Annotated in this window: 401 protein-coding genes, 2 tRNA genes, 1 other RNA gene, 6 pseudogenes and 1 other annotated feature (2 of these 411 only partly in view); of the genes and pseudogenes, 180 read left to right on the top strand and 230 right to left on the bottom strand. The window is 63.6% G+C overall.

What is annotated here, in order from left to right; all coding sequences use genetic code 11:
- On the top strand, nt 1-545 hold the 3' portion of the coding sequence (locus OYT13_RS08080) for an aminotransferase-like domain-containing protein (protein WP_017234915.1). The gene continues 646 nt to the left of window position 1, outside the view; the window shows 545 of its 1,191 coding nt (coding positions 647-1,191); its start codon lies off the left edge, out of view; the stop codon is at nt 543-545.
- A gap of 132 nt (nt 546-677) precedes the next feature.
- Nucleotides 678-1,133, top strand: coding sequence for a RidA family protein (locus OYT13_RS08075; RefSeq protein WP_017234914.1), 456 nt, complete (start codon nt 678-680; stop codon nt 1,131-1,133).
- A 150-nt stretch (nt 1,134-1,283) separates the two neighbouring features.
- Here the strand turns inward: OYT13_RS08075 and OYT13_RS08070 are convergent, their stop codons facing one another.
- Both OYT13_RS08070 and OYT13_RS08065 read right to left on the bottom strand, forming a co-directional pair.
- The gene (locus tag OYT13_RS08070) at nt 1,284-2,075 is read right to left on the bottom strand and encodes an SDR family NAD(P)-dependent oxidoreductase (protein ID WP_017234913.1); all 792 of its coding nucleotides are present in this window, start codon (nt 2,073-2,075) and stop codon (nt 1,284-1,286) included.
- Nucleotides 2,076-2,110: 35 nt separating this feature from the next.
- Nucleotides 2,111-2,314, bottom strand: a pseudogene (locus OYT13_RS08065) (SDR family oxidoreductase); the annotation flags it as partial.
- 1 nt (nt 2,315) lies between these two features.
- Between OYT13_RS08065 and OYT13_RS08060 the strand changes: the two are divergent.
- Nucleotides 2,316-2,741 (top strand): annotated as a pseudogene (locus tag OYT13_RS08060) (LysR substrate-binding domain-containing protein); the annotation flags it as partial.
- A gap of 94 nt (nt 2,742-2,835) precedes the next feature.
- Here OYT13_RS08060 and OYT13_RS08055 read toward each other — a convergent pair.
- Nucleotides 2,836-4,104 carry an MFS transporter gene (locus OYT13_RS08055; protein ID WP_268567574.1) on the bottom strand — a complete coding sequence of 423 codons (1,269 nt, stop codon included), beginning with the start codon at nt 4,102-4,104 and terminating at the stop codon, nt 2,836-2,838.
- Between the two features lie 132 nt (nt 4,105-4,236).
- On the opposite strand from OYT13_RS08055, the gene OYT13_RS08050 reads away from it, so the two are divergent.
- The gene (locus OYT13_RS08050) at nt 4,237-5,160 is read left to right on the top strand and encodes a LysR substrate-binding domain-containing protein (protein ID WP_017234909.1); all 924 of its coding nucleotides are present in this window, start codon (nt 4,237-4,239) and stop codon (nt 5,158-5,160) included.
- A gap of 19 nt (nt 5,161-5,179) precedes the next feature.
- Here the strand turns inward: OYT13_RS08050 and OYT13_RS08045 are convergent, their stop codons facing one another.
- The 9 genes from OYT13_RS08045 to OYT13_RS08005 all read right to left on the bottom strand — a co-directional run bounded on the left by OYT13_RS08045 (nt 5,180) and on the right by OYT13_RS08005 (nt 15,920).
- Nucleotides 5,180-5,632 carry a CopD family protein gene (locus OYT13_RS08045; RefSeq protein WP_130025529.1) on the bottom strand — a complete coding sequence of 151 codons (453 nt, stop codon included), beginning with the start codon at nt 5,630-5,632 and terminating at the stop codon, nt 5,180-5,182.
- 12 nt (nt 5,633-5,644) lie between these two features.
- Nucleotides 5,645-7,981 (bottom strand): DNA topoisomerase IV subunit A, encoded by a 2,337-nt coding sequence (gene parC / locus OYT13_RS08040; RefSeq protein WP_268567573.1) that lies wholly within the window; start codon nt 7,979-7,981, stop codon nt 5,645-5,647.
- Nucleotides 7,982-8,243: 262 nt separating this feature from the next.
- Nucleotides 8,244-9,206 carry a lytic transglycosylase domain-containing protein gene (locus OYT13_RS08035; RefSeq protein WP_268567572.1) on the bottom strand — a complete coding sequence of 321 codons (963 nt, stop codon included), beginning with the start codon at nt 9,204-9,206 and terminating at the stop codon, nt 8,244-8,246.
- Nucleotides 9,190-9,606, bottom strand: a complete 417-nt coding sequence (locus OYT13_RS08030) for a DUF4399 domain-containing protein (protein ID WP_268567571.1) — start codon at nt 9,604-9,606, stop codon at nt 9,190-9,192. The genes OYT13_RS08035 and OYT13_RS08030 overlap by 17 nt, the downstream gene beginning before the upstream one ends.
- 108 nt (nt 9,607-9,714) lie before the next feature.
- Nucleotides 9,715-11,694 (bottom strand): DNA topoisomerase IV subunit B, encoded by a 1,980-nt coding sequence (locus tag OYT13_RS08025; protein ID WP_017234904.1) that lies wholly within the window; start codon nt 11,692-11,694, stop codon nt 9,715-9,717.
- A gap of 310 nt (nt 11,695-12,004) precedes the next feature.
- Nucleotides 12,005-13,936, bottom strand: a complete 1,932-nt coding sequence (locus tag OYT13_RS08020) for an ATP-binding cassette domain-containing protein (protein ID WP_017234903.1) — start codon at nt 13,934-13,936, stop codon at nt 12,005-12,007.
- Between the two features lie 86 nt (nt 13,937-14,022).
- A complete protein-coding gene (locus OYT13_RS08015; RefSeq protein WP_268567570.1) occupies nt 14,023-14,511 on the bottom strand; it encodes a GNAT family N-acetyltransferase in 489 nt (162 codons plus the stop codon).
- A 101-nt stretch (nt 14,512-14,612) separates the two neighbouring features.
- Nucleotides 14,613-14,846 carry a hypothetical protein gene (locus OYT13_RS08010; protein WP_017234901.1) on the bottom strand — a complete coding sequence of 78 codons (234 nt, stop codon included), beginning with the start codon at nt 14,844-14,846 and terminating at the stop codon, nt 14,613-14,615.
- Nucleotides 14,847-15,404: 558 nt separating this feature from the next.
- A complete protein-coding gene (locus OYT13_RS08005) occupies nt 15,405-15,920 on the bottom strand; it encodes a hypothetical protein (RefSeq protein WP_150563082.1) in 516 nt (171 codons plus the stop codon).
- Between the two features lie 154 nt (nt 15,921-16,074).
- Between OYT13_RS08005 and OYT13_RS08000 the strand changes: the two genes are divergently transcribed.
- The 3 genes from OYT13_RS08000 to OYT13_RS07990 all read left to right on the top strand — a co-directional run bounded on the left by OYT13_RS08000 (nt 16,075) and on the right by OYT13_RS07990 (nt 19,315).
- Entirely contained in the window at nt 16,075-16,272 is a 198-nt protein-coding gene (locus OYT13_RS08000) for a hypothetical protein (protein ID WP_017234899.1), read from the top strand.
- 109 nt (nt 16,273-16,381) lie between these two features.
- A complete protein-coding gene (locus OYT13_RS07995; protein WP_268567569.1) occupies nt 16,382-18,100 on the top strand; it encodes a glutamine--tRNA ligase/YqeY domain fusion protein in 1,719 nt (572 codons plus the stop codon).
- Nucleotides 18,101-18,376: 276 nt separating this feature from the next.
- Nucleotides 18,377-19,315: an urea transporter gene (locus OYT13_RS07990; RefSeq protein ID WP_268567568.1), complete on the top strand. Its 939-nt coding sequence runs from the start codon at nt 18,377-18,379 to the stop codon at nt 19,313-19,315.
- Nucleotides 19,316-19,605: 290 nt separating this feature from the next.
- Here the strand turns inward: OYT13_RS07990 and OYT13_RS07985 are convergent, their stop codons facing one another.
- Complete coding sequence (locus OYT13_RS07985) at nt 19,606-21,102, bottom strand: cryptochrome/photolyase family protein (protein WP_017234896.1); 1,497 nt, start codon at nt 21,100-21,102, stop codon at nt 19,606-19,608.
- Nucleotides 21,103-21,199: 97 nt separating this feature from the next.
- On the opposite strand from OYT13_RS07985, the gene OYT13_RS07980 reads away from it, so the two are divergent.
- A complete protein-coding gene (locus OYT13_RS07980; RefSeq protein ID WP_261938805.1) occupies nt 21,200-21,655 on the top strand; it encodes a hypothetical protein in 456 nt (151 codons plus the stop codon).
- Nucleotides 21,656-21,906: 251 nt separating this feature from the next.
- On the opposite strand, the gene OYT13_RS07975 is transcribed toward OYT13_RS07980, so the two are convergent.
- From OYT13_RS07975 to OYT13_RS07930, 10 genes are all read right to left on the bottom strand, one after another.
- On the bottom strand, nt 21,907-22,416 hold the full coding sequence (locus tag OYT13_RS07975; protein WP_268567567.1) for an MgtC/SapB family protein: 510 nt from the start codon (nt 22,414-22,416) through the stop codon (nt 21,907-21,909).
- A 70-nt stretch (nt 22,417-22,486) separates the two neighbouring features.
- Entirely contained in the window at nt 22,487-23,617 is a 1,131-nt protein-coding gene (gene dinB / locus OYT13_RS07970; protein ID WP_017234893.1) for a DNA polymerase IV, read from the bottom strand.
- Nucleotides 23,618-23,696: 79 nt separating this feature from the next.
- Nucleotides 23,697-24,410 carry a hypothetical protein gene (locus tag OYT13_RS07965; RefSeq protein ID WP_268567566.1) on the bottom strand — a complete coding sequence of 238 codons (714 nt, stop codon included), beginning with the start codon at nt 24,408-24,410 and terminating at the stop codon, nt 23,697-23,699.
- A 196-nt stretch (nt 24,411-24,606) separates the two neighbouring features.
- Nucleotides 24,607-25,689: a CaiB/BaiF CoA transferase family protein gene (locus tag OYT13_RS07960; RefSeq protein ID WP_017234891.1), complete on the bottom strand. Its 1,083-nt coding sequence runs from the start codon at nt 25,687-25,689 to the stop codon at nt 24,607-24,609.
- A gap of 102 nt (nt 25,690-25,791) precedes the next feature.
- Complete coding sequence (locus OYT13_RS07955) at nt 25,792-27,075, bottom strand: CaiB/BaiF CoA transferase family protein (protein WP_150563089.1); 1,284 nt, start codon at nt 27,073-27,075, stop codon at nt 25,792-25,794.
- A 12-nt stretch (nt 27,076-27,087) separates the two neighbouring features.
- Nucleotides 27,088-29,106 carry an aconitase family protein gene (locus OYT13_RS07950; protein ID WP_268567565.1) on the bottom strand — a complete coding sequence of 673 codons (2,019 nt, stop codon included), beginning with the start codon at nt 29,104-29,106 and terminating at the stop codon, nt 27,088-27,090.
- 129 nt (nt 29,107-29,235) lie between these two features.
- The gene (locus OYT13_RS07945; protein WP_017234889.1) at nt 29,236-30,312 is read right to left on the bottom strand and encodes an ABC transporter substrate-binding protein; all 1,077 of its coding nucleotides are present in this window, start codon (nt 30,310-30,312) and stop codon (nt 29,236-29,238) included.
- Between the two features lie 180 nt (nt 30,313-30,492).
- The gene (locus tag OYT13_RS07940) at nt 30,493-31,404 is read right to left on the bottom strand and encodes a LysR substrate-binding domain-containing protein (RefSeq protein ID WP_017234888.1); all 912 of its coding nucleotides are present in this window, start codon (nt 31,402-31,404) and stop codon (nt 30,493-30,495) included.
- A gap of 367 nt (nt 31,405-31,771) precedes the next feature.
- A complete protein-coding gene (locus OYT13_RS07935) occupies nt 31,772-31,927 on the bottom strand; it encodes a hypothetical protein (protein WP_157211514.1) in 156 nt (51 codons plus the stop codon).
- 65 nt (nt 31,928-31,992) lie between these two features.
- The gene (locus OYT13_RS07930) at nt 31,993-33,714 is read right to left on the bottom strand and encodes an ABC transporter permease (protein WP_261938809.1); all 1,722 of its coding nucleotides are present in this window, start codon (nt 33,712-33,714) and stop codon (nt 31,993-31,995) included.
- A 300-nt stretch (nt 33,715-34,014) separates the two neighbouring features.
- Between OYT13_RS07930 and OYT13_RS07925 the strand changes: the two genes are divergently transcribed.
- Genes OYT13_RS07925 through OYT13_RS07915 form a run of 3 tightly spaced genes read left to right on the top strand, consistent with a single transcriptional unit; the run spans nt 34,015 to nt 36,463 of the window.
- Complete coding sequence (locus OYT13_RS07925; protein ID WP_261938810.1) at nt 34,015-35,124, top strand: ABC transporter ATP-binding protein; 1,110 nt, start codon at nt 34,015-34,017, stop codon at nt 35,122-35,124.
- A gap of 59 nt (nt 35,125-35,183) precedes the next feature.
- The gene (locus tag OYT13_RS07920; protein WP_017234884.1) at nt 35,184-35,978 is read left to right on the top strand and encodes a thymidylate synthase; all 795 of its coding nucleotides are present in this window, start codon (nt 35,184-35,186) and stop codon (nt 35,976-35,978) included.
- Entirely contained in the window at nt 35,975-36,463 is a 489-nt protein-coding gene (locus OYT13_RS07915) for a dihydrofolate reductase (RefSeq protein WP_150563095.1), read from the top strand. Before OYT13_RS07920 ends, OYT13_RS07915 begins: the two co-directional genes overlap by 4 nt.
- Before the next feature lie 46 nt (nt 36,464-36,509).
- Here the strand turns inward: OYT13_RS07915 and OYT13_RS07910 are convergent, their stop codons facing one another.
- The 7 genes from OYT13_RS07910 to pmbA form a co-directional block, all read right to left on the bottom strand.
- Nucleotides 36,510-37,949, bottom strand: a complete 1,440-nt coding sequence (locus OYT13_RS07910; RefSeq protein WP_017234882.1) for a sensor domain-containing diguanylate cyclase — start codon at nt 37,947-37,949, stop codon at nt 36,510-36,512.
- A gap of 205 nt (nt 37,950-38,154) precedes the next feature.
- A complete protein-coding gene (locus tag OYT13_RS07905; protein ID WP_017234881.1) occupies nt 38,155-38,868 on the bottom strand; it encodes an ABC transporter ATP-binding protein in 714 nt (237 codons plus the stop codon).
- Nucleotides 38,865-39,668, bottom strand: coding sequence for an ABC transporter ATP-binding protein (locus OYT13_RS07900; RefSeq protein ID WP_017234880.1), 804 nt, complete (start codon nt 39,666-39,668; stop codon nt 38,865-38,867). Before OYT13_RS07900 ends, OYT13_RS07905 begins: the two co-directional genes overlap by 4 nt.
- 18 nt (nt 39,669-39,686) lie before the next feature.
- The gene (locus OYT13_RS07895) at nt 39,687-40,562 is read right to left on the bottom strand and encodes a branched-chain amino acid ABC transporter permease (RefSeq protein ID WP_017234879.1); all 876 of its coding nucleotides are present in this window, start codon (nt 40,560-40,562) and stop codon (nt 39,687-39,689) included.
- Nucleotides 40,563-40,575: 13 nt separating this feature from the next.
- A complete protein-coding gene (locus OYT13_RS07890) occupies nt 40,576-41,457 on the bottom strand; it encodes a branched-chain amino acid ABC transporter permease (protein WP_017234878.1) in 882 nt (293 codons plus the stop codon).
- Between the two features lie 130 nt (nt 41,458-41,587).
- The gene (locus tag OYT13_RS07885) at nt 41,588-42,739 is read right to left on the bottom strand and encodes an ABC transporter substrate-binding protein (RefSeq protein WP_017234877.1); all 1,152 of its coding nucleotides are present in this window, start codon (nt 42,737-42,739) and stop codon (nt 41,588-41,590) included.
- A gap of 218 nt (nt 42,740-42,957) precedes the next feature.
- Nucleotides 42,958-44,316, bottom strand: a complete 1,359-nt coding sequence (gene pmbA / locus OYT13_RS07880) for a metalloprotease PmbA (RefSeq protein ID WP_017234876.1) — start codon at nt 44,314-44,316, stop codon at nt 42,958-42,960.
- A gap of 115 nt (nt 44,317-44,431) precedes the next feature.
- On the opposite strand from pmbA, the gene yjgA reads away from it, so the two are divergent.
- Complete coding sequence (gene yjgA, locus OYT13_RS07875; RefSeq protein ID WP_017234875.1) at nt 44,432-45,037, top strand: ribosome biogenesis factor YjgA; 606 nt, start codon at nt 44,432-44,434, stop codon at nt 45,035-45,037.
- Nucleotides 45,037-45,657 carry a molybdopterin adenylyltransferase gene (gene mog / locus OYT13_RS07870; protein ID WP_017234874.1) on the top strand — a complete coding sequence of 207 codons (621 nt, stop codon included), beginning with the start codon at nt 45,037-45,039 and terminating at the stop codon, nt 45,655-45,657. Before yjgA ends, mog begins: the two co-directional genes overlap by 1 nt.
- Before the next feature lie 96 nt (nt 45,658-45,753).
- Here mog and orn read toward each other — a convergent pair whose 3' ends face one another.
- The gene (gene orn / locus OYT13_RS07865) at nt 45,754-46,392 is read right to left on the bottom strand and encodes an oligoribonuclease (protein WP_017234873.1); all 639 of its coding nucleotides are present in this window, start codon (nt 46,390-46,392) and stop codon (nt 45,754-45,756) included.
- Between the two features lie 103 nt (nt 46,393-46,495).
- On the opposite strand from orn, the gene OYT13_RS07860 reads away from it, so the two are divergent.
- Nucleotides 46,496-47,743, top strand: a complete 1,248-nt coding sequence (locus OYT13_RS07860; protein ID WP_130025503.1) for a M48 family metallopeptidase — start codon at nt 46,496-46,498, stop codon at nt 47,741-47,743.
- Nucleotides 47,740-48,681 (top strand): ribosome small subunit-dependent GTPase A, encoded by a 942-nt coding sequence (gene rsgA, locus OYT13_RS07855; protein WP_261938811.1) that lies wholly within the window; start codon nt 47,740-47,742, stop codon nt 48,679-48,681. Before OYT13_RS07860 ends, rsgA begins: the two co-directional genes overlap by 4 nt.
- An 88-nt stretch (nt 48,682-48,769) precedes the next feature.
- Here rsgA and OYT13_RS07850 read toward each other — a convergent pair whose 3' ends face one another.
- From OYT13_RS07850 to rpsP, 6 genes are all read right to left on the bottom strand, one after another.
- On the bottom strand, nt 48,770-49,708 hold the full coding sequence (locus tag OYT13_RS07850) for a CobD/CbiB family protein (protein ID WP_026132135.1): 939 nt from the start codon (nt 49,706-49,708) through the stop codon (nt 48,770-48,772).
- A gap of 135 nt (nt 49,709-49,843) precedes the next feature.
- Nucleotides 49,844-50,530 (bottom strand): CoA pyrophosphatase, encoded by a 687-nt coding sequence (locus OYT13_RS07845; RefSeq protein WP_026132134.1) that lies wholly within the window; start codon nt 50,528-50,530, stop codon nt 49,844-49,846.
- 232 nt (nt 50,531-50,762) lie between these two features.
- A complete protein-coding gene (gene rplS / locus OYT13_RS07840) occupies nt 50,763-51,149 on the bottom strand; it encodes a 50S ribosomal protein L19 (RefSeq protein ID WP_017234868.1) in 387 nt (128 codons plus the stop codon).
- A gap of 103 nt (nt 51,150-51,252) precedes the next feature.
- Nucleotides 51,253-52,023, bottom strand: coding sequence for a tRNA (guanosine(37)-N1)-methyltransferase TrmD (trmD, locus tag OYT13_RS07835; RefSeq protein ID WP_150563103.1), 771 nt, complete (start codon nt 52,021-52,023; stop codon nt 51,253-51,255).
- 60 nt (nt 52,024-52,083) lie between these two features.
- Complete coding sequence (rimM, locus tag OYT13_RS07830) at nt 52,084-52,734, bottom strand: ribosome maturation factor RimM (RefSeq protein ID WP_232424674.1); 651 nt, start codon at nt 52,732-52,734, stop codon at nt 52,084-52,086.
- A gap of 129 nt (nt 52,735-52,863) precedes the next feature.
- Entirely contained in the window at nt 52,864-53,115 is a 252-nt protein-coding gene (rpsP, locus tag OYT13_RS07825; protein WP_017234865.1) for a 30S ribosomal protein S16, read from the bottom strand.
- A 328-nt stretch (nt 53,116-53,443) separates the two neighbouring features.
- On the opposite strand from rpsP, the gene OYT13_RS07820 reads away from it, so the two are divergent.
- The 5 genes from OYT13_RS07820 (at nt 53,444) to OYT13_RS07800 (ending at nt 58,260) form a co-directional block, all read left to right on the top strand.
- A complete protein-coding gene (locus tag OYT13_RS07820) occupies nt 53,444-54,520 on the top strand; it encodes a PQQ-dependent sugar dehydrogenase (protein WP_268567866.1) in 1,077 nt (358 codons plus the stop codon).
- A gap of 196 nt (nt 54,521-54,716) precedes the next feature.
- The gene (locus tag OYT13_RS07815) at nt 54,717-55,517 is read left to right on the top strand and encodes an META and DUF4377 domain-containing protein (RefSeq protein WP_198288715.1); all 801 of its coding nucleotides are present in this window, start codon (nt 54,717-54,719) and stop codon (nt 55,515-55,517) included.
- A gap of 9 nt (nt 55,518-55,526) precedes the next feature.
- Nucleotides 55,527-55,976: a hypothetical protein gene (locus OYT13_RS07810; protein ID WP_130025498.1), complete on the top strand. Its 450-nt coding sequence runs from the start codon at nt 55,527-55,529 to the stop codon at nt 55,974-55,976.
- 9 nt (nt 55,977-55,985) lie between these two features.
- Nucleotides 55,986-56,918 (top strand): Rossmann-like and DUF2520 domain-containing protein, encoded by a 933-nt coding sequence (locus tag OYT13_RS07805; protein WP_268567564.1) that lies wholly within the window; start codon nt 55,986-55,988, stop codon nt 56,916-56,918.
- A gap of 187 nt (nt 56,919-57,105) precedes the next feature.
- The gene (locus OYT13_RS07800) at nt 57,106-58,260 is read left to right on the top strand and encodes a PA0069 family radical SAM protein (RefSeq protein WP_268567563.1); all 1,155 of its coding nucleotides are present in this window, start codon (nt 57,106-57,108) and stop codon (nt 58,258-58,260) included.
- A gap of 66 nt (nt 58,261-58,326) precedes the next feature.
- On the opposite strand, the gene OYT13_RS07795 is transcribed toward OYT13_RS07800, so the two are convergent.
- Complete coding sequence (locus tag OYT13_RS07795; protein ID WP_017234859.1) at nt 58,327-58,815, bottom strand: Lrp/AsnC ligand binding domain-containing protein; 489 nt, start codon at nt 58,813-58,815, stop codon at nt 58,327-58,329.
- A 104-nt stretch (nt 58,816-58,919) separates the two neighbouring features.
- Between OYT13_RS07795 and OYT13_RS07790 the strand changes: the two genes are divergently transcribed.
- From OYT13_RS07790 to ssrA, 6 genes are all read left to right on the top strand, one after another.
- On the top strand, nt 58,920-60,206 hold the full coding sequence (locus OYT13_RS07790) for a D-amino acid dehydrogenase (RefSeq protein ID WP_017234858.1): 1,287 nt from the start codon (nt 58,920-58,922) through the stop codon (nt 60,204-60,206).
- A 105-nt stretch (nt 60,207-60,311) separates the two neighbouring features.
- A complete protein-coding gene (gene ald / locus OYT13_RS07785; RefSeq protein WP_268567562.1) occupies nt 60,312-61,445 on the top strand; it encodes an alanine dehydrogenase in 1,134 nt (377 codons plus the stop codon).
- A gap of 217 nt (nt 61,446-61,662) precedes the next feature.
- Nucleotides 61,663-62,361: a bifunctional 2-polyprenyl-6-hydroxyphenol methylase/3-demethylubiquinol 3-O-methyltransferase UbiG gene (gene ubiG / locus OYT13_RS07780; protein WP_026132131.1), complete on the top strand. Its 699-nt coding sequence runs from the start codon at nt 61,663-61,665 to the stop codon at nt 62,359-62,361.
- A gap of 1 nt (nt 62,362) precedes the next feature.
- Nucleotides 62,363-63,088 (top strand): HAD-IA family hydrolase, encoded by a 726-nt coding sequence (locus tag OYT13_RS07775; RefSeq protein ID WP_261938816.1) that lies wholly within the window; start codon nt 62,363-62,365, stop codon nt 63,086-63,088.
- Between the two features lie 111 nt (nt 63,089-63,199).
- Entirely contained in the window at nt 63,200-67,210 is a 4,011-nt protein-coding gene (locus OYT13_RS07770; RefSeq protein WP_268567561.1) for a DUF748 domain-containing protein, read from the top strand.
- 30 nt (nt 67,211-67,240) lie between these two features.
- Nucleotides 67,241-67,599: a transfer-messenger RNA gene (gene ssrA / locus OYT13_RS07765) on the top strand.
- 172 nt (nt 67,600-67,771) lie between these two features.
- On the opposite strand, the pseudogene OYT13_RS07760 reads toward ssrA, so the two are convergent.
- The 5 genes and pseudogenes from OYT13_RS07760 to OYT13_RS07740 all read right to left on the bottom strand — a co-directional run.
- Nucleotides 67,772-68,224, bottom strand: a pseudogene (locus OYT13_RS07760) (Fic family protein); the annotation flags it as partial.
- Between the two features lie 155 nt (nt 68,225-68,379).
- Nucleotides 68,380-70,002 carry an acyl-CoA synthetase gene (locus tag OYT13_RS07755; protein WP_268567560.1) on the bottom strand — a complete coding sequence of 541 codons (1,623 nt, stop codon included), beginning with the start codon at nt 70,000-70,002 and terminating at the stop codon, nt 68,380-68,382.
- Nucleotides 69,999-71,168, bottom strand: a complete 1,170-nt coding sequence (locus tag OYT13_RS07750) for an acetyl-CoA acetyltransferase (RefSeq protein WP_150564655.1) — start codon at nt 71,166-71,168, stop codon at nt 69,999-70,001. Before OYT13_RS07750 ends, OYT13_RS07755 begins: the two co-directional genes overlap by 4 nt.
- Nucleotides 71,169-71,202: 34 nt before the next feature.
- Nucleotides 71,203-71,961: an SDR family NAD(P)-dependent oxidoreductase gene (locus tag OYT13_RS07745; protein ID WP_268567559.1), complete on the bottom strand. Its 759-nt coding sequence runs from the start codon at nt 71,959-71,961 to the stop codon at nt 71,203-71,205.
- A 114-nt stretch (nt 71,962-72,075) separates the two neighbouring features.
- Nucleotides 72,076-72,897, bottom strand: coding sequence for an SDR family NAD(P)-dependent oxidoreductase (locus OYT13_RS07740; RefSeq protein WP_261938820.1), 822 nt, complete (start codon nt 72,895-72,897; stop codon nt 72,076-72,078).
- A gap of 254 nt (nt 72,898-73,151) precedes the next feature.
- On the opposite strand from OYT13_RS07740, the gene OYT13_RS07735 reads away from it, so the two are divergent.
- From OYT13_RS07735 to OYT13_RS07705, 7 genes are all read left to right on the top strand, one after another.
- Nucleotides 73,152-74,045: an IclR family transcriptional regulator gene (locus tag OYT13_RS07735; RefSeq protein ID WP_261938821.1), complete on the top strand. Its 894-nt coding sequence runs from the start codon at nt 73,152-73,154 to the stop codon at nt 74,043-74,045.
- A gap of 71 nt (nt 74,046-74,116) precedes the next feature.
- Nucleotides 74,117-75,019 carry a PCC domain-containing protein gene (locus OYT13_RS07730; RefSeq protein ID WP_268567558.1) on the top strand — a complete coding sequence of 301 codons (903 nt, stop codon included), beginning with the start codon at nt 74,117-74,119 and terminating at the stop codon, nt 75,017-75,019.
- A complete protein-coding gene (locus tag OYT13_RS07725) occupies nt 75,016-77,358 on the top strand; it encodes a molybdopterin guanine dinucleotide-containing S/N-oxide reductase (RefSeq protein ID WP_268567557.1) in 2,343 nt (780 codons plus the stop codon). Before OYT13_RS07730 ends, OYT13_RS07725 begins: the two co-directional genes overlap by 4 nt.
- 55 nt (nt 77,359-77,413) lie before the next feature.
- On the top strand, nt 77,414-78,433 hold the full coding sequence (locus OYT13_RS07720; RefSeq protein WP_150564649.1) for a TRAP transporter substrate-binding protein: 1,020 nt from the start codon (nt 77,414-77,416) through the stop codon (nt 78,431-78,433).
- A gap of 58 nt (nt 78,434-78,491) precedes the next feature.
- Nucleotides 78,492-80,354 carry a TRAP transporter large permease gene (locus tag OYT13_RS07715; RefSeq protein ID WP_150564648.1) on the top strand — a complete coding sequence of 621 codons (1,863 nt, stop codon included), beginning with the start codon at nt 78,492-78,494 and terminating at the stop codon, nt 80,352-80,354.
- A 109-nt stretch (nt 80,355-80,463) separates the two neighbouring features.
- Nucleotides 80,464-81,321: a transketolase gene (locus OYT13_RS07710; protein WP_261938825.1), complete on the top strand. Its 858-nt coding sequence runs from the start codon at nt 80,464-80,466 to the stop codon at nt 81,319-81,321.
- A 50-nt stretch (nt 81,322-81,371) separates the two neighbouring features.
- The gene (locus tag OYT13_RS07705; RefSeq protein WP_217425922.1) at nt 81,372-82,346 is read left to right on the top strand and encodes a transketolase family protein; all 975 of its coding nucleotides are present in this window, start codon (nt 81,372-81,374) and stop codon (nt 82,344-82,346) included.
- A gap of 127 nt (nt 82,347-82,473) precedes the next feature.
- Here OYT13_RS07705 and OYT13_RS07700 read toward each other — a convergent pair whose 3' ends face one another.
- From OYT13_RS07700 to OYT13_RS07685, 4 genes are all read right to left on the bottom strand, one after another.
- Nucleotides 82,474-83,586: a linear amide C-N hydrolase gene (locus OYT13_RS07700; RefSeq protein WP_217425921.1), complete on the bottom strand. Its 1,113-nt coding sequence runs from the start codon at nt 83,584-83,586 to the stop codon at nt 82,474-82,476.
- Between the two features lie 168 nt (nt 83,587-83,754).
- Complete coding sequence (locus tag OYT13_RS07695) at nt 83,755-85,155, bottom strand: c-type cytochrome (RefSeq protein ID WP_442796485.1); 1,401 nt, start codon at nt 85,153-85,155, stop codon at nt 83,755-83,757.
- Nucleotides 85,156-85,169: 14 nt separating this feature from the next.
- Nucleotides 85,170-86,945, bottom strand: coding sequence for a GMC family oxidoreductase (locus OYT13_RS07690; RefSeq protein WP_017235145.1), 1,776 nt, complete (start codon nt 86,943-86,945; stop codon nt 85,170-85,172).
- Between the two features lie 3 nt (nt 86,946-86,948).
- Entirely contained in the window at nt 86,949-87,671 is a 723-nt protein-coding gene (locus tag OYT13_RS07685; protein ID WP_017235146.1) for a gluconate 2-dehydrogenase subunit 3 family protein, read from the bottom strand.
- A 33-nt stretch (nt 87,672-87,704) separates the two neighbouring features.
- Between OYT13_RS07685 and OYT13_RS07680 the strand changes: the two genes are divergently transcribed.
- A complete protein-coding gene (locus OYT13_RS07680) occupies nt 87,705-87,869 on the top strand; it encodes a hypothetical protein (RefSeq protein ID WP_157211532.1) in 165 nt (54 codons plus the stop codon).
- Nucleotides 87,870-87,994: 125 nt separating this feature from the next.
- Here OYT13_RS07680 and OYT13_RS07675 read toward each other — a convergent pair whose 3' ends face one another.
- Together OYT13_RS07675 and OYT13_RS07670 are read right to left on the bottom strand one after the other, a co-directional pair.
- Nucleotides 87,995-89,656: a hypothetical protein gene (locus OYT13_RS07675; RefSeq protein WP_268567556.1), complete on the bottom strand. Its 1,662-nt coding sequence runs from the start codon at nt 89,654-89,656 to the stop codon at nt 87,995-87,997.
- 185 nt (nt 89,657-89,841) lie between these two features.
- Entirely contained in the window at nt 89,842-90,684 is an 843-nt protein-coding gene (locus OYT13_RS07670; protein WP_261938828.1) for a helix-turn-helix domain-containing protein, read from the bottom strand.
- Nucleotides 90,685-91,099: 415 nt separating this feature from the next.
- Between OYT13_RS07670 and OYT13_RS07665 the strand changes: the two genes are divergently transcribed.
- The 6 genes from OYT13_RS07665 (at nt 91,100) to OYT13_RS07640 (ending at nt 97,294) form a co-directional block, all read left to right on the top strand.
- The gene (locus OYT13_RS07665) at nt 91,100-92,152 is read left to right on the top strand and encodes a porin (protein ID WP_017235149.1); all 1,053 of its coding nucleotides are present in this window, start codon (nt 91,100-91,102) and stop codon (nt 92,150-92,152) included.
- Nucleotides 92,153-92,320: 168 nt separating this feature from the next.
- Nucleotides 92,321-92,647, top strand: coding sequence for a hypothetical protein (locus OYT13_RS07660; protein WP_232424694.1), 327 nt, complete (start codon nt 92,321-92,323; stop codon nt 92,645-92,647).
- Nucleotides 92,648-92,907: 260 nt separating this feature from the next.
- Entirely contained in the window at nt 92,908-94,059 is a 1,152-nt protein-coding gene (locus tag OYT13_RS07655; protein ID WP_268567864.1) for an MFS transporter, read from the top strand.
- A gap of 49 nt (nt 94,060-94,108) precedes the next feature.
- Nucleotides 94,109-95,041, top strand: a complete 933-nt coding sequence (locus OYT13_RS07650) for a dihydroorotate dehydrogenase electron transfer subunit (protein WP_246174161.1) — start codon at nt 94,109-94,111, stop codon at nt 95,039-95,041.
- Entirely contained in the window at nt 95,034-95,984 is a 951-nt protein-coding gene (locus OYT13_RS07645; protein WP_017235153.1) for a dihydroorotate dehydrogenase, read from the top strand. The genes OYT13_RS07650 and OYT13_RS07645 overlap by 8 nt, the downstream gene beginning before the upstream one ends.
- Nucleotides 95,985-96,040: 56 nt before the next feature.
- Complete coding sequence (locus OYT13_RS07640; RefSeq protein WP_261938830.1) at nt 96,041-97,294, top strand: hydantoinase/carbamoylase family amidase; 1,254 nt, start codon at nt 96,041-96,043, stop codon at nt 97,292-97,294.
- Between the two features lie 117 nt (nt 97,295-97,411).
- On the opposite strand, the gene OYT13_RS07635 is transcribed toward OYT13_RS07640, so the two are convergent.
- From OYT13_RS07635 to OYT13_RS25240, 9 genes are all read right to left on the bottom strand, one after another.
- A complete protein-coding gene (locus OYT13_RS07635; protein WP_268567555.1) occupies nt 97,412-98,872 on the bottom strand; it encodes a M20 family metallopeptidase in 1,461 nt (486 codons plus the stop codon).
- Nucleotides 98,873-99,113: 241 nt separating this feature from the next.
- Nucleotides 99,114-99,449, bottom strand: a complete 336-nt coding sequence (locus OYT13_RS07630; RefSeq protein WP_157211533.1) for a hypothetical protein — start codon at nt 99,447-99,449, stop codon at nt 99,114-99,116.
- Nucleotides 99,450-99,478: 29 nt separating this feature from the next.
- Nucleotides 99,479-99,646, bottom strand: coding sequence for a hypothetical protein (locus tag OYT13_RS07625; protein ID WP_017235157.1), 168 nt, complete (start codon nt 99,644-99,646; stop codon nt 99,479-99,481).
- 1,220 nt (nt 99,647-100,866) lie between these two features.
- Nucleotides 100,867-101,148, bottom strand: coding sequence for a hypothetical protein (locus tag OYT13_RS07620; RefSeq protein ID WP_017235159.1), 282 nt, complete (start codon nt 101,146-101,148; stop codon nt 100,867-100,869).
- A gap of 106 nt (nt 101,149-101,254) precedes the next feature.
- A complete protein-coding gene (locus OYT13_RS07615) occupies nt 101,255-102,187 on the bottom strand; it encodes a DNA/RNA non-specific endonuclease (RefSeq protein ID WP_268567554.1) in 933 nt (310 codons plus the stop codon).
- A 51-nt stretch (nt 102,188-102,238) separates the two neighbouring features.
- Nucleotides 102,239-102,397: a hypothetical protein gene (locus OYT13_RS07610; RefSeq protein ID WP_017235161.1), complete on the bottom strand. Its 159-nt coding sequence runs from the start codon at nt 102,395-102,397 to the stop codon at nt 102,239-102,241.
- A gap of 118 nt (nt 102,398-102,515) precedes the next feature.
- Nucleotides 102,516-103,160: an FMN-binding negative transcriptional regulator gene (locus OYT13_RS07605; RefSeq protein ID WP_268567553.1), complete on the bottom strand. Its 645-nt coding sequence runs from the start codon at nt 103,158-103,160 to the stop codon at nt 102,516-102,518.
- A 109-nt stretch (nt 103,161-103,269) separates the two neighbouring features.
- Nucleotides 103,270-104,892, bottom strand: a complete 1,623-nt coding sequence (locus OYT13_RS07600) for a restriction endonuclease (protein ID WP_017235163.1) — start codon at nt 104,890-104,892, stop codon at nt 103,270-103,272.
- A gap of 43 nt (nt 104,893-104,935) precedes the next feature.
- Entirely contained in the window at nt 104,936-105,136 is a 201-nt protein-coding gene (locus OYT13_RS25240; protein WP_442796461.1) for a GFA family protein, read from the bottom strand.
- A gap of 329 nt (nt 105,137-105,465) precedes the next feature.
- On the opposite strand from OYT13_RS25240, the gene OYT13_RS07595 reads away from it, so the two are divergent.
- The 3 genes from OYT13_RS07595 to OYT13_RS07585 all read left to right on the top strand — a co-directional run bounded on the left by OYT13_RS07595 (nt 105,466) and on the right by OYT13_RS07585 (nt 107,421).
- A complete protein-coding gene (locus OYT13_RS07595) occupies nt 105,466-106,155 on the top strand; it encodes a phosphatase PAP2 family protein (protein ID WP_017235164.1) in 690 nt (229 codons plus the stop codon).
- A gap of 137 nt (nt 106,156-106,292) precedes the next feature.
- Nucleotides 106,293-106,823 carry a glycine cleavage system protein R gene (locus OYT13_RS07590; protein WP_017235165.1) on the top strand — a complete coding sequence of 177 codons (531 nt, stop codon included), beginning with the start codon at nt 106,293-106,295 and terminating at the stop codon, nt 106,821-106,823.
- Complete coding sequence (locus OYT13_RS07585) at nt 106,792-107,421, top strand: SRPBCC family protein (RefSeq protein WP_017235166.1); 630 nt, start codon at nt 106,792-106,794, stop codon at nt 107,419-107,421. The genes OYT13_RS07590 and OYT13_RS07585 overlap by 32 nt, the downstream gene beginning before the upstream one ends.
- Before the next feature lie 105 nt (nt 107,422-107,526).
- On the opposite strand, the gene OYT13_RS07580 is transcribed toward OYT13_RS07585, so the two are convergent.
- Together OYT13_RS07580 and OYT13_RS07575 are read right to left on the bottom strand one after the other, a co-directional pair.
- Nucleotides 107,527-108,285 (bottom strand): IclR family transcriptional regulator, encoded by a 759-nt coding sequence (locus OYT13_RS07580; protein ID WP_017235167.1) that lies wholly within the window; start codon nt 108,283-108,285, stop codon nt 107,527-107,529.
- A 343-nt stretch (nt 108,286-108,628) separates the two neighbouring features.
- Nucleotides 108,629-109,477, bottom strand: a complete 849-nt coding sequence (locus OYT13_RS07575) for an NAD(P)-dependent oxidoreductase (RefSeq protein WP_268567863.1) — start codon at nt 109,475-109,477, stop codon at nt 108,629-108,631.
- A gap of 356 nt (nt 109,478-109,833) precedes the next feature.
- Here OYT13_RS07575 and ybgC point away from each other — a divergent pair, with 356 nt between their 5' ends.
- From ybgC to OYT13_RS07530, 9 genes are all read left to right on the top strand, one after another.
- Complete coding sequence (gene ybgC, locus OYT13_RS07570) at nt 109,834-110,292, top strand: tol-pal system-associated acyl-CoA thioesterase (RefSeq protein WP_026132192.1); 459 nt, start codon at nt 109,834-109,836, stop codon at nt 110,290-110,292.
- 39 nt (nt 110,293-110,331) lie between these two features.
- A complete protein-coding gene (gene tolQ / locus OYT13_RS07565; RefSeq protein WP_017235170.1) occupies nt 110,332-111,006 on the top strand; it encodes a protein TolQ in 675 nt (224 codons plus the stop codon).
- Nucleotides 111,007-111,027: 21 nt separating this feature from the next.
- Nucleotides 111,028-111,462 carry a protein TolR gene (tolR, locus tag OYT13_RS07560; protein WP_026132193.1) on the top strand — a complete coding sequence of 145 codons (435 nt, stop codon included), beginning with the start codon at nt 111,028-111,030 and terminating at the stop codon, nt 111,460-111,462.
- A complete protein-coding gene (gene tolA / locus OYT13_RS07555) occupies nt 111,459-112,505 on the top strand; it encodes a cell envelope integrity protein TolA (RefSeq protein ID WP_261938833.1) in 1,047 nt (348 codons plus the stop codon). Before tolR ends, tolA begins: the two co-directional genes overlap by 4 nt.
- Nucleotides 112,506-112,606: 101 nt before the next feature.
- A complete protein-coding gene (gene tolB, locus OYT13_RS07550) occupies nt 112,607-113,899 on the top strand; it encodes a Tol-Pal system beta propeller repeat protein TolB (RefSeq protein ID WP_017235173.1) in 1,293 nt (430 codons plus the stop codon).
- Between the two features lie 30 nt (nt 113,900-113,929).
- A complete protein-coding gene (locus tag OYT13_RS07545; protein ID WP_017235174.1) occupies nt 113,930-114,427 on the top strand; it encodes an OmpA family protein in 498 nt (165 codons plus the stop codon).
- 10 nt (nt 114,428-114,437) lie between these two features.
- Complete coding sequence (gene ybgF, locus OYT13_RS07540) at nt 114,438-115,181, top strand: tol-pal system protein YbgF (protein ID WP_261938834.1); 744 nt, start codon at nt 114,438-114,440, stop codon at nt 115,179-115,181.
- A gap of 405 nt (nt 115,182-115,586) precedes the next feature.
- Complete coding sequence (locus OYT13_RS07535) at nt 115,587-116,702, top strand: YeeE/YedE family protein (RefSeq protein WP_150564634.1); 1,116 nt, start codon at nt 115,587-115,589, stop codon at nt 116,700-116,702.
- 106 nt (nt 116,703-116,808) lie between these two features.
- Nucleotides 116,809-116,884: transfer RNA gene (locus OYT13_RS07530), tRNA-Lys, on the top strand.
- A 159-nt stretch (nt 116,885-117,043) separates the two neighbouring features.
- Here OYT13_RS07530 and OYT13_RS07525 read toward each other — a convergent pair.
- Entirely contained in the window at nt 117,044-117,415 is a 372-nt protein-coding gene (locus tag OYT13_RS07525) for a single-stranded DNA-binding protein (protein ID WP_017232391.1), read from the bottom strand.
- 190 nt (nt 117,416-117,605) lie between these two features.
- Between OYT13_RS07525 and OYT13_RS07520 the strand changes: the two genes are divergently transcribed.
- The gene (locus tag OYT13_RS07520; RefSeq protein ID WP_017232392.1) at nt 117,606-117,773 is read left to right on the top strand and encodes a hypothetical protein; all 168 of its coding nucleotides are present in this window, start codon (nt 117,606-117,608) and stop codon (nt 117,771-117,773) included.
- A 45-nt stretch (nt 117,774-117,818) separates the two neighbouring features.
- Here OYT13_RS07520 and OYT13_RS07515 read toward each other — a convergent pair whose 3' ends face one another.
- From OYT13_RS07515 to OYT13_RS25235, 4 genes are all read right to left on the bottom strand, one after another.
- Complete coding sequence (locus tag OYT13_RS07515; protein WP_017232393.1) at nt 117,819-118,148, bottom strand: BrnA antitoxin family protein; 330 nt, start codon at nt 118,146-118,148, stop codon at nt 117,819-117,821.
- Between the two features lie 10 nt (nt 118,149-118,158).
- A complete protein-coding gene (locus OYT13_RS07510; protein ID WP_017232394.1) occupies nt 118,159-118,425 on the bottom strand; it encodes a BrnT family toxin in 267 nt (88 codons plus the stop codon).
- Nucleotides 118,426-118,605: 180 nt separating this feature from the next.
- Nucleotides 118,606-118,926, bottom strand: a complete 321-nt coding sequence (locus tag OYT13_RS07505) for an isochorismatase family cysteine hydrolase (protein WP_051060072.1) — start codon at nt 118,924-118,926, stop codon at nt 118,606-118,608.
- A complete protein-coding gene (locus OYT13_RS25235; protein WP_442796484.1) occupies nt 118,865-119,098 on the bottom strand; it encodes a hypothetical protein in 234 nt (77 codons plus the stop codon). Before OYT13_RS25235 ends, OYT13_RS07505 begins: the two co-directional genes overlap by 62 nt.
- Here OYT13_RS25235 and OYT13_RS07500 point away from each other — a divergent pair.
- Complete coding sequence (locus OYT13_RS07500) at nt 119,027-119,191, top strand: hypothetical protein (protein ID WP_268567552.1); 165 nt, start codon at nt 119,027-119,029, stop codon at nt 119,189-119,191. The two genes, OYT13_RS25235 and OYT13_RS07500, sit on opposite strands and share 72 nt — an antisense overlap.
- A gap of 40 nt (nt 119,192-119,231) precedes the next feature.
- Here the strand turns inward: OYT13_RS07500 and OYT13_RS07495 are convergent, their stop codons facing one another.
- Both OYT13_RS07495 and OYT13_RS07490 read right to left on the bottom strand, forming a co-directional pair.
- Entirely contained in the window at nt 119,232-120,044 is an 813-nt protein-coding gene (locus OYT13_RS07495) for an IclR family transcriptional regulator (protein WP_017232397.1), read from the bottom strand.
- 174 nt (nt 120,045-120,218) lie between these two features.
- Complete coding sequence (locus OYT13_RS07490) at nt 120,219-120,785, bottom strand: VOC family protein (protein ID WP_268567551.1); 567 nt, start codon at nt 120,783-120,785, stop codon at nt 120,219-120,221.
- A 145-nt stretch (nt 120,786-120,930) separates the two neighbouring features.
- Between OYT13_RS07490 and OYT13_RS07485 the strand changes: the two genes are divergently transcribed.
- The 3 genes from OYT13_RS07485 (at nt 120,931) to OYT13_RS07475 (ending at nt 124,773) form a co-directional block, all read left to right on the top strand.
- Nucleotides 120,931-121,782, top strand: a complete 852-nt coding sequence (locus tag OYT13_RS07485) for a fumarylacetoacetate hydrolase family protein (RefSeq protein ID WP_261938837.1) — start codon at nt 120,931-120,933, stop codon at nt 121,780-121,782.
- A gap of 56 nt (nt 121,783-121,838) precedes the next feature.
- Complete coding sequence (gene mhpA / locus OYT13_RS07480) at nt 121,839-123,362, top strand: bifunctional 3-(3-hydroxy-phenyl)propionate/3-hydroxycinnamic acid hydroxylase MhpA (RefSeq protein WP_268567550.1); 1,524 nt, start codon at nt 121,839-121,841, stop codon at nt 123,360-123,362.
- Between the two features lie 64 nt (nt 123,363-123,426).
- Nucleotides 123,427-124,773, top strand: a complete 1,347-nt coding sequence (locus OYT13_RS07475) for an MFS transporter (protein ID WP_268567549.1) — start codon at nt 123,427-123,429, stop codon at nt 124,771-124,773.
- 69 nt (nt 124,774-124,842) lie between these two features.
- On the opposite strand, the gene OYT13_RS07470 is transcribed toward OYT13_RS07475, so the two are convergent.
- The 4 genes from OYT13_RS07470 to OYT13_RS07455 form a co-directional block, all read right to left on the bottom strand.
- The gene (locus OYT13_RS07470) at nt 124,843-125,715 is read right to left on the bottom strand and encodes an isocitrate lyase/PEP mutase family protein (RefSeq protein WP_261938840.1); all 873 of its coding nucleotides are present in this window, start codon (nt 125,713-125,715) and stop codon (nt 124,843-124,845) included.
- 95 nt (nt 125,716-125,810) lie between these two features.
- A complete protein-coding gene (locus OYT13_RS07465; RefSeq protein ID WP_017232403.1) occupies nt 125,811-127,208 on the bottom strand; it encodes an MFS transporter in 1,398 nt (465 codons plus the stop codon).
- Nucleotides 127,209-127,266: 58 nt separating this feature from the next.
- Nucleotides 127,267-127,971, bottom strand: a complete 705-nt coding sequence (locus tag OYT13_RS07460) for a GntR family transcriptional regulator (protein ID WP_261938841.1) — start codon at nt 127,969-127,971, stop codon at nt 127,267-127,269.
- 197 nt (nt 127,972-128,168) lie between these two features.
- Nucleotides 128,169-128,789, bottom strand: a complete 621-nt coding sequence (locus tag OYT13_RS07455) for a flavin reductase family protein (RefSeq protein WP_261938842.1) — start codon at nt 128,787-128,789, stop codon at nt 128,169-128,171.
- Nucleotides 128,790-129,083: 294 nt separating this feature from the next.
- Between OYT13_RS07455 and OYT13_RS07450 the strand changes: the two genes are divergently transcribed.
- On the top strand, nt 129,084-129,737 hold the full coding sequence (locus OYT13_RS07450; RefSeq protein WP_268567548.1) for a DsbA family oxidoreductase: 654 nt from the start codon (nt 129,084-129,086) through the stop codon (nt 129,735-129,737).
- Between the two features lie 6 nt (nt 129,738-129,743).
- Nucleotides 129,744-131,150, top strand: a complete 1,407-nt coding sequence (locus OYT13_RS07445) for an MFS transporter (protein ID WP_017232407.1) — start codon at nt 129,744-129,746, stop codon at nt 131,148-131,150.
- A 51-nt stretch (nt 131,151-131,201) separates the two neighbouring features.
- Here the strand turns inward: OYT13_RS07445 and OYT13_RS07440 are convergent, their stop codons facing one another.
- From OYT13_RS07440 to ribA, 5 genes are all read right to left on the bottom strand, one after another.
- The gene (locus OYT13_RS07440; RefSeq protein ID WP_017232408.1) at nt 131,202-131,699 is read right to left on the bottom strand and encodes an Rrf2 family transcriptional regulator; all 498 of its coding nucleotides are present in this window, start codon (nt 131,697-131,699) and stop codon (nt 131,202-131,204) included.
- A gap of 149 nt (nt 131,700-131,848) precedes the next feature.
- Nucleotides 131,849-132,583, bottom strand: coding sequence for a transporter (locus OYT13_RS07435; RefSeq protein WP_268567547.1), 735 nt, complete (start codon nt 132,581-132,583; stop codon nt 131,849-131,851).
- A 154-nt stretch (nt 132,584-132,737) separates the two neighbouring features.
- On the bottom strand, nt 132,738-135,491 hold the full coding sequence (gene mgtA / locus OYT13_RS07430) for a magnesium-translocating P-type ATPase (RefSeq protein WP_268567546.1): 2,754 nt from the start codon (nt 135,489-135,491) through the stop codon (nt 132,738-132,740).
- A 308-nt stretch (nt 135,492-135,799) separates the two neighbouring features.
- The gene (locus tag OYT13_RS07425; protein ID WP_268567545.1) at nt 135,800-136,156 is read right to left on the bottom strand and encodes a hypothetical protein; all 357 of its coding nucleotides are present in this window, start codon (nt 136,154-136,156) and stop codon (nt 135,800-135,802) included.
- Nucleotides 136,157-136,689: 533 nt separating this feature from the next.
- Entirely contained in the window at nt 136,690-137,337 is a 648-nt protein-coding gene (ribA, locus tag OYT13_RS07420) for a GTP cyclohydrolase II (protein WP_017232419.1), read from the bottom strand.
- A gap of 396 nt (nt 137,338-137,733) precedes the next feature.
- Here ribA and OYT13_RS07415 point away from each other — a divergent pair, with 396 nt between their 5' ends.
- The 4 genes from OYT13_RS07415 to OYT13_RS07400 all read left to right on the top strand — a co-directional run bounded on the left by OYT13_RS07415 (nt 137,734) and on the right by OYT13_RS07400 (nt 141,270).
- The gene (locus OYT13_RS07415) at nt 137,734-138,360 is read left to right on the top strand and encodes a LysE family translocator (protein WP_268567544.1); all 627 of its coding nucleotides are present in this window, start codon (nt 137,734-137,736) and stop codon (nt 138,358-138,360) included.
- 218 nt (nt 138,361-138,578) lie between these two features.
- A complete protein-coding gene (locus OYT13_RS07410; protein ID WP_017232421.1) occupies nt 138,579-138,875 on the top strand; it encodes a DUF4148 domain-containing protein in 297 nt (98 codons plus the stop codon).
- A gap of 257 nt (nt 138,876-139,132) precedes the next feature.
- Nucleotides 139,133-139,810: a heavy metal response regulator transcription factor gene (locus OYT13_RS07405; RefSeq protein ID WP_130025430.1), complete on the top strand. Its 678-nt coding sequence runs from the start codon at nt 139,133-139,135 to the stop codon at nt 139,808-139,810.
- On the top strand, nt 139,807-141,270 hold the full coding sequence (locus OYT13_RS07400; RefSeq protein WP_268567543.1) for a heavy metal sensor histidine kinase: 1,464 nt from the start codon (nt 139,807-139,809) through the stop codon (nt 141,268-141,270). The genes OYT13_RS07405 and OYT13_RS07400 overlap by 4 nt, the downstream gene beginning before the upstream one ends.
- A 28-nt stretch (nt 141,271-141,298) precedes the next feature.
- Here OYT13_RS07400 and OYT13_RS07395 read toward each other — a convergent pair whose 3' ends face one another.
- The 4 genes from OYT13_RS07395 to OYT13_RS07380 all read right to left on the bottom strand — a co-directional run bounded on the left by OYT13_RS07395 (nt 141,299) and on the right by OYT13_RS07380 (nt 145,614).
- Nucleotides 141,299-142,057 (bottom strand): aspartate/glutamate racemase family protein, encoded by a 759-nt coding sequence (locus OYT13_RS07395; RefSeq protein ID WP_017232424.1) that lies wholly within the window; start codon nt 142,055-142,057, stop codon nt 141,299-141,301.
- A gap of 30 nt (nt 142,058-142,087) precedes the next feature.
- Nucleotides 142,088-143,503: a dihydropyrimidinase gene (gene hydA, locus OYT13_RS07390; RefSeq protein ID WP_017232425.1), complete on the bottom strand. Its 1,416-nt coding sequence runs from the start codon at nt 143,501-143,503 to the stop codon at nt 142,088-142,090.
- Nucleotides 143,504-143,507: 4 nt separating this feature from the next.
- Complete coding sequence (locus tag OYT13_RS07385) at nt 143,508-144,242, bottom strand: maleate cis-trans isomerase family protein (RefSeq protein WP_017232426.1); 735 nt, start codon at nt 144,240-144,242, stop codon at nt 143,508-143,510.
- 73 nt (nt 144,243-144,315) lie between these two features.
- Nucleotides 144,316-145,614, bottom strand: a complete 1,299-nt coding sequence (locus OYT13_RS07380; RefSeq protein WP_261938851.1) for an MFS transporter — start codon at nt 145,612-145,614, stop codon at nt 144,316-144,318.
- Nucleotides 145,615-145,832: 218 nt separating this feature from the next.
- Between OYT13_RS07380 and OYT13_RS07375 the strand changes: the two genes are divergently transcribed.
- Entirely contained in the window at nt 145,833-146,510 is a 678-nt protein-coding gene (locus OYT13_RS07375) for a GntR family transcriptional regulator (RefSeq protein ID WP_327198130.1), read from the top strand.
- Nucleotides 146,511-146,544: 34 nt separating this feature from the next.
- Here OYT13_RS07375 and OYT13_RS07370 read toward each other — a convergent pair whose 3' ends face one another.
- The 3 genes from OYT13_RS07370 to OYT13_RS07360 form a co-directional block, all read right to left on the bottom strand.
- A complete protein-coding gene (locus OYT13_RS07370; RefSeq protein WP_268567862.1) occupies nt 146,545-147,717 on the bottom strand; it encodes a porin in 1,173 nt (390 codons plus the stop codon).
- Nucleotides 147,718-147,881: 164 nt separating this feature from the next.
- On the bottom strand, nt 147,882-149,234 hold the full coding sequence (locus tag OYT13_RS07365) for an MFS transporter (protein ID WP_268567541.1): 1,353 nt from the start codon (nt 149,232-149,234) through the stop codon (nt 147,882-147,884).
- 9 nt (nt 149,235-149,243) lie between these two features.
- Complete coding sequence (locus OYT13_RS07360; protein ID WP_268567540.1) at nt 149,244-150,305, bottom strand: lactonase family protein; 1,062 nt, start codon at nt 150,303-150,305, stop codon at nt 149,244-149,246.
- A 249-nt stretch (nt 150,306-150,554) separates the two neighbouring features.
- Here OYT13_RS07360 and acnA point away from each other — a divergent pair, with 249 nt between their 5' ends.
- Genes acnA through OYT13_RS07345 form a run of 3 tightly spaced genes read left to right on the top strand, consistent with a single transcriptional unit; the run spans nt 150,555 to nt 154,868 of the window.
- The gene (acnA, locus tag OYT13_RS07355; RefSeq protein WP_268567539.1) at nt 150,555-153,185 is read left to right on the top strand and encodes an aconitate hydratase AcnA; all 2,631 of its coding nucleotides are present in this window, start codon (nt 150,555-150,557) and stop codon (nt 153,183-153,185) included.
- A gap of 37 nt (nt 153,186-153,222) precedes the next feature.
- On the top strand, nt 153,223-154,119 hold the full coding sequence (locus tag OYT13_RS07350) for a GntR family transcriptional regulator (protein WP_268567538.1): 897 nt from the start codon (nt 153,223-153,225) through the stop codon (nt 154,117-154,119).
- Nucleotides 154,120-154,136: 17 nt separating this feature from the next.
- On the top strand, nt 154,137-154,868 hold the full coding sequence (locus OYT13_RS07345) for an ABC transporter substrate-binding protein (protein ID WP_268567537.1): 732 nt from the start codon (nt 154,137-154,139) through the stop codon (nt 154,866-154,868).
- Between the two features lie 277 nt (nt 154,869-155,145).
- Here the strand turns inward: OYT13_RS07345 and OYT13_RS07340 are convergent, their stop codons facing one another.
- The 6 genes and pseudogenes from OYT13_RS07340 to OYT13_RS07315 form a co-directional block, all read right to left on the bottom strand.
- Nucleotides 155,146-156,498 carry an MFS transporter gene (locus tag OYT13_RS07340; protein WP_150564172.1) on the bottom strand — a complete coding sequence of 451 codons (1,353 nt, stop codon included), beginning with the start codon at nt 156,496-156,498 and terminating at the stop codon, nt 155,146-155,148.
- Nucleotides 156,499-156,558: 60 nt separating this feature from the next.
- The gene (locus tag OYT13_RS07335) at nt 156,559-157,350 is read right to left on the bottom strand and encodes an enoyl-CoA hydratase-related protein (protein ID WP_268567861.1); all 792 of its coding nucleotides are present in this window, start codon (nt 157,348-157,350) and stop codon (nt 156,559-156,561) included.
- A 44-nt stretch (nt 157,351-157,394) separates the two neighbouring features.
- Nucleotides 157,395-157,523 (bottom strand): annotated as a pseudogene (locus OYT13_RS07330) (enoyl-CoA hydratase); the annotation flags it as partial.
- Between the two features lie 198 nt (nt 157,524-157,721).
- On the bottom strand, nt 157,722-158,945 hold the full coding sequence (locus OYT13_RS07325) for a CaiB/BaiF CoA transferase family protein (protein ID WP_268567536.1): 1,224 nt from the start codon (nt 158,943-158,945) through the stop codon (nt 157,722-157,724).
- A 152-nt stretch (nt 158,946-159,097) separates the two neighbouring features.
- Nucleotides 159,098-159,982, bottom strand: a complete 885-nt coding sequence (locus tag OYT13_RS07320) for a LysR substrate-binding domain-containing protein (RefSeq protein ID WP_268567535.1) — start codon at nt 159,980-159,982, stop codon at nt 159,098-159,100.
- Nucleotides 159,983-160,009: 27 nt separating this feature from the next.
- A complete protein-coding gene (locus tag OYT13_RS07315; RefSeq protein ID WP_268567534.1) occupies nt 160,010-160,960 on the bottom strand; it encodes an AraC family transcriptional regulator in 951 nt (316 codons plus the stop codon).
- 266 nt (nt 160,961-161,226) lie between these two features.
- On the opposite strand from OYT13_RS07315, the gene OYT13_RS07310 reads away from it, so the two are divergent.
- The 9 genes from OYT13_RS07310 to cynS all read left to right on the top strand — a co-directional run bounded on the left by OYT13_RS07310 (nt 161,227) and on the right by cynS (nt 171,579).
- Complete coding sequence (locus OYT13_RS07310; RefSeq protein WP_017232435.1) at nt 161,227-162,615, top strand: NAD-dependent succinate-semialdehyde dehydrogenase; 1,389 nt, start codon at nt 161,227-161,229, stop codon at nt 162,613-162,615.
- Between the two features lie 399 nt (nt 162,616-163,014).
- Nucleotides 163,015-164,544: a sigma 54-interacting transcriptional regulator gene (locus OYT13_RS07305; RefSeq protein WP_268567533.1), complete on the top strand. Its 1,530-nt coding sequence runs from the start codon at nt 163,015-163,017 to the stop codon at nt 164,542-164,544.
- Between the two features lie 218 nt (nt 164,545-164,762).
- Entirely contained in the window at nt 164,763-165,302 is a 540-nt protein-coding gene (locus OYT13_RS07300; protein ID WP_017232437.1) for an OsmC family protein, read from the top strand.
- A gap of 44 nt (nt 165,303-165,346) precedes the next feature.
- Complete coding sequence (locus OYT13_RS07295) at nt 165,347-166,486, top strand: acyl-CoA dehydrogenase family protein (RefSeq protein ID WP_017232438.1); 1,140 nt, start codon at nt 165,347-165,349, stop codon at nt 166,484-166,486.
- Complete coding sequence (locus OYT13_RS07285) at nt 166,483-167,838, top strand: FAD-dependent oxidoreductase (RefSeq protein ID WP_017232439.1); 1,356 nt, start codon at nt 166,483-166,485, stop codon at nt 167,836-167,838. Before OYT13_RS07295 ends, OYT13_RS07285 begins: the two co-directional genes overlap by 4 nt.
- 59 nt (nt 167,839-167,897) lie before the next feature.
- On the top strand, nt 167,898-169,292 hold the full coding sequence (locus tag OYT13_RS07280; protein ID WP_026131681.1) for a CmpA/NrtA family ABC transporter substrate-binding protein: 1,395 nt from the start codon (nt 167,898-167,900) through the stop codon (nt 169,290-169,292).
- 15 nt (nt 169,293-169,307) lie between these two features.
- On the top strand, nt 169,308-170,177 hold the full coding sequence (gene ntrB / locus OYT13_RS07275; protein ID WP_017232441.1) for a nitrate ABC transporter permease: 870 nt from the start codon (nt 169,308-169,310) through the stop codon (nt 170,175-170,177).
- On the top strand, nt 170,167-171,096 hold the full coding sequence (locus OYT13_RS07270) for an ABC transporter ATP-binding protein (protein ID WP_017232442.1): 930 nt from the start codon (nt 170,167-170,169) through the stop codon (nt 171,094-171,096). Before ntrB ends, OYT13_RS07270 begins: the two co-directional genes overlap by 11 nt.
- Before the next feature lie 33 nt (nt 171,097-171,129).
- The gene (gene cynS / locus OYT13_RS07265; RefSeq protein ID WP_017232443.1) at nt 171,130-171,579 is read left to right on the top strand and encodes a cyanase; all 450 of its coding nucleotides are present in this window, start codon (nt 171,130-171,132) and stop codon (nt 171,577-171,579) included.
- A 204-nt stretch (nt 171,580-171,783) separates the two neighbouring features.
- Here cynS and OYT13_RS07260 read toward each other — a convergent pair.
- The 7 genes from OYT13_RS07260 to fdnG all read right to left on the bottom strand — a co-directional run bounded on the left by OYT13_RS07260 (nt 171,784) and on the right by fdnG (nt 181,080).
- Nucleotides 171,784-171,879: transfer RNA gene (locus OYT13_RS07260), tRNA-Sec, on the bottom strand.
- Between the two features lie 86 nt (nt 171,880-171,965).
- On the bottom strand, nt 171,966-173,876 hold the full coding sequence (gene selB, locus OYT13_RS07255; protein WP_268567532.1) for a selenocysteine-specific translation elongation factor: 1,911 nt from the start codon (nt 173,874-173,876) through the stop codon (nt 171,966-171,968).
- Nucleotides 173,873-175,303 carry an L-seryl-tRNA(Sec) selenium transferase gene (gene selA, locus OYT13_RS07250; protein ID WP_261938857.1) on the bottom strand — a complete coding sequence of 477 codons (1,431 nt, stop codon included), beginning with the start codon at nt 175,301-175,303 and terminating at the stop codon, nt 173,873-173,875. Before selA ends, selB begins: the two co-directional genes overlap by 4 nt.
- Before the next feature lie 18 nt (nt 175,304-175,321).
- Nucleotides 175,322-176,293 (bottom strand): formate dehydrogenase accessory protein FdhE, encoded by a 972-nt coding sequence (fdhE, locus tag OYT13_RS07245; protein ID WP_261939894.1) that lies wholly within the window; start codon nt 176,291-176,293, stop codon nt 175,322-175,324.
- Nucleotides 176,294-176,401: 108 nt separating this feature from the next.
- Nucleotides 176,402-177,049, bottom strand: coding sequence for a formate dehydrogenase subunit gamma (locus tag OYT13_RS07240; RefSeq protein ID WP_017232447.1), 648 nt, complete (start codon nt 177,047-177,049; stop codon nt 176,402-176,404).
- A gap of 2 nt (nt 177,050-177,051) precedes the next feature.
- Nucleotides 177,052-178,002, bottom strand: coding sequence for a formate dehydrogenase subunit beta (fdxH, locus tag OYT13_RS07235; protein ID WP_268567531.1), 951 nt, complete (start codon nt 178,000-178,002; stop codon nt 177,052-177,054).
- 9 nt (nt 178,003-178,011) lie between these two features.
- Entirely contained in the window at nt 178,012-181,080 is a 3,069-nt protein-coding gene (gene fdnG / locus OYT13_RS07230) for a formate dehydrogenase-N subunit alpha (protein WP_268567530.1), read from the bottom strand.
- Nucleotides 181,081-181,298: 218 nt separating this feature from the next.
- On the opposite strand from fdnG, the gene OYT13_RS07225 reads away from it, so the two are divergent.
- The 5 genes from OYT13_RS07225 (at nt 181,299) to OYT13_RS07205 (ending at nt 186,340) form a co-directional block, all read left to right on the top strand.
- Nucleotides 181,299-181,931, top strand: a complete 633-nt coding sequence (locus tag OYT13_RS07225; protein WP_017232451.1) for a paraquat-inducible protein A — start codon at nt 181,299-181,301, stop codon at nt 181,929-181,931.
- A complete protein-coding gene (locus OYT13_RS07220; protein WP_017232452.1) occupies nt 181,928-182,572 on the top strand; it encodes a paraquat-inducible protein A in 645 nt (214 codons plus the stop codon). Before OYT13_RS07225 ends, OYT13_RS07220 begins: the two co-directional genes overlap by 4 nt.
- Nucleotides 182,565-184,229 (top strand): PqiB family protein, encoded by a 1,665-nt coding sequence (locus OYT13_RS07215; protein ID WP_017232453.1) that lies wholly within the window; start codon nt 182,565-182,567, stop codon nt 184,227-184,229. Before OYT13_RS07220 ends, OYT13_RS07215 begins: the two co-directional genes overlap by 8 nt.
- Nucleotides 184,226-184,900, top strand: a complete 675-nt coding sequence (locus tag OYT13_RS07210; RefSeq protein WP_017232454.1) for a PqiC family protein — start codon at nt 184,226-184,228, stop codon at nt 184,898-184,900. Before OYT13_RS07215 ends, OYT13_RS07210 begins: the two co-directional genes overlap by 4 nt.
- A 180-nt stretch (nt 184,901-185,080) precedes the next feature.
- On the top strand, nt 185,081-186,340 hold the full coding sequence (locus tag OYT13_RS07205; protein ID WP_268567529.1) for an ABC transporter substrate-binding protein: 1,260 nt from the start codon (nt 185,081-185,083) through the stop codon (nt 186,338-186,340).
- A gap of 9 nt (nt 186,341-186,349) precedes the next feature.
- Here the strand turns inward: OYT13_RS07205 and mdtD are convergent, their stop codons facing one another.
- The 5 genes from mdtD to OYT13_RS07180 form a co-directional block, all read right to left on the bottom strand.
- Nucleotides 186,350-187,795, bottom strand: a complete 1,446-nt coding sequence (mdtD, locus tag OYT13_RS07200; protein ID WP_017232456.1) for a multidrug transporter subunit MdtD — start codon at nt 187,793-187,795, stop codon at nt 186,350-186,352.
- Nucleotides 187,796-187,907: 112 nt separating this feature from the next.
- On the bottom strand, nt 187,908-189,779 hold the full coding sequence (locus OYT13_RS07195) for a glycoside hydrolase family 15 protein (RefSeq protein WP_017232457.1): 1,872 nt from the start codon (nt 189,777-189,779) through the stop codon (nt 187,908-187,910).
- Nucleotides 189,763-189,930 (bottom strand): hypothetical protein, encoded by a 168-nt coding sequence (locus OYT13_RS07190; protein ID WP_268567528.1) that lies wholly within the window; start codon nt 189,928-189,930, stop codon nt 189,763-189,765. The genes OYT13_RS07195 and OYT13_RS07190 overlap by 17 nt, the downstream gene beginning before the upstream one ends.
- A 155-nt stretch (nt 189,931-190,085) precedes the next feature.
- Entirely contained in the window at nt 190,086-191,315 is a 1,230-nt protein-coding gene (locus OYT13_RS07185) for a CaiB/BaiF CoA transferase family protein (protein ID WP_261938862.1), read from the bottom strand.
- Between the two features lies 1 nt (nt 191,316).
- Nucleotides 191,317-192,096, bottom strand: a complete 780-nt coding sequence (locus OYT13_RS07180) for an enoyl-CoA hydratase-related protein (protein ID WP_026131685.1) — start codon at nt 192,094-192,096, stop codon at nt 191,317-191,319.
- Nucleotides 192,097-192,306: 210 nt separating this feature from the next.
- Between OYT13_RS07180 and OYT13_RS07175 the strand changes: the two genes are divergently transcribed.
- Nucleotides 192,307-192,981 (top strand): GntR family transcriptional regulator, encoded by a 675-nt coding sequence (locus OYT13_RS07175; protein ID WP_039829942.1) that lies wholly within the window; start codon nt 192,307-192,309, stop codon nt 192,979-192,981.
- A 72-nt stretch (nt 192,982-193,053) separates the two neighbouring features.
- Here the strand turns inward: OYT13_RS07175 and OYT13_RS07170 are convergent, their stop codons facing one another.
- Nucleotides 193,054-193,773 carry a GntR family transcriptional regulator gene (locus tag OYT13_RS07170; protein WP_017232461.1) on the bottom strand — a complete coding sequence of 240 codons (720 nt, stop codon included), beginning with the start codon at nt 193,771-193,773 and terminating at the stop codon, nt 193,054-193,056.
- Between the two features lie 291 nt (nt 193,774-194,064).
- On the opposite strand from OYT13_RS07170, the gene OYT13_RS07165 reads away from it, so the two are divergent.
- Nucleotides 194,065-194,823: a 2-keto-4-pentenoate hydratase gene (locus OYT13_RS07165; RefSeq protein ID WP_017232462.1), complete on the top strand. Its 759-nt coding sequence runs from the start codon at nt 194,065-194,067 to the stop codon at nt 194,821-194,823.
- Nucleotides 194,824-195,092: 269 nt separating this feature from the next.
- Here OYT13_RS07165 and OYT13_RS07160 read toward each other — a convergent pair whose 3' ends face one another.
- The 5 genes from OYT13_RS07160 to OYT13_RS07140 all read right to left on the bottom strand — a co-directional run bounded on the left by OYT13_RS07160 (nt 195,093) and on the right by OYT13_RS07140 (nt 199,501).
- On the bottom strand, nt 195,093-196,043 hold the full coding sequence (locus OYT13_RS07160; RefSeq protein WP_017232463.1) for a LysR family transcriptional regulator: 951 nt from the start codon (nt 196,041-196,043) through the stop codon (nt 195,093-195,095).
- Between the two features lie 106 nt (nt 196,044-196,149).
- A complete protein-coding gene (locus tag OYT13_RS07155; protein WP_150564145.1) occupies nt 196,150-197,592 on the bottom strand; it encodes an NAD(P)(+) transhydrogenase (Re/Si-specific) subunit beta in 1,443 nt (480 codons plus the stop codon).
- Between the two features lies 1 nt (nt 197,593).
- Entirely contained in the window at nt 197,594-197,938 is a 345-nt protein-coding gene (locus OYT13_RS07150) for an NAD(P) transhydrogenase subunit alpha (RefSeq protein ID WP_023596913.1), read from the bottom strand.
- Nucleotides 197,939-197,953: 15 nt separating this feature from the next.
- A complete protein-coding gene (locus tag OYT13_RS07145) occupies nt 197,954-199,084 on the bottom strand; it encodes a Re/Si-specific NAD(P)(+) transhydrogenase subunit alpha (protein WP_268567527.1) in 1,131 nt (376 codons plus the stop codon).
- 42 nt (nt 199,085-199,126) lie between these two features.
- On the bottom strand, nt 199,127-199,501 hold the full coding sequence (locus OYT13_RS07140; protein WP_017231689.1) for a hypothetical protein: 375 nt from the start codon (nt 199,499-199,501) through the stop codon (nt 199,127-199,129).
- Between the two features lie 250 nt (nt 199,502-199,751).
- Here OYT13_RS07140 and OYT13_RS07135 point away from each other — a divergent pair, with 250 nt between their 5' ends.
- Nucleotides 199,752-200,747: a LysR family transcriptional regulator gene (locus OYT13_RS07135; protein ID WP_017231690.1), complete on the top strand. Its 996-nt coding sequence runs from the start codon at nt 199,752-199,754 to the stop codon at nt 200,745-200,747.
- A gap of 62 nt (nt 200,748-200,809) precedes the next feature.
- Here OYT13_RS07135 and OYT13_RS07130 read toward each other — a convergent pair whose 3' ends face one another.
- From OYT13_RS07130 to oxlT, 6 genes are all read right to left on the bottom strand, one after another.
- Nucleotides 200,810-201,583, bottom strand: coding sequence for a fumarylacetoacetate hydrolase family protein (locus tag OYT13_RS07130; RefSeq protein WP_017231691.1), 774 nt, complete (start codon nt 201,581-201,583; stop codon nt 200,810-200,812).
- 137 nt (nt 201,584-201,720) lie between these two features.
- A complete protein-coding gene (gene frc, locus OYT13_RS07125; RefSeq protein ID WP_017231692.1) occupies nt 201,721-202,968 on the bottom strand; it encodes a formyl-CoA transferase in 1,248 nt (415 codons plus the stop codon).
- 700 nt (nt 202,969-203,668) lie between these two features.
- Nucleotides 203,669-204,109 (bottom strand): PAS domain-containing protein, encoded by a 441-nt coding sequence (locus tag OYT13_RS07120; protein WP_017231694.1) that lies wholly within the window; start codon nt 204,107-204,109, stop codon nt 203,669-203,671.
- A gap of 239 nt (nt 204,110-204,348) precedes the next feature.
- Entirely contained in the window at nt 204,349-205,599 is a 1,251-nt protein-coding gene (frc, locus tag OYT13_RS07115) for a formyl-CoA transferase (RefSeq protein WP_017231695.1), read from the bottom strand.
- Nucleotides 205,600-205,624: 25 nt separating this feature from the next.
- A complete protein-coding gene (gene oxc, locus OYT13_RS07110) occupies nt 205,625-207,415 on the bottom strand; it encodes an oxalyl-CoA decarboxylase (RefSeq protein ID WP_017231696.1) in 1,791 nt (596 codons plus the stop codon).
- A gap of 191 nt (nt 207,416-207,606) precedes the next feature.
- Nucleotides 207,607-208,950, bottom strand: a complete 1,344-nt coding sequence (gene oxlT, locus OYT13_RS07105; protein ID WP_017231697.1) for an oxalate/formate MFS antiporter — start codon at nt 208,948-208,950, stop codon at nt 207,607-207,609.
- 741 nt (nt 208,951-209,691) lie between these two features.
- On the opposite strand from oxlT, the gene OYT13_RS07100 reads away from it, so the two are divergent.
- The 7 genes from OYT13_RS07100 (at nt 209,692) to OYT13_RS07070 (ending at nt 218,105) form a co-directional block, all read left to right on the top strand.
- Complete coding sequence (locus OYT13_RS07100) at nt 209,692-210,705, top strand: 2-dehydropantoate 2-reductase (RefSeq protein WP_017231698.1); 1,014 nt, start codon at nt 209,692-209,694, stop codon at nt 210,703-210,705.
- 566 nt (nt 210,706-211,271) lie between these two features.
- The gene (locus OYT13_RS07095) at nt 211,272-211,490 is read left to right on the top strand and encodes a hypothetical protein (protein WP_017231699.1); all 219 of its coding nucleotides are present in this window, start codon (nt 211,272-211,274) and stop codon (nt 211,488-211,490) included.
- Between the two features lie 29 nt (nt 211,491-211,519).
- Nucleotides 211,520-212,233 carry a GntR family transcriptional regulator gene (locus tag OYT13_RS07090; RefSeq protein ID WP_017231700.1) on the top strand — a complete coding sequence of 238 codons (714 nt, stop codon included), beginning with the start codon at nt 211,520-211,522 and terminating at the stop codon, nt 212,231-212,233.
- Between the two features lie 484 nt (nt 212,234-212,717).
- Nucleotides 212,718-213,185, top strand: coding sequence for a formate dehydrogenase subunit gamma (locus OYT13_RS07085; RefSeq protein WP_150564141.1), 468 nt, complete (start codon nt 212,718-212,720; stop codon nt 213,183-213,185).
- Nucleotides 213,182-214,783 carry a formate dehydrogenase beta subunit gene (locus OYT13_RS07080; RefSeq protein WP_268567526.1) on the top strand — a complete coding sequence of 534 codons (1,602 nt, stop codon included), beginning with the start codon at nt 213,182-213,184 and terminating at the stop codon, nt 214,781-214,783. Before OYT13_RS07085 ends, OYT13_RS07080 begins: the two co-directional genes overlap by 4 nt.
- 13 nt (nt 214,784-214,796) lie before the next feature.
- The gene (gene fdhF / locus OYT13_RS07075; protein WP_017231704.1) at nt 214,797-217,661 is read left to right on the top strand and encodes a formate dehydrogenase subunit alpha; all 2,865 of its coding nucleotides are present in this window, start codon (nt 214,797-214,799) and stop codon (nt 217,659-217,661) included.
- A 210-nt stretch (nt 217,662-217,871) separates the two neighbouring features.
- On the top strand, nt 217,872-218,105 hold the full coding sequence (locus OYT13_RS07070; protein WP_130025382.1) for a formate dehydrogenase subunit delta: 234 nt from the start codon (nt 217,872-217,874) through the stop codon (nt 218,103-218,105).
- 135 nt (nt 218,106-218,240) lie between these two features.
- Here the strand turns inward: OYT13_RS07070 and OYT13_RS07065 are convergent, their stop codons facing one another.
- Both OYT13_RS07065 and OYT13_RS07060 read right to left on the bottom strand, forming a co-directional pair.
- Complete coding sequence (locus tag OYT13_RS07065; RefSeq protein ID WP_268567525.1) at nt 218,241-219,089, bottom strand: EamA family transporter; 849 nt, start codon at nt 219,087-219,089, stop codon at nt 218,241-218,243.
- Nucleotides 219,090-219,511: 422 nt separating this feature from the next.
- Nucleotides 219,512-220,006: a hypothetical protein gene (locus OYT13_RS07060; RefSeq protein ID WP_017231707.1), complete on the bottom strand. Its 495-nt coding sequence runs from the start codon at nt 220,004-220,006 to the stop codon at nt 219,512-219,514.
- Between the two features lie 391 nt (nt 220,007-220,397).
- Here OYT13_RS07060 and OYT13_RS07055 point away from each other — a divergent pair, with 391 nt between their 5' ends.
- Nucleotides 220,398-220,910 (top strand): hypothetical protein, encoded by a 513-nt coding sequence (locus tag OYT13_RS07055; RefSeq protein ID WP_017231708.1) that lies wholly within the window; start codon nt 220,398-220,400, stop codon nt 220,908-220,910.
- On the opposite strand, the gene OYT13_RS07050 is transcribed toward OYT13_RS07055, so the two are convergent.
- Nucleotides 220,894-222,093 carry a ShlB/FhaC/HecB family hemolysin secretion/activation protein gene (locus OYT13_RS07050; RefSeq protein ID WP_268567524.1) on the bottom strand — a complete coding sequence of 400 codons (1,200 nt, stop codon included), beginning with the start codon at nt 222,091-222,093 and terminating at the stop codon, nt 220,894-220,896. The two genes, OYT13_RS07055 and OYT13_RS07050, sit on opposite strands and share 17 nt — an antisense overlap.
- Before the next feature lie 501 nt (nt 222,094-222,594).
- Entirely contained in the window at nt 222,595-222,936 is a 342-nt protein-coding gene (locus tag OYT13_RS07045) for a hypothetical protein (RefSeq protein ID WP_261938867.1), read from the bottom strand.
- A 341-nt stretch (nt 222,937-223,277) separates the two neighbouring features.
- Here OYT13_RS07045 and OYT13_RS07040 point away from each other — a divergent pair, with 341 nt between their 5' ends.
- Nucleotides 223,278-224,609: an MATE family efflux transporter gene (locus OYT13_RS07040; RefSeq protein WP_268567523.1), complete on the top strand. Its 1,332-nt coding sequence runs from the start codon at nt 223,278-223,280 to the stop codon at nt 224,607-224,609.
- A gap of 58 nt (nt 224,610-224,667) precedes the next feature.
- Here the strand turns inward: OYT13_RS07040 and hisN are convergent, their stop codons facing one another.
- The gene (gene hisN, locus OYT13_RS07035) at nt 224,668-225,468 is read right to left on the bottom strand and encodes a histidinol-phosphatase (protein ID WP_026131901.1); all 801 of its coding nucleotides are present in this window, start codon (nt 225,466-225,468) and stop codon (nt 224,668-224,670) included.
- A 198-nt stretch (nt 225,469-225,666) separates the two neighbouring features.
- Here hisN and rarD point away from each other — a divergent pair, with 198 nt between their 5' ends.
- From rarD to OYT13_RS07020, 3 genes are all read left to right on the top strand, one after another.
- Nucleotides 225,667-226,587: an EamA family transporter RarD gene (rarD, locus tag OYT13_RS07030; RefSeq protein WP_268567522.1), complete on the top strand. Its 921-nt coding sequence runs from the start codon at nt 225,667-225,669 to the stop codon at nt 226,585-226,587.
- A gap of 93 nt (nt 226,588-226,680) precedes the next feature.
- Nucleotides 226,681-226,935, top strand: coding sequence for a hypothetical protein (locus tag OYT13_RS07025; protein ID WP_017233676.1), 255 nt, complete (start codon nt 226,681-226,683; stop codon nt 226,933-226,935).
- A gap of 267 nt (nt 226,936-227,202) precedes the next feature.
- Complete coding sequence (locus tag OYT13_RS07020; protein WP_017233675.1) at nt 227,203-227,664, top strand: universal stress protein; 462 nt, start codon at nt 227,203-227,205, stop codon at nt 227,662-227,664.
- Nucleotides 227,665-227,777: 113 nt separating this feature from the next.
- Here the strand turns inward: OYT13_RS07020 and OYT13_RS07015 are convergent, their stop codons facing one another.
- The 14 genes from OYT13_RS07015 to OYT13_RS06950 all read right to left on the bottom strand — a co-directional run bounded on the left by OYT13_RS07015 (nt 227,778) and on the right by OYT13_RS06950 (nt 243,961).
- Entirely contained in the window at nt 227,778-228,596 is an 819-nt protein-coding gene (locus OYT13_RS07015) for a carbohydrate ABC transporter permease (protein WP_268567521.1), read from the bottom strand.
- Between the two features lie 62 nt (nt 228,597-228,658).
- On the bottom strand, nt 228,659-229,534 hold the full coding sequence (locus OYT13_RS07010) for a carbohydrate ABC transporter permease (protein WP_017233673.1): 876 nt from the start codon (nt 229,532-229,534) through the stop codon (nt 228,659-228,661).
- Between the two features lie 108 nt (nt 229,535-229,642).
- Nucleotides 229,643-230,947, bottom strand: a complete 1,305-nt coding sequence (locus OYT13_RS07005; RefSeq protein WP_268567520.1) for an ABC transporter substrate-binding protein — start codon at nt 230,945-230,947, stop codon at nt 229,643-229,645.
- Between the two features lie 109 nt (nt 230,948-231,056).
- Nucleotides 231,057-232,244 carry an ABC transporter ATP-binding protein gene (locus OYT13_RS07000; RefSeq protein ID WP_261938871.1) on the bottom strand — a complete coding sequence of 396 codons (1,188 nt, stop codon included), beginning with the start codon at nt 232,242-232,244 and terminating at the stop codon, nt 231,057-231,059.
- Nucleotides 232,245-232,364: 120 nt separating this feature from the next.
- Complete coding sequence (locus tag OYT13_RS06995) at nt 232,365-233,234, bottom strand: alpha/beta hydrolase (RefSeq protein WP_017233670.1); 870 nt, start codon at nt 233,232-233,234, stop codon at nt 232,365-232,367.
- Between the two features lie 2 nt (nt 233,235-233,236).
- A complete protein-coding gene (locus OYT13_RS06990; protein WP_268567519.1) occupies nt 233,237-234,118 on the bottom strand; it encodes a DUF4118 domain-containing protein in 882 nt (293 codons plus the stop codon).
- A gap of 176 nt (nt 234,119-234,294) precedes the next feature.
- Complete coding sequence (locus tag OYT13_RS06985; RefSeq protein WP_017233668.1) at nt 234,295-235,113, bottom strand: M55 family metallopeptidase; 819 nt, start codon at nt 235,111-235,113, stop codon at nt 234,295-234,297.
- 24 nt (nt 235,114-235,137) lie between these two features.
- Complete coding sequence (locus OYT13_RS06980) at nt 235,138-236,247, bottom strand: DmpA family aminopeptidase (protein ID WP_268567518.1); 1,110 nt, start codon at nt 236,245-236,247, stop codon at nt 235,138-235,140.
- Between the two features lie 20 nt (nt 236,248-236,267).
- Nucleotides 236,268-237,176 carry a glutathione ABC transporter permease GsiD gene (gsiD, locus tag OYT13_RS06975; RefSeq protein ID WP_017233666.1) on the bottom strand — a complete coding sequence of 303 codons (909 nt, stop codon included), beginning with the start codon at nt 237,174-237,176 and terminating at the stop codon, nt 236,268-236,270.
- Nucleotides 237,177-237,186: 10 nt separating this feature from the next.
- Nucleotides 237,187-238,107: a glutathione ABC transporter permease GsiC gene (gene gsiC / locus OYT13_RS06970; RefSeq protein WP_261938873.1), complete on the bottom strand. Its 921-nt coding sequence runs from the start codon at nt 238,105-238,107 to the stop codon at nt 237,187-237,189.
- Nucleotides 238,108-238,205: 98 nt separating this feature from the next.
- Nucleotides 238,206-239,708: a glutathione ABC transporter substrate-binding protein GsiB gene (gene gsiB, locus OYT13_RS06965; protein ID WP_442796483.1), complete on the bottom strand. Its 1,503-nt coding sequence runs from the start codon at nt 239,706-239,708 to the stop codon at nt 238,206-238,208.
- Between the two features lie 180 nt (nt 239,709-239,888).
- Nucleotides 239,889-241,775, bottom strand: coding sequence for a dipeptide ABC transporter ATP-binding protein (locus tag OYT13_RS06960; protein WP_268567517.1), 1,887 nt, complete (start codon nt 241,773-241,775; stop codon nt 239,889-239,891).
- 126 nt (nt 241,776-241,901) lie between these two features.
- Complete coding sequence (locus tag OYT13_RS06955; protein WP_150564125.1) at nt 241,902-242,858, bottom strand: isoaspartyl peptidase/L-asparaginase family protein; 957 nt, start codon at nt 242,856-242,858, stop codon at nt 241,902-241,904.
- Nucleotides 242,855-243,961 (bottom strand): MurR/RpiR family transcriptional regulator, encoded by a 1,107-nt coding sequence (locus OYT13_RS06950; protein ID WP_268567516.1) that lies wholly within the window; start codon nt 243,959-243,961, stop codon nt 242,855-242,857. The genes OYT13_RS06955 and OYT13_RS06950 overlap by 4 nt, the downstream gene beginning before the upstream one ends.
- 418 nt (nt 243,962-244,379) lie before the next feature.
- On the opposite strand from OYT13_RS06950, the gene OYT13_RS06945 reads away from it, so the two are divergent.
- The gene (locus tag OYT13_RS06945) at nt 244,380-244,601 is read left to right on the top strand and encodes a hypothetical protein (protein WP_150564123.1); all 222 of its coding nucleotides are present in this window, start codon (nt 244,380-244,382) and stop codon (nt 244,599-244,601) included.
- A 189-nt stretch (nt 244,602-244,790) separates the two neighbouring features.
- On the opposite strand, the gene OYT13_RS06940 is transcribed toward OYT13_RS06945, so the two are convergent.
- The 3 genes from OYT13_RS06940 to OYT13_RS06930 all read right to left on the bottom strand — a co-directional run bounded on the left by OYT13_RS06940 (nt 244,791) and on the right by OYT13_RS06930 (nt 247,888).
- The gene (locus tag OYT13_RS06940) at nt 244,791-245,348 is read right to left on the bottom strand and encodes a YggT family protein (protein ID WP_017233659.1); all 558 of its coding nucleotides are present in this window, start codon (nt 245,346-245,348) and stop codon (nt 244,791-244,793) included.
- 64 nt (nt 245,349-245,412) lie between these two features.
- On the bottom strand, nt 245,413-246,663 hold the full coding sequence (locus OYT13_RS06935; protein WP_268567515.1) for an enoyl-CoA hydratase/isomerase family protein: 1,251 nt from the start codon (nt 246,661-246,663) through the stop codon (nt 245,413-245,415).
- A 91-nt stretch (nt 246,664-246,754) separates the two neighbouring features.
- Nucleotides 246,755-247,888, bottom strand: coding sequence for an acyl-CoA dehydrogenase family protein (locus OYT13_RS06930; protein ID WP_017233657.1), 1,134 nt, complete (start codon nt 247,886-247,888; stop codon nt 246,755-246,757).
- Nucleotides 247,889-248,329: 441 nt separating this feature from the next.
- Here OYT13_RS06930 and OYT13_RS06925 point away from each other — a divergent pair, with 441 nt between their 5' ends.
- The 3 genes from OYT13_RS06925 to OYT13_RS06915 all read left to right on the top strand — a co-directional run bounded on the left by OYT13_RS06925 (nt 248,330) and on the right by OYT13_RS06915 (nt 251,948).
- Nucleotides 248,330-249,991 carry an AMP-binding protein gene (locus OYT13_RS06925; RefSeq protein WP_268567514.1) on the top strand — a complete coding sequence of 554 codons (1,662 nt, stop codon included), beginning with the start codon at nt 248,330-248,332 and terminating at the stop codon, nt 249,989-249,991.
- A 35-nt stretch (nt 249,992-250,026) separates the two neighbouring features.
- Nucleotides 250,027-250,794, top strand: coding sequence for an SDR family NAD(P)-dependent oxidoreductase (locus OYT13_RS06920; RefSeq protein ID WP_017233655.1), 768 nt, complete (start codon nt 250,027-250,029; stop codon nt 250,792-250,794).
- A gap of 143 nt (nt 250,795-250,937) precedes the next feature.
- The gene (locus OYT13_RS06915; protein WP_017233654.1) at nt 250,938-251,948 is read left to right on the top strand and encodes an AraC family transcriptional regulator; all 1,011 of its coding nucleotides are present in this window, start codon (nt 250,938-250,940) and stop codon (nt 251,946-251,948) included.
- A 15-nt stretch (nt 251,949-251,963) separates the two neighbouring features.
- Here the strand turns inward: OYT13_RS06915 and OYT13_RS06910 are convergent, their stop codons facing one another.
- Both OYT13_RS06910 and OYT13_RS06905 read right to left on the bottom strand, forming a co-directional pair.
- Nucleotides 251,964-253,343: an MFS transporter gene (locus OYT13_RS06910; RefSeq protein ID WP_268567513.1), complete on the bottom strand. Its 1,380-nt coding sequence runs from the start codon at nt 253,341-253,343 to the stop codon at nt 251,964-251,966.
- A gap of 235 nt (nt 253,344-253,578) precedes the next feature.
- On the bottom strand, nt 253,579-254,394 hold the full coding sequence (locus tag OYT13_RS06905) for an IclR family transcriptional regulator (RefSeq protein WP_268567512.1): 816 nt from the start codon (nt 254,392-254,394) through the stop codon (nt 253,579-253,581).
- A gap of 727 nt (nt 254,395-255,121) precedes the next feature.
- Here OYT13_RS06905 and OYT13_RS06900 point away from each other — a divergent pair.
- Nucleotides 255,122-255,517, top strand: a complete 396-nt coding sequence (locus tag OYT13_RS06900) for a transposase (protein ID WP_017233651.1) — start codon at nt 255,122-255,124, stop codon at nt 255,515-255,517.
- Nucleotides 255,518-255,683: 166 nt separating this feature from the next.
- Here OYT13_RS06900 and OYT13_RS06895 read toward each other — a convergent pair whose 3' ends face one another.
- The 8 genes from OYT13_RS06895 to OYT13_RS06860 all read right to left on the bottom strand — a co-directional run bounded on the left by OYT13_RS06895 (nt 255,684) and on the right by OYT13_RS06860 (nt 263,653).
- The gene (locus OYT13_RS06895) at nt 255,684-256,787 is read right to left on the bottom strand and encodes an NAD(P)/FAD-dependent oxidoreductase (protein WP_261938882.1); all 1,104 of its coding nucleotides are present in this window, start codon (nt 256,785-256,787) and stop codon (nt 255,684-255,686) included.
- 114 nt (nt 256,788-256,901) lie between these two features.
- Nucleotides 256,902-257,834: an electron transfer flavoprotein subunit alpha/FixB family protein gene (locus OYT13_RS06890; protein WP_130025209.1), complete on the bottom strand. Its 933-nt coding sequence runs from the start codon at nt 257,832-257,834 to the stop codon at nt 256,902-256,904.
- 14 nt (nt 257,835-257,848) lie between these two features.
- On the bottom strand, nt 257,849-258,598 hold the full coding sequence (locus OYT13_RS06885) for an electron transfer flavoprotein subunit beta/FixA family protein (protein WP_150551894.1): 750 nt from the start codon (nt 258,596-258,598) through the stop codon (nt 257,849-257,851).
- Between the two features lie 75 nt (nt 258,599-258,673).
- Nucleotides 258,674-259,903 carry an MFS transporter gene (locus tag OYT13_RS06880; protein ID WP_261938883.1) on the bottom strand — a complete coding sequence of 410 codons (1,230 nt, stop codon included), beginning with the start codon at nt 259,901-259,903 and terminating at the stop codon, nt 258,674-258,676.
- Between the two features lie 90 nt (nt 259,904-259,993).
- Nucleotides 259,994-260,881, bottom strand: a complete 888-nt coding sequence (locus OYT13_RS06875) for an amidohydrolase family protein (RefSeq protein WP_261938884.1) — start codon at nt 260,879-260,881, stop codon at nt 259,994-259,996.
- Between the two features lie 107 nt (nt 260,882-260,988).
- A complete protein-coding gene (locus OYT13_RS06870; RefSeq protein WP_017233723.1) occupies nt 260,989-262,401 on the bottom strand; it encodes an FAD-binding oxidoreductase in 1,413 nt (470 codons plus the stop codon).
- A 50-nt stretch (nt 262,402-262,451) separates the two neighbouring features.
- The gene (locus OYT13_RS06865; RefSeq protein ID WP_017233724.1) at nt 262,452-263,183 is read right to left on the bottom strand and encodes a FadR/GntR family transcriptional regulator; all 732 of its coding nucleotides are present in this window, start codon (nt 263,181-263,183) and stop codon (nt 262,452-262,454) included.
- 170 nt (nt 263,184-263,353) lie between these two features.
- Nucleotides 263,354-263,653 (bottom strand): antibiotic biosynthesis monooxygenase family protein, encoded by a 300-nt coding sequence (locus OYT13_RS06860; protein ID WP_130025352.1) that lies wholly within the window; start codon nt 263,651-263,653, stop codon nt 263,354-263,356.
- 383 nt (nt 263,654-264,036) lie between these two features.
- Here OYT13_RS06860 and OYT13_RS06855 point away from each other — a divergent pair, with 383 nt between their 5' ends.
- The 7 genes from OYT13_RS06855 (at nt 264,037) to OYT13_RS06825 (ending at nt 272,064) form a co-directional block, all read left to right on the top strand.
- Nucleotides 264,037-265,239 carry an ammonium transporter gene (locus tag OYT13_RS06855; RefSeq protein WP_261938886.1) on the top strand — a complete coding sequence of 401 codons (1,203 nt, stop codon included), beginning with the start codon at nt 264,037-264,039 and terminating at the stop codon, nt 265,237-265,239.
- 482 nt (nt 265,240-265,721) lie between these two features.
- Nucleotides 265,722-266,627 (top strand): LysR family transcriptional regulator, encoded by a 906-nt coding sequence (locus OYT13_RS06850; RefSeq protein ID WP_261938887.1) that lies wholly within the window; start codon nt 265,722-265,724, stop codon nt 266,625-266,627.
- 29 nt (nt 266,628-266,656) lie between these two features.
- Entirely contained in the window at nt 266,657-267,553 is an 897-nt protein-coding gene (locus OYT13_RS06845; RefSeq protein ID WP_261938888.1) for a LysR family transcriptional regulator, read from the top strand.
- Between the two features lie 169 nt (nt 267,554-267,722).
- Entirely contained in the window at nt 267,723-268,679 is a 957-nt protein-coding gene (locus tag OYT13_RS06840; protein WP_261938889.1) for a hydroxymethylglutaryl-CoA lyase, read from the top strand.
- Entirely contained in the window at nt 268,676-269,911 is a 1,236-nt protein-coding gene (locus OYT13_RS06835) for a CaiB/BaiF CoA transferase family protein (protein WP_261938890.1), read from the top strand. The genes OYT13_RS06840 and OYT13_RS06835 overlap by 4 nt, the downstream gene beginning before the upstream one ends.
- A gap of 62 nt (nt 269,912-269,973) precedes the next feature.
- Nucleotides 269,974-270,498, top strand: coding sequence for a gamma carbonic anhydrase family protein (locus OYT13_RS06830; RefSeq protein ID WP_261938891.1), 525 nt, complete (start codon nt 269,974-269,976; stop codon nt 270,496-270,498).
- Between the two features lie 99 nt (nt 270,499-270,597).
- Complete coding sequence (locus OYT13_RS06825; protein ID WP_261938892.1) at nt 270,598-272,064, top strand: MFS transporter; 1,467 nt, start codon at nt 270,598-270,600, stop codon at nt 272,062-272,064.
- Between the two features lie 197 nt (nt 272,065-272,261).
- On the opposite strand, the gene OYT13_RS06820 is transcribed toward OYT13_RS06825, so the two are convergent.
- The 4 genes from OYT13_RS06820 to OYT13_RS06805 all read right to left on the bottom strand — a co-directional run bounded on the left by OYT13_RS06820 (nt 272,262) and on the right by OYT13_RS06805 (nt 276,633).
- Entirely contained in the window at nt 272,262-273,422 is a 1,161-nt protein-coding gene (locus OYT13_RS06820; protein WP_268567511.1) for an MBL fold metallo-hydrolase, read from the bottom strand.
- A 193-nt stretch (nt 273,423-273,615) separates the two neighbouring features.
- Nucleotides 273,616-274,944 (bottom strand): metal-dependent hydrolase family protein, encoded by a 1,329-nt coding sequence (locus OYT13_RS06815; RefSeq protein ID WP_261938894.1) that lies wholly within the window; start codon nt 274,942-274,944, stop codon nt 273,616-273,618.
- Between the two features lie 25 nt (nt 274,945-274,969).
- The gene (locus OYT13_RS06810) at nt 274,970-275,755 is read right to left on the bottom strand and encodes an alpha/beta fold hydrolase (protein ID WP_261938895.1); all 786 of its coding nucleotides are present in this window, start codon (nt 275,753-275,755) and stop codon (nt 274,970-274,972) included.
- Complete coding sequence (locus OYT13_RS06805) at nt 275,755-276,633, bottom strand: fumarylacetoacetate hydrolase family protein (RefSeq protein WP_261938896.1); 879 nt, start codon at nt 276,631-276,633, stop codon at nt 275,755-275,757. Before OYT13_RS06805 ends, OYT13_RS06810 begins: the two co-directional genes overlap by 1 nt.
- 146 nt (nt 276,634-276,779) lie before the next feature.
- Between OYT13_RS06805 and OYT13_RS06800 the strand changes: the two genes are divergently transcribed.
- The gene (locus OYT13_RS06800; RefSeq protein WP_261938897.1) at nt 276,780-277,493 is read left to right on the top strand and encodes a FadR/GntR family transcriptional regulator; all 714 of its coding nucleotides are present in this window, start codon (nt 276,780-276,782) and stop codon (nt 277,491-277,493) included.
- 114 nt (nt 277,494-277,607) lie between these two features.
- Here OYT13_RS06800 and OYT13_RS06795 read toward each other — a convergent pair whose 3' ends face one another.
- A complete protein-coding gene (locus OYT13_RS06795; protein WP_268567510.1) occupies nt 277,608-278,501 on the bottom strand; it encodes a LysR family transcriptional regulator in 894 nt (297 codons plus the stop codon).
- A 99-nt stretch (nt 278,502-278,600) separates the two neighbouring features.
- On the opposite strand from OYT13_RS06795, the gene OYT13_RS06790 reads away from it, so the two are divergent.
- The 3 genes from OYT13_RS06790 to OYT13_RS06780 are packed head-to-tail and all read left to right on the top strand — an operon-like array spanning nt 278,601 to nt 281,611.
- Nucleotides 278,601-279,905 carry a CitMHS family transporter gene (locus OYT13_RS06790; RefSeq protein ID WP_261938899.1) on the top strand — a complete coding sequence of 435 codons (1,305 nt, stop codon included), beginning with the start codon at nt 278,601-278,603 and terminating at the stop codon, nt 279,903-279,905.
- Nucleotides 279,906-279,930: 25 nt separating this feature from the next.
- Nucleotides 279,931-281,298: an acyclic terpene utilization AtuA family protein gene (locus OYT13_RS06785; protein WP_268567509.1), complete on the top strand. Its 1,368-nt coding sequence runs from the start codon at nt 279,931-279,933 to the stop codon at nt 281,296-281,298.
- A gap of 1 nt (nt 281,299) precedes the next feature.
- Nucleotides 281,300-281,611, top strand: coding sequence for an AtuA-related protein (locus tag OYT13_RS06780; protein WP_268567508.1), 312 nt, complete (start codon nt 281,300-281,302; stop codon nt 281,609-281,611).
- Nucleotides 281,612-281,630: 19 nt separating this feature from the next.
- Here the strand turns inward: OYT13_RS06780 and OYT13_RS06775 are convergent, their stop codons facing one another.
- Nucleotides 281,631-283,262, bottom strand: coding sequence for a hypothetical protein (locus OYT13_RS06775; protein ID WP_268567507.1), 1,632 nt, complete (start codon nt 283,260-283,262; stop codon nt 281,631-281,633).
- Between the two features lie 486 nt (nt 283,263-283,748).
- On the opposite strand from OYT13_RS06775, the gene OYT13_RS06770 reads away from it, so the two are divergent.
- Nucleotides 283,749-284,699 carry a flagellar brake protein gene (locus tag OYT13_RS06770; RefSeq protein WP_261938903.1) on the top strand — a complete coding sequence of 317 codons (951 nt, stop codon included), beginning with the start codon at nt 283,749-283,751 and terminating at the stop codon, nt 284,697-284,699.
- Complete coding sequence (locus tag OYT13_RS06765; protein ID WP_261938904.1) at nt 284,699-285,490, top strand: IclR family transcriptional regulator; 792 nt, start codon at nt 284,699-284,701, stop codon at nt 285,488-285,490. Before OYT13_RS06770 ends, OYT13_RS06765 begins: the two co-directional genes overlap by 1 nt.
- A 121-nt stretch (nt 285,491-285,611) precedes the next feature.
- Here OYT13_RS06765 and dmpG read toward each other — a convergent pair whose 3' ends face one another.
- Entirely contained in the window at nt 285,612-286,631 is a 1,020-nt protein-coding gene (dmpG, locus tag OYT13_RS06760) for a 4-hydroxy-2-oxovalerate aldolase (protein WP_017233734.1), read from the bottom strand.
- A gap of 34 nt (nt 286,632-286,665) precedes the next feature.
- Nucleotides 286,666-287,652, bottom strand: a complete 987-nt coding sequence (locus OYT13_RS06755) for an acetaldehyde dehydrogenase (acetylating) (protein WP_051060168.1) — start codon at nt 287,650-287,652, stop codon at nt 286,666-286,668.
- Between the two features lie 677 nt (nt 287,653-288,329).
- Here OYT13_RS06755 and pagP point away from each other — a divergent pair.
- Complete coding sequence (gene pagP, locus OYT13_RS06750) at nt 288,330-288,992, top strand: lipid IV(A) palmitoyltransferase PagP (RefSeq protein WP_268567506.1); 663 nt, start codon at nt 288,330-288,332, stop codon at nt 288,990-288,992.
- On the opposite strand, the gene OYT13_RS06745 is transcribed toward pagP, so the two are convergent.
- Entirely contained in the window at nt 288,968-290,320 is a 1,353-nt protein-coding gene (locus OYT13_RS06745; RefSeq protein WP_268567505.1) for a sugar MFS transporter, read from the bottom strand. The two genes, pagP and OYT13_RS06745, sit on opposite strands and share 25 nt — an antisense overlap.
- Nucleotides 290,321-290,567: 247 nt before the next feature.
- Between OYT13_RS06745 and OYT13_RS06740 the strand changes: the two genes are divergently transcribed.
- The 7 genes from OYT13_RS06740 to OYT13_RS06710 all read left to right on the top strand — a co-directional run bounded on the left by OYT13_RS06740 (nt 290,568) and on the right by OYT13_RS06710 (nt 296,233).
- Nucleotides 290,568-291,485, top strand: a complete 918-nt coding sequence (locus OYT13_RS06740; protein WP_261938907.1) for a hypothetical protein — start codon at nt 290,568-290,570, stop codon at nt 291,483-291,485.
- A gap of 312 nt (nt 291,486-291,797) precedes the next feature.
- Nucleotides 291,798-292,268, top strand: coding sequence for an HU family DNA-binding protein (locus OYT13_RS06735; RefSeq protein WP_017233739.1), 471 nt, complete (start codon nt 291,798-291,800; stop codon nt 292,266-292,268).
- Between the two features lie 479 nt (nt 292,269-292,747).
- Nucleotides 292,748-293,545 (top strand): transporter substrate-binding domain-containing protein, encoded by a 798-nt coding sequence (locus OYT13_RS06730; protein ID WP_261939898.1) that lies wholly within the window; start codon nt 292,748-292,750, stop codon nt 293,543-293,545.
- Nucleotides 293,546-293,832: 287 nt separating this feature from the next.
- Nucleotides 293,833-294,480 (top strand): PadR family transcriptional regulator, encoded by a 648-nt coding sequence (locus OYT13_RS06725; RefSeq protein WP_150551914.1) that lies wholly within the window; start codon nt 293,833-293,835, stop codon nt 294,478-294,480.
- On the top strand, nt 294,480-295,319 hold the full coding sequence (locus tag OYT13_RS06720) for a siderophore-interacting protein (protein WP_261938908.1): 840 nt from the start codon (nt 294,480-294,482) through the stop codon (nt 295,317-295,319). The genes OYT13_RS06725 and OYT13_RS06720 overlap by 1 nt, the downstream gene beginning before the upstream one ends.
- A gap of 58 nt (nt 295,320-295,377) precedes the next feature.
- Nucleotides 295,378-295,728, top strand: a complete 351-nt coding sequence (locus OYT13_RS06715; RefSeq protein WP_261938909.1) for a cupin domain-containing protein — start codon at nt 295,378-295,380, stop codon at nt 295,726-295,728.
- A 157-nt stretch (nt 295,729-295,885) separates the two neighbouring features.
- Nucleotides 295,886-296,233, top strand: a complete 348-nt coding sequence (locus OYT13_RS06710) for a hypothetical protein (RefSeq protein WP_017233744.1) — start codon at nt 295,886-295,888, stop codon at nt 296,231-296,233.
- A 124-nt stretch (nt 296,234-296,357) separates the two neighbouring features.
- On the opposite strand, the gene OYT13_RS06705 is transcribed toward OYT13_RS06710, so the two are convergent.
- The gene (locus OYT13_RS06705) at nt 296,358-297,113 is read right to left on the bottom strand and encodes an SDR family oxidoreductase (protein WP_150563762.1); all 756 of its coding nucleotides are present in this window, start codon (nt 297,111-297,113) and stop codon (nt 296,358-296,360) included.
- 356 nt (nt 297,114-297,469) lie between these two features.
- On the opposite strand from OYT13_RS06705, the pseudogene OYT13_RS25230 reads away from it, so the two are divergent.
- From OYT13_RS25230 to dxs, 8 genes and pseudogenes are all read left to right on the top strand, one after another.
- Nucleotides 297,470-298,198 (top strand): annotated as a pseudogene (locus tag OYT13_RS25230) (CDP-alcohol phosphatidyltransferase family protein); the annotation flags it as partial.
- Nucleotides 298,175-298,969 carry a HalD/BesD family halogenase gene (locus tag OYT13_RS06695; RefSeq protein ID WP_268567859.1) on the top strand — a complete coding sequence of 265 codons (795 nt, stop codon included), beginning with the start codon at nt 298,175-298,177 and terminating at the stop codon, nt 298,967-298,969. The pseudogene OYT13_RS25230 and the gene OYT13_RS06695, both read left to right, overlap by 24 nt.
- A complete protein-coding gene (locus tag OYT13_RS06690) occupies nt 298,970-299,992 on the top strand; it encodes a flippase-like domain-containing protein (protein ID WP_268567504.1) in 1,023 nt (340 codons plus the stop codon).
- 15 nt (nt 299,993-300,007) lie between these two features.
- Entirely contained in the window at nt 300,008-300,772 is a 765-nt protein-coding gene (locus tag OYT13_RS06685) for a phosphocholine cytidylyltransferase family protein (protein ID WP_261938912.1), read from the top strand.
- The gene (gene aepX / locus OYT13_RS06680; protein WP_261938913.1) at nt 300,769-302,478 is read left to right on the top strand and encodes a phosphoenolpyruvate mutase; all 1,710 of its coding nucleotides are present in this window, start codon (nt 300,769-300,771) and stop codon (nt 302,476-302,478) included. Before OYT13_RS06685 ends, aepX begins: the two co-directional genes overlap by 4 nt.
- A complete protein-coding gene (gene aepY / locus OYT13_RS06675) occupies nt 302,471-303,658 on the top strand; it encodes a phosphonopyruvate decarboxylase (protein WP_261938914.1) in 1,188 nt (395 codons plus the stop codon). The genes aepX and aepY overlap by 8 nt, the downstream gene beginning before the upstream one ends.
- A gap of 38 nt (nt 303,659-303,696) precedes the next feature.
- Nucleotides 303,697-304,770: a 2-aminoethylphosphonate aminotransferase gene (locus OYT13_RS06670; RefSeq protein ID WP_268567503.1), complete on the top strand. Its 1,074-nt coding sequence runs from the start codon at nt 303,697-303,699 to the stop codon at nt 304,768-304,770.
- Between the two features lie 22 nt (nt 304,771-304,792).
- Nucleotides 304,793-306,709 (top strand): 1-deoxy-D-xylulose-5-phosphate synthase, encoded by a 1,917-nt coding sequence (gene dxs, locus OYT13_RS06665; RefSeq protein ID WP_286797150.1) that lies wholly within the window; start codon nt 304,793-304,795, stop codon nt 306,707-306,709.
- A gap of 85 nt (nt 306,710-306,794) precedes the next feature.
- Here dxs and OYT13_RS06660 read toward each other — a convergent pair whose 3' ends face one another.
- Complete coding sequence (locus OYT13_RS06660; RefSeq protein ID WP_268567501.1) at nt 306,795-309,431, bottom strand: MMPL family transporter; 2,637 nt, start codon at nt 309,429-309,431, stop codon at nt 306,795-306,797.
- Between the two features lie 223 nt (nt 309,432-309,654).
- On the opposite strand from OYT13_RS06660, the gene OYT13_RS06655 reads away from it, so the two are divergent.
- The 5 genes from OYT13_RS06655 to OYT13_RS06635 all read left to right on the top strand — a co-directional run bounded on the left by OYT13_RS06655 (nt 309,655) and on the right by OYT13_RS06635 (nt 314,941).
- Nucleotides 309,655-310,302 carry an MlaC/ttg2D family ABC transporter substrate-binding protein gene (locus OYT13_RS06655; protein WP_150563770.1) on the top strand — a complete coding sequence of 216 codons (648 nt, stop codon included), beginning with the start codon at nt 309,655-309,657 and terminating at the stop codon, nt 310,300-310,302.
- A 339-nt stretch (nt 310,303-310,641) separates the two neighbouring features.
- Nucleotides 310,642-311,601, top strand: coding sequence for a 4-hydroxy-3-methylbut-2-enyl diphosphate reductase (gene ispH / locus OYT13_RS06650; protein ID WP_017235476.1), 960 nt, complete (start codon nt 310,642-310,644; stop codon nt 311,599-311,601).
- A gap of 23 nt (nt 311,602-311,624) precedes the next feature.
- On the top strand, nt 311,625-312,746 hold the full coding sequence (gene hpnH, locus OYT13_RS06645; RefSeq protein WP_130025324.1) for an adenosyl-hopene transferase HpnH: 1,122 nt from the start codon (nt 311,625-311,627) through the stop codon (nt 312,744-312,746).
- Nucleotides 312,747-313,742, top strand: coding sequence for a hopanoid-associated sugar epimerase (hpnA, locus tag OYT13_RS06640; RefSeq protein WP_268567500.1), 996 nt, complete (start codon nt 312,747-312,749; stop codon nt 313,740-313,742).
- On the top strand, nt 313,739-314,941 hold the full coding sequence (locus tag OYT13_RS06635; protein ID WP_261938920.1) for a glycosyltransferase: 1,203 nt from the start codon (nt 313,739-313,741) through the stop codon (nt 314,939-314,941). The genes hpnA and OYT13_RS06635 overlap by 4 nt, the downstream gene beginning before the upstream one ends.
- Nucleotides 314,942-315,057: 116 nt before the next feature.
- Here OYT13_RS06635 and OYT13_RS06630 read toward each other — a convergent pair whose 3' ends face one another.
- The 4 genes from OYT13_RS06630 to hpnD form a co-directional block, all read right to left on the bottom strand.
- A complete protein-coding gene (locus OYT13_RS06630; RefSeq protein ID WP_268567499.1) occupies nt 315,058-315,753 on the bottom strand; it encodes a phosphorylase in 696 nt (231 codons plus the stop codon).
- Between the two features lie 11 nt (nt 315,754-315,764).
- A complete protein-coding gene (gene shc, locus OYT13_RS06625) occupies nt 315,765-317,729 on the bottom strand; it encodes a squalene--hopene cyclase (protein WP_261939900.1) in 1,965 nt (654 codons plus the stop codon).
- Between the two features lie 229 nt (nt 317,730-317,958).
- A complete protein-coding gene (gene hpnE, locus OYT13_RS06620; protein WP_261938922.1) occupies nt 317,959-319,212 on the bottom strand; it encodes a hydroxysqualene dehydroxylase HpnE in 1,254 nt (417 codons plus the stop codon).
- Nucleotides 319,212-320,060 (bottom strand): presqualene diphosphate synthase HpnD, encoded by an 849-nt coding sequence (gene hpnD / locus OYT13_RS06615; RefSeq protein WP_268567498.1) that lies wholly within the window; start codon nt 320,058-320,060, stop codon nt 319,212-319,214. The genes hpnE and hpnD overlap by 1 nt, the downstream gene beginning before the upstream one ends.
- A gap of 176 nt (nt 320,061-320,236) precedes the next feature.
- On the opposite strand from hpnD, the gene hpnC reads away from it, so the two are divergent.
- Complete coding sequence (gene hpnC / locus OYT13_RS06610) at nt 320,237-321,100, top strand: squalene synthase HpnC (RefSeq protein ID WP_268567497.1); 864 nt, start codon at nt 320,237-320,239, stop codon at nt 321,098-321,100.
- A 198-nt stretch (nt 321,101-321,298) separates the two neighbouring features.
- A complete protein-coding gene (locus OYT13_RS06605; RefSeq protein ID WP_268567496.1) occupies nt 321,299-322,477 on the top strand; it encodes an NAD(P)H-dependent flavin oxidoreductase in 1,179 nt (392 codons plus the stop codon).
- 6 nt (nt 322,478-322,483) lie between these two features.
- Here the strand turns inward: OYT13_RS06605 and OYT13_RS06600 are convergent, their stop codons facing one another.
- Together OYT13_RS06600 and OYT13_RS06595 are read right to left on the bottom strand one after the other, a co-directional pair.
- A complete protein-coding gene (locus tag OYT13_RS06600) occupies nt 322,484-323,122 on the bottom strand; it encodes a hypothetical protein (RefSeq protein WP_268567495.1) in 639 nt (212 codons plus the stop codon).
- A 181-nt stretch (nt 323,123-323,303) separates the two neighbouring features.
- Nucleotides 323,304-324,035, bottom strand: a complete 732-nt coding sequence (locus tag OYT13_RS06595; RefSeq protein ID WP_261938926.1) for an SDR family NAD(P)-dependent oxidoreductase — start codon at nt 324,033-324,035, stop codon at nt 323,304-323,306.
- A gap of 165 nt (nt 324,036-324,200) precedes the next feature.
- Here OYT13_RS06595 and OYT13_RS06590 point away from each other — a divergent pair, with 165 nt between their 5' ends.
- Complete coding sequence (locus tag OYT13_RS06590; protein ID WP_268567494.1) at nt 324,201-325,154, top strand: LysR family transcriptional regulator; 954 nt, start codon at nt 324,201-324,203, stop codon at nt 325,152-325,154.
- 21 nt (nt 325,155-325,175) lie between these two features.
- Here the strand turns inward: OYT13_RS06590 and OYT13_RS06585 are convergent, their stop codons facing one another.
- The 4 genes from OYT13_RS06585 to OYT13_RS06570 all read right to left on the bottom strand — a co-directional run bounded on the left by OYT13_RS06585 (nt 325,176) and on the right by OYT13_RS06570 (nt 331,740).
- Nucleotides 325,176-325,616, bottom strand: coding sequence for a hypothetical protein (locus OYT13_RS06585; RefSeq protein WP_268567493.1), 441 nt, complete (start codon nt 325,614-325,616; stop codon nt 325,176-325,178).
- 108 nt (nt 325,617-325,724) lie between these two features.
- The gene (locus OYT13_RS06580) at nt 325,725-327,173 is read right to left on the bottom strand and encodes a short-chain fatty acid transporter (RefSeq protein WP_261938929.1); all 1,449 of its coding nucleotides are present in this window, start codon (nt 327,171-327,173) and stop codon (nt 325,725-325,727) included.
- Between the two features lie 126 nt (nt 327,174-327,299).
- Complete coding sequence (locus tag OYT13_RS06575; protein ID WP_268567492.1) at nt 327,300-328,244, bottom strand: ornithine cyclodeaminase family protein; 945 nt, start codon at nt 328,242-328,244, stop codon at nt 327,300-327,302.
- A gap of 34 nt (nt 328,245-328,278) precedes the next feature.
- Complete coding sequence (locus OYT13_RS06570) at nt 328,279-331,740, bottom strand: molybdopterin-dependent oxidoreductase (protein ID WP_268567491.1); 3,462 nt, start codon at nt 331,738-331,740, stop codon at nt 328,279-328,281.
- Nucleotides 331,741-331,838: 98 nt separating this feature from the next.
- Between OYT13_RS06570 and OYT13_RS06565 the strand changes: the two genes are divergently transcribed.
- Nucleotides 331,839-332,765 carry a LysR family transcriptional regulator gene (locus tag OYT13_RS06565; protein ID WP_261938932.1) on the top strand — a complete coding sequence of 309 codons (927 nt, stop codon included), beginning with the start codon at nt 331,839-331,841 and terminating at the stop codon, nt 332,763-332,765.
- Nucleotides 332,766-332,806: 41 nt separating this feature from the next.
- Here OYT13_RS06565 and pdxA read toward each other — a convergent pair whose 3' ends face one another.
- From pdxA to OYT13_RS06550, 3 genes are all read right to left on the bottom strand, one after another.
- Nucleotides 332,807-333,808 carry a 4-hydroxythreonine-4-phosphate dehydrogenase PdxA gene (gene pdxA, locus OYT13_RS06560; RefSeq protein WP_150563788.1) on the bottom strand — a complete coding sequence of 334 codons (1,002 nt, stop codon included), beginning with the start codon at nt 333,806-333,808 and terminating at the stop codon, nt 332,807-332,809.
- Nucleotides 333,809-333,899: 91 nt separating this feature from the next.
- Entirely contained in the window at nt 333,900-335,201 is a 1,302-nt protein-coding gene (locus OYT13_RS06555) for a four-carbon acid sugar kinase family protein (protein ID WP_268567490.1), read from the bottom strand.
- Nucleotides 335,198-336,187, bottom strand: coding sequence for a 2-keto-3-deoxygluconate permease (locus OYT13_RS06550; protein WP_150551945.1), 990 nt, complete (start codon nt 336,185-336,187; stop codon nt 335,198-335,200). Before OYT13_RS06550 ends, OYT13_RS06555 begins: the two co-directional genes overlap by 4 nt.
- Before the next feature lie 337 nt (nt 336,188-336,524).
- On the opposite strand from OYT13_RS06550, the gene OYT13_RS06545 reads away from it, so the two are divergent.
- Nucleotides 336,525-337,289, top strand: coding sequence for a DeoR/GlpR family DNA-binding transcription regulator (locus tag OYT13_RS06545; RefSeq protein WP_261938934.1), 765 nt, complete (start codon nt 336,525-336,527; stop codon nt 337,287-337,289).
- Nucleotides 337,290-337,343: 54 nt separating this feature from the next.
- Here OYT13_RS06545 and OYT13_RS06540 read toward each other — a convergent pair whose 3' ends face one another.
- From OYT13_RS06540 to OYT13_RS06530, 3 genes are read right to left on the bottom strand one after another with little or no spacing between them, the layout of a single operon-like run.
- Nucleotides 337,344-338,669: a dicarboxylate/amino acid:cation symporter gene (locus tag OYT13_RS06540; RefSeq protein ID WP_261938935.1), complete on the bottom strand. Its 1,326-nt coding sequence runs from the start codon at nt 338,667-338,669 to the stop codon at nt 337,344-337,346.
- Nucleotides 338,670-338,713: 44 nt separating this feature from the next.
- Nucleotides 338,714-339,628 carry an ornithine cyclodeaminase family protein gene (locus tag OYT13_RS06535; RefSeq protein WP_268567489.1) on the bottom strand — a complete coding sequence of 305 codons (915 nt, stop codon included), beginning with the start codon at nt 339,626-339,628 and terminating at the stop codon, nt 338,714-338,716.
- Nucleotides 339,625-340,551, bottom strand: coding sequence for a PhzF family phenazine biosynthesis protein (locus OYT13_RS06530; protein ID WP_268567488.1), 927 nt, complete (start codon nt 340,549-340,551; stop codon nt 339,625-339,627). The genes OYT13_RS06535 and OYT13_RS06530 overlap by 4 nt, the downstream gene beginning before the upstream one ends.
- 190 nt (nt 340,552-340,741) lie before the next feature.
- On the opposite strand from OYT13_RS06530, the gene OYT13_RS06525 reads away from it, so the two are divergent.
- Entirely contained in the window at nt 340,742-341,785 is a 1,044-nt protein-coding gene (locus tag OYT13_RS06525) for an AraC family transcriptional regulator (RefSeq protein ID WP_261938938.1), read from the top strand.
- Between the two features lie 21 nt (nt 341,786-341,806).
- Here OYT13_RS06525 and OYT13_RS06520 read toward each other — a convergent pair whose 3' ends face one another.
- The 6 genes from OYT13_RS06520 to OYT13_RS06495 all read right to left on the bottom strand — a co-directional run bounded on the left by OYT13_RS06520 (nt 341,807) and on the right by OYT13_RS06495 (nt 348,214).
- Complete coding sequence (locus OYT13_RS06520) at nt 341,807-342,559, bottom strand: cupin domain-containing protein (RefSeq protein WP_268567487.1); 753 nt, start codon at nt 342,557-342,559, stop codon at nt 341,807-341,809.
- An 89-nt stretch (nt 342,560-342,648) separates the two neighbouring features.
- Nucleotides 342,649-344,121: an NAD-dependent succinate-semialdehyde dehydrogenase gene (locus OYT13_RS06515; RefSeq protein WP_261938940.1), complete on the bottom strand. Its 1,473-nt coding sequence runs from the start codon at nt 344,119-344,121 to the stop codon at nt 342,649-342,651.
- Nucleotides 344,122-344,208: 87 nt separating this feature from the next.
- Nucleotides 344,209-344,703, bottom strand: coding sequence for an Lrp/AsnC family transcriptional regulator (locus OYT13_RS06510; protein ID WP_130025303.1), 495 nt, complete (start codon nt 344,701-344,703; stop codon nt 344,209-344,211).
- A gap of 119 nt (nt 344,704-344,822) precedes the next feature.
- Entirely contained in the window at nt 344,823-346,226 is a 1,404-nt protein-coding gene (locus OYT13_RS06505) for an aminotransferase class III-fold pyridoxal phosphate-dependent enzyme (protein WP_268567486.1), read from the bottom strand.
- Nucleotides 346,227-346,389: 163 nt separating this feature from the next.
- Nucleotides 346,390-347,316 (bottom strand): 2-hydroxyacid dehydrogenase, encoded by a 927-nt coding sequence (locus tag OYT13_RS06500; protein WP_261938942.1) that lies wholly within the window; start codon nt 347,314-347,316, stop codon nt 346,390-346,392.
- 13 nt (nt 347,317-347,329) lie between these two features.
- Complete coding sequence (locus tag OYT13_RS06495; RefSeq protein ID WP_268567485.1) at nt 347,330-348,214, bottom strand: GNAT family N-acetyltransferase; 885 nt, start codon at nt 348,212-348,214, stop codon at nt 347,330-347,332.
- A 333-nt stretch (nt 348,215-348,547) separates the two neighbouring features.
- On the opposite strand from OYT13_RS06495, the gene OYT13_RS06490 reads away from it, so the two are divergent.
- The 11 genes from OYT13_RS06490 to OYT13_RS06440 all read left to right on the top strand — a co-directional run bounded on the left by OYT13_RS06490 (nt 348,548) and on the right by OYT13_RS06440 (nt 361,358).
- Nucleotides 348,548-350,026: an aldehyde dehydrogenase family protein gene (locus tag OYT13_RS06490; RefSeq protein WP_268567484.1), complete on the top strand. Its 1,479-nt coding sequence runs from the start codon at nt 348,548-348,550 to the stop codon at nt 350,024-350,026.
- A 310-nt stretch (nt 350,027-350,336) separates the two neighbouring features.
- Complete coding sequence (locus tag OYT13_RS06485) at nt 350,337-351,005, top strand: haloacid dehalogenase type II (RefSeq protein ID WP_150563799.1); 669 nt, start codon at nt 350,337-350,339, stop codon at nt 351,003-351,005.
- Nucleotides 351,006-351,053: 48 nt separating this feature from the next.
- Nucleotides 351,054-352,331, top strand: a complete 1,278-nt coding sequence (locus OYT13_RS06480; protein ID WP_268567483.1) for an NAD(P)/FAD-dependent oxidoreductase — start codon at nt 351,054-351,056, stop codon at nt 352,329-352,331.
- Nucleotides 352,332-352,405: 74 nt separating this feature from the next.
- Nucleotides 352,406-354,019, top strand: a complete 1,614-nt coding sequence (locus tag OYT13_RS06475; RefSeq protein WP_261938946.1) for an ABC transporter substrate-binding protein — start codon at nt 352,406-352,408, stop codon at nt 354,017-354,019.
- Between the two features lie 115 nt (nt 354,020-354,134).
- Nucleotides 354,135-355,091, top strand: coding sequence for an ABC transporter permease (locus OYT13_RS06470; RefSeq protein ID WP_150563802.1), 957 nt, complete (start codon nt 354,135-354,137; stop codon nt 355,089-355,091).
- On the top strand, nt 355,088-356,032 hold the full coding sequence (locus tag OYT13_RS06465; protein WP_410007553.1) for an ABC transporter permease: 945 nt from the start codon (nt 355,088-355,090) through the stop codon (nt 356,030-356,032). The genes OYT13_RS06470 and OYT13_RS06465 overlap by 4 nt, the downstream gene beginning before the upstream one ends.
- Nucleotides 356,029-357,915 carry an ABC transporter ATP-binding protein gene (locus tag OYT13_RS06460; RefSeq protein WP_268567482.1) on the top strand — a complete coding sequence of 629 codons (1,887 nt, stop codon included), beginning with the start codon at nt 356,029-356,031 and terminating at the stop codon, nt 357,913-357,915. Before OYT13_RS06465 ends, OYT13_RS06460 begins: the two co-directional genes overlap by 4 nt.
- On the top strand, nt 357,912-358,286 hold the full coding sequence (locus OYT13_RS06455) for a (2Fe-2S)-binding protein (RefSeq protein WP_268567481.1): 375 nt from the start codon (nt 357,912-357,914) through the stop codon (nt 358,284-358,286). Before OYT13_RS06460 ends, OYT13_RS06455 begins: the two co-directional genes overlap by 4 nt.
- Entirely contained in the window at nt 358,271-359,710 is a 1,440-nt protein-coding gene (locus OYT13_RS06450; RefSeq protein WP_268567480.1) for an FAD/NAD(P)-dependent oxidoreductase, read from the top strand. Before OYT13_RS06455 ends, OYT13_RS06450 begins: the two co-directional genes overlap by 16 nt.
- Nucleotides 359,707-360,924, top strand: a complete 1,218-nt coding sequence (locus OYT13_RS06445) for an NAD(P)/FAD-dependent oxidoreductase (RefSeq protein ID WP_268567479.1) — start codon at nt 359,707-359,709, stop codon at nt 360,922-360,924. Before OYT13_RS06450 ends, OYT13_RS06445 begins: the two co-directional genes overlap by 4 nt.
- 92 nt (nt 360,925-361,016) lie before the next feature.
- A complete protein-coding gene (locus OYT13_RS06440; RefSeq protein ID WP_268567858.1) occupies nt 361,017-361,358 on the top strand; it encodes a helix-turn-helix domain-containing protein in 342 nt (113 codons plus the stop codon).
- 26 nt (nt 361,359-361,384) lie between these two features.
- On the opposite strand, the gene OYT13_RS06435 is transcribed toward OYT13_RS06440, so the two are convergent.
- From OYT13_RS06435 to sauS, 3 genes are all read right to left on the bottom strand, one after another.
- Entirely contained in the window at nt 361,385-362,761 is a 1,377-nt protein-coding gene (locus OYT13_RS06435; protein WP_150563808.1) for an MFS transporter, read from the bottom strand.
- Nucleotides 362,762-362,888: 127 nt separating this feature from the next.
- Complete coding sequence (locus OYT13_RS06430; protein WP_442796482.1) at nt 362,889-364,496, bottom strand: AMP-binding protein; 1,608 nt, start codon at nt 364,494-364,496, stop codon at nt 362,889-362,891.
- Nucleotides 364,497-364,504: 8 nt separating this feature from the next.
- Nucleotides 364,505-365,968 carry an acylating sulfoacetaldehyde dehydrogenase gene (gene sauS / locus OYT13_RS06425; RefSeq protein ID WP_268567478.1) on the bottom strand — a complete coding sequence of 488 codons (1,464 nt, stop codon included), beginning with the start codon at nt 365,966-365,968 and terminating at the stop codon, nt 364,505-364,507.
- Nucleotides 365,969-366,255: 287 nt separating this feature from the next.
- On the opposite strand from sauS, the gene OYT13_RS06420 reads away from it, so the two are divergent.
- Entirely contained in the window at nt 366,256-367,020 is a 765-nt protein-coding gene (locus OYT13_RS06420) for an IclR family transcriptional regulator (protein WP_017235448.1), read from the top strand.
- Here the strand turns inward: OYT13_RS06420 and OYT13_RS06415 are convergent.
- From OYT13_RS06415 to OYT13_RS06390, 6 genes are all read right to left on the bottom strand, one after another.
- Nucleotides 367,010-368,398 (bottom strand): four-carbon acid sugar kinase family protein, encoded by a 1,389-nt coding sequence (locus tag OYT13_RS06415; RefSeq protein WP_268567477.1) that lies wholly within the window; start codon nt 368,396-368,398, stop codon nt 367,010-367,012. The genes OYT13_RS06420 and OYT13_RS06415 overlap by 11 nt on opposite strands.
- A 35-nt stretch (nt 368,399-368,433) precedes the next feature.
- The gene (locus OYT13_RS06410) at nt 368,434-369,714 is read right to left on the bottom strand and encodes a ribulose-bisphosphate carboxylase large subunit family protein (RefSeq protein ID WP_268567476.1); all 1,281 of its coding nucleotides are present in this window, start codon (nt 369,712-369,714) and stop codon (nt 368,434-368,436) included.
- Nucleotides 369,711-370,265: a VOC family protein gene (locus tag OYT13_RS06405; protein ID WP_026132269.1), complete on the bottom strand. Its 555-nt coding sequence runs from the start codon at nt 370,263-370,265 to the stop codon at nt 369,711-369,713. The genes OYT13_RS06410 and OYT13_RS06405 overlap by 4 nt, the downstream gene beginning before the upstream one ends.
- Nucleotides 370,266-370,428: 163 nt before the next feature.
- Nucleotides 370,429-372,348, bottom strand: a complete 1,920-nt coding sequence (locus OYT13_RS06400; protein ID WP_268567475.1) for a TRAP transporter large permease — start codon at nt 372,346-372,348, stop codon at nt 370,429-370,431.
- A 1-nt stretch (nt 372,349) separates the two neighbouring features.
- Nucleotides 372,350-373,402, bottom strand: a complete 1,053-nt coding sequence (locus OYT13_RS06395; protein WP_268567474.1) for a TRAP transporter substrate-binding protein — start codon at nt 373,400-373,402, stop codon at nt 372,350-372,352.
- Between the two features lie 111 nt (nt 373,403-373,513).
- Nucleotides 373,514-374,329 (bottom strand): SDR family NAD(P)-dependent oxidoreductase, encoded by an 816-nt coding sequence (locus OYT13_RS06390; RefSeq protein ID WP_261938955.1) that lies wholly within the window; start codon nt 374,327-374,329, stop codon nt 373,514-373,516.
- A gap of 217 nt (nt 374,330-374,546) precedes the next feature.
- Here OYT13_RS06390 and OYT13_RS06385 point away from each other — a divergent pair, with 217 nt between their 5' ends.
- Nucleotides 374,547-375,569, top strand: coding sequence for a LacI family DNA-binding transcriptional regulator (locus OYT13_RS06385; RefSeq protein ID WP_268567473.1), 1,023 nt, complete (start codon nt 374,547-374,549; stop codon nt 375,567-375,569).
- Nucleotides 375,570-375,695: 126 nt separating this feature from the next.
- Here OYT13_RS06385 and galE read toward each other — a convergent pair whose 3' ends face one another.
- From galE to OYT13_RS06325, 12 genes are all read right to left on the bottom strand, one after another.
- Nucleotides 375,696-376,718, bottom strand: a complete 1,023-nt coding sequence (galE, locus tag OYT13_RS06380; protein ID WP_261938956.1) for a UDP-glucose 4-epimerase GalE — start codon at nt 376,716-376,718, stop codon at nt 375,696-375,698.
- Between the two features lie 30 nt (nt 376,719-376,748).
- Complete coding sequence (glmS, locus tag OYT13_RS06375) at nt 376,749-378,581, bottom strand: glutamine--fructose-6-phosphate transaminase (isomerizing) (protein ID WP_268567472.1); 1,833 nt, start codon at nt 378,579-378,581, stop codon at nt 376,749-376,751.
- A 162-nt stretch (nt 378,582-378,743) separates the two neighbouring features.
- Entirely contained in the window at nt 378,744-379,643 is a 900-nt protein-coding gene (locus OYT13_RS06370) for an endo alpha-1,4 polygalactosaminidase (protein ID WP_268567471.1), read from the bottom strand.
- A gap of 26 nt (nt 379,644-379,669) precedes the next feature.
- The gene (gene pelG, locus OYT13_RS06365) at nt 379,670-381,049 is read right to left on the bottom strand and encodes an exopolysaccharide Pel transporter PelG (protein WP_150608963.1); all 1,380 of its coding nucleotides are present in this window, start codon (nt 381,047-381,049) and stop codon (nt 379,670-379,672) included.
- Entirely contained in the window at nt 381,049-382,596 is a 1,548-nt protein-coding gene (gene pelF, locus OYT13_RS06360; protein ID WP_150563816.1) for a GT4 family glycosyltransferase PelF, read from the bottom strand. Before pelF ends, pelG begins: the two co-directional genes overlap by 1 nt.
- Nucleotides 382,596-383,597 carry a hypothetical protein gene (locus OYT13_RS06355; RefSeq protein ID WP_150563817.1) on the bottom strand — a complete coding sequence of 334 codons (1,002 nt, stop codon included), beginning with the start codon at nt 383,595-383,597 and terminating at the stop codon, nt 382,596-382,598. The genes pelF and OYT13_RS06355 overlap by 1 nt, the downstream gene beginning before the upstream one ends.
- Nucleotides 383,590-385,002: a PelD GGDEF domain-containing protein gene (locus OYT13_RS06350; RefSeq protein ID WP_150563818.1), complete on the bottom strand. Its 1,413-nt coding sequence runs from the start codon at nt 385,000-385,002 to the stop codon at nt 383,590-383,592. Before OYT13_RS06350 ends, OYT13_RS06355 begins: the two co-directional genes overlap by 8 nt.
- Nucleotides 385,003-385,013: 11 nt before the next feature.
- Nucleotides 385,014-385,559: a penicillin-binding protein activator LpoB gene (locus tag OYT13_RS06345; protein ID WP_268567470.1), complete on the bottom strand. Its 546-nt coding sequence runs from the start codon at nt 385,557-385,559 to the stop codon at nt 385,014-385,016.
- 30 nt (nt 385,560-385,589) lie between these two features.
- The gene (locus tag OYT13_RS06340; protein ID WP_268567469.1) at nt 385,590-389,753 is read right to left on the bottom strand and encodes a tetratricopeptide repeat protein; all 4,164 of its coding nucleotides are present in this window, start codon (nt 389,751-389,753) and stop codon (nt 385,590-385,592) included.
- Nucleotides 389,746-392,559 (bottom strand): sugar ABC transporter, encoded by a 2,814-nt coding sequence (locus OYT13_RS06335; RefSeq protein WP_268567468.1) that lies wholly within the window; start codon nt 392,557-392,559, stop codon nt 389,746-389,748. Before OYT13_RS06335 ends, OYT13_RS06340 begins: the two co-directional genes overlap by 8 nt.
- Before the next feature lie 568 nt (nt 392,560-393,127).
- Nucleotides 393,128-393,400, bottom strand: coding sequence for a hypothetical protein (locus OYT13_RS06330; protein WP_268567467.1), 273 nt, complete (start codon nt 393,398-393,400; stop codon nt 393,128-393,130).
- A gap of 259 nt (nt 393,401-393,659) precedes the next feature.
- The gene (locus OYT13_RS06325; protein ID WP_268567856.1) at nt 393,660-394,886 is read right to left on the bottom strand and encodes an MFS transporter; all 1,227 of its coding nucleotides are present in this window, start codon (nt 394,884-394,886) and stop codon (nt 393,660-393,662) included.
- Nucleotides 394,887-395,049: 163 nt separating this feature from the next.
- Between OYT13_RS06325 and OYT13_RS06320 the strand changes: the two genes are divergently transcribed.
- The 8 genes from OYT13_RS06320 to OYT13_RS06285 all read left to right on the top strand — a co-directional run bounded on the left by OYT13_RS06320 (nt 395,050) and on the right by OYT13_RS06285 (nt 405,129).
- Nucleotides 395,050-395,997, top strand: a complete 948-nt coding sequence (locus OYT13_RS06320; protein WP_268567466.1) for a LysR family transcriptional regulator — start codon at nt 395,050-395,052, stop codon at nt 395,995-395,997.
- Nucleotides 395,998-396,160: 163 nt separating this feature from the next.
- Nucleotides 396,161-396,577, top strand: coding sequence for a DUF2946 domain-containing protein (locus OYT13_RS06315; RefSeq protein ID WP_268567465.1), 417 nt, complete (start codon nt 396,161-396,163; stop codon nt 396,575-396,577).
- Between the two features lie 82 nt (nt 396,578-396,659).
- A complete protein-coding gene (locus OYT13_RS06310) occupies nt 396,660-398,972 on the top strand; it encodes a TonB-dependent receptor (protein WP_268567464.1) in 2,313 nt (770 codons plus the stop codon).
- A 26-nt stretch (nt 398,973-398,998) separates the two neighbouring features.
- Complete coding sequence (locus tag OYT13_RS06305) at nt 398,999-400,558, top strand: PepSY-associated TM helix domain-containing protein (protein WP_268567463.1); 1,560 nt, start codon at nt 398,999-399,001, stop codon at nt 400,556-400,558.
- 310 nt (nt 400,559-400,868) lie between these two features.
- Nucleotides 400,869-402,287 carry an outer membrane beta-barrel protein gene (locus tag OYT13_RS06300; RefSeq protein ID WP_268567462.1) on the top strand — a complete coding sequence of 473 codons (1,419 nt, stop codon included), beginning with the start codon at nt 400,869-400,871 and terminating at the stop codon, nt 402,285-402,287.
- Nucleotides 402,288-402,551: 264 nt separating this feature from the next.
- Nucleotides 402,552-403,397, top strand: a complete 846-nt coding sequence (locus tag OYT13_RS06295) for a hypothetical protein (RefSeq protein ID WP_261938969.1) — start codon at nt 402,552-402,554, stop codon at nt 403,395-403,397.
- A gap of 57 nt (nt 403,398-403,454) precedes the next feature.
- Nucleotides 403,455-404,444, top strand: coding sequence for a hypothetical protein (locus OYT13_RS06290; protein ID WP_268567461.1), 990 nt, complete (start codon nt 403,455-403,457; stop codon nt 404,442-404,444).
- Nucleotides 404,445-404,649: 205 nt separating this feature from the next.
- Nucleotides 404,650-405,129, top strand: a complete 480-nt coding sequence (locus OYT13_RS06285; RefSeq protein ID WP_268567460.1) for a hypothetical protein — start codon at nt 404,650-404,652, stop codon at nt 405,127-405,129.
- Nucleotides 405,130-405,297: 168 nt separating this feature from the next.
- On the opposite strand, the gene OYT13_RS06280 is transcribed toward OYT13_RS06285, so the two are convergent.
- Complete coding sequence (locus tag OYT13_RS06280; RefSeq protein ID WP_261938972.1) at nt 405,298-405,747, bottom strand: DoxX family protein; 450 nt, start codon at nt 405,745-405,747, stop codon at nt 405,298-405,300.
- 44 nt (nt 405,748-405,791) lie between these two features.
- On the bottom strand, nt 405,792-406,613 hold the full coding sequence (locus OYT13_RS06275; protein ID WP_261938973.1) for an alpha/beta fold hydrolase: 822 nt from the start codon (nt 406,611-406,613) through the stop codon (nt 405,792-405,794).
- A 453-nt stretch (nt 406,614-407,066) separates the two neighbouring features.
- Between OYT13_RS06275 and OYT13_RS06270 the strand changes: the two genes are divergently transcribed.
- Nucleotides 407,067-407,618 (top strand): antibiotic biosynthesis monooxygenase, encoded by a 552-nt coding sequence (locus tag OYT13_RS06270; protein WP_268567459.1) that lies wholly within the window; start codon nt 407,067-407,069, stop codon nt 407,616-407,618.
- Nucleotides 407,619-407,784: 166 nt separating this feature from the next.
- Here the strand turns inward: OYT13_RS06270 and OYT13_RS06265 are convergent, their stop codons facing one another.
- Nucleotides 407,785-408,600 carry a DNA-binding transcriptional regulator gene (locus OYT13_RS06265; RefSeq protein WP_261938979.1) on the bottom strand — a complete coding sequence of 272 codons (816 nt, stop codon included), beginning with the start codon at nt 408,598-408,600 and terminating at the stop codon, nt 407,785-407,787.
- Between the two features lie 287 nt (nt 408,601-408,887).
- Here OYT13_RS06265 and OYT13_RS06260 point away from each other — a divergent pair, with 287 nt between their 5' ends.
- The 5 genes from OYT13_RS06260 to OYT13_RS06240 all read left to right on the top strand — a co-directional run bounded on the left by OYT13_RS06260 (nt 408,888) and on the right by OYT13_RS06240 (nt 415,057).
- Nucleotides 408,888-410,741 (top strand): bifunctional 3-(3-hydroxy-phenyl)propionate/3-hydroxycinnamic acid hydroxylase, encoded by a 1,854-nt coding sequence (locus OYT13_RS06260; RefSeq protein WP_268567458.1) that lies wholly within the window; start codon nt 408,888-408,890, stop codon nt 410,739-410,741.
- A gap of 3 nt (nt 410,742-410,744) precedes the next feature.
- Nucleotides 410,745-411,704, top strand: coding sequence for a 3-carboxyethylcatechol 2,3-dioxygenase (locus OYT13_RS06255; RefSeq protein WP_268567457.1), 960 nt, complete (start codon nt 410,745-410,747; stop codon nt 411,702-411,704).
- A 15-nt stretch (nt 411,705-411,719) separates the two neighbouring features.
- Nucleotides 411,720-412,505, top strand: a complete 786-nt coding sequence (gene mhpD, locus OYT13_RS06250) for a 2-keto-4-pentenoate hydratase (RefSeq protein ID WP_268567456.1) — start codon at nt 411,720-411,722, stop codon at nt 412,503-412,505.
- Between the two features lie 275 nt (nt 412,506-412,780).
- On the top strand, nt 412,781-414,067 hold the full coding sequence (mhpT, locus tag OYT13_RS06245) for a 3-(3-hydroxy-phenyl)propionate transporter MhpT (RefSeq protein WP_268567455.1): 1,287 nt from the start codon (nt 412,781-412,783) through the stop codon (nt 414,065-414,067).
- 111 nt (nt 414,068-414,178) lie between these two features.
- Nucleotides 414,179-415,057, top strand: a complete 879-nt coding sequence (locus OYT13_RS06240) for an alpha/beta fold hydrolase (protein WP_268567454.1) — start codon at nt 414,179-414,181, stop codon at nt 415,055-415,057.
- A 274-nt stretch (nt 415,058-415,331) separates the two neighbouring features.
- Here the strand turns inward: OYT13_RS06240 and OYT13_RS06235 are convergent, their stop codons facing one another.
- Nucleotides 415,332-415,622 carry a YciI family protein gene (locus OYT13_RS06235; protein WP_268567453.1) on the bottom strand — a complete coding sequence of 97 codons (291 nt, stop codon included), beginning with the start codon at nt 415,620-415,622 and terminating at the stop codon, nt 415,332-415,334.
- Nucleotides 415,623-415,643: 21 nt separating this feature from the next.
- Nucleotides 415,644-416,651, bottom strand: coding sequence for a quinone oxidoreductase family protein (locus OYT13_RS06230; RefSeq protein WP_268567452.1), 1,008 nt, complete (start codon nt 416,649-416,651; stop codon nt 415,644-415,646).
- A gap of 102 nt (nt 416,652-416,753) precedes the next feature.
- On the opposite strand from OYT13_RS06230, the gene OYT13_RS06225 reads away from it, so the two are divergent.
- On the top strand, nt 416,754-417,650 hold the full coding sequence (locus OYT13_RS06225; RefSeq protein ID WP_268567855.1) for a LysR family transcriptional regulator: 897 nt from the start codon (nt 416,754-416,756) through the stop codon (nt 417,648-417,650).
- 427 nt (nt 417,651-418,077) lie between these two features.
- Here the strand turns inward: OYT13_RS06225 and OYT13_RS06220 are convergent.
- The 9 genes from OYT13_RS06220 to OYT13_RS06180 form a co-directional block, all read right to left on the bottom strand.
- A protein-coding gene (locus tag OYT13_RS06220; RefSeq protein ID WP_268567451.1) for an IS3 family transposase occupies nt 418,078-419,312 on the bottom strand; the annotation gives its coding sequence in 2 pieces (ribosomal slippage) (nt 418,078-419,021 and nt 419,021-419,312; 1,236 coding nt in all).
- Nucleotides 418,915-419,031, bottom strand: a sequence feature (AL1L pseudoknot). (Overlaps the previous gene by 117 nt.)
- A gap of 138 nt (nt 419,313-419,450) precedes the next feature.
- Nucleotides 419,451-420,455, bottom strand: a complete 1,005-nt coding sequence (locus tag OYT13_RS06215) for an alpha/beta fold hydrolase (RefSeq protein WP_268567450.1) — start codon at nt 420,453-420,455, stop codon at nt 419,451-419,453.
- A gap of 106 nt (nt 420,456-420,561) precedes the next feature.
- Nucleotides 420,562-421,356, bottom strand: coding sequence for a molybdate ABC transporter substrate-binding protein (locus tag OYT13_RS06210; RefSeq protein ID WP_268567449.1), 795 nt, complete (start codon nt 421,354-421,356; stop codon nt 420,562-420,564).
- A gap of 59 nt (nt 421,357-421,415) precedes the next feature.
- Nucleotides 421,416-422,354: an SMP-30/gluconolactonase/LRE family protein gene (locus tag OYT13_RS06205; protein WP_268567448.1), complete on the bottom strand. Its 939-nt coding sequence runs from the start codon at nt 422,352-422,354 to the stop codon at nt 421,416-421,418.
- Nucleotides 422,355-422,360: 6 nt separating this feature from the next.
- Nucleotides 422,361-423,656 carry an MFS transporter gene (locus OYT13_RS06200; RefSeq protein WP_268567447.1) on the bottom strand — a complete coding sequence of 432 codons (1,296 nt, stop codon included), beginning with the start codon at nt 423,654-423,656 and terminating at the stop codon, nt 422,361-422,363.
- Between the two features lie 10 nt (nt 423,657-423,666).
- Nucleotides 423,667-424,485, bottom strand: coding sequence for an amidohydrolase family protein (locus OYT13_RS06195; protein ID WP_268567446.1), 819 nt, complete (start codon nt 424,483-424,485; stop codon nt 423,667-423,669).
- Nucleotides 424,486-424,499: 14 nt separating this feature from the next.
- Nucleotides 424,500-425,333, bottom strand: a complete 834-nt coding sequence (locus OYT13_RS06190) for an SDR family NAD(P)-dependent oxidoreductase (RefSeq protein WP_268567445.1) — start codon at nt 425,331-425,333, stop codon at nt 424,500-424,502.
- Between the two features lie 12 nt (nt 425,334-425,345).
- The gene (locus OYT13_RS06185; protein ID WP_150552590.1) at nt 425,346-425,906 is read right to left on the bottom strand and encodes a carboxymuconolactone decarboxylase family protein; all 561 of its coding nucleotides are present in this window, start codon (nt 425,904-425,906) and stop codon (nt 425,346-425,348) included.
- Nucleotides 425,907-425,926: 20 nt separating this feature from the next.
- A complete protein-coding gene (locus tag OYT13_RS06180) occupies nt 425,927-427,237 on the bottom strand; it encodes a cation:dicarboxylate symporter family transporter (RefSeq protein ID WP_268567444.1) in 1,311 nt (436 codons plus the stop codon).
- Nucleotides 427,238-427,483: 246 nt separating this feature from the next.
- Here OYT13_RS06180 and OYT13_RS06175 point away from each other — a divergent pair, with 246 nt between their 5' ends.
- Entirely contained in the window at nt 427,484-428,428 is a 945-nt protein-coding gene (locus tag OYT13_RS06175; protein WP_268567443.1) for a LysR family transcriptional regulator, read from the top strand.
- Nucleotides 428,429-428,461: 33 nt separating this feature from the next.
- Here the strand turns inward: OYT13_RS06175 and OYT13_RS06170 are convergent, their stop codons facing one another.
- The 8 genes from OYT13_RS06170 to OYT13_RS06135 form a co-directional block, all read right to left on the bottom strand.
- Complete coding sequence (locus OYT13_RS06170) at nt 428,462-430,072, bottom strand: methyl-accepting chemotaxis protein (protein WP_268567442.1); 1,611 nt, start codon at nt 430,070-430,072, stop codon at nt 428,462-428,464.
- 38 nt (nt 430,073-430,110) lie between these two features.
- Nucleotides 430,111-431,658, bottom strand: a complete 1,548-nt coding sequence (locus OYT13_RS06165) for a tripartite tricarboxylate transporter permease (RefSeq protein WP_174976545.1) — start codon at nt 431,656-431,658, stop codon at nt 430,111-430,113.
- Nucleotides 431,659-431,660: 2 nt separating this feature from the next.
- Nucleotides 431,661-432,119: a tripartite tricarboxylate transporter TctB family protein gene (locus OYT13_RS06160; RefSeq protein WP_268567441.1), complete on the bottom strand. Its 459-nt coding sequence runs from the start codon at nt 432,117-432,119 to the stop codon at nt 431,661-431,663.
- Between the two features lie 145 nt (nt 432,120-432,264).
- Complete coding sequence (locus OYT13_RS06155; RefSeq protein WP_268567440.1) at nt 432,265-433,605, bottom strand: MmgE/PrpD family protein; 1,341 nt, start codon at nt 433,603-433,605, stop codon at nt 432,265-432,267.
- Between the two features lie 96 nt (nt 433,606-433,701).
- Nucleotides 433,702-434,901: a 3-oxoadipyl-CoA thiolase gene (gene pcaF, locus OYT13_RS06150; RefSeq protein ID WP_268567439.1), complete on the bottom strand. Its 1,200-nt coding sequence runs from the start codon at nt 434,899-434,901 to the stop codon at nt 433,702-433,704.
- 78 nt (nt 434,902-434,979) lie between these two features.
- Complete coding sequence (locus OYT13_RS06145) at nt 434,980-437,064, bottom strand: acetate--CoA ligase family protein (RefSeq protein WP_268567438.1); 2,085 nt, start codon at nt 437,062-437,064, stop codon at nt 434,980-434,982.
- Nucleotides 437,065-437,070: 6 nt separating this feature from the next.
- On the bottom strand, nt 437,071-437,862 hold the full coding sequence (locus tag OYT13_RS06140) for an enoyl-CoA hydratase/isomerase family protein (protein WP_268567437.1): 792 nt from the start codon (nt 437,860-437,862) through the stop codon (nt 437,071-437,073).
- Between the two features lie 24 nt (nt 437,863-437,886).
- Nucleotides 437,887-438,864, bottom strand: a complete 978-nt coding sequence (locus tag OYT13_RS06135) for a Bug family tripartite tricarboxylate transporter substrate binding protein (protein ID WP_268567436.1) — start codon at nt 438,862-438,864, stop codon at nt 437,887-437,889.
- A 307-nt stretch (nt 438,865-439,171) separates the two neighbouring features.
- Between OYT13_RS06135 and OYT13_RS06130 the strand changes: the two genes are divergently transcribed.
- From OYT13_RS06130 to OYT13_RS06115, 4 genes are all read left to right on the top strand, one after another.
- A complete protein-coding gene (locus OYT13_RS06130; protein ID WP_268567435.1) occupies nt 439,172-439,993 on the top strand; it encodes an IclR family transcriptional regulator in 822 nt (273 codons plus the stop codon).
- 404 nt (nt 439,994-440,397) lie between these two features.
- Nucleotides 440,398-441,660, top strand: coding sequence for an MFS transporter (locus OYT13_RS06125; protein WP_327198120.1), 1,263 nt, complete (start codon nt 440,398-440,400; stop codon nt 441,658-441,660).
- Between the two features lie 76 nt (nt 441,661-441,736).
- A complete protein-coding gene (locus OYT13_RS06120; RefSeq protein ID WP_268567433.1) occupies nt 441,737-442,474 on the top strand; it encodes a substrate-binding domain-containing protein in 738 nt (245 codons plus the stop codon).
- A gap of 188 nt (nt 442,475-442,662) precedes the next feature.
- On the top strand, nt 442,663-444,081 hold the full coding sequence (locus tag OYT13_RS06115) for an MmgE/PrpD family protein (RefSeq protein ID WP_268567432.1): 1,419 nt from the start codon (nt 442,663-442,665) through the stop codon (nt 444,079-444,081).
- Nucleotides 444,082-444,184: 103 nt separating this feature from the next.
- On the opposite strand, the gene OYT13_RS06110 is transcribed toward OYT13_RS06115, so the two are convergent.
- Complete coding sequence (locus OYT13_RS06110) at nt 444,185-446,233, bottom strand: 3-hydroxyacyl-CoA dehydrogenase NAD-binding domain-containing protein (protein WP_268567431.1); 2,049 nt, start codon at nt 446,231-446,233, stop codon at nt 444,185-444,187.
- Between the two features lie 307 nt (nt 446,234-446,540).
- Between OYT13_RS06110 and OYT13_RS06105 the strand changes: the two genes are divergently transcribed.
- A complete protein-coding gene (locus OYT13_RS06105) occupies nt 446,541-447,467 on the top strand; it encodes a LysR family transcriptional regulator (protein ID WP_268567430.1) in 927 nt (308 codons plus the stop codon).
- Nucleotides 447,468-449,203: 1,736 nt separating this feature from the next.
- Here OYT13_RS06105 and OYT13_RS06100 read toward each other — a convergent pair.
- The 6 genes and pseudogenes from OYT13_RS06100 to OYT13_RS06075 form a co-directional block, all read right to left on the bottom strand.
- A pseudogene (locus tag OYT13_RS06100) lies at nt 449,204-449,509 on the bottom strand (integrase core domain-containing protein); the annotation flags it as partial.
- 23 nt (nt 449,510-449,532) lie between these two features.
- On the bottom strand, nt 449,533-451,062 hold the full coding sequence (locus tag OYT13_RS06095; RefSeq protein ID WP_268567429.1) for a 3-hydroxyacyl-CoA dehydrogenase: 1,530 nt from the start codon (nt 451,060-451,062) through the stop codon (nt 449,533-449,535).
- Between the two features lie 12 nt (nt 451,063-451,074).
- On the bottom strand, nt 451,075-452,277 hold the full coding sequence (gene pcaF / locus OYT13_RS06090; RefSeq protein ID WP_268567428.1) for a 3-oxoadipyl-CoA thiolase: 1,203 nt from the start codon (nt 452,275-452,277) through the stop codon (nt 451,075-451,077).
- Between the two features lie 345 nt (nt 452,278-452,622).
- A complete protein-coding gene (locus tag OYT13_RS06085) occupies nt 452,623-453,393 on the bottom strand; it encodes an SDR family NAD(P)-dependent oxidoreductase (protein ID WP_268567427.1) in 771 nt (256 codons plus the stop codon).
- 39 nt (nt 453,394-453,432) lie between these two features.
- Complete coding sequence (locus tag OYT13_RS06080; RefSeq protein ID WP_268567426.1) at nt 453,433-454,749, bottom strand: MFS transporter; 1,317 nt, start codon at nt 454,747-454,749, stop codon at nt 453,433-453,435.
- A gap of 205 nt (nt 454,750-454,954) precedes the next feature.
- The gene (locus OYT13_RS06075; RefSeq protein ID WP_268567425.1) at nt 454,955-455,380 is read right to left on the bottom strand and encodes a VOC family protein; all 426 of its coding nucleotides are present in this window, start codon (nt 455,378-455,380) and stop codon (nt 454,955-454,957) included.
- Nucleotides 455,381-455,800: 420 nt separating this feature from the next.
- Here OYT13_RS06075 and OYT13_RS06070 point away from each other — a divergent pair, with 420 nt between their 5' ends.
- Nucleotides 455,801-456,628: an IclR family transcriptional regulator gene (locus tag OYT13_RS06070; protein ID WP_268567424.1), complete on the top strand. Its 828-nt coding sequence runs from the start codon at nt 455,801-455,803 to the stop codon at nt 456,626-456,628.
- A gap of 14 nt (nt 456,629-456,642) precedes the next feature.
- Here the strand turns inward: OYT13_RS06070 and OYT13_RS06065 are convergent, their stop codons facing one another.
- Nucleotides 456,643-457,500: an IclR family transcriptional regulator gene (locus OYT13_RS06065; protein WP_268567423.1), complete on the bottom strand. Its 858-nt coding sequence runs from the start codon at nt 457,498-457,500 to the stop codon at nt 456,643-456,645.
- A 285-nt stretch (nt 457,501-457,785) separates the two neighbouring features.
- Here OYT13_RS06065 and OYT13_RS06060 point away from each other — a divergent pair, with 285 nt between their 5' ends.
- Both OYT13_RS06060 and OYT13_RS06055 read left to right on the top strand, forming a co-directional pair.
- A complete protein-coding gene (locus OYT13_RS06060; RefSeq protein WP_268567422.1) occupies nt 457,786-458,634 on the top strand; it encodes an FAS1-like dehydratase domain-containing protein in 849 nt (282 codons plus the stop codon).
- Nucleotides 458,624-459,853 carry a CaiB/BaiF CoA transferase family protein gene (locus OYT13_RS06055; RefSeq protein ID WP_268567421.1) on the top strand — a complete coding sequence of 410 codons (1,230 nt, stop codon included), beginning with the start codon at nt 458,624-458,626 and terminating at the stop codon, nt 459,851-459,853. The genes OYT13_RS06060 and OYT13_RS06055 overlap by 11 nt, the downstream gene beginning before the upstream one ends.
- Before the next feature lie 221 nt (nt 459,854-460,074).
- Here the strand turns inward: OYT13_RS06055 and OYT13_RS06050 are convergent, their stop codons facing one another.
- On the bottom strand, nt 460,075-460,227 hold the full coding sequence (locus tag OYT13_RS06050; protein WP_268567420.1) for a helix-turn-helix domain-containing protein: 153 nt from the start codon (nt 460,225-460,227) through the stop codon (nt 460,075-460,077).
- 106 nt (nt 460,228-460,333) lie between these two features.
- Here OYT13_RS06050 and OYT13_RS06045 point away from each other — a divergent pair, with 106 nt between their 5' ends.
- Complete coding sequence (locus OYT13_RS06045; protein ID WP_268567419.1) at nt 460,334-460,963, top strand: NADPH-dependent F420 reductase; 630 nt, start codon at nt 460,334-460,336, stop codon at nt 460,961-460,963.
- Between the two features lie 22 nt (nt 460,964-460,985).
- Nucleotides 460,986-461,373 carry the 5' portion of an alpha/beta hydrolase gene (locus OYT13_RS06040; protein ID WP_268567418.1) on the top strand. The gene runs 281 nt beyond the window's last position, so only the first 388 of its 669 coding nucleotides appear in the window; the start codon lies at nt 460,986-460,988; its stop codon lies off the right edge, out of view.

The raw sequence follows: 461,373 nt of genomic DNA, 5'->3' as shown, positions 1-461,373 counted from the left end.
CGAGCCTCATGTCGCTCGCCCCGGCGCATGTGCTTTACATGGGATCGTTCTCGAAGGTGCTCGCGCCGGGGCTGCGCCTCGGCTTCATCATCGGCCCACAGGCAGTGATCGCCAAGCTGGTGCAGGCCAAACAGGCCGCCGACCTGCACACACCGAGTCTCACGCAGCGCATTGCCTACGAGGTCGTGAAAGACGGCTTCCTGGACACGCACATCCCGTCGATCCGCACGCTCTACGCCGCGCAGGCGAAGGCGATGCTCGCGTCACTGGCTAAGCACATGCCGACGGGCACCACCTGGACCCCGCCGGCCGGCGGCATGTTCATTTGGTTGACATTGCCCGCCGGCATCGACACCATGCAGTTGCTGGATAAAGCGATTGCGCAGAATGTCGCCTTCGTGCCCGGCGCGCCGTTCTATGTCGGCACGCCGCCCTCGAATACGCTGCGGCTGTCGTTCGTCACCGTGCCGCCCGAGAAAATCGAGGTAGGCGTTGCGCGCCTCGGGGCGCTCGTCGCCGAAGCGCTCGCGCGGCGCGCGGCCTGATCCGTTTGTCGCCCCTGCCGGCCTGAAGCGATTCAGGCCGGTCGCCGACGGACGCGGTCATCGGCCCACTTTCAACCCACCTGTCGGGCCGATGTCTCGGTCCGGCCCAACGTATCTGCAAGGAAGCCGTACATGTCCGTCTACGACAAACTGAAGCAACTGGGTATTGAACTGCCGACCGCTGGCGCGCCCGCCGCCGCCTACGTGATGAGTGCGCAGACCGGCAACACCGTGTTCCTCTCGGGCCACCTGCCCAAGAAAGACGGCAAGATCTGGACGGGCAAGCTCGGCCAGGACGTGAACGTCGACGAAGGCAAAGCCGCGGCACGTGCCGTGGCCATCGAACTGATCGCCACGCTGCACGCGCACACGGGTGACCTGAACAAGGTCAAGCGTGTCGTGAAACTAATGAGCCTCGTCAACTCGACGCTGGACTTCACCGATCAGCACCTGGTGACGAACGGCGCGTCGGAACTGATCGCGGAAGTCTTCGGCGATGCCGGCAAGCACGCGCGTTCGGCCTTCGGCGTCGCACAGATCCCGCTGGGCGCCTGCGTCGAGATCGAGCTGATCGCCGAACTCGCCTGACCCTCGTTCGATGACCGCCTGGCGCTCGGCGCATGGCGTTTTGATGGGAGGCGTGCCGCCTTACGACCGTCTCCCCCCAACCGCAACCGCCCCCCGTCGACCCTTCATCGAGCCAGCACTGGGCAGCGCCGGCCCAACGCTCGTGTGGGTCTAGAAGGCGCTCTTGATCACGCCCCCATCGGCTCGCAACGCGGCGCCTGTCGTCGCCGACGACAGCGGACTGGCGACGTATGCCACGAGGGACGCAATTTCCTGCGGCGAACCGAATCGCTTGATGAGCGATGTGGGACGTACGGTTTCGAAGAATTCCTTTTCGAACGCTTCGAACGATTTGCCGTCGGCCTTTGCGAGCGTCTCCACGAATTCCCCCACGCCCCGCGATTTGGTCGGCCCCGGCAGCACGCTATTGACGGTAATGCCCGTGCCGGCAACCGCTTCCGCGAGCCCACGCGAGACCGCAAGCTGCGCGGTCTTCGTCATCCCGTAGTGGATCATTTCAGCGGGAATCTGTACGGCGCTTTCGCTTGAAATGAAAATAATGCGCCCCCAGTTGGCCTGCCGCATCGCCGGCAGGAACAGACGCGCCAAACGCACACCACTCAGCACATTGACGTCGAAGAAACGCTGCCAGTCCTCGTCGGGAATGGCTTCAAACGGCTTGGGCTCGAAGATGCCCAGGTTATTGACCAGAATCTCCACGTTCGGAAAGCGCCGCGCGAGTTCGTCCGCTGACGCAGCCGTACTGAGATCCCCCGCAAATCCGTACACCTCACCGCCGGTGTCCGCTTTGAGTTGCGCAACGACGTCGTCGACCGATGACCGGGCGCGACCATTGACGATCACGCGCGCGCCTTCCTGCGCCAGTGTGCTGGCAATGGCGAGACCGATGCCGGCCGTGCTTCCGCTGACCAGCGCGAGTTTGCCCTTCAATTGCAGGTCCATGAGTGATTTCCTTTTCAGTGAATGCATTGAGATGGCGACGCGTCGGTGTCGTTCATGTCGCGATACATCTCCGTGTCCACGGCGCCGGGCAACACGGCGTTGACGCGCACACCCTGCGCACCGTACTCGGCGGCAAGCGCCTGCGTCAACCCGTTCAGCCCGACCTTGCTCGCCGCGTAGGCTGCCGTACCGGGAAACGCGAACGAGTAACCCACGAATGTCGACGTGAAGATGATCGACCGCGACGGACATCCAACCGTGCCGGCGGACCTGATCACGCATCGCTGTATCGGGTACAGGTATGCGGCCACCGGCGACGAGTGGCAACTGATCGACGGTGGCGGCAACACCCACGCCGTGCGGGTCGACTGCCACATGCATACCAATAACGGCGATACCGCGCGCGCGGCGGCGTTGGCCGGACGAGGCATCATCTGGCAACCCACGTTCCTGATCGGCAACGATCTGCGTGCGGGCACGCTCGTTCAGGTGCTGCCCGACTATCGTCTGCCTGAAATCGACATACTCGCCATGTACCCGAGCCGCCGACACCTCAGCGCGCGCGTGCGCGTCATGATCGACTTCCTGGTCGGTGCGTTCGGCGGTGTGCCCCCATGGGATCGGGGTGACGGAAACGAGGTGGGCATCGCGCCGGCGACGCGCTGATCGCGCGTCACGCGCCTATGTTCGGCGTGCTCGGACGTTCCGGCTCAGGGACCGGGGAATCGTTCTGCGCGTTGGCGCGCGTTGCCGGTGACGATCAGCGCGGCTTGCCGCTGCCGTATGCGCGCCGCATGGCTATCGCGACAGCGAGCGACAGCACGACCGCCACCGCCAGCAGGGCAATCACGCCGTGCCAGCCGTGCGCCTTGAGCATGACACCCGAGTAGCTGCCGAGCAGGCTGGAGCCCATGTAGTAGAAAAACAGGTACAGCGCCGAGGCGATCGCCCGCCCTTCGGTCGCGCGGCGCCCCACCCAACTGCTGGCGACGGTATGCGCCCCAAAGAAGCCGAACGTAAAGATCGCGAGACCGATTACCACGCCCAGCACTTGCGACGCCAGCAGGGTCACCAGTCCCACGAACGCCAACGCCACCAGCACCCACAGCAGTCGAGGACGTCCCACGCGATCCGACAGCGGTCCCGCGATGAACGAGCCAATCACGCCGATCAGATACATCGCAAAGATCGCCCCAATGGCGGCGTGCGGCAGATGGAACGGCGGCGCCGACAGGTGAAAGCCCAGATAGTTGTAGACGCTCACGAAGCTGCCCATCATCAGGCCGGCGAACAGGTACAGGCCGAGCAGCGCCGGATCACCGAGGTGCCGCCGCGCATGTCCGATCGCTTCGCGAACCGTCATGTCGCGCGGCGAAAAACGACGCGAATGCGGCAGGCTGCGGGCGAACTCCAGCCCCATCGCCAGACAGACCAGCCCGATCACCGCCACCGACACGCGCCAGGAGAACAGGTCGGCAATCAACGCGGACAGCACGCGTCCGGCCATGCCACCGAGAATGTTCCCGCCAATGTAGAGCCCCATCGACATTCCAAGCGAGCGCTGATCGATTTCCTCGCTCAGGTATGCCATTGCGATGGCGGGCAGTCCGGAGAGCGCCAAGCCCTTGAGGGCGCCAAGGATGACGATCGTCTCGAAGTTGGTAGAGAACGCACTCGCAAGCGTGAGCACCGACGAACTGAGCAGCGCCATGGTCATCATGCGCTTGCGGCTCACACGATCTGCGGCGACACAGGTCACGAGCAGACCCAGCGCCATCATCATCGTGGCTGCCGAGACCGACCAACTCGCCTGTGCCGGTGTGATGCCGAACGTCGTGGTCAGCAGCGGCAACAGCGACTGCATGCAGTACAACTGGGCAAACGTCGAGAACCCGCCGAAAAAGAGGGCCCGGCTGATGACGGCATATTCACGAGTGCCGCGCGCGACACCCGCCGGAAGCTTCGATGCCGGCGTACCGACGTCTGCGGCGGCGCCATTGGGAAGAGAAAGGGAGTTGGTTGATGCCATGACGCTGGAGCGACTCACGCGAGTCTTGGGGGGAAATGTATACACCGAATCATAGGTTTGCCGTTACCCCACGTCCAATATATATTTACGCGATATATCCATATATAAAACAGATCAATCGAGGACTGAAGCATGGAACTGCGTCATCTGCGCTACTTCGTGGCCGTCGCTGAAGCGTTGCATTTCAGCCGTGCGGCACAGAAACTCAATATCGGCCAGCCGCCGCTCTCGATGCAGATCCGTGCGTTGGAGGACGAACTGGGCGTGGCGCTCTTCGAGCGCGCACAGCGACGCGTTTTCCTGACCACCGCCGGGCGGGCGTTCCTCGTGCGGGCGCGTCAGATCCTCGCCGACGCGGAAGCCGCCCGTCAGGAGGTGCAACAGATTGCGGGACTCGACGCCGGGGAATTGCGCATCGCGTTCACGACGTCCGCTCCGATGACGAATCTAATGAAACGGGTCCTCACCGGCTATCGCCTGCGATATCCGCGCGTGACGCTGACGTTGATCGAATCGCCTTCGGAGCGGCAACGGGACGCGCTCACCGAGCGCACGCTGGACATTGGCCTGGTGCGTCAGGCGGACGACGCGCCGCCAATCGCGGGGCTCAGTTTCGAGACATTGATCGACGAAGCGCTGGTTGTGGTCTTGCACCAGGGTCATGCGCTGTCAGGGCGCGCAAGCTTGTCCATGGCCGACCTCGCCCATGAGGCGTTCATCATGCATCCGCACGATGTGGGCACGGCGATCGATGGAAAAATACGGCGGATGTGCGAGCGGGCTGGTTTTTCGCCGCGCGTCGTACAGGAAGCACGCGAGTCGACCACCATCGTGGCACTCGCGGCGAGCGGGCTGGGCGTGGCGATACTCCCGGCCGCCGTGCGATGCATCCAGATCGAGGGCGCATGCTTCATGGACCTTAGCGAGCCCGACGCGCACACGCCCCTGCTGCTGGCCAAGCGTCGCGACGACGCGAGCCCATTGGTGCAGGCGTTCGTCGCGATTTGCCGCGAAGTGGCGGGCCGCCTTCATGAGACGACGCCGCCTGGCGCATGAGGTCCCGCGAGGCCCGCAATCAGCCGCGCAGCGACGCTGCCAGACCGATGACGACGACGCCCAATACAAGATTCAGGATCACGAGCCGCCGGATCCCATTGACCGCGGCAGCGCCGTCCGGCCACGACTGCGCCTGCACCGCGCGTTGCAGACGCGGAAACAGCGCAAAGCGAATGTGACCGAAGACGAGCATCATCACCACGCCGATGCCGGCCATCGCATGCACGGGCCAACGGGCGCGCATGCCGCCCATCCCGAGCATCATGTGTCCGCCCGACAGCAGGATCAGAACGATGGCCACGCCGACCCAGGTGAAAAAGCGCGAGAGCGCCGCCTCCCATAACGGCAGACGTTGCTGCGGCGACAATTCGGAGGACGCCGGACGCAGGCAGGCGAGCGCAAAGAACATCCCCCCGATCCAGACCGCCACACTCACCAGATGCAAGAACAAACTCAAGGCATAAACGTTCATGCGTGACTCCCGTCAGGATGCCGAAGGGGCGGCCGGCAGTACCGGCTCGAGCGAACGCGGCTTGAACGTCGCGAACTTGACTGCGGGCGCACGTCCCTTGCGGGCGCGCTTGCCGATGTTCGGGGCGAGCGACGGCCCAGAGAGCGTCTCGGCCTGAAGCTTGCCTCCGCGCACTTCGCCATACACGGTAACGCCCGCTTCGCCGATCGGCACGACCGACACCAGCGTCTGCCTGTCATCGAGACCGATCAGCGTGACACCGCGTCCGCCGCCCGTGAGCGACTTCATTTCGTCCATGCCGAACACGAGCAGACGACCGTCGCTCGACAGGCACGCCACCGCGCTGGCACCCTGCCAAATCGGCGTGGGGGCCAGCGGTGCCGCACCTTCGTCGATGGTCATGAACGACTTGCCGGCCTTCACTCGGCTGACCATATCGCCCAGCTTCGTCGTGAAACCGAAGCCCGTCGACGTTGCCAGCAGCAGCGGTTGCTCGCCCGACGCCGCGTAGTAATGCAGCAAGCGCGAGCCCGACTCCAGTTCGATCAACGACGTGAGCGGTACGCCGTCGCCCCGCCCGCCCGGCAATAGCGCCACGGCCACCGAATAGACGCGGCCATTACTGCCCCACGCGATCAGCGGATCCACGGTGCGGCATTCGAACGCGCCATACAGCGCGTCGCCCTGCTTGAATGAGAAGCCTTGTGCATCGAGGCCATGGCCCTTGAGCGCGCGCACCCACCCCTTGGCGGACACCACGACCGTTACCGGCTCATCGACCACACGCGCTTCGGCCACGGCTCGCTTCTCTTCCTGAATCAGCGTGCGGCGATCGTCACCGAACTGCTTCGCGTCGGTTTCGATTTCCTTGATGATCAAACGCTTCATCGTGCTGTCGTTGGCGAGCAATTCTTCGAGCTTCGCCTTCTCGTCACGCAACGACGCCAGCTCCTGCTCGATCTTGATCGCTTCCAGACGCGCCAGCTGACGCAGACGGATTTCCAGAATGTCTTCCGCCTGACGCTCGCTCAACCCGAACGCGCTCATCAGCGCGGCTTTCGGCTCGTCGGACTCGCGAATGATGCGGATGACTTCGTCGATATTCAGGAAGACGATCATCCGGCCTTCGAGGATGTGAATCCGGTCGTCGACCTTGCCCAGACGGTGGCGCGAACGACGTGTGACCGTCTCGAAGCGGAATCCGATCCACTCGGACAGAATGTCGCGCAGCGACTTCTGCGTCGGGCGGCCGTCGGCGCCGACCATCACGAGGTTGACCGACGCGCTCGACTCAAGGCTCGTGTGCGCGAGCAGCATCGTGATGAATTCCTGCTGGTCGATGCGGCTCGACTTCGGCTCGAACACCAGTCGCACGGGGGCGTCCTTGCCCGATTCGTCGCGAACCGCATCGAGCATGCCGAGCATCGACTGCTTGAGATTCTGCTGCTCGGGCGTGAGCGTCTTCTTGCCGAGCTTGACCTTTGGGTTGGTGATTTCCTCGATTTCCTCGAGCACCTTCTGACCCGACGTGTTCGGCGGCAGCTCATAGACCACCGCCTGCCACTGACCTCGCGCCATCTCTTCGATCTTCCAGCGCGCGCGCATCTTGAGGCTGCCACGGCCGCTTTCGTAGGCCGCGCGAATTTCCGCCGCACTCGAAATCAACTGGCCGCCGCCGGGGAAGTCCGGTCCCTGCACGAGCGTCATCAATTCGGCGTCGTCGAGCTTCGGGTTGCGAATCAGGGCAACCGCCGCCGACGCAACTTCGCGCAGATTGTGCGACGGAATTTCCGTCGCGAGCCCCACGGCAATCCCCGACGCCCCGTTGAGCAGCACGAACGGCAGGCGCGCCGGCAATAGTCGCGGCTCCTGCGTCGAGCCGTCGTAGTTCGGCACGAAGTCCACGGTGCCCGCGTCAATCTCGTCGAGCAACAGCTTCGCGATCGGCGTCAGACGCGCTTCGGTGTAACGCATGGCCGCCGCGCCGTCGCCGTCGCGCGAGCCGAAATTACCCTGGCCGTCGATAAGCGGATAGCGCATGGAGAAGTCCTGCGCGAGACGCACCAGCGCGTCATAGGCGGACTGGTCGCCGTGCGGGTGAAACTTGCCGAGCACATCGCCGACCACGCGCGCCGACTTCACCGGCTTGGCGTCGGCCGCGAGGCCCATTTCATTCATTGCAAACAGAATCCGGCGCTGCACCGGCTTCTGGCCGTCGCACACATCCGGCAGTGCACGGCCTTTGACAACACTGATCGCATAGTCCAGATAGGCACGCTCGGCATATGCGCCGAGCGTCAGCGTGTCGTCATCCGACGGTTGCGTAAAGAGATCTTCTACTTGTTCCATAAAACCTATGGGTTTGCTGCGAACGTTTGACGAGAGTTCGGGGAGACGTTGACCGCGAGATCATACCAAGCTCGTCGGCACATTTCGGCAAAAACACGTCCGATTGGCAAAGCGAGACGTGTTTTCGGATCGGAGGACGCGGGAATCGGCGGGATTGCGCACGCATTTCGGACAAATCCGAGCGTCAGACCGTGGGGATCGACAGGCGACAGCGCCGCTGGCGCCTTCGTGACGCCGCCCCTGGCGGCGTTGCTGGGGTGCCTCAATCGATCGTTGGCGAAGACGACAGCGCCCCTTGCGCCGATGCTCGGACCGACGCATTCGGCATAGCAGCCGGCACGACGGGCAGTCCGGACGGCGCACCCAGAATGACGTGGATGCGACCGTCGCGCGAGCCGCTCACGCGCGCACCGCCAACGCGCCCCACGTGAGCGCCGCCCGGGCTCGCCCCGCTCATACGTATCGCCCCGCCGCCCTGCCCCAGCGCGGGCGCATCGGGATCGAAGCGTCGATAAAGGGCGAGCACGGTCGCCACGTAGTCGCGCGTCTCGGCATACGGCGGGATCTGGTCGGCGTGACGCGCCACCGCCCCCTCGCCCGCGTTGTACGACGCGAGCACCAGTTCGAGACGGTCGGGATAACGCGTTTGCAGATCACGCAAATAGCGGGCTCCGGTCAGCACATTCGTCCGCGGATCGGCGAGCTTGTCGGCGACCGTGCGTCGCGCGTCTGCGCGCACGCCGTAGCGCTCGCCCGTTGACGGAAGCACTTGCATCAAGCCAACGGCGCCTTTGGGTGACACTGCGGCGCTATCGAATCCCGACTCCGCCGCAATGACCGCTTTGAGCAACGCCACATCGACGTGATAACGCTGCGCAGCCTGCGCGATCACGGGCGCCAGCGTCTTCAGATTGGGATGTCGGGCGAGGGCATCGTACAGGCGCGAGCGATCCACGCCACTGGCCGTATCGCCGTGCGACGCACGCAGGTCGACGTTGCCGCCCGCCCCGACGACCGGACGATAACGCGCGTCGAGCTTGCGTGCCGCGAGATGGGCGACGCCGTTCTCATCGACATAACCATAGAGTTCGGCGTGTGCGAATGGCGTCGCGACAAGCAGCGCGGCGGCCAGCGCGGGCCCGACGAAACGTCGCGGCGCGCAATGTCGGCAGATCGCTCGAATACGGCGCGCCATCGAAACGGTGAAGTTACCGACCTTTGACATGCACCTTAATGGTCTGGCTCATGGCGGGACCGTACGATTGGTGAGCACCGTTGGCGAACTGCAACGTCAGCGTGTGATCGCCGGGCGTCAGATTGACGCTCGTTTCGGTCTGGCCTTTACCAAAATGCAGGTGCGTGTCGTCCGTGGGGACAACCTGACCTGCGGGAATGGAATCGCCGTCGATGATGAGATGGTGATGACCGGTGTTGGGCGTCATGTCGCCTGCCGGTTTGATCGCCATGCCCTCGACGCCGAAATGGACCGCGACCGGGTTCGACACCGTTGCGCCGTCCGTCGGCGCCACAAAGAAGACGCGCGGCTGAGCCGACTGTGCCAGCGCGGTGGCGCTTGCGCCGGCAACCAACAGCGACACAAAAAGGCAACGCATGGAACGCAACATAACGCGACTCCCGGAAGGGTGAAGGGTGGATTATCCCACGATGTGAGCGCTCACGCTGGCCTGCCGGCGCGTGAGGCACCCGCCACTGCACCGATGCCGGGAATCCGCTCAGATGTCGGCTTCCACCTCATTGCCCTTGGCTTCGAGCCAGCTGCGACGCTGCGCCGCCTCGCCCTTGCCCATGAGCATGTTCATGCGCGCCACGGTCGCATCGAAATCGAGGCCGCCAAGCGCCACGGGGCTCAACCGGCGGGTGTCGGGATTCATGGTGGTTTCCCACAACTGCGCGGCACTCATTTCGCCCAGCCCCTTGAAGCGACTGATCGACCATGCGGTGTCACGTACGCCATCCTTGCGCAGCTTGTCGAGGATCGCTTCCAGTTCGCCTTCGTCGAGTGCGTAGAGCTTCTGTGCGGGCTTCTTGCCACGGGCCGGCGCATCCACGCGATAGAGCGGCGGGCGTGCCACATACACATGCCCCTTCGCAATCAGTTGCGGGAAATGGCGGAAGAACAGCGTGAGCAGCAGCACCTGGATATGCGAGCCGTCGACGTCGGCATCCGAGAGAATGCAGATCTTGCCGTAGCGCAGATTCGACAGGTCAGGCGTGTCGTTCGCGCCATGCGGGTCGACACCGACGGCCACGGCGATGTCATGCACTTCGTTGTTCGCGAAGAGTCGGTCGCGCTCGGTCTCCCACGTGTTGAGGACCTTGCCGCGCAGCGGCAGAATCGCCTGAAACTCCTTGTCCCGCCCCATCTTCGCCGAGCCGCCCGCCGAGTCGCCCTCGACCAGGAACAGTTCGTTGCGCGTGATGTCTTCGGTCTCGCAATCCGTCAGCTTGCCCGGAAGCACCGCTACGCCGGAACTCTTCTTCTTCTCGATCTTCTGGCCCGCGCGCGTGCGCGCCTGCGCCTGACGAATCACGAGTTCGGCCAGCTTCTTGCCATGCTCGACATGATGGTTGAGCCACAACTCGAGCGCTGGACGCGTGAAGGACGACACCAGACGCACGGCGTCGCGGCTGTTCAGGCGCTCCTTGATCTGCCCCTGGAACTGCGGATCGAGCACCTTCGCGGACAACACGAACGACACGCGCGAAAAGACGTCTTCCGGCAGCAGCTTCACGCCCTTGGGCTGCAGATTGTGCAGTTCGATGAAACCACGCACCGCCTGGAACAGCCCTTCGCGCAGACCCGATTCGTGGGTGCCGCCGGCCGGTGTGGGAATCAGGTTGACATACGACTCACGCACCGGCGCGCCGTCTTCGGTCCATGCCACGACCCAGGCCGCGCCCTCGCCTTCGGCGAAGCTGTCCTCGTTGCCATCGGCAAAGCGCTCGTCCTCGAACAGCGGAATCAGCGGCTCGGCGCCGCCCAGCGATTCGACAAGATAGCCGCGCAAGCCATGCTCATAGCACCACGTCTGCTCGTCGCCGGTCTTCTCCTGACGCAACGTGACGCGCACGCCCGGCAGCAGCACCGCCTTCGAGCGCAGCAACCGTTGCAGCTCGCTCAGCGGCAGCGTGGGATTATCGAAGTACTTCAAATCGGGCCAGACGGTGACGCGCGTGCCGCTCTTCTTCTCGCCGCGTTGTGCGGCGCGCGAGTGCAATGCCACGTCGACGTTGCCGCCATCGGCGAATTCCAGCTCGGAGACCTGGCCGTCGCGCCAGACCGTGACGGCCAGTCGCGTGGCCAGGGCGTTCGTCACCGACACGCCAACCCCATGCAAGCCGCCCGAAAAGGTGTAGGCGCCACCGGCCGCCTTGTCGAACTTGCCGCCCGCATGCAATCGCGTAAAGACGATCTCGACGACCGGCACACCCTCTTCCGGGTGGATGCCGACGGGAATACCCCGGCCGTCGTCCTCGACGCTCACCGAACCATCCTTGTTCAGCGTGACGAGGATCTGCTTGCCGTAACCGCCAAGCGCTTCGTCAGAGGCGTTGTCGATGACTTCCTGAATGATGTGCAGCGGATTTTCGGTGCGGGTGTACATGCCCGGGCGCTGCTTGACCGGTTCAAGGCCCTTCAGGACCTTGATGGACGCTTCGCTGTATTGGGCAGGCGTATTTTTTTTCGACATAGCGTGACTGAATTAGGGTACGACGCCCGGCGATTATCCACAGTTCCTGTGGACAACCACGGGGAAAACCCATGAACACATGACAAAAGTGACGCCGTATCAACGACTTGAGTTGCGGCGCCCACAGAATGGGCACGCTGAGCACGCCCAGCGCCCGGCAGGTATTGTCCGGAGGCGAGCCGCGCCCGATGCATCGCGGCCTATTGTACTGTCACTCGCGACGTGATCGGGTGACAACGCCAACGGCACCATGCAACGCGGCCGGGCCACGGCCACGGCCGCTCGCCGCTCGCTGACCGGATGCCGACGCTTACGCGCCCTCGCCGCGCTGCTTGGCTTCGAGCAGTTCCCAGCGTTCGAGCGCATCGAGCAACGCCAGTTCAATCGCTTCGAAACGTTCGGACAACGCCGCACCGGCAGCCGGATCTTTCGCATAGATCGAACCGTCTTCGAGCTTTGCCCCCACTTCCTGTTGCTCGGTTTCCAACGCGGCGATGCGCGCCGGCAGGCCGTCGAGTTCGCGCTGCTCCTTGTAGCTGAGTTTGGCGGTGCGGCTCGTAGGGCGCTTTGATGCTGTTGCCGTGTCCTTCGCGGCGACTTCGACGGGGGCGCGTTGCGCGGCGAGCGCAGCGGACCGATGGCTCTGTACCTGCCAATCGGTAAACCCGCCAACGTACTCGCGCCAGTTGCCGTCGCCTTCGGCTGCGATGACCGAGGTCACGACGTTGTCCAGGAACGTGCGATCGTGGCTCACGAGGAACACCGTGCCGCTGTATTCCTCAAGCAGCTCTTCAAGCAGTTCGAGCGTCGGGATGTCCAGATCGTTGGTCGGTTCGTCGAGCACGAGCACGTTGGCCGGACGCGCGAACAGGCGCGCGAGCAGCAGACGATTGCGCTCGCCGCCCGAGAGCGACTTCACCGGTGAGCGCGCGCGCTCCGGCGAGAACAGGAAGTCGCCGAGATAGCTCATCACGTGCTTGCGCGCGCCATTGATCTCGATCCAGTCGCTGCCCGGGCTGATCGTATCGAGCAGACTCTTCTCGGGATCGAGTTGCGCACGCATCTGGTCGAAGTACGCCACCTGAAGATTGGTACCGACACGAATCTGTCCGCTGTCCGGCGCGATCTCGCCGAGAATGAGCTTGAGCATCGTCGTCTTGCCCACGCCATTCGGGCCCACAAGACCGACCTTGTCGCCGCGCATGAGCGTCGCCGTAAAGTCGCGCACGATGACACGCTCGCCGTAAGCCTTCGTGACATGGGTCAGCTCGGCCACGATCTTGCCGGACTTCTCGGTCTGCGCCACATCCATGCGCACGTTGCCCTGAATCTCGCGGCGATCGGCACGTTCGCTACGCATCGTCTTCAGGCGCTCGATGCGCGACACGCTGCGCGTACGCCGTGCTTCGACACCTTTGCGAATCCACACTTCTTCCTGCGCGAGCAGCTTGTCGAACTTCTCGTTCTCCACGCGCTCGATCTCGAGCTGCGCAGCTTTGCGCTCCTGAAACTGGGTGAAGTTGCCCGGATAGGAGAGCAGACGCCCGCGATCCAGTTCGACGATACGCGTGGCCACACGATCCAGGAAACTACGGTCGTGAGTGATGAACAACAGCGCGCCACGATAGCCGATGAGCAAATCCTCCAACCAGCGAATCGCTTCGAAATCGAGGTGATTGGTCGGTTCGTCGAGCAGCAGCACGTCGGGTTTGGCCACCCAGGCCTGCCCGAGCGAGACGCGCTTTTGCATACCGCCGGAGAGCGACCCGACGCGCGCGTGTCCATCGAGCCCGAGTTGCGCAACCGTCGTTTCCACCCGTGTCTTGAATTGCCACGCATCCGCATTGTCGAGCGACGCCTGCAACGTATTCAACCGCGCGAGCAGCGCGTCGTGCTCGGCGCCCTCAGGGGCATCGGCAAGCGCGTCCACCGTGCGTTCGTAGTCGGAGAGCAGCCCATGCAATTCGCCGAGGCCAAGCGCGACGGCGTCGAAGACCGTCAGTTCGGGATCGAACTCAGGCTCCTGCGGCACGTAGACGGTATTGAGTGAGGCCTGCCGTGCCACAAGGCCGTCGTCGGGAACCATCTGGCCCGCCACGATCTTGAGCAGCGACGACTTACCGGCGCCGTTGCGGCCGATAAGTCCAACGCGCTCACCGGCTTCGAGCGAAAAATCGGCATTGTCGAGCAATGCCACGTGACCGAACGCCAATTGGGCGCCCGAAATGGAATACAAGGCCATGTGTCGGGGGAACGGGAGAACTACGATGGGAGATATTGTAGTGCCGGGCGCGAGGGCCCGGCCGATAATGCACGGCTACGGCTTGGCTATGGCTTGAGGGTTGTGCGGTTGGACGCCGCCGGCGGACGCAGCATTTCGATATGCAGAATGCCGTCTTCGTCATACGGCTCACTGGCCTTGACGAAACCGAAGGCGCCATAGAACGCTTCGAGATGCGCCTGAGCCCCGATGCGCAGCGACGCCAACGGCCATGCCTCATCGGCGATCGCCACGGCCCGCGCCAGCAATTCGCGCCCGAGCCCGGTGCCCCGATGCGACGCCGCCGTGATCACACGCCCGATCGACGCTTCGTCGTAGGCCACTCCGGGCGGCAACAGCCGCAAATACGCGGCAATCTGCAGCGCGTCCGCCGCATCGCGCACTTGCGCGACGAGATGCAGGCTGTGAGGGTCGCGTCCGTCGATGTCCTGATACGGGCATTGCTGCTCGACCACGAACACGGCATTTCGCGCGGCCAGAATACGGTAAAGCAGGGAACTGCCCAGCGCATCGAACGACTCGCACATCCATTCCATTCCCGACTCTCCGGCCATACGTTGCGAAAGGCGGGACTATAGCACCGTCGCCACACAACGATGCCGGCATCGCGCACAGGGAATGAATGGGGGAGATCGACTTACTGGAAGTAGACGATGCCCTGCTCGATGTCGGCACGGGCATTACGCTCGGCGTCGTCGAGGGCGTTGCCTTGCGTGGCAAAGCCGTAGGCGGTCTGGACCTGATAGGCCCCGACTTTTTCCAACCCGCCATGGGTCGGGCGGTGAATCTCGTAGAACGCGTCCCAACGAGCGTTGTCGCGCTCGACGGCACGCACGCTGTACTGAAATTCTTGAAATTGTGTTGTTTTCATTTTTGAATCCTTCTTACTGCAAAAAATATGACTGATAACTATCCCTCTCGAATCGGCTTACGGTGATGAGAGTGCAAATCTGCACAAATGTTTCCGTGAAGTGCACGCAGCCTATCTGCTCAACATGACAAACACACGACATTCGCGTGACTGACATACGACAGGCGGTGCAGGTGAACGCGTCACGTAGCGCAAGGCCACATGCGCACCGGCATTGCGCAATGCGGGCGCAATGAGGGCGTTCTGTACGACTTCCATCCAGTTTCGGGGAACGATGCGCTGTCGCCCAGTCGAGGGCGACGGCAAGAACGTTGGACGCGTGAATTCACGCCAAGCGTTCAGCGTGACATGCGGTAACAAAGTCGTGCGGCACATTTGTAGTGATAATCGTGCCACACGCGGGCCACCTCGGGACAGGCACTCAGCCGGCCCCGCTATGCATGCCTCGCTTGACTGCTATCCGCTCAATTCGAAATTGACGAAAAAAACGGTGCAGATAGCGAATGATAACAGAAAATTACTGTCTCGACACCAAAGCAGACCGGCGCCGAAGTCAGGTCAAGGCGTGGCGGCGCGGTCGTCAATTTGGGCGAGCACCCAATACATATAGCCCGCGAACGCGCCGAAGATCACGTGTCCCGCCACCATCGTCCAGCCGCGCGAGGCGACGAACCATGGGAACCACTGCGTCATGACGTAAAAATTGACCGCGTACACGGCCAGCCCGAAGATCGCCCCTGCCACCGACACCGTCACCACATCCGAATCCAGCCGGAAGGGGGCGACGATCGCGCCAAGCACTACGCCCAGAACGACACCGATGACCGCGTGGACAATGAGCGCCATGGCCACAATGGACAGGTCGAACGTAGCCGGCTGCGTCAGGATGCCAGGCCCCAGCGCGATGGCCGCGACCATGCGGGGCGGCACCCATGGGCTCTGGCCGGAGACCAGCAGCACCATCAGCATTTCCACCGCCGAGAAGAAGGCGCAGGCGACAAAACCGGAAACGGCGGCGGCGGCCCAGTCGGGCGAGCGGTGCGTGTAGCGATGCGAGTGGAGGTGCAGTTCCATGATGTTCTCCCTTGAGGGTGACTCTTGGAGCCGCCGGCAGGACCGGCAGTGCTTTCAGGATAGAACAATCCAGGCGCGGCGACGGCGTATCCGCGCGATATACTTGGATCTGGCGCCATGCCCCGCCGCCGGCGGGACTATCGGGAGATTACGTATGTCCAGTCTCATTGGCTTGCTCGTCGCTATCGTGCTCGTGGGTGTCCCCGTCTGGCGGATTCTGACCCGCCTCGGCCTGTCCCCCTGGTTCACGGTGCTGGCCTTCATCCCGGTCGTCAACATCATCTCCCTCTGGCTGTTGTCCTACGCCGCTTGGCCGGGCCAGAGGACATCGGTCCAGGCGTCCAACGGGTAACGCCTGCGGGCCGAGATCACTTGCCTTTGTCGACAGGGCGTGTCGACGCCTGCCCGTGGTGCAGTGCGGTACGGTAGAATATTCGCCAAACTCCGAACACTGGACTGGCATGAGCACAGAGCTGAACGCGGCATCCAATTTCATCCGCAACATCATTGACGAAGACAATCGCTCGGGCAAATGGGGCCAACGCGTCGAAACGCGTTTCCCGCCGGAGCCGAACGGTTATCTGCACATCGGCCACGCCAAGGCCATCTGCCTGAACTTCGGCGTGGCGCGCGACTACGATGGCGTGTGCCATCTGCGCTTTGACGACACCAACCCCGAGAAGGAAGAGACCGAATACGTCGATTCGATCATCGACATGGTCAAGTGGCTCGGCTTCAGCTACCAGACGCCGCAAAAGGAACACCTTTACTTTGCGAGCGACTATTTCGAGCAGTTGTATCAGGGCGCCGAGATCCTGATCCAGCGCGGCAAGGCGTACGTTGACAGCCAGAGCGCCGACGACATGCGCGCCAGCCGCGGCAATCTCACCGAGCCGGGCAAGGATTCGCCGTTCCGCAACCGCTCGGTTGAGGAGAACCTCGATCTGTTCCGTCGCATGCGCGCGGGCGAGTTCGCCGACGGCACGCATGTGCTGCGCGCCAAGATCGACATGGCTTCGCCGAACATCAATCTGCGCGACCCGGCGATCTATCGGATCCGTCACGCGCACCACCACCGCACCGGCGACGCGTGGTGCCTCTACCCGATGTACACCTATGCGCATCCGCTGGAGGATGCCATCGAGAACATCACGCACAGCCTGTGCACGCTGGAATTCGAAGATCAGCGTCCGTTCTACGACTGGGTACTCGGCGAGCTGGCCGACGCGGGCATGTTCAAGCGGCCGATGCCGCAGCAGATCGAATTTGCGCGCCTGCAACTGACTTACGCCATTACGAGCAAGCGCAAGCTGCGCCAGCTGGTCGACGAAAAGCACGTCGACGGCTGGGATGACCCGCGCATGCCCACGCTCGTCGGCCTGCGCCGTCGCGGCTTCTCGCCGGAGAGCCTGCAGTTGTTCTGCGAGCGCATCGGCGTAGCCAAGTCGGCATCGTGGATCGACATGAGCGTTCTCGAGCAAGCCCTGCGCGACGACCTCGACCCGAAGGCACCGCGTGCGACGGCGGTGCTCGACCCGCTCAAGCTGATCATCGACAACTATCCGGAAGGCAAGCAGGAAGACTGCCAGGCGCCGGTGCATCCTCACGCGCCGGAGCGAGGCATGCGCACGTTCCCGATCTCGCGCGAGCTTTGGATCGAGCGCGAAGACTTCCAGGCCGAGCCGGTCAAGGGCTTCTTCCGCCTGTTCCCCGGCAACAAGGTGCGACTGCGCTACGGTTACGTGGTGGAGTGCACGGGCTTCGATACCGATGCCGATGGCAACGTCACTGCCGTGCATTGCCAGTATTTCGAGGACAGCCGATCAGGTACGCCGGGCGCCGACAACTACAAGGTCAAGGGCAACATCCACTGGGTGAGCGCGCCGCACGCGCTCGCGGCGGAGGTGCGCATTTACGACCGTCTGTTCGTCGACCCGAATCCGGATACGGGAGACAAGAATTTCCTCGACGCCATCAATCCGAACGCCAAGCGCGTCACGCAGGCCTACGTCGAACCGGGCCTGATGAGTGTTGCGCCGGAAGATCGCGTGCAGTTCGAGCGCCACGGCTACTTCGTAGCCGACCGTCAGGACTCAGCACCGGGCAAGCCGGTGTTCAATCGCATCGTCTCGCTTAAGGACAGTTGGGCGGTCAAGCCGGCCAAGGGCGGTGGCAAGTAAACGCTTTGCGGCAATTCTCCGCGTAGCACTCAACCCGCGCCCTCGTGCGCGGGTTTTGTTTTTTGGGGCGCCAGTCAGACACAGCCCCGCCGCCATACCTGTGCGCTGTCGGAGCACTACCGACCCAATGCCAACGCTATACCTAATATAAGGCGCCGACGCGCCCGAAACCGCCAGTTCGGCGTAAGCTCGCGCCCATTGCTCGCCCACCGCTCAGCCGCTGTGCACCGGATGCCGCGAGCCCCCCCCGATTCGCGCGATTCTCCACGATTGCCCATGTCAATCCCTCACCTTTCGCCGCCCCCTGCTTCGCCCGCGACCTTGGCCCTGCCGCGTGCCGCTGCCAAGCGCCGAGGGTGGATCGATGCGTTGCCCGGCATGGCGGCGAATTTTGCGCAGATTTATTTTGTCCCTTCGGCAAGGGTCGGATTGTTGCTGTTCGTCCTACTCGCCCTCGCCAACCTCTCGGCTGCGATCACAGGACTGGCGGCGAGTATCGCCGCGTCGTGCCTCGCGGTCGCGCTGCGACTGCCACACGCACTGCTTCGTAACGGGCGATTGGGATACAACGCGACCCTCACCGGTATTGCATTCGGCGCGTTATGGCAACCCGACGCCACGTTCGTCGCATGGCTGGCGGTCTGTGTCTGCCTGACCGTGATCGCAACCGCGACCCTCTCGCGTTATGCACTACCTGCCCTCACCGGCCCATTCGTGGGTGTGATGGCACTCACCTGGGCGATGCAGCGGTGGCTGCATTGGTTGCCGCAGGCCAGGGCACTCGCCTGCGACACCGGCACGCCGGGTTTCGTCTTCTGCTCGGTCGGTCAGGTCGTTTTCGTCGCCCCACTGGTGCTGGGCCTGCTGACCTGGTACGTCCTGGCCCTCTGGAACCCCCGCGCCACGCTGTGGGCGCTCGCGGCGGGCGTCACTGTCTGGTTGGGCCTCGCCGCACTGGCGACACTTTGGCCGCCAATGGCCACGCAGGCAGGGGGCATTGGCATCAACGCGTTTCTCGCTGCACTCGGCCTAGGAATGTTCGGACATCGCCCAACCGTACGCTTCGCGGGCGCCTTTCTGGCCTGCATCATTTGCGTTGCGCTCGGCACCGTGTTCGGTCCGTTCGGCTGGCCGTACTTTACGTTGCCGTTCAATCTGGCGGTATGGACCATGCTTCGCGCGACGGCCCGGCCAAGGCCACCGATCTCCGCATAAAAAAATGCCCGAAACGCTAACGTTCCGGGCACTCGCTCATCGTTCACCCCGTATTGCGAGACTGCCGTCTGCGCGGCGAAGCATCCGCTCGCTGTCCCGTGTGGTTTTGGCTTGCCCTTGCTCGTTCCCGAGCCGTGCGGTCGTTATTTATTGTGTGGCTTCTCCCCCGACACCCGCAAACGCCCCCCGACGTTCCTGATGCACCACCGAAGCCCGGCCCTCTCGCGTGCCTTACCTCTATCAACGGTGAGACGCGTGAAAAGTTGACGGGGGTATACACCGATCGTTGCTCAGTCCGCATCCAAGCCGTCATCGCGCTTGCCGGAAACCGCCGGCGTCTTCACGACCGCATATCGTGCCAGCGTTTCCTTGCGCGCCACGTCGTGCGCCACCCGCGGCGGCGGATAGTCGCGTCCCAGCGCCACGTGGGCATCGAGCAGCGTCTGCGCGTCGGCCCGCCAGGGAGCATGCAGCGCCTTGTCGGGCAGATTGGCCAGCTCCGGCACGTACTTCCGAATGAAGCGCCCTTGCGGATCGAACTTCTCAGACTGCGTCACCGGATTGAAGATGCGGAAATACGGTTGCGCGTCGCATCCGGTCGACGCCGCCCACTGCCAGCCGCCGTTGTTCGCCGCGAGGTCGAAGTCGTTGAGCGCGTGCGCAAAGTAGGCTTCCCCGCGCCGCCAATCGATACCGAGATCCTTGACCAGGAAGCTCGCCGTCACCATGCGCAGGCGGTTGTGCATATAGCCAGTCTGGTTGATCTGGCGCATGGCGGCATCGACGAGCGGATACCCCGTGCGTCCCTCGCACCAGGCCTGAAAATCGGCATCGGCCGCTTGGCCGGCAGCCCATTCGATGGCATCGTAGGCAGGTTTGAAGGCCTGTGCCACGACGCGCGGATGATGGTGCAGGATCATGAAATAGAACTCGCGCCAGATAAGCTCGCTGAGCCATGTTTGCGCGCCGCGACCGTCGTCCCCCCCTCGCAACATGGCGGCGTGCGCCTCGCGGGCGAGCGTGCGTATCGAAATCGTGCCGAAACGCAGATGTACCGACAGATAGCTCGGCCCGCGTATGGCAGGGTAGTCGCGTCGCTCATGGTAATGCGCCATGCGCGGCAGAAAATCGTCCAGCAATTGACGGGCGCCAGACTCCCCGGCAGGGATGGCCATACGGCGCGCGTCGGACACCTCGAAACCCAACGACGCCAGTGACGGGAGTGCACCGCTGCCCGTCGGTGGCACAGCCAATCGCCGCCGATCGGCGTCGCGGCCGTGCGGCGCCAAATCCACCGGTCTCACCTGCTTCAACCAAGCGCGCTGATACGGGGTGAACACGCTGTACGGCTCGCCCTGCGCCGTGAGAATCTCACTCGCCTCGAAAATCACCTGATCCTTGACGACCTCGAAGGCAATGCCGCGTTCGTCGAGCGAGCGAGCCACCGAGCGATCGCGTGCCACGGCGGCGGGCTCGTAATCGCGCCCGGCAAACACGGCCTGTACGCCGAGCGACTTCGCCAGCGACGGAATCTCCGCCACCGGATCCCCGTGGCGCACAATCAATGCCCCGCCGGCATGCGTCAGCGTGGTGGCCAATTCGCTCACGCTGTCGTGGATGAATGCGACACGACGATCGTCGCGCGGCAAGACGTCGAGAATCGTTGTGTCGAACACAAACACGACATACACCGCTTGGCACGTGGCAAGCGCGTGCGCGAGCGTTGCGTTGTCCGTGCAGCGCAAGTCGCGCCGGATCCAAACCAACCCCTTATGGAAATCGCTCATGTCAGATTGGCGCCACACGTGCGCGCCATTGTAGGTTCCGCCCAATCCCGTACCATAGCGATATCGCGGACTTTATGCCATCGGCCTCGATTACCTTATGACTCAGAAGCTTCCGATTTTGGCTCACATGCGCGGGGTGGTGCCGGCCGTGTTCTGCCTCGCTGCCGCGTTGCTCATGACCGGCTGCGCCACCTCGACAGCGCCGCGCGGCGCATTGACTTCGGCACGTTCTGGCGCGCCCGATGCCGCCCAGTTGCGCGAGCATCATCTGGCGGCCGCCGACACCGCTGCCGACCAGTACCGCACATGCCTGTACGGCCACGTTGCCCGCTATGTCGATCTCGTGCCGGACCCGATCCGGCTGGCAGACGAAGCCGCCGCCGAGTGCGCCCCGATCACCGGGCGTTTCAGACGTGAGCGACAGGCCGCGGTTGTGACGTACACCTCAGCAACCGACGCCTCGCAGCAAGCCGATGCCGCCACACTCGCGCTTCAAGCCGACGGCCTGCGGGTGGCGCGCGCACGTGCCAGGGAGTTGCGCGCGCTGCGGTGAGCGTCTCGCCGGTCTCACGTCGAACCGACAAAGTCTCATGCGCGTGCTTTCCCTAATCGGGCAAGCCCCGATTGGCGAACGACCGGCCGCTGACCAAAATGCAATCGCCCTCTTACGTCCTTTTGGGGGTACTGCGACAACGTCATTTGCCCGCCTCGGCGGGCATTTTCTTTGGTATCCGCAAGATCTTCCGGTGACGTCCACCGGGGAGCGACGTCGACGTGCCGCGTCCCCGTTGCGCCGGATGGCACTTACTTGTCGTCGGGCTCGCGCGACGCCGGCGTGTCCGTGCCGGACGGCAGCCCCGGCAGCTCGTCGTGTCCCAGCCATCGATGCGCGATGTCTTCGATACGCCCGCCGATCGCCAATACGACGAGCAGCAGGACCATCGCGGCCAGCGCGATATGCCAACGGCCCAAGCCGCAGATAATGCCGATCCCCGTGGTACTCCAGAGCGCCGCCGCCGTGGTGAATCCGTGCACCGACGCGCTACGGTTCGGCCGAACGATACAGCCCGCGCCCAGAAAACCGATCCCGGCCACAATGCCCTGCACCACCCGGCTGACCGACGACGTGTCATAGACCAGCGCCGACCCGGGAAACGGCACGACCGCCAGCACGAACAACGCCGAGCCGAACGACACGATCGCCAGTGTGCGCAAGCCGACAGATTTGTGATGGAGATTTCGATTGAGCCCGACGAGTCCGCCCAGCACCAGCGCTGCCATCAGCCGCAATGTGACTTCGATGATCTCCGCCATCCCTCACCTCGCTCGTTTTGCGCTTTCCGCTCGTTTCTCGCGTCTCGCTCGCCCGGCTGCTCCGAGCGATCTATGCCTGTGGCGATGCATTATCGCCCGTCCCGGGCAGAGTGAGTCGGGTCGGGTCGACCTCGTCGTCGAACAAGCGCAACTGGCGCGCGGCCTGGGCTTCGAGCAGTCGCACCCCCACGCCCATCAGGCGCACCGGTCGGCGTTTCCGGCCGACGGCGTCGGCCAGCAATTCACGACATTGCGCGGCATCGACACTCAGCGCGCCGGCTTCTGCCGTCGTCCGTGAAAAGTCGGCGAAACGAATCTTGACGAACACCTTGGCGATCGCCAGCGGCTCGCTGCGGCGCGCCCGCTCGATCCGCTCGGATAACTGACGAAGCAGCGGCTCAAGCGCCGCCTCGCAGTCAGCCAGCGTGCGCAGATCGCGCGTGTAGGTGGTCTCGACACTGATCGACTTGCGTTCCCGGTCCGGGCTGACGTCGCGCGTGTCGATGCCGCGGCAGCGCTCATACAATCGCTGACCGAACACGCCGAAACGCTCGGCAAGATCGGCCATCGAATGGCTGCGCAGATCGCCGCAGGACTGCACTCCCAGCGCCCGGAGCTTCTCCGCCGTGACCTTCCCCACGCCGAACAGGCGCTCGACGGGGAGCGCGGCCACGAAGGCGTCGATTTCTGCCGGTCTCACGACGAACATGCCGTCGGGCTTGCGCCAGTCGCTGGCAATCTTGGCGATGAACTTGTTGGGGGCGACGCCGGCCGAGACGGTGAGCCCGACCTCCTCGGCGACCCGTGCGCGAATCTCGCGGGCGATCAATGTGGCCGAGCCGTCGCAACGATCGCTGTGCGTGACATCGAGATACGCCTCGTCGAGTGAAAGCGGTTCGACGAGATCCGTGTAATCGCGGTAAATCGCCATGATGCGCTGCGATGCCTCCTGATACCGGCGCATCGTCGGCGCAATGATGCGCAACTCGGGACAGAGCTTGAGCGCCTGTGCCGAGGGCATGGCCGAGCGCACCCCGAAGGCGCGCGCCTCGTAGTTGCACGTTGCGACCACACCTCGCTGATCGGGCTGGCCCCCGACGGCCAGCGGAATTCCCCGCAACGACGGGTCATCGCGCATCTCGACAGAGGCGTAGAAGCAATCGGCGTCGCAGTGAATGATCTTGCGCGTAGAGGAGGACATGGCTCGCAATGAAAACACTGTGCAAATATACAGCATTCACACCACATTTGCGCCCGACGCGTGACATTGCGTCAGCGCCTCATCGCACAGGCAGGAACTGGAGGAACTGTGCGCCGAGCACATTCTGGACGTACCCGATGCCGGCGCGCCGATACTTCTCGTCGAGCATCTCGGCGAGCAGATCGAGCCGACCGATGATCTTGCCAAACTCCCGTTCGAAGCTCACGTTGCGCACGTCGGTGAGTTCGTTCGCCAGCAGCAGCGGCTTGCCTGTCATGTCGTGACGACTCGACAGCAGCCACGCCGCGATCTCGACGTTGCGCGCCGCATTGTAGATTCGCTGTGCGTCGAGGCCATCGCTCAGATAGAAGACCGTCGTCCCGCCATGCGCCGCGACAATCGTGTCAGAAAGACTGTAGACGAACGCGGCCACGCGATCGCCACTGAAGGCCGGGTCGAGCGAGAGGGATAATGCCTTCACGTCGCGCAAATTCCGCAGCGCCGGCAGGCTTCGTCGCCCTTCGATGGCCGCGCGCAATTGCGTCATCGCCTGCGTCTGTGTCGCTGCCCCGCCCTTGCGCCATTCGCGCGGGTTGCGCTTGTAGAGCTTGTCGGCCAGCCGGTACAAGCCCTCGAGGTTGGCCCGCATGCCCAGCGTCGCCATGCGATTGATGTCCGTCTGTGCGAGATCGGCGGTCGTCATTGCCGTCGAGCGCACTTTGCCATGATCGGTGGGCGCGTCTTGGTAGGAGACGCATCCCGTACACATCGCCGCCATCACTGCCGCAACCATGACAGCCACCGCCGTCAGTCGCCCTCCCGCGGCATGGGCTATCCCGTTTCGTGCTTGGCGCAAGGCGAGCCGTCGTGTCATGGCGGTATCAGGGTGGGCAAGCGATGACTCTACGCGAACAAAGGCCACACTTCGTGTCGTTATCTCCTGAAAAGTTGTGACATTCGGTAACGCACTCTCGCCCGGCGTCAGGGCGTCAGGGTGTCAACGCCTCGCGCGCCTGCGCGAAGAGCGCGTGCGTCACGGCCTCCTCCAGGCGAAGCACTGGCGTCACGCAGCAGTCGGCATCGGCAAAACGCAACGTCCAGTCGGCCTGCGACGCGCTAGCGAATACCGCCGCCAGTTCAGCCTGAAGCGCACGTGCGTCGTCGCCGCCAATCGCCTGTCCGAGCGACCAATGCCGCGCTTTCCATTCGCTGCGCCCCAGCACGTCACACAACGTTTGCCAGAATTTGAGTTCGAGCGCGCCCACGGCCATGTAACGTCCATCCCGCGTGCGATAGACCTGATAACAAGGCACGCCGCCGTTGAGCAAGTCCGCGCCCGCCCGCGGCGCATGCCCTTGCCGATGCAGAGCGACGGCCGGAATGAGATTCGCGCGGAACACCTCGTGGGTCATCGAGACGTCCAGCCACCGGCCGCGGCCGGTGCGCTGCGCCGCGACCAGCGCCGCCAGCACGGCTTGTACCGCCGCCTGCCCGCCGCCGTACAGGTCGCCAATCTGGAAATTCGGCACGATCGGCGCGTCGTTTGAATCACCCAGTTGGTCGAGCACGCCCGCGTAGCCGATGTAATTGATGTCGTGTCCGGCGGCCTGCGCCATCGGCCCATGCTGTCCGTACCCGGTGATCGATGCCATCACCAACGACGGCCTGAGGCGCGCCAGCGTCTCGTAATCGAAACCGAGCCGCGCCATCACCCCTGGGCGAAATCCCTCCAGCAACACGTCGGCGCGAACGACCCAGTCGAGGAACGCCGCGCGGTCGCTATCGCGTTTGAGATCGAGTCGCTCGACCGATTTGCCGCGATTGAGCAAACGCCAGAATGCACTTGGCGGCGCCTCGCCATCGTTGAGCATCATCTCGCGGGCGTAGTCGCCGGCCCCGGTGTCTTCGATCTTGACGACATGCGCCCCCAGTTCCGCGAGGCGCAGTCCCGCGAGCGGACCGGGCAGCAAGCGCGTGAGATCCAGCACCGTGACGCCGGCCAGCGGTGCGTCGGCGACGACAGACGATTCACGGGCTTCGGGGCTTTCAGGCAAATCGAGCGATTCGGTCATGGCGAGCGAGCAAGGGATGAGGGTGGATGTCCACACCGTACCGCGCCGCACTGTCCGCGGGCAAGCGGACGACACGCCTTCTTTACTCAGACACTTCCGAAATCAGCCTCGATCCGTGCCGTCTTCCCGTAAAACGGGACCGGTGGCGTCACCGCGCCTCGGTGTCTCGCCCGCCGAACCATCGCCCAGCGGACCGGCCACCACCGCGTCCGTCAGCAGCCGCGCGATCTGGCCGTCGAGATACCCCAGATCCCGCAAGATTTCATACGTATGCTCGCCCGCCGCGGGCAACGGCCGGCGCGCGGGCAAGCGCTGCCCCGCCATCGCGATCGGCAGCAGCGGCACCTGCGTGTGCTCGCCTTGCTCGGTCACCAGATCGCCCAGTCCGCCGCTCGCGCGCAAATGCGGGTCGTCGAACAGCGCCTGGGGTGTGACGATCGGCGCGAACGGCAGACCGTGCCGCTCAAACGCGGCCGCGAGATAACTCGCATCGAACCCCAACATCATCTCGCGCAGCAAAGGCAGCAGCCAGTCACGGGCAAGCACCCGATCGTTGTTCGTCGCGAGTCGCGCGTCGTCGGCCAGATCCTGCCGGCCGAACACGTCGCAGAAGATGCGCCACTGGGTGTCGCTCACCACCGCGAGGAAGATTTGCACGCCGTCGCGCGCCGTAAACACATCGTAAATCCCCCAGGCCGACAAGCGGGCGGGCATCGGGTCGGGCGCCACGCCCGTCACCGCGAACTGCTGCATGTGTTGCGCCGCCAGCAGCACGCAGTTCTCGAACAGCGCCCCCTGCACCTCCTGTCCGCGCCCGGTGCTCTTGCGCTCGTATAGCGCGGCCAGCGCGGCGAGCGCGCCGAACACGCCACCCATGATGTCGTTGACCGAGGCCCCCGCACGCAGCGGCTGACCGGGCGGTCCCGTCATATACGCGAGCCCCGCCATCATTTGCACGACTTCGTCGAGCGCGGTGCGTGCGGCGTACGGACCGGGCAGGAACCCCTTGAGCGAGACGTAGACAAGCGCCGGATTCAAGCGTGATAGCGTTGCATAATCCAGGCCGAACTGGCGCATGCGCCCGGGCTTGAAGTTCTCGGTCAGCACGTCCGCCGTGCTCACCAGGCGCAGAATCAGCTCACGCCCCTCCGGCCGTGTGACATCCACGGCAAGACTGCGCTTGTTGCGATTGAACGCGCGGAAGAAGCCCGCGCCCGTGCCCAGCAGGCACCGCGTGGGGTCGCCGCCGACCGGTTCCACCTTGATGACGTCGGCACCGAGATCGCCGAGCACCATGCCGCAGGTGGGGCCCATGACCATATGGGAAAACTCCACAACCCGAATGCCTTTCAACGGCATTGGCGTTGCGGCGGACACGTCCGGCATCGGCTATTCTCCTCAGCTCGCGCGCAACGCGTCGCCACGCCGCCGATCCGGCAGGCGCGCGGCAGGCGCCGCGAAGCCGTTGCGTCGTAATTGATCGAAGCCGACGATGTACCCCGCCAAGGCACTCGCGGCCACGGTGGCCGGGCTGCCCAGCCACATCTGCCCGGGTCCCGAACGGCCCGGGAAATTTCGGTTCTGCGCGCTGATGACCACCTCGTCGGGCGCACGCGATACGCCCGGCCCAGCGTTCACACACGCCCCGCACCCCGGCGCGAGCACCTTGACGCCGGCCGCCGCGAACACGTCCGCGTAGCCCTGCGCCTCGCACCACGCACGGACATCTTCGCTACCGTACTGCAGGTAGAAGCGCACGCCATCGGCGACCTTGTGCCCTTGCGACAGGCCCCATGCGAGCACTTCGTGGCATGCGCGCAGGTCCTCGCGCTTGCTGCCCGTACACGATCCCCCGTACGCGATATCGATCGGCACCTCCGCCGACAACTGGGTGAGCGCCACGCCGTTGCCCGGATCACCGGGACTCGCCACCATCGCGCCGAGTCGGGCGCAATCGATCTCGATGACGTGGGCGTAAGCGGCCTGCGCATCGCTTGTCATCCACGGCGCCAACGCCGCGTCGACGCCGCGCCGTTCACGCAGGTATCTCACGGTCTCGGCATCGGGCACGATGAGCCCGGTCAGTCCACCGATTTCCGCCACCATGTTGGTCAGCGTCGCCCGCTCGTCGGTCGACAGGTGGGCCACCGCCTCGCCGGAAAATTCGATGATCTGACCGATGGCACGGCCGTCGCGGATGTACGGGAGATGCAGCAGGTGCAGCGCGAGATCCTTCGCCCCCACGCCCGCCGGCAAGCGCGAGCGCAGATGCACGAGACAGGTGCCCGGCACCGCCAGTCGCGCGTCGCCCGTCAACCAGGCGTTCGCCATCTCCGTGGCGCCCACGCCGAACGCAAACGCACCGACCGCGCCGCAATGCGGCGTATGCGAATCGGTGCCAACGATGACCTGCCCCGGCAGCGCGTAGCGCTCGAGCATCAAGGCATGGCAGATGCCTTCCGAGCCACCGCCCGCCGCGCGTCCATGCAGACGCAGATCGTGCTGCGCGCAGAACTCGCGCTGGGCCGAACCCAGACGCAGCGCCGCATCCACCAGCGGCGGCGGCCCGCCACTGCCGACGGACACCGTATCGAGATGGGTCAGGTGATCCTCAAAGCACAGCATCGACGCCGGGTCGTGCAGCGCCGGCACCGCGTCGCCGAAGGCGTGACGCAGGAAGCTCACGGCCATCGGCGTCACGTATTCGTGGGAAAAACGCCAGTCGGCGGGGACGAACACGGCGTCGCCTGCGCGCACACGAGGCACGCCGAGCGCCCTGGCAATGATCTTCTCGCCGTAGGTCATCGGTCCCGGCGCATGGGCGGGCCGCGGCGCCACGACGTCTCCCGCCAGCCGGCGCCGCGTGTAACCGAACAATCCCCCGCTGCGCACGATCTCCTCGCCCAATGGATCGCAGTCTTCGAGAAAGGCGTCGATGGCGACCGTCTCCCCCGCTTGCAGCCGCTCCGCGAGCGCCAAGTCGGTCGACATCAACAGCCCGAGGTTCTGGCAGTTCTGCGCATAAATGCGCTCGAAACTCTCGGCGATTACGATCCGGATGCCCGCGCACCATTCGGCGAACGGACTCGCCTCGCGCGACGACCCCTTGCCACGGCGCATTCCGGCGACCGACAACGCGAAGCCGCCTTCGCGCACCGCCTTCTGCCTAACGGGAAACACGCCGGCCGGATTCGTTGCGTCCGCACTGCATCGCAATCCGACATAGACGTAGTCGCCGAGCGTCTCATCGAACGCCAGACACGCCCATGCGGGCGTCATCTCGTCGGTGGAAATCTGGTCGCGCAACGGCCCGGCTTCGGTGCGCGTCAACGATTCGCCCGCCAGTTGCCGGGCCATGACATCGGCCCGGTCGCTCAACCACAGCACACGTCCGTGGAGTTGCACAGTGGCTTGCATGAGATCGCTCCTCGAATGTTCCCCAAGGGGTTCACCCGTTTTGATCGCACGTTCCGTACCGAGTCCGCGGGCGGCCGCGGGACGAAACGTGAGGTCACGACATCCAGGCGCGCGTTCGTCTGGACACCCTCAGGGATACTGTCGATTGGCCTGTGTCGCAAAAACGTTGGTCCACGTATCGCCGAGCCGGATCTGCGACGGCTTGACCTCGGGCGTGAACGACGCGAGCGCCTTGAGCGCCGTGGCCGGACCGCCGGCGGGCATCATGCCGTCTGGCGAGAACGCCTCGCGGCAGTTGGCGAACGCTTCCAGGTAAAGTGCCTTGTTGCCCAGCAGATAGGACTCCGGCACGGTCTTGATCAATTCTGCAGCGGTGGCGTGCTGAAGCCATTTGTCTGCCCGCACGATGGCGTTCGCGACGGCCTGCACGGTGCGCGGATTCTTCTCGATGAAGCTCTGCGGCGCGTACATCACGGCCGCCGGCATCGGCCCGCCAAACATGGCGCGGGTGCCCGCCTGCGTACGCGTGTCGACGAGTACCTTGATGTCGCCCGACGACTGCAGCAGCGTCATCATCGGATCGACGTTGGAGACGGCGTCGACCTGCCCGCCACGTGCGGCGGCGACGACCGTCGCATTGCTGCCGACGCCCACGATGGACACGTCGCTCGGTTTGAGCCCGGCTTTCGCGAGCGCCACGTTGACCAGCATATGCGTGCTCGACCCCGGCGCGCTCACGCCGATGCGCATTCCCTTCAGGTCCTTGACCGATTTCACCTCCGCGGCCTTGGCCTTGACCACGCCGAGCACCAGTTGGGGGGCCGCGCCGAGCACCACGAACGCTTGATAGGTCAATCCCTTGGTCTGCATGAGCAAGGTATGCTCGAAAGCCCCGGCGCCCACGTCGGCGCTACCGCCGACGACCGCCTGCAAGGCTTTGGAGCCGCCGGCGAAGTCGTCGATGGTGACGTCGAGCCCTTCGTCCTTGAAGTACCCGAGTTGTTCAGCGATGGTCAACGGCAGATAGTACAGGCCGGGCTTGCCGCCCACGGCGATCGTGAGCTTCGGCTTTTCGAGCGCCTGTGCGGGCGCGGCGCAGGCCCCAGTGCTCAGCCCCAATGCTGCGAGGCCTGACGCCACCAGCGAGAAGACGAGAGCCCAACGTCCTACGGCAACGCGCACGCGGCGCGCTTCGGTATATGTCATCGCGTGTCTCCTCCCGCCCTATGCGGGAAATCGGCGCGCTCCGGCTCGTCGGCCGGAATCGCTATCGGCTCTGAGAGCATCCGCTGCCCCCGAAGCGCCGACAAGTTGTGTTTCGGCATGCCAGACATCGCCGTTCGCGACGCTTGCCGCCCTGGGGCGAACCTTTGGCGTTCCTATGCTTTACGCAATGTTGCGAGCGCACAGGTGATCGACGAGCATGCGCGAGGCGACGGGCAAGGCGTCGTAGCGTCGCACGCACACGATCAGCCGGCGCAGCGCCCACGGATCGGTCAGCGGCACGATGCGCAGCGCCTCCCCGTCAGTCGCTTGCGAGTAACTGCCGACGGCCTCGCGCGGCACCACGGCCAGCCCGAGGTTGGCGCGCACCATGCGGCACACCGCCTCGAACGTCGACACATGGATGCGGAATTTGACCGTCTTGCCCTGCTCGGCCGCCACGCGCCGCAGCACGGTGTACATGGCGCTGTCCGGATGCACGCCGATGTGGTCGAAATCGAGCGTGTCGACGAAGGCGACCTGTTCGCGGCCGGCCAGCGCGTGGTCGCGGTGCAGTACGGTCACGATCTGGTCGTTGCGATAGGGGAAGACCTCGACATCGCGGGTATCCACGGCGTCCCAGCAAATGCCGATGTCGGTGGCCCCGTCCGCCACCCCGCGCACGACCTGTGCGCTGGTGTGATCTTCCAGGTCGACCTTCACGCCGTCGTGGCGACGCAGGAACGCGCCGAGCTCATCGGGAAGGGTTTCGACGATCGAGGAAACGTTGGCGAAGATGCGAATATGGCCGCGCACACCGCTGGTGTACTCGGACAGATCGCCCTGCATCTTCTCGAGGCTGCGCAACACATTGCGCGCGTGGTGCAGGAGGGCCTCGCCTGCCGGGGTCGCCCGCACACCCCACTTATGACGTTGGAGCAAAGCCGAACCGACCAGGGACTCCAGGTCGTTGATCCGTTTGCTGACGGCAGAGGGCGCGATGAATTCGCGCTCGGCCGCCCGTGCAATGCTGCTTTCTTCGCAAACGGCGACGAACAGTCGCAACGAGACTAGATCGATCCGCCATAGCGTCATGCCTGGTCTCCCAAAGGCACTGCATTGACAGCGATTTTGCGGCGCATGTGGCGAAAACGCCACTGTCGACCGCCCCCGACGACACAGCAAAGCACCCGCGAAGCGCCAACGTGCGACAGGCCCCCTGCTGAACGACGGCAAACGACTACGACATTCGGGGAAGCGGCGAGTCGACTCAGGGGGAAGCGACTCGTCAAGCGCGGGAGGCGGCGAACCCGACGTCAAGCCCCGGGAATACACGTTCCCATCGGACGTCGCGCATCCGTCTCGAAGTGTCGGTGCCGGTCCCTCCCGGGACACCCGCTAGCGCATCGCTCCCGCCAGCAGCACGGCGCTCCAGCCGCCGTCTGCCGTGTTCAGCGGTGCCTCAGGTGGCGGTACCGACGCCAAGGCCATGAACAGCCAACATTTGCAAATGACGATCGCAATCATTTTGTTGACGCTCGATCATCCCGGCATCGTTGCCGGGCCTGCTTTGACTATAGTGCGGCGCTATCGGCGCGGCAACCAGGAAACGTTTCAAACGGGAATTCGATCGGGGTTCCCGCCACAAGTCGCGCGCGGCCTCGATGCCGCCACCCCATCCATTCAGGCGCGCTTCGCGATGGCGCGCGCCAGCACCAGCACCGGCAACAGGCCCACCAGCACAAGCGTCAATGCCGGCACGGCCGCCTCGGCGAGGCGTTCGTCGGCGGCCAGATGACTGGCAACGACCGCCAGCGTGTCCATGTTGAACGGCCGCAGCGCGAGCGTGGCGGGGAGCTCCTTCATCACGTCGACGAACACCAGCAGCGCGGCCGTCAACACGCTGCCGCGCAGCAGCGGCAGATGCACCCGGCGTAGCATCGCCCAGCCGCCCACGCCGAGGCTGCGGGCGCTGGCATCAAGATTTGGCGGGATGCGGGCGAAGCCGGCGTCCACGCTCTGCAGCGCCGCCGGCAGGAATCGCACGAGATAGGCATAGATCAACACGCCGCTAGTGCCTGCAAGCACCAGTCCGTCGGCGCCGAACACATGCCCCAGCCACGTGTCGAGTCGGAGCACCGGCGTGAGAATGCCCAGCGCGATGACCGCGCCCGGGATGGCGTAACCCACGCCCACGAGCCGGATGGCGATACGCGTAACGCGTCCCGGGGCCAGTCGCTGTGCGTACCCGAGCACCACGGCGAAGACGCTGGCAACGAGCGCCGCCAGCGCCGCGAGGCGCACCGTATTGAAGACCCACTCGCCGTACCGATGCCAAGGCACCTGATCGAGCTCGGCGACCGCCAGCCGCAGCATGATGAGCACGGGCAGCACGAAGCCGATGATGAGCGGCAGTGCGCACGCGAGGGTTGCCAGGGCGGCGCGCGCCCCTGACAAGCGCGCACGCCGCGACGTCGACGGCGCCCGCCCCGGCGCCCCATAGAACCGAAGGCGCGTCCGGCTGCGCGCTTCCGCGATCAGCAGGACGAGGACGGCGAACAGCAGACAGGCGGAGAGTTGCGCGGCCGCCACCCGATCGCCCATCGACAACCACGCGCGATAGATGCCGGTCGTGAGCGTCGGCACGCCGAAGTAGGCCACCGCGCCGTAATCGGCGAGTGTCTCCATCAGCACCAGCGCCAGCCCCGCGACCAAGGCCGGTCGCGCCAGCGGTAACGCCACGCGCCAAAACCCCTGCGCAGGCGTACACCCCAACGTGCGTGCGGCTTCGAGGTACCGTTGGCTGTGTTCCAGAAAGGCCGCTCGCGCCAGCAGATAGACATAGGGATAGAAGGCGCCCGCGAAGACCCAGGCAGCGCCGTACCAGCTGCGAACTTCAGGGAAGCCGGCGAGACGTTCGACCGCGAGCAGCGTGCGCAACGCGCTCTGCACCGGCCCGGCGAACTGCAGGAAATCGGTATAGGCGTAAGCGGTAACGTAAGCGGGCATCGCCAGCGGCAGAATCAGTGCCCACTCCAGCACACGGCGCCCGGGAAAGGCGCAGTGCACGACCAGCCATGCGCTGGCCACGCCCATCACCAGCACGCCGGCGCTCACGGCCACCGAGATACGAAGCGAGTTGAGCAGGTACTCGGGCAGCACCGTATCGAGCATATGCGCCAGCACGGCATGCGTATCCGCGTCGCCCGCGCCAAGCGCCGCCACGATGCCGAACATCGGCACGAGCACAACCAGTGCGGGAACCGATGCGACCAGCCGCCACGCCCAGGCGCCGGAAAGACGGCCAGCGCGCCTGCGGCGGGCGACGGGAGGCGAACGCTCGGCCAAAACGGGATCGATGACGGCAGAATCGGCGGCGGCGCGGGACGGGGGCGTCGATGACATCGGCAAATGGTAACGGGTAGCGGAAATGGGGCGGACGAGCGAGCGGCGGGAAAACCCCCGGGCGACGGCGCACAGCCGTTGCCCGTCGCGTGACTTCGGGGAACCGGTAGGCACTTGCCGGTCTAAAGCGTTGTAAATTATACGCATTCGCGATTGCGACTCTGACGCGCACGGCCGCAGAAAGTGCCCGGCCTCCCGCGAAAATGCCACCTTGCGGGCATTCGTGTCGATTCGCGTCGGCTCGTTTCCATGACTACGCTTCGTTGACGTGCTTGCGTCGACTCACACTTATCCACGCCGATGCCCCTGCCCTACCTGCTGCTCGACCATCTCTGTGTAAATTACGAGACTGCCGGCCACGTCCACACCGCGGTATGCGACTTGTCGCTGTCGCTGGCGCGTGGCGAGATCGGCTGTCTGCTCGGCCCGTCCGGCTGCGGCAAGACGACGGTGCTGCGCGCCGTGTGCGGGTTCGAGCCGTTGGCGGGCGGGCGCATCGTGCTCGATGGTCACGAAGTCGCCAACGCGCAGTTCAGCGAGCCGCCGGAGCGTCGCCACGTCGGTGTTGTGTTCCAGGACTACGCGCTGTTCCCCCATCTGGACGTTGCGCGCAACATCGGCTTCGGCATCGGGCGCATGGCGCGGGGCGAGCGTCAGGCGCGGGTGGAGGGGCTCGCCGAGCGCGTGGGGCTGGCGGGGGCGTTGAAGAAGTACCCTCACGAACTCTCTGGCGGACAGCAGCAACGCGTAGCGCTCGCGCGCGCCCTGGCCCCCGCCCCGGCACTGCTGTTGCTCGACGAACCGTTCTCGAACCTCGATCTCGATTTGCGCGAGCGTCTGGCGGTCGAGGTGCGGGAGATCATCCAGGCGAGCGGCGCGACGGCGATCCTTGTCACCCACGACCAGCATGAAGCGTTCGCAATGGCCGATCGCATCGGGGTCATGCATGCGGGGGCCATCGCTCAGTGGTCGCCCGCGCACGAGTTGTGGCGCATGCCCGCCAATCGCGTGGTGGCGGATTTCATCGGACGCGGCGCGTTGATACCCGGCACCTTCCGGGGCAATGCCAACGGTGGCGGCATCTCGCTCGAACTTGGGGAACTGGCCGTCTCGCCCATGCTGGCCGACAAGCTGCTGCGCAGCGCCGCCAGGGACACGTATCCCGTGAGCGTCGACGTTTTGCTGCGCGCAGATGACATTGCCCACGACCCGGCGAGCCCATTCGAAGCGACGCTGGTACGGCGTGCGTTTCGCGGGGCCGATCAGCTTTACACGCTTCGTCTGGCGTCGGGTCGCGAAGTGATCGCTCGCGTGGATAGTGAACTGGCCCACGAGGCGGGCGAGCGCGTGGGCGTACGCCTGACGGTCGAGCATCCGGTGGTTTTCGCGGCGAGTGTCGCCGACGTCTGACCCTCGCGCAGCACGGCGTTCCCCGGAGGCTGGTAAAATCCGGCAAAACGGATGGGCCTATGAAACAGTACCTAGACTTCATGCGCCATGTACTTGAACATGGCACAGACAAGACCGACCGAACCGGCACGGGCACGCGCTCGGTGTTCGGCTACCAGATGCGCTTCGACCTGCAGGAAGGTTTCCCGCTCGTCACCACCAAGAAAGTGCACATCAAGTCCATCGTGCACGAACTCCTGTGGTTCCTGCAGGGCAGCACCAACGTGCGCTATCTGCAGGAAAACGGCGTGTCCATCTGGAACGAATGGGCCGATGCCGAGGGTGAGCTCGGCCCTGTCTACGGCGCACAGTGGCGCTCGTGGCCGACGCCCGATGGCGGCCATATCGACCAGATCACACAGCTCGTCGAGCAAATCCGCACGACGCCCGACTCGCGCCGTCTGATCGTGTCCGCCTGGAATGTCGGAGAGATTCCGCGCATGGCGCTGCCGCCGTGTCATGCGTTCTTCCAGTTCTATGTGGCCGACGGCAAGTTATCGTGCCAGCTCTACCAGCGCAGCGCGGATATTTTCCTGGGTGTGCCGTTCAACATCGCGAGCTACGCGATGCTCACGCACATGATGGCGCAGCAGACCGGGCTCGAGGTGGGGGATTTCGTCTGGACGGGCGGCGACTGCCATCTGTACAACAACCATCTCGAGCAGGTTCGCACGCAGCTTGCGCGCGAGCCGTTGGCGCTGCCGACGCTCGAGATCTCGCGCAAGCCCGATTCGATCTTCGATTACCGTTTCGAAGACTTCCATATCACGGGATACGAAGCGCATCCGCATATCAAGGCGCCGGTGGCCGTATGACGATACTGACGCTGGTGGTCGCACGCGCCGAGAATGGCGTGATCGGGCGGGACAATCAATTGCCGTGGCGTCTGCCGGAAGATCTTGCTCATTTCAAGCGCGCGACGCTGGGCAAGCCAATCGTGATGGGACGCAAGACGTTCGATTCGATCGGTCGTCCGTTGCCGGGTCGGCGCAATATTGTGGTGTCACGCAATCCCGATTTGAAGATCGATGGCTGCGACGTGGCCGGGTCGCTCGTCGACGCGATGCGGCTGTGCGTGGGTGTCGAGGAAATCTGCCTGATTGGCGGGGCGCAGTTGTACGCGGAGGCGCTGGCAAGCGCGGACAAGGTGATCGTCACGGAGATCGCCAAGGCGTTCGAAGGCGACGCGCATTTCCCGGATCTGCCTGCCGCCCAATGGCGCGAAGCCACACGCGAGACCCATCACTCGCCCGCGCCCAATGACTTCGACTACGCGTTTGTGACTTACGAACGGATTTGATGTGATGGGGCGCGTGCGGACGTCGTCCTTGAACTTTGCCTCCGACTCACGCGCTCAGGTTTTCGCGCGGCGCCTGCGCGAGCGCGCCGGGTCGCTCGCCGCCATTTATCGGCGCGCCCTCCGAGACATGTACACGGTCACGACCAAGGCGCTTGGCAGCGTATAACGCGTCGTCCGCCAATGCGATCAGCCCCTCCGGCGTATCGCTCGCGACGCCCTGCTGCGGCACATGCGTTGCGCAGCCGACGCTGACCGTCACGTAACCCTGTCCGCCAGGCCCCGGTTTCGCCAGCGCCCGAACGCATTCCGTCACGCGCGACGCGACGAACCAGGCGCCGTTCGCGTCGGTCTCCGGCAGGACGACCACGAATTCCTCGCCGCCGTATCGCGCCACGAGATCCGTCGGTCGATGCGTCGCGCGCATGATGGCGAGCGCCACATGTGCCAGGCATTCGTCGCCAAGCGGATGCCCATAGGCGTCGTTGTAGCGCTTGAAGTGATCGACGTCGACCATCAGCAACGATAACGGATGGCCCGAGCGGCGGACCTGATCGAAGTCGCTCGGGAACCGATCGTTGAAGTAGCGGCGGTTGAAGATGCCGGTGAGCGCATCGCGGTTGGAGTATTCGATCAGACGCAGATGCGCGCGCGACAGCTCGCGGTATAGCCGCGTGATTTCCCACACCAGCACGCAGACAAGCAACCCCGGCGCCGACATGCTGAACAGCCGCGCCAGGTACCACCCCAGCGTGAATCGTACGGTGCTTATCAGACTAAGCACCGTATCCGTCACACACGCAAGAATGGCAAGCGCCACCCACACGTCGAGCACCGTGCGCAGACGACCGATCGCCAGCACCGCGCTCAGCGCCACGAGGTTCAATAAGAGCAGTACGATGCCGGTCCCGCCGACGGACAATTCACCCGGCACGCTCGCCGGTGACAACGCGGGCGGCAGCGGCACGGCCAACACCGTCAGGCAAAGCAGCACCCCCACGCCAATTGGCAGACCAATGAACAGCCACATCGCACGATCGGCAGGCGGCAACTGCGTCACGGACTGCGGGGTGAAGCGGCGTCGCTCCATCATGGCGATGAGCACGAGGGTGGGGAACCCCGCATGCCAGATGACCCAGATCCAGCCGGATGTCGTCGGGAGCGCCCCGAGCAGCCCGTGCGGCGCGAAAAGGCCGGGGAACGTCAGCAGTTGCATCGCGACGGTCAATGCCGTAAAGGCATAAGCACCGGACAGCAGCCCGAACACCGGCAGCCGACTCACCCGAAACTGTGCCGCCAACAGGAACGACGCGATCGTCGCCGTCGTGAAGACCGTCAGGCCGCACATGGGCAGGAAAGCCGCAACCGCCGGGAGTGCAGCGCTCGCCTGCGGCGCCGCCAGTATCAGGGCAGCGAGAATGACAATCGCCAGACAGCCTGCAAAAGCCCGCTGACCAGGCGTTGCACGCTCCATCAGAAAGGCGTCCATACGATACCCTTTGATTTTCGGTGTCCGATGCCGGCCCAACGACTCATGGCGTTGAGCACACATCTCCCCCGCCCACGACCGGTTAGCCGCAGCATGCACCAATTCCGCATGTCTGCCAACGGGTGTGCTCAACCGTCCGTCTTACACCGCACTCCAGCCGGATCGGGGCGGCACCCACGCCCCCCCCCCGCTCCACGGCCGAACCTCAACCGCCCAGATACGCTTCGAGCACACGGGGATTGCCCAGCAGATTGCGCCCCGTGTCTTCGAGCACCACCTTGCCGGTCTCGAGCACGTAGCCGTGTTGCGCAATCTTCAGCGCCTGGCGCACGTTCTGCTCGACCAGGAAGATGGTCAGCCCCTCAGCGTTGATTTCCTTGAGGGTGCTGAAGATGCCCTGCACGATGATCGGCGCGAGACCCATCGACGGTTCATCGAGCAGCAACAGACGCGGCCGCGCCATCAACGCACGACCAATCGCCAACATCTGCTGTTCGCCCCCCGACAAGTTACCGGCCATCTGCTCGATACGCTCGGCAAGCCGTGGGAAACGCCCCAGCACCTTGTCCAGATCCGCCTTCACGTTCTGCTTGTCGCGACGCGTGTAAGCGCCAAGCTCCAGGTTCTCGCGCACGGACATCGTCGTGAGCGTGGCACGCCCCTCGGCCACCTGCACCAGCCCGCGCTGCACGATCTTGTTCGGTGCCAGACCGCCGACATCCTCGCCTTCGAAGAGAATCGTGCCCGCCTGCTTCTTGATGAGCCCCGACAAGGCGAGCAGCGTCGTGGACTTACCCGCGCCATTGGCGCCAACGAGCGAGGTGATCTCATGCTCGCGCAACGAAAAATCGACGCCCTTCACGGCCTCGATATGCCCATAGGCCACCTTCAGGCCCTTCACTTCGAGCAGCGCGCTCATGCCTTGTCCTCCGCGCCGGCCGCGAGGGCAGCCGCATCGTCGTCATCGTCATCGCGGCCGAGATAGGCCTCGATGACCTGCGGGTTGTGCTTGATCTCGTCCGGACTGCCTTCGGCGATGATGCGTCCGAAGTTCAGCACGGCGATGCGCTCGCACAAGCCCATCACAAAACGCATGTCGTGCTCGATCATGAAGATCGTGTAACCGCGCGCCTTGATGTTCTCGATCTCGCTCATGAGATCGACCTTCTCGCCCGTGTTCATGCCGGCCACCGGCTCGTCGAGCAGCAACAGCTTGGGCTCGGTCGCCAGGGCCCGGGCCAGTTCGAGCTTGCGCTGATCGCCATAAGACAGGTTGTCGGCGATGTCATGCGCCTTGTGATCGAGCTTGACCCAAGAGAGCAACTCATGCGCGCGTTCGCGCGAGCGCTTCTCCATCTCTCGATACCCTGGCAGCGAGAACAGCAGGCCCGCCGGGCCATACGAGAGATGCCGGTGCATGCCGACCACCACGTTCTCGATCAGCGTCATCTCCTTGAACACACGAATGTTCTGGAACGTGCGGGCAATGCCGCGCTGCGTAATCTTGTGCGGCTTCTGCCCCACGAGACTCTCGCCGTCGAACGTAATGCTGCCGCCCGTGGGCTGCAACAGTCCGGTGATCAGATTGAAGACGGTCGTCTTACCCGCCCCGTTCGGGCCGATCAGGCCGAAGATCGTGCCTTGCGGCACCTCGATGTTCACGTCCTGGAGAACGTGCAGGCCACCGAATCGTTTGGAAATATTGGAAAGCTTGAGCATGTCGTATCCCTCGTCCGCTTACGTGGAAGAGGCCGAGCGCGTCTTGCCGGCACGGAACCAACGGCGAAAACGCACCGGATCCCAAATGCCCTTGGGCAGGAACAGCACGATCAGCACCAGAATCAGGCCGTTGACCACCAGACGGAAGGCGTCGAACGCGCGCAGCAATTCGGGCAGCAGCGTAAGAATCGTGCTGCCGAGCACCGGCCCCACGAGCCCGTTGATACCACCAAGAATCGCCATGGTGAGAATCTCCACGCCACGGTCGAAGCCGAATTCGTTCGGTCCGATGAAGAACGTCAGATGCGCATTGAGTGCCCCGGCCAGCCCGGCGAGCACCGCCCCCAGCACGAACGCCAGCATCTTGTAGCCCGTGACGTTGATGCCCATGAGGCCCGCCGCCGTCTCGTCTTCCTTGATGGCTTCGAAGGCACGGCCCACTTTGGAGCGGCGCAGGCGCCACAACACGGCGAGCGAGATCACCACGGCCCCCGCCACGTGCCACCACTGCGTGAGTTGAGGAATGCCGTTCAGGCCCAGCGCACCGCCGGTCAGACCCTCGGCGTTGAGCGTCAGCACACGCACAACTTCGCCGAAGCCCAGCGTCGCCATCGCGAGATACACGCCCGACAGACGCAGCGTCGGCTTGCCGATGATGAACGCGATGAGCGCCGGCGCTGCCATGCCACCTGCCAACGACACCGCAAACGGCGTGTCGTAGTTCATCGTGAGCAACGCCGCCGTGTACGCACCGATGCCCATGAACGCGGCATTGGCCATGGCCAGCATGCCGCACGAGAGCGTGAGGTAAATCGACAGGGCCAGCAGCGCATTGGTGCCGAATGTCAGCACCAGATTGCTATAAACCGCCCAGAAATTGTTAAACCAGTCCATTGCGCCCCCGTGATTACGCTTTGCGTTCGAGCACTTTGCCGAACAATCCCTGCGGACGCACCAGCAGGATCAGGAACAACAGGCCGAATGCCACGGCGTCGCGCATGTTCGAGCCGATATACGCGACCGACAACACTTCCGCGAAGCCGAGGAAGAGGCCGCCGATCATCGCGCCGCGAATGTCGCCCATGCCGCCGAGAATGATGACCGCGATCCCCTTGTGCAGCATCGGCTGCCCCATCAGTGGGAAGACGGCGTTGGAGTAAAGCCCGATCAGCACCCCCGCCATGCCGCCCAGCCCCGCCGCGGCAAACGACGTGGCCAGGAACAGGCCCTCGACGTTGATCCCGAGCAGGTAGGCTGCCTTCGGCGACTCGGCAATGGCGCGCAGCGCGCGCCCGAGTTGCGTCTTCTTGATCGTGGCAATGAGCACGGCCATGAGCGCAAACGAGATGAAGATGATCGCGAGTTCCAGTACCGTCATGTGCACGCCGGCCACCGTCAGGGTGTCCTGCGGCACGAGTTCGTACGGGAATCGCAGGTTCTCCGCGCCGAAAATACCTTGCACACCGTTGTTGAGCAGAATGCCCACGCCAATGGTGGCAATCATCGGAATCAGGTGAGGCGCACCGCGTTTGCGCAGCGGTTTGAGCACCAGCACGTCGATGAGCAGGCCGACCAGGCCAGCCACCACGACCGCCGTGACGATAGCCGCCCACAGCGGCAGATGAAGACGCACGACGGCTTGCAGCGCCGCATAGGCGCCGACCATGAAGACCGCGCCGTGCGAGAGATTGATAACGCCGAGGATGCCGAACACGAGGGTGAACCCGAGCGCGAACAAGGCGTACACGCACCCTAGGGAGAGTGCGTTGACGAGTTGCTGTTCCAGCATGGTGTCTATTCCAGCCTGAGGGACGGGGACACGCGCCGCACGGGGGTACGGCGTGCGCCAGAAACGCCGATGGGCGTAGCGCCTTTCAGCTCTACGCCCATGCGGACTTCTTCAAGTACTGCCGGGCTGCTTACTTCTCGATGACGTACTTGGTACCCTTCGTCACGCTGACGATAGGCGCCTGTTGTGCATCGTAGCCGGCCGGCTTGCCGTTCTTGCCCATGGCCTGACGGAACGCAAACTTGCCCGTAGCGCCGTCGTGTGTGACCTTCGGCAGCGCGTCGCGCAGCGCCTTGCGGTCGGCATCCAGGTTGCCCGAGATCTTCACGCTCTTGATTGCGCCCGCCGCGATATACATCGCGTCATAGGCTTGCGCCGCGAACTGGTCCGGGGCCACGTTGTACTTCGCCTTGTAGGCGCTGATGAACTTCGTGTTGGCCGGCGTGCTGTTCTCGATCGACCACGGGCTTCCCACCCACAGGCCATCCGAGCTGCCCTTGGCCAGATCGAACACCTTGACCGAGTTCATGCCGTTACCGCCGATGAACGGCACGTTGATGCCCAACTGACGGGCCTGCACCATGATCGGCGCGCCTTCGGCGATCAGTGCCGACAGCACGATGGCGTCCGGGTTGCTCGCCTTGATCTTCGTGAGCTGTGCCTTGAAGTCCACGTCACCCTTGGCAAACGTCTCGGTCGTCGTGACCGGGATCTTCAGATCGGCCAGCGCCTTCTTGAAGTTGTCGTAGCCGCTCTTGGTGAACACGTCGTCGTTGCCATACAGCACCGCGACTTTCTTGATGCCCGTGTGCTTGGTCGCGACCTTGATGGTCTCGGGCAGCACGTCGGCTTCCGTCACGGAGTTGCGGAAGATGTAGTCGCCGATGGACGTAATGCCGTCAGCCGTATTCGACGTGCCGAACGCCACGGTCTTGGCCGCTTGCGCGATCGGATCGGCCGCCTGCGCCGAGTTCGACAACGTCGGGCCGAAAACCATCAGCACCTTGTCCTGGAAGATCAGCTTCTTGAAGACGTTGATCGCCTCTTCTTTCTTGCCCTGCTCGTCTTCGACCTGCAGTACGAGCTTGTTGCCGTTGATGCCGCCGGCGGCGTTGATTTCGTCCGCCGCGAGCTGGAAACCGTTCTTGATGGCGGCGCCATATTGCGCCGCACCGCCCGACAGTGCCTCGGCCACGCCGATCTTCAGATCGGCTGCGTGGGCCGCAGCCACCATCCCAGTAGCGACAAGCGCGCTCAGCAACTTGGTCATGGTGCTTTTCATGAGTCTTCTTCCTCCGATTCCTGGTCTCTAGTTATGAGAAGGCGCGCCTTATGAGCGCGCCCATTACCCTAACCACCGCGTCTGTTCTTAAGCCACGGCTTAAGAAAACCCCTAAGCATAACGCAAACTACCTTTACCGGACACGGCAAATGGGGTTTTGCCCCGTTGCGGCGCACAAATGCAACGCGTTTATGGCGCCGCAACGGCGATTCGCAGCATCAATGACCGGCGATGGTCATTTGTTCAATCAGGATTGACCCGACCTCCTTGGTACCGCGCACCAGGGCATCGGCCCCAATCGCGACGATCTGGCGGAACATGTCGTTCAGGTTGCCGGCCAGCGTGATCTCCTCGACCGGATACTGAATTTCGCCGTTCTCCACCCAGAAGCCCGAGGCGCCGCGCGAATAATCGCCCGTCACATAGTTCACGCCCTGCCCCATCAGTTCGGTCACGAGCAGGCCGGTGCCGAGCTTGCGCAGCATCGCTCGAAAGTCGTCCGTCGGTGCGGTGAGCTTGCTGTACATGCGCAGGTTGTGCGAGCCGCCCGCGTTGCCGGTCGTCTGCATGCCGAGCTTTCGGGCCGAATAGGTCGACAGGAAGTAGCCCTGCACCACGCCATCGCTCACCACGTCACGGGCGCGCGTTCTCACGCCTTCTTCGTCGTACGGGGCGCTGCCCATGGCGCGCGGCACGTGCGGATCCTCGTAAATGCCGACATGATCGGCAAACACCGGCTTGCCGAGGGTGTCAACGAGGAACGTGGCCTTGCGATACAGTGCGCCACCGCTCACACCCTGCACGAACGCCCCCAGCAGACCGGCGGCGAGCGGTGCCTCGAACAGCACGGCGCACTTGCGCGTGGACAGCTTGCGCGCGTGCAGGCGGGCCAGCGCGCGCTCGGCGGCGTAGCGGCCGACCGTTTCGGGCGAGGCCAGGTCTTCGGCGGCGCGCTTGGACGAATACCAATCGTCGCGCTGCATATGGCGGCCAGATCCGGCAATCGGCGAGACCGAAAGATAGTGTCGCGAATACGGATATCCCGACAGGAAGCCGCGAGTCGTCCCCAGCATGAATTGCGAGTGCTGGGCCGACACGCCCGCGCCTTCGGAATTTCGGATGAGCGGACTCACCTCGAATGCCGCCGTCTCGGCGCGACGCGCCAATTCGACCGCGTCGTCGGCCGAAATGCGCCACGGGTGAAACAACGACAGGTCCTGCGGATGCATCTCCAGCAGTTCGGACTCGGCAAGCCCGGCGCAGTCGTCTTCGGCCGTAAAGCGGGCAATGTTATAGGCCGCATCGACCGTGTCGTGCAGCGCCTTGCGCGAGAAGTCGGACGTGCTGGCATTGCCGCGGCGCTGACCGATGAATACCGTCACGCCCACCAGCTTGTCGCGATTGCGCTCAATGGTCTCGACCTTGCCGCGACGCACCGAGACCGACAAGCCGTCGCCCTCGGAGATCTCAGCCGCGGCATCGGTGGCGCCGAGCGAACGGGCGTATTGCAGTACGTCGCTGACAATTTCCTTGAGTTGATCCTGGGTATGCGTGAAATGCTGGGTCGCTTGGGACATCGGCGCGATTCGGTCAGTGGCTGAATAGGAACCGCCATCTTAGCGCGACTTCCCCGCCGCCGTGCGTCGGCACGGCAACTATTTGGACGCCGCGCGCCGCGCTACAATAGCGCTCATGACGCACACTCAACGCTTTAACCAAATCGCCCACGCCGAGCTTCCCGACGAAGGCCCGAGCAAATCCCAACGCAAGCGCGAGTCGCATGCCTTGCAGGATCTTGGCGAAGAACTGGTCAATCTGGCCAAGGACGCGCTCGCCCGCGTGCCGATGCCCGAGAACCTCGAACGCGCCGTCAAGGACTGCCGCAAGATCACCGCACACGAAGGCCGCCGCCGCCAGATGCAGTACGTGGGCAAGCAAATGCGCACGCTGCATGAGTCGGAAGTCGAAGCGATTCGCCGCGCCCTCGACGTCATCAAAGGCGTCTCGAAGGCGGAAACGGCCAAGCTGCATGCGCTCGAGCGCTGGCGCGAGCGCCTGCTGGCCAAGGACGAGGCGCTCACCGAGCTGCTCGCCCAGCACCCGCAGGCCGATGCCCAGCAGCTGCGCACACTGATTCGCAATGCCCGCCGTGAGCAGGCCGCGCAAAAGCCGCCCAAAGCCTTCCGCGAGCTGTTCCAGGCGCTCAAGGATCTGCTGGGCACCGGATCGTCCCACGCCGAAACTTCAGACGACGTCGAGAACGAACTGCCGGAATTCCCAACGCGCGAGGAAGATTGATGGTCGCCCGCTCCCATCCGGACGAACTTCGCGTAGGCCTCGTCTCGATCAGCGATCGAGCGAGTCAGGGTACCTATGACGACCAGGGCATTCCGGCGCTCCAGGCCTGGCTTGGCGCCGCGCTCCGGTCCCCCTGGGTGGCGGAAACTCGCCTGATTCCCGACGATGCCGACGGCATTACCGCTACGCTTATCGATCTGGTCGACACGATGCAGTGCGATCTGGTGCTCACCACCGGCGGCACAGGCCCTGCACGACGCGACGTCACGCCGGAGGCCACATTGCGGGCCGGTACGAAGGAGATGCCCGGCTTCGGAGAGCAGATGCGTCAGATCAGCCTGCGCTTCGTACCGACGGCCATCCTGTCGCGTCAGGTCGCCGTGATCCGCGAGAACCCGGCGCGTGCCGCGCTCATCATCAACCTGCCCGGGCAGCCCAAGTCGATCAAGGAAACGCTCGAAGGGTTGCGCGATATGGACGGAACGTCGATCGTGCCCGGCATTTTTGCCGCCGTGCCGTATTGCATCGACCTGATCGGCGGACCTTACATCGAGACCGACGACGCCGTCTGCAAGGCCTTCCGTCCCAAGAGCGCCATTCGCGCCCCGAAACCCGCCTGATGGACTGACGACAGGACGTTCCGGGCCATTCGGTTCGAAAATCCAAAGCACAACGCCAGCGATATGGCTGGCGTTGTGAAGCGTCTGTGGGGAAGATCAGGCCGAAGTGGGCGCGGCCGCCTCGGGCGCGCCGGGTACGGTCGTCTTCAGGAAATGCTCGCGGTAGTACACCAGTTCGTCGATCGACTCGTGAATGTCGGCCATCGCCGTGTGGGCGGCGCGCTTGGTGAAGCCCTTGTAGACCGTGGGTTCCCAGCGGCGGCACAGTTCCTTGAGCGTGCTGACATCCAGGTTCCGGTAGTGAAAGAACGCCTCGAGCCTGGGCATGTAACGCGCCATGAAACGGCGATCCTGACAGATCGAATTGCCGCACATCGGCGACTTGTTGGGCGGCACGTACTGCGAGAGGAACTCGATCAGTTGCGCTTCGGCAGACGCCTCGTCGACCGCCGATGCCTTCACGCGTTCGATCAGCCCCGAGCGCCCATGTGTCGACTTGTTCCAGTCGTCCATTGCGTCGAGCACGGCGTCCGTTTGATGGATCGCGAACACCGGCCCCTCGATGCGGCGCGTCAGCGCGGAATCCGTGACGACCACCGCCACCTCGATGATTCGGTCGCTGTCGGGCTGCAGGCCGGTCATTTCCATATCGAGCCAGACCAGATTGAACTCGGCGCGCGCAAGCGTCGTCTCGGCATCGGCAGACGTGGGATGTTGGGATGGAATGACAGACATGGTCGGAAGACTCTGGAAAACGCGTCGGTAGGCGACCGGCAAGGGCGTCCCACCGGTCGAAAGAACTTATAATTCTCGCATACTTCGGATTCTCCTTAAGCGCATGCTCACTTACCTCTTCGTGATCTTCCTGCTGGCGATGGTCATGACCAAGCTTTGGCTGGCCGCTCGTCAGATCCGCCATGTGGTCACCCATCGGGCGGCTGTTCCCGAGCGATTTGCCAGTACGATCACACTGACCGACCATCAGCGGGCCGCCGATTACACGGTCGCCCGCACCCGTCTGGGTATGGCCGAGATCTTTGCCCAGGCGGTGCTGCTCGTCGCTTTCACGCTGCTCGGCGGGCTGAACCTGCTGCATATCGGCGTGACCGAGTGGCTCGGCGAGGGCTATCTGGGTCAGATCGCATTGATCGCCGCCGTGCTGTTGATTTCCGGCCTCGTCGATCTGCCCTTTACTTACGTGCGGCAGTTCGTGATCGAACAGCGTTTCGGCTTCAACCGCATGTCGCTCGGGCTGTTCATTGCCGATATGATCAAGGCCACCGCCATCGGCGTCTTGCTCGGACTGCCGCTGCTGTTCGCCGTGCTGTGGCTCATGGAGCGCGCAGGACCGTTGTGGTGGCTGTACACGTGGGTGGTCTGGGTGGGCTTCAATCTGTTTGTGCAGTTCATCTTCCCGCACGTCATCGCGCCGATGTTCAATAAGTTCGAACCGCTCTCGGACGTGTCGCTGGCGCAGCGCATCGAGGGGCTGATGCAGCGCTGCGGCTTCGCGGCGCGCGGTTTGTTCGTGATGGATGGCTCGAAGCGGTCGGCACACGGCAATGCCTATTTCAGCGGCTTCGGCCGCACCAAGCGCATCGTGTTTTTCGATACGCTCATCGAGCGGCTCTCACCCGCCGAAATCGAAGCCGTGCTGGCCCACGAGCTGGGCCACTTCAAGCGTCGCCACATCACGAAGCGCCTGATCGTCGCCTTCGTGCTGTCGCTGGCATTCCTTGCCCTGCTTGGTTGGCTGATCGGCCGCACATGGTTCTACACCGACCTCGGCGTGATGCCGTCGCTGACCGGTAGCAACAACGCGTTGGCGCTGGTGCTGTTCTTCCTCGTGCTTCCGGTGTTCGGCTTTTTCGCCAGCCCGCTCGGCAGCCTGACATCTCGCAAGCACGAGTTCGAAGCCGACGCGTTCGCCGCCAGCCAGACGCAAGCCAGCGATCTGGTCAACGCTCTCGTCAAGCTTTACCAGGACAATGCGTCGACGCTCACGCCCGACCCCGTCTACACCGCGTTTTACTATTCGCATCCGCCCGCCTCCCAGCGCATCGACCGTTTGCTGGGGCACGCATGAAGCGCAGCCTCAAGGGAAAAGCCGCGCCGGCCGAAACAACCGCGCAGGAACGCCGTCACGGCCGAGTCACGGCGGCGCACGGCCGTCACTACGTCGTGGAAGCCGACGATGGCGAAACGGTGCTGTGCTTTCCTCGCGGCAAGAAGAGCGAAATTGCGGTCGGCGACGAAGTCGCCTGGGCGCGCACCGGCGATCAGGGCGTGATTGAAGAGATCCTGCCGCGCCGCAACCTGCTTTACCGCTCAGACCAGTTCAAGAGCAAGCTCTTCGCCGCCAACATCGACCAGTTGGTCATCATGTTGGGCACCGAGCCGTACTTCAGCGAGGATTTGCTGGGCCGAGCACTGGTCGCCTCGGAAGCCAATGCACTGCGACCGCTGATCGTGCTCAACAAGACCGATGTCGCCGAGGCCTTGCCGTCGGCGCGCGCGCGCTTGGCGCCGTATCGCGCCCTGGGCTACGACGTGCTGGAACTTTCCGTGCGGGCGGATCCGGAAGGGGCGAAGGCGCTGCTGCTGCCTCGCCTGGCACATCAAGCGTCGTTGCTGCTCGGGCAGTCGGGCATGGGCAAATCGAGCCTCGTGAACCTGCTCGTCCCCGATGCCGATGCCGCAACGCGCGAGATCTCCACGGTATTGAACTCAGGCAAGCACACGACGACCTTCACGCGAATCTTTCACCTGCCCGAAGGCGGACTGCTCATCGATTCGCCAGGCTTTCAGGAATTCGGTCTGCATCACCTCAAGGAAGGGGCACTGGAGCGCGCCTTCCCCGAGTTCCGTGCACGGCTCACCGGGTGCCGGTTCTACAATTGCCATCACCTGAAAGAACCCGGTTGCGCTATTCTCGCGGCCGTGTCCGACGGAAGCATCTCGCAACAGCGCCATATGCTCTATGCCCAGCTCGTTCACGAGTCGGAGCAACAGATTCCATACTGACGCATCAGTCAGCGGCGAAGCGATCCGCGCGAATCGGCCATAAAAAAACCCGCTTCCGCGGGTTTTTTTATGGGTTCTCGCTTGAACCTCAGCCCAACCACACGGCGAGGGTCAGCAGCAGCAACAGGAGCATCCAAAGCAAAACCGCGCGCCAGACCAGGCCGACGGCCGCCTGAAGCGTGCGCGGCGTGCATTCGCTGCCGACAGGCAGGACTGCGTCGTCGCCTTGATTCAGCGCATCGACGCTCGAGACTTCCGCCAGCGGGCCGGTCAATCGTGCGCCAAGGGCGCCGCTACCCGCTGCCAGCAGAATGCCTTCGTTCTCGTTCGGCCACTGCTTCGCATAGTGGCGCCACGCGTAAATGGCGTCTTCAAAGTTGCCGACAATGGCGAAACCGATGGCCGTCAAACGAGCCGGCACCCAATCGATGACATAGAAAACCTTGCGCGCGAAGGCCCCGAACGCCGGGCTGCGATCGGGCGCGGGCTCCGTCCAGCGACGCGACAGATATTCGGCGAGACGGTACAACACCGCCCCCGCCGGACCGACCGGCATCAGGAACCAGAAAAACACGCCAAAAACGTGGCGATGCGAGGCAATGACCGCGTGCAACAGTGTGTGGCGCACGATCTCGTCCACCGGCATGTCGACCGTGTCGATGCCGATCCACTGGTGCAGGATTTCTCGCGCCTCGTTCACGTTATCGTTGTTCAGCGCAACGTGAATGTCCGTGAAGTAGTGACTGAACTGCCGGAATCCCATCGTCAGGTAGACGATGAGCACGTTCCATGCGAAGCCCAGGAAAATGTTGACCCGCATGAGCAGGTAGTAGATGACGCCGACCGCCAGCACAAACGGCAGCACCACGACCAGCCACGCAAGCACACCATGACGGGGTAGCCCGGCATCGAACGATTGCGACGTATGGGTCGCGTGGGAGCGAATCAGGTTGTAGATCGGGTTTTGCGTGGAGAGGGCACGCATCTGCTCGAGGATCAGCGCGAGGAGTACCGAAAAGAATGTCATGCGTGCGTTCAGATCACCAGACGGAATGGTGTAACGATAGCACAGCTTCTCGCAAATGCCCGCCCCAGGCGCCTGCACGACGCACTCACTTCACACTATAGGCAGACAACTCGCGAAAACGATCGGTCTCTCGCGTCAGGCCCGCAGGAGTTGATAGAAATTACGTAGCATGCCGGCCGTTGCGCCCCAAATGAAGTATTCACCTCCCGCGGGCTTCGGATACGGCATCGCGTAAAACCGGCGTTCGCCCACCTGATAGTGGAAGACGCGGATCTGATGATGTGCAGGGTCCATCAGGAAATCCAGCGGCACCTCGAAAATCTCGTCAACTTCACCGGCATCGGCGATGAGATCGAACGGCGGCTTGACCAGGCCCACGACCGGCGCAACACGAAAGCCGGTTCCGGTGACGTAGTCGGGCAAGCGTCCGATCACTTCCACCGCCCCCGAATCGAGACCTATTTCTTCACGCGACTCACGCAAGGCTGTGGCGATCGGCGACAGATCGTCGGGCTCGCGGCTACCGCCAGGAAAACTCACTTGCCCTGCGTGCGTGCTCAGATGTTGGGTTCGCTGCGTCAGCAGCACAGTCGTGCCATGCGCGCGCATCACCAACGGCACGAGCACGGCCGCCGCACGCGGCGTAAATTGTGCCGGCGGCGCGAGTTCGATCGCGCCAGCCTCCGGCGTCCAGATCGGCGGACTCGCGAGCCGGTCACGCAACGCGGCGGGCGTTAGCCGCTCCGCCGGCACCGCAGGCTCCCCCTCGCCCGTCGAGACGATGGGTAACGCTTCAGGATGCAGGATCAGAGGTGGCGCCACGTAGACCTTTGCTGGGTGGAGAACTTCGCTATTTTAGCGAGGAAGCCCTAAACACGTACACGCAAACAAAATGCCAATGGCACGGCAATTCGTGGCGTTCGATGACGAGGACACGCCGCAACATCGGCGTCGATGAAAGACAGCACAACGAAAAAAGCACCCCGAAGGGTGCTTTTCCATACGGCTTTGGCTGCGCCCGGCCACGAGGTCGCCAGGCATAGCGGCGTCCGACTTACTGGGCGGCAGCGGGCTTGCTCTTGAACGAGAGCTTTTCCTTGATACGTGCCGACTTGCCCGAACGCTCACGCAGGTAGTACAGCTTGGCGCGACGAACGTCACCACGACGCTTGACTTCGATGCTGGCGATCAGCGGCGAGTACGTCTGGAACGTACGCTCAACGCCTTCACCCGACGAAATCTTGCGGACGATGAATGCCGAATTCAGGCCACGGTTACGCTTGGCGATGACGACGCCTTCGTATGCCTGAACGCGCTTGCGCGTACCTTCGACCACGTTCACGTTGACGATCACGGTGTCGCCCGGGGCGAATTCGGGAATCGTCTTGTTCGCGGTCAAACGCGCGATTTCTTCCTGCTCGATCTTGGCGATCAGATTCATTTACCACTCCTTGTGCCATCGTATCGGCGTTATATACCGGCATGCCGGCCCCGACAGAGGATGGGTGCAAACCGAATGCCGTCCCCATGACGACACCCGCTACCTACTTGGCCGACGTATCGACCCGCAGGCTTGCCAGCCATGCCTCATCGGCACGACTGAGCAATCCGTTGGCGCGTGCGCTCTCGATCAGATCGGGGCGTTTGCGCCAGGTATTGGTCAACGCCTCGCGGCGTCGCCATTTTTCAATCTCTGCATGATGCCCGCCCAACAGCACGTCGGGCACGCGCACCCCTTCGTACTCTTCGGGTCGCGTGTAATGCGGACAATCGAGCAGGCCATTGACGAAACTGTCCTGCTCGGCCGACTGCTCGTCGTTCAGTGCCCCCGGCAGCAGCCGGATCAGCGAGTCCATCAGTGCCATGGCGGGCAACTCTCCGCCCGACAGCACGAAATCGCCAACACTGACCTCTTCGTCCACGACGCGATCGATCAAACGCTGATCGATGGCTTCGTAGCGCCCACAGAGCAGAATCAACCCCTGCTCCTGTTCGCGCAGTTCCACGACACGACGATGCGTCAGTGGCTTGCCTTGCGGCGACATCAGCAACACCCGGCCGCGCGGTACGCCGGCTTGCGCCTGCGCAGCCTTTGCGGCCTCGATGGCGTCGTCGAGCGGCTTGGCGAGCATCACCATGCCCGGGCCGCCGCCGTACGGTCGATCATCGATCGTCCTGTAGCTGTTATGCGTGAAATCGCGAGGATTCCAAAACCGCAGACCGTAGCGCGACTGCTTGAGCGCCCGGCTGGTGACGCCCCAGTCGGTCAGTGCCCGAAACATCTCGGGAAAGAGCGTGACGACGTCAAACTGCATCAAACCGGTTCCGTCCAGAGGTGCCCGGACACCACAGCGGCCGGGCGATCAATCGGTATCTCAGTAGTCAAGACCCCAGTCGACCACAATGCGCCCCGCCTCGATATCGACGGATTGCACATATTTGGCGACGAACGGGATCAGACGCTCAGCGGTCTTCGCCGACTTGTCGTCGACGGCAGGCGCCTCGTAAGCGACACGCAACACAGTGTGCACGCCGTTGTCGAGCAACCCGACGACCTTGCCCAGCGATTCGTCCTGCAGATTCGTTACCTGGGCGCCAATGAGGTCCACCCAGTAAAACTCGTCTTCACCGGCGGTCGGAAACGCACTGCGCGGCACCCAGACCTGAAGGCCCTTGAGCGCCTCGGCGGCCGACCGGTTTTCGCTGCCGCGTAATTGCGCGACCACGGTACCGGAATGCCCTCGACTGTGCAGTACATTGGCCTTGGTGTAGGCCGACTCACCGGGACGACGAAAATACCAACAATCGGCGGACAAGAGCCCTTCGCCCTCGCCCGTATGCGGCTGCACCTTGATCCAGCCACGAATTCCGTAGGCGTCGCCAATGTAACCCAGCTCGACGAGATCGTCGGGCACTTCGGTCACCGGGGCGAGCACCTGCTCGGCACGCATGCCGGCGGCGCGGCGCGCCTCAGCACCGATTTTCAGCGGTACCCGCTCACGTGCGGGTCGAGCGGAACGAACCATGCCAATCCAACGTTGTGACGAACACACGGCGATGACCGCCCCAGATCGCTCGGGAGCAGGCACCGCCGTTCAATTCTCATGCCATCGGCAAACCGACGGCAATGCTGATAGCTTGATTAGCCGAAGCGCTTAGGCAGCGGCCTTGGCGCCTTGCTTGATCAGACGAGCCACGGTCGGCGACAGTTGTGCGCCAACGCCTTGCCAGTACGTCAGACGGTCTTGAGCGATACGCAGACCTTCCGTGCCTTCGGCAGCGACCGGGTTGTAGAAGCCAATACGCTCGATGAAGCGACCATCGCGACGGTTACGCGAGTCGGTTGCAACGATGTTGTAAAACGGGCGCTTCTTCGCGCCGCCGCGAGCCAGGCGGATAACGACCATAATAAATCCTTGTGAATCCAGAAGTGTTCGGACAGAAAACGCGACATTATAGCGCAAAACCCTCGTCAAAACAAACACTTCCCCGGACACCGGCGGCGCCCCGCCAAGCCGCGCCCGGATTGGGGGACAAGACCGCCGCGTTGGCTACGGGAGGCACTGGTCTACAATGCACGCATTCTGTGCGTGAAGCGAGTCCAGCATGCAACGATTGACCGGTGGATGGCAACGCCCCGCTCGGCCGCAATGGCCAGTGCGGGTCGCCGTGCGAGTCATCCATCTTGTGAAGCATGTGCGTCGGGTCGGTTTGTTTTTCGGCGCCGCGCTGGCGATGGCCCCATGCCTCGCCACGGCGCGCGACGCCCTTCCCATCGAACGTCTCGTCCTGCCGCCCGGCTTTCACGTCGAAGTCCTCTCCGACCGGGTGCCCGGCGCCCGCGGCATGACGCTTGGCCCGAAAGGCACCTTGTTCGTCGGCAGCCTCGCACAAGGCGTTGTCTATGCCATCACACTCGATCCGTCGCGCGCCTATGCGGCCAGGGTCCAGACCATCGCCTCCGGGCTGAACATGCCCGTCGGCGTGGCATTGCGCAACGGCGCACTCTATATCTCGGCCGTCTCGCGCATCGTCAAGCTCGACAATATCGAAAGCCGGCTCGACAATCCCGGCAAACCGATCGTCGTCTACGACAAGCTTCCTGGCGAAAGTCACCACGGCTGGCGGTACATCGCATTTGGCCCCGATCAGCGCCTGTATGTCGGCGTGGGCGCACCGTGCAATGTCTGCAAGCGCGACGGCGACCGCTTCGCGATGATCGGCAGCATGAAGCCGGACGGCACCGACTGGCAGGTCGTCGCCCGTGGCGTGCGCAACACCGTAGGCTTCGACTGGCAACCCAGGACACGCACGCTCTGGTTCACCGATAACGGTCGCGATCAACTCGGCGACGACGTGCCGGACGACGAGCTGAACCGCCTCACACGCATCGGCGAACACTTCGGATTCCCTTACTGCCATGCCGGCGACATCGCGGATCCCGAATACGGGCGAGAGAAACGCTGTGCGGACTTCACGCCCCCCGCGGCAAAGCTTGGCGCCCATGTGGCCGCGCTCGGCGTGCGCTTTTACACCGGCAAACAGTTCCCCAAGGACTATCGCGGCAGTCTGTTCATCGCAGAGCACGGCTCCTGGAACCGGAGCCGCAAGGTCGGCTACCGGGTCGTACGCGTCGTGCTCGACGCCAAGGGCAACGTCGCCAGGCAGGAAATCTTCGCGCAAGGTTGGCTGGGCGACGACGAGTCGGTCTGGGGCCGCCCTGTCGACCTCCTTACGTTACCAGACGGCTCACTGTTGATCAGTGACGATGAGGCCGGCGCGATCTACCGCATTACTTATCGGAAACCGTGACGCGGCCGCACGACGACGACCGACATCGACTCGGGAATCTCACCGCAATGACGATGCAAGGAACTGCACTGACCGGCATTCGGTCAACCTTTCATGGACTCAGGGCTGCGCACGGCGTCCGCCGCCTCCGTGTGCCGCGACACTTTCGCTGATCGTGCCCTCCCGGCACGCTCGGCAATTCCACCAAGACATGATCATGACCCAACGCCGACTCTCTTTCCTGCCCGCCTCGTTCGCCACCTATATGGCAACGCTCCTCGTGCCGGCGGCCATGTTGGCCGGCTGCGCCGCCCCGTCGGGCGGCGCCGGTCCATCGCAGGCGTCGCCCGGCGCGCCAGCCGCCGCCACCGCCCCCGCCGACATCCTCGGCACCTGGCAACTGATGCGGTGGGAAGGTGTCGACGATTTGCCAAGTCTGCCGGAAAGCCGCGCCATCAACCTGACCTTTAACGACAAAGGAGCGTTCTCTGGCTCCGGCGGATGTAACCGGATCTTCGGCCAGTACTCGGTGGGGCCGGCCAAGGGCCAGGTCAGCCTTCAGGCGCCGGCCGCCACACGCATGGCTTGCCCGGACTCGATGGCCTTCGAAGCCCGCTACCTGACGACGCTTCCCCGCGTCACCCGTTTCGAACGCCGCGACACGCAGTTGATTTTGCGCACTCCGAATGGCGAGACCCTGACCTACGCCTCGCAGACGTTGCTGGATCGTCCGGTCGCCAGCGCCACCAAGACGGAAGACCGTATTGTCGACGTCGATTCGCAAATGGCGGATTGCGTGGGCGCCGCGCCGCGAAAGTGCCTGCGCGTGCGCAACGCCGACGATTCCGGGAAAGCGCCGTGGGAACTCTGGTACGCCCACATCGATGGCTTCTCGTGGAAGCCCGGCGTAGAATACCGCGTGAAAATCCACGGCGAACCCGTCGTCAATCCGCCCGCCGATGCGTCGAGCATGCGCTGGACGCTGGTCGAAGTCATTCGCGAAACGCCAGCCCGGTAACCCATCCCAATGAATGCAGTCGCCTATAAATCCAAGACCCTGACCGCGGGCCTGGCAATGCTGTTCGGCACGCTGGGGCTGCATCGTTTCTACCTGTATGGTCTGCGCGATCGCTTCGGGTGGGCCCATGTCGTGGGATCGGCCTGCGGTGTAGCGGGTTGGGGGCTGCTGGTCACGAGTGAGCTGCAGTCTCCCGCCGGATGGGGCCTGACGATTCTCGGCGCCATCTCGCTGTTTTCCGCATTCCTGGCGGCGATTGTTTACGGACTTCGGCCCGACGAGCGCTGGGATGCCCAGTTCAACGCCAGCGCCCAGCGCAAATCGCGCTCGGGGTGGATCGCCGTCATCATCGTGAGCGTGTCGCTGTTCGTGGGTGCGATGTTGATGATGGTCGGTCTCGCCGTGGCGTTCCAGACCTATTTCGAAACGCACGACACGCCGAACCGCCTGTCGCAGTAACGCGTGAGCATGACCACACTCGTCGTCGCCCCCTCCCGACCGACGCTGGGCTTCATCGGCGCCGGTCGCGTTGCATGCGCCCTCGCGCTCGCGGCGGCACGTGCGGGGTATGAGGTGACGGCGATCGCAAGCCGACGCCTCGATGCGGCGCAACGCGTCGCGGTCGCCTTGCCGGCGTGTAAGGCCCTGCCAATCCACCAGCCGAACGACATGAACGCGGTCTTCGCCCACGCGGACCTTGTCTTCCTGAGCGTTCCCGACGACGCCATCGCCACGTGCGCTGCACATCTGTCGCCGCGCGCCGGGCAGGCACTGGTGCATTGCAGCGGCGCCTCGGAGGTTGGTCTGCTCGCGGCCGCCACCCGACACGGTGCGCAAATTGGCGGCTTCCACCCGCTGTTTCTTTTTGCCGGTCTCGATGACGACGCGATACGCCTGTCGGGCAGCGCCATCACCATCGAAGCCGACGCACCGCTGAACGCTACGCTCCACGCGCTTGCCAGCGCGATGGGGTGCCGCGCCCTGTCGATCCCGGCGGGCGAACGGATGCGATATCACGCCGGCGCCAATTACGCCGCCAGTTTTCTGCTGTGCCTGCTCGATGAAGCTATCCAGCTCTGGCACGCGATCGGCATGCCGGAAGCCGACGCCCAAGACGCCATGTGGCCACTGGTCATGGGTACCCTCACCGCCGCCCGCGACCGCGGACTTGCCGGCGCGCTCTCCGGCCCGGTGTCGCGGGGCGACGCAGGCATCGTCACCCGCCACACCGAAGCGCTTGCCTCGCTGGGCGGCAATCACGCGACGTTGTATTCGCTGCTGACGCTCCGGGCGATTCACCTCGCCCGTCAACGCCCGAACGCTGACGGCGCCGCACTCGACGCCATCGCACGCGCCATCGCGCCATATTTGCCGCCGTCCGCCCCAGAAAGCGACGCATAAGCACATCCAGCGTCCCCAGCCCATCCAGTCGCTCGACGCCGTCCACCCGCGCCACCTCGCCTCGCCCGCCAGTCCGTTCCGCGTCATGCTCGCCTCTCATTTACTGTATAAAAACACAGTACAATGACAAGCATTCCTCGCGAACGACCTGCCTTCGCGCCCCGGACTGCCATCAAGGAGACAAGTCATGGCTTCCTCATTCGCGCCGCCCCCGTCGCGTAAGGGCCGAGGCGCTACCGCCAATCTCGAATCGCGCTTTTCCGAATTCCGGCGCGAAAGCGATGAGACCCGACTTGAATCGGATGCGGCCCAAGAATGCGAGGTCAAGTTCGTCACGCAAGTCGCGCTGGAAAACGCGCGAACGATCATCTCGCGCAATCAATCGACGGACATTCCCTTCGACCGTTCGATCAACCCGTATCGGGGATGCGAGCATGGCTGCGCGTATTGTTTTGCGCGTCCCACGCACGCCTATCTCGGCCTGTCGCCGGGGCTCGACTTCGAAACCCGCCTTTACGCGAAACACAACGCCGCCGAGCGCCTCGACGCCGAGTTGCGCAAGCGCGGCTATCAGCCCGCCCTGCTCGCACTCGGCGCAAACACCGACCCGTACCAGCCCATCGAACGTGAATACGGCATCACTCGAAGCGTGCTGGAAGTCCTCGAGCGTTTCGGCCATCCCGTCGGCATCACCACGAAATCCGCGCTGGTCACGCGCGACATCGACATCCTGTCGCGAATGGCACAGCGTGGTCTGGCCCGCGTATTCATCTCAGTGGGAACGCTCGATGCGGAGATCGCACGCAAGATGGAGCCGCGCGCCAATACCCCGGCACGTCGCATCGAGGCCATCCGAAAGCTGACGGACGCGGGTATTCCCACCGGGGTGATCGTGGCGCCCATCGTGCCGGCGCTCACCGATTTCGACATCGAACGCGTACTGACGACGGCGGCGCAAGCCGGCGCAACGTACGCGGGCTATGTGATGCTGCGACTGCCGCGCGAAGTTCACGATGTTTTCGTGACGTGGCTCGAAGCACATTACCCGCTGCGGGCACGCCACGTCATGAGCCTGATCGAGCAGGTGCGCGACGGCAAGCACAACAGTTCCGAATTCGGCACGCGCATGCGCGGCACCGGTTTGCATGCGGAGTTGATCCGTCAGCGCTTTCATCTGGCCGCCCGCAAGTTGGGTCTCAATCAGGCGCGACCACCGCTGCGTAACGATCAGTTCAAGGTCCCCGCACCGGCAACTTCGGCCGTCGCCAACGGATGGCAAACCGCCGCGCAAGCCCCTGAGGCCGGGACCGACAAGGCCGACCCGCAAATGCCGCTCTTCTAGAAAGCGACGCCGGACGCAACCGCAACTTGAGCCTATCGACGCTCTCCCGCCCTCCCGCCGCCGCGCTCACTCCTCGACGTGGATGGTGAGCGTCTCCTTGATCTCCTCCATCACGACGTAGCTCTTCGACTGCACGGCCCCCGGCAGTTGCAGCAGGATGTCGCCGAGCAACTTACGGTACTCGGACATCTCTCGAATGCGCGCCTTGATCAGATAGTCGAAGTCGCCCGAGATGAGATGGCACTCCATCACCTCCGGGATCCGCAGCACTTCCCGCCGAAACTGATCGAACATGTTGCCTGACTTGTGATCGAGCGTGATCTCGACGAATACCAGCAACGCGGCGCCCAGCGCGGCCGGATTCACCCGGGCGTAGTACCCCATGATCACCCCGTCGCGCTCCATGCGTTTCACGCGCTCGATGCAGGGCGTAATCGACAGGCCGACCTGCTCGGCGAGGTCTTTCATCGACATCCGCCCGTCTTGCTGAAGCAGCGCGAGAATGCGCCGATCGAGCCGATCCAGCGTTCGGATCGATTGCTGTTGGACTCTCATTATTTATTCCTGAATTTCCAATATATACATTAACTAAACCTACTAATCAGATAATACTATGCCAATTATTACTGGATAAACATGGTTTTACAGGAGTCAACGCAATGAAGGTCATCGTTCTCGGTAGCGGCGTCATCGGCGTCACCAGCGCCTACTACCTGGCGAAGGCCGGGCACGACGTCACGGTGCTCGATCGTCAAGCCGGACCGGCGCTCGAGACCAGCTTCGGCAACGCCGGCCAGATTTCGCCGGGCTACGCCTCGCCGTGGGCCGCGCCGGGCATTCCGACGAAGGCCATCAAGTGGTTGTTCCAGAAGCACGCCCCGCTCGCCATCCGTCCGGACGGCACGCTCACGCAACTCAAGTGGCTCTATCAAATGCTGCGCAATTGCACGCCCGAGCGTTATGCCGTCAACAAGGAACGCATGGTGCGGATCGCCGAGTACAGCCGCGATTGCTTCCGTGCGTTGCGCGCGGAGACGGGCATTCCTTACGAAGGTCGTCAGGCGGGCACGTTGCAACTGTTCCGTACCGACGAGCAACTGGCGAACGCCGCGCGCGACATGGCGGTGCTTGAAGAGGCCGGTGTGCCGTTCGAGTTGCTCGACCGCCAGGCGCTTGCCAGCGCCGAGCCGGCATTGGCGGCCGTCGCTCACAAGCTTACGGGCGGCCTGCGCCTGCCCAACGATGAAACCGGCGACTGCCAGTTGTTCACCACGCGTCTGGCGGCGATGGCCGAGGCACTCGGCGTGAAATTCCGCTACGACATGCCGATCGACGGTCTGAACGTTGTCGGCGACAAGATCGATGGCGTGGTCTGCGCAGGCACGGTGCAGCGCGCCGACGCCTACGTCGTCGCCCTCGGGTCATACTCCACACCGTTCCTGCGCGGCCTGGTCGACATTCCGGTGTATCCGCTCAAGGGATACTCGATTACGGTGCCCATCGCCGATGCATCGCGCGCGCCGGTGTCGACCGTGCTCGACGAGACCTACAAGATTGCCGTCACTCGCTTCGACGACCGCATTCGCGTCGGCGGCATGGCCGAAGTGGTCGGCTACGACAAGACGCTCAACCCGGCTCGCCGCGCCACGCTGGAAATGGTCGTGAACGATCTGTATCCAGGCGCCGGCAACACGGCCGACGCCTCGTTCTGGACGGGGCTGCGCCCGATGACGCCCGACGGCACGCCGATCGTGGGCGCCACCGCCCTGCGCAATCTGTTCCTGAACACGGGACACGGCACGCTGGGCTGGACGATGTCCTGCGGCTCAGGCCAGTTGCTGGCCGATCTGATGTCGGGACGGCGGCCCGCGATTCTGGCCGACGATCTGTCGGTGGCGCGCTACAGCCGCGCGCCCGACGCGCAGGCCCAACCGGCCTTCGCCTGAGCTTCCAGACGGCACCTTCGGGTGCCGTTTTGATTGGCGCCGCCGAAACGTTGGCATGCGCTGTCGTCACTTTTTGCTGTCACATCACAAAAAAGGAGACGCATCATGAAAATCGGTGTACCCAAGGAGATCAAGAACCACGAATACCGCGTCGGCATGACGCCCGCCGCTGTGCGCGAAGTCGTCGCCCGCGGGCACGAAGTGTGGATCGAAACCCAGGCCGGGTCCGGCATAGGCATGGACGACACGGTCTACGCCGCCGCCGGTGCACGCATTGCCGCAACGGCGGTCGACGTGTTCGATCGCGCCGAACTGATCGTGAAGGTCAAGGAGCCGCAGGCCGTCGAACGCGCCCGGCTCCAGCCCCATCACACACTCTTCACGTACCTCCATCTCGCCCCCGATCCCGACCAGACGCGTGACCTGCTCAAGAGCGGCGCCACGTGCATTGCCTATGAGACGGTGACGTCTGCGAACGGCGGACTTCCCCTGCTCGCCCCCATGTCCGAGGTCGCCGGACGCATGTCGATTCAGGCCGGGGCCACCGCGCTCGAAAAGACGCATGGCGGACTGGGTCTGCTCCTCGCCGGTGTACCGGGGGTGGAAGCTGGCAAAGTCGTGATCCTGGGCGGTGGCGTTGTGGGCACCAATGCCGCGACGGTGGCCGTGGGCATCGGCGCGCAGGTGACGGTGATCGACAAATCGGTCGACGCGTTACGCCGCCTCAATGCGCAGTTCGGTGGCCACGTCCAGACGGTCTACTCGACGCAACACGCCATCGAAACGCATGTGCACGACGCCGATCTCGTCATCGGCGGCGTCCTCATTCCGGGCGCCGCGGCGCCGAAACTCATCACGCGCGCGATGCTCGGCCTCATGCGCAAGGGCGCTGTCATCGTCGACGTCGCGATCGATCAGGGCGGTTGTTGCGAGACCTCTCACGCAACGACGCACGCTGATCCGGTCTACGTCGTGGAAGGGATCGTGCACTATTGTGTGGCCAATATGCCGGGTGGCGTGCCGCGCACCTCCACGTTCGCGCTCAACAACGTGACGTTGCCGTTCATTCTGCAACTGGCCGACCATGGACCGGTCGCCGCGATGCGCGCCGATCCGCACCTGCTTGCCGGACTCAATGTGGCGCGCGGCAGGGTGACCAATCGTGGTGTCGCTGACGCGCTGGGCCTGGTCTATCACGATCCGCATGCCGTGCTGGCGAATTTACCGGCTGCGGCGTAGGCACAACGACGTGAACGCGTAGGCGCGTAGATGCATCGGCGCGACGCCGGGGCGCTTCACACCCGGCGCCGCGCCACGCCTCGCGCTTTGGACATGGGCACACTCCCTTCGTTATACTTGCCTCATCTCGACGGCGCCCGCCGGTCAAGCCGGTACCCAGGCACGTGCTGCCGCGCGGCATTCTGCCTGTCCCCAAGCCGTCCCTGTCCATGAGCAAGTGATGAACGCCGACCCGCAAGAACTCAATAAATTCAGTGAATTGGCCCACCGTTGGTGGGATCCCCACAGCGAATTCAAGCCGCTGCACGAGATCAACCCGCTGCGGCTCGACTGGATCGAGCAGCATGTGCCGCTCCAGGGCAAACGCGTGCTGGACATCGGCTGCGGCGGCGGCATTCTCTCCGAATCGATGGCGCGCCAGGGCGCACACGTCAAGGGAATCGACCTGTCGAAAAAGGCGCTCGGCGTGGCCGATCTGCACAGCCTCGAAGCCGGCCTGTCCATCGACTATGAAGAGATCTCCGCCGAGGCGCTCGCCGCGCGCGATGCGGGAACGTACGACGTGGTGACCTGCATGGAGATGCTCGAACACGTGCCGTCACCGGCATCCGTCGTGGCGGCCTGCGCAACGCTCGTCAAACCGGGCGGTCATGTGTTCTTCTCCACGCTCAACCGCAACCCGAAGGCCTGGCTGCTGGCGGTGGTCGGCGCCGAATACGTGCTGCGCATGCTGCCGCGTGGCACGCACGACTACGCCAAGTTCATCCGACCGTCGGAACTCGCGTCGTTCGCCCGCGCCAGCGGCCTGACGGTGCGGGATCTGCGCGGCATGACCTACAACCCGCTGAGCAAGCGTTACGCGATCAACCGCGACACCGACGTCAACTACATGATCGCGTGCACCCGCGATGCCTGATATGTTCGAGCCCCCCGCCCGAGTCCCCGCCACGCCCTTCGGCGCCGATGCACAACTGCTCAATGGCAACGTTCGCGCCGTGCTGTTCGACCTGGACGGCACGCTGGCCGACACGGCGCTCGATCTCGTCGCCGCCGTCAACAAGGTGCGCACCGACCGCGGTCTGGCGCCGGGTCCCTATGAGACGCTGCGCTTGCAAGCGTCGCACGGCGCGCGCGGACTGATCGGCAGCGCCTTCGGCGTCGCCCCTGAGGATGCGGCGTTCCCTTCCTTGCGCGATGCCTTCCTCGCCAATTACGAAGCCGCCTTGTGCGTGCAGAGTCGACTGTTCGACGGGATTCCCGCGCTGCTCGAGGCCTTGGCTGCGCGCGGCATGCCGTGGGGCATCGTGACCAACAAGGCCGCGCGTCTGACCGATCCGCTCGTCAAACTGCTCGGGCTCGCCGAGGGCGCCGCGTGCGTGGTATCGGGTGACACGACGCCGCACAGCAAGCCTCACCCCGCCCCCCTACTGTACGCCGCCGAGTGCATGGGCATCGCGCCCGGGCGCATCGTGTACGTCGGCGACGACCTGCGCGACATCCAGGCGGGCAAGGCGGCAGGGATGGCGACTGTCGCGGCAGCCTATGGCTATTGCGGCGACTCGCTGACCCCTGCCGAGTGGCAGGCGGACGCTGTCGTCGAACACGCGGGGGCGATCGCCCCGCTGGTAATGTTGCCGGCCTGACGGGTCGGGTCATTACCGCCCGGGACAGGGCCACCGCAGCCGATCCCGGGTCTGTCTCGCCGCGCAACAGAGGCGCGGCGCCTGCGTCACTGGCGACTTACGGGAGACCGCATGGCCGAGCAAGAGAACGATCGCAAACCCCCTTCAGCCTCGCCGGAATCGTCCGCCGACGGCACTCGTCTGCAACAAGGTCTCGTTCGTGCCCGCGCGCTCGGGCGCGACCCCAACGTGCGCCGCCGTGCGCGCAAGACCAGCCTGTGGACCGCCGGGGTGATCGCCGTGTTCGGCGTCATCGGTTATTTCACTGTGCCGGCGGTGGTCAAGCATTACGCCGTCGAAAAGCTCTCGGCCTATCTGGAACGACCGGTGAGCGTGGGCGACGTCAGCTTCAACCCGTACACACTGCGCCTCGATTTGCATCAGGTCCATATTGGCGACAAAACGCCGGGGCAGCCATTCGTGGACGTGGGCATGCTGCGCGTAAACGCCTCGTGGGGTTCGCTGTTCCGCTTTGCACCGGTCGTCGACGAGCTTTACGTCGACACGCCGGTGCTCAACATCGTGCGCACGGCCCCACAGCGCTTCAACTTCTCGGACATCATCGATCGCGCAACGTCGGGACCGCCGTCCCCCGAGCCGTCGAAGCCCGCTCGCTTTGCGCTGAATAACGTGCAGATCAAGAACGGTACGGTGCGCTTCGACGACGCCGTGCAGAACGAAAAGCACGTCATCGATCATCTGCAGGTCGGCGTGCCGTTCATCGCGAACCTGCCGGCGGACACCGACATCTTCGTGCAGCCGCTGCTGCAGGCCTCCATCGACGGCTCGCCGGTACGGATCTCGGGCCAGACCAAGCCGTTTGCCGATTCGCTGGAATCGACGGTCGACATCAAGCTCGACCGGTTCGATCTGACCAAGTACCTCGGATATTCGCCGGTCAACGTGCCCGCGCAGATCAAGAGCGGCGCCATCAGTACCGATCTGAAGCTGCATTTCACCCGCGACAAGGACGGCAATCACGTGCTGCTCACGGGCACGGCGGGATTGTCCGACGCCGTGGTCAACGAGCCGGATGGCTCGCCGCTCGTCGCGGTCAAGCAAGTCGACGTGAAGCTGGGCAAGGTCGAGCCGCTTGGCAATGTCTATCACATCGATAGTGTGCGAGTCGACGGTCTCGACCAGCACGTCACGCTGGAAAAAGACGGCTCGATCAACGTCGCCAAGGCGCTGCTGCCGCAGCGTCAGGTCATCAAGGCGGTAGGCAAGGCGGTGGATCAGGCTGCGGCGTCGCCGCAAGCGAGCGAAGCGGCCAAGGCGGCACCGAAGGTGCCGGCCGAGCAGACGGCACGTCCTGCGTCGCCGGCGTCGGCGGCCGAAGCGGCCCAGGCGAAAGCGTTGGCCGCTGCCGAACCCGCGCCGCTCGACCTGCTGGTCGGCGACGTCTCGCTCGTCAACAGCAAGGTGCGCTTGACCGACGAGCGCGGCGCGAAACCAGCGAGCCTCGCGCTGGAGAATATCCAGATCGGCGTGAAGCAGTTCTCGACGCTCGGCAAGGACCCCGCGACGTACGACGCCTCGCTGGGCATCCAGAGCGGCGGTTCGCTCAAGGCGCACGGCCAGTTCAGCCTGCCCGCGTACAACGCGAGCGGCGAACTCGAGGCCCAGTCGATTGCGCTCGCCGCCCTGCTGCCCTTCGCGCAAGGCGCGCTCGCGGGCGAGCTCAAGAGTGGCACGCTCGGCGCTCAGGCCAAGTTCAGCGCGGCGTTTGCCCTCGACAAGCAGCCCAACGTCCAAATTGCGCCGGCCACGGCCACGCTCGAGAAGATCGAATGGCTGACCGGTCTCAAGGGCGACGCGCCGGTCAAACTGGCCAAGGCTGAAGTGAAACTCTCACACTTCGATCTGGGCGCGCGGCAAGCGGCGCTCGACGAGGTCACCGTCAACGGGCTGCAGGTGTCGGCGCGTCGCGACAAGGACGGCAAGATCAACCTGCTCGCCCTGACCGGCGATGGCCAGCCGAAAGCCGCCGCAAACCAAGGCAAAGGCAAAGGCAAAGATATAAAGGCGCGCGTGGGCACGGAGCGCGGCCGGCGGATGTCCGCCGCATCGACTTCATCGAACGCGCAGGCGAACGCGGGCGGCTGGCAATGGACTGTCGGCAAGGTGGCGTTGGAAAACGCCAGCCTCGGGTTTGAAGACCGCGACGTCAAAGGCCGTCCGATCAACGCGACGTTCGCACCGCTCAACGTCAAGGTGCAAGGCGCGTCGCAGGACATGAGCAAGCCGTTGCAGGTGGACATCAGCGGCACGCTCAATAAGAAAGGGTCGCTCAACGCCACGGGCCACGTCACGCCGCAACCGCTCGCGGCCGATCTTCAGATCAAGACGCAGCAGCTCGATCTGGCGGCGTTCGATTCGTACATGAGTGACCAATTGAACGCGAGCATCGCGAGCGCGCTGCTCTCCAGCAACGGGCGGGCCACGTTCGCGATGAAGGGCGACACCCCGCAGGCAACCTACCGCGGCGATGCCACGCTGGGCAACGTGCGTCTGCTCGACAAGGTCACGACGGATGACTTCATGCGCTGGAATGCGCTGGCGGTGCAGCAGATCAATCTGGCGGTGGGCAGCGGCAAGCCTAACGTCCAGTTGGGCAGCATTGCGTTGTCGCGCTTCTACGCGCGTTTGATCATCAACGCGAACGGGCGCTTGAATCTGGCCGATGTGGTCGGCAACAAGGAAGCGGCACCGCGTTCGCTGACGCGTGCGAACGAAGGCGTGCCGCTCGGTGGATCGACGGCCAAGCCACCGCTCGATGCGGCGGCGTCCGCCGTGGAAGCGGGACAACCGACGGCCGTCGAGACGCCAGCGCAGAAGCCTGGCGAGACGACGGCACAGCGCGGCCCGGGCTACGGGGCTGGCAAGGCGTTGCCTGCGGACGTCCACATCGGGCGTATCACGTTGCAAGGCGGCAACATCAACTTCACGGACAACTTCGTCAAGCCGAACTACACAGCGAACCTGACGGATATTGGTGGGCAAATCGGCGCCTTCGGCACGGCGACGACCGAGCCCGCTGCGGTCTCGCTGCAAGGCAAGGTCAACCGGAATTCACCGATCGGCATCAACGGCAAGATCAATCCGCTTGCGCCGATGGCGTTCGTGGATCTGAGTGCCAAGGCCGACGGTATCGAGCTGACCAATCTCACGCCGTACTCCACGAAGTACGCGGGCTACCCCATCGACAAGGGCAAGCTCACGGTTGATGTGCACTACCTGCTCGATCAGGCGAAGCTGACGGCGAACAATCACATCTTCATCGACCAGTTGACGTTCGGGGATCATGTGGACAGCCCGACGGCGACCAATCTTCCGGTGCGTCTGGCGGTATCGCTGCTGAAGAATTCGCGCGGCGAAATCGATGTGGACATCCCGATCTCCGGCTCGCTCGACGATCCGCAGTTCAGCCTTGGCGGGGTGATTTTCCGGGCGTTCGTGAACCTGATCGTCAAGGCGGCGACGGCGCCGTTCAGTTTGCTGGCGTCGGCGTTTGGCGGCGGCGACCAGGAGCTGAGCTACGTGGAGTTCGCGCCAGGCAGCGCGCGTCTGACGCCGGAGAGCGAGAAGCGGCTGGAGACGCTGGTCAAGGCGCTGACGGATCGCACGGCGTTGAAGCTGGATATCGAGGGCCGGGTCGATCCGGCGAAGGATACCGACGGTCTGCGCAAGGTAGCGGTGGAGCGCGCGATCAAGGCGCAGAAAGTCAAGGCGATGGTCGGCAAGGGAGAGAGCATCGACGTGGACACCGTGAAGGTGAGTCCGGAGGAGCGCAGCAAGTACTTGACGGCCGCCTACAAGGCAGCGGACTTTGCCAAGCCGCGCAACATGATCGGGTTTGCGAAATCGCTGCCGGACGACGAGATGGAAAAGCTCATGGAGACGAACGTCAAGGTGGGCGACGACGATCTGCGGGCGCTGGCGGATCGGCGGGCGCAGCGTGTACGGTCGTGGCTGGACGGCAAGATCGCGTCGGATCGGATGTTCGTGGTGGCGCCGAAGCTGACCGCGGACGGCATCAAGGACAAGGGGGCGACGACACGGGTGGACTTTGAACTTAAGTAGGCCATTTGTGTCATAATCAGCGTTACCACTGGGGCCGACATGGTTTCGACGTGGGTAGCGAAGCGAATCAGGGCATACCGAGGACCCGTCACCTCGTTAATCAATGGGAAAATTAGTAACTGCAAACGATAACTCGTACGCACTGGCTGCCTAAGGGCGCCTGCCTCGCACTAGCTCTCTGACGGGTTAGGGTAGCAATACCAAGCGAGGTTATTCACGTCAGATAATCTTCGGTGGTGCCACGGCGCCGGAGCCTAAAATCAAGTGGATCGCTGTTGCGTAGCGTGTTCGTCCGCGACAAAACGGTTAAATCAAATGACTGAACTAAGTATGTAGAACTGATCGTAGAGTACTTGCGGACGCGGGTTCGATCCCCGCCGGCTCCACCAATATTGAAGCCCCAACTGATCTCAGTTGGGGCTTTTTCTTTTCTGGTCTCGTCCAGGGTCCGGCCCCAGGCGCTCGCGACGCCCCAATACATGCGCGAGGCGTCGAGATGACGGTGCACGTCAGCCGATTTCGCCCGACCTCAGGCGTTTTTTGTCCGGGTCGACTCGACCCTCACCCTCGCGATTCGCTCAACTCGTAGCTAGTGCTGCGTCCACCCGCATCCGATTTGCGCAGGACCCCACGGGCCAGCAATTCGGTAACGTCTCGTAGCGCTGTGTCCTGTGAACACTTGGCAATCGCCGCCCATTTGCTGCTGGTGCGCTTACCCTCGAAGCCATCGAGTAGCCGATTGACCACCTTCACCTGTCGCTCGTTCATCGGCGTTGCCGCCCAACGCGGCCAAAACCGAGTCCTGGATAGCACGGCGTCAAGTGTGTGCTGTGCCTGATCGACAGCACGATGCAGTGTCTCGAAGAACCAGGCGAGCCACTCCGCGACATCAAGCGATCGCTTCTGCGTGCGCTCCAGGATGTCGTAGTAGGCCTTGCGGTCGCGTTGGATTTGCGCCGACAGACTGTAAAAGCGCTGAGGACTGCCATCGGCGCGGGCCAGACTAACCAGATCGTAGCGCCAACATGGCCAGTCGCCAGCCCGCCAGATACAAGTGTAATCGCCGCTTTTCATGCGGAGATTATGGGCCGTAATCTCCGCAAACGTACGCTATTCGCCGCATGTAATGCGGTGATAGTGCGGCCCATTCACCGCACCGCCTCCTCCCCTCAATCCGACCGCATCTCCACCTCCTGAGAGGCCTCATCGCGCCGCTTCAACTCATCGAGCACCATCCGCTTCGGCACCTTGCCGTAGCCCGACTTCGGCAGCGCGTCCCAAAAGACAATTCGCTTGGGAACTTTGTACTTGGCGATTCGGGTCTTGAGCCAATCCTGCAGCGCCGATTCGTCCAGCCCCTCCGCGGCATGCAAAACGCAGACGGCCACACCGACCTCGCCCCACTGCGCATCCGGCACGCCAACCACCGCAACCTCGGTGATCGCCCCGTGCGTCAACATCAATTCCTCGATCTCGCGCGGATACACATTGGACCCACCCGAGATATACATATCCGAAGCGCGACCGGTCAGATACACATAACCGTTCTCGTCCATATGCCCGATGTCCCCCGTGCGGAACCAGCCATCGCGGAACGACTTGGCGTTGGCTTCGGGGTTGCGGTAATAGCCCGCGAAAACCGCCGGACCGATAACGCAAACCTCGCCCGTCTCACCCGGCCCAAGCTCGTTGCCGTCATCGTCCTGAATCGTCACCTGCATGCCGCTGCGCTCGACCCCACAAGTCCGCGGTCGCAACGCGATGGTCTCGTCGTTGTGGTCGTATGTCGGCAACACGGTAATGTTGCCCGTGACTTCCCCCAGGCCGTAATACTGCACCAGCACCGGCCCCAGCTTGGCCAGCGCGCGCTTCTGATCCTGCTCGTACATCGACGCGCCCGCGTAGATCACGTAACGCAGACTCGCGTGGTCGTACGCGTCGACAGCCGGGTGCTCGACCAACATCTTGAGAATCGTCGGCACCGTGAACATATTGGTCAGCCGATACCGCTCGATCAGCGCGAACGCCTGCGCAGGATCGAGCTTCTGGGCCGGCATGATCACCGTCGTGCCGCCACGCGCCATCACGTTGAGCTGATGCATGCCCGCGCCGTGCGAAATCGGCGCGACCACCAGCGAGCCATCCTCGTGCGTCAGGCCCGGCATGAGATCACACAGGTGGTTGTTGATGACGAACGCAAGCTGCCCATGCGTGAGCACCGCCCCCTTTGGACTCCCGGTGGTGCCCGAGGTAAAGAACAGCCAGCACGGCGTGTCGCGCTCGACCACCGCGTTGGCCATCGGGGCCGACAGGTGGCGATCGATCAGCGCGCTCACGTGCGGCGATTCGTCCGGCACCGCATTGTCGCCAGTGAACCAGACGATGCTGCAGCCCGGACGCTCCGCGACAACCGCCGCAGCATGTTCCGGGTAATCCGTCTGGCACAGAAATACCGTCGGTTCCGCCACGCGGGCCATGGTGGCCACCTCGCCCGGCGCGAGCCGGAAGTTGGTCGGCACCCAGACCGCCCCCAGACGAAACACGGCGACCATCGCCTCGATCATCTCGTTGCTGTTTCGCGAGTGGGCAAGCACGGTATCGCCGGCGCCCACACCGACCGCGCGCAAGCCCGCCGCGAGCGCCGAGACGCGTGCGTCGAACGCTTGCCACGTCCATTGCTGTTCGCCGAAAACGATCGCGGAATGATTCGGAAAACGACGCGCGTTGCGCGTCGCGAAATACGCAAGGTTCATCACTCGTGCCGAGGTCGGCGTCATGTGGATGAAGCTCATTTGGCGCGCTCCATGATCGAGACGTAATTGGCCACTGCGGCGCCCCCCATGTTGAAGACACCCGCGAGCGCGGCGTCAGCGATCTGCATGTCGCCCGCCTCCCCCGTGAGCTGCATCGCCGCCATCACATGTTGCGAGACCCCCGTCGCGCCCAACGGGTGGCCGCGCGACTTGAGCCCGCCCGACGGGTTGACCGGCAAGCGCCCGTCGCGCAACGTCACCCCCTCCTCGATCACCCGCCAACCCTCACCGGGGGCGGCGAGCCCCATCGCCTCGTACTCGATCATCTCGGCGATCGTGAAGCAGTCGTGCGTCTCGACAAGACTCAGATCCCCCAGCGTCACCCCAGAGCTGCCGAGCGCCTTGCCCCACGCGCGACGCGCCCCTTCGAAAGCGATCGGATCGCGCTTCGCGAGCGGCAGGAAATCGTTGACCTGCACGCGGGCGCGAAATCGAATGGCACGTTGCATCGTCATCGCGACCTCGGGCGCGGCGATCACCATCGCTGCGGCGCCATCGGAGACGAGCGAGCAATCGGTGCGGCGCAGCGGTCCGGCGACGAATGGATTCTGTTCCGACGGTGTATTGCAAAACGCAAACCCCAGATCCTTGCGCAAGTGCGCATAGGGATTGCGCACACCGTTCGCATGGTTCTTGGCCGCGATCATCGCCAACGCGTCGCTGTGGTCGCCATGGCGCTCGAAATACGCCTGCGCGATCCGTCCGAAAATGCCGGCGAAGCCGTCGGGGTTGCTTTCCTCGCGACGATAACACCCGCTCATCAGGATGTCGGGAATGGCCCGCCCCGGCACGGCGGTCATCTTCTCCGCCCCGATCACCAACGCGAGCTTGCCACGCCCTGCCGCGATGAAATCCATCGCCGCATGAAGCGCTGCAGATCCTGTCGCGCAGGCGTTCTCCACATGCATCGCGGGTGCGAAGCGCAGGCCCGGTTGCGCGAGCGAAGCGAGGGCGCCCTCGAAGCCCTGCGGTGTGAGGCCGTTGTTGTAGACCCCGACCATCACCGCGTCGATGTCTTCGGCCACGACGCCCGCATGCGCCAGCGCGTCGCCGATCACGTCCCGCATCAGCGTTTCCACGTCAGGCGCATCAAGCTTGCCGAAGCGCGAGTGCGCCCAACCAACCAGCATGGGTTGCGTATTCATCTTGTCTCTTCCTTGAGCTCGGTGCAGGCCAGCGTCATTCGTCGAGGATGCCCGCGGCAACGAAGCCGCCATCGACCGCGAGCGTCTGGCCGGTCACGAAACTCGCGCCCTCCGACGCGAAGAACGCGACCGCCGCGGCAATCTCGCTCGGCTGGCCGTAGCGCTTCATCGGCACCTGGCGCAGATAGGTCTCGCGCGCCTGCGCCGAGTGATGCCGGGTGAGCGGCGTCTCGACCGGCCCCGGCGCGATCGCATTCGCCGTGATCCCCGACTGGGCAAGCTCGATCGCGATCTGGCGCGTAAGCCCCATCATCGCGGTCTTCGACGTGCCGTAGCCGGTACGTCCGGCACCGGCGCGGATGCCGCTCGTCGACGCGATGTTGACGATCCGGCCCCACTGGCGCGCACGCATGCGACGCGCCGCGTGCTGCGCGAGCGCCAACGGACCGGTCACGTTGATCTCCATGATGCGGCGGAACGTGTCGAGCGGGAAATCGATGAATGGCTTGAGGCTGGCGATACCGGCGTTGTTGACAAGCACGTCGCACCGGCCATGACGTTCGTCGAGTGCGGCGAAGAACTGTTCGATCGAATCGTCGTTACCCACATCGAGCGTCATGGCATCTGCGCGATGTCCGCGCGCCATGATCGCCGACGCCACGGCCTGCGCGGCCTCCAGGTCCAGATCGCTAACGATCACCGTGAACCCATCTTCGGCCAGCCGTTCGGCGATCGCCGCGCCGATGCCGCCCGCCCCGCCCGTGATCACCGCGACCCGTGACTCTGCTTCCATGTGTGGCTCCTGTCTCAAATTCGAGATGCCCGCGCCGAACGCCGCACGGGTCGATGAAATTGCGGAATCGATGATGGGCATTCGCGCGACGTCACGCATCGCCCACGTTGTGCGTCACGTGAGCGGAACCATCGAGCAGCTCTGGCCGCCATCGACGGGCAAACACACGCCCGTGATAAATCGGGCTTGCTCCGACGCGAGAAAGACGGCCGCGTTGGCCACGTCCCACGGGTCGCCCATGCGACCCATCGGCACCATCTGATTGCGTGCCTCGATCATGGCTTCCACGCTGCTGTACTGCGATGCGATCTGCGTATAGATCAACGGGGTGTGAATCGCGCCGGGAAGCACGCAGTTGGCGCGAATGCCGTGGCGTGCGTACTGCATCGCCATGCTGACGGTGGCCTGATTCACGGCCGCCTTCGAGGCCGAGTAAGCGAAATAGGGATAGCCGGTCCACCCCAGCGCTGCCAGCGACGAGATGTTGATGATCACGCCGCTGCCGCGCTCGATCATATGCGGCAAGACGGCCTTGGCCGTGCGATAGACCGAGCCCAGATTCAATTCGATGGCGAGATGCCAGGTCGCTTCGTCCAGCTCGACCGGGCCGCCCATGTGCGTCACGCCCACGTTGTTGTGCAGCACGTCGATGCGCCCCAGGCGCGACAGCGTCTCGGCAACCGCTTGTGCCACCGACGTGGCGTCCGTGACATCGGCACGCACGGCGAGTGCCGTGCCCCCCGCTTGCTTGATCGCATCGGCCGTGCCGTCGGCCAGATCGCTGTCGAGATCGACGCAACACACACTTGCGCCAGCACGCGCATAGGCGAGCGCCGCCGCTTTGCCATTGTTCCAGCCATCGCCGCGGCAGCCCGCGCCGAACACGATCACCGTCTTGCCTTGCAGCGACGCCGTGGCGTTCATGGATTCGTTCATACGCCACCTCGCGATCTCGTCAATTTCTTTAAATCCATAATGTGGACTTTTAATAAAACAGAATACGTTGAACAAAGGATAGGAGATTACCCGCATTTGTGGATAGTGCTCGTTAACCACGATTCATAAAGAAGAGCCAATCCCTATAATTTTCGCAGGGTTACGCACATAAGCCGTCCACAATGTGAATTAAGCAAGTGTTAATTCACACAGGAAATTCAGAATCAACAGTCCACAATGTGGAGTTTTTGTAAATGATTCAATCGTCAGCCGATGACATGCCGTCGCAAGGCGAAGACACGAAGGCCGCCGTGGTGCCGATCGAACGAGATGGCTCGCAAAGCATCGACCGCGCGATGGCGTTGCTCAGTCTTGTGTCGGCGCAGAGCCGGGTCGGCATGCCGTTGCGTGAACTGGTCGCACAAAGCGGCCTGAAGCAGCCCACGGTACACCGCCTGCTCGGCGCGCTCACGCGAGCCCGTCTGATCGAGCAGGATCCACAGAGCAAGCGCTATCACCTCGGCATCGAAAGCTACGTGCTGGGCACGCTGGCGGCCGAGCGCTTCGGCGCGCATCGCATCGCCGTGGGCAGCGTGGTGCGGCTCGCGCATCAGTCGGAGGACACCGCTTTTCTGACCGTACGCCGTGGCGATTACGCCGTTTGTATCCACCGTGAGGAGGGCGCGTATCCGGTGCGCGCGCAGGTGCTGACGATCGGGGACTGCCACCCGCTCGGCGTGGGCGCCGGCGCCATCGCGCTGCTGGCAGCCCTGGACGACGACGAGGTCGAGCAAACGCTGAGCGCGAACGCGGCGAGTTATCGCGAGCATTACCCGTCGATCACGCCCGAGGGGCTGTGGGCGCTGGTGCGCGAGACGCGCGAACGAGGCTATTCGATGCACCGCGGCTTGGTTCACCCCGGCTCATGGGGCCTGGGCATCGTGTTCCACGACGAATCGGGCACCCCGGCCGGCGCACTCTCGATCGGCGCGATCGAGAGCCGAATGGGCGAGGACCGTCAGCAAAAGCTGGTGCGCATGCTGCAGTCCGAGGTACGCAATATCGAGACACGCCTGAAACAACGGTCAGACGCCCGTCCCGCCGATGCATCGGTGCCGGCAGTTCGCGCCGGTCGCCGCGCGAAGTAAGTCAGGTCCGTCGCCAGACGGCGACGACAACGAGCCCCCTCGCACGCGCCAACAAAACGCCTGGAGACACCTTGAATCTGCCCTCCCATCGTCACCTGAAGCAGCCCGGCCCCCCGGCTGTGCAGCGGATCGAATCCATCGTCGGCGACGCCCTGTCGCTCACCTTCGCCCTGGCCGGCGGCCAAAGCTTGCGCGATGCCATTCTCGGCCCACTTGAAGCCGCCGGCATGGCCGCGGCGACCGTGCGCATCGAAGGCCTGCGAGTGCACTCGATGCGCTATGTCCGCCCAGCGGCGTCGCCCGACGACGAGCACGTGGCGTTCTATAGCGAGCAGCACTGCATCGACGAACCCGTCACGATCGAGCTGGCCTGCGCGACGGTCGGTCGCCGCGACGGCGGACCGTTCATCCACTGCCATGCCATGTGGCGCGCTGCCGACGGTCGTTGGCAGGGGGGCCATATCTTCTCCGACCAGGTGATCGTCGCGCAGGACACCGAGGCGCGCGCGTGGGGCATCGCCAACGCCGAGATGCGTGCGGACTTCGATGCGGAAACCAATTTCACGCTGTTCCGCCCGGTGCCCATCGAGGCTACGCACGAGCCAGTGCCGGCGTCTACCGGCCGCCGATGCGTGGTCGCGCGCATTCGTCCCAACGAGGATCTGGTGCAGAGCATTGAACAGGTCTGCCACGAACACGGTCTGCGCGCGGCAACGATTCGCGGCAGTGTCGGCAGCATCGTCGGCGCGCGCTTCGAGAACGCCGCGCCGGTCGACGACATCGCCACCGAGATCTTCGTGCTCGACGGCGTCGTTGCCGAGGCCGCGAATGGACCGCGGGCGACGCTCGATGTCGCACTGATCGACCCGCGCGGCAACATTCACCAGGGACGCGTGGTACGTGGCGACAATCCGGTGCTGATCTGCTTCGAACTGTTCCTGGAGGAGTCCCTCGACGTCGGGACCGCCGCATGACGCGATACACGCTCTCGCACTGGGGCGTCTACGAGGCCGGCGTCGACGACACGGGCACGACCTGTCTGCGCCCGTATGCGAAAGACAGTGACCCTTCGCCAATCGGCACGTACCAGACCGCCGATTCGCTGCGCGCCCTGCGCGTTCGCCGTCCGTCGGTGCGGCGCGGCTGGCTCGAGAATGGACCGGGAAGCGCCACGCATCTGCGCGGCAAGGAGCCCTTCGTCGAAGTGTCATGGGACGTCGCGCTCGATCTCGTCGCGAAGGAACTTGCGCGGGTTCGCGAGACCTACGGCAACACGGCGATTTTCGGCGGATCTTATGGCTGGGCGAGCGCGGGCCGGTTCCACCACGCCCAGAGCCAGGTGCATCGTTTCCTGAACTGTGTCGGCGGTTATGTCCGCCATCGGGATTCATACAGCCTCGGCGCGGCGCACGTGATCATGCCGCATGTCGTCGACGACATGAACGAGTTGATCGGCTATCACCATTCGTGGGACGTGCTCGCCGAACACACGGAACTGTTCGTGACCTTCGGCGGCGTGCCACAGAAGAATGCCCAGTCGGCACCGGGCGGCGTCGGGCGACATCGCGTTCCTGGTGGACTGCGCGCGATGCACGACGCCGGCGTCAAGTTCGTGAACGTCGGCCCCGTCTCGGACAATCTCGACACCGGCGGCGAGGTCGAATGGGTCGCGTCGCGCCCCGGCACCGATACGGCCTTGATGCTTGCCCTCGCCTGGGTGCTGCGTCACGAAAATCTGCACAGCCCCGCGTTCCTCGCCTCGCACTGCACGGGATACGACGAATTCGAGCAGTATCTGCTCGGACATGTCGACGGCATTCCGAAGACGCCCGCGTGGGCGGAGCCGATCACCGGTGTGTCGGCCGACACGATCACCGCGCTCGCGCGCCGCATGCACGCGAGCCGCACGATGCTCAACGTCGCGTGGTCGTTACAGCGCGCGCATCACGGCGAGCAACCGTTCTGGATGGTCGTCACCCTCGCCGCGATGCTCGGCCAGATCGGCCTGCCCGGCGGCGGCTTCGGCGTCGGCTACGGCTGCGTGAACACCTTGGGCACGCCGCACGACAAACTCGGCGGACCCACGCTGCCGCAAGGCCGCAATCCGGTCAGCGAGTTCATTCCCGTGGCGCGCATCGCCGACATGCTGCTCAAACCCGGCGAGCCGTTCGACTACGACGGCGAGCGCTATCGCTATCCCGACACGCACCTGGTTTACTGGGCCGGGGGCAACCCATTCCACCACCATCAGGACATCAACCGCCTGTTGCGCGCCTGGCAGAAGCCGGACACGATCGTTGTCCACGAGCAATCGTGGACCGCGACCGCGCGACACGCCGACATCGTGCTGCCGATCTCCACGTCGCTGGAGCGCGACGACCTCGGCTACGCGTCACAGGAAGCGATCCTGATGTGGATGGCGAAGATCGACGAGCCGGTCGGCGAATCGCGCGATGACTTCACCGTCTTCGCGGGTCTCGCGCAACGACTCGGCGTCTTCGCGGAATTTACCGAGGGCCGCGACGCCGACCAGTGGCTAAGGCACATGTACGAGGAGACGCGCAAGCGCTATGCGCGCGCCGACATCGCGTTACCGGACTTCGACACCTTCCGCGACGTGGGTATGGTCGATCTCCATTCACGCGCGCGGCCGGTGGTGATGCTCGAGGCGTTTCGCGCCGATCCCGCCGCTGCGCCACTGAATACGCCATCAGGACGCATCGAGCTGTATTCGCGCGAGATCGCCGCGTTTGATATTCCTGACTGCCCGGGCCACGCGTGCTGGCTGCCGCCGGCCGAATGGCTCGGCGCACCGCTCGCGTCGACCTATCCGCTGCACCTGCTTTCGGACCAACCGCGCAACAAACTGCACAGCCAGCTCGACGGCAGCCCTTACAGCGCCGCCAACAAAGTTCGGGGCCGCGAGCCGCTCTACCTCCACCCGCGCGACGCCGCCGCACGCGGCATCCACGACGGCGACATCGTCGAGGTGTTCAACGCGCGTGGTCGCTGCCTCGCGGGCGTGCGCATCACCGATCGCATTCTGCCCGGCGTGGTGCGGATGTCCACCGGCGCCTGGTACGACCCGGAACCGGACACCGGGCGCGACAAGCATGGCAATCCCAACGTCTTGACGGCCGACGTGCCGGCCTCGGGCCTGTCGCAGGGCTGCGCCGCGCAGTCATGCCTGGTCGAGGTCAGCGCGCCGGTCACCCACCCGCCGCCGGTGAGTGCCTTCGATTTACCTCTCTTCACTACCGAGATCACGACCGACATCACTGCCGCAACCGCCGCACCGACCGAGCGCCTCTAGCGCCCGTTCGCATCAGGCACCCAAATCCAAAAAAGCAATCTTCAGGAGACACATCATGCAGAGCCTTTCCCGCCGTTCGATGCTGAAGCTTTCCCTGGGTACTGCGATCGCGGCCCCGGCGATCCTCAAGCACACGCGCGTCTACGCGGCCGACTTCACGCTGAAGTACGCCAACAACGCGCCGATCACTCACCCGCTGACGGTACGCATCACGGAGGCCGCCGAGGCCATCCGCAAGGAGACGGGCGGCAAGGTCGACCTGCGCGTGTTCCCGAACAACCAGCTCGGCGGCGACACCGACATGCTGTCGCAGTTGCGCGCCGGCGCGCTCGACTTCTTCACGCTGTCGCCGATGATCCTCTCGACGCTCGTGCCCAAGGCCGCCATCAGTGGCGTGGGCTTCGCGTTCAAGGGGTACGACCATGTGTGGAGCGCGATGGATGGCGAGCTGGGCGACTACGTGCGCGCGCAGATCGAGCGCGGCGGCCTGCACCCGTTCCCCAAGATCTTCGACAACGGCTTCCGCCAGATCAGCTCGTCGACGCGAACGATCAAGACGCCCGACGACCTGAAGAGTTTCAAGATTCGCGTCCCCCCGTCGCCGATGTGGACGTCGATGTTCCAGGGCTTCGGCGCGGCGCCGCTCACCATCAACTTCGCGGAAGTCTATTCGGCGCTGCAGACGAAGATCGCCGACGGACAGGAAAACCCGCTGGTCACGATCAATTCGGCCAAGCTCTACGAAGTGCAGAAGTACGTGGCAAAGACCAACCACATGTGGGACGGCTTCTGGTTCCTGTCGAACCGCGCATCGTGGGCCAAGCTGCCGGCGGAAGTCCGCAAGGTGATCGAGGATCAGATCACGGCCGCCGCGCTCAAGCAGCGCACCGATGTCGCCGCGCTCAACGACTCCCTCGAAAAGGACCTCACCGCGAAAGGCATTGCCTTCAACTCAGTCGACGCCGCGGCCTTCCAGAACAAGCTCCAGACCGCCGGCTTCTACAAGGAATGGCAGGGCAAGTTCGGCGAGCAGGCCTGGGCACTGCTGCAAAAGAGTGCGGGCCGCACGCTCTGAGCCCCCATAGGCCTTTCGAAGGAGACAGCGTATGAACCGCGCCAGGCTGGAGACTCGCATGAACAAAGGCATACTGCCGGCAGCCCCTGCCCAGGAGGGGCTGATCGCCGCGCTGCAATTCACCTTGGCGAAGTGTGTCGAGCTACCGGCCGCACTGCTCGTGCTGGCTGAGATCGTCACGCTGTTCGCCGGGGTCGTCAGTCGCGCCGTATTCCACAGCCCGCTGGTATGGTCGGATGAGCTGGCCTCGATCCTGTTCATCTGGCTGGCGATGCTCGGCTCCGTGATTGCCTTGCAGCGCGGCGAACACATGCGCATGACCGCCCTGGTCGGCCGCATGAACGCCGGCCGGCGCGCGTTCCTCGATGTGCTGGCGATCGCCACACCGCTCGCGTTCCTGCTGCTGTTCATGCCGAGCGCTTACGACTTCGCGGCGGACCAGGCCTTCATCACGACGCCGGCGCTCGAAATTGCCGACTCGTGGCGGGCCGCCGCAATTCCGGTGGGCTGCGCGCTGATGGTGCTGACCGCGCTGCTGCGACTGGTCCGTCACGGCAACTTGCGCATGGTCGTCACTGCCGCGGTAACGATCGGCGCGATCATCGGCGCGCTGCTGCTTGCGCAACCCGTGCTGCGTGGGCTTGGTAACGTGAACCTGCTGATCTTCTTCGTCGGCTTCGTGGCGCTGATGGTGCTTACCGGCGTACCGATCGCCTTCTCGTTCGCGCTCGCCACCTTCGGCTACCTGTCGCTCGGCACCACCACACCGGTCGTGATTCTGGCGGGCCGGATGGACGAAGGCATGAGCCACTTGATTCTGCTCGCGGTGCCGCTGTTCGTGTTCCTCGGCCTGCTCATGGAGATGACGGGCATGGCGCGCTCGATGGTGGCGTTCCTCGGCAGTCTGCTCGGCCACGTGCGCGGCGGCCTGCAGTACGTGCTGATCGGCGCGATGTACCTCGTCTCCGGCATCTCCGGTTCGAAGGCAGCCGACATGGCCGCGGTCGCGCCGGTGTTGTTCCCGGAGATGCAACGCCGAGGCGCCAAACCCGGCGACCTCGTTGCGCTGCTCGCCGCCACCGGCGCGCAAACCGAGACGATTCCGCCGAGTCTCGTGCTGATCACCATCGGCTCAGTGACCGGCGTATCGATTGCGGCCCTGTTCACCGGCGGCCTGCTGCCCGGCGCGATCCTCGGCGTCACGCTGTGCACGCTGGTGTGGTGGCGCTATCGCAACGAGAAGGTGGGCAGCGGCGCGCGCGCCTCAGGCCGGGAGATCGCGAAAAGCTTCGCCATCGCGCTGCCCGCGCTCGCGTTGCCTTTCGTGATCCGTGTCGCGGTGATCGAAGGAATTGCCACGGCGACGGAAGTGTCGACCATCGGTATTGTCTATTCGGCCGCGATCGGGATACTGATCTATCGCCGCTTCGACCCCAAGCGGGTCTATCCGATGCTGGTCGAGACCGCCTCGCTGACGGGCGCGATCCTCTTGATTATCGGTGCGGCGACCGGCATGGCGTGGTCGCTTACGCAATCAGGCTTCTCGACGATGCTCGCTGCAGCGATGCGCGACGTTCCGGGTGGTCCGGTCGGCTTCATGGCGATCTCCATCTTGGCGTTCATCGTTCTGGGCAGCGTACTGGAGGGCATTCCCGCCATCGTGTTGTTCGGCCCGCTGCTGTTCCCGGTCGCGCAGAGCGTGGGCATCAACGAAGTGCACTATGCGATGGTGGTCGTGCTCTCCATGGGCATCGGCCTGTTCGCGCCACCGTTCGGCGTCGGCTACTACTCCGCCTGCGTCATCAGCAAGGTTCATCCCGACGAGGGCATGCGGCCCATCGTCGGCTATATCGTCGCGCTGGCCGTCGGCCTGGTGCTGGTCGCCGCCGTGCCTTGGCTCTCGACGGGCTTCCTGACCTGATCTTCCCCGTTTCACGCCCGAAATCCGGTTCTGCCAACGCGGCGCGCGCTGCCATGCAGCGCGTGGCCCGACGCGCGCCGGGACACGTCCACTTTGCACAGGAGACTTTATGAGCACCGTTGCATCCCCACCCGCCGATACCCTGAGTACGCTTGCGCAGCGCGCGCATCGCATTCGCCACAACGCCATCACCATGGCCGAGGTTCAGGGCCAAGGCTATGTCGCGCAAGCCTTGGGGATCGCCGACGTGCTGGCCGTCGCCTATCTGCATGCGATGAACGTGCGGCCGCACGACCCGGAATGGGAGGCCCGCGATCGCTTCCTGCTGTCAGTCGGCCACTACGCCATCGCGCATTACGCCGTGCTCGCCGAGGCCGGCTACTTCCCAAGGGAGGAACTCGTCACCTACGGTTGCGACGACAGCCGCCTGCCGATGTCGGGCATGATGTCGTACACGCCGGGCGCGGAAATGTCGGGCGGCTCGATCGGTCTTGGCCTGCCGATGGCCGTCGGCATGGGACTCGGCCTCAAACGCAAGCAGTCGACGTCGTTCGTCTACACACTGATGGGTGATGGCGAGCTTGCCGAAGGCCCGACCTGGGAAGCGGCAACGTCGGCCTCGGCGTTCAAGCTCGACAACATCATTGCCGTCGTCGACGTCAACGGCGTGCAAGCCGACGGCCCGTCGACGGTCATCATGCCGACCGAGCCGCTGGTGCAGAAGTTCGAGGCGTTCGGCTTCTACACACAACGCGTGAATGGCAACGACCTGGCGGCCGTGCTCCAAGCCTTCGACAATGCCCGGTCGCACGACCGGCCCGTGCCGCGCATCATCATCTGCGACACCAAGATGGGCAAAGGCGTCGATTTCCTCGAAGCCCGCGAAAAGAATCACTTCATCCGCCTCGACCCGCCCGAGTGGCAACGAGCATTCAGCGCGCTCAACGCGCAAGGGAGCGCAGCATGAACACGTCCGTAGCCGATCAACCGACGACAACCCAAACCCGTCAGAACGCCATGCCCGCCGCGCCCGCCATCATCGCGTCGTCGGTCGATGAGGGACACCGCACACGCGCTACACCGTTCGGCAAGGCGCTCGTGGCGCTGGCCGATGCGCGTCCAGAGATCGTCGGCATGAGTGCCGATCTCGCGAAATATACGGACATGCACATCTTTGCGCAGGCCTATCCGGAGCGCTTCTACCAGATGGGCATGGCCGAGCAGTTGATGGCGACCGCCGCCGGCGGACTGGCCAAGGAGGGGTTCATCCCGTTCGCGTCTACCTACGCGACCTTCGCCGCACGCCGATGCTACGACTTCATCTCGCAGGGCGTCGCCGAGCAGGATGCCAACGTCAAAATCATCGGCGGCCTGCCGGGCCTGACCACGGGCTACGGCCCCAGCCACCAGGCCACGGATGACATTGCGATCTTTCGCGCGATGCCCAACCTGACCGTGATCGATCCGTGCGACGCGCTGGATATCGAGCAGATCGTGCCGGCCATCGCCGACCACCCCGGCCCCGTGTACATGCGCGTGCTGCGCGGCAACGTTCCGCTGGTGCTCGACGAGTATGGCTATAAGTTCGAGCTGGGCAAAGCCAAGCCGATACGCGATGGCAACGATGTCCTGATCATCTCGACCGGCTTCATGACCATGCGCGCCCTCGACGCCGCCAAGGCACTGGCGGCGGATCGCGTCGACGTGGCGGTGCTGCACGTGCCGACGATCAAGCCGCTCGACGAGGCGACCATCGTGCGCGAAGCAGCGCGCGGCGGGCGTCTGGTGGTCATTGCGGAAAACCACACGGTGATCGGTGGTCTGGGCGAAGCGGTAGCGGGTGCGCTCATGCGCGCCGAGGTATCGACGCGCTTTCGCCACATCGGTCTGCCCGACCAGTTCCTGGACGCGGGCTCCCTCCCGGTGCTGCAGGATCGCTATGGCATTTCGCGCAACGCGATGATCGCATCGATCAAGCATTGGTTGGGGTGACGTGGACGGCGTGAGGTGCGGCAGGCCAGCGCGATGACGGATGCGCCATCTGCCTTACGTGCCCGGCGCATGCCGGGCACGTTGGTTATCGGCGACGGTCGACGGCGTCAGGGCGGCCGCGTGCCGTTCACAGGCCGGTGCTTCCTGACCGGTCTTTCGACGCAGGGACGGGACCGTCGCGCAACCCCAGAAACGGGAACGGCGGCGCCACCTTGAAATCGGCCGAGACCTCACCGCTGAAGGTATTGCGCTGATCCTTGCCGAGATCGAGCCGCTTCACGGGCGCCCCGGCCGCGAAATCAACCTTGTTCAGATCCACCCAGAACGTGTTGGGCGTGAGCGCCGATTCAAAGAAATAAAGCATGCGCTTGTGATCGACGACCGTGCGCCAACGCGTCGACGAAATATTCGGCTCGCCCGGCGTCGTGATGCCGAACGGCACCGACGCGTTGCGAATGACACTGAACACGCTCGCCAACGCCTCGACCGGCGATTCGGTCTTTGGAATCGCATTGATGTAGAACGACGCTCGCGCAAAGCGATCCGACGAGCGATTCGTCCCCGGAAGGAACGTCGTTCCGCCAATCTGCTTCCAGTAACTGTTCAACGCAAGCTGCTCGTCGAACGTCGGCGAATTGGTCATCACCTGATACTGGCGGCCGTGGTGAATCACCTGCCGACCGTTGATGTACTCGACGATGGCACTGTCGCCCGACTTGTCGGACATCGACAGATGCAGCGTCGCGATCCGATCCTCGCCGGGCACGTTGTCCGTCACGATCGTGAACGGCGTCTTCTCCAGCGCCGCCACGGCTTGTGCGACCGTCGCGAAGTTATCCAGCACGTACTGCGCCCAGGCCGCGATCGTCAGCCCCGGCTTCGACCCCTTGTCGAACGTCGGATATTGCGACTCCACCAACCAGAGCAACTGCGCCGATAGCCCCTTCTCGTTGACGCCGTCGGTCGTCGACACGTCGTAGCCCGTGGCCACCACGCTGCCGTACTTCGCCGTCCAGCGAAGCGAGTTGGGCCCCGCCTCGCCCGAGCGCGTCATGCCGCGCGGCAACACATAGAGATTGGTGGCGACGTCGACCCTCCAGTCCATCGAGCGCGCGGTAATCACGTCGTCGTTCGCGCCGAGATACACCACACGGGTACAGGCCAGTGCCGACAGCGGGGACAGGGCGAGCGTTGCGGCGGCGACGAGACACGGCAAGGTCTTGACGAACATTCGGGGCATGGCGATACCTCACGTTGGGGAGACGGTTGCGCAAGAACCGTCAGTATAACGATGGAATCCGCCCCCTCCCCCGCCCGATCGCAAACAACGAAGCCCCGCCAGCGATGCTGCCTGGCGAGGCCTCGACTTCCCCCCTGGGGCCGGTCACCGGCCCTACGATTTGCCGGCTCAGCGCTGCGGCTGCGCCGCTGCGCCAACCTCCTTGCGCACCTTGGCCACCTGAGTGGCTGTCACCGCCGGCGCCTTGTTGCCCCAGCTCGAGCGCACGAACGTCAGCACGTCGGCCACATCCTGATCGGTCAGCCGGTCGTCGAAGCCCGGCATCGCGTAATGCGTGGGCGCCGACTTCGTCCACGGCATTTCCGCGCCGCGCAACACGATGTGGATGAGCGAGGTCGGATCGGCCGAGTTCACCGTCGAGCTGAGGGCGAGTGTCGGGAACGTCTGCGTGTAGCCCTTGCCAGTGCTGCGATGGCACGCCGCGCAGTTGTCGAGGAACGTGAGCGCGCCGTTGCCCTTGCCTGCGCCCGTACGCAATGCCTTGGCCACGGTGTCGTCATAGGCGAGCGCCTTGGCGTTCGGATCGACCGGCTTGAGCGTCTTCAGGTACTTGGCAATCGCCGTGAGGTCGTCATCGTTCATGTGCTGGGTGCTGTGCTGCACCACGTCCGTCATCCCGCCGAACGCCGCGGAGTGGTCGTTACGTCCGCCCTTCAGGAACGCCGTGATATCGCCTTCGCTCCAGTTGCCCAGACCGTCGGTGACATCGCCCCGCAGATTCTTCGCGAGGAAGTTGTCGACCACACCGCCCGACAGGAATGCGGTGCTGTCGCCGGTGAGCGCCTTCTCCTGAAACGCAAAGCCGCGCGGTGTGTGGCAGGCGCTGCAATGGGCCAGGCCTTCGACAAGATAGCGTCCGCGCGAGATGGGATCGTTATCGGTCGAGGCGGTATCGCCAACGACCGCGGGCGCGAACATGTTGCGCCAGATCGACAGCGGCCAGCGCATCGACATCGGCCACGGGATATCGGTCGACTTGTTGGTCTGCGCGACGGGCTTCACGCCGTTCATGAAGTAGGCGTACAGCGCCTTGACATCGGCCGGACGCACCTTCGCGTACGACGTGTACGGCATGGCCGGGTACAACGTCGCGCCATTCTTCGCGACCCCGTGGCGCACCGCCTTGTCGAAGTCCTCGAGGCTGTAGCTGCCGATGCCGGTGTCCTTGTCGGGCGTGATGTTCGTCGAGTAGATCGTGCCGATCGGCGAGGCGATCGGCAGGCCGCCGGCGAACGGTAGCCCCTTGGGCGCCGTGTGGCACGCGGCACAATCGGCCGCGCGCGCGAGGTATTCGCCCTGCTTCACGAGTTGCGCCTGCGGGTCGTTCGCGGCGGGCGCCGGGCTGCCGGCGGCCGTCGTGGCGGGTGCCATCGGCGTCGGCGACACGGCGGGTGCGGCCGGTGCCGAGGCCGGCGCCGCAGCATTCTGCGCCCACACGGCAACGGCCGCGAACGCCAGCGTCCCGGCGGCAAGTGCGATCGCGGAGCGTTTCATCATCGTTTTGCGGATCATGGTTGCGCTCCTCACGCCTGAACCAGCGGGCCGGCGTTCTTGAGGTACTGTTCGCGAATCGCCTTCGCAGACCAGTACGCCAGCGCCGCCACCACGCCCGTGGGGTTGTAACCCATGTTCTGCGGGAACGCCGACGCCCCCATCACGAACACGTTGGACACATCCCAGCTTTGCAGGTACTTGTTGACCACGCTGTTCGACGGGTTCGTGCCCATGATCGCGCCGCCGGTCGTATGCGTGCTCTGGTAGATCCGCGTGTCGTAGTGCGTGCCCTTCTTGCGGATCGCGCGGAACACCTTCTCCGGATTCATCGCGCGGCCGACCGCTTCCATGCGGTCGCCCATATAGCCCAGCATGGCGTACTCGTTGTCATGCCAGTCGAACGTCATGCGCAGCAACGGCACACCGTAGGCGTCCTTGTAGGTCGGATCGAGATCGAGACACGCGTCGCGATACGACATGACCGAGCCGGAAATGCCGATCGTCATGAACCGCTGATACGCGTCCGTCACACCCGCTTTCCACTTGCTGCCCCACGACGGCGTGCCCGGCACGCTCGGCGTCATCTTGATCGGGCGCCCGCCCGTGCGCACGTGACGGATGCTCGCGCCGCCGATAAAGCCCAGCGGCCCGTGGTCGAACTGGTCGCCGTTCAGATCGTCCATCGACACGCCGCCCGCGCCCGTGCCGATGAATGGATTCAACTGCGTGCCCTTGGGCAGCAGCACGTTCACGGCGCCGTTCATCTGGTACGCATAGTTCTTGCCGACAACGCCCTCGCCCGTCTTCGGATCGTAGGGCTTGCCGATGCCGGAGAGCAGCAGCAGGCGCACGTTGTGCATCTGGTACGCGGCCATGATGACGAGATCGGCCGGTTGCTCGACTTCGCGGCCTTGTGCGTCGATGTACGTCACACCCGTGGCCTTCTTGCCGTCGCTGTCGAGATTGACCTTGACGACGTATGAGTGCGGGCGCAACTCAAAATTGGGCTTCTTGAGCAACACCGGCAGAATGGTCGTCTGCGGCGATGCCTTCGAGTACATGTAACAGCCGTAGTTTTCGCAGAAGCCACAGAAGTTGCACGGCCCGAGACGCACACCGTACGGATTCGTATAGGGCTGAGAGGTATTCGCGGCGGGGGCCGGGTACGGATTGAAGCCGACTTCGCGGGCAGCCTTCTCGAAGAGCGTCGCACCATAGGTGGTCTGCAGTGGCGGCGTGGGGAATTCGCTTGACCGCGCCCCCTCGCGCGGGTTGCCGCCGGGCACGATCGTGCCGTTCAGGTTGCCGGCCTTGCCCGACGTCCCGAACACTTTCTCGGCGAAATCGAAGTGCGGCTCCAGTTCCTCGTAGCTCACGCCGAAGTCCTGGATCGTCATGCCGTCGGGAATGAATTTCTTGCCGTAGCGTTCCTCGTAATGGCTGCGCAGCTTCAGCTCTTCGGGCAGGATGCGGTAGTGCATGCCATTCCAGTGGAAGCCCGCGCCGCCCACGCCGTTGCCGAGCAGAAACGAGCCGTTCTGGCGGTAAGGCACAGCGAGATCGTCCGGCGTATGACGAATCGTAACGGTCTCGCGGGCCAGCTCCTGGAAGAGCTTGCCGCGCACCGAGTATTCGAGTTCGTCGATGACTTTGGGGTACTGCGCGTCGGTGGGCGTGTCGCGCATCGCACCGCGCTCGAGCGCCACGACGTTGAGCCCGGCATCGGTGAGTTCCTGGCCGAGAATGGCCCCGGTCCAACCGAAGCCCACGATGACGGCGTCGACCTTGTCTTTCTTGATGGCCATGAATTAGCCCCGCTTTCCGGAAATCGACACGGGCCCATACGGGTACTTGACGTTCGGCTGATCCGCCCAGTCGAGGAAGTCGGCGCGCGCGCCGGGGAAGCCCACCATCTTCCAGCCCACCATGTCCTTGTTGCCGCCGTGGATCGGATCCGAGAAGAAACCTTCCTTCGTATTGGCGAGCAGATAGGAGAAGAACGTGCGCGCCGGCACGCTATCGAACTCGACCTTCGCGTGCTCCAGATCGCCGAGCACGGTCTCCTGCGTGGCGTGATCGAGCTCGGCAAATGCCTTGTTGTACTGCTTTTTGCAGTAAGCGTCGCACGCCGCAATGCCGTGACGATAGATGTCGCGCGGCACGAGACTCAACTGGTAGCCCATCTCGGGAGGCTGATCGGTATGGAATGGCCCCTGCATATACCAGAGCTTGCCGTGCCCGAAGGGCGTTTCCATCTGACGGTCGATGAACTGTGGCACGTCGGCTTGAAGCGCCCCCGGGCCGAGGTCGTCGGCGGGAATCAGGCGGTCGACGGCGGCATTCACAAAACGCCATTCGTCGGCGGTGAAGTACTTGGGCTCATAGGGCGTGGTGGATGCGGCGGGGGCGGCGGGCTTGTCGCTGCTGCAGGCGGACTGACTCAGCGTGGCACCGGTGGCGAGGGTCGTGGCGGGTACGATCGCCAGCACCTGACGCAAAAAGCGCCGGCGCGGTTCCTTGTCCTGTGACATGGGGTTCTCCGTTTTGTGGGGGACGAATCACGCATGACAGTCAAGCAATGGGTCGCCATGCGTGAAGAAAACCTGACAGGCTATTCGCTTCGCGTAGCGTTTTTTAACGCGACCATTCTACTGACAAGCCCCCCGCATGGCAAAACCAGTGTGTTGCGTAAGGCTCGCAAGCCGTTGATTAAAAAGGCTTGCCAATAATTAAAGTATTTACTATTACGCGCGCACGAAGCGTTTTGTCACATAAAATCCTTCGCGCGGCTTTAGCATGAAAAAGGCCGCTCCATGTTCCGGTAGCGGCCTGGCCTGCCTAATGCAGCCGTGGATTACTCAGGGATAGGCGGCAGTGCCGACAACGGCGGCGGCGGTGGTGGCGACAATGGCGGCGGCGGTGGCAGTGGCGACGGCGTCGCGTCGGCTCGAGCGCTGCCGACGGGTCCGTGTCCGCCTGCAGCCTGTTCGCTCGGCGACGGCGCGGACACCATCGATCGAGCAAACGTTGCCCGCAAGTGATGCTGCCTGCCCGGCTGCGCGTTGCAGAACGCCTCCGCAAAAATTTCGCGCCGGGAGCGTTGCGACGTCGCGCTGGCCAACGCCGGCGACCGTTCGGCTCGCATGACGCGCGCGTATTCGCTGCCGTCCGGCGCGACAAAGTGGGGCACGTCCGATGGGGTGCCTGACCTCACGAGGCTGGCGTAACCGTGCGCGTCCATCTCCGGTGCCTCGGAATCGTCGGAGTCCTCAGAATCGTCGAGCACAGGCTCGGCGGCGGGCTCGGCCAACGAGGGGCGAACGAGATCGGAAAACCGGGTGGCATCGATTGGATTGGCCGTAGTCCGACGCGACCGCTCACGACTCGGACTGCGTGGATCCGCGCCTGAGTCGAGTTCGTCGCCGAGCAGGCTGTCGTCGTGCGCAGGCGTTGGCGTGTCCGCCGGCGCGCGGTGCGTGTCGGACGGTGACAGGCCATCGTACACAGCGCGGATGGCGGCCTTCCAAGTGTCGATGTCCAGCGCCCTGACGGCGAGCCAGGAACGCGCGGCGTCGCGTCCGCTGGATCTGGCGTCATTGAGCACGGTCGTGTACTCGTGCGCGCCAAACCCCCGGCTGCGAATCATCTTGAGCGTGACAGGCTGATCGGCCGGATAGCCAAGGAGGAGTGCCAGTCGGGCCGAATCATTGGCCGCCCGCGTCTTGTTCCTGGCGAACCAGGAGGTCGACGCAGCAGGTTTGAGGACCCAGTTGCCATCGCGCACCGCCAGGCGCAGCGGTACGTCGGCACCGCCGTTGGTCAGCTCGCGCTCCGCCTCGCGCGCCATGTCGTTCAGCGCGATCAGGGCGTTCAGTTCCGAACGCAGCAGATCGTCCTTCCTGCCATGCGAATTCATGGTCAATCGCGCCATCGCATCTCTGAGCGCAGCAAGGTCATCGCGATTTCTTAGCGCAATTTTCCTGGCGCTCCCGTCCGGCAACGACGGAATGGTCGCAGTCAGCTTGCCGACCTCATCGCTCAGACGCGCAATCTCGCCAAGTTGCGCGCGCACCGAGCCAGTGGCAAACGTTCGAACGAAACGGGTCGGCTCGGCGGGAATCCCGTGACGGACCCGCTGCATGGACGACGCACGGGCACGCTCGAAAGTCACGTCGGCGGCGACGGCGTCGGTAAGCTGGGTGCGCCAGCGCCCAAGTCCCTCGCCGACGAATTTGGGCATCAGCGGGTCGGCGCGCAGGCGCTTGGCGTGAAGCACCTCGCGATCGCGCTCCCCGCACCATGTCCCCAGCGGAATGCCGCTGTTGGCTTGCGTGCTTCGCGGCCGCACGGGATAGGACTGCCAAGGCTTGCCGGTCGATCCAAGCGCCGACGTTGCAATCGATCCCAGTCTCTGAAAGTCCGAGCCGAAGCTGTTCCCATCATCAGGCGGCTTCGACCGGGTAATGGAAATGAGTTGCACCGGCGAGCCGCGCGATGCAGCGGAAATGGTTCCCATGATCGTCTCCAAGGTAAACAGACCGAATGGTCTTCAACCGCAAGGAGACTAGAGCGGTTTGCCGGGAAGCGATGTCGATTGTGTGGGAAGACTTCGTATTGTGGCACCGGCTCACCGTTTTCCCGCACGCAATGCGCGTGCACAACGAGGCCGTTCGAGGCGCCGGCCGCCCCTCGCCAGCGCCCTCAGAACCGCGCCAGCAGTTCCCCGATCAGCGCCGCACCTTCCCTGCCCTTGGCCGAATCGGCCCAGAGTCGGTCGATCATGGCGCGGTACATGCCGACGCCGTCGGGTGACGTCGTGATGGTGGCAATGCCGGTACGCAGGTTCGGTAGCTCGCCGAGACGGAACGGCGAGACCGCGACATAGGCTTCGCCCTGCGCCTCGAAGATCTGGAACGACTCATTGGGCATGTTGTCGCTCACGACGCCGATCTGCACGCCCGTCGTGTCGGCCTCGAGAAACTCGACAATTCGCGCGACCTCGCGACGTGCCGCCATCTTGCGCTCGAGCTGCACGCCCGGTGGCAGCCCCAGCCGCCCCACGAGACCGTGATGCAGGAACTGCTCGATCTGACGCAGCCCGATGAGGCTGGTCACGGCCAGTTGGTGACGCGAGAAACTCGACTTGCGCTCCTGCAAAATGCCCAGCACGCGATCGATCGTGTTCGCCCAGTGGCGGTCGGCGAGCGCGGGCGGAATGCTCTCCTCGAGCATGCGACGCAGCCACACGTCGTAGTCGTGCGATGTGAGCAGAAACGAAATTGGGTCGAAGTGCGCCACGACGCGCTCTGAGCGGCGTTCCAACTGACGCATCCGCTCGAAGTAGCTCACTGCCGAGTCGTGATATTCGACTTCCACCCCCAGCAGATTCGCCAGCGACACACCCAGCAGTGCCGCGAGCCGCTCGAGGGTGTCGATCTTGACGATCTCGCCGCGCTCGAGCTTATAGATGGCCGCGCGCGAGATATCGAGTTGCTCGGCCACATCCTCGCTACGTAACTCCGCCGCCAGCCGATAGGCGCGCAAACGTTCGCCAATGGCTCGGAAATTGAAACGCGCGCCTCTCGGCGCCCGGGATGTCGTCGCAGCTCGATTCAAATCGCCCCCTCTCGGATGCCAATGCCCGGTCCGGCCAAACGCGCCGCGCCCGCATTGCAGTGCCGGGATTATACCGGTCACCTGCACGTCTCGATGCCGCGCCTTTGCCGCCGAGACAGTGCCGTTCCCCCTCCCCGGCACTGTCGCAAACACCCCACATCGACTTGTCGAATATTTTTCTATTGTCTATTTTTTTAGACATCGGCACGATTCCGATCACGGGGACCCCATGGCACGGGCCTGCTCCGCAACGCGGGCAAACCCAATGCTTCGTGGAGGATGCCCCATATGCTCGCAGCGATAGCCTGCGCTTCGTCCATAAATTTAGACAGACAAAGAGGGAATGATGAAAACCTGGCACAAGGTGGCTGGCGCCGCCGCACTGGGCGCCGCGACGCTCGCAACCACGGCTCACGCGCAATCGAGCGTGAGCTTCTACGGCCTGGCAGACGCCTACGTCGGCTCGGTGAAGAACCCCGGCGGCAACGCGGCCGTCGTGCAGCAAGGCGGCGGCATGACGACGTCGTATTGGGGGCTGGCCGGCACCGAAGACCTGGGCGGCGGTAACCGCGCGCTGTTTGTGCTGGAAAGCTACTTCCAGCCGAACAACGGAACGTACGGCCGCTTTGCCGGCGACAGCTTCTTCTCGCGTAACGCATACGTCGGTCTGTCCAGCGCCATTGGCACCTTGCGCCTGGGTCGCATCACCACCCCGCTTTATCTCGCCACGATCCGGTTCAACCCGTTCAACAATTCGTATACCTTCTCGCCGATGATCTTCCACACCTACAAGGGTCTGGGAACGCAAGGCGTGGTGGGCGACTCGGGTTGGAACAACGCCGTCGCGTATACGTCGCCGACATACGCTGGGATGGCGGGCACGCTGCTATACGCGACGGGCAACAGCCCGACCGACCATAGCGCGAAGAAGTGGGCCGCTGCGATCACCTACGCCAACGGCCCGTTCGCCGCGGCCGTGAACTATCAGTACGTGAACTTCAGCACGACGCCGGGAGACTTTGGCACGCAATTGCCGGGCGTCACCGGGCTGACCAACCAGAACACGGCACAGCTCGGCCTCTCGTACGACTTCGCCGTGGTGAAGGTCTTCGCTCAGTACATGCTCATCGCAAGTCAGGCCGCGAGCGGCAACTTCCATGCCAATACCGGACAGTTGGGTGCCTCGGTGCCGCTCGGCCGCGGAAGCGTGCTCGCCTCGGTCGCCTACACCGGCTCGAACGGTTCGGGCGACAATCAGCGTCGCACCACTTGGGCGCTCGGCTATGATTATCCGCTATCCAAACGTACGGATATCTACGCCGCGTACAAGTACGACCACATGAGCGATCTGTCGACCGGCCAGACCTACGGCGCCGGCCTGCGCATGAAGTTCTGAGCGAAGGCTGGTCACATCGCCGGCCTTCCCGAGGCAGGCAACGGCGGACGATTGCCGCCCGTGACGAACGCCATCGCACGGCCCCGATATCAGGGTTTGACCCAATTATTTTCGCCTTGCCTGCCTCACCGGGTTCGTTTAGTCTAAATATTTAGACAAATGGAGAGCATGATGGATCTGCAACTTGCATGCGTCTGGTTACAACGCGAGACGGTCGGTTTGTCCGACATCGAAGACTTTGCCGCGCGTTGTCTCAATGCGTCGAGGACAGCCACGCGCGAGTCCGCTGCGTTGTTGTTGCTGGCGCAGGCCGCGCAAACGTTCGCGGAACGCCAGTCGGGCATTGCCGCGAGCGGCGAGACCTTTCAGGCATTTCTCGCACGCAGCAAGGCCTATGCCACGATGTTGCGCGATGCGGCAGCCACCTCCGATGCCAGCTTCCTTGCCTCGCTGAACGGCTTCGCCGCGCAATTGACGACCGAGGTCTATGCGTGACGTTGCGTAACGACGAGCGAGTCTTGACGTGCATCCCAGGCGGGATTTTTTCACTTTATTGTCTAAAAATTTAGACAGATTGGCAAAATTGGACGAAACCGACGTAGCGGCTTCCGCCGCGTCGCTTCGCCGCCTCACAGGAACCGATCATGGAAGTCAACCTGAACACACCGAGTGCGCAACGCGCGGGCGCCACGTCCGACGATCTCGTCACCCCTTACGCATGGAAAGCGCTCGCGGGCTCTGCCATTGGGTATGCAATGGACGGTTTCGATCTGCTGATTCTCGGCTTCATGCTACCGGCGATTACGGCGGGGCTGCAGCTCTCCCGCGGACAGGCCGGTGCTCTCGTGACATGGACGCTGATCGGCGCCGTCGCCGGCGGCATTCTGTTCGGCGCGCTCTCGGATCGCTATGGCCGTGTGCGCATGCTCACGTGGACGATCCTGCTGTTCGCCGTCTTCACCGGGCTGTGCGCGTTTGCGAAGGGCTTCTGGGACCTGCTCGCGTATCGCACGATTGCGGGCATCGGGCTGGGCGGCGAATTCGGCATCGGCATGGCGCTGGCCGCCGAAGCCTGGCCTGCGGCCAAACGCGCACGCGTCTCGTCGTACGTCGCACTCGGCTGGCAGACGGGCGTACTTGCCGCAGCGCTGCTCACGCCGCTGCTGCTCCAGCACATCGGCTGGCGCGGCATGTTCCTCGTGGGGGTGCTGCCTGCGCTCATGGCATGGGTACTGCGTAACAAGCTGCATGAACCCGAAGTCTTCGTACGACGCACCGGCAAGACCGCGCAGCCCGGTCAGAGCAGCAGCGCCTTCCGTCTGCTCGTCAAGGACGCCAGCACCACTCGCGTGAGTCTGGGCATCGTGATTCTCTGCTCGGTTCAAAACTTCGGCTACTACGGGATCATGATCTGGCTGCCGACGTTCCTCTCGCAAAAGCTCGGTTTCTCGCTCACGAAGTCCGGCCTCTGGACTGCGGCCACCGTGATCGGCATGATGATCGGCGTCTGGGTTTTCGGGCAACTGGCCGACCGTATCGGACGCCGTCCCACGTTCCTGCTGTATCAGGCGGGTGCCGTGGTCATGGTGATCGTCTATGCCCAGTTGACCGACCCGACGGTGATGCTCTTCGCCGGCGTGCTGATGGGCATGTTCGTGAACGGCATGGTCGGCGGCTACGGCACGCTCATGTCCGAGGCGTACCCCACTGCGGCACGCGCCACCGCGCAGAACGTGCTGTGGAACATCGGGCGCGCCATCGGCGGGCTGGGGCCTATCGTCGTTGGTGCGCTCGCCGCCCGCTACTCGTTCCAGATTGCCATCGCGCTGCTCGCGAGCCTGTATGTGCTCGACATGATCGCGACGCGCTTCCTGATCCCGGAACTCAAGGGCGTCGAACTCGAATAACGAGATGCGCGACGTGCACAACGCCAGCCCCCACTCTCCGGAGCCCCCCATGTCAGTCTCCACTCTGACGCGTACCGACCTCACCCGCGCATTGGGTGGGCTGCCTTCGGACACACACGACCCTCGCGATGCGTCTTGCCGCGCGCTCACGGTCGCGACGCATCGCTGCCGCGTGCTCACGCATCACGCAGTCAATGCGCGTTACCGCTATCTGCGTTTGCAGGCCGATGCGCCCATCGCGCTCACGACACAGCCTGGCCAGTTCTACCAACTGAAGTGTCCGGTCACGGACAGCGACGCCCCCTTCTTGCTGCGCCCGATGAGCGTCTACGGCACCGGCCCCGAGCCGGACATCATCGAGTTTCTCTACAACGTCACGGGCGTCGGCACGCGCGCACTTGCCACCCTGCCGGAAGGCGCAACGCTCGATATCGTCGGCCCGCTCGGAAATACCTTCACGCTCGATACGCAGTCCGGGCAGTGGCAGCGCGTCATGCTGGTCGCGCGCGGCGTCGGTCTGGCGACGATGGCCCCGCTCGTGCAACGGGCGGCGGCGGCCGGGCTGAAGTTGACGGTCGTCATGTCGGCCCGCACCGACGCCGATTTGATGCGCGACGAATTCCTGCGCTCGCCCCAAGCACGCGCATTGGCCGACGTGCATTGCGTGTTCGACACCGACGGCTCGTCGGCCGTCGAAGCACTGGAGCCGCGCATACGTACCCTGCTCGACACCACACCGCACGACGCCGTCTACACCTGCGGCTCGCATCGTCTGCTGATGCTGCTCCAGCGTGTGCTGGGCACTCATCCGCACATCACGGCCGAGGTCGCGATGGAACAACGCATGGCGTGCGGCATGGGTGTATGCCTGTCGTGCGTGCGCCTGTTCGATCGCGATGGCGACAAGCAATTCCTGCGCGTGTGCCGCGAAGGCCCGGTGTTTCCGATTCGCGACGTCGTCGGGGAGGTGAATTTTGGCTGATCTTTCCGTACGCATCGGGTCGCTTGCGCTGCGCAATCCCGTCATGCCGGCCTCTGGCTGCTTCGCGCTCGAATATGCCGAAGCGCTGGATCTGACCCGGCTCGGTGCGCTCGTCATCAAGAGCGTCTCACCCGCAAGCCGTGCGGGTAACCCGACGCCGCGCGTGGCCGAGACCGCCAGCGGCATGCTCAACTCCATCGGCATTCCGAGCAAGGGGCTCGACGCCTACCGGCGCGACGTGCTGCCCGCCTATACGCGTTTCGATACGCCTGTGGTTGTGTCGGTGTCGGCCGACACGGCGGAGTCTTTCGGGCAAGCCTGCGAGACGTTGTCGCTGCCGGAAGTCGCGGCCATCGAGGCGAACATCTCCTGCCCGAACCTCGAGGCGGACGGCATGGCCTTCGCCATGCTGCCCGAGAGCACCTACAAGGCTGTGAGCGCCATTCGCCGACGCACCTCGCATCCGGTGTGGGTCAAGCTCACGCCCAACGCCGGCCAGGTCGCGTTGATCGCCAAAGCGGCGGAAGACGCTGGCGCCGACGCCATCGTCATGGGCAACACCGTGCTGGGCATGGCCATCGACGTGCGCACGCGCAAGCCCAAGCTCGGCAACGTGATGGGCGGACTCTCCGGCCCGGCGATCAAACCGCTCGCCGTTCGGCTCGTGCATCAGTGCCATCGGGCGGTACACATTCCGATCATCGGCTGCGGTGGCATCGAAACGGCAGACGACGCGGTCGAATTCATGCTCGCGGGCGCATCGGCCGTGCAAGTCGGCACAGCGTCGTTCCGCGATCCAGCCGTCATGGGACACATCGTCGATGGACTGGCGGCGTATTGCGATGCGCAGGCCGTCGAGCGCATTGCAACACTCACCGGCGCCGTCGCGCTCGACGCCCAACTGACCGACCGTTGGCTGCGATTCGCACAGCAATCCGGCTGAGCCGTCGCACGTTTTACGCAACCCTCGCGATGCTTTACGCGAAAAGAAGCACACTCATGGAACTGAACGCGCTGGCCCCGCTGGCCGAGCAACTCTTCACCGACCTGCGTCGCCTTGGCGACGATGGCGTCGGCATTACCCGTGACAGCTACGGCGAGGGCGAGAATGCCGCGGCCGCGTACTTGACGCAATGGGCCGGGCATCAGGGACTGGCCGTCTCGCGCGACCGCGCCGCCAATCTGGTCTTCACGCTGCCCGACGACACCGGCGACGCCCCCGCCACATGGATCGGATCGCATCTCGATTCGGTGCCGCAAGGCGGCAACTACGACGGTCTTGCCGGTATCGTGGGCGGTCTGTTGTGCCTCGTCGAACAACAACGCAGCCAGCGTCGCACATCCACGCCGGTGCGCGTACTCGCCTTGCGCGGAGAGGAAAGCGCGTGGTTCGGTCGCGCGTACATGGGGTCGAGCGCGCTGTTCGGCAAACTGAACGATGCCGATCTGGCCATGCCCCACCGCACGCATGGCCGCACGCTCGCGGCATGTATGGCCGAGGCTGGTGCCGATATCGACGCGATTCGTGACGGCGCCACGCTATTCGACGCCTCACGCGCCAAGGCGTGGCTGGAACTGCACATTGAACAGGGCCCGGTGATGATCGCGCGCGACCTGCCAGTGGCCATCGTGCCCGGCATTCGCGGCAACGTGCGGCACAACCGCGTGTCATGCGTGGGTGAAGCCGGCCACTCGGGCGCCGTGCCGCGCTGGCTGCGTCACGACGCCATGTTCGCGGTGGCCGATCTCATCACGCGTCTCGACGAGCACTGGAGCGCCCTGCTCGCGCGCGGCATCGATCTGGTGGTGACGACCGGTATCGTCGGCACCGATCCCGCCGAGCATGCCATCTCGCGCATTCCAGGCAAGGTGGACTTCAGTCTGGAAGTGCGCAGCCAGAGCGCTGATACGCTCGACGTGTTCTACGAGTTGATGCGTACCGAGTGCCGCGCCATCGAACGCGATCGTGGCGTGCAATTCGTGTTCGACCGGCGACTCGCGTCGCCCCCGGCGATCATGGATGCGCAGGTGTCATCGTGGCTGGTCGACGCTTGCCGCACGCTTGATCTTGCGCAGGAACGGGTGCCGAGCGGCGCCGGCCACGACGCCGCCATCTTCGCCAACGCCGGCATTCCGAGCGGCATGGTGTTCGTGCGCAACGCCAACGGCTCACACAATCCACACGAGAGTATGGATCTCGACGACTTCATGCGTGGGGTACAGGTACTGGACGCCGTCACGCATCGACTCTGAGCGTGCGCTTGCGTCAACGCAAAAAAACGGGCCGCTGACATGCGGCCCGTTTTGTCATGCATCGTCACTTCACTATCAAGGCGCGTCACCTTGACGGCCTTAAGAATCTTAACGGCCTTACGGCGCCAGGGCGATCACCTCGGCGACCGCAGCCGTCAGTTTCTTCGCATAGGGTACGTGCAGGAACTCGTTCGGGCCATGCGCGTTCGACTTGGGACCGAGTACACCGCACACCATGAACTGCGCCGTCGGGAAACCGGCTTGGAGCGTATTCATCAGCGGAATCGTACCGCCTTGGCCGATGTACGCCACATCTTCGCCATAGTGCCGTTGCGATGCGGTATTGAGCGCCGACGTGAGCCAGGGCGCCACATCGGGCGCGTTCCAGCCGGAGGCTGCGCCGGCATCGGACTTGAACGTCACCTTCGCGTTGTAAGGCGGATCGAGTTCCAGCAGCGACTTGAGTTCGGCCACGGCCTGCGCGGCGTCGACAAGCGGCGGCAGACGCAGCGACAGCTTGAAGGCCGTGCGCGGACGCAGCACGTTGCCGGCATCCGACAGCGCCGGCAGTCCCGCCGCCCCGGTGACCGACAGTGACGGGCGCCACGTCGAATTGAGCAGCGCCTCCTTCGGATCGGTCGTGGTCGGCAATACCGACAGGCCGTCCTGACCGCACGCCCACGGCATCTTCTTCCAGACGTCGTCGCCAAGAATGCGCGCCGTCGCTTCCGCCTCTTTCAGGCGCTGCAACGGAATCGGCGTGTGAAAGCCTTGCGGCAGCACGTTGCCGCTGCCCGCGTCTTCCAGACGTTCGAACAACTGGCGCATGATGCGAAAACTCGACGGCGCAATGCCGCCGTAGCCGCCCGAGTGGATACCCTCGTCAAGCACCTGCACTTCAAGGCTGCCCGAGATCAGGCCGCGCAGCGACGTCGTGAGCCACAACTGATCGTAGTTGCCTGCCCCCGAATCGAGGCAGACGACCAGGCCGACACGCCCCAATCGTTCACGCAGCGCATCGACATACGGCAGCAGGTCGTAGCTGCCCGACTCTTCGCACGTCTCGATGAGACCGACGCAGCGCGGGCGTTCCACGCCCTGGGCATCGAGGGCGGCCAGCGCCGTCACGCTGGAATAGATGGCGTAACCGTCGTCTGCACCGCCACGGCCATAGAGCCTGCCGTCTTCAAACTTGGGCGTCCACGGGCCCAGGTCGTGACGCCATCCGTCAAACTCCGGTTGCTTGTCGAGGTGGCCGTAAAGCACGATGGTTTCGTCGCTGCCCGAGCGCGTGGCGGGGGCCTCGAAGAAGATAACCGGCGTGCGTCCGTCAAGACGAATCACTTCGAGCTTCAGTCCTTTCACCGGCTGGCGTTCGGCCCATTGCGCGGCGTCGCGCACGACGCGATCGATGTATCCATTGCGTGCCCAGTCGGCGTCGAAGCCCGGGCTCTTGGCCGGCACGGCGATGTAGTCGGTCAGCGCGTGCAGGATGTCTTCGTTCCATTTACGATCGACGAATTCGCGCAAGGCAGCGGTGTCGAGCGACGGCTGAGTCGGGGTGACGATGTCGTTCATGGGGGGCGTCCTTAGGGAGGGCTTGTTCGATGTGGCGGACCGGGCCGAGCGGATCAAGCGTGGCTCTGGGATTCTGCCAGGGCACGCGTCGGGTACGCCGACGGGCCGTATGACGACATCATAGCCATTCCCGGCGGCAGTGGCGACTGGCCGTCAGGACAGCGCGCGTCCACCCTGGGCACCGCGCCAGCATGCTCACGATACTTGCGCCATGCGAAGGGGAAGACGGGCCGGCGGGCGCTCAGTTGCCGGTGCCTGGCGGGCCGAAACGAAACACGATCTCTCCGGCGGCCCCTGCCGCCTTCAAACACGAGGTCGATTGCGCTCCCTTGCCGGGGATGTCCAGCGAATGCTCGGCATCCGCAGCGCTGCACCGCCAAAAGAACGAGACCGGACGGTCGCACCCGTTCGATGCCTCGTATCGGTATTGCGTGACGTCGGCAGGCAGCGCACGTAGCGCCCCGCAGGGGTTCCCGGCAGCATCGAGCGGTTCGGACGGCGCCGGCGTCGCGGATGACGTTTGGGCGTGAACCGACGCGCTCGCGGCGAGCGCGAGCCCCACCACCGTTGCCGTCATCCTCAAGCGGTGCGCTGCCGCGACGACCATCAGAGCCAGCGCCAGGCAATGGCGACGGCGCCGATGGCAATGCCAACGGAGATGACGACGCCAAACCATGCCAGTTGCGCACGCCGCGCCCGACGACGGCTCGATTCCGAAGTGTCGTAAAAACGACCCAATCCGCCCGAGTACAACTTTTCCCAGCGAATTTCCATGGCGCACCTCACAAATCAATCAAACCGGCCCGCGTGATAATCTTTTTTCTTCTTTATCGAAAATTCTGAGACGCAAGACAATTCGGATAAATCCGGGCAAATCCGGAACCCAGGACTACCCAAAATTCCGACACAGCGCCGTCGGTTCAAGATCGCACTATTCTTTCGATAACGCAATAGCGTGAACCCGCAGAATGCTGCGCCGGCGCCACGAGAGACCACGTCATCGACGATGGATATCAACGTGCTTAACGCGTTTTATCGCAGGCGGCTTCAAATCTTTAAGGGAAATGGCAGCGATTTGCCGCAATTCAGACGTGCCAGCCTTTCCGAAACGCCGTGCTCATGTAACAAAACGTTTCAAAACATCGCGGGTGTGCCGTTGCATCGGGTGATTGAAGCGGCGCGGCGAACGTGCCGAAACCTCCGTAGCATAAGCTCGGGAGGTGGCATAGGCTTGGAAGTCGTGGAAAAGCGTTAGCCGAAGCAACGCGGCGCGGCCGTCCGCCGGAGGCGGTGCCGCGCACGAAAAGGAAGATGGGTGACTTTAGCGTCCCAGGAAGGCCGCACCGACCGACAAGAGCACGAATCCGCCGACGCTACAGGCGATCGCGATTGTCAAAAGGCGTTGAAAGAGCTGCTCGCGCTCGCTCGCGCTGCGATGGGAACGGGGTGCATCGTGATGAATCGTTCCCCAACCACTCGAATACACTTTTTTCCAACGGATGTGCATAAGTTACCTCGCGTTGTTTAGTGTTCTTAGCCTTGCCCGCCATCGATTCACACTGTCGGAATCGACGAGACGCAGGGCTAGTATGCGCTTCGCCGAGCCGCCGTAAACCCCCCATCCGTGCTGCGTCGCCGCAAGCCAACGGCTTGATTTCGATGGATTCCGAGACGAGAGCAAGTGAGGTTGAAGACCGCTCCTCCGACGCAACTCGAGATTTATGAGATGACGTGTCAATGCGACACAATGTCGCAGGTGCGACAAGTTGTCGCGCAACCCGCATGGATCTTGGAATTATGGATTTCAACCGGTGCGACGGGGCCAGTCATGTCGCAGGTGTGACAGCGGTGGCCGGCCGGACGACCCGGGTGTTCGAAGCAGCGTAGGCGTGTCCGGTGCGCGGTATCGTGCAGCGCAACATCGATTATTCGAATAAGCGACAAAGCTGGGGTAAATCCGGGGGAAGGAAATGCGCCCCCCCTCCCCGCCAGGGTCACGATTCGAACGGATTTTTCACCTGCCGCGCCGTCGTGCCGCCCGGCGCGCCCGCCTGGGCCGGCAGATCGGCGCGGGAGAGCGTCGCGACCACGGCGTCGAGCACCGCCTTGAGCGTCTGCGCCTGACGCAGCCCTTCGGCATCACGGCGAATCTCAAGATTGCCGAAGAGCGCGACGTGGTCCGTATGGTTTTCGACGTTCAGCTCACCCAGCGTGAGCGCGTCGGCATCATTGGCGAACGGGACGAACGCGTCATTGGCAGAAGACGACGTGGACATTCGGGACTCCTGAATCGAGGGATAGTCAGTCAGTTGAGATCGGCCGACGGGGTGGCCATCCTCAGTGGCGGTGCAAGGACAACGCCCGTGGCGATCGGCGTCGTGCTTAGCGAATGATCGTACGCAAGAAATCGAGCACCGTCTGCACCTCCCGATACGACGGCACGCTCGGATCACGCTTGCGCTTGCCGCCCGCCGCCTTGGGCGCGGGCAGGCGCATAGCCGTGCGCTTGACGTCCGACGGCATGCCCGGGAAGAAGTCGATGCCGGCGAGCGTCTCGAGTTCCGCCACGCTCACCACCGAATAATCGCTCGTGGCCTCGTTCGCCACCAGGTAGGCACCGGCCTGTTTGCGCTTCGGGTCGTAGACGACCTTGTAGAGCTGCGTGGGCACCATCACCCGATCGCCGACCTGCGTGATCGACTTGCCCTTGAACAGCGGGCCCGTAATGACGAACAACTCGCCCCGATCCTGCGCAAGCTTACGCACGCTCGACTCGATGCCCGCCCACAAATATCGATTGTTCTCACTGTTCTGCGGCACCATGTTCGACAGCGAAAAGCTTTCCGACTGCGCTTGCGCATCCGGCATGTCGGCCGAGGGCGCCATGTGCCCCCGGTCGTATCCCGAACGCACGTAATCGCGAAGCTCGGCCCGCTCATCGGCGGGAAGGCGAGATTCGGCATGGAAATTGTTGACGCGCGTGATCTGGCGCGCGTCACGCAAGCCCGCTGCGCTCAGGTGCTCGGCCGACCAGAGCGGGGTACGTGTCACCCCCGAATGCATGACACCGAACGCGCTGAAGCACACTTCGCGCACGTCGCGATTCATGGCGGACAGGGTAATGTCGGGCGCGGTAGCGGCCCAGTAATGATCCCCGCAGGCCGAAGCGGCGGCGATTGCATGGCCCGACAAAGTCATGACGGACGTCACGACCCCGACTCGGGTAAGGGGGGCCAGAGAGGCGGCCAACTGCCCGGCCATCGCGCGCAAGCGGCTCGCGCGCACCGTGGTGACCGTCCATCGAGACTGCTTCATCGCACTGCTTACGGTAAGACGTGAGGGGGTGCGATTGTAGCGGATGAACCGCTATTCGGGGACGACACTGCTCACACCGTAAGCGGCGCATTGCAGGGTCTGGGCGGGACCGAGGTTGTCGCACTCGTCGGCGTGCGCACTCGGCAGCCACGCCTGCGCCAGGAACAGCACGCAGAGCACCAGCGCGAGCACGAGGAGCAACGTCTTCATTGCGGCATCCGAGTTGGGATGCCGCATTGTATGCGGGGACGCCCCCACACAACCGGTCCGGCGCGCCCGAGAATTGTTTCGTATCGTTACCGCGCCGCGGGCTGGACGGTCGCCGCCATCACCCCCCGGACACCTCGCCTCGCAGCGCAACGAGCGCGGCCAACGGCTCGCTCAATGCGCCTTCGGCGCGCAGGCCGTCCACCACGCCAACACGATCGGGCATCGCGCGATTCTGCGACATCTTGAATTTGCCTTCGATGCGGCGAATCGGAATTTCCACGCCGACGATGGCGCGCAGCATGCCGTCGATGTAATCGGCCGGCGCCTCTTCCACCGCCCACGGCGCGGCACGCCGCTGCTCCTGCGACTGCGTGAGATCGCCGACGAGACGGCGCAACCACGAGGTATCGTCGATCACACGAGGTTGGCCCCACACATGCACCGCGGCGTAGTTCCAGGTCGGCACGACTTTGCCATGCTCCGCCTTGGCGGCATACCACGAGGGGGTGATGTACCCTTGCGGGCCGGTAAATGCCACGAGGCAATCGTCGACACCGCGCAGCGCCGCAGCATGCGGATTGGCCCGCGCCAGATGCCCACGCAAGAGGCCGAACTCGCCTTCCTCCGGATACATTAGAAACGGAATCGAATCGGCGATCAGCCCCTGCGAACCGGCGCTGACGAGCAGGCCAAGCGGATGGGTGCGAATGAGGTCGTGCAGGATTTCAGGGCGATCCTCGGCAAAGGCGACGGGCTGGTACATCGACGACTCCGGACAAAAGCAGCGGGAAGGGAATGACGCCGAGCCTACGCCCTTCCATGGCCCTTGGCAAAGACCCAAAACCGATCATTTTCTTGGTGCCACAATACGGTCAGAGCGGCGCGGCGGCGGGGGCGAGTGCCTCGGGCACCCCGACGCTGGCATCGACGCCCGCGTTCTCCTTGAGCAGGAAGACCAGATGATGTCCGGCGAGCAGCTCGATGCGACGATCGCGTGCGAACTCTTCCACCCCATCGTCGAACGCCCCCGTGGTAATCAACATGCCACGGGCGGCGCCAATCTTCTGCATCTCGGCGAGCATGGTGCGCGCGGCGGCGATCTCCAGACGTGCGCCGTGGTGCATGTCGCGATAGACGTGCACGACAACGTCGCCCCCGAAAATCGGATGCGGATCCCACGCACGGCAGGTCAGCATGCCCGCCTGCTCGCCGGGCAGCAGCGGCGGCCCTTCGAAACCGTGCGAGCGCAGCAGGTGGAACATCACCTGCGTGAAGTCCTTGTCGGTGAGTGTCATCAGATTGAAGCGGCGGTCGACGGCGACGTCGGCGTCCGTGACGACCTTCGTCATGTCAACGCCGGCCACCGGCGCGACCGCCTCCAGCGCCTCGGGGCACGCTGATACGCGCGCCCCCAGCGCCGCCAAATGTTCCGCCGGATCGCCCTCGGCCAAGGTGAGCGCCGCGAAGTCGGCGCGCGCCACATGGACGCTCGCCAGACACACGCGGGTATCGCCATCGCTGGCGTACGCATTGAAGACGATGGCGTTCACCTGACGCAGCGGATCCGCCGAGAACAGCTCGTGCAGCGAGCGGAGCACGAGCTGGCGCAACGCGTTGGCATACACCTTCGCGCGGACCGCATCGCTTGCCGGCACGCCCTCCACGCGCCCCTGCGCGGCATGGTAGTGATAGTCGAACGCGACGGGCACAGCGGCGTCGAGCGTCGGCACGTCATAGCCGATGGCGAGCAGCTTGTGATTCTCGACGTAGTGCGCCGCGAGCGTCTGCGTGAACGCTTCGGGATACGGACTGCGGCTGAGCACGATGCGCGCATAGCCCGTGATGGCCGCCGCTTCGCCGCGCAACAGTGCCCCTTCGAAATCGGCCACCGCCGCGTTGTGACGTGCACTCTCGGCCCGTGCAGCTTCCGTGGCCTTTTGCTGCGCGATCTGGAGAATCATCGAACCCTGCGCTCGGCGAACCTTCGATGCCTCGTGCTCGCGTTCCGCATGCACGAACTCGCCACGCGCCTTGGCGACGGCTTGCTCGTAACGCCCCGACGCGCCCGGCATGGCCAGCGCGAGCCGGCCCGGCTTCTCGGGCGCGAAGGCTTCCCACTCGGGCTTGGGCAAAATCTTCGGGAGATGCCGGGTATCGAGCACCGGCGGCGTGGTGCTTGCGCGCAGGTCGGCCGGCGCAATGCGCAGATCGCGCGCGAGACCGTCGGCGAGCAATCGCTCCAGCCGCGCGACCTCCAGTTTGGCCTGAGCGCCCTGCGCGGCCGCTTCGGCTTGTCGCCACGCCACTTGCGTGCGCTCACGCGCAGCGGCGTCGGCGACCGGCGCCGCTTCCATGGCGCGCAATGCCTGATCCACGGCGCGGACTTCCGCCAGCGAGCGCGCCAGCGTTTGCGCATGCTGCTGCTCGCGCACGTGCGCGGCGCGCCAAAACTCACGCGCCAGACGATCAATGATGCTCTCGAATCCCCGGTTCACTACTGCCCCCGCAAGCGATATTGGTTTTGTTTTGTCAAGCCCACTACAACATCCACGACGATCGGAACGACGCCACTCGGTCCGCGCCACGCCGGAAGCGGAAATGCTCACGCAGCGTCGTCGTCGCCGTGGTGAACGCCGCCCCGTGCGCGTTTCGGCAGGTGCCACAGGAACGATGGGCAAAGGGGCCGGAAAACGGGGCCGCTTCATAGGCGTCCGCGCCGCACAGACAACGGCCTTTCATCACGCCCTCCCCCTGAAAACCGCCCGCTGTGCCTTGTGACATCAGGCTGGCACACGACTTTTACGTAGGGGACGATTGTAGGACGATGGCCGCTCGCCAAGCAAAGAATCTTTCGTTTCCTTGCCGGGCGAGCATCTCATGCGCGCAACACGGGTGCCCTGATCGTCATCAAATCGCAATGACGGCACAGACCGGCACATACGCCCCCCGTCCGGGGAAAACGTTGCCCCATTGTCATCAATGACGGTTACCATGGCGCGGTTTCGCCGACGGTCGATTCCGCCGGGGTCCACTCGGATCCGGTTCCATTTTTCTACCGACATCGCGTCATGAACGAGCTAGCGCCCGCCTCCGCCGCCCCTGCCGTCGCCTCGCTTTGCCTGCGTACCGCTTGGCTGAGCGCGTTCGCGTGCTTGTTGCTGGCACTGTTCGCCATCCCGTGGATCGACCGTCCGGTGGTGGACTTCGCGCACGTGCATACTCAAGGTACGCGGTGGATTCAGCACATAGCGGAGTTGCCCTCGCCGCTGTTTGTGCTGGCCTGGCCGACGTTTGGGATCGTTGGCGCCGCGCTCGTCTGGCGACACCGCCTCCCGGCGTGGGCGACGACGCTGTGGCTTGCGGCGGGTGCCGTAGGCGTTGGCAGCGTGCTCAAGCAAGGCCTGAAGTTCGCTTTCGGGCGGACGTGGCCGGCCACGTGGGTTCATGACAATCTGTCTTATCTGCGCGACGGCGTGTTCCAATTCCGGTGGTTCGGCGGCGATGGTGCCGCGTATGCGTCGTTCCCCTCGGGGCATCTCACCGTCATGCTGGCGTTCGCCACCGTGCTCGCGCTGCGACACCCTGCGCTGCGCTGGCCGTGCGCCGTTGCCGTTGTGCTGACGGCCTTCGGCCAGCTCGCCGCCGCTTATCACTGGACGAGCGATGCGCTCGCAGGGGCCGCGCTCGGCATCGCAGTGGGCACGATGTTTGTCGAGGCTTGGCAACGCTGGACCACTCGGCACGGGGTTGCGGTGTAGATGGATTGGCGGGCATGCCGTAGCGGCGCACCGCACGATTGCACTACACTTGAACCTGCTGCGCGCATCGCTCCCCATTGGAGAACGAGCGCGCTGTCTGCGCCGCCTCTTGCCCCTCAGTTTCGACGGAGCCTGTGATGACGACGTCCCTGATTCTCAATGTGATTGGCCCGGATCGTCCGGGTCTGGTCAACGCGATCGCCGATCGCGCGAGCGCCGCCGGCGCCAACTGGCTGGAGAGCCGTCTGGCCAATCTGGCCGGCCAGTTCGCCGGCATCATCCACCTGCAAGTCCCCGACGAACACGCCGACGCGCTCACGCAAGCCCTGCAGGCGATGGAAACCCAGGGCCTGCGCATCGCCGTCACGCGCGCCCAGAGCGCCGCCGCCGACCCGGCCGCACGCGCGCTTCAGCTCGATCTCGTCGGGCAGGATCATCCGGGGATCGTCAGGGAAATCTCACACGTGCTCTTCTCGCGCGGCATCAGCATCGATGAACTCGCCACGGAATGCGTCGAAGGATCGATGTCGGGCGGCACGCTGTTTCGCGCGACTGCCCGCCTGCACGTTCCCGCGAGCGTCAGCACGGAATCGCTGCGCGAGACGCTCGAAAGTCTGGCCGACGACCTGATGGTCGATGTCGAACTCGATTCGCCTTCCGGTGCGTGAGCGCGCACCGATGAAGCGGGTCTTCCTGTTCTTCCTCGGGGCGGCCGTCGTCGTCGCCCTGCTCTCGCTGCTGCCCCTGCCGTTCGAGCGCCAGACCCACATCGTGAGCACGGTCACGGTGCAGGCGCCGCCGCAGGCCGTCTACGACTACGTGACCACGCCGGCCAATTGGCCGAAATGGCATCCGGCGTCGCTCGCCGTGCAGGGCGCGACCGATCACTCGCTCGTCGTGGGGGAAAAAGTCGCCGAAGAGTTTCGCCTCGCGGGACGTCACGGCATCATTCACTGGAAGGTCGTCGAGGCGAAGCCGCCGCTCGAATGGCGCCTCGAGGGCGAGATGAACCGACGTCCGTCGGGAGAAGTCCGCTACACGCTCACGCCCGACGGCACGGGTACGCGCTTCGAGCGCGACGTCGTCTATCGCACGCCGAATCTTCTGTTATTGATGCTCGATCCGATCTTCATCGGCCCGCGCATGCGCGCGGAGTCGGCGCAGGGCGCGAAGCAACTCGAACAAATCTTCGCGACCGCGACGGCCGACACTCCCGCGCCGGCGTCGATGTCGTCGGTCGCCACAAGTTCCGCGCAGGCCCACTAGCGGTAGGTGTCGTGATGGCTCGGGGTGGCGTCGTGGTGTCGTAGCGTGCCAGTGGCGTGGTGGCGCGGCGCCGAGGCGTCTCGGTGTCGCCTCGCAGCGCCCAGCCTACTCGTTGAACGTGGCCGCCATCGCCTCGGCCGCCGCCTGAAGTTCCGGCAGAAACGTCATGAGCGCGTCAAGCGTGCGGCGCTGCGCGCTCGCCTGCACCGCGATGGCCGCGCACGCGCGATTGCGGTCGAGCATCACGGGCACGGCCACGGCGATCATGCCCGGCACATGCTCTTCGTTGTTGGTGCCGACCCGGCGCTTGCGCGTCTCGCTCAACTCCTCGCGCAAGTCCTCGAGATCGGTGATGGTGTTCTCCGCACGCGGTCGCAGCGGCAGATGCGCGATCAACTTCTCGCGGCGCGCGCGAGGCAGGAACGCCAGCAGCAGCTTGCCGCTCGCCGTGCAATGCAACGGCACACGCGAGCCCGGCGCGAGCTTGAGCTGACGCGACCAATCCGTCTCGACTCGGTCGAGGTAGACCAGGTCGTCGCCCGAGAGCATCGACAGATTGCACGTCTCACCCAGCTTGTCGACCAGTTGCTGAAGAATCGCATGGCGCGCAGCCGCAGGGCCGACGTGCATCAACGCATTGACGGCCATCGCGCGCACCCGCGACGACGGCTCGTAATGCCGACTGCCGGCTTCGCGCGACACGAGAAACGCCGCTTCGAGCTGCTTGAGAATGCGATGCACCGTCTGCTTGGGCAGACCGATGGCGGCGACAATTTCCGCCAAGGTCATTGGCGTGCCTGACGCACTGAGAATTTCGAGAATGCGAAATGCGCGGACGGCCGCGGCGTTCGACTGATTGCTCATGTCGGTACTGGGGTCTCGGGGTCGAGTTGTGTTCTGAATCGTTATCGCTCGCGGCGGCCTCCCTGCTGCTCAACGTCGACACGCCACCGCCCCAGCCCGCTCCCAAGCTGCCACGCCGCCATGCCGTCGCACCGCGACGTCCCGTTTTCCGCATTCTAGTGCCAATCGGCCTTCGTTGACGATTGGAGACAAACCCGGAGATATGCCAAATACCGGATATCGACTGCCGACCGCCCACCGACGGCAGGCGACGACCCAGCCTGCCGCCGGTCGTCCACCGTCGCCCCGCTCGCTACCGGCATGCCAGGGTCGCGACCGCGGCGGCGACCCCCGACGGTGCCGCTCAGGCCTTGCCCGACAACACGCGCAACCGATGAATCAGGCTCGAGGTGTCCCAGCGCGAACCGCCGAGCGACTGCACATCCCCATAGAACTGGTCGACGAGCGCCGTGACCGGCAGCGACACGCCGTTGCGCTGTGCTTCGGCCAGGCAGAGGCCCAGATCCTTGCGCATCCAGTCCACCGCGAAGCCGAAATCGAACTTGCCGTCGATCATCGTCTGCCCGCGATTGTCCATTTGCCAGCTCGCTGCCGCCCCTTTGCTGATGACGTTGAGCACGAGCGGCATGTCCAGACCGGCACGCTGGCCGAAGTGGATCGCTTCCGACAGTCCCTGCACGAGACCGGCGATGCAGATCTGATTGACCATCTTGGCCACCTGCCCCGCGCCGGCCTCGCCCACGCGCGTGACGGCTCGGCCGTAGGCGCCCAGCGTCGGGGCCACCCGGTCGAACGCCGGCGCGTCGCCGCCGCACATGATCGTCAGCACGCCGTTCCTGGCACCGGCTTCGCCACCCGAGACGGGGGCGTCGACGAAGTGCAGCCCCTTCGCGCGCGCGGCGGCGTAGAGTTCGCGTGCCACGTCGGCCGAGGCCGTTGTGTGGTCGACGAAGACGGCGTTCGCCTTCATGCCGGCGAAGGCGCCGTGCTCACCGAGCACGATACTGCGCAGGTCGTCGTCATTGCCGACGCAGGCGGCCACGATATCGGCGTCGCGCGCTGCCTCGGCCGGCGTGGCGGCGGCCGCACCGCCATACTCGTTGGCCCATTGCTGCGCCTTGGCAGCCGTGCGGTTATAGACCGTGACCTGATGACCGGCACGTTGCAGATGACCGGCCATGGGATAACCCATCACGCCCAGGCCGAGAAACGCGACACGGACAGACGTTGCTTGCGATGAAGGGGAAGTCAATTCGAGGGCCTCGCAGGTTGATTCGCTATGAGGGAACCCAGGGGCGCACGAAGCAGGGGGCACCCGCGGGGTCCTGTCTGAAATTCAGGGGGCTTGCGAGCCACCATTATAAAGATGGGCAGCCCTCGGGCGCCAGCGCAATCCCCCGCCACACGGGGGATCCGCGCAAATTGGCCCCAGTTTGGTGCGCCGTGGGGCTTTCAGTAATTCCCCGTAAACATGAGGCCATCGTTACCGTTTGAAAAATTGTGTTTCCGTGACTGGCGTTGGTCTCAGGTTCCGCTACAATGCGCGGCATGGCTGATTTTGATACCTGTTGGTCAATTCGCGTTTACTACGAGGACACGGACGCCGGAGGCGTCGTCTTCTATGCCAACTATCTGAAATTCTTTGAACGGGCCCGAACCGAGTGGCTTCGTTCGCTCGGCATCGAGCAGCTCGCGCTGGCCCGCGAAACCGGCATGATTTTCATTGTGCGTGCAACCGCACTCGACTATCTGGCCCCCGCCCGGCTGGACGATCTCCTCACCATCAAAAGCCGCATCGAGCGCGTTGGCGGCGCCTCTGTCGATTTTCACCAGGAAGCCTGGCGAGACGCGCCGGACGGCAGCAGCGAACTGTTGGTGCGCGGCAGCATCAAAATCGGCTGTGTGGCGGCCAACACGCTGCGCCCAGGCAAGATTCCCGCGAACGTGCGCCTCGCCATGCTGTCGGCCGCCGCAGCGGGTGAGCCGCCCCGTTCGGCAGCCGCCTGAAGCCAACAACAAGAATTCCGGTCAGTCAATAACCACACCATGCCCGATCAAGACCTTTCCATTATTTCGCTGGTCCTGCATGCCAGCGTGCTCGCTCAGGCCGTCATGGGCCTGCTGCTGGTGCTCTCGCTGCTCTCGTGGACCCACATCTTCCGCAAGATCTTCGCGATTCGCCGCGCCCGCACCCAGACCGAGCGCTTCGAACGCGATTTCTGGTCGGGTGGCGACCTTCAGGCGCTCTATCAAAGCGCGCTGAACAACCGTCATCAGACGGGGGCGCTCGAACGCATCTTCGAATCGGGTATGCGCGAGTACATCAAGGCGAGCGAGAAGGGTCTGCACGATCCGAGCGCCATTCTGGACGGCGCGCGTCGTGCGATGCGCGCTTGCTATCAACGCGAAATGGACTCGCTCGAAGCCAATCTGCCGTTCCTCGCATCGGTCGGCTCGGTGAGCCCGTACATCGGTCTGTTCGGCACGGTGTGGGGTATCATGAACGCTTTCCGCGGCCTGTCGAACGTGCAACAAGCCACGCTCGCCAATGTAGCGCCCGGTATCGCGGAAGCACTGGTGGCGACGGCCATCGGTCTATTCGCCGCAATCCCTGCCGTGGTCGCCTACAACCGCTTCGCCAACGACATCGACCGACTGTCGATCCGCTTCGAAAGTTTCGTCGAAGAATTCTCCAACATCCTGCAACGGCAGATTCACTAAGCACTCCGGGAGCGCCGAGACATGGCAGGTTCTATGCGCAACGCTCGCCGCGGCCGTCGCGCCATGGCGGATATCAACGTCGTACCGTACATCGACGTGATGTTGGTGCTGCTCGTCATTTTCATGGTGGCCGCGCCGCTGGTCGCGCCGTCGATCGTCAACCTGCCGAGCGTCGCCAACGCGAGCCCGCAGCAGCAGACGCCGCCCGTGGTCGTCAACATCGAGGCCGACAACCGGATGCTGGTGCGCTACAAGGACGGCGAGAACACCATCGAGCAGCGCATGGGCGCCGCCGATCTGACGGGGTTCCTGCAAGGGCGTCAGGCCGCAAATCCGGATCAACCGGTCGTCATCGCCGCCGACAAGTCGGTGCGCTATGAAATCGTCATGAATGTGATGTCCGATCTCAAGGCCCAGGGCGTCAAGCGCGTGGGCCTGCTCGTCAAGCAGAAATGAGCCGCACCGCAGCCCGCACCGACCGTGCCAATCGCCCTATCGGCCCACGCAACGATGAGCGGGGCACGGGTCGGGCATTTCTCCTCGCGCTGTTCATGCACGCGCTGCTGTTCGCGCTGCTCTTCTATGGCATGCGCTGGCAGAACAGTTCGCCGGCCGGGTCAGAGGCCGAGCTGTGGACACCGTCCGAAGTCGCGGAGCCGACGCCGCCCGTGGTGACGCCGCCGCCGACGCCCGCGCCGCCCGCCGTGGCCGCGCCCACGCCGCCGGTCGAAGACGCCGACATCGCCCTCCAGCAAAAAAAGCGCAAGCAGGAGCAGCAGGCCGCCGAGCAGGCACGCCTGCTCGAAGCGCAGCAGGAGAAGGCACGTCAGGAAGCGCTCAAGCAGAAGCAACTTGCCGAGCAGCAGGCAGCAGCCGACATCGCTCGCAAGAAGGCGGCGGAGGAAGCCGCCCGCCAGCAGAAGCTGGCCGACCAGAAGAAGGCCGACGAGTTGAAGCATCAGAAGGATGAAGCGGCGAAGAAGGCCGAAGCGCTCAAGCAGCAGCAACTCGTCGATGCACAGAAGAAGGCGGACGCCGAGAAGAAGGCCCAACAAGACAAGGCGGCCAAGGCCAAGGCCGCGCAGGAAGCGGCGGCACAAAAAGCAGCCGACGCCGCACGCGCGCAGCGTCTGGCGGCGTTGCGCGGGATGGCCGGAGGCACGGCCGGCGCGACCGGCAACGGTCTGGGCTCGCAGGCCGGCGGTACGGGCTCGGGCGCAGGCGGCACAGCGTCGGCGGGCTATGCCGATCGCGTGCGCGCGAAGGTCAAGCCGAACATTGCTTATGGCGGCGACACCACGGGCAATCCCACGGCCGTCGTCTCGGTACGTCTGGCGCCGGATGGCAGCGTGCTGTCCATGCAGCTGGTCAAATCGAGCGGCAATCCCGCCTGGGACGCCGCCGTGCAGTCCGCTATCACCAAGTCCGATCCATTGCCACGCGACACCAATGGCAAAGCCCCCCCGAGCGTCAACCTTCGCTTCAGCCCAAAAGGCTGAGAGTGTTGTCAAACGGGAACGATAACCGAGCGACGTGAGTCCATTTTCATCCGAGTGTGGTAAAAATGGCGCTTGCACCGCGTAACTGACCAATCGAACGCATGCGAATTTCCAGTCAATATGCATGGCGTGCGCTGGTGGCCACCTGGCTCACCGCAGCGTGCACGATCGCCCATGCGCAGACGCCGCTGACCGTTGACATTACGGGCGTCGGCACCAACCGTTACCCGATCGCCGTGTCCAATTTCAAGGGCGCCGCGCCGACGGACATCGTGTCCGTCGTCAAGGCCGACCTGAGCAACAGCGGGCGCTTCAATCAGATCGATACGGGCGGCGCCGCCGTCGGCGTGGACGATTCGGTCGATCTCGGCACTTGGCGCGCCAAGGGGGCGAATGCCTTCGTCTCGGGCACGATCGTCCCCGCGGGCAACGGCAACTTCCAGGTCAGCTTCCGTTTATACGATGCCGTGAACGGACAACCGCTCGGCGGTCTGGCCCTCACCTCGTCGGCCGCGAACTTGCGTCTGACGGCGCACAAGATCGCCGACTACATTTACCAGAAGCTGCTGGGCGACCGCGGCGTGTTTGCCACGCGTCTGTCCTACGTGTTGCACAGCGGCAACCACTACCAGTTGCAGATTTCGGATTCCGACGGCCAGGATGCGCGCGTTGCGCTCAACAGCCGCGAGCCGATCATCTCACCGGCCTGGTCGCCGGATGGCACGAAGGTCGCCTACGTCTCGTTCGAGAAGCGCAAGCCCGTCGTGTACATCCACGATCTCCCGACCGGCCGTCGTGCCGTGTTGGCCAACGAGAAGGGCAACAACTCGGCGCCCGCGTGGTCGCCGGACGGCAGCAAGCTTGCCGTGGCCCTTTCGCGCGACGGCAACACCCAGATCTATCAGGTCAACGCCAATGGCGGTGGCCTCAAGCGTCTGTCGCGCAGCGGCGCGATCGACACCGAACCGCAGTATTCCCCGGACGGCAAATGGATCTACTTCACGAGCGATCGTGGCGGTGGTCCGCAAATCTACAAAATGCCGGCCGGTGGCGAAGGGGCAGGCGCTGCGCAGCGCGTGACCTTCAAGGGGAGTTACAACGTCAGCCCGCGAATCAGTCCCGACGGCAAGTTGCTCGCGTTCATTGCGCGACAAGGCGGCGGATTCAAACTGTGCGTGCAGGATATGAGTACTGGCGATGTTACGGCTCTGACCGACACCAGCCACGACGAGTCACCGAGTTTTGCTGCAAACGGCAAGTACATTCTTTATGCAACGCAGTCGGGGGGCCGCAAGGTTCTCGCGGCAGTCTCGGTGGACGGGCAAACCCGGCAGATTCTTCAGGTTCGGGGAGGGGAAGTTCGCGAACCCTCCTGGGGCCCTTTCATGCAATAACATCAACAGCAACATCAATCGGAGGCTCAAATGAGTTCCCTGCTTCGTAATATCCTCGCCATCTCTTCGCTGGCCGCTCTGGCCGCTTGCTCGTCGGGCGTGAAGCTCGACGACCAGGCTAACGCCAACAAGGGTCAAGCCACGGACGCCCGTGCTGTCGCCCCCGTCGACGCCTCGGCTGACGAACTGAACAACCCGAACGGCCCGCTCGCCAAGCGCAGCGTGTACTTCGGCTTCGACCAGTACAGCGTCGATGCTCAGTACACCCCGATGCTCCAGGCGCATGCTGCGTTCCTGAACAAGTACTCGCAGCGCCACGTGCTGGTGCAGGGCAATACCGACCCGCGCGGCACGAGCGAGTACAACCTGGCACTGGGCCAGAAGCGTGCCGAATCGGTGGTGAAGGCGATGTCGGCACTGGGCGCCAACACCAACCAGATGGAAGCCGTTTCGCTGGGCAAGGAAAAGGCAACGGGTACGGACGAGGCCAGCTGGGCTCAGGACCGTCGCGCCGATCTGGCTTATTGATTGAATCGTCATGACGTCTCGTTTGCTTAAAAACATGATCTGCGCGGTGACGCTCGGCACTGCGGTGCTGAGTCCGCTGGCGCATGCCGGATTGTTCGATGACGACGAGGCGCGCAAAGCGATCCTCGATATCCGCAGCCGTCTGGATTCGGACAAGCAGCGGATCGAGGGGCTCACGCGCAACGTGCTGGATTTGAACAATCAGATTCAGCAGTTGCAACGTGATCTGGCCGACCAGCGCGGTCAGAACGAAGATCTGAAAAACCAGCTTGCGAACCTGCAACAGAGTCAAAAGGATTTCTACAACGACCTCGACGGTCGATTGAAGAAATTCGAACCGCAGCAGATGACCGTCGGCGGCGTGACAGGCACCGTCCAACCGGGCGAGAAAGATGTCTTTGACGCCGCGCTGACGAAATTCCGCAATGGTGACTATAAGGGTGCGCAAACGGCATTCCGAACCTTCTCGGCCAAGTATCCCGACAGCCCGTATCAACCCGAAGCTCAGTTCTGGCTTGGCAATGCGCAGTACGCCAACAAGGATCTGAAGGGGTCGACCGCGACGCTGCAGGGGATCGTGACGAAGTACCCGACGAGCCCGAAGGCTGCCGAGGCAATGCTGGCAATCGCCAGTAACCAGGCGGAATCCGGGCAGATTGCGTCAGCGAAGAAAACGTTGCACGATTTGGTGGCCAAGTACCCGGACAGCGAATCGGCGGCCGAGGCCAAGAAACGTGTGGCCAAGCTGAAGTAAGACGTCTCGCGGGAGACTGCGCGAACCAGCCTGCCGTGTGAGGTCACTCGTCAAACGCATAACGCCGCCTTTGGGCGGCGTTGTCGTTTCCAGCGCATGCCGGATCACCGTCGTTGCCGTCATCGTCAACGCTGCCGCGACCGCCAGGCGCTCCCATCCTTCCGGGCTTTGCGGATGCCGACCGCGACCTCAAGTAGAATACGGGCTTTGCAAGCGTTCGAAGCGCGGCGTCTCAGGGGATGTGTGCGGGTCCGATTGGGTCTGCAGGGCATGACGACCGCACCCGCGATGTGATCGCGCGCAGACTGCGCGCGGCACGTCTGATAATTACCATGCCGGCTACGCCCCGTGGCTCGCGACAACGAATCGAACGGCCGGGCACGGCCGCCATCGCCTTCTCGCCTAATGACCGACGTCGATCTCACCGCCCTCTCCCACACCGTCGTGTGGTTCACCTTTGCGCTGGCCTTCGTGTTTGGCGCTGTGCTGCAGCGCACGCATTTCTGCACGATGGGCGCGCTCTCCGACATCGTGAACATCGGCGATTGGAACCGCATGCGGATGTGGTTGCTCGCCATCGGTGTCGCGACCATCGGCACGGGGGCGCTGGCGTCGCAAGGTGTCATCGATCCTATCAAGGCGATTTACACGACGCCGCGCTTTACCTGGCTGTCGTATCTCGTTGGCGGCTGGCTGTTCGGTTTCGGCATGGTGCTGGCGTCCGGTTGCGGCAGCAAGACATTGGTGCGCATCGGCGGTGGGAATCTGAAGTCGCTGCTGGTTTTCGTGATGATCGGTCTGTCGGGCTACATGACGCTCAAGGGCTTGTTCGCGGTATTGCGCGTGACGGCCATCGATAGCGTGCAAACCACGTTTGCGACATCGCAGGATCTGCCGACATTGCTGGGCGGCTGGTTCGGTGGCGACGTACACCGCGCACAGCTCATTCTCGGGTTGGCGATTGGCGGGGCGTTCGTGATCGCGGCGCTCGCACGACGCGAATTCTGGACGTTCGATAATCTGCTGGGCGGCCTCGTCGTGGGCGCGATCATCGTGGCGTTGTGGTACGTCTCGGGCAAGTTAGGGTACGTGGCGGAGAATCCGAATACGTTGGAGGAGAGTTTCGTTGCCACGAATTCCGGGAAGATGGAAGCGTTGTCGTTCGTCTCGCCGCTCGCGTACACGATGTATTGGCTGATGATGTGGAGCGACACGAGCAACGTCATCACGTTGGGCATTTCGAGTGTGTTGGGTGTGATTGCCGGGTCGTTCGTCTATGCACTGGTGTCGCGCAATTTCCGTTGGGAAGGCTTTCAGGGCACGGAAGACACGGCAAACCACATGGTGGGTGGCGTACTGATGGGCTTCGGCGGCGTGACGGCCTTGGGCTGCACGGTCGGTCAGGGGTTGTCGGGCGTATCGACGCTGGCGCTGGGGTCGTTCCTCGCGACGGCGGCGATTCTCGTGGGCGGCGTCTGCGCGTTCAAGTACCAGATGTGGCGCATTGAGCGCAGCGTTTGAGCACAAGCCGCGCACAACCGCTCGAATCGCGCCAGAAAGAGCCGCCGTCGCGCCGCCCAGGTATTGACACTATGGTGACAGCGCCGCTATAATTTTGGTCTTCGTTGGGTCGTTAGCTCAGCTGGTAGAGCAGCGGACTTTTAATCCGTTGGTCGCAGGTTCGAATCCCGCACGGCCTACCAAACGAATTCAGGGGGTTACAGGCGCTTCGCTTGTAACCCCTTTCTCGTTTCCGGCGTCATGGAACCACCTTGCCGGCGGATTGCGTCAAGGAGACGCTGGCGCAACCGGCGCTACGCGCTGGCATACCACCTCACAACGCCCCGTCCCCCGCATCTCCTTTAGCGATCGTCGTCCTCGACATGGTCGCCGCTCGCCGGCGCAGACTCTCGTTGGACGGCTTGTCGCTTGCACTTGACGTGGTAGGCCGTCAGCACTGCATGCGCCACCATGTCCAGCGCGGGGCGCGTCTCGCCGTTCTTGTCAGTCCATACCTTCGGCGTGAGCGCACCAGACAGCGAAACAGAATCCCCATCATCCAGCGCTAGCAGTGCGGCCCGCGCATCATCGGCAAAGGCAATTACGTTCACGAACAGCGCCTCGCCGTCGCCCCCGGCCGCGAGAACCTTCGCAGTGGCATATGCCGTGCCGCCTTGCCCTTTGCGCTCAGCGGGCGTTCCGTAGACCTTCCCACCAATCAGACCATCAATCATCTTTCACCTCGTTATCACGCGCGACTGCCGCCCACGCTTCATTTGAACCCTCGAACGTCGAACCATACCCGTTCCACACGCCGGCGTGTTGGATACCCGTGAAGCAGCGCCTGAAACACCGGACAAAATCGCCCACTTGAACCAACGGGTCGACATAGAACGTAGACGAACGAGATTCTCCAGGAGGCAGTTGAATGCAGCCGTGCAGAAGGTGGTGAGCCGCGACGCGAAGCTTACCGGGATGGAAAATCGCGTCGCGTTTGCGTTGCGCACGCTATCCGAAATCAAGCGGTTGAGCGACAAGGGTTCAGGCGATACGGCCAACGAGACACGCAGGTTCGCCATGCGATGGATTTAGCAATTCTAGTGTGACGCTGCGCCCGGAATTTCGGGGCAAACGCCATCAAGGACAGCACGCCGGCAACATGTGATGTGACTTGGCATACTCCCGCAAAGCGTCATTCATTCGCGTCTGCCACCCGTCGCCCGACGCCTTGAACGCCTCCACCACATCACGATCAGCGCGCATGTTCAGCGTCACTTTACGTTGACCTTCCGGCAACGCCGGGCGTCCGCGACGCTTCAACACAGCATCCGCGCGCCCTTTCCCCAACACCTCGGTCAGCACTTCGCGCGCCGGACGCATCTGCCCCAACTGCTGGTCGGTCAACGGTGGGTTATCGGGATCCGTCTCGGCGGCACGCGTGATGGCCGCATCCTCGGCGTCGGTCATTGGGGGGGGTCTACGTTTCGTCATACTTTCGTACCTCGCGTCGGTTGGCTTTGCGAAGGCTGATCACTCGAATCGATTCGTCTCGCACTGTCAACACCATCACATGGAGTCTGTCCCCGAGCGGGCCAAGCGCAACAAACCGCGTTTCGTTGTAGTTGGCGCGCGCGTCGATCTCAAGCAACGCAGCCTCCAAGTCGAAAAACTCGGCAAGCGCCAGCGACAGTCCATGTTTTCTACAGTTTGCCTCGTCTTTCGCTGGATCGAACTCGATTTGCATTGATTTATTGTATGGGCATTAATTTACATACGTCAACGATTTTTTGTATGGACGGAAATCCACGACAAGACACCCGTTGACGAGCCGAACCCATCATCGCAGCAACACCGAATTCGAAATCTCAGCAAACTCCGAATCTACAACCGCCACCCGCAGGAACTCCGACAACTTCAGATCTCCCTAGTCGTATCCGCTCCCGCTATTGCTGCGCAAACCGCCCCACGAGCGTTCTCCCTGTTGCAGGCTCGGGGAGCGACAACATTCGGAGAATATCGAGACCTTGTAATCGTGCATCATCGCATCGCGGGCAGTCGATTCGCAGCCGACGTTCGTCACCGTGCCAGTCACGATCACGGTGTCGATGCCGCGCGCGGCAAGGCGTTGATGCAGGTCGGACGAGCCTTGGATAAAAGCGCTGAACCGCGTCTTGTCGACCATCTCATCCGCATCGCGAACGTCGAGCGGCGGATACAACGCGTGTCCGGGATGTCCGTCGACCAAGGTCTCGCCCAGACTCGCCCCCCCATCCCGCGCCGAATTCGTCGAAGCGCTGCCACGGCGCTTCGCCTGGCACGACCTGCGTGTGACGAATCCAATACACATGACCACCCGCCTCACGCAGCGCGCTCGCGAGCCGACTCACATTCGGCACGATCTCGCGCGCCATCGGCAATTCGCCGGGAAAGCCTGGGGCGACAAAGCCGTTCTGCAGGTCGATGATGTTAAGCGCGGCGCCGACAAGATCGCATCCCTGGCGTGGGGATGATTTTCTCAGGCATCGCTCGGCCATGAGCGGCGAAGTCCGACTATGCGGATCGTCTCGGACGCGCCCCACGCTGCGATGAGGCCACGGCGCCGGTCTGACGGCTCTCGATGACATCCCGCGTGCGCTGTGAAATCCGCGACGCGGCCTCCTTGATCGATTCAACGAGCCGGTCGAGATTGGCGAACTGCAGACGCGGCGTCGGCACGATCACCGCGAGCGCGCCGACCGCCTCCCCTGAGTCGTCGGTAAACAGCGGCGACGCCAGCGCCGAAATCCCGACTTCGAGTTCGTCTTTCGAGAGATAAAAGCCCGCGCGCCGAATCCTGAGCAGCGATCCGCGGAAGTCCTCGAGCGTCGTACCGAGTCCGCTCTGCGCGATGTCCTCGGCATATTGCTCGAACAACCCCGCGAGCTTGGCCTTGGGGAAGGTCGACAGGATCGCCTTCGACGCGGCACCGAGAAAAAGCGGACGTGGACGCCCGCGGCCGTATCGGAGGTCAAGCGATGCGTCGTGCGTCTCTCGATGGGTGTCGACAAGCTCGTTCCCGTACCACCGAGACATCACGGTGTCGAAGCCCGAATGCTCGCTCAGCTCGCGCATGATCGGCCGGCCGACGGCAAGCAGCGGATCGGACACGCGCAAGTGATAGTCGAGCTTGATGATGCGAGGCCCAAGCCCATAGTCCCCTCCCGCAAACCGCACGAGCAAGCCCGCGTCGACCAGCTCTCGCACATAGCGGTAAGCCGTCGGAATCGAGCAATCGAGTTCGGCGCCAACGTCTTCGGCGGACAGGAATAGCTTGTCCTCGGAAAAAAGATCGAGGATGGATAAGACTCTCGTAATGCTCGACATCTGGACAGTGAACCCTGTGGACGTGCGTGAATTATAGCCAGAGCGAGCGGCCGCCTGGTCGGCCCATTTGCACATGCAAAGCGCGCGCGAGGGTCGGACACTCCCCGCAGCATCACGCGAAGCCCGACCCCGATTCAAGCGACGACGCATTGCCCCTTGCTTTTCGTCACCTGATCACACAAGCCCCATGCGTTCCGCCATCTCCGCCTGCCAGACGCTTCGAGGCCGGAAACCAGGCAGGGTGCGCGCATGGCGCTCGACATCCGCCATCAGTTCGGCGTCCGGCCGGTCAAAGTCGACCGGCACACGCATCGGCTGGTCAACGTACCACGGCGTATCGATGAACAGTTCCAGCCGGTTGCCCTCCGGATCTCGTGCATAGATCGACACCGCATTACCGTGGGTCACGGGGCGGATCTCGTCGAGCCCCTCCGCCACAAACTTTTGGTGGAACTGCCTGAGCGTGGCAAGACTGTCCGCCTCCAGCGAAATCTGGTTGATCGGATTGAACGCCAGATGCACCGGGCGCCCGCTCGCAAGCACGATCTGGTGGTGTACCGCCGGATCGCGACTCAGAAATACCAAGCGCACTTCGCCACTCGGCGTCTGCAACTTGCCACGATCCGTCACGGTGAACTCCAACACCCGCGAATAGAAATCCTCGACCCGCGCCATGTCGTTCACATAGAACCCCATGTGGCTCAACGAGAGACCCTGCCGCTTCTGCTTCATCCCTTCCATGCCTGTCTCCGATAGTGATAAACCCTAACGAAAAACACGTTGTGTCATTCGTTAAATCTAGTTTATTCTCAAAATACGATAAACACACTACTTTTTTACGGCGGTGTGCGGATCAAAACTACCGTTATTTATCATCGGAGCATCAATGAAACTCGTCAGCTTCTCCACCTCTCAGGGTCCTTCGTTCGGCGTGGTTCGCGACGACGTCATCTTCGACCTGGGCAAGCGCCTTGATGGGCGCTTCGCGGACCTCAAGGCGCTGATTGCCGCCGACGCCTTCAGGGAAGCGGCTCAGGCCATCGAGGGCGCGCAGGCCGACTACGCGCTCGCAGACGTGGCGCTGCTGCCGGTCATCCCCAATCCTGAGCAGATCTTCTGCGTCGGCCTGAATTACGCCGAGCACGTCAAGGAAACGCATCGCGAAGTGACCGAACAGCCCGTGATTTTCATGCGGCTACCCGCCTCCCAGGTCGGCCACGCTCGGCCGATGCTGCGCCCGCCCGAGTCTCAGCAGTTCGACTACGAGGGCGAGATCGCGGTCATCATCGGCCGCGGCGGACGGCGCATCGCCGAAGCCGACGCCTGGCAGCACATCGCGGGCTACGCCTGCTACAACGACGGCTCCGTGCGTGACTGGCAGCGTCACACGACGCAGTGGGGGCCGGGCAAGAACTTCTATCGCACCGGCGCGTTCGGGCCGTGGATGGTCACGCGCGACGAGATCACGCCAAACGCGCTGATGACGCTCGTCACCCGTCTGAATGGGCAGGAGGTGCAGCGGGCAACCACGGAGATGCTCATCCACGGTATCGCCAAGCAGATTGCCTATCTCTCGACGTTCACACCGCTTTTCGCCGGCGACGTGATCGTGACCGGCACGCCGGGCGGCGTGGGTGCAAAACGTAACCCGCCGCTGTTCATGAAGCCGGGCGACGTGGTCGAAGTGGAAGTGGATCGCATTGGCGTGCTGCGCAATTCGATTGCCGACGAAGCGTAAAGGTCGTGGCCGGGTGCGGCACGCCGCGCCCGGTGTCTGAACAGCGGGAAACGAACATGTCAAATCAAACTATTCCAACGCCTACATGCGACTACGACGTCGCGATCATCGGCCTCGGCCCCACCGGCGCCACATTGGGTAATCTGCTTGCGATCCAGGGGTTGCGGGTGCTGGTGCTGGAGCGCGACAAAGACATCTTTGCGCTGCCCCGCGCGGTGCATTTCGATGGCGAATGCATGCGCGTGTTCCAGACGATCGGGATTGCGGATGCGCTGCTCCCCAACCTGTTCGTGGGCCCGGGAATGAAGTTCGTGAACGCGCAAGGCCAATTGCTGATCGACTGGCCACGTCCGACCCACATTGGCCCTCACGGCTGGTGTGCCAGCTACAAATTCCACCAGCCCGATCTGGAGAATGCATTGCGCGAGCGCCTCGCGCAGCAACCCAACGTTGAAGTCCGTCTGCGTCATGAGGTGTTTTCCCTCGATGAGACAGCCGACGGCGTTCAAGTCCGCTTCGAGGACACGCGTTGCGGCAAACTGGGACGCGCCACCGCACGATATGTCGTCGGGTGCGACGGCGCGCGCTCCATTGCGCGGCGCTTCATGGGCACCGAGCTGACGGATCTGAAATCGCACGAACGCTGGGTCGTGGTAGACGTGATGCTCAATGCGCCACGGCCTGAACTGGGCGACGTCTCGATTCAGTATTGCGATCCGGCGCGGCCGACCACTTATACGCGAGGCCCGGGCAACCGTCGTCGTTGGGAAATCATGGTGATGCCTGGCGACGATTCGACGCAACTCACGACCCCGGAATGGCTGTGGGACAAGCTCGCTCGCTGGATCTCGCCGGCCGATGCACGGCTCGAGCGCTCAGCCGTCTACACGTTTCACTCCGTCGTTGCCAACGGGTGGCGTCGTGGCCGGTTGCTTCTGGCGGGAGACGCCGCGCATCAAACGCCGCCCTTCATGGGCCAAGGCATGGCCGCCGGCATTCGTGACGCGTCGAATCTCGCATGGAAATTGGGGGCCGTGCTTCGCGGTGAAGCCTGCGACACGCTTCTCGATACCTATGAATCGGAACGCTCGCCGCACGTACGCGAATTCATCGAGACCGCCGTCCAGCTCGGCGCGGTCATTCAGACCACTCATCCTGAGCTTGCGAACGCTCGCGACGACGAGATGGCCGCAGCGATCCGCAATTTCGTCACGCCGCAACCAAAGCTTGGGCCGGGGGAGTGGGTGGACGACCCCTCGGGCACTGCGGGACAGATTGCCCCGCAGCCTCGCCTGAACGACGGACGGCGGCTTGACGACGTCGTCGGCTACCGATTCGCACTGGTTGCCTTACCGGAGCTGCTCAGCGAGTGCCCGGATCTGCCGGATCAGGCGGCCCGCGCGGATGTCGAACTGATCGCAAGCGACGAAGCCTCGATCCGCGAGTGGTTCCGGTCAACCGGCGCCGTCGCCCAATTGGTGCGCCCGGACCGCTACGTATTCGGTGTCGCGCCTGACAGGCATGCCCTGGCACAACTGTTTGAAGAGACACTGACTCATCGGCGCACGGCAAACGCCTGATCGGCCGCCATCGCGCACGCACACCCCTCGTTGGACAAAGAAGCCAACCCTTTCTGGAGACGTCATGGAGACAACCCGCAACCCTGTCGGCGAACTTGGCCGCTCACCCTCCGCCGGCCTGACACGGTCCCAATGGAAGATGATCCTCATCGCGAGCCTGGGCGGCTCACTGGAGTTTTACGACTTCATTGTGTACGGCTTTTTTGCGCAGTACATCGCCGCGCAGTTCTTTCCGAACGCGTCGGCGCTGTTGAGCATGCTCGCCGCCTACTCCGTGCTGGCCATCGGCTATGTGATTCGACCGCTCGGCGGCATCGTGCTGAGTAGCTGGGGAGATCGTTATGGCCGCCGGCCGGTCTTTCTCGGCTCCATCGTTGTCGTGACCACCGCGACGATTTGCCTGGGTCTGCTGCCGAACTATGCGCACTGGGGGATCACCGCGTCGATCCTGCTGATCGTCCTGCGCATGCTTCAGGGGTTCTGTGTCGGCGGGGAAATGCCCGGCGCCATTACGTACGCCGTGGAAGCCGCGCCGCATCGCGCCGGCCTGGCTGCCGGCGTCATCATCTGCGCGGTGAACGTGGGCGTGTTGCTTGCGACCATCGTCAATCTCGTCATCCAGAGTTCCCTGTCGAGCGCGGATGCCGCGGCGTATGGCTGGCGCGTCGCCTTTTTGTTCGGCGGCCTGTGCGGCATCGTGTCGTACTGGATGCGACGCAACCTCGACGAGTCGCCGGAGTTCAAGAAGATGCAAGGGGCCGTCATCAAGCAACCGTTTCGCGAAACGCTTCGGCACCACGGTAAATCGGTCGCCGCTGCCGCGCTTACGATCGCGGTCATGGCCGGTGTCAATGGCATCCTGTACGGACACATGCCGGCTTACCTCGTGCAACAACTTCACTATGCGCCCCGGACGGCGGCGATCGCCCAGAACGCCTATCTGATCGTCAGTTCGTTTGGCCTGCTCGCCGCGGGCTGGCTTGGCGACAAGGTGCCGCGCCGGTATCTTCTGCGTGCGTCGGCGTCGTTGCTGGTGGTATTGAGTTACCCGTTCTATTACGCGCTGGTCGGCCACACCGTGAATCTGGTGACCCTGTTCATCCTCGCGGGAGTGGTCTTCTCGCTCGCCAGCGGTACGTGGGCGTCCGTGCTTGCCGATCAGTTCCCGGTGCAGGTGAGGTTCAGCGGCATCGCACTTTCGTATAACGCCTCCGTCCTCGTCTTCAGCGGTTTCGCGCCGTTGCTGGCGACCATGCTGATCCGCGAGACCGGCTCACTGGCCGCACCGGCGTACTTCGTGATCGGCGCCTGCGCGATCGCGTTGCTCGCGAGCTTTGCCCTGCCCGCCAGCCAATCGACATCGCCACGCGCATTGCCGACGGACCGGCGCGGCGCCGAACCATCGCGCTGAACCTGCACCGCCGCACCGCCACGTGTACGGCGAAAGTCACTGATTGTGCCTTTCGCCGCCTGCACTCGCTCAGTCCGCGTGAGCCCGATCGAACGCCCACACTTCGGGGAAGCCCATCAACTCGCACATTTGCGAGAACGGATACAGGGCGTTGTCGATGCTCATCGTGCCCTTGCCGGCCTTGATCTGCGCGTACGCGTGCTCAAGGGCGCGCGCGGCGGCAAGGAAGCCCGTCGCCGGATAGATCGCGATGGAGAACCCGAGCGACTGCAATTGCGCCGGCGCCAACTGTGGTGTGCGTCCGCCCTCGACGATATTGCACAGCAACGGCACATCGAAGGATTTGCCGATCGTCTCCAGCTCCTCCACGCTCTCGGGCGACTCGATGAACAGGACATCGGCGCCCGCCTTCACATAGGCCTCGCCCCGGCGCAATGCCTCGTCCAATCCGAGCGACGTGCGGGCATCGGTACGCGCCACGATCTGGAAGTTCGCGTCGTCGCGCGTCTGCGCCGCGACCTGGATCTTCTTGACCATATCGCCGGCCGGAATCACGCGGCGACCCGGCGTGTGGCCGCACTTCTTCGGAAATTCCTGGTCTTCAAGCTGAATCCCTGCCGCCCCCGCCCGCTCGTAGCCACGCACTGTGTGCATGACATTGAGCAGTCCACCGTAACCGGTGTCGCCATCGCAGATCAACGGCGTGCGGCTGTTGCCGCAGAACGCCGTCACACGATTGACCATGTCGGTATAGGTTGCCAGGCCGGCATCGGGCACGCCCAGATACGAGGCCACCGTACCGAAACCGGTCATGTAGAGGCAGTCGAACTGCATCGCGTCAGCCATGGCGACCGAGATCATGTCGTAAATCCCCGGCGCGACCACAATGTCTTGCCGAGCCAGTTTCGCTTTGAGTTGACTACGTTTTTCTTGGGCGTTCATCACAATTCCAATAAGTCGGTGAAGCAAGATTTCCGACGCGCGGGGCGCTCGACCCACGCGTCGTTTCGAATCCGGACGCCGTATTGCGCCAGACGTCAGCGTTGCGATTTCCCGGAGAATTCCGACTCGCCGAGACCGGCCGTTCCAAGCCCGCCCGCGTTCGGTGCGATGTCCTCCAACGAGCGGCGGTTGGTCTCGATACCGAACAGCGCAAGCACGATCGACATGGCCGCCAGCACGCACGCAATCGTCGTGAGAACCTGCTGGATGCCGCCGGACGCGTAGAGTGCGACGACCATCTGCGGCGCGAGAATCCCGGCGATCCGGCCGGCACAGCCCGCCACACCATTGCCGCGCATGCGGTTCTCCGTCGCGAACAGTTCGGGGCAATAGGTTGCAATGCCGAGCGCGACCATCAGATAGGTCAGCGTGAACAGCAGGAAGCCGAGCGCGGTCGCCATCTCCACGCTGCTCGAGTGGCCATAGGCCCATCCCACCACCGCCGCGAGTGCCGACACCGCGATCATGCCGTTCTTGCGACCGATCCGGTCGGCCACGAGCACGCCCACCAGCGCGCCCGCCGGACCGCCGAGCGACATCAACGTGGTGTAGCCGAGCGACGACGCCATGCCGATCCCCTGCTTCATCAGGAACGTCGGCACCCAGACAATGAAACCGTAGATCACCACGTTGACACCGATCTGCACGCAGATCGCCACCACCGTTCGACGAATCTGCGAAGGTGTAAACAAGTCCAGCAGCGTGGTGGGTCGCGTGACGACCGGTGGCATCTGGCGCACCGGGGGCAATACGCCGCCGCGCGCGGACTCGGCTTCGGCCGCACGCAGGATCGCGTCGGCCTCGTCGAAACGTCCCTTCGATTCCAGCCAGCGCGGCGACTCGGGCATCTTGGCGCGCACGAACCACATGACCAACGCGCCCACGCCCACGATCGCGAACATCGCGCGCCAGCCCATCGAGGGAATGATCAGATAACCGAGGAACGTCGAGAAGAACAACGCCGAATTCGTGATCAGCGACAGGTAGGCCGACCACTTGCCGCGCACCGCGGGCGGCACGAATTCACCGAGCGAGCCGTAGCCAACCACGATCTCAGCGCCAAGCCCAAGCCCCATGAAGAAGCGACAGACGATCAGCCACGTCATGTTGGGCGCGAATGCACCGGCGAGCGACGCCAGACCAAAGATCGCCAGGTTGAACTGATAGGTGAACTTGCGTCCCTTGCGGTCACCCAGCACACCCGCCGTCAACGCGCCGAGCAGCATGCCGACGAAGGTCGCCGACAGAAACGTGGCGTTGAGCTGCATCGTCGACCATCCGCTCTTGGCCAGGGCCCCCAGCACGCCGCCAGCCAGATAGATGTCGAACGAATCGAGGAACATGCCGCCCCCGATCAGCCACAGGATCCGGCGATGGAACCCAGAAATGGGCAGCCGGTCCAGCCGGGGCCCCGCGTTTATCGAACTCAACATGCGCTGTCTCCTCCGTCGTTATCGACGTGATGTTTTCAGGTACTGCTGATGGAACCGGCTAATCCCCTGCCAACGCGGGCGCGACGGTGTCGCCCGCCGGCGTGCGTGATGCACGGCCCAGCACCACGCTCTGCGCCGCCGCGATATGGCAGCGCACGATCGCCTCGGCCCAGACGCCGTTGCGCTGTGCGAACGCGTCGACAATTTCGAGGTGCTGTCGTGCGCTGCGCTCGCGGTCTTCGGGGTTGTAGGTGTCGAACGTCCACTTGACGAGTGGCGTCTCTTTCATCGATTTGAGAGAGCGGTCGAGGCGGCCGTTGCCAGCGCCGCCGCTGATGATCGCGTGGAAGGCATCGTTAAGCGCAAACCAGCGTTCGGTCAGCGCCGCCGTCGGCGGCTCGCGCGCAATGTCGAACATCGTCACGGCCAGTTCGCGCAGCCGCGCGACATCGTCGTCGGTCGCCCGTTGCGCCGCACGCCCCGCCAGATACGGCTCGATCAGCAACCGAGCCTCGAAAATCTCGCGCGCGTCCTGCTCGGTCCACGCCCGCACACGTACGCCATAGTTGGGCACCGCTTCGACCCAGCCCTCCGCATCAAGCCGGCGCAAGGCCTCGCGCACCGGCGTGCGGCTCACGCCGAAGCGCTCCGCCAGTTGGGTCTCACGCAGATACTGCCCCGCGGCGTACTCATGTTCGGCCAGCGAGGTCTTGATGGCCAGGTAGACATCGGCCGAGGACAGGGTGAGCGGCGTAGACGACATTGTATGCAATGTTTTAATATTTACGAGATTGCCCGCTAACATCAGGCGAATTTTGTAAACATTGTATGCAATGTTGCGAATCGCTGGATCGGTAATTCCCCCTAGACAGGCCCACGGGGCGACAACGATGGCTTCGCTGCGCCCTTTTCAGGTTCCCGCGCCGCTGCGGACGCGGCGGCACGCGATGGCGACGCCGTTCAGCCCTTTGGGCGACGCAAATCGAACATCGGTCCGATCTCTGCATAGTCGCCGAGATAACCCGCGCGCATCACCGGATGCGCCTTCGCCGTATCGAAGATGCCGTCTTCGCGCAGATACTCGCGGCGGATGTGCACGCCGACGACCTGCCCCAGGGCGAGCCAGTTGTCCATCGGCTTGCCGTCGAGATTGTGCAGGCGCACGATCTGCAGCAACTTGCATTCGAGCGAGGCGGGCGACTCGGCCACATGCGGTACGTCCACATTGACGCCGGCGGCCTTCGTCAGCCCTGCCAGTTCGAACTCGTCGACGTCGTGCGGCACGGGGGCCGACGTCCGGTTCATCTGCGTGACGAGCGACTTGCTCGTGAAATTCCAGACGAACTCACGCGTGGCTTCGATGTTGGCAATCGAGTCTTTGTAGCCCTCGCTGCAGAACCCGACGATCGGCGGGAACGTCGCAAAAGCGCCGAAGAAGCTGTAGGGCGCGAGGTTGACCCGGCCGTGCGCGTCGCTGCTGGAGATCCAGCCGATGACGCGCGGCGCGACAATCGCCTTGAACGGATCGTGAGACAGACCGTGACCCTTGGCCGGGTCATAGAAGTGAACGTCGTTGGACATGAGGCAGTGAAGATCCACGTGAATGAATGTCCCACACGATATCGCATTGCCACAGACCGCAGGTCAACAGCCATCCAAACATTCACCAGGCGAAACAATCATTCCGACAGTCAAAACACTCCACGCTTCAGGCAACCGCCTCACCTACGCCCCGAATGCCGCATGAATAAAGGCTTGCGGCGCCGCCCGGGCGGTCTCCGGCGAGATTCACCGATTTATGCGACGATTGCCCGTGTTGCGTCGCGCAAGGCGACGCGTTTTTCATTGCACGCGCTACCACCGCGCAGACAGACCATGCCCGCCACACTCAAGATCGATTTTGTCTCCGATGTCGCCTGTCCCTGGTGCGCCATCGGCCTCGCCTCATTGAAGACGGCCCTCGGCCGTCTGGGCAACGAGGTCGACGCCGACCTACATTTCAGCCCCTTCGAACTCAATCCCGACATGCCGGTCGACGGCGTTCCGCTCGCCGATTACATGTCGCGCAAGTACGGCCTGTCGCCGGAACAGTTGGCACAGGATCAGGCCAACATTGGCGCGCGGGCGGCGGCCGAAGGGTTCCCGATGCGCATGGACCTGCGCACGCACGCCTACAACACGTTCGACGCGCATCGTCTGCTGCACTGGGCACAGACCGTCGACAACGACACGCAGCTCGCCCTGAAGGAAGCGCTGTTGCGCGCCTACTTCGTCGAGGGCAAGCGCACGAGCGACCCGGAAGTGCTCGTCGACGCCGCGCGGCAAGCCGGCCTCGACACGGCGCGTGCGCGCGAGATTCTCGCCTCCGACGAGTATGCGGAGCAGGTGCGCGCGCTTGAGCGCCACTACCAGAATCTCGGCATCCAGTCGGTGCCGGCGATCATCTTCAACAACCGGCATCTCGTGAGCGGCGGACAACCGCCGGAAGTGTTCGAACAGGCCATTCGTCAGATTCTGGCCGAGGGCTGATCCGTCATGTCGTCCCTGCCCCCGATCGCCGATACCGCGGCGGCCAGCGCCCCAGCGGCGGCGCACACGCACGAGCCGCCCGCCACCGGGCGCGGACTCGCCATGACGGCGATTCTGCTCGCCGTCTCGCTCGCCAGTCTCGACACGGCGATCGCCAACACGGCCCTGCCGCAGATGGCACTCGATCTGAAAACGACGCCGTCGGCATCGGTCTGGATCGTGAACGCGTACCAATTGGCGATGGTGGCGACCCTGCTTCCGTTCGCTTCGCTCGGCGAGCGCGTCGGGCACAAACGCGTCTTCATGTCGGGTGTGGCGGTGTTTCTCGTGGCGTCGCTGCTGTGCGCCCTGTCGCCGACGCTCGGCTTTCTCGCAGGCGCTCGCGTCTTGCAGGGCGTGGGGGCCGCTGCGGTCATGAGCGTGAACATCGCGCTTATCCGGTTCCTGTATCCGGCGCATCAACTTGGGCGCGGTGTGGGCCTGAACGCGCTGATCGTCGGTATTTCGTTCGCCATCGGGCCAACGTTGGCGTCGCTCGTCCTCGCGTTCGGGAGCTGGCCGTGGCTGTTCCTGATCAACGTGCCGACGGCGTTGCTGGCGCTGGCGTTCTCGCGCCGCAACCTGCCCGACACACCGCGCAGCGCGCACAAGCCAGACATGATTGCCGCATTGCTCAATGTGGCGACGTTTGCGCTGCTGATCTTCGCGCTGAGTCAAAGTGCACAACGGGCCGATTGGCGTCTGACGGTGACGTGCTTCGTGGGCGCGATTGTGTTTGGCTGGGCCTTGATTCGCCGTGAGCGTGGCCATCGCGCGCCGATGCTGCCAGTCGACTTGCTGCGTCTGCCCGCCTTCGCGCTCTCTACGCTCACGGCCATCTGCGCGTTTGCGACGCAGGGGCTGGGACTCGTGTCGTTACCGTTCTATTTCGAGAACGTGCTGCATCGCAGTCCTATCGAGACAGGTTTTCTGATGACGCCATGGCCGTTTTTCGTGGCCGCGATTGCGCCCTTGGCGGGACGCCTGTCCGACCGTTATCCGCCCGGCGCGCTGGGCGCGATTGGCCTGGCGATGCTGAGCGCGGGCATGGGGTTGCTGGCGATCATGCCCGAACACGCGCAGCTGTGGGATATCGGCTGGCGGATGGCGTTGTGCGGTCTGGGGTTTGGTTTCTTCCAGTCGCCGAATCTGAAGGCGTTCATGCACAGCGCACCGCCGGAGCGCAGTGGCGGGGCAAGCGGCATGGTGGGAACGTCGCGACTGCTGGGGCAAGCGACGGGCGCTGCACTCGTGGCCCTGGCGTTGGGCATCGCAGGCGCCCAAGGTTCGTTGTGGGCGTTGGCGTGGGGTGCGGCGTTCTCGGCCGCAGGCTGTCTTGCGAGCGGCCTGCGCTTGGTGCGCAGTCGGGCTTGATCGCGCACAGGAGAAACACGCCAGGGAACCGACGTGTTCCCCCTAGGCGATTCAGGAGGACGATTCGGTGACGCGTCGTTTGACCTTGATGTCCGCCACCGGGATCACCGCGGCCACCGCATCCCCGAGCAAGCGACGCAACTCGGTGGGTTGGCCGACCAGATCGGCCAACGTGTAGCGGTCGAGCACCGCAAAATAGGTGCGCAACGCCTCGCCCAGCACGCCGCGCAGGTTGCACGCCGACGTGATGACACAGGCGTTATCGCCTTGGTGGAAGCACTCGACCATCGCGAAGTCGGGCTCCATCGCCCGCACCACTTCGCCAAGCCCGATGCGCTCCGGTGCGCGTCCCAGTCGAATCCCGCCCGAGCGCCCGCGCACCGTGTGCAAGTAGCCCAGTTGGCCGAGCTTCTGCACGATCTTCACGAGGTGGTTCTTGGGGATGTCGAACGCATCGGCCACGGCCTGCACGTGCACCAACTCGTCGGGGTGAACCGCGACGTAGATCAGAGTGCGCAAACTGTAATCGGTGTGGTCGGTGAGTCGCATTCGACGGGGAAGCGCTGCAGGAACGGGGCAGGCGGCACCGGGTGCCGCCTGCAACTATCGCGAACCAGTTTAACATGGCTTTCATAGGCATCTTATGCTGCGCCGAAGCCATGCGCCGCCGGTATGCCTCGACTCGCCAAGGGATCGCCTTACCAGCGCACGGTCATCCCGCCCATCCAGGAATAGTCATACGTCTGCGGATTGAGGCCGCGTCGATAGCCGACGTCCAGATCCAGCCACGACTTCGGGCTGTAGATCGCACCGAGAATCATGAACGCCGGGTGCGTCCGCCGCGTGAAGTCGGGGTTCTGCGAAGTGCCCACATCCAGAATAAGCTGCGTTGTCGGCAACACGCGATACAGCACCGCCCCGGAAACCTTCCACAATGACTGGCGATCGCCTTGGCGGTTCGGCTGATAAGCGGCCCCGGCGTTGAACAGAAACGTCCATTTGTCGATTTCGTATTGCGTGAGCAACGTCGCGCCGGCGTTCACCCGACCGCTGCCAAGCCCGCGCTGGTCGTTGCCCGTCGGAAAGCTCAGGTACGGCTTGAGGCCGATGCTGAACGCCCCGTCGTCGTACATCCGCCACTTGGCGCCCGTCTCCACATCGCCAACACCATTGCCGGCGGCGTCCGAGCGGTTTTGAAGGTGCGTATAGGGCACGTCGACATACAGATCGAGCGCCTCTCCCACCCCTCGGGTGAGCGTGCTGTTCCAGAGCGTCTGGCGGCCGATTTCCGGCTGCTTCGACGTCACTTCGCCATTCGTCTCGAACTGCCAGTTGCCGTCGCCCTGCGTGCCGGTATCGTCGGACACCAGCGGATGGGCGGCGAAGGCGCTGAGCGGACAGAGCAGCGCCAGAGACATCAGTTGCTTCTTCATGAGTCGTTCTCTTGCTTACGGGTGCCGCCCCGGCGCGGCGAGCGGCGGGGCGGGCGTGTGTGATTGTCGGCTCCCGCCCGGCCGGGCGGGAGCGTTGTATGAAATCAATGGCGGTAATGATTCGGCCGTCTCGGCTGACACGGCCGATACCCGATCAGAACCAGCGGCCAAAGCGGCGGATGTAGATCGTCTTCACCACTTGGGCGAGAGCGATGTAGCCGAGCATGGTCGCGGCGAGCCAGTAGAAGTACGTCCCCGGCAGGGCCACGAAGCCCAGCGCTTCGGCAAAGGGCGAGTAAGGCAGCCAGCAGGCCAGCGCGATCGCCACCGTCGTCGACAGCATGATCGGCAGCGCCGGCGTGCTTTGCAGGAACGGGATCTTCTGCGTGCGCAGCAAGTGAACGACCAGCGTCTGCGACACCAACCCTTCGACGAACCAGCCCGAGTTCATGATGACCTGCCCCGCATCGCCGCCATGCGCGTGATACAGCGCGCCCGCACCGAACACCGTCCACATCAGCGCATAGGTCGTGATATCGAACACCGACGAGGTCGGTCCGAGCCACAGCATGAAGCGCCGGATGTTGCCCGCGTCCCACTTGCGCGGCTTCTTGAGGAATTCCGGATCCATGCGATCCCATGGCAGGAACATTTGCGAGATGTCGTACACAAGGTTCTGCACGAGCAATTGCATCGCGAGCATCGGCTGCCACGGCAGGAATGCGCTCGCCACCAGCACCGAGAACACGTTGCCGAAGTTCGAGCTGGCCGTCATGTTCAGGTACTTGAGGATGTTGCCGAAGGTCTCGCGGCCCTTGATGACGCCCTCCTCCAGCACCATCAGGCTCTTTTCGAGCAGGATGATATCGGCGGTTTCCTTGGCGATATCGGCACCGGTATCCACCGAGATGCCGACGTCGGCATCGCGCAGCGCCGCGGCGTCGTTAATGCCGTCGCCCAGGAAGCCCACCGTGTGACCGTTGGCCTGCAAGGCCTTGACCACGCGCGCCTTGTGCAGCGGTGCGAGCTTGGCGAACACAGTCGTGCGACCGACCGCCTCGCGCAGCGTGGCGTCGTCCATCGGTTCGATGTCCGTGCCGAGCAGCGGCGTGCCGGGTTCCAGGCCGACCTGACGGCACACGTTGATCGTGACGATCGGGTTGTCGCCGGTCAGCACCTTCACCGTCACGCCATGCTCGCGCAGTGCGGCAATGGCCGGGGCGGCCGAGTCCTTGGGCGGATCGAGGAAGGTCAGAAAGCCGCAGACCGTCAGTCCCGCTTCGTCGGACGTTTTGTACTGCGTCTTCGTCTCGCCTGCCGGGATGTCGCGCGTCGCCACGACGAGCACGCGGAACCCGTCGGCGTTGTATGCCTCGGCGCGCGCCAGCAGGATGGCACGAGCCGCATCGTCGAGCGCGCGCACGCCCTGGGGGGTCTGCACGTGCGTGGAGACGGACAGCATCTCCTCGACGGCGCCCTTGGTAATCATCAGGTGCTCGCCGTGCGCGTCGGCCACCACCACCGACAGGCGCCGGCGCACAAAGTCGAACGGCAATTCGTCGATCTTGGCGAAGTCGCGCGGTTGCACCGCCTCGCCGATCTCGTTGGCACGGCGGATGATCGCGACATCGATCAGGTTGCGCTGGCCACTCTGGTGATAGCTGTTGAGCCAGCCCAGACGCAACACGTCTTCGCGCTCGTCGCCCGCCACATCGAGATGTTGTTCGAGAATGATGCGGTCCTGCGTGAGCGTGCCAGTCTTGTCGGTGCACAGCACGTCCATGGCACCGAAGTTCTGCACCGAGTTCAGGCGCTTGACGACCACCTTGCGGCGCGACATCGCCATGGCGCCGCGCGCCAGGTTGGCGCTCACGATCATCGGCAGCATTTCCGGCGTCAGACCGACGGCCACGGCCAGCGCGAACGTCAGCGCGCTCACCCAGTCGCCCTTGGTCAGACCGTTGATCATGAAGACGACCGGCACCATCACCAGCATGAAGCGAATGAGCAGCCAGCTCACGCTGTTCACGCCGCGATCGAAGCTCGTCTCGACCCGCTTGTGACTCACTACGTTCGTTGCCAGCGCGCCGAAATACGTGTCGCCCGCCGTGGCGACGACCACGCCGGTGGCCGTGCCGCTGACCACGTTTGTGCCCATGAAGCAGATATTGGACAGATCGAGCAGGTTCGCATTGCCCTGCCCGGCCGTCGTTTCGGCGGACTTTTGCGCGACGGCACCCAGCGTGTCGTACTTCTCGACGGGCAGCGCTTCGCCCGTGAGGACCGCCTGACTGATGAACAGGTCGCGCGATTCGATCAAACGCAGGTCGGCCGGGATCATGTCGCCCGCCTGGAGCGTCACGATGTCGCCCACCACCAGCTCGCGCATGGCGACCTCGTGACGCTCCGGCTCGCCCGTCGCCGTCACACGGCGGCGAACGCTGGCCGTGGTGCACACCATCGCCTTGAGCTTCTCGGCCGCGCGCAGCGACCGGAACTCGGAGAAAAAGCGCAACAGGCCGCTGATCGTCACCATCGTGAGCAGGATGGAGATGCCCATGTAGTCTTCATCGCCCGGATCGGCGAAGTAGACGTCGGTGAAATAGCTGACGGTGGCGAGCGCCAGCAGGACCATCACGAAGGGGTTCTTGAAGGCGCCGAACAATTGCACCGCCCAGTGCGGCGGCTTGTCGTGCGCGATTTCGTTAGGGCCGTAGCGGGTCTGGCGCTGACCGACGTCGGCGAGCGTGAGCCCTTTCAGGTCGGTGTCGAGGGTGTGCAGGACGTCCTGCAGCGGCTCATTGGCGAGTCGGGCAACGACGTCGGGGCCGACGGGCGGCAAGTCTGAGGATGTCGAGCGTTCGACGAAGCCGCGCTGCTTGCGGCGCGAGTGAAGGTGCTTGTTCATGACGAATTCCTGGCGCGGCTTACGCGGGTATGGCGGCCGGCCGGTCTCGTCAGGCGCTACCGGAGGTCATGTCTCCGAAAAAAACGCGCGAACGTATCCAGCCGCGCCGCGCGGCGCGCGGTCGGTGATGGTGAAAAGATTTGGGGATCGCCCGTCGGAACCCTACGTGCCAAGCACAGGGTCCCGACGGGCCTCATTCGGCTACTTCCATCTTCCATATTGGACTCCTTACATTTTTATTTTCGGTACACCGGCGGGCACTGGCGCTCTGTCTGGCAAGAAACACCGTTGCGACAGGGACGACGGAATCAGCCGTGTGTGGACCTGGCGCCAGCGCTCGCGTGTCGGGCGGCATCGTCGGACCAGTACACGCGGCGCACGCTGCGCTCGCCGGACAGGCGCATGACGAGCGAAGTGAGCGACGCGCGCGAAGCGGCCGGACAGTCGAGCGTGACGGTGGCCGAGGCTTCGTCGCGATCGCTCCAGCGTGTGATGCTGACGCGCGTGGCACGCAGGCCGAGGGCAGTGAGATCGATGAACATCTGCTTGCGCAATGCCCCAAGGGCATCGGCCAGGCAGACGATGGTCAGACGCGACACCGGGGTGGGGAGCGTCGGCGGGCTCTGGAAAGCCTGAAAAGTTTGCAACGTTTGACTAGCGCGCATGATTTCCTCGCATGGCTGCGAATCGTCCTTACCGCGCACGGCACGGACGGCCGGCCGGTGCGGGCGCTCCGTTGCGATGCCAAACGCATGCGCAAGACGACAACGCCCCTCACGGGCACAACAGTGAAATTTCTGCGGGAATTGCGCCGGAGCGGTCACGCTCAAGACGAGCGTTCGGTGGCGCTAGACACCGCATCCTGCATGAGGACGCGGCACAGGGAATGGCTGTGGATCCTCAGGCAATCAGTCGATCAAAGGTCGACTACTACTGGCATCGGAATTCACGGACAAACCCCTTAAGTGGAAGACAGGGCGGATGGTAACTGCTGCCAAATTGCAACGTCAAGCACAAATTGCTGCGCCGCACACCAGATGGGAACTTGCCCATGACGCTCGGCGTTTCCTTCGAAGTGAAGCGCGCGACGGGCCCGCCACAGATCAGGCGTTTTGGCCGACGTATGACTAACACCCGCCTCGCGGGCAGGATGTGCGTGTCCATTGTGAAGCGCGTCGCGACGCTGCGCGACATGGGCTTACTCGTTCTCTTCGAAGTAATGTCCGAACTTGACCTGCTTTGTGCGGATATAACGTTCGTTCTCTTCGCGCATCGGGATGTCGAGCGCCACGCGCTCGCACACCGGGATACCGTGCTTCGCGAGCGTGTCGAACTTCTTCGGATTGTTGCTCATGAGGCGCACCGAACGCACGCCGAGAATGCGCAGAATCGCGGCTGCCGAGTCGTATTCACGGGCGTCGTCGGGCAAGCCCAAATCGAGATTGGCCTCGACGGTGTCGCGGCCCTGTTCCTGCAGCAAATACGCGCGAATCTTGTTGCTCAGGCCAATACCGCGCCCTTCGTGGCCCCGCAGGTACAGCATCACGCCGCGCCCTTCCTCGGCAATCTTGCGCATCCCCGCATCGAGTTGCTCTCCGCAATCGCAGCGATAGGAACCGAAGACGTCCCCCGTCAGGCATTCGGAGTGCAGACGCACGAGCGTGGGCGCATCGCCGCCGACATCGCCCATGACCAGCGCGAGGTGCTCGTTGTCGCTGCCCTTGACGCGAAACGCGTGAGAGATGAAGGTGCCGTATCGGGTCGGCAGGGTCGCCGTTGCGACAAGCTCGACGCATTCGCCAGCGTCGCACGCGGGCGTGGCAGAGGCAGTACCAGGGGACTTCATGTTGACGTTCAAACAGGCCGAAATTGGGGAGTCGCCCGCCACCGGATGGCGGGGCGTGCGCTAGAAGTGTAACGCCATTTCCGAATTTCGGCCCGCAACGGCATGCAACACACCGTTTCACGGCGCCTGATCATCGGCTGACAACCGGCCAGCGTCGATCTAACGTATTTCGCGCTGCGGCGCGTCGTGCACTGGGTCAGCTACGGCGCCGTGTCGTGTCGCGCCGCGCCGACCCGGCAAGGACGCCAACGAGACCATCGTGCCCCCATTGCGCCAGCCGTCACGATGTTACGATGCCCGAGCGCACCGTCATGCCTGCGACACCGGTCAATGCTTCCGCGCCTTCGGTTGCGTCACCGATCGCGCCACTCCCTCTGCCCCATGATCGATATCACCGTGCTTCCCTACTTTCTGGTCACCGTCGCCGTGCTCGTTGCGATTCCGGGACCGAATACGATCTACATCGCGACGGCGAGCGCCAGCCAGGGATTTCGCTTCGGGTTGGCGTCGTGCTTTGGTGTGATGCTGGCCACGCTTGTCCACGTTGCCCTCGCGGCGGGCGGATTGACCGCCCTGTTGCTGGCCTCCCCACTGCTGTTCAGCGTGATCAAGTCGCTCGGCGCGGCCTATCTCATCTTTCTCGGCGTGAAGGCCATGCGCAGCCAACCCGCGGCGCTCGGCACCGCGCCGCTGCCGCCAGCACGCATGCTCGGCACATCGATCAAGAAAGGCTTTCTCGTCAATCTGCTCAATCCGAAGACGGGGCTCTTCATCGCCGCCTTCCTGCCGCAATTCGTGAACCCCGAGTCTGGCCATGTGCCGCTGCAGATCGCGACGCTCGGCGTATTGCTCGTGTGCGTCGGTGCGTTGAGCGACATCACTTACGCGGCACTCGCGCGCACCATCGGCAAGGCGCTCACCCGCCGGCGCGCAAAGCCCGGGGCCGGGAAGTATGTGACCGGTCTGCTGTACATCAGCCTTGGCGTCGCTGCGCTGGCAACGTCGAACGGTTCAACGCGGTAACGCCGCTTCCCTCGCGCTCCGGGACCTTCCCCGCCCCGCCGCCCTGCTGCCTGCCCCCCCCGCAGACACCTTTCATTTTTGTAATCTCCCAGTAACGATCGGGTCAGCCCCCGCACCGCAAAATGCCTTCAACGCTGAGACGCCAACGTCACGGCGGGACCGGCCGGCGCGAAGTGTTCGCGTTGGCACTCACAACCAAACCGTTGAGGCAAAACATCATGAAATCGATCGTAAAGTCCGTCATCGTCGCTTGCGCGCTCGCCATCCCCGCCCTGTCGTTTGCTCAGGCATCGCCGACAACACGTGCAAGCGTTGAGCATGAGCTCGTTCAGATGGAGAACGCTGGCTATGTTCCCTCCGCGAGCAACACTCACTATCCGGACAACATTCAGGCTGCAGAAGCCATGCTGCAATCGCAACCCCACACCGCGAGCGCGTCGAGCCTTGGCTCGACACCGCAAGTCCTTAGCCAGCAAAGCACGAACGACGCGGCGGCGACGTACGTTGGCTCGTGATCGTGTCGCGAGTTGATGCGCACGGCGAACGGTCACCGGCGGCAATGGAAATTGCACCGTGGCTCGTCCGCCGTGCCGCACGGCTCGTCAACAGGTCAGGCGCCGCGAAGCCGCTCGCACGTGACAACGCGCCGACACAACGCCCGGAGCGGACTATCGCCGATATGGCATTCAAGACGCGTTCCGCGTTCGGCTATCATGGGCAAGCGTAGCGTCGGCCAATGCGGCGCGACGCGCCTATTCCGAGGCGACAAAGCATGCGCGTTCTGTTGATTGAAGATGAACCGAAGACCGGCGCCTACCTGAAAAAGGGATTCGAGGAATCCGGCATCTCGTTGGATTTGGCAACCGATGGCGCGCAAGGGCTCCTGCTTGCGCAGGAAGAGGAGTACGACGTCATCATTCTGGACGTCATGCTTCCCGTCATGGACGGATGGGCCGTGGTCAAACGCCTTCGCGCGACCAAGGGAACGCCCGTGTTGTTTCTCACGGCGCTGGACGACGTCCACGATCGGGTTCGCGGCCTCGAGGCCGGGGGCGACGACTATCTCGTCAAACCTTTCGCCTTCGTTGAGCTGCTGGCCAGGGTCCGTACGCTTGCCAGGCGGGGGCCTCCGCGAGACTCGGAAACGCTGCGCGTCGGGGATCTGGAGATCGACCTGCTGCGCCGGCGTGTCAAACGGGCCGGCCATCGGATCGAACTTACGCCGCGCGAGTTTGCCTTGTTACAACTGCTCGCGGGCCGACAAGGTGAAGTGCTCACGCGTACGCAAATCGCCTCGTATGTCTGGGACATGAACTTCGACAGCGACACCAACGTCGTCGAAGTTGCCATTCGCCGGTTACGGTCGAAAATCGACGATGACCAAGCGCTAAAGCTGATACATACCGTGCGTGGCGTAGGGTATGTGCTCGAGGTCCGAGACGAATCATGATTCGCCGTTCCCTCGCCGCAACGCTGGCCCTGTCGTTCGGCGTCACACTACTTGCCGTTTTTGTCCTCGTGGGATGCTACCTATATGTAGCGCTGGACCGTCAGGTCAAGACGGAGCTCGACTCGGATGTCGTACTGGCCAGCCGTCACGTGCGACGTCTGGCGTCTGAACTCGAGACCAAGGACGATGTGAAGTCGCACACGCCCCGCTTGGTGAGTGCCGTGCTGGGCGATCGCGCCTTGTCCCTCGTGCTGTTCGACCCGAAAGGCGATCGACTCCTCTCCTATGGCCCGAACCAGGTCATCGACGACCTGGATTCCGCACCGGACAAAGGCGTCCGGCTCGACCCTGCCACCATACCGTTGCAGCAGGCGCGCGTGTCCGACAACGCCAAGATCGCCTCGTCGGATGTCGTCGCGTGGACAACGGATCAGAAAATCCCGGTCAGGAGCGTTGCATTTGACGTTCAGCTTCGCGACGGCACCCGTTTGAACGGGATCGTGGTTCGCGATGTCAGGGCCCCGCTCCGGTTGCTGGACAAATACCGGGATCAGCTCACCATGGCGGGCATCGTCGGCAGCCTGGTCACGATGCTTGCCACCTATCTGTTGATTCAATTTGCCCTTCGGCCGCTACGCCAAATGACCGCTGACGCCACCGACATTACTGCGACCCGTCTCGATGCCCGCCTGCAGGTCGTGCAATCGCCAACGGAACTCAGCGCGTTGGCAATGTCGCTCAATCGAATGCTGGCGCGCCTCGAGGAAGGGTTTCAGCGACTGTTCCAGTTCACGGCGGACCTCGCCCATGACATGCGAACGCCCATTGGCAACATCAAAGGGGCGACAGAGGTCGCCCTTCGTCGACAGCGTAGCGTCGACGAATATGAAAATTTGCTGGCGTCGAATCTCGAGGAGTGCGACCGCCTGTCGCGGATGATCGAGAACGTGCTGTTTCTCGCACGAGCGGAGCACCCCCAATTCATTACCCATATGCAAGTGTTCAATGTTGCCGACGAACTCGGGAACATAGCCGGCTATTTTGAAGGGTTGGCAGACGAGGCCGGGTCGGCGATTCACGTGTCAGGCCGCGCCGATACGATGCTGAAAGCCGATTTGGAATTGTTCCGCAGAGCCGTGGGGAACCTGCTCGCCAATGCGATCCGGCATACCCATGTCGGCACGATTGAAATTTCCGCCGAGGTCAAGGCAGGCCGAGTCGACGTATCCGTGTCCAACCCCGGCGTCGCGATCGACGATGAAGATATCGAACGCATTTTCGACCGCTTCTACCGGGGGGACAAATCACGTCGGCAGCCGTCGGGCGTCGGCACCAGCGGCGCTTCGGCCGGGTTGGGGCTCGCCATTGTGCAAACGATCATGGGGCTTCACGACGGGCGCGTCGCCGTCACGAGCCGCGACGGCAGAACGACATTCTGCCTGTCGTGGCCCCAACGGTGACGGTGTTTTTGCCGGGCAACCTCCGGCATCAAACGTCCCGTGCCCCGGGCGCTTCAAGCATCCGGCTCACGGCGAGCGGCAGCCCCGCGTGCGGCTTCGCTGGCGGGCGCTGAAAACTGCCCAGGCGCGCCACGCCCGGCTGCAATGCCACCAGCGACTCGCAATGCCGGACCGCGCTGGAAACGCCATCGACGACCGGCACCGGAATGCGATCGCGCAATGTCCTCGCCAGTCCTGCCAGCGGCGCGCCCGCCACCACGATCACGTCTGCGCCGTCTTCCTCCACGGCTTGCCGACTCAGTTCGATGAGGCGCTCCGCATGGTCCTCCTGCACGGTCGCAATATCGCGCAACGGCGACGTCAGGCTGCGAATGCTGGCGAGCCGCGACGTCAGCCCGTTCGCTTCGACACACTCCCGATACCAGGCTTGAATCCGGTGCGAGATGGCAATGATCGAAAAGCGCGCGCCGAGCAGGCACGCGCTCGCCAACGCCGCTTCGGTCATGCCGACCACCGGCACGTCGAATAGCTCCTTGATCCCCCCTAACCCCGGGTCGCCGAACGCCGCCACCACGAGACCATCGAACGTGCCCGCCTGTTCTGCAGCAGCACACGCCGTGGCGTAGCCGCCGACGAGCGCTTCGAAACGCGTCTCGATGTAGGCAACGCCGAACGACGCCGTCGCGAAGGCGAGCGTCGTTTGCGGCGATGCGGCGCGACGGGCTTCGGCTTCGATCAGCCCCGTCACGCTCGTCGAGATATTGGGATTCACTACAAGTAAGCGCATGAAATCTCCTGCCACTGTCGTTGTTTTGCGTCACACCAGCGACGGCGCGTCTGCGGGCAGAAAGCGCCCGCGCCCGGCAGCCGGCGCCAGATATTGCCCACTGGCGACGAGTTGTTCGCCACGCGAGAAGCAGTGCACCGGCCAACCGACGACCTCGCGCCCCTCGTACGGCGTGTAGTCGACGGCATGATGCAGTTGGGTGTTGCGAATCGTCGTGCGCATCTCCGGGTCCCACAGCACGATGTCGGCGTCCGCACCCACGGCGATGGTGCCCTTGCGCGGATACAGACCGTAAAGCCGCGCCGGACGGTAGGACGTCAGCTCGACGAACTGATGAATCGACAGGCGCCCGCGATGCACGCCATCGAACAGCAAGGGCAGGCGCGTCTCAATGCCGGGAATGCCGTTGGGGATATGCTCGAACGACTGCGGCTTGCCGCCCGGCTTCTTGCCTTGCGGATCTTCATAGTTGAACGGCGCGTGATCCGACGAGAACACCGAGAACACGCCTTGCTTCAACGCCTTCCACACGGCCTCCTGGTTGTCGGCATCGCGCGGCGGCGGACTGCAAACGCATTTGGCGCCCGCGTAACCGTCATCGCCCGGATGATTCATGTCCTCGGCGCTCAGATACAGATATTGCGGGCAGGTCTCGGCCAGAATCTGCATGCCACGGCCCTGTGCCCAGCGAATCTGACCGATGGCATCCTTGCCCGAGACATGAACAATCAGGATCGGCACGTCGACCAGTTCGGCGAAGGTGATCGCGCGGTGCGTGGCTTCGCGCTCGACGGCCGCCGGCCGCGCGAGGCCATGGAACTTCGGCGCAATGCGACCCTGCCCGACGAGCTTGTCCGTCAGCCATGCGATGCAATCCGAATTCTCCGCATGCACCATCACCAGCGCGCCATGCTCGCGGGCCACGGACAGCACTTCCAGAATCTCGCGGTCCGAGAGCTTCAGATCGTCGTAGGTCATGTAGATCTTGAACGACGTGTACCCTTCGCGAATCAATTGCGGCAGCTCTTCGCGGAGCACCTTCTCCGTTGGGTCCGCAACGATCAGATGGAACCCGTAGTCCACCACCGCGCGCCCTTCCGCGCGGCGGTGATAGTCGTCGACGGCTGCGCGTAGCGAACCGCCCTTCTCTTGCGCGGCAAACGGGATCACCGTCGTCGTGCCGCCGCACACGGCGGCGCGAGTACCGGTGAAGAAGTCATCGGCCATGCGCAGGCCGTCCGGCATCGGCTGGTCGAGATGGCAGTGGCCGTCGACACCGCCAGGCAGCGCGAGCAATCCCGAGGCGTCGACCTCACGCGCACCGCTGGCCAGGTTCCGGCCCAGCGCGGCGATCACGCCGTCGCGCACGCCGATGTCGCAAGTAAAGCGATCGGCGGCCGTGACCACGTCAGCGTGCCGAATGACCAGATCGAAGGTGTCGCTCATCGTCTTACTCTCCTTGCTGGAACAGTTGACCCCAGTCGCTCAGGGCGCGCGTGTCGACGCCGGCGAGCCGCAGCGACTTCCAGAGCACCGTCGAGATGGTGTCGTACACGGGAATGCCGGTCTTGGCTTCCAGCGCGCGGGCGAGCGGCGCGGCGTGCAGGTTGGTGCAGAACGTGGTGATGGCTTGCGGGCGCGCTTGCGCCACCTCGTTGACGAGTGCCTCCAGCGTCTGCGCGCTGACCTCGGAAAACTCGAAGTTCTTGCTCAGCCCCAGATGGCGCTCTGCCGTGCAACGAATGCCTTGACGCGCATAGTTCGCAACGATGCGTTGCTGCACATCTTCCAGATACGGCGTCACGAGACCGAGCTCGGTCACGCCGGTCCGCGCGAGGATCTCGTTGAGCGCCAGCACGGACGTGGTGGCGGGAATGCCTGTCGTTTCGGTGATCTGTCGGCACAGCGCCTCGTCGGTCTCGAAGCCCAGCCACCCGGCAGACGTACCGTTCCACGCAATGACATCGACTTCGGCGTCGGCGAGGAGCCGCGCCGCGTCGAGAATCTTTTCCAGGTCGAATTGGCCGAGCGCGTTCTCGCCGAGAGAAATCTGCGTGACGCGAAAGCGGGAGAAATGGACAGAGACATGATCGAGGTCAGCCACCATCGCGCTGGTAATCGGTTCCAGCGCGGTGTTGGAAGACGGCGTGAGCATGCCAAGCAATTTACGTTTTTGGGTCGTCATGGTCGTACCAAAAATGCGATGACCGGCCGCCTGGGCGGCGTGCCGATCAAGGGAGAAACGTGTATCCGATGAATCAAACCGGAAGCTTGCGTTCGTAGTCGATCAGCGTCGAGCAGATGAACAGCCCGACACCGGCGGCCGCGAAGAACATCAGCGCAAGGAAATACGAACCGGTGGTCTGCACGATCACGCCGACGATCAGCGGCACACTGATGCCCCCGATGTTGCCGCCGAGATTCATCACCCCGCCGAGGAACCCGACCTTGTTGCGCGTGCCGAGAATGGACGGAATGCACCAGTACAGGCCACACCAGCGCAGGAAGAAGAGCGTCGAGGACAGCAGCACCACGGTGATGACATCGCTCTTCACATACGCCACGGAGAAGATCGATGCGGTCGCGATCACGGCGGCAATGCCGAAGAGGGTACGCATGACCTTGTTGGGTGAGCCGCCCGCGGCCTTCCACTTGTCGCCGACCCAGCCGCCGAACAGCTCGCCGATAAAGCCGCAGAAGAAGATGATGAAGCTGGCGCCGCCCATTTGCTTGATATCGAACCCGTGAACCTTGTGGAGGTAGTTCGGCATCCAGGTCAGCAGCCCGTAGAAGACCGTGTTGAAGCACATCCAGCCCAGCGCCATGCACCACACGGAACGGTATTTGAAGAAATCGAGCGAACGACCGGAGAGGTTGGCCGGTTCGGCGCGGTGCTCGTTTGCTTGCGCTTCCTCGATGTAGGTCGCCTCTTCGTCGTTCACGCCCGGGTGTTCGCGCGGGGTGTTGCGAATGTAGCGCCAGGCGACGTAGCCGGCGAGCACGGTGCCAACGCCCGCGACGACGAAGGCCAGACGCCATGAGCCAAGCATCGTGATGAGCCAGGTGATGATGATGGCACCCAGGGCGGCGCCCAGCGGCGCGCCGCCGTCGAGCAACGTGGCGCCGCGCCCGCGTTCATACTGCGTCATCCAGATGGCATTCAACTTGCCGCCTGCCGGATAGATCGGTGCCTCGGCCGCGCCGAGCCCGAAACGCGTGAGCAGCAACGACGTGGCATTGGTGCACAGGGCGGCCGCCGCCTGAAAGATGCCCCAGAAGACCGTGGCCAGCGCGATCACGATGCGCGGCTTGTGTTTGTCGGCCAGCATACCGCCCGGAATCTGCATGACGGCATACGTCCAGAAGAATCCGCTCAGGATCAACCCTTCCATCGCGGGCGTGAGGTCGAACTCCTTCGAGATCAGCGGCATGGCCACCGACAACGACGCCCGATCGATGTAGTTGATCGAGATCAGACACAGCATCAAGAAAAAAATCTTCCAGCGCACAGCGCTCTTCGTGCCTGCCATAGCGGCAACCCTGCCTGTCGACTGCATGGTGAATCTCCAGAGTAGATGACTTACATAGCTTTCGTCGCGACTTGAGAGTGAGTATAGAATCTGTAATCTGTAATTACAATATTGGTAAATAATTGATTTCATTGAAATCTATTCTAGGGATTTCCCTATATGGTAGGATGTTTATGACACTGATAAACACGCTCGAGACCGTGACCCTCCCCCTCCAGAAGTCCCTCAAACTCCGCACGCTAGGCATGGCGGCCGAGATTACGGCGCGCTTGCGCGTCATGATCGAAGAAGGCGAGCTGCCGCCGGGCGAGCGTATTGACGAGAAGGCGCTTTGCGAAATGTTCGACGTCTCGAAGACGCCGTTGCGTGAAGCGCTCAAGACGCTGGTGTCCGAGGGGCTGGTGCTGCACCGGCAATACATCGGCTACCGGGTCGCGCCACTCGATCTCGACGAGCTTCGCGCGACGTTTGAAGTCCTCCATGGCCTGGAGGGCATGGCGGGCGAACTGGCGTCTCGGCGATTGACCGAGAGCGCGCTGGCCGCGATCGAACGGAAGCACGAGCAGATGCTCGACGCGCACGGCAAGGGGCTTCGAACGGAGTACTTCCGGATCAACCAGCAGATTCACCAGATGATCGTGGACGGCGCGGGCAACCCGGTGCTCTCGTCGCTCTATGCCACATTAATGAGCAAGGTGCACCGCGCACGCGGCGCCGCGAACGCGGATCTTTCGCGTTGGCAGGAATCGCACGAAGAGCACGACCGGATCATGGCGGCCCTGCGCGAACCCGGACGGCCGCACTTGGGCGAGGTGCTCAAGGCGCACTCGGAGAACACGGGGACCGAAGTGCTGAGCGTGGTCGCCGAGGCCATTCGGCTCGGCGAGCCCCACCGTCGCGGGCGCGAGATCGGGGCAAGCTGACACCTCGTGCCGCTTGCACCGGCCGCGCGAGACATCAGAACTTGTGACGAACCCCAACCCGCCACGAGGCTTGCTGGTTCGTGCTGGATGGTGTGAGTCCCGTGATCTGCGCGACGGCGTCCTGCCCCACCGAATCGGTACCGCTTGCCTTCTCGTAGGCCACGATGGTGTAAACGTCCGTGCGCTTGGAGAGGAAATAGTCGAGCCCGGCGCCAAACAGGTGATAGTTGGCACCACCGCGCCCGCCCGCGCCGCCATTGCGTGTGTAGCTGTATGACGCCCCGGCCAGGAGCGCCGGCGTGACGCGATACTTCGCGTTCAGTTCAAGCGTATTGAACGCCACCGTCCCCCGGTAGTTGAGCGGATTCGGCCCCGACGCCGACCCCAGATCCAGGAAGCGGGTATTCGAATACGCCAGATTGACGTTCAGCTCGCCCAGTGCCACTCCCGCCGCCAGCCCGACAATCTCGAGCCGGTTGGCCGACGCATAACCCGAGAAGACCGGATTGCTTTGCGCGCTGGTCGTGCTGCCGAAACTGCCAAGATTGTTCGCCGACGTGCCGCCGGACCCCGGGTTGGCGCCGAAGAACGACACATTCGGGTTGTGAACATTCAGGTACCCGGCACCGAACGACAACGGGCCGTTGGCGTAGTGCAATCCGCCGCCCCAGATCCAGTTCGTCGAAAACGAACCCGGCGTGCCGCCCAGACTGCTCATCGCCTCGACCGTCAGACCGGACCACGTCGGGCTGCGATACTTGATCGAATTGTTGATGCGACGCGAATTCAGCGCGTTGTCGAGATCGCTCGGATGGGACGTCATATACCCGCCCCATTGCGGCGCCGCCAGGAACGGCCCAAACATGTCGACCACCGGGTCGTATTGACGGCCGAGCGTGATCGTTCCCGCATGGCCACGCAGTCCCACCCAAGCCTGGCGCCCGAACAGCGCGCCGCCCTGATTCTGCACGCCGTTGTTGCTGTAGAAGCCACTTTCCAGCAGGAAGATGGCCTGGTTGCCGCCGCCCAGGTCTTCCGTTCCCCGCATGCCCCAGCGGCTTCCCTGAATGCCCGCACTCCCCCCTTCGATCACCGCCAACTGGCGGGCTCCGGAGGGGCCGGTGCGCGAGACGGCCGTCTGCACGTTGGTGGTGTAGTTGACGCCGCTGTCGATGATCCCGTACAGCGTCACCTGGCTTTTGGCCATCGCTGCGGCTGGCAATGAAATCAGTAGTCCTAATGTAATGGCGGACTTTTTATTCACGAGAATGTCTCCTTTCGCTATGGATACGTGCCGCTTGGCGGCGAAGTGCTATCGATGATTAGTATTTCGGGGGCGGCAGACCCGCGTCGGCGCCCCCTCGCGGACTTTCAGACTGCCGCGTCGTCGCTCCCCTGCTCGTTGACACGGATGAACCAGGTCATGAGAAAGGAGATCACCAGCAGTCCCGAGAGGAGCAGCAGGCCGGTCGTCGCGCTATGGCCACTACCCTTGACGTAGCCGATGGCGAACGGACCGACGAAGCCGCCCAAGTTACCGATCGAGTTGATCACGGCAATCGACACGGCGGCCGTCGAACGTGTCAGGAACAGCGTCGGCAATGCCCAGAACGGTGACTTGAACGCATACAGGCCACCCAGGCTGAGGCAGATCATGACGATGGCCACATAGGGATTGGTCGTCAGTCCCGCGCCCAGCAGCGCGGCCGCCGCGACCGCCAGCGGAATCGCCGAATGCTTGCGGCGCTCCTTGCGACGGTCCGAGCTGCGCGACCAGACAATCATCATCACAGTCGCGAAGATGTACGGCACCATCGCGATGAGCCCGATTTGCGTGTGGCTGAGCTTGGCCGAGAACCCCTTGATGATCTGCGGCATCCAGTACCCCACCCCCAGGCTGCCGCACTGGTAGACGAAATAGATGAACGACAAATAGAGCACCTTCGGGTTGGCCATCGCCTTGCGCGCCCCGAAATGACGCACGTTCGGGCGTGCCTTGCGGTCGTTCTCCAGTTCCGTGAGCAGCCAGTCGCGCTCCTGCGGCTTGAGCCACTTGGCCTGCTCGGGACGATCGGTCAGGTACAGGAAGCACAGCACCCCACCGATGACGGCCGGCGCGCCTTCGAGCATCAACATCCAGCGCCAGCCACTCCAGTCGAACCAATGCACGTGATCCATGATCCACGTGCTCAGCGGCGCGCCGATGATGTACGACACGGGAATGGCCGCGGTGAAGAGCGCCACGGTCGTGGCCAACTCCTTCGCACGGAACCAGAAGGTCAGGTAGACGATGATGCCAGGGAAGAAGCCCGCTTCCGCCACGCCCAGCAGGAAACGCAGCACATAGAGCTGCGTGGCGGTCTGGACGAAGGCCGACGCCATGGCAATGACGCCCCAACTGAGCAGAATGCGGGCAATCCACACGCGGGCGCCGTACTTGGCGAGCATCACATTGCTGGGGACTTCGAACAGGAAGTACCCGATGAAGAATATCCCCGAGACGAACCCGAACGCTTCCGCGCTCAGCGCCAGCTCCTTGTTCATCTGCAAGGCCGCGTAGCCGATATTGGCGCGGTCGAGGTACGAAATGATGTAGAGAATGAAGACGAACGGGATGATGCGCCAGGTAATCGTGCGCACCACGGCGTTGCCGTCGACCGGCTCGTTCGCACCCGTCTGGGCGTCGGCGGGCAATGCCGATTGAGGAATGTGACTGGGCTGCATGGTGAATCCTTAAGCGTGTTGCGCGGAGAAGATCATGCAGACGGGGCTGCCGCTCTTGAGCTCGAATCCGGTCGGCGTGAGTTGACCGGATTCGGCATCGACGCGCATGGCGACGATGCTGTCGCTGTCTTCATTCAAGGCGTAAAGGAATTGGCCACCCGGTGCGATCGTGAAAAACCGCGGTGTCTTGCCCCGCGTCGGCGTTGCCATCACGAACTGCAGCATGCCGTTGGCCGGATCGATGCGGAACAGCGCAATGCTGTCGTCGCCCCGGTTGGACGCGTACACGAAGCGCCCCGACGGATCGACCTCGATTTCCGACGCCCGGCTGTTGCCCGTGAACGTCTCGGGCAACGCAGACACCACTTGCCTGGGCGTAAGCGCGCCGGTCGCGCCGTCATAGCTATAGGTCGTGACGGTCGAGTTCAGTTCGTTGACAACGTAGGCGTACTTGCCGTTGGGGTGGAACGACACGTGACGCGGCCCCGAGGCTTCCCGGGAGATGACGAACGGATGCTGCGCTGGCGTCAACTTGCCGTCGGCAAAACGATAAGAGAACGTGCGGTCAGTGCCCTTGTCCGGAACGATGACGAAATTGCCGGTCGGATCGAACGGGTTGAAGTGCGGCTTGGCCTGCTTCTGTTCGATCCGGTGCGGGCCGATGGGGCCCTCGACCGCAACGAGCTGGGTCATCTCGGCGAGGCTGCCATCCGCCTGGATCGGCAGCACCGCGAGACTGGCGCCGATGTGGTTCGTGACCACGATGTATTTGCCCGTCGGGTCGATCGCCAGATGCACCGGATTCTTGCCATGCGTGCTCTGCCGATTGATGAATTCGATCCGGCCGGTCGTGCGGTCGACGGCAAACGCGCTGATGTCGCTCAGATCGCCATGCACCGTGTACAGCCTGTCGCCCGCGCGATTGAGCGCGAGGAACGACGGATTGACGAGCCCCTTGGCGACCTGCACCAATGAAAGCTCCGCGGTGTGCGGATCGACGCGAAACACACTGATGCCGTCACCGCGTGCGTTGCGTTCACGGGTGGTACGCGAGCCAACGTAAGCGTACATGGGAATTCCTTTGTCATTCGATGCTGGGGGGGACCCGGTCGCGCGCGTTCCGGCGCTGGCGCCTGTGGCCGCCAGCGCGCCGGACATGAGTGCACTTTGCAGAATAAGCCTGCGCGTGCGATTGGGGACCAAGGGGTCGAGGGGAACTGACGGTTTCCGGGTCATCTTTTGTCTCCGTACGTGGTTCTCATTGAACTTCGGGTTTCCACTTGATTGCATTTTTGCGTAAACTTATGCAAAATTCGAGCTATGGAAAACACCTATCTCCCACCCAACACGACCCTCGAACTGGGCGGCTCGACGTACCGATTCGTGGATTTGCCGGCGATGTTCGGCGACGCACTGCCGCGCCTGCCGGTGGTCTTGCGCTTGCTGCTCGAGAATGCGGTGCGCAACCTTGAAGGGGATGAACGCCAGGCGGCGGTCGTTGGCGTGCTGGGCTGGCTCGAGCAAGGCACAAGCGAGGACGAGATTGCCTTCCAGCCGTCGCGCGTGCTCATGCACGACACGACAAGCACCCCGGCGCTGGTTGACATCGCGGCCATGCGCGACGCTCTGGCGGAAGCCGGCGCGGATCCCGCATTGCTCAATCCGACGTTGCGGGTGGACGTTTCGGTCGACCACTCCCTGGCCGTCGAGCAAACGCGCCGGCCCGATGCGGCAGCGGGCAATCTCGAGATCGAGATGCGCCGCAATGCGGAGCGGTATCGTTTTCTGCGCTGGGCGTCGCAGGCGCTGGACGGCGTGCATATCAACCCGCCGGGCACCGGCATCATGCACACCCTCAATCTGGAGCAACTCGCCACCGTGGCGACGCAGCAAACCGTTGACGGCCAGACGTGGCTCACGCCCGACACCTTGATCGGCACCGACAGCCACACGCCGATGATCAACGGCATCGGCATATTGGGCTGGGGGGTTGGCGGACTCGAAGCGCAGACGGTGATGTTCGGCATGCCGGTGATGCAGCGCATTCCCGACGTGATCGGCGTGAAGCTCACCGGCAGGCTGCCGGCCGGCACGTCGGCCACCGATCTGGCCTTGCGGGCAACGAAAGCATTGCGTGATATCGGCGTGTCGGGCGAGTTCGTCGAATATTTCGGTCCGGGCGTCGCCACACTGACGGCGGGCGAGCGGTCCGTCGTGGCCAACATGGCGCCCGAATACGGCGCCACCACCGGTTACTTCCCGGTCGACGGCACGACGCTGGACTACCTGCGCGCCACCGGCCGCCCCGAGGCCTTGATCCAGTCGGTCGAGGCGCTCTATCGCGGCGCCGGCCTGTGGTTCGACGCGAACAACACGCCGCGCTACACGCGCGTCATCGAGATCGATCTGGCCACGGTGGCATTGCACGTGGCCGGCCCGCGCCGTCCGCAGGATCTGCTGCCCTATGCCGAGACCGGCGACGCCCTGCGCGCGATTGCCGGGCAGCCCGCGCACACGTCGACGTCGCTGCCCGCCTGGCCGGTGGCGATCGCGGCGATCACGAGTTGCACAAATACGTCGGACCCGGCCCAGCTCATCGCCGCCGGGCTGGTCGCCCGCCGTGCGCGCACACTGGGGCTGCGCGTTGCGGACTGGGTGAAGACGTCACTGGCGCCGGGCTCGCCCGCCGCCGCCGACTACTTGCAGCGCGCCGGGTTGATCGACGATCTGGCCGCGGTCGGCTTCGACATCGTGGGCTTCGGCTGCACGACCTGCATCGGCAATTCCGGACCGCTCTCGGCGCCGATCGCGCAAGCGGTCGCGGACGGTGCCATCTCGCCGGTGGCGGTGCTCTCGGGCAATCGCAACTTCCCGGGACGCGTGCATCCGGACCTGAGCCTCGGGTTCATCATGTCGCCGCCGCTGGTCGTCGCCTATGCCCTCGCCGGCTCGGCCGCGTGCGACTTGAGCACTGGGCCGGTACAGACCCTGGCCGACGGCACGGCCGTCTACCTGAAGGACCTGTGGCCAACGCGCGAGGAAGTCGATGCGCTGGTGGCGGCCGGAACGCGCCCGGCCGATTTCCGGTCGGCGTTCGCGATCGCGTCGCGCAACCCGATGTGGGCCCGTCTCGAAGCCCCGAAGTCGGCACGCTTTCCGTGGAATCCGGCATCGACGGCCCTGCGTCGCCCGCCGTTTGCCTCGCTGGACGCGGGCAGCCAACTTGGCGACTACGCGGCCTATCCGCTGCTCGCGCTCGGCGACGACGTGACCACCGATCACATCTCGCCGGCCAGCGCCATTCCGACGCAGAGCTATGTCGCCGACTTCCTGGTGAGCAAGGGCGACGACCGGAACGACCTTAACGTCTTCGCGTCGCGGCGCGGCAATTGGGAAGTGATGGTGCGTTCCGCGTTCTACAACAAGACGCTCGTCAATCTGCTGGGCCGCGATCTGCCGGTGGCCCATACGGTCCACGGGCCGAGCGGCGACGTGATGCCGATCTTCGAGGCGGCCGAGCGCTACCAGGCCGACGGCGACTCGGTGGTCCTGCTCGCCGGCGCGCGCTACGGCACCGGCTCGTCGCGGGACTGGGCGGCCAAGGGGCAGCGTCTTTTGGGGATCCGGGCCGTAATTGCGGTAAGCTTCGAGCGTATTCACCGTTCCAACCTGATTGGCATGGGCATTCTGCCGCTGCGGTTCCCCGCAGGCGTCGACCCGACTTCGCTGGCCATCCGACCGAACGACATCATCCATATCGCAGCCCATGCCGAAGCGATCTCGCCGCGCGGCCCCGTCGAAGTGCGCATCGCGCGCGCGGACGGTCGGTCCGAGACGTTGATTGCCACGGCCGCTGTCGAAACCCGCCTTGAAATCGCACTGCTGCGCCAAGGGGGGGTGATTCCGTCGATTCTGCATCGGACGCTCGCCCAGCAGTCTGTGGTGGCGTAACGGCATGATGGCTTGTGCCGGTCGCGATCGATCCGCGATGAAACCCGACCGCTCCATTGCCACACAAATCGTCGACCTGATCCAGGCCGAAGCCATGCCGGTCGGCCAGCATCTGCCCGCGCAGATGTTGGCCGACAAGTTGCGCATCTCCCGCTCGCCGGTCAATGAGGCGCTTGCCTTGCTCCACGAAAAGGGCGTCGTGGTACGCGAGCCCAATCGCGGCTACTTCCTGGCGCAGCCCGTGCCGGCGTCGAGCGTCACCGCGGCGCAGGAACTGGGCCTCGACGAGACCGACATTGTCACGAGCACCTATTTCCGGATTGCCGACGATCTGCTTCGCGGACAGTTACCCGAGGAGTTCTCCGAGCAATTGATCCGAACGCGCTACGGGCTGACGACGACGCAGCTCAATGCCGTACTCGGACGCATTCGCGAGGAAGGGTGGGCCGAGCGCAAGCCCGGCTACGGATGGCAATTTTCGTCGATGCTGACCACGCCAGACAGCTTGATCCAGACCTATCGCCTGCGCTTGGCCCTCGAGCCTGCGGCGTTGCTTGAGCCCGGTTACAAGCTCGACGCGAAGGTGCTCGAGCGGCTGCGTGCGGCGGAGCTGCATCTGCTGGATGGCGGGATCGAAACCGATACGGCCTATCAGTTGCACGAGCGTGGCGTACGGTTTCACGAGTCGCTCGTCGAAGCCTCCGGCAACCCGTTCTTCGTCGATACGATGCGGCGCGTCACGCGGGTGCGCCGGCTGCTGTCGTATCGATCAATGCAAGACCGTGCGCGCTACAAGCCGCATGCGAACCAGCATCTGGAAATTCTCGAATTGCTGGCCCGTGAGCGCAATGAAGAGGCGTCGGCGATGCTGTATGCCCACCTGCGCCACACCATCGACGCCATCGGCAAGATTGCCGGTATTCTCGAACCCTAGACCTCCCGATCCTCGCCATGACGCTTGATTCGACCCTCCTTGCCGCGTTTGCGCCGACTGGCGTGCTGCGTGCCTGCATCAACCTTGGCAACCCGATTCTCGCGGGACTTGACGCCCAGTCCAGGCCGGTCGGCATTTCGGTCGATCTGGCGGACGCATTGGCGAAGCGATTGGGCGTCGAGCTTGCGCTAGTCGAGGTCGATGCCGCGGGAAAATCGGTGGAGACGGTGACGAACGAGCGGGCCGACGTGGGCTTTTTCGCCATCGATCCGCGCCGCGCCACGACGATCGGTTTCACGACACCGTACTTGCTTATCGAAGGCTTTTACCTGGTGCGCGACGCCTCGCCGGTGAAGACCAACGCCGAGGTCGATCAGGCGGGCACGCGCGTGGTCGTCGGTAAAGGCAGCGCGTATGACCTGTTCCTGACGCGCGAACTCAAGCACGCGGACATCGTGCGCGCGCCCACGTCGCCGACGGTGGTCAAGACGTTCATCGAAACGGGCTGTGAAGTGGCCGCTGGCGTGAAGCAACAGCTCGAACACGACGTGGCCGCACTGACGGGCTATCGGCTGCTCGACGAGCGTTTCATGGTCATTCAGCAAGCCATGGGTATGCCGATCACGCGCGGCGAGGCGGCTGTGGCATTTCTGAAGACGTTTGTGGAAGACATGAAACGCGAGGGTTTCGTGGCGGATGCCATGCAACGACATGGCGTGACAGGGGTTAGCGTTGCGCCTGCGGCGTGAGACGACTTACGCATCCACCACGAAGCCAAAGGCGGCGAACGAAAGTTGACCGATTCGTCATCGTCGAAGCTCCTTCTCCGAATCGAACATGCGTCGACGATGTGTGAAGTTCACACTTGCCGATCATCCCCGTCATGGACTGTCGCCACATGCAGCTGATTTGTTGCTCCATGAATGCTGACGGACATGCCTGGACCGGTCATGCTCCACAGCGATAATTTGCGGATTATCGCTGTGTTCACCGACAGCACGTGAGGGCAAAGTGTTGCCGGACGTATTATTTGCCAGCCGGTGCCGGCGCGTTCATCAAATCCGGCCGGCGATTGGCGCGATCTCGTTTTAATCCCCAGAAATAGGTAACCGCAAGACAGGGCACCAGTGACGCAATCGAATAGGCCACCCCTGCCAGTTGGTTGCCGGTCAGCGCTACCAGCGACAGGCTGATGAGCGGTAAAAATCCGCCGAACAGGATGTTGCCCAGTTGCTGCGCCAGTCCGAATCCGGTTGTCCGACTCTGAGGCGGAAAGCACTCGGCGATAAATGCGGGTAGCGGCGCCATGATCATGGCGGTCAACACGGCGAGTACCGTAATAAGTGCCGCGACCACACCCCAGGCCTCGTTGAGCACACCCGTGCGGATCCCAGCAAAGGTCGGATACGCGCTGGCCATCCATAGCAGTATGCCGATGAACATCACCCGTGCTCGTCCGATTCGATCGGATAAGCGGCCAAACACCGGGAACATAGGCGTCGCGATTATGATGCCAACCGCCACGCAAAGACTGGCGTGAGTCGGTTCCACCTTGAGCACGTTCTGCAGAAAGTACAGCATGTAGACAATCGACGTGTACAACGATACCGAAGTGCCCCCTTGGGCACCGAAAATCGCAACCAGAATGGCTTTCCATGAGGATTTGCTGGTCACCGTGTCGGACAGGGGCGCTTTCGACAAACGCCCGCTTGCCTGCATTTCCACGAACACCGGCGTCTCCTTCATGCCCAACCGAATCATCGTTGCAATCGCGACGATCGGTGCGGAGACCAGGAAAGGCACGCGCCAACCCCAAGTGGCGAATGCGTGGGCGTCAAGCGTCAGTCGCAATGCAGACACTATCGCCAGGGCGAGCAACAGGCCGACCCCGGCCGTGCTCTGCAAGACGCTCGTGAACATGCCGCGCTTGTCCTGCGGTGCGTATTCGACCACATAGACCACAGCTGAGCCATACTCCCCACCGAGCGCAATGCCTTGCGTAATGCGCAGCACCAGCAAGGCGACGGGTGCGGCCACCCCGACTGCGCCATAAGTCGGCAAACAACCGATGCCGACAGTCGCGACACCCATCAACACAAGTGTGATGACAAAGGTCTTTTTGCGCCCGATACGATCCGCCATAGGGCTAAAGATAATCGTGCCGATGGGTCGCGCGAGGTAAGCAATGCCAAAAGTCGCGACGCCCGCGAGCGCAGCGACGGTTCTGTCCTGCGACGGCAGAAACAATTGCGTCAGTGTGCCCGTCAGCGCGACGTACACGAAGAAGTCGTAGTACTCGAGCATCGTTCCCAAGCTCGAGGTTGTGATGATCTTCAACATTTGCCGTAGCGCCGCCGGTTGGCGATGATGCGTGTTCATGACTGTCTCCTTCCATTGATTTTTATTTGTATTACATAGCGCACGTCGTCTGCCAACGCTTCACTTGAGAAACCGGCGAACCGCGGCCTTGTGCTCTTCACCGCAAAGAAGAATGGCCTGCATCGATGCGGCCATCTCCAAGGCTGTCGGCAACGATGCTTCCGCCGATTGGCGAACCAGTTGCTTGGCCATTCGCAAAGCGTGTGGAGGGCTGTTGGCGATTGTTTCAGCCAGTCGCTCCGCCTCCGCGTCCAATGCATCGACGGCCACGACTCGCGAGACGATGCCGGCATCAAGCGCTTGGAACGCATCGATGAATTCGCTGGTCAGCGTCAACTCCATTGTCTTGGCGACCCCGACAATCCGAGTAAGGAACCAGGCCCCGCCGATGCCAGAGACCAAACCCGGTCGCAGAAAGCTTTCCGAGAAACGGGCATTTTCCGCGGCAATGCGCAAATCGCACATCAATGCAACATCGAATCCCGCGCCCACTGCGGCACCATTGACGGCAGCGATAGATGGCACCGGCAACGCATGCAACGCGCGGGGAATGCGATGCAGGCTACCCGCGAGGCGCTCCCTGACCGCCTCGACAGAGCCTTGCATCAGATCGGCGCCAGCCTCCATGTCTTTCACGTTGCCACCCGTGCAGAAATGCTTGCCCGAGGACCGGAGCAAAACGCAGTGCACGTTCGAAAGCCCGCTCGCCCGCTCCAGGGCGTCTGCCAACGCTTCGGTCATCGCCACATCGAGCGCGTTACCGGTTTTCGGTTCATTCAGCGTGATTGTCATCACGCCGTTGACGACGCGGGTCAAGACCAATCCTTCGCTTTGAGCGTCGTCGGTCGTCATGACATCCTGTCTGGTGTTCATTGCGTAGCGATTCATACAGATACTCACTTATTGAAAAATTCCGGCGCTCGCTTCTGCAAGAACGCCGCCATGCCTTCCTTCTGATCGTGCAACGCGAAGCCAGCATGAAAAAGCCGTCGCTCGAATAACAGACCGTCGCCCAGGGACGACTCAACGGATGGGCATATGTCAGCGCCCGCTGCAAATGTCTTGTCTGAGCCAGTGATGAAAGTTGCATGCACTGGGTCGTCGGCATCGATCCGACCAAGCGCGTCAGTTAGCGGATTGCATGGATTGTCAGATGCCAGCCTGAGCAACGTGACCCGTCGATGCTTCTCGACAAGTACGGGAGCGCACGTCACCCCCACCTCCTACAGAGCGACCGGCGCATCTTGCGCAGCGGCGGTCTGAATCACGCCCAGGCCGATCAGCCTGGTGATCTCCTCGTGGGTAACACCGTATTCCGCGAGAACCTCAATTGAGTGCTGCCCGACTAGCGGCGCGGCGGCATCCGCTCCACGCGTGTCGTCGCTTTTGCCAAGGGCAAAGCCAGGCAGCCGCACCTTGCCGGCAATCGGATGATCGACGCTCGAATCGATTCCGCTTTCGCGATACTCGCGAGAATCCACCACCTCCCTGTACGTCGAAACCGGAGCGCACAGAATGTCGCGAGCGGCCAACAGGTCGAGCCATTCAGATGTGGTGCGGGTCGCAAAGCATTCCCCCAGCGCGCGGCGCAGGGCAGCCCGATTGCGCACGCGATCCGTGTTGGTGACAAAGCGCGGGTCCGATGCGAGATAAGGCAAGTCAAGCACCTCGCAAAGCGACGCCCATCTGTGCGGGTGATAGGCGGCAATCATCAACCAGCCGTCTCGGGTTTGGAACGCCTCATTGGGCGACGCGTAAGGCGCCGCGCTGCCGACCTTTTCTGGGTCAGTGTTGGAGGCGAGAAACGACGTGAAGCCGACCTGCTGCAGCGCAACGGCCGCCGTAAACAAGCTAATGTCCAGATGTTGGCCCGCGCCACTGCATCGGACCTGGTGCAGTGCCGCGAGCACGGCAATGGTGGCCATATAGCCGCCCACCATGTCCGCGACCGGCACCGGAACCTTCAACGGCGCCGAACCAGGCTCACCGAGCGTGCTCATCAGCCCGCTGGCGGCCTGGATAATGCCGTCGACGGCCGGACGACTGCGTGCAGCACCGGTTTGTCCGAACGCGGAGATCGAGCAATAGACCAGCTTGCCGTGAGTTGCTTCAAGCGACGCATAATCCAGACCCCACGTCGCCATGACGCCGGGCCGGAAGTTCTCGACAATCACATCGGCCTGCCGAACCATCTCCCTTATCGTTCTCTGGCCAGCCTCGGTTTTCAGATCGATCGCCAGACTGCGCTTATTGCGATTGACACTGAGATTGGCGACGCTCTCGCCGTTGATCCATGGTGGGCCGATCTTGCGCCCCAGCTCACCGAACGGCGGTTCGATCTTGACCACGTCCGCACCGAGATCTGCAAGCATCATGGAGCAAACCGGCCCGGCCAGCACGTGCGAAAAATCCAGCACGCGTATGCCTTGAAGACTGTCTCTTATCATTTTTTCCTATCCAGTTCCGCGCTGCAAATGACATTCGCGTCACTGATTTGCAGCCATTGAGAACAGGATAGAGAGCGCGCGTAGCGCGGACAAACGACTTTATTGATCGTACCTTTTGACTTTTTGTAAAGCGATGTGCCGCATCGCAAGCGCTAGCTTTGCACCACCGTGGCAAGCCATTCGCGAAACGCGCGCAATGCCGCTGTCTGCCGCTTGCCCGAGGGCCATGCGAAATAGTAGGTGTATGCGCCGCGATCGAGTGGCGGCCCAAACGGGATGACCAGCGTGCCGTCGTTCAAATCCTTCTCGACCAGCGCCTTCTGTGCGATCGCCACGCCGTGCCCCTCGATCGCCGCCTGGTAGGCCAGCAGCGATGTCTCATAACGCATGCCGCGCAGCGCGTTGATTCTCGACACGCCCGCGGCGGCCAGCCACAGCCCCCAGTCGTCGGCGCGAGCGAGCGAATGCAGCAGTGTTTGACTTTCGAGCTGTCTCGGCCTTTTCAAGGTGAGTATGGGCGCAGCCACCGGCACCAGTTCGTTGGGAATCAGGCGCTGCGTGTTCATGCCGGGCCAGTCGCCATCGCCCAGTTGAATGCCCGCGTCAATGTCTTCGAGCGCGAAGTTCAGCGGCGCCGACGACGTGGTCAATTGCACATCGATGTTTTGATTTAGCCGGTGAAAGCTGGCGAGCCGCGGAATCAGCCAGCGCACCGCGAACGTGGCCGGCGAGCGGATGCGCAGCACGTTGTTGCTCTGGCTGCCAGACACGATCGCCTCCGTCGCTTCGCGCAGCGTGGCGAAGAGCGGCATCAACTCCGACAGATAACGAGCGCCCACCGCGGTCAACACGAGACCGCCGCGCACCCGTTCGAACAGCGGCGCCTTCAGAAAATCCTCGAGCGCCCTGACCTGCCGGCTCACCGCCGCTGGGGTGACGGCTAACTCGTCGGCCGCCTTGGAAATGCTGAGCAGACGCCCGGTCGCCTCGAAGGCGCGCGTGGGATTGAGTGGCGGAAGCGAGTCGCGGCGGGCCATGTTCGAGGATTGTCCAGAGAGTATGGGTTAGTGCGACGATACAAAAATCGACGGCGCGCCTTCGTCGGGCAGCGCAAAATTGCGCTTCATGCGCGCGATTTCCTGTAATGGGCTGCCGCCGAACAGCCGCTTGAACTCGCGACTGAATTGAGACGGACTTTCATAACCGACCTGGCTACTCGCCGCCGCCGCGGTCGTGCCGAGCCGCGCCATCAGGAGCCGCGCCTGATGCAAGCGCGTGGACTTGATGTACTGCAGGGGCGAGGTGTCGGTCACCGCCTTGAAGTGCACATGGAAAGTCGGCACGCTCATGCGCGCTTCGGCGGCGAGTTCCTCCACCGTCAACGGTTCCGCAAAATTTGTATGAATCTTGCGGATCGCGCGGGAAATGCGGCCGAAATTGCCTTGGCGACTCAAAGCGGCGCGCATCGAGCCGCCCTGCTCGCCCAAGAAAACCCGGAAATAGATTTCCCGCACCAGCGCCGGCCCGAGGATCTGAGCCTCAAGAGGATTCAACATGGCCTGCAAAAAGCGCAAGACGCTCTGCCCCAGCGGTATATCGAGCGTGGTGGTTGCCATGCCGCGAGGTGGCATCGGCGTCATCGCTTCGTGCTCCTCGAGCTGTAGCAGCAAATCGGCGGCAATGCCGAAATCCAGCCGTAAATAAATCGCCAGTAACGGCTCGGCTTCGCTCGCGTCGGTCTCCATCGAAAACGGCAACGGCACCGAGACCACCAGATAGCGCTGGGCATCGTAAAGATAGACCTGATCGCCCCAGAAGCCGCGCTTGCGCCCCTGGCACACGATCACGATGCCCGGCTCATAGAGCACTGGCGTTCTGGTCAACGACCGATTCGAACGCAGGAAGCGTATATCTGGCAGCGGTGAAAGGTTATAGCCCTCATTGGGCGCGAGCTCGAGCAACAACTCGATCATCTGTTGGCGCACGCGCCCCTGACGTTTCGATGCGGGTTCCATGGCGGAGACAAAAAAACCTTAGCGGTCGACGAGCGCAGTTTCGCATCGAGTCGGGAAAAGCACCAGCCACTCATAGGATCAGGCAAGAATCACAGACGAATGCGCGTTTTCCGCCGTGTCCCGCGCTCATAACATTTTCACAGGTTGTCGCATGCGGTCATGCCGAGGGCGCGTCATCGGTCGACGCGCGTCGCTCACTTCGCGTGCTTCGAGTGTATTTCCCGCTCACGACAATCACCCTTCCAACATGGACTCAAGGATATTTCATGATCGAAGTAAGGAATCCCGCGGACGGCAGCGTGGTGGGTCACGTCAAGCATCATACTGAGCAGGAGGTGCGTGAGGCGATTGATCGCGCCTGCGCTGCTTTTCCTCAATGGTCCCGGAAGCTGGCCAGGCAGCGCAGCGACTTGCTGCGCAAATGGTTCGAGCTGGTCAGGCAAGACAGGCAGGACTTTGCCGAACTGATCTCGCGCGAGAACGGAAAGTGCCTGACCGAAGCGCTCGGCGAAATCGACTATGGTCTAGGCTTTATCGAATGGTATGCGGAAGAGGCCAGGCGCGTGTATGGCGATACGATTCCATCGCACGCCGCCGATGCTGCAGTGCTGGTCACCAAGGAGCCGATCGGCCCGGTAGCGTCGATCACGCCTTGGAATTTTCCGTTCATGATGATTGCACGCAAGGTCGCTACCGCACTCGCGGCCGGTTGCACGATCATCATCAAGCCTGCCGAGGAAACGCCGCTGACCGCCTATAAGTTGCTTGAATACGCAAGGCGCGCCGGCATTCCCGAGGGTGTTTTTGAAATGGTGACGGGCGACCCTGCGTCCATCGGCGGCATGATGACCAGCGACTCGCGCATCCGGAAGATTTCGTTCACCGGATCGACCAAAATCGGCCGGCTGCTCGCTCGGCAAAGCGCAGATACGCTGAAAAAGCTGACGATGGAACTCGGTGGCAACGCGCCGTTCATCGTGTTCGATGATGCAGACATCGAACAGGCAATTTCAGGGCTCGTTGCGGCAAAACTACGCAACTCTGGACAGGTCTGTATCTCGCCGAACCGCATCTACGTGCAGGCCGGCATTCACGATCGCTTTGTGCAGCGCCTGACGGAAGCCGTCGAGCGAATCCGTGTCGACCAGGGATTACAGCCCGACTTCGTAGTGGGGCCTCTGATCAATCAGGCGGCACTCGACAAGGTGTCTCGGCTCGTCGAGCAGGCGCAAAAGAGCGGTGCGAAAACGTTGCTCGGTGGGCGGCGACACGACAACGGTGGTCTCTTCTATGCGCCGACCATCCTCACGAACGTCGCCGACGACATGGATATCTGCTCGACGGAACTCTTCGGCCCGGTATTCCCGGTTTACACATTCGCCTCCGAGAAGGAGGTGATTGCGCGTGCGAACGCCACCGAATACGGTCTGGTCGCTTACGCATTTACCCGCGATCTCGGGCGGGCATTTCGCCTCTCGCGCGACATCGAGGCAGGCATGGTGATCCTGAACTCAGGCTCGGTGGGTACGGCTTCCGTTCCGTTTGGCGGGGTCAAGCAGTCGGGCTATGGTCGGGAAGGAGGCTATTACGGCATCGAAGAGTATGTTCAAGTGAAGTATGTGCTGATGGCTGGGTTGGCGGAGGCCGCCCAATAGGTTCGATTGGGGGTGCGGACAACTACATGAACTATCGGGAGGTAGTTCATGTATTGACCCAGTGAGAACCCGCTCACGTCATTTTCGAGGTTCAGACGATGAGCTAGGCATTGGAAGAAGACATCGAAAGGTGGACGGCCGGGCGCGAGATATGGGTTCCCCCATCGTCTCGCCGAAAATCGAGCCATAGTCTGGCCGGCTTTATTCCCCCCTCACCAGGCGCCCTCGCCTCGTTGCTTCCCCTATTGAATGGGTGCGCATACATCGCTGGCGAATTCGGCCCACGAATATGTTTCATGCCCGGGTTGATCTTATGATGGGATCTGTTATCTCACGGGTGGCCAGATGAGTTCCCAGCATAGTGAAAGCGATTCGCCGGCATTCTGGAGAGAGCAGGAGATGCTCCTTCTCCAACAAATAATGAGCCTCGTAGGCAAAGGGCTATCGCCGGACGTCATTCTTCGTGAAACGCTCCATCTGATGTCCGAGCTCCTCGGGCTGAACCGTGGGCGCATCGTGCTTCTGGACGATGGTGCGACTGACAGTTGCAGAATCCAATATGCGTATGGCCTCAAGCCGGACGAAATCGAACGCGGGCGCTACAAGGTCGGTGAAGGCATAACGGGGCATGTACTGCGCCATGGCCAGTTGACGATCGTGCAGGACATCGATCGAGACGATGTCTTTCTTGCACGGGCGGTTAAACGAGACCGCCTTCCGCCGGGGCCCGTGTCGTTTATCGCGCTCCCCATCCGAATTGAGGATCGAAGCGTCGGCGTCCTGGCGTGCCATCGAATTCGTGTCCGCAATCGTGCATTATCGAGCGACGTGTCTATTTTGCGGATCTTGTCGACACTGGCCGGCCACCTTCTTCATCTTGATTCGATGATGAAGGCAAAGACTCGCGCACTCGAAGAGCAGAACGAGATGTTGATGCACGCGCTTGAGCATGAGAGCGCGAAGTACGGAATCGTGGGGACTTCGCCTGCGCTGCTTAAAGCGATTTCGGAGCTGGAGCGAGTCTCGGATGCATCGGCGAGTGTCTTGCTGCTCGGCGATTCAGGCACCGGCAAGGAGCTGTTCGCCAGAGCACTGCACTTGTCGGGTCAACGCCGTGACAAGCCGTTCATAAAGGTGAACTGTGCAGCAATCCCCGACACGCTCTTCGAATCCGAATTGTTTGGCTACGAGCGGGGTGCGTTTACGGGTGCGACCGGTGTGCGAGAGGGGCTGTTCGAACAGGCGTCTTCAGGGACGATCTTCCTTGACGAAATCGGTGAGCTGCCTCTCACGTTGCAGGGAAAGCTGCTTCGTACATTGCAGGAGGGAACGATAACCCGGCTAGGTGGGAAGCGTGAAATCAAGGTGGACGTCAGGCTTGTGGCGGCGACGAACAGAAGCCTGGAAACCGATGTTGCGAACGGCCTGTTCAGACAGGATCTGTACTACAGACTCAACGTTATTCCTATTCGGCTTCCGTCGTTAGCCGAGCGCAAAGGTGACATTCGCGCTTTGGCATTGCATTTTCTCAGCCGTACAAACCAGGCAAACCAGCGCAACGTCAATCTTGCGCCCGATGCACTCGCAAGGCTCGAGGACCATCAATGGCCTGGCAATATCCGCGAACTTTCGAATTTTATCGAACGCGTCGTGCTGCTCGCCGACAGGCCAATACTCCATTCGGACGATGTTGAACGGTTTCTACCCGCAGCGGAACCGGCGCCACTGTTCGAGACTCCCGGTTCGCCCCTGCAGCAGACGGTTCAAATTCCGGAAGGGGTGCGTCAGTACATGGCGAACGACTCACATTCGGCAGATGAACTGCGTCAGGCATTGCGCTCGGCTGGCGGCAACAAGTCGCGAGCAGCGCAACGCCTCGGGCTGACGCCCCGTCAGTTCTCGTATCGCTGGCAGAAAATTTGCGGCTAGATACGACTGACAATGTTCGACAAATTGTCGACATTGTCAACAATTTGGGATTGGGTGCTCATTGGGCTTGCAGCGTGGTCGGCCATAAAAAATATAACAAATACAGCACCCTATAGATTTTTACCCTGCCCTGGCACGGTCGTTGCTTTGATGGATGTGCGATCTCGCAGATCGTTTCATCCGGCTCATATGCCACGTCTGTCACCAGGAGAATTACCTTGAGTACCGAAACCGTCACCACGTACCTACGCCCCATCGACCGCGAAGGCCTTCTGAAGTTTGCCGCCGCCGGCCGTGAAAATCCCGAGCGCAAGGGCAGCAACAAGGTCCATACGGTCATGCAGGGGCAGTTCCGCTCGTGGAGCTATGTAGGCACCCACAACCCGGTCGTCGTGGACGAGCCGGTCCATCTCTTCGGTGAAAACACGGTGCCTGCGCCGGGCGAGATCGCGCTCTCGGCGCTGGGCGGTTGCCTGAGCGTCGGCATTACGGCGGTGGCGACCTACCGCCAGGTCAAGCTTTCGCGTCTCGAAATCTTCCTGGAAGCCGACATCGGCAATACCGCCGCGTGGGGCGCTGGTGGCGCCGAACGTCAACCCGCGCAAATGGGCTTCCAGGAAATTCGTGTGAAGGTCCTCATCGAGGGCGACGCCACGCGCGAAGCGCTGGACGACATCGTCAAGCACGCCAATCACTTCTCTCCCGTTGCCAACAGCATGCGCAATCCCATCCCGTTCAGCATCGCGCTCGCGGAGTAAGCCGCAGCACGCTCCATCACACTGAATAACGGGAGTATCGCATCATGAAAGCGGTTGAATTTCCTGGCGACCGGATCGATTCGACGTGGACCGATTCCCACGTCATGGCAAACGTGACGGCCATCTCCGACGGCCCGCTCGCAGAAGCCGCGCATCGTATTGATGAGGGTCATTACCCGCTCGAAATCCTGGGGTCGCTCGGCACCGCAGGCGCGTTCGGCGCGCACCTCGAGCGAGGCGGTCGTCGGGTTGGCCTGGCGCTGGACGCTATGCGCGCTGTGAGTCGCCGTTGTGGGTCAACGGGATTTCTCACATGGGCACATGACGTCTGTGGGCTTTACATGGAGCAATCCGGCAATCCTGCGCTGACTGGCGAACTGCTCGACGATCACACGATGGGGCGTACCTTCGGGGGTACGGCGCTTTCGAACCCGATGAAAGCAATTGCCGGCATCGAAAAGATACTGCTACGCGCAGTGAAGGTGCCCGGCGGATATCAAGTTAGCGGCGCACTGCCGTGGGTAAGTCATATCGCGCCGGGACATTACTGCGGCGCCATGGCAGGCGTGTTCCGCGACGATGGCTCAGTGTCGCACGAGATCATGTTCCTGCTGAAGCTGACGCCCGAGGTCGTATTGCGCCAATGCCCGGAATTTTCGGGCATGGAAGGAACCAGCACCTGGGGCGTGCGCCTCGACAACTACTTTGTCGGCGACGCCGCAATGATCGCAGATCCTGCTCGTCCTCTCATTGCGAAGATACGTGCTGTATTTGTGTTGCTGCAAGCCGGGATGGCAATGGGCATTGCACAGGGCAGCATCGACTCTATCCGCGAAGTCGAGCCAGTCCTTGGTCACGTCAACCAATTTCTGGAAGACGGTCCGGCCGAGCTTCAGGCGGAGTACGACGAGCTGTGGAGTCGCGTCGCCAAGCTCGCGCAAACGCCATACGACGGCAGCAAAGACTATCTACTTCATGTGCTGGACGCGCGCGTACAAGGCGCGCAACTGGCATTACGTGCTGCGAATTCGGCGCTTATGCATCAGGGCGCGCGCGGCTACCTTATGAGCGCTGCGCCGCAACGCCGTATTCGCGAGGCTCAGTTCGTCGCGATCGTAACGCCTGCCATCAAGCACCTGCGTTGGGAGATGGCTCGTCTGTCGAAAGAGGAGGTCCCCGAATGAGCACCCCGACGAATTTGCCGTGGCGGCAATTCCTCTGTCGCGCCTGCGGCTTGATTTACGACGAGGCATTGGGCGATCCCGATAGCGGGCTTGAACCGGGGACGAGATTTGAGGACATTCCGGAGGACTGGGCTTGTCCGCTCTGTGGCGTTGTCAAGGCGGATTTCGAGCCTTACGAACCGTTGGAGCGCACTGCACGCTCGGACGATGCCGCGGTCGTTACGCCGACACGTGAGCTCGGCGTCGTGATCGTGGGCGGTGGCATTGCCGGTTGGAGTGCGGCAGAGGCGTTGCGTGCGCTCGACCCCGCTGTACCTATTACGCTCGTGACCGCATGCAACGGCGACAGATACCTCAAGCCGGAACTGTCCGTCGCACTCGGGCGCAGCCTGAAGCCTGCCGATCTGGTTCGGGAGTCGGCCGTCAATGCAGCTCGGCGCCTTAATGTGCGTCTGATGACAGAAACGTTTGTCGTCGGCATTTCTCCGTCCATCAAACAGGTACGTACCACGCGAGGTGCGCTTCGCTATACGAAGCTCGCGATCGCGCAGGGCGCGCGCCCTGCACTACCGGAGCAAATGCCGGCCTCGCTATGTTGGCGTGTCAATGATTTGGCGGGATGGTCGGGGATTCAGGCACGCCTGGATGGCGCGAAAAAGACCGTTGCGATCGTCGGTGCCGGGATGATTGGGTGCGAACTCGCGGAGGATTTTGCGCGTGCAGGCCATGCCGTGTCGCTAATCGATATCAACCTCGGCCCGCTGGCCAGTCTGGTTCCAGCGGTCGTCTCTGACAGGCTCCTGACGGGCCTACAGGATGCGGGTGTCAGATTCTTGGGGGGGCGTCGCATCGAGAGGATCGAGAAAGCGGACAACGGCCAAAGGATCATTCAAATGCAAGGCGGCGAGCAAATTCGCGTTGATGAAGTCGTCGCTGCGACGGGGCTCGTCACTGAGACCCGCCTCGCGAAAATGGCCGGGCTCGCGTTTGATCGAGGCATCGTAATCGATCCGCACACGATGCAGACAAGCATCGAAGACATTTATGCGATTGGCGATTGCATCAGCGTTGCCGGCGTGCCATGCCGATTCATCGAGCCGATCGTGCGGCAAGCGGGGGCGCTTTCGCATCACGTGCTCAACCGCGAGCATGCCGGTTATGTTCACAGCACGCCGCTGATTCGTCTGAAAACGAAGGCATTCCCCATCGTTATCCACGGCGTCCCGAGCGCCAAGGGTACGTGGGGTGCTCCCGATGATCGAGAGGGTCAGATTCGGATTGAGCAGCGCCTCGATGGTCGAGTCATTGCCCGCATCGAAGCGGGTTTCGCACAGCAGCGGCTTGTCGCTTGAATGCCTTGCTGCCCGTAGGGCGGCTAACCCGAGTCCGAATCAAACCAGGTGCGTCGAACATGAAAGATGAAAATCCGTATCGTCCGTATAGCGCAGACCACTCGCTGGAGCGCTGCTCATGCGGCATGCACGCCAGTCAGGACGAACACGATGCCCGCAGCGGCGTTGTCGCTCGCCCCCCAGTGCACGATGAAGACGTCCAGTCGCGCCATTTCCTCGAAATGGTAGCTGTCAGGGCGCTGTTCCCCCACGACGCGCTGCGCCGGCGATTCCTTCGCGCGGTCGGCATCAACGCCGCGCGTGCCGCCATTGCCAGCGTGCTCCCATTGGCCGACCTTCAGGCGATGGCGGAAGAAAGGCGTCCTCTGGAGAAGAAGGACCTGAAGATAGGTTTCATCCCGATCAACTGCGCCACACCGCTGATCATGGCGGATCCCATGGGCTTCTATCGGGAGCAGGGTCTCAACGTCTCGCTTCGCAAGACGGCCGGTTGGGCGCTGGTTCGAGACCAGATGCTTAATCACGAGCTCGACGCGTCGCATTTCCTGGCACCGATGCCGCTCGCTATTTCCATGGGGCTTGGGTCTTCCGCCCAGCCCATGCGAGTCGCAGCTATTCAGAACGTCAACGGCCAGGCCATCACGTTGGCGCTGAAGCATAAGGACAACCGGGACCCGAAGCACTGGAAGGGCTTCAAGTTCGCCATTCCGTTCGAGTATTCCATGCACAACTTCCTGCTCCGCTACTACCTGGCGGAGCATGGACTTGACCCCGACCGTGATGTTCAGCTCCGCGTGACTCCGCCTGCGGAAATGATCGCCAATCTGAGGGCCGGCAACATTGATGGGTTCCTCGGACCGGATCCCTTCAATCAACGTGCTGTGTATGACCAGGTGGGTTTCATTCACATCTTGTCGCGCGACATCTGGGACGGGCACCCGTGCTGTGCGTTCGGTGTAGCGCAGGGCTTCATTGACCAGAACCCGAACACATTCGTGGCGTTATACCGTGCGTTGCTGAAGGCGTCCGCGAGCGCTCACAAGTTAGAGAACCGTCCTGCGATCGCGCGCGCCATCGCGACGCCAAACTATCTGAACCAGCCGGAATCGGTCATTCTGCAAGCGCTCAGTGGCCACTACGCCGATGGGCTCGGAAATGTGCGTGATCAGCCAGATCGAACGGATTTTCAACCGCTTCCGTGGTACTCGATGGCCACCTGGATGCTCACGCAAATGCAGAGGTGGGGCTACATCAAGAAGCAAATTTCCTACGATGACCTTGCCAAGAAGGTGTTCTTGCTTACAGATGCAAGTGCGCAAATGAAGGCACTGGGGCAGGAAGTCGACCACGATGCGTTGGCTGGCGGGATGCGGAAATTCTCAGTGATGGGCCGTGAATACGACCCTGCCAACCCGGCCAAATACCTTGCAAGTTTTGCGATCAGGCGGACCTGATTCAAAGGATATGAGATGAAGTCTTCAATTCGATTGCAAGCTGCACTGGTGTCACTTGCCATGGTTGCGATTTTTCTCGTTTGCTGGCAATTCGCGACAACGGCGGGGAAGCAGGCCCAGCACGCGCCAATGACTGCGGAGCAAAAAGAGTATGCACAGTTGATGGGACAGACGCCCGACGACCCATCGTCGGAGCCGAAGAGCGACGGTTTCCCCACACCCGCACAGTTCTTTTCCGTCGCGGCGCAGAACCTCGCGCACCCATTTTACGATCATGGTCCCAATGACAAAGGAATCGGCATTCAATTGGGCCATTCCCTTCTGCGTGTCGCCGGCGGCTATCTACTCGCCGTCATCGTGTCGATCCCTTTGGGTTTCTTGATTGGCATGTCTCCGCTGCTCTATCGCGCTTTTGATCCATTCATTCAGTTGCTCAAGCCGATCTCTCCGCTCGCGTGGATGCCAATCGCGCTATACACGATCAAAGACGCCTCTGTCTCTGCAATTTTCGTGATTTTCATCTGCTCGCTATGGCCAATGCTGATCAATACCGCGTTCGGCGTGGCGAACGTAAGACGTGAGTGGCTAAACGTTGCCCGCACTCTCGAAGTCTCGCCGTTGCGCAAGGCGATGCAGATTGTCTTGCCCGCCGCTGCACCGACCATCATCACCGGCATGCGTATCTCGATGGGGATTGCGTGGCTTGTCATCGTGGCTGCCGAGATGCTGGTCGGCGGAACGGGCGTCGGCTATTTCCTATGGAACCAGTGGAACAATCTTTCGCTGACAAATGTCCTGTTTGCGGTGCTCGTCATCGGCGTGGTTGGGATGCTGCTTGATCAACTTTTTGCCCGCCTGCAAAAGAAGGTGACCTATGCAGAGTAATGACAATCGCGCCGCAAGCGGCAGTGCTTTCATTGAGGTCGACAACCTCTCGAAACGCTATCGCGCAGATCTTCCGCCGGTCTTCGAAGACGTGACATTCAAGATTGATCGTGGCGAGTTCATTTGCGTAATTGGTCACTCCGGCTGCGGAAAGAGCACGATTTTGAACGTACTCGGAGGGCTTGAGCAGGCGAGCGGTGGCGGGGCCGTCATGGGCGGGAGAGAGATTGCAGGCCCGAGCCTCGATCGGGGGGTCGTGTTCCAAGGTCATGCGTTGCTGCCCTGGCTCACCGCGAAGCAGAACGTCGAATTCGCCGTTCGCTCCCGGTATCCGGATTGGACGCGTCAGCAAATCGACGAGTGCGCAATGCGCTTCCTCGATATGGTCGGCCTCACGCGCGCGATCGACAAAAAACCATCGGAGCTATCGGGCGGCATGCGCCAGCGAGTGGGGATCGCTCGCGCATTCTCCGTCGCACCAAAGATGCTTCTGATGGACGAGCCGTTCGGGGCACTCGATGCGCTGACGCGTGGTGTTATCCAGGATGAACTTCTGCGCATCTGTCTGGCGACTCATCAGACCGTTTTCATGATCACGCACGATGTCGACGAAGCGATCCTGCTTGCTGATCGAATCTTCTTGATGAGTAACGGGCCGCGCGCGCGCCTTGCAGAAATTGTGGTGAACACGATGCCACGGGAGCGAACGCGAGAGACGCTTGTCCACGATCCGCAGTTCTACAGGATTCGAAACTATCTTATCGATTTTCTGGTGAGACGCTCCGCCACGATTCAACAGGATATCGAACATGGTCGTGAAACGCATCAAACGACGCAAATTGTTCGTCCAGGCTTATCTCAGGACAACGTTACGGAGCTTGATCAAGGCCGCGCGCTCCGCATGGGCAATACGGCTTAATTTTCCAGTGGTAGTTTTTTTGAGGATAGTCACATGATTTCGAGTCGCACACAGGTTACCGAGATGATCGTCTCGGCGAAGGTACGCAAGGGCCTCAAGTGGGCAGATGTTGCGGATAAAGTCGGCATGGCCAAGGAGTGGACGACTGCCGCATGCCTCGGTCAAATGCAGTTGAGCAAGGAGCAAGCTGCCGTCGTCGGTGAGATCTTCGAGCTTTCCGACGAGGCCATCGCATGGCTGCAGATCGTTCCGTATAAGGGATCACTGCCGACGGCGGTTCCGACGGACCCGCTGATCTACCGCTGGTACGAGTTGGTGAACGTCTATGGCACGACCATCAAGGAACTGATCCACGAAGAATTCGGGGACGGCATCATGAGTGCCATCGACTTCTCGATGGACATCCAGCGTCAGGCGGACGCGAAGGGCGATCGCGTCAACGTGGTGCTTTCCGGCAAATTTCTGCCATACAAGGCCTACTGACCGGCTGGCGGAAATGCCTATGACGCTCACCGGGGCCATCTAAGGCCTGGCCATCGGCGCCGTGCCCGGCTTGACTGGAACTGGCGCGTGATGGCCGGGCACTAAGTGCGCAATCGACGCTGCGATAAAGCGAAGTCCACGAAGTGAATTTTGCGGAACAAGAATACGGCGGATTTCCGGAACGCAAAATCGCTGAAAGCCTTGTGGCGGAAAGCAGCCGGAGTCGAACCGACCTGGGAGCGGCTGACGCCCCCAACCGGGTTTGAAGCCCGGCCGCATCACCGGATACGGATGCCTTCCTTCGGACAACGCAATGTGACTGACTAAATCGTCGTGCACGCGCTCAGGCATCGCTTGAATCACCTGAGTTCGGCATCCCGACTACTTTACGCCGCGCCCCATTCCGCCCCGGGGCGGCGCACATGCCAATCGCCAACGCGGCGAGTATATCCCGCACGATCGAAGAACTCCAGAATCTGGATCGCACGCTTGCGCCCCAGGCCCGTCGTGTCGCGAAACGCGCCGGCCTCCACCTTGCCGCCGGCGTCGGCGATCATGTCGGCGAGCGCCTGGACACTCGCGTCGTCGTAAAACAGGTCCTTGACGATCTGATGCACCCGCCCCTGTCTCGCAAGCTTGCGCAGCACCACTCGCACCCGCTCTTCAGGCACGTTCAGCGAACGCCCCATGTCCCGCACCCACGGCGGATCGAAACGACCCTGCACCACCAGCGGCAGCAGCGCGTCAGCCAACGCCGTCTCGTCATCCGTCATTTCCACACGGTGCGCCGGCAGATGCCACCACGCCCCGGTACGCGCCAGCCCCCCGTCACGCAACATGGCCTGCACGAAGGCGCGCCAGCGCCACGCGTCCAGCGACGGCCACGTCATGCGGCCCAGCCGTGCAGCATCGAGTCCCGGCTCGTCCGGCTGGCGCGCGTGATAGTCGCGCAGCACATCGAGCACGCGTGTGCGCACGGTGTCCCACGCCTGAGGGGCAAACGCGAGCGATTCCCCCTCCCCTCCCGCCAGCACCACCGCATTCGCCGGCCACTGCCATTGCCCCGCCGGCAACCCGGTGAGCGCAATGACCTGCGCGCTCGTCAGTCCAAACGCGGCCTGCGCGAGTAGTGCATCCAATCCTTCGCCATCGAGCGCGCGCGCCACGGCGTCGAGCCACGCCAACCGCGCCGCCGACCGACGCCTGCGCTCCGGCGCCGCAGGGTCAAGCACCCGCCCGCCACCCACCGTTGCCGTCGCCTGCGGATTGCGCACGATGAAGCGGTCGCCCGGCATCGTGCACACCGGCGTATCGAAGACCCATTGCACGCGCATCGTGCCACCGGGGGCCAGCGTGTCCCCTTCCAGCAATACCGTGCGGGCCTGCCCATGCGTCGTGCCCACATGCACATGCAGCGGAAACCATTGCGTGAGTGGCGCACTGTCTTCAAGCCAGTGCAGTTCGACATCCACATGCGTCGACGGCCCCGGCAATCCCGCCGCCACGATCCAGTTGCCCCGCCGAAGCTGGTCGCGCTCCACCCCCGCCAGATTCAGCGCACAACGCTCCCCGGCGCGCCCCGCCTCCACCGGACGGTTCTGCGCATGCACGCTGCGCACCCGCACCGGCAATCCCTGCGGCATCACGGTGAGGTTGTCCCCCACGCGCACCGTGCCAGCGAACGCCGTGCCGGTCACGACCGTACCATGGCCTGCCAGCGTGAAGACACGATCGACGGCGAGACGAAACAATGCGTCCTCGCGACGCGCCGCATTGCCGGACGAGTGCAATGCCTGCGCCGCCTGCGTGAGCTGCTCGCGCAGCGCCGCCACGCCCGTGTCGCCCGGCGTCGTCGCTGACACCGGCACCGTCTCGGCATCGGCGAACGGCGTGTTCGCGAGCCATTGCGAAATCTCCTGGGTCACAGCGGCCAGCCGCGCCGCGTCGACGCGATCCGCTTTCGATAGCGCGACCACGCCACGCCTCACCCCCAGCATCGAAAGAATGGCGAGATGCTCGCGCGTCTGCGGCATGATGCCGTCGTCCGCCGCAATCACGAGCAGCGCGAAATCAATGCCGACGGCCCCCGCGGCCATCGTGTGAATCAGCTTTTCATGGCCGGGAACATCGATGAATCCCAACACCTCGCCATCCGGCAACGGGGTGTAGGCATACCCCAATTCGATGGAAATGCCGCGCGCCTTTTCTTCTTTCAGACGATCCGTGTCGACCCCGGTCAACGCGCGAACGAGACTCGTCTTGCCATGATCGATGTGACCGGCGGTGCCCACGATCATGCGCGAAGCTCCGAAAACTGCAACGCCAGACGCGCTTCGTCAGTCGCTTCGAGACATCGCAGATCGAGCCATAGCGTTTGATCGGCAATCCGGCCGATCACCGGATACGGCAGCGCGCGCAATGCCGCTTCAAGCGCCGCCAGCGCACGACCGCTGCCGCGCTTTGCGCCACCGGCCGGCACGATCGCCAGGCCATAACTCGGGAGCTGCTCGACCGGTAGCGCGCCGCTGCCGATCTGGCTCACCATCGGCGCGGCGCTCACGGTATAGGCATCGCCCAACGACTGCGCGAGCACCGGCGCCAGACGCTGCGCCTGCGCCATCATGTCGTCGCGCGTACGCGTGAGCAGCCGCAATGTGGTGAGCCGCTCGGCCAGATGATCGGGATCGCGATAGAGCCGCAGCACGGGTTCCAGCGCCGCAAGCGTGAGCTTGCCCACGCGCAGCGCGCGCTTGAGCGGATGCTTCTTGATCCGTGCGATGAGATCCTTGCGCCCGACGATCATGCCCGCTTGCGGACCGCCCAGCAGCTTGTCGCCGGAGAACGTCACGAGATCGGCGCCGGCGGCGATCGTCTCCTGCACCGTGGTCTCGTGCGGCAGCCCCCAGCGCTCCAGCGGCGTCAGGGTGCCGCTGCCGAGATCGACCGCCACCGGTACGCCATGCGGCTTCGCAATCTGCACGACCTCCGCGACGTCGACACTCTTGGTGAAGCCGGTGACCGCGTAATTGCTGCAATGGACCTTCATCAGCAAGGCCGTCTTCTCGCCGATGGCATTACGATAGTCGGCCGCATGCGTACGGTTGGTCGTGCCCACTTCGACAAGCTTCGCGCCCGCGTGCGTCATGATGTCGGGAATCCGAAACGCACCGCCGATTTCCACCAGCTCGCCGCGTGACACCACGACGTCGCGACGCTTGGCAAGCGTCGCCAGCATCAGCAGTACTGCCGCCGCGTTGTTGTTCACCACCGTCGCCGCCTCACCGCCCGTCAATTCGCACAGCACGGGCGCGACGAGATCGTCGCGGTCGCCGCGTCCGCCCGTTGCGAGATCGAATTCGAGGTTGGCCGGCGCCGTGAGCGCTTGCATGACCGCTTCCACGGCAACCTCGGGCAGCAACGCTCTCCCGAGGTTCGTATGCAGCACCGTGCCAGTGAGATTGAAGACGGGACGCAGCGTCGCCCGGTTGCGCTCGGTCAGCGCGCGGGTCACACGTGCCCCGAAACGAGCCGGGACCAGGGTGTCATGTGTCAGCGTGCCCGCAAGCGCCGCCGCGCGGCACGCGTCGAGATCGCGACGCAACGCGTCGGTCACCTGCGTGCGACCGAAGTCGGCCAACGCTGCCTGAAAGTCGGACATCCCCAGCAGCCGGTCTAGCGACGGGAGATCCGCCGCCCCTGCAAACTCAAGATCGTGCTCGGCCATCCGCACCCCCGCAATCCCTTAAGCCGTTTCGGTGTTCTGCCAGAGCAACGGATTGCCATTGGCGCGCGCGTACCCCGCTTCGCCCATCAGCACGTCGAGGGCCAGGCTCGCGAGATCGTCGGCAACCGGCTCCACGAACGGATCCTTGTCCTGGTAGAAGATCTTGCGATAGCTATGACAGTCGTCGCACGACTCTGCCCGGATCGGGGATGACGCCACGCGTTTGGCCGCGTCGTCGAACGCCGGACGACCATCGGCACCCCTGACAACGTCCCCTCCGACATGTGCCGCCTGCAGGTCCGCCCCCGATGCCGCCGCATCCCCTGTTTTGTCGAGCACGTGATAAGCGACATGCTGGCTCGCTTCGCAATGTGTGCATTTCACGCGAACCATATGCCACTCGGTCGAGCACAGCCCGCACGCGAGATAACGATAGCCCTCATGCGCTCCGCCAATGCGCACGACGCTCGCCACCGGCAGCGTGCCGCACATGGGACAGACGTTGGGGACGTCGAGCATCGGCACGTCGCCCGCGTCGAACGTGCTTGCCACGCCCGTCCAGAGCACTTGCAACGCCGCCGTCAGGAACGGCGCGCTGGCGGCATCGACGCCCTTGCCATGCCCGGCGAGCAACGATTGCGCCGCCGAGTCGAGCGCGGCCGGACTGGAGGCACGAACCCGTTCAAGCACAGCGCGTACCGGTGCGGGCAAGTCCGGCTGTGCCGACATGGCATCGAGCAACCGCGCGAGCAGCGGCTGCCATCGGCCCGCGTCGTATCCCCCGTTCGCGGGCACGAGCGGCATGCAGTGCAATTGCGCCTGCTCGATCGACTCGGCCGTCGGACGCTCCGCCTGAAAAGTGTCGAGCACACGCTGCTGTGCGTCGACCAGCGAGGCCATGAGGCGCAGGTAGTCGCCGAGTGGATGGCCGTCGGCCAGTTGACGCAGTCGTGCCGCGCGCGCCGAGAAAACTTCGGCGCGTTGCGGCATGCGTAGACGGGGGATGGCGGTCCGATCGAGCGACTCGATCTGTCCGGGTTCAAGGATGCGTTGCAAGGTAGCCGGCCTCGTAAGAGCGCCCGGCCACCGGGGCCGGACTCATTTGTTGAGCTGCTTGTACCAGGCGCGATGGTGCTTCCACGCCCAGCCGCGGGTGACGGTGCCGCGCGTCATCGCGCGCACGGAACCCTTGATCCAGATCGCGGCATAGATATGCGTAATGATGCCGCAAATCAACACGAATGCACACACCGCATGCACGTCGGAAGCCAGACGAATCACCCCGATCGGGAAGTAGAACGCGAAGTAGGCGCGCCAGATCACGATGCCCGAGAGCAACAACCCGATCATGCACAACACCATCACGTAGAAAAGCAGCTTCTGGCCGGCGTTGTAGCGCCCGACTTCCGGCAGATTCTCTTCGCGATTGTTCAGCACGTCGCCGATTTTCTTCATCCACTCGGTGTCGCGCGATTCGAACCGGTTGTAGCGCGCGAGCCGCAAGGCGAGGCACACGAAGGTGACGAACATCACCAGCCCGACAAACGGATGCAGAATCCGCGTCCACGATCCACCACCGAACAGCGTGGCCAGCCAGAACATCGACGGATGGAACAGCGCGAGCCCCGAGAGCGCGAGCAGAATGAACGTGCCCGCGACAATCCAGTGGTTGATGCGCTGCCCGGCACTGTAGCGCTCGATCAGATCGTCCTTGTCCGCCTGACGATCACTGCGTTCGTTCGACATGGTCAGACCTCCTCGTGCGTGGCGACGCCCTTCTGGCCATCGGGACCGCTACCCTTGCGGGATGCGTCGTAGCGGCGGGCCGCCGCCTCATCGTCCTCGGTCGTCTCGTTCGGACCGGTCTTGATGTAGTGGAAGAACCCGGCGAGCGCCGTCAGCGCCATGGCGGCCACGCCCAACGGCTTGGCGATGCCCTTCCAGAGCGTCACCATCGGACTGATGCGCGGATTGTCCGGCAGACCGTGATACAGCGACGGCTTATCGGCGTGATGAAGCACATACATCACGTGCGTGCCGCCGACCCCCGCCGGATCGTAAAGCCCGGCGTTCTCGAACCCCCGCGACTTCAGGTCTTCGATGCGCTCGGCCGCCTGATCTTTCATGGCGTCCTTGGTGCCGAACAGGATCGCGCCGGTCGGGCACGTCTTCACGCACGCCGGCTCCAGCCCCACCGACACCCGGTCGGAACACAAGGTACATTTGTACGCCTTGTGATCCTTCTGCGAGATACGCGGGATGTTGAACGGACATCCGGTGATGCAGTACCCACAGCCGATGCACGCCTCTTCATGAAAGTCGACGATGCCGTTGGCGTATTGCACGATGGCCCCCGGCGACGGGCATGCCTTCAGGCAGCCCGGGTCCTCGCAATGCATGCAGCCGTCCTTGCGGATCAGCCACTCGAGGTCGCCCTTCGGGTTCTCGTACTCGGTGAAGCGCATGAGCGTCCAAGAATCGGCCGTCAGGTCCGCCGGGTTGTCGTACACGCCGACGTTCGTGCCGACCTCGTCGCGCAGGTCGTTCCACTCCATGCACGCCGTCTGGCAGGCCTTGCAGCCGATGCATTTCGACGTATCGATAAGCTTGGCAACGTCCCCCGTGTGCGACTCGCGCACGGAGGGCGAGGGCAGCGTGGTGGCCGAGCGCCGTTTGATATCCAGAGATTGCAATGCCATGGCGCCCCCTTATGCCTTCTCGACTTTCACCAGGAACGACTTGAACTCGGGTGTCTGCGAATTGGCGTCGCCCACGATGGGCGTCAGCGTATTCGCGAGGAACCCGGGCTTGGTCAATCCCTTGAAGCCCCAGTGAATCGGAATGCCCACATGGTGAATCGTCTTGCCGTCCACCTTGAGCGCGCGAATGCGCTTGGTCACGACCGCCCGGGCCTTGATGAAGCCGCGATTGGACGAGACCTTGACCATGTCGCCCGACGCAATGCCGATCTCCTTCGCGAGCGCCTCGCCGATCTCGACGAATTGCTCGGGCTGGATGATCGAATTGAGCAGCGCGTGCTTGGTCCAGTAGTGGAAGTGCTCGGTCAGACGGTATGTCGTGGCCACATAGGGGAACTTGTCGGCGGTGCCCATCACGGCCAGATCGTCCGGGAACACGCGGGCGCCCGGATTGCTCGTGGCCTTCGGTTGCTTCGGATGCAGCGGGTTGTAGCCCAGCGGCGTCTCGAACGGCTCGTAATGTTCGGGGAACGGCCCTTCGGCCATGGCTCCCTTCGCGAAGAAGCGCGCCACGCCCTCGGGGTTCATGATGAACGGACTCATGCCAAGCGCCGGATCCTCGTCGACCTTGAAGTCCGGCACGTCCGCCCCGGTCCAGATCTTGCCGTTCCACCACACCAGCTTGTGCTTCGGATTGAACGGCTTGCCCGCAAGATCGGACGACGCGCGGTTGTACAGAATGCGACGGTTCGCCGGCCACGACCATGCCCAGTTCAGCGTCTGCCCGATGCCGGTCGGATCGCTGTTGTCGCGCCGCGCCATCTGATTGCCCGCCTGCGTCCACGCGCCGGCGAAGATCCAGCAGCCCGACGACGTACTGCCGTCGTCCTTCAGTTCGGCGAAACCCGCCAGTTGTTCGCCGGCCTTGCGGGTGACCTTGGTCGGATCCTTCGGATCGACGAGGTCCCTGAGCGCCCGACCGTTGTACTCCTTGGCAAGTTCTTCGGGCGACGGGCGCTCCGGCTGGGCGTACGGCCACGACAGGTTGACGATCGGATCGGGGAATTTACCCCCCTGCGTCTTGTACATCTCCCGCAGGCGCAGGAACAGTCCCGTCATGATCTCGATGTCTGTGCGCGCCTCGCCCGGCGGCTCGGCACCCTTCCAGTGCCACTGCAACCAGCGCCCCGAGTTGACCAGCGCACCGTCTTCCTCAGCGAAGCAAGTGGTCGGCAAGCGGAACACTTCCGTCTGAATCTTGCTGGAGTCGACGTTGTTGTGCTCGCCGAAGTTCTTCCAGAACTCCGACGTTTCCGTCGCCAACGGATCCATGATGACGAGGAACTTGAGCTTGGCGAGTGCCTGATCCCACTTGAACTTGCCCGGCGCTGCCGCGAGCGGGTTGAACCCCTGCGCGAGGTAGCCCGTCATCTTGCCCTGGTTCATCAACTCGAGCACCTGCAGCAGGTCGTAGGGCTTGTCGAGCTTGGGCAGATAGTCGTAGCCCCAGTGGTTCTCGGCCGTGGCCGCGTCGCCCCACCACGACTTCATCAGGCTTACGTAGAACTTCGGATAGTTCTGCCAGTAGCTGAGCTGGTTCGGACGCAGCGGCTTTTGCGTGCGTGCCGTCAGGTATTGCTCCACGGTCTGCTCGGCCTGCTTGGGCAACGTCATGTAGCCCGGCAGCAAGTCGGTCATCAGCCCGAGGTCGGTCAGGCCCTGAATGTTCGAGTGACCGCGCAGCGCATTCATGCCGCCGCCCGCCACCCCGATATTGCCCAGCAACAGTTGCACCATCGCGCCGGTACGAATCATCTGCGAGCCGATCGAGTGCTGCGTCCAGCCCAGCGCGTACATGATGGTCATCGTGCGCGTCGGAGTGGAACACTCGGCGATCTGCTTGTAGATCTGGTCGATCTTGTCGGCGGGCGTGCCGCACACGCGCTCGACCATCTCGATGGTATAGCGCGAGTAGTGCTGCTTCATCAACTGAAACACCGTGCGCGGGTGTTGCAGCGTCGGGTCGGTGAGAACGTATCCGTCCGCGCCCTTCTGGTAGTCCCAAGTGCTGCGGTCGTACGTGCGCTTCTCGGCGTTGTAACCCGAGTAGATGCCGTCTTCGAACGCGAATTCGTCTTTCACGAGGAACGTGAAGTCGGTGTAGTTCTTGACGTATTCGTGCTGGATCTTGTCGTTCGTGAGCAGGTAATGGATCAACCCGCCGAGGAAGACGATATCCGTGCCGGAACGGATCGGGGCGTAGACATCCGCGACCGATGCCGAACGGTTGAAGCGCGGGTCGACCACGATCAGGCGCGCGTTGTTGTGCGCCTTGGCCTCGGTGACCCATTTGAAACCGCATGGGTGCGCCTCGGCCGCGTTGCCGCCCATGATGAGAACCAGATCCGCGTTCTTGATGTCGACCCAATGGTTCGTCATCGCACCACGGCCAAACGTCGGGGCAAGACCTGCCACCGTCGGGCCGTGTCAGACACGTGCCTGGTTGTCGAATCCCAGCATCCCGGTACTGCGGATGACTTTGTGCGTGATATAGCCGACTTCGTTGCTCGACGCGGACGCCGCCAACATGCCCGTCGTGAGCCAGCGGTTGACGGTCAGGCCGTCCTCCGTCTTCTCGACGAAATTGGCGTCGCGATCGTCCTTCATCAGCTTGGCGATGCGATCGAGCGCATCGTCCCAGGAAATCCGCTCCCACTTGTCGGAACCGGGCTTGCGGTACTCCGGGTGCGTGAGACGGTTCGGGCTGTGGATGAAGTCGATGAGGCTCGCCCCCTTCGGACACAACGTGCCGCGATTGACCGGGTGGTCGGGGTCGCCTTCGATGTGGAAAATACTCTTCCGCGCATTTTTCGCCCCGTCGCCGTAGCTGTACATCAGCAGGCCGCAGGCCACGGAACAGTAGGGACAGGTGTTGCGGGTTTCCGTCGCTCGCGCCAGCTTGAACTGGCGGACTTCCGCCAGTGCCGCATCGGGCGCGAACCCGAGCATTGCCAGGCTGGACCCGGCCAATGTTGCGCCACTCACTTTCAGGAACTGGCGCCTCGACATATTCAGCATGGGGGAAATCTCCTCAAATATTCGAAAACTTTGCGGGAGTTCGTTGAGTATAGAGCAAACCATTGCGGTTTTCCGTGACTTAGCACAAACCATGCCGAATGTTGCGCCGCAGCGCACAATGCAGGAACTTCCTCAACAATTTGGTATTCTGAGCGTCACTTTGGTCACCGTCCCCGGGAATGAACCCCTTGCCCCCTGAAGATGACGTGACAAACCTGATGGCATGTCCCAACTGCGACACGCTGCACCGTCGCACGGACGTGCCCCCGCGAGAGGCGGCCCGCTGCGTGCGCTGTCACTCGGTGCTTTACCGCGCCCCCGATCTGCGCCTGTCGCGCGTGCTGGCGCTCACGCTGACTTGCCTGATCGTGTTCGCCATCGCGAACGCGTTTCCCATCGTCGAGATCGAGGTGCAGGGCATCTACACGCGCACCACGCTCATCGGCGCCGCCTGGGCGCTGTATCGCGAAGGCATGTGGCTCGTCGCCTTGCTGGTGTTTACCACCACCGTGCTCTCGCCGCTCTCGCAATTGCTCGCACTGGTCCATCTGATCGGCCCGCTTTCGGTCGGGCGGCGGCCGTACGCCGTCTTCCATGTGTTGCGCGCCATCGAGTTCTGCCGGCCCTGGGGCATGATCGAAGTGTTCATGCTGGGCGTGCTGGTCTCTGTGGTCAAACTCTCGTCCATGGCCAGCGTGTTGCCCGGCATCGCGTTATGGGCCTTCGGGGCGCTCACGGTGTTGCTGGCGATGGTGTTGTCTTATGACCTGCGCAATCTCTGGCTCGTGATCGACCACACACCGAATGCGGACGCGCCCGACGCCTCGCCATCGCGCAGGGTGCCAAGATGAAATACCTCACCGCCAAAGACGCCGGACTGGTCGCGTGCACGGCGTGCGGACGGCTCTCGCGCTATGTCAAAACGCTCGAGACCGCGCACTGCCCGCGCTGCGGCGCGGCCCTGCATCAACGCAAGATCGACAGCCTCACGCGCACCTGGGCCTTGCTGATCGCCGCCGCGATCCTGTACATTCCCGCCAACGTCCTGCCCATGATGCAGACGCGCTCGCTGCTCGGGAATTCCAGCGACACGATCATGAGCGGGGTGATCTATTTCTGGGTCAGCGGCGAGTACGATCTGGCCATCGTCGTCTTTACGGCGAGCATTCTCGTGCCGATGCTCAAGCTCATTGCGCTGTCGCTGCTATGCCTCACCGCGCAGCGCGGCGCCCGTTGGAACCCGCATCAACGCACCAAGCTTTACCACATGATCGAGTTTATCGGCCGCTGGTCGATGCTCGATGTCTTCGTCGTCGCGCTGATGGTCGCGCTCGTGAACATTCAGTCGCTGGCCGTGATCCAGGCCGGTCCCGGCATCGTGGCGTTCGGCGCGGTGGTCGTGCTCACGATGCTCGCCTCGATGCAGTTCGACCCGCGGTTGATCTGGGATCAGATCCGCGACGACGATACCGAACAGGACGATCATGACTGACCCGAAAGATCCGCAAGCCCCCAACGCCGCGCCGCCGCCCGGCGCCGGCGAGCTGCCCACACCGGTCATCGAGCCGCGCAAACGCTGGGCGCCGTCGCTCGTCTGGCTCATTCCGCTGGTGGCCGCCGTGATCGGCCTGTCGCTCGTCGCCAAGGCGATCATCGAGCGGGGCCCCAGCGTCGTCATCGACTTCAAGACGGCCGAAGGCCTCGAAGCCGGGAAGACGAAGGTCAAGTACAAGGAAGTCGATATCGGCACCGTCAAGAACATCGAGCTGTCCGACGACCTGTCGCACGTGCGCGTGACCGTCGACCTCACGCAGAACGCCAAGCGGTTCGCGGTCAAGGATTCGCGTTGGTGGGTGGTGCGACCGCGCGTGGCCGGCGGCAGCGTCTCGGGTCTGTCGACGCTGCTCTCGGGCGCCTATATCGGCGCCGACGCCGGCAAGTCGAAGGAATCGTCGGAGCATTTCGTGGGCCTCGAAGTGCCGCCGGTGGTCTCCAGCGGCCAACCGGGCAAGCCCTTCGTGCTGCATGCGGCCGACATCGGCTCGCTCGACATCGGCTCGCCGATCTATTACCGTCGCATTCAGGTCGGTCAGGTCGAAGCCTACTCGCTCGATCCGGATGGCAAGGGCGTCACGCTGCGCGTGTTCGTCCAGGCCCCCTATGACCAGTATGTCGGCTCCAACACGCGCTTCTGGCATGCGAGCGGCATCGATTTGCGGCTCGATTCGAGCGGCTTTCAGGTCAATACGCAATCGCTGGCGTCGGTGGTCATCGGCGGCATCGCCTTCCAGGCACCGAACGAGTCGGGCGCCGGCGTGATGGCCAAGGCTGGGCAGGAATTCCGCCTGGCCCCTGATGAAACCACCGCCATGAAGGCCCCCGACACACATCCGATGACGGTCGTGTTCCGCTTCCAGCAGTCGCTGCGCGGTCTGGCAGTGGGCGCACCGGTGGATTTCCGCGGCATCACGCTCGGTGAAGTCACGTCGATCGGCGTGGAATTCGACCAGGCGACCAAGCAGATCAACATGCCGGTGACGGTCGAGGTCTATCCGGACCGTCTGCGCCGCCGCGATCCGAAGAACAACCTGCCGCCGGACGAACTTGCCAGCCGCCAGATTCTGAATTCGCTAGTGGCGCGCGGTCTGCGCGGTCAGTTGCGCACCGGCAATCTGCTGACGGGCCAGTTGTACGTGGCACTCGACTTCTTCCCGAACGCCAAGCCCGCCCGTGCCGAGGAAGTCGACAACGTTGTCGTCATGCCGACGGTGCCCAACACGCTCGACCAGTTGCAGCTCCAGATTGCCGACATCGCGACCAAGCTCGACAAGATTCCGTTCGACAGCATTGGTCAGAATCTCGATTCGTCACTGCGCAAGCTCGACAAGACGCTCGACAGCGCGCAGGGCCTGTTCCGCCAGCTCGACGGCGAGATCGCGCCCGAGGCGAAGGCCACGCTCAGCGAGGCGAAGAAGAGCTTCGGCGCCGCCGAGCGCACCCTCTCCGAAGATGCCCCGGTACAGCAGGATGTTCGTCAGGCCATGCAGGAACTGACGAAGACCTTGCGCTCGCTGGGCACGCTGGCCGATTATCTGCAGCAGCATCCCGAGGCGCTGCTGCGCGGCAAACCCAAGGATCCGCAACCATGACGAGCCCGCCTGACATGACCCGTAGCCCGCGCCGCTGCGCGACGCCGATGGCCCGCGCCGTGCTCGCCGCGCTGACCCTGGTGCTCGCCGGCTGTGCATCGCCGCCGTCGCGCTTCTACACCCTGACCGACGACACGGGAACGCCCGCGGGCAGCGCCGCCACGAGTGGCGCCAACGTGCCGGCGGCGCGCTATGCGGTCGAAGTCTCGCCGGTCGCCGTGCCTGAGCAGGTCGACCGGCCGCAGATCGTCGTCACGCGCGGCGGCGGTCGCGTCGACATTCTGGAGGAATCGCGCTGGGCCGCGCCGCTCAAGACCGAACTGACGTCGACGATCTCGCGCAAGCTCACGCAACATCTCGGCGCGATGGACGTGTATGGCCTGCCCCGCGCCGATGGTCTGACCGTGTACCGCGTCTCGACGTCGGTACAGCGTTTCGAGTCGGTGCCGGGCGAGCAGGCCGCACTCGCCGCCGTGTGGAGCATTCGCCGGGTACCGGGCGACGTCGTGCTCACTTGCCGCTTCGCCGGCACGGAGACGGCGTCGGGTAGCACGGGTGGCATCGATGACGTGGTCGCGGCGCAACGCCGGCTCGTCGACCGGCTGGCATTGGGCATCGGCAACGCCATTGCCACCAGCGCGCAGGGCGCCACGCCGCACTGCGAGCGCTGAAGGCCGTTGCCGCCTTGCATACGCCGTCTCCCGGGCAGGCGAAACCCCAGGGAAATCCCGATACGCGCCAACGCGATTACGGATTGCGCAAGCAATTACGGGATGTTTAATATGTTCGAGACCTAACGACCCCTGTCGTCCGACGGCGGGGCGTCATCACGCGAACATTGGAGACACCCCATGCCCAGCCTCACCGGCCACTTGCGCCGCGCGATTGCCGTTGCCGCTTCGTTCACCCTTACCGCGCTGGGCCCCGTTGTCTGCGCCGCCCAACCCGCGGCCGGCGGAGGCATTTCGGACGGCGTCGTGAAGATCGGTGTGCTCACCGATCTGTCCGGTGTGTCGAGCGACAATGCTGGCAAAGGCAGCGTGGTCGCCGCCACCATGGCGATCGACGACTTCGCGCACGATCACAAGGTGCTCGGCGCGCCGATCGAATTGATCTCGGCCGACTCTCAGGGCAAGACCGACACCGGCGCCACGATCGCCCGCGAGTGGTACGACCGCGACAAAGTCGACATGATCACCGACCTGACATTCTCGAACGTCGCGCTCGCCGTCGATCGCATCGCCGAGGAAAAGAAGAAGATCGCGCTGGTGACCGGCGCGGGTTCGTCGGCCATCAGTAATGAACAATGCACAGCGCACAGCGTGCAATGGATGTACGACACGTACGCGCTCGCGAATTCCACGTCGCAGGCGTTGCTTCGCCGAGGCCTCAAGTCGTGGTACTTCATCACCGCCGACTACGCGTTCGGTCAGGCGCTGGAGAAGGACGCCAGCGAGATTCTCACGCGCCAGGGCGGCAAGGTCGTGGGTTCGGTGAAGCATCCGGTGAACTCGCCCGATATGTCGTCGTACCTGCTGCGCGCGCAGACGTCCGGGGCGCAGGTGATCGCGCTGGCGAACTCGGGCACGGACACGCTCAACACCGTCAAGCAGGCGTCGCAGTTCAACATGATCCAGGGCGGCAAGCAGGTCTTCACGCCACTGTTGTCGTTGATCACTGAAGTGCACGGCATGGGCCTGAAGAACGCGCAGGGCATGATCCTCACGAACGGCTTCTATTGGGACCAGGACGACCGCTCGCGCGCCTTCGCCCAGCGCTTCTACGCGCAGCACAAGAAGATGCCGACCATGATGCAGGCCGCCGTCTATTCCGCCGTTTTCAATTACCTGAAGGCGATTCAGGCGGCGGGCACCGACGACGCCGACACCGTCATGGCCAAGCTCAAGTCGATGAAGATCGACGACCCGGTGATCCGCAACGGACACATTCGCGCCGATGGCAAGCTGGTGCACGACATGCTGCTGGTGCAGGTCAAGACGCCGGCCGAATCGAAGTCGGCGTGGGATCTGTACAAGATCCTGGAGACGATTCCGGCCGACAAGGCGTTCGCCCCGTTGGCCGATTCGAAGTGTGCGCTGGTAAAACGGTAACCCGCGCGCTCAGCGCCTGAGATCGGTGGCAGACGCGGGTCGCGTCTCGCTGCCGCCTTGGGCGCCCCCTGCCGCGGGATCCTCCACGCGGCGGAAAATGATCGCCGACGCGAGCGTAATCAGCCCGACACATACGAACGTCAGTCGAAACCCCGCCACCGTACCGCCCATTCCGCCCTCGCCTGCCTGCCCGGCCAATTGACCGAACAGTGCCAACAACTGGCCGCCGATGGTCACGCCCAGTCCCAACGCAAGCATCTGCGCCATCGAGAACAGGCCATTGCCCGCGCTCGCGCGGCGCGTGCCAAGATCCTTCAGGGTGACACTGTTCATCGCGGCGAACTGCATCGAGTTCGCGCCGCCGAAGATCGCCAGTTGCCCCAACCCTAGCCACATCGGCCACCCCGGCCCGAACAGCGCGAAGCTCGCGATCGCACCGCCGACCACCGCCGTGTTGACCATCAGAAAACGCGTGTAGCCGAAGCGCGCCACCAGCGGCGTCACCATCCGCTTGACCACCACGCCCGCCAGTGCAACCGGCAACATCATCAGTCCCGACGCAAGCGGGCTATACCCCATGGCCACCTGAAGCAGCAACGGCAACAGGAAAGGCACGGCGCTACTGCCAATCCGCGCGACGAGATTGCCCAGCAGCCCGAGGCGGAAACTCCGCGTCGCGAAGAGTTCGAGCGGGAACAACGGCGCGGCGCGACGCCGGGCATAAGGCCAATATCCCAGCGTCGTGACGACGCAAAGCAGCGCCAGCCCGGCGGACACCCCCCATCCCCGGTCGGAGAACGGATGATCCAGCGCCAGCGTAAACGACACCATCGCCATCGAGAGCAGCGCGAAGCCCGCCCAGTCAAAGTCGGCATCGATGACCTCGTCACGCGCCGGAGGCGGCAAGTAGCGCCGTACCGCCAAGCTGCCGGCGATGCCGATCGGCACATTGATCAGGAAAATCCAATGCCATGAGGCAACCTGAACCAGCCAGCCGCCCAGCACCGGGCCGATCATCGGCCCGACCTGCCCGGCAATCGACACGAACGCGAGCGCCGCCAGATATTGCCCCGCCGGGAAGGTGCGCAGCACCGCGAGACGCCCGATCGGCAAGAGCATCGAGCCCCCCGCCCCCTGCAACACGCGCGCGAGCACCAGTTGCGTCATCGTGTGCGCCATCGCACAGAAGATCGAACCGATCACGAACAGCAAAATCGCAACGAAGTAGACGCGGCGCGTGCCGAACCGGTCGGCCAGCCAACCCGACGCCGGGGTGAGCATGGCCATTGTCAGTGAGTAGGCGACCACCACGGGCTGCATGCGCAGCGGGTTCTCGCCAAGGCTCGCCGCCATCGCGGGCAGCGCCGTATTGACGATGGTCGTATCGAGCGCCTGCATGAAAAAGCCCGCCGCTACGATCCACAGCAGCGCGGTGAGTGTTTTGTCTTGCGTCATGCGGCGTGGTGACGAGACGCGGCGGCCAATCCCGTCCCTCAAAAGAATTAAGCGAAATCAGAATTCTAGCCCGCTTCAGGCGGGCCGACCCTGTTGCGCCGCGCGCTCCACCTCAAACCCCGATCGCGCGATACCCCACATGTTCGAACCGGTCCTCATCATCGGCATTTTGTTCGTCTGCCGAATTATCCGCGCGGTCGTCATCGGCAAGCGCTTCGAGTCGGATGGCCGCGTGCACGAGCGCGATGTGCGAAAACGCCTGCGGGAAGTTGCCGACCTGACGCGCATGATGCGTGTCGTACTCCTCGGCCAGCAGACCGACGTCGTTGCGCAACGACAGCAACCGCTCGAACAGGGCACGGGCGTCGCGCTGACGGCCGATCATCACCAGGCAATCGACCATCCAGAAGCTGCAGGCGAGAAACGCGCCCTCGCCCGCCGGCAGGCCGTCGTCGACCCGGCTCGTGCGATAGCGTTGCACCAGCCCGTCGTGCATGAGGTCTCGCTCGACCGCCTCGATGGTGCCTATGATGCGCGGATCGTTCGCCGGCAGGAAGCCCACGAGCGGAATCATCAGCACGCTCGCATCCATCTCCGCGGAACCATAGGCCTGCATGAACGCGTTGCGCGTCGTGTCGAAGCCGTGCGCGCAGACGTCCGCATGAATCTCCTTGCACAAGTCGCGCCAGTGATCGATCGGCCCCGGCAAGCCGAAGCGCTCGGCCGACTTGATCGCCCGATCGAACGCGACCCAGGCCATGACCTTCGAGTAGGTGAAGTGCTGGCGTCCGCCGCGCACTTCCCAGATGCCCTCGTCCGGCTTGCGCCACACCGTTTCGAGATGCGCCACAAGCTTCGTCTGCACCTCCCACGTGGCCTCGTCCGGCGTCAATCCGCCCAGACGCGCCTGATGCAACGCGTCCATCACTTCGCCATACACGTCGAGCTGCAACTGCCCGACCGCGCCATTGCCCACGCGCACGGGCTTCGCCCCTTCATAGCCGGGCAGCCAATCGACCTCCCACTCGGGCAAACGCCGCTCGCCCGAGAGTCCGTACATGATCTGCACCTGCGACGGCGCACCGGCCACGGCGCGCACCAGCCAATCGCTCCAGTCGTTCGCTTCGGTGTAGTAGCCCCCGAGCATGAGCGCCTGCAAGGTGAGCGTGGCGTCGCGCAACCAGCAATAGCGATAGTCCCAGTTGCGCTCGCCGCCAAGCTGTTCGGGCAACGACGTCGTCGGCGCGGCCACCACGCCGCCCGTCGGCACGAACGTGAGCGCCTTGAGCACGATGAGCGAGCGGCGAATCGCATCGGCCCAGCGGCCGTCGAGCTGGCAGCGGTGAGCCCAGGTGCGCCAGTAGCGCTCGGTATCGGCGAGGGCGGCGAGCGGATCGATCTCGCGCGGATCGGCGTGATGCGACGGCACGCGCGAAAGCACGAACGGCACGGTGTCACCGGCCGTCACATCGAAGCGCGCGCGCAGACTGCCCGGCACATCCTGAATCTCGATGGGCGTGCGCACCACGACCTTGTCGGGTCCCGCGATGAGACGCATCCCCGGCCCGGTGGGATCGTCGCCGTCGAGCGGACGCGACCACGGCACCGACGCCCCATAGTCGAAGCGCAGGATCAACTCCATCGACATGGTCACCGTTCCGTGGATGCCCTTGACCAGCCGCACAAGGTCGGCCGCGCCGTCGCGCAACGGCATGAAGTCGATCACGGCGACGCAGCCCTCCACCGTCTCGAAGCGGGTCTCGAGAATCAGCGTGTCGTCGTGATAACGACGCGTACAGGTCACGCGAGGATCGTCGGGGGCGAGCTTCCATCGGCCATGCTCCGGGCCGCCAAGCAGCGCCGCGAAACACGCGGGCGAATCGAAATACGGCCAGCAGAGCCAGTCGATCGAGCCATCGCGCGCGACGAGCGCAGCGCTTCGGCAGTCGCCAATCATTGCGTAATCTTCAATACGTGCCGGCATGCTCACCTCGCGAAGGGAAGAGGAACAGCGCGACCATCGGCAGACGATGGAGCGCAAGCGAGTGAAGCCCTATGTTACGCGCGTGGTCAAGACGCGACCATCGGGCCGGCGACGGGCCGAGACGATTGTCGGAGATACTGCCAGAAGTCATGCGCTCCCTCCTGTCGACGTTGGGCGTCGGGTCGGATTGATCGGTGGCCTGTCATGCGCCAGTCTAAAACCGACCGGCCACCGGGAGGGAAGTTCTGCGCTGCGCGTCAACACGCGGAGAATCCGCATCGCCGACGGTCGGCGTACGTCATGCACTCACGCGTGCCGGTCCTCCAGCGCATGCACCGCCCCCTGCGCGATCAAGTCGCGAATCCGCGTCGTGTCGAAGCCATACTCCATCAACACCTCGCACGTGTGTTCGCCAAGCCGCGGCGCGGGACCACCCGTGCGTTTCGGCGTCTCGGAAAAGCGGATCGGCAGACCGATGCTGCGTGTCGGGCCGTCCAGCGGGTGCACGGTTTCCACCACCATCTCGCGCGCTACGATCTGCGGGTGCGTCACCGCTTCGGAGATCGGCAACACCGGGCCGACCGGCAAGCCCACGGCGTCGAGCCGTTCGACCCAGCGCTCGGTGGTGTCGCGCATCAGGTACGCCGTGAGGCGCTCGACGAGTTCGGCACGGTGCGCCGTGCGCCCGGCGTTGGTGGCGAAACGCGGATCACCGGCGATCTCGGGGGCGTCGAGCACCTGCAGCAACCGTTCGTAGTTCGCCTGATTGGCCGCGCCGATATTGATCCACCCGTCTTGCGTTCGAAACGCCTGATAGGGGGTGCTCGTCGGATTCGCCGAGCCAAGCTTCGGCGGATTCTCGCCGCTCGCGAAGAAGTTGGCCGCCGCCCAGTACATCTGCTGGAATCCCGCTTCGAGCAGCGACGTGTCGACGATCTGTCCTTGCCCCGTGCGCAGTCGATGCGCGTACGCCGCCGAGATACCGAGCGCCGCCAGAATGCCCGCGTTGATATCCGCAATCGGCGAGCCCGCCTTGATGGGCGCCTGGCCCGGCTCGCCCGTCACGCTCATCAGGCCTGAGAGCCCTTGCGCAATCAGATCGAAGCCGCCTTTGTCGGCGTACGGGCCAGTGCGTCCATAGCCGGAAATCGAGCAATAGATGAGCGCCGGATTGGCTGCGCGCAGGGTCTCGTAACCCAGGCCGAGCTTCTCCATCGTCCCCTTGCGATAGTTTTCGGTGACGACGTCGGCGCTCGCCAGCATCTCGCGCAACACCGCGCAGCCGCCCTCCGTCTTGAGATTGAGCGCGATGCCACGCTTGTTGCGATTGAGCATCATGAACGACGCCGATTCGCCGTGCGGGAGGATCGGCGCAAAACGACGGGCGTCGTCGCCGTCCATCTTCTCGACCTTGATGACGTCGGCGCCCATGTCGGCCAGCATCATGCCGCACACCGGGCCGGACATGATGTGCGACAGCTCGATCACCTTGACACCCTGCAACGGCCCGCCGGCCGGTTTGACGGTATCGGTCATGTCACCGCCCCTCGAACACGGGCGGCGTCTTCGCGAGGAAGGCGCGATAGCCCGTCTGAAAATCGGCCGTGCCGAAGCACGCGAAACCTTCGTCGATCTGCGCGGCGCTGAGCGGCTGGCCGCTGGCCAGTTCGCGCACGAAGCGCTTGTGCCAGCGTGCCACCAGCGGCGCGCCGGCAGCGATGCGCGACGCGCTCTCCAAGGCCTCGCGCGTGACGTCGCCGTCGGCCACCACGCGGGTCACGAGCCCGATGCGCAACGCCTCCTGCGCATCGAAGATCCGGCCTTCGAGCAAGATCTCGAGCGCGCGCGAGGGACCGAGCAGACGGACCAGGCCCGATAGCTCCGCGTGCGCCATCACCAGGCCCAGCTTGTTGATCGGCGCCCCGAAACGGCTCGTTTCGCCGCAGATGCGCACGTCGCACGCCGCCGCGATCTCCATGCCGCCGCCGACGCAAATGCCGTGAATCATCGCGACGAGCGGCACAGGGCATCGGGACAAGGCGTCGAGCGTGCGGTGCATGAGCGCGCCATACGTTCTTGCCTGCTCGACGTTGGCGCGATCGGTCTCGAACTCCGCAATGTCGTTGCCCGGCGCGAAGGACTTCTCGCCCGCCCCTCGCAGCACGATACAGCGCACGTCGGGCGTTTCGGACAACGTGAGGATTGTGTCCCCCAACGCCTGCCACATCGACTTGGTCAACGCGTTGAGCTTCTCAGGACGATTGAGCGTGACCCGCGCGATGGCGCCGTCTCGCTCGGTCAGAACGGTGGATGTCACATAGCCTCCTTCCAACGCCAGCACGCACCCGATGTCGGCCAGCCTTTCTTTTTGGTATACCAATTTTTTGTAAACGATAAGATCTTCGAGATGGGATTGGCAAGCGGCAATCGCAAAATTCAGGGTTAACGTGGAAAAAGCGCGCATTCTCGATTGACGACGGATGACATCCCCATCAAAATTGGCATTCCATTTTCCCGATCATTGCGCATGAGCACGTCCGCCTCGCTGAACGCCGCCGCTTACGAAGCCCTCAAGGCGCGCATCGTGCGCGGCGAGCTTCGTCCCGGCGCGCCCCTCTCGGAACGCGCGCTATGCGACGCGCTGGCTGTCTCGCGCACGCCGCTGCGTGAAGCGCTCAAGCGACTGGCGAACGAAGGGTTGGTGGAAATCTCGGAAACGCGCCGGGCACGCGTGGCGCGTGTGAGTGTCGACGAAGTCGTGAATCTGCTCGCCGTGATGGCAGTCCTCGAAGGACTCTCGGGCGAGCAGGCGTGCGAAAAAGCGTCGGAGGCCGATCTTGACGCCCTCACGCAACTGCAAGCCGACATGGAATCGGCTTACGCCCGCGCCGATCACGCCGCCTACTTCGCCCTGAATCAGCAGATTCACCTGAGCATTCTGCGCATGGCGGACAACGGGCCGCTGGCCGAGTATTTCCACAATCTCAACGCACGCCTGCGGTATGTACGCGAGCGATTGACGCCGACGCCCGAGCGCTGGCGTCAGGCCGTCGATGAACATGCGGAAATGCTCGCGCTGCTACGCCGACGCGATGGCAAGCGACTGCGCACGCTGATGGAAGCGCACCTGCGCAGCAAGACCGACGCCTATGTCGCCGCCATGCTCAACGAAGGATTGGTGAGTCTGGGGCGCGCGGCGTGAGCCTGTGAACGCATGAATGTGTGAGCGTGTGAACACGCCAGCGCATTCCGACGCCTGCGCCGCGCCGGCGTGTCACGCGGCGGCGAGTCGATGGGCGAGCACGGTGGCACACTTGGCCATCAGATGCCCACGCAATAGTCGGCCAAGCGCGGCACCGTCGCGCGCATGCAGGGCGCGCAGCATCGCAACATGCTCGTCGACGGCTTGCTCCCATTTGCCGGCATGCAGATTGGAGCGGAATCGCAGCGCCTGCAGCCGTTGATTGACCGATTGGTACATTTGCGTGAGGGCGGGATTACGCGCCGCCGCATTGATACGATCGTGAATCCGCTGATTGCAGTCGAAATAGCCGGGAAGGTCGCCGTTCGCGTGACACGTCATCATTTCGCTGTGCAACGCCTGGATATCGTCGATTTCCGCGGACGTGATGCGCTCGCAAGCCAATTCGCCAGCCAGCGCTTCGAGGCCGCTGAGCAGTTCGAAGGCATCGGCGATATCGCTGGCCGACAACGTCACGACACGCGCGCCGCGATTCGGCAGCAGTTCGATCAGCCGCTCGACGGCCAGCATCTTGAGCGCCTCGCGCAGCGGCGTGCGCGACACACCGAGTTGCTCGCACAGGGCGCGCTCGTTCAGATGCGCGCCCGGCGGCAGGGTGCCTTCGATCATCATCTTGCGCAGGCGGTCCATCACGGCAAGATGCAGCGCCTGCCGGCTGATGGGCGCCGCCGTCTCGCCGTCTGGCGGATGAATGACAGGATCACGCAGGACGTTCAGGGTCACAGAGTGCATAGGCTTGGCCAGGTCGTTCGCTTGGAGAAGAAGGTCATCGACTGCACGCACTGCACTTTCGCAAGCCATGGCGAGCGTCCCCGCTGCCACATCGCGCGAAATATTACGAAATATTACGAAGTCCGATTCTCGCAGATCCCCAGGATTTTGACTACGTTAGGTGGTGTTTTCACCGAGTAGGCGTCATGTTCACCGCACTGCGCAACGACGACTGAATTTTGTATACGATGTGGAGCCACTTGCCTCCAGCGCATCGCTGGGGCATCGCTTTTTTCCCAGGAGACTTACAAGATGTTCGAGACCCCCGCCGTCGAATCGCTGGCCCAGTTGCTGGCCGACACCCGTCGCGGCGATACGCCGATCGCCTCCCCCGCCCCGGCGCTGCTGCCGGTGGACTTCGACGCCGCCTACGCCGTGCAATTGCGCACCCTCGATTTGCTCGGCGAGACGATCGCAGCGTGGAAAGTGGGGGCGAAAACGCCGATGGATCTGCCGAATTGCGCGCCGATTCCCGCCTCCGTCGTGAGCGACGCGTGCGGCACGCTGGCGTTGGGTGACTTCTTCCGGCCAGGACTGGAGTTGGAGATCGCGTTCCGACTGGCCCGCGATATCAAACCGGGGATTTACGACGAGCGTGAGGCGCTCATGTTTGTTGGCGAAACGCTCGTGACGATCGAGATCACCGACAGCCGTTTCGCGACGAGCGGTCTCGACAGTCGATTCACGTTGGCCGACTTGCAGAACAACGGTGCGCTCGTGATCGGGAGCGGGCGCGCCTACGATGCGTCGCTCGACTACCTGGCGCCGAAGCTTACGTTCTCGCTCGATGGGGTGAACATCGCGCCGGCGGACACGGGATTCAACACGGGGGGCGATCCGCGCACCTTGCTCACGTGGCTCGTGAATCACAACGGCAAGCGCGGCATCACGATGCACGCGGGCGCCGTGATCACCTGTGGCTCTTATGTGGGCATGCTTCCCGCGCGCGGTGCAGGCGTACTGCGCGGCACGATCGACGGGATCGGCGAGGCGTCCGTTACGCTGAAGTAAGGGTGGTCGATCGCCCGGGGTCGCCGTGAGTGTGCCCTTCGGTCAAGCCGCGACTTATCCACAGTTTTTGTTCACAACGTTGTGGACAACGAATGAGGCGCGGTTGCCAAGCGCTTGATCGGTATGGCGTTTTCGACCGAACGGATCAGGAGGCGCTCCCCGCAGGCAAACTGCCTGCGAGCGCCTACGATTTATCCACAGATTTTGTGTTCAAGTCTGTGGACAAGTCCTTGATGAGAGAACGCAAGCCGTTGATTCGACTCAGAGATTCAGTTGACAGCCGTCGTGGAAGCAGCGCTCTGGCGGTCCATCGCCAGCGCAAAGCTCTTGTTGCGCTCGCGAACGACACGGTGAATCAGGTCCCACACTGTATGCGCAACGGGCGAGAGCGAACGGTTCTTGCGCCGCACGAGCACGATGTTGCGCTCGAACGCGGGCAACAGCGGACGCACGGCCAACGTGGAGTTCTCCGGCAACGGCAACGCGAGCGGCGGCAGCACGCTCACTCCCAGCCCCTCCTGCACCATGCGGAAGATGGTGCTCACATGCCCCAGCTCCTGCGTGATCGTTCCCTGCACCTTTTGCGTGGTGAGCGCGCGATCGATGAGCGGACGACTGCCCGAACTCTGATTGAGCAGCACCAGATTTTCGCCTGAGAGCTCCGACCAGTGCACGGCCGCCTGCGTGGCCAGCGGATGATCGCTGCGGCACACCAGACAGAACGGCTCGCTCATCAGGTGCTCGGTCGTGAGGTCGTCCGCGCCCTGCGGCGCAACCACGATGCCGAAGTCCACATCGCCCGCGCGCACGCTGTCCAGAACGGCGCGCTGCATCTGGTCGACGAGGGCAAGCGCCACACCCGGATACGTTGCCTGCGACGCCAACAGCACACGCGGCATGAGCGTGGCCGAGATGGTCGGGGCGGCGCCGATGCGCACCCTTCCGGTCGTGCGGGCTTCCGCGCCATGCGTCTGCAGCAGGGCAATCTCGAGTTCGTCGAGCACACGGTCGAGACTGGCGGCGAGCGTCACACCGGCGTCGGTCAGGGCGACCTCGCGCGTGGTCCGGTCAACGAGACGCAGGCCAAGCTGTCCTTCCAGTTCATTGATGCACCGGCTGATGGCCGGTTGTGTCAGGCCGATCTCGGCCCCGGCGCGGCTGAAGTTCTTGCTGCGCGCCACGACCATGAAAACCTTCAGTTGTCTCAGCGATACGTTCATGTGCGATTGCCCTGCGGAAAATTAAGCGAACGAACCACCGCAGTGGCTCCGGCGCGCCGCGCTCGGCGGCGCGCCCCGTATTGCGCAAGTCAAACGGTCGCGGCGATCAGGCCGCTGCCTTGACCATCTCTTCGACCACTTTCTTCGCGTCGCCGAAGACCATCATGGTCTTGTCGAGGTAGAACAGGTCGTTGTCCAGCCCGGCATAACCCGCCGCCATCGAACGCTTGTTGACGATGATCGTCTTGGCCTTGTACGCCTCGAGAATCGGCATGCCGGCAATCGGCGACGTCGGATCGGTCTTCGCGGCCGGATTCACCACGTCGTTCGCGCCGAGCACCAGCACCACGTCCGTCTGACCGAATTCGCCGTTGATCTCGTCCATCTCCAGCACCTGGTCGTACGGCACTTCGGCTTCCGCGAGCAGCACGTTCATATGACCCGGCATGCGCCCTGCCACTGGGTGGATCGCGTAACGTACACTCACGCCCTTCTCGACGAGCTTGTCGGTCAACTCCTTCAGGGCGTGCTGCGCGCGGGCGACAGCCAGACCGTAACCCGGCACGATCACCAGCGATTCGGCGTTGCTCATCAGGAATGCGGCGTCGTCAGGCGAACCCGACTTCACCGGCCGCTGCGGTTGATCTCCCACTGCGCCCCCCGCCCCCGCCTGGGCACCAAAGCCGCCGAGAAGCACGTTGAAAAACGAGCGATTCATGGCTTTGCACATGATGTACGACAGGATCGCGCCTGACGAACCCACGAGCGAACCCGCGATGATGAGCATCGGGTTGTTCAGCGAGAAGCCGATACCGGCGGCCGCCCAGCCCGAGTACGAGTTCAGCATCGACACGACGACGGGCATGTCCGCGCCGCCAATCGGAATGATGATGAGCACACCGAGCACGAAGGCGATGGCCGTCATGATGGCGAACGGCGTCCAGCTCTGCGAGACGAAGAACGCGCCGCCAAAGCCGAGCATCGCAATCGCCAGCGCCAGATTCACCATGTGCTGACCCGTGAAGACCACCGGCGCGCCCTGGAACAAACGGAACTTGTACTTGCCCGAGAGTTTGCCGAAGGCGATGACCGACCCCGAGAACGTGATCGCGCCAACGAACGTGCCGATGAACAGCTCGATACGATTGCCTGCCGGCAACGACGTCTGCCCCGCCGGCACAATGCCGAACGCCGCCGGTTCCGCCACCGCCGCCACCGCGATGCACACGGCCGCCAGACCGATCAGCGAGTGCATGGCCGCGACCAGCTCCGGCATCTTGGTCATCTCGACCTTGCGCGCGACGAACGCACCGATGCCGCCGCCGACCACGAGCCCCGCGAGGATCAATCCGAGTCCGGAGAAGTTGCCGTTCGAGAGTTTGCGCAACTCGAAGATCAGCGCCACGGTCGTCAGCGCCGCAATCGTCATCCCGATCATGCCGAACGCATTGCCGCGTCGCGCCATCTTCGGGTTCGACAGGCCCTTGAGCGCCTGAATGAAACAGATCGACGCGACCAAATACAACAGCGTCACAAGATTCATGCTCATGTCAGTGCGCTCCCTTGGCTGCGGCTTCGTCATTGGCCGCGGTCTTTGCCGGGGCCTTGTCTTTCTTCTTGAACATCTCGAGCATGCGCTGCGTGACGAGGAAGCCCCCGAACACGTTGACCGCCGCGAGCGCCACGGCCACGACACCCATCGTCTTGCCGAGCGCGCCTTCCGTGAGCCCGGCCGCGAGCATTGCGCCCACGATCACGATGGCCGAGATCGCGTTCGTCACCGCCATGAGCGGCGTGTGCAGCGCAGGCGTGACGTTCCACACCACGTGATAGCCGACGTACACCGCCAGCACGAAGATGATCAGATTGATCACCGTGTGATTGATCATTTCCATGGTCGTGTCTCCCCCTTATGCCGCACGCAGCACTTGACCGTCGCGGCACATCAGGCACGCACTGACGATGTCGTCGTTGGTATCGATGACGAGCTTGCCTTCCTTGTCGATCACCAGCTTCAGGAAGTCGAGCACGTTACGGGCATACAGCGCCGAGGCGTCGGCCGCCACCATGCCCGCGAGGTTGGTGTAGCCCGCAATCGTTACGCCATGCACCTTGACGACCTCGTCGGCCACCGACAAGGGGCAATTGCCGCCGCCATTCGCGCCGCGTCCCGCAGCGAGGTCGATGATCACCGAGCCGGGCTTCATGGCCTTGACGGTGTCTTCGGCGATGAGCGTCGGTGCGGCGCGTCCCGGAATCAACGCGGTGGAGATGACGATGTCCGCCTGCGTCAAACGTGTGTGCACGAGTTGCGACTGACGCGCGAGCCATGCCGCCGGCATCGGGCGCGCATAGCCGCCCACGCCCTTGGCGATCTCGCGTTCCTCGTCGGTCTCGAACGGCACGTCGATGAACTTGGCGCCGAGCGATTCGATCTGCTCGCGCACGGCCGGACGCACATCCGAGGCTTCGATGACCGCGCCGAGACGCTTGGCCGTGGCGATGGCCTGCAACCCGGCGACGCCGGCGCCCAGCACGACCAGACGCGCGGCCTTGACCGTGCCGGCGGCCGTCATGAGCATCGGCATGAAGCGCTGATACAGATTGGCGGCAAGCATCACGGCCTTGTAGCCGGCGATGTTGGCCTGCGAAGACAACACGTCCATGCTTTGCGCACGCGTGGTCCGCGGCGCGGCTTCCAGGGCGAAGCCAATGACACCCGCCGCCGCCATGCGCGCATTGTTCTCGGCATCGAACGGGTTGAGCATGCCGACCACCGCACTGCCACGTGGAATCAACGCGATTTCCGCGATCGACGGCGCGCGTACCTTGAGCACCAACTCGGAGCCAAGGGCTTCGGCCGCGCTACCGCTTGACGCGCCCGCTGCGACATACGCCGCATCAGGCACGCTGGCCGCCTCGCCCGCACCACGCTCCACGGTGACGCGATGCCCTGCGCCCACCAGCTTCTTCACCGTTTCCGGTGTGGCCGCGACGCGGGATTCGCCGGCGGCCGTCTCCTTTGGAATGCCAATATGCATAGTTATTGTCTCGGGGTCTGAGCCCCTGTCGTGTTGTGAAACTCAGGCCGCAACGGCTCTCGGCGACTGCATCGAACGCCCTTCATTGGCCGCTTCGAAGCAGCGCACCTTGGTGCAGTGAATCAGGTCGCACAGGAATTCCGGCTCGTAGGCGCGCAGCAGATGCGGCTGATGTCCGTCGAGGTAAGCCCCGATCAGCAACAGCTCTGCCATGCGCAACGCCTGCGCCGAAGCGCCTTCGAGATACGCCAGCGGTAAATCTTGGTTCCCGGTCGCGTGCAGCAGCCGGGCATAGGTGGGGTGGTCCCAATACCAGTCCAGCCCCAATTCGACGAATGCGTTGTTGAACGCATGCAGATGGGCGTTGGCAACCGGTGCCAGGGCGGCGGGTTTGATATGCGATTCGATGACAGACATGATGGCGCTCTCCCAAAACAGTGATCGTCTCCAGAACACGCAGACCCGCGCTCGCCTGACATGACAGGTCACCGACGCTTTGCTGTCACACCACTTTCATGCGGGCTGCCATTGCAGATTACGCAGCCCAATCCATAAAAGACAGTTAAAGTTAATTATGCAAACCATCTACGATTACTTATACTTCTTTGGCAACGCTTAGCGTGCGGAAATCGTTCCGCCGCCCCGCCGATGTCAGGATGACCGCCGCATGAAACACGCCACGCTCCGTCAACTCAAGGTCTTCGAAGCCGTGGCGCGCCATTTGAGCTTTTCGCGCGCCGCCGAAGAACTTCACCTCACGCAACCGGCCGTCTCGACACAGGTCAAGCAGCTCGAGAGTCACGTCGGCCTGCCGCTGTTCGAGCAGTTGGGCAAGAAGGTCTTCCTTACGCCGGCGGGTACCGAAATGCTCCACTACAGCCGCGCGATCATTGCGCTCTTTCGCGAAACCGAGGAGGCAATGGATCACCTCAAGGGCATCACGGGCGGCAAGCTCAACGTGGCCGTGATCAGCGCGGGAGACTATTTCTTTCCCCGGTTGCTCGCGGCCTTTACCGCACGCCATCCCGGCGTGACGCTCAATCTCACGGTTCATAACCGCGAGGAACTTCTGCATCAGCTCACCGAAAACCTCACCGATCTAGCGGTGATGGTGCGTCCGCCACCGGAGATCGACACGATCAACGAAGCCTTCGCGCCCCATCCCTATGTCATCGTGGCACCGCCGGATCATCCGCTGGCCAGCCAGCGTCAGATTCCCTTCTCGCGTTTGACGGAAGAACCGTTCATCAGCCGCGAGCGCGGATCCGACACGTGGAATTCCCTGCAGGATGCCTTCGGTCAGCGCACCCAGCGACTCAAGATCACGATGGAGATCGCCAGCACGGAAACCATCAAGCAAGCGGTCGTGGCGGGCATGGGCATCAGCTTCCTGTCGGCCCATACCGTTGGCATGGAGCTTCAGACCGGTCAGTTGACGGTGCTCGACGTCCAGGGCTTTCCGGCCTGGCAAAGCTGGTACGTCGTGCATCGTCGCAGCAAGCGGCTGCCGCCGGTCGCGCTCGCCTTCCGGGAATTCCTGCTGGCCGAAGGCGCTGCGCTCATCGACGGCATGATGGCCTACAAGAGTCCCGTGCCGCCTCCCGCTGCGCGCGGCGGCGATCACGCCGCCTCGCGCCGGACAGATCCCGGATCCGCCGAATGAAAAAGGGCGATCGACTCAGGCCTTTGCCACCCCGGCCGACCACCGTGAAATCGATTGTTCTCTCAGCCGCCCATGCGGTTGGCCAACGTCCCCAGTCCGTCAATGCTCACCTCGACCAGCGCGCCCTCTTTCATCGAGCCCACGCCAATCGAGGTGCCCACGGCGATCACATCCCCCGGCATCAGGGTCATGTCCTGTGAGATACGCGCGACGAGTTGCCACGGGTTGAAGATCATGTCGGCGAGCGGATAGCGCTGACGCTCCGTGCCGTCGAGCCGCGTGACGACCTCCGCCTCGCGCCAGTCGAAATCCTGGGCAATGACGGGGCCGAGACAGCCGAACGTGTCGAAGCCCTTGGCCCGCGTCCACTGTGCGAAGTTGCCGTCCTGCTCGATGATTTCAGCGGCGGTCACGTCGTTGACCAACGTGTAGCCGAGGATGTAATCGCGCGCGGCTTCCTCGCTCACTTGGCTTGCGCGCTTGCCGATCACAACGCCCAGCTCGCCCTCGAACACGATCTTGCCCGCATACGACGGGGGACGCTGAATCACTGCGCCGGGCCCGTTCAGCGACGTGGCCGGCTTGATGAGGAAGAGCGGATGCGACGGCGCGGCCTTGCCGAGCTTCGCGCCGAGCGCGTGAAAGTTGTTCCACAGCGCCACGATTTTCGAGGGCTCGCACGGGCACAGCAGATCGACCGTATCGCGCGCGATCGTCGCGCCCGTGGCGATCGGCTGATCGTAGAGATCGCCGCGATGTTCGAGAATATGGTCGTCCTGCAGCAGGCCAAAGCCGATGCGACCATGCGCGGTCTTGAAACGGGTCCAGAGCTTCATGCGTATGCCTTATCTGTAACCGCCCGGCGCTACGGCAGGGTTCGCCGTTCGCGCGCCGGACGCGATGTCGTGACGTCATTCCCATCTGCCTCGTGCAGACGACTTGCGTTCGTGCGAGGACGCTTGCACGGCGCCGCTTATACCGCGCCGATTTCGCGCAGTGCCGCGATCTGCTGTGCGCTGTAGCCGAATTCCGAGAGCACGTCGTCGGTGTGTTCGCCAAGCAGCGGCGAGCGCTCCACATGCGTGGGGCTGGCCGAGAGCTTGATCGGGTTGCCGACGGTGAGGTACTTGCCGCGCTTCGGGTGATCGACTTCGACGATGGTCCCGGTCTCGCGCAGCGACATATCCTCGGCAATCTCTTTCATCGACAGAATCGGACCGCACGGGATGTCGTACTCGTTGAGGATCGCCATGACCTCGAACTTCGTCTTGGTCATGGTCCAATGCTCAACCGTGTCGAAGATCTCGCGCAGACGCGGCAGACGGGCACGCGGCGTGGCGTAGTCGGGATGCTCGACCCACTCGGGCTTGCCGATCACCTTGCAGATCGAGCCCCACACGGGCGCCTGGGCGATGAAGTAGATGTACGCGTTCGGGTCGGTCTCCCAGCCCTGACACTTGAGAATCCAGCCCGGCTGACCGCCGCCCGACGCATTGCCGGCACGCGGCACGGCATCGCCGAACTCACCGTTCGGGAACTGCGGATACTCTTCCATCACGCGCGCGCGCTCCAGGCGCTGCTGATCGCGCAGCTTCACGCGGCACAGGTTCAACACCCCGTCCTGCATGGCGGCGAGCACGCGCTGGCCCTGTCCGGTCATGGTGCGCTGATAGAGCGCCGTAACGATGCCCAGCGCCAGATGCAGCCCCGTGCCCGAGTCGCCGATCTGCGCCCCCGTGACCATCGGCGGACCGTCGTCGAAACCGGTCGTCGATGCCGCACCGCCCACGCACTGCGCCACGTTCTCGTAGACCTTGCAGTCCTGGTACGGACCGGGTCCGAAGCCCTTGACCGAGGCCACGATCATGCGCGGGTTCAACGCGTGGATATGCTCCCACGTGAAGCCCATGCGATCGAGCGCGCCGGGGGCGAAGTTCTCAACCAGCACGTCGCAGTCGCGGATCATGCGCTCGAGCACCGCCTTGCCTTCCGGGTGCTTCGTGTCGAGCGTGATCGAACGCTTGTTGCTGTTGAGCATCGTGAAGTAGAGACTGTCCGCGTCGGGAATGTCGCGCAGTTGATCGCGCGTCACGTCGCCATGTCCCGCGCGTTCGATCTTGATCACGTCCGCGCCGAACCACGCGAGCAACTGTGTGCACGTCGGCCCCGACTGCACGTGCGTGAAGTCGAGAATGCGCACACCTTCAAGTGCCTTACCCATGATCGGCTCCGCTCAGCACGTGGTCCGGGCAACTGCGCCCGAAGCCGACAGTTGAACTCGCGCATGGCGCACGGCACATGCCGCGACCTGCTCAATGTGCGTGCCACGCGCTGGGCGGGCTTCGCGCCGGATACTGGCGACGATGATCATGGTTTGTCTCCTCCTGATGCGACGGCGTTTATGTAATCGGTGCGCGAGACGCGACGACACGCGAGGCTCGCCTGATCGCTCGATGGTTGTCGCCTCTGTGGGCGCCATCCCCATCGTGGATCGATTGCTGTGATATACAGTATTTCATACACGATATTTTATCAACGGCTTTTTGTTGCCGATGAGATTTGCTGTCTCGCCGCATCGATCGGTAAAAAATCGCTGGAATCCCTATGTATCAAAGGAGTCCGCACCGCAACATGGTCCATGCGATCCGACCGGGCTACGGGTTTACAGGCATGTGTCACCGCGATGAAATTCGGTCGCCTGCGGTGCGGATTCCTGGCAAGTCCAGTGAATATATTGAATACAAAATATTCACACCCCACCGTATCGTTTTTGCCTGGCGGCCGAAATGCAAAAAAGCACCGATTCGCGACGCCGCCCTTTCGGGCGCGTTGCGAATCGGTGCTTCCTGTCTCTTGCGGTGACGGCTGGGCGTTAGCGGCGACCCCAGGCGCACCGCGCTATGTCGACCGGCATCGAGCGATCAGCCGGCGGTGGCGGCCACCTTCGCCTCGAGTTCCGCCACGCGCTTGCGCAACTGACGATCCTCCTGGAAGCGCGCCGTCTCGTCGCGAATCACGGCCACGATGCCGGTGACTTCGCCGCCCTCGCCATGCAACAACGCCACGGTGAACGCAATCGACATGGCGCGGCCGTCCTTGTGCGCGGCGGGCACCTTGAGCAGATCGCTGCCGTACTTCGTCTGCCCGGTCTCCATCGTCTTCACATAGCCTTCATTGTGGCGCGCGCGCAGCCGCTCGGGAATGATGATGTCCAGCGGCTGCCCGAGCGCCTCGGCCTCGGAGAAGCCGAACATCTTCTGCGCGCCGCTGTTCCACAGCGTGATGATGTTGTTCGGATCGGCCACGACGATGGCGTCGCCCACTACCTGGACCAACTGACTGACGTCGACGGATGCGCTCATGATGTCTCCAATAATCTTGTGGGGAATGCGATTGGCAGGGATACCAAACATGCCAATAAAGTACATCAATTAGAGGACAACACGGTCCCGAAAATAAAAATGGGTGCTGGCTCCGCTCGGCGCCGCACCCATGAATCCCTGCCTTGCGCCCCGCGCGCCGTCACCGCCCAAAGGCGGCGTCGGCACAGGCGGCGCATTGGCGGCGAGCCAGGCTTGGCCTGACTCGCCGCCTCGCGGACTTAAACCGACCGCGACGAATGCAGGTTCGCGATCTGGTCCTTGCTGTAGCCCAGCTCGGCCAGGATCTCGTCGGTGTGCTCACCCAGCAGCGGCGAACCGGTGATTTCCGGCTTCAGGCCCGAGAACTTGATCGGGCTGCCGACGGTCAGGTACGTACCACGCTCCTTGTGCGGCACTTCCACGATCGTGCCCGACGCGCGCAGCGACGGGTCGTTCGCGATTTCCTTCATCGACAGAACCGGTGCGCACGGGATATCGAACTTGCGCAGGATGTCCACCGCTTCGTACTTCGTCTTGTCGGCCAGCCAAGCTTCGATGGTCGCGAAGATCTCGAAGATGTGCGGTTGACGCGCTTGCGGCGTGGCGTAGTTCGGATCTTCGATCCACTCCGGCTTGCCCAGCGCGCGGCAGATCGGCTCCCAGGCGTGACCCTGAATCGTGAAGTAGATGTACGCGTTCGGATCCGTCTCCCAGCCCTTGCACTTGAGCACCCAGCCCGGCTGACCGCCACCGCCGGCGTTGCCGCCGCGCGGCACCACGTCGCTGAACTCGCCATGCGGGTACTGCGGATACTCTTCGAGGTAGCCGATACGGTCCAGGCGTTGCTGGTCGCGCAGCTTCACGCGGCACAGGTTGATGACCGAATCCTGCATCGAGACGGCGACCTTCTGACCACGGCCCGTCTGGCCACGGCCGATGATGGCCGTCAGAATGCCGATCGCAAGGTGCATCCCGGTGTTGCTGTCGCCCAGCGCCGCGGCCGACACCGTCGGAGGGCCGTCCCAGAAGCCCGTCGTCGACGCCGCGCCACCTGCGCACTGTGCCACGTTCTCGTACACCTTCAGGTCATCGTAGTGGTGACCGTCCGAGAAGCCCTTCACCGAGGCCATGATCAGCTTCGGGTTGAGTTCGTTCAATCGCTCCCACGAGAAGCCCATGCGATCCAGCGCGCCCGGGCCGAAGTTTTCCACCAGCACGTCGGATTCACGCACCAGCTTTTCGAGAACTTCCTTGCCTTCCTGCGTCTTCGTGTCCAGCGTCAGCGAGCGCTTGTTGCTGTTGAGCATCGTGAAGTACAAGGCGTCGGCGTCGGGGATGTCGCGCAGTTGGTTACGCGTGACGTCGCCCGAACCCGGGCGTTCCACCTTGATGACGTCCGCACCGAACCAGGCCAGCAACTGCGTGCAGGCGGGGCCGGCTTGAACGTGCGTGAAGTCGATGATCTTGATACCTTCGAGGGGTTTGCTCATGTCATGTCTCCTTAATTGACTCGAGTTACTTTTTCATCGCCGCGCTTTGCGGATTCAGGTTCGTCAGACGGCCGCTTTCGGTGCCCGCCGCTTCGTCGATGACGGCGTTAATCAGCGCCGGTTTGCCTGCTGCGATGGACGCCTGCAGCGCCTTCGTCAGTTCTTCCGGCGTGGTGACGTGGTAGCCGATGCCACCGAACGCTTCGATCATCTTGTCGTAGCGCGCGCCCTTGACGAACACCGTCGGTGCCACGTCCTTGCCGCCCGTCGGATTGACGTCGGTGCCGCGATACACACCGTTGTTGTTGAAGATGATGGTGGTGACCGGCAGCTCGTAACGGCAGATGGTTTCGAGTTCCATGCCGCTGAAGCCGAATGCGCTGTCGCCTTCGATGGCCACGACCGGCTGACCGCTGGTGACGGCCGCGCCGATGGCGAAGCCCATGCCGATGCCCATCACGCCCCACGTACCCGAGTCGAAGCGCTTGCGCGGCTGGTACTGGTCGATGATGGCGCGCGCGTAGTCGAGCGTGTTCGCACCTTCGTTGACGAGGTTGATGTCCGGATGCTGCTTGAGCACATCGCGAATCGCGCCCAGCGCGCTGTGGAAGTTCATCGGCGACGGATTCTGCGCCAGCGTTGCCGCCATCTTCGCCAGGTTCTTGCTCCTGCGCTCGGCGATGGCGCCGGTCCATTCGGTCGACGGCTTGCCGAAGTTGGCATCCACACCGGCGAGCAGTGCCGACACGCACGAGCCGATGTCACCGATCACCGGGGCCGCGATGGCCACGTTGCTGTCGATTTCCGTCGGCGAGATGTCGATCTGCACGAACTTCTTCGGGGCGGCGCCCCACGTCTTGCCCTTGCCGTGCGCGAGCAGCCAGTTCAGGCGCGCGCCGATCAGCACGACAACGTCGGCCTCCTGCAGCACGAACGAACGTGCGGCCGCGGCCGATTGTTCATGCGTGTCGGGCAGCAGCCCCTTGGCCATCGACATCGGCAGGTAGGGAATGCCGGTCTTCTCGATGAGGGCGCGAATGTCGGCGTCGGCTTGAGCGTACGAAGCGCCCTTGCCGAGCAAGATCAGCGGACGCTTGGCGCCCTTGATGACGTCGAGCGCGCGCTGGACGGCATCCGGTGCCGGGATCTGACGCGGTGCGGCGTCGATCACGCGAATCAGGGAGTCTTTCGCCTTCTGTGCGTCGATGGTCTGGGCCAGCAGCTTGGCCGGCAAATCCAGGTAGACGCCGCCCGGGCGGCCCGACACGGCGGCGCGAATGGCGCGGGCCAGGCCGACGCCGATGTCTTCGGCGTGCAGCACGCGGTAGGCCGCCTTGCAATACGGCTTGGCCGCATTGAGCTGGTCCATCTCTTCGTAATCGCCCTGCTGCAGGTCGACGATCTCACGCTCGCTCGAACCGCTGATCAGGATCATCGGGAAGCAGTTGGTGGTCGCGTTGGCGAGGGCGGTCAGGCCATTCAGGAAGCCAGGGGCCGACACGGTCAGGCAGATGCCCGGCTTTTGCGTCATGTAGCCGGCGATGGCTGCGGCATGCCCGGCATGCTGTTCGTGGCGGAAGCCGATGAAACGCATGCCTTCGGCTTGCGCGAGTCGAGCCAGATCGGTGATGGGAATCCCCACCAGACCGAAGATGGTGTCGATGTCGTTCGCTTTCAGGGCGTCAATGATCAGATGGAAGCCATCAGTCGTTGCTGCCTCGGACACGATGTTCGCGTGTCGGCTGGTGTCATTGAGCGTGTTGCCCGCGGTGTCGTTTTCCGCTTTGCCGACTGGCACGGTCATCGCAATGGACATAATTCTCTCCTCCAATTTTTCCGGTTTCAGTGTTGCGTCGTCTTGTCTGACGATTAATGGGTATTCCCAAACTGCTGCGCTACTTGCTCACCCGGCCGTGCAACCGGCCCCACAAGGGCACGGATTGCACGCCGGTCAAACATCTCTTCAATCCAGCCGCTCTGGCGGCGTCTTCATATCGTCAGTTCACGTTACGTGGTACTGCGCGATAGATCCGCCTGCACGACCGGCTCGCTGGCTTGCGCCTTGTAGTCACTGGCGTAACGCTGTGCCAGACGGGCACGCATCGGCTTGAGGACGAACAAGGCGAGGAAGGCAGCGAAGGCGTTCATGGCGCAAGCGATCATGAACACGGCCTGCCAACTGCCGGTCGACGTGGTGATGATGCTCGAGAAGGGCACCAGCAACGCGGCGGTCCCCTTCGCGGTGTAGAGCATCCCCGCGTTGGTGGCGGCGTACTTCGAGCCATACGTGTCGGCACAGGTCGCCGGGAACAGGCTGTAGATCTCCCCCCAAGCGAAGAACACCAGCCCCGTCAGAATCACGAAGGCCACCGGATGCTGGCCGAACTTGGCCAAGGCATAAATCCCGACGGCTTCCATCGCGAAGGCGATGAACATCGTGTTTTCGCGACCGATCTTGTCGGATATCCAGCCGAACACCGGACGCGTCACCCCATTGAGCACTCGGTCGATAGCCAGTGCGAAGGTGAGTGCGGGCAGCGTCAGACCGAGGATCGACACCGGCGCCTGATCGAGACCGTAGTCCTTGGCGATCGGACCGAGCTGTGCCGTCGCCATCAAACCGCCGGCGGCCATCAGCACGAACATCAGATACATCATCCAGAACACCGGCGAGCGCATCACTTCCGTCGGCTTGGCGTTGTAGCGCATGGCACCCGGGGCCAACTTCTTGAGTGCCTCGATCGATGCCGGCGGGTTGCAGAGCGCCAGACCCAGCAGCAGCACGATGATCCCCTGGCCCAGACCGAAGGTCAGGAAGGTGTTTTCGTAGCCGCTCGACTTGATCATGTTGGCAATCGGCACCACCGTCAGTGCAGAACCCGCGCCGAAACCCGCGGCGGTCAAGCCCGCAGCCAAGCCGCGGCGATCCGGGAACCACTTCAACGCATTACCCACGCAGGTGCCATATACCGCACCGGCGCCCACCCCGCCCACGGCCGCCGCGAAATACAGCATCGGCAGCGAAGAGGCATGGGCATTCAACACCCAGGCGACACCGCACAACAGACCACCCCCGACCACCACCGGGCGCGGGCCGAACTTGTCGACCAGATACCCTTCGATCGGCACCAGCCAGGTTTCGGTCACAACAAAAATCGTGAACGCCACCTGAATGGCCGTACGGCCCCAGTGATACTTCTCATCGATCGGGTTGACGAACAGCGTCCACCCGTACTGCAAGTTGGCGATCATCGCCATGCAAATCACGCCGAACACGAGCTGAACCCAAGGGCTCGCGAACACGGATTGCTTACCGTGTTGATTAGTCGTCTCCACTTGTACCTCCTCCATCGGTTTCCAGTTGTTTGGCAGCTTCACAACAACAACACCTTCCGGATGGGGTCTGTGCCCCCTGGGTATGCTTTACGAGGTCTTCGCCTCGTCGACTTGTCTCTGATGCTTACGGGGTCCATTGCATTTCCCGTAAATATACCGAACGAAATATACGATATATCAGATATAAGTCAACACTAATTTATTGCGATCCTCGTCGTCCGCTTCGTGTACCGCAGTCGTTTTCGTCCATTGCAGCGAAAACCATTCCGGCGCACGAGGCACTGTTCTAAGTGGCGGCTAGATACAGTAACGCCACTGTAGGCCCGAGCGACGCAACAACGCAATGCGAAAATACTAAGGAGTTAACCTGATCAGAGAGGCTTGCCCAATAAGGCACTCCGCCTTTTTATATCGGCCTCCTTGGCAATTTTTAAAACCAGCACAAGACGATATTTTCGATAGTTTTTCTCACAATAAGCCCTCTTTCGGCATTCTCGCGAACTCCTTGTAATACGCCGTAATAATTCACCTAAGGAATGCACAACGCGTTTTCCAGGCCCGCTTCTCATGCCGGATGCGCTCACACATCTGGACGCCGGTTTTGGGTGCGTCTGCGGGGAAACCATGACGGGAATTGCCCCCAGAAGGCTTGGCGCCCCGGATCTTGTGATATACGATATACAACATTTGGTATTAGAAGAATAAATGGCCAGTACCAGGCCCAGATTTCGATTCACCTTTGGAGGGAGAGACTTCATGAAGATTTGCATCTATGGCGCCGGTGCCATCGGTGGCTATCTCGGCGTGCAACTCGCACACGCCGGAGCCGATGTCAGTCTAGTGGCCCGCGGCCCGCATCTGGCCGCCATGCGCGAGCACGGACTCAAGCTGCTGATCGATGGCGAGGAACGCGTCGCCCAGCTGCGTTGCACGGACGATCCGCGTGAACTCGGTCCGCAGGATTACGTGATCATCGCGCTGAAGGCGCATTCGGTCCCCGCGGTACTGGACGCGATGCAGCCCCTGATCGGTCCGAATACGGCGGTCGTCACGGCCGTGAACGGCATCCCCTACTGGTACTTCTATAAGCACGGCGGCGCGCTTGAAGGCACGACGCTCGAGAGCATCGACCCGGGCGGCCGTCAGTGGCGTCAGCTCGGCCCCGAGCGCGCCATCGGCTGCGTGGTCTATCCGGCTACTGAAGTGGTGGCCCCCGGCGTGATCCAGCACGTCTACGGGAACAAGTTCCCGTTGGGCGAAGCCAGCGGCGAGCGTACCGAGCGTGTGGAGAAGCTCTCGCAGTTGATGACCGCCGGTGGACTCGACGCGCCGATTCGCGAGAATATCCGCGACGAAATCTGGCTCAAGCTCTGGGGCAACCTCTGCTTCAACCCGATTTCGGCACTCACGCACGGCACGCTCGATATCATCGCGAGCGATCCGGGCACGCGCGCCATTGCGCGCGCCATGATGCTCGAGGCCAAGGCGATCGGCGACAAGTTCGGCGTGCATTTCCGCGTCGACGTGGAGCGTCGCATCAACGGTGCGGGTGCCGTTGGCGCCCACAAGACGTCGATGCTCCAGGATCTGGAGCGTGGCCGCGCGATGGAAATCGATCCGCTCGTCTCGGTGGTGCAAGAGATGGGACGCCTCGCCAACGTGCCGACACCGACGCTCGACGTGGTGTTGGCGCTGATCAAACAGCGTGAGTTCATGACGCAGCCCGATGCCGTCGAAGCCGCACAAGCGCGTCTGGCCAAAGCGGCCTGAGCCGAACGTTGTTTTCATGAAACACCCCTCGCGGGACTGACAGGACTGTCCCGCGAGAATGAGCCCCTCTATATATAGAAAGGCGGCGTACGCAAGCGAGGGCAGGAATGGGTTCATCACCCCGCCCTGCCGTCGTTCGAGTGGGCCGCCACCGAATCGCCGGCCGCGGACGATTTTTCACCGACAACCCGCGACCCGCCGCGCCGAACCACGCCATTGCCGATGTGGTTTCGCGGCAACGCAATAATTCGCCTTTGCACCACGTTCAGAGCACTTCGGGTTCTCCCTGAAACCACGCGCGCCAGGGGCGTCCCGAAATCCGCACCAATGCAAGCCTGACGGACCACCCAGGAGGTTCACCGCCACCCTCGACCCACAGAACAAAATCGGAAAAAAAGACAAATCCGGGCAGTCAAGCATCGCAACGACACAGGCAACGTCCCGAAAAACGATAAATATTGGTATTTGGTATGTGGTATATCTTGAGACTTGTTGCAGCGCGACATACAATGCAAAGCAAGTTCTCCCCCACATTTCATTCGTCAACTTTTATCAGGAGTATCACCATGTTCGTCGCTGCGCTGACTTTGCTTGCCCTTGCTTCCGCCCTTGCCACCGGTGTTGCGATGGTTCACCTCTTCGTCGCCCTGCCGGCCTCGATGCTCGAAAAGGCCGAAAAGAACGGCCGCTTCGCCTACCTGGCGGAAACCACGCAGGCAAATGAATCGGGTAAACTCGTCACAAAGCCGGCAACCATCGTGGGGCAGCAAGCATTGCGCCTCTGAAGGGGCCGTAATACCTAGGAGACTATTGCATGTCCCTGATCACCCCAACTCCGGCGCGCGTGACTCCGCTCGCGCTGGAGCCGATCGACACCACCACGAGTTTTCGCAATCAGGCGTATGCGCTGCTGAAAAAAGCCATCGCCGATGCCGACATTTATAACCAGAAGGAAGAAATTCGCCTGGACGAGCGTCAGCTCATCCAGGTGCTTGGCGTTTCGCGCACACCGATTCGCGAAGCCATGACCTTGCTGGAACAGGAAGGTTTTCTGCGGACGGTGCCGCGCCGGGGCATCTTCATCATCCGCAAGACCAAGCGCGAAATCGTCGAGATGATTCAGATGTGGGCAGCGCTCGAAGGGATGTCCGCGCGTCTGGCGACATTGCACGCAACCGACGAGGACATCGTCAGGCTCCGTCATCTGTTCGACGAGTTCGTCAACGCGCCGCCGACGGATCATATCGAAGAGTATTCAGACGCGAACATCGACTTCCATCAGGCGCTGATCAATCTTGGCGGCTCGCAAGCCATCGCCAATACGATCAAGAACCTGTTCATCCACGTGCGCGCCATCCGTAAGGTGACGATCGCTCAGAACGACCGAGCCGCCCGCTCGATTGTCGATCACCTGAAGATCATTACCGCCCTCGAGAAGCGCGACACGGAACTCGCCGAGAAGCTCGCGCGCGACCATACCCTGGGTCTGGCCGCCTTCGTCGAAGAGCATTGCGACTTCCTCGAATAACGCGCTACTACCGCTGCATCGCGCCCGGCAACGGACGCAAGCCGAACAAAAGCCAGTGACATCGGTATGTCGCTGGCTTTTTTCTTTTGCCCCCGCCCTTTCGCGTTCCCGCCCACGTCCCGCGTCACGCTGTCATCCCTTCTGCCGCCCCCCCCAGTTCGGGTAAACGAGCCTGTCAAACCCGCGCCGAATCTATTGCACGTATACCGTATATCATATATCGTGTTTCACATACGGATGTACCGCAGCACCGATTTGTTGATGCAGGTTGACGAAGTAAGCCACGGGCGAGAGGCCGAGCTCGTGCGGCATATGGTGGGGGCTATGTGCCGCACGCTCGTCCGGCGCCGCGCTGATCGCTAGACCCGAGCAGCGTCGCCGGATGTGACCATTGGGCCTCTCGCCCCAGGGCAAGACAAGAACAGATAACTCACACCCTCAGGCGCCCCGTTCCCCGCAGGGTGCCAAACAGGAGACAACAGCCATGCGCGAGGCTTTTTCCATCGCCACGGTGCACGCGATTCTGGACGCTCATTCGGCTCAGGAAGGTCCGCTTCTGCCGATCCTTCATGACGTTCAGGACGCTTTCGGCTACGTCCCCCCGGACGCCGTGCCCGTCATCGCCAACGCCCTCAACCTGTCTCGCGCCGAAGTCCATGGCGTGATCACGTTCTACCATCACTTCCGCACCAGCCCGCCGCCGCGCCACGTCGTGCAGATCTGTCGCGCCGAGGCGTGTCAGAGCATGGGCGCCGACGCGCTTGTCGCGCATGCCGAACGCGTGCTGGGCTGCACGATGCACAGTCATCACGGCGACGTTGCGCTCGAACCGGTGTATTGCCTGGGCCAATGCGCGACGTCGCCCGCGATCACGATCGACGACAAGCTTCACGCGCGCGTCACCCCCGAGAAATTCGACCGTCTGGTCGCCCGCGCCAAGGATGCCGCATGAGCCAATCCTCCACTTCCGCCCAGTCGTCCTCCGGCAAGGTACGGCTTTATCTGCCGCGTGACTCCGCCGCGCTCGCGCTCGGTGCCGACGACGTCGCCGACGCCATCGTGGCGCAGGCCGCCCAGCGCGGTCTCGACATCGAATTGGTACGCAACGGTACGCGCGGCATGCTGTGGCTTGAACCGTTGCTCGAAGTCGCGACCCCGGCGGGGCGCGTCGCCTATGGTCCGGTCGACGTCGACGACGTCCCGGGTCTGTTCGATGCCAACGTCACGGCCGGCGGCGATCATCCGCTCGCCCTCGGACTGACCGAAGAGATTCCGTATTTCAAGAAGCAGGAACGGTTGACGTTTGCGCGCGTGGGCATCACCGATCCCGTATCGGTCGACGACTACGTTGCACATGACGGCTATCGCGGTCTGCGCAATGCGCTCGCGTTGGACGGCGCGGCCATCGTCGCGCAAGTCACCGAATCGGGCCTGCGCGGTCGCGGCGGTGCGGCGTTCCCGACCGGCATCAAGTGGAAGACGGTGCTCAACACGCCTGCCGCCCAGAAATACATCGTCTGCAATGCGGACGAAGGCGATTCGGGCACGTTCGCCGACCGCATGCTAATGGAAGGCGATCCGCTCGTGCTCGTCGAGGGCATGACGATTGCCGGCATCGCCGTGGGTGCCACGCGTGGCTATATCTACGTACGCAGCGAGTATCCGCATTCCATCGATGTGCTCAACGAAGCCATCGTCAACGCCGGCAAGGCGGGCTACCTGGGCGATGACATCCTGGGCTCGGGCAAGACCTTCCATCTCGAAGTGCGCAAGGCGGCCGGGGCTTACGTCTGCGGCGAAGAAACCGCATTGCTGGAAAGTCTCGAAGGCAAGCGCGGCGTGGTGCGTGCCAAGCCGCCGCTGCCGGCCATCGAAGGGCTCTTCGGCCTGCCGACAGTCATCAACAACGTGATTTCGCTGGCGTCGGTGCCGATCATCATGGATCGCGGCGCGGCGTTCTACAAGGACTTCGGCATGGGTCGCTCGCGCGGCACGCTGCCCATCCAGCTCGCGGGCAACATCAAGTACGGCGGCCTGATCGAGAAGGCCTTCGGGGTGACGCTGCGCGACATCCTGTACGAGTTCGGCGGTGGCGCCATCACCGGCCGCCCGCTGCGCGCGGTACAGGTCGGCGGCCCGCTCGGCTCCTATCTGCCCGAATCGCAATGGGACACCCCGCTCGACTACGAAGCGTTCGCCGCGCTCTGGGCAGTGCTCGGCCACGGCGGCATCGTGGCGCATGACGACACCGTCGACCTGGCCAAGCTCGCGCGCTATGCGATGGAGTTCTGCACCATCGAGTCGTGCGGCAAGTGCACGCCGTGCCGCATCGGTTCGACGCGCGGCGTCGAAGTGATGGACAAGATCATCGACGGACGCGACCGTCCCAAGCAGATCAAGCTGCTGCGCGACCTGTGCGACACCATGCTCTCCGGCTCGCTGTGCGCGATGGGCGGCATGACGCCCTACCCCGTGCTGTCTGCACTGAACCATTTCCCCGAAGACTTCGGCGCGGCCGAACCGTCGAATCTGCCGACCCAGGCCGCCTAGGAGATCGCCCACCATGATGGACCCGATGTTTGAGAAAGATTACGGCACCCCGCGCCGCGAATCGACGCAGGAAGTCACGCTGGAGATCGACGGCGAACAGGTCACCGTGCCCGCGGGCACGTCGATCATGCGCGCCGCCTCCGAAGGCGGCGTGAACGTGCCCAAGTTGTGCGCCACCGACTCGCTCGAGCCGTTCGGCTCGTGCCGCCTTTGCCTCGTCGAGATCGAAGGCCGACGCGGCTACCCCGCGTCGTGCACCACGCCCGTCGAACCGGGCATGAAGGTGCGCACGCAATCACCGAAGCTCCAGGAACTGCGCAAGGGCGTGATGGAGTTGTACATCTCCGATCACCCGCTCGACTGCCTGACCTGCGCCGCCAACGGCGACTGCGAACTGCAGGACATGGCCGGCGTGACGGGCCTGCGCGAAGTGCGTTACGGCTTCGACGGCGACAATCACTTCGACAGCCAGAAAGACGAGTCGAACCCCTACTTCACCTACGACGCCTCGAAGTGCATCGTCTGCAACCGCTGCGTGCGCGCCTGCGAGGAAACGCAGGGCACATTCGCGCTGACGATCTCGGGGCGCGGCTTCGAAGCGCGTGTCTCGGCCGGACAGGACCAGTCGTTCATGGACTCCGAGTGCGTGTCGTGCGGCGCCTGTGTGGCCGCTTGCCCGACCGCGACGCTGCAGGAAAAGTCGGTCATCCATCTCGGCCAGGCCGAGCACGCCAAGATCACCACCTGTGCCTATTGCGGCGTGGGTTGCTCGTTCAAGGCGGAGATGAAGGGTAACGAAGTCGTGCGCATGGTGCCGCACAAGGACGGTCAAGCCAACGAAGGCCACGCCTGCGTGAAGGGCCGCTTTGCCTGGGGTTACGCCACGCACAAGGACCGTATCCTTACGCCCAAGATTCGCAAGAAGATCACCGATCCGTGGCAGGACGTGTCGTGGGACGAGGCGCTTGACTATGCGGCGTCGGAGTTCAAGCGCATTCAGGCCAAGTACGGGCGCGATTCGATCGGCGGGCTGGTGTCGTCACGCTGCACGAACGAAGAAGACTACCTGGTGCAAAAGCTCGTGCGCGCCGCGTTCGGCAACAACAACGTCGACACCTGCGCACGCGTGTGCCACTCGCCGACCGGCTACGGCCTGAAGGCAACCCTCGGCGAGTCGGCCGGCACGCAGACGTTCAAGTCGGTCGAACACTCGGACGTGATTCTCGTGATGGGCGCGAACCCGACCGACGGTCACCCGGTGTTCGGCTCGCGCATGAAGAAGCGCTTGCGCGCAGGCGCCAAGCTGATCGTGATCGATCCGCGCCGCATCGACCTGGTCAACAGCCCGCACATCAAGGCCGACTACCACCTGCAACTGCGTCCCGGCACGAACGTGGCGATGATCAACGCGCTTGCGCACGTCATCGTGACCGAAGGCCTGATGGCCGACGCGTTCATTGCCGAGCGCTGCGAGGACCGCGCGTTCCAGCAGTGGCGCGAGTTCACCGCCCGTGCCGAAAACTCGCCCGAAGCGACCGAAGTGCACACCGGCGTGCCGGCGCACCTCGTGCGCGGTGCCGCGCGTCTGTATGCCAAGGGCGGCAACGCGGCGATCTATTACGGCCTGGGTGTGACCGAGCATGCGCAAGGTTCCACGACGGTGATCGGTATCGCCAACCTCGCCATGGCCACCGGCAACATCGGCCGTGAAGGCGTGGGCGTGAACCCGCTGCGCGGCCAGAACAACGTGCAGGGCTCGTGCGACATGGGTGCGTTCCCGCACGAACTGCCGGGCTACCGTCACGTGTCGGATTCGACCGCCCGCGCGCTGTTCGAAGCGGAATGGGGCGTCGAGATCCAGTCCGAGCCGGGCCTGCGTATTCCGAACATGTTCGACGCGGCGATTGCGGGCACCTTCATGGGCCTGTACTGCCAGGGCGAGGACATCGTGCAATCCGACCCGAACACGCAACACGTGACCCATGCGCTCGAACAGATGGAGTGCATCGTCGTGCAGGACATCTTCCTGAACGAAACGGCGAAGTATGCGCACGTGCTGCTGCCGGGCTCGTCGTTCCTGGAGAAGGACGGCACGTTCACCAACGCCGAGCGTCGTATCTCGCGCGTGCGTCAAGTGATGCCGCCGCGCGCCGGTTACGCCGATTGGGAGGTCACGATCGAACTGGCCAAGCGACTGGGCTACGAGATGCACTACGCGCACCCGTCGGAAATCATGGACGAGATCGCCCGCCTCACACCGACCTTCACCGGCGTGAGCTACGAGAAGCTCGACCAGATGGGCAGCGTGCAGTGGCCGTGCAACGAAGCGGCACCGGACGGCACGCCCGTCATGCACATCGACGAATTCGTGCGCGGCAAAGGCAAGTTCCTCATCACGCAGTACGTGCCGACGGATGAAAAGGTCACGCGCCGTTTCCCGCTCATCCTGACCACCGGGCGGATTCTGTCGCAGTACAACGTCGGTGCGCAAACGCGCCGTACGGACAACGTTCACTGGCATGACGAGGACCGGCTCGAAATCCATCCGCACGATGCAGAAGAACGCGGCGTGAAGGACGGCGATTGGGTCGGCATTCAGAGCCGCGCGGGCGAGACCGTGCTGCGTGCCGTCGTGAGCGACCGCATGCAGCCCGGCGTGGTGTACACAACGTTCCACTTCCCGGAGTCGGGCGCGAACGTGATCACCACCGACAACTCGGACTGGGCGACAAATTGCCCCGAGTACAAGGTGACAGCGGTGCAGGTCACACCGGTGGCGCAACCGTCGGAATGGCAGCGTCAGTACTCTGACTTCAATCGTCAGCAAGAGGCCTTCCTCGAACACGCGCGTGGTGCGACCGAGGCCAACGCGAACTAAGTCGGGGCAGGAAAAGGGGAAGCATCGCGCGCCGCATCATCGGGGAGACCTTCGAGGCGGCGCGCTGCGACGGACAATCCGCGTCCATCGCCGGCGGCTGCGGCGAGCCTCACCGTCGATTGCCATCAGACGGTGCGGCGGACGCGCGATTGGCCACGTGAATGACGGCGGCCAACGCACAGAGAACGAATTCAGGGGACACAACAGATCATGGACACCGACAATCTGGTCAAGATGGCCAATCAGATCGGGGATTTCTTCGAGACGATGCCCGACCGCAGTGAGGCGCTCGACAACATTGCAGGCCACCTGCGACGCTTCTGGGCGCCGCGCATGCGCATGACGATTCTCGAACACCTCGAATCCACCGACGGACATGGGATGCGCGAGATCGTCGTGGCGGCGATCACGGCGCATCGCGCCGAACTCTGGCCACGCGGCTGAGCACAACCCACGCAGGTACGACGTGTGGCCGCTGGGGACGCTGATGGGGTGACGGATGCGACGACGGGTACCCTCGCTGATGTCGCCACGTAGTTGCTGCGCAGGTGCCGTTCAGGTCAGCGCTCGGGTGCGCACTTAAGCGCTCAGTTTGATGAGTACCGCCCCGCCGACCACGAGGCCGCACGCCACGAGACGGCGGGCATTGAGCTTTTCGCGCAGGAACAACCAGCCCAGCAGCACCGCGATGATGGCGCTGGACTCGCGCAGCGCCGACACGACACCCATCGGCAGGTATTGCAGCGCGAAGACCACCATGGCATAGGCGCATTGCGCGACGATGCCCGCCCCCAGCGCTTCGGCCACGCGGCGGCGCGGTGCAAGGAACATGCCGCGCCATCCGCCCCGCCACTTCGCCACGGCACCGATCACCGGCACGCTCGCGAAAAGGTAGGCCCATGCGAGGTAACCGAAGCCGTTGCCGTTCGACAATCGCACGCCGAAGCCGTCGACAATCGTGTACGCCGCAATGAACACCCCCGTGAGCAACGCCGCAGGCACGCTGTCGCCCGAGAAGCGGCGCCCACGCAACGCCAGCGTCAGAATGCCGGCGCAGATACCCACGATCCCCCACGCCGCCATCGCTGTCGGCCACTCGCCCGCCAGCAGCAACGCGGCCCCCGAAATCAGCAACGGAGAAATACCGCGTGCGATGGGATAGATCTGCCCGAACTCACCGACGCGATAGGCCCGGATGAGCGCCGCCGTGTACGCGACCTGCGCGCCGGCGGAGAGCAGAACAAGCGGCCAGACCTGTACCGGCGGCAGCGGCAACCACACGATGCCGGCCACGGCGGCGAGTCCTTGCGGCACCGCCATCATGCCGACCTGCCAGACGCGATCGGGACTGGCGTGGAGAAAGGCGTTCCAGGTGGCGTGCATCAGTGCGGAGAGCAGCACCAACAGCACAATGGGCGTGGTTGTCATGGGAGTGAATCGCAGCGGGCGGATGCCCCGGGGGACGACCGATGCCGCCCGCGTCGGACGGCACGCAAAGCGCCATTGTCGCAGCGGCGATCCCATCGAGATAGGGCCAACGTGAAGGATTCCTACAGGGCCAGGCCGCTTCGCGATCGCTGCTCCCCACGTCATCGATTCACGTCGCCCGCACCTCGTCGCTCGGTTGCCACGGCGTAACCGGTGCGCGCGGGTCTCGGTCGACGGCGCGCAAGCCACCTGCCGCCGGCGCCGCGCCGGCAAAAGTTGTCCACACCCTGTGTGGATAACCCACTGGATAACCTGCCCTGACCTTCTCGAACGCCTCACGAACAAAGGCTGTCAAGAGCCATGCTCAAAAAACGATCAGCCGCGGAACAAATTTTCGGCTTGACGGTCTTCCCCCTCCCTGCTCAGGCGCCGTCGCCTTCGTTTGCCGACGCATCGGGCTCCTTCGCAACCGGCGCATCGGATTTCCCGGATGCGTCGGCCGGCGACTGCGGCGCGCCGCGCAGCGCCGCCACCACCTGACTCTGCCCGAGCACCGCGTCCGGCGCCTGCTGCAAGGCCAGGCGATAGCGCTCGCCGAACTCGACGTCGGTGTGACGGAAAAGCTTGGCGGCTTCGTCGGCCAGGGCAATGCCGGCGTCTGCCTGGGGCGGCGTCTGTTCCAGCCATTCGTCGAGGGCGACGATCAGACGCGAGAGCGGGTCGAGCCAGCGAAACCAGGCGTCTTCGGTGAGCAACTGCACGAAGCGTCCGGTGGGCACCGGTCCGAAGACTGCTTCGTATTGCAGACGATCGTTGGCGATCAGCACCTTGTGCTGGGCGAGCAGCGCGGCGCGCAACGCCTGCATGGCAGCGATGTGGGCGGCACTGGCCGGCGTATTGTCAGTCGGTTCGGTCATCTATCGCCCCGTGTACGTCAGAAAGGTTGGGAAACGGAAATGGAAAGCGTCTTACATGCACTTTAGGACTTGGCCCATAGCCAGCAGACGTTTGGGTCACGATACTACACGGGTCTCGCAAACACCTCGCGAGATCGGGCTTTCACTTCCCCGTGGAAGGCCTGCTTCCTCACCCGCCAAACCGGCGGGTTTTTTTTTGCCCGTGTGCTCCCCGCTGCTCGGTCATCCCGACAATCTGCCAACGCCTTCTGGCGAGCCCGACACGTCTTCGACGTTGCCTGCCGTCGATCTCGCTGGGCAAAGTCGTTTATCATCGGCACCGCTGCTTCCCCTCCTCCCGACCCCGTCATCCGATATGAGCCAATCCGTGCGTCCCCAAACCATTGGTGTCATGGGTTCCGGCAAACAGCCGTGGACCGAACTTGCCGCGCCGCTCGGCCGGGCGATCGCCATGGCCGGGTTCCACCTGCTCACCGGCGGGGGACAGGGCGTGATGGCGAGCGTGAGCGAAGCGTTCTGTGCCGTACCGCAGCGCTTGGGCCGCTGCATCGGCATCGTGCCGACCGAGGCCGTCGGCAACGATGACGAGCCGGTCAGGTTCCGCCCCGCGCCCGGCTATCCGAATCCGTTCGTGGAAGTGCCCATCGTGAGCCCGTTGCCGCGCCATCTGCCCGATGCGCCGCCAGGCACGCTATCGCGCAATCACATCAACGTGCTTTCTAGCGATGTCATCGTCGCCCTGCCCGGCCAGCACGGTACACGCGACGAAGTCGGGCTCGCCGTGCGTTACGGCAAGCCCGTCATTCTGTTCGGGGACGTTGAGCATTTCGCGGAGATGCCTGCGACGCTCGTGCGAACGGTATCGCTCGATACCGTCATGGATTTCGTCAGAAAGGTACGGTGAGCTTCGCGTCGACCGACTGGAAGCGATACGACCAGCCCGGCAGGCCGCTCGACGATGGCATCCACGGCGCGTTCAGACGCTGCATTACCGACAGATCGAGCCTCGACGCCCCGAAATTGTGCGTGTGGCTCAGCCCCACCTCGGCATAGCTGTCGTAGGTGTGAAGCGCGTTCGGGTCTTCCGTGCGACTCCTGTTGTAGCGCAATTCCAGACCCGTCGAGCCATTCGCCGTGAAGTCGAACGCGCGGCGCACGCGCCATTGCAATGTCTGCGTCTGCGTAATGCCGGCGTCGATCTGGTCCTTCGCCGCGTTGGCCTTGCCGGTGATCCCGACGGTCCAGTCGGCATCGATCGGCACCGAGTAATTGGCGGACAGATCGCGGTTCGTCGCATCGCGACGCGCATTCTGCAAATCCTGACTGAGCGTCGTATTGAACTTCCCGTACATGCCCAGCGGATTGTTCATCAACAGATTCGCAGTGCCCTGCATCTTGCCCGAGGAGGTCATGCCGCTGTTGTTCATGCCGACGTTGAACTGGTAGGGCCGCTCGTTGATCACCTGGAGGCCCACGGCCCCCTCGCCGGGCGTGCGGCTGAGTGTCGCGACGAACGGCAACTGCGCGTCGCGCACCACGAGCCCTCCACGCATCAACATGCGAATGTTGCGATCCGCTCGACTCTCGTGTCGCGGCAGTCCGCGCAGACACGAGGCGCGCGCAAGGAACGCATTGGGCGGCGCGATGTCCGGGGCCGGCGGCGGCTCGCCGCGCTCGGCCGATGCCGCCGATGCCGCCGATGCCGCCGCATCCAGGTCGACGGCGGAAATGGCCGTACCGTCAGCGCTAAGCTCAGGCGCCACGGCAAAATCGGCGGCCGGTAGTGGCGGCGATGGCGCCGGCGCTTGTGCCGACGGCGCGCTTGCCGTGCTGTCCGCCCCCGGCGCCTCTTGCGACGGATCGACGCGCGACGCTTGCGCGTCCGATGCCGGCTGCGGGGCCTCGGCCACCGCGTCCTCGGCAGCGACCACGTCGCTCGCCACCGATGGCGCAGCGCGCTTGGCGGCGTCGCGCTCGACGGCGGCGGCGACCGCGTTCGGATCGTCCCCCGCGAACAAGGCAATGGGGTCGGAGGCGGCATCAGGATCCGTGGCCACCGGCGGCGCAGGCGCCGGGGGTGGCGGCACGAAATACTGAGGTGCAAGACCGCGATCCCACAACCCGTAGGACACCGCGTTCCGCTCAGTAAAACAGGGTGGATTGATATCCGAGAACAAGGATTGTGCGTACGCGCCCACCGGCATCCCGGCATTCAGGCACGCGGCCAACAGGAGGCAACTCCGCACGACCGGCTTTACCGACATTCGACACCTGAAAATCTCACCCCGCGCTGATGTCGTCCACCGGCGTCGTGCGCCGCGTCCGACATGAGGGGGATGTAGCGACAAAGCGCCATTTTACGTCGATCGAGTGTCCCCCTGCCAGTCGCAAAACGCGGGGAACTCTTTCGCCCGATCGCCACTCATATCGCGTGACTTCCCCTGTAGTGATTTTTGCCCGCCTCGCGCGGGCATTTTTATTGGCGAGCGCCGATGACGTCCGCCGCACCGCCTTCGAGGCATGTCCGGCGGACACCTACCTCGGATGGCCGATGCATCAGCCGGGCTCCGAAACGCTTCGCCGCCGTGTCATTGGGGCGCACGAATCTCGTGAATCGTGCCCGGCCCCCAGCCGGTGGACGCCCAGGCGCCGTCGCGCAACGTCCATTCGTCACGGCCTGTCTGCTCCCAGTGCGGCGGCGTGTAGCGCATGCCCGGGCGCTTGGGTTCCATGTGCCCGTCGACCCAGTCGTAGCGGCCGTCTTTCCACTGCCAGTAGCCTGGCACCCAGAATTGTCCCGTAGGCGCCGCGTGGGGATCCTCGAAGCGCGGCGGTGGCGGGCCGCGTTGGAGGGTCACGTCGGCGAGCACCGGCAGGCTCAGCAGACACAAGGCGGCAGCCAGTGCATGACGATGGCGGGCAACCCGCAAGGCCGACAGTCGGACGAACGACGCGAGCCTCGAAACAGAAGCGCGAGCCGAGGGTATCCGGGACGAGGGCGAGGACGGCGAAGACGGCATATGCGGCCTTTCAAGACGAACGGAGACGTCGGGCATTGTACCGTTCGGGGATGGCACACCCCCGATCGCCGCAGCGGACGCCCATCGCCCGGACGGCTGCCAAACCTTATAATCGGCGCACTCGCAACCTGCCGCCGCTTGCGGCTTCCCGAATACCGGGTTTCGCGCCTTTCCGCTTTCCCGGATTGGCGGATTACCCGATTCCCCAATTCGATGGCGGCCGCCCTGACCGGCCTCCGCCCAGCTCACTCATGAACCCTGCCCCTGCGGCCGTCGGCCACCGGCAACTGCTTCGTCTGGCGGTGCCTATCGTGCTCGCCAATCTCACTCAGCCCCTGCTCTCGGCCGTCGACACAGCCGTGGCCGGTCATCTGCCGGGCGCCGCTTATCTGGGCGGCGTCGCCCTCGGTGCGCTGCTGTTGAACCTGCTCTTCTGGGGCTTCTCGTTCCTGCGCATGGGCACCACGGGCCTCGCGGCACAGGCGTTCGGTGCCGGCGACGCCGAGCGTCTGCGCGACACGCTCGCACGCGCGCTGACGCTGGCGTTCGCGATTGGCGCCGTGTTGCTTGTCTTTCGCGAACCGCTGGTTTCGCTGGGCGTGTCGTGGCTGGGGGGAAGCGCCCAAGTCCAATCCTTAGGACGACAATATGCAAGCATCCGCGTGCTCGCCGCGCCGCTGGCGCTCGGCAACTACGTGGTGCTCGGCTACCTGCTGGCGTGTCAACGCGTGCGGCAAGGGCTTGCCGTGCAGGTGTTCATCAATCTTGTGAACATCGTGGCGGTGTTGATCTTCGTGCGCGGCTTCGACTGGGGGGTGGCAGGTATTGCAGGGGCAACCGCGCTGGCCGATGTGCTCGGCTTTGCGCTGGGCGCCTGGCTGCTCTGGCTCGCACGTACGCCCGGCTTGCCGCCGCTGCGACTGGCCATGCTGGTTGAGCGCGGCGCCCTGTGGCGCTTGCTGCGGCTCAATCTCGATATCTTCCTGCGCACGCTGTTTCTGCAACTCGCCTTTGCCTGGTTCGCTCGCGTGGGGGCGAGACTTGGCGACGTCACGCTCGCCGCCAACGCGCTCCTGCTGAACTTCCAGACGTTCATGGCGTTCGGCCTCGACGGCTTCGCCCACGCGGCCGAAGCCCTTGTGGGCGCCTATGTCGGTGCGCGTCAGCGAGCCGCGCTGCTGCATGCCATCCGGTTGTCGCTGGGCTGGGCGCTGGGCTGCGCCGTCGCGTTTGCCCTCGTCTACGCCGTGGCGGGTGGCGCGATCATCGATGCCCTGACCGATCAGCCGGCACTGCGCACGACGGCGCGCGAATTCTTGCCCTGGGCCGTGCTCTCGCCGCTCGTGGCGGTGTGGTGTTTCCACCTCGACGGCGTCTTCATCGGCGCGACGCGTACGAGGGAACTGCTGACGTCCTCGTTGATCGGCCTGCTGGTCTTTGGCGCGGTCATGCCGTTCACGCTCGATGCCTGGGGCAATCACGGCTTGTGGGTCGCCCTCATGGCATTTCTCGCGACGCGCGGCATCGTGCTGGGGGTGTTGCTGCCGCGCATCTGGCAGAGGCTTGCGCGCCCGATCACGTAACCCACCAGCGAGGATGGCCGGCACAACGACGACCGGGCGATGACTACCGTCGACGGCCTCAGTCCGCGCGAATACACGCCAGCGCGGCGGCGTGCAGCTCGGCATTCGCGGCGGCCAGCACGCGCCCCTGCGAGGTAAGCGTAAGCGGCCGGCCCTCCCAATCGGTGATGACGCCGCCCGCCGCCTCGACCACCGGCGCCACGGCCAGATAGTCGTAGGTCTGCAATCCCGCTTCCATGACCAATTCGATGTGTCCGCTCGCCAGCAGCCCGTAGGCGTAGCAATCTCCGCCGAAGCGGCGACGGCTGACCGCCTTCGTCAGCTGCTCGAATTGCGCATACTCCGCCGCGTCGAAGATGTCGGGCGACGTCGCATAGACGGTCGCGTCGGCCAGCGTCGTCACCGGGCTGGTGGCGCACACCGCTCCGCCGAAGCGGGCCTCGCGCACGCCGCTGGCGGCGTCGTTCACGCCGATCCAGCGCTCGCCGGTCGCCGGAATGTCGATCAGGCCAACGACTGGCTGGCCGTGGTGCAACAGGGCAAGCAGCGTGCCCCACAGCGGGTGTCCCGTGATGAAGCTGCGCGTGCCGTCGATGGGATCGACCGACCAGACGAATTCCGCGTCCACGCCCTGCTTGCCGAACTCTTCGCCCCAGATGCCGTGCGACGGATAGCGCGCTGCAATCTGCGCGCGCAGCGCCGTCTCGACCTCGCGGTCCGCGATCGTGACCGGGCTCTCATCGGCCTTGTCGTCAACCGCCAGGCGCCGGCGGAACCACCCCAACGACAGCGGTCTCACAGCATCGGCCATCGAAGCGGCGAAAGCCGCATACTCGGCAACAGCGGGTACGCACGACATGCACGAATCTCCTGCAAAGATGCCGCACGCGGCGGCAATAATGGAAAACGCTCGACGAATCGCGATCATACGCGTTCGCGGGCATCGCGGACGGTTCCGCTGCCCTACGGCGGGCACGCCCCGATCTGGTGCGAATTTGCTATGCTCGCGGTCTGACCCGGGCCTCGCCCTTTCCTTGCCCCCGCTCACAGGACCCCCATGCTTTCCGGTCGCGGCGTGATGCTCTCTGTCTCGGCATCCGTCATGTTTTCCGTTATGCCGGCGCTCGTCGCGCAACTGGCGCCCCTGTCCGGGCTGGACGTCTTCGCCTGGCGCATGCTGCTCACGCTGCCCGGCACGCTCGTCATCGTGACGGCATTGCGCCGGTGGCATGTACTGCGCAGCACGCTCTCGCATGTGTTGCATCGCCCTGCGCTGCTCGGCGCCGTGCTGCTGTGCTCAGCGCTGCTGGGCATTCAGCTCTGGCTGTTCGTCTGGGCACCGCTGCAACAGCGATTGCTCGACGTCTCGCTCGGTTACTTTCTCTTGCCGCTCACGATGGTGCTCGCTGGCCGCACGTTTTATCACGAGCGTCTGAGCCGGCTGCAGACGGCGGCCGTCATCGTCGCCGCGCTGGGCGTCGCACATGAACTCTGGGTAACGCACGCCTTGTCCTGGGTCACGGCGCTCATTGTGTTCGGCTATCCGCCCTACTTCTTGCTGCGCCGCCGGCTGAGGCTCGACGCGCTCAGCGGCTTCATCATGGAAGTGCTCGCGATGACGCCGGTGGCCGTCGTCGTGCTCTGGCAGGCGTGGCCGCAAAACGTCACAGTGCTCGGCGAGCCGCGCTACTGGTTCTGGCTGCCCGCGCTCGGCCTGCTCAGCGCCAGCGCACTGGCGAGCACACTGGGTGCCGCGCGCTTGCTGCCCATCGGCCTGTATGGCATTTTCGGGTACGTGGAGCCGGTGCTGCTGTTCGCCGTGTCGATCTTCGTGCTCGGCGAGCCTTTCACGGCGCGCGGACTGTGGACGTACGTGCCCATCTGGTTCGGCGTTGCGCTCATCGTGTTCGACAGTCTGCGCACGCTGCGCCGCCAGCGACGGGTCAGTGTTGCCACGCGTGCCGACACGCCCCGTTGAGCCCGCTCGAGGCGTCGCCCCAAAGGCGGGCGGCCTTGCGCAGCAACGTCGCGGCGCCGCGCTATACTCCCGAGAGCTTATAAGACGACCTCTATGACAAATCTCGCCAAGATCGCCACGCTGCTCGCCTCGGGGCTTATGACGGTTGCGCTGTCGGCTTGCAGCTCGTCGGCCCCGCTGTTCACCTCGGACGGCCGCCCCACCCAGCAAATTCGGTGCTCGGCCAGCACTGCCGGCGACTGCGACCAGCGCGCCCGCACGCAATGCGTACAAAAGGACTACGACGTCCTCACGCGCGACGTGACGGACGGTGTCGCCCATCTCGTGATCGCCTGCCGGCCGAACTAAGTCACGCGGTCCCCAAGGCCGACCGGCGTTCCGGACGTTGAAACTCCCTTCCCCGCTCGACGCGAGTCGCCCCCGGCGGATACGCGCCGACCCGTGACATTCCGATGGATGCTTGCGTGCGGTCAAAGTCGCGTCATGTCGCGGGATGACTTTCGATGCCCGCGATGCGAGAATGAAAAATATTCCAACGAATTGTCGTGCATCGCCGTCGCGATGCCGCCCAGGCGTCAAGCCTTCACGCACTTCCCGCACATAGAGGACACCATCATGTACGAACGCATTCTGGTCTCGATCGACGGCAGCACGCCGTCGAACCGCGCCATCGATGAAGCCGTCAAGCTCGTGGCGCTCAGCCAGGGCAAGATTCGCCTGGTGTCGGTCGTTCCCTCGCTCGCCAACGCCTACGCCGCAGGCGCCTACAGCGGCTTCGTGCCGTTGGAGAGCCAGGAGTCGTTCGAGAAGGAAACCGCGGAAATTCTGGCCAAGGCACAAACCGACTTGAAGCAGCGCGGGGTCGATGCAGAGACGAACATGATTACGCTCGAAGCCGGTACCGACGAAATTGCCGACGCAGTGCTGCGCGAAGCGCAAGCGTGGAATGCCGACGTGATCGTGCTCGGCACGCACGGCCGCCGCGGCATCAACCGACTGCTGCTGGGGAGCGTTGCCGAAACGCTGCTGCGTATCACCACGCTGCCGATCCTGCTGGTCAAGGCCACCGACAAGTAAGCCTGCAAAGCCCGCAAGCGCCCGGCTTCGCCAGCGCAAGCGACACGACGGCACGCTCCCCAGCGTGCCGTTTTGCTATTGCGGTCGCGCGACGCCGCGCGCCGCCATGCCATTCATCGAATGCCGGCACGCATGAACGACTGCACGAACTGGCGCTGAAAGAGCAGAAATGCGACGAACAGCGGCGCGGCGGTCATCAGCGTCGCGGCCGTGATCATCGTCCAGTCGATGCCCTGATCGGTCGACGCAAACACCTGCAGGCCGACCGTGAGCGGACGTGTCTCGACGGAGTTCGTGACGATGAGCGGCCACAGGAAGTTGTTCCAATGGTGACTGATCGACACCAGCGCGTAGGCGACATACACCGGGCGGGCGAGCGGCACATACACGCGCCAGAGCACCTGCCAAGCGTTGGCGCCTTCCACGCGCGCCGCGTCGTCCAATTCGTGCGGCACGGTCTTGAACGCCTGACGCAACAGAAAAATGCCGAACGCCGACGCGAAGTACGGCAACGCAATGCCGAAGATCGTGTCGCGCAGTCCCATCCAGGCGATCGTGCGATAGTTCTCGACGATCAGCACGTCGGGCATGACCATCAGTTGGAGCAGCACGACCATGAACGCCACCTCGCTGCCGCGAAACGTGAAGCGGGCAAACGCATAGGCGGCCAGCGTGCCCAGCACGAGTTGCGCCGCCAGGATCACCGTCACCAGAACGAAGGTATTGACAAGATAGCGCCCAAACGGGGCAGCCTGCCATGCGTGCACGAAATTCGCGAGCGTGAGCGGCGCGCTCATGGAGAAGTGCGTGGCGTAGGCCGACGGATGGAACGCGCTCCACAGCGCATAGAGCAGCGGCAGCAGCCACAGCAGGCCGAGCAGCCATGCACCGACGACGTCGAGCGGCGTCGTGTGACCGGTTGCGGAAAACACCGCAAGCGCGGCGCCTGGCCTTGTGGGCCGGCGGGGGCGTGTGTTCGGGCGGGCAGAGGTCGTCATTGATAATGCGTGCGTGAGTCGAGCAGACGGAATTTCACGAAGGCGACGACGGCGAGCAGCGTGAGCAGGACCACGGTGAGCGCTGCCGCGTATGAGGTATCCCAGAAACTGAAGGCCACCTGATAGATGTAGTACAGGAGCAGTTGCGTGGCGTTATCGGGTCCGCCGCGCGTCATCACGATAATGTGATCGACGAGACGGAACGCGTTGATAACGGCATTGATCACCACGAACACGGTCGTGGGCATGAGCAACGGCCACTGAACGCGGCGAAAGAACTGCCAGCGCGAGGCGCCTTCGAGCGCCGCCGCCTCGGCAAGGGTGGGCGAAATCTGTTGCAGTGCGGCCAGGTAAAAGATCATGAAGAACCCGGCCTCTTTCCAGATCGTCACGACCATCAGCGCCGGGAGTGCGGTGTCGGGTTGCCCGAGCCAGTTGTGATCGCCCCACCCGAGTGCCTGCGAAATCTGCGCGATGAGACCGTACTGCGGCGTGTAGAAGAACAGCCAGATGTTCGCCACGGCGATCATCGGCAAAATCGCGGGCGTGAAGTAGGCGAGGCGCAATAACGTGCGCCCCGGCACCTGCCGGTGCACCCACAGCGCCATGGCGATCGCGAGCGCAATCGCAACGGGCACGGTGACCAGCGCGAACAGGAGGTTGTTGCGCAGCGCCTGCCAGAAGACGGGGTCGTCGATCAGAAGCCGATAATTCTCGGTGCCGACAAAGACAGACGGCATCCCGGCGCGACCCGTCGAGAAAAAGCTGTGCCACAGCGTGGCGACGGCCGGATAGTGGGTGAAGGCGACGAGCAGCACCAGCGCCGGAGACAACAGCAGCCAGGGCACCCACGAAGCAGAGGAGCGATTCATCGACGGTCCATCGATTCAACAGGCGAGGCCGTGAAGATCGCGATCGCCGCGACGTTCAGGGCCCCGCATTTCAACGAGACTGACAGCGAAGTCGGGCGAGCGCCAGACTCATCGAGCGTACGGACGCAGGATGCGATCCGCTTCACGTTGCGCGTCGTCCAGCGCCTGCTTGGGCAACTTGGTGCCGGTGAGCGCCGCTTGCAGGGCGTCGTTCAGGGCCTTCGTCACGCGCTGGTTGTCGTGCGTCGAGAACTCGGCCACGCTCACCGCGAGCTGATCGCGTGCCACGGCCGCAGCAGGCACCTTCTGCACATATTGCTTCATCGCCGGGGTTTCCCACGCCGCCGGCGTCACGGCCACGTAGCCCGTGTCGATACCGAACTGCGCCGCACGCTCAGGCGAAGTGGCCCACTTGATGAACGTCATCGCCGCCTGCTTTTCTTCCGGCGAGGTCTTCTTGAACACATAGAAGTTGCCGCCGCCCGTCGGACTGCCGCCGCGCACCTTGGCCGGCATCTTGCCGACACCGAACGGGAACGTGGCGTTGGTCCGGATGTTGGTCAGGTTGCCGGTGGTCGTGTAGATGATGGCCGCCTTCTTCTCGAGGAAGTCCTTCGGCGTGGTGCCCCATTCGATCGCCCCCGTCGGCATCGCCTTGTACTTCGTCGCGAGATCGACCCAGTATTGCAACGACTCGACGGCCTGCGGCGCGTTCAGGAACGTTTTGGTTCCCGACGGATTCATCAGTTCGATACCCGCCGGCGTGGTGAACGCCTGGAACAGCCAATACGGGAAGCCCACGGACGGCACCTTGATACCCCATTGCGTCACGTTGCCCGATGCGTCGCGCCTGGTGAGCTTCTGCGCGTCGCTGGCCAGTTCGGCCCAGTTCGCCGGCGCGCGGTCCGGGTCGAGACCCGCCTCACGGAACATGTCCTTGTTCCAGTACATGACGATGGTCGAGCGCTGGAACGGCACACCCCACGTGTGGCCGTTGACGCGCGAGTTCAACATCAGCGCCGGGTAGAAGCCGTCGAGCCACTGCTTGTCGGCCGGCGTGTTGGCGATGCTGTCGATGGGCACCACCGCGTCTTCGTCGATCAACGTGAACACGTCGGCGGCAGCGAGCACAGCCAGTTGCGGCGGCGTGCCCGCCTTCGCGGCCGTCAGGGCCTTGACGACGGAATCCTGGTAAGTCCCGGCATACACCGGCTTGACCCTGATGTTCGGATGATCCTTTTCGAAGTCGGCCACCAGATCGTTGATGATCTTCGTCACCGGACCGCCGACGGCCACCGGGTAATAGAACGTGAGTTCCACCGGCTTCGTCTGCGCGATGGCCGAGCCGCTCAGGCCACCCAATGCCAGTGCTGCCAAACTGGCCGAAAACGTTTTCAGAATCGTGCGTCGCATATCGTTTGGTTCCCCATGTAAGCGTTGTGGTGATGTGACAGGTTGTCGATGCAGGGCCGCTGTCGCGCTGCACCGAGCCGATGCGTCAGGCCCAGTGGCCGCCCTCGCGTCAGACGTGTTGTTCTGGGTTTTGCAACATCACTGTGGCCCCCGGAAGCGGCCGCGCCGGTGCATGCGCGGCCTCCGGTGCAACGACAGACCCGGCAGCGTCGATCGCCACACGGCCCGCTGCGCCCGTCACGAGGCGTTCCCCGGAGGTCGCGTCGAACAGATGCTGGTCGGTCGCCGCCCATTGCAGACCGATGGCGTCGCCCACGGCGAACGGCCGATGGCCGGGCACCCGCGTGGTGATCGTGCCTGCGTCGCCAAGCGTGCAAGCAACGAGCGTGTCCGCGCCCAGATATTCGATAGCGCTCACTCGGGCGAGCACTGCGCCCAGCGACGTCGGCGGAACCGCGCGCACATGCTCCGGGCGCAGGCCGAGCAGCGCGGCGTTGCGCGCACCGGCCGCCACCAGCGCCGGGCCGGACTGTCCGGCGGGCACCAGAGCGTCGCCATGGCGGACGAGACGCAACAACTGCATCGGCGGCGTGCCGATGAAGCTCGCGGCAAAGCGCGTCGCGGGGGTGGCGTAGAGCGTGTGCGGGGCACCGCACTGCTCGATGCGGCCCTCTCGCAGCAGCACGACCTGATCGGCCATGCTCATCGCTTCGGTTTGATCGTGGGTCACGTAGACAAGCGTCATGCCGAGCTGCTGCTGCAGCGCCCGGATTTCGCGACGCATTTCCTGACGCAGTTGGGCGTCGAGATTCGAGAGGGGTTCGTCCATCAGACACACAGACGTCTCGGCAATCACCGCTCGGCCCAGCGCCACACGCTGCTGCTGACCGCCCGAGAGTTGCGACGGCTTGCGCTCCAGGTACGGCGCCAGCCCGAGCAGCGACGCCACACGCGCCAGACGCTGCGGATACTCGCGCGCCGGTTCGCCGCGCACGCGAAGCCCGAACAACAGGTTTTCGCGCACCGAGAGATGCGGGAAGAGCGCGTACGACTGGAACACCATCGAGAGCTTGCGACGCGCAGGTGGCAGCGCGGTCACATCGGCGCCGCCAAGCAGAATGCGCCCGGCGCTCGGCGTATCGAGACCTGCGATCATGCGCAGCAGCGTCGACTTACCGCAGCCGGACGGGCCCAGCAGCACCACCAGCGAGCCGGCTTCGGCGGTGAAACTCACACCGTCGAGCGCACGTGTATTGCCCCACTGCTTGCAGACGGATTCGATGATGAGCGAGGACATGGCCGGATGAGCGCAGCGCCACCCGCAACTAACGCGGGTGGCCGTATCGGAAAACCACGACCATAACCGCCCATCGATGGCAGTTTGATGACATCACGCGCCGGCCTTCGGCGCGTGATGTCAGGCGGCGGACTGCCGGCGCTTGGCGCGCAGCAGCGCCTTCGAGATGATGCGCGTCTCGGACGTGGCGGCGCCGGTACGGCGCGCCACGGCGTCGCGGAAGAAGCGGCGCGTCTCGTCAGCAACGGTTTCACGCTCGTTGTCCATCGTCAGAATGTGATAGCTCTCGCCGAGCAGGCACTTCTGTTTCACCTTGGACGACACCCCGTCGTAGACGATGCGCGCGTTGTGCGGGCTCGACGTGTCGTCGTCCACCGCGTGAATGACGAGGCAATCCGCCGTCACCCGAGCCAGACGCGCGCGCACGTGCGCGGCAAGCCGCCGCGCGTGATACAGGTGCGCGAGGGGCAGCGACGCCGCGCCGATTTCGGACGCATCGTGCAGCGACATCGACTTCGCTACGCGTGCGCGCAGCACTTCGTTCTTCAGGCCGAACGGCGCGCGCTCGCGATAGCGATAGTAGTGGCGCAACGGCGTATGGAAGCCCAGATCGATGAGCGGGTAATACCACGGGATGGTCCAGCCGTCGTACACGAGGGTGACGGAGAGCAGCGAGAGCGCTGTCACATCGGGTTCCTCCTCCGCGACGGCCAGGCTCAACGTGGCGCCGATACACAAACCGCACAGCGACACCATCGCGTGCGTCGCCCGCAGTTCACGATACTTCGCCCGCGCGGCGGCAATCCAGGCGCGCCAGTCCGAGCATGGCCCGCCGAGTCCGTAGCCTTCGATGTGTGGCACCCAGACGGTGTAGCCCTCGCGATGCAACGCCTTCGCCACCGGACGCATTTCGAGCGGCGTGCTCGACAGCCCCGGCAGCATCAGCACTGCGTGCTCGCCGCCTTTGTAGAAAATATCGTCCTGGAACATGGTCAAATCCCGCCGGAGACGACGGGCGTCTCGGTGACAGCGTGCGCCGTGGCTGCCGGTGTGAGCGTCTGCGGCGGCGCGACCGGACGCACCGTCGGCCCCGCATGCAAGCGCAAAATCACGTACGTGCCAACGTGCGCACGGAAATACTGCAATTCGCAATGGCACATCTCGTAGCCGCCGTCGCGCGTGCGGATGCGCAGATTGTGCGCGCCATGATGGGGGCGCTCGCCATCGACGGCAAACAGCCCCGCCGTACGCTGTGCGTCCTCTGGATGCAGCAGCGCGCGCAGCCCCTCGCGCTTGACGACGTCGGGCGCGACCCCCGTCGCGCGGCGGAAATGCTCGTCGATGAACTCGTAACGCGTGGCCGGATTGGACAGATAGAAGATCGTATCGAGGTGCTTCGTCAGATACGTCATCAGCGCATTGCCCAGTTGTACCGAGTCGGACAGGAGCATGCGCTCGTTTTCGGCGCGCAGCAGCATCTCATAGCGTGTCTGCGCGACCTCGCCGATCAGCTCGGCGCGATACTGGGCACGGCGCAAACGCTCGATCAGCACGACGGCAAGCGGCGTAATCAACAGAAAGCCGGAGACGATCAGCACATCGCGCCGGTCAAACTGGGCGATGTCGCGAAACGGCGGCACGAAGAAGAAGTCGAAAATCGGGATGCTGATGATCATGGCCATGATCGCCGGCCCCAATCCCCAGGTGAATTCGACAATGATGACGGCGCAGGTAAAGAAGATGCCCGGCATCGAGTGATCGAGCACCGGGTGCAGCAGGCTGCGCACGAGAAACGCGGCAAAAACCACGAGCAACGCCCCGACGTAGCGCTTCGCGCCGGGTTCCGCCCACCGTCGGGCGTTTCTGATATCCATGATGCCTCGCCCGGCCCCGCCGGTGCTCAATAATCCAGGGGGCGACCGATAACACGGCGCCGCCGTTACGAAATATTACGGATTATCGCATGCCAGGCATTGACATTTCGTGACGGCTAACCCTAGTTCAGTAGCGCCTTAACAACATGGGACGGGGGGCGGCGCCCAAACGGCACTCAGCGCAACATGAACGACATCGCCGAGAGGCAGTTCAGTACCCGAACCGCCGCCTCGACGCTTGGCGCGACGAATTGCAGCGTCACGCCGTCGACGCGCTCGAGCGTCGGCCACTGGCAGAAGAGGTCGGCCAGCGCGGGGGTCTGTGCCTGCAGGCGCACCTCGACGGGCGTCTCGACCCGGTAGGCATGCCACGTGCGCGGGTCCGCGAGCGATGCCTTGGCGGCGTCGCGGATCAGGTCGCACGACTGGCTCGGGTTGAGCGTCATGCCACTGCCCTGTCCCCAGGCGGCCTTCGTCTGCACGTAATGCGCATGGGGGAAGATCAGTTGCGTCTCTTCGCAGAAGACGTCGTCGCCGCTGGCCATGACCATCGGCACACCGCGCTCGCCGGCGAGCGCGCCGTACAACATGGCCTCGCTCGCTTCCTCCCCCGCCAGCCACACGCGCGCGAAGGCGAAGCTGTTGATCGTATGCGCCAGGATCCCGGCACTCTGCGATCGGCTGTGGTAGCCGATCATGAAGAGCGCATCGCAACCGGCCTCCACCCCCGCCACCATGCCAAGATAGCGCGGCTTGCCCAGCACGAGACGGGCGCGCGGATCGAGTTCGTCCGGCAGCAGGTTGCGAAAGCCGCCGTGCGAATCGTTGACCATCACTTCGGTCGCGCCGCCGGCAAACGCGCCTTCGACCGCCGCATTGGCCTCGTGCGTCATCCAGCGGCGCGCGCGTTCGTATTCGCCATTGCCCGCCCGGGTCTGTTCGGCGTGGAAGACGCCCGCGACGCCTTCGATATCGGTGGAGATCAGAATTCGCATGATGTCGGCTCTGTCGTGAAAGGCTTACAGCGAGGCCCAGTCGGGCAGCACGTCGGCGAGGGCACGGCGCACGTGCGCATCGCGCCCGAGCACCGACTCGGCCGCAAAGAGCGCGTGCAGGATCGCCTGCTCGGTGGCGTCCGCCGTGGCTTGGAAAATCGGATCGAGCAAGGCGTCCGGCACAAGCGCGGCGGGGGCAACGCGGCCCGTCGCGTCATGCGACACCGTATAGCCTGTGGTGAAGGCGAGTGCGACATCGCCGCTGCCGTGACCGTACACGGACCCCGTGCGCGCCAGGCCGGCACCGGTACGCGTGGCGACCCGGCGCAATTGGCGCGCATCGAGCGGCGCGTCGGTGGCCACCAGCATGATGATGGAGCCGCGCTCCGGCGCCGCGCTCAGCGCCGGCTGCGCCAGACGCGCATCGAGCACCGGCCCGACATGGCGGCCGGCGATCGTCAGTTGCGACGGACGGCCGAAGTTCGACAGCACGAGCACGCCGACGGTAAAGGTCGCCCCAGCCGTCTCGAGCATGCGCGACGCGGAGCCGACACCGCCCTTGAGGCCGAAGCTCGACATGCCGCGCCCCGCGCCGACCGCGCCTTGCGCGACACCGCGCGACGCGCTCGCCAGCGCCTGCGCATAGTGCGCCTCGGTCACGGCAAACGCCTGCATATCGTTGAGATAACCGTCGTTGCATTCGAGCACCGTCGGATTCAGCGATGGGCTGCCACGGCCGATGTCCGGATTCGCCGCGATCGCCGCGCGCAACTGGCCAAGCACCACGTGACTGACGGAAAACGTGTTGGTGAGCGCCACCGGCGCCTCGAGCACGCCGAGTTCGTCGATCTGCATCAAGCCGACGCTCTTGCCGAACCCGTTGATGACGGCCGCGGCCGCCGGAATCTTGTCGCGGAACGGATCCCAGCCGGCGTCGGGCACTTCCGCGGCGGCTGCGTTGGCGGGCGTCGGGCACACCACTGTCACGCCGGTCTGCACCGGGCCTTGCGCGAGCGTGGCATGACCGACGTACACGCCCGGCACGTCTGTGATCGCATGGCGCGACCCGGCCGGCAGATGCCCCACGTAGGGCGCACCGAACAAGGCTTCGCGCGGGTCCGTCGACGGTATCATGCGGCGCTCCTGCGCAGACATCAATGCCGGTCGAGCTTCGGATCGAGCGCGTCGCGCAGGCCGTCGCCCAGCAGGTTGAACGCGAGCACGGTCAGAAAAATGGCCAGGCTCGGGAAGATGGCAATGTGGGGGGCGTTGACCATGTCCGCGCGGGCTTCGTTGAGCATGGCCCCCCACTCCGGCGTAGGAGGTTGCGCCCCCAGCCCCAGGAACGACAGACTCGCGGCGGTGATGATCGACGTGCCGATACGCATCGAGAAATACACGACGATGGACGACACCGTGCCCGGCAGGATGTGCCGCATGATGATCGTCCAGTCCGACGCCCCGATGGAGCGCGCCGCTTCGATATACGTCAGATGTTTGAGCACCAGCGTGTTACCGCGCACGAGCCGCGCGAAGGCCGGGATCGAGAAGATGGCGACGGCGACGATCACGTTGATCATGCCGTTTCCCAACACGGCCACCACGCCGATGGCGAGCAGAATGCCCGGGAACGCGAAGAGCACGTCGGAAATGCGCATGACGATGCGATCCCACCAGCCTTCGTAATAGCCCGCGAGCAGCCCGAGCACCGTGCCGATCACCGCACCGAGGGCAACCGAGCCGAACCCGGCGGCCAGCGAAATCCGTGTGCCCGCCAGCACGCGGCTGAAGATGTCGCGCCCCAGCGAGTCGACACCGAACCAATGCGTCGCCGACGGCCCGGCGTTCAGGGCGTCGTAGTCGAAATAATTCTCCGGATCGAACGGCACGAGGTGCGGCGCGAGAATCGCGATGATGACGAGGGCGAGCACAAACGCCCCGGCGACCATGGCGATGTGCTGCTTCTTGAACTTGCGCCAGAACTCACGCCACGGCGTGCGCACGCGCGTTTGGCTGGCGGAGGCCGCGGCGTTGGCGGTAGTAGTCGGTTGACCCGCGTTCATGGTGCGTGCCTCACTTGTAGCGAATGGTCGGGTTGATGACGGCGTACAGCACGTCGACCACGAGGTTGATCAGAATGAACTCGAGCGAGAACAGCAGCACCAGCGCCTGGATCACGGGGTAGTCGCGCATCTCGACCGAATCGATCAGCAGACGCCCGAGCCCCGGCCAGTTGAAGACCACCTCGACGACAATCGAGCCGCCGAGCAGGAAACCGAACTGCAAGCCCATCATGGTGACGACGGGAATCATGGCGTTGCGCAGCGCGTGCTTGAAGACCACGCGCATTTCATTGAGCCCCTTCGCGCGCGCCGTGCGCACGAAGTCTTCGTGCAACACGTCGACGAACGCCGAGCGGGTGAAGCGCGCCATCACGGCGGCTACCGACGCCCCGAGGGTGATCGACGGCAGGATATAGCTCTTCCACGAATCGGCGCCCATCGTGGGCAGCCAGCCGAGCTGCACCGAAAAGACCTGCATCAGCAGCATCCCCAGCGCGAAGGCGGGGAACGAAATACCGGAGACGGCGAACGTCATGCCCAGCCGGTCGGGCCAGCGGTTGCGCCAGACCGCCGAGGCGACCCCGAGGCCCATGCCGATGATCACCGACCAGATCATGCTCACCAGCGTGAGCCACAGCGTCGGCATGAAGCGGCTGCCGATCTCTTCGGAGACCGGCTGCTTGCTGCGCATCGACAGCCCGAAGTCGCCGCGCACCGCGTGCGTGATGAAGTTCGTGAACTGCGTGAGCAACGGCTTGTCGAGGCCGAGATCCTGGCGCACCAGCGCCACGGTCGCCTCGTCCGCCTGCGGACCGGCGGCCAGGCGCGCCGGGTCGCCCGGCAACATGTGCACGAAGGCGAACACCAGCACAGCCACGATCAGCAGCGTGGGAATCAGGCCGAACAGGCGCTTGAGAGAGTAATTGAGCATCGCAGTCTTGCCGAACGTCTTGCCAAACCATGTCTTGCGGTAAACCGCGCCGCCAGCCAATGCCGGCGGCGCGGGCACGTCACACTTGCGCGCGGCGCTTACTTCATCGAGATATCGGTGAAGTTGAACGATCCGTCAGGCATCGTGTAGACGCCCGACAGGTTCTTGTTGCGCGCATACAGCAGCTTTTCCGTCACGAGGAACGCCCACGGCGCGTCGTTCCAGATCTTCTTCTGCGCGTCGGTATAGAGCTTGGCCTTCTCGGCGCGGTCGGTCGTGAGCAGCGCCTTGTTGAAGTCGGCATCCACCGCATCGTTCTTGTAGTACGCCGTGTTGAACAGCTTCGGCGGGAACGACTCGGAGGCCAGCAGCGGACGCAGCGCCCAATCGGCTTCGCCCGTCGACGACGACCAGCCCACGTAGTACATACGCACCGGTGCCTTGTCGGGATCCGGCGCCGACTCGACGAGGTCGACACGTTGACCGGCTTCGAGCGCGCGCACCTGCGCCTTGATGCCGACCTGCGCCAGTTGCTGCTGCACGAACTGGATCACCTTCTGCGCCGTCGTGAACGTGTAAGCCGACCAGAGGGTGGTCTCGAAGCCGTTCGGGTAACCGGCTTCCTTGAGCAGCTCTTTCGCCTTGGCCGGGTTGTACGGCCACGGGCCGGTCTTGGCGGCGTAATCCACCCCATTCGGCACCACGCCTTCAGCCGGCGTTGCGTAGCCCGAGAAGGCCACCTTCACCAGCGCTTCCTTGTTGATGGCGTAGTTGATCGCCTGACGCACGCGCACATCGTCGAACGGCTTCTGGCGGGTGTTGAAGCTGATATACCGCTGAATGATCGACGGGCCGGCGATCACATCGACCTTGCCGCTGGCCTTCAGGGTAGCGGCCTGCTCATACGGCAACGGGAAAGCGAACCCGGCTTCGCCGGTCTGCATCACGGCGGCGCGCGTGTTGTTGTCGACGACCGGCTTGAAGGTGATCGTGTCGACCTTCGGATAGCCCTTCTTCCAGTAGCCGTCGAACTTCTTCACCTTCACGTAATCGGTGCGGTTCCATTCGACGAACTCGAACGGGCCGGTGCCGACCGGGTGCGAGGCGATGTCCTTGCCGTACTTCTTGAGCGCCTCGGGGGAAATGATCACGGCCGACGGGTGCGCCAGCGTGTTGATGAACGGCGAGAACGGCTCCTTGAGCGTGAACTTCACCGTATGCGGATCGACCACTTCCGTCTTGGCGATTTCCTTGTACAGGTTATAGCGCTTGAGCTTGTTGTCCGGGTTCGTCACGCGGTCGAAGTTGGCCTTGACGGCGGCCGCATCGAAGGTCGTGCCGTCCTGGAACTTCACGCCCGACTTGAGCTTGATCGTGTAGACGAGGCCATCCGGCGACACCGTATAGCTGTCGGCCAGCACGTTGATGAGTTTCATGTCCTTGTCGAAGCCGAACATGCCCTCGTAGAACGACTTGGCAACGGCTTGCGACAGCGTATCGTTGGCGTCGTACGGGTCCATCGTCGTAAACGTCGACTGCACGGCCATCACGACATCCTTGGCGGCGAACGCCGGGGCTGCACTGAGCACCGCGGACGCCATGGCGACGGACGCGATCGCGGTTTTCCAGCGAGCGCCCAACAAAGCGTTTTTCGACATCTGTCTTTCTCCTTCTTGTCTGACGGGGTCGCCGCGAGCGCGTCTTGCGACTGCGTCCCTTGGCGGGCATTGTGGCTACAACGAGAACTGCAACTGGGGACTGCCTGAACTACTGAATCACCTTCAATAAGCGCCGGCCACGCGGTGACGCGCCACGAAGTGCCCCGCGCCGACTTCCACCAGCGGCTGCACCTGCGGTTCATCGCCGACCGCGCGGATCGGGCTGGGAATTTCTTCCGTCAACAACTCGCGCTTGGCGTGACGACGCGACGGATCGGCAATCGGCACCGCCGACATCAACTTCTTTGTGTACGGATGCTGCGGGTTTTCGAAGATGGCACGACGCGGCCCGATCTCCACGATCTGGCCGAGGAACATCACCGCCACCCGATGGCTGATGCGCTCGACAACCGCCATGTCATGCGAGATGAACAGGAACGCGATGCCGAACTCCTTCTGCAGATCGAGCATCAGGTTGATGATCTGCGCCTGCACGGACACGTCGAGCGCCGAGACGGATTCGTCGGCGATCACGACCTTCGGCTTGAGAGTCAGCGCCCGTGCAATCGCAATACGCTGGCGCTGCCCGCCCGAGAACTCGTGCGGATAGCGCTGGGCGTAATCGGCCGGCAGTCCAACCCGCTCGAGCAGTTCGGCCACGCGCCGCTCGGCCTCGGCACCGCTGGCCACGCCGTGCACGAGCAGCGGCTCCATGATCGAGAAGCCCACGGTGAGGCGCGGATCGAGCGACGCGAACGGATCCTGGAAAATGAACTGGATATCGCGGCGCAACCGCTGCAGCGCGCGCCCTGCGAGATCCTGAATCGGCTTGCCGCCGAATTCGATGGAACCGCCCTGGCTGGCGACCAGACGCAACAACGCGCGGCCGGTGGTCGACTTGCCGCATCCGGACTCGCCCACGAGACCCAGCGTCTCGCCGGGATACAGATCGAAACTCACGCGCTCGACGGCGTGCACGCGCCGCTTCACGCCGCCGAACAACCCCGACGGCACATCGAAGCGGGCGACCAGATCCTTCACGCGCAGGATCGGACCGGCGTCGGTCCTCACCGGCGGTTGCGGCGTTTCCGCCACGGGCTTGGCGTCGGCCGGCGCGTCGTAGCGCAGCAGTGGAAAACGCGCCGGCAGGTCGGTCCCCTGCATCGAGCCCAGACGCGGCACGGCCGAGAGCAGTGCCTGTGTGTAGCGCTCGCGCGGCGCCGCGAAAATGTCGCGCGACGGCCCCTCTTCCACCGCGTCGCCGCGATGCATGACGAGCACGCGGTCGGCCACTTCCGCCACCACGCCCATGTCGTGCGTGATGAATACGACCCCCATGTGCATCTCCTCTTGCAGCGCACGAATCAACTGCAGGATCTGCGCCTGAATCGTCACGTCCAGGGCGGTCGTGGGTTCGTCGGCAATCAGCAGGCCCGGCTTGCACGACAACGCCATCGCGATCATGACGCGCTGACGCATTCCGCCCGAGAGTTGATGCGGGAAGCGGTCGAGCACGCGGCGTGCTTCGGGAATGCGCACGAGTTCGAGCATGCGCAGGGCTTCGGCACGCGCGGCGGCGGTGTCCTTGCCCTGGTGCAGGCGAATCGATTCGGCAATCTGTTCACCCACCGGGAACACCGGGTTGAGCGAGGTCATCGGCTCCTGGAAGATCATCGCCATGTCCGCGCCGCGAATGCTGCGCATGGTGCTGCCGCTCGCGCGCGTGAGGTCGACGAGCGAGCCGTTGCGGCGGCGCATGACCATCGAGCCTTGGGCGATGCGTCCCCCCCCGGTCTCGACGAGGCGCATCGCGGCCAGCGACGTCACCGACTTGCCGGAGCCCGACTCGCCCACGATGGCGAGCGTCTCGCCACGGTCGACATGGAAAGACAGGTCGCGCACGGCCGTGACCATGCGCTCGGACGTCGCGAACTGCACGGTAAGGCCGCGCACGTCGAGCACGCGCTCGTCGGGCAACGAAATCGTAGGGGTTGTCTTGCGCTCTGCCACGCCTGTCCTCGCTAATCTTCGCTTGCTGGTCTGAATCTTGATTCGGCGTGATGCCGAGTGATACCCAGTGATGCCGGCGATACCGATGGCCAGACCGATGACGGCCAGGCCCCTCGCCTTGGAGCGTTACTCGTGAATGGACGTCACGGGCGTCTCGCCCACGCGGGCCACGCCTCGATACATCCCTTCGGTATTGAAGGGCAGTGCGACGTTGCCTTGCGCGTCGACGGCGATCAGGCCGCCACGACCCTGCACGCGCGGCAGCCGCTCATGAATCACGCGCTCGGCGGCATCGGCGAGCGACAGGCCCGCGTAGGCCATCAGCGCGCCCACTTCGTAACACGCCACCGTACGGATGAACGCCTCGCCGGTCCCCGTCGCCGAAACGGCCGCTGTCGCATCGTTCGCATAGCACCCGGCGCCGATGAGCGGCGTGTCGCCCACGCGGCCGACCGCCTTGTTCGTCATGCCCCCGGTGGACGTCGCGGCCGCCACGTGTCCCTGCATGTCGCATGCCACGGCCCCGACCGTGCCGAACTTGGTGTCGGGATCGATCGGCTCTTTCTTGAGCGGCATGTCGTGGTCGAGCGCAACCGCCGCATCGGCCAGCGCGCGTTGCCATTGGGCGTAGCGACCTTCGGTGAAAAAGTACCCCGACTCGACCAGTTCGGCGCCGTTGGCCGCCGCGAAGGCTTCCGCGCCCTCGCCCATGAGCAACACATGCGGGCTATGTTCGAGCACCGAGCGGGCGGCGAGAATCGGGTTGCGCACGCGATGCACGCAGGCAATGGCGCCCGCGTCGAGCGTGGCACCGTCCATGATGGCCGCGTCGAGTTCGTGTGTCCCCTCGTGGGTAAACACGGCGCCGCGTCCCGCGTTGAAGCGGGGACAATCTTCGAGGTGACGCACGGCTTCGGTGACGGCCTCCAGGGCCGATCCGCCCGCGGCGAGCACGGTTTGGCCCGCGCGCAAGGCGTCGGCCAATGCCTCGTGATAGGCCGCGATTTCCGCCGGCGAGGTGTCGCGACTGATGGTTCCGGCACCGCCATGAATGGCGATGACCGCGCGTTGGGCGTGACTCATGAGGCTTTGTCCTTTCTGTCCTGACGGCCCGGCGCAAGGCGGGGCATGGCCGGTGGGGCCGGGTTCGGTTGGCTTTGCATCGTGACGCCTGCCGCCGTGGTCGCGCTTGTCAACGCCTTCGCCGTGGCCGTGGTGGCCACCGTGCGTTGCGGCGTAACGATTTGACCCACGGCCGATCCTGCCGGCACGTTAGCCGGACGGCCTGCCATGGCCGCCGGGGCCAGCGAGGCGGAATCGAGCCACGGCAGCAGGAAATCGGTGAGTTCCGTCGCGCGATCGACGGCGTGTTTGGCGCGTTGGGCAACGGCGTCGCACAGGGCGTCGATCATCGCCAGCACGCTCGCTTCAGAGTTGCTGGACAGCCGCGGCTTGCTGCGCACGAAAATCACGATGTCGCCAAGCGGAGCCAACGGCGACGTCGGACTGTCAGTGAGCGCCAACAAGGGCACGCCGCGCCCGCGCAGGCGTCGGCAAAGCGTGATGGTGTCCGTCACATACCGCGGGAAGGCGAGCGCGATCACCAGATCGCCCTCGCGCAGTTTGAAGAGCTGGCGCGCAGCATGCGTCGATCCCCCGGCGCCGACCACCGCTTGCACATTCTCACAATATGGATCGAGACCGTGATGCAGCAGGCCGGCGAGATAACCGCTCGCGCCCAGCCCCAGCACGTAGATGCGCCGCGCCTGCAGAATCGCGTCCACGGCACGCTCGCAAGTGGCTGCGTCGAGCGTGCGACGCGTCCATTCGAGGTTCTCGGCGGCTTGCGCCAATGACGCCGCCATCACATCGGCACTGGCGCTCGCCTGCGCTTTGCTCGTGCGCAGGCTTTCGATGGGGGCCAGTGTCGCCTCGAACCCGCGCACCATCGCGGCCCGGCACTGCGGATAGCCGTCGAAGCCGAGCGCGCGGGCGAAGCGATTGACAGTGGCGAGCGACACGCCGACGGCGTCGGCAAATTCGTCGATACGCATGGTCGCCGCACGAAACGTGTTGTCGAGCACGAACGCCGCCATGCGCTGCTGCGCGGGCGTCAGATCGGGCATGGCGCGCACGATGCGCTCGGTGAGCGGCAAATCGGCGGGCAACGAATCGGCGTTAATCATGGACCAAGGCGTTCTATGGGTGACGAAGAAAGTATATTTTCATTGACCCCCCGTCAAAAGAAAAAAAATAGTTCAAATGAGGGCGAGGCGAGCGCGCGTCCCCTCGAGTTTCGCGGCAACCCCTGTCAAAACAAGGGGGAAGCCCGCCATCGAGACGCAAAAAGCGGTCATACTAGGGGAAACCCGAATGCACGAACTTGCCGGACGCTTTGCGATCCGACGTTAGGCGTACGGCGTCACCGCGCGGCGATTTGCGACCGACGTGAACCGTCAGGCCACCGCACCACAGCACTGTCGAAGGATCTTCTGGGGAGGTGGGGTCGGAGGCGAGTCGTAACGTGCGGTAAACATGGCGTAGCCGAGGGCTTACATTTGCCCGGTACGCTGACGAGAAGCCTTTGCCTCAAGGAGCATGACCATGCTGAGCCCGCATGAAATCGCCACGCTGTTGCTGGCGGCCGCATCCCTTGGCCCTATCGATGCCGATGCGCTCGAACCGCCGGACCTCGCGGCGCTCGAGCAAGCGCACCTGGTGCATGTCAATGTCGACGAGGGACAAGCCAAAGTGATCGTGACCGAGGATGGTCGCCGCGTCCTGCATCGGCTGGGGCTGGCGCGAGCGGGCGGAGAGCGCGTGTAAGCGGCGCGGCCAACGATGGCGCACGCGCATCACGCAGGGCAAGCGGGAGGGCGTGTCGTCAGCGGGCGGTCCGCACCGACCGCATCAGCGAGGACGGCAGCGGCAGCGGGGTCGATGGAGTCAACGGGATGGCCCGTCGGCTCAACCGCCCGTGAGTGTCGGCAGGCAGCGACGCTGCCCGCCAATGCATCAGAGCGTCGCGAAGAAAAGGCTTAAGCGCGCGAGCACGATCAGCAGGATCTGCATCAGCAGGAACAGTCCCAGCGGCGACAGATCGAAGCCGCCGACCATCGGAATGACGCGACGGATCGGGCGCAGCAGCGGGTCGAGCAAGTGCTGGAGAATCGGCATGGCGGCGGCACGCGGATTGACCCAGGACAGCACGGCCATCAGCAGCGTCATCCACATCACGAGGTTGGCGCCCCACTTGGCCACCAGCACCAACGCCACCAGCAAGCCGCGCGGAAACACCGCAACCGGCGAGACACCCACGACGGCGGTGATCAGCACCAGATAGACGATGCCGCACAGCCACGCGGCGATCAAGCTCGCCCAGTCGATGCCGCCCACGCCCGGCACGATACGCCGCAACGGCAACACCATCCAGTTGGTGAACTGGAACACCCCTTGTGAGAGCGGATTGCGCGGAGGCAATTGCGTCGCTTGCATCCACACGCGCAACAGCAACAACGCGCCGAATAGCGAGAAGACGAGGTCTAAGAGTAGACGGGCGATTTCGACAAGCATCTGGACTCCAACGGATGGTGCGGTCCCCCGCAAAGCGGGCATTGTCGCATGCGTTCGCCGAAGTTCAATGATCTCCCAACGCTTTCAGTGGATGCTCGCCTTGCGGCCACGGCGAGACGAAGAAGGCCTCGACCTGTGCCTGCGGGACTTCATCCAGGGTGGCGTAGCGCCATCGCGGCTGTTTGTCCTTGTCGATCAGCAGGGCGCGCACGCCCTCGACGAAATCACCGGACGCGAACGCGTGATATCCCAGCACCAGCTCCATGCGAAACGCGTCGGCCAGATCGAGCCGACGTCCCTTCGCCAATTGTCGGTCGGTCACGCACAGGCTCAGCGGCGAGCGCTGCTGCAACAACGCGAGCGTGTCGACGGCCCAGGGGGTCTGCGCGTCGCTGGCGAGCGACTCCACAATCCCCGGCACGTCGATCGCACTGAAATGCCGGTCGAGGGTGGCGCGCACGTGCGCCAACGGCGCGGCGTCGGTCCACGTGCGCCCCAGCGGGAGGATGATGGATCGAAGCCGTTCCAGCAGATCGGCGGACGCAGATACCGACGCATGGCGGTCTGCCCGACTTGCGTCGCCTGCACCGTGGGCCTCGCTCGCGTCGCACGCCGGTCCTGCCCGTCCTGCGCCACCCATCCCGTCCGCGCCGAGCTTCGCGTCACTTGCCGGAGCGCCCTCCGGCCAATCGAAATGCAAGAGTGCCGCACGTAATTGCTGCTGCGCGTCTCCTTCGAGCCAGACGTCGGCGAGCCCGCAATACAGAGCGTCGGCCGCAGTAATCGTTGCGCCGGTCAGACCGAGATAGCGCGCCAGCGTCGGTGCCAAATGCCCGAGGAACCAGCTGGCGCCCACGTCCGGAAACAGGCCGATGCCCGTCTCCGGCATCGCCAGTCGAGTGCGATCCGTCACGATACGCAGCGCCGCCCCTTGCGCGACGCCCATCCCGCCTCCCATCACAATCCCGTCGAGCAGCGCGATATATGGCTTCGGATACCGGTGTATCAGATAGTCGAGACGGTATTCGTCGATGAAGAACGCCTGGTGATCGCTCGCGTCGTTCACGCGGCTTTCATAAAGCGCTCGCACGTCGCCGCCTGCGCAGAACGCCTTTTCGCCCGCGCCTTCGATCAGCACGGCCCGTACCGCGGGGTCGTCGGCCCACGCATTGAGCTGGCGCCACATCGATCGCACCATGCCGTGCGTGATCGCGTTCAACGCTTTCGGCCGGTTCAGGGTGATAACGCCGAACCCATTGACCACGTTGAACAACACTTCGTCTTGCGCCTCGACGGCGCGCTCATGCTGAATCACTCCCCCTCCCCCTTAGCCATGCTGCGCCGATCGTCGCCGCCAGGCCCATGAACTCGTCGCCGTATCGCTTGCCACCTTTGCCGTTTCGCGATCAGTCCAGCGCGCGGGCGATGACCTGACGCTGAATCTCGCTGGTGCCTTCGTAGATCTGCGTGATGCGGGCATCGCGGTAGTGACGCTCCACCGGATAATCCTCGAGATAGCCGTAGCCGCCGTGAATCTGGATGGCGTCGGAGCACACCGACTCCGCCAGCTCCGACGCGAACAGCTTGGCCTGCGACGCCTCGGACAGGCACGGCAATCCCTGGGTGCGCAACGCCGCCGCGTGCAGGATCAGGAATCTTGCCGCGTTGATACGCGTCGTCATGTCCGCCAGCATGTTCGCGATACTCTGATGCTCACGGATCGGCTTGCCAAACTGCTGGCGCTCGCCGGAATACCGCAGCGCGGCTTCGAACGCCGCCCGCGCCACGCCGAGCGCGAGCGCGGCAATACCAATCCGCCCGCCCTCGAGATTGGACAACGCAATCTTCAGTCCCTGCCCCGGTTCGCCAAGGAGCGCATCGTCGCCCACCTCACAGTCGACGAGCGTGATCGGGCACGTATCCGACGCCCGGATACCCAGCTTGTGCTCGGGATGCCCCACTTCGAACCCCGGGGTCTGCGTCGGCACGATGAACGCCGAGATGCCACGCTTGCCGGCTGCGGGGTCCGTCACGGCGAACACGATAGCGATCGCCGCGCGCTTGCCGTTCGTCACGAACTGCTTGCTGCCGTTGAGCACCCACTTGTCGCCGCGGCGCTCGGCACGCGTTCGCAGATTATTGGCCTCCGACCCGGCCTGCGGTTCAGTCAGGCAGAACGCCCCGATTTTCCGACCGGCAGCCAGATCCGGCAACCAGCGCTCACGCTGCGCGTCGGTGCCGAATTTCAAAATCGGCCCGCAACCCACCGAGTTGTGAACGGACATCATCGTGGCGGTCGACGCACAACCGACGGCAATCTCCTCCATCGCCAGGGCATACGCCGTGTAATCCGTGTACGAGCCGCCGTACGTTTCGGGCACCATCATCCCCAGCAAACCCAGGTCGCCCATTTGCGCAACCATGGCGTTGGGCAACGCGCAGTCGCGGTCCCATTGTGCCGCATTCGGCGCAAGCTGCTCGCTGGCAAACGTGCGCGCCATGTCGCGAATCATGCGTTGGTCTTCGGTATAGAAATCCATGTTCTGTCTCCTGCACCCTGCCGTTATCCGAAGGGATCGCCAGCACCAGTGCCCTATCGATGGGATCAGTGTAGGGATCGCGCCGCATCGGCACCATAGCCAAAAGCAGCAAATTGCATGAGCGGAATTGCCATCGGAAACGGACGAAGCCACCCTCGGTAAAACCCTCGGTTCGGTCTGCGTCACCGAAGCGCCTTGCCCAGCGGGGAGCCCCGCCATCATTCAAGTCCCCACTGACGGAGTGGATAAATCCCTCACATACTCTGACCCGTTTGGGCATTGCCTCTCGCCGACGCCACGCATTAGGATGAATTTTGCCAATGCCGAGTGAGCGCCGCGTCCCAGATCAAGACGGCGCCACGGCGGTCCGCGATGCGTGCCCGAGCCTTTCCATCATAGGCGCGCGGTTGCGGACCGGTATCCGACTATAGGAGACGACCCATGACTGCCGACTACGCCGACACCTACCGCGCGTTCGACCTCGACGCGACCGTGCGCGCCACGCTTGCCGGCCAACTCGACGCGATGAACGCGTGCGTCGAGTGCTGCGACCGCCATGCGCTTCCCGGGCGCATCGCCCTGTTCTGGGAAGGGAAAGACGGCACGAGCCAGACGTGGACGTTTCGCCAATTGCAAACGCTCGCCGCGCGCTTTGCCAATTTCCTTCGCGAACAGGGCGTGCAGCCCGGCGACCGCGTGAGCGGGCTGTTGCCGCGCACCCCCGAACTGCTCGTGACGATTCTTGGCACCTGGCGCGCGGGCGCGGTGTATCAACCGCTCTTCACGGCGTTCGGCCCGAAGGCCATCGAACACCGGTTGCACAGCGCCCAGAGCAAGCTCGTGGTGACCGACGGTGCCAATCGGGCCAAGCTCGATGAAGTGGCCCACTGCCCGCCCGTCGCCACGGTCAGCGGGCCGCGCGGGCAAGGGGTGCGCCGGGGCGACTTCAGCTTCTGGCATGAAGTCGAGCAACACGCCCCCGACTTCGCGCCGGTGCCGCGCAGCGGCGACGATCCGTTTCTGATGATGTTCACCTCGGGCACGACCGGCACCGCAAAGCCGGTCATGGTGCCATTGCGCGCGATCCTGGCGTTCGTCGGCTACATGCGCGACGCCGTCGATCTGCGACCGACCGATACGTTCTGGAACATTGCCGATCCGGGTTGGGCCTATGGCCTGTACTACGCCGTGACAGGCCCGCTCGCGATGGGCATTCCCACCACCTTCTACGACGGCCCCTTCAACGTCGAAAGTACGTACCGAATCATCCAGAAACTGGGTATCACGAATCTGGCCGGCTCACCGACCGCCTTTCGCCTGCTGATCGCGGGCGGCGACAAGGCGGCCGCGCCCGTGAAAGGACAGCTGCGCGCCGTGTCCAGTGCGGGCGAGCCACTCAACCCCGAAGTCATCCGCTGGTTTGCCGAGCACCTCGGCGTAACCATTCATGACCACTATGGGCAGACTGAACTCGGCATGGTCGTCTGTAATCACCATGCGCTGGCCCATCCCGTGCGAGCCGGGACTGCCGGCTTCGCGTCGCCGGGACATCGTGTGGTCGTGCTGGGTGACGACGGACACGAGTGCGCGGTCGGGCAGCCGGGCGTGCTCGCCCTCGATCGACGGCAATCGCCGCTGATGTGGTTCAACGGTTACTGGGAGCGGGACACGCCTGCGTTCGTGGGCGAGTACTATCTCTCCGGTGACACTGTCGAGCGCAACGAGGACGGCAGCATCAGCTTCGTCGGACGCAACGACGACGTCATCACGTCGGCCGGGTACCGCATCGGGCCGTTCGATGTCGAGAGTGCGCTGATCGAGCATCCCGCGGTGGTTGAAACGGCTGTGGTCGGCAAGCCGGATCCGGAGCGCACCGAAGTGGTCAAGGCGTTCGTCGTGCTGCATCCGCAGTTCGCGCCGACGGACGCGCTTGCGCAGGAATTGCAAGCGCATGTCCGCCACCGGCTGTCCACGCACGCCTATCCGCGTGAAATCGAATTCGTCGCCGAACTGCCCAAAACACCGAGCGGCAAGCTTCAGCGCTTCATCTTGCGCAACCAGGAAATCGCCAAGGCCGCGCAGACTTCTGCCGGCGCGGTCTGAACCTCAACGCGCTTTTCTTTCAGGAATCGCAGCCCATGCAAATCAAGGATCGTGTCTTTCTCGTCACCGGCGCATCGTCGGGTCTCGGTGCAGCCACCGCCCGCATGTTCGTCGACGCGGGCGCCAAGGTCGTGCTCGGTGACATCAATGCCGATGCCGGCGCCCGACAGGCCGAGGCATTGGGCGACGCCGCGCGTTTCGTCGCGACCGACATTACCCGCGAAGACGACGTTCAGCGCCTGGTCGACACGGCCCAAAGCGCGTTCGGCCGTCTGAACGGCGTGGTCAACTGCGCTGGGCTCGTCATGGGCGAACGCATTCTGGGCAAGCAAGGTCCGCACCGACTCGACAGCTTTGCCCGCATCGTCAACGTGAATTTGATCGGCACGTTCAACGTGCTGCGCATCGCGGCAACGGCCATGGCCGCGGGCGATGCCGACGCCGAGGGAGAACGTGGCGTGGTCGTCAACACGGCGTCGGTCGCCGCGTTCGACGGACAGATCGGGCAAGCCGCGTATGCGGCCTCGAAGGGCGGCGTTGCCGCCCTGACGCTGCCGGCCGCGCGCGAGCTGGCGCGCGTTGGTGTGCGCGTGGTGACGATTGCGCCGGGCATCTTCGAAACGCCGATGATGGCCGGCATGACACCGGAGGTGCAGGCCGCACTGGGCGCTTCGGTGCCGTTTCCACCTCGCCTCGGCCGTCCGTCGGAATATGCCGCGCTAGTGCGCCACATCGTCGAGAACGTCATGCTCAACGGCGAGGTGATTCGTCTCGATGGCGCGCTGCGCATGGCACCGAAATAAGTCGTCGCCAGTATCGCTGTCATACGCTGCACGCGAATTCGGAAAGCGCCGATCCTGTTTTCAGACGGCATCGGAGGCGTCATCAGGGGCCGCACTGCTAGAATCGTTGCGTCCCCTTGCTACGATGTTCCGTTTCGCGACGCATGGAAAAAGGCAGCATTTCGATTCATTTCGTGATTAACGCGTTGGCGCATGTCGAGCGGCTCGGCGGCGATCCAGCGGCATTGCTGCATGCCGCGGATATCGCGCCATCGCTGCTCGCGCACCCGCAAGCCCGCGTTTCCGCGGATCGCTATGCGCAGTTGTGGCGGCTGATCAGTGTCGCGCTCGACGACGAATTCTTCGGCCAGGATTCGCGCCGCATGAAAGTCGGCAGCTTTGCGATGCTGTGTCACACCGTCGTCGCGTGCCGCACCCTCGAGCAGGCGCTGCAACGCGCAACGCGTTTCATGGGGCTCTTGCTCGACGACCTGCAGATGCATCTGGTGCGGGACGGCGCGCTGGCCCGACTCGAAGTCCGTGAGCGCGCAGACGAACGGTCGCCACGCATCTTCGGGCACGAAACACTGCTGATTCTCTTCTATGCGCTGACGTGCTGGCTGATCGCACGTCGAGTGCCGTTGAGCACAGCCTATTTTTCATTTTCCGAGCCGGCATACAGCGACGAGTATCGGACGATGTACTCGCCGCGTCTGGTGTTCCACGCGACACATACGGCCATCGAGTTCGATGCGGCCTGCCTCGACTTGCCGGTGGTGCAGAACGACGAGTCCGTGAAGGAATTCCTGCGCGCGGCGCCGGGCAACATCATCCTCAAATACAAGAACACGAAGGGCATGGTCGCGCGCGTGCGGCGGCGTTTGAAGACGATGCCGACCGATCGCTGGCCGGCCTTCGAAGCGCTGGCGGGCGAGTTCCACACCACACCGTCGACGTTGCGTCGGCGACTGGAGGACGAGGGGCAGTCGTATCAGTCGATCAAAGACCAACTGCGGCGCGATTTCGCGATTCATGCGCTGTGCCACACGTCCAAGCCGATGCTGGAGATTGCCCTGTCGCTGGGCTTTGCCGATCCGAGCGCGTTCTTTCGTGCGTTCCGAAAATGGACCGGGGCGCGTCCCGGCGACTATCGCCGCCAAGCCGTGGCCGCGTGACGCCGATCTGGCCGTTCAAACCGCGCGCGCATCCGCGTTGACGCCATCGCCCTCGCCCCGCTCACCCCGCTCACCGGGCGCGTCGTCATCGAGCTCGATGCGCTTGACCTCGCCCAGCAGCAACAGGTAGCACAACACGCCGGCGATCGCGAAGAGACTGATAAGCCCGAGCGCCCAGCCGAACGAGCCGGTCGCCTTGACGATGAACCCGATCGCAATCGGCGTGACGATGCCCGACAGGTTACCGGCGAAGTTCACCGCCCCGCCCGTGATGCCCACCATGCCCTTCGGCGCGATGTCGGCCACCAGCGACCACGAGGCCGAGGCCACACCTTGCGCGAAGAACGCGAACGACATGATGGCGATCACGAGGCCGTTGGCGTCGGTCAGCACGCTAAGCGACATGGTCGGCACCAGCAACAAGCCGGTCACGATGGGCGTCTTGCGCGCCGTCCCCACGGCCACGCCGCGACGCAGTAGCCAGTCCGAGAGCAGACCGCCGCAAACCACGCCGATGGACGCCGCGACGAAAGGCACGGACGCCATGCCGCCCGCCTTGAGCACCGTCATGTGGCGCTCGGTGATCAGGTACGTCGGGAACCACGTCAGGAAGAAGTACAGCGACGAGAGCGACGCGAACTTGCCCACGCAGATCGCGATGATCTGACGATTCCGGAACAGCGCGAGCAACTTGCGCCATGGGAAAGCGTTCACGGCGGACCGATCGGTTGACGCCGCCTCGACAAGCGCCCCACCGCGACGAATGTGCGCCAGCTCGGCGGCGTTCACCCAGGCGCATTGATCCGGGTCGCGATAGCCGACGAACCACACGCCCGCCCACACAATGCCCAGGAGACCGGTCGCGTAGAAGATCTCTCGCCAGCCCCACGTGTGGGCGATCCAGAACAGCACGGGCGTGAGGGCCGCCATGCCGATGTACTGGCCCACCAGATAGACACTGGTGGCCACCCCACGCTCACGTTGCGCAAACCAGATCGAGACCACGCGGTTGTTGACCGGGAACGTCGGCGCTTCGGCGATACCCACGCCCAGACGCATGGCAAACAACGCAGCAAATCGCGAGGCGAAGCCTTGCATGAATGTCAGCATCGACCAACCGAGAATGGCGACGCCGTAAATCGCACGCGTACCGAACCGGTCGATGACCCAGCCGCCCGGAATGTTCGCGATGACGTAGGTCCACGCGTACGCCGAGAAGATAAAGCCCAGCGCGACGGGGTCCAGGCCGAACTCCTGCTTGAGCATCGGGGCGGCCACGGAGAGATTGGCGCGATCGACATAGTTGATGACCGTGCCGACGAAGACCAGGAAGAGCATCCAGAAACGCACGCGCGACGGGCGCTGAGCCGCAGACGGACGCAGGGAAACTGACATGATGAGTCTCGTAATAAGCCGCGGGACAGCGGCACCTTGTTCGCCTCATATTAACCAAATATGGAACGATGGTTATTAGGCGAAACAATTATGACGAAGTGGTTTCAGCGAGACAAGCGCAATCTGGAGAGGCGCGTGATCAAGGCGTGCTGATACAGACCCACTGATGCGGGTGCACCGTCGACGACACGCCGAAGGCATGGCGCGTGGGCTGACGCGCGCGAGCTGGCGCGCTTTACTTCGTCGCCGCCGACGTTGCGCCTGCGCGATCCGAGCGGTAGTTGAGCTTGTGCGAGAGTTCGTCCGCGGCGGACACGACCTTCTCGACGATGCCGCTCTCGAGCAGGTCCGCTTCTACGCGCGACTGAGGAATCGTCATACTGATCACGGCGACGATCTTTCCGAGATGATTGCGCACGGGCGCCGCGATCGTCGAGATGTTCTGCTCGAAGAATGCCTGGCTCATGCTGTACCCGCGGGCGATGTCGTCCTGGACCACACGGTACAGCGCTTCCACGGTCGTTGGCGTGTGGGCCGTATAGCCTTCGAGCTTGGCTTCCGGGTAAAGCTGCTTGAGCGCCGGCAGCGAGTAGTCGCCGAGCAGAATGTGTCCGACGACCGTCGCATGGGCGGGCAAGCGAGTGCCCACGCGAACCGTGCCGAACACCAGTTCACGGCTCGCCGCTTTGGCGACAAACACCGCGTCGCGCTGATCGAGAATCAGAATATGGCTGGAGAAACCCGTGGCATCGCGCAGCTTCTCGATGACCGGCGTTCCAAGATCGGTCAGTTCGAGCGAATTCAGATACTCGAATCCCAGGCGAAGCACTGCCACGCCCAACCGGTAATGACGGTCGTCCCCGGCCTTCTCGATGAACCCCTCGGCTTCGAGTGTCTGCAACAGGCGGAACACCGTCGAGCGTGGGATGCCGAGTCGTCGCGCCAAGTCGGCGCCAGCCAGCACGGGCTCGCGCGCCGAGAACGTCATCAGAACGCGCAGTCCGCGCTCGAGGCCCGGGACGGAGTATTTGTTATCGCTGTCGTTGCTCATGCCGTTTGCGCACGCTGGCGCCGACCGGTGTGCAGGCGTGCCGCGCAACCGATAGACGATATTCATCGAAGGCGCACATTATAGGCCACAGGCCCGCCGTCGGGCCATGACGAAACGCCACGCGGCGACCAGGCCACTTTCTCACCTCCCGAGACTCGGTTGCACCGCGTACGCGCGGAGTTGCGCCCTACCTCGCGTCACCATGCCCTATCGGGGCGCAAGTGAGCACCCATCTTGGGCGACTCGCCGGCAACACGGCCAATGCACCGCAATGGGGGTAATTCCGAAGCGCGTCGACGCGCGCTTTTTGTCATCATGGCGGTTGCAAGCTTGACAAGCTGGCGCATGTGGAGCGAGACACTCTGGCCGGGGCCGAGAATAATAAACGATCCGGACTGGCCAAAAGGCACGTATTCCTTTTCTCCTGACGCTTTTGCGATTGCCTATCCCAATAGCCACCCAGGAGCTGCGCCCACCTGCCAAGTGGGCGTTTTTTTGCTGGTCAAACGCTCCCTTCGCTGTGTGGTTCGCCCCGCCCGCGGCGTTCTTCATAAGAGAACCCGATGATCTGGCATGCTTGTTGCTTGTATTTCCAGCATCGGGGAACGACGCCGCCTTGGCCGAGGTTTCACGAATAAGCACTTACCGGATTGCATCGGTACCTGCCGGATCGTGAAGCTCGGACTCGCCCCCTGCGGCGCCTCCGTTTGTTTTGGGTCGAGGTGTTATGTTTACTGAACTGAGCGACGTTGAATGGCACGCCCTGCGTGATCTGATTTGTGACCGTCCGGTCCGTACGGAGCGGCGTGGCCGCCCTCAAGTCGAACAGCGCACGCTGACTAATGCTGTCTTGTGGGTGCTGTTCACGGGCGAAAGCTGGTCCAAGCTGCCCATGCAGTACCCCTCCGTGCCGACTTGCCGCCGCAAACTCAACGAGTGGCGCGAATCAGGCATGCTCGATACGATCCTGAAGCGCCTGCAACAATCGGGCCGCGACATCAGCACCTGCGCGGGTCAGATCAGCAAGCCGACCCGCAGCACGCCCTGCGGCGACACCGATCGCCTGCGCGGGGTGTTCTGGACCAACCCGGCCTCGTGGAAGCCGCCGGTTGCCGTTCGCTGATCGGCAAACCCACCACGACCACCTTCACACCGATTCTTGTCCGACAGGCATGCCGCGCAACGCCCGCGGCACCGTTGGAACCGCACGACGGGGTTAGCCAGATAGCGGCCTAATGCGCGCGAGGTGACCACCGGTCACCTCGCGCGTTTTCACATCGAAACGCACGTCAAAGCGCCGCGCGCACCGCTTCGGCAATCGCGAGTGACGCCGTCAGTCCAGGGGACTCGATACCGAACAGGTTGACGAGTCCCGCGACACCATGCACCGCCGGCCCATCGATGCGGAAGTCTGCCGCCGGCTCGCCGGGTGCGCTGATCTTCGGTCGAATGCCGGCATAGCCGGGCTGCAACGCGCCGTCTGCCAATGCCGGCCAATAGCGCCGCACTGCCGCGTAGAAGCCATCGCCATCGGCGGCATTGACGGTGTAGTCGATCTCGTCGACCCAGGCCACATTCGGCCCGAAACGCGCTTGCCCCGCGAGATCGAGCGTCAGGTGTACGCCCAGCCCGCCCGGCTCCGGCACGGGATAGATGAGGTGCGAGAACGGCGCGCGCTGCGCACAGGTGAAGTAACTTCCCTTCGCGTAATAGCGCGGCGGAATGTATTCGGGGGCAAGGCCGACGAACGTACGCGCGACATCCACGGCATGAAGACCTGCGCTGTTGATGACGATGCTGGCGCATAGCGTCGACGTGACACCTGCCGTGTCGACATCCAGCTCAATGCCGTCGGCGTGGCCCACCCGGGCACCGACGACGCGCGCGTCGAACGCGAGCATGGCCCCCGCGCTCTGCGCATCGCCCTGCAAGGCGAGCATCAGACCGTGGCTGTCAACGATGCCCGTTGACGGCGACAGTAACGCGCCAAAGGTTTGGAGTGCCGGCTCGCGCCGGGCGACTTCGCCTGCAGTGAGCCATTGCAGGTCGTCGACACCGCTGGCGCGCGCGTTGGCGGCAATGGCCTCGAGCTCGCCCACCTGACGATCGCTGGTCGCGACGATCAACTTGCCGCAACGCCGATGCGCCACGCCATGCGAGGCGCAAAACGCATACAGGCGATGCTTGCCTTCGACGCACAACGTCGCCTTGAGCGAGCCGGGTGGGTAGTAAATGCCGCCGTGAATGACTTCGCTGTTCCGCGAGCTGGTGCCGGTGCCGATCGCGCGCTCAGATTCCAGGATGATCACTTCCCGGCCGGCCATGGCCATCGCCCGCGCGACGGCCAACCCGACGATGCCCGCGCCGATCACCACGCAATCGACTTTATCCATCGCTGTTCCTTCGTGACTTTCCGATTCGCATGAAGACGCCACACCGTCGCAGGCCAGCCTCCTCATGCGGATCGGCTGCGGGAGACGATCCCGCAGCCTCACCTCCGAACTCGCTTACAGCGCGCCCGTCAGCTCCGGCACCACCGTGAACAGATCGCCCACCAGACCGTAATCCGCCACCGAGAAGATCGGCGCTTCCGGATCCTTGTTGATGGCCACGATCACCTTCGAATCCTTCATCCCCGCCAAGTGCTGGATCGCCCCCGAAATGCCCACCGCCACATACAACTGCGGTGCCACGATCTTGCCCGTCTGACCGACCTGATAGTCGTTGGGCACGTAACCGGCATCGACCGCCGCGCGCGAGGCGCCCAGTGCCGCGCCCAGCTTGTCCGCCAGCGGCTCGAGCACTTTCGTGTAGTTCTCCCCGCTGCCCAGACCCCGGCCGCCCGAGACGATGATCTTCGCGCTCGTGAGTTCCGGACGGTCCAGCTTCGTCACCTCACGACCCACGAACTGCGACACGCCCGCGTCCGGCGTCGCCGCCACGGTTTCCACCGCAGCACTGCCACCGCTTGCCGCGACCGGATCGAACCCCGTCGAGCGCACCGTGATCACCTTCACCTTGTCCGCGCTTTGCACCGTCGCAATCGCGTTGCCCGCGTAGATCGGACGCTCGAACGTGTCGGCACTGTCGACCTTCGTGATGTCCGAAATCTGCGCAACGTCCAGCAGTGCCGCCACGCGCGGTGCGATGTTCTTGCCATACGCCGTGGCCGGCGCCAGGATGTGCGAATACGCCCCTGCGATCGACACCACCTCGTCGGCGATGTTCTCGGCCAGGCCGTCACCGAAGTACGGCGCGTCGGCCAGCAGCACCTTCTTCACACCGGCGATCTGCGCGGCCGCGTCAGCCGCCGCCTTCGCGTTGTTGCCCGCGACCAGCACGTGCACGTCGTCGCCGCATTGCAGCGCGGCGGCCACCGTGTTCAGGGTCGCAGCCTTGATCGATTGATTGTCGTGTTCGGCAATTACAAGAATGCTCATCTCGTCGTCTCCCCTTAGATGACCTTGGCCTCAAGCTTCAGCTTCTCGACGAGCGCTGCCACGTCCGCCACCTTCACCCCCGCGCTGCGCTTGGGCGGCTCCACCACCTTGAGCGTCTTCAGGCGCGGGCTCACGTCCACCCCCAGATCCGCCGGCTTGACCGTCTCCAGCGGCTTCTTCTTCGCCTTCATGATGTTGGGCAGCGTCACGTAACGCGGCTCGTTCAGGCGCAGGTCCGTCGTGATCACCGCCGGCAGCGACAGCGACACCGTCTCCAGACCGCCATCCACTTCGCGCGTGACTTGCGCACGGTTGTCCGCCACCGTCACCTTCGAGGCGAACGTCGCCTGCGGCAGCTTCGCCAGCGCCGCGAGCATCTGCCCGGTTTGATTGGAGTCGTCGTCGATGGCCTGCTTGCCCAGGATCACCAGTTGCGGCTGTTCCTTGTCCACGACAGCCTTGAGCAGCTTGGCCACCGCCAACGGTTGCAGCTCGTCGTCCGACTCGATCAGGATCGCGCGGTCCGCGCCGATCGCCAACGCCGTGCGCAGCGTCTCCTGAGCTTGCGCCACGCCCGCCGACACCGCGATCACTTCGGTCGCCACGCCCGCTTCCTTCAGGCGCACCGCCTCCTCCACCGCGATTTCGTCGAACGGATTCATCGACATCTTCACGTTCGCGATGTCGACGCCACTGCCGTCGCTCTTCACGCGAACTTTTACGTTGTAATCCACTACCCGTTTGACGGGGACAAGCACCTTCATGCGGAACTCCCTTGATTCAGAAAACCCGGGCGGCGAGCCACGACGACGGCGCTAGCCCCCCAGGAACGTACGACCTTACTCGATCTCGCGCCCTTTCGTTTCAGGCAACAACAAGGCGGTAATCAGCACGACAAGATAGGCACCGCCGGCAAACATGCCGATGGCCGCACCAAGACCGCTGGTCTTGGCCAGATAACCGACCAGACTCGGGAACAGCGCACCGAAGCCGCGCCCGAAGTTGTAGGTGAAACCCTGTCCATTGGCGCGCACCGCCGACGGAAACAACTCGGTCAAGTAAGCCCCCATGCCGCTGAAAATACCCGACGCCGCGAAGCCCAGCGGGAAGCCGAGGATGAGCATCTGATCATTGCTCAATTGAAGCTGGGTATAAGCGTAGATGGTCACGCCCGACAGCACGGCGAAAATCAGCAGGTTGGCCCGACGCCCCAGACGGTCGGTCAGATAAGCCCCCGTCAGATAGCCGATGAACGACCCCAGAATGATCACGAGCAAATAGCCGCCAGTGCCGATGACCGACAGATGACGCTCCGTCTTCAGGAACGTGGGCAGCCACGTCGTCACGGCGTAGTACCCGCCCTGCACGCCAGTACACAGCAACGCAGCAAGCGCCGTGGTCTTGATGAGCGACGGCGAGAAAATCGCCCATGCCGACGTGCGCTGGGCCGCGGCGGCTTCCTGCTTGCGTGTGCGCTCGAACAGCGCCGGTTCCGGCACGTTCTTACGGATGAAGAGCACGAACAGCGCCGGAATCACGCCAATCCAGAAGAGTACGCGCCAGGCATAAGTCTCGGGCAGCAACGAGAACGACGCCGTGTAGCACAGCGCCGCCACCGCCCAGCCGATGGCCCAGCCGCTTTGCACGGTGCCGACGGCGCGCCCGCGATACTCGGTGCGCACGATCTCCCCCATGAGCACCGACCCCACCGCCCACTCGCCGCCGAAGCCCAGCCCCTGCAACGCGCGCAGCACGAAGATCTGCTCGAAGTTCTGCGCGAAGCCGATCAGGACCGTGCAGACGGAGAACCACAGAATCGTCGCTTGCAGGATACGCACGCGCCCGAAACGGTCGGCGAGCACGCCCGCCAGCCATCCGCCGATGGCCGAGAACAACAGGGTCACGGTGGCCAGCATACCGGCCTGCGCCTTGTCGATCTGGAAGACGGTGATCAACGTCGTGATGACGAAGGTGAACACCATGAAGTCGAGCGCGTCGAGCGCCCAGCCGCCGAACGCCGCAACAAACGTGCGCCGCTCCGTCTTGTTCATCTGCCGATACCAGTCCATCTTGTCTCCTCGTGACGTTTTGAAGTGCTTTGAAGTGGGGGTCGTACGCGGGCGCGCGTTGCGCCCGACAATGCCGGCGAGGTCAATTCGTCACGCCGCCGGAAATCCGTAAAGACGTGCCGGGTTGTCTACGAGAATGCGGCGGCGTGTGTCGGCGTCGGGCGCCCACAGCGGCAGCAGATTGCGCAACGCCCCAGTGTTCGGCATACGCGTGAGCGACACATGCGGCCAGTCGCTGCCCCAGACCATGCGATCGGGAGCGTCTTCGATCAACGCTTGCGCAAACGGCGTGACGTCGTCGAACGTCGGGAAACGTTCGCTGATGCGATAGGCGCCCGAGAGCTTCACCCAATACCCGTGATCGCGCACCAGCGAGCGCAGTGCGGAGAAGCCCGGGGCGTCGAGCCCCTGCGCCACCGGCGTGTGTCCCATGTGATCGACGATACCCGGCACCGGCAGCTTCGTCATGCGCGGCATGAGGTCGGGCAACGTGCTCACATCCATCAGGAACTGCATGTGCCAGCCAAGATCCTTGATGCGATGCGCGAGCGTTTCCATCGCCTTGAAGCCGATGCCGCCCCCGAACAGCACGTTGATGCGTAACCCGCGAACGCCCGCCGCGTGCATCGCCTCGAGTTCGGCGTCGGTCACGTCCGGCGAGACCACCGCGATACCGCGCAGACGGTCGGGATGGCGGCGCAGCGTCTCGAGCAGGTAGCGGTTATCCGTGCCGTACACGCTGATTTGCACTAGCACGCCGTAGGTCATGCCGGTGGCATCGAGCATCGCGAGGTACTTGTCTTCTGGCGCGGGCGGCGGCGTATAGCTGCGCTCGGGCACCATCGGGTACGAATCGCTCGCCGCGACCACGTGCGCGTGCGTGTCGACGGCGCCGAACGGCACCACGAACGACGGTGGATCAATCTCGGGCAGCGGGCCGAGGCACAGCGGCGCGCCGGCGGCGGGGGTGACAATCATATCGACTCCTCAAGGGATGCGAGGGCGACGCTCGGAACGTCGGGCGCACGCCGGGGGAAAACAGATCGAGCGCCAGGGACGCCGGCACTCATCGACAAAGCACGCGCTTACAGCAGCTTGCCCGGATTCATGATGCCGGCCGGATCGAACACGGCCTTGATCTCGCGCATCAAGCGCAACTCCAGCGGCGACTTGTACTTCGCGAAGGACGCGCGCTTGAGCTGCCCGATGCCATGCTCGGCGCTGATACTGCCGCCGTAACGCGCCACTTCGTCGAGCACTTCGGCGGTGATCGCCTCGCCGTGCTTCGCCATGAAGTCGGCCGCCTCGCCCGCGGGACGCGACAGGTTGTAATGCAGATTGCCGTCGCCGAAATGCCCGAAGATGAAGGGACGCACCTGCGGGCACACGCGCCGCACGCGCGCTTCGGCGCTCGTCATGAAATCCGGAATCGCTTCGATGGGCAGCGAAACGTCATGCTTTAGGTGCGGTCCGTCCGCGCGCTGGGCCTCGGAGATCTCCTCACGCAACTTCCACATTGCCTCCACCTGCCCCAGCGTGGACGACACCACGGCGTCGGCACACAGATCGCGCTCGATGGCCGTCTCGATCACGCGCTCCAGCAACGCGGCCAGCGCCTGTTCGTCCGCCGTATCGGCCAGCTCGATCAGCACGTAGCCGGGGTGCCGCTCGCCGAATGGCGCACGCACGTCGGGCACATGCGCCATCACCAGGTCGACACACTCGCCCGTGAAGAACTCGAACGCCTGCATGCGCGGGCCGCACGCCGCAAACAGCAATTCATACAAGGCCAGCGCCTGACGCGGCGACGTGACCGCGGCAATCACCACCTGACGCACGGGGGTCGGCGCATACAGCCGCAACGCCGCGGCAGTGATGACACCGAGCGTGCCTTCCGAGCCAATGAGCAACTGCTTGAGGTCGTAACCGGTGTTGTCCTTGCGCAGGGTGCGCAGACCATGCAGGATCTCGCCGTTCGGCAGCACGGCTTCGACGCCGAGCACCAGTTCGCGCGTCATGCCGTAGCGCACGACGTTCACGCCGCCGGCGTTGGTCGCGAGGTTGCCGCCGAGCTGACACGAGCCCTCGGCCGCGAGACTGAGCGGCAGCAGGCGGTTTGCATCGCGCGCGACGCGTTGCAGGTCTTCGAGAATGCAGCCGGCCTCGGCCACCAGCGTGTTGGCGATGGTGTCCAGACTGCGCACGGTATGCATGCGATCGAGACTGAGCACCACGTTCTGCGCCGACGCGTCGGGCGTGGCGCCACCGCACAGCCCCGTGTTGCCGCCACGCGGCACGACCGGCGTGCCCGTGCTCTGACATAGCGCGAGGATCTTCGCGACGTCTTCCGTCGTGCGCGGACGCACGACCGCCTGGGCGTTGCCGCGATACATGCCGCGCCAGTCGGCGAGCCACGGCGCAACGTCGTCGGGGGAGGTGAAAACGCTGTCGGCGCCGACGGCATCGACAAGGCGCTGAGCGAAAGCAGTGAGGGTCATAAGGTCGCGCGTCGGGGGTTACGGTGCGGAGGATGGCATCTGACGACGGGTCAGGCGCGGGTCGGCGCGATGGCGCCGGTAATGATGTCGCGCTCGGGCAGCGTCAGCCCGAGACGCGCGGACGCGCGCAACAGATGCGAGAGCGACGCCGCGCGCGCCAGCAGCGGATCGCGCGCCTTGATGGCATTGAACACCGCCACGTGCTCCTGATGCACCTGCGCGGCGAGTCCCTCGTGGCGCAGCGTGTTCGAACGCGCCGCTTGCACAACCTGCCGCATCTGCAGGTTCAGGTACTGAAGAAGATCGGCGTAATAACGATTGTGCGTGGCACGTGCAATCGCGGCGTGAAACGCGGTGTCGTACTCCACGCCATTGTCGGCGTGGTACAGATTCGTCTCGAGTTTCTCCAGGATGTCGGCGAGTCGGCGAATGTCATCGTCGGTATGACGCACGGCGGCGAGTGCGGCGGCCGTGCTCTCCAGATCGAGACGCAGCTCGTAGACGCTCGCGAGGTCGGCAGCGTCTTGCCCGGCCGGCACCTGAAAACCGCTCGACGGCGTGCGCGCCTTCACGGTCACGCCCGCCCCCTGCCGGCTGTCGATCAATCCTTGCGCGCGCAGGCGCTCCGTCACTTCGCGGATCACCGCTTGGCTCACGCCGTACGTCTCGGCGAGTTGCTTGCCGGTCGGCAGCTTGGTGCCGATCGGATATGTCCCTTGCCGGATCGCCTCCTGCAACTGCTGCGCGACTTGTTCGGTCAAGGTCTTGGGCTTGGTGGTCATGCGTTCACGTCACGGAATATTTTTCTGGTTTGCATGTTATATGAAAACTTTTGACAGTCATCACCGAGTTAACCCTAGGTGCGCATCTCGTCTCCCGGTCCAGAAAAGACAAAGGCGGTGAGGGAGACTCCCTTCACCGCCTGCGTTGCTGCGCTTGATGCGCGTAGCCCTTAGAAGCCGATGAGCGCTTCCGTGACGTGACCCACATTCGGCGGCGCCGCGAAACAGTCGCTCACCAGCGCCCGCCACTGCTGGAACGCTTCCGAGTTACGGAAGTGGACAGTGTGATCTTCCAGCGTTTCCCATGTCACGACCAGGCTGTAGTGCGTCGGTTGCTCGATGGACTTGAGCAGACGCATGCCGTGGCACCCTTTCGAGCCCTTGAACAACGGCGTCGCCTTGGCGACACCTTGCTCGAACGCGGCTTCGGTGCCGGGCTTCACTTCGATCTGGGCGATTTCAAAGATCATCGGATTTCCTTAGTGATTTGCGCGTGATAGCGCTTATGTCGATCGTGTTCTCGTCGCACGACGGCGCGGTTGGCAGCGCGGCATCGTCGACACCGGACGGGCGGCATGGCCCCGTGAGACCGTCAGATTCTATACCGCGCGTTCACGCGACGCATCGCATGAACGGTCGCACACCCTTTCCGCTTTTTTCGGCCAGCGCGCGTCACGTCGATGCACGGACTTCGCTCATCGACACGCCACACGGCACCATGAACGTGCAGCGCGGCGCCGAAAATTTCATATCACCAGACAAAACATCAATATTAATCAATGGGATACAAATTGCTGGCATTACTCTTGCATATCATCGTTCTTCTTCATGTTTGCACCAAAAGAGCACATTCATGCCCAATTCCAATACACCCGGCGACGTGCTGTTCCTTTTGCTCGGCGCGATCCTGGTACTTGCCATGCACGCTGGCTTCGCGTTTCTCGAACTCGGCACGGTTCGAAAGAAGAATCAGGTCAATGCCCTCGTCAAGATCCTGACCGACTTCGCGGTCTCGGGTCTCGCCTATTTCTTCATCGGCTATCCGCTCGCGTACGGCGTCGATTTCTGGTCGAGTGCCACGGTGCTCTCCGAGCACAACGGCTACGCGCTGGTTCGCTTCTTCTTCCTGCTGACATTCGCGGCGGCGATTCCCGCCATCGTGTCGGGCGGCATTGCGGAGCGCGCCAAGTTTCACCCGCAGTCCGTGGCGACGTTCTTCCTCGTCGGCGTCATCTATCCGTTCTTCGAGGGCATCGCCTGGAACGGCCATCTGGGGGTTCAGGACTGGTTCACGCATGCGCTGGGCGCACCGTTCCACGATTTCGCGGGTTCGGTGGTCGTGCATGCCGTTGGCGGCTGGATCGGGCTGGCTGCGGTGCTGCACCTCGGTGCGCGCCGGGGACGCTACAACGGCCAGGGACAAGTCGCCGCGCATCCGCCGTCGTCGATTCCGTTCCTGGCGCTTGGTGCATGGATCCTGATTGTCGGCTGGTTCGGCTTCAACGTCATGAGCGCGCAGCGCGTAGGCGGCATCTCGGGGCTGGTTGCCGTGAACTCGCTCATGGCGATGGTGGGCGGCACGCTCGTGGCGATGTGGGTCGGCAAGGACGACCCCGGCTTCATCCATAACGGCCCGCTCGCGGGACTCGTTGCAGTGTGCGCGGGCTCGGACGTCATGCATCCGCTGGGGGCACTTGTTGTCGGTGCGGTCGCCGGCGGCCTGTTCGTGTGGCTGTTCACGGTGACACAGAATCGTCTGCGCATCGACGACGTGCTTGGCGTGTGGCCGTTGCACGGCGTGTGCGGCGTGTGGGGCGGCGTGGCCGCGGGCATCTTTGGACAGACGGCGCTCGGGGGCGTGGGCGGCGTGAGCTTCCTCGCGCAGGTCGCCGGAACCGTGATGGGCGTGGTGATCGCCTTCGCCGGCGGCTATGTCGTGTACGGCGTGATCAAACGCTTTGTAGGCTTGAGGCTCGACGATGAACAGGAATACTACGGCGCCGACCTCTCCATCCATAAGATCACAGCGACGCCGGAGCGCGAGACGAATTGGTGAGTGAATGCTGGAACGCGACGATTAGCGTCGTACGGCGCTCGACAAGGGAAAGATTGCATCACTCCGGGAACATTCGGGTTTGAATCGTCCGCCGCTTCGACGACGAGCGCCGAACCCGCACGACATCTGCGCTGTTTTGCCAGCGCGCCAAACAACGACGCGGCGCGCTGGCTCAGGCGATGTCATCGATAGGGTAGCCGAGCCAAAGGCGCAAGATGCAAAAAAAAATCCCTCCGAAGAGGGACCAAATCACCCGGGGTTTTGGCGTTCCCGTGGTTAATGAACCGTATCTGTCTATCAATAACGCATCCAAATCGTCTGCCGGCGTAGATGAAGCAAGCACAAGTTCGAGTGTGCGATTACGCGTTGAACTCGCCTCTACCCGACCCGACTGGTTTTCTTGATTACTGTTGCCCCGAGTATAGGAACGCGCCATCTCATCGTAAAATCATATTTTTAGTGATTCGATATCTGAATTTCAGATGACTGAAAATATCACGATGAAGCAGCTTCGATACTTTGTCGCCACAGTCGAATGCGGCCAGGTATCAAAAGCGGCGTCGCGCGAGCACGTATCTCAATCCGCCGTGACCGCTGCCATCCTTGCACTCGAGGATACGCTTGGGACAAAGCTCTTCGAGCGACATCCGCACGGTGTCAACGTCACCCTCGATGGCAACGATTTCTACAATCACGCCCGTCACGTTCTGGATTCGTTGGAAGATGCCGTGCACAAATCGCGAGCCCGCTCACGCGAGGTATCAGGCGTAATTCGCATCGCCGCGTCATATGCCGTCATGGGGTACTGTCTTCCGGAGGTCCTGGCTCGATTTCGTGCCAGCTACCCAGACGTGAGCTTTGAATTGCACGACCTGGATCGCGACGTTCTTGAGAAAGCCGTGCTCGGCGGTGATGTCGACGTCGGCGTGGCATTGCTTTCCAACGTGTCGGATCTTGGGCGTTTCGCTCACCGAAGTCTCATACGCTCGCCGCGAAAGCTCTGGGTCGCGCCGACGCATCCGCTCGCCGCGCTGGAGCGGCCAACGCTGCGCGACGTCGCAGACCATCCTTACGTCATGATTACCCTGGACGAAGGAGAATCCTCGTCGATGCGCTATTGGCGCAACGAGAAGCTGCAACCCAACGTGATACTGCGCACCGGTTCAATGGAAGCCGTTCGTGCGTTCGTATCTCATGGTTTCGGCGTAACGATATTGTCCGATATGGTTTTCAGACCTTGGTCGCTAGAGGGAAAACGTATCGAAACGCGAGAGTTGAAGAACGCCATTCCGCAGTTGGAAGTGGGCGTGCTGTGGTGCAAGTCGCGCGAGTGCTCCGCGGCGAGTCGAGCATTCATTGATTTTCTGGCCAATACCCGCCAATCTTGAAACGATATCGATAGACTTGGAGACTGACCGTGTGGCAACCCGATTCAACGACACTTCGCCTGTTCATCTCCATATGTGAATCGGGGAGCATCTCGCGTGCGAGTGCCCGCGAGGGAATGGCGGCGGCGGCGGTCAGCAAGCGAATCGCCGATATGGAGCATGCGCTGGGCACACCGTTGCTGACGCGTCGCTCACGCGGCGTCACGCTCACCCCCGCAGGCGAAATCCTCCTGCGCCACGCAAAGCTATTGACCTCTGGCGTCGAGAATCTCCACGCTGACTTGAGCGAGTTCGCCAGCGGTGTTCGCGGCATCGTACGCGTTGCGGCCAACGTCTCGTCAATCATTGAGTTTCTTCCAGAACAGATCGCCTCATTCTTGCGACAGAACAGCCGAATTAACGTCGTTCTCGAGGAGCGCGTCAGCACCGAAGTGGTAAGAAACGTCGTTGATGGCATCGCCGATATCGGCATTTGTCGCGATTTCGTAGGCGTTGGAGAAGTCGAAATCGTCCCATACCGTTCGGACAACTTCGCGGTGGTGGTTCATCAAAGTCACCCGCTGGCCAATCGAAATTCGCTCGCCTTCTCCGATACGCTGGAGTACGAGCAGATCGGTCTTTCGGTAAGCGCCGCGGTGAGTTCGCTGACAAAACGCATCGCGGCAGAGAGCAATCGCCAGATTCGCTATCGCGCGAACGTGTCGACGTTTGATGCTGCGTTCAGGCTGATTCAACTGAATCTCGGACTCGCCGTGCTCCCCGCCGAAGCGATCCCGCGATATCGCGACCTGTATGAACTGAAAGAAATTCCCTTGACGGATGATTGGGCACGGCGTCAATTCATCATCTGCCACCAAGCGACAGACCAGATGTCAGTCTCCGCTCGTAAGTTCCTCGACCACCTCCTCGCCTCGCCGCAGGCCTGACCTTCAGTCAATACCCTGATAGGGATTTCCCCACACAGCGTTCAGCAAGACTGGACGCGGGCAACAAGCCATCGCACACGGCGATGGCCGCCATCGTCGGCAACTGATTGTTCTCGCGCGTCCAGCCCGGCAAGCTTGGGGTTCGACCGGTACAAGGAATCAGGAAGCCATGCGGGAGACCCAACACGCTATTGTTCAGGAAGTCGGATTCAGAGATGGTCTACAGAGCATCTGTCGCGTCATGAGCACAGAGGCCAAGAAAAAGTGGATCGCCGCGACATATGACGCCGGTGTGCGACACATGGAAGTTACGTCCTTCGTGCCGCCCAAACTACTTCCTCAACTGGCAGACGCCGCTGAAATCGTCGATTTCGCCATTCGACATCCAGACCTCACTGTCACAGCTCTTGCGCCTAACCTTCGAGGCGCAGAAAACGCACTGAAAGCGGGAGTTCATCGCATCGTCGCTCCGATTTCGGTCAGCGAGAAGCATAGCCTGGCGAATGTCCGCAAAACACCGGACGATATGATCGACGAGTTTCGGAGGATGCGCGAACTTCGCGACAGCGATCCGTCCTGGTCCGGCACGCGAGTCGTCGCGGGTCTGTCCACTGTCTTCGGGTGCACGTATCAAGGCTATATCCCCGAGAGAGACGTGCGCGACATTGTCGACAAAGTCATCCAGGCCGGCGCCGACGCAATTGCACTCGGCGACACCACAGGCCACGCCACGCCGACTCACGTTCGCCGATTGTTGGAGACGCTCCTCCCGCGCGCGGAGGACAAGGTGCGCAGCCTTCACCTTCATGACACCCGAGGGTTAGCACTGGCCAACGCCGTTGTCGCGCTAGACCACGGCATCCGAGAATTCGACGCCTCACTCGCCGGACTGGGTGGCTGTCCACACGCGCCCGGCGCCACTGGCAACGTCGCGACCGAAGACCTCGTGTACATGCTCCATAGCATGGGCTTTGAGACCGGCATCGACATCGAAGCGATGCTCCGGGCGCGCGACGTTCTCGCTGAACACCTTCCTGGAGAACCCCTGTACGGCTATATTTCCCGCTCTGGTGTGCTTCGTGACTCCTTACCCGTATTCAATAGTTCACGAGGGCTCCAACAATGAACACCAGTACACAAGACGCGAACCAGCAACGTCAAACGCTCCCGCTTGACGGCATCCGCGTCGTCGAAATGTCGCACATGGTCATGGGCCCAACCTGCGGCATGATTCTCGGCGACCTCGGGGCCGAAGTCATCAAGATCGAGCCGCCAAAAGGTGACGCCACTCGCCGGCTTCTCGGTGCCGGTGCCGGCTTCTTTCGCACGTTCAACCGAAACAAGAAGAGTGTCGCAATCGACCTCAACGTTGAGGAGGGCCGCAGTGCCCTAATGCGCCTGCTTGACACTGCGGACGTCTTCGTCGAGAACTTCCGACCGGGACGTATGAAAGCGCTCGGCATCGACTACGAGTCGCTTCGCGCGCGCAATCCGCGAATCGTTTATGTGTCTCACAAGGGATTTCTCGACGGTCCTTATGCCAAGCGGCTGGCACTGGACGAAGTGGTACAGATGATGGCTGGGCTGGCTTACATGACCGGCCCTGTCGGCCGTCCGCTACGGGCTGGCAGCTCCGTCAACGACATCATGGGCGGAATGTTTGGCGCCATTGGTGCCCTTGCAGCGCTCATTGAGCGCAAACAGTCGGGATGCGGAAAGCAGGTGCAATCGGCGCTTTTCGAGAACTGTGTACTGCTCGCAGCCCAACATATGCAGCAGTTCGCAGTAACCGGGAAAGCCGCCGCCCCAATGCCAGAGCGCATCAACGCATGGGCAGTCTATGACGTATTCGAGCTTGCGGATTCGTATCAAATGTTCATCGCAGCAACCGGCGATGTTCAATGGGAGTCGCTATGTGGGATCTTGAAGCTGCCCGATCTGATTTCGGACATGCGTCTCCAATCGAATAACGACCGCGTTCTCGCGCGAGACTGGATGATTCCCATTTTGGCCTCGGCACTGAGGCAGCGAAACGCCGAAGAACTCGCGACAGCGCTTGAAATCGGCAGCGTGCCCTTCGCGGCAATCACGCGCCCGGAGCAACTTTTCGACGACCCTCATCTGAAAGCAAGCGGCGGACTCGTCAAGCTCCGTCTGGAGGACGGCTCCGAAACCGACATGCCGCTCCTGCCCATTTCCATTGATGGCGCGAGATTGCAGCCTCGCCGCCATATTCCGTTGGTTGGGGAAGACACCTTGTCCGTTCTCAGTACGCTGGGATATGACGCCGAACAAATTCGACAACTTGAAAGCGCAGGGGTTTTCACGTTGAGCGCCAAGTCAATCGGACGCGATTAGACGACCGGAAATCCCGCGAAACGATGCGCGGAGACACCCTGCGCACCACATGAGAGCGCCATATGAACATACTGAAATTGGACGACCTTTGTCCCGACATCGACGAATCAGCGTATGTCGCGATTGGGGCCACGGTCATCGGAGACGTACAGGTCGGCTGCGGATCGACGATTTGGAGCAATGCGGTTTTGCGCGGCGATAACGAATCGATTTGCGTTGGCAAGAACGTCAACGTCCAGGAGGGGGCCGTTCTGCACACTGACCCCGGCCATCCCATCGTGATTGACGACGGGGTAAGCATTGGGCACCAGGCGATGCTCCATGGTTGCAGAGTCGGAGCCGGCAGCCTGATTGGCATTCAGGCTGTCGTTCTTAATGGTGCCGTTATTGGCGAAAACTGCCTTGTTGCCGCGGGTGCGCTTATCACCGAAGGAAAATCCTTTCCCAACAATGCACTCATCGTCGGCGTGCCCGCAAAAGTTGCCAGGATGTTGAGCGACACCGAAATATCGAATATGAAGGCCAACGCCTCGGACTATGCCACGAAGGGAGCGCGATATAAGCACTCGCTCACACCTGCCGATTAAGTTGCCGCACGCGGGCGCCTTTTGGGCGCTCCGAAGCGCGTGCCATGCCCGACACCGTATTAAAAATAGAGCCTGAATCACTCAGGCCAGGAGACACGAATGAAATCACCAAGCACATTGGAACTTCCAGCCGAAGGCGCTGGCGTCGTTAGTAATCCTGGAACCCGCGCGACATCGATAACAGCATCCAACCGTCTTGGCGTCGGAGAAATTTCCGCGCGCCTGGATCGCTTACCTGCAACCAGAACCATCTGGAAGATGGTGCTGATGCTAAGCCTTGGGTATTTCTTCGAGATTTACGACTTGATGTACACGGGGTACATCGCCCCGGGTCTGGTCAAGGAAGGAATCCTCACTGCGACTACGCATGGGTTGTTCGGAACCACGGGAGTTGCCAGCTTTATCGCGGCGCTGTTCTGTGGCCTCTTTGTCGGCACGATCGCCTGCGGCTTTCTCGCTGACAAATTCGGGCGACGTGCAATATTTACTTACGCACTGCTTGGCTATGTTGCTTCGAACGCTGTCATGGCATTCCAAACGACCGCCCTCGGCCTGAATACCTGGCGGTTTCTCGCCGGTATAGGACTGGGCGTCGAGTTGGTGACGATCGGCGCGTACATGTCCGAAATCGTGCCAAAGCACATCCGTGGTCGCGCATTTGCCGTCGGTCAAGCCATCGGATTTAGTGCGGTTCCCATTGTGGCCTTCATTTCCTTCCTACTGGTTCCCCGCACATTTCTCGGCCTTGAAGGCTGGCGCTGGGTCGTGTTGCTCGGCGCGCACGGCGGCATCTTTATCTGGTGGGTGCGCCTCCATCTGCCCGAGAGCCCACGATGGTTGGCCCAAAAAGGAAGACTTGATGAGGCGGACACCATCCTTAGCCAAATCGAGCAGAAGGTCTCCCACGAGTATCGCGCCCCGTTACCGGTCCCCGAGACGTCCGATACCATCGCGCCCAAAGCGAGCTTCTCGGATATGTGGCGACCGCCCTATCGTCGACGCACATTGATGATGATGGTGTTTCACATCTTCCAGACTGTGGGCTATTACGGATTTGCGAGCTGGGTGCCAACGCTTCTGATGAAGCAAGGTGTCACCGTTACCCACAGTTTGCTGTACTCGAGCCTGATCGCCATCGCAGCCCCGATTGGTCCGCTACTGGGGCTCTTGATTGCCGACAGATTCGAACGGAAGACCGTCATCGTCGCGCTCAGCGCGGTCAATATCGTGTGCGGAATTGCCTTTAGTCAGCTACGCGACAGTACGTTTCTGATCATAATGGGTATCTGCCTGACGCTCGCCGGCAACATGATTTCGTACACGTACCATGCCTATCAGACTGAACTATTTCCGACCAACATACGCGTGCGAGCCGTCGGCTTTGTGTACTCGTGGAGCCGACTTTCCGCCATTTTCAGCGCATTTTTTATCGCGCAGATTCTGAATCAATTTGGCGTTTCCGGGGTCTTCACTTTCATTGCAGGCGCGATGGTCGTCGTGATGATTGCCATCGGCGTATTCGGACCTCGCACGAAGAATGTCGGACTGGATGATCTCTCCAGATAGCCTGACTGGCTTGCCGGAAGCTGACGTCGGGGCGGACGACATTACCGACGAGTGAAGTCGCGGCGCCCGGGGCTCCCGCCAGGCGCATGGACCCATCCATACGCTGGGCGTGAGCCGCCACACATGTACCTGTGAAGCCGGCCCATCCGAGCACATTCCCTTCCGCCAGGAGCGCCGACAAATGTGAACTTGGCGGCTTATGCAGCGCTTCGCTTACGACCAACACCGATCTGCATCAGGTCCTCGCCGATGATCAGTTGCCCAGAGAAGTTTCGTTGCGCACGGGCCAGATTGGCACGCGGCGCATGGCCCGGGGCGATATGGGACAGGACGAGCGTTTTCGCACCCGCAGCCTCGGCCACCTTCCCGACGTCATCAATCGACGTATGGGAACTCAAGAGGTGAGCCTTGAACGCCGCCTCCTTTTCGCCAACCGGGGGCGGGAATAGCGCATCCACCCAGGACGTATCAATGACTTCGTGGACCAGCACGTCGGCATGCTTCGCCAAGCGAACCAGATTTTCGCAGGGCGACGTGTCCCCGGAAAACACGATGGATCCGTCATCCGTGTCGAAACGAAATGCGAATGCCGGCCATATCGGGAAGTGATTCACTAGCGTCGCCGTCACCCGAACGCGGTCATCCTCGAATATCTTGAACGGCTCCATTTTCGGAACGGGCGTCTCGTTCGGAGTCTTGAATCCGGAAACCTGTGGGATGACGATGTCGTGGACCTCGACGAGCTTGCGCAAATCGGGACGATGCGCGTCGCGCAGACGGTCGTTGATATCGACGGCGAATGCCTGATACAAGTAATTCGTCATATCGACGGTGCCCGGCGTCGGATTCTCGGGATTCTCAATGCGAGGTTCTTCGACAGTCGTCTGGCCCGGCAGCTTGAAGATCGGCTCCATCTGCCCACGACGCCCGGGACCGTACACCTGAACCGGCTGCTTGATACCCGTCAGGCCGTCATACCAACCGTACAGGAACAGGTTGAAGTAATCGATCGTATGGTCCGAGTGGAGGTGCGTAAGGAAGATGCCGCGCAGGTTTTCCATACCCGTCATGCCGGATACCCGATTGATGGGACCGAGTTCCGCTTGCTTGTAGCGCTTTCCGACACCGTCACCGCAATCCACGATGTAGACAGCGTCGCCAACCACTACCGCCGACGATATGCCCTCACGGTCACAATTGGGCCACCATACGGGGCCACCGGCCGTGCCAAGCAGCACTAGGCGTGTGTCATGATCCTGCGCTTTCCTGCGAGACGCGGCGACAGCTTGCGTACGCTGCTCAACCTCCGCAGCCGTTGCGGGCATACCGAGTAAAAGAGGAATGCCGGCGCCGGCCATTTTCCAACCGGCACCGAGAAATCCTCTGCGCGACATCCCAAGCTCAAGCGCCTGCCCAATGCAATCACACATGAGAAGTCTCCGAAGTATTGATGCTTTCCAGGGGGGGAAACGGCTCGGTCCGTGGGGGAAGACCCGCGCCACCTGGGGGATTTGAATTCTGTTAAGTCGTCGTGTGGCGCGGGTGGGTAACTCAACCCGCTACGGCCGCTCGAGTCCGCTCGGCACCAACGCTCGCCGCGCCAGGAAACAAGTCACCTTTCGCGGGATGGATGTCACGATTGTTCCGGTAGATTTCACCATCCTTCATCACCAGCGCGATCTTGTTCGGGTCTTGAAGGAGCGTCAGGTCCGCGAGCGGGTCGCCCTCCACCATGACGATGTCGGCGAGAAACCCTTCACGAATCTGGCCGAGGTCATCGGATCGCAGCATCATGTCGGCCCCAAGCTTTGTGGCCGACAACAAGGCCTCCTTCGGCGTCATGCCGATATATTTCACGAAGTACTCGAGATCACGCGCATTGGTTCCATGCGGCATCCACGCGAAACCATAGTCACCGCCAGGAAGAATTCGAATACCGCGCTTGTGCATCTTGCTGAGTGACGCCGACGCCACTTCAAGCTCGCGGGCATAACCCATTTTCGTAGCGACTTCCTCGGTAATCCCCCACGGCGCGGCATGATGAATCGTACTGACGAGCCAGCCAATCCCCGGCGCAACAAAGTGCTTGTCCTTGTTGGCTTCGAGCATGTCCAACGCCTCTTCGTCGGAGAAGCTCGCGTGAAACACGAGTTCAATCCCATGGCGAACGCATTGCTTGACCGATTCCGCGGAGCGCGCGTGCGCCGCCATGCGTTTGCCGGCGCGCTTGGCCTCCGCTGCAAGCATGGCAATCTCCTCTTCAGAGAACGGCGACGCCTCGGCGGAAATGCCGGCAATGTATTCGCCAGAGAGATTGATCTTCAGGTGATCGACACCGTATTTGATGAACATGCGCGCAGCGCGACGCATATCTTCCGGACCGCTGACCACCTCGCCGAAATTTAGCTCGCGAAACGGCAAATGCGGAAGCGTGTTGTCGCCCAGGCCTCCGAGCGTTGTAATTTCCTGACTGCCCGCTAGATAGCGCGGGCCAGGGAACTCCCCCGCGTTGATGGCATTTCGCAGGACCACATCGAGTCGCGGCTTTGCCGCCGCGGCGCCGAGTGCCGACGTGAAGCCCATCTCAAGGTAACGTTTGGCAACTCGCACACACCAAAGGATATGTTCCTCAGGCGGCATGAACTGAATCGCGGCCAGAGACGGTTGATCATTCCAGGAGAAATGAGTGTGAGCCTCCGTCATGCCCGGCATCAGAAAGGCGCCACGCCCGTCGATCGTCTCGGTATTTGCATCCCCCCCCTCGACCTCGCCTTTGATGACGCGTTTGATGGTGTTGCCTTCGACAAGAACGCCGCCGTGGTAGGGGTCGGCGCCTGTTCCGTCGAAAATGGACACATTGGTAATCGCAATCTTGCGCATTTTGTCTCCTCCAATCCGGAATGGCTCAGGACATCGCTTTGTAGAACGCCTGTAGCGCCGCCACGCATTCGAACGGCTTTTCGAATGTGGTCCAGTGACCGCAACCCGCAAGCACGGTGACCGTGCTGCCGGGAATGCGAGCGCCGATCGCCTGCACTGCCGCGGGGGGGCCTACGCCGTCCTCTTCACCCGTGATCAATAGGGTCGGCACGTCGATGTGCTCCACCGAGGCGGGCTGCGCGCCCGCCAGTGCTTCGCAGCTTTGCGCATAGCCCTCAGGCGTTTGGCGCATTACGCTTTCTCGCACCAACGCGATGGCGACCGGACGCTCCGCCTTGGTTTGCGCACTGGTGGCGCCTTTCACAATGGCGTCCGCGATTTCCTGAAGTCCAGCAATACCCTTCTCGCGCACAAGGTCGGCACGCGTTTGAATGCCCGGACGCCCTTGGTCTGGCGGGCACAACAGCGGCCCGAAGAGCGCGAGGCTCTTCACGAGGTCGGGATATTTGACGGCCAGGTGCTGGGCCACGATGGTGCCCATCGAGTGAGCCACGATATGCGCAGCACGCACGTCCAGTGCGATGAGCGCGCTCGCCACACTCTCCACGTAAGCGTCGATCGAGAGCGTCTCGCGCAGCAACGGCGAGCGCGCGCTGCCCGGCAAGTCGAAGCGAATCACACGTTTGCCCTCAAATGCCGGCAACACAGGTGTCCAGTTATTGGACGTACCCCCTAACCCGTGAATGCAAACGACCGGCTGTCCGTCGCCGTCGGATTCAAAGATAAGACCGTTGACATGATGTGTCGACATCAGGCCACCTCGTTTTGCAGTACACCAACGTTCTGAATCTCGATGCGGACGACATCACCGCTTTGCAGAAATCTCGGCGGATTGAAGCCAATACCGACACCGGCAGGCGTTCCCGTGGCAATGATGTCTCCCGGTTGCAGCTCGATGCCTGCCGAAAGCGATTCGATAAGCGTCGGAATATCGAAGATGAGTTGCCGCGTATTGGCGTTCTGACGCAGTTCGCCATTGACCCAGCACTGCACATCGACATTCTGGCCGTCGACTTCGTCTGCCGTCACGAGATACGGCCCCATGGGACAAAAGCCGTCGAGCGACTTGCCGAGGAACCACTGACGATGCAGCTTCTGGAGATCGCGGGCGGTGAAGTCATTGATCACCGTGTAGCCGAAGACGTAATCCATGGCGTTCGCCTTCTTGATACCGCGCCCCGCCTTACCAATGACAACACCCAATTCGGCCTCGTAATCGAGTTGGCTCGTCACGTCCGCGTGACGAGGAATTTTTGCATTCGGGCCAATGATGGTGGACGCCGGTTTGGTGAAGTACACCGGCGCCTCAGGGGCGTGCTCACCGTTCTTTGCGCTGCTGTCAAAACCCGAGTTCTGAAATTCCGCCGCATGTTCATGGTAGTTCTTGCCGACGCAAAATAGATTCCGGCGAGGTGCCTCAATCGGTGCAAGAATCTTCGCCTCGCTCAAGGGGCGCCCCGCACCCAATGGGCGTAGGTCGCTCCCGAATCGGGCAAATTGTTGTACCAATTGGACCATATCACCATCAAACTCTGGAATTAGTGTCCGCACAGTCCAAAAGACGGATTTATCCGTATCTACGATGGAAATGGATTTTTTACCGTCGATTTCGAGATTTGCAAGTTTCATGTCATGGCTCTCCAAATAGGCCAATTGGTTTTCACGAGTGAAAATGTAGAACCATATTGGACAAGACGCAAGTCGGGGTTAACCAAAATATTGACCAATTGGTACCGCATGCGTATGATTTCCTCCATGCACCTGGGAGCGTTGTCATGAATGAAACCGAGACGAGAGGTCCGACGCGAGCCGCTGGCGCGAAAGCGCTCGCCCTTTATCTGGTTGAGGAAATTGCTTCCGGCCGTATGAAAGATGGCGTGAAGTTGCCAGCGGAGCGACAGTTGAGCGAGCAATTCGGGGCGTCGCGGGGCGCCGTGAGGCGTGTGCTGCAGGATTTGAAAAATCAGGGGCTGATCACGCAGGCCGTGGGCAGCGGGACTTTCGTCTTACCTGGGGCAGCAAAGTACCTTCCTCCCCGGGAACCCGCGATCGATGAAATCTCGGTGACGCAGACCAGCCCTGCAGAACTGATGGAAGCGCGACTGCTGATTGAGCCGCTAATGCCGAAGCTGATAGCGCGCAACGCGACGTCAGCCGACTTCGCAAGAATGGCCGAGTGCGTCGAGCGCTCTGAAGCCGCCGAAAGCGTCGAAGAATTTGAGCATTGGGACGGCGAGCTTCATCGCACCTTTGCGTTGGCGACGCACAATTCGTTTTTTCTGCAAATCCTGGACCTGACCAACCGAGTGCGCGAGCAAGGAGAATGGGGGCGCTTGAAGCGTCATTCGCTGACACCGGAACGTCGACACGAATACGAAACGCAACATCGCGCGATCGTGGAGGCACTGCGGGACCGGGACGCCGATCAAGCCGGCGAACTGCTGACAGGACATCTACGTCAAATTCAACACAACCTTTTCGGCGTGTGATGGTTGCCCCGGCACATCGACGTCGCAGAATCGTCTGGTGCGTTCCTGCCTCGACGCGTCTGCGCTAGGTCCCAAGACCGCGAAAGCAAAAGCGCCAATCAATGGTTCGATCGTTTATGCGGGCGCCAACTTCTCCAACAACATCGCCACAAACGTCTGCGTGACGGGAGGCAACGTTCTCCCGCGCTTCTTGATCAGGGCAATAGGTCGCAGGAACGCGTCGTGATCGATCGGGCGAACCCGCAATTCCGGTTCCGCCCGGACTTCCCGAGCCGACGCCGGCAGGATGGTCACGCCGAGTCCCGCGCGGACCATGGCGACGGCCGTCATCATGTACGTCGGCTCGCAGGCAATTTCCGGTGTGCAACCGCCGCTCGCGAACGCGCCATCCACCACCGCCCGCACACTCGTGCCCTGCGCCGTCAGCACCAGCGGCACGCTGGCGAGATCCGTCAGCGATACGCGCTTGCGCCGCGCCAGCGCATGTCCCGCCGGCAGCACTGCCACCAGATGGTCGGCGCCCGCGTACAACACGTCAATCTCCGCGTCGTTCAACTCACCGCCCGTCAGGCCGATATCGACCTCGTCGTTATGTACCAGCGTCTCGACCACCCCGGCCACCGCATCTCTCACATGAAAACCGGCGCGCGGTACCGCCGCCTTCACCTGCTGGATCAACTCCGGCAGCACACTCGCCGCAAACGTCGGCAAACAGGCAATGCGTACCGTGCCGCTCGACCCGTCGCCGAGCGCACGCGCATCGATCAGCACATGCTCCATGTCATGCAGCGACTTCTGCAACAACGGCAGTAGCTCACGCCCCGTCGGCGTCAGCGCAACATTTCGGCTGTTGCGATCGAACAGCCGCACGCCGACCGTCTCCTCCAACCGCCGGATCTGCACGGTCAATGCCGGTTGCGACAAATGCAATCGCGCCGCCGCTCGCGTGAAGCTGCCGGTCTGCGCCACCGCGATGAACGCGCGGATGTCTCGTAGATTCAAATCCATTATGTTTTTTGATTACTGCGATCAAATCATTTCAATTGATTTATCAACGCCCCGAACTTACGCTCGTTCGCATCAAAAAACAACATAGGAGACAAGCACATGCTGCCATTACTGGGGCTGGCTACTATCGTCGTGCTGCTCGGCGCGATTCTTTCGAAACGCATGTCGCCGCTCGTCGCGCTCATCATCGTGCCCATCGTGGCGTCGCTGATCGGCGGGTTCGGCTTTCAGACCAGCAAGTTCGTGATCGACGGCCTCAAGAGCCTCGCGCCGGTCGTCGGCATGTTCGTCTTTGCAATTCTTTACTTCGGCACCATCACCGACGCCGGCACGCTCGATCCGATCATCGATCGCATCCTGAAAGCCGTCGGCACCCGACCCACGCGCATCGTCATGGGCACGACGCTGCTGGCCCTGCTGATCCACCTCGACGGTTCCGGCGCCGTGTGCTTCCTCGTGACGATTCCGGCCATGCTCCCGCTTTACGACCGTCTGGGCATGGACCGCCGCGTGCTGGCAGCCGCCGTGTCGATGGCCGCGGGCATCAACTTCCTGCCGTGGACCGGGCCGATGATTCGAGCGTCGGCGTCGCTCCACCTGCCGGTGTCGAGCCTGTTCAATCCGCTGATTCCGGTGCAAGCCATCGGGCTGGTCTTCGTATTTGGCATGGCCTACTGGCTCGGCCGCCGGGAAGAGAAGCGGCTCGGCCTGAGCGCCACGAGCGGGTCGATCCCAAGCCCCAAGCGAGAACTCTCGCCCGAGCAACAGGCGCTGCGCCGTCCGAAGCTCTTCTGGTTCAACATCCTCCTTACGCTGGTCGTGCTCGGCACGATGGTCGTGATGGGCGAGAAGCTGCCGCCCGCGATCATGTTCATGGTGGGCCTGTGCGTCGCATTGATGGTGAATTACCCGGACGTCGACATGCAACGCAAACGCATCGACGCGCACGCACGCGCGGCGTTGATGATGGCCGGCATTTTGCTCGCCGCCGGGGTCTTCACCGGGGTGATGCAAGGCAGCGGCATGCTCAAGGCGATGGCGCAAGCGGCCGTCGGCTTCGTGCCGCCGGGCATGGCGGGCCACATTCCGGTCGCGCTCGGTCTGCTGTCGATGCCGCTGAGCATGCTCTTCGATCCCGATTCGTTTTACTTCGGCGTACTGCCGGTCATTGCCGAGGTCGCCGGACAACTGGGCGTGCCGGCCGTGCACGTCGGGCAAGCCGCCCTGCTGGGCCAGATGACGACAGGATTCCCGGTCAGCCCCCTCACGCCCGCCACCTTCCTGGTCGTCGGCCTGTGCGGCATCGATTTGGCCGACCATCAGAAGTTCACGTTTCCGCTGCTGTTCGGCGCATCCATCGTCATGACGATCGCGTGCGTCGCACTCGGCATCTTCACGCTTTAAGCCTTACTGAACGGACCCGACCCGCATGAACGGCACGCAACCCACCCCGTCTTCGCGACGAATCCGGATCGGCGCAGGCGCCGGATACTCGGGCGACCGCATCGAGCCTGCCGTTGAACTCGCTCAGCGAGGTGCGCTCGACTATCTCGTCTTCGAATGCCTGGCCGAACGCACGATTGGCATTGCGCAACAGGCACGTCGCCGAGCCCCGCAATCCGGCTACGACCCGCTGCTCGAAGCACGCATGACCGCCGTACTGCCGGCAGCGCTGCGCAATGGCGTGCGGATCATCTCGAACATGGGCGCGGCCAACCCGCTCGCGGCGGCACGAAAGACAGCGGAGATCGCTCGCGCACTGGGGCTCGGCGACGTGAAGATCGCCGCCGTCACCGGCGACGACGTGCTCGACGTCGTGCTGCAAGGAGACGCCCACTTCGAAGAAACGGGCGAGCGCGTGGCGTCTTACGGGAATCGTATCGTGTCGGCCAATGCGTATATGGGCGCGGCCGGCATCGTCGATGCCCTGGCGGCAGGCGCGCAAATCGTGTTGACGGGCCGGGTGGCCGACCCTTCGTTGTTCGTCGCGCCGCTGATCCACGAATTCGGATGGCGCATGGACGATTGGGAAACGCTGGGACAGGCCACCGTCGTCGGGCATCTGCTGGAGTGCGCGGGACAGATCACCGGCGGCTACTTCGCCGATCCGGGCTACAAGGACGTGCCCAACCTCGCGACGCTCGGGTTCCCGATTGGCGAAGTCGCGCCCGATGGATCGGTCGTCATCACCAAGGTGCCCGACGCCGGGGGACGCGTGACGCGAGCCACATGCAAGGAGCAGTTGCTTTACGAGATTCATGATCCCCGACGATATCTTCAGCCCGACGTCGTGGCCGACTTTTCGCACGTGCGTGTGGAAGAGGAAGCCCCCGACCGGATCAAGGTAACGGGCGGACGCGGCACCCCCCGCACCGACACGCTCAAAGTTTCCGTCGGCTACGTCGACGGATTCATTGGTGAAGGGCAGATCTCTTACGGGGGCCCGGGCGCCGTGGCACGGGGGAGGCTAGCGCTCGATATCGTTCGCGAACGACTGGCATTGACGGGCGTGCAGACGAGCGAATTGCGCTGCGATCTGATCGGGGTGAATTCGCTGCACGGAGAAACGGCGGGCGCGCGCCACGCCGAGCCCTACGAAGTCCGTGTACGCGTAGCGGGACGCACGGCATCGGCCGACCAGGCACTACGCATCGGCAACGAAGTCGAGACGTTGTACACCAACGGTCCGGCCGGCGGTGGTGGCGTGACCAAGTCCGTACGCGAGGTGCTCGCGGTCCAGTCGGTGCTGTTGCCACGCGAACACGTCAAGCCGTCCTTTACCTTCGTGGAGATGTGAGATGAAGCTGCGTGAACTCGCGCATTCGCGCACGGGCGACAAGGGCAACACACTCAACGTCTCGCTCATCTGCTACGACGCAAGGCATTACGAGCACCTGCGCGCCGAAGTCACGGCCGAGCGGGTGAAGGCGTTTCTGGGGGACGTCGTGCTTGGCGATGTCGTGCGTTACGAACTGCCTTGCCTGGGCGCGTTCAACTTCGTCCTGGGCAAGGCGCTCGGGGGCGGCGTGACGCGCTCGCTCGCGCTGGACGCCCACGGCAAATCGATGAGTTCGGCCTTGCTGGATTTCGAGGTCACGACGCCAGATTGACACGTGGCACCATGCCCCCTCACACCCACGTCGACTCGATATCGACATGCGCCACGCCCGAGCGCGTGCGCGTAACGCCCGGCGGGTCGGTGGGTCGATCATTCGGCGACACCTCGGTCGCTTGCGCCGCCGGCGCACCGCACGACGACACCACGCGTTCCAGTAACGCCGCGCTCCAGTGCTGATACAGCAGCAGCAACCGATACGACGTTCGGACTGGCGTCATGCCCCCACATTGCCACGCCTCCCCCTTCCATCGATATCCCCACGGACTCTCGGCCGGATTCAGGCTTAGATAGCGGTGGCCGTCAACGCACGACGTGTGGCACTGCACGTCGAACGCGACACAAGCGGCGACAATGTCGTTCGCCGTCAACGATTCGCCGCACGCCAGTAGGCGCTCACGTAACCCCTCGCTCGACGCGATGGCCGCCAGCAGCGGGGTGTCGCAATGCGCGGAGAGCTGCGTCACACGATCGACGCGATCGAGGACTGTCGCCCGATCGTCGGCCAATACCGTCGCGAGCCGCTCGCAAAGCGATTCCCATCGGCGCGTCAAGTCCTGCGCATCGCGAGTGAAGACCGCATTGCGTGCCCAGGTGCCGAGCAGACTCGTCACCGCGCGACAGGAATCGAGCATGAGCCCGGCCACGCGCAGCATGCCCCGATAGCTGTCGGTCCTGCTCGATGCGCTCGACCCGCTCGCGAACCACGACGGCATCCAGAGTCCCAGCCGCGCAGGCGGCACGGCCGTATTGGCGAACGTAAAGAGTGTGGCAACGTCGCGCGAGCGCGTGAGCGTGGCAAGCGCGCCGCGCCACGACGACGGCGCATCAGGGGGCGGCGCCGACGATACCACGCATGCTTCCAGCAGCCGGCATCCCGCGTCCATGCGCTTGAGCACTTCGTCGACGGCATGGTGACGAATCAGCGTCGGCGAACCGAGCGACTGCGTCATGACGCCCTTCGCGCCCTCGAACGCCAGCAACGTCCAGTCGGCCCACGGCACCCCAAACGGGGTGTTGGCGATCGAGGCACCGCGACCGGCGACCGGTGCCCCGTCGTTGCCTGTCGCGCCCTCCTCCTGGTAGAAGCACGCGGCAATGATCGCGAGCAACGACAGATTGCCCGCGAGCGACAGGGCATCGCGCGCCGCACGAAAGTGCCACCCCCGGTCGCCGGTCGCGGCCACCGTGTTGATCCAACGCGCAATGTCGCGGCACGTGGGGTCGACATCGATAGCGTTGGCATTGGCATTGGCGTTGGCGTTGGCATTGGCATTGGCGTTGGCGTTGGCGTTGGCATTGACGGCGCGGTTCGCTGCAGCGGTGCCCGTACGCATGGCAGTACCGGAGGCGGTGCCGCAATGCAGGCCCTCGTCGTGAGTGGGCGCCAACATCGCCTCGACCTGCGCGACGTTGCGCGCCAGACGCGCGTCGCGCGCGTGCGCCAGATCGAACTCCTTGCGATAGAAGTGCTGGCACGGCCCGGTCGTCACCCACAATCCCGCCCACGCCTTGGCAAAGGCCTGCGCAAGCGCAGGATCGACGCGACGTGACAGCGCGACCTCATCGCCGCACGCATCGCCCGCCGCGTTGGCCGTCTGCGTCAGACGGGCGCCAATATCGGTTTGCGCGGCGCGGCGCGGCATCGTCGCCTCCGGCGATTCCAAGCGCTCAACGGCCGGCGCCTTGCTCCAGGCCCCTCCCCAACCGCTTGCGCCTGCACACTGCTGGTACCACATCGCTCCCCCCACCTGGTCGCCGCCGGGCACGCCGGCAAACCGTCAACTATAGGGAGATGGCATGACGCATGCCGTGCCCCATGGAGCGAGCACGCGCGCCCATCCCGAATCCAGCCGTTGAACCCTGTCAGTGCCGCGGTGCAACCCTCCCCCAGCGAGTGCCCACTTACGCAGCTTGCACAGGGCAGAGTACAACTCCCCTCTCGCCAAGTGCCAATGCGCCGGGGTAGACTTTCGGACACCTGACGTCAGCGGTCGCTCGCGCATTCCGGCGAGCCCCCCTTCGCTATGATTGCCGCGAAGCCGGTGGGCCGATACCATGCCGGCCAGCTAACGATCCACGACATTTCAACGCACGAACGCGAGCGCGCCCGCCGCGCGCCCCCTGCCCCTATGGTCGATACCCCATCTCAGACGTCTGCCGCGCCCCTCCATGCGCTCCCCCTTGTCCCGCTCGCGCCCCACGAGATCCCCCTGGGCGACGCCCTGCCCTGGGCCATCGTTGATCGCAATGGGGAACCCCTGCTTGCCGCGGGCGATGTCGTCCCCACGCAGGCGGGCCGCGACTGGCTGTTCGCGTCGTTCGCCCCGCACCGGATCGCCAATCTCGGTGGAGACGACCTCGCCCCGTCGGAGGTTACCGCGCCCACGGCGGCGGCCCCCGACAATGCGAGCGCTGCCGCCGCCGGCGCGACGCAACCGCAGTACGCGCTCACCGACCTGAATCTGCGCCCCGGCGACTGGCTGCAGATCCAATTGCCGCCGGGCGCCGGGTCGCAGCGGGTGCGCACGCGTGTGATCGGATACGCGCCGAATCAGATGCTGTTCATCACCGCCCCGACGGGCCGCGTCGCGCCGCCGACCCTGAACGTCGGCGAGCGGCTCGAACTCTGGACATTCTCGGGCGAAGACATTTACCACTTCGTCTGTACGGTGGAGCGTGTGAAGCGGCTGCCGTTTGATTACGCCGTGCTCTCCGCGCCGGCACAGATCCGCCGCAAGGTGCTGCGCCGTTCGCAGCGCGTACCCGCCAGGCTGGTCGTATCGGTCAGCGCGGGTGAGACCCGCCACCTTGCCCTGCTGCAAGACGTCAGCGCCGAAGGTGTCTCGCTGCTGGCCGACGCTCCGCTCGGCGCGCCCGGCGACAGCATGCAGCTCGCGTTCCGCGTGCGTGTCGGCGACATCGACATGCCCATCGAAGCCAGTGGCACGATCCGCAGCGTGCAACAGGGCGACGACGGCAGTCATTTGCACGGCGTCGAATTGCCCGTTCTAGACCCGTCGCATTACGTCGCGCTCAAGTGCTACGTCTACGAGCGCCTGCTGGCGCTCGGGGGGGCCTGATGGCGAAGCCGAAGTCTCCCGAGGCCGAGCGTCCGCGCACGCTCGCCAGCCAGACGCTCTTCCGCGGCCTCGATATCGTGGAAGCCGTCGCCGCCGGCATCGACACCGTGCCGGCCCTCTCGGCACACACCGGCATCACAACGTCGACCACACACCGGATCGCGTCGGCGCTCGTACACGCGGGGTATCTGCGTTTTGAGCCGCGTCGCGGCTACCGGCTGGGCAACAAGCTCATCGAACTGGGGTTTCTTGCCTACCGACAAATCGACTTGCCACGCGTCGCACGCCCCACGCTCGAATCGCTCGCGAGCGAGACGCAGGACACTGTGCACCTGGCCGTCGCCGACGGCTGGGAAGTGATGTACCTCGACAAACTGCCGGGACAACGCGCCGTGGAGATCAGCTCGCGCATTGGCGGACGCAAGCCGATCTGCGTGACCGGCGTGGGCAAAGCGCTGTTGCTCGATCAGGACGAAGCGGCTTGGAAGGCGCAGCTTGCTCACTATCGGTCGCAGGCGCCGTCAACGTCGATCGACACGACGGCGTGGCTCGCCCGCATGCACGACTACGCCCGTCTCGGTTACGCCTTCGATCTGGAAGACGACACGCCGCAAATTCGCTGTGTGGCCGCGCCGGTGTATGACGCAAGCCAGCATATCGTGGCCGCCATCAGTGTCTCGAGTACGACCAAGTACATGAGCCGCGAGCGCATGCAGGAACTCGTGCCGCGCGTGAAGCACGCCGCCGCGCAAATCAGTCACCAGCTCGGCTGGTCCGGTCACGGGGGCTAAGGCTCGTCGATTGATTCGGTTCGACTGAAAAAAGCCGGCCCCTGCGGACAAGGGCCGGTGTCGGTAGGGCGTGGAAGGCTCCGCTCCCCGGGCGCTGCGCCAGGGGAGGCGCATCTCGGCGCTATGCCGCGCGTCGCTTGAGCAGATCGAGCGCCACGTCGACGATCATGTCCTCCTGACCGCCCACCATGCGACGCTGACCCAGCTCGACCAGGATGTCGACGGTCTTGAGGTCGTAGCGCGCGGCAGCGGCTTCCGCGTGACGCAGGAAGCTCGAATACACGCCGGCGTAGCCAAGCGCCAGCGTCTCGCGATCCACGCGCACCGCGCGATCCTGCAACGGGCGAACGATGTCGTCGGCGGCATCCATCAACGTGTACAGATCGCAGCCGTGGTGCCAACCCAAACGCGATGCCGCGGCGATAAACACTTCCAGCGGCGCGTTGCCCGCGCCCGCGCCCATGCCCGCCAGACTCGCGTCGATGCGATCGCAGCCCTCCTCCACCGCAACGATGGAGTTCGCCACGCCAAGGCTCAGGTTGTGGTGCGCGTGCATGCCGGTGAGCGTCTCGGGCTTGAGCACGTCCTTGAAGGCGCGGAAGCGCTCGCGCACGTCGTTCATACCCAGCGCCCCGCCCGAATCCACCACATAGATACACGTCGCGCCGTACGACTCCATCAACTTGGCCTGCTCGGCGAGATGCTGCGGCGTGGTCATGTGGCTCATCATCAGAAAGCCGACCGTGTCCATGCCCAGCTCGCGCGCGTAGGCAATGTGTTGGCGCGAGACGTCGGCCTCGGTGCAGTGCGTTGCGATACGCACCACACGCGCCCCTGCGTCGTAGGCTTCGCGCAGATCGTGCACGGTGCCCACGCCCGGCAACAGCAAGGTGGCGACCTTGGCGTGCGTGACCGTCTCGGCCACGGCGGCAATCCATTCGAGATCAGTATGGGCGCCGAAACCGTAATTGAAGCTTGAACCGGCCAGTCCATCGCCGTGCGCGACTTCGATGGAGTCGACATGCGCGGCGTCGAGCGCGGCGGCAATCGCTTTCACATCGGCAATGCGGTACTGGTGTCGAATAGCGTGGCTGCCGTCGCGCAGCGTCACGTCGGAGATGTAGAGCTTTTTCTGCGTCATGATGAGGTGTGTCTCCTGAGAGCGCGTGCGACCGTCAGGCCGCGAGCGCCAGGCGAGTGGCGGCGATACGGTCGGCACAGGCCAGCGCGGCGCTGGTCATGATGTCGAGGTTGCCTGCATACGCCGGCAGATAGTGCGCGGCCCCTTCCACTTCGAGGAAGACCGAGGTCTTCAGGCCGGTGAGCTTGCCCAAGCCCGGCACGTTGAGCGGACGCGATGCGTCGAACAACTCGAACTGAACCTGTTGCTTGAGACGATAGCCCGGCACGTAGGCATGCACCTTGTCGACCATCGCCTGAATGCTCGCGGCAATGGCGGCCTGATCCCCCGGCTCGGACAGCACGAACACCGTGTCACGCATGATGAGCGGCGGCTCCGCCGGGTTGAGCACGATGATCGCCTTGCCGCGCGAAGCCCCGCCCAGCACTTCAATCGCTTTCGACGTCGTTTCCGTGAACTCGTCGATGTTGGCGCGCGTGCCCGGCCCCGCCGACTTGCTCGAAATCGACGCGACGATCTCCGCGTAATGCACCTTCGCCACCTGCGAGATGGCCGCGACCATGGGGATCGTGGCCTGACCGCCGCACGTCACCATGTTGATGTTTCGCGCGTCCAGATGCGCGTCGAGGTTGATCGACGGAATCACGTACGGGCCAATGGCGGCCGGCGTCAGATCGATCACTTGCACGCCGCGCGCTTGCAGCAGCGCGTTGTGATGCGCATGCGCCTTGGCCGAGGTCGCGTCGAATGCGATGCGAATGTCCTCGAAACCGGGCATTGCCAGCAGGCCGTCGATACCTTCAGCGGTGACCGGCACACCGAGGCGCTGCGCACGCGCCAGGCCATCCGAGGCCGGATCGATACCGACCATCGCGCCCATTTCCAGATGCTCGCTGTTGCGCATCACCTTGATCATCAGGTCGGTGCCGATGTTGCCCGAGCCGATGATCGCCACTTTCTGTTTGCGTCGTTCCGTCACTGTCGTCTCCTGAACGTATCCGTCCACTGATATGAGCCGCATCGTAATTGCGCGACACTCAAAATGTCAATATGTAAATATTGATCTCATATATTGAGATCAACGAAACCCGAGCTTATCCACACTTTTTGTTCACAAGCCCGTTGATAACTTGCGGAAAAGCATCGCAAGTGGCTGATTCGACAGGGAAGAATGGGGGCGCGCGAAAGTTGTGCCATGCGTTGGAAAACGCGGCCTGGCGCGGGTTTCGCGGAAGTTCGTTATCCACAGAATTTGTTTGCAAGCCAGTGGACAACTCGCGGATAGCTTCCTCAAGTCCTTGATCGGACAGAGGAAAAGAGTGGCGCGCATTTGCTGCGCGCCGTCGAGCGTCTTGCGATATCCCAATTTCGCATGGCCCACGCGGGCGCACACGGCGAGATGTTATCCACAGAAAATGTTCACAACCCGGTGAATAACACGTCGATATCCACGATAGGTCATTGACGCGAAACGACTTCTTTGCCGAGCGGCAGGTTCGATCAGCCCGTGCTTCGGGCTTGGGCCATTACGCGAAAAATCGGTCATTCGAACTTTTGCAACGGCGACGAGGTCTAGAAAGATTGGAATGCCGGTCACGAAGCGCGTCAGGGCGACGTCCAAGTTCGCGGCGTGCCGTTTGCCGGCACCCTTCCGACGACCGTGATCGACACGTTTCTTGCAACACGACAAGCTCAACCATGAATACGAACCCCCGACGCACCGGGCGGCTCGCGCCATCGATTCGACTCGCACCGCTTGCCTCGCCCTCAAGAATTTCTCCCTCGTCTGGCCGCCGCACGCTTGTCGCGCTGGGTGCGGCGTTGACGTTTTTGTCACCGCTGGCAGCCCATGCCGACGACGCCCCGAGTAGCATCTCGACGTGGACCGGCGCCATCGTCGATGAAGTGCGCGACGTTGCCACGCAAGGTGCGAGCGATCTCTACGTACCGCTGCATACCCATCACCTGCGCTTCGCCTACACGAGCGAAAAGATCGCCCAGTACAACGAAAACCCGTGGGGACTCGGCTACGGCCGTGTGTTGTCCGACGGCGATAAGGGGTCACGAATGCTGTACGCCATGGCGTTCAAGGACTCGCATAACGACTGGTCGCCGATGGCCGGCTACGGCCGCATCTGGAACGTCGCCAACGCCGGGCCCGTGCGCTTCGGGCTCGGCTATACGGTCTTTCTGATGTCGCGCTCGGACACGCTCCGCGGCGTGCCCTTCCCCGGCGCACTGCCCCTCGCCGAAATCGGCGTGGGGCGCGCCTCGGTCTCGACCACCTATGTGCCCGGCGGCAAGGGCAACGGCAACGTGCTGTTCTTCTTCGGTCGTTATACGTTCGGCAAGCCGGGTTGATCGCCAGGCGTTGACCGACCATTCACGTACACCGTCTCCTCGGCGACGGCAGCCAATTCGGGCGCGGTGCGCACGCACCATGCCCCGAATCCGGCGATGTAACAGTACGCCACCGCCGGCACGAGGAACGACAACCCGATGCCGATGCCATCCGCCAGTGCCCCCTGCAGATAAGGCAACACCGCGCCGCCAACGATCGCCATGCAGATCAGCCCGCCGCCCTCGCTCACGCGCGCGCCGAGCCCGCCCACCGAGAGTGAGAAAATCGTCGGGAACATGATGGCGTTGCCGAGACCGCAGGCCAGCAACGACCACATCGCGAACGACGCCGGCAAGGCGAACGACGCGAGAATCAACACCACGTTATAGAGCGCACACAGGCTCAGCAGCCGCCCGGGCGACACCTTGCGCAACAGCCACGCGCCCACGAATCGGCCCGCCATCGCCCCACCCCAATACAGCGCCAGATACCGGCTTGCCTGCGCATGGTCGACGATGCCCGTGCCCGCTTGTGTCAGATAGGCAATCAGGAAACTGCCGATACTGACTTCCGCGCCAACATAAAGAAACAGCGCCACGATGCCGTAACGCAAGGGACGGTGTGCCAACAGACTGCGCACGTTGCCGAGCACGCTCGGTGGCGACACGCGGCGCGCACGGTGTTCGGGCAGCGTCAGCCGCCAGAGCACCCCGCCGCCGATGGCCAGCACCGCCGCCAGCAGGCCATAGGGGCCGCGCACACTGTCTACGGCGTGGCCGGTTGCGGACTGCGCCTGCGGCGCGAGGATCCAGAGCGCGGCGAGCGGCGGCCCGACGGTGGTGCCCAGCGAATTGAACGCTTGCACCAGCGTGAGGCGGCTCGCCGCCGCCCCGCGCGTGCCCAACGTCTCGACGTAGGCGTTCACCGCGACTTGCAGCAACGTGATACCACTCGCCAACACAAAAAGCGCGGCGAGAAAGCAGGGATAGGACATGAGTGCGGCGGCAGGGAAAAACAGCGCGCAGCCGACGCCGGCCAACCACAACGAACTGGCCAGCGCCCGACGGTAACCGACGCGTGCGGTGTATTGCCCCGCCGGGTATGACACGACGAAATACGCAGCGAAGAAACTCGATTGGATCAGGGCCGCGTCGCGAAAGGTCAGGTCGAACGCGGCCTTGAAGTGAGGCACCAGAATGTCGTTCAGCGACGTAATGAGCCCCATGGCGAAGAAGAGCGTCGCGAGCATGGCAAGCGTGCGATTCGCGGAAGGCATGGGGGCGGTGGGGAATTCGTTGGGCGAGGGAATATCAGGCAGGCCAGGGGCATTCGTGCGATCGACAACCATGCATGTCTCTAGTGGACAACGAGCGGTGTTCTCGTTGAGAGCGGGGGCCGGGCACTAGCAGTCTAGAACGCGTTTTCGATGTCGGGATACGGGCGAAATCTCATAATTGCGCGACACCGGGATGGCATGTGATGCGGCTTCTCGTCTCCGAGTCCCCCACGTTTCGCGACTTTCGACGCTTGTCAGCCGACAACTTTTGATCGACTATCCGCGGCATAACGATGGCCGCCACATTCGGAGAAACATCATGCGGGGTTTGGTTTCCTTGAGCGTCGCGACGGGGTGGCTCGTCGCGGGTATATTCGGCTTCGCCGGCCAGGGGTACGCACAGTCCGGCGGCGCGTCGCGTGCGCCGGCCGCCGCGTGTGACTGTGCTCAGGTCGTTGCCGACTGTTCGGCCTCCGTGTCGGTGATTCCGATACGCGCGGTCAACGGCGCCTTCTCCGCCGACGTCATGCTGCAAACGGACGCCCCGTCGTGCGCCAAGGTCGATTACCGGCTAGACGACACACCGTACGTCACGGTGCTGCCCGACGGCGCCGCAGGCGGCCAGCGCCTCTACGCCACGCGTGCGCTGACGCGCAACAGCGTGTCGCACCTGTCGTGTCATGTGTGCGCGGCGGCATCGGCACCGGTGCCGAACGACGGCCTGTCTCCCGGTATGGCGCGTGTCGACGGCGCCCCCGGCACGTACAGCGCGGCGCCCGCTGGCAGCGCTGGCACAGCTACCGCCGCCTCGACGGCTACTACCGCTACGACTGACACGACTGACACCACGACCTCCGCGACCGTCTACACGCCGCCGATGACGTCGGGCACAGCGGCTCAACCGGGCGCAGCCGCCCCGTTGCTCGTGGTGAATCCGTCCGGGCACTGGCGCGGTCTGTGCACGAATGCGCCGCCGTGGTGGAAGCTTTGGGGCTCGCCGATGACGCGTCTGATGGCGCTCGCGCTCAATGGCGCGCAGGTCACCGGTAGCGTCGACGACGTTGAGCCGAACGTCCACACCACGGTGCAGGGCACACTGTCGGGCGACCGCCTGCAACTCGCCGGCAGCTACGGCGCGAAGCACGACATCACGTTCGGCGCGAATGGCACGACGCTGACCGATGCCTGGTGCAACGGCGACGGCCGCTGCGAAACCTGCGAAATGCAGCGTTTTTAAGGCTTTGCGAGCCATCGACGTCGACGGCGGCGCGTGGCATGCGCACCAAAATCGCGCAAAGAAAGGTGCCGAAGGCTGCACGAAATTCGAGAGGCAAATTCTCCAACGCGAGGACGGATCGCCACGTTGTCGATGAAACGAAGCGAAATGCGGCGCGCTTCCCCGCTCAGCCTTGTGCGGCAGGCACGCAACATAATTCGCGCACCGCTCGCATAACGCGATTTCTTAGGTAGAATCGTCGGCGCAGCAATACGTATCATTCGGGTGGCCGTTCTACGACGGCACTTTCTTATTCTCATCGATTGGATCGATATGGCAACGGCAAAGAAAGCAGCAGCAAAGAAGGCCCCTGTGGCAAAGAAAGCCCCGGCAGCGAAGAAGGCGCCGGTAGCGAAAAAGGCAGCACCGAAGGCCGCCCCGAAGGCAGCCGTGAAGGCCGCTCCGAAGGCAGCCGCCAACGGGAAGGTGTCGCCGATCAAGGACGCACTCAACAAGACCCAGCTCGCAGCCCACCTCGCCGAGCAATCGGCAGTCGCCGTGAAGGAAGTCAAGGCAGTGCTGGCCGCGCTCGAGAACACCATCGTCAGCTCGCTGCACAAGAAGGGTGTCGGCGAATTCACGCTGCACGGCCTGTTCAAGGTCACGTCGCAACAAATCGCCGCCAAGGCGAAGCGTTTCGGCAAGGACCCGTTCACGGGCCAAGAGCGCTGGTTCCCGGCCAAGCCGGCGTCGGTGCGCGTGAAGGTTCGCCCGCTGAAGAAGGTCAAGGACGCCGCCCAGTAAGTCCAGCGCTCGCGTCGCCGTGGCAGCCACGGCAACGTGATTTGCCAGGACCGGGCAAGCAGTGCCTGAACACGGTGCCGAATTTCGGCACCGTTTTTTTCGTCCTCATCTTCCCGTCTCGCGCACGCCGAGACACTGATTTCGTCGTCCTCATCACTGTCGCGACACGGCGCCGCTCGTGCGAGACTCAGGGTTTTCGCTGGGGTTTGTGCGGAGTGGACGCGTCTTGTACCGCCCGCTACCATCGCTCGGGTTAACCGTCAGACGGCCGCGAGACGTTCGCCTCGCACCCCACCTCAGCATTCCGGCAACGCCTTCGCAGCCTCAGGAGACCCAGCATGACTCGCAAGTTATCGCGTCACCCTGTGCAAGTTCGGCATCCCCATTCCTTTACGCATCCGGCCAGCCGGCAAAACGTTCCAGGCACCCCCGACCTTCGCTCGCGTCGCGGCTTTCTCACCGCGCTCGGCGTGGCGGCCATGCCGGCCGGTTTCGTCGGATCGCTCGGCGGCACCCTGGGCGGACTGCTCACGAGCACCCTGACGCTGTTTTCCACGCCTGCCCACGCGCAGACCGTGGCCGACATCAGGAAGAAGGGCACGCTCAATGTTGGCATGCTCATCGACTTTCCGCCGTACGGCACGACGAACGCGCAGATGCAGCCTGACGGTTACGACGCCGACGTGGCAAAACTGCTCGCGAAGGATCTGGGGGTCAAGGTCAACATCATGCCGGTGACGGGACCGAACCGGATTCCCTATCTGCTCAGCGGCAAGGTCGATGTGCTGGTCGCGTCGCTCGCCATCACGCCGGAGCGCGCCAAGCAGGTGCAGTTCTCCAAACCCTACGCCGCCGCGACCATTGTGCTGCTCGGCAAGACCGGCGCGCCCATCAAGTCCGCCGCCGATCTGAAAGGCTTGCGCGTGAGCGTCGCGCGCGCGAGTACCCAGGACATGGCCGTGACGAAGACGGCGCCCGAAGGCACCGAGATCCGTCGATTCGACGATGACGCGTCCGCCATGCAGGCGCTGCTCACCGGGCAGGTCGATGCCATCGGTTGCTCGGTGACGGTCGCGAACGCGATTCGTCAGCGAGCACCGGGCCAGTTCGAGCCGAAATTCAATTTGCTGCAACAGGCGATGGGCATCGCCTTGCGTCCCAATCAGCCGGAACTGCTCGCGGCGATCAACGACTTCGTCACGCGCAATACAGCCAACGGCGAGCTGAACAAGCGTTATCGCAAGTGGCTCGGCACCGATCTGCCGCAGATGCCATAAGCACCGCCGCCCCGGCGCTGAGCGCGCTGGGGCGCTTGCTTCCCCATCGATTGTCCGACCGCGTCCGTGCCGAACCCGGCACGGCGCCAACCTGTCGAAATGCGCATTTCGATCCAATCTCCGCACCTCGCGAAACCCTCCCGTAATACTCCGTAATACCCTGCCGTCCCCCGCCCCACGGTCATTCCCCGCCCTTCCGACGTGATCTTCACAAAAATAGCTTTGCTTTAGATGCAATTTAGATATATCGTAAACACATCTTAACTACATCGATAAGGAGTCGCATCATGCGTGGATCACGTGGCGATTTCATGGGCCGAGGCCCGCTGGACCTGGACAGCATGGAGGTTGGCGACGACCGGCGCGGTGGGCGCCATGGACGGCGCGGCAGTGGCGAGGGATACGGTGACGCCCGCTTCGGACGCGGCGACGAAGGGCGCGGCGAGCGCGGCGGCAGGGGCGGACGTGGTGGCGGCCGCCTCTTCGGTCATGGGGGCTTGCGGCTCGTGCTGCTGCATCTGATTGCGCAGCAACCCCGCCATGGTTACGAGCTCATCAAAGCCATCGAAGAGAGCGTGAACGGTACGTACAGCCCGAGCGCGGGTGTGGTCTACCCCACGCTCACGCTGCTCGAAGAAATGGGCTATCTCCGTGTGCAGGAGAACACCGGCGACAGCCAACGGAAGTCATACGAAATCACCGATACCGGCCGCGTCTATCTGGCGGAAAACGAGGTCGCGGTGACGGAACTGCTCGCACGGCTGACGACGCGCCGTGAGCGTTCGGAAGACATGCCGCCGCAGGTCATGCGCGCGCTGCACAACTTCAAATACGCCGTGCATCTGCGCCTGGGCGGCGAGCCGCTCTCGACCGAACAGGCCAACGCATTCGCCGCCATTCTCGACGCGGCGGCGCAACAACTGGAGCGACTTTGATGAGAGATAACGCAGCACCGCCGGTCATCCCCGATCGCACACCGCAGCGCGTGCGCCACGAACTTCGCCTGCGTCGGCTGGAAGTCCGCCATGTCGAACAGCTCACGCCGCACATGCTGCGCGTGACCCTGGGTGGCGACGATCTCGAAGGTTTCACCAGCCCCGGCTTCGACGACCACGTCAAACTGTTCTTCCCCGACCCGGCGACCGGCGAACTGGTGCTCCCGCAGGTCGGCGCGCAAGGGGTCGCCAAGCCCGCGCCCGGCGACGCACCACGACTGATGCGCGATTACACGCCACGCCGGTACGACGCGGCGTCGCAAACCCTGGTGATCGATTTTGCGATGCACGACTCCGGCCCCGCCACGCAGTGGGCGCGCTCGGCTCAACCGGGTGACGGCATCGGTGTGGGCGGTCCACGCGGCTCGCTCGTCATTCCCATGACCTTCGACGGCTATGTCTTGATCGGCGACGACACGGCGCTGCCCGCGATCTCGCGGCGTCTGGCCGAACTGCCGGCCGGCGCGCTGGCGTTCGTCTTCGCGGAAATCGACAGTCCGGCCGACCGCCTGCGCTTCGCCAGCGATGCCGACGTCGTGGTCGAATGGCTCTATCGCGAAGGCACGCCGGCCGGTCAAAGCACCGCACTGATCGACGCGCTCTGCGTGGCCACACTGCCCGCTGGAGATGTGCATGCCTGGGTCGCGGCCGAGGCCGGCGTGGCAAAGGCCTTGCGGCGCCATCTCGTCGACGCTCGTGGGCTCAACCCGAAATGGGTGAAGGCGGCCGCCTATTGGCGACGCGGCGACGCCGCCGTGCACGAGACACTGGACGACTGAGCTCGGGGCCCGCGTGTATGCTTTCTACCCCCCGCAGACGAGAGAACGCTCCGCACCGATGAATACGCCCCTGATACCCGATACGAATCTATTTGCCGGCCTGCCGTCGTCTCCCGATTCGACCGCAGCCGAGCAGTTCACTACGCTGCTTGCGCACCACGGGATGCGTGTCGAGCGCATTGTCTCGACCGGGCAGGCCTCTCCCCCAGGCTTCTGGTATGACCAGGCGCAGCACGAATGGGTGGTGCTGCTCTCGGGCGGTGCGGGCTTGGCCTTCGCCGACACGCCCGACCAGACACTCGTACTGAAGCCCGGCGACGCCGTCGCGATTGCCGCGCATCGCCAGCATCGTGTCGCCTGGACGACGCCGGGCGAAACCACCGTCTGGCTGGCGATTCACTACGATTGACGACGTCCGCCGCGTTCCCCTTTGGAGAAATTCCCTGCCGTCTTTCGGAATTGCCTGATAGAAATGCCCGGAACAAATTCCGACTATGGAAACGCGTCCCGGGGATGTCGAATCTCGGCACCCGAAGGGCGGTTCACCCAAAAGGGGGTACGACGACATGGAGCAACGCAAACGACACGACGGCTTCGAGCGTTGGGCAGCGGGCGCGACGGCGCGTCAGGCGGCGCGCGATGATGCTCGCTGGCGCGTGTTTCGGGCACCGGAGCAGGCCGACTTTCACGGGTTTGTCGTCTGGTGTTACACGCAGGGTGTGTTTCTCGGTCAGGAATTCGATCGGCGCACCGACACCATCACGCACTGTTACGTGCGCAACGGCGCTTGGGCCGTGCAGTTCGATTCGTATGGGGAGGCGTGTGAGCGCGCCTTCGACATTCATGCGCCAACGCTGATTCTGTACGCACCGGAGCGCAACGGCAGCGTCTTCATCACCAGTACCGAGCAGTAGGCCGCACGGCGCGCCGACGGCTTCGGCAACGGGATGGCACCGGCCGGCGAAACGCCGCCCGGTGCTTTTTTCCGTGCTTGCCCGCCGAACCGCAACCGCAGTCGTGTGCGACGGCCGGGTCGGATCAGGCGTAGTGGCGGATGTCGTCGATCTCGGTCTGACCGAAATCGTCGCGCTCGGTCAGCGCCAGAATTCGCTGCGCCACCGCGTCCGGCGACGACAGCTTGCCGCTGGCCTTGAGGTCCTGAAAACGCGCCAGTGCCGGAAAACTCTCCACGCTGCTGCTGCGAATCGTCTCCTGCATGCCGGTATCGACCACACCGGGCGCGAGCGATACGGCCTGAACGCCGTGCTCGCGATGCTCCGCGTTGACCACCCGTGTGTACATGTCCAGTGCGGCCTTGGTGGCGCAGTACACCGACCAGCCGGCGGTCGGATTGCGGCCTGCGCCCGACGAAATGTTCACGATCTGTCGCTTGGCCGCGAGTCCCTGCGTAGCGGCGAGAAAGCGCGCCGTGAGCAGCATCACGGCGGTGACGTTCAGGGCGAACGCCGCGCCAATGGCCGCCGGGTCCGTGAGGGCCGCGGCATTCGCGACCGGATGGACCGTGCCCGCGTTATTGATCAGCAGGTATCGCGAGGCATCGCGCGGTAGTGCCGCGAAGATGCGTTCGGCGACCTGCGCTGCGGTATTGGCATCGGCCAGATCGACGGCCACTTGTTCAAGCGTCGCGCCTTGCGCGCTGGCCAGCGTCGCAAGGTCGTCGTCCGTGCGACGGGCCAGCGTCACGAGATGGGTGCCGGGGGTGAGCAGACCGCGCGCGAACGCCGCGCCGAGACCACGGGATGCACCGGTCAGAATGGCAATCGTTTGGGACATGGGGAATTGTGCGGTCGTGTTACGCCGCAGCATGAGACGAACAAGCCCGTCATTATCCGCGCATCGTCCCGACCCCGCTATCCCGACGACACGTCGATTTTCCTTCGACCCGACGCCCGCTGCCTGGAATGCGAAATGAGGCATTGCGGAATATAATCACAATCAAAATGCGCCGGTAATTGCAGGTATAAAAACGCATTGGGCGAGATGCGCGGAACGCGCGCAACGCTTGGCACGCAGGCGCAGTGCAAGCATTGCGCGCGCGTCGGTGTCCTGAATCGCCATGGTTGTCGCGGTCGGTCCAGCGCTTTGCGTGCGCTGCACGGTGCTGCCTTATGGGTATATATTTCCCTCTCATGGAAACGATACCGAGAACTATTCCGGCGCCGGGTGTTGCGCCAGCCACAAGCCAAACCGCACGCGCCGTGCCACCGCGTCCGCGCCAATACGATGCACGGCTCGCGCGGTGGATGGTCACACCGCTGGCCGACACACGCATCACGCCGAACCACCTCACGACGCTGCGCCTGATCGTCGGCCTCGCCTGCGCATGGGCATTCGCGCAGGGCGGCTATGCGATGGCCAACCTGGGCGCCGTGCTGCTCGTGCTGTCGAACTTCATCGATCATACGGATGGCGAACTGGCGCGCGTCAGCGGCAAGACGAGCCGTCTCGGCCACTTCTACGATCTCGCGTCCGACGCCTTCGTCACGGTGCTGCTGTTTGGCGGTATCGGCATGGGCGTGGCGGCCGGTGCTCCGGGGCAGTATGCAGTGCCTCTGCCGCTGTCTGCCTCGTTGCTCGGCTGGATGGCCGGGGTTGCCGTCGCCCTGATCTTCTTCCTGCGCATGCGCATCGAGGAACGTGTCGGCAAGGCCGGCACGACACAAGCGCGCCTCGGCGGGTTCGAGACGGAAGACGTGCTTTACCTGATGCCGCTCGTCACGCTGTTCGACGGCACGCGCGGCTTCCTGATCGCCGCCGCCATCGGCGCGCCGCTCTTCGCGCTGCTGGTGATCGTCGACTACGTGCGCGCAATGCGCCGCCCGCTGCCGGCGGAGATGCGCGAGGAGCTCCAACCGTCGGCTGCGGCGCCGGTCGCGCCGCCAGCGCGCACGGCTTTCACGGCAGATGCCGACATCGAACGGGCGCTGGACGCCATCGACGTCGACGCGCTCACGCGCGAATTCAAATCGCAGGACGCCTTCGTCTATCTCGAGACGTTCCTGCCCGATGCCGTCACGCAACCGTTGATCGCCGCCGCCCGCGCGGTGACACCGAACGTGAACCGTAACTACCTGCCCGGTCACAAGCAGGGGGGCAGCGTGAGCCGCCACACGCTCGACGAGCACGCCCCGTTCGTGGCCGAGTTGTACCGCTCGCCGGCGCTGATGCGCTTCCTGGAGCGTCTGGCTGGCGAGAAGCTGCTGCCGTCGCCGCAGGACGACCCGCACGCCTACGCGCTTTACTACTACACGCGTCCTGGCGATCACATCGGCTGGCATTACGACACGTCCTACTACAAGGGCCGCCGCTACACGCTATTGCTGGGTGTGGTGGATCAATCGAGCTGCCTGCTCGAATACCGTCTTCACACGCGCAACCCCGGCGTGCCGCAAGTCGATGGTGCCGTCGCGTATCCACCCGGCGCGCTGGTGTTCTTCGACGGAGACAAACTGCATCACCGCATCACACCGCTCGGCGAGAACGAGGAGCGCATCTCGCTCACGTTCGAGTATGTGACCGATCCGCGCATGGGCGCGTGGCAGCGCTTCATCTCGAACATGAAAGACGCGGTCGCCTATTTTGGATTCCGGCAAGTGTTTCGTCAGCTATTGGGACGGACGAAACGCTAAATGAACCGGACTGCCATCGTCTCTCTCACCCTTGGCTTCGCCCTTTTCGTCGCCCTGTTGATCTGGCAGGGCGCGGGATCGGTGATGTCCACGCTGGCCGTCGCCGGCTGGGGTCTCCTGCCTGTCGCGGCGTTTCACCTCGTGCCGCTGCTGCTCGACGCCGCCGCCATCCAGGTGCTGGTCGCCAAATCGTGCTCGCTGCGCCGCGCCACGCTCACCCGCTGGGTGGGCGAGTCGGTCAATAGCCTGTTACCCGCCGGACAGATCGGCGGGCCGATCGCGATGGTGCGCCAGATGAAGCAGCGCGGGATGGCCGGACGCGAAGCCGCAGCGGCCATCACCGTCAGTACGACGCTGCAAGCCGTGGCGCAGATCGTGTTTGCGCTCCTGGGACTGGCCGTTTTCGGCATCAGCGCCACACACCGCCCCCATGACAGCCTATGGCTGCCGATGCTGCTCGCCACCGCGCTTGTCTCCGCGCTGCTCTATGCGTTCTACGCGGCGCAGCGGCGCGGCCTCTTCGGCTGGGCGTTTCGCCTGCTCCCGAAGCTGTCGTCCAAGCGCGACTGGTCGTCGCTGCTCGACCGGGCCGACGCCGTCGACGACATCGTGCAACGCCTGTACGGCCAGCGCCGTGAGGTGCTCGCAAGCTTCTCGCTCAGTCTCGTGGGCTGGATCGTCGGCACCGGGGAGGTCTGGTTGATTCTGCAGTGCATCGGGTACCCGGTCAGCTGGGTCGACGCCCTGCTGCTCGAAAGCCTCGGGCAGGCCATTCGCGGCGCCGCGTTCTTCGTGCCGGGCTCACTCGGCGTGCAGGAAGGCGGGTACCTGCTGCTCGCCCAGCTCGTGGGTCTGCCGGCCGACGCCGCGCTGGCCCTCTCGCTGGCCAAGCGTACGCGCGAGCTGCTGCTCGGCGTGCCCGGCCTCGTCTATCTGCATTTCTCCGAACGCGGCTGGCGCCGCCAGCGGGCCGCGCAAGTCAGCGCGTCGCTGCCTGCCGCCACCGATACCGCACCGCTTTAAAGAAGGATATCGACCATGCGGGCCATCATTCTCGCAGCAGGCATGGGCCTGCGTTTGCTCCAGCCGGAAGACAGGCAGTCGCCCAAGTGCCTGCTCGAGTTCGACGGCATGTCGTTGCTCGAGCGCCACTTGCGCATGCTGGCCGCCGCCGGCATCACCGACGTCGTGTTGGCGCTCGGCTTCCATCACGAGCAAGTGAGCGAGGCCATCGAGCGGCTGAACTGGACGCCGCGTCCGCAGATCCGTCTCAATTCCGAGTTTCATCTGGGCAGCGTGCTGACGCTGCATACCGCCGCCGACGCCATGATAGCGGGGGGCGACGTACTCGTCATGGATGCCGACGTGCTCTACGACCAGCGCATCTTCAACGCCCTCGTCGCGGGCAAGACGGCAAACCGCCTGCTCATCGACCGCGACTTCGAGGTCGGCGACGAGCCGGTCAAGCTGTGCCTGCGCAACGGCGTGCCGGTCGAGTTGCGCAAGCAGGTCATGGTCGGTCTCGACTACGACACCGTCGGCGAATCGGTCGGCTTCTTCCGGTTCAACGAAGCGACGGCCACGCGCCTCGCGGAAATCACGCGCGATTACGTCGAATCGGGTCGCGCCAAGCTGCCGCACGAGGAAGCCGTGCGCGATTTGCTGCTCGAGCGCGGCGCGCAATTCGAAACGGCCGACGTCACGGGCTTCCCCTGGATCGAAATCGACTACCCTGAAGATGTGAAGCGCGCCGCCGACCAGGTGCTGCCACAACTCGAACCGCTCACGATGGTGTCCGAATGAACGCGCCCGACACATTCGCTCCTCCGCCGGTCGCGACCCGTGCGTCGCAACTGCGCGACATGCTGCGCAGCCCGCAGCTCGAATTCCTGATGGAAGCCCACAATGGCCTGTCCGCGCGCATCGTGCGCGAAGCCGGTTTCAAGGGCATCTGGGCGTCCGGACTCGCGATTTCGGCGCAGTTCGGCGTGCGCGACAACAACGAGGCGAGTTGGACGCAGGTGGTCGACAACCTCGAATTCATGGCCGACGCCAGCCAGTTGCCCATCCTGCTCGACGGCGACACCGGCTACGGCAACTTCAACAACATGCGCCGCCTCGTGCGCAAGCTCGAGCAACGCGGCGTGGCCGGCGTGTGCATCGAAGACAAGGTCTTTCCGAAGACCAACAGCTTCATCGGCGGCGAACGCCAGCCACTCGCCGATATCGACGAGTTCTGCGGCAAGATCAAGGCAGGCAAGGACTCTCAGGCCGACGACGACTTCTCCATCGTGGCGCGCGTCGAAGCGCTGATCGCCGGCTGGGGCATGGAAGAAGCTCTGCGCCGTGCCGAGGCCTATCGCCAGGCCGGCGCGGATGCCATCCTGATTCACAGCAAGCTGAGCCGTGCCGACGAGATCGTGCAGTTCGCGCGGGAGTGGGACCGCCGCTGCCCGCTGGTGATCGTGCCGACCAAGTACTACAGCACGCCGACCGACGTGTTCCGCGAAGCGGGCATCAGCGTCGCCATCTGGGCGAATCACCTGATTCGCTCGGCCACGTCGGCCATGCAGGCGGTGGCGGCCGAGATTCACCGCAGCGAGACGCTCGTCAACGTCGAAGACCGCATCGCGACCGTCGACGAGATCTTCCGCCTGCAGGACACCGCCGAATACAGCGAAGCCGAGGACCGCTACCTGTCGGCCGCGAACGCGCCGCGCTCGGCCATCGTGCTGGCCGCGAGCCGCGGCAAGAACCTCGAGAGCGTGACGACCGACCGCCCGAAGGTGATGCTTCCCGTGGCAGGCAAGCCGTTGCTGCGCTGGCTGGTCGACGGCTTCAAGAAGCAGAACGTGAACGACATCACCGTCGTGGGCGGCTATCGCGCCGACGCGATCGACACGGCGGGCATCACGCTCGCGATCAACGAGCGTCACGCCGAGACCGGCGAGCTTGCCTCGCTCGCGCGCGTGGCGAACGCGTTCGCGCACGACACCGTCGTCTCGTACGGCGACCTGCTGTTCCGCAGCTACATCGTGCGCGATCTGGTCGAGAGCGAGGCCGACTTCACCGTGGCGGTCGACTCGACGGCAGCGACAACCGCGCATGCGGCCAACGCCAGCGTGCGCGACTTCGCCTATTGCTCCGCCGGCGACGATCGCGGCCTGTTCGGCCAGCGCGTACTGCTGGAGATGATCAGCGCCAACGCTGCGCACGCCGGGCGTGCGCCCAATGGCCGCTGGATCGGCTTGCTGGGGGTGCGAGGCGATGACGCCCGCGCGCGGTTGCTGCGCGTCTTCGCGGCCTTGCAGGCCCGCGCGGACTTCGACGGGCTCGGCATGCCCGACCTGATCAACGCCCTCGTCGCCGACGGCGCCAGGATCGAAGTGCAGTACGTGCACGGCCACTGGCGCGGGGTGAACGACATGGACGAATTCCGCCACGCGGCCGACTTCGCGCATGGCCAGACGCCGTTGGGCGGCACCGCGACGGAGACCCCGCATGATTGAGGCCGGACAGTTCGTCGAAGCCGCACGCCAGCACGGCTTCACGTGGTACACCGGTGTGCCGTGCTCGTTCCTCACGCCGTTCATCAACTATGTGCTGCAGGACCCGACGCTGCACTACCTGTCGGCCGTCAACGAAGGCGATGCGGTCGCCATCGCCGCCGGGGCAACGCTCGGTGAAGGCCATGGCGCTCGCGCGGTCACGATGATGCAGAACTCGGGCCTCGGCAACGCCGTGAGCCCGCTGACCTCGCTCACGTGGACCTTCCGTCTGCCGCAGTTGCTGATCGTGACGTGGCGCGGCCAGCCGGGCATTACCGATGAGCCGCAACACGCGCTCATGGGCCCGATCACGCCCGCGATGCTCGACCTGATGGAAGTCCCCTGGGAGTTGTTCCCGACCGAACCCGAGGCGATTGCACCGGCGCTGGCGCGTGCCGTTCGTCACATGGACGAGACCGGCCGCCCCTATGCGCTCGTGATGCAAAAGGGCAGCGTCGCTCCCTTCCCGCTGCAACCGGCCGAGCGCCCCGCGCGTCCGGCGCAACCCGCCCCGGTATCGCTCATGCGAGACGTCGCGCCGGCCGAATTGCCCACGCGTCGCGACGCCCTGGCGCGCATCATCGCCCAGACGCCGCTCGAAGGCACCGTCGTGCTCGCGTCGACCGGCTTTTGCGGACGCGAACTTTACGCGCTCGACGACCGCGCCAACCAGCTCTACATGGTCGGGTCGATGGGATGCGTGACGACATTGGCCCTGGGCCTCGCGTTGTCGCGCCCCGACCTGCGCGTGGTTGCGCTCGACGGCGACGGCGCCGCGCTGATGCGCATGGGCGCGTTCGCGACGTTGGGCGCTTACGGGCCGTCGAATCTCGTGCATCTGCTGCTCGACAACGCGTCGCACGACTCGACCGGCGCACAGGCTACGGTCTCGCCAACGGTCTCGTTCGCGGGCGTCGCAGCGGCCAGCGGTTACGCGCTCGCGCTCGAAGGCGACACGCTGGACGTCATCGAAGCCTTGTTCGACGCCCCCGCCGCCCGCCTGAACGACGGCCCGCGCTTCGCTTGTCTGAGCACGCGTCCGGGAACGCCTGACGGGCTGCCACGCCCGAAAGTCACGCCCGAAGCGGTCAAGTCGCGCTTGATGGACCACATTGCACAACGCGCGCAGGCTTCGGCCTGAGCGTCCCCCTTTCAAAAAACTGCCGAGGAACCTTCGCCATGCTGTTACTGAATCCGGGCCCCGTTACGCTGACCGAGCGTGTCCGCAAGAGCTTGCTGCAACCCGATCTGTGCCACCGCGAGCCCGAATTCTTCGACCTGCAGGACGAAGCGCGCGCGCGTCTGACCGCCGTGTATGGCCTCGATCCGGCCGTGTGGACGCCGGTGCTGATGACCGGCTCGGGCACCGCCGCCGTCGAGAGCATGACGGCAGGCCTTGTGCCGGAAGGCGGCCGCCTGCTGATCGTCGAGAACGGCGTGTACGGCGAGCGCATCTCTCAGATCGCGAAGCAATACCGCATCGATCACGACGTCATCCATTTCGAATGGATGCAAGCGCCCGACCTGGCACAGATCGTCGACAAGCTCGACACCGCGGGCGATCGTCCGTACACCCACGTGGCGATCATCCACCATGAGACGACGACGGGCCGCCTGAACGATCTGACCGGTCTCGCCGGTGCATGCCGTGAGCGCGGCATCGGCCTGCTGGTGGACGGCGTGAGCAGCTTTGCCGCCGAGGCCCTCGACTTCAACGATTCCGGTATCGTGGCCGTGGCCGCCACCGCGAACAAGTGCGTGCATGGCGTGCCGGGCGTGTCGTTCGTGATGGTGCGCAAGGACGCCCTCGCCAAGGCCGCGAGCCGCACGTATTACCTCGACATCGCGCGCCTGGCCAAGCTTCAGGCCGAGCGCAACACGCCGTTTACGCCGTCGGTGCATGCCTACTACGCGCTCGTGGAGGCGCTGCGCGAACTCGACGACGCCGGGGGGTGGCAAGCACGTCACGCCCATTACGGCGCGCTCGCCGAGCAGGTGCGCGCCGGTCTGGCCGCGCTGGGCATCGACAGCGCACTGCCGCCGGGCGAGTCGTCCGTGGTGCTGCGGGCCTACAAGCTGCCCGCCGGGGTCGACTATCCGCGTCTGCACGACTGGCTCAAGGCCGATGGCTTTGTGATCTACGCGGGCCAAGGCGGCCTGTCGAAGGAATTGTTCCGCATCTCGACGATGGGCAACCTCACGGCCGCCGACATCGACCGCCTGCTGGCGTCCTTCGCCCGGCTGGCGAAGTGAGCGCGGGAACGAACCTTTGACCATGACCGAATTGCTCGCCAGCGTCTCCTCCCCTGCCGACCTGCGTGCGCTCTCACGCGCCGACTTGCGCCGTGTGGCCGACGAATTGCGCGCCTGCGTGCTTGATAACGTCTCGCGCACCGGCGGCCACCTGTCGTCGAACCTGGGCACGGTCGAACTGACGATCGCGCTGCACTATGTCTTCGACACGCCCAACGACCGCATCGTGTGGGACGTGGGACACCAGACCTATCCGCACAAAATCCTCACCGGTCGCCGTGGGGCGATGCCAACGCTTCGGCAATGGCACGGACTGTCGGGCTTTCCGAAGCGCGACGAATCGCCTTACGACACGTTCGGCACGGCACATTCGAGCACGTCGATTTCGGCGGCACTCGGCATGGCGCTGGCCAGCCGCGTTAAGGGCGAGAAGCGTCACGCCATTGCCGTGATCGGCGACGGCGCGATGACGGCGGGCGAAGCGTTCGAGGCCCTGAACAATGCGGGCGTCCACGACGACCTGCCCTTCCTCGTCGTGCTCAACGACAACGACATGTCGATCTCGCCCCCGGTCGGCGCGCTCAATCAGTACCTCACGCGGCTGATGTCCGGGCAGTTCTACTCGGCGGGCAAGGAAAGCGTGCGCCAGTTGCTGCGCAACGCGCCCGCGCCGATGCGCGAGCTGGCCCACAAGCTCGAAGAGCACGCCAAGGCCCTCGTGTCCCCCACGGGCACGATGTTCGAGGAGTTCGGCTTCAATTACCTGGGCCCCATCGACGGCCACGATCTCGACGCGCTGATTCCCGCGCTCGAGAACATCAAGGCACTCAGGGGGCCGCAGTTCCTGCACGTCGTCACGCGCAAGGGACGCGGCTACAAGCTCGCCGAGGCCGATCCCGTTCTCTATCACGGCCCCGGCAAGTTCAATCCGAGCGAAGGCATTCGCCCGGCCGCACCGGGTGCCGCGTCGGCGAAGACCTATACGCAGGTCTTTGGCGAATGGCTGTGCGATGCGGCGGCCGCCGACCCGCGTGTCATCGGGATCACACCGGCCATGCGCGAAGGCTCCGGTCTCGTCGCGTTCGAGCAGCGCTTCCCCGAGCGCTACTACGACGTCGGCATCGCCGAGCAGCATGCGGTGACCTTCGCCGGGGGATTGGCGACCGAAGGGCTCAAGCCCGTCGTGGCCATCTATTCGACGTTCCTGCAACGCGCCTACGACCAGTTGATCCACGATGTGGCCTTGCAGAACCTGCCGGTCGTCTTCGCGATCGATCGCGGCGGCCTGGTCGGCGCGGATGGCGCCACCCATGCGGGCGCCTACGACATCGCCTATCTGCGCTGCATCCCCAACATGGTGGTGATGGCCCCGGCGGACGAGAACGAATGCCGTCAGATGTTGCAGACGGCACTCGGGATCGACGGCCCCAGCGCCGTGCGTTATCCGCGTGGCACCGGTCCCGGCGTAACGATCGAATCGGGGTTGTCGACGCTGCCCGTGGGCCGGGCCCAGATACGGCGCCGAAGCGCCGCCCCGGCAGGCCGTCGCGTGGCAATGCTGGCGTTCGGCTCGATGGTCGCACCGGCGGAACAGGTGGCCATCGAGTTCGACGCGAGTGTCGTCAACATGCGCTTCGTCAAGCCGCTCGACGACGCGACGCTGCTCGACATGGCGCGCACGCACGACCTCGTCGTCACCCTCGAAGAGGGCGCGGTGATGGGCGGTGCGGGCACGGCCTGTGTCGAGGCGCTCAATGCCAATGGCGTGCAAGTCCCGCTGCTGCAACTGGGCTTGCCGGACACCTACATCGATCAGGGCACGCCCGCGCAACAACTCGCGTCGGTCGGGCTCGACGCCCCGGGCATCGCCGCATCGATTCGCCGGGCGCTGGCCGAGCGTCTCGGCGGCAAGGTTGAGGCGGTGCCCTCGACGACGTGAGTACGGCGGTTTATCCCGCTCGATTCAGCGCATCCAAAGCGACAAACGGCACCTTTCGGTGCCGTTTTGCCTTGCGTCGCTGCCGTCAGGTTGTTGGCGGCGGCGCCGGCTTCTTGCGCGGCTTGCCCATGAGCACCGGTTGGAAGAACACGGCGCCGATCAGCGTGCAGACGAGCGAGAGCGCCAGCAGCTTGCCCATGCTCGACGTGCCCGGATGATGCGACAGCCACAGGCTGCCGAAGGCGATGCCCGTGGTCGCGGCCGACAGCACGATCGCCTGCGTCAGACCCGATGCGAGCAGCCGCGTCTGCCCGTGACGCCACGCGATCACGTAGTAGATCTTGAACGCCACGCCCACGCCCAGCAGCAATGGCAGCGCGATGATGTTCGCAAAGTTCAGCGGCAGGCCGATCAACACGCTGAGTTCGAGCGTGACGCCCGCCGAGACCAGCAGCGGCACCAGTGTGCGCAGCACGTCGCCAAAGTTGCGCAGCGCCAGCCATAGCAGCAAGGTGATCGAAAGCAACGCCAGCGCCCCCGCCTCGATGAACGCGCGAATGATCGTGTCGGCCGAGCGCAGGATCGAGATCGGTCCCCCTACGGCGTCCGGGGTGGTCGCCAGCACGGCGGCACTGAACTTGCGCAGCATGGCGTCGTCACTCGGATCCGCGCCCTTCTCCACGCGCGGCGAGATGTTCACGAGCGCGCGCCCATCGGCCGCCACCCATTGCGAGGCGATGTCCTCGGGCAGCGACTCGCGCGTCACGGCATGCGGTTGCAGGGCATCGTGCAACTGACCGAGCGCGAGCTTCAACGGCTCGGCGATCGCCCGCTCCGCGCGATCGCGTGTCGCGGCGTCGGCCGCGGCGAGCTTGCGCAACGCGGCGGCCAGACGCTGCGCCGGCTTTGCGCCGTCGCCCGGATGATCGAGCGCGGCGTCCTCCAACTGACCGGCGGCGGTCTTGAGCGCCGACACGCGCGCCGCATCGGCCACCGGTGCCAGCGGCGTTTGTGAAAGCACCGGCAGCAACGATTCGGCCGCCGTGCCGATCAACGCAAGCTTGGCGGGTTGCTCTGCCGGCAGGAACGTCGTGAGCGTGACCACGCGACCGACTTCCGGCACGGCGCGCAGCTTCGCGGCGTCGGCGTCGGCGGCGGCGAGCGTCGGGGCGAGCAATTGCACGTCGTTGACCCCGGCCTCCGGCGAATTGGCCAGATCCCTCAGCGTCGCCATCGACTCCGTGTTCGGATCCTTCAGATGCAACGGGTTGAAGTCGAAGTGCAAATGGGCGAGCAGCGGCAGGCCCGCGACCACGAGGGCGAGCGTGCCGTACAGCAACGGCTTGCGGTGCTTCTCGGTGAATTCGTCGACCGGACCGAGACTGCGAAAGCCCGGCGGACTCGGTTCGCCCTTCGGCTTGAACACACTGATGAGCGCCGGCAACAAGGTGATGGCCGACGGGAATGCCACACACAGGATGCCCACGCCGGCGATCAATCCGAGTTCGGACACGCCGCGATAATCGGTCGGCAGAAACGAGAAGAAACTCGCGGCCGTGGCGGCGGCGGCCAGCGACAGCGGCATCGCAATGGCCCGGCCCGCCCCCGTGAGCGCGCCGTGGAGCGCTTCGTCGCCCGACACTCCGGGCCGATGGTCCAGGCGATGGCGCTCCTCGCGATAGCGCACGCCGAACTGAATGCCGAAGTCCACCCCAATGCCGACGAACAGAACCGCGAACGCGACCGAAATCATGTTGAGCGCGCCGACCATCATCAGACCGAGCGCGAATGTGACCGCCAGCCCCGCGAGCAGCGTGATGAACACTGCGAGAATCATCTTGCCCGAGCGCACCGCCAGCCACAGCACGACCAGCACGGCGAGCAGCGTGACGACCGCGTTCGGACCGGCGTCCTGACGCACGGAGGCGAACTCCTCGTCGGACAGCGGGCGCGGGCCCGTCAAACGCACCGTCGCGCCATAACGCTCACCCAGCTTCAGGTCGGCCACCGCCTCGCGAATGCGCGTCGCGGCATTCGCCCCGGCTTCGAGGGCGGCGTAGTCCACCTTCGGCTGCACCTGGACGTAGCTGCGGGCCACGGTGTCGGGCGCGACGAGCGCTCGCCACGACATGGCCGCCGGACGCCCGGCAAGCACCGCCTCGGTCGTCTCGGCCGCATCCCCGAGCAGGTTCGCCATCTCCGGCAGCTTGACTTGCCCGGTGAGAAGCGGCGTTTGCAGCGTCACCGACAGCAGGTTCGACAAACCGGTCAGGCTCGGGTCCTGCGCCAGACGGTTGAGCAGGGGCTTGGCGTCATCCAGCTTGCCCGTGAGCGACTTCACGTCGTCGAGCGGCGCGAAGAGCAGCGCGTTGTGCGCAAAGAACTCCCCCGAGCCGGGACGGCTCACCGCCCGGAACACGTCGGTCTCGGTCACCAGCTTCGCGGCCAGCTCGGCGGCGGCCCGGTCGGCGAACTCGGCGGCCGGGGCCTGCACTACGGCCAAGGTGAGGTCTGTCTTCTGCGGGAAAGCGCGATCGATGGCACGACCGCGCTCGGCGGCGGGCGTATTCAGATCGATCAGACCCGAGATATCCGTGTTGATCGCGAAGTGCTTGGCGACGTACACGCAACTCGCCATCACGAGCAGGAGCGAAGCGAAAATGACCAGGTACGCGTGCTTCGCCGAAAAACGGACGATGCGCACGACGAGCGACGTCAGCATGTAACGGTTCCGGAAGAGAGTAGAGGTCTCCCTGCCCCGGCCGCCGCTCTCTAAAAAGTCACGAAACGCGATGTATCAAGCGATACCGGGGAACCAATCGCGGACGAAGTCCGTCGATCAGCTCATGGAAGACAAGGAAACGGTGAATTTACGAAATCGCAGCAGTATACAAGGCCGCGTGAACTACACTACGGCCAACCCGATTGAAACCCACGAAGACGGTATGAATAAATTTCTGGTGACGGCGCTCTCGGCCGTCGCATTCAGCGGTATCGGCGTCGCTTCCGGCGCCTGGGCCCAGGCGAGCAGCAACAATCCGAACGACATGGTGAAGACGGCGGTCGAGACCGTCGTCAAGGCGGCCAAGGCCGACGCGGCGGCCCGCGACGGCGATGTCGCCGCCACCGCGCGTGTTGTGGCCCGCGACTTCCTGCCCTATACCGATTTCCATCGGACCACGCGTTACGCCGTCGGCTCGAAGGCGTTCGATGCGGCCACGCCGGCGCAGCAGCAGCAGGTCTTCGAGCAGTTCCAGCAGTTGCTCGTGAACACCTTCGCGCTGCAACTCTCGCAGGTGCGCGGCAGCCAGATCTCGTTCAAGTTCACGCCGGCCAAACTCACGGCGAACAGCAGCGACGTGGTGGTGGGCGCCTCGGTCAGCGGCAATGGCGACAATCTGTCGGTGGCCTATCGTCTGGCCAAGACGGACAAGGGGTGGAAGATCTACGACATCAACATGATGGGCGAGAACGTGGCCAACGCATGGCTCATCCAGTTGTATCAACCGCAATTCAAGGCGCGCATCGCCCAGGGCGGCATCGACGGCCTGATCACCTACTTGCGCGACAAGAACGCGCGTTTCGGCAAGTAAAATCAAAGGCTTGACGGCACCTGCCGCATCCCGTGCCGGCGGGCCCAGGGTGTCCGTGGCGACTTGGCGGCACCTTCGGCGCAAATCCGATCCAGATAAGCGCCGATTCGTCAACATTTACGAAATATGCACTGACGTCTCTCGACTCGGGAGTGGTCAGCAGCATTTGGCGGCGGCGGGTACAATCGTCGCTTGTCAAACGACCGGACGGCGGTCCCCCCAAGGGTGCGCGCGAATTGCCACTGGCACTGGTGCCGCGGGCGCCATGAGGCCATGGCGATCAGGACATGCAACCTCGATGGGAACCGTCATCCCGGCCGACCTGAGCCGGAGAGCTGAATGCAAGTCTTCCTTGCCCAACCCCGCGGTTTTTGTGCGGGTGTCATACGTGCCATCGAGATCGTGGAACGCGCCCTGGAAAAATACGGCGCCCCGGTCTACGTGCGCCATGAGATCGTCCACAACAAGCATGTGGTCGATTCGCTCAAGGCCAAGGGCGCGCGCTTCATCGACGAGCTGTCCGAAGCCCCCGCGGGTGCGGTCACTATTTTCAGTGCCCATGGCGTGGCGCGCGTCGTTGAACAGGAAGCACAGACGCGCGGCCTGCGAGTGCTCAATGCCACCTGCCCGCTCGTGACCAAGGTGCACCTGCAAGGCAAGAATTACGTGTCCGCCGGGCGTGACGTCATTCTGATCGGCCACGCCGGGCACCCGGAAGTCGAGGGCACGATGGGCCAGATCGACGGCCCCGTGCATCTCGTGCAGACCGAGCGCGATGTCGACGCGCTGCCGCTGGCCGTCGACACCCCGGTCTCGTATGTGACGCAGACCACGCTGTCGGTCGACGAGACTCGCGGTATCATTGCGGCGCTGCAAGGTCGCTTTACCGATATTGTCGGTCCGGACACCAAGGACATCTGTTACGCCACGCAAAACCGCCAGACGGCCGTGCGCGAGCTGTGCGAGCGTGTGGACGTGCTGCTCGTGGTGGGTGCGACGAACAGCTCGAACTCGAACCGCCTGCGCGAAATCGGCGCCGAAATGGGGCTGCCGAGCTATCTCGTGGCCGACGGCACCGAGGTCGATCCGGCATGGGTGCGCGGCCAGGCCCGCATCGGCATCACCGCTGGGGCGTCGGCGCCCGAACGCATGGTCGAAGACGTGATCGACGCGCTGCGTCGCATCGACACCGTCGAAGTGACTCTCATGGACGGCATCGAGGAAACCATCCAGTTTCGCCTGCCGTCGGAACTGACCAAAGACGAGCCGGTCGCCGCGCATCACGCGCTGGCCGGCTAACGCAATACGAACAGGAGCCGAACGTGGCCATCCCCTTCCTGCAACAGGCGTATGTTGGCGCCTATCTGATGAAACAACGCTTCAAGGGCAACAAGCGCTACCCGCTGGTGCTGATGCTCGAACCGTTGTTCCGCTGCAATCTCGCCTGCTCGGGCTGTGGCAAGATCGACTATCCGGACCCCATTCTGAACCAGCGCGTCTCGCTCAAGGATTCGCTCGATGCCGTGGATGAATGCGGCGCGCCGGTGGTCTCGATTGCCGGTGGCGAACCGCTGCTGCACAAGGAAATGCCGGAGATCGTCAAGGGCATCATCGCGCGCAAGAAGTTTGTCTATCTGTGCACGAACGCGCTGCTGCTCGAGAAGAAGATCGACGACTACCAGCCGAGCCCGTTCTTCGTTTGGTCGATTCACCTCGACGGCGACCGTGAAATGCACGACGCCGCCGTGTCGCAGGATGGCGTGTACGAACGCGCCGTGGCCGCCATCAAGCTGGCCAAGTCACGTGGCTTCCGCGTGAACATCAACTGCACGCTGTTCAACAACGCCGACCCGGAAAAGGTGGCCAAGTTCTTCGATTCCACGAAGGAAATGGGCCTCGACGGCATTACCGTGTCGCCGGGCTATGCCTACGAGCGCGCCCCGGACCAGCAGCACTTCCTGAACCGCTCGAAGACCAAGCAACTGTTCCGCGACATTCTCAAGCGCGGCAACGGCGGCAAGAACTGGACGTTCAGCCAGTCGAGCCTGTTCCTCGATTTCCTCGCTGGCAACCGTTCGTACCATTGCACGCCGTGGGGCAACCCGACGCGCACCGTGTTCGGCTGGCAGCGTCCGTGCTACCTGCTTGGCGAAGGCTATGCCAAGACGTACACGGAACTGATGGATACCACCGACTGGGACAAGTACGGCGTGGGCAACTACGAGAAGTGCGCCGACTGCATGGTGCACAGCGGTTTCGAAGCCACCGCCGTGAACGAGACGCTCTCGCACCCGTTGCGCGCGCTGGGCGTGGCGCTCAAGGGGGTACGCACGGACGGCGCGATGGCCGATGATGTTTCGTTCGCCAAGCAGCGTCCGGCCGAGTTCGTCTTCTCGAAGCACGTCGAGATCAAGCTCGACGAGTTGCGCCGGGCCAAGGCCTAAATGCCGTCGCGTGTCCTGGTCACCGGCGCCTCCGGGTTCGTCGGGTCTGCGGTAGCACGCGCGGCGCTGGCGCGCGGTCACGAGGTTCGCCTGCTGGTGCGCGGCACCAGTCCACGCGCGAACCTCGCCGATCTTCCTGTCGAGGTCGTGGAGGGCGATATGCGCGACGCGGCGTCGATGCAGCGCGCGCTTGCCGGCGTGGATGCACTGCTCCACGTGGCCGCCGACTATCGTCTCTGGGCGAAAGACCCCAGCGACATCATGCGGGCCAATATCGACGGCACGCGCACGGTGATGGAAGCCGCGCTGCGCGCGGGCGTCGGGCGCGTGGTCTACACCAGCAGCGTTGCCACGCTGCGCGTGCACGACGCCGTCGGCCCCGTCGACGAAACCTCCCCGAACGACGAAGCCACGACCATCGGCGTATACAAGCGCAGCAAGGTCGCCGCCGAGCGTCTGGTCGAGCGAATGATCGCCCACGACGGTCTGCCCGCCGTGATCGTCAATCCGTCTACGCCCATCGGACCACGCGACATCAAGCCCACGCCGACGGGACGCATCATCGTCGAGGCTGCGCAGGGCAAGATCCCCGCGTTCGTCGATACCGGGCTTAACCTCGTGCACGTCGACGACTGCGCCGAAGGCCATCTGCTCGCCCTGGAGCATGGCCGCATCGGTGAGCGCTACATTCTTGGCGGCGACGACGTGCCGCTGCGCGACATGCTGGCGGGCATCGCCGACATGATGGGGCGCCGCGCTCCGAAGATCGCGCTGCCGCGCTGGCCGCTCTATCCGCTCGCGATGGCGGCGCAAGGCGTCGCGCGCTTCACCGGCAAGGAGCCGTTCGTCACGGTCGATGGCTTGAAGATGTCGCGGTATCAGATGTACTTCTCGTCGGAGAAGGCGAAACGCGACCTCGGCTACAGCGCCCGTCCCTACGCCGCGGGCCTGCAGGACGCGCTCGCCTGGTTTGGCTCCGCCGGATATCTGACATGACCGTTCTGGCCTGGATCGCCGCGCTGTCGCTGGGCATCTGGATCTACCTGCTCAGCTCACAGGGCGGCTTCTGGCGTGCGCGCGAACGCGACGATCTGGATGAAGACCGTCTGCCTGTGCCCGACGTCTGGCCTGCGGTGGCGGTGATCATTCCCGCGCGCAATGAGGCGGAATCGATCGGACAGGTCGTAGCATCGCTGTGCCGCCAGGACTATGCCGGGCGGCTGCGCATCGTGGTCGTCGACGACCAGAGCAGCGACGGCACAGCCGATCTCGCGCGCGAAGCCGCCGCGCGGGCAGCGGCGGACGGCTTCACGCGCCGCGTGGATGTGCTCAGCGGCCAGCCCCTGCCCGGCGGCTGGACCGGCAAGCTGTGGGCCGTGAGCCAAGGGGTCGCGTTCGCGAGCGATCCGGGCACGAACGGCGATGGCGTCGCCCCCGACTACCTCCTGCACACCGACGCCGACATTGCCCATCTCCCCGAGAACGTACGCCGTCTGGTCACGCGGGCGGTGAGCGATGACCGCGTGCTCGTCTCGCTGATGGCGAAGCTGCGCTGCACCGCCTGGTTCGAGCGCACACTGATTCCAGCGTTCGTGCTGTTCTTCCAGATGCTTTACCCGTTCGCATGGGTCAACGATCCGAAGAAACGCATGGCTGCGGCCGCGGGCGGATGCATGTTGATCCATCGCGCCTCGCTCGAAGCCGGTGGCGGCATCGAAGCCATTCGCGACGAGATCATCGACGACTGCGCGATGGGACGCCTGCTCAAGCGGCAAGGCGCGATCTGGCTGGGGTTGACCGAGCGCGCCCTGAGCGTGCGTCCGTACGACAACCTCGGCGAGATTCGCAAGATGGTGTCGCGCACGGCCTACGCGCAGTTACAGTATTCGCCGGTGTTGCTTGCGGGCACCCTCGTCTCGCTGCTGCTTACGTTCATCGTGCCGCCGGTCATGACGATCTTTGCCACGGGCATCGCCCAATGGCTCGGCCTCTTTGCGTGGATAGCGATGACGCTGGCCTACGTGCCGATGTTGCGCTTCTACCGGCAGCCGTCGAGCTTCGGCCCGTTGCTGCCGCTCGTCGCTGCGCTCTATACCGTCTTCACGTTCGACTCGGCGCTACAGCACTGGCGCGGTCGCGGTGGCATGTGGAAGGGACGCGCTCAAGCACGCGGCCAGCAATCGTCGGACGCTTGAACCGGCACACGTAATGGCGTATGCCAGAAGGCAAAAATGCCAGCCCGTCTGCAACGACGCGCTGGCATTTTTATTGATTGCCGTCTTGATGAGGCGCGCAAGAAACGACGCGGCGATCAGATCCCCGCGGCCACCGCGCCGAAGCCATCGCCCAGTGTGAGGGCGATGACCTCGCGTCCATGGCGCATGGCCTGTTTGGCACGGCTCGCGTCTTTCCCGACACTCAGCAGCGAGGGCAATTGAAGCGGATTGACGGCGAGCGAGCGCAGCACGCCGAGGATATCGGTGGAGCCGTCGCTGCGAAGTCCGGCGAGCGCCGCCGGGGGGAGCGAGCGCTCCGCCGGGTCGATCACCACGCGGGCGGCGACGAACGGTAGTCCGTGCGCCTGTGCCACGCGTGCGACGATGTGCGACTCCATGTCGGCCGCCGCCGCCCCGCTCTCGCGCCACACTGCGGCCTTGTCGTCGGCCCTGACGACGGGGGCCGTCACCCCGGCCAGATCGGCGTGCAAGGCGTCGGGCATCGCACGTCGCAGCGCATCGGCCCAGCGCACGCACGACACATACGCGTGCGCCTGCTGCGGCATATCCAATACCCTATGCGCAATCACCCATCGACCGGGCGCCACGCCGGGCCTCAAACCGCCCGCCGTGCCGAAGCTCACCAGCCCGCGCGCGCCGTCGCGTGCCATTGCGGCCTCCAGGTCTGACGCGAGCGTATTGTTTTGCGCGCAGACCACGACCACTCCGTCGCCGCGCGCGATGCGCGCTTCGAAAGGCATGCCGGTCACCACGATGATGGGCGGGGTCATGGCGGGCGCGATCACATCCCGCACGGCACCGGGCAGTCGTTGCGCACCGTCAGGTTGCGGTATCGCGCGAGTGCCCACAGCGGGAAGAACTTGCGATAGCCGTGATAGCGTAGATAGAACACGCGCGGGAAGCCCGTCGCCGTGTACAGGGCTTCGTCCCACAGCCCTTCATCGTTCTGCGTACTCAGCAGATAATCGACACCGCGCTTGACCGCCGGGTCGTCGGCCTTGCCCGCCGCCATCAGGCCGAGCAGCGCCCACGCCGTTTGCGACGCCGTGCTCGGTGCCGCTTCGTAGCCCTGGTAGTCGAGCTTGTAGCTCTCGCCATCCTCGCCCCATCCGCCGTCGGCATTCTGGATCGAGAGGAGCCACTGCGCCGCGCGCGCCATGGCCGGATGCGCCGGCGACACCCCCGCCGCCTGCAGGCCGCACATCGCCGACCACGTGCCGTACACGAAATTCATACCCCAGCGGCCGTACCAACTGCCATCGGCTTCCTGATCGTCGAGAATGTATTTCAACGCCAGATCGGCCGAGGCCTTGCGCTCCGGCGATGGCGGCAATTGCGCGAGCATCGACAGGCATCGCGCGGAGACGTCCACCGTCGGCGGATCGAGCAAGGCGCCATGGTCCGAGAACGGGATGCTGTTCAGATACAGATGCGTGTTCTCGGGCTCGAATGCGCCCCAGCCGCCGTTGCCGCTCTGCATGCCGATGACCCACTCCGTGCCGCGATCGATCGCGTGACGCATCGGTCGCGGGCTCGCGTCGACCGTGTCGTTCCCGAAGGCGCCCACGAGTTTCTCGTAGCGATCCATCGCCATGGCGACCACGGCGGTGTCGTCGACATCCGGGTAGTGCGGATTCGCGAACTGGAAGGCCCAACCGCCCGGACGCACGTTCGGGCGGCGCGAAATCCAGTCGCCGCGCACGTCCAGGATCTGCAGCGGAATGAGCCACTTGAGCCCCTTGCCCGCCTGCTCGATGGCGCGCTTGTCGCCAGTTTCGAGCAGCGCGTGCGCGGCCAGCGCGGTGTCCCACACCGGCGACAGGCACGGCTGCACATAAGTCTCGTGATCGGCGGGTGTCACGAGCTTCTCGACCGACCGGCGGGCCATTGCGCGGCTCGGATGCGCTTCGGGATAGCCAAGCGCGTCGTACATCATGACCGCGTTGGCCATGGCCGGATAAATCGCACCGAGGCCGTCTTCGCCGTTCAGGCGTTCCTCGACGAACGCGACGGCACGCTGGATCGACTTCTCTCGCAGTTTTTTCGGAAAGAACGGATCGAGGGCTCGCAGCACATGATCGACGCCCGAAAAGCACGTGAACCAGAAGCGGCTCTGGTGCGGTGCGCGCCTGGGCGGACCCACGTCTTTGGGACTGCCGATAAACAGTTCGTCGATACCGACACCCTTGGGATTACGGGCGCGCGGGCGCTTGGCTTGCAGCACAAGCAACGGCACGATCACCGTGCGCGCCCAGTACGACACCTTCGACAGATGGAAGGGGAACCACTGCGGCAACAGCATGATCTCGACGGGCATCATCGGCACGGCCTTCCACTCCAGCACACCGTACAACGCCAGCAAGATGCGCGTGAAGACGTTCGAGTTCTGCGCGCCGCCGCGCGAGAGGATGGCCTCGCGGGCACGCACCATGTGCGGGGCGTCAATGGGATCGCCGATCATCTTGAGCGCGAAATACGCCTTCACGCTCGCGCTCATGTCGAACTTGCCCTGGTGGAACAGCGGCCAGCCGCCGTGCTCGCCCTGGATGCGGCGCAAATAGGCGGCGATCTTCGCTTCGAGTTCGGCGTCGACCGGCTCGGCCAGATGGTGACGCAGCAGCACGTATTCCGCCGGAATCGTGGCGTCGGCTTCCAGTTCGAAGAGCCAATGACCGTCGTCTTGTTGCAGGTCGAGCAATGCTGCGATCGAGCGGTCGATACCCGTCTCGAGCGTCTGCGTTGCCATTGCCGTGCTCACCTTCTGGGCAAGCTCGGTATGCAGTTTGAGGTCCACGGCCGTGGCAGTGGCCGTGCGTCGCGCTTCCTTTTCGGAAGCATCGCGTATCGTGTCCATGGCATTCTTGCCTACTCAAAGGCGTGTGATCGGCGCGGCGTACGCGCCGGTTAAACAGTGTCATTGACGATAGGTGCCGGGTTCTGTCGCCCGGCTCATGCGCGAGACGGTTCGACAAGCCTCAGGCGGGGTGCAGCACGTCGGCCGCCCGGTTGCCGCTGCGCAGCGCGCCTTCGATGGTCGCGGGCAGGCCGGTGGCCGTCCAGTCTCCGGCGAGCGCGAGATTGCGCCAGCGCGTGCGCGCGCCGGGGCGACGCTTGTCCTGCGCCGGCGTTGCCGCAAACGTGGCGCGCTTCTCGCGCACCAATTGCCACACCGGCATCGGCGTGGCGGGTACCTGACAGGCGCGCGCGACCTCGTTCCAGATGCGCAGCGCGAGCGCTTCCCGCGATTCGTCGAGCAAATGATCCGCCCCGCTGATCGTCACCGACAACCGGCCGTCGAACGCGAAGATCCAGTCGCTCACGCCGTTCACCACGCCGATCATCGGCGGGCAGCCCGGCGGCGGCGGCACCTGGAAATGGGCGTTGACGATGGCCCGGTATTCGTCGGGCGTCGTCAGATCCGGCACCAGCCCAGCCGCCACGTTTGGCGGCACCGCCAGCACGACGGCATCGTCCGCCGCCAACGCCTGCGGTCCGTCGCCAAAATCGATCGATTCCACACGACTGTCATCCGGCGAAAATCCCAATGCCCGCACGCGATGCTGCATCATCACGCGTGCGCCGTGCGCTTCCAGGAATGCCAGCGCGGGCGTGACGAACGACACGTCCAGGCCCTCGCTCGCGATCAGCGGATGACAGGCCTTGCCGCCCGCCGCGAGCGTTTCGCGAATAACGGCGGCCGCCATCTGCGCAGAGCCTTCGGCCGGATCGGCGTTGAGCACGGCGAGAAACAACGGGTGAATCAGGCGCTGATAAAGCGCGGGCGGACAGCGCATCGCGTCGGTCATGGTCGCGTCGGGTCCGGCGCGCAGCAGCGGCGCGAGCGACAGGTAGTCCAACCACTTCGTGCCCGGCACGCGGGCGTTGCTGTCGAATATCCACCATGGCAGGCGCCCTTCCGACAGACGCACCGTCCAGCGCTCGTCGCTCGTCAGATCGACGAACGCGAATTCCGCACGATCGGGGCCGGTCAATGTGTGTTCGGAGCCGATGGTGCGCGTAAATTCGCGCATCGTTGTATTGCCCGAGAGCACCAGGTGATTGCCGTTGTCGATCACCGCGTTCAACTGCCGGTCGAAGTAGGACCGGCAGCGTCCGCCCGCCTGCGGTGCCGCCTCATGCAGCACGACCGGCACGCCACGCTTCACGAGCCTTACCGCGGCGGCCAGGCCTGCCAGACCGGCACCGATAACGTGAGCCGTGCCCGACATCAGAACGCCATCTGCCGCAGCAGCATCAGCATGAGACGCCAGCGCGGCACACGCACGCGCTCGCGAGGCAAGGCGAAGCCGCGCGCAATGAGCTTGTCGAGGATCGCGCCGTAGGCTTTGGCCATCACAGCGGGCGCAATCACCACGCGGCGCGGGTACGGCGCCATGATGGCACGCGCCTTCGCATAATGTTCTCGGGCCTGCGCCACCAGGGGCGCACAGGCGCGGTCGAGCTGGGCGGCAACGACGTTCTGCGGCGTGGCGCCCACGATGCCGGCCTCGGCCAGCGTTTCGCGCGGCAGATAGACGCGGCCGATGCCGGCGTCTTCGTCGATGTCGCGCAGGATATTCGTCAATTGCAGGGCACGGCCGAGGTGATAGGACAGATCGATACCGTCCTGCTCGGGCATGCCGAACACCTTGACCGACAGACGACCGACGGCGCTCGCCACGCGATCGCAATACAGATCGAGCGTGGGCAGGTCGGGCGCGACGATGGGGCCGCAGGCATCCATTTCCATGCCGTCGATCACGGCGAGAAAGTCGTCGTGCTTCAGGCCGAACTGCTTGACCACGCGGGCAAGGTTCGCGAGCGACGGCGCCGGGCGTCCGTCGTACAGATCGGCCAGATCGCGTCGCCACGCGGCCAGACGCGCCATGCGGCTCGCCGACGTGTCATCGCCGTCGTCGGCAATGTCGTCTACGGCACGGCAAAAGGCATAAATCTCGAACATGCCTTCGCGCTGCGCGGGCGGCAGAATGCGCATGGCAGCGTAAAAACTGCTGCCCGACGCCACGCGTGCGCTGCTTGGCTCAGGCGACATTTCGATCGGTTCGGCGACGCTCACGAGGCTCCTCGTCGTGCAGGGGAACGGGGTGACACCACGGAAAAAACTCAGGGGATTCTTGCAAGGAGGGAAGTATACCGGGGATTGGCGCGACTTTCCCGCCAGGATTCGGAACGATAGCATAGAATCTCGGGGCCCTCAGCGCTGCCGCGTTGCCCCATTTGCCCACCCGCCTGATGACTTCCGACGCCAAGATCGAGCATTACGAGAACTTCCCGGTCGCCAGTATCCTGCTGCCGCGCGAGATGCGCGCGCCGGTCGGCGTGATCTACAACTTCGCGCGCACGGCCGACGACATTGCCGACGAGGGCGATGCGTCCGACGCCGAGCGTCACGCCGGCCTCGCGGCGTACCAGGCGGAACTCGACAAGATCGCCGCCGGACAGCCCACGTCGCCCGACAGGCCGCTCTTTGCGGCCCTCGCGCGTGTCATTGCCGAGCATCGGCTCCCGGTCCAGCCGTTCTCCGACCTGCTGAGCGCGTTCGATCAGGACATCGACGTCAAGCGATACGCGACATTCGCCGATCTGCGCGACTACACGCGCCGCTCGGCCGACCCGGTCGGGCGCATCATGCTCGCCCTTTTCAAGCTCGACACGCCCGAGAACATCGCCTGCTCGGACGACATCTGCTCGGCCCTGCAACTCATCAACTTCTGGCAGGACGTGGAAGTCGACTGGCGCAAGGCGCGCGTGTACCTGCCGCAGGACGACATGGCCCGGTTCGGGGTGACCGATGCCGACATCGGCGCGCAGGCGTTCGACGAGCGCTGGCGCGCGCTCATGCGCTACGAAGTCGACTTCGCACGGCGGATGATGCTGCGCGGCGCGCCGCTCGCCAACCGTGTGCCGGGCCGCTTCGGCCTGGAACTATGTTGCGTGGTGCATGGTGGATTGCGCATCCTCGACCGGATTGAAGCCGTCAACTACGACGTCTTCCGTCATCGTCCGCAACTGGGAAAGGCCGACGGGCTGCGCGTGTTCCTGCGTGGCCTCGGCATGAAACTGAGCGGCACGCCGCCCAAAGCCGGCGCGGACTAGCGTCTGCTCACAAGCGGCCACACGCGGGGCCAGCGGCTGCGACGTCATGCCGCAGGCTCCACACCGTCTGAGTGCGCCCGCGCTTGACCCATCGCAAGTCCCGTTCGCGGGGCAGGTGCCAGACTGCCCTTTTCGCGTGGGCGCGCCGTCACACGGCGCCATCGCCCGCGCGAGCCCACCTCGATGGACGGAACTGACATGAACGAGCAATGGTTGACGCTGGCCGGCCGCCGGCTGGTGCCGGTAGTGCAAGGCGGCATGGGCATCGGCATCTCCGCGCACCGGCTCGCCGGCACGGTGGCACGGCACAACGGCATGGGGACGATCGCGAGTATCGATCTGCGCCACCATCATCCTGACCTGCTCGCCGAAGTCGACGGCCTTCACACCCCCGAGGGCAAGAAGGCGGCCATCGAGGCGGTCAACCTGATTGCACTGGACCGCGAGATCCACGCCGCCAAGGCGATTGCCGACGGTCACGGACTGGTGGCGGTCAACGTCATGAAGGCGGTGAGCGCACACGCATCGCTGGTACGACAGGCGTGCGAGAGCGGCGCCGATGCCATCGTCATGGGTGCCGGATTGCCGCTCGACCTGCCGGAACTCACGGCGTCTCATCCAGGCGTCGCGCTCATCCCGATTCTGTCGGACTCGCGCGGCGTCAGCCTCGTGTTGCGCAAGTGGATGAAGAAGGGCCGCCTGCCGGACGCCATCGTCATCGAGCATCCAGCACATGCGGGCGGGCATCTCGGCGCGTCACGCATCGAAGAGCTGGGCGACGCACGCTTCTCGTTCGATCGCGTGCTCGCCGAGTGCCGCGAGATCTATGCGACGCTCGGCATCGAATGGTCCCGTGTACCGCTGATCGTGGCCGGCGGAATCCACCGTCACGAGCAGGTTCGGCACTGGCTGGCGCAAGGCGCGGCGGGCGTACAGTTGGGCACGGCGTTTGCCGTGACCGAGGAATCTGACGCGCATCCGGCGTTCAAGGCGGTGTTGGCGAGCGCACGGCCGGAAGACATTGCCGAGTTCACCAGCGTGGCCGGGCTGCCTGCGCGTGCAGTGCTGACACCGTGGCTGAAGAAGTACCTCTCGCGTGAGACCGCCCTGCAAGCGAAGGCAAAGGTGCGGCAGTGTCTGGAAGGATTCGATTGCCTGCAGGCCTGTGGGCTGCGCGATGGCGTGGCGCGCATCGGGCAGTTCTGCATCGATCTGAAACTCGCCCAGGCGGTGCGTGGCGATGTGGCGCGCGGACTCTTCTTCCGTGGCCGCGACCCGTTGCCCTTCGGCGAGCGCATTCGACCCGTGGGCGATCTCATGCGTTATCTGCTGACGGGCGAGCGGCCGGAGGACGGCGACACGGCTGCGGTCGCATAGCCGTGCTCACTTGGCCGGCGCCGCCGGTGCGGGCGCGCTGGCTGCGGCATCCTCCGCCCCGCTCGGATGGCTGGCGCCCCCGGCATCGTCCGCACTGACGGGCGCGGCACGTGCCGCAATTCGCCGGTCGAAGAACGCGGCGAGCGCCGGGTCGTTCACCTTGAGATCGAACTGACGGTCATCCACCGCCGAGAAATAGCCGTCGCACAGATCCGCTTTCGCGCTCTCGGTCGGCTGATCGTCGATGCTGCGGGAATAGACGACAAACTGGCGCTCGACAAGCATCGGCAATTGGTTGCGCAGCAAGTCGTCGAAGCGCGCGCGCGCTTCGGGATCGGTATAGGTGGATTGCAATTCGGCACGCACGCGCCGGCCCTCCGCGAGATAGTCGCGGTGCCGCGTCTGCCACGCGCGCAATGCCGCATTCCCGTGCGTTCGGGTGGCCGCGCCATAGAGCCCGCACTTCTGCACGAGCCGCGCGAGCACCTCGCCGACACCTTCGGGGGACGCGATCGCCGCCCCCATCAACTCGGCATCGTTCTTGTACTGCGGCGGCTGCGCCAGCGCCGCGGCCGCGCACACGCTTGCCGCACCCACGATCGCGCAGGCGACCAGGCGTCGCCCACCGTTACCAAATGGCTTCATTGCCGGATTGTCGGAATGGCGGGCTCGAACGGCCTCGCTCTCGGAGCTATCGCATCGGCCACGACGTCGATGCTGGCATCTTAGCCGAAGTGACGTCTGGAGGTGCGCGGCGGTAACGTCTTTCGCCGAACGCTGCACTCGACAGACCGCTGCGGGAGCAGCAATCCGTTGTGGCACATCATCACCATGGCACCGTACGACCGAGATAGTCGACGTAGTGCAGTCCGGCGCGCCCCTCGTGCGCCGTGATGGTGTCGATCAGGTGGGGGATGCTCTCGTCGATGCTCAGACGCGCGTCCGCCCCGCCCATGTCCGTGCGTACCCAGCCGGGGGCCGTCAGCAGCAACGTGCGCGTGTCGTCGCCATGCCGCGCCGCGAAGCTGCGCATCAACATGTTGAGCGCCGCCTTGCTGGCCCGGTAGACCTCGTAGTGGCCGTTCGTGTTGTTCGTGACGCTGCCCTGTCCCGAGGACATCACCCCCAGCGTGCCGCCGGGAGGCACAAGCGACTCGAACGTCTCGATCACCCGCATTGGGCTCAGCGCGTTCGTCACCATAACGCGCACGAACTCCTCGGTCGACACGTCGGCAATCGTCTCACGGTCGTCGTTCTTCACCCCGGCGTTCACGAAGAGCAAATCGACACGGCGCCCCGCCAATCGCTCGCGCAATGCGGTGACTTGCGCCGGTATCGCGATATCGACCGTTTCGACCTCCAGCGCACCGCCGACGGCTGCGCCCAAGCTATCAACCAACGCATCGAGCGCGCCAGACGACCCTTGCCGAGCCGTGGCGATGACATGCCAGCCGCGCCTGAGATACGCCTGCGCCATTGCGAAGCCCAGACCGCGCGATGCGCCAAACAGCAAGACAGTTTTTTGCGGGGAAACTTGGGAGATTGTTTCGTTCTGCATGCGTCGTTCCTCGTATCCAACGTCGCCCGCACGTCCGCGACGGAATGCCGGGAGGCGGTACGACGTGTGCTGTGAGGGACTATAGGTCGATGCAAGACATGGCGGAAGACGCAGCCGTTGCACTGATAACATGCGCGTAACGCCACATCTCGTTCCGTCGCCCCCATGACCGACCCCGATCTGAACCTGCTAATAGCGCTGGATGCCCTGCTCGCCGAAGTCAGCGTGGCAAGTGCCGCACGCCGGTTGGGGCTGAGCGCATCGGCGATGAGCCGTACGCTGAGCCGCTTGCGCGACACCACGGGCGATCCGCTGCTGGTTCGCGCCGGTCGCCGCATGGTGCTCACGCCGCACGCCGAGCAATTGCGCACGCGCAGCCGAGGCGCCGTCGACGAGGCTCGCCTACTGCTCGCGCCCGCCACATCATCGCCTGACTTCGCCACACTGCGCCGCACCTTCACGCTTCGCGCCAACGATGGCTTCGTCGACGCCTTCGGCGCGTCGTTGATTGCCGCGCTCACACAGGCGGCCCCGTTCGTGAGCCTGCGCTTTCTGTCCAAGGCGGAAAAGACCGCGATGCCGTTGCGAGGCGGGGAGGCCGATCTGGAAATCGGCGTGCTGGGGGACATCGGCGGGGCGAGCAACATGGGCCCGGAAATTCGCCTGCAGACGCTGTTCCGCGATCACTTCGTGGGCGTGGTGCGTTCGGGCCATCCGCTCGTCGCGCACGGCGCGCCGGACGCCGAGCGATACGTTGCGTTCGGGCATGTCGTGGCATCGCGGCACGGCGCCGGGCGGGGGCCTGTCGATGTCGCGCTTGACGCGCTGGGTCTGCACCGCGATATTGTCGCGGTGGTGCCAAGCTTTCCGGCGGCGTTGTCCGTAGCGCAGGCGTCCGACTTGATCGCGCTGGTGCCTGCGTCACTCATGAGGCAACGCGCCGCACAGCGGGTCGCAACCTCATCCGCGCCGGTCCACGTGTTCGACCTGCCGGTGACGACAGGACAGATTGCCGTGTCGTTGATGTGGCATCCCCGAATGGACGCGGACCCCGTTCATCGCTGGCTTCGACAACAGGTGCTGTTGGTGTGCCGCCCGGACGATGTCGCATCGCGATAATCGAAAGCGGTAAGACGGCGCTTATCGTGAGGTGGTCGCCCCACATTGCACCTGCCCCGACACCGGATCTCGCTTGCAAGCGGTGGGCCCCTGCTCGTTGAAGTAGACCGCACCCTGCGCGTTCGTCGACGCGCCCGGGAAACGACCTTGCGGCGCGCGTTGCGGATCCGTCAGTTGCCTCATCTGCATATCGTTTGTCGCGGACGACTCACGCTGGCGTTGTGCCTGCCGCTCACCCTCCGCCATGCCCTGCTTGAACCGTGCGCCAACGCCGCCTTCCCGTTCATGTGTCGACGCAGGCGGCGTAAGCCCCACGCCGGGCTGACCACCCGGCGCGGCCTGATTCGACTGGCGGATGCTGTTCAGATCGCCACTCTGCAAGTAGGACTGAGCGGCCGCGCCACCGGCCACCGATATTCCTGCGGTGGCCAGGCAGGCGATCAGCAAGGTTCTGGCTGACATGTTTCGAATTCCCCCGTGAAGTGCGACATGGATCACCTTTTTCGGGGCACAGTGTAGCGCCAATCGCAATCCGCTTCGACCTCCGAAGTTCGCGCGACAACCTACACCTCACGGCATGACCGGCGGGTGATACGTCAATGTCTGCGCGAGCAGCCACAGCATGACAATGACCACGGGGAAGTGCACCAACAACTGCGTGAACGTATATCCGACAATGTCGCGCGCGCGCAGACCTAGCACCCCCAGCAGCGGGAGCATCCAAAACGGATTGATCAGATTCGGCAGCGCTTCGGCTGCGTTGTACACGGTCACCGCCCACCCCAGGTGCACATGCAGGTCGTTGGCTGCCTGCATCACATACGGAGCCTCGATGATCCACTTGCCGCCGCCCGACGGCACGAAGAAGCCCAGTACCGCCGAATACACGCCCATCACGCCCGGGAAAGACGTCTGCGACGAGATCGCCACGAAGAAGCTCGACAGGTGGTGCGAAAGCGTCGCCCCGTCGATGCCCGGCGCTTTGGTCAGCAGATAGGCAATGCCGCCGTAGAGCGGGAACTGGATCAGCACGCCCGCCACGGACGGCACCGACTTCGCGATCGCATCGAGAAACCGGCGGGGACGCCAGTTCAGCAACATGCCCAACATCAGGAACACGAAGTTGTAAGTGTTCAGATTGGAGATCGCCAGCAGCGGATCCTTTGTCGTGAACTCATGTCCGATCCAGAGCACGCCCAGCGCCACGATCAGCACCGTGACTACCGGGCTGTATTCAAGCCAATCTCCTGGGCGTTGCGCACGCACGTAAGGCTTTGCCATATCGTCGAGCGACACACCGAGGTCGGCCGCGATGGTTGCGCGGTCGTCGCGCGGTGCCGAGTAGTAAGCCAGCGCCACCGACACCACCGTCAGCACGGCGGCAATCGCCATCGATTGCGGCAGGAAGATGGTGTCGGCGAACGGAATGACGCCGGTGATCTCGACCAGCGCCTTCGGCAAGCTTGCCGGGTTGGCCTGCAACTGCGCCGCCGACGAACTCAGGCCGAGCGCCCACGTCGCCCCCATGCCCAGATACGCCGCGGCGCCCCCCGCACGGTAGTCCATGCGAATGTCGTCGCGGCGCGCAATCGCGCGCACCAGCAGGCCGGCGAAGACCAGGCTGATGGCCCAGTTGAACAGCGAGAGCACGATACTCACAAATGCCACATACGCCACCGCGCTACGACCGCTGCGCGGCAGCGTGGCCATCTTGCGGATGAGCAACGCCGCGGGCGGCGAGACGGCCACCACATAGCCCGAGATCGCCACGATGGCCATCTGCATCGTGAACGGGATCAGGCTCCAGAAACCGTCGCCAAAGGCCACGCCCACTTTGACCGCCGGGACACCGATGGCGAGCGCGCCGCCCGCGCATACGATGACGGCAAGCGCCGCGAAAAGATAGGCGTCCGGAAACCAGCGCTCGGACCAACGCGTGACCGCCGCCGCCAGACGTTCCAGAAGTCCGCCGTCCTGCGGCGTCTCCGACATGCTCGAAAGTGAATTTCCCGGTTTCATTGCCTGTGTTCCCTTAGGTTTGTCATGATCGGCACCGCCGCACCTCGCGATGCGCGCCCCGTCCCCAGCCCTGCGGCAGCGACCTTTCATCGCCGCCGTCGTCCATCGCCCGCTGCCTGCGTCGCGTCAAGCGTGTTGAGTCGCCTGCCAGACGAGCGTGGCGGCCGCGAGATCTTCCAGCGCTGTCCCTACGGCCTTGAATACCGTGCGCTCACCCTCGCCGCTGCGACATCCGCGTCCTGCGCGACACAGGTCGGCCAGCGTGCCGCGCACGTCCGACGCGGTGAACACGCCTCGCGACATCGGTCCGAGCAACTCCCCCGATTTGGCCAGCGCTTCGTCGGTGTCGACGTACAACGAAGCGCCGGCAAAGCAGAGATCGTCGGCTTCGCGCATCTGCGGCGTAAAGCTGCCAATCAGATCCAGATGGACGCCCGGCGCCAACCAGTCGCCCTGCACGACGGGCTCGGTCGCCAGCGTTGCGCAGGTGACGATGTCCGCGCCCTCGACGGCCGACTTCGCGGTATGACACACGACCGCGTCGAGACCTTGTGCACGCAGGCGATCGACCAGACGCCCGGACGCCTGCGCATCGCGATCCCACACGCTCACACGTGTGATGGGGCGCACCGCACGATAGGCCAGCGGCACGAGCGCCCCCACGCGGCCCGCGCCGAGCAGCGCGAGATGCGACGCATCGTCTCGCGCCAGATACGAGGCAGCCAGCGCAGAGGCCGCCGCCGTGCGGCGCGACGTGATCTCGTTGCCGTCCATCTGCGCCAGCGGCACGCCCGTCGTGGCGTCATAGAGCAGATAGGTCGAATGCAGACCCGGCACGCCGCGCTGCGCATTGGCCGGTGCGATGTTGACGGTCTTGATGCCGAGATAACCGCCGGGCTGCCACGCGGGCATGATGAGCACGGTCATCGCATCGCGCGTACCCGATTCCGAGATGACGTGCGTGTGGCGCAGCGGCACGTCGCATCCGGTGACGAACAGGCTACGAAGCGCGTCGAGCAACGGGCCGAAAGCCAATGCCTCGCGAGTGGCGTCGGCGTCGATGAATTTCATGAGTACAGCTCCTCGTCGAGGTGGAAATGAGATGTCAGGCGTCGAGCACGATGGCTTCGCGCGGCACGGCCTGACAGGCCAGACACATGCCGGGCTCGTCGAGCGCCACGTCGCCCAGGTGCTCGACCTCGCCGGCCAGCACGCGCACCGCACAACTCTCGCATTGCCCGACACGGCAACCGCTTGGCAGTGCCAGCCCCAGCGACTCGGCAAACGACAACAGGCTGCCGTGCGACGGCATCCAGACAGCCTCGCGGCCCGAGCGAGCGAACGTAACGGGCCACGCGGCCCCGGCGTCCACACGCGGCGCGCTCGGCGAACGGAACGCCTCCTTGAACATGTCGAACGCGGGTACGCCACGCGCCGCCAACCCCGCCATCACGGCCGTCATCATGGGCGCCGGACCGCACAGGTAGAAGCGTGCGCGTCGCTTGATCAGGTCGTCGGACACCACGGCCGCAGACAGCCGTTCTGCCGAGGCGTAGTCGCGACCGAGCACATCCGCCTCGCGCGGCGCGTCGTAGTAGTTGAAGACGCGCACGTTGGACAGACGCTGCGCAAGCGCCGCCAGCCGATCCCGGAAGGCGTGCGTGGCGCCATTGCGGTTGGCGTAATGCAGCCAGACGTCGGGCAGCGGCAAGGGCGCGCGTTCGGCCTGCTCCGCCAGCGATTCCAGATAGCAGAGGAACGGCGTGATACCAATGCCGCCGGCGAAACACACCACCGGCTGGCGGCTGCGCAGCGGCATGACGAAGCGCCCGGACGGGGCGCCCAGTTCGATCACGTCGCCCACGCGAGCGCCGGTGTTCAGCCAACTCGAGACCAGGCCGTCAAACGGTGTGCCCTCGGACGTGCGCCCCTGCTGATGACGCACGGCAATGCGATAGCCGCGACGGTCGCGCTCGCTGGAGGGCCCGGTGAGCGAGTACGCACGTGTTACGGGCTGCCCTTGCCCGGGAATCGATACGCGCACGGTAACGTGCTGCCCCGGCAGATAGTCGGGTAGCCCCACGTCGTCGAGCGGATCGAGCGCGATGGCGCACACCCCCTCGGCCGCGGCATCGAGCGCGGCAATGCGAAAGCGCGCCATGCCGTCCCATGGGCGGCGGGCCGGATTGCTCGCCGGATCGCGCGCAACGTCGCATCGAAACGAGCGCAACGGCGATGCACCGCTGATCGGATCGATGTCCTGCGTCGTCACCAGTGCGTTGAAGTTGCTCGACTGATCGCCCGCCATCGCGAAACCGTCACGTCCCACGCTGTCGCAAGCCTGCCACCAGCCGTATTCGGCAAGCAGCACGTCGAGGCCCAATCCGGCATCGAACGCCGCGCGAAAGCGCGCGACCCCGGCCGGCGTCGTCACGCGCACCCAATCGCCTTCGGCGATGTGCCTGCGCGCCGCCAGCGTCGGATGCAGATGCACCACGGGATCGGGGGCGCGCATGCGCAGGCTCGCGAGTCCGCGATGCTGACTGTGGCAGTAGTAGCCGTTCTTGGTCGAACCGAGCAGCAACGGGAAGCGCAGCGCCTCATCGTCGCTCACGGCACGGGGCGCCACATGCGCCGGTACCGGCGGATATCCGTGACGCAGCAGATGCTCGGAATACAGCTCGACACGCCGCGTTTCGGTGGCGAAGCCGCGCACATCGCCGGCCTCGGTGCGCGCGTATTTGCGCTCATATTGCGGCTGCGGACGCGAAATGCCCTCGGGATGCGCGCGCAACGTCTGCACGTCGAGCCCGAGCGGGGCGAGTTGATGATTCCAGCCGGCATCGAGACTGCCGCCGAAGAAGGCGTCGCCCATGCCCAGGCGCACTGCGAGATCGAACACGATGTCGTTGTCGCTGCGCGACTCACCGCGCGGCGACACCATGCGCTGGCGAAGTTGGATCAGTGCGTCGGCGCGATCGTCGATCTCGAAGCCGGCGCGCAAGCCTTCGCGTTCCCATGGCGTGTTCACCGGTAGCACGATATCGGCGAAACGCGCCGACGGCGTTTCGAACAGATCGCAATGGACGTGAAACTCGAGCGCTTCGAGCGCCTCGCGCGCCATCGCATAATCCGCCTGCGACGCCAGCACGTTGGTACCGAAGCAGAACAGCGCGCGCACACGATAGGGCGTGCCATCGAGAATCGCGCGGTAGGTATCGCGCGCGGTCACCCAGCCGCGCGCAGGCGGTCCCAGCGGACGCGCGTCGAGGCCCAGCGCCCTGGCCTGCTGCTCGGGGCTCAAAAGATCGTGCTGACTGACGGCATTCAACGGTTGACGCGTCATCACGCGATTACCCCCGCGTCTGTCGAAGCTGCCGGTCAGTGCGTACAAGACCGCGATGGCGCGCTCGATTTGCGTCGCGTTCGCGTGCTGCGCGACACCCGACCATGCGTGATAAGCGACGCGCTGTGCCCCGGTGAAGAGGTCAGCGGCGGCGTCGAGCTGCGCAGGAGAAACGCCGCAGAGTGCGCTTACGGTCGCCGCGTCGTAAGCGGCCAGCCCCGCGCAGAGATGATCGAACGCCGGCCGGCAGGCAATGCGCGATCCGTCGCCGGACATCACCGCAAACTCGCCGCGCAGGGCGGCTTGGTTCGCCGCGTCGCGGCTCAGCGCATGGGTCGTCTCGTACGGCTGCGGTGCCGCCGCCGCTTCGTTCCAGATCACGAAGGCTTCCGGCGACACGCCGACGTGCGTCGCAGCCACATCGCGTACGCGCAGGAAGTGCCCGTTGTCGTTGCGCACGAGCAGCGGCGCATTGGTCCACCGGCGCACGAACATCTCGTCATAGCGCCCACTGTCGATCAAACGACGGGCGAGACCGAGCGCCAGCGCCGCATCGGTGCCGGGCCGCACGGGCAGCCAGGCATCGGCATCGGCGGCAAGCGGTGTCTTGCGCGGGTCGACGACGAGCAACTTGGCGCCACGCGCCCGCCCTCGCCCGATCGCGTTCGCCTGGCTCAACCACGTACTCGTGGGGTTGTGGCCCCAGACCATGATGACGTCTGCCTGCGCGTAATCGGCGGTCGGCATGCCGCACCCGAACGTGAACGCGTGCGCGAAATCCTTGTGCCAGTTGCAGATTTCCGTCGCGTAGATCGTGTTCGGGCCACCGAACACCCGGATGAAGCGCTCGATCCAGTCGATGCTGTCTGATAGCGGCGTGCCGCTTGGGGTCGTCACGCCAAACGCGACGGCATGCGCACCGCTCTCGCGACGGATGTCGCCCAGTCGCGCAGCGATTTCGGTGAGCGCTTCGTCCCACGAGATGGGCGTCCAACCCGGGTCGTCCGCCCCCTTCGGCGTGGTGCGGCGCAGCGGTGTAGTCAACCGGTCGGGGTGATGCACCAGCTCCGGCGCCGCCTTGCCCTTGCGGCACATCGCGGCGCCATTCGGATGCGACGGATCGGGTTCGACCGCGATCAGCGCATCGTTTTCCACGCGAGCCAGCGTGCCGCAGCGGGAGCGGCACAACGTGCAGAACCCGGGCTTGACCTCCTGAACCATGTCTCATGCGTCTCTATAGGAATCGATGTTCCGATGCTATACAGCCGTCACTTTTATTACTAATATAAAAAATATAGTTTGCAATATTGATTTTTTAAATGAAACCAACCCTGCGTCAGATCGAGTATTTCGTGGCGGTGGCCGAGACAGGACAGGTGATGCGCGCAGCCGAGCGATGTAGCGCGTCGCAGTCGTCGCTGACGATTGCCTTGCAGAATCTGGAGGTGATCGTCGGCACACCGCTTTTCATACGACACGCGAAGGGGCTGCGGCCGACCGAGGCCGGCGAGCGATTTCTGCGTCACGCCTACCGTATCCTCAACGCCACCGACGACGCACTACAAGAGGCCCGCACGCTTCCAGACGATGCGGGTGGCCGTCTGCGACTGGCCGTCACCGAAACGATTTCGGCATATCTGCTGCCTTCGGTGGCCAGCACCTTGTCCAAGCGCTTCCCGAACGTCGAACTCACGTTGATCGAGGGCGACCGCCGCGAACTGGAAGCGGCTGTGCTGGCGGGCGAGGTCGACCTGGCGTTGCTGTTAGTGTCGAACGTCGTGGCTGACGGACTCGTCTCGCACACGTTGCTGCGCTCGACGCGCCGGCTGTGGACCAGCCCCGGACATCCGCTGCTAGACAAGCCAAGCGTCACGCTCGACGATGTGCGCGGACAGCGCTTCCTGTTGCTTGATATGGATGAACACGTGCAGACGGTCGAGCGCTACTGGCACGCCGCGCAGGTCGAACCGGTCGTGCACTTCCGGACTCGCTCGATCGAGGCAATTCGTAGCCTCGTGGCGCAGGGCTATGGGGTATCGATTCTCTCGGACCTCGTCTATCGCCCCTGGTCGATCGACGGTGGGCGAATCCTGCGACGGGATCTGAGCACGGGCGTGCCGTCGATGGATGTGGGACTCGTATGGGCGCAGCGGCGTCCGCCTGAGGGAATGACCGAGCGCATCGTCAGCGCGTTGCGCTCGCTGATCCGCGAAATCAACGATCGCGGACACATGGGGGTGGAATGATCCACTGACGACGACGCGCGAAGCGTCGGCGTCAGCGGCATTCATGCCCGACGCGTCGCCAGTTCGGCCCCTTGGCGCAGCGCTTCGAGCAGGCTGCGCTCGTCGGCAATGCCCTTGCCCGCGATGTCGAACGCCGTGCCGTGGTCGACCGACGTGCGCACCACCTGCAAGCCGACCGTCACGTTCACGCCTGCCTCCAGGCCCAGCACCTTGACCGGGCCATGCCCCTGATCGTGGTACATGGCGACCACGAGATCGAAATCGCCGCGCCCGGCGCGGAAGAACAACGTATCGGCAGGCAACGGACCTTCGATATCCCAGCCGCGCTCACGCAAGCGTTGCACGGCCGGCACGATCTTCTCTTCCTCTTCCCCGTAGCCGAACAAGCCGTTCTCGCCCGCGTGCGGGTTGATGCCGCACACGGCAATGCGGGGATTCGCGATGCCCGCCTTGACCAGCGTAGCGTGACCGCGCTCGATCGTACGCTGAACCAGGCCCGGCTCGATCTTGCGAATCGCATCGATGATGCCGATGTGGGTCGTGACGTGAATCACCCGCAGGTTCGGCGCGACAAGCATCATCGACACCTCTTCGATCCCCGTCAGGTGAGCGAGCATCTCGGTGTGTCCGGGGAACTTGTGCCCCCCCGCGTGCAGCGCTTCCTTGTTCAGCGGTGCCGTGCAGATCGCGTCGATTTCCCCGGCTTCGGCCAGCTTCGCCGCGTGCGCGATGTACCGGTACGCGGCATCGCCCGCGATCGCCGACAGTTGGCCAAACGGCAAGTCCTCGGGGATCAGGCCCAAGTCGATGCACTCGATCACGCCTGGCGTGAAGCGCGCTTGCGCGACCGTCTCGATACGACGCACGCTCAGCGGCATCTTGACGATGGCGATGGCCTGCTCGAGACGTCGCGCGTCGCCGATCACGACGGGGCGGCATTGCTGGTACACGCTGTCGTGCGCCAGGCTCTTCACGATAATTTCCGGGCCGACGCCAGCCGCGTCACCCATGGTGATGCCAATGACGGGGAGATATTGATTCATGGCGTTTGCGTTGATATCCATTTCGTTGGGAGGACGTCCGGAAAGTATTCCGGGATGATGTTCTGTTGTTGCGTTACCGGCTCGCGTTGCCTCAATGGCGCTCGCGCAGGTCGGGCGTCGTGCGCAAATATCGGTAGGCGCTATGCAGCGCCGCTTCGCCGCCGAAAGCGCCGGCCTTCGTCACGATGCGCATCGACGCCCCATTGGCCGGCCGCCCCACGGCGACGCCAGGCTCCACTTCAGCGAGCAGTTCGAGCGCGCCGATACCCACCGCGCTCAACATCGCGCGCGCCGTCTCGCCGCCGGTGACGACAAGGCCCGACAAGCGCGCGAAGTGCGGCGCGATCAACGCCGCCAGCGAGGCCGAAAGCTGCGCACCCTCTGCCGGATCGAAGGCATCGTCACGCCCGATTCGCACCAGCAGGTCGCTTCCCTGCCCAATGGCATCGCCAATCGCCGCACACCAGCGTGCGCTGTCGGGATGCGACGCGCCGGCGCGCAGGACCGCGGGCGGCACGATCCATTCGACCACCGCGTGCTCCGCGCATAGCCGCGCGCACTGCTGTTGCGACACGGCGGACAGGCTGCCCACCAGCGTCAGCAAGGGACCGGTCGTCCCGGCGTCGCTCGTCACGCGCGCATTGTCTCGCGCGTCGCCCATGCCGCCCTTACCGCTCGTATCGCCCGTCCCATCCGTCGGCGCGAACAATGCCGATTGTTCGGCCAGTGCGCGAGCGAGACCGCCCGAGCCGACCCAAAAGATGTCCGTCAGCCCGACGCTCGCGCGCGCCAGCATGACGAGATCGTCATCGGTCTGCGCATCGACGATCAACGCCGTCACGCCGTTGGCGCGCGCCTGCGCAACGACATCGGTCAACGCTGCACGCGCCGCCACAAAATCCTTGCGCAGCAAATCCGAGGACACGATCTGCGCCCTCACGCCCGCCGCCGCCAACATCGGCGCGAGTCGCGCCTCCTGAGCGTCATGCTCCAGTCGCCAGGTGTCGGTCTCTGCCAATGGCACACCGCGCACGAACACTTCTCCGTCTCGCACGACACGCCCCGTGGCAGGGAACGCCGGCGCCACAATGGCCAAGCCCGCGAGCGGCTGCAGCGCAGCGACTTCCGCAACCCAGTTGCCACGCAGTGTCGAGTCGATCTTCTTGTAGAGACGCCGTTCTGGCGCGGCAAGCCGCTGCCACGCCGCGACTGCGCGTGCGGCGGCCTCGTGCGCCGACAGACGGCGCGTGTCGATGTCGATCGCCACCACTTGCGCCGTCGCATTGAAGCCTTCGATATCGAGCGACACGACGCTACGACGACCGGCGTTGGTAAAGCCGATCGCGCAGTCGGCCGCGCCGGACAAATCGTCGGCGACAATGAGCATGCTCACTGCACCGCTCCCTTGGCCGCAGCCCCCAGACCCCGGGCCGCCACACGCTTGGCAACCGCGGCCGTCAGGATCGGCGAGACGATGGCCGTCACCACCACGCAGGCTGCCACCAGCAGCGTTGCGCTCTTGGCGGCGGCCTCGTAGACCGGATTGGCGGCAGCGATCAGCGCCGGCACCGCGGCGGCATTGCCAGCCGTGTTCGCGGCGGCCGTACCCGCCACGCCCGTCCCGCCCGTCAGGCGGTCGACGATGTAAAGCGGAATACCGGTGACCACGACGACGGCAAAGCCAAGCAGGATGCCCAGCAGGCCCGCCTGCCAGACCTTGTGCAGATCAAGCCCCGCGCCGAGCGCCAGCGCGAAGAACGGAATCATCACCGGCACGGCACGGCCCAGAAAATCACGCATTTCACGATCGAGATTGCCCAGCAACATCCCCACGGCCAGCGGCAGGATGCTGCCCACCAGCGTCGGCCACGGGAACGCGGACAAGCCCGCGACACCCAGCGTGACCATCGTCAGGAACGGGCCCGATTCCAGCGACATGATCGTGTAGGCGCCCACGTCTTCCGAGCGACCGTACTGCCCCATCAGCGCCATGTACAGGCCACCATTGGTGTCGTTCATCGCCGCGACCACGGCCAGCGTGGAAATGCCGGCGAACATGCCCGACGCGACCGGTGCCTCACCCAGGAAATGCCCCAGCACGATACCGACCACAATCGCCGCGCCGATCTTGGCCGCGAACAACGCCCCGCCTTTCTTGATCAGGTATGGCGTTGCCTTGACATCGATGCTGGCGCCCATGCAGACATAGAACACCGCGAGGATCGGCAGCGCGCCCGTGAACAACGCGTTGGTAAACGAGCCGAAGAACGTCGGCATCCCCGGCATGAAGGTGGCAATCAACGAACCGATCAGCAAGGGAACGATCATCATCCCCCCCGGCACGCGCTCGATGGCGCGCTTGATACGAATTTGAGCCATGGTTGTCTCCCGACCAATGTGGATATAAACCAATCGATCATTATTTTGATCGATTTGATCAGACGGAAGTCTAATCGCTGCCAGAAAAATGTGCAAATATTGTGAATAATGCGTAATCGCCGAGTGAAATCCACTCCCCACGGGCTTTCATCACGTCGGATTTTCCAAAAAAATGATCGAATCAATCATTTCTCGGCACCCGTCGTGAGGGTATCGTGGTCGTTCGGGGCGGCGCGTTGGACGATGGCTGCACGCGGGGACGCTACACTATGCGCGCCGCGCGGCGAACCCGTCCTTCGCTCGCATTTCTCCCGTTTTGCTCAGTACCGATCCACTCATGAAAGTTGCGAACCGCCGTGAGGCGATTTTCAAAGCCGTCCTGTCAGGCATGACGGATGTCGCTGCCTTGTGCGCCCATTTCGGCATGTCGGAGGCAACGGTGCGCCGCGACCTGCGCGCTCTGGCCGACGAGCGTCGCGTCGTGCGCACCTACGGCGGCGCCGCGGCGCCGATACGCATGCACGAACCAGAGGAATCGTTGGAGCTGCGTCGTGAGAGCTTCCGCGAACAGAAAGATGTCATCGCACGCGCCGCCGTGGCACACGTCACCGACGGCGATACGATCTTTCTCGATGGGGGGACGACCACCGAAGCGATGGCGCGTTTTCTTGCCGGGCGTGAGGGGGTGCACGTCGTCACGAACAACTTGCTCGTCGTCGGTGCGCTGGCGGCCAACAAGGTGCCTGTGACGCTGATCGGCGGCGACGTGCGACCGTCGAGCATGAGCGTACTCGGGCCGTTGGCACAACTCGCACTCTCCCGCGTGTCGGTCGACAAGGCATTTCTGGGTGCCGACGGCGTCGTTGCCGGACGCGGCCTGTGCGAGGCCTCCGCCGAGCAGGCGTGGCTCAAGGAGTGCATCGTCCGCCAGTCGGCCGACGTGTATGTGCTGGTCACCGCCAATAAGCTCGATCGCGCGAGTCAGCAGCACTGGACGCCGCTGGAACGGCTCTGGACGCTCATCACCGAAGCGCGCGCCGACGATGACAGACTGGTGCAATTCCGCACGCATCCCGAGATCACGATCGAGTCCGCAGACTGACGCACGGCTGACTTGAGAGGCCGCCGAGCCGATTCACGCCCATGCCCGACGTGGTCAAACGCGACTGGGCTCACTTTCCAACGGCAAGTCGAGCCCGGCCGATTCACGCGGCTCATTGCGTGCGAGGCGCGGCGAAGGCGCCAAGTCGTCTTGTGTTGACGAGGCAAGCACCCCTTCCCATTTGGCCACGGCCGCCGACGCCACCGCGTTGCCTAGCACGTTGGTCGCCGTGCGCCCCATGTCGAGAAAGTGATCCACGCCCATCACCAGCAACAGTCCTGCCTCCGGGATATTGAACTGGCTCAACGTAGCAGCGATCACCACAAGCGAGGCGCGCGGCACCGCCGCCATGCCTTTGCTCGTCAACATCAAGATCGCCAGCATCGACAACTGCTGGGCAAACGACAGGTGTACGCCATAGGCCTGTGCGATAAACAGCGTCGCGAACGTGCAATACATCATCGTGCCATCGAGATTGAATGAATAGCCGATCGGCAGCACGAAGCTCGCGATCCGCGTCGGCACGCCAAACCGCTCCAGCTGTTCGAGCGTCTTTGGATAGGCGGATTCGCTGCTCGCGGTACTAAACCCCAATAGCATCGGTACGCGCATATAACGCACAAGCGAAAATACACGTCGACCGAACATGACACCGCCCGCCAGGACAATCAGCGTCCAAAGCAGTAGCAACCCGCCGTAAAACTCGCCCATGAAGCGACCGTACGTCGCGAGGACCGACAGCCCGCGCGTCGCAACCACATTCGCCAGCGCCCCAAAGACTGCGAGCGGCGCGGCGGCCATCACGTAGGACGTGACCCGCAGCATCACGTGCGAGGTCTGGTCGAGCAAGCGTACGATACTCTCCCCTTTGTCGCCCAACGCCAACAGGCCGGCACTGAAAAATGCGGCAAATACGACGATCTGCAGAATCTCGTTGCTCGACATGGCCGCAACGATGCTGCTTGGCACGAGATGCACGACGAATTGATTGAGCGACAATCCGCCGGCATTCAAGCCGGTTGTCACATCAGCGGGCGGCAGCGGCAGATCCAGCGCGGCGCCCGGCTTCAGCCAGTTCGCCAGACCGGCACCCAGTGCCAGCGACAGAAAGCCCGCCGCGAGAAACCACGCCAAGGTGCGCAGGCCAATACGCCCGGCGGCGCGTACATCCCCGATTTTCGTCACGCCGATCACCAGCGTACAAAAAACCAGCGGCGCGATGATCATCTTGATGAGTCGAAGGAAAAGCTCGGCCAGCAGGGAGAAATAACCACCGGCACGCGCGGCTTCATCTGCCGGCAGCCACGTGTGACAGGCATAGCCAACGGCGATGCCAAGCAGCATCCCGATCAGTATGCGAAAGGTGAGGGGAAACTTCATGATGGATTCCTTGACTTCAGCCGGCATTGCCGGCGAATGGTGCGTTACGCGATGAGGCGCAAGTAGGCAAGATAGGCGACGGCGGCATCCTGCAAGGCGATGCCGACGGCTTTATAGATCACGATGTCCGTAGCGCCGGCATTACGGTGCTCGTCTGCGGAAATCACCGTTGAGAGATCAATGAGCGCCGACGATGCCAGCCATGTTTGCGCCGGCATACATAGGTCGCCGGTTTCGTGCGGCGTTTGCCCGGTCCAGTCGACGACGATGCGTGACGCGCGTCGCAACGATGCATCGTCCATTTCGCGTTGATCCGGGCGCGTCGCACCGATGCTCGCCACGAAAGCTCCCTCGCTCAGCCACGCCCCTCGGATAACCGGCGTCGACGCACGCGTCGCAAGCACGACGAGGTCGGACGAGGCGGCCGACCTGGCGTCGGCGACCTCCGCAGCCAGGCCGTGGTCACGCTCGATGTCGGAGGCGAGCGCCTGAGCGCCGGAGGCGTCGTGACTATGGATTCGGACCTTGCGCAGGTTAGGACGGCTCGCAAACGCCAAGGCATGCGCCCTCGCCTGAACGCCACTTCCGAAAAGCCCCAGCGTGCGACTGTCGGGACGTGCCAGATGGGCAGCCGCGAGCAGCGTCGTCGCGGATGTGCGGAACCCCGTGATCGCGTCGCCTTCCAGCAGAGCGATCAACTCGCCATCGTCGAGCGAGAGCAGCGCGACGTAGAATCGAAAACGACCATCAATCGTCGTATAGAGTTTGCTCGCCGCGATCCGCTGCGAGCCGAGCATCGCGCTCATCGCACTGAATTTGACGTCATCAAGCCCCATTCGCGCACGCGGTTGCACCGCTGCAGCACCACTCGCCATATCGCGATAGGCCGCGCGAATGGCTTCGACCACCGACGGCACATCGAGAACACCGGCCACTTGTGCATTGCTGAAGGTCTTCATGTCGTCGGCTCCAGCATGGCAAACTCCACCGCGCCACTGATCCAGCAGCCCGCCTCGATATGATCGGCATCACGTAATGCAACGCGGATACACGACGGACGCCCCATCGCGAAGCCCTGATAGACCCGCATCGACGATTCGCCTTCGCTCAGCAAACCATAGTGAATCGCGCCGTACAGCGTCGCCGCGGCAGCAATGCCGGTGGCCGCGTCTTCCGGATAACCCGACAACCGTGGAAACTGGCGCGCATGCAGCGTCAGTGGCCGCGCTCGTTCGAGCGCGAACGGATACAGCCCCGTCGAGTCCAGTGCGTCGCACAACGTGCGCACGTCGTCCAGGGCGGGCGACAACCCATTGAGCACCTGCACAGACCGGACCGGGATCAGCGTTTTCGTGCGACTCGTTCGAGCATTGACGATGCCCAGGGACGCAAGATCGTCCGCGTCGATTCTGAGCACCCGACATACGGCGTCCACGAGTGCCCGATCGCCAATGGGCTCGACAATGCCACGCGGCTGGCCGACATCGATACGCCGCGACGTCTCGTCGTAACGTACGTCAACGAGGCCGCTTAGCGTCTCGACGGTGGCATGGGGCGTCGTCCACCGACCAGCTTGGCGCAACAACCACATCGCGCCGAGCGTCGCATGACCGCACATCTCCATTTCGTGCGCCGGCACAAAAAAGCGGAGCCGAACGGTGTGGCGCGGGTCGCGGCTTTGGCAGACGAAGGCGCTTTCGTGACCATAGCGCGATGCGATGGCCATCATCTCATCGGATGACAAGTCGTCCGCATCGAACACGACAGGCGCAGGATTACCGCCGCCCGCACCTGCGGAAAACACGCTGACGAAACGCAAATCCGGCGCATCGTGGCGGCGCACGGGCAAATCGGTTGGGGGGTAAGTGTCTTCCAAGTTCATCGGGGCGTTCCGGGAGTCAAGTAGCGCAAGCATGCCGAAGCCTTGAAAAACCGTCGCGCCCGATCGGGCCACTCGGCACGCCCTATCCGGCCAAAGGCGGGCGGCGCCCCGTATTTTCGCCCCCCAGGATTCGACGGTCGCCCTGCAGGGATCCGGCAGCCGTTGCCGTTTTCCGTCACCCGGCAGCCTGATGCCGCCGCGCCTCTCCCGCGCCTCTCATCGCTCTTCGCCAAGCGTTATACTGAGCCTCGACTGCCAACACGCCATCCACCGCGTTGCGTTCACGGCCGTCTGCGCGGGCTGCAAGTGTCCCGTCACGCAAAGGAAGCGCCTGGTGAAACCCTATCCGACTGCCCCTCGTCATCTCGATGGCGACCGCGTCGCCGATGTCCGGCATGTCTCGGTCGGTGAATACCGCACGCGGCCGCATCGACACGACGATGAATTCATGTTCCTGCTCCCCAGGACGGGACAACTCGTACTCAACGTCGAATCGAATGTCGCGCCGGTACGCGTTGCGCCGAAATCGTTCGTCGTCGTGCCGCCTCAACGCCTGCACGACACGCGAGGCTACCGCTCCGATCAGGCGCATGTGGCGGTGTACGTCGCGAGCGATTTCGTGGTCTTTTGCGAACGCAAGGCGCGACGCAAGCTATCGTGCGCGCGCATCTCGATATGGTCGGCGCCATTGCTGTTGCTCGACGCAGCACGCGTCGCAACGGGAACGGTGCGCTCAAGTGAGGGCCCGACGAGCGAGCTTGCGGAATTTCGCGCGGAGCTTGCCGCCCGCACCTTGGCCGCAAGCTGTGTGCAAGCCGGCTTGATGGCCGCCGCGTTGCCATCAAATCGCGCCGATGCGCGTGCCGAAATCGTGCGCGACATCTGCGCATTTCTCGATGAAACGCTCGATCAGCCGATCTCGCTGGAACGTATCGCCTACGAATTCGGGCTATCGCAGCGTTCTCTGACGCGAGTCTTTCGCGAGGGCACCGGCGAGTCCGTCGTCGACTATCAATCCCGGCGACGCGTCGAAATCGCGGCCACGCTTCTGAACTCGCCCGGTATGACGGTGCTCGCGGCCGCGGCGGCCGTCGGCCTGGAGTCGCCGTCGTATCTCGCGCGGCTATTCAGAAAGTATGGTTATGGGCCGCCGAACGGTTATAAGGGCGACGCCACGCCGATCGGGTCTGCCGCCTCCCTTGCGGCGATCACGCGCGGCGTGCCGACGTCGTAGCGACACCGTCGGCGGGAGGCGTCAGGTGGGGCGGTAGATCGCGTACACCTTTGCCACGTTGCCCCGACTTTCCCAGCTGCACTGCGCGCGCTGTTCGACGAGAAAGATGTCGCCGCGCGAGAACGTGCCGCTGCGTCCGGTGTCGTCCACGAAGGTCACGCTGCCTTCGAGCAGATGCATGAGTTCGTAGTGGGCGTAACGCATCGCGATGCGATGATAGGGCGTCGAATCCCACGTGCCGCACGTGAATGTCGCATCCGATGAACGAAAGTCAGTGAAATTGCGGCACACGGGCGCCGGCGTGAGGAGCAGTTCAGCGGCAGGCGCCCCCGAGGGCGCCAACGACGGGCTCGGATCGATCGGCACGAGACTGCGATCGGTAACATTCCCGCCCTCGCAGCGCATGAAGACGATCGATGTGGAACCCTGCGTCGACCACATGAATGCCGAGCCCCGAGGGAGCACCGCGCTGCCCCCCGGCCCGAGCGTGAATGCGCGCTCCCCCTGCTGGAACATGATCGCGCCTTCGGAGACGATGACGAATTCGTCCGCTGGGTGAGACGACACCGCGCCGTTCGCCGCGTCGAGGGCAATGACGCCGACCGTCACAGGGCCCGGCAGCAGATCCGCCAGACGGCGGCTTGCCAGAAAGCGGCCGTCGCTTGCCGACGTCGCCGGGGCAGTGCCTTGGCGCGCATCCGACGCAAAGGCCTTGAGGTCCAAAAACGATCGGGGGCGATCACACGGCGCCATGGCGCGTTGCAGTTCGGGCATTTTGTCTTCCAGCGAGGTTCATTGGGTGAGCGCGGTTGCCGCCCGGGACTCGGGGACGGCACCGAACGTCATCGTGCAGGCAAATCCCGTCAGCCCAGATTGCCCTGACAGAGGTACTTGATGGCGAGATAGTCGTCCAACCCGTACTTCGATCCTTCCCGACCGTATCCCGATTCCTTGATACCGCCGAATGGCGCCGCCTCGCTCGCGAGCGCGCCCTCGTTGATACCGACAATACCGGCTTCGAGCGCGCTCGCCACCCGCTCGATGCGCCGCAGATTCTCGCTGTAAAAGTAAGCCGCGAGGCCGAAAGGCGTATCGTTGGCGCGCGCAATGCCCTCGCCTTCCGTCTCGAACCGGAACAGCGCCGCCACCGGCCCGAAGGTTTCCTCGCATGACAGCGCCATGGCTTCATGGGCGTCGCACAACACGGTGGGTGCATAGTAGTTCGGCCCCAGGGCCGCAAGACGTTGCCCGCCGGTCATCACGCGCGCCCCCTGAGCGAGCGCGTCGTCCACGTGACGCGCAATCTTCTCGACCGCTCGCGCATTGATCATCGGGCCGATCTGCGCGAGGGCATCCGTCGCGGGTGCCACCCTGAGCGAGGCCACGGCCTCGGTCAGCAACCCGGCAAAGCGGTCGTAAACGCCCGCCTGGACATAGATCCGATTCGGGCTCACACACGTCTGACCGCCATTGCGGAATTTGGCCGCCATCAGCCCGGCGACGGCCGCCGGCAGATCCGCATCGTCGAAAACAATGAACGGCGCATTGCCTCCCAGCTCCAGCGACAGCTTCTTGAGCGTGGCCGCCGACTCACGCGCCAAATGCTTTCCGACAGGTGTCGATCCCGTGAACGTTACCTTGCGCACACGCGGATCGGCGAGCCACTGCGCCACGGCATCGACCCCCTGCTCTCGCGACGCGACAATCATATTGAGTACGCCGGCCGGCAGACCCGCCTCGTGCGCGAGATAGGCCAGTGCCAGCGCAGTGAGCGGTGTGTCCTCGGCGGGTTTGGCAACCACGGTGCAACCGACGGCGAGCGCCGGGGCGATCTTTCTCGCAATCATCGCGAGCGGAAAATTCCACGGCGTGACGGCCGCGACGATCCCGATCGGTTCTTTCACGGCGCTCATGCGCTTGCCACGCGTCTGAGTCGGGAGTAGATCGCCATACACGCGCGTCGCTTCGTCGGCAAACCACGCGACATACGACGCGCCGTAGTTGACCTCCCCAAGTGCCTCGGCCAGCGGCTTGCCCTGTTCCCGCGAAATGAGGCGAGCAAGATCGTCGCGATGCGCCACCATCGCCGCATGCCAGCGCCGCAGGAATGCCGCGCGCTCGGCGGGTAACGTCGCTCGCCACGCCGGCAGCGCACGTTCGGCGGCGTCTACCGCCTCTCGCGCATCGGCCGGTTGCGCGTCGGATACCATCGCAACGGTATCGCCCGTTGCCGGGTCGACGACCGTGAAGCGCTGCGCGGTGGCAGCGCCCCGCCATTGTCCAGCGATCCATTGTTGCGTGCGCAGCAAATCGCCACGCGTGAGGTCAAGCGTCATGATGGGTTTCTCCGACTTGCGGGATAGGGTCGCACGTCAGCCGCCCCGCCATCGGGGGGCAGACGATTGCGCAAGCCGACGACGATGTCAGCCTTGCGGCGGGAATAGGGTTTCGAGCGGGTAGTGCGTCTTGACGAAGGGTGACTTGATGATCACGAAGCTGAAATACTTCTCGATGCCGATATCGCGTTCGAGCAGCCCCTCGATGATGCTTTGATAGTGACTCACGCTGCGTGTGACGAACTTGAGCAGGTAGTCGTAGCCACCACTGGCGAGATGGCATTCGACGATCTCGTCGACGTCTCGGATGGCATCGACAAAGCGGATGAAATCCTCCCGTCGATGGTCGGCGAGCGTGACCTCGGTAAACACGATCTGAATGTCGCCGAGCTTTTCGAGTTGAATCCGTGCGCCGTAGCCGACGATATAACCCGCCTTCTCCAGGCGCTTGACGCGAATCAGGCAGGGGCTGGGCGACAAGCCCACGGCGTCGGCGAGTTCCACGTTCGTGATACGCCCGCGCTTTTGCAGTTGGCAAAGAATGCGCAGATCGATGCGGTCGAGTTTGCTGTCCGTGCCCATCGTAATTTCGAAGCGCCAACAAGGGCGCGGTCAATCGTGAATCGTGAACGATCTTAACACAGCGGATTGGCCGCACAGGCGGGATCCTCACCGTACCGGCTATCACGTCAACCTCCTGTTTACGCGGCTTTCCGGGCACCTAACGCGGCGCGCCGAGCGGCGCTGACCGCATCGTCCGCCAGCACTTCGTCGAGCGTCGCTCTCACACGCTCGACCATGAGGGCCACGTCGTGCTCGGTGAAACACAGCGCCGGCGCAAATCCCAGAATGTTGTCGGCGAACGCTCGGAAGATCACGCCGTTCCGATACGCCGCGGCCGAAATCTTGTCGGCCAGTCGCAGCGACGGATCGAAACGCGCCTTGCTTGTCTTATCCGCAACGAGTTCCAGGGCACCCAGCAATCCGCGATGCCGCGAGTCGCCGACCAGCGGATGATCGAGCAGCGAATCCAGACCGGCCCCAAACGCGTGGGCCACGGCCTGGCCGTTGGCAATCAGACCGTCTTCGTACAGGCGAATCACCTCGAGCGCCACGGCGGCACTCACGGGATGCGCAGAATAGGTCTGGCCATGCCCCACCACCTGCCCCTGCTCGCCGTCGGCGATCGCCTGATAGATGGCGTCGCTCATGAGGACTGCGCCCATCGGCGCGTAGCCCGCGGTCAACCCCTTCGCGATCGTCATCATGTCGGGCTCGACGTTCTCTGCCTCGCACGCGAACATCGGCCCGGTACGACCGAAGCCGGTGATGACTTCGTCGGCGACGAACAGGATATCCAGGCGGCGGCAGGCATCGCGCATCGCCTTGAGCCAGCCCACGGGGGGCACGATCACACCACCGGAACCCTGTATCGGCTCACAGAAGAATGCGGCAACGTGATCGCTGCCGCCCAGTTCGGCAACCTTCGCTTCGAGCGCGGCCACACTTGCCGCGATGAGCGCCTGCCCGTCGCGCCCGAGCGGGTCGCGATACGCATAGGGCGACGGAAGGTAGTGTTGCGTCGGCAACGGCACGTCGAAGCCGCGATGAAACGACGCGATCGCCGTCAGACCCGCGCCGATCGACGACGAACCGTGGTAGCCGCGTTCAAGCGAGATGAAATGCTTCTTCTGTGGGTGGCCCGTCACATTGCAATAGTGCGTGATGAAGCGCAGCGCTGCGTCGACGGCATCTGAACCACCGAGCGAAAAATACACATGCTGCAGCGAGCGCGGCGCGATCGACACCAGCTTCTCGGCGAGTTGCGCGGCCGGTGCACTGCCGAAGTGAAAGTAGCCCGTGGCATACGCCAGTTTCGCCATCTGGGCCGAGGCAGCGTCGACCACACTCTGCTGTCCATACCCCACATTGACGCACCACAACCCGGCAAAGGCATCGAGCAACTCGTTGCCGTCGATGTCGCGCAGATAAACACCGTGCCCGGATTCGAGCAACGTGGCCCCTTGCTGCTCGTGGGCGCGAAAGCTGACGACGGGATGGATGAGATGCCGGCGGTCGGCATCGAGGAGTGATTGCTTGGACATGGGATCTCTCGGCGTGTCGGATGGGACGGGGGATGAACCTGTGTCCATACTAAAGAGCCGGCAGCGCAGATGCGTCGCCAAATTAAGCCGTAAAAAAAACGCGCGCCGCGAAATTGCGGCGCGCGCAGCATTTTGTGCTGCCGGTGTGGGCACCCCGGCGCGCTCAGTACCCCTGTGTGCGATCGATCTGCCCGACCATCGGTACGCCGGCGCGATGCCTGCGCAGGTTTTCCAATACCACTTCCACCGCAGTCTCCGGTCGCGTGGCGCTGGCGATATGCGGGGTGATGCGCACCTTCGGATGCGCCCACAGCGGATGCGACGGCGGCAGCGGTTCGGGGTCGGTGACATCGAGAATCGCGCCCGACAGATGCCCGCTGTCAAGCAACGCCATGAGCGCGTATTGATTGAGATGAGGGCCACGTCCGACATTGATCAGCCAGGCGCCGCGCGGCAATCCGCTCAGCAAGCGCTTGTCGAGAATGCCACGGGTCGCCGACGTCAGCGGCAACAGGCAGACAAGTATGTCGGTGCGGGCAAGGAAGGCGCCGAGCGACTCGTATCCCGCGTAGCAATCGACCCCATCCACCTGCCGCGGCGTTCGGCTCCACCCTGCGCAGTCGAACCCGAAAGCATGCAGGCGCGACAGCACTGCCTGCCCGAGCATGCCGAGTCCCAACACCCCCACACGGCGCTCGCTTGCCGGCTCCACGCTCAGTTCCGTCCACTCACGCATGGCTTGCTGCCGTGCGTAGGTAAAGATGTCGCGGTGAATCGAAAGGACCGCCTGCGTCACATACTCGACCATGCCTTCGACGATGCCGGGCTCGACCATGCGAACGACCGGAATATGATCCGGCACCCGCGACAGGTCGAACTGGTCGATGCCCGCGCCCGTCGAGAATACGACTTCCACGTTCGGCAGCAGCGTGACGAGATCTTCCGGCGGCTTCCAGGCAGCGAGGTAACGCACCTCGCGCGCGTCGCCAACATCGGGCCACAGTCGGAACGCCGTCTCCGGCGCCCGCTGGGCGAACAACCGCGCCCACACCGCACCGCGTGCCGGATCGGCCTTGTAAAGAAACGACATCTGCGCTCCCGCGTCAGCCGATGGCTTGATTGATGATGGCGAATTGCCGAACCTCGTCGTCGACGACCGGCGTGCCGTTACGGGCCATCTTCACGACCGTGTCGACGCGTTCGAGCCCAAGCACCTCGAGCCACTCGGTCAGTCCGCTGTCGGAGGGCGTGTCGATGCGCACAAAACGGCCTTCATGCAACGTCAGCCAGTGGGCAATCATGGCCTCGGCACGCTGACGGGTGAGTGACTCGGCGTCCGCGCCGCTGACAACGACCACCGGGCCGATCACAAAACCGCGGCCAAAGCGCCTGAACAACGAGAAGCCGAGCAGCTCGCCGTCGCGCTCGATGGCAATGCCGTCGGCGATATCGAGAAGCGCGGGCAGAATGCGCCCCCTGTCGAATCCGCTCGCGCGGCTGGCGAGGGTGACCAGCCGCTCGGGATCGTTGGTACTCAACGGCCGCAAACGTTCGCCAGGCGGCAGCTCCATGAGCGGCGGGCGACGAGCCGTTCCCTGGTGCTGGTCGATGCTGCCCACCGCATTGAACCCGAGCTTTTCATATAGCGGCTGTCCGGCCGGGGTGGCATGCAACAGCGTCAGGCGGGTTCCGAGTTGATCGAGCATGCGCTCCATCAACGCGCGCCCGATGCCGCGCCCTTGCTGCTCCGGCGAGACGATCACCATACCGAGCGAGCCGCCGGCCTCACCGTGCTGCCAATACAGTGCGGTACCCACGACATCGTCGCCATCCAGGGCGACGAAGCCTTGTCCCTGGCGCGCCAGAAATCGCCAGTCATCGGGTTTGTGCGGCCAGCGCACGGCGCTGGATAGACGATAGCCAGCCGCCACATCTGTGGCGGTAAATGGCCGGTAGACGAGTTGGGAAGATGCATGGAATTCGGACACGCCGAGCCTCCTTGGGGCATTGCCGGATGCGAAACAGTGGGCCACGCCCACCACGACTGCACTATGGCGACCTGAGCAGACGCTGCATAGGACGATTCTGTTGTTCGCCCGCACGATCGAAGGCCGCAGGACAAACGGCGCATTCATGCCGCCATCGCCCGCAAAAACCCATGCCGCGTGCGGTCCACGTCATTGTTTCGATGCAATCTGCCAGCCCGCTGCCCCTACCATGAAGCGCGTCGCCATGCTCAGGCGGCCACGATTACCCGTGTCCTTCCCCTTTGTCGATTGCCCGCCCCGGCGCGTGCGCCGTAGCGGCTCCGGAGAATCATCATGGACAGTTTCGATCCCGCGCAGGTGGATATTCCCACCGGTCATTTCATCGACGGAAAGTTAGTGGAAGCCGGTGGCACCCCACTGGACGTCATCTGCCCGTCGAGCGGTCGCCCCTACGCCGACCTCTCGCTCGCCTCACCCGACACGGTAGCCCGCGCGGCAGACGGCGCGTGGCACGCCTTTCGCCACAGCGGTTGGGCCACCTGCGCACCGCGCGAGCGCGCGCGCGTGCTGCGTCGCCTCGCCGATCTCGTCGAGTCCGACGTGCGCACACTCGCGCCGCTGGAGGCCATCGGCTCTACGCGCCCGGTCCGCGAAACGGCGGCCTGGGACGTGCCCTACACCGCCGAGTGCCTACGCTTTTACGCGGAGCACGCCGACAAACATGGGGGCGAGCTGGCGGCCACCGACCCGTCGCACCTCGGCATGACGATCACCGAGCCGATCGGCGTCGTGGCGGCCATTGCACCGTGGAACTTCCCGCTTGTCATGGCCGCCTGGAAGATCGCCCCAGCGCTGGCGGCGGGCAACGCGGTCGTGCTCAAGCCGTCGGAGATGACACCGTTCTCGGTACTGCGTCTTGCCGAACTGGCCATACAGGCGGGCGTCCCGGCCAATATCTTCAACGTCGTGCAGGGAGACGGCAGGACGACCGGCGACGCACTCGTACGCCACCCACGCGTCGGAAAAGTCACCTTTACCGGATCCACGCGGACCGGGGCCGCCATCATGGCGGCCTGTGCCCAATCGGGGACCAAGCCCGTGACGCTCGAACTGGGCGGCAAGAGTCCACAAGTGGTCTTTGCCGATGTGCCCGATCTCGACGCAGTCGCACGACGCGTTGCCATGGGCATCACCGGCAATGCGGGCCAGGTGTGCAACGCAGGCTCCAGGCTTGTGGTCGAAGCGGGCATCGCCGACGCACTGCTCGAAAAGCTGCGCGCCATCTTCGCGTCACTGCATCCGGGCGCCACGTGGTCGGCGGGCACAACGCTATCGCCCATCATCAGCGAAGCCCAGGTGCAGCGCATCGACGCGCTTGTCGCGCGGGCACGCGACGCGGGCGCCAGCGTGTACTGCGGCGCCGAGCGCGCGACCGCTTATCAGGATGGCGCTTGGTATACCCCCACCGTCTTGACCGGCGTTACGCCGCACGCTGAGATCGTGCGCGAGGAGGTGTTCGGCCCGGTGCTCACGGTGCAGACGTTCACTTCAGAAGAAGAAGCATTGCAACTGGCGCAGCACGACGACTACGGACTGGCGGCGGGCGTTCACACGGCCAACCTGGGGTGCGCCTTGCGCATGGTGCGCGGCATCGACGCGGGCAACATCTGGGTCAACCGTTACGGCCGGTCGTCGGACTTCGTGCTACCCACGGGCGGCTTCAAGCGCTCCGGCCTGGGCAAGGATCTTGGCCGTCAGGCGTTCGAAGCCAATCTGCGAAGCAAAGCCGTCCTCATCGACTTGAACGGATGAGCGTCTGGTGTTCGCGTTTGCCGCAGCGCCTTGTCGCCCAGCGTTGATGCGGGTTAACACGGCATCGGAAAAGCACAAAGCATTTCGTGCTGTTCATGCCCCCCAAAACGCATCGAATTCTATTTTTGCCTCGGATATTTCAACGCCAAGCCGAGATTTTGACCTGATTTAATTTTTCACAGGGACGTCGCGGATCGCGCATCAGGCCGCAAGCCCGTTTCGCCATTCTCGACCCACGCCGGACCGCTTTAACGCAATCCCTTTTGCCCAAGAATCCCCCGGGATTCGCCCTACACAGAGGATAAAGATCATGATCGACTTCGAGCCGAAATTCATTACCTTCGACTGCTACGGCACGCTGGTCAAATTCCGCATGGCCGACATGGCCCGCGAGATTTACGGCAACCGTCTGCAGGGCGAGGCGCTCGAGAATTTCGTCAAGGTGTTTGCCGCCTATCGTCGCGATGAAGTTCTCGGCGCATGGAAGCCGTATCGCGACGTCGTCGTCGATTCGGTGCGCCGCACCTGCGAACGCACCGGCGTGGTGTTCAACGTCGACGAGGCCGAACAATTCTATCTGGCCGTGCCGACCTGGGGTCCGCACCCTGATGTGCCGGAAGGCCTCTCGCGCCTGGCCAAGAAGTACAAGCTGGTGGGCCTGACGAACGCCGCGAACGAACAGATCATGAGCAATATCGAGAAGCTGGGGGCCCCCTTCCACGCCGTGATCACCGCCGAAGAGGTCGGCGCTTACAAGCCTCGCATGCAGGGCTTCGAGTACATGTTCAAGAAGCTCGGCGTGCAACCGCACGAAATTCTGCACGTCTCGTCGAGCCCGCGCTACGACCTGATGACGGCCCACGACCTCGGCATCAAGCACAAGGCCATGGTGCTGCGCGGCCACGAACCCGAAGCACCGTTCTACGAATACACGCCGGTCAAGGACATCATCGATCTTGCCGTGCAGCTCGGGTTGTAATCGACGCTTGCGTTGCCCTTCCCTGTGGCCTTGGACCCTCGCCCCGACATGAAACTCGAATCGTACTGGCTCGACACCGTTGCACGCTTTACCGGTACCCAGGAGGGCCCGGTGGAGGGTCGCGCCGACGTGGTGGTGATCGGCGCGGGCTTCACGGGACTGTCCGCTGCGCTGGCGCTGAGCCAGCGCGGTGCAACGGTCACCGTGCTCGATGCGGGCGCTGTCGGCGCGGGGGCATCGGGTCGCAACGGCGGCCACTGCAACACCGGCGTGGCGCAGGACTACGTCGCGCTCACGGCGCAACTCGGTGCCGAGCGTGCGCGGGCCTGCTATCGCGCCTATGCGGCGGCCGTCGACACCGTGGAACGTGTGATCCGGGAGGAAGGCATCGACTGCGACTACAGCCGTCGCGGCAAACTGAAGCTGGCCGCCAAGCCTCACCATATGGCGCATCTGGCGGCGACCGCCGAGTTGATCGCGCGCGATGTCGATCCCGACGTTCAACTGATCGACCGCGCCGGCATCGGCGCCGAAATCGCCTCGGACGCCTTCCACGGCGGCCTGCTGCAACGCCATGGCGGACAGATGCATATGGGCAAGTTTGCGGCAGGTCTGGCGTCGGCAGCCGTCCGTCACGGCGCTCGCCTCTACGAACATGCGCCGGTGACACAGATTGCGCGTCAGGGCGACGGGACGTATCGGGTCAAATCGGATCGCGGCGAGGTGGTCGCCACGCAAGTCCTCGTCGCCACCGGCCCGTCCCGTCATGGCCCATTCGGGTGGTATCGCCGGCGCATGGCACCGGTCGGTTCGTTCATCATCGTGACCGAGCCGCTGGGCGCCGCAACGCTCGACCAGCTCCTGCCGAACCGCCGCGCCTACGTCACCAGCCGCCTGATGCATAACTACTTCCGCACCACCCCGGATCACCGGCTCGTACTCGGCGGGCGAGCCCGCTTCACCGCGTCGGAGCAACCTTCGGACGAGCGCAGCGGACGCATATTGCGCGCCAACCTCGCCACGCTGTTCCCGTCGCTCGCGCAGGCACGCATCGACTATTGCTGGGGTGGACTGGTCGACATTACCGCCGACAGGCTGCCGCGCGCCGGGCAGCACGACGGCATCTATTACTCCATGGGTTACAGCGGTCATGGCACGCAGATGGCCACGCACATGGGGCAAATCATGGCCGATGTGATGAACGGCCGCGTCGAGGCCAATCCCTGGCGCGATTTCGACTGGCCCGCGATCCCGGGACACACCGGCAAACCGTGGTTCCTGCCGCTTGTCGGCGCGTATTTCCGCATCAAAGATATTTTCTATTGATTGACCCGGCGCGCAATCGCCGATGAAGGCTGGCAGTCCTGATCCCTCGGCAACCCCACAAGTGGAGATGTGCAATGAATTCAGATAAAACGGTCAACGGTGTCGACCTGAGCGCAGCACCGGACGAGAACCTGAGTCAGCGCGGCGCGCAGCGCCGGGATCTGCTGCGCGCGATGGCCGCCAGCGGGCTGCTGACCCTGACCGGCACGGGCCTGCTGAGTGTGAGCGGTCAGGCCTTTGCCCAGACGCCGAAGCGCGGCGGCAAGATTCGCGTCGCCACGCAATCGGCGTCGGCCGCCGATACGCTCGATCCGGCCAAGGGCGCACTCGCTACCGACTACGTCCGTGCCAACATGATCTACAACGGGTTGACCGAACTGGATTCGAAGCTTGGCGCCCAGCTTGCGCTCGCTCAGTCGATCGATACGAAGGACGCCAAGGTCTGGGTGATCAAACTGCGCAGCGGCGTGCAATTCCACGACGGCAAGCCCCTGACGCCGGCCGACGTCACGTATTCGATCCTGCGACACAAGGACCCCGCGACCGCGTCCAAGGCGAAAACGCTGGCCGACCAAATCAAGGAAGCGAAGGCGACCGGGCCCAACGAGGTGACCATCACGCTCGAAGGCCCGAACGCCGACCTGCCGGTGATTCTCGCCACCTCGCACTTCCTCATCATCAAGGACGGCACCAAGGACTTCACGACGGCCGTGGGTACGGGACCGTTCAAGGTGAAAGAGTTCTCGCCAGGGGTACGCACCGTCGGGGTGCGCAACGAGAAGTATTGGAAGTCCGGACAGCCTTATCTCGACGAGATCGAGCTGATCGGCATCGGCGACGAATCGGCCCGCGTGAACGCCCTGCTCTCCGGCGACGTCCAGTTGATCAACGCCGTGAGTGCGCGCTCGACCGAGCGTATCAAGACCACACCGGGATACACGGTGCTCGAAACCAAGACGGGGCAATACACCGACCTGATCATGCGTGACGAGGGCGGCATCACCGGCAACATGGATTTCCGCCGGGGCATGATGCATCTGTTCGACCGCGAGCAGATCCGGAAGACCGTATTCCGCGGCTTTGGTGCGATCGGCAACGACCAGCCCATCGACCCGAGCAACAAGTACTACATGGCCGGACTGCCGCAACGGACCTACGACCCCGAGAAGGCGGCCTGGTACTTCAAAAAGGCCAACCTGCCCACGGCGCCGCTTCAGGTCTACGCCACGCCCGCCGCCGAAGGGTCGGTCGAAATGGCGATGATGCTTCAGCAAATCGGCCCGAAGGCCGGCCTGAATCTGCAGATCACCCGCGTACCGGCCGACGGCTATTGGTCGAACCACTGGATGAAGCACCCGCTCACTTTCGGTTCGGTGAATGCTCGCCCGAGCGCCGACGTACTGCTCACACAGTTCTTCCGCTCGGATGCCCCGTGGAACGAAGCGAACTGGAAGAACCCCAAGTTCGATCAGTTGCTCCTTGCCGCGCGTGGCGAACCCGACGATGCGAAACGCAAGGCGCTCTATGGCGACATTCAGACGCTGATTCACCAGGACGGCGGCATCGGCATCCCCATGTTCCTCTCGTCACTCGACGCCCACACCACCAAGCTCAAGGGATTGGGGTCGATCCCGCTGGCCGGTCTCATGGGCTTCGCCTTCGCGGAACATGTCTGGCTCGACGCCTGAGATTGACCGAGCGCTGCAGCAGTAAGCGGGCGATGCGCGCCGCCAGGCACGGCGCGCATCGGTCTGACACCGTCGTTTCCCCACGAACGGCGTCGTATAACGGGAGAGGTTTCCGATGAAATCCCAGGTGCAACGACTTATCGCGGCGCGCTTCGGCCTGGCCTTGCTGACACTGGTGCTGGTGTCCGCAATCGTATTCACGATCACGGCCCTGCTGCCGGGCGATGCCGCCCAGATGGCGCTCGGTCAGGCCGCGACCCCCGAAGCCGTCACCGCGCTGCGCCACCAGCTCGGCCTGGACCAGCCAGCGGTGACCCGCTACTTCCAGTGGCTCGTTCACATGAGCGCGGGCAACTTCGGCGAATCGATGTCGAACAATCTGCCGGTCGCGCAACTCATCGCCAGCCGTCTGCCCAACTCGCTCGTTCTCGCTGCCCTGACCACGCTCGTCTCGGTGCCGCTGGCGCTGGCCATCGGCATCGCCGCCGCCATGTGGCGCGGCTCGCTGCTCGATCGGGTCCTCAATATCCTGACGCTCTCGGCGGTGGCCGTGCCGGAATTTCTGGTCGCCACCATCGCCGTGCTGATCTTCGCCGTCAAGCTGCGCTGGCTGCCGGCACTGTCGTATTTGTCGTCCGTCAATTCGTTCGACGATCTGGTCCGGATCTACGCCATGCCGGTCATGACCCTGTGCTGCGTGATCGTGGCCCAGATGGCGCGAATGACACGCGCCGCGGTGATCGATCAGTTGAGTTCGTCATACGTGGAGATGGCCATCCTCAAGGGGGCGTCGCCCATGCGCGTCGTCTGGCGACACGTGCTTCCGAACGCCATCGGCCCAATCGCCAACGTGGTCGCCCTGAGCCTGTCGTATCTGTTCGGCGGCGTGGTGATCGTCGAGACGATCTTCAATTACCCGGGCCTCGCCAGTTTGCTGGTCGACGCCGTCACCAACCGCGATCTGCCGCTCGTTCAAGGCTGCGTCATGGTCTTCTGCGCGGCCTATCTCTTGCTCGTGTTGATCGCCGATCTGTGTGCGGTCGTCTCCAATCCGAGGCTGCGTCAACGATGAATCCGATTTCTCGCCCACCTGTCAGCCCCGCGGAAGCCCTGCCGCCCGCCCTGCCCGCCCCTGCGGCGCCCGACGCCGTCACCTCGCCTGCGGCCCCGCGGTCAAGCCGCTTCGCCGGTCTGCGCGAACGGGTCTCCTGGCTCGGCATGATCGGTGCAGTACTGGTGTTGTTCTGGCTGGTGATCGCCTGCATCGGCCCGCTGATCGCGCCGCATCCGGGCGGCGCCTTCACGTCGGCCGATGTCTTCGCGAGCTACAGCGCAGCGTATCCGCTCGGCACCGACTACCTCGGGCGCGACATCCTCAGCCGAATTCTTATCGGCACGCGCTTTACCGTCGGCATCGCCCTGGCGGCCGCCGTGCTCGCCAGCACGGCGGGCACCTGTTTCGGCCTGTGCGCGGCGGTCGCGCCGCGCTGGGTGGACGAGGTGCTCTCGCGCGTGTTCGATGCGTTGGTGTCCATCCCCAGCAAAGTGCTGGCGCTCGTCGTCATCGCGGCGTTCGGCTCCGGCAACACGCTTCTGATTCTGGTCACCGCGTTTGCCTATATTCCGGGTGCATTTCGCATCTCGCGTTCGCTGGCGGTAAATCTCATGACGCTCGAATACGTGCAGGTCGCCCGCGCTCGCGGTGAAAAGCTGCTCTACATCGCCCGTGTGGAAGTACTGCCGAACATGATTCATCCGATGCTGGCCGACTTCGGGCTGCGCTTCGTGTTTATCGTGCTGCTGCTCTCCGGCCTGTCGTTTCTCGGCCTCGGCGTGCAACCGCCAAACGCCGATTGGGGCTCGCTGGTCCGCGAAAACATCGGCGGCCTGGCCGAAGGTTCTCCCGCCGTGCTCATGCCGGCCCTGGCGATCGCCTCGCTGACCATCGGGGTGAACCTGCTGATCGACAATCTTCGCCGGCGCGGTGCGTTCGGCACCGGAGCACCGAAATGACGATGCAGCCCCCAGCAGGCACCTCGTGCCCACCCGTGATGATCGACGTTCGCGCTCTGCGCGTCGTGGCCCGCAGCCGAGGGGTCACCACGGAGATCGTACGCGGCGTCGATTTTTCGGTACGACGAGGCGAAGTCCTCGCGCTCATCGGTGAATCCGGTTCCGGCAAAACGACCATCGCGCTGTCCTTGCTCGGCTATGCCCGCAACGGCTGCGACATCGCGGGGGGGCAGATCCGGATCGGCGACGTCGACGTGCTTTCGCTCGACGACCGGGGTCGGCGTGCGCTTCGCGCTCGCACGGTCGCCTACGTGGCGCAAAGCGCCTCGGCGGGCTTCAATCCGGCCCGCACGATCATGGATCAGGTAATCGAACCCGCCCTGCTTCATAAAACCGCCACGGCGGCGCAAGCGCGCATGAAGGCCGTCGAGTTGTTCAGAGCGCTGGCGTTGCCGTCACCGCAGACCATTGGCGAGCGGTATCCGCACCAGGTCTCGGGTGGGCAGTTGCAACGATTGATGGCCGCCATGGCGCTGATCACCGATCCGGCCGTGGTGGTGTTCGATGAGCCGACCACCGCGCTCGACGTCACGACCCAGATCGAGGTCCTCGCCGCGTTCAAGAAGGTGATTCGCGAGTTGGGCACCACGGCGGTGTATGTCTCGCACGATCTCGCCGTCGTGGCGCAGATGGCCGATCAGATCGTCGTGCTCAATGGCGGCACGGTCCGCGAGATCGGTGCGACCGCGAAAATACTGCGCAGCCCCGACGATGCCTACACCCGCGAGTTGCTCGCCGCACGCCGCCACGACGATCTGTCGGTCGCAAGCGCGGCACGCAGCGACACGCCCGCCCCGCCGCTGCTCGAAATTCGCGGGCTGCACGCGGGATACGGCAGTCGCGACCGGCATGGCCTGCCGGCGACGCGCGTGCTCGACGATGTCAGTCTTCGCATCGCCAGAGGCAGCGCGCTGGGCGTGATCGGCGAATCGGGTTCCGGAAAAACGACGTTGGCCCGCGTGGTCGCGGGCCTGGTACCCCGCGCGCGCGGCGAAGTGTGGTTCGACGGCCAGCCGCTGCCCGATTCGTTGAGCGAGCGCAACGCCGAGCACTATCGTCGCATCCAGATCGTCTTCCAGAACGCCGACACTGCGCTGAATCCGAGTCACACCATCGCCGACATTCTGGCGCGTCCGCTCAAGCTGTACCACGGCCTGCGCGGCAACGCCGCGAAGCAGCGAACGTTGGCGTTGCTCGACCGGGTCCGGCTGCCGGCCGCGCTGCTCGATCGCACACCGGGCGGCTTGTCCGGCGGGCAGAAGCAGCGCGTGAATCTGGCGCGCGCGCTGGCGGCCGAGCCGTCGCTGATCCTTTGCGACGAAGTCACCTCGGCGCTCGATACAGTCGTGGGCGCCGCGATCATCGATCTGCTTGCGGAACTTCGCCGGGAACTGGGGCTGTCGTATCTCTTCATCAGCCACGATATTTCGACGGTGCGGGCGATCTGCGACGAAGTGATGGTGTTGTATGCGGGCCAGCGAGTGGAATCGGGGGCGCGCGAAGTCCTGAGCTCGCCTCCCTGGCATCCGTATACCCGGATGCTCGTCGAGTCGGTACCGGACTTGCGTCAGGGCTGGCTCGACGAGCGTCGCGCGTGCGTCACGAAGCCCCTCCCGCCCTTGGCAGCCAGCGCCGACGTGGCGGAATTGTGCGCGTTTCGCGATCGCTGCCCGGTGCGTATCGACGGCAAGTGCAACGTAACGCCCCCGTCGCTCAAATGGCTCGATAACGGTGCCGCCATTCTTTGCCACCATGCGAGCGGCGACCTCGATGCGCTGCAGGTTGCGCATCGCATGCCACGCGAACCGGAGCTGAGCGCATGAGCCCCTCGCGAGATCCCTCGCAAGCACGCTTCGTGCGCGTTGCCGAAACCGGGCGCGCGACGGTGTCCTTGCGCGTCGATGCCCGTCCCGTGCAAGCCAACGAAGGCGATACCGTCATGGTCGCCATTCTGACGACGCAGGGCGGCCTTCGGGATGCCGAATTCGGCCCCGAGCGCCGCGCCGGCTTCTGCGTCATGGGCGCGTGCCAGGACTGCTGGGTCTGGACCCGTACCGGGCAGCGGCTACGCGCCTGCACGACGCCCGTGAGGGCCGGCATGGACATCGTCACACGGCTCGTTCGCGGGGACGACGACACCGCTCCCATGCGCGCGACGACCGGCGGCGAGGAGGCACTATGGCCGCTCGCGTGATCGTCATCGGCGCCGGCCCGGCCGGGGTCCGCGCGGCCGAAGCGCTGGTCGAGGCGGGTGTGCGGCCGCTCGTGATCGACGAAGGACGCCGCGACGGCGGCCAGATCTATCGCCGTCAGCCGGAGGGCTTTCGCCGCACCTACGCTGCCCTTTACGGTACGGAAGCCGCACGCGCCCAGCGCCTGCACCATCGCTTCGACGCGCTGCGTCCCCACATCGACTATCGGCCGGAAACGCTGGTATGGAATATCCGAGAAGGCGTCGTCCATCTGGCCAATGCGCAAGGCGCGAGCCATGCCCCCTTCGACGCGCTGCTCGTATGCACCGGCGCCACCGACCGGCTCATGCCGGTTCCGGGTTGGCAGTATGCCGGCACCTACAGTCTCGGCGGTGCCCAGGTCGCCCTCAAGTCGCAGGGTTGCGCCGTCGGCGAGCGAACGGTCATGCTTGGCACCGGACCGCTGCTGTATCTGCTCGCCGCCCAGTACGTAAAGGCCGGCGTGACGCCCGCCGCCGTGCTGGATACCTCTCCCACGCGTGCGCGCCTGCGCGCATTGCCGCAATTGCTGGTCAAACCGGCCGTTCTGCTCAAGGGCGCGGCCCTGCTGCGCACGCTGCGCGCGGCCGGCGTACCGATACATCGTGGCGTCACGCCGGTACGCATCGACGGCGATGAGGAGCTGGGCGTGCGCGGCGTACACGTGAGATTGGCCGACGGCACGGCGCTCGACGTGCCGGCCAACGCCGTCGCGATGGGCTTTCACCTGCGCCCCGAAACGCAGATCGCCGATCTCGCCGGTTGCGCATTTGCCTTCGACGACGCCGCGGGGCAGTGGCTTCCCGAGATTGACGAAGACGGGCGCAGCAGTGTCCCGGGCGTCTACCTCGCGGGAGATGGCGCCCGCGTACGCGGTGCCGATGCCGCCGAGCACGCAGGGCGGCTTGCCGCGCTGGCCGCGTTGCGCGACGCAGGCGTCGAACCGAAACACGACGACGCCGCGCGACTGCGTGCCGAACTAGCTCGCTTCTCTCGCTTTGCGGCCGGGCTGCGTGCGGCATTTCCCTGGCCGGCCCACCATGCGCGGCAATTGCCCGACACGACGGTGGTCTGCCGCTGCGAGGGCATCACGGCCGGAGAATTGCGCCGCGTTTGCACGCAGGATGGCGCCGTGGAGGCCAATCGGGCGAAGGCGTTCTCGCGTGTCGGCATGGGGCGATGCCAGGGCCGTTTTTGCGCGCACGCGGGGGCAGAGGTGATGGCCGCCGCGCTGGCAGTGCCATTGGCCGACGTCGGCCGGCTGCGCGGTCAGGCACCGGTCAAGCCGCTCGCGGTCGCGCTCGACCCCGCGCCGTACGCAGACGTCACCGTCGCAACACAAGACAACGCGGCGAGCGCAACGCCCCGCAGCATGGAGCTTTCATGAGCACGCATGCTTCGCACACGGCACATGCCGACGTCATCGTAATCGGTGGCGGCATCATGGGCTGCAGTACCGCCTACTTCCTGCGCCGGCATGGGTTATCCGTGGTGCTTCTTGAGCGCAACATGACCGGGCAGCAAGCCAGCGGCACCAACTTCGGCGGCGTACGCAGGCAAGGTCGGGCGCTGCCACAGTTGGCCATGTCCAATCGCGCGTTGCGGATATGGCGAGCTTCCCGCGAACTGCTCGGCAGCGACGTCGAGTTTCTGCCCTCCGGGCACACGCGCGTGGCCTATCACGCGCACGATGCCGAGTATTTCGACGACTACGCCCGGCAGGCGCGCGACTACGGGCTCGACCTCGAGGTGCTGCACGGTGCAGCGATGCGCCGCCGCTTTCCGTTTCTCGGACCGGACGTGCTCGCCGCCTCGATCTCGCCGCTCGACGGGCACGCCAACCCACGCCTGGCCGCGCCCGCTTTCGCGCGCGCGGCGCGCGCACTAGGGGCCGACATTCGGGAAAATGCGTCCGTACGCCGGGTCGAGCGAACCGCGACGGGGTTTCGCGTCGAGACCGTCGCCGGCGAGTCCTTGGTGGCCGAACGCCTCGCCATTTGCGCAGGCGCATGGACGAATGCGTTGGCATCGCAGTTCGGCGAATCCGCGCCGCTGACGGTGCGCGGTCCGCAAATGGCCGTCACCGAACCGGTGCCCTACGTGTTTCGCTCGTCGATGGGCGTCTACACATCGATCAAGGAAGAGAGCATCTATTTCCGGCAGATCCCCCGCGGCAATCTCATTCTGGGCGGGGGCCCGCCGGGTCCGGCCGACGCGGCAACGTCGCGTGCTGCCGTATTGCCCGAGAACACGCTCGGTCAGTTGCGGCAGTTCAGACGGCTGGTGCCGGGCGTTGCGCCGCTGCACATCATTCGCGTCTGGAGCGGCGTCGAAAGCTATCTGCCCGACGGCGAGCCCGTCATCGGCAAAAGCGGCACGACCGACGGACTCTATTACGCGTTTGGGTTCAGCGGCTCCGGCTTTCAGATCGGCCCAGGCGTGGGCGAGACGTTGGCGGAACTGATTGCCACCGGCCGCTCGGAGATTGATCTGCAACCGTTCCGGATCCAGCGCTTCGACGCTCCCGGGCCAAGTACGCCGGCATCGGCGCCGATCATGGCGCAAGGCGATCCGCTCTCCCCAACGGTAACCTCGTCATGAACGCGAACTCACCTTCGTGCTCGTCGGCCTCAAGGGCTGTGGCGTATCGCAAACCCGCGCCGACCGGCACGCTCGACGACGCACGCGCGTTCATGGAATCTCATTTCAACGAAGCGCTCTCCGTACCGCAGTTGGCCGAGATGTGTGCGCTGTCGGTGTCGCGTTTCGCCACGGCGTTTCGACAGCGATTCGGCGAGGCCCCCCATCGTTATCTATGCAGCGTGCGCGTTGCCGCTGCGCAGCGACTCCTGCTCGCGGGGGTGCCGGGCTCGCACGTGGCCACCGATGTCGGGTTCTTCGACCAGAGTCATCTGGCACGCCACTTCAAGCGCCTGTGCGGCGAGACCCCGAGTGAGTTCGTTCAGCGGCATCGAACTCACGAACGGCACCGCCCACGCTTGAGGTGGGCGGACACGTCCCTGCCTTTAGGGTGAAGCCGGCGGCGGCGCCGCCGCCCCCGTTACCGGCGCCACCGCAACGGCCGGCGCAGCGGATGTCGCTGCGGTCCGACCCCGACCCAGGCCGGCGCGGCGTCGGCCGCGCCAGCGCTCGCTTCGCGCTCCGCCGCTTCCTCATCCTTCTCGACGGTCTTGCTCGTGTCGATGAACAGTGCAGCAATCACGCCCACCCCGAGCAACGCGGCCGAGATCGCGAACGGCACGTTGTAGCTGCCGGTCGTCTCGATGAGATACCCGAACGCCACCGGCGAAATCATGCCGGCTAGGCCGAAGCCGGTGTTCATCATTCCGCCCGCCGTGCCCGCATATTTGCCCGCAATGTCGAGCGGCAGCGTCCAGAGCACCGGGTTGGTGATTTCGAGGAAGAAGAACGATGCCGAGAGCAGCAGCACCGCCACCATCGGATCGGACACCCTCGTCATCGGCAACAGGAACGCCAGCGAACCGCCCATGCCGACCACCATCACCGATACCCGCGCGAGGCGCAGCCGGCCGGTCATCTTGTACAGCTTGTCCGAGACCACGCCACCGAGCGTGTCGCCAATGACCCCGGCGAGCAACGGCAGCGACGTGAACAACGCGAGTTGCTTGAGATCGAAGCCCTGCGATTCACGCAGATAGGAAGGCATCCACGTGAGGTACACCCACAGCAGCCAGCCATAGCAGAAGTCCACGAACGTCACCAGCCACATGCGACGCACGAGCTTGCGCCACGGCGTCGACGCACGTTTCGCCCGTTCGCAATCGCCCGCGCGGTAGCCGATCTCGGCCGTCTCCTCGGGCGTGATGCGACGATGTTGCTCCGGCGTGTTGGTAAACACCTTCATGTAGAGCATCGTCCAGGCGAGGCTCACCACCCCGAGCACGATGAACGCCTCGCGCCAGCCGAACGCCACGACGATCGCCAGCACCACGGGCGGCGTGATGGCGCCCCCCAGGCGTGCGAAGCTGTGCGTGATGCCCTGCGCGAAACCGCGTTCGCTGACCGGCATCCAGTACGTGAAGGCGCGCGTGGCCGTCGGAAACGCGCCGCCCTCGCCCACGCCCAGCACGAAGCGCAACGCCACCAGCGTCGCGATGCTGCCGGCAAACCCGGTGGCCAGCGTTGCCGCGCCCCAGATCAGCGAAAGCACCGTGAGCACCAGCTTCGGCCCGAAACGGTCAGCGAGCCACCCGCCAAAGATCTGCATCGCGGCATACGGATAGGCGAACGCGGAAAACACGAGTCCGAGTTGCACCGTCGTCAGCCCCATCTCCTGTCGGATGAACGGGCCGGCGACGGCGATGTTGACACGATCGATGTACGAGATGAAATACATCAGGCACATGACCGCCAGGATGATGTGGCGCGTCTTCACGCGACCGGTGCGCTTGTCCATGTTGTCTCCTATGTATTTACGTCACACGCGTCTTGCGCATGCGATCGTGTCCTGCACAGTGAAGCGGGGTGCCCTCGCCGGCTTTGGGCCCGGGGGCCTTGAGCTTTCTGCCTTGCGCTGTCGGGCGTTAGCTTTTCAGCAGCTTGAGGCGTTGCACCTTGCCCGACGGGCCACGGGGCAAATCCGTCACGAAACGAAATTCCTTTGGCGTCTTGTAGCGCCCCAGCGTTTGCAGGCAGTGTTCGCGAAGCACCCCCGCATCGGGCGGCGCGCAGTCGTTGCCGTTGGTGTCACTGCATCGCTCGCGGACCACGACGAACGCCACGATGTCTTGTCCATACGCGGGATCCGGCACCCCCACCGCAGCCGCCTCCAGCACACCCGGATGGCGCATGAGGGCTTCGTCGATCTCGCGTGGCGCAATGTTTTCGCCGCCCTTGATGATCAATTCCTTGGCACGTCCGGTGATATAGAAATACCCGTCGCTGTCGCAGTAGCCAAGGTCGCCGGTACGCAGCCAACCATCGGCCGTGAAGGTGGCCAATGTCTCGTCCGGGCGCTTGTAGTAACCGCACATGACCTGTGCGCCGCGCAACACCAGTTCGCCGGTCTCGCCGGGGGCCGTCTGTGCGCCGTCGCGCCGGATCACCTTCGCCTCGCCGCCCGACGGCAAGCCGATGCTGCCCACCCGTCGCCGGGTCGCATCGAGCGGATTGCTGAACACTGGGGCCGCCGTCTCGGTCATGCCCATCGTCTCGATGATGCCGATACCGAAGCGCGCCTCGAAGGCTCGATGGTGATCCGCCGGTAGCGCCGCCGAGGCGCTTCGGCAAAATCGCAGCGCCGCCAGCGCGGTACGTTCCGGCACCTCGCCTTCGAGCAGATAGGCCACGATGGTCGGCACCACGTTGATCCACGAGCATTGCGCGGCCGTCACGTCGCGCCAGAACGTGCGCGCCGAAAAGCGCGGCGCCATCGCGACCGAGCCGCCGTGAAACAACGGCGCGAGCAGTGTGACCACGAGTCCGTTGATGTGATAGAGCGGCAGCGACGCGAGCACACGGTCGTCCGGCGTCAGACAATGCTCCGCGCTGATGAACCCCGCGTTGGCCAGCAGGTTCCCGTGCGTGAGCATCACCCCTTTCGGCACGCCTGTCGTGCCCGACGTGTACATGAGCAACGCGACGCCATGCATCTCCGCCGGTACTGGCGCGGCAAGTTGCGTCAGCGGGGCAATCTCGGGCAACGTTGTCGCCTCGGGCGAAGTGCAGACAAGCGCCACCGGTCGCGTCATGCCTTGCGCGCGCAACGCGTCCACCGCTTGCGCGATGGCGGGCAGCATCGCCTCGGACACGAAGATCAGCCGTGTGTCCGAGTGCTCTACGATGTACTCCATCTGCGCAGGCTGGCACAGCAGGTTGATGGGGTTGACGATCAGGCCGCTGTACATCGCCGCGAGAATCAAACGCGCCGTCTGCAGGCCGTTGCCCATGCAGACGGACACGATGTCCCCCTGGCGCAGTCCTGCGTCGGCAAATCGCCGGGCGAGTTCGCGGCAATCGTCACGCAAGCCGCTAAAGGTGAGCGTGGCTGCGTCGTCGCCCGTCTCGGGGGTCGTCAGCAGGTAGGTCTTTGGGCCGAACGCGTCCGCTTGGGTGTCGATGAGCTCGCGCAGCGTGCGCGGCGTCATCTGGGTTTCGTGGGCCGTGACGTCGGCGACCGACGCCGGATTCATGGGCGCGTTCATCGTCCGACGCTCCCGAAATAGTCGCCCAGCAAATCGTCGACGTCGGGCACGGCCGCCGCGATGGGGAACGCCACGCGTGTCACGTTCAGGTACTGGCGAAAGCCGAGGTTGTCGGTGAAATTGTTCTTCCCCCAGGTGCCGCAGCCCATTGACAACGAGAACGGCAGGCCGTTGTCGAAATTTCCACCCGTGGCGAAGCAATGCGCCTGATTGACGATCACGCGTGCGACCGGCAACGTCTCGGCCAAAGTCACCGCCTGCGCCGGGTCCGACCCATGCAGTCCGACGGAATGGCCCGCGCCCATGTAGGCGTAGATCCGCTCGACGAGCGATGCCGCCTCGGCGAAGTTCCCGGCGCGGTAGACCGTGAGTACCGGCGAGAGTTTTTCGCCCGAGAACGGATGATTGGCGCCCACGCCCGACTCCTCGACCATCAGGAACGCCGGTTGCTGTGCCGCCACGTCGTCGAGCCCGGCCAACTGCGCGATCGTTTGCGCCGCTTTCGCCGTGCAGCCGCCCGCTAGTTTGCCCTCCACCCACATGACGTCCTGAAGTGCGCGCTTCTGGCTGGCGGTCAGCAGCACACCGCCGGCGGCACGCAGCGCGTCGATCATGGCGTCGTAGACCGGACTTTCGATCACCACACTGTTCTCCGACGAACAGCTCGTCGCGTTATCGAAGGTCTTGGAGCGCGCAATCTTGCCCGCCGCATCGGTCAAATCGGCGCTGGTCGTCACGATCGACGCCACGTTGCCCGCTCCGACGCCGAACGCAGGCGTGCCGCTCGTATAGGCCATGCGCACGTTCGCCTGCGATCCGGTGGCGACGATCAGGTCCGCCTGACGCATCAGCGCCGCCGTGGCGGCCTTCGTAATCGGCGCAGGCAGCATCTGCACGAGGTCCGGCGACAGTCCGGCCTTGGCGAGTTCCGCGTGAATGAATTCGAGCAATAACGCGCACGCCGAATGTCCCTTGGGCGACGGCGCGACGATCACCGCATTGCCACACTTGAGCGCGTTGACAATCTTGTTCGCGGGGGTGGCCGCGGGATTGGTGGATGGCGTGATGGCCGCGACGACGCCCACCGGACGCGCAATCTCCACGATGCCTTTCTCCGTGTCCCGCGCGATGACGCCATGCGTCTTGCGCCCGTGCAGATCGCGCAGCAGGCCGAGTGTCTTGCGGAAGTTTTTCTGGAACTTGTCGTCGACGTTGCCGAGTCCGGTGTCGCGCACCGCGAGTTCGGCCAGTTGGCGGTTGCGCGACGGCTCCATGATCGCCCACGCCGCCGCACTGGCTGCCATGTCGAGCGTTTGTTGCCCCGCGCCCGCGAAGTCGCGCTGCGCCGCGTGCGCGCGGGCGACGAGTGCCGCGACCTGAGCGTCGACGTCCTGCTGCGCAGGCGCGTCGGCGCGGGTGCCGGTGGGAGGAACGATGGCTCCGAAGGCCCGTGAATTCATGTGATGTCTCCTGATGCGCAAGGCGCCGGTTGTCGCTTGGTTTCGCGACTCCAATCTAGCCAACCGGGTTGCGTCGCAGGTCTCAAATTCCCGGACAAACCGGACACATTGGACAGGTGTATCGGTCGTCTCGATATTCGGGACCGAAGTGGTCCGCAAAAGTGATGAAAACGATGCAAAATCACGTTAAACAGCGCAGCCGGAATGAAGGCGTCGCAGGTGCGGCGAGTCGGAACCTGTCGCATCGGCAGACGAGGACTGCGCGAGGCATGGCATCAGGAGACAACATGACGGCATCGAATCAATCGAACGCAGCCGCGGTGCGGGCATTCCGCGTGCTCGAGACACTGGCGACGGCTGGCGGGCCGCTCTCGATGATGGATCTCGTCAACGCGCTGGATTTGCCGAAGCAGACGGTGCATCGCATCCTCACCCAGCTCAAGGACGCCTGGCTCATCACGCGCAGCGCCAACGACCGCCGCTACGAATGCTCGCCGCGCGTTCGTGCGCTGGCGATCAACGTGCTGATGCAGACCGGCGCCGCCGCCGCGCGGCATGGCTTGCTCGAGCAACTGGTCACGCGGATCGGCGAGACGTGCAACCTCACGATGCTCTCGGGCAACGACGTGATTTATGTGGATCGTGTGGAGACGGAATGGCCGCTGCGCATGCACCTGCAGCCGGGTTCGCACGTGCCGATGCACTGCTCGGCCAGCGGCAAGCTGTTACTGAGTTTTCTGCCGAAGGAACGGCGCGAACGGCTGATCGAAACCCTGCCGCTGCGCAAATTCTCGGAGCAGACGTTGACCGACCGCGGTGAATTTCGCACTGAACTCGAGCGCACGCGCCGGCGCAAGATGGGCATCAACAATCAGGAACACTTGCAGGGCTTGATTGCGATTGCGGTGCCGGTCATGCTCAACCGCAATCGCGCCTGCGCGGCCATTGCGGTGCAGGCGCCCATCGGACGGCTGACGCTCGACGATCTCCTCGCCTTCGAGCCGGAGCTGAGATTCGCCGCCGAGGAGACGGCGAAAACCTTCAAGAATTGAGTGACGCGGTGCGTGACGATGTGCCGTGCACCAGACGTTCGAACAGGTCGCCCCCGCCCATCTGCCCGCCTTTGAGCAGTATCTCCATGCCGTCGAGCGCTGGCGCATCGCTGCGAAGCCGGCACAGGGGCGCCCCCGGCGACACCATGCCCGCGTAAGCCAGCCCCCAGGCATCGAGCGCGCGCACGCCGTGACTCGACGTGTCGCCGCCGGCAATCGCCATGCGGGAGATGGGCACCTCGTCCAACACCTGCCTGAGCAGCCGCCCGCCCGCTTGCGCCAATGCCAGCGCAGGGACCGCCCGATCCTGCGTCGACGGGTGGGACGATGATTCAGTCGACGCGTCGGTGAACGGCACGGTGCAGGCGAGCGTGTGGCGTCCGGCGCGAAGGTGCGTGGCCAGTTGCGCGGCGGCCTCGCGGCAGTAGCGTCCATCCGGCTCGATCAGCCGTGCGGCGTCGAGGCGCACGACCTCGAACGACACAGCGGCCGTCACCTGGGCCGCCGTCACCGGCGACAGGCTTCCCGCCAGCACCAGCACTGGACCCTTCGCCGGCGGGACATCGTCATCCACTGCCTCGCCGCTTCGCGACATCGCGCACGCCAGCGCCTGCGTCACGCTGCTCGGCCCTACGGCCAGCAGCGGTGAGCGCCGCGCCGCGCCCCAGAGCTGCGCGCCGATCTGCGGCAAGTCGCCCTGCCGGGCCACGTCCCAGAGCACGTTGGCCACCCCCTCGGCCCGCAACGCGTCGACACGCGCCGACATGGCATTCGTCGAAGCGGTCGCCCCAACGTCGCCCCCCGGCGGAGTGTCGTAGCATGTCCAAGGCACGAGGCCGATATCGCTCAGGCCCTGCTGCGCCAGATGACGCCGCAGATCGGCTTCATGCATCGGCGTCACCGGATGACGGCTCATCGTCGGATGCCGGTCGATGCGCATGACCTCACCGCCCGCGCCAGCCGCAGCGAAGAGATTGCCGAAGAGGCAATAGCGGCCAAGATTGGGCTGTCCCCCGACGATCGCGACCCATGGGCTCGGCATCGACGACGACAACGCACTCACGGCCTCGCCAATGCTTCCGACCTCCGGCGCGCTATCGAACGTCGAGCAGGTCTTGTAATGCAGCACCGTGGGTTGCAAGTGCCGCGCCAGCGCCGCAATCGGCGCCAGCTCTTCACGCATGCGGGCTGGCGCGAGCGAGCGTGACACGCCGGCGATTCCCAGGCAATCGAGTGGCCCGAGCGTTGCGAGACGCGCCGCGTCCGGGGGCGCGAACAGCAGAATGCTGCGCAAGCCCGCGCGTGCCGCGCTCGCCAGCGTATCCGTCGCACCGGTGAAGTCATCGCCGTAATAAAGCAGTTGGGGGCGATGCGTCATATCCGCCGGAGATTCGATAGGCATGGCAGCACCGGTCAATGGCCGAAAAATCGCAACGCGGCCGCCAGCGCGGGCGCATCATGAGACGCCGCTTCAAGCGACTGGCCGGCACGCACCGCCGCCCATGCATCGCGCAGACTCTGCACCCCCGCCGCCGGGCCATCGGGATGCGCCAGAATGCCGCCACCCGCCATGAAGAGCAGATCGTCGCGGCCGACGGCGCGCCAGGTCGCCGGCACCGTGCCGGCCCATTGCCCCGACGAGAACGCCGGCATCACCTGGTCCCGCGCGATGTCCTGCTCGGCAGCATCGACGGCCAGCGGCGCATAGCAGTCGTGCGCCGACTCGATCACCTCCTCGTCGCCCTGCGCGAACTTGCCTTGCAGGCCATGCACATGCATGTGATCGACACCGGCCAATCGCCAGAGCGTTTGATAGGCCTGAAAGCCCATCCCCAGCATCGGATCGCGCGACGTCGCACCGTAGCCGTTTCGATGCGCGTGGATTGCCAGATCGGTGTGACGGCGCAGCGTCTGCACGGCAGAGAATCCGCACCAGTTCAGGCTCACCATGACGCAATTGCCGCCTTCGCGCATCACGAGATCGGCATGGCGTCGCATCGCATCCGTTTCGTCGGTGATGTTGAAAGCCACCATCACCAGCTTGCCGGTGCGCGCCCGATGCTCGCGCACGACGGCCATCACCGCGGGCACCCGCTGAGCGAGCGGCGCGTGCACGGGGTTGGCACACACTTCGTCATCCTTGATGAAGTCGACGCCCGCCGCGCACAGCCGCGCGACCAGCGCCGCCGTTTCCGCGGCGCTCATGCCGACGTTCGGCTTGAGGATCGTGCCGACCAGCGCGCCTTCGCGCACGCCCGTCGCCTCGCGCGTACCTGCGATGCCATAGCGCGGAAAGTCGAACTGCTGTCGGTAGCTCGCCGGCAACGCAATGCGCTCCAGCCGCATGCCCGTCACTTCGCCGAGGTCATACAGATTGCCCGCAAGCGTGGCCGCGAGCGTTGGCAGATTGACGCCGACGTTGTCATACGGAAACGCTATCCGAACGCGGGCCCGATGCCACGGGCCACGGATGCCCTTGCGCTCGAGAAAGGCGTTCGGCAACGACGGCTGCGCCACGTCGCCTGCGAGGTCGACCGCTTCGACCACGGCGCGCGCGCGCTCACGCAGCGCATCGGTCTCGCCGGCCACGCGGGTAAATGTGCCGCAGGACTGCTCGCCGGCCATGACTTCGGCGACCCTGCGCGGATCGAGCGGCGTCTCGATCAGATAGGTGGCAGACAGGGTCGCGCTCATAGCGTCGTGAGGTCCGGAAAGGCGCGCACGGGATCGGTGCCGTCCCAGGCGGCCGCAGCCTCGCGAATCATCGTGAAGAGCTTGCCCTTCGGGCCGGCGACTTCGGACAACTCGATGGTCGTCCCGGGATGACAGCCGGGGTCGGCACTGCGATCCTCGAAATAAACGAAGCGGCCGTTCTCGCCCACCTCGCCGCTCATGCAGACTTCGAACCCCGCGTCACGCGCGCGCGCCAGATCGGCGTCGAAGTCCTCGGTCCAGTACGCCACGTGCTGCGCGCCGCTGCGCCCGGCGTTGAGGAAGTCGCGGTACATCGACGGCACGTCGTTGCGGATCTGCAGCAATTCGATCTGCAACCCGCCCGCGTTCGCCAGCGCCACGGCGTTGTGCGGTTCGAAGCGCTCGCCGCGGTAGGTGTAGTTGCGGATCGGCACCTTGGGGTTGTAGTACCACGGCCCGACACCGAGCACGTTCGACCAATAGGTCATTGCCGCCTCGATGTCCGGCACAAGGTATGCCACCTGGCGTATCTCGCCGAAGAATCTGCTCATGGTCTTCTCTGTAATCGTCTGTTGCGTAAGGTACGGATGGGCGGCGCCACGCGAGGCGAATCGATCGCGCCCGCCGCCATCCTTGAATGTGGCGATGCATACCACCGCATGGGGCACTTGCCGCGCCGTGGTGTCGTCGGTGTCGCCGGTGTCGGCGGCTTCGTCAATGAAGGAAGCCGATCGAGATCCAGGGAATCGCAGCCACGCAGATCAAACCGACGATGAGCGCCGCGAGATAGCCCCAGATCGCCCGCATGCCCTTCGCGGGATCGACCTTGCCGATGGCACAGGCGGCGTAGTACCCCACGCCGAAGGGCGGTGCGAACAGGCCCAGGCCCATCGAGAGCACCACGATCATCGCGTAATGCACCTCGTGCACGCCCACCGCGCGGGCGATTGGGAACATCAGCGGCCCGAACAGCACGATGGCCGGAATGCCCTCGAGCACGCTGCCCATCACGATGAACGCGACGATGGACACCACGATGAAACCCGCACTTCCACCGGGCACGCGTTCCATCGCGGCCGCGAAGTCCTGCGCGAAGCCCGATTGCGTGAGTCCCCACGCCATGCCGGTCGCCGCACCAATGATGAAGATGATCGCGCCCGACAAGGCGGCCGTCTCGATCAGCATAGGCAGCAGCCGCCGCGTGTCGAACCTGCGATAGAGCAGCAAGCCCGCCACGACCGAATAAGCGATGCCGATGGTCGACACCTCGGTGGCCGTCGCAATGCCCTCGACGACCGCCGCACGAATCACGAACGGCAGCGCCACCGCCGGCAACGCGTACACGAAGGCGCGCCACACGTCGCCCTTCCTGGCCTTCTCCACCCCGGACAGATCCTCATGGCGATAACGCCACCACACCACGCTGCACAGCGCAATGCCGAGCACCACGCCCGGCAGCAAGCCCCCGGTGAACAGCGCCGAAATCGACACCCCGGTCACCGACCCGATGGTGATCAGCACGATCGAGGGCGGAATGGTCTCGGTCTGTGCGCCCGTCGTCGAGAGCAACGCCACGAGATCCCCGGGATCCGCCCCACGCTTCTTCATCTCGGGGAACAGCACGGGCGCGATGGCCGCCATATCGGCCGCCTTGGAGCCGGAGATGCCCGACACCAGGTACATCCCGCCGATGAGCACATAGCTCAGGCCGCCACGCACATGACCGAGCAGGCTTGCGAGAAACTGCACCATCGCCCGCGCCATGCCCGTCATCTCGATCAGCAACCCGAGGAAAACGAACAGCGGCACCGCCAGCAGGATCAGGTGCGACATGCCTTCGTCCATCCGGCCGACGAGCACGACCATCGGCGTGTGCGTCGTCAGCGCGAGAAAGCCGAACGTCGCCAGGGCGAACGAGAACGCGATCGGCACGCCCGCGAACACGCATGCCCCGACGACACCGGCGAAGAAGATGACCAGATTCCAGCGCCCGAGCGGCGCCAGCACCGGTCCGAGCAGCCAGAAGCCGACGCACACCACGCCCACCAGCGCTACGGCCTGGATCACCCGCGCGGCGGGCGCGGTGCGCAGCAGTCGCAATACGCTCACCACGAGCATCAAGGCCACGCCGACCGGCAACGCCGCCGCGCGCCAGACGTTGCTGATCTCCATCGCGGGCGTGATCACGAACGCCTCTTCCGACGCGTACTCGTACGCCGGATGCACAATGAGCAGCAGGAACGCGAGCGCGGCGGCGATCGCCAGCACGTCGAGGAATGCCCGCGTCGACGGCGATGCCTTGCCGACGAACGCTGTCATGCGCATATGCTCGCCGCGCCGCAACGCGACCACGGCGCCAAGCATCGACATCCAGAGAAACAGGATACCGGCGAGCTCGTCGCCCCAGACCAGCGGGGCATGGAACACATAGCGGGCGACGACCCCAGCGAGCATCACGAGGATGTCCGCGAGCACGAGCAGTGCTGCGGGAATCTCCGTGAGCCAACCGATGGCGCGATCGAGGCTGCCGACGAACGCCCGCCAGCCATGCAACGGCAGGTCGGCGGCACCGCTCGCCGGCAGCGAGTCCCCGGCGGGTACGCCGTGCGGGGAATGCGCAGGACGGGGGGTCATCTCAGGCCACCTTGCCGGCCGTCGCTTCGAGAAGCGCCCAGGCTTCCGGGCCGAATTTCTTCTTCCACTCGGCGTAGTAGCCCGATTTCTGCAACCGGGCGCGGAACGTCTCCGGCGCAGCGGCATTGAACGCGAGTCCCTTGCTCGAGAGCGCGTTCTGCAGGCCCGTGTTGAGCTTGTAGACGTCTTCGCGCTGCTGGATAGCCGCCTCGTTGAAGGCCCGCGCGGCGATGACCTTGAGGTCGTCCGGCAGCGCGCGCCACGAACGGCCATTCACGACGAGGTGATAGCCGTCCCAGCTATGGTTCGTGACCGAGCAGAACTTCTGCACTTCGTAGAGCTTCGCCGTCTCCACGATGGCGAGCGGGTTCTCCTGCGCGTCGACAACGTGCGTCTGCAGTGCGGAATAGACCTCGCTGAACTGAAGGCTCGTCGGCGACGCCTGAAGCGACTTGAACAGCGAAATGCCCATCGGGCTGACGGGCACACGAATCTTCATGCCGGCAAGATCGGTCGCCTTCGTGATGGGCTTGTTGCCGCTCGTGATCTGACGGAAGCCGTTGTCCCACATCTTCTCAAAGGTGTAGAGCCCCGTCTTCGCGAAGGTCTCGCGAATGCTGTTGCCGAGCTTGCCGTCGACCGCGTGCCACACCTGGTCGTAGTTGGAGAACGCAAAGCCGACCGCCGTAATGGCACTGATCGGCGCGAGCGTCGCAATCACCATCGTGCCGGCGTTGAAAATGTCGATACCGCCGTTGCGCACTTGCGCGAGCATGTCGGTGTCGCCACCGAGCTGATTGTTCGGGAAGATGCGCAGTTCCATGCGCCCCTTGCTCTCCGAAGCGATGCGCGCCGCGACCTCCTGCGCCCGCACGTTCAGCGGATGGCTGACCGGCAGATTGTTGCCGTACTTGAACACGTATGCCGGCGCCGCGGCACGCGCCATGCGCGGCAGCGCGCCCGTCACACCGGCAACGCCCGCGACACCCAGTGCGGGCAAGGCGGAAAGCGCACGCAAAATGTTGCGTCGGCCCTGAGAAGTTGAATCGGTCATCCGCATGTCTCCTGATTTATGGTTTTTACACAAGCGTCGGCGCGGCGGTCAGCGCGACGGCGCGAAATCCCGACACCCCGCTCGCCGATTGATCCGCCCGGCGGCGTGGCGTCAGTTGCAGCGAACGTGCATGCCGCCGTCGACGAGCAATTCCACGCCGTTGATGTAGCGCGCCTCGTCCGACGCCAGAAATACGGCCGCATTCGCCACATCCCAACCATCCCCCATGCGACCGGTCGGGGACAGACGGTTGCGCGCCTCCACCATCGCCTGCGCGCTCGGGTAAAAGCCGGAAATTTGTTGATAGATGTGCGGCGTGTCCATCACGCCCGGCAGAATACAGTTCGCCCGGATGCCCTTGGCCGCGTACTGCAACGCCACGCTCTGCGTGAGCGAATTCACCGCGCCCTTCGATGCGGCGTAGGCGCAATACGCATAGCCGGTCCAGCGCACGCCGCCGAGCGCGCCGATGTTCACGATCGCGCCGCTGCCCTGGGCTTCCATGAGCGGCAGCACGGCCTTGCACGTGAGGAACATGCTCTTGACGTTGACCGTCATCACGCGATCCCAGACGTCCTCGGTGGTTTCCACGGGCCCGCCCTGGGAGGTAATGCCAACGTTGTTGTGCAGGATGTCGACGCGGCCGTAGGTCTCGATGGCGGCCGCCACGGCACGCTGCACGTCGTCCCAGCGCGTAACATCGGCGGCCAGCGCAACGGCGTCGTTGCCTTCGTCGGCGATCACACGGCATGTGACGTCGGCCGCGCCCTGCGCGCGGTCCACGGCCACCACCTTGGCGCCGCTGCGAGCATAGGCCACGGCGGCCGCCTTGCCATTGCCCCACCCGTCGCCGACCGATCCCGCGCCGAACACCAACGCCACGCGTCCCGCCAACCGACGCGGCGCCGACTCACCGACTGCTGCCATCACAATGTCTCCTGTGCATTCGCGTACCGGCCTGGCGGTACGTTCGTGGATGTCTTGAAGACGTACGATAGGTCGCAACGCCATAATCGACCAACTCGGAATCGTGATGCGATTTGATGTGTTTTGATGAAGTATGCTGTGATCGTCGACGCGACGGCACGTGAAGCGAGGCCGCCGCCGCACATCACATTGAGGGGGGAAGCGAATGAGACGAAACATGCCCAATCTGGCCGACATCGCACGTCTGGCGGGCGTTTCCACGGCAACGGTCGATCGCGTGCTGCATCGCCGCGAGGGCGTGCGGCAGACGACCGTGCAGCGTGTGCTGCATGCGGCCGGTGAACTGCAATACCTGCCCGAGCCGGCACTGGAAGCCGTTCGGGCGGTACCTCCCACGCAGGTGCTGTTCGTTCTGCCCGGTCGCAGCAGCAAGTTCCTTCGCATGCTGGGCGAATGGGTGCAGTGCTCGCAAAACCAATGGGCGCCGTATCACGTGAACTGTCGCGTCCAGTTCATCCAGGGGTTCGATCCGGACGCCCTGTCAGCCGCATTGCTGCGGCGCGGACGCGGGTGCAACGGGGTGGCCTTCATGCCGCTGGAGCATCCCAAGGTGCGCGAGGCAGTGGACACGCTGGCCGACGAGGGCGTGGCGGCCGTGACGTTGGTGTCCGACCTGTCGCACTCGCGGCGCATCGCCTATGTGGGGTTGGACAATGGCTCGGCCGGGCGAACGGCGGCGTATCTGATCGCGCGCTTCGTCGGCGCGAAGCGGCACGCGAAGGTGGTGCTCATCGCGGGCTCGCTCAGCTACAAGGCGCACGTTGAACGCGAGGCGGGGTTTCTGCAGCTCTTCTCAGAGCAATACCCGCAGATGCAGGTCGTCGGGCTTCGCGAAGGCTACGACGACGAAGCGGTCAACTACCGGCAGACGCGGGCACTGCTCGAACAGCATCCGGATCTCGCGGCAATCTACAACATCGGCGGCGGTTCGGAAGGCGTTGGGCAGGCGCTCAAGGAAGCGGGAATGCAACACAAGGTTGTCTTCATCGGGCACGGTCTGACGCCGGATACCCGCGCACTGCTGATCGACGGATCGATGGATGCCGTCATCACGCAAAGCCCGCAAAGCGCCATCATGAACTGCGTGCGCATCTTCGCGAATCTGCGCGAGAAACGCGATCTGTCCGCCGGCATCGAGGCGAATCGCAGCCAGGTGATCTTTCGCGAGAATCTGCCGTAAGCCATCGCGCGGCGGCGAGACGTTGCTCGCCGTGCCCGCAGCGTTGCGTGAAGCGTACCGGCGCGTCGAACCCGCGAATCCGTCCTCGTGCTCGACACGCCGACCGACCAAAACAAAACACCAGGCTCAGCGGTAGCCGTTCGGGTTCTGCATCTGCCAGCGCCAGTGATCGGCGCACATACGATCGATACCGTATTCGGCTTCCCAGCCGATGAGATCGCGCGCCATGGCGGTCGCCGCATAGCAGCTACCGATGTCCCCGGCGCGCCGCTCGACGATCTCGTACGGCACCGGCCGGCCGCTCGCGGCTTCGAACGCCTTCACAACCTGCAGCACGGTGTAACCGTGTCCGGTGCCCAGGTTGACCGTGAAGCCGCCATCGCGTTGCTTGAGCGCATCAAGTGCGGCGAGGTGCCCGCGCGCGAGATCGACCACGTGAATGTAGTCGCGCATGCCCGTGCCGTCCGGCGTCGGCCAGTCGCCGCCGAACACCCGCAGGCGCTGGAGCTTGCCGACCGCCACTTGCGCCACGAACGGCATCAGGTTGTTCGGCACACCTGAGGGATCCTCGCCGATGCGCCCGCTCTCGTGTGCGCCGACCGGATTGAAGTAACGCAACAGCGCGATACGCCAGCTCGGGTCCGCCTTGGCCACGTCGTTCAGGATCGTCTCGGCCATGAGCTTGGTCTGACCGTAGGGATTCGTCGCCGACAGCGGGAACGACTCGTCGATGGGTACCGTTGCCGGATTGCCGTACACGGTCGCCGACGAGCTGAACACGAGATCCTTGACGCCATGCGACTGCATGGTCTCGACCAGCGTGAGCAGGCTGTCGATGTTGTTGCGATAGTAGGCGAGCGGCATTTCGACCGACTCCCCCACCGCCTTGAGCGCGGCGAAGTGAATTGCGCCGGTAATGCCAAAGCGCGTGAACAGGTCGTCGAGCACGGGCTTCGAGCACGCGTCGCCCTCGATAAAGACCGGGGCGCGCCCGGCAATTTCACCGATGCGCCGCACCGCCTCTCGATGGCTGTTGACCAGATTGTCGAGAATGACCACGTCATAGCCGTGCGCGAGCAGCTCGACACAGGTATGCGAGCCGATGTAACCGGCACCGCCGGTCACGAGAATGGTTCCGAGTGTATTCATGCTTTGCCCTTGAGGCATCTCATCCGTTGGCTATTCGACGGTCACCGATTTCGCCAGATTGCGGGGCTTGTCGACGTCGGCGCCCCGGGCACACGCCGTATGATAAGCCAGCAATTGCAGAGGCACCACGTGGAGCACCGGCGACAGCTCACCGTAATGCTCGGGCATGCGGATGACACGAATTCCCTCGGCGCTGGCAATGCGCATATCGCCGTCGGCCAGCACGTAGAGTTCGCCGCCACGCGCGCGCACTTCCTGCATGTTCGACTTGAGCTTCTCCACCAGCACGTCGTTCGGGGCGACGGTCACCACCGGCATCTGCTCGCTGACCAGCGCGAGCGGGCCGTGCTTGAGTTCCCCAGCAGGATACGCCTCGGCGTGGATGTACGAAATCTCCTTGAGCTTGAGCGCCCCTTCGAGGGCGATCGGATAGTGCAGCCCTCGCCCGAGGAACAGCGCGCTCGGCACGTCGGCAAATTGCGCCGCCCAGGCGATGAGCTGCGGCTCGAGCGCGAGCACACTCGTGAGCGCCGCCGGCAAATGACGTAACTGCGCGAGGTGGCGCGCCGCCTCGGTCGCATCGATGCGCTTGCGCTCGACACCGAGCGTGACGGCCAGCATGAACAGCGACACGAGTTGCGTGGTGAACGCCTTGGTCGACGCCACGCCGATTTCCGTGCCCGCGCGCGTGATGAACGACATCGCCGTCTGCCGCACGAGCGCGCTGGTCGCCACGTTGCAGATCGCCAGCGTGCGCTCATGTCCCAGGCCCTGGGCGTGCTTGAGCGCGGCAAGCGTGTCGGCGGTCTCTCCCGACTGCGAGATGGTCACGACGAGCGCTTGCGGATTCGGCACCGACTCGCGATAGCGGTACTCGCTCGCGATCTCGACCTGCGTGGGAATGCCGGCGAGCGCTTCAAGCCAGTATTTGGCGGTGAGCCCCGCGTAGTAGCTGGTGCCGCAAGCGAGAATCAGCACACCGTTCACCTGCGGCAAGACGTCGGCGGCGCCTTCGCCGAACAAGGCCGGAGAAAACTCGGTGATATCGGCAATCGTGTCCGCAATCGCCCGCGGCTGCTCGAAGATCTCCTTCTGCATGTAATGCTGATACGGCCCCAGCGAGACTTCGGACTGGTACGCCGCCATCGCGCGTACCGAACGCTCGACCTCTACGCCCTGAGCGTCGAGCACCGACACGCGCGCTGGCGTGAGCAACGCCACGTCGCCTTCTTCGAGATACATGAACCGGTCGCAGTGACCGGCGAACGCCATGGCGTCGGAAGCGAGGAAATGCCCATCCGCCGCAAATCCGATCACGAGCGGCGAACCTTGACGCGCGCACACCATGCGCTCCGGTTCGTCCTTGCTGATGACGGCGATGGCATATGCGCCCCGCAATTGCGCAATGGCCGAGCGCACGGCATGCACGAGCGTGCCGCCGTCGTTCGCCGCGAAATGCGCATCGACCAGATGGGCGATGACCTCGGTGTCGGTCTGGCTCGTGAACTCGTAGCCCTTGGCCCGCAGCGCGTCGCGCAGCGCCTCATGGTTCTCGATGATGCCGTTGTGCACCAGCCCGATCCGTTCGCGCGAGAAGATCGGATGCGCGTTCTCGGTCGCCGGCGCGCCGTGCGTCGCCCACCGCGTGTGCGCGATGCCCACTCCCGCGCCCATGGCCGCGTCGGCCAGTTGGGCCTGGAGTTGCGCCACGCGCGACACGCTGCGCACGCGTGTGAGCTGATGTGCTGCGTCGAGTACGGCCACGCCGCACGAATCATAGCCACGATATTCGAGACGGCGCAGTCCTTCGACCAGCACCGGTACCACGTCACGGCGTGCCACGCCGCCCACGATTCCACACATGACTTCCCCTCAACAATCAATTGGATGAGCGCAGCACGCCGCCGCCGCCCGAATGGCCGGTTGCGTTCGTCTGCGTGTTGACCTGTCTGATGTCCGGCGTTGTGATGACGGCTCGCCGGGATTGTCTTCCGCCTTCTTCGTTGTCTCGCCCGGTGCGCTGCGTCAGTCCTGCGCCGCGGCGGGATTGACTTGCATGAGGTGACCGTCGCCCACGTAAGGAATGAGGCCCTGCGCACGAATCTGCGCGACGGCTTGCCTGGCGCACTCGGTATCCGCGGGGGCGCAGTAATCGATCGAGATCACCGGCAGGTCGTAGCGCTCGCGCACTTCGCGCGCCCGCGCAAGCAGCCACGCGCGATCGTCTTCCGGCACCGCCACATAGCGCTGATTCCCTTCGTCCCAACCGCGATAGAGCGATTCGAACGCCACGGCCGCCACGTCGCCGTGTACCTCGGGCATCAGCGCGAAACCGCGATTCAGAATCAGTTCGGCGCGTGGGAAACGGCGCCGAATTCGCTTGATGACCGCGACCAGTCCGGCTTGCTGACGCGCACGCTCGGCATCGGTCTTGGCAACCAGTTCATACGAATCGAGCGTGTCGAGGAAAAAGCCGCGATAGCCCTTGGCCCATAACGGCGCGATGACCTTCTCCACGAAGAACTGCGGCCAGCCCGGGGCGGCCTGATCGATCACTTCCGATTTCCAGTCGCCATTGCGCCCAATGCGCCAGGCTTTCGGGATCGCGGCGTAGTAGTCGCGCGTGGACAAGACTTCGCCCACGCTGACGTAAGCGATCCAGCGCCGGCCCTTGGGCTCGGTGGCCGGGTCGACGGCCTTCGGCACGAAGCCGTTGTCGGGCTCGATCACCACCTGATCGTAGCCGGCGAGCGCCTTCGGGTCGAGCGTCGCGCCATAGAAAAACGCAATGCGTCCGAAGACAGGCGGCTGCGCCGATGCGGTGTTGAGGAAGAAGCCGGCAAAGACCCCCACCACCCCGCCCATGAATCGAGCCAGTGGGCGGCGCCACCAAGTGGCGCGCGGTTGCGTCGTGTTGTCAGACATGGCGATCGGCAGCGGCAGTATCAGTGTCAGCGCTGCTGTTGCAGCATGTAGGTTTCATATTCGAGCGCGTCGAGCCGGCGATCGAGCAACTGCATCGCCACCATCACGACGACCAGCAGCGCCAGCGCGAAACCGTAGCCGTACGCATTCGGTCCGAGCATCAGCGTGGCCCACGTAAACAGGCCGTTGGCGACGACCATCGCGGCGGTGAGCGCCAGCACCGTGCCACGCCGGTCCAGATAAAAGAAGATGTTCAGAATCCCGAGGAAAAGCACTTGCAGGCTCGCGGAAATGACGTCGATGTGCAGCAGCGGCAGATACAGCACCGAAATGCCGATCAGCCGCAACAGCTTGTCGCCGAACGCGAAGATCAGCAGCGTAACGACCGCCTGGATCTTCAGGATTTCGTACAGACCGGTACGGACCGAGCGCACCATCATGTCGCGCGATTCTTCGATGTACTTGAGCGTTCCGCCGGTACGCACCGCGTTGAAGAACTGATCGTAGTACTCGACGAAATCCGTCTCGATACGCAGCAGAAACACCGCCATGCCCGGAATCACGCACAGGTACGAGAGAAATACCGGCAGATCGTAGATCACCGACGCGCGCAGCGGGCCGATCACGTCCTGCCCGGTTACCGGATAGAACCAGAACATCAGCTTGTCGAGCCAGATGCCCAGATTGAACAGCAACCCCACGAACATCAACGACGGATACGAGAAGCGACGCGCAAAGACCTGCCAAAGCAGATATTCGTCCGTGCGGTAATTGCGGTGAATCAGGCAGACCATGCCGAGCAGCAGGATCAGGTGACCGATGACGAAACCGCCGAGCAGCCCTTCGAGCCCGTAGCGGTTGAGCAGCACCGCACTCACCACCGTCACGGTGTAGCCGACGAAGAAGATCGCCAGCACGGCACGGTATTGCTTCACGCTCGTGAGAAACAACACGCCGATCCAGATGTTGCTCACGATCACGAAGCCCGTGAGCATCAACAGCCGATAGCCCGTCGACTGGCCGCGGAACACGGTCAGCGCGAGGATGAGACCGATGATGCCCGTGCCGACCGTCGTTACCAACGCAACCGCGTTGTAGTTCGGCAGCACCAGATCGGGACGCCGCTCGAACAGCCGGTCGCTCAGAAAGCGTGTGAACGAGAGTTGAAGTATGCCCGTGACGATGAGGCTGAACGCGATCAGATACGTCACCGACACCTGGAACTGCACGATGAGGCCCGGCGGTTGCACGACGGCGAGGCTCATCAGGCCGATGAGCAGAATACCGAGAATCGAGAGAATCAGCGGGCCCGCGCTGATGACCCCGGCGTAGCCATAGGCCGCCAGCGTGCTGGTCAGCGTGTCGCGCCGGAGAATCTTGCGAAGTTCAAAGCCAATACCGGCCATCAGTGGTCTCCCGCAACCACCCCGGCGGCGGGACGCGCCAGCAGTGTCTCGTACAAACTGCGATAGGCGTCCTGCATCTGGGTGATCGTGTAATAGCGTTCGACGCGCGCGATCGCCGCGCGCTGGGCCGCATGCCAGGTGGTGGGCTCGAGCACGTCGAGCAGCGCCTGGGCGAATTGCTCCGGGTTGGCGATCTGCACGACCTTGCCGGCAGGCCCGAGGGCGCGATCCTCATCGCCCAGGCCTTCGACCAGTTGGCGGCACGAACCGACGTCGGTCGTCACCACGGGCACTCCGGCCGCGTAGGCCTCCAGCACCACCAGCGGCAACGCTTCGGAAATCGACGACAGCGCCATGACGCCGACCTGCGGCAGGATGTCGGACACCTTCTGAAAGCCCATGAACCGAAGGCTGTCTTCCAACCCCAGGCTCGCCGCAATGTCACGGCACTCCTGCGCGTAGGCCGGATCTTCTTCCTCGGGGCCGACCACCCACCCCTGCAGTCCCGGCATGTGGCGACTGGCGATGAAGATCGCCCGAATGAACGTCTTGATGTCCTTGATGGGCACCACCCGGCCGATCAGCGCCACCACCGGCGGGATGTCGGCCGGACGCTGCTCGCGCAACGGCGCGAACTGCGCCACCGAGATGCCATTGGGCGTGTTGCGGGTCTTGTACTCGGGCGCGCCGTCGGCGATCTGGCGCAGACGATTGCCCTCGAAGAGCGCGGTGATCTCGTCGGCCGCCTCGTAGCACACGCGTCCCATCGCTTCGAAGAAGCGCACCCACAGGTTCTGGAAATAACCGACCTGCGAGATGTCGCGCTCGAACAGCCCCCGGTTGTCGCGAATCCACTGGCTCTGCAGCAGATCGATCTTGCGCTCCTTGGTGTAAATGCCATGCTCCGAGACCAGCAGCGGACGCTGGTGCTTGAAGCGCAGCAACGCGCCCAGGAAGCCCGCGTACCCCGTGGAAACGGTGTGGTACACCTTGGCCGGGATCAACTGGTCGCAAATGCGCGCGAGTTGCCACAGCGGCTTGTGCATGATCCGGATCGTCCAGAAATAGTCCGTGAACGACGGATCCAGGCAGTACTTCTTGTAGCGATCGGTGATCATGTCCCACGAGCGCCGGCTGTGCAGAAAATTGGCCTCGCTGATCTCGCCGTCTTCGGCGAGCATCGGAATCACGTCGTGAATCAGCTTGCCGATGCCTTGCAGGTCGTCGCGCCGGCGCAGCATGTCATGCATCTTCTCCATCTTCTCGAACGCCTGCGCGTCGCCTTCGGCGGCACGCATCGGCGCGGGCGCCTCGAATTCGTACAGATAATGCGCCTCGAAATGCACGATGTTGTCGTACAGCGGATAGACCATGTCGCCGTAGTCTTCGCGACGGCTGCCGATGAACACGACGGCAAACGTCAGATCCGGGAATGCGCGGATCATTTGATCCACCCACGACGACACGCCGCCCCGCACATACGGGAAGGTGCCTTCGAGCAGCAAAGCGATATCGGCCGAGTCAGCGCGACGTTCGTTGGTACGCATTAGCGGGTCCAGAAACGCATGACGGGCTGCAGCATCGGGGTGGCCGTGCCATTCCCGAGGCCGGCGAGCATCTGCCCGACCCGTGCGTATTGATGTTTGAGGAACGCGACTTCGGCAAGCCAGGGCACGAGTCGGTCCGCCGGAAATTGATGGTACTCGGCACGCAGCAGACACTGTTCCGCTTGCTCCGGATCGTGACGCATCAGCGCGCAACGGCCCAGCAGGTACCACATGACCGCATCGCTCTCGCGATGGGCGAGCGCCTCGCGGGCAAATCGCTCCACGCGCTCCATCGTGAATCGGTACACCTCGCCGCGCACGAGGTTCTGATAAATCAGCTCCCAGTACAACTCGGCGAGCCGATGGCTCGCGTCGGCACGATCATCATCATTCTCTGCACGATCGCGCTGAGTGCGCGCGTCGAAAATACGCTGCATGATCTGCTTTTCCACGCCGTCGATAATCCCGTAGGCGAGCAACCGAATCTCTTCCACCGGATCGGCCAGCAGGTCCCGCATGATCTCGCCGGTGGCCCGCGACGGCAGCGCCTGCACCGACACCAGTGCGGCCACGCGGTCTTCGCTGGTGCCTTGCGTGTTGCGCAAGCGCGCACGCAGGCGCGCACCGGCGCCGTGCGTGACGCGCGAGACCAGATACGTCACGAACTCGGGGCGATCAACCGCCCCGGAGCGGGCGAGCTCTTTCGGCGCGGGGAACAACACGCTGATCGCCATCACGCCGAGGAACAGCAGCAAACCGCCCACCGGCATGAACAAGCTGATCGCCAGGCTGTGCCAGAACGCCCCGGTACGCCCGTGGTAATGCTCCGGCAGTACCGAACGAACGAAGGTCGCGGTGAGCACTGCCGTGAGCAGTTGCCATCCAAAGAAAACCACGAGCGGGTCGATCCGCCAGGCCGGTTCGAAAAGCGTGTGCACCGCCTGGGCCTGCGCGAGCAGGGCCAGGATACCGAGCGCGATCGCCAGCAGTTTTTTAAGCATGATCGCGGCAGCGCTCCAGCAATTTGCTCAGCCCCTCGCCCGGGGCGCGCTCGTCCACGCTCGCCGAGTGCACTGCCACGTGACCGGTCTGGAAATCCAGCCCGTATTGCTGACGCAGCGCGCTCTCAATGCGGATGAGGTACCCGTCGATGCCATTTTCATCGGTAATCGGCATCAGGGCGATGGCGATTTGCTGACGAGGGCCTGATTGAATCCACAAGGCGTCGAGTGCCCGGCGCGAACGCACGGTCTGCTCGAACAGCGAATCGCCGCTCGCGCCCCGCGGGAAAACGAGCGCCACGAGCGAGGACTGGATGCCGCTCTGGCGCTTCATGCGAGCAAGGCGACCCAACTCCAGCGCGAAGTCGTAGGGCACGCTTGGCACCTCGTCGCGCACGCTGGCCACCACGCCCTGCTGTGCCACGCCGTCGGCGTAATAGGCCAGCAGCACCAGCAGCAATTGCAGGTTGTCGTGATTGAGCGCGAGGAACGACATGCGGCGCACGATCAGCATGCCGTTGATGTTGCCGTCCGTGTCGGTGAGCGGTGCGCACACAATATACGCACTGCCCTCGCCTACCGTCACGTCGTCGCGCACATGCGAGAGCGTGCCTTCGCGCAGGCAAGTCTGCACGAGCGGATCGCTCTCGACCGGCGTGAACGCCTCGCCCACGCACGCCACCGCCGTGGGCACCAGCCGCCCGAGGTGCACCGGGAAGACCGACGCCACTTCGATCTGGCACGTCAGCGCGGCAAATTCGAGCATCGGCTGTGCGTTGGGCAACGTTTGTGCCGCGGCGCCCGCCTCGTTGGACGTCGTCAGTTCCCGCAATCGCATGATGGCGTCGCGCAGGGTGCTCGGCTTGGTGAGCAAATCGCGCTCGAGCCGTTCGTGCGAGACACGCAGCAGGTAGTGATTGTTCGTAATGGCGACGAGGCGATCGTTCAGATACGTGTTGATGCCTCGAGCCCGCGTCGCGCGGTTGCCCCAGATGTCGCAGAAGTGCCCGCCGACGACGATCATCGTGAAGCCGCCGACGAAGAACATCGCCGGGAACGGCTCGCCATGCAAGCCATACAAGCCGTACCAGACGGCGGCAAGCACGAGCCCCGCCACCACGCCGAGCAGCGCGCCGTAGCGCAGCGCCATGACCAGGGCGACGAGCCACATCCATGGAAAGCCCAGCCCGATGAGCAGCGGATCGCCGGGTCGCAGCAGCCAGGCAATCGCCACGGCGAGCGCCATGCCGGTGACCACCTCGAAGACCGCTACCGGTCGCGCCACGGCCGGCGCGATCAGTCGGCCATAGGTGCTCACGTTGCCGAACGGCTCCGAGCGTCGCACCTGTTCCGGGCCGACGGGCTTCGCGTCGATGGCAGCGTCCTGTTGAGTCGCGGTTTTCACGATGCGGCCCGTTACCGTTGCGCCAGCGGTGCCAGCAGATTGCGAATCAACGTCTGACCGACGCCGGCCAGGCTCGAACGGCTCCAACCGCTGCGGCTGCCGGTCGCGCTCCATACGACGCTGCCGTTCGAGACATCGATGACATCGAACGTCACGCCGGCCACCGGTTCACCATCGACACCGACCTTGTAGCGCCATTCGGTCACAGCCCCCGAGAGCGCGTACTTCGCCCCGGTCTTGCGCGCCCATTCCAGGGCACGCATGCGCGCCTGTGCGTTGTTGCCGCCGACGAGCGAATCGCCGCCATCCGGATCGCCGACATAGCGATGCAGATCGGTAAAGCCGTTCTGGACCAGAATGCTTTGGGCAATGCTCTCGGCGCGCTGGCCGGCATCCGGCGTTTCCGTCGTATTGGCGATCGGCAGAATCGCCCAGGCGGCCGTCTTGGGCAGATTCGGCGCGTCGCCGACATTCATCGTCGAACAGCCCGCCACCAGCGCGGTCAGGACGGCAGCGCCGGCCAGGCGGCGCCACAGCTTACTCACGATTGTCTTCATGGTCTTGCTCTCCCTTGCGGATGCGAAATTTCAGTAGAACAGCCGGTACGCGATGCCGACCTGCGTCGTGGCAACACCGGTGCCGTTGGTGATGTCGTGCGAGTAATACACGCGAGCGTGATCGTTGCCGAGCACCGACCCCGCCATGCCCAGGTTGACCTGCGGCCCCCAGCCTTGCTGACTGTCATGAATGTAGCCCACGTCGAGATACGGCCGCCAGGCACGCCGGTAAGCGTTCTGATAGTCCTGTCCGAAGCCGGCCATGACACCGTACTGGGTCGTTGTGATCGGCATGAACTCCGAGGCCACCGGCGCGGTGCCGGTCGGCAGCAGCACGGCGAGCGACGGGATGGTGGCCGTGCCCGGCGTATAAATGCCGCGCTCGGCCACGAGCCTGACGTTCAGGTCCGGGTAGTCGATGCGCAGCTTGTACCCCAATTCGCCGCCGAAGCGCCAGCCACGTCCGAGGTATGTGCGGTCCTGCGCATGAAAACGGTCGTACTCGGCGTTCGCCTGACCGTACCAACGACCATCGCCAGCCCACAGCATCTGCACACTGCCGAAGTCGCGCGTTCCGGCGACCTGCGTGTTCGGCGCAATATCGGTGAACTGGTTATAGCCCGCCTGGAACGTCGTGGTCAGTGGCGTATTGCGGTTGAATGCGGCCGACGCAAGTCCGGTGAAGAAGCTGTTCAACTCGCTGCGATGCCCGACCGTCAGCGCCAGATCCCGCGCCACGGTGCGATCGCGTACGGTGAAGTTGAAGATCCGGTCATGCGCCGGCACCCAGGCAAGCTGCGACGTGTCGATGGTTCGCTGATTGCGCTGGATCGCCTCGACCGTCACACCGATGCGGCTGGTGAGGTTGAGACTGCCGATCAGCGAACTCTCCAGATAGCTCAGCGGCGCCTGGCGCGAATAAAAGAGATCGAAGCCCGCATTCGATCGATCGCGCAGGATCGTGTCCGTGAATGTCGTGTGCACGGCGTCGTTGTTCGGTGCGCCGTCGGCCGCACGCCATACGAGCGTCTCGGCCTGGGTCGAGCGTCCGAGCCGTTCGTTCGCATCGACCTCGCTTTCGATCGGCATGCGACCTTGCCGGCGGTCGAGCAGTTGCGCCATCTTGTCGCGGTCGTTGTTCTCGAGCGCGAGGGCAATCTCCGCATCGGCGGGGCGCAGCAGACGATTCGCGTATTCGCGCGCCAGCCAGGCACGGGCCAGATCGAAGTGTTCGCCGGACAGCGCCCACGCCAGTCCGACGTCGCGCGTGGTCGCGCTGATCACCGCCTGTCGCGAGAGCAACGCGGGGTCGCGCGTCGCCGGCGAGTCGGTCGCGTCGCCGGCGGGTTTGAGCGGCGCCAGCTCGGCCGATTCGCCCAGCAGCGAGTCGCCGACCTTGGCGCTGTCCGCCGAACGACGGTCATCGCGCAGCAGATTTGCCAACAACTGGCGCGACGTGTCGCCATTCGAGAACACTTGCGCGAGCGTGACACGCGCGGCTTGCGCTTCGAGCACGCCGTCGTTATCCGAGGTCTGCGCCGCAAGGCGTTGCACCACCGCGCCCGGCCGCCGGCGCGGGGCGATGCGCAGTTGTCCGGTCTGGGCACGCGTTTGCAGATCGCGCCAGGCGCCGCGACGAATGCGCCACGCGGTATGGGCATCGCCGGCCGCCTCTTCTGCGTCGGCGAGCGAGAGCATCCACAGCGGGTCGTCGTCCGAGAGCGACGCCTGTTGGCGCAAGTACGTCAACGCCTCACGCGCATTGCCCAGGCGTAGCAGACCGGCCCCGTACGCCCCCCAGTATTCGGCGTTTCCGGCCACGAGCGGACGATAGTCATGCAGCGCCATGCCGAGCGCGTCGTCGCTGCCATAGTCGACCAGCGCCCACAGGTAGGCAACCCGCACTTCGTCACCCGCATTGTCCAGGCGGGATGCCGCGCGCAGATCGGCCAGCGCCGCGTCCCAACGCTGAATCTGCTGATAATAGGTCGCGCGGGTGGAGAGCAGTTCGCTCGACTTGGCGAAGCGATCGCGCTGCTCGGCGTCGAGACCGTCGAGCAGGGCCTGCACCCGATCATAGGCGCGGGCCGTCGTGTAGAAGTAGATGGCCGACTGGAGCGCAAGATCCGAATCGTTCTGCCGGAATTCCGCTTCGGCCGTACGGCCGGCATCGAGCGGATACCCCTGATAGAAGTAGGTCATCGCATTGAGGTCGAGCGCCTCGGCCTTGCCCGTGCGCAACAGGCGCGGATACGCGTAGTTGGCGTCTTCGTCGCTTTGCGCCAGGCGCGCCACTTCGGCGTACGTGCGCCAGTAGCGCGCGTCGTCCGGCAGCGTTCCGGCGATGTCGCGCACCTTGCGCAGCTCGGCCAGCGCCGGCTTCACCTGGCCCTTTTGATACATCAGGCTGGCAATGCGCAGCGCATAGTTCGGCGACGGACCGAATTCCTTTTGCAGCGTCTCGAACGTCGCCAGCGCCTCGGCGTCCTGCCCAACGCGCTGGGCAACGTCGCCCTCGCGCTCCAGCAGCGCGCGGCGCTGATTGCCCACCGCATGACGCTTGAGATACGTCAGCGCCTCGTCGGGGCGGCCGAGACGTTCGTAGGTATTGACGATATCGTCCTTGAGCTTGAGATCGCTCGGCTGGCGCTCGGCCTCGAAGATCTGTGCCGCGAGATAGGCCTGATCGTCATTGAGCTGCGGCGCGAGCTGATAGACGTTCTGCCATGCTTCGGCGTTGCCCGTGGCGTCGGCGTACTTGCGCCAGTAAGTGAGCGCGACCGAGGGATGCCCGTTCCATTGCGCGACCTGCGCGAGACGGCGCGTCCAGACGAGTGGATCGAGCTTGCGTTGCAGCGCCTGCTGCGCGAGCCTCTCGGCGTCGTCGAGCTGACGCGCTTCGACAAACGCCTTGAAGGCCACGTCGTAATCGTTCGCCGTCACGCTGTTGGCATTGGCACCGCCCGCAGCCGACGTCGCGGCTGCCGTACCGGCTTGCCAATCGAATTTCCCAGGGGCGTCCGGCCTGGACGTCTTGTCCGCGTTCGCCGCCTTCGTCGCTTTGGTGGATGCGTCCGATGCGGCATCCGCCGCACTCGCGCCACGGGCCAAGCCCACATCGGCGACACGAACGATGCGATACGCGTCCATGCGCTCGCGTGCGCGCACGCCTTCCGGGCCATCGAGATAGCGCAGATGCGCACGACCGGCGCCGTCGAGCCCGCGGCCATCGGCGGTCACCCCCGGCAACCAGCCGGCGAGCTGCACATGCGCCCCGCGCGACGGCGGCACCAGGCTCGACAGTTGCGTGAGTGCCCGCGCGTATTTCGTCATCAGGTCCGGGCGGCCCGCCTGACGAGCGACATCGAGCAGATATCGCAGGGTTACCGGATCGTTGGCCAGTTCGCCCACGCGTTTCTCGCCTTCCGCACATGCGCGCGAAATCTGGTTCGCCGACACGAGCACGCGGATGCCCGCGAGGAACAGGCGACGGCGATCGTCGCGCGTGGTTGCCGCGTCTTGCGCGGCGAAATAGGCATTGGCGGCATCGTCATACGCGGCGTGAGCGAAGGCGGCGTCCGCCAGCTTCTCCTGCCATTGCGCGGCGTTCTTGGCATCGGCGGCCGCCAGCAGGCGGTAGTCGCGCAGCATCAAATTCTGGGCACCCGCCAGCCGGGCCTTTTCCGCCAGCATGCGCAGCGTCGGCACGTCCCACTGGTACTGCGACGTTGCATCGAGCAGTTCCACATATCGCGCCATGCGCTCGGCGCGACGCGGATCATCGGCGGGCACTTCGTACGCCCGCTGCTCCGTGGCCGCCAGCGCGAGCAGAATGCCGCGACGGCGGTCTGGCTCGTCGGACATGCCGCGCAGCGTCTTCGCAACGCCCATCGCGTCGTCCCAGCGGCCCAGCCCCAGATATTGTTGGCCGAGCAGATCCAGATAACGGGGCGCGCCGGGTTCGATGCGCAGCCACGCTTCGAGATAGGCCACCGACAGTTCGCTCGGCGGTTGGGCGGCGAGCGCGCGCGTCTGGTCGTCGTCGCTCGGGTGAGCCGCGGCAAGCGCGAGCACGATGCCTGCGCCGATCGCGACCGTCAGCCACGGCGCGCTCAGCCGTTCGCGCTTGTCGAACGGCTTTCCAGTCACTGCGTCGGCAATCCTGTCGGGATCGGGGCGAGCGGCGTCAGTCACAGTCGACCCCCACGGTATGCATGACGACCGGCTTCTCGGCAACGCCGGAGACCTCGGCGCGCAGGCGACCCGCGCCATCGGCACGCCCCTTGGCCGCACCGTCGACGCTGATGCGGCAACCAGCGGCATTGGCCACGCTCACGAACGGCTTGTAGTAGCCGCCAAAGCGGAACGACAGGTTGCGCCCGGTGCGCTGGAAGTCGCGGATGAACCCGGCGGCTTCGTCGATGTGCGGCGTGCGCTCGGCGCCCTTCGGGGCGATCGAGAACTCGGCGGTGTCGCCCCCCATGTGGATGTACAGCCCGCCCGGCCCCGGCAGATAACCCGCGACGTCATCGGACGTCCCCATGTCCGGCACACCCGTGCCCGGCCAGCGCATTTCGCGCAAATCGGCACCGCTGCGCACGCGCCAGCGCGTGGCGCCGTCGGCGGCCACCTCGCGCGCCACGGCCACGCGACGCCAGTCCAGCACGCGGCGGATGTATTCCGTGGTGAAGATCGGGAACACGGGCTGCTTGAGCACCGCGTTATAGACCTCCTTGAGCGCATTGAGCGATGCGACCTTCGTGCCCGAGTACATGTGGTAGTAGAGGTTCACTGCCTTGAAGCGAATGGGCTTGTCGGTCATGGCGAACGTTTCGAGCACGCGCGTGTAGCCGTAGTAGGGCCCGAGCCAGTCGTTCGTGTAGACGTTTTCGTCCATCACGGCGGCATACACCTGGAACTCGGTCGGCAGGCTGCCCTTCGCTACGCCGTATGGTGCGATGTTGGTCCAGCTGTTGTTCGTCTTCGTGATGATCGTATCGCCGCCGTTGATCGCCAGCACGCCCGCGGCCCATGCCTTGCGAATTGCAATCGCGGGGGCCTGCGCATCGCCCGGCCATTGCAGCACCACGACCTTCTTGCCCGGAGGCGCAAGACGCCCGTTGATATAGTCGATCGAGCCCTGGATCTCGCGGTCGAGGTTGAACTTGTAGTTGGGGATGTCGAGCGAGAAGGCATCGTCTCCGCCCCACTCCTTGTTCGCCTTGCCAGTGATACGCTCGCCGGTGGTCTGGTTGATCTGCTCCAGATTAAACGGGTGCGAGAAGGTGTGCGTGCCGATCTCGACGTTCGGCAGTGCGAACATCTTGCGAGCAATCTCTTCTAGACGCGGCGAAATCTTCGGATACAGCCCCTTCGCGCCGACCTCGCCCTCGATCACCGACAGCGTCGTGGGCACAGGGTACTTCGTATAGATCTGTTCATACAGCGCCATCGAACCGTAGTCGACCCCCGGGAATTCCGCGCGCGAGGCGAAGCCGTCGCCGTCGACGTGCACGAACATCAGTCGGCGGCCGTTCTCGGTGGTCACGTCGGGCACCGGCATCTGCGGCAGCGCCAACGCCTGGCGCAGGAAATCGATCGGCTGAATCGCCCAGCGCTCCTGCCCGATGCCGGCCAGCGACGTCACCCCATAGGGGTTCAGCGTATAGCCGCCCCACGGCAACATGCCGGCCATGTCGTAAGTGTAGGTGCCCGCTTGCAGGCGCAGCAGCGGCTGGCCAGTCGGTCCCACGCGCACGCCGAGGGCGTCGCGCACGTCGGGCGTCGGCATGATCTCGAAGCCCATCATCGGCGCCTTGCTCACCACGCTCGGCACCACCGAGCCGGGCACGGTGCCCGCCACGCGCTCGAAGCCCAACACCTGAGCCGTCTGCTGATCGATCGGGAAACCGAACTGTCCGATCACCGCCACGCGCATGCCGTCATGAATTCGGGCCAGCAGCCAGCGTCGCCACGCGCCGGCATTGTTCACATTGCGATCGATGGATACGACGATGCCCGCATAGCGGTCGGTACGTACATTGGCCGGCATCGGGCCCTTGTTCACGTCGACATACTGCACGTCGTAACCGAGGTAGTTCAGCGGCATCGAAATATCGCGCGCGCCGGTCGTCAGGTCGATGGGTTCGCCGTCGCCCGGCGCCTGCACCATCAGCACTTTGCGCGGCATCACTTCGATGCGGCCGACACCGACCGTCTCAACGTCCGGATCCGTGACGAACGCACGCACGCCTGTCTGATTGAGCGTGCGCGCCGTATCGCGACGGCAGGCCACATCCGCGCTCGCGCAGTAGTCCATCGCAAACGTCGGCAGATGAGATTGCTCGCGCAACGCTTTGAGCTGGTCGAGCGCGGACTGTCGCGCGTCGGCCGGTGTGTCGACGAAAATCATCGCCCGAGCGTCGTATCGATGCAACAACCCGTCGGCCAGCACACCGGCAAGCGCGGGGGCCAGCGACGACGCCAGGCTCAAGTGGTTTCGCAGTACGAGACGCGCATCGGTATAACGGGCGCGCACGGCTTTCACGCGCGCGGCGATGCGCGCGTCGCTATCGGCATCAGCCACGAGCGGCGCGCCGTCGTCGATCAGGAAATTACGATAGCCTTTCGCCCAGAGCGGCGCGACGCGCGCGTCGACGAACGCCTCTGGCGTTTGCACGGTGTCGCGAGCGTCCAGGCGGGCGAACCAGGTGGTATGCGGGGTGAGCGATGCGTCGGGCGCCGAAGTTTGTGTCGGGTCGATGACGACCCAATCGAAGGACTGCAGCGCGTCGACCGGCAGGTCGCGACCGTAGTAGAGCGCGATGTCGGGCACGGCGGACGACAACGGCGCCATGGCCGCCGGGGCGGGCATTGTCGGCGTTACCGATGGCGCTGCGGCCAGGGCCATGCCGGCCGGGATCATCGTCGTGAGCATGACGAACGACCGCAGCGAACCGGTGACCATGCCGCGCGTACGGCGCAACCAACGGCCGAACACATTACGACTTCCCCGATTCCCCAAAACGCCGCGGAAATTCCGTGTCTCCGCCGCGAATGCTTGTCCCTTCGATGCCATTAGCGTGTGTGCAATCAATGATTTGCGTTCGACCGTATCACGCGTCGCACGCACTGATCAATCTTCGGAGTCTCCCCGCCGGACGGCGAAACCGTCAAACGGGAAAGTTCGTGGTGGTACGTTGGCCGCAGTTCCCCCCCCGGGGCGGTGACCGATGTCGCACGTACGCGTCAATAGCGCAATCTACGACGGGATGATGTCTGATACCTGCGCTCAAGCACGATGCCTGGGATTCGAGCCTGGACGATCGCGCGGCTTGAATTGAGCGACGGATTTCCAGATGACCCGATTCGTCCTTCCCGCGAAGGACTGTGCGCATGCCGATTGTGGCATTTGGGCTGCCCAGCGCCGCAAAATTCGATGTCATCTCACCGTAGCTACGGACTTTAAAGGGCAACCGTCCCATCAGCGTCCCCCAGACAGTTATGGGAGGGTTGACGAAATTGAACGCATGGGCATCGCGTTCGTCCGCAACCGCTGCCATCGTCGATCAGCCGTATTGGGTAAGGGTTTGCCGTGCGCTCACACGGGAGCCGGCACCGCGCCCGGCCTCACCCGCCGCGTCCACCATGCTGAAGATCCGGCGGGTCGGACCGTCGGACGAGGCGGCCAACTCCCACGCCACGCGCCAGAACGTCTTCAGAAACGCCAGCGCCGCGCCTTGCAGCGGTTCATAACGACGGGTGACGAGACAAGTTGCACTTTCGTCGGTAATGGCTTCGAAATCAAGTATGACGAAACGGTCGCGCATGTCCGGCGACATAGTTCAGAAGCCGGTAAGACGGGCTTGCCCGAGGCCGGGAGCCGCCGATGACGACGGTTTTGCATCATCGGCTGGCCTGGCATGGGTGTCAATCGGAGGTTGACGCGGAAATTTGGCGTTACCGCCCGGGCCGCCATCGATGTGGCTGACGGCGGTGCCTGACACTGCGCGACGTCTCGTCGTGGCGGCGGTGCTGACGACGCCGGCGGTGTTCAGAACGCCCGGTGGACGTCTCCCCGCGCACAACCACCGCCACACATCAGGGGTGACCCGCCGCACGGTCCACGCAGCCGAGGATGAACAACGCGCCACTGAATCCCAGCGCGACGACGCACACGCCACGCCATCCTTCCCACGCCCACGCGGCACCCGAGAGCACCGCGCCAAACGCGCCGCCTACAAAGAAGATCCCGACGAAGAGTGCGTTCAACCGGCCGCGTGCCGGCGGATTGATAAGGTTGATGGCGCGCCGTCCGAGCGTCTGGTCCGTAATGACGCCGGCGTCGAGTGTTGCGGCGCCGGCAACCAGGAGCGCAAGCGCCAGGCCCGGGTGCATCGTTGGCGAGAACCCGCCCCATCCGGCGCCCGCAGCGCCAAGCATGAGCACAGCGGCAATCATTGCGAGATGGGCGACGAACTGCGTCGTGCGACCCTGCCCACGATCCCCCAGATATCCGGCGAGCGGTGTCACGACGGCGCCCGTGGCGCCAGCCAGTGCGAAGCCCGCGATCCCCTGCATTCGAAGCGAAAACGGCGGTTGTGCGAGCAGGAGTGCGATAGCCGTCCAGAACGCGCTGAATGCGCCGAGCGCGAGCGCCGCCTGCATGGCGCGCCGTTGCAGGACCGGCTCTGTGCGCAAAAGCGTCCAGAGCGAGCGAAGCAAAGCCGGATAACGTGCCCCGGCCTGTGGTTTGCGATTCGGTAACCGGGCGTACAGCACGATCGCAAGCAACGCGTTGGCCAACGCCGCAACGCCGTAGAACGTGCGCCAACCCCACGCGCCGGCGATCAGACTCGCGAGTGGACGCGACAGCAGAATGCCCAGCATCAGGCCGCTCATCACGTTTCCGACGGCCCGCCCTCGACGGCTCTCAGGGGCCATCGACGCAGCCATCGGCACGAGCATCTGGATCACACTGGACGTCGCTCCCGCCAGGAACACCGACACGAGGAACACGCCGCCCGACTGCGCGAACGAGGCGAGCGCAAGAAACGCGGCGCAGCAGGCGAGCGTCCGAAAGATGAGTCTGCGATTTTCGACCAGATCGCACAGCGGCACGAGTAGTAGCAAACCCGTCGCGTAGCCGAGCTGCGGCAGCATTGCGATCAGACCCGCAAGCTCCGTGGGCAGCTTCAGCGCGCGACTGACAGGCCCGGTCAACGGTTGCGCCGCCGACAGATTCACGACGACGATGCCGACCGCGGCGGCAAAGAATACTGTCAATGGCGTGGTCAACGTGACAGGCGTCGCTGGCGATGGTGGCATGGGCGCGACGACGGCGTCGCGCGAACAGGGGGTAGCCGGCTGAGTCATGTTTCGATTCCGATGAATGACTGAAGGTCACAGGGGGTGACGGTTCGGCTGATTGTAGGAACAGGTTCGTTATGCCACAATTGAATTATGTTTATATTCATTATGCCAATTTGTTTTGAACACACATGACTTGCAGGCTTTCGTCGCCGTGGTCGAAAGCGAATCGATGGCACAGGCATCGGAGAAGCTTTTCCTGACGCAACCCGGTCTCACACGACGCGTCCAGAATCTGGAGAAGATGCTGGGCGTCGAGTTGCTTGACCGGCAAAGCAAGCCGCTAAAGCCGACGCCTGCCGGACGCGAGGTGTACGGATTGGCCCGCACGGTGTTGCGCGCGGTCGACGACCTGAAAGCCGTTACCTCGCCCGATACGGAGCCGTCGGGCGAATTCCGTATCGGCGTGCCGCCATTTCTCTCGGAGCTTGCGCTGGAACAACCCATCGACTTTCTGCGCAACACCTTCCCGAAGCTGACGCTTCGCGTAACGGCGGCATGGTCGCCGGGACTGTTGCAAAGTCTCGAGCAGGCAAAGGTGGATGCCGCCGTCGTGCTACTGCCGGAGAGCGTGGCGTTGCCCGAAGGTGTGACGTCGACGCTTCTCTCGCGCAAGCCCATGGTGGTCGTCGCGCCCAGCGCCTTCGGGCTGGCCAACAAGCCGGTGACGCTCGCCGATCTTGCGAATCATCCTTGGGTACTGAATCAGGACGGTTGCGGCATGCGCTCGGGACTTGCCAGGGCGATGGCGATGGCCGGATTGCCGTTCAACGTCGCGGTGGAAGCGTTCGGCTCGGAGTTGCAGTTGTCGCTAGTTGCGCGCGGCCTCGGCATAGGACTGGCCACCCCCGAAGTCCTTGCACGCAGTGCGCATGCCAAGGCGCTGCAGGTCCTCGACGTGCCTGAGTTCCGAAGCGGGCTCAACGTCTGGCTCGTGCACGGCGCGTTGCCGAGCCGGCTCGCTCGCCCAGTCGCGTTGATGCGCGACGCGTTGGCGGAGAGGCTGGCAGAGGATGACGTCCGGCTGGCGCCCTCCACGCCCACACGCAAGCGACGCAAGACATCATGAGATTCCTCGTCGCCACCTTGGGTGTGGATGGCGGACAAGCGGCGAAGCGGCGTTTGATATATCGGAGACCCACCTTTTAGCGAATGCGACGCATTCGTGATACGATCCGGGCGAATTCCAGATTCGGCCATCCCGGCGGACCGAAAATCGGCCTTTCACCACGATGCTCACTCGCTCACGCAAACGTTTCAGCGCATGGCTTGGCTTGACCGCCATGTGCCTGGCGCTTTGCGTGCCGATCGTGAGCCAGTGGCTGGCCGCGCACCGCGCGAGCGTTTCGCAGATCGACGCAACTTTCTGTACCGCAGACGGATTGACGCCGTCGGCCGTGACAACCATCGCGCACGACGATTCGCACGCGGACATGCGTCACGCACCAGCCGCCGATCATGGCGGGCACGGTGACGCCTGCGGCTATTGCTCGTTGCTCGCGAACCACCCGCCGCTGGTCATGCCGCCGCACGCCAGTGCGGTGTCGTTTGTCTGGATCGCCCGGGCCGGTCCGGCGTCGACCGTCGCGCCGCAACCCCGTCCGCTCGCCTACATTCCGCCCGCCCGGGCCCCGCCGCACCGTTCCTGATTGACGCCTTTTCTTGCCCGGCAAGCCATTGCAATGCATTGGCCTGCCGGTCGTCATTCGCTCATCGCAGTCAGGAAAATCCATGCTCTCTCCCTTTGCGCCCAAGACGCCGCTGGCGCTCGCGCTGGCCGCCGTGTTGCCGGTCATCGCCCACGCCGCCGATAACAACGATCAAACCCCGACCGCTTCTGCGGTCGAACTCGCACCGACGTCCGTGACGGCGTCCTCAGAGCGCTTGCCCAAGCGCGTACTCGATCCCAATCTGCCGTCGTCAAGTGCGACGGTAACCGCAGACCAACTGCAATATCAGAATGTCGAGACGACCGAAGATGCATTGCGTTACGTCCCCGGTATGGCCGTGCGCCGCCGCTTCATCGGCGATCTGAATTCGACGATCGCCGTGCGTGGCACGAGCAATTCGCAGACCGCGCGCGGTCTCGTCTATGCCGACGGTTTGCTGCTCAGCAACTTCCTGGGCAATACATGGACGTTCGCGCCGCGCTGGTCGATGGTGTTCCCCGAGGAAATCGATCAGGTCGATGTGATCTACGGCCCGTTTTCGGCGTTGTATCCCGGCAACTCGATCGGCGCGACCGTTCTCGTCAGCACCCGCATGCCCGACAAATTCGTCACGGACGCGAAGATCCAAGGGTTCACGCAGCACTTCAATCTGTTCGGTGTGAATCAAAGCTTCAACGGCAGCAACGTGAGTGCGAGCGTTGGCGACAAGTTCGGCAACCTGTCGCTGCTGGTGGGCGTCGACCACATGGAGAACACGGGACAACCGCTCCAGTTCTACACCGCGACGCAATCGACCACGCCTGCCACGGCAAGCGCCAAGGTCGTGAGCGGCGCGTATTCCTATCGCGACCAGAACGGCGTGCCGGGTGTGGTGATGGGAGTGAACGGAGAAGGCATCGAACGCGTGACGCAAGACCAGCTCAAGCTCAAGGCCACCTACGATTTCACACCGACGCTGCAAGGCGGCTTCAGCTTTGGCTACTGGCATCAGAACTACAACAGCCAGACAAGCACGTTCCTGCGCGATGCGAACGGCAATCCGGTGTATTCAGGGACGGTCAACATCAATGGCTACCAATATGTCATTCCGGCATCGGCTTTTGCGCCGAGTCAGGGCGTGAGCGAGAACCTGCTTTACGGCCTGTCGCTCAAGACACGCCACAAATCCGGCTGGAATTGGGAAGCCATCGCGTCGTACTTCGATATTTCGCAAAGCGAGGCCCGCACGGCCAGCACCGGAGCGCCCGGCGACGGACCGGGGACGGTCACGTATGGCGACGGTACCGGCGGGAAGTCGATTGACCTGCGCAGCACCTATACGCCCGCCCAGGTCGGGGCGGGCGCACATTGGCTGGCGTTCGGTTATCACTTCGACACGTATTTCCTCGATAACCGCACGTTCAACACGTCGGCATGGGTCAACGGAAACGATACGTCGCTCGCCAATGCGTTCGGCGGCAATACGCTCACGCAGGCACTGTATGCCCAGGACACATGGCAGTTCCTGCCGCGCTGGAAACTGACCACAGGTCTGCGTTACGAAGATTGGCGCGCCTATTCTGGGGCACGCACGCTCGGCGGCCTGACGGTGCCGTATGCGGGATCGTCCGACAGCCACTTTTCGCCGAAGCTGTCGCTAGCGTTCGCGGCGACGCAAGACCTGACGCTGCGCGCATCCATCGCACGCGCCTACCGGTTCCCGACCGTCTCCGAGCTCTTCCAGGGCTCGATCACCGGCACGAACATCGTCAACAACAACCCGGGACTGCGCCCAGAAGACGATCTCGCGAAGGAGTTGAGCGCCGAGTGGCAACTGGAGGTCGGCAAGGTGCGCGTTTCGCTGTTCCAGGACGACGTGAAAAACACGATCTTCAGTCAGACAAATACGACCGTGTTCCCCAACGTCACGAACTTCCAGAACATCGACAAGGTTCGCTCGCGCGGTATCGATACGGCTTTCGACGGTCAGGACGTCCTCTTTCAAGGCCTCGACATCGCCGCCGGCCTGACGTACACGCAGTCGAAGATCATGGCGAACACGAATAATCCAGCGTCAGTTGGCAAGTACTTCTATCGGATTCCGCTGTGGCGCGCGAATCTGGTGGCGACCTACCGCTTCAATGCGAAGTCGGCAGTGACCGGCGCGATTCGTTACTCGGGCCGTCAGTACAACACGCTGACCAATACCGACAACAATCCGAACACGTTTGGCGGCACGAGCACCTATACCGTCGTCGATGCGAAGTTCACCTACAAACCGACTGCGCGCACGCAAATCGGTATCGGCGTGGATAACCTGTTCGACACGCGCTACTTCGTTTATCACCCTTACGCTGGCCGCACCTTCTTCATCGAAGGCAAGTTCGCCATCTGAATCGCAGGCCAAGGAGATCACGAATCATGGGGAAATCTTTTACGCCGATGCGCGACGTGCCGCCCAATCAGGTCGCCGGCCGCTATCGCACGCTGTGGCGCTGGCACTTCTATGCCGGGCTGTTCGTCATGCCCTGGCTCATGGTGTTGGCCGTCACGGGAACGATCTACGTCTTTCAACCACAGATTGAACCGTGGCTGTATCACGACCGAATGGTCGTTGCCGCGTCGCAGGCACCTCGCCTAACCGAGCAAACGCTCATGAAACGTGCTGCGGCATCGCTGCCGCGAGGCGCCACGATCAGTTCGGTCGAGGTGAATCGCGACCCGGCGCGAAGCGCGGAATTCATTTTCCGCCTACCCGGCGGCGAGCGCGAGAGTGTGTACGTCAACCCGTATTCGGGCGAGGTGCTGGGCACGCTCAGTGTCGAGCATCGGCTGATGAAGCAAGTGCGCCAGTTGCATCGCGCGATGATGCTCGGCAAACCGGGGGAGTTGCTCATGGAGCTGGCCGGTTGCTGGACACTGGTCATGCTGGCGACTGGCGTGGCGCTGTGGTGGCCGCGCGGCAGCGCGACATGGGCGGGTGCGCTCAAACCGCGACTTCAGTTGCGTGGCCGGCCTCTGCTGCGCAATCTGCATGGCGTCGCGGGCCTTTGGCTCGCGGCGGGCGGACTGGCGTTTGTGCTCACCGGGTTGCCTTGGTCGGGCTCGTGGGGCAAGCAGTTCAAGGCCATCGCGACGCAAGCGGGCATGGGCTATCCTGCCGGCGCGTGGGGCGAAGCGCCGGTACGCTCGCGCATGCCGACAAAGATGGATGATCTACCGATCGCTCAAATGCCGTGGGCCGTGGGCGACACGACGGTGCCCAATTCGAAGGTGCCAGCGCACGAGATGGTCGCCATGCACGGCGATCACGGCGATCCGGAGATGATCGGAATGCAAGGCATGGGCGCCTCGTCTCAAGCCGGCGGCGCAAGCGCCGCCGACGAACATGCCGCCCACGGTGGCGGTGGCGCCAAGAACGGGCTGACGATCGCTCAACTTGACGCTCAGGGTGCGCTGCCCATCGATCGTGTGATGGAAATCGCGGCGAGCAAGGGCGTGAGCACCGGATACAGCCTGGTCGTTCCGTCGCGCGCCGATGGCGTCTACACCGTTTCTTACTTCCCGCCTGATCCGCGCGACGAACGCACCCTGCACATCGACCAGTACAGCGGCACGGTGCTGCGCGACATCGATTACGACGCCTATGGCGGCGTCGCGCAGGCGATCTCATATGGCACGTCGCTGCACATGGGCCGATACTTCGGCGCCGCAAATCAATGGCTATGCGCGCTGATTTCGATGGGGCTCTTCGCCATGGCAGCCACAGGCGCCGCGATGTGGTGGATACGCCGCCCGTCTCGCTCGCTGGGCGCACCCGCCCGAATGCCGATGCGCGTTCCCATGCGTGGCTGGATCGTGTCCCTGGTCGTGCTGGGCGTCGTGTTTCCGCTGATGGGCGCGACGATGCTCGCGGTCTGGGCGCTTGACCGGATGTGGGTCAGGCAAGCAACGAAGTCGCTGCGGCAGACGGCACAATGAATGTCGTTGATGGGACCCCGCTGGACAGGGGGCCATCCCGCGCGTATGCGTCTGCATCAGTGCATTGGGTACCCACAATCCAGCGGAGAACGACAATTGAGGCCATTACGCAACACGCATGAATATGTCAAAACTATTTGAATAATGTCAAAGTCCCTCGCCAAAGCCATGGTTATGCTCGACCAAGAGTCGGATTCGACATGCGCATGCTGGATAGCGCACATGACCATAACATGGGTTCAGAGAGGCGAACATGCAATTTGGGCGAGCAAGAACGAGGGCTGGCAAGCCATTAAGGCACGACGGTGTCGTGCGGCGAGCCGAGGCGCCGGCGCGGCTACGCTTGCGGCACAGCAATCTGCTGTCCCTGATTGCCACGGCTCTGGTGTGGTCATCCCCGGTGCTTGCCCAGGACAAAGTGGCGCAATCGCCCACCGGCGAACCGCCATCGCCCGCGGCTCAGGTGCCCAGCCTGCCACCGCAAGCACCCAGCGATAACGCTGTTCCGGGCAAGGCCCCGGATCGCATCCCCACACCGGCCAGCCCGGCGAGTGCCACTGGCGCACCGTTCTCGCTCGGATCGTTCCTGATCTATCCAGAGCTCGCCACCTCGTGGATGTATGACAGTAATGTCTACTTTTTGCCGAACGACACTCGCCTGAGCGACCGGGCCTGGATCTTCTCTCCGGCGATCCGGGCCGAATCGAACTGGGCCAAGCATGAACTGGATTTTCACGCGTCCTTGGACAGTACACGCTACTCGACCTACACGTCGGAGAATTCGAACGATTTCCATTTAAGCACTGAAGGCCGCTACGACTTCAGCGCGAATACCAACGTCTACGGTGGCGTGCATTTCTCACAAGAGCACGAAGACCGCGAGTCGCCCTCGGCGCGTAACGGTTTGACACCCACCCAATACCATCAATTGCGCCTGTATGGCGGTGTGTTTCATCAGTTCGGTCGGGTCTCGGTGCGCGTGGCGGGTACGGCACAGCAGCTCACTTATAACAACGTCAACTTCCTCACCAGCAGCGGCGCCATCAACATCATCAACAATAGCGACCGCGACCGCTGGCAGTACACCGGCGGCGTGCGCGTCGGATACGAGGTCACGCCACGCATCGAGCCCTACGTTCAGATCGCCTTCGATAACCGGTACTACAACAGCTCGGTCGACGATCTCGGCTATGAGCGCGACTCGACCGGGATGCGCTATCTGGCCGGCGTCCGATGGAACATTCCTCGCGTATTGAAACTCGATGCATTCGCCGGGTGGCTGCGACAGGATTATCGAGATCCGCGATTCGTCGACGTCACCGCGCCCGTGGTAGGCGCCGCGCTGCAATGGGTACCTACCGATCGCACCACTGTGTCGGCCTATCTCGACCGAACGGTCGAGGAAACCACCGTCACGTCAACACCGTCGCCCAGCGTGTTGCTGGTGTCGTCGAGCTATTTGAACACTTACGCATCGCTCGGCGTCGAGCAACGCTTGACGGAAAAACTGACCGTCAGGGGCACCGGCTCGCTGTCCCACGTCGCTTATAAAGGCATTCCCCGCAGCGACGACTACTACGGCGCCACGTTGGGGATGAGCTACCGCTTTCATCGGAATCTATTGCTCGACCTGAGCGTGACCGCACGACGACTCAATTCAAGCGTCCCGACCGAGAATTTCAATCAGTACACGGTGATGGCCCGCGTGGTCATCCCCTTTTCGCACTGATCGTCCCCTGCGAATTATGCGTCGCCGGCACCGAATCCGCCGGCACGCTGCCGCATAAATGCGACGCTGCGCATCGGACTTCGGGTTGCCTCAGACAAACGCCATCCGCGCCGCTCGGCTGCATGCAATGCCCTTGATGCGCATCAATATCCGCAGCGTGCAAGCTGCAAAAATGTAGTCGAACAATACAGGTCGACACGAGTGCATTCGGCCCTGATCACGTGAATCGGCGCACTTCCATATCCATGCAACGAGAGGAAATTCATGTCCACCAAACCCCTATCCATGACCAGAATCGTCATTGCCACCGCAGCGTCGCTCGGCATGGTCATGAGTGTCAGCAGCACCGCCCCGAATTGGCTGGCTTCACTGGCGCCAATCTCATCCGCGCATGCTCAAAGCGGCACACCGAAGGGCGCGGGCGGGCCAAGCGCCGAGCGCGGCAACAAGGGCAAGCGCGGCTCGTCAACTGATGCGGGTTCAAGCGGTTCCGGCCAAGGCGGCCCGAGCGCCGACAGCGATGCGAAAGGGCCGAAGTATGGCGGCGGAGGCTCCAAGCCAGCCCCGGGCACTCAAGGAGGCAAACCGGCTTGGGCGCAGGAAGGCATTCCTTCGGATCTTGAACTGGGTCGCCTGAACGTAGCCCGCGCGCCGTCTCATGTGCTTGACCGCTCGCTGGCCGATGCGCTCTCCAGCATGCAACCGGCGTTCTATAACCAGGTTCTGGCGATCGCAGACAACGCCGCGCTCACCATGGATCAGAAAGTCGCGGCGCTGCAAACGTTAGTCAAGCAGACGTTCACCGATACGTCGGTTGTCATGGTCGACTCGCCACTACAAAACCTGGCGCTCTATAAAAATCTGCTGACCACCGGTCAGATCGTCAGCAGTTCGGGAACTTACGACGCGAGCACGTCGGCGACCCGTGCGCTCCTTCTTGCTGCGGTGTTCATTGGCACGGCGTCCGACAAGACATTGCCGGTCAGTACCGCAACTGTCGACGCCATCAACAAGATCATGACGCTGACGCTACCCACTGGTATTTCGGATGCCGAACTTGGTGCCATTGCAGAAGCAGTGCGCGCAGCGATTGCGGAAGCGCATGGCTGATCGCCGCCGCGCGCAGTTGGTCACGTCATTCGCCATTGAACGTTCGAGCCACGAGAAATGGGCGCCATCATGAAACATAAGGTCCGGGTCGCCATGCTTGCCATGGCGGCAATCGGCACATCTCTGCTCGCGCCGGAGCGCATTGGCACGCCAATCGTCTCTGTTGTGATCGGGCTCGCCAACGCGCAAGACGCAGGCGGAGGTGGCGGCCATGACAGTGGCGGCAGCAGCGGAGGGCATGACAGCGGCGGCGGTGCCAGTGGCCATAACGGCGGCGGCAGTGGGCGTGGCGGTGGCGGACATGATGCAGGCGGGGAAACCGGGGGGACCGTGGAAAAAGGCCATGGCACGCGCTACGGACACGAGGGTCACGAAAGCGGCCAACACCAGGGCGCCACCTCTCATCCCTCGCCAGGTGCTGAGCGCTTCGGCGGCGGCAGCGGCATACGTGGCAATGGGCAAGTGCCCGAGGGGGTCGGCCGCTACGGCAGTGGAGCGGCCCGCCTGGAGGACGTGGGCCGCACGCGCCTGCGTTACTGGGGCGGGTGGTCCAACCCGGATGATCCATTGACGCCGCCCGACCCGGGAACCGAGACAACCACCCCGACGATCGGTGACACGTCCGACTTCATTCCGGGCCCGGGGGGTGGTCCGGCGGTCAACGTGCGCAATTCGCTCGACAGTTCACCGCGCTGCCAAGGCGTATCGCTGGGTATGACAGCCGCGCAGCAATTCAGTGGCAGCAATCTGTTGCGCTTGAACACGGCGCGCGGCGAGGTCGATCCGGCGCTGGCCGCCAGCGGCAAGATCGCCGCGCCATATTTGATGGGCAACCTGCAAAGCGAACTGATCAAGCCCGCACCGAATCCGGAACTGGCCGGCACGTTGCTGGGCCTGGTGGCCAAGGCACCGGTCACCGCCGGAGCCGTCAAGAAAATCGGATTCCTTCTGTGCGCCAGGATGAACGACACACAGGCGGACCAGATCGCCCAGATTGCAGAGCAACAACGAATGGCGCTCGCCGCGACGCCCGCGCCGAGGAAGTAAGCATGCCACGTCTGGCCGACGAAATAATGGCCGTCGTATCGATTTGCGCGCATGCCATTGCGGCCGTCGCGCAAGCGCAGAGGGGTGAGCGGCTATCACGTTCAGGAGCATCAGACGTGGTTGGAAAGCCGTCGCTCGTCGCAATCGCATTGGTCGTTTCGTAACCCGGCAGGAATTGCCCTGCATACAACGATTGGAGAACACCATGAAATCGCGCAAATTGATTGCCTCGTTGGTCTTGTCCTCAACCCTCGCCTTGCTACTGGGCGGAACCGTGGGAGTCGCCGTAGCTCAGGACCAGACAAAAGACCAGTTGCGGGACAAGGATCAGCTTCAGGACAGAGACCGTCTGAAAGACAAAGACCTGCTTCAAGACAGAACCCGAGACCGGACACAAACGCAGTCGCGAGACACCATCTACGGCAGCCAGTTGATGACGCCGAGCGAACGTAACGAGTATCGCGCCAAGATGCGTGCCGCCAAGACGGTGCGCGAGCGTGAGGCCCTGAGACTGGAACATCACCGCCAGATGCAGGAGCGCGCGCGCGAGCGCGGCGTGACGCTGCCGGATATGCCTCCGGCGCGCGGCAGCGGTACCGGCGGCCGAGGTGGCATGGGCGGCGGCATGAGCGGCGGGGTTGGCGGTGGGGTGGGTGCCGGTGGTGCGGGCGGTGGTGGCCGATAAGCTGGCGCGCCTGCGCTCATAGGACACATCTCGTCGGGGCGGCGACCTCGTAGCGACCGCATGAGCGGCATCAGGATACGGCGTTCGCCTTGCTCGGGCACCGGGATCTCCTTACCCGCTCCCCCGACGAGACGCCTCACGTCAAATGAGACGAGCGAAAGCGTGTCATCACGATCCTCGGCAAACGTTTGTGCTCAGGTCATACCAAGCGACGGCGACGAATCCGCCCACCAGTCCGAGATGCTCGAAAAAGCCGTTGGCAAGCATCAGCCGCGCCTCGGGAGGCGCGGCCCAGAACCGGTTGGCGAGACACGACGCCGCCAGCGTAAATCCGGCCAACGCCAACGCCCCCAACCACCGCCACCGGCCCGTCAGGATCAACAGTGACGCGCCGATTTCAAGCACGATAACGGCCAGTGCCATCGGCGCGGCCGGCGACAAACCGAAGTGCCGCATCTCGGCGATGGCGCCCGGGAAATCCATCGCCTTGTCGATGCCACCTTGCAGATAAGCGCTACACAATAGCAACAGCGCGAGCCAGTAGATCCAGCTCGGTAGCGAACACGTCTTGCGAGCAACCGCAGATGAAACATCCGGCGACGGCGGGAGGGGAGCCATAGAGCACCTCGGTTAACACACGCTGATCAGAACGCCCAGCAAGCTCACGGGTTGATGAAGGCCAGCAGGTCGGCGTTGACCTGATCGGCGTTGATCACGCACATGCCGTGGGACGCCCCCTTGTACACCTTGAGCTTGGCGTTGGGGGCGATCTTGACCGACAGCTCGGCGGCATGGCCGATCGGGACGATCTGGTCGTCGTCGCCGTGCAGGATCAGCGTCGGGATCGTCATTTTCTTCAGATCTTCCGTGTAGTCGACTTCCGAGAATTCCTTGACGCACAGATACTGGCCCAGAATGCTGCCGGTCATGCCCTGCGCCCAGAACGCGTCGACGGTGCCTTGCGACACCTTGGCATCCGGACGGTTGAAACCGAAGAACGGCACCGCCAGGTCCTTGTAGAACTGCGAGCGATTGTCTGCCACGCTCTTGCGGATGTTGTCGAACACCTCGAGCGGCAAGCCGTTCGGATAGGCGGCTGACTTGGCCATGATCGGCGGCACCGCGCCGATCAATACCGCGCGCGCGACGCGCTGGGTGCCGTGCCGGCCAATGTAGTGCGCGACTTCGCCACCGCCGGTCGAGTGACCGACCAGCGTAGCGCCCTGAATGTCGAGCGAGTCCAGCAGCGACGCCAAGTCGTCTGCGTAGGTATCCATATCGTTGCCATGCGCCGACTGGCTGGAACGCCCATGTCCCCTACGGTCGTGCGCGATGACACGACAGCCGTGCTGTACCAGGAAGAGCATCTGCGCGTCCCAGGCGTCGGCATTGAGCGGCCAGCCGTGCGAGAAGACCACGGGTTTTCCGCTACCCCAGTCTTTATAGAAAATTTGCGTGCCGTCTTGGGTGGTGATCGTATTCATCGTCTGCGCTCCGAGGAAGGAATGGCGGAATAGCGAGGGCAACTTCGGGTTGAAACCGGCGTGGGCTGCATTTGCACCGCGGGCCGCCACCGTGGCGGCCGCACCAAGTGTGTCGGCACTGCTCGCCGGCCATCTGCGACGCGAGGTGCCGACGGTGCTGGAGGGCGTCTGGTGTTGTGCTGCAACGCCTGACGACCGATCACAAGGAAGACTAATGGCTCTGTGCCGGCGCCGCCATCGTCACTTGGTATTAACCGCCCGGATCGAGCGCTTCGGACGATTCGCTAGAATGCGCTTCCCCCCGATTGGGCGTCAATCAGCCATTCACGGCTCGCGACGTGCACGTCTATCTCACGCGCGCCGGGCGCGGCACACCTTTGTGCTATTGGTGAGCCCGCTGGACTGTGATTTGATGATGACGTTCTCCCCATCACGCCCTGCGCGTTGCCCATCATGACCCGCGAGCCCAGCGACATCGTCACGAGCATCATTACCCACGAGATCATTCCCGAAGCGACGCATCGCTACGAGCAATGGCTCGCCGACATCCGAAAGACTTGCGAGAGCTTCGAGGGCTATCTTTCCACCGATGTGATCCGGCCGCTCGGTCAGCAGCACACCTATGTGGTGATCATTCGTTTCGACGGCTTTGAAAACCTCACGCGCTGGATGGAGTCTGCCGAACGCCGCGAATTCCTGAAGCGTATGCAGCCCTTTTTGCCGAAGGGCGATCGCTACCAGATCCGCACGGGACTGGAATTCTGGTTCGAGCCTCCTGCGCACAAGCCCGCTACGCCATGGAAGCAGTGGTTGGTGACGTGGTCTGCAATCTTTCCCTTGTCGGTCCTGGTGCCTTGGCTGCTCGGGCCGGTATTCGCCCTGTGGCCCTTCCCCGGCGAGTCGATCGTCGCCCGGATGGCCGGTTCCGCGGTGATCGTGTTGCTGATGGTCTACGTCGTGATGCCGCGCTACACGAAGGCGGTCGCCGGCTGGTTGTTTCGCTGAGGTGTAATGACCCAGCGGAGCCAGCACGGGTCAAGCGGCTAACGCGAACGCCTCAGCCGGCGTTTTCAGCTTTAGCGCCTGGCGTGCCCGACGAGAAGGGCCGTCTTCCGGGCTGACGTGAATTGATCGACGTCCAGACCCAAGCCGCCACGGCAAGCAGTGGCGCTTAATCGTCAGCGGACGCCGCATGCACCGGGGCGGCCGGCGCCACGGCGGCCGCCATCTGCGCCGCCGCCTCCTGCAGCGGCGGCACGAACCGCCGCACGGCCTCGGCCGGGCTCACGGCCTGATCGAGATAGATCACGTTAAGACTCGCCAGCACACGTCCCTCCGACACAATGGCGACCGCTACCGCGCCGATCTTGCGCTGGTCGAGCCAGTCGCCATGATTCGAGCCGAAGCCGTTCTCGCGCGTCTGTCGCACGAGATTGCGGATGAACGCGTCGTCGCCGGCAAACCGCTGCTGCAACTCCCCGCCCGCGCCCGTTCGCAGCAAATCGAGAATGTCCTCGCGCTCCGCCTCCGGGCACATACCGAAGTACGCCCGTCCAGCAGCCGTGAACAGCATCGGCAGGCGCCGCCCGACCATGGCGCGGTGAAACGACAACGGGCTGAAACGATGTGTCGTCTCGCGGATGATCATGGCGTCGCCGTCGGGAGTGGTCAGATCGGAGGGCCACACCACACGCTGCATCAACTTCCCCATGATCGGCGGTGCGACGGTCGCGATGCGTTCGTCGTCCGTGAAGCCCTCGCTGAGCGAGCGCACCGCGAGCGCCAGTCGGAAGGTGTCGTCGGAGGTGCTGCGTCGCACGAATCCGTCTTCCAGCAATGTCTCCAGCAGTCTGCGCACGGTGGTGCGGTGAAGTCCCGTCGCTTCGCTCAACTGCTGCGGCGTCGCGCGTCCCCGCGCCATCGCGTTGAGCGCCCGCAGTACCAGCAGGCCGCGCGATAGCCCGCGCACGTTCGGATATTTGCTCATGAAATCGTATTTAAAATCAATGATGTGCATTCTATGCACATTTCGACGAAATTGTTGAGCGCTTTTCGCGACCTGCCTAGACTCATCGAAAAATCAGAGCGCTAGCGGAGACACCTTCTTTTCGGTGTGAGCGAGTGTCGTCGAAGACGCCCCGCTCGACGACCGACCCCGGCCCAACGATTAGCGGACGACACGAGCCGCGACGGAATCAACGAACGCAGCACGCCATTCGAACGCGCCAGACCGGCGTGCGGGGCGCGCTCGCGCTCAAAAAAGGAGCGAGACACATGAGTACATTCGACAAAGCCGCCAGTGCCGTGGCTGACACCACTGCCGACATTTCGACGGACGTGGCCATCGTCGGAGCCGGCCCGGTTGGGCTGATGATCGCGAATATTCTCGGCTTGCAAGGCGTGCGCGTCACGATCCTGGAAAAGCTGGATCAACTCATCGATTACCCGCGCGCCATCGGTCTGGACGACGAGGCCTTGCGTGTATTCCAGGCCGTCGGCCTTGCCGACGCTCTGCTTCCGCATACGACCCCCGATCACTGGATGCGGTTTGTCACGAGCGATGGTCACTGCTTCGCGTCGATCGAGCCGCGTACCGACGAATTCGGCTGGTCGCGCCGCAACGCGTTCATTCAACCGCTCGCCGATCGGGTGCTGTTCGAGGGGCTCGAGCGCTTCGCGCATGTGGATGTGCGTTTCGGGCACGGCGTCGAGGCGCTCGCGCAGGACGCTCGGGGGGTGACGCTGAGCACGCGAACGAGCGATGGCGAAGTCCGTACGATTCGCGCACGTTACGTTGTCGGCGCCGACGGCGGCAACAGCATGATTCGTCGCCTGCTTCAGGTGCCGTTCGAAGGACGCACGAAGCCCAACCAGTGGATCGTGGTCGATGTGCGTAACGACCCGGTGGGCTCGCCTCACGTTTATCTGCACTGCGATCACGAACGCCCATACGTTACCGCCGCCCTGCCCCACGGCATTCGCCGCTTCGAATTCATGGTCATGCCGGGCGAGACGGAAGAAGAACTCTCCAAGCCCGAGAACATGGCGGCGCTGATTCGCAAGGTGGTCGCGCATCCGGACCGGGTCGACTACATCCGCAAGCGGGTCTACACGCACAACGCGCGTCTGGCGGAAACGTTCCGCGTGGATCGCGTGCTGCTGGCGGGCGACGCGGCGCACATCATGCCCGTATGGCAGGGGCAGGGCTACAACAGCGGCATTCGCGACGCCAACAACCTGGGCTGGAAGCTTGCGATGGTGATCAAGGGGCAGAGTCTCCCGAGCCTGCTCGACACGTACACCGCCGAGCGCCGGCCACATGCGCGCTCGATGATCCACCTCTCCGAAGTCGCGGGCGACATCTTTGCACCGACCACGCGCTTCGGCGTGCGCTTCCGTGATGCCTTCGTGCGCAGCTTCAACCTGTTTCCGTCGGTCAGGCGCTACTTCGTGGAAATGCGTTTCAAGCCGATGCCGCGCTACGAAGCGGGAGTGGTGTTGCTTCCCCCCTCCACATCCACCGGCGGCTGGCTGGCGCGCCTGTTGAAGCGCTCGGGCAATTCGGCGCCGGGCCGTCTGCTGGGCCTGATGAGCGAGAAGCGCGATTCGTGGCTCGGCCGCCGGGTGTATGGCCGTGACCCGTTTGCCAGTTCGCCGGTCGGGCGTCTGTTCATTCAGCCGAGTGTCCGCACCGGGACCGGCGAGCTTCAACGTCTCGACGACGTCATCGGCAATCACTTTGCCGTGCTCGGATGGGGGGCCGACCCGACGTTCGGCCTGACGGCGCGTGCGCGCGCCGTTGCCGAGACACTGGGCGTGCGCTTCGTGCTGGCCAAGCCCGACGTGCAGATGGCGCACACCGACGACGTGCCGGAGAGCGTGATCGCGATCGGCGATCCACTCAATCGACTGAAGGACTGGTTCGGTGCGCGTTCGCAATCCGTGGTCTTGTTGCGCCCCGATCGATTCGTCGCGGGTGTCTGCGCTCCGCAGGAAGTGTCGGACGCACTGATCGCGCTAGCCGGCAAGGTAGCGCTCTCCGACGATCCGGTGCGGCAGGCGACGCCGCTGCACGCGCCACAGCATCACGCCCCCGCCCTCGTCATGCAGCAAGTTGCCGGAGCCTAAGTGATGCCGATTCATCTCGAATGCATTTCGCACACACCGTTGCACGGCTATTTCGATCCGCCCGACGACATCGTGTCCGACGTGAAGCGGGTGCAGGCGCAGGCACGCGAGCGCGTGCGCGCGTTCGATCCCGAACTGGTCGTCGTATTCGCGCCGGATCACTTCAACGGCTTCTTCTATGACGTCATGCCGCCGTTCTGCATCGGCGCGGCGGCCACGGCGATCGGCGACTTCAACAGTCTGGCCGGCAAGCTGCCGGTCCCGTCAGATATCGCGCATGCGCTCGCCGAGCATGTGCTGGCGTCAGAGGTCGATGTCGCGCTGTCGTACCGCATGCAGGTCGATCACGGCTGCGCCTATGCGTTGGAGGTGCTCACAGGCGGGCTCGATGCCCACCCGGTCGTGCCGGTGTTCATCAACTCGGTCGCGCCGCCGATGGCGACGCTGCGCCGGTCTCGCCTGCTGGGAGATGCCATCGGCCGGCACCTGGCGCGCACGGACAAGCGCGTGCTGGTGGTGGGATCGGGCGGCATCTCGCACGAGCCGCCCGTGCCCGAGTTGATCGGTGCGACCGAGGAGGTCGCCGAGCGTCTGATCGCCGGCCGTAACCCGTCCGCAGAGTCGCGCGCGGCGCGTCAGGCACGCACGGTGGCCGCCGCCGAAGCGTTCACGGCGGGAACGAGTCATCTGCATCCGCTCAATCCGCAGTGGGACCACGCGTTTCTCTCGTTGCTCTGCGACGGGCATCTGAGCGCCGTCGATGACATCAGCAACGACGCGATCACGCGCGACGGCGGCAAATCGGCCCACGAAATCCGTACGTGGGTCGCAGCGTTCGCGGCACTCGCCGCTTATGGCGAGTACGGCGCGTCCCTCGATTACTACCGTGCGATTCCCGAATGGATCGCCGGCTTTGCCGCGATGCACGCCACGCCGCAAACGGCGCTGGCCGCGGCCGCCTGATAGAAGGAGTCCCCAATGTCGAATTCCCCGTTGATTCAGACCCTCGCCGAGCGTCTTCGCCGGGCCGAGGCCACGCGCCAGCCCATTGCACCGGTTCGCGGCGAGATCGCACCCGACGACATGGCGAGCGCCTATGCCGTGCAGCAGTGCAACGTCGCCGCGCGCGCCGCCACGGGCGAGCGCATCGTCGGCCGGAAGATCGGCCTGACATCGCTCGCGGTACAGCGGCAACTCGGTGTGGATCAGCCCGACTTCGGCGCGCTGTTTGCCGGCATGGCTTACGGCGACGCGCAGCCGATGCCGCTTGCGAGCCTCATCCAGCCCAAGGTTGAAGCCGAGATCGCGCTTGTGATCGAGCGTGACCTCACGTGCGAGAAACACACGTTCGCCGACATTCTGCGCGCCACCGCCTACGCGGTCGCGGCCGTGGAAGTCGTCGACAGCCGCATCGAGCAGTGGAATATCCGCTTCGTCGACACCGTGGCCGACAACGCGTCGAGCGCGCTGTTCGTGCTGGGCAGCCGACCGGTCGCGCTCGCCGACATTGACCTGACAGCCTGCGCAATGACGCTTTCGCACAACGGCGAAGTGCGCTCGCGCGGCAACGGCGCGGCCTGTCTGGGCAACCCGCTGAATGCCGCAGTCTGGCTCGCCGACCGCATGGCGCAACTCGGCACGCCGCTGCGCGCGGGGGACGTGGTGCTCACCGGCGCACTCGGGCCGATGGTCCCCGTTACCGAGGCAGGTACGTTCGTCACGGAAATCGAAGGTCTGGGCAGCGTACGCGCGACGTTTGCGTAAGGCAGCCCACGCACGCGCCATCACACGCAAGGACACGCGGACACATCGGGACGCATCGGGCAGCAGCGCAAGACGACTGGTGGCGGTGCTATGCGAGTCAAGGCGATGCAATGCGGCAACGTCATGGGGTGAACCGATGCGACGAACTAATGCGACTTAGGTCGCTTGTGAACCAGACTTTTCGCCGTCGAACATCGAGAGGTAAAGCGCGCAACTCCCAAGACTCAACACGACCGCCAAGAAGAGCGGATTTTCCTGGAACTGGAGACAAAGCAATGCAAGCATCATCACCGCAAGGCGCGGCGCCCGCAAAGGGTAGCCTCGCAACGATCGCACTGTGTTTGGCCATCGCCCTGCTCGAAGGGCTCGATCTGCAGTCGGCCGGCGTGGCGGCCCCACGCATCGCAAAGGAGTTCGCGCTTTCCGTGGCGCAGATGGGATGGGCGTTCAGCGCCGGTGCCATCGGCTTGTTGCCGGGCGCGGCACTGGGCGGGCGTTTGGCCGACCGTTGGGGGCGCAAACGGGTGCTGATGTTGTCCGTCGCGCTGTTCGGCATTTTCTCGCTCGCCACGGCACACACCTGGAATTTCGAATCGCTGCTGACGGCGCGCTTTCTGACCGGTCTCGGTCTCGGTGCCGCCATGCCAAATCTGATCGCGCTGTGCGCCGAAGCTGCACCGGAAGGCCAGCGAAGCACGGCTGTTGGCGCCATGTATTGCGGCATGCCGTTCGGCGCAGCATTCGCTGCCGTGATCGGCATCATGAGTCCTGGCGACGAGGGCTGGCGACACGTGTTTTACGTCGGCGGCTTCGGTCCGATGTTGATGGTGCCACTGCTGGGGCTTTATCTGCGTGAGTCGGCACAGTTTGTCGCCACGCGTGTGACGCGTGACTCCGGCGTCGGCGGCACCACGGCGCAGCACGACGCGCCCGGCGCGACACCGAGCATCACGCACGCGCTGTGGAAGGAGGGCCGCACGCGCACGACGATCGCACTGTGGACGAGCTACCTCGGCACGCTCATCGTCCTGTACTTCCTGATGAACTGGCTGCCGTCGATGGTCGTGGCCAACGGGCTGTCGCGCGCGCAGGCAGGCATGGCCATCATGATGTTCAACATCGGTGGCGGCATCGGGGCGATCGGCATTGCGAACGTGATGGATCGTTACTCGCCGCGCCTGACCGTGATCGGCATGTACCTCGGCATTGCGTTGTCACTGGCCGGGTTGTCGGGGGCCAACGGTGCGGTGACGATGGCCTGCGGCGCCTTCTTCTGCGGGCTGTTCCTGGTCGGGGGGCAGTCGGTGCTGTATTCGATGGCCGGGCAGGCGTATGCCACAGAAGTGCGGGGCACGGGCGTGGGGGCGGCGGTGGCCGTCGGGCGTCTTGGTTCGATCCTGGGGCCGCTGATCGCCGGTCAGTTGTTCGCGCTGGGGCAGAGTGCGTCGATGCTGGTGTCCTCGAGCATTCCGTTGATCGTGATCGCAGCCGTTGCCGCGCTGAGCGTGGTGAGCACGTTCGCACCGCGCATGGTCGCCGGCGTCACTCAGCCGGGGCGATGACCGGCCGGCGCCGAGCTTCGTCGAGTGCTTGAGAAAGTCTTTGGGAGGGTGGCGTGTTTCATGACGAGGCGCGCCGTCCTCAACGATTCACTATTCGTAGAGGGAGTCATTATGACGACAACGCAATCGGCCGACATGGCGCTCACGGAAGCGTCCACGAGCCGCTTCGTGACGATCCGCGACGCGGACACGGAATATCGCATTCACTACAACGATACCGGCAGTGGCGCCGAAACGGTGGTGATGCTGCATGGGTCCGGACCGGGCGCGACCGGCTGGGCCAATTTCAACCGCAACGTCGAGCCGATGGTCGACGCCGGCTACCGCGTGCTGCTGGTCGATTGCCCCGGTTGGGGAAAAAGCGATCCGGTCGTCAACACCGGATCGCGTTCCGAATTGAACGCACGCGTGCTCAAGGCCGTGCTCGATGCGCTCGACATCGAGCGCGTGCACATCATCGGCAATTCGATGGGGGGACACAGTACCGTGGCGTTCGCCCTGTCGAATCCCGCGCGCGTCGGCAAGCTGATCCTGATGGGAGGCGGCACCGGCGGTCCGAGCCAATTCGTGGCCATGCCGACGGAAGGCATCAAACTGCTCAATGGTCTGTACAAGGATCCGACCATCGAGAACCTGAAGCGCATGATGAACGTGTTCGTCTTCGACGCGAGTTCGATCACCGAGGATCTGATGCAGGCCCGGCTCGACAACATGCTCGCGAATCGCGACCACCTCGAGAATTTCGTGAAGAGTCTTGCTGCGAATCCGAAACAGTTCACGGACTATGGCGCACGATTGGGCGAGGTCGCGGCGCCGACGCTGATCGTCTGGGGGCGTGACGACCGGTTTGTGCCAATGGACGTCGGCCTGCGACTGCTGGCCGGCTTGCCGAATGCGCAATTGCACGTGTTCAACCGCTGCGGACACTGGGTGCAGTGGGAGCACGCGGACGCATTCAATCGCATGGTCATCGACTTTCTGGCGCACTAGAAGAATATCGCCCATCGGCTTCCCTGTCATAGGGTCATCGCATGACAGGGAAGCTTCGCGGATCGGTGAGCCTCGGTCTTTCGCGTCGTGCTTGCTTGGCTGGGATGCCGAGGTCAGCGTATCCGAGCGCCGGCAGGTCGAACGCCGACTTCAAGCTAGGTGACCGTATCGTCGGCACGGCACCTTCTCACGGCCAAGCATCTGCTTGGCGAACGCATCCGAATGATTTGATGGCGCCGTTCGCAGCGCTGCCGCTTGGGCATGGAGCGCAAAGCTACGCTCCTAAGTCGGGCATGCCCGGAGCGGCCATCGTCGGTTCCCAGGCAATGATTTGGTAGCTGGCGACCCCGGCCTGATGGAAGGGGTCTTCGGAAATCCATTGCGAGACTTCGTCAAGCGCGTTGGCTCTGGCGAGAATTACGCCACCGGTTCGTGGCGACTTCCGGCCCGAGAGCAGGAGGTGCCCCGCTGCGTAATGGCGATTCAGAAAGGCGCGATGGTCGTCCATGTGGACGTCCACTTCGGACAACGGGCGCAGATAGTCGAGAAGGATGAGAAACAGCATGATGATCCTCGTTGTTTTTGCTCAGGGACGCAGGAGAATGGCACCGACAGTTTGCCCGGCTTCGAGCCGGCGATGTGCCTCCGCCGCTTCGCTCAACGGAAGGACATCGCCGATCGTCGGCCGCAGCCCGGCCTGCAGTTGCCGGATCGTAGCCAGCGCACCTTCGCGGTAACGTGCCAGATCCGTCATGAAGCGAAAGACGCCGGGCCGGGAGAGCGCCACCGAACGCGCCGGGCCGAGCAGCGACAGATCGAGCAGTCCGGGGTCACCCGCCACCTGGCCGACATTGGCGACCATACCGTAAGGACGAACGCAGCCGAGGGTATCGAGCAGGGTCTTTCCACCGATGCCGTCGATAGCGTAATCGACGCCCTCGCCATCCGTCAGCCGCATGACCTCTGCCACGAAGTCCTGATCGCGGTAATTGATGGCGTGGTCCAATCCGTGTGCGATGGCCAGTTCCGCCTTGGCCGATGAACTGACGGTGCCGATGACGCGAGCGCCCATGGCCTTTGCCCACTGCACGAGCACCAGCCCGAGACCTCCGGCCGCGGCGTGCACGAGCACCGTTTCGCCAGCCTTCAGCGAATAGACGTAAGTCAGCAGCATATGAGTGGTGATGCCGCGCAACAGCAGGCTGGCCACCGCATCGTCGGGTACGTCGTCGGGCAAGGCGATGGCCCGGTCGGCCGGCAGGTTGCGGGCGCTGGCATAGCCGCCGGTGGGTAAGCCGGCGTAGGCAATGCGTTGGCCCAGGCGCACCGTGTCGACATCCGGCCCGAGCGCCTCGACGATGCCAGCGGCCTCGACGCCAAGCACTGCGGGAAGCGACGGCAGACGATAGAGGCCGGTGCGGTGATAGATATCGACATAGTTAACCCCGATCGCCGTGTGCCGGACTCGGATTTCGCCGGCGGCCGGCGGAGGCAGCGCTTCGTCTACGGTGGTCAGTGCCGCCGCGTCGCCATATTGACTGATAACGATCTGGGACGCTGCTGATGAAGCGTGAAATGATTCGCGCTCTGTCATGGTGTTCTCCTGATGGATGAGCTTGCAAGCACAGCTTACGTCTAGCAAAATGCCACATCAATTTTCCAAATATTGACATTTACTGTGCAAAAAAACACAGCAATGACTGGCGTTGGAAAGCGCGCTCTCCAATGGGATGACGTACGTTATTTTCTGGAACTGGCGCGCACGGGCAGCCTGTCGGGCACGGCTCGGCGGCTCGGCGTCGAGCACTCGACCGTGGCAAGGCGCGTCGAGGCACTGGAACAGTCGCTGGGGATCAGACTTTTCGACCGCTTGCCCAAAGCGTGGTCACTGACGGCGGAAGGCGAAACGCTGGTCGCCCAGGCTGGCCGACTGGACGACGAAGCCCAGGCGTTTTCGCGGGTAGCGCTCGGCGTTTCATCCTTGCAGGGAACGGTCCGGCTGTCGGCACCCCCTGCCTGGGCGGGTCATTTCCTCGTGCCTCGCCTGGCCGCCATGCGCGCCAGATGGCAGAACATCGATCTGGAGGTTATTGGTGAATCGCGGGATGCCAATCTGGCGCGGGGCGAGGCCGATCTGGCGATCAGAATGTCGCGGCCGACGGCAGCGGGACTGGCGGCGCGTGGCATTGGGGACATGGGGTATGGACTTTACGCCGCCCATGGTTATACCCGTCGACCGGCTGATGCGTGGGAGTTCCTGGGTTACGACGACAGTCTTGACCAGGTACCGCAACAGCGCTGGCTGAGCCAGGTTGCCGGCAATCGGCGTTTTGTCTTCAAGAGCAACGATCTCACTGCGTTACTCAACGCTACCCGTGTGGGTCTGGGAATCGCGGTACTCCCTCATTTCCTGGCAGCCAACGACGATGCATTGGCGTTGGTCCCCGATCCTGTCTGCACCATCGTAAGAAAGCTATGGCTGGTGATGCATCCCGATGTCAAACGCTCGCCACGCGTGCGGCTGCTTGCCGATCTACTGGTGGAGGTGGTCGTCGAGGCACAAGCGCTGCTGTTGGGAGATGCCCCCGAGTGATTCTTCGAGGGCCTTTCCATCCTGCTGTCACTGGCTTGTTGATGTCCAACGCACGCCGAACCTGGTCGATTGCAGCAAGCATGCCATGACACACCAAAACGGCATTCCGAAACGCACAAAAACAAAAAAGCCCTTGAAAATTCAAGGGCTTCATTGTGTGCTTGGCGGAGCGGTGAGTCCGGGCATGGTTTGTCTCACGTCACGCCCCCTGCTAACAGGGAAATTTGCAGGGAATTCGGGCCTTTCTTACTCCCCCAATCTAGCCATTTACCAGATGCTGTGTGGGCTAGGGCGCGCTGGTGACCACGACGACTGACTCGAAACAGCGAATAACAGGGAAACATCCGGGACGAACGCCGCGGCCGACGACAGTCGCACGCCTGGTATGACTTTTGAACCGCCCCGGAAATCGTGGAGGCTGGTTGGTTTAAGTTGATGCGAGTTCAGCGGCAGCTGTTTCAAGTTGCCGATAGTAGTTTGCCCCAGCTTCGGCGGGCGGGATATAGCCGAGGGGTTCCATCAACCGATGATGATTGAACCAGGCCACCCACTGCAGCGTTGCCAGTTCAACGGATTCCCGCGTTTTCCAGGTGCGGCGATGAATCAGTTCAGCCTTGTACAAGCCGTTGATCGTTTCAGCCGGGGCGTTGTCATAGCTGTCTCCCCGGCTGCCGACCGACGGTTCGATGCTCGCTTCGGCCAGCCGTTCGCTGTAGCGAATACTGACGTATTGGGACCCTCTGTCGGAATGGTGTATCAAGGTTCCGTCGTTGCCCGGGCGCCGCACGTAAAGCGCCTGTTCAAGGGCATCCAGAACGAAGTCCGTGGTCATCGAACTGCTGACTCGCCAGCCGACGATACGGCGAGCAAACACATCGATCACGAAAGCCACATACAGCCAGCCCTGCCACGTCGAAACGTAGGTGAAGTCAGAAACCCAGAGCTGGTTTGGCCGTGCCGCCTTGAACTGGCGATTGACCCGATCCAGCGGGCGCGGGGCTATGGCATCAGGAACAGTCGTGCGAACACGCTTGCCTCGCATCACGCCGCGCAAACCCAGTTGCTTCATCAAACGTTCGACCGTGCAGCGCGCCACCGCGATACGCTCCCGGTTCATCTGCTTCCAGACTTTATCCGCGCCGTAGACCTGCATGTTGGCCTGCCACACACGCTTGATCTCCGGCCGCAGACGTTCATCGCGGATTGCGCGAACAGAGCGCCGCGATGGATCACGAAGCTGCGCGGCATGGCGTCGGTAACCCGACGGGGCAATCCGCAAGACCTTGCAGATCGGCTCGACCCCGAAGGTGTCGCGATGCTGATCGATGAAGGCCTTCAGGACTTGAAACGGCGGTCGAGCTCCGCCTGGGCGAAAAACGCGCTCGCGACCTTGAGAATCTCGTTGGCACGACGCAACTCCTTGACTTCGCGCTCCAAGGCCTTGAGGCGCTCGCGCTCGTCTGTGGTCACGCCATCGCGCTCACCGTGGTCGACCTGGTCGCGCTTGACCCACTCATGCAGTGTCTGCGGTGTGCAGCCGATCATCGGCGCAATCGACTCGATCGCCGCCCACATCGACGGATGTTCGCCACGCTGCTCGCGCACAAGGCGCACCGCCCGCTCTCGGACTTCCGGGGAAAACTTGGTTACCTTCTTGTTCATAGCTCCATTCTCTCAAGAGTTGGAGCCTCCACAAAATCCGGGGCGGTTCGCATTCACCATGATCTACTCTCCACGTACAGATAGGTCAAATGTTGAGCTGCCCTCAGGGAAGTCAGCCCAAGTATCGAAGTGCCCGCGTTACTGCTTTGTCCAAGAGACGCGACGCGCAAACTTCGCAATTTCGTCGGCCATCGCCTTCGGTTGCTCCGGGGCAAACGCATGACCGGCATTCGGCACGACCACTACGGTTACCCGATCCCCCAACATGGACTTGAGCACCATGGAGAAACGACGGGGAGCCACAGGATCGCTCTCTCCCTGCAAATCGAGAATCGGTGCACTGCCGGCCGCAAAGTAGTCATCCACCGGCGTGACGTTTCGCGCGTGCGATTCAGCCTCGTGGGTATCGTGATGCCATCCGTCCAGCCAAACCGTCGGGTCATTCCCAGGCGCAAAAAATGCTTCCTTCAGGTAAATCAGACGCTGGGCACGCGATAGCCGAAGGTCTCCCGCACCGTCAATCGCCTTGCGCATTTCTGGACCAATCGGCTTCTCGGTCGAACCCGGCGGAACCTTGCCGGCGGATGCTGCGACGAGTACGACACCGCGAACCAAATCCGGGCGATCCGTCGCCACCTGGCGAGCCGGAAAGTTGCCCCATGCGTGCCCAACGACGACAGCTGGACCCGCATGCTCGTTCTCAATCACGGCAGCGACGTCACGCGCAAAGTCGTGCATGTTCAGCGATTCCATCGGGCCCACGCTTCGCCCAATTCCGCGCGGCTCAGGACGGACCACGCGGAAGCCGCCAGCAACGAGTCGAGCCGCAACATCGTCGTAGTCGCGGCCCGAGCGGCCAAGCGATGGCAACATCACGATCAACGGGCCCTTACCCTGGCGCATGACGTCAATCTGCACGTTGTCGTGCTTGACGAGGGTGTGTTCCACGTTAGCGGCAAGCGCGCCGAAGCTCACGCCCAGTGCAACGACGGCAGCAGAGATGGTACGGATGCAGGTCATTTTCCAAATCCTCAGTGAATGGTCTGCCAGTAAGAATGAATAACGATGGGTGGCCTGGCGCTCCGGCTCAGTTGCCCGAAGCGACGATAGAAACACCGTGTGCGACCCGCGGCGCTGGCTCAACAGCCGGGGCCATACATTGACGTAGTGAACGGGGGAGCGACGTGGGCAACAGCCAGCGGAGCGTGTCCGGCTGACCGGCAATGCCGAGAATGCGTGGGGGAGCCGCCTACTTCGAGATCGGGTCCAGCCCACTGCGCGCCATCAGGGCCCGCGCTTCCGGCGTTCGCAGATAGTCGATTAACGCTTGGCCAGCTGCGCGTTCTCTGGCGTGCACACCAATGGCTGCGGCAATCACGCTGGCCTTCTGCACTTCCGCAGGCAACGGCCCCACGTACTGAATGCCTGAGATAGCACGCAACTCGCTGATTTGCTGCAGACCCAACTCCGCGTCGCCGCGGGCCAGTGCCGTGCCGACGAGTTCCTTGCCGCGGATAAGCACGCTCTTCGATTTCATCTGCTGTGCCACACCAAGTCTCTCGAACAACGTTTGCGTGATGTAGGTACCACTCGCACCTTCCGAGAACGCCACCGACTTCGCCGCCAACAGCGACTTGCGCAGATCGTCGACCGTTGCTACGTTCGGCTTCGCCGCACCGGGAGCTACCGCAACACCGATGCCGCTACTCATCAGATCCACTCGCGACGCGGGGTCGAAGTAGCCTTGCTTGACGTGATCGGTAAGCGCTGCGCCGATCATGAAACAGACATCCATGGGCTCGCCGGCGCGAATCCGCGTAGGAAGCGCATCGCCTGACGTGCCGTACGAGGGCCCCCACTCGATATCGACGTGATTGCCGGTCTCACGTTCGAACGCCGGCACGACCTGTGCAAAGGCAGCTCGCAACGCGCCGGTGGCGAGCACATGGACTTCCGCCGCCTGAGCGGCCACTGATGCCATACACACGGCAAGCCCACAAATGCCGGAGGCAATAGCCGCGCGAGCGAATGAACGACGAATCATCAAGTTGTCTCCTATGTTTCTCTTTTCTATTTATCGATGGTCGGCGAGTCTGCTAGAAATCAGGTCATTCCGCGTGTGTTGACGAACAGGGAATATAGCGACGACGTCGCCGCCATGAAGAGACGATTGCGATGGCGACCACCGAAGCACAAGTTGGCGCAACGCTCAGGCAAGTCGATGTGACCGATCGGCGATCCGTCAGGCGCGAAGACCCGCACACCATCGAGTTCGGCACTGCCTGTCCCCCAACCACACCAAAGGTTGCCATCGACATCGACACGGAAGCCATCCGGCGTTCCGTCCTTCGCGTCGATCAACACGCGCGGACGACGCAATGCCGCGCCACCCACGACATCAAACGCCATGATCGTTCGCGGACGCGCGCGTGACGCCACCACGTAAAGAATCGTCTCATCGGGAGAGAACGCGAGCCCGTTGGGTCCCGGGATGTCGTCCGCCATACACGCGAGCTCACCGCTCTGCGGGTCCAACCGGTAGAGGCCCCCCGGCAGTTCGGCTTCCGCAACTTGCCCCATGTAGTCGCTTACCAGACCGAACGGCGGATCGGTGAACCACACGGCGCCGTCACGCGAGACGACCACATCGTTGGGCGAGTTCAGCCGCTTACCCTGGTAGCGTTCGGCGAGCACCGTGATACTGCCGTCATACTCGGTGCGCGTTACGCGACGCTCACCATGCTCACAGGCAATCAGCCGTCCTTCGCGATCACGTGTCAGCCCGTTGGCCTTGGTCGATGGGGTGCGATAGGCGCTGACGCTCTCGGTCACTTCGTCCCACCGCAGGATTCGGTCGTTGGGGAGATCGGTCCAGTACAGTGCGCGTGCGTCACCAAACCAGACGGGGCCTTCAGCCCAGCGCGCGCCAGTCCACAATCTCTCGACGCGCGCGTGAGGCAGACGGTAGTGTGCGAACCGGTCGTCCAGGATTCTGATCGCCGGATCGGGGGTGCGCAAATTGGGTTGCCACGTGTCGGTCATATTGTTTCAGGCCTCCTTGACCTGTGCCTTGAGATAGGCCGAGAGCAGCGTCGCGAGAACGAGCATCCCGCCCATCCCCATCAAGCCGGCATTGAACGATCCGGTTACGTCCTTGAGCCAGCCGACCATGGCCGGCCCGACCAGGCCGCCCAGACTGCCCACTGCATTGATGAATGCGACGCCACCGGCCGCTGCCTGCTTGTCGAGGAAGGTCGCCGGAATGCTGTAGAAGCAGGTCCGCACGGACGACAGACCCACAATCGCCACTGTCAGGCCGAACATGGCGGGCAACAACGAGCTGGACGCTACCGACGCAAAAAAGCCGATGGCCGCCACGGCGCACGTCAGCACGAGATGCTTGACGTAGCGACGCTTCCTGGCGAGCACGCGCGCCCACGCCAGCATTGCCAGGCTGCCGACAATGTACGGAACGGCAGTTGCAAGGCCAACCTGCATGTCGGTGAGATGATGTGTTTTGAGGATAGTGGGCATCCAGACGCCGATCCCCAGAATCCCGATGATGTAGCTGAAGAGAATCGCGGCGAGCAACCAAACGCGCGAATCCTTGAGCGATTTGCGGAAATCGCGCTCGTGCGTCGTTGAACGCTCGCGCTCCAATGCGTCCTGCAGCGCTCGCTGCTCGTCATCGGTAAGCCACTTCGCGTGCGCAGGCCCGTCGGGAAGCGCGAACAGACACACCACGCCAAGCACGCACGCGGGCAGACCTTGCAGAACGAAGAGCCACTGCCAACCGTGTAGTCCAAGCACGCCGTCGAGTTGCAGCATCGAAACGGAAAGCGGGCCGCTGAACACCGACGACAACGGAATGGCGGCTAGAAAAATGGCCATCATTCGCGTGCGAAACTGCGACGGAAACCAGAGCGTCAGGTAGAAGATCACGCCGGGGAAAAAGCCGGCTTCGCCAATGCCGGCCATCAATCGGATGAACGCGTAACTAGTCGGGCCGACGGCGAAGCTCGTGGCGGCCGCGAACAGCCCCCACGTAATCATGATGCGAGCGAGCCAGCGACGCGCACCGTACCGATAAAGTGCCAGGTTGCTGGGCACTTCGAATAGGCAGTATCCGACGTAAAAGATCCCGGCGGCCAATCCGAAGGCCGATGCGCTAAGGCCCAGGTCCCGGTTCATGGTCAACGCCGCAAAGCCAACGTTGGTGCGATCCAGATAGTTGATGAAATAAGCAAAAGCCAGCAGCGGGATCAACCGCCACGCGGCCTTTCGGCATGCGCTTTGCTCAGCGCTGTCTCTCGACGTGGAATTCAGGGCAATCGGTGTGGACATCGATATTCTCTCAGGCGTACAACTTCATCGGGTTATCGCAGAGCACCGCCTGCGCAGTAGCCTCGTCGGCGCACACCAAGCGAACGAATGCCAGTAGTGCAGCATCGTCAGGCACATCCCCCGCAATATTCGGATGCGGCCAATCCGAGCCCCAGATCGCCCGATCGGGCGCCGCCTCGAGCAGGCGACGCGCGAGCGGCAACGCGGCATCCCACGGAGGTGCCGCGCCTTGCATCAATCGGTCGACGCCGGAGAGTTTGACCCAGCGCATTGGGTTTTCCAGGTGTCGTTCCAACGCTTTCATCGCGACTTCGTCGATCGGCAGCGTAGCGTCCTGCCGCCCCATGTGATCTACGACGATAGGAATATCCAGATCCGACCACGCGTCGAGCACAGGAACGATCTGATCGAGACGACCGTGAACCAGAACGTGCCAATTCAATGCCTTCACACGCACTGCGGTCTCACGCAGTCGAGCGAAGTTGCGCTCGCCAGGCAGGTGCCCCATAAAGTTGAAACGAACGCCGCGCACCCCCCCTTGGTCGAGACGATGCAGTTCGGCGTCCGTGGTGGCATCGTCGACGAGCGCAACGCCGCGATACCGCCCCCCCGTCATGGCGATACCGTCAAGCAAGGCGCTGTGATCGCGTCCATAGCAAGCCGCTTGTACCAGCACGCCATGCGAAACGCCAATGCGGTCGTGCATGGCCAATAGATCGTCCATGGGCGCGAGGGCCGGCAGATAGGCGGCACCCTCAGGCAGCGGGAAGGCTTTCCAAGGTCCGTAGATATGGGTATGGCAATCCCAGACGCCGCGATGTGTCGACATACGTCTGCGCTACCTCAATCGCAACGTGCGGTCATGCCGCCGTCGACCACAAGTTCGGTTCCCGTCACAAAACGGGCCTCGTCGGAGGCAAGGAACAATGCGGCATAAGCGGTATCTCGACCGTCGCCCATGAAGCCCAGAGGAATACGTGCAAGGCGGGCTTCCAGCAGCTTGTCGATATCGCCGCCCGTACGCTGACCGGCCAGACGGACTTCCACCATCGGCGTGTGCAATTGGCCAGGAACGACGGTATTCACACGAATGCCCTTCTTCGCATATTCGACCGCGACAACCTTCGAGAGCTGGATCACGCCAGCCTTGCAAGCGGCGTAGGCCACTTGCGCGGAGCCCGTCCAGCGAATGCCGGACGTTGATGCCGTATTGACGATGGCACCGCCCCCGGCACGTTCGAGTTCTGGAATAACGTGCTTACATGCCAGGAAGACGCTCTTCAGATTGAAAGCGACTTGGGCGTCCCACTTCTCTTCAGACAGATCTACCGGACCACCGGAGGCGGAGCCGCCGACGTTATTGACGAGTACGTCGACCTTGCCGTAGGTTTCGACACACGCCGCTACCATGGCCTTGACGGCCACGGAATCGGTGACGTCACACGTGTAAGGCGTCACCTCTCCGCCGGCCTCACGCACGCGGCGAATGGTTTCCTCCATTGCGTCGAGACTCTTGTCGACGGCGAAAACGCGTGCGCCGGCCATTGCAAACAGCACGGTCACCGCACGACCGTTGCCCCAGCCCGGCCCGACGCATCCGGCGCCAGTCACAATTGCCACCTTGCCTTGCAGACGACCATTAGCAAGCGCGGCTTGCAGCTCAGTATTCGATTGCACGATTGATCCTTGTTACAGAGAAATGGGCAGTTCAGGCGCGACGCCAGCCGGCGCCGGCACGTTGAAGACCTTGATAGTCATGGAGATGAGCGTGTAGTAGCCTGCGATGCCGACAAGATCCACTAGGCCGTCCTGACCGATTTCGTCGATCAGCGCGGCATACAACGCATCTCCGATGCTGCGTTGCGCGTGAAGCTGCGTCATGAATTCGTAGATCAGCGCCTCGTCCCGATTCACGAACTGCGGCGCCTTGCCGTCACGCAACGCATCAAGCACCTCGGGCGCAACCCCGGCTTCCAGCGCGAACGGCTTATGTGCGGCCCACTCATATTCGGCAAGCCAATGGCGGCCCATGCACATGATGGCAAGCTCGGAGAGTCGCGGCGGCAGGCTGCTGTCATAACGGCAGTAGCGCCCCAGTGCTTGCGCGCGATCAGCCAGAAGCGGTCGATGCAACCAGACCGCGAGCGGACCACGCACGCCCTTGCGGGGACCCGAGGCAATGGCGTCGTAGACGATGCGCTGCTCCGGCGAGAGTTGCGTCGGGTCGATGTCGGGAAGACGAAGTTCCATGGTGATTATTTCCGGCAGAATCAATTCGCCTGCGCAGCGGCTGCCGAATCCGGCGCGCCAGCAGACAGTTTTAGAAGCGAAGGGCGCACGCGACGGCCGGTTTCCTGAGCAAACGCGTCGGCGTCGAATGCGCCTTCCCAGCGGGCGATGGCGAATACGGCGACGGTGTTGCCGACTACATTCACGAGCGCTGTGGCGATAGCCATGATCCGGTCAATCCCGAAGAGCAGGCCGAGGCCGGCTACCGGCAGCGTGCGCATCGATTGCAGCGTGGCTGCGAGCTTCACGAAAGCACCGCCCGCGACGGTGGTACCGCCCTTGGAGGTCAGGCTGAGAATCGCCAGCAGGCCGAGCTGCTGCCAGAGAGAGAACGGCGTATCAGTGGCCTGCGCAATGAAACCGACAGCGATAGCCATGTAGATGGAAGTGCCGTCGAGGTTGAAACTGTAGCCCGCCGGCAGGACGAAGCCGACCACTGCCTCGTCACAGCCCGCACGACGCAGCTTCTCAATCAGTCGCGGGAAGGCCACTTCACTTGATGCCGTGCCGAAAATCAGCAGGATCTCGTCACGAATCAGGCGCAACACGCCGAAAAACGGCAGACCAATACCGGTGCTGATCGCACCAAGGACGCCGAAGACGAAGATCAGGGATGCGGCGTAATACAGAATGATGACCTTGAGGAGGTACAGGAGCGTCGCGCCGCCGTAGCTGCCCACCGCTGCGGCCATCGCACCGAAGGCGCCGAGCGGGGCCAACTTCATGATGAAGCCGAGCATGCGGAACAGCACCGACGTGGCTTCGTCAATTCCGCGCAACAGCACCGAATCCGCACCGACCGACAGGTTCAGAGCCAGGCCGGCCAGCACCGAGATGATCAGCACCTGCACGATATCGCCCTTGGCAAAGGCATCGACCAGCGTGTGCGGAATCAGGCTAAGCAGGTAACTGACTGCGGAGACGTTGTGCGCACCGGAAGTGACCTTGGCAGCGTCGGCGGCTTCGGCCAGATTGCTCGCGTGCAACCCGACGCCCGGTTGAAAGACGTTGACCAACACAAAGCCGAGCACCATCGCGATCGTGCTCACCACTTCGAAGTAGATCAGCGATTTGATGCCCATGCGTCCAAGCATGCGCAGATCACGCACGTGGGCCAACCCCTGGACGAGGGTGCAGAAGATGATCGGCGCCAGCATCATCTTGAGCAGCGCGATAAAGGCAGTGCCGATCGGTTTCATGGCGATTGCCCACGCGGGCGCCACCAGGCCGAGCGCGATCGCGCACGCAAGCGCAATAAGGACCTGAATGTGTAGCTTCTTGAGATGCTTCATGTTGTCTCCTGAGCCGACAGTACGTTCTCGCGCAGCGATCGCTGCAAACGCCGTACGGCTTCTCATATCGTTAGGTGCGATCCGACCATCAAGCCAGGATCACTGCGGAACAGCGTCGTCAGCTTTGTGAACTACCACGCTGCTCGCCATTCTCGGTATTTGTTAAAAGCATAGTTCCACGTAGATCCGCTGACAAACACCGTATAATCATAAGAAGCTATAACATGCAGGAATATCTTAGACGCTATGGAAATCAGAGAGCTGCGTAGCTTTATTCGGGTGGCCCGTGCCGGCAGCCTGAGCCGAGCGGCCGCCGAGCTTTATGTGGCTCAGCCAGCCCTCAGCCGACAGATCGCGAAGCTTGAGGCCGAAATTGGTGTTCCCTTGTTCGTGCGCCACGGTCGTGGGGTTCGGATGACAGCTGCCGGCGCTCGATTGCTTGAGCGCGCAGAGATGATCACGCACCTGCTCAACGAAACGGCCGAGGAAGTACGGGCAAGTGCCGATGAGGAGCGAGGTCACTTGGCAGTCGGCCTGCCTCCGACGATGAGCGCGCTGATCGGCGCAGAACTGACGCGCGAATTTCGCACTCAGTGGCCTAATGTGTCGTTGCATGTTCGCGAAGGGTTGAGTACTTCTTTGCAAGAGTGGGTAATGGACCGACGTGTAGATCTTGCCGTGGTCTACAACCAGCCGCCCCTCGAGGCATTTCAGATCCAGCCTCTCTATAGCGAACCCATGATGCTTATCGGACCGCCTGGAGACAGCGGTGGATCTCGCAGCTACCACATTCGAGATCTGGCAAACACGCCACTAATTCTTCCCGGCATGCCCCACAGCAACCGACTTCTGGTTGAACAGGCAGCGGCTCAGCACGGCGTGAGGCTCAGAGTTGCACTCGAAGTGGACAGCGTTGCCCTTACCAAGCAGTTGGTGAAGTCTGGCGAGGGGTATTCGATACTTGCCTATATCGCGGTTCAGCAGGAAATAGCGTCAGGCGAGCTCATTGCGCATCGCATTGAGCGACCGTCCATTCGGTCCAGCGTTGCCGTGACAACCCTGAGGGATACGTCTGCGTCGCGCTTCGCTCTGGCCTGGATCGACTTGCTTCAGCAACACTTGAAGCGTTTTTTGGCGCTAGCACCGTGGGGTGCGGAGGTGCAGTGGATGGGCGCTCCCCTTGAGAAGTGAATCAACGCGGCATATGTCACCACTGGGGGGGCTTCACAATGCTCCCAACGCCAAAGTCATTGCACGATCCGGGGACGAACGTCGCGAGTCTTGGGCGTCGGAAAGCCGAAATACGGACACGGCTTCCCTCAGGTTTGACGCTTGCTCCTCAAGCGATTGTGCCGCCGCGGCGGCCTCTTCGACGAGAGCGGCGTTCTGCTGGGTGCTTTCATCCATCTGCATGAACGCCTGATTGGCCAGTTCTATGCGCTGTCCCTGATCCGACGAGGCGGCGGCGATCTCTCCGACAATACTGGACAACTCGTTTATCGCTTGCCTTACGCGCCCCATTGTCGTGCCGACGTCGTGCGCCTGCCGCGAGCCGTCTGCGACGAGCGTTGACGAAGTCTCTATCAGCGCTTTTATGTCGCGCGCCGCACACGCTGCGCGCTGTGCCAATGCTCTCACCTCAGATGCAACGACGGCGAAGCCACGCCCGTGGGCGCCGGCGCGGGCCGACTCGACGGCGGCGTTGAGCGAAAGAATATTGGTTTGAAACGCGATCGCTTCTATCATTCCCGTAATCTCCGAGATCTTCGCCGAGCTTTCGCTGATTCGTCCGATCGTCTGGAGCATCGCTGCCACGGCCTGATCACCAGCATCAGCCAGACCGGCCACATTCGCAGCGAACATATCGGCGCGGCAGGCATTATCGGCGTTATGTCTGATCGTACCGGCCAACTCGGCCATGTTGGCGACAGTCTGGTTGAGTGAGACTGCCTGCGCCTCGGTTCGGATCGACAAATCGACATTCCCGCCGGCGATTTCATGTGCGGCAATAGACACCGACTCAGCAGACACCTTGATGACGCGAATCGTTTCCGCGAGGTGGTCGCGCATCCGCTTCATCGAGTGAAGCAAACTGCCGCTGCCCGCACGCTCGTCTTGCACTACAAACGCCAAGTCGTTCTCCGCGATGCGCGTGGCGATCTCAGCCGCGTACTTGGGCTCCCCGCCAAGCGAGCGCCATATCCCGCGGTTCACCCCGACGACGGCGATGCTCAGAAGCGTGCCGATGACGGCAAAGACACCCAGGCTCCGCACGAGCGACGCGTAGAAGGCGGCATTGATGTCGTCGACATATACGCCCGTCATCAATATCCATTGCCATGGCCGATACGCGTCGTTGTACGAGATTTTCGGAAAGATGCCGGTCGCGCCCGGCTTGCCGAAGGCGTATCGGGTAAAGCCGCTACCGTCCCGGTGGATCTGGTTCAGCACGTTCTGATTGAATGGTTCGCCATTCCGATCTCTGAAGCCACTGACGTTTCGCCCTTCGTCCTCCGGTTTCGTGGCACTCATGAGCAGGACGCCGTCCGGGTTGAGGATCGTGAAATAGCCTTTCCCCCCGGCGTAACGCATCTTGCGGATCACACCGATCGCGCTGCGCTTGGCTTCATCGATCGTCAACGTCCCGGTGGCTGCCTGGTCCGCATAGCTTTGGATGACGGACTTTGCAAGCTCCATCGCGTGAACGAGACCGGATTGCCTCTCTTCGAGACGAATTCCCCGACTACTAATGGCATCCGATATCGAAAGGCACGCAAAGCACGCGAGACTTAAGATCAGCGGCAGCCACAACTTCTGCGAAAACGACAACTTCATGTCTTCTCTCGAAAGGGAGCTTCAATCACAGAAACAGGTCAGTCCTGCACCTTCGTGACTCGTCGCTGCATGCGCAAGCGAAAGCGCATGAACAACGAATCGGAACCCCACGCGAGATATGAGCCAGCCTGCCAGAACACGATGATTGCGCCGATTCCAAGGACGGTCGCGCTGATGGGGCGATTCACGAAGACTCCCAGATCTCCATGCGACAGCAGGAGCGCGCGGCGTACATTCGATTCCAACATCGGGCCGAGCACGAAGCCCAGCACAATGGGCGCGATGGGAAAATCCAGGACCATGAACAACGCGCCAACGAGTCCAAACGCGGCAACGGAAGCGACGTCGAACAAGTCATTGCGCATGCTGTACACGCCGACGCAAACGAAAAAGACTGCGGCAGGATAAAGAATCCGGTAGGGGACCTGCAGCAGCTTGACCCACACCCCAATGAGCGGGACGTTCAGAATCATCAGGATGGCATTGCCAATCCAGAAGCTCGCGATCAAACCCCAGAAGATGTCGCGATGCTCGGTAATCAGCAACGGTCCGGGTTGAATGCCTTTCAGGATCAAGGCCCCCATGATCAGCGCCATAACGGCGTCGCCTGGGATACCAAGTGTCATCGTGGGGATGAAATCGACCTGTGTCTTTGAGTGCGAAGCCGCCTCCGGGCTGGCGACGCCTTCAATGGCGCCTTTGCCGAAACGACTTGGATCCTTCGCAATCTTTCGTTCCAGCGCGTACGCGATGAAGGTCGTGATTGTCGGCCCCGTTCCCGGCATGCCACCAAACAGAACACCGACCAGCGTGCCACGAAGCGTAGGCGCGACCGCCTTGCGCAAATCGGCAAGCGAGGGGCGCATGTCACGCGCACGTACCTTCGCCCGCGTCACGACAATCTTCTCCCGATTAACGTGCATCAGAAAATCGGCGATGGCGAATACCCCCATGCAGATCGCGCCAAGTTCCACGCCGTCGTATAACGAAGCGCTGCCGAAGGTAAACCGGAACGTGCCTGTGATGAGGTCAGTCCCAACCGTTCCACACAGCAGCCCGAACAGCGTCATGGCGATCCCCTTGAGCGGCGAGCCCCGCGACATGGTCGAGCCGGAGATCAGTCCGAGAACCATGATGGCGGCAATCTCGGTGGGGCCAAACTTGAATGCCACACTTACGAGCAGTGGGGACAGGAAAATCATCACCAGAATGCCAACGGTGGCGGCAAAGAATGACGACAGCATGGCGACACCCAAGGCGGCGCCGCCCTTACCTGCACGCGTGAGCGGATAACCATCGATGCATGTGACGGCGTGAGGCGGATGACTTGGCAGATTCAGCAGGATTGCGCCAATTGCCCCACCGTACTGCGATCCATAGAAGATCCCGGCGAGCATGATGATCGATGGCACTGACGCCATAAAATAAGTCAGCGGCAGAAGGATCGAGATCGCAGTAATGGGCCCCATTCCAGGCAGCACGCCGATCAGGTTTCCCAACAGCACCCCAACGACAGCCCACATTAAATGAGTCGGCTGCAACGCGACGCTGAAGCCGTACATGAGATCCATGATGGTCTGGTGCATGATTACCACTCCCAGCGAAACGCCGGAAGTTGCAGGTGCAGCCCCCAACTGAAAACGACAAAGCAGAATACGGTAAGCACAGCGGCCATCAAAAACACGTCGCGCACGGGGTTACGCTGATCGGCAAAGCCCGCGATCACAACGGAGATGAACGTCGCCGGCAGCAATCCCATGTGCGCGGCAATGCCAACAAATGCCAAAACAGACAACAGCACAAGCCCGGCGCCTCGCCATGCCTTGACAGACGGTTTCGCCAGTACTTCGGTATTTTTCGACGTCGCTGCAATCAGCGTTCCGATTAGCAGCAACAGGACGCCCAGGGCGGCGGGAAAGAAGCCCGGCCCCATCTGACCAAGCGTGCCGAAGCCGTAGCTCTTGCTCTCGAACAGTACAGCGCCCCCCAATAGAAAGAGCAGCAACCCAGCCCACAAGTCCCGCCTGATCCACGCGTTTCTAGTCATTTTGTGTCTCCAATCTGTTCTGTATTGCTATTCGGCGCCAGGCCCTCGATCGGGGTCTACGGCGAAATTCAGGTGTTCAACGCAATCGTCACCGAATCTATTGCGGCCGCGTCACCAACAACGATTGACACATTCCGCCGTATGCTCAAGCGCCTCCGAGCCCAGCGACGTCAGGTCGATCTTCAAGACTCCACAACTGGCCCAGCAAATTGCGGGCCGACACCGCGCCAACGACAGGCGACACCAGTTCCATGAACTTCGCGTTCAATTCTTCGTCGCTGAGCGGTAGCTCGGGATCGCCCCTGCGGTGGCGTTGTACATGAACCAAACGCTCTCCCCCTTGCAACGTCACTTCCACGCGTGCTGAACGCTCACCCGGAAACGCCGCGTCCAATTCCGGACTCACGATGACTTCCGTACAGGTCATCAGACGGCGAACAGTTGGGTCTGTCAGTTGCGCGGGCGAAAACGCCTGCTGGCGCACACTTCCATTGATCAGTGCTGATGCGACCATGTAGCGCATGCTGAAGCGGGCTTCATTGGGCGTCAGCGGGTTGACATGGCAAGCGATCTCGACGGCGGGGCGATACGTCTCGATGGCGATGCGAGTAACATCATCGACGGCGAACGACGCATCTCGCCGCAGTTCGATTGCCGCGTCCACTGCTGCAAACGTGTGACCACACCCGACGTGGTTTTTGACCGTGAGTCGAGCGATGTGAAAATCGCGTCCCAAGGTCAGAGCAACATCGGACCAGTTCGCCTGACCGCTCATCGCCACCCCAAGACCACCCTCCCCTTCCAGCACGTCTCGTCCGCCCGTAACACCGGCAGCGGCGAGCTGCGCTGCTAGATATCCCCCCTCGGCGGCCCGGCCGGTATGGAGGGGTTTTGACATCGAGTCTGTCCGGAACGCCTGCTGCAGTCCGGCCGCAAATGTTGCGGCAGTCGCGAGTGCATGCCCATGGCCGGCTTCACCAAGCGACAGGGCGACCCCGGCGGCAGTCGCTGCGCCGAACGTTCCCACTGTTCCGCTGTTATGCCAATAGCGGTAATGGGCACGTCCCAGCGCAACACCGATGCGGGTCGATATCTCGTAGCCGGCAATCACGGCATGCAGAAAGCGCAGTCCGCTGCATCCTGACTGTTGAGCGGCGGCCAGGGCTGCGGCCACCGTCGCCGCACCGGGGTGATACATGGCATCCCGGAAGCTGTCGTCCACCTCCGCCGCGTGCGCTGCGGCACCGTGAATCAATGCGGCCGCACGTGCCGTTGCCTTCCCGCCGTTCAGCAAACATGCGCGACCATGCCCGAGGTCGTCCGCCAGGACCTGTGCGAGCATCGGCGTCGGCGGCGTGTCCAAGCCCGCGAACGCGGATGCAAACCAATCGACAACGGCGCGTTTCGCGTGATGCACGACCGCTTCCGGCGGGGGCGAAGTTTCCAGTGAGCTGGCATAGCGCGCCAGGGCTTCCGTCACCTGCATACAATCATCTCCTGCTAATCTCGATGCGCTCGAGCAACCGGCGCTGGGCGCAAAACCATTGCCGGTCGTGCGACACACGTATCGAACGGTCGGATTTCACACGCGTTCGACTATGACGGCCACACCCTGCCCCACGCCGATGCACATGGTGCACAACGCATAACACCCGCGAATACGATGCAACTGTCTGATCGCGGTGGTCGCGAGGCGTGCGCCGGACGCGCCCAGCGGATGCCCCAGGGCGATGGCCCCACCGTTCGGATTGACACGCGGATCGTCGTCGGCAAGTCCCAAGTCGCGCAGGACCGCCAGACCTTGTGCAGCAAATGCCTCGTTGAGTTCGATCACGTCGAGATCGTCCAAACGCAAGCCCGTCGCCGCGAGTACCTTTCGCGTGGCCGGCGCCGGCCCCATCCCCATGATTCTCGGAGGAACGCCCGCGGTCGCCATTCCCACGACACGTGCCAGCGGCGTGAGTCCATGCATCGCGGCGGCACGGTCGGTTGCGAGCAGTAGGGCGCAGGCACCATCGTTCACCCCTGACGAATTGCCCGCAGTCACAGTTCCATCCGAAGCCACCACACCTTTAAGCCGCGACAACGCCTCCAAGCTGGTTTCCCGCGGATGCTCGTCATGCTCCACAACCACGGAGTCCCCCTTGCGCTGCGGGACAACGACCGGTGTGATCTCCTGGGACAGAAGCCCCGACGCGCGGGCCGACAGCGCTTTGCGTTGTGACGCCAAGGCCATCCGATCCTGAGCATCGCGCTCAATGCCAAACTCTCGCGCTACGTTCTCCGCCGTCTGCGGCATCGAATCGACACCGAACCGCGCTCGCATTGCGGGATTGACGAACCGCCACCCAATCGTCGTATCTTCGATCGAGTTGGCGCGCGAGAACGCGGTGTCGGCCTTGGGTAGAACGAACGGCGCCCGGCTCATGCTCTCGACGCCGCCGGCAATCATCAGTCCCGCTTCGCCGGCCTTGATCGCTCGTGCCGCGGTTCCCAATGCGTCCAGCCCCGATCCGCACAGCCGGTTCATCGTCGACGCGGAGGTCTGCTCGGGTAGCCCGGCAAGCAGTGCGCTCATGCGCGCAACGTTGCGGTTGTCCTCGCCGGCCTGATTGGCGCATCCGAAAATCACGTCGTCGATGGCTTCCCAATCGACGTTGGGATTGCGCTCCATCAACGCCTTGATCGGGACCGCGCCAAGGTCATCGGCGCGGATTGAGGCAAGTGCCCCGCCATAACGGCCGAAAGGGGTTCTAATGGCGTCACAAATGTAGGCTTGCATGAGTTTGACTCTCGCTCAATGGGGATGGGTGGGGCGAAGTGGCCACCGAGGGCGCGCCAGTGTCGTTCTCCCGCCCCTTCAACTCTGCAAAACCGCGACGCCATCCACCGCACGCACGCCCCGCCCTGCCGGCAATACGATGACAGGATTGATCTCAGCCTCGACCAACCGTTCGCCCAGCTGCGCTACCATGCGCGAGAACGCGACAATTGCCGCGACCATCATGTCGACGTCGGCCTTCTCAGCGCCGCGGTAACCATCCAACAGCGGCCAGGTCTTGAGTTCGCGCAGCATGGCACTGGCGTCTTCTTCGCTGAGTCCCCCTTGCGGCGGCATCAACCGAAGGGTGGTGTCTTGAAGCAATTCGGCGCCCGTGCCACCCGCTCCCAGCAGGATCGCCGTACCAAGCGCGTCTCGATGCATGCCCAGGATCAATTCGACACCACCACTCACCATCTCCTGCACGAGGAAGCGGTCAGGGCGAAAACCGGCTCGTCGTTCCACTTCGGCGCGCATCGTTTCGAGACGCCCGCCCACCTCGGTCGCACTTAGGTTGAGCGCGACGCCGCCGACATCACTCTTGTGCGACGTCTCAGATGCCAAGAGCTTGAGTGCGACACGTCCGCCGATCTGCGCGGCGGCCTCCGCGGCCTCCGCCGCATTGGTCACCACGACTTCGCGCGGACCGGTAATCCCAAATTTGGCGAACAATGCCTTGGCCTGGGATTCGTCCAGCGCCCCCTTCGGCAGATCCTCAAGCGCGATGGGTTCGAGCGCCGGTTCGTCGTCGGCTCCCACCCACTGCGCATGCTGCAGCATTGCGCCAAGCGCTGCCGCGCATCCTTCTGCGGTGGTGAGCGCGGGAACACCTCGGCGGTTAAGCAGTGCGCGAATCTCCGGCGCATGCGGACTCACATACGCCAAGACTGGCTTGTCGGACGCGTGCATGCAATCCTGGATCGCACCGACCACCAGCTCAGGCATCGCCAGCGCCGACGACCCGACGATGCTGATCAGAGCGTCGTAGCTCGCGCTTTCCAGCAACGTGCGAATGGCCCCGCGCAGCAGGTCGGGACGCAATCCGGCCAACGTCACGTCGATGGGATTCCGATCGAGCACGGCGTGGTCGCCGGTCTGAAGCGCGCGCAACGCCTCGCTCGTGGGTTCGTCGGGGGCCGGCGTCTCGAACGCCGCCACACCGAGTTCGTCGGAGACCAAGGTCCCGGCACCGCCCGTCGAGGTCAGAACGGCCACGCGGCGGCCTTGCAATCGGCGCCCAACGGCCAACGCGGCGGACACATCGAGGAGGTCGTCAAAACTCTTGGCTCTGATAATTCCGACTTGCTTGAACAATGCGTCATACATGCGATCGGCACCGGCCATTGCGCCGGTATGCGACACGGCCGCCTTTGCACCTGCCTCGGAACGGCCAATCTTGAACGCGACGATCGGCTTGCCGGCGTGGGCTGCGCGCAAGGCCGCCATCCGGAATTTGACGGGATTTCTTACCGTCTCCACGTACAGCGCAATCACGCGCGTCGCGTCGTCGTCAACGAGATGATCGATGAAATCGGCAAGCTCCAGATCGGCTTCGTTGCTCGTGGAGACCAATTTGGACAGTCCGATGCCCCGCGCCGCGGCGCGCGACAGGAACGAACCCAATATCCCGCCGCTTTGGGACACAACGCCAATGGACCCGACCGGGAACTGTTCCATCTCCAACGCCCCCGTGGCCGATAGCACGATGCTGTCGGTCAGGTTGACGAGGCCAATCGTGTTGGGCCCGAGCAAGCGCATCCCACCGGCAGCGTCCAGCAACTCCTGCTGCCGGCGCTCCCCCTCTCCTCCCGCCTCCTTATAGCCACTAGCGAGCACGATTGCCGCCGCAGTACCGCGACGTGACAGGTCGCGCACCGCTTCAAATGCTCGCTCCGCCCCAAGCAAAACGATGCCGACATCCGGGACGGCGGGAAGCGCAGCAATAGTCGGATAGCACGCCAGGTCGCCAATGTGACTGACCTTGGGGTTTACCGGGTAGATATCTCCAGCAAAGCGGTGCTTGAGCAAATAAGAGACCGGGCGGCCAGACGTCTTGGCGGGATCCGCCGAGGCACCGATGACGGCAACGCTGCGCGGCTTCAACAAGCGATCAATCGCATCCATGGTGGGTCATTCCTTAGTGGCGGTTTTAGAGAGAAATGCTTGCACCGCCTCTCTGTGTTCGGTACTCGTGTAGCAAATGCCTTGCGCCTGGCTTCCTTGCGCGAAGATTTCGTGCACGCCAGACTCATACGACTTGTTAAGAATCCCCTTGGCCAAGGCAAGCGCGGTTGGGGATGCGGCGCTAAGCTCGGACGCCCAGGCCTTGGCGTCGGCCAGCAAGGTGTTGGCGCCCGACAGGCGGTCGGCAATGCCGAGCCGAAGCGCCTCGTCGGATGACACCTTGCGCCCGGTAAACACCAGTTCCTTCGCTTTGGCAGGCCCGACGCGACGCGGCAGGAAATACATCCCGCCGCCGTCGGGAATGATTCCACGAAGCGCGTACGACCACGCAAAGCTCGCGTACTCGCTGGCCATAATGAAATCGCACGCCAGTGCAATATCGGCCCCCAACCCTGCGGCCGCGCCGTTTACAGCTGCAATGGTTGGCTTGGGCATCGAGTAGAGCAGCGTCTGCGCGTGATGGACACGCTGTTGACGGTGCCAGCCGTTGAATCCCACTTCGCCGGACGGCGCACTCATGCGACGTTGCATGCCGGCAATGTCCCCGCCAGCACAGAAGCCCTTGCCTGCGCCGGTCAAGATCAATGCCCGAATGCTCTTGTCGTTCGCCACCGCTTCAAGGGCGTCGATGAACTCGCTTCGCATTTCGTCGCTCATCGCGTTTCGCTTATCGGGACGATTGAACGTAATGGTGGCGACCGAAGCGTCGCACTGATAGTCAATGAGTTCGTAGTTCATGAGTTGCTCGGCGATTCGACGCCGTCAGTTGGATTCAATGTGGTTTTCAACGATGACCTTGTGCCAACGTGCTTGTTCGGCCCGCACGAAACTCTCGAGCTCCTCGGGGGTACTCGCCGTAATGGACAACCCTTCATGCTTGATCTTTTCGGCAAACTCGGGCGTGTGCGTGGCTTGCGCCGCCGCGGCGCGCAACTTCTCAACGACCTGGGGCGGCGTACCGGCCGGGGCGAACAGGCCGTACCAGGCCTCGATCGAATAGCCAGGGACCGTTTGGGCAACTGTGGGAATTCCCGGGAATGCTGGCGAAGGATTGGGGGTCGTCACAGCCAACGCACGCAGCTTGCCGGCTTTCACCAGATCGGAAACTGCGGCCGCAGTGCCGAACATGATTTGCACGTGTCCGCCGAGCAGGTCCGTCAGTGCCGGACCGGCGCCCTTGAAAGGCACCTGGGTCAACGAAACTTTGGCAAGGTTTTGGAGCAACTCGCCCGCCATGTCTGCCGATGTACCGATGCCTTGCGTCGCAAATGTCACGCTGCCCGGATGCGATCTGGCTGCATCAACGATATCCTTCACGGTCTTGAACGGACTGTTGACCGGAACCACAAGCACCGTCGGTCCACGAGCAATCAACGAGATCGGCGCGAAGCCTTTCTCGGTCGAATAAGGCAACTGCTTGTGCAGACTGGGATTCACGACGAACGCGAACGTGTGCATCACGACCGTGTAACCGTCCGGCTTGCTGCGCGCAACCTCATTGGCGCCGATGATGGTGCCTGCCCCGGGACGATTGTCGATGACGACCGGTTGACCGAGCGTGCTTGCCATGCCGACACCGAGCGCTCTGGAGATCAAATCGGTGCCTCCGCCCGGAGAGAACGGTACGACGATGTGCACCGGCTGATCCGGGTACGCCGCGTGAGCCAAGGGAATAGTGACGCCGGTGGAAACGACCACGGCGCCCAGGCCGATCAGGGCCTTGCGCATCAATGCAAACATGCTTGTCTCCTATCTACGATTCGGTCTTATGCCTAAAGCCCCTCACAGTTCATGCACGGGCATGCCGAGTTGGGTAAAGCCAGTCTAGCCGCGGAGCGCACGAAATCCGATGGGCGATTTTCAAAGAGTGAAATTTCAATGCAGTGTCGATGCTGTTGGGGCAAAATGCCGTTCAGGCACTCAGAAGCGCAACAGTGACGCGCAGCAGCAAAAGTAGAGGGTGCCCAGACGCCTTCTGACGCCAACATCGACATCGATCCGTCGATACGAGGCCTAGGAGTCTCCTTCCTATAAGGGTTTGCCATCCATGACACGTCAGATCTCGCAAAGCGCGGCAAAATCGCTCCAGCCCGGCAAGCCAGGGCGCTCGCCTGCGAACCGCTCGCTTGAGCGAGGTATCGAAATCCTTCGCGCCTTTCGCCCGGGTTCGGAAGTCCTTGGCAACGGCGAACTCGCGGAGCGCACCGGGTTGTCGCGCGCGACGGTGACCCGCCTGACGCAGACGCTGACCGGTGCCGGCTACCTGCAACTCGATCGCAATGCTCGAGCGTACCGACTGGCGCCCGCCGTTCTGAGCCTTGGACATGCGATGAAGACTGGCTCTGGGTTACTGAAGATCGCCGCCCCCTTTATGCGGACGTTAGCGGAAAGTCAGCGCATCAACGTGGGCATCGCGGCACCGGATCGTGACGAGATGGTCTATCTCGAATCCATTCGGTACAGTCGCAGAGTGGCATTGCGCCAGGTGGTATCGGGCCAACGCGTGCCAATGGAGCTCACATCGCTCGGGCGCGCGTATCTGGCGACGCTCACCGACACGGAACGTCATGCGCTCCTCGAGTTCTTCGAGCGCAAGTGCGGCGCGCATTGGTCCACGATTTCCAAGGGGATCGACTTGGCGGCCGAGCAAATTGCCGCTCACGGATACTGCGCGGTTTCGTGGCAACCCGAAGTCATTGCGGTGGCAAGTCCAATACGTTTGTCTGGCGCCATCTATGTGCTCAACGTCAGCACGTCCACCAGCGATGCAATGCAGCCTGAGATCGAGCGCCTGGCCTTTCATTTGTTGAAACTCATGCGGGACGTGCGCCAAGGACTGGAAATGGCGCATCCGGGAGACATCGGATGAAGGCCGCGCCCCCCCCCATTTCTGAGATCGGGAAATGAGATTTCCCGGCCGCTTTAGCCAGCTTGAACGCGCAAGACCCACACCGTTACCTCCGCCGGTTCCCGACGCCGGATCTGCCGAATCAATTTCAATGTATGGAATTGCTCTCTTGTAGACCGCTGCGCAGACGAACTAATAATGATCATGTGCGCTAAGCACATGACTCAAATAATGACGGAGACAAACGATGCACCCACCCAATTCCGGATCATCACGGCGAGCAATCCCATTCGTCCGTGCTTACCCCTCCATGGACAAGGCACACGCGCAGATGCGTGCTGCCACGATTCGCTGAAGGGGCTCCCATGAAAGACACGACCCGGTCGAGGATTCCGGCAATACTCCGCGTGGCGAGCGGAAACTTCATGGAGATGTTCGATTTCTTTCTCTATGGTTTTTACGCGCGATACATATCTGCCGCTTTCTTCCCTAGCGAAAATCACTATGCGTCGCTCCTTCTTACGTTCGCTACATTTGGCGCGGGATTCCTGGTTCGACCGATCGGCGCCATCGTACTCGGCAGTTACATCGACCGCGTGGGGCGCCGAAAGGGGTTGACCGTCACACTCGGCATCATGGCGATTGGCACTATCTCAATCGCCGCCGTGCCCAGCTATGCCAGTATCGGGATCATTGCGCCGATCCTTGTGGTGCTCGGACGGTTGATCCAGGGCTTTTCAGCAGGGGTGGAACTCGGCGGCGTGTCCGTCTACCTTTCGGAGATCGCACCGCCGGACCAAAAGGGATTCTATGTTGGCTGGCAAGCGTCTAGCTTGCAGGTCGCGACGATGGCCGCCGCAGGACTCGGTTACCTCTTGAACACGCTCCTGTCGCCCGAGGTCATTCACGCGTGGGCTTGGCGCATCCCTTTCTTTATCGGCTGTCTGATCGTCCCGCTGATCTTTGTGCTGCGTCGCTCGCTGGAAGAAACCGAAGCGTTTCTGGCCCGCAAGCGTCCGCCGACGTTCGCGGAGATTACAACTTCGCTGATCACGAACTACCGACTGATTGTCATTGGGATGATGCTGGTGGTGATGACGACTGTGACGTTCTATCTGGTCGCTGTCTACACCCCAACGTTCGGACGAAGTGTGCTTGGGTTGAGCGCCACCGACAGCCTGCTCGCCACGTTCTGCGTCGGGTTGCTCAGCTTCTTTTGTGTCCCCGCCATGGGGGCGCTCTCCGATCGAATCGGCCGTCGACCGCTGCTGCTCGCCACCACCGGCTTGGCCATCGTGACGGCATACCCGCTGCTGTCGTGGTTAGTCTCGAACGTTAGTTTCGGCAATCTGTTGATGACGGAACTCTGGTTCGCGTTCCTCTACGCGGCCTACAACGGCGCCGCGATGGTAACGCTCACGGAAATCATGCCGCCGGAGGCCAGAACAGTCGGTTTTTCGTTCGCATTCAGCCTGGCCGTCGCCATTTTCGGGGGATTCACTCCGTTGATTTCGACCTGGTTGATCCATGCGACCGGCGACAAGGCTTCGCCCGCGTATTGGCTGATCTTTGCGGCGATTTGCAGCGGCATCGCAACGTTCATGCTACCGAAATCGAAAGCCGCGGCCGTTACGCCAAATGATTCATTTTCCCAATTGATTCCTTCCGCATCCCGGTCGGAAGACTAATCCCACGGAACAAGGTAACTCGACCGGGCTTTGCTCGGTCGCTTGCCAACCACCGCCTTTTCCCGATCACACAATAATGAGCGACACTCTCGAGAACGAACTGAAGGTTCTGACAACCGGAATCCTCAAGCAGCCTTTACGCGAACTCGCAAAGCAATTCGAAGCCGATCACGGATGCCGAATTGCGGCTTCCTGGGGCCCCTCCGCAGGTAACTCTCCCGAGGCCAATCAGGTTCGAATCAAGAATGGTGAACACGTCGATGTCCTGTTGATGGTCTGCACGGGCATGGATAATCTGATTCGCGAGGGCCATTTCAAGCCCATCGTCCGCAAGGACGTAGTGACCTCGAAGATTGGTGTCGCGGTACGTCGAGGACATCCGAGCGTGGATGTCACCAGCGTGGAGGCATTGCGGCAAGTGCTTCTGAACGCGCGCTCCATCGGGTATTCCGAGGGCGCGAGTGGGAGCTATGTCGAGAACACGCTGTTCAAGCGCCTTGGAATTCAGGCGGAACTTGCCGGCAAGATGCATCTCGTCTTGGGGCAAAAATTCGTCGGAGAAGCTGTCGCGAGCGGTGAGGTAGAAGTCGGAATACAACAGATCAGTGAACTGAAGCTCGTATCAGATATCACTATCTTGGGGCCGTTGCCCGACGCAGTTCAATACACGAGCGTGGTGTCCGGCGCGGTGTCGTCGAAAGCGCGCTGTCAGGACCTTGCCACGCGCTTCCTCGATTTTCTCTGCTCCGACGCCGCAACCGATACGTTGCTCAAAGCCGGGCTCGAAATTGCGCAGCGCCAGATCGCTCCGTAAGCGCCAGCGGGGGCGAATGTGATTTGCCGCCCCGCGCTTAGGGGCTCCCGGCCCCCGCTGGGTTGACACGGCAACATGGCCCCAGCGAGCATCGCGCGAAATCACCCACTTGTCGGACGTATGCCGACGCCCACCGCCGGGGTGACGATCTAACCGTCATCCCGTATGCAGCAGGACTCCCAACGACCATGGATTCCAAAAATCTGATCCGTCATTTGGCTCAGCATGTGCACTCGACACGCTTCGAGGACCTGACGCCAGCCGAAGTCGATCGCACCAAGCAATGCCTTCTCGATTGTCTCGGCAATATGCTGGCCGGGCGGTTCAGCGGTAAAGCGGACGGATTTCTTCGACACGCTGCCAGTAGCATCCAGCCGGATGGCGCGACCATCTTCGGGTTCCAGAAAGTTACCCTTGAGAAGGCAACCTTCTGCAACGCTGCCTTTTCCAGAGTCATGGACCTTGACGACGGACATCGCCGCGCCATGGGACATCCGGGTGTCGTCATCATTCCCACCGTGCTCGCCGTGGGCGAAGTACTACACGCCACCACCCAGGAAGCCATCGCGGCTATTGTTGCTGCCTACGACGTGTATGTCGAAATCGGTATGGCGATCAATCCGTATTCATACACCGTGAAGGGCTTCGATACCACGGGTGTCGCGGGAACCGTTGCCGCTGCGGCGGCCATTGCGAAGCTGAAACACCTCGATATGGAGACGACCAAGCACGCCATGGCCATCGCGGCCCTGCATAGCGGTGGCTTTATCGAATATCTGAGTGACGGCTCTTCGGGCAAGTTGCTTTGCCCTGCGTGGACCGCGGCAACCGGGCTCAGAAGTGTCGAAATGGCGGAATGCGGCTTCACTGGCCCCGACAGTGTGCTGGAGGGAGCGCACGGGTTATTCCGGTGCTTTTCCGAGAATGCCGACCTATCGAACTTCGGCGCGACGTTGGGCACGACGCGACACATCATGACGGCTTACTTCAAGGCACATGCGTGCCTGCGACGCCTTCATGCCGCGATTGACGCGCTGCTGGCTGCACGCAAGCGGCATGCGCTTTCACTGGAAAACGTTCGGCGAATTGTGGTTAATGCCGGCGACTTCGTCCTTAAGGCGGATGCACGGCGGCCAACAACGCTGGTGGCCGCGCAAGGCAGCATGCCATTCGTGCTTGCGGTGGCGTTGAGACATGGCAAGGTATCGCGTGAGTCGCTACAGTCGTCCATGGGGGACCCCGAGCTTGAAGCGGTCCAGGACACTATCTCGCTCAAATTCTCGGAGGCAATCTCGGCGCGCCAGGCTTCCGATTCGAGTCTATGGGGAGAAGTTCAACTGGAGATCGAAACGACAGACGGCCGCATCATTACCGAACATGCGGCGTTTGGCTCGGGAGAGCCTGAGGCCCCCATGTCATGGAACGAATTGCAAAGGAAGTTTGTAGATCAACTCCAGCGCACGCCCGCGGCGTCTGAAGCGCTCCGACTGGCGTCGTTTGTCGCCCAGTTCGACGCCATTGACGGCGTCGACACATTCGTCCAGACGATTTCGCTTGCGTGCCCCGCCCAGAACGCTGCGAACCCAGCCATAGCGCAGGGCAGTTGACGACGTCAGTGCCCGCCATCGACATGCGTTACCGATCATCGGGCGCGGGAACGTGACGACCGGCGCTATCGCGGCGTGCTGAACCGCACGCCGCGACGAACCATCAACGCATCAGGACGGATTCGAGGTCGCCCAGGACGAATCCGTGCCCGGCTTCCGCCGCCAATGTCTTCAGTTCCGCTTCCATCGCTGTGCGGTCTTGCTGCCGAGCCCAGAATACAGGCCCGCCTTCCCATCGAGGAAAGCCATAACCCTGCACCATCACCACATCGACATCGCTCGGGCGGCTTGCCACACCTTCCGCTAGCAGCAGCGCAGCTTCATTCACCATCGATAGCAAGGCGCGCCGCTGGATTTCGAGCGGCGATAGTTCCCGACGGACAATGCCGCGCGCTGCGCTTGCCCGCTCAATCAGTGCTCGAACGTGACTATCGGTCGTTCTCGATTGCTTGCCGTCAACGTAAGTGTAATAGCCTGCTCCCGCCTTCCGACCGATGCGCCCCGCTTCGCACAGCTGGTCTGGAACGGTGACGTAGCGCTCGCGCGGATCGCGCGTCGATGCCCGTGCCTTGCGCATGCGCCACGCAATATCAAGTCCTGAGAGATCCGCGACTGCAAACGGCCCCATGGCAAAACCCATCGCCGTCAACGCGTTGTCGATGTCCTCCGGCCATGCACCGTCCTCAAGCATGAACTCGCACTGTCGCCGATATGCACTGTAGATACGGTTGCCGATAAAGCCGAACGCGTTGCCTGTCATTACCGGGATCTTCTTGAGGGCAACGGCGAAATTCATTCCGGTCGCCATCACGTCGGCAGCGGTGTCGCTGCCACGAACCACCTCGATCAGCTTCATTACCTGGGCAGGACTGAAGAAGTGCAAGCCAAGCACGTCCCGAGGGCGCGATGTCACCGAAGCGATCGCATCAACGTCCAGGTACGATGTATTTGTCGCCAGAATGGCGCCAGCTCGCGCGTGGGCGTCGATCTGGCGGAAGACTTCCTGCTTGACTGCGAGATCCTCAAAGACCGCTTCTATCACGAGATCTGCCTGCTCCAGCAGTGCCCATGACGTACTCGTGGAAAGTCGCTGTGCATTCGACGTAGCGGTCTCGCTCAGAAGTTTGCCGGCGACCACGCGCGATTCATAATGTTGGAGAATGCGCTCGCGGCCACGCGCAAGCGCTTCGTCATTCTGTTCAAGCAGTAGCACATTCAGACCGCAATCGAGTGCCGAGATCGAAATGCCGGAACCCATCGTCCCCGCGCCAATTATCGCAACGCACTTTATCGGGCGCGCAGTAACCTGAAGGTCAGGCGGCAGCCTTGCTGCGTCGCGTTCCGCCTTGAACTGGTAACGAAGAGCTTGCGCGGCGGTCGTTTGCATGAGCGCGAGGAACAGTTCGCGCTCCCGGTTCATGCCCTCATCGAATGGCAACGACGACGCGCTGAGCGCATCAAGCAGCGCAGCGTACGCCGGCTGCAACCGTTGCCGCACCGTCAATTTTTCCCGCTGCGCCTTGATGGCATCCTGGACTCCACACACGTCAAGCGAGCGATCGCGTGCGCGCGGATAAGGGGTTCGTCGTTCGGCCATTTCGCTGGTCAGCGCAATGGCCGCGGCGATGACGTCGCTTGCCACAACCTCGTCAAACAGACCGATATTCGCAAGTTGACGAGCCGACTTGGGAATTCCGCTGGATGCCAGCGCGTGGGCCTGTTCGATGCCAATCAGGCGAGGCAACCGTTGCGTCGCCCCCGAGCCAGGAATAAGCCCCAAGTTAATCTCTGGCAAGCCAATCCGCGCATTCTCTTGAACGACGCGACCGTGACACCCGAGGGCGAGCTCCAGTCCACCGCCCAACGCCACGCCAGCGATGGCGGCAACGACGGGCTTCTCGCTCGTTTCGACGCGCGTAATCACCGTGCGCAGGATAGGTTCCTTCAGTTGAATTGGCTTCCCAAACTCACCAACGTCCGCACCCGCGGAGAAAGCCTTGTCATTGCCCGTCAGAACGATTCCGCGAATCGCGGGATCTGCCAAAGCGGTGTCAAGTTCATCGAGAATGCGCTCGCGCAGCGCGTGGGACAGACAATTGACAGGTGGATGATCGAGCGCGATGACCGCGATGCCGTTCAGGTTCTTGTACACGTTTACGCCCTCGTCATCGTACGGATGTGATGGCGCTCGCTTGCTCGCCCTCGATGTGGATCAAGTGCCGTCGTGGTGTTAGACGCGATAGTCATGAACCGCACGCGCGTGTCGGTTTTCCCATCGACAAGCAAACGCCCCACGCGAACTAAGTGCTGAGCGGTTTCAGTTCCGATTTCGCCGGTTTCTATGGCAAATGGCATTACATCTCCTTATGAACCCAACGTATTCTTCACCTATCGATTCGACTTGACAATTACAATGACAATTAACAATATGTTCAAAATTTTTTACATATAGAGATGCGATGGATGCCCACTCGCTGGTACTTTTTGTCGCGATCGTGGAAGCGGGTAATCTCAGCATTGCTGCGCGAAACATGAAGATGACCCGCGCCAATGTCAGTTACCACCTCACTCAGCTCGAGAGATCGGTCGGCATGCAATTGATGCGACGTACCACGCGGCGAGTGGAGCTCACGGAAGTCGGTCAGCGGCTTTATCAGCACGGCTTGGTCATTCGTGACGAAGTGTTGGCCGCCAACGAGTCCGTAGCGATGTTTGGCAAGAGCTTGCATGGATCGGTACGCCTGAGCGTGCCGACCGGATTCGGTCACGTCGTGATGTCGGCATGGTTGATCGAATTCAAGCGTCGCTACCCCGAGATCTCGTTGGATTTGCTGTTCGACAACCGCGTTGACGACCTATTGCGAGAAGAAGTTGATATTGCCGTTAGAGTCATGTCGGACCCGCCTCAGAACATGGTCGCTGTCGAGCTGGTGCAGGTCCGCCACATCATATGTGCCTCTGCGGATTATGCGCATGCACATCAAATGCCAGTTCGCCTGGACGACCTCCGCAACGTTCCGCTGATCACTTCATCCGTCGCCGGGCGCGACCTGAGAGTTTCTGCATATGAGGATGAAGAACGACGCGAATTGACGCTACATCCCACGTTAGCTTCAGAGAATTTCCAGTTTCTGCGGGAGGCGATCCTCGCTGGTCTCGGCGTTGGGCTAGTCCCCGACTATGTCGTCGAGCATGACGTGAACGAGGGGCGGATTGTCACAGGGCTGCAGAACAGGCGCTTGAGCGTATTTGGAGCACGCATGTTCCTGCTTCGGATGCCCGGTCGATACCAGACGCTTGCCGTTCGAACGCTGATCGACTTTGTCGTTGAAAAAGCTAGGGCCTGGGGGAAGTCCAGCGGTCTAATGCATCCGGACACTGATTAACGCGAGAATGCTCACCGAAATTAACAGGCGTCTGCCATCAGACACGGCAGATGACAGTATCTGCAATCCCAATAGGGGAATTCGGCATCGAAATATATGAGCAACTGACACTGTCAGTTTGATCTAGTCCATCCTTATGCACATTAGCTGATCTCACATAACTCTGAGTTCACGGGCAACACAATATTAGTTGCAGTCCCTAGCGCCTACGTGGACGTTTTTCCAACGCGCTATAGCGCCGCGGAGCAGAGCCACTGCCTTCTGACACAGGGTGTGCCGGCTCCACTCCGCGCCCCCCCCGATCCGAACCCTATGGCTCATCACGGAAGCTGACCGAAGCGCAACCATCGCTATTGCTCGACACGGCGGAGTACGAGCCGAGCCGAGCCGAATATAACTACAGAACCACGTTGATAATCGAGATCCCCAAGAACCCAACGAATCATTACATCGCAACGACCGCGCCACCGGATGGATCTGGATCGCCGTCTGTCTCGTCGTCGCATTTATTGCGGCGTCCAGCCATTTCCCTCAACAATTGCATTTCCTGGCCCCCAAGTGCTTTGGCCTCTGGGTCGCGGGCACTTTGCTCGGATGTGTGGGAGTGGGGTTGGGAGACGCCGTCCGGGGAATCTTTCAGCCGAATGTGCTTGTGACAAGCAGTAGAATCTCCGACGCGATCCGGGCACGTATTTGCTGGGCAAACGGCCCGCAAGTGGTCGAAATGTACGTTGGCCCGGTAACCGGCACGAGCGTTATTGCCCGATGGCTTGGGGGAGTCTGTTTACAGTCACTTTGCCCACGCCATTACGAATTTTCTCGTGATGGGCCAACTGATGGTCTGAAAAACAAAAATCCCCGCAAATCATTGATTTTACGGGGATTCTTGAACAGCTTTGGCGGAGCGGCGAGTCTGGGAATGGTTTGTCTCACGCCATTCCCCTGAAAACAGGGAAATTTGCAGGGAATTCGGACCTTTCTCATTCCCCCAATCTGGCCATTTACCAGATGCTGTGTGGGCTGCGGCGCGCTGGTGACCACGACGACTGACTCGAAACAGCGAATAACAGGGAAACATCCGGGACGAACGCCGCGGCCGACGACAGCCGCACGCCTGATATGACTTTCGTTCTACAGGTGAAAGGTTTGGTGAAAATCACGTTGCCCGTTTGATTCAGCGGGCTGGGCAGCAAACCCGGCGACGCCAACGTCGGTTAGTACGTCAGCATTCCACATGCGTAGCACCCAATCACCTGCAACACCACTTCGAAGCTAGCGAACCGAATCAAAAGTGAGTGGCAGACTGCACGTGTGCGCCCCCCTCTCGCGTCACATGCAACGGCGGCGGAATTTTCCGAGGCTCCTGCTCCGCCCTTCTGAGACGCTTAACCCATCATCTCTTCAAACGCTCGTTTGGTTTGATCGGGTATTCCTTAATTTTTCGGCTAGCGGTTACGCATAGACTGGCATGACCGTGACGCAATGTCGTGCCCCCGCTCCACGGATTTGTGGCCTATCCATCGTGATGGGCCTTTTTTATAGCGGCGGGGCCGTCACGCTGTTTCCTTGATCGCGTTCCCGCTAGCTCTACCACACCGTTCAGGCGCACGAGGTGTGATCCGCATTGGGAAATCCGGACCAACTGCTGTTGCGGCTTAGGATGAGGCTGATCTGCTCGGCTATTTCGGGCCAGTTTGAATGTTAGTTTTCCGGCGCCTTGAGCCTGAACGGCTCCTTCAAATGCCCGCCTGTAAAGCAAATTCCGCAGGCGGGATATTGCCCAGAGCCATGTGAGGCCGACTCTCATTGTAGTCAATCCGCCATGCCTCGATGGATGTCTGGGCATGCTCAATCGAGTCGAACCAATGTGTATTCAGACATTCGTCGCGCAACGAGCCGTTAAATGACTCCACATAGGCGTTGTCCGTGGGTTTGCCTGGTCGAGAGAAATCCAAGGTTACGCCATTTTCATACGCCCAGTGATCTAGCGCATGCGAAATGAATTCGCTTCCGTTATCGACCTGTATTCGTTTCCGCGCCCCCCCCCCCCGCGCCGACCGTTTGGTCAATCAATCATCGTAAGAGGAAGGCCCAAGGATGCTCGACGCGAAAGCCATACGCCAGGACGATAGCGTGGATCAGCGTAGACAGCCAAAAGTCCTTTAAGGACTGTAAGGATCCGCTGAGCACCGATGCGCCCACCGAATGCCAGTGGTCCAAGCGGGTAACCTAGTCCCAGTCGAACCGCTTCGTCGATATGCTCAGGACTTGCGATCCGTTGCTGTGCGATCTCGCAGGCCGTGTTCACAATGCTTGCGACGATCCGCTGGGCGACGAATCCGCCTGAATCCCGAATAATCGACACAGGTGTTCCATCCATCGAGAATAAGGTCTTCACACGACCCACAACTTCCTCCTGTGTTGCCGGCGTCGGCATGATGACACGTCTTACACCTCGGTCAAGGCCCAAAAGGGTGTCGATGGCAATCAAGCGCGTCGCATCGAGCTTTTCAGACACCGCACAACTCGTAGCGTCTTCACCAAGCGGAGTAACCACGATTAATGCGCGCTCGGTGGGCGTCGTTCCATCTTCTATTTCGACGCCGAATGACTGAAGCAGATCCCGTACAAGCCGCCCTTCATCGGCGTGGCGGCTACTGACCCATACCGGCTGGTTTGCAACCGGCGCAGACTCTAACGGCGACTGGCTTGGGGGTAGGATCTTTGCGCCATTGTCGTACCCATAAAATCCCGATCCGCTTTTACGTCCCAGCACCCCTCCGGCCAGTCGTATCGCAGTGATGGGAGAGGGACGGAAACGCGGTTCATCATAGAACTGTCGATAAATTGACTCCATCACAGGGTGGGAAACGTCAAGGCCGGTCAGATCAAGCAATTCGAACGGTCCCATTCTAAAGCCCATCTGCTCACGGACAATCTCGTCGACTGTTTTCTCGTCGGTCACGCCCTCTTGCACAATTCGCAGGCCCTCGGTATTAAGCGCACGGCCTGCATGATTGACGATAAATCCCGGCATGTCTCTGCATTCAACGGCCTTATGTCCGAACCGACCCGCGATAGCGACAAGGTATTCAATCGTCTGGTTGGACGATTGAAGTCCGCGAACTATCTCAACCACCTTCATCAGCGGGACCGGATTGAAAAAGTGGAAACCAGCGACGCGGTCCGGGCGGCGGCAGCCAGCGGCGATCGCCGTGATAGACAAGGACGATGTATTTGATACCAGCACCGCGTCTTCGCGCACAACGTCCTCTAGCTGAGCGAAGAGTGAGCGCTTTACATCCAGTCGCTCAACGATCGCCTCGACGACAAGGTTGCATTCACTTAACTCGGAGACGGCGCCGACTGTCTGAATTCGGCCTAGCGCCGTCGTAACGTCGGCCGCTTCAAGTTTGCCTTTGCTGGATAGTTTGTTCAGGATTGCACTGATGTTCTCGACAGCACGCGTACGAGCCGCGGCATCGATGTCCATCAGACGCACCGCATAGCCAGCGACCGCCGCTATCTGAGCGATGCCTTGCCCCATTGCGCCGGCACCGACAATACCGATCGTTGAATTTTCCACTGGTGTCATCTGACAAGTCCCTCAAACGCGCTCAATTACGACCGCGATGCCTTGGCCCACGCCGATACACATCGTGCAAAGTGCGAAGCGGCCGCCTGTGCGCTGAAGTTGATAGCTCGCCGTCGTTACGAGACGTGCTCCGGATGCACCGAGAGGATGCCCTAATGCGATCGCGCCACCGTTGGGGTTGACGCGGGGATCATTGTCGGCGACGCCGAGCATGCGCAACGTTGCCAGTCCTTGCGACGCAAACGCTTCGTTCAGTTCGATCACATCCATCTGTTCGATGGTCATACCCAAACGCGCTAGCAGCTTCTGCGATGCCGGCCCGGGACCGATTCCCATCACGCGCGGCGGCACGCCCGCCGTCGCGATGCCGACGATTCGCGCACGCGGCGTCAGACCGTGGCGCTTCGCGCTTTCCTCGTTGGCGATCAGCATGGCGACGGCGCCATCGTTCACGCCCGACGCGTTGCCCGCCGTCACGCTGCCGTCCGGACGCACGACCCCCTTCAGCTTCGCTAGCGCCTCGAGACTCGTTTCACGCGGATGTTCGTCCTTATCGACGACGATCGCATCGCCTTTTTTCTGCGGAATCGTCACCGCGACGATTTCATGCGCGAACATGCCGTCCTTCTGCGCACGCGCTGCCTTCTGCTGCGAGCGCATCGCGAACGCGTCCTGATCCTCACGGCTGATCTTGTAATCCTCGGCGACGTTTTCGGCGGTTTCGGGCATCGAATCGACGCCATACAGCTTCTTCATCAGCGGATTGACGAACCGCCAGCCGATGGTCGTGTCGTGGATCTCGGCATGTCGCGAGAACGCTGTCGTCGCCTTGCCCATCACGAACGGCGCGCGGCTCATGCTCTCGACACCGCCAGCGATCATCAGACTCGTTTCGCCCGACTTGATCGCTCGGGCAGCGACGCCGATCGCGTCCATACCCGAACCACACAGGCGATTCACCGTGGTGCCCGGAACACCGACCGGCAAGCCCGCGAGCAGCGCCGACATGCGCGCGACGTTGCGATTGTCTTCGCCCGCCTGATTCGCGCAGCCGTAGATCACTTCCTCAACGGCTCCCCAATCGACGTCCTTGTTCCGTTCGACGAGCGCACGCAGCGGCACCGCGCCAAGGTCATCTGCGCGTACAGACGCAAGCGAGCCTGCGTAACGACCTATCGGCGTGCGAACAGCGTCGCACAAGTAGGCTTCAGCCATGTTAATTCTCTTGTTCGGAGAGAGCAGCTAGCCACCCGACAGTCCAATAGCAAACTTGTGGTTCACCCGCCCATCGCTGTCGCTGACATGAATAGGAGGTGCATGGCGGCAGCTCGGAATAAATCGTTCCGCGCTCTTGCGCAACGATAGATGGATGAGCACTGGATCGCCTGACAGCGTTGGCAAGGACAACGTCACGTCGCATCTGCCTGGCTGACGCTACATGTCGCAGCCTCGGGGCGGGACAAGGTCCAGTGCGGAGCTGCCGCTCCGCAAGCCACAGCGCTCATCTCAGATAAAAGGGTCGCCGTTTGTCAGCGGCAATATGGTTCAGCCGCTGCTGGACTAATGAATGTGGCTGCCGCCGTTGACGTCGATGGTCGCCCCTGTGACATAGCCCGCGAGGTCCGATGCTAGGAAGAGGCAAGCACCCGCAATCTCAACGGGCCGACCCGCACGTTGGAGAGGAATGGTCGCGGCGATTTCCTTCTGTCGTTCTTCCGACATTCCATCCAGCATGCCGGTTTCCGTCATCGACGGGCACACGACATTGGCTCGAATTCCCATTGGCCCAAACTCCCGAGCGATCGTGCGCGTCAGGCTGATGACGCCACCTTTCGACGCTGCGTAATGCGCACCGCCGACCAGACCGCCGCCGCGCTGTGCGGCGACGGAAGCAACATTGACGATGGCTCCGCGTTTCTGCTCGGCAAACACTTCAAGCGCGCTCTTACACAGATTGAACGTTCCCTTGAGGTTTACGTTCATGATCCGGTCGTAGTCGGAGTCCTCGATCGTAAGCATCGGCTGCGCCTTCACAATCGCTGCGCTGTTCACCAGGCAATCCAGCGACCCGTAGCGGGTGCGGACCTCATCGAACAAACGGACGCAGTCCTCACGGATGGCAATGTCACACCGGATACCGATGACTTCGGAATCGCGGCCAGTCTTGCTGTCGATGGACGCCTTGATCTCGCTCGCCAAACCGTCATTCATGACGACATCGACAACGACGATCTTTGCTCCATGCTCTGCGAACAGTTCGGCCGTCGCGTACCCGATTCCCCTGAGCGAACCCGCCCCAACAATTACACAGACCTTGTTTTCCAACAGCACGATGCTTACTCCCTCAGATTCCAATGCGCGAAGCGCAAATTAGCGTTTGATGTCGAGATGGCCAGTTTCTGGGCTTGCGATGATGGCAATAAGCGAGGCCACCACAACGACCGTACAGAAGGCCGTAATCACCCAGGTCTGCCCGTTCGCTTGCTGAAGCAGCCACGCGCAGATAAAAGGTGTGGGACCGCCCATCAGCAGATTCGCGCCGGTATAAGCGGCTGCGGAGCCCGAGTACCGAACTTTGGTGGGGAAAGGCTCTGCGAAGAACGCTGGCTGTACGCCGGACTGAATCTGAAGCGAGCCAACGAATGCTGCCATCGCGAAAAAGATGAGATACCAGTTCTTGCTGTCAAGGAGAGCGAAATAGGACAGTGCAACCACAAGCGTTAGCACCGACGCAATCAGCATGGTTGGCTTACGACCGATTCGGTCGCTCACTGCACCACCCGCAATTACCGTGAAAATCGCGAATACGTTCGCCCCCATCAGGCAGAGAAACGCCGTCTGGCTTGAGAGTGCAAGATTCTTCGTCAGATAGCTCAGCGAAAACACAGTAATGACGTAGAAGCACGCCGTCGGTGCACACCAGATAACAAGCAGCCTTAGAATGGTTCCCGGATACTGAGCGAAAGCCTTCATCAAAGGAACGCGTTCTTCCTGCCCTTTGGCCTGCGCCTGCACGAACGCTGGCGTTTCCGTTACGCGAAGGCGGATATAGATGCCGAGAATGACCAGGAGGAAGCTCAAAAGAAACGGAACACGCCAGCCCCAGGACTGAAACTGCTCCGCGCCGAGCACGCTGGTCAGCGCAAACAGCATGCCACTTGCAAGCGCGGCACTCAGCGACGATCCAATATTGATGAACGATCCATATAGGCCCCGTTTGTTTTGTGGAGCATGCTCCATCGTCATCAGCTGTGCGCCAGTCGCCTCGCCGCCGAGTGCGAAGCCTTGCAGGAAGCGCAGGATTACGAGGCACAACGGTGCGGCAAAGCCAATGGTCGCGTAGGTCGGCAAACAGCCGATCAGGAACGACGCAGCGCCCATCAGCGACAACGTGTAAAGCAGGATGTTTTTGCGCCCGATGCGGTCACCGAGCATTCCAAAGAACAGGCCACCAAGCGGGCGCGCGAAGAAGCCGATGCCGAAAGTAGCGAAAGCCGCAAGGAGCCCCATATTGGGGTCCATCTGAGAGAAAAATAGCTTGGGAAAGACGGTCGCCGACACCGCGCCGTACGCGGTGAAATCAATCCACTCCAGCGCCGAACCGACGGTACTCGCGACGGTCGCTCGCTTTGCCATCGAGGATGTCGACTGCGGCTCGGCCGCTTCCAACGTAAGTGTTTCGCGCATTTGACTTGTCTCCTGCTCCATATTTATGTGGCCTTCGACCACTTTGTCTCAGGACGCTGAGGCCCTGTTAAGCATCTTCTGACTGTGCTTCGCCCGACGGTTGCTACGCACACAAGGGGGAAGCTAACGTTCCGCTGCTGGCTGGCGACCAATACCCACCAGTCGCCTACGTGCCGGAAAGTGTTAAACGCTGGTGCCCGCCTGATTACTTGAAAACGTTCGGCTGGTGGACCTCAATAACATTGCCGTCCGGGTCCTGGAGGAACACTTGATGCCAGCCGGCGATTGCCCACCGGCCGTAATCCGAATATCGAATGCCGAGTTGATCGAGTCGGCGCTTGAAGCCTTCGATGTCGTCCGTGCGGAAGCAGAAGTGTCCGCGCGCCATCGGATTGACGATCTGGTTCATCTTGAAACCGGTGTCCAGATCCCGCTCTGCCCAGTGAAACTCGATATCACCATCGCTGAGGAAGTCGACCTTGCCGTTGTAGCCGGTGGTCGTACTTTCGGCATTCACGCGCGTGTGTTCTTCGTCCTTGATAGTGCCCAGGTCGAAGAGCGTTTGGTAGAACTTGGTCAGGCGCGGGAGACTGTCAGTACACAGGTTGAGGTGGTGAAACTTGAAGTTCATGTTGGGCCTCTGCGGGTTCAAAAGTACGGGGGGTAGGAGCTGTCGCCCCGAGTCGTGAACAAGTGCTGCCTGGGAGTAGGTCAGCGCGTTTGTTCAGCGCTTGAAGAGAAGTTATGACGTTTCACTGATGAAGTCAACTATGCATAGGTGAAAACACCTACGATTTTTTGTTGGCAACATGTGGCTTATATCGTTAATTTTTCTCGTGAAATGGCCAAAATTTACGGAAATTTTCGGCTTCTCCCCTATCTATCAGTGTCCCGCAGCCGACGGTGATGTTTTTCTTGCCGAAATCATGTTTGCATCCATAAAATCCAACTGACGATTTTCGTGTTGCAGGCAGACGATGGCGCGCCCCTGCATGGCCCTGGTCACTAGACCAGTTGGCGGGCGCGAAGAATACATAAGGAGGGGGGGGCAGTGAGACGCGATTTCAAGCTCGACGTGTCAGCGGAAGAAGCAAACGGGCGAACGTATTCGGCGCCCGCGCTGGAGAAGGGGCTCGACATTCTGGAAGCGCTTTGCCGAAGCCAACACCCGCTCACGCAAAAGGATCTAGCTGGTCAGGTTGGCCGAAGTGTGGGGGAGATTTACCGGATGATTCAGTGCCTCGTGACACGAAATTACGTTGCGCAGGTTGACGACAGCTATGCGGTCACTACGAAGCTGTTCGAACTGTCGCATCTGAATCCGCCCACGCACCGACTGCTGATCGAAGCGACGCCGATCATGAACCGGCTGGCTAGCGAATTTGACCAATCGTGTCATCTGACGGTGTACAACCACGGTAAGCAGGTGGTCATTGCCAAAGTCGATTCTCCAAGCGGAATGGGCTTTAGCTTGCGGGTAGGTTCCGATCTGGATGTCCTGATATCCGTATCAGGACGAGTCTTAGTGGCATTTCAGGACGACGAGACGCGCCGATTGCGGGTCGCTGAATCGCTCCAGCGCATACCAGACCGTGCAGACCCGCAGATCGATGTCGTTCTCGACTACATTCGCGCGCGTGGATACGAGTCTTCCCCGAGTTCGCAGGTCCGAGGGTTGTACGCGGTAAGTTTTCCCGTCCTTGATTCGAGAAACCATGCGACAGCTGCCTTGACGATACCTTATGCGGAACGGATCGATCAGGCAGAGCGCAGGCCGATTGTCGAAATCCAGGAGGCACTATCCGAGGCCGCGAAAACCATCAGCATGCGCATCGGTGGCTGGAAAGAGACGTCCACTGCGTCCGGCGATACGACATGAAGAAAAGCGTTCGTTCAATCGCCCGCGCGCCACGACGGACGTCCACCAACCCGGATACACAGCAACGACGCCGCCTCACCGAGTGCGGTCTCGATTTCTGATACCGATTTTCGCTGCACCTGATCGATCCGCTCTGCGTATGGCACGGTAAGGGCGGCGATCGCGTGATCGTGGCTGTCGAGAATGGGAAAGCTGACCGCATAGAGCCCCCGTACCTGCACGCTGGGTGCTGACTCATACCCGCGCTGTCTGATGAACTCCAATACGCCGGAGATTTGCGCGTCCGCCTGATCCGGGCGCCGTTGCAAGGATTCGTCGATCCGGACCTTTCTGGTTTCAGGATCCTGAAATGCGAGAAGCACGCGCCCCGATGCCGACACAAGAACATCGAGTTCTGACCCTACGCGGACGCTGAAACCCATCCCGCTTGGCGTATCGACCTTCGCGATGACAGTCTGCCGACCCTGACCATAAACGGTGAGGTGGCACGCCTGGTCAAGCTGGTTGGACAGTTTCTGCATGATCGGCATCGCCTCCGCAAGCAGCCTGTGAGTGGGAGGGTTGTCGTGTGACAGCGAGAACAGCTTGGTCGTAATGTAGTACGCGTCACCGATCTGGGCGACGTATTGACGACTGATTAGCACGGCCACCATGCGGTACAACTCGCCAACGCTGCGCCCCAATTGCTGGGCAATGTCTTTCATCGAGAGCGGCCCATCTGCCTGGCAAAGCATTTCCAGTATGTCCAAGCCCTTTTCCAGAGCAGGAGCCGAGTAGCTTCGACTCTCGACTTCTGCGACGGTCACTTCCGTTGCGTCCTCCTTCATCTGAATTGCATTTTTTATATCGCTATTTGTTGATCGCGGTGGCATGGGCGTTTTGAATCTCCTGAGCGGAAAGCGTCCGGACGACCAGTCCGGGCCTGCTTGAGGGTTGCGTGGCGCAAGGGTGTGCGCAAATCCGCACAACTCTACTGGATGAGGCGAATCGCATCAACGAGCGCACTAATGGGAGGACTGATGCCTGCCGCGGATGTCGCAGCTTTTGAGAAAGCAGCCGCCCCCGTAAAATCACCTATGAATTATTTATTTCACATATGCAATGTGCGTGATAGTATCAGCCTAAATTGATTGCAGAAGTACATGGAGTATTCATCAATGGATGCTGTAGCGGTTCAGTCCGTTTTCACGCGCTACGAGCATTGCGGCGCGTCAGCTGTTCGGCGTGTAGCCGCGATGCTCGATCTTCCGGCGGAAGGCCTGGTCGATGGTGCGCCGCTTCCCAAGGGTTGGCACTTCATCCTGCTAGGCGCCGATACTCCGCGCTCAGTACTTCGCGCGGATGGGTTCCCCGGTCTGGGAGTGCCACTTCCTGATCTCGGCCTACCTCGACTTCTACAAGGCGGGCGCAGGGTCGTTTACCACCAAGACATTCCGGTTGGTTCGACCGTCGTCAGAACTAGCGCGGTGGCTGACGTTACCGAGAAGATGGGGCCGTCGGGACGAAAGGCCGTCGTAAAAGTCGCGCATTCGTTACGGCTCGCAGACCGAAGTCAGCCGGCAATCACCGAAACGCAGACCTACTTCCTTCTGCCCGCGCAGACAGGGCAAAAGCAACCTGTCACAGCACAAACAACCGCACCGGAATCCGTGGCCGCATCGCGTACGAAGTCAGTGATGCCAGATGAGACGATGCTCTTTCAGTTCTCGGCGCTTGGATTCAATTCGCACAAGATCCACATCGACAAGAACTACGCGCGCGATGTTGAGGGCTTCCCTGATCTCGTCGTCAATGGCGGGCTTACCACTTTGTTTTTGACGGAGTTCGCACGTCGCGAACTCGCACTGGATTTGAACTTCTTCACGATGAAAAATGTCGCGCCCCTGTTTTGCGGGCACCGCATCACGCTCGCCGCCGATCGTGTTGGTGCTCAATGGAGTCTGAAGGCATTCGACGATTCGGGAAGAGTCGCCGCTGAAATGGAGGCCGGCAACAATGAACTTTAAACCGTTAGAAGGTGTTCGCGTACTGGATCTGACAAGCGTTGTCGTCGGGCCGGTATGCACAGCGCGACTTGCACAATACGGCGCGGAAGTTATCAAGCTGGAAAGTCCGGACGGCGATCTGATGCGAGGCCTGGGTGGTCTGTCGCCGACCGGGCAACATTCGGGCGCATATCTTCACCTTAACCGAGGAAAGCGAAACCTTTGCTGTGACCTGAAGAAGCCGGGCAGCAAAGCGCTGATTGAGAAGCTGGTCGGCTGGGCTGACGTGATCATCGCCAATATGCGGCCGCAGGCGCTGGCGCGGCTCGGACTTGACGCTCAAACAATTCGCTCAAAACATCCAGACAAGGTCTACTGCCTCATCACCGGTTATGGCACTGATGGTCCCTATGCAGGCCATCCAACGTACGATAGCGTGGTGCAGGCCGTCACTGGCATGACAGGCCTGATGCTTGCACGCGATGGCGCCCCGGCATATGTGCCAATGCTAATTTGCGACCACGTTGTGGGCGAAATTGCTTCAGGTTCGATTCTTGCTGCGATCATTCAGCGCACGGCGACAGGAAACGGTTCGACTATCGAAGTGCCGATGTTTGAAACCATGGCCGCATTCGTGCTGCAGGAGCATCTGGCTCAACAGAGCTTCGATCCTCCTGTCGGCCCGCCCGGGGATCTTCGCCTACTTAGCCCCCACAACAAGCCAGTCAAGACAGCTGATGGGTGGATCGCATTCACGGTCAACACCGACCAGCAGGTACGCTCATTCCTGAGAGTGGTTGGACGGGAAGAGTTAATTGGTGATCCTCGCTTCGCGACGGTTGCCGCACGTGCTGAAAACGTCAAAGAATGGTTCGAAGTGAGAGGCGCACCTCTAACACACAAAACGACAGCGGAATGGCTCGAAATTCTGCAAGGGGCCGATATTGCCGTTAAGCCGTGCCATACGCTCGACACATTGCAGCGCGATCCGCATTTGCAGGCCGTTGGCCTTCTTCAGTCCGATGACCATCCGACAGAAGGAAAGACCGTCGCGATCCGTTCGACCATCAGCTTTGACGATGCCTATCCTCCATTGCGCTCCTTTGCGCAGCCGCGAGGCTGGGACACATGCGCGGTTCTGGAGGAGATGGGATATTCGGCCGACCAGATCGCCGCACTGATCGAAGAAGGTACTGCTGTCCCCGCGTCTTCACGGGAATCGACCTTTCGGCGTAGGTGAGCGCGCAATCCATTTTGGCGGCCTCGCTACCGCCACCAAATCCGGGGCGGTTCACCCTAAAGACATTCAACGGACTGCCACGGAGAGATCTCGAACGTTTCAACGAGGAAGTCGACCAAACAGCGAACCTCCGCCTCGGCATCATCTATCGCAGCCAGAATGTCGCGCGCACGCTGATAGAAGAGGCGCCCCTCCTCCGTGAGCGACAGGCGCCGCGTCGTTCAATGCAGCAGGCGCACCCCAATAAGTTGCTCCAAAGCATCCACGTAACGCGAGACGGCGGTTTTGGAGATTCGGAGCGTCTCCGCAGCGGCAACGAAACTCCCTGCATCAACGACCGCTGTGAACGCGGTCATTTCTTGGCTCTTGTCCATTTAATGTCCCGTTTCTAGGGATTATGAATCCATCCAACCGGAGTTTATCTCGGTCTATCGTATTAATAGAATGGTCTCACTACCACCAACCAAGTCGGAGCGGAGTATGAAGATCACTGTTATCGGCACGGGCAACATGGGTTCGGCATTTGTGAAGCAGCTTTCCCAAGTTGGTCATGCAGTACGCGTCACCGGCCGTGATGTCGCCAAGGCACAAGCCATCGCCAAGCAATACCCTCGTGTCGAAGCCACAACGGCGGCACAGGCGGTAGGCGACAGTGAAATCGTGGTTCTCGCCACTGGCTACGGCGACGCAGTCGAAGCATTGCGCTCGGTCGGCAACCTTACGGGCAAGACAGTCATCGATATCACGAATCCCCTTACTGCCGACTATATGAGCCTGACCATTGGCCATGAGACCTCGGCTGCGGAAGAAATCGCGCGCGCTGTCCCGGGGGCCGAAGTCGTGAAGGCGTTCAACACCCTCTTCGCCCAAGTGCTCGCCGATGGCCCCGCGTTCGCAAACGGCCAGCGTGGCAGTGTGTTCTTTGCCGGCGACAGCTCGGATGCGAAGGCTCGCGTGAAATCGCTAATTGAAAGCCTAGGCTTCCAGCCGGTCGACGCCGGCGGTCTGAAGAACGCGCGTTACCTCGAGCCGCTGGCTGGCCTGAACATTTACTTCGGCTACGGCGCGGGAATGGGGACGTCCGTCGCACCCGCCTGGATCTCCAAATAAGCATACGCAGAGGCTCGCATTCATGGGTATTTTGCAACATGATGAGGCTTCGGGCCTCTCCTTCCACGTCGTCCCGGCGACCGGGCGTCCGCTCGGCCGTCTCTTTCTCCTACACGGAGTGGGCGGCAACGAAACGAACCTGATGCCACTTGCTGGCGATCTACCGAAGCAACTCGAACTCGTGTTCGTGCGCAGTCAATTCACGCTCGCGCCCGGACAGTACGCCTGGTTTCAGGTCCACTTCGGCGCCACCGGACCGGTCATCAATGCGGATCAGGCAAATGACAGTCGGAAGCGTCTGCGCCAGCTCGTGCAGTCTTTACGCAAGGAGGACGGCGACGCGCCCGTGCCCGCGCTTATGGCTGGCTTCAGCCAAGGCGGCATCCTAAGCGCCAGCGTGGCTCTGTCGG

Source organism: Pandoraea sp. XJJ-1 (genome assembly GCF_026802345.1).
Classification (GTDB): domain Bacteria; phylum Pseudomonadota; class Gammaproteobacteria; order Burkholderiales; family Burkholderiaceae; genus Pandoraea; species Pandoraea cepalis.
The sequence above is the reverse complement of the archived record's forward strand: the minus strand, read 5'-3'. Positions and strand labels throughout refer to the sequence as shown.

Excerpts from the sequence above, each read along its gene's own strand:
- OYT13_RS08075 (WP_017234914.1), top strand. The coding sequence starts at position 678 with ATGTCCGTCTACGACAAACTGAAGCAACTGGGTATTGAACTGCCGACC.
- OYT13_RS08070 (WP_017234913.1), bottom strand. The coding sequence starts at position 2,075 with ATGGACCTGCAATTGAAGGGCAAACTCGCGCTGGTCAGCGGAAGCACG.
- OYT13_RS08055 (WP_268567574.1), bottom strand. The coding sequence starts at position 4,104 with ATGGCATCAACCAACTCCCTTTCTCTTCCCAATGGCGCCGCCGCAGAC.
- OYT13_RS08050 (WP_017234909.1), top strand. The coding sequence starts at position 4,237 with ATGGAACTGCGTCATCTGCGCTACTTCGTGGCCGTCGCTGAAGCGTTG.
- OYT13_RS08045 (WP_130025529.1), bottom strand. The coding sequence starts at position 5,632 with ATGAACGTTTATGCCTTGAGTTTGTTCTTGCATCTGGTGAGTGTGGCG.
- parC (WP_268567573.1), bottom strand. The coding sequence starts at position 7,981 with ATGGAACAAGTAGAAGATCTCTTTACGCAACCGTCGGATGACGACACG.
- OYT13_RS08035 (WP_268567572.1), bottom strand. The coding sequence starts at position 9,206 with ATGTCAAAGGTCGGTAACTTCACCGTTTCGATGGCGCGCCGTATTCGA.
- OYT13_RS08030 (WP_268567571.1), bottom strand. The coding sequence starts at position 9,606 with ATGTTGCGTTCCATGCGTTGCCTTTTTGTGTCGCTGTTGGTTGCCGGC.
- OYT13_RS08025 (WP_017234904.1), bottom strand. The coding sequence starts at position 11,694 with ATGTCGAAAAAAAATACGCCTGCCCAATACAGCGAAGCGTCCATCAAG.
- OYT13_RS08020 (WP_017234903.1), bottom strand. The coding sequence starts at position 13,936 with ATGGCCTTGTATTCCATTTCGGGCGCCCAATTGGCGTTCGGTCACGTG.
- OYT13_RS08015 (WP_268567570.1), bottom strand. The coding sequence starts at position 14,511 with ATGGAATGGATGTGCGAGTCGTTCGATGCGCTGGGCAGTTCCCTGCTT.
- OYT13_RS08010 (WP_017234901.1), bottom strand. The coding sequence starts at position 14,846 with ATGAAAACAACACAATTTCAAGAATTTCAGTACAGCGTGCGTGCCGTC.
- OYT13_RS08005 (WP_150563082.1), bottom strand. The coding sequence starts at position 15,920 with ATGGAACTGCACCTCCACTCGCATCGCTACACGCACCGCTCGCCCGAC.
- OYT13_RS08000 (WP_017234899.1), top strand. The coding sequence starts at position 16,075 with ATGTCCAGTCTCATTGGCTTGCTCGTCGCTATCGTGCTCGTGGGTGTC.
- OYT13_RS07995 (WP_268567569.1), top strand. The coding sequence starts at position 16,382 with ATGAGCACAGAGCTGAACGCGGCATCCAATTTCATCCGCAACATCATT.
- OYT13_RS07990 (WP_268567568.1), top strand. The coding sequence starts at position 18,377 with ATGTCAATCCCTCACCTTTCGCCGCCCCCTGCTTCGCCCGCGACCTTG.
- OYT13_RS07985 (WP_017234896.1), bottom strand. The coding sequence starts at position 21,102 with ATGAGCGATTTCCATAAGGGGTTGGTTTGGATCCGGCGCGACTTGCGC.
- OYT13_RS07980 (WP_261938805.1), top strand. The coding sequence starts at position 21,200 with ATGACTCAGAAGCTTCCGATTTTGGCTCACATGCGCGGGGTGGTGCCG.
- OYT13_RS07975 (WP_268567567.1), bottom strand. The coding sequence starts at position 22,416 with ATGGCGGAGATCATCGAAGTCACATTGCGGCTGATGGCAGCGCTGGTG.
- dinB (WP_017234893.1), bottom strand. The coding sequence starts at position 23,617 with ATGTCCTCCTCTACGCGCAAGATCATTCACTGCGACGCCGATTGCTTC.
- OYT13_RS07965 (WP_268567566.1), bottom strand. The coding sequence starts at position 24,410 with ATGGTTGCGGCAGTGATGGCGGCGATGTGTACGGGATGCGTCTCCTAC.
- OYT13_RS07960 (WP_017234891.1), bottom strand. The coding sequence starts at position 25,689 with ATGACCGAATCGCTCGATTTGCCTGAAAGCCCCGAAGCCCGTGAATCG.
- OYT13_RS07955 (WP_150563089.1), bottom strand. The coding sequence starts at position 27,075 with ATGCCGGACGTGTCCGCCGCAACGCCAATGCCGTTGAAAGGCATTCGG.
- OYT13_RS07950 (WP_268567565.1), bottom strand. The coding sequence starts at position 29,106 with ATGCAAGCCACTGTGCAACTCCACGGACGTGTGCTGTGGTTGAGCGAC.
- OYT13_RS07945 (WP_017234889.1), bottom strand. The coding sequence starts at position 30,312 with ATGACATATACCGAAGCGCGCCGCGTGCGCGTTGCCGTAGGACGTTGG.
- OYT13_RS07940 (WP_017234888.1), bottom strand. The coding sequence starts at position 31,404 with ATGACGCTATGGCGGATCGATCTAGTCTCGTTGCGACTGTTCGTCGCC.
- OYT13_RS07930 (WP_261938809.1), bottom strand. The coding sequence starts at position 33,714 with ATGTCATCGACGCCCCCGTCCCGCGCCGCCGCCGATTCTGCCGTCATC.
- OYT13_RS07925 (WP_261938810.1), top strand. The coding sequence starts at position 34,015 with ATGCCCCTGCCCTACCTGCTGCTCGACCATCTCTGTGTAAATTACGAG.
- OYT13_RS07920 (WP_017234884.1), top strand. The coding sequence starts at position 35,184 with ATGAAACAGTACCTAGACTTCATGCGCCATGTACTTGAACATGGCACA.
- OYT13_RS07915 (WP_150563095.1), top strand. The coding sequence starts at position 35,975 with ATGACGATACTGACGCTGGTGGTCGCACGCGCCGAGAATGGCGTGATC.
- OYT13_RS07910 (WP_017234882.1), bottom strand. The coding sequence starts at position 37,949 with ATGGACGCCTTTCTGATGGAGCGTGCAACGCCTGGTCAGCGGGCTTTT.
- OYT13_RS07905 (WP_017234881.1), bottom strand. The coding sequence starts at position 38,868 with ATGAGCGCGCTGCTCGAAGTGAAGGGCCTGAAGGTGGCCTATGGGCAT.
- OYT13_RS07900 (WP_017234880.1), bottom strand. The coding sequence starts at position 39,668 with ATGCTCAAGCTTTCCAATATTTCCAAACGATTCGGTGGCCTGCACGTT.
- OYT13_RS07895 (WP_017234879.1), bottom strand. The coding sequence starts at position 40,562 with ATGGACTGGTTTAACAATTTCTGGGCGGTTTATAGCAATCTGGTGCTG.
- OYT13_RS07890 (WP_017234878.1), bottom strand. The coding sequence starts at position 41,457 with ATGCTGGAACAGCAACTCGTCAACGCACTCTCCCTAGGGTGCGTGTAC.
- OYT13_RS07885 (WP_017234877.1), bottom strand. The coding sequence starts at position 42,739 with ATGAAAAGCACCATGACCAAGTTGCTGAGCGCGCTTGTCGCTACTGGG.
- pmbA (WP_017234876.1), bottom strand. The coding sequence starts at position 44,316 with ATGTCCCAAGCGACCCAGCATTTCACGCATACCCAGGATCAACTCAAG.
- yjgA (WP_017234875.1), top strand. The coding sequence starts at position 44,432 with ATGACGCACACTCAACGCTTTAACCAAATCGCCCACGCCGAGCTTCCC.
- mog (WP_017234874.1), top strand. The coding sequence starts at position 45,037 with ATGGTCGCCCGCTCCCATCCGGACGAACTTCGCGTAGGCCTCGTCTCG.
- orn (WP_017234873.1), bottom strand. The coding sequence starts at position 46,392 with ATGTCTGTCATTCCATCCCAACATCCCACGTCTGCCGATGCCGAGACG.
- OYT13_RS07860 (WP_130025503.1), top strand. The coding sequence starts at position 46,496 with ATGCTCACTTACCTCTTCGTGATCTTCCTGCTGGCGATGGTCATGACC.
- rsgA (WP_261938811.1), top strand. The coding sequence starts at position 47,740 with ATGAAGCGCAGCCTCAAGGGAAAAGCCGCGCCGGCCGAAACAACCGCG.
- OYT13_RS07850 (WP_026132135.1), bottom strand. The coding sequence starts at position 49,708 with ATGACATTCTTTTCGGTACTCCTCGCGCTGATCCTCGAGCAGATGCGT.
- rplS (WP_017234868.1), bottom strand. The coding sequence starts at position 51,149 with ATGAATCTGATCGCCAAGATCGAGCAGGAAGAAATCGCGCGTTTGACC.
- trmD (WP_150563103.1), bottom strand. The coding sequence starts at position 52,023 with ATGCAGTTTGACGTCGTCACGCTCTTTCCCGAGATGTTTCGGGCACTG.
- rimM (WP_232424674.1), bottom strand. The coding sequence starts at position 52,734 with ATGGTTCGTTCCGCTCGACCCGCACGTGAGCGGGTACCGCTGAAAATC.
- rpsP (WP_017234865.1), bottom strand. The coding sequence starts at position 53,115 with ATGGTCGTTATCCGCCTGGCTCGCGGCGGCGCGAAGAAGCGCCCGTTT.
- OYT13_RS07820 (WP_268567866.1), top strand. The coding sequence starts at position 53,444 with ATGGCCCCATGCCTCGCCACGGCGCGCGACGCCCTTCCCATCGAACGT.
- OYT13_RS07815 (WP_198288715.1), top strand. The coding sequence starts at position 54,717 with ATGACCCAACGCCGACTCTCTTTCCTGCCCGCCTCGTTCGCCACCTAT.
- OYT13_RS07810 (WP_130025498.1), top strand. The coding sequence starts at position 55,527 with ATGAATGCAGTCGCCTATAAATCCAAGACCCTGACCGCGGGCCTGGCA.
- OYT13_RS07805 (WP_268567564.1), top strand. The coding sequence starts at position 55,986 with ATGACCACACTCGTCGTCGCCCCCTCCCGACCGACGCTGGGCTTCATC.
- OYT13_RS07800 (WP_268567563.1), top strand. The coding sequence starts at position 57,106 with ATGGCTTCCTCATTCGCGCCGCCCCCGTCGCGTAAGGGCCGAGGCGCT.
- OYT13_RS07795 (WP_017234859.1), bottom strand. The coding sequence starts at position 58,815 with ATGAGAGTCCAACAGCAATCGATCCGAACGCTGGATCGGCTCGATCGG.
- OYT13_RS07790 (WP_017234858.1), top strand. The coding sequence starts at position 58,920 with ATGAAGGTCATCGTTCTCGGTAGCGGCGTCATCGGCGTCACCAGCGCC.
- ald (WP_268567562.1), top strand. The coding sequence starts at position 60,312 with ATGAAAATCGGTGTACCCAAGGAGATCAAGAACCACGAATACCGCGTC.
- OYT13_RS07775 (WP_261938816.1), top strand. The coding sequence starts at position 62,363 with ATGTTCGAGCCCCCCGCCCGAGTCCCCGCCACGCCCTTCGGCGCCGAT.
- OYT13_RS07770 (WP_268567561.1), top strand. The coding sequence starts at position 63,200 with ATGGCCGAGCAAGAGAACGATCGCAAACCCCCTTCAGCCTCGCCGGAA.
- OYT13_RS07755 (WP_268567560.1), bottom strand. The coding sequence starts at position 70,002 with ATGAGCTTCATCCACATGACGCCGACCTCGGCACGAGTGATGAACCTT.
- OYT13_RS07750 (WP_150564655.1), bottom strand. The coding sequence starts at position 71,168 with ATGAATACGCAACCCATGCTGGTTGGTTGGGCGCACTCGCGCTTCGGC.
- OYT13_RS07745 (WP_268567559.1), bottom strand. The coding sequence starts at position 71,961 with ATGGAAGCAGAGTCACGGGTCGCGGTGATCACGGGCGGGGCGGGCGGC.
- OYT13_RS07740 (WP_261938820.1), bottom strand. The coding sequence starts at position 72,897 with ATGAACGAATCCATGAACGCCACGGCGTCGCTGCAAGGCAAGACGGTG.
- OYT13_RS07735 (WP_261938821.1), top strand. The coding sequence starts at position 73,152 with ATGATTCAATCGTCAGCCGATGACATGCCGTCGCAAGGCGAAGACACG.
- OYT13_RS07725 (WP_268567557.1), top strand. The coding sequence starts at position 75,016 with ATGACGCGATACACGCTCTCGCACTGGGGCGTCTACGAGGCCGGCGTC.
- OYT13_RS07720 (WP_150564649.1), top strand. The coding sequence starts at position 77,414 with ATGCAGAGCCTTTCCCGCCGTTCGATGCTGAAGCTTTCCCTGGGTACT.
- OYT13_RS07715 (WP_150564648.1), top strand. The coding sequence starts at position 78,492 with ATGAACAAAGGCATACTGCCGGCAGCCCCTGCCCAGGAGGGGCTGATC.
- OYT13_RS07710 (WP_261938825.1), top strand. The coding sequence starts at position 80,464 with ATGAGCACCGTTGCATCCCCACCCGCCGATACCCTGAGTACGCTTGCG.
- OYT13_RS07705 (WP_217425922.1), top strand. The coding sequence starts at position 81,372 with ATGCCCGCCGCGCCCGCCATCATCGCGTCGTCGGTCGATGAGGGACAC.
- OYT13_RS07700 (WP_217425921.1), bottom strand. The coding sequence starts at position 83,586 with ATGCCCCGAATGTTCGTCAAGACCTTGCCGTGTCTCGTCGCCGCCGCA.
- OYT13_RS07690 (WP_017235145.1), bottom strand. The coding sequence starts at position 86,945 with ATGGCCATCAAGAAAGACAAGGTCGACGCCGTCATCGTGGGCTTCGGT.
- OYT13_RS07685 (WP_017235146.1), bottom strand. The coding sequence starts at position 87,671 with ATGTCACAGGACAAGGAACCGCGCCGGCGCTTTTTGCGTCAGGTGCTG.
- OYT13_RS07680 (WP_157211532.1), top strand. The coding sequence starts at position 87,705 with ATGACAGTCAAGCAATGGGTCGCCATGCGTGAAGAAAACCTGACAGGC.
- OYT13_RS07675 (WP_268567556.1), bottom strand. The coding sequence starts at position 89,656 with ATGGGAACCATTTCCGCTGCATCGCGCGGCTCGCCGGTGCAACTCATT.
- OYT13_RS07665 (WP_017235149.1), top strand. The coding sequence starts at position 91,100 with ATGATGAAAACCTGGCACAAGGTGGCTGGCGCCGCCGCACTGGGCGCC.
- OYT13_RS07660 (WP_232424694.1), top strand. The coding sequence starts at position 92,321 with ATGATGGATCTGCAACTTGCATGCGTCTGGTTACAACGCGAGACGGTC.
- OYT13_RS07655 (WP_268567864.1), top strand. The coding sequence starts at position 92,908 with ATGGACGGTTTCGATCTGCTGATTCTCGGCTTCATGCTACCGGCGATT.
- OYT13_RS07650 (WP_246174161.1), top strand. The coding sequence starts at position 94,109 with ATGTCAGTCTCCACTCTGACGCGTACCGACCTCACCCGCGCATTGGGT.
- OYT13_RS07640 (WP_261938830.1), top strand. The coding sequence starts at position 96,041 with ATGGAACTGAACGCGCTGGCCCCGCTGGCCGAGCAACTCTTCACCGAC.
- OYT13_RS07635 (WP_268567555.1), bottom strand. The coding sequence starts at position 98,872 with ATGAACGACATCGTCACCCCGACTCAGCCGTCGCTCGACACCGCTGCC.
- OYT13_RS07630 (WP_157211533.1), bottom strand. The coding sequence starts at position 99,449 with ATGACGGCAACGGTGGTGGGGCTCGCGCTCGCCGCGAGCGCGTCGGTT.
- OYT13_RS07625 (WP_017235157.1), bottom strand. The coding sequence starts at position 99,646 with ATGGAAATTCGCTGGGAAAAGTTGTACTCGGGCGGATTGGGTCGTTTT.
- OYT13_RS07620 (WP_017235159.1), bottom strand. The coding sequence starts at position 101,148 with ATGTCCACGTCGTCTTCTGCCAATGACGCGTTCGTCCCGTTCGCCAAT.
- OYT13_RS07615 (WP_268567554.1), bottom strand. The coding sequence starts at position 102,187 with ATGAAGCAGTCTCGATGGACGGTCACCACGGTGCGCGCGAGCCGCTTG.
- OYT13_RS07610 (WP_017235161.1), bottom strand. The coding sequence starts at position 102,397 with ATGAAGACGTTGCTCCTCGTGCTCGCGCTGGTGCTCTGCGTGCTGTTC.
- OYT13_RS07605 (WP_268567553.1), bottom strand. The coding sequence starts at position 103,160 with ATGTACCAGCCCGTCGCCTTTGCCGAGGATCGCCCTGAAATCCTGCAC.
- OYT13_RS25240 (WP_442796461.1), bottom strand. The coding sequence starts at position 105,136 with ATGAAAGGCCGTTGTCTGTGCGGCGCGGACGCCTATGAAGCGGCCCCG.
- OYT13_RS07595 (WP_017235164.1), top strand. The coding sequence starts at position 105,466 with ATGAACGAGCTAGCGCCCGCCTCCGCCGCCCCTGCCGTCGCCTCGCTT.
- OYT13_RS07590 (WP_017235165.1), top strand. The coding sequence starts at position 106,293 with ATGACGACGTCCCTGATTCTCAATGTGATTGGCCCGGATCGTCCGGGT.
- OYT13_RS07585 (WP_017235166.1), top strand. The coding sequence starts at position 106,792 with ATGTCGAACTCGATTCGCCTTCCGGTGCGTGAGCGCGCACCGATGAAG.
- OYT13_RS07580 (WP_017235167.1), bottom strand. The coding sequence starts at position 108,285 with ATGAGCAATCAGTCGAACGCCGCGGCCGTCCGCGCATTTCGCATTCTC.
- OYT13_RS07575 (WP_268567863.1), bottom strand. The coding sequence starts at position 109,477 with ATGGGTTATCCCATGGCCGGTCATCTGCAACGTGCCGGTCATCAGGTC.
- ybgC (WP_026132192.1), top strand. The coding sequence starts at position 109,834 with ATGGCTGATTTTGATACCTGTTGGTCAATTCGCGTTTACTACGAGGAC.
- tolQ (WP_017235170.1), top strand. The coding sequence starts at position 110,332 with ATGCCCGATCAAGACCTTTCCATTATTTCGCTGGTCCTGCATGCCAGC.
- tolR (WP_026132193.1), top strand. The coding sequence starts at position 111,028 with ATGGCAGGTTCTATGCGCAACGCTCGCCGCGGCCGTCGCGCCATGGCG.
- tolA (WP_261938833.1), top strand. The coding sequence starts at position 111,459 with ATGAGCCGCACCGCAGCCCGCACCGACCGTGCCAATCGCCCTATCGGC.
- tolB (WP_017235173.1), top strand. The coding sequence starts at position 112,607 with ATGCGAATTTCCAGTCAATATGCATGGCGTGCGCTGGTGGCCACCTGG.
- OYT13_RS07545 (WP_017235174.1), top strand. The coding sequence starts at position 113,930 with ATGAGTTCCCTGCTTCGTAATATCCTCGCCATCTCTTCGCTGGCCGCT.
- ybgF (WP_261938834.1), top strand. The coding sequence starts at position 114,438 with ATGACGTCTCGTTTGCTTAAAAACATGATCTGCGCGGTGACGCTCGGC.
- OYT13_RS07535 (WP_150564634.1), top strand. The coding sequence starts at position 115,587 with ATGACCGACGTCGATCTCACCGCCCTCTCCCACACCGTCGTGTGGTTC.
- OYT13_RS07525 (WP_017232391.1), bottom strand. The coding sequence starts at position 117,415 with ATGATTGATGGTCTGATTGGTGGGAAGGTCTACGGAACGCCCGCTGAG.
- OYT13_RS07515 (WP_017232393.1), bottom strand. The coding sequence starts at position 118,148 with ATGACCGACGCCGAGGATGCGGCCATCACGCGTGCCGCCGAGACGGAT.
- OYT13_RS07510 (WP_017232394.1), bottom strand. The coding sequence starts at position 118,425 with ATGCAAATCGAGTTCGATCCAGCGAAAGACGAGGCAAACTGTAGAAAA.
- OYT13_RS07500 (WP_268567552.1), top strand. The coding sequence starts at position 119,027 with ATGACCACCCGCCTCACGCAGCGCGCTCGCGAGCCGACTCACATTCGG.
- OYT13_RS07495 (WP_017232397.1), bottom strand. The coding sequence starts at position 120,044 with ATGTCGAGCATTACGAGAGTCTTATCCATCCTCGATCTTTTTTCCGAG.
- OYT13_RS07490 (WP_268567551.1), bottom strand. The coding sequence starts at position 120,785 with ATGGAAGGGATGAAGCAGAAGCGGCAGGGTCTCTCGTTGAGCCACATG.
- OYT13_RS07485 (WP_261938837.1), top strand. The coding sequence starts at position 120,931 with ATGAAACTCGTCAGCTTCTCCACCTCTCAGGGTCCTTCGTTCGGCGTG.
- mhpA (WP_268567550.1), top strand. The coding sequence starts at position 121,839 with ATGTCAAATCAAACTATTCCAACGCCTACATGCGACTACGACGTCGCG.
- OYT13_RS07475 (WP_268567549.1), top strand. The coding sequence starts at position 123,427 with ATGGAGACAACCCGCAACCCTGTCGGCGAACTTGGCCGCTCACCCTCC.
- OYT13_RS07470 (WP_261938840.1), bottom strand. The coding sequence starts at position 125,715 with ATGAACGCCCAAGAAAAACGTAGTCAACTCAAAGCGAAACTGGCTCGG.
- OYT13_RS07465 (WP_017232403.1), bottom strand. The coding sequence starts at position 127,208 with ATGTTGAGTTCGATAAACGCGGGGCCCCGGCTGGACCGGCTGCCCATT.
- OYT13_RS07460 (WP_261938841.1), bottom strand. The coding sequence starts at position 127,971 with ATGTCGTCTACGCCGCTCACCCTGTCCTCGGCCGATGTCTACCTGGCC.
- OYT13_RS07455 (WP_261938842.1), bottom strand. The coding sequence starts at position 128,789 with ATGTCCAACGACGTTCACTTCTATGACCCGGCCAAGGGTCACGGTCTG.
- OYT13_RS07450 (WP_268567548.1), top strand. The coding sequence starts at position 129,084 with ATGCCCGCCACACTCAAGATCGATTTTGTCTCCGATGTCGCCTGTCCC.
- OYT13_RS07445 (WP_017232407.1), top strand. The coding sequence starts at position 129,744 with ATGTCGTCCCTGCCCCCGATCGCCGATACCGCGGCGGCCAGCGCCCCA.
- OYT13_RS07440 (WP_017232408.1), bottom strand. The coding sequence starts at position 131,699 with ATGCGACTCACCGACCACACCGATTACAGTTTGCGCACTCTGATCTAC.
- OYT13_RS07435 (WP_268567547.1), bottom strand. The coding sequence starts at position 132,583 with ATGAAGAAGCAACTGATGTCTCTGGCGCTGCTCTGTCCGCTCAGCGCC.
- mgtA (WP_268567546.1), bottom strand. The coding sequence starts at position 135,491 with ATGAACAAGCACCTTCACTCGCGCCGCAAGCAGCGCGGCTTCGTCGAA.
- OYT13_RS07425 (WP_268567545.1), bottom strand. The coding sequence starts at position 136,156 with ATGCGCGCTAGTCAAACGTTGCAAACTTTTCAGGCTTTCCAGAGCCCG.
- ribA (WP_017232419.1), bottom strand. The coding sequence starts at position 137,337 with ATGAAGTCCCCTGGTACTGCCTCTGCCACGCCCGCGTGCGACGCTGGC.
- OYT13_RS07410 (WP_017232421.1), top strand. The coding sequence starts at position 138,579 with ATGAAATCGATCGTAAAGTCCGTCATCGTCGCTTGCGCGCTCGCCATC.
- OYT13_RS07405 (WP_130025430.1), top strand. The coding sequence starts at position 139,133 with ATGCGCGTTCTGTTGATTGAAGATGAACCGAAGACCGGCGCCTACCTG.
- OYT13_RS07400 (WP_268567543.1), top strand. The coding sequence starts at position 139,807 with ATGATTCGCCGTTCCCTCGCCGCAACGCTGGCCCTGTCGTTCGGCGTC.
- OYT13_RS07395 (WP_017232424.1), bottom strand. The coding sequence starts at position 142,057 with ATGCGCTTACTTGTAGTGAATCCCAATATCTCGACGAGCGTGACGGGG.
- hydA (WP_017232425.1), bottom strand. The coding sequence starts at position 143,503 with ATGAGCGACACCTTCGATCTGGTCATTCGGCACGCTGACGTGGTCACG.
- OYT13_RS07385 (WP_017232426.1), bottom strand. The coding sequence starts at position 144,242 with ATGACGACCCAAAAACGTAAATTGCTTGGCATGCTCACGCCGTCTTCC.
- OYT13_RS07380 (WP_261938851.1), bottom strand. The coding sequence starts at position 145,614 with ATGCAGTCGACAGGCAGGGTTGCCGCTATGGCAGGCACGAAGAGCGCT.
- OYT13_RS07375 (WP_327198130.1), top strand. The coding sequence starts at position 145,833 with ATGGCGGCCGAGATTACGGCGCGCTTGCGCGTCATGATCGAAGAAGGC.
- OYT13_RS07370 (WP_268567862.1), bottom strand. The coding sequence starts at position 147,717 with ATGGCCAAAAGCCAGGTGACGCTGTACGGGATCATCGACAGCGGCGTC.
- OYT13_RS07365 (WP_268567541.1), bottom strand. The coding sequence starts at position 149,234 with ATGCAGCCCAGTCACATTCCTCAATCGGCATTGCCCGCCGACGCCCAG.
- OYT13_RS07360 (WP_268567540.1), bottom strand. The coding sequence starts at position 150,305 with ATGTACGCTTACGTTGGCTCGCGTACCACCCGTGAACGCAACGCACGC.
- acnA (WP_268567539.1), top strand. The coding sequence starts at position 150,555 with ATGGAAAACACCTATCTCCCACCCAACACGACCCTCGAACTGGGCGGC.
- OYT13_RS07350 (WP_268567538.1), top strand. The coding sequence starts at position 153,223 with ATGAAACCCGACCGCTCCATTGCCACACAAATCGTCGACCTGATCCAG.
- OYT13_RS07345 (WP_268567537.1), top strand. The coding sequence starts at position 154,137 with ATGACGCTTGATTCGACCCTCCTTGCCGCGTTTGCGCCGACTGGCGTG.
- OYT13_RS07340 (WP_150564172.1), bottom strand. The coding sequence starts at position 156,498 with ATGAACACGCATCATCGCCAACCGGCGGCGCTACGGCAAATGTTGAAG.
- OYT13_RS07335 (WP_268567861.1), bottom strand. The coding sequence starts at position 157,350 with ATGACGACCGACGACGCTCAAAGCGAAGGATTGGTCTTGACCCGCGTC.
- OYT13_RS07325 (WP_268567536.1), bottom strand. The coding sequence starts at position 158,945 with ATGATAAGAGACAGTCTTCAAGGCATACGCGTGCTGGATTTTTCGCAC.
- OYT13_RS07320 (WP_268567535.1), bottom strand. The coding sequence starts at position 159,982 with ATGGCCCGCCGCGACTCGCTTCCGCCACTCAATCCCACGCGCGCCTTC.
- OYT13_RS07315 (WP_268567534.1), bottom strand. The coding sequence starts at position 160,960 with ATGGAACCCGCATCGAAACGTCAGGGGCGCGTGCGCCAACAGATGATC.
- OYT13_RS07310 (WP_017232435.1), top strand. The coding sequence starts at position 161,227 with ATGATCGAAGTAAGGAATCCCGCGGACGGCAGCGTGGTGGGTCACGTC.
- OYT13_RS07305 (WP_268567533.1), top strand. The coding sequence starts at position 163,015 with ATGCTCCTTCTCCAACAAATAATGAGCCTCGTAGGCAAAGGGCTATCG.
- OYT13_RS07295 (WP_017232438.1), top strand. The coding sequence starts at position 165,347 with ATGAAAGCGGTTGAATTTCCTGGCGACCGGATCGATTCGACGTGGACC.
- OYT13_RS07285 (WP_017232439.1), top strand. The coding sequence starts at position 166,483 with ATGAGCACCCCGACGAATTTGCCGTGGCGGCAATTCCTCTGTCGCGCC.
- OYT13_RS07280 (WP_026131681.1), top strand. The coding sequence starts at position 167,898 with ATGAAAGATGAAAATCCGTATCGTCCGTATAGCGCAGACCACTCGCTG.
- ntrB (WP_017232441.1), top strand. The coding sequence starts at position 169,308 with ATGAAGTCTTCAATTCGATTGCAAGCTGCACTGGTGTCACTTGCCATG.
- OYT13_RS07270 (WP_017232442.1), top strand. The coding sequence starts at position 170,167 with ATGCAGAGTAATGACAATCGCGCCGCAAGCGGCAGTGCTTTCATTGAG.
- cynS (WP_017232443.1), top strand. The coding sequence starts at position 171,130 with ATGATTTCGAGTCGCACACAGGTTACCGAGATGATCGTCTCGGCGAAG.
- selB (WP_268567532.1), bottom strand. The coding sequence starts at position 173,876 with ATGATCGTGGGCACCGCCGGTCACATCGATCATGGCAAGACGAGTCTC.
- selA (WP_261938857.1), bottom strand. The coding sequence starts at position 175,303 with ATGGCCGAGCACGATCTTGAGTTTGCAGGGGCGGCGGATCTCCCGTCG.
- fdhE (WP_261939894.1), bottom strand. The coding sequence starts at position 176,293 with ATGCCGCAACGCGCCGAAGTTTTCTCGGCGCGCGCGGCACGACTGCGT.
- OYT13_RS07240 (WP_017232447.1), bottom strand. The coding sequence starts at position 177,049 with ATGTCGAACGAACGCAGTGATCGTCAGGCGGACAAGGACGATCTGATC.
- fdxH (WP_268567531.1), bottom strand. The coding sequence starts at position 178,002 with ATGGCATTGCAATCTCTGGATATCAAACGGCGCTCGGCCACCACGCTG.
- OYT13_RS07225 (WP_017232451.1), top strand. The coding sequence starts at position 181,299 with ATGGCATGTCCCAACTGCGACACGCTGCACCGTCGCACGGACGTGCCC.
- OYT13_RS07220 (WP_017232452.1), top strand. The coding sequence starts at position 181,928 with ATGAAATACCTCACCGCCAAAGACGCCGGACTGGTCGCGTGCACGGCG.
- OYT13_RS07215 (WP_017232453.1), top strand. The coding sequence starts at position 182,565 with ATGACTGACCCGAAAGATCCGCAAGCCCCCAACGCCGCGCCGCCGCCC.
- OYT13_RS07210 (WP_017232454.1), top strand. The coding sequence starts at position 184,226 with ATGACGAGCCCGCCTGACATGACCCGTAGCCCGCGCCGCTGCGCGACG.
- OYT13_RS07205 (WP_268567529.1), top strand. The coding sequence starts at position 185,081 with ATGCCCAGCCTCACCGGCCACTTGCGCCGCGCGATTGCCGTTGCCGCT.
- mdtD (WP_017232456.1), bottom strand. The coding sequence starts at position 187,795 with ATGACGCAAGACAAAACACTCACCGCGCTGCTGTGGATCGTAGCGGCG.
- OYT13_RS07195 (WP_017232457.1), bottom strand. The coding sequence starts at position 189,779 with ATGCCGGCACGTATTGAAGATTACGCAATGATTGGCGACTGCCGAAGC.
- OYT13_RS07190 (WP_268567528.1), bottom strand. The coding sequence starts at position 189,930 with ATGACTTCTGGCAGTATCTCCGACAATCGTCTCGGCCCGTCGCCGGCC.
- OYT13_RS07185 (WP_261938862.1), bottom strand. The coding sequence starts at position 191,315 with ATGACCGATACCGTCAAACCGGCCGGCGGGCCGTTGCAGGGTGTCAAG.
- OYT13_RS07175 (WP_039829942.1), top strand. The coding sequence starts at position 192,307 with ATGAGCACGTCCGCCTCGCTGAACGCCGCCGCTTACGAAGCCCTCAAG.
- OYT13_RS07170 (WP_017232461.1), bottom strand. The coding sequence starts at position 193,773 with ATGCACTCTGTGACCCTGAACGTCCTGCGTGATCCTGTCATTCATCCG.
- OYT13_RS07165 (WP_017232462.1), top strand. The coding sequence starts at position 194,065 with ATGTTCGAGACCCCCGCCGTCGAATCGCTGGCCCAGTTGCTGGCCGAC.
- OYT13_RS07160 (WP_017232463.1), bottom strand. The coding sequence starts at position 196,043 with ATGAACGTATCGCTGAGACAACTGAAGGTTTTCATGGTCGTGGCGCGC.
- OYT13_RS07155 (WP_150564145.1), bottom strand. The coding sequence starts at position 197,592 with ATGAGCATGAATCTTGTGACGCTGTTGTATTTGGTCGCGTCGATCTGT.
- OYT13_RS07150 (WP_023596913.1), bottom strand. The coding sequence starts at position 197,938 with ATGGAAATGATCAATCACACGGTGATCAATCTGATCATCTTCGTGCTG.
- OYT13_RS07145 (WP_268567527.1), bottom strand. The coding sequence starts at position 199,084 with ATGCATATTGGCATTCCAAAGGAGACGGCCGCCGGCGAATCCCGCGTC.
- OYT13_RS07140 (WP_017231689.1), bottom strand. The coding sequence starts at position 199,501 with ATGTCTGTCATCGAATCGCATATCAAACCCGCCGCCCTGGCACCGGTT.
- OYT13_RS07135 (WP_017231690.1), top strand. The coding sequence starts at position 199,752 with ATGAAACACGCCACGCTCCGTCAACTCAAGGTCTTCGAAGCCGTGGCG.
- OYT13_RS07130 (WP_017231691.1), bottom strand. The coding sequence starts at position 201,583 with ATGAAGCTCTGGACCCGTTTCAAGACCGCGCATGGTCGCATCGGCTTT.
- frc (WP_017231692.1), bottom strand. The coding sequence starts at position 202,968 with ATGGGTAAGGCACTTGAAGGTGTGCGCATTCTCGACTTCACGCACGTG.
- OYT13_RS07120 (WP_017231694.1), bottom strand. The coding sequence starts at position 204,109 with ATGAGCGCATCCGTCGACGTCAGTCAGTTGGTCCAGGTAGTGGGCGAC.
- frc (WP_017231695.1), bottom strand. The coding sequence starts at position 205,599 with ATGAGCAAACCCCTCGAAGGTATCAAGATCATCGACTTCACGCACGTT.
- oxc (WP_017231696.1), bottom strand. The coding sequence starts at position 207,415 with ATGTCCATTGCGATGACCGTGCCAGTCGGCAAAGCGGAAAACGACACC.
- oxlT (WP_017231697.1), bottom strand. The coding sequence starts at position 208,950 with ATGGAGGAGGTACAAGTGGAGACGACTAATCAACACGGTAAGCAATCC.
- OYT13_RS07100 (WP_017231698.1), top strand. The coding sequence starts at position 209,692 with ATGAAGATTTGCATCTATGGCGCCGGTGCCATCGGTGGCTATCTCGGC.
- OYT13_RS07095 (WP_017231699.1), top strand. The coding sequence starts at position 211,272 with ATGTTCGTCGCTGCGCTGACTTTGCTTGCCCTTGCTTCCGCCCTTGCC.
- OYT13_RS07090 (WP_017231700.1), top strand. The coding sequence starts at position 211,520 with ATGTCCCTGATCACCCCAACTCCGGCGCGCGTGACTCCGCTCGCGCTG.
- OYT13_RS07085 (WP_150564141.1), top strand. The coding sequence starts at position 212,718 with ATGCGCGAGGCTTTTTCCATCGCCACGGTGCACGCGATTCTGGACGCT.
- OYT13_RS07080 (WP_268567526.1), top strand. The coding sequence starts at position 213,182 with ATGAGCCAATCCTCCACTTCCGCCCAGTCGTCCTCCGGCAAGGTACGG.
- fdhF (WP_017231704.1), top strand. The coding sequence starts at position 214,797 with ATGATGGACCCGATGTTTGAGAAAGATTACGGCACCCCGCGCCGCGAA.
- OYT13_RS07070 (WP_130025382.1), top strand. The coding sequence starts at position 217,872 with ATGGACACCGACAATCTGGTCAAGATGGCCAATCAGATCGGGGATTTC.
- OYT13_RS07065 (WP_268567525.1), bottom strand. The coding sequence starts at position 219,089 with ATGACAACCACGCCCATTGTGCTGTTGGTGCTGCTCTCCGCACTGATG.
- OYT13_RS07060 (WP_017231707.1), bottom strand. The coding sequence starts at position 220,006 with ATGACCGAACCGACTGACAATACGCCGGCCAGTGCCGCCCACATCGCT.
- OYT13_RS07055 (WP_017231708.1), top strand. The coding sequence starts at position 220,398 with ATGGGTTCCGGCAAACAGCCGTGGACCGAACTTGCCGCGCCGCTCGGC.
- OYT13_RS07040 (WP_268567523.1), top strand. The coding sequence starts at position 223,278 with ATGAACCCTGCCCCTGCGGCCGTCGGCCACCGGCAACTGCTTCGTCTG.
- hisN (WP_026131901.1), bottom strand. The coding sequence starts at position 225,468 with ATGTCGTGCGTACCCGCTGTTGCCGAGTATGCGGCTTTCGCCGCTTCG.
- rarD (WP_268567522.1), top strand. The coding sequence starts at position 225,667 with ATGCTTTCCGGTCGCGGCGTGATGCTCTCTGTCTCGGCATCCGTCATG.
- OYT13_RS07025 (WP_017233676.1), top strand. The coding sequence starts at position 226,681 with ATGACAAATCTCGCCAAGATCGCCACGCTGCTCGCCTCGGGGCTTATG.
- OYT13_RS07020 (WP_017233675.1), top strand. The coding sequence starts at position 227,203 with ATGTACGAACGCATTCTGGTCTCGATCGACGGCAGCACGCCGTCGAAC.
- OYT13_RS07010 (WP_017233673.1), bottom strand. The coding sequence starts at position 229,534 with ATGAATCGCTCCTCTGCTTCGTGGGTGCCCTGGCTGCTGTTGTCTCCG.
- OYT13_RS07005 (WP_268567520.1), bottom strand. The coding sequence starts at position 230,947 with ATGCGACGCACGATTCTGAAAACGTTTTCGGCCAGTTTGGCAGCACTG.
- OYT13_RS07000 (WP_261938871.1), bottom strand. The coding sequence starts at position 232,244 with ATGTCCTCGCTCATCATCGAATCCGTCTGCAAGCAGTGGGGCAATACA.
- OYT13_RS06995 (WP_017233670.1), bottom strand. The coding sequence starts at position 233,234 with ATGTTCCAGGACGATATTTTCTACAAAGGCGGCGAGCACGCAGTGCTG.
- OYT13_RS06990 (WP_268567519.1), bottom strand. The coding sequence starts at position 234,118 with ATGGATATCAGAAACGCCCGACGGTGGGCGGAACCCGGCGCGAAGCGC.
- OYT13_RS06985 (WP_017233668.1), bottom strand. The coding sequence starts at position 235,113 with ATGCGAATTCTGATCTCCACCGATATCGAAGGCGTCGCGGGCGTCTTC.
- OYT13_RS06980 (WP_268567518.1), bottom strand. The coding sequence starts at position 236,247 with ATGATACCGTCGACGGACCCGCGCGAAGCCTTGTTCGGTGCGCCCTAC.
- gsiD (WP_017233666.1), bottom strand. The coding sequence starts at position 237,176 with ATGAACGCGGGTCAACCGACTACTACCGCCAACGCCGCGGCCTCCGCC.
- gsiC (WP_261938873.1), bottom strand. The coding sequence starts at position 238,107 with ATGCTCAATTACTCTCTCAAGCGCCTGTTCGGCCTGATTCCCACGCTG.
- gsiB (WP_442796483.1), bottom strand. The coding sequence starts at position 239,708 with ATGGCGTCCGCGGTGCTCAGTGCAGCCCCGGCGTTCGCCGCCAAGGAT.
- OYT13_RS06955 (WP_150564125.1), bottom strand. The coding sequence starts at position 242,858 with ATGAGTCACGCCCAACGCGCGGTCATCGCCATTCATGGCGGTGCCGGA.
- OYT13_RS06950 (WP_268567516.1), bottom strand. The coding sequence starts at position 243,961 with ATGATTAACGCCGATTCGTTGCCCGCCGATTTGCCGCTCACCGAGCGC.
- OYT13_RS06945 (WP_150564123.1), top strand. The coding sequence starts at position 244,380 with ATGCTGAGCCCGCATGAAATCGCCACGCTGTTGCTGGCGGCCGCATCC.
- OYT13_RS06940 (WP_017233659.1), bottom strand. The coding sequence starts at position 245,348 with ATGCTTGTCGAAATCGCCCGTCTACTCTTAGACCTCGTCTTCTCGCTA.
- OYT13_RS06930 (WP_017233657.1), bottom strand. The coding sequence starts at position 247,888 with ATGGATTTCTATACCGAAGACCAACGCATGATTCGCGACATGGCGCGC.
- OYT13_RS06925 (WP_268567514.1), top strand. The coding sequence starts at position 248,330 with ATGACTGCCGACTACGCCGACACCTACCGCGCGTTCGACCTCGACGCG.
- OYT13_RS06920 (WP_017233655.1), top strand. The coding sequence starts at position 250,027 with ATGCAAATCAAGGATCGTGTCTTTCTCGTCACCGGCGCATCGTCGGGT.
- OYT13_RS06915 (WP_017233654.1), top strand. The coding sequence starts at position 250,938 with ATGGAAAAAGGCAGCATTTCGATTCATTTCGTGATTAACGCGTTGGCG.
- OYT13_RS06910 (WP_268567513.1), bottom strand. The coding sequence starts at position 253,343 with ATGTCAGTTTCCCTGCGTCCGTCTGCGGCTCAGCGCCCGTCGCGCGTG.
- OYT13_RS06905 (WP_268567512.1), bottom strand. The coding sequence starts at position 254,394 with ATGAGCAACGACAGCGATAACAAATACTCCGTCCCGGGCCTCGAGCGC.
- OYT13_RS06900 (WP_017233651.1), top strand. The coding sequence starts at position 255,122 with ATGTTTACTGAACTGAGCGACGTTGAATGGCACGCCCTGCGTGATCTG.
- OYT13_RS06895 (WP_261938882.1), bottom strand. The coding sequence starts at position 256,787 with ATGGATAAAGTCGATTGCGTGGTGATCGGCGCGGGCATCGTCGGGTTG.
- OYT13_RS06890 (WP_130025209.1), bottom strand. The coding sequence starts at position 257,834 with ATGAGCATTCTTGTAATTGCCGAACACGACAATCAATCGATCAAGGCT.
- OYT13_RS06885 (WP_150551894.1), bottom strand. The coding sequence starts at position 258,598 with ATGAAGGTGCTTGTCCCCGTCAAACGGGTAGTGGATTACAACGTAAAA.
- OYT13_RS06880 (WP_261938883.1), bottom strand. The coding sequence starts at position 259,903 with ATGGACTGGTATCGGCAGATGAACAAGACGGAGCGGCGCACGTTTGTT.
- OYT13_RS06875 (WP_261938884.1), bottom strand. The coding sequence starts at position 260,881 with ATGATTGTCACCCCCGCCGCCGGCGCGCCGCTGTGCCTCGGCCCGCTG.
- OYT13_RS06870 (WP_017233723.1), bottom strand. The coding sequence starts at position 262,401 with ATGACCCTCACTGCTTTCGCTCAGCGCCTTGTCGATGCCGTCGGCGCC.
- OYT13_RS06865 (WP_017233724.1), bottom strand. The coding sequence starts at position 263,183 with ATGACCACCAAGCCCAAGACCTTGACCGAACAAGTCGCGCAGCAGTTG.
- OYT13_RS06860 (WP_130025352.1), bottom strand. The coding sequence starts at position 263,653 with ATGATCTTTGAAATCGCCCAGATCGAAGTGAAGCCCGGCACCGAAGCC.
- OYT13_RS06855 (WP_261938886.1), top strand. The coding sequence starts at position 264,037 with ATGCCCAATTCCAATACACCCGGCGACGTGCTGTTCCTTTTGCTCGGC.
- OYT13_RS06850 (WP_261938887.1), top strand. The coding sequence starts at position 265,722 with ATGACTGAAAATATCACGATGAAGCAGCTTCGATACTTTGTCGCCACA.
- OYT13_RS06840 (WP_261938889.1), top strand. The coding sequence starts at position 267,723 with ATGCGGGAGACCCAACACGCTATTGTTCAGGAAGTCGGATTCAGAGAT.
- OYT13_RS06835 (WP_261938890.1), top strand. The coding sequence starts at position 268,676 with ATGAACACCAGTACACAAGACGCGAACCAGCAACGTCAAACGCTCCCG.
- OYT13_RS06830 (WP_261938891.1), top strand. The coding sequence starts at position 269,974 with ATGAACATACTGAAATTGGACGACCTTTGTCCCGACATCGACGAATCA.
- OYT13_RS06825 (WP_261938892.1), top strand. The coding sequence starts at position 270,598 with ATGAAATCACCAAGCACATTGGAACTTCCAGCCGAAGGCGCTGGCGTC.
- OYT13_RS06820 (WP_268567511.1), bottom strand. The coding sequence starts at position 273,422 with ATGGCCGGCGCCGGCATTCCTCTTTTACTCGGTATGCCCGCAACGGCT.
- OYT13_RS06815 (WP_261938894.1), bottom strand. The coding sequence starts at position 274,944 with ATGCGCAAGATTGCGATTACCAATGTGTCCATTTTCGACGGAACAGGC.
- OYT13_RS06810 (WP_261938895.1), bottom strand. The coding sequence starts at position 275,755 with ATGTCGACACATCATGTCAACGGTCTTATCTTTGAATCCGACGGCGAC.
- OYT13_RS06805 (WP_261938896.1), bottom strand. The coding sequence starts at position 276,633 with ATGAAACTTGCAAATCTCGAAATCGACGGTAAAAAATCCATTTCCATC.
- OYT13_RS06800 (WP_261938897.1), top strand. The coding sequence starts at position 276,780 with ATGAATGAAACCGAGACGAGAGGTCCGACGCGAGCCGCTGGCGCGAAA.
- OYT13_RS06795 (WP_268567510.1), bottom strand. The coding sequence starts at position 278,501 with ATGGATTTGAATCTACGAGACATCCGCGCGTTCATCGCGGTGGCGCAG.
- OYT13_RS06790 (WP_261938899.1), top strand. The coding sequence starts at position 278,601 with ATGCTGCCATTACTGGGGCTGGCTACTATCGTCGTGCTGCTCGGCGCG.
- OYT13_RS06785 (WP_268567509.1), top strand. The coding sequence starts at position 279,931 with ATGAACGGCACGCAACCCACCCCGTCTTCGCGACGAATCCGGATCGGC.
- OYT13_RS06780 (WP_268567508.1), top strand. The coding sequence starts at position 281,300 with ATGAAGCTGCGTGAACTCGCGCATTCGCGCACGGGCGACAAGGGCAAC.
- OYT13_RS06775 (WP_268567507.1), bottom strand. The coding sequence starts at position 283,262 with ATGCCGCGCCGCGCCGCGCAAACCGATATTGGCGCCCGTCTGACGCAG.
- OYT13_RS06770 (WP_261938903.1), top strand. The coding sequence starts at position 283,749 with ATGGTCGATACCCCATCTCAGACGTCTGCCGCGCCCCTCCATGCGCTC.
- OYT13_RS06765 (WP_261938904.1), top strand. The coding sequence starts at position 284,699 with ATGGCGAAGCCGAAGTCTCCCGAGGCCGAGCGTCCGCGCACGCTCGCC.
- dmpG (WP_017233734.1), bottom strand. The coding sequence starts at position 286,631 with ATGACGCAGAAAAAGCTCTACATCTCCGACGTGACGCTGCGCGACGGC.
- OYT13_RS06755 (WP_051060168.1), bottom strand. The coding sequence starts at position 287,652 with ATGCGGCTCATATCAGTGGACGGATACGTTCAGGAGACGACAGTGACG.
- pagP (WP_268567506.1), top strand. The coding sequence starts at position 288,330 with ATGAATACGAACCCCCGACGCACCGGGCGGCTCGCGCCATCGATTCGA.
- OYT13_RS06745 (WP_268567505.1), bottom strand. The coding sequence starts at position 290,320 with ATGGTTGTCGATCGCACGAATGCCCCTGGCCTGCCTGATATTCCCTCG.
- OYT13_RS06740 (WP_261938907.1), top strand. The coding sequence starts at position 290,568 with ATGCGGGGTTTGGTTTCCTTGAGCGTCGCGACGGGGTGGCTCGTCGCG.
- OYT13_RS06735 (WP_017233739.1), top strand. The coding sequence starts at position 291,798 with ATGGCAACGGCAAAGAAAGCAGCAGCAAAGAAGGCCCCTGTGGCAAAG.
- OYT13_RS06730 (WP_261939898.1), top strand. The coding sequence starts at position 292,748 with ATGCCGGCCGGTTTCGTCGGATCGCTCGGCGGCACCCTGGGCGGACTG.
- OYT13_RS06725 (WP_150551914.1), top strand. The coding sequence starts at position 293,833 with ATGCGTGGATCACGTGGCGATTTCATGGGCCGAGGCCCGCTGGACCTG.
- OYT13_RS06720 (WP_261938908.1), top strand. The coding sequence starts at position 294,480 with ATGAGAGATAACGCAGCACCGCCGGTCATCCCCGATCGCACACCGCAG.
- OYT13_RS06715 (WP_261938909.1), top strand. The coding sequence starts at position 295,378 with ATGAATACGCCCCTGATACCCGATACGAATCTATTTGCCGGCCTGCCG.
- OYT13_RS06710 (WP_017233744.1), top strand. The coding sequence starts at position 295,886 with ATGGAGCAACGCAAACGACACGACGGCTTCGAGCGTTGGGCAGCGGGC.
- OYT13_RS06705 (WP_150563762.1), bottom strand. The coding sequence starts at position 297,113 with ATGTCCCAAACGATTGCCATTCTGACCGGTGCATCCCGTGGTCTCGGC.
- OYT13_RS06695 (WP_268567859.1), top strand. The coding sequence starts at position 298,175 with ATGCGCGAGGAGCTCCAACCGTCGGCTGCGGCGCCGGTCGCGCCGCCA.
- OYT13_RS06690 (WP_268567504.1), top strand. The coding sequence starts at position 298,970 with ATGAACCGGACTGCCATCGTCTCTCTCACCCTTGGCTTCGCCCTTTTC.
- OYT13_RS06685 (WP_261938912.1), top strand. The coding sequence starts at position 300,008 with ATGCGGGCCATCATTCTCGCAGCAGGCATGGGCCTGCGTTTGCTCCAG.
- aepX (WP_261938913.1), top strand. The coding sequence starts at position 300,769 with ATGAACGCGCCCGACACATTCGCTCCTCCGCCGGTCGCGACCCGTGCG.
- aepY (WP_261938914.1), top strand. The coding sequence starts at position 302,471 with ATGATTGAGGCCGGACAGTTCGTCGAAGCCGCACGCCAGCACGGCTTC.
- OYT13_RS06670 (WP_268567503.1), top strand. The coding sequence starts at position 303,697 with ATGCTGTTACTGAATCCGGGCCCCGTTACGCTGACCGAGCGTGTCCGC.
- dxs (WP_286797150.1), top strand. The coding sequence starts at position 304,793 with ATGACCGAATTGCTCGCCAGCGTCTCCTCCCCTGCCGACCTGCGTGCG.
- OYT13_RS06660 (WP_268567501.1), bottom strand. The coding sequence starts at position 309,431 with ATGCTGACGTCGCTCGTCGTGCGCATCGTCCGTTTTTCGGCGAAGCAC.
- OYT13_RS06655 (WP_150563770.1), top strand. The coding sequence starts at position 309,655 with ATGAATAAATTTCTGGTGACGGCGCTCTCGGCCGTCGCATTCAGCGGT.
- ispH (WP_017235476.1), top strand. The coding sequence starts at position 310,642 with ATGCAAGTCTTCCTTGCCCAACCCCGCGGTTTTTGTGCGGGTGTCATA.
- hpnA (WP_268567500.1), top strand. The coding sequence starts at position 312,747 with ATGCCGTCGCGTGTCCTGGTCACCGGCGCCTCCGGGTTCGTCGGGTCT.
- OYT13_RS06635 (WP_261938920.1), top strand. The coding sequence starts at position 313,739 with ATGACCGTTCTGGCCTGGATCGCCGCGCTGTCGCTGGGCATCTGGATC.
- OYT13_RS06630 (WP_268567499.1), bottom strand. The coding sequence starts at position 315,753 with ATGACCCCGCCCATCATCGTGGTGACCGGCATGCCTTTCGAAGCGCGC.
- shc (WP_261939900.1), bottom strand. The coding sequence starts at position 317,729 with ATGGCAACGCAGACGCTCGAGACGGGTATCGACCGCTCGATCGCAGCA.
- hpnE (WP_261938922.1), bottom strand. The coding sequence starts at position 319,212 with ATGTCGGGCACGGCTCACGTTATCGGTGCCGGTCTGGCAGGCCTGGCC.
- hpnC (WP_268567497.1), top strand. The coding sequence starts at position 320,237 with ATGACTTCCGACGCCAAGATCGAGCATTACGAGAACTTCCCGGTCGCC.
- OYT13_RS06605 (WP_268567496.1), top strand. The coding sequence starts at position 321,299 with ATGAACGAGCAATGGTTGACGCTGGCCGGCCGCCGGCTGGTGCCGGTA.
- OYT13_RS06600 (WP_268567495.1), bottom strand. The coding sequence starts at position 323,122 with ATGAAGCCATTTGGTAACGGTGGGCGACGCCTGGTCGCCTGCGCGATC.
- OYT13_RS06595 (WP_261938926.1), bottom strand. The coding sequence starts at position 324,035 with ATGCAGAACGAAACAATCTCCCAAGTTTCCCCGCAAAAAACTGTCTTG.
- OYT13_RS06590 (WP_268567494.1), top strand. The coding sequence starts at position 324,201 with ATGACCGACCCCGATCTGAACCTGCTAATAGCGCTGGATGCCCTGCTC.
- OYT13_RS06585 (WP_268567493.1), bottom strand. The coding sequence starts at position 325,616 with ATGTCAGCCAGAACCTTGCTGATCGCCTGCCTGGCCACCGCAGGAATA.
- OYT13_RS06580 (WP_261938929.1), bottom strand. The coding sequence starts at position 327,173 with ATGAAACCGGGAAATTCACTTTCGAGCATGTCGGAGACGCCGCAGGAC.
- OYT13_RS06575 (WP_268567492.1), bottom strand. The coding sequence starts at position 328,244 with ATGAAATTCATCGACGCCGACGCCACTCGCGAGGCATTGGCTTTCGGC.
- OYT13_RS06570 (WP_268567491.1), bottom strand. The coding sequence starts at position 331,740 with ATGGTTCAGGAGGTCAAGCCCGGGTTCTGCACGTTGTGCCGCTCCCGC.
- OYT13_RS06565 (WP_261938932.1), top strand. The coding sequence starts at position 331,839 with ATGAAACCAACCCTGCGTCAGATCGAGTATTTCGTGGCGGTGGCCGAG.
- pdxA (WP_150563788.1), bottom strand. The coding sequence starts at position 333,808 with ATGAATCAATATCTCCCCGTCATTGGCATCACCATGGGTGACGCGGCT.
- OYT13_RS06550 (WP_150551945.1), bottom strand. The coding sequence starts at position 336,187 with ATGGCTCAAATTCGTATCAAGCGCGCCATCGAGCGCGTGCCGGGGGGG.
- OYT13_RS06545 (WP_261938934.1), top strand. The coding sequence starts at position 336,525 with ATGAAAGTTGCGAACCGCCGTGAGGCGATTTTCAAAGCCGTCCTGTCA.
- OYT13_RS06540 (WP_261938935.1), bottom strand. The coding sequence starts at position 338,669 with ATGAAGTTTCCCCTCACCTTTCGCATACTGATCGGGATGCTGCTTGGC.
- OYT13_RS06535 (WP_268567489.1), bottom strand. The coding sequence starts at position 339,628 with ATGAAGACCTTCAGCAATGCACAAGTGGCCGGTGTTCTCGATGTGCCG.
- OYT13_RS06530 (WP_268567488.1), bottom strand. The coding sequence starts at position 340,551 with ATGAACTTGGAAGACACTTACCCCCCAACCGATTTGCCCGTGCGCCGC.
- OYT13_RS06525 (WP_261938938.1), top strand. The coding sequence starts at position 340,742 with ATGCCGCCGCGCCTCTCCCGCGCCTCTCATCGCTCTTCGCCAAGCGTT.
- OYT13_RS06520 (WP_268567487.1), bottom strand. The coding sequence starts at position 342,559 with ATGCCCGAACTGCAACGCGCCATGGCGCCGTGTGATCGCCCCCGATCG.
- OYT13_RS06515 (WP_261938940.1), bottom strand. The coding sequence starts at position 344,121 with ATGACGCTTGACCTCACGCGTGGCGATTTGCTGCGCACGCAACAATGG.
- OYT13_RS06510 (WP_130025303.1), bottom strand. The coding sequence starts at position 344,703 with ATGGGCACGGACAGCAAACTCGACCGCATCGATCTGCGCATTCTTTGC.
- OYT13_RS06505 (WP_268567486.1), bottom strand. The coding sequence starts at position 346,226 with ATGTCCAAGCAATCACTCCTCGATGCCGACCGCCGGCATCTCATCCAT.
- OYT13_RS06500 (WP_261938942.1), bottom strand. The coding sequence starts at position 347,316 with ATGTCGTTTCTTTACAAGGCCGATCCGGCACGCGGTGCGGTGTGGGCG.
- OYT13_RS06490 (WP_268567484.1), top strand. The coding sequence starts at position 348,548 with ATGGACAGTTTCGATCCCGCGCAGGTGGATATTCCCACCGGTCATTTC.
- OYT13_RS06485 (WP_150563799.1), top strand. The coding sequence starts at position 350,337 with ATGATCGACTTCGAGCCGAAATTCATTACCTTCGACTGCTACGGCACG.
- OYT13_RS06480 (WP_268567483.1), top strand. The coding sequence starts at position 351,054 with ATGAAACTCGAATCGTACTGGCTCGACACCGTTGCACGCTTTACCGGT.
- OYT13_RS06475 (WP_261938946.1), top strand. The coding sequence starts at position 352,406 with ATGAATTCAGATAAAACGGTCAACGGTGTCGACCTGAGCGCAGCACCG.
- OYT13_RS06470 (WP_150563802.1), top strand. The coding sequence starts at position 354,135 with ATGAAATCCCAGGTGCAACGACTTATCGCGGCGCGCTTCGGCCTGGCC.
- OYT13_RS06465 (WP_410007553.1), top strand. The coding sequence starts at position 355,088 with ATGAATCCGATTTCTCGCCCACCTGTCAGCCCCGCGGAAGCCCTGCCG.
- OYT13_RS06460 (WP_268567482.1), top strand. The coding sequence starts at position 356,029 with ATGACGATGCAGCCCCCAGCAGGCACCTCGTGCCCACCCGTGATGATC.
- OYT13_RS06455 (WP_268567481.1), top strand. The coding sequence starts at position 357,912 with ATGAGCCCCTCGCGAGATCCCTCGCAAGCACGCTTCGTGCGCGTTGCC.
- OYT13_RS06450 (WP_268567480.1), top strand. The coding sequence starts at position 358,271 with ATGGCCGCTCGCGTGATCGTCATCGGCGCCGGCCCGGCCGGGGTCCGC.
- OYT13_RS06445 (WP_268567479.1), top strand. The coding sequence starts at position 359,707 with ATGAGCACGCATGCTTCGCACACGGCACATGCCGACGTCATCGTAATC.
- OYT13_RS06440 (WP_268567858.1), top strand. The coding sequence starts at position 361,017 with ATGGAATCTCATTTCAACGAAGCGCTCTCCGTACCGCAGTTGGCCGAG.
- OYT13_RS06435 (WP_150563808.1), bottom strand. The coding sequence starts at position 362,761 with ATGGACAAGCGCACCGGTCGCGTGAAGACGCGCCACATCATCCTGGCG.
- OYT13_RS06430 (WP_442796482.1), bottom strand. The coding sequence starts at position 364,496 with ATGAATCCGGCGTCGGTCGCCGACGTCACGGCCCACGAAACCCAGATG.
- sauS (WP_268567478.1), bottom strand. The coding sequence starts at position 365,968 with ATGAATTCACGGGCCTTCGGAGCCATCGTTCCTCCCACCGGCACCCGC.
- OYT13_RS06420 (WP_017235448.1), top strand. The coding sequence starts at position 366,256 with ATGACGGCATCGAATCAATCGAACGCAGCCGCGGTGCGGGCATTCCGC.
- OYT13_RS06415 (WP_268567477.1), bottom strand. The coding sequence starts at position 368,398 with ATGACGCATCGCCCCCAACTGCTTTATTACGGCGATGACTTCACCGGT.
- OYT13_RS06410 (WP_268567476.1), bottom strand. The coding sequence starts at position 369,714 with ATGAGCGCGACCCTGTCTGCCACCTATCTGATCGAGACGCCGCTCGAT.
- OYT13_RS06405 (WP_026132269.1), bottom strand. The coding sequence starts at position 370,265 with ATGAGCAGATTCTTCGGCGAGATACGCCAGGTGGCATACCTTGTGCCG.
- OYT13_RS06400 (WP_268567475.1), bottom strand. The coding sequence starts at position 372,348 with ATGACCCCCCGTCCTGCGCATTCCCCGCACGGCGTACCCGCCGGGGAC.
- OYT13_RS06395 (WP_268567474.1), bottom strand. The coding sequence starts at position 373,402 with ATGACCGATTCAACTTCTCAGGGCCGACGCAACATTTTGCGTGCGCTT.
- OYT13_RS06390 (WP_261938955.1), bottom strand. The coding sequence starts at position 374,329 with ATGGCAGCAGTCGGTGAGTCGGCGCCGCGTCGGTTGGCGGGACGCGTG.
- OYT13_RS06385 (WP_268567473.1), top strand. The coding sequence starts at position 374,547 with ATGCCCAATCTGGCCGACATCGCACGTCTGGCGGGCGTTTCCACGGCA.
- galE (WP_261938956.1), bottom strand. The coding sequence starts at position 376,718 with ATGAATACACTCGGAACCATTCTCGTGACCGGCGGTGCCGGTTACATC.
- glmS (WP_268567472.1), bottom strand. The coding sequence starts at position 378,581 with ATGTGTGGAATCGTGGGCGGCGTGGCACGCCGTGACGTGGTACCGGTG.
- OYT13_RS06370 (WP_268567471.1), bottom strand. The coding sequence starts at position 379,643 with ATGTCTGACAACACGACGCAACCGCGCGCCACTTGGTGGCGCCGCCCA.
- pelG (WP_150608963.1), bottom strand. The coding sequence starts at position 381,049 with ATGGCCGGTATTGGCTTTGAACTTCGCAAGATTCTCCGGCGCGACACG.
- pelF (WP_150563816.1), bottom strand. The coding sequence starts at position 382,596 with ATGCGTACCAACGAACGTCGCGCTGACTCGGCCGATATCGCTTTGCTG.
- OYT13_RS06355 (WP_150563817.1), bottom strand. The coding sequence starts at position 383,597 with ATGCTTAAAAAACTGCTGGCGATCGCGCTCGGTATCCTGGCCCTGCTC.
- OYT13_RS06345 (WP_268567470.1), bottom strand. The coding sequence starts at position 385,559 with ATGAAGACAATCGTGAGTAAGCTGTGGCGCCGCCTGGCCGGCGCTGCC.
- OYT13_RS06330 (WP_268567467.1), bottom strand. The coding sequence starts at position 393,400 with ATGTCGCCGGACATGCGCGACCGTTTCGTCATACTTGATTTCGAAGCC.
- OYT13_RS06325 (WP_268567856.1), bottom strand. The coding sequence starts at position 394,886 with ATGCCACCATCGCCAGCGACGCCTGTCACGTTGACCACGCCATTGACA.
- OYT13_RS06315 (WP_268567465.1), top strand. The coding sequence starts at position 396,161 with ATGCTCACTCGCTCACGCAAACGTTTCAGCGCATGGCTTGGCTTGACC.
- OYT13_RS06310 (WP_268567464.1), top strand. The coding sequence starts at position 396,660 with ATGCTCTCTCCCTTTGCGCCCAAGACGCCGCTGGCGCTCGCGCTGGCC.
- OYT13_RS06305 (WP_268567463.1), top strand. The coding sequence starts at position 398,999 with ATGGGGAAATCTTTTACGCCGATGCGCGACGTGCCGCCCAATCAGGTC.
- OYT13_RS06295 (WP_261938969.1), top strand. The coding sequence starts at position 402,552 with ATGTCCACCAAACCCCTATCCATGACCAGAATCGTCATTGCCACCGCA.
- OYT13_RS06290 (WP_268567461.1), top strand. The coding sequence starts at position 403,455 with ATGGGCGCCATCATGAAACATAAGGTCCGGGTCGCCATGCTTGCCATG.
- OYT13_RS06285 (WP_268567460.1), top strand. The coding sequence starts at position 404,650 with ATGAAATCGCGCAAATTGATTGCCTCGTTGGTCTTGTCCTCAACCCTC.
- OYT13_RS06280 (WP_261938972.1), bottom strand. The coding sequence starts at position 405,747 with ATGGCTCCCCTCCCGCCGTCGCCGGATGTTTCATCTGCGGTTGCTCGC.
- OYT13_RS06275 (WP_261938973.1), bottom strand. The coding sequence starts at position 406,613 with ATGAATACGATCACCACCCAAGACGGCACGCAAATTTTCTATAAAGAC.
- OYT13_RS06270 (WP_268567459.1), top strand. The coding sequence starts at position 407,067 with ATGACCCGCGAGCCCAGCGACATCGTCACGAGCATCATTACCCACGAG.
- OYT13_RS06265 (WP_261938979.1), bottom strand. The coding sequence starts at position 408,600 with ATGAGCAAATATCCGAACGTGCGCGGGCTATCGCGCGGCCTGCTGGTA.
- OYT13_RS06260 (WP_268567458.1), top strand. The coding sequence starts at position 408,888 with ATGAGTACATTCGACAAAGCCGCCAGTGCCGTGGCTGACACCACTGCC.
- OYT13_RS06255 (WP_268567457.1), top strand. The coding sequence starts at position 410,745 with ATGCCGATTCATCTCGAATGCATTTCGCACACACCGTTGCACGGCTAT.
- mhpD (WP_268567456.1), top strand. The coding sequence starts at position 411,720 with ATGTCGAATTCCCCGTTGATTCAGACCCTCGCCGAGCGTCTTCGCCGG.
- mhpT (WP_268567455.1), top strand. The coding sequence starts at position 412,781 with ATGCAAGCATCATCACCGCAAGGCGCGGCGCCCGCAAAGGGTAGCCTC.
- OYT13_RS06240 (WP_268567454.1), top strand. The coding sequence starts at position 414,179 with ATGACGACAACGCAATCGGCCGACATGGCGCTCACGGAAGCGTCCACG.
- OYT13_RS06235 (WP_268567453.1), bottom strand. The coding sequence starts at position 415,622 with ATGCTGTTTCTCATCCTTCTCGACTATCTGCGCCCGTTGTCCGAAGTG.
- OYT13_RS06230 (WP_268567452.1), bottom strand. The coding sequence starts at position 416,651 with ATGACAGAGCGCGAATCATTTCACGCTTCATCAGCAGCGTCCCAGATC.
- OYT13_RS06225 (WP_268567855.1), top strand. The coding sequence starts at position 416,754 with ATGACTGGCGTTGGAAAGCGCGCTCTCCAATGGGATGACGTACGTTAT.
- OYT13_RS06210 (WP_268567449.1), bottom strand. The coding sequence starts at position 421,356 with ATGATTCGTCGTTCATTCGCTCGCGCGGCTATTGCCTCCGGCATTTGT.
- OYT13_RS06205 (WP_268567448.1), bottom strand. The coding sequence starts at position 422,354 with ATGACCGACACGTGGCAACCCAATTTGCGCACCCCCGATCCGGCGATC.
- OYT13_RS06200 (WP_268567447.1), bottom strand. The coding sequence starts at position 423,656 with ATGTCCACACCGATTGCCCTGAATTCCACGTCGAGAGACAGCGCTGAG.
- OYT13_RS06195 (WP_268567446.1), bottom strand. The coding sequence starts at position 424,485 with ATGTCGACACATCGCGGCGTCTGGGATTGCCATACCCATATCTACGGA.
- OYT13_RS06185 (WP_150552590.1), bottom strand. The coding sequence starts at position 425,906 with ATGGAACTTCGTCTTCCCGACATCGACCCGACGCAACTCTCGCCGGAG.
- OYT13_RS06180 (WP_268567444.1), bottom strand. The coding sequence starts at position 427,237 with ATGAAGCATCTCAAGAAGCTACACATTCAGGTCCTTATTGCGCTTGCG.
- OYT13_RS06175 (WP_268567443.1), top strand. The coding sequence starts at position 427,484 with ATGGAAATCAGAGAGCTGCGTAGCTTTATTCGGGTGGCCCGTGCCGGC.
- OYT13_RS06170 (WP_268567442.1), bottom strand. The coding sequence starts at position 430,072 with ATGAAGTTGTCGTTTTCGCAGAAGTTGTGGCTGCCGCTGATCTTAAGT.
- OYT13_RS06165 (WP_174976545.1), bottom strand. The coding sequence starts at position 431,658 with ATGCACCAGACCATCATGGATCTCATGTACGGCTTCAGCGTCGCGTTG.
- OYT13_RS06160 (WP_268567441.1), bottom strand. The coding sequence starts at position 432,119 with ATGACTAGAAACGCGTGGATCAGGCGGGACTTGTGGGCTGGGTTGCTG.
- OYT13_RS06155 (WP_268567440.1), bottom strand. The coding sequence starts at position 433,605 with ATGCAGGTGACGGAAGCCCTGGCGCGCTATGCCAGCTCACTGGAAACT.
- pcaF (WP_268567439.1), bottom strand. The coding sequence starts at position 434,901 with ATGCAAGCCTACATTTGTGACGCCATTAGAACCCCTTTCGGCCGTTAT.
- OYT13_RS06145 (WP_268567438.1), bottom strand. The coding sequence starts at position 437,064 with ATGGATGCGATTGATCGCTTGTTGAAGCCGCGCAGCGTTGCCGTCATC.
- OYT13_RS06140 (WP_268567437.1), bottom strand. The coding sequence starts at position 437,862 with ATGAACTACGAACTCATTGACTATCAGTGCGACGCTTCGGTCGCCACC.
- OYT13_RS06135 (WP_268567436.1), bottom strand. The coding sequence starts at position 438,864 with ATGTTTGCATTGATGCGCAAGGCCCTGATCGGCCTGGGCGCCGTGGTC.
- OYT13_RS06130 (WP_268567435.1), top strand. The coding sequence starts at position 439,172 with ATGACACGTCAGATCTCGCAAAGCGCGGCAAAATCGCTCCAGCCCGGC.
- OYT13_RS06125 (WP_327198120.1), top strand. The coding sequence starts at position 440,398 with ATGGAGATGTTCGATTTCTTTCTCTATGGTTTTTACGCGCGATACATA.
- OYT13_RS06120 (WP_268567433.1), top strand. The coding sequence starts at position 441,737 with ATGAGCGACACTCTCGAGAACGAACTGAAGGTTCTGACAACCGGAATC.
- OYT13_RS06115 (WP_268567432.1), top strand. The coding sequence starts at position 442,663 with ATGGATTCCAAAAATCTGATCCGTCATTTGGCTCAGCATGTGCACTCG.
- OYT13_RS06105 (WP_268567430.1), top strand. The coding sequence starts at position 446,541 with ATGGATGCCCACTCGCTGGTACTTTTTGTCGCGATCGTGGAAGCGGGT.
- OYT13_RS06095 (WP_268567429.1), bottom strand. The coding sequence starts at position 451,062 with ATGACACCAGTGGAAAATTCAACGATCGGTATTGTCGGTGCCGGCGCA.
- pcaF (WP_268567428.1), bottom strand. The coding sequence starts at position 452,277 with ATGGCTGAAGCCTACTTGTGCGACGCTGTTCGCACGCCGATAGGTCGT.
- OYT13_RS06080 (WP_268567426.1), bottom strand. The coding sequence starts at position 454,749 with ATGCGCGAAACACTTACGTTGGAAGCGGCCGAGCCGCAGTCGACATCC.
- OYT13_RS06075 (WP_268567425.1), bottom strand. The coding sequence starts at position 455,380 with ATGAACTTCAAGTTTCACCACCTCAACCTGTGTACTGACAGTCTCCCG.
- OYT13_RS06065 (WP_268567423.1), bottom strand. The coding sequence starts at position 457,500 with ATGCCACCGCGATCAACAAATAGCGATATAAAAAATGCAATTCAGATG.
- OYT13_RS06060 (WP_268567422.1), top strand. The coding sequence starts at position 457,786 with ATGGATGCTGTAGCGGTTCAGTCCGTTTTCACGCGCTACGAGCATTGC.
- OYT13_RS06055 (WP_268567421.1), top strand. The coding sequence starts at position 458,624 with ATGAACTTTAAACCGTTAGAAGGTGTTCGCGTACTGGATCTGACAAGC.
- OYT13_RS06050 (WP_268567420.1), bottom strand. The coding sequence starts at position 460,227 with ATGGACAAGAGCCAAGAAATGACCGCGTTCACAGCGGTCGTTGATGCA.
- OYT13_RS06045 (WP_268567419.1), top strand. The coding sequence starts at position 460,334 with ATGAAGATCACTGTTATCGGCACGGGCAACATGGGTTCGGCATTTGTG.